Origin of the sequence: Pseudarthrobacter sp. NIBRBAC000502771, from assembly GCF_006517215.1 — a bacterium.
Lineage (GTDB): Bacteria > Actinomycetota > Actinomycetes > Actinomycetales > Micrococcaceae > Arthrobacter > Arthrobacter niigatensis.
This window is the reverse complement of the sequence record NZ_CP041187.1, coordinates 1291343-1747121: the sequence shown is the minus strand read 5'-3', so window position 1 is coordinate 1747121 and position 455779 is coordinate 1291343. Positions and strand designations below refer to the sequence as shown.

Sequence of the window (455779 nt, the reverse complement as noted above, 5' to 3'; positions counted from 1 at the left end):
TTGGCGTGATCGCGCTGGGAGCTTACGGTTTCGTGGCCACGCTCCAGCCAGATGCCCATTTCGGCCGGATCCTTGCGGCCTACGGCGGCGTGTTCGTGGCCGGTTCCCTGGCCTGGGGCATGGCCTTTGACGGCTTCCGCCCGGACCGGTGGGACATCACCGGGTCCCTGGTGTGCCTCCTGGGGGTTGCCGTGATCATGTTTGCTCCCCGCAGCGGCGGATAGCAGGAGCGCGTGGGCAGCGGCGGTGGCTAAGATCTACCCACGACGAAAGGCGGGCCCTGTGGACCGGGTGGACTACTGCGTTATCGGCGGCGGAATCATAGGCCTGGCAACCGCCTACCAGCTGCTGCAGAAGCAACCGGGAGCTTCGCTGGTCCTGCTGGAGGCCGCGGAGTCCCTGGCATCACACCAGACCGGACACAACAGCGGCGTCATCCACTCCGGGATCTACTACGCCCCGGACAGCCTCAAGGCACGGTTCAGCAAGGCGGGGTCGCAGCAGACCAAGGAGTTCTGCCGGGAACACGGCATCAGGTACGCCGAGCCGGGCAAACTGCTGGTGGCAACGTCCGCGGTGGAATTAGACAGGCTGGACCGCCTGGAAGAACGCGCGGCCGTCCATGGGCTGCCCTGCGAGCGCATTGGCCAAGACGAACTCAACCGGCGCGAGCCCAACGTTTCGGGCCTGGGCGCCCTGTTCATTCCCAGCACCGGAATCGTGGACTACCGGGACTTGGCGCGGAAACTGGCTGACCTCATCTCCGCTGCCGGCGGCCGGGTCATCACCGGAGCCAGGGTGGACTCCATCGTGGAGCATTCAGACCGGGTGGACGTTGGCACAGCCCGGGCCCTCTATTCCTGCCGCCGCCTGGTGGCCTGTGCGGGCCTGCAGTCGGACCGCCTGGCGGAAATGGCCGGAATGAACATCGACGTGCAGATCATTCCCTTCCGCGGAGAGTATTTTGAGTTGCCGGACGCCAAGTCGGATTACGTTACGCACCTCATCTACCCGGTACCGGACCCGGACCTGCCTTTCCTGGGGGTACATCTCACCCCCACCATCCACGGCAGCATCACGGTGGGACCCAACGCGGTGCTGGGCCTGGCCCGGGAGGGCTATCCCAAATTCTCGGTGGACCTCAGGGATGTGGGCCGCTACGTGCGCTTTCCGGGGCTGTGGCGTGTGGCCCGGTCCAATGCAGCCACCGCGGTGCGCGAGGTCCGCAACTCGCTGTTCAAGGGAAGCTACCTGCAGGAATGCCGCAAATACGCTCCGGGCCTGGCCAAAGCGGACCTGCTGCCGTACGAGGCAGGCATCCGTGCACAGGCTGTACGCCGGGATGGAACGCTCCTCCACGACTTCCTGCTGGCGGAGACAGAGCGGATGATCCACGTCCTGAACGCCCCTTCGCCCGCCGCAACAGCCGCCCTGCCCATTGGGGATCACCTTGCCGGCAAAGCCGTGCTCCGCCATATTTCCTGACCGGCAGCCCCGCACCCGCCGCGGCTAAACTGGCCCGGTGATCAACAGCGAGCAGCCCCCCAGGCCCACCGTCCCGCCATCGCGCGGAAGGATGGCCGAACGGCTGCTCCCCGGCGGCGAGGAACCGGACCCGCGCTTCACGCTGGCGAACGAACGCACCTTCCTTGCCTGGATCCGGACGTCGCTGGCGCTGCTAGCAGGGGGCATCGCCATCGAGGCATTCACCTCCGGCCTCTTCATCGAACCTGTCCGGAAAGGCCTGGCCATCCTGTTGCTGCTGCTGGGCATGATGCTCAGCGGTGGCGCCGCCCTTCGGTGGCTTCGGGTGGAACGGAGCATGCGCAATAAGGCGCCGCTGCCGCTGCCGCTTTTTGTGCCCCTGTTGGCGGGTGCAGGCGCGCTGGCCGCCGCCGTCGTACTGGTTTTCATCCTCTGGCGCTGACCTGTGGCTGCACACGCACCCAGCCCCCACGGCGATCCCGGCCTCCAGCCCGAGCGGACCGCCCTCGCATGGGGGCGGACGATGCTGGCGCTGGCTACGGCGAGCGCTTTCTTCCTGCGCTGGCTCCCCACCTACGGCGCGCCCATCCTGGTACTGCCGGTGATTTCGGGCGGCGCTGCCCTTGCCATCTACCTCACCCAGCGCCGCCGTTACCGGGCCAGGTCCCACGGCCTGGCAGGCGAAAGCATCGAGGCCGACCTGCCCGCCGTCCTTTGGACTGCCTTTGCGGGCGTCGCCCTGGGGTGCCTGGGAATAGTGGTGGTCCTGGTCAGCTAGAACATCGGCAGGACGAAGCCGGCCAGCAGCGCCACGGCGCCGATTGCCGTCAGGCAGCGGCCCAGGACCGAGGCCGTCCTGCCGGCCTCTTCCGGCCTGGTGGTCTGCCACTGCGTCGGGCGCTTGGGGTGGTAATAGATGGGCAGGGTGTCCCCCGCGGCCATGTCCCTGATGTCGTAAGGGGACATTGGGGCGTGGTGCACCTGGTGCTTCCGGTCGATCCAGCGGAAGCCCACACCGGTGGAATCCGAGTACACCACGCCCTCGGCAACATCCCAGGGGTGCACGAAGCGGCGGAGGAATCCGGTGTAGAAGAGCAGCCCCAACCCTGCGGGCAGACACAACCAGGTGAGCACTTCCAGGATGGGACCTGCCATATCGAGCGCAGTGGGCATGAAGTTGATGGTACAGCTCAGGGGCTGGCTCCTTCAGCACCGGGTACGTACGCTGAAGGGGACCGGACCGGAGTTAGGGGTAGCCATGAATGATCAGGATATTTTGTCGCACATCCAGGCCCTGGTGGAGGAGGAGCACTCGCTGCGCGAAGGCTCGGGTGACGGGCAGGCGCCGGACCAGGCACGGCTCAAGTATGTGGAAGAAAGCCTGGACCAGTGCTGGGACCTGCTGCGCCAACGGCGGGCCAAGAAGGATTCGGGCGAGAACCCGAACGACGCCGAGGCCCGCCCGATCAGCGAAGTGGAGGGTTACAGGCAGTAATGCGGATTGCAGTAGCGCAGATCATCAGCGGCGCCGACCCCACGGCCAACCTGGAACTCGTTTGGGAGTATGCCGCCCAGGCCAAGAACGCCGGCGCCCAACTGGTGGTCTTTCCCGAGGCGACCATGCGCGCCTTTGGCCATTCCCTGAAAGACATTGCCGAGCCCATGGACGGGCCGTGGGCCGGCGAGGTCCGCAGGATGGCTGCCGAGCTGGACCTGGCGATCGTGGCCGGCATGTTCACGCCGGGGAAAGACGGCCGGGTCCGTAACACCCTCCTGGTCACTGGGCCCGGGCTGGAGGCGGCGTACGACAAGGTCCACCTTTTTGACGCTTTTGGCTTCACGGAGTCCAGGACAGTGGACGCCGGGGAAGCCCCGGTGACGTTCGAGCTCGATGGGACCGTGTTTGGTCTGGCCACCTGCTACGACGTCCGCTTTCCAGGGCTGTTCACGGCAAACGCCAATGCAGGCGCCCAGGTGAATATCGTGTGCGCCTCGTGGGGCGCCGGTGAAGGCAAGGCGGAGCAGTGGGACCTGCTGGTGCGCGCCCGGGCTCTGGACAGCACCACATTTGTGGTTGCGTGCGGACAGGGCGATCCCCAAACGGTGGGTGCCGGCCCGGCGGGCACAGCACCCACGGGCATCGGGCACAGCGCGGTGATCACACCCCTGGGGAAGCCTGTGGTTGCCCTGGGCGGGAAACCTGAACTCGCCGTCGTCGACATCGACCCGTCAACCGTGGAGGACGTCCGGGCCACACTGCCGGTCCTCGCCAACGCCCGCACGTTCTGACGGGGTGAGGTGCCGTTCACGGCTCCGAAACAGCCGGCACAGGGGCGGACGACGGCGGAGCTCACCTGCCGCAGGCCCCTCCAGCCTGCGGTTGCAGGGAACGGGCCGGGTTACGGGATGTCGCAGCAGCCGCCGGAGGAGAGGCCGTTTACACGCCCGAAACATAGCTGATACGTGAACTTCACGCACGGGCAATTTGTGTAACGTGGCCGCAACTTTAGGCGGCATTGATTGAAACACACGCCGCGAAAAATGGATCCCGGGGGAAATGCCGCGGGGCCACACGGGTCCCGCACCACGTTCACATCGCGAAGGGACCCACCGGTGGAAATCACTGCCCAACACGTCTGGCTGATGATTTCGGCCGCAATGGTCCTCCTGATGACCCCCGGGCTTGGCCTCTTCTACGGCGGCATGACCCGCGCCAAGGCTGCCCTGAACATGATCATGATGAGCTTCATCTCGGCGGGGATTGTCGGCGTGGTCTGGGTCCTCTGGGGCTACTCCATGACCACCGGGAACGGCATCCTGGGACTGTTCGGCAACCCCTTTACCAGCTTTGGCCTGCAGGACCTGATGGGTTCACCGGACCTCCTCAAAGCCGGCTACAGCGCTACCTTCGCCATTGTCACCGTCGCCCTGATCAGTGGCGCCATCGCCGACCGTGCCAAGTTCAGCGCCTGGGTCCTGTTCGTGCCCGTATGGATCACCCTTATCTACTGCCCCCTCGCCTACATGATCTGGGGTGGCGGACTGATGAGCGCTGGCGGGGCCGTCACGGAAATCTTCGGCCAGGTCATTGATTTCGCCGGCGGCGCCGTGGTGGAAATCAGTTCGGGAACTGCAGCCCTGGTGCTCGCCGTTATTGTTGGCCAGCGCCACGGATTCGCGAAGGACCCCAACCACCGCCCCCATAACCTGCCTTTCATCATGCTCGGCGCCGCAATCCTGTGGTTTGGCTGGTTCGGCTTCAACGGCGGAGCTGCCACCAGCGTGGAACAGGCCGGCCTCATCTGGATCAACACCCTGGTGGCTCCTGCCGCGGCCATGCTGAGCTGGCTGGTCACCGAAAAGATCCGCCACGGACACCCGACCTCCCTGGGTGCAGCCTCCGGCGTGGTCGCCGGGCTGGTGGCCATCACCCCGTCCTGCGCCAACATCAGCCCGGTGGCCGCCATCGGCCTGGGCCTGGTGGCGGGAGCCGCCTGCTGCGTGTTCGTGGACCTCAAGTACCGGTTTGGCCTTGATGACTCCCTGGACGTGGTGGGCGTCCACCTGGGCGCAGGCCTTATCGGCACCCTTTCGCTGGGGTTCATCGCCCTCCCGGTGAACGGCCAGGGCGGCGGTCTCTTCTACGGCGGCGGTGTCCAGCAGCTCATCGCCCAGGTGGCCGCGGTAGTCATCACGCTCCTGCTGTCCGGCGCAGGAACCGCGGTCATCGGCCGGGTGATCCACAAGACTGTTGGCTTCCGTGTCAGCCACGAGGCTGAGACCGCCGGCGTGGACCTGGCTGAGCACGCCGAGACGGCCTACGCCTTCGGCGAGATCGGAGCGGGCTTCAATCCCCTGCGCCACGCCGCGGCCCACATTCCAACGGCCCCGGCTCCCGCTGAACGGCACGCCAAGGAAGACTCCTTCGCGTAAGTCCTGCCCTAGTCCGCAAGGATCTTGTAGAGCGCGCGGCGCAGTTCGTCCATCTTTTCCATCGCGGCGGCCCGCTGCTCCTCGCTCACCCCGGTGCGGAACTGATGGATGGCGCCCATGAGCTTGGCAATGCTCTGGTGGAAGTCCCTGTCGGCACTGTCCGGTTCAGCGTTCCAGGCGTTCTCCATCTCCTCAGCGTGTTCGGCGACGTAGGCCTTCCCGGCGTCCGTCAGCGCAAACTCTGTTCCCCGGCCCTCGCCCACGGCCTCGATCAGCCCCTCGTCCACCAACTGCTGGAGCGTGGGATAGATGGATCCCGGGCTGGGCCGCCACATTCCGCCGGTCTTTGCGGCGATGGTCTTGATCAGTCCGTAACCATTGGACGGGGCCTCCGCCAGCAGCGACAGGATGGCTGAGCGGACGTCACCCCGGCTGGCACGCCGGCCGCCCCGTCCGAAACCCGGGCCAAAGCCCGGCCCAAACCCAGCTCCGAATCCGGGGCCAAAACCAGGCCCGAAGCCGGGACCCCGGTGCCCGTGCGGCCCCCTGTGGCCCCTCCCCCGCTCGAAGCGTCCCTTGCCGAATTCCGGGCCGGGATTCTTGTCATCAAATATGCCTTTCATGGTGGCATCGCCCTTTCATTTTTCATGTGCTCGCTGCGTCTTCAGCGATAGTTAACGATATGTCGGTAACTATCGCTAGATCAAGGGTTCAGCGTGACCAAATCCTGACCCTCCACCCCCTGTTTCACCTCTTTGCAGGGGCGTATTCTGATCCCACCTTCGAGGACGAGGGCCGAGGAATGGTGAAGAAGCGGAAGCGCAGGCGCGGCTTTGGCTTAGCCCTGGGAAGGCTCCTGGGTTTCCTTGCTGCGAGTGTTATGTGCGGAGTGCTGGCGGCCAGCCTGGTGGTTCCTGCCGTGGCAGCCGCTGGGATGGGCGTCAGTTCCTCCATTGGTTTCTTCGAAAGCCTGCCCACGGAGCTGACCGTCCAGCCGCCGTCGCAGGCCACCAGAGTCCTCACCTCCGACGGGCAGGCTATTGCCACTTTCTACGCGGAAAACCGCGTCAGGGTTCCACTGGACCAGATGTCCCCCTTCATCAAGGACGGCATCATTGCCATCGAGGACAGCCGGTTTTACACCCACGCCGGCGTGGATCCGCAGGGCATCCTGCGCGCACTGGTGTCCAACCTGACCAAGGGCGGCGAGCAGGGTGCGTCCACCATCACGCAGCAGTACGTCACCAACGTCCTGAACGAGGCGCAGCTCTCGCAGGACCGGCCGGACGCGGTGGTGCTGAACGGGCAGAAGGACTTCGGTGACAAGCTGCGTGAAATGAAGCTCGCCATCGCGCTGGAGAAGAAGTACACCAAGGACCAGATCCTTGAGGGCTATCTCAACATCGTGTTTTTCAGCAGCAACGCCTACGGGATAGAAGCCGCGGCGCGCTACTTCTTCAGCACCACCGCGAAGGACCTCACCCTGCCCCAGGCCGCGTTGCTGGCCGGGCTGGTCAACAGCCCCACCCTGTACAACCCGGCCACCAATCCGGACAAGTCGATCGTGCGCCGGAACCAGGTCCTGTCCGAGATGCTCCGCTTGCGAAGGATCACGCAGGCCCAGTACGACGCGGCAGTGGCCACCCCTATCGAGCTGAAGATCACGCCGCAACAGCAGGGCTGCGCCAATGCCGCAATGGCGCCCTACTTCTGCGACTACATCTCCCACCTGATCCTGAACAATCCTGCCTATGGCGCCACCGAAGTGGAGCGCGAGCGCAGGCTGTACCGCGGCGGCCTCACTATCGTCACCACCCTGGACAGCAGGCTCCAGGCGGCCGCCCAGGTCCAGGTGGACGGTACAGCGGGTGCAAATCCAGACCGGTGGGCAGCCTCGCTCCTGACCCTGCAGCCAGGCAGCGGCAAGATCCTGGCCATGGCCCAGAACACGGTATTCCTCCCCCAGGCTGGCAAGTTTGATACCAACCTGAACTTCAACGTGGACGCCAGGGACGCGCAGGGCAATGACCTGAATGGCGCCGGCGGGTTCCAGCCGGGCTCCACCATGAAGCCCTTTACCTTCGCGGAGTGGTTGAACGAGGGCAAGCCGCTAACCGCGGAAGTAGACGCCTCACGCCGGGTCTATCCCCTGGGGTTCCCGTGGAAGGACAGCTGCGGGAAGGTGCTGGGCGCGTACAGCACGGCGCAGGCCAACCCGGCCCTTGGCGCTGCCGATGACCTGCAGAACGCCGAGGACGGCTTCTACCGGCCGATGCCCGTCAACTACGGCCTGTACAACTCCATCAACACCGCTACCTTCGCCTCGGCAGCCCAGCTCGACTTTTGCGGCATCCAGAAGATGGTGGACTCCGTGGGCCTGCACAGTGGTTTGGACAGCACCCCGGTCAACATGCATCAGCTGGGCAACCTGCTGGGCGGCACGGGCGTGGCTCCGCTTACCCTGGCAAACGCCTTCGCCACCTTCGCCACGGAGGGCCGCTACTGCGCGCCGATCGCCCTGGCCGAGGTGACCGATGCGGCAGGGGCGAAGCTGCCCGCCCAGGTCCCCGACTGCCACGACGCCGTCAAGCCCGACGTGGCCCGGGGCGTCAATTCAGTGCTCCAGGACGTCCTGAAGAAGGGGTCCGGTGTCTGGATCAACCCGAAAGTACAGGACACGGTGCCCACCGCCGCCAAGACTGGAACCTCCAACAACAACGGTTCCACGTGGGTGGTGGGTTACACCACCGGCCTTGTCACGGCTTCCTTCTTCGGCGATGCACTGGAAGGCCAAAAACGGGCCGGGCAGAACGTGACCATCAACGGAACCTTCTATCCCCGCCTCGACGGGTACATGATTGCCGGGCCGCAGTGGGCCAACTACATGCTCAAGGTGGCGCCGCTGTATCCCGCAACCCCGTTCGCGCCACCGCCCGCTTCGATGATCGGCCCTAACCCCAACTACAGGCCGTAGGCACTTGGCGCATCCATGGTGGATCTGGATGCCGCCTAACCCGTCCCCTTCCACAGCCGCTTCCACCACGGGCGTTCCGGCTCCGGCGCGGCCGGCGCCTCGTCCACCTGCACAGCACGCCGGCTGCGCCAACGCTCCACTTCCCCATCCACGTCACGGGTCTTGGTGATCACCGGTGGGCCGCCCTGCAACTGGCGGCGGGCATCAACGACCCTCCGGTTGAAATCCGCCACGACATCGCGGACCTGCTGCTCGGTGTATTGGGCGTCCAGTTTCGCGTCGAGCTCGGCGTCCTCAGCGCGGAGGAGGATGGCCGCCGGCCCCAGGCCGCTGATGTTCTCCCGCTGGATCAGCCCCTTCACCCACCAGTCGGGATCGTACGACTCGCCCAGGCCGGGAATTGGTTTGCCCGCATACTTCAGGTTGTCGAACTTGCCCTGCGCCATGGCGTCGCGGACCAGGTATTCCGCGCGGGCGGCATCGCTGACTTTCCTGCGCTTCTCCCGCTCCTGCGCGTCGAGGGCATCCAGCGCGGCTTCCTCCTCGGCGCTGATGCCGGCGCCACGGTATGACCGCACCTCGGCCGCACGCTCCAGGCGCTTGCGGAATTCCCCTGCGCCGCCGCTCATCGCTGCCACCGCCTTCCCTCGCCGGGTCCCAACCTCCAGTATTCAGCGGCGGGCCTGGGCGTTCAACGCCCAGGGTTGGCGGACGACGACGGAACGTCCCGCCGTCGTCCGCCCACCTGGCGCCGTGGCAAAGGAAGTGGCTGTTGCGCTGTCAGGCGTTGGCGTGCTCGGCAAGGAGTCCGTCGATCTGGCCGACCGCTGCCTTGAGGCCCTCCTCCATGCCCATCTTGATCATCTCTTCCAGCTGTTCTTCAGACTCGAAGGCGGACAGCATGGTCATCCGGGTGCGCTCCCCCACCGGTTCCAGCGTCACTGTGGCATGGCTGACGCCATGGTCACCGGTGGGGTTGCCGTCGCTGTCCGCGAAACCGTCGTTGAATTCAAGCTGGCGCGGCGATTCGATGCTGGTGAATTCCCACCAGCCGTGGAACTTCTCCCCATCCGGGCTTGTCATGTAGTAGCTGGCGCGGCCGCCCGGAACGAAGTCGTGCTTGTAGAAGGTAGCCGGATACGTGGGCGGACCCCACCAGCGCTCCAGCTGCCGCGGGTCCTCAAAGAGCTGCCAGACGCGTTGCATGCCGGCGTCGAACTCGGCAACGAGGGTGAGGCTCAGGGCCTCGGGGTTTTTATCCGTACTGATGACTGTCATGGCCTTGCCTTCCTAACCTTCAGTGAGAATGTCTGCCATCCGGGCGGCGCGCTGCCGCCAGATTTGTTCATATTCGTCGAGCAGCCGCCGGGCTTTCAGCAGACCTTCATGATTACCCCGCACGATCTGTTCCCTTCCGCGCTTTTCCTTGGTGACAAGGGAGGCGCGCTCCAATACCGCCACATGTTTCTGTACGGCGGCGAAACTCATGGCGTAGAGGGCGGCGAGACCGGAAACTGAAAACTCCTCGACGGTCACCCTGCGGACAATGTCGCGGCGGGTGGAATCGGCGAACGCCTGGAAGAGGCGGTCCAGTTCGGCCTCACGAAGCTGATGTACAACCATTTGGTTGTACATTATCCCTTTAGGTAGACCGGGTCAATGGCTTTTTCCGTCGTCCCCGCCAGGCAAGTTCTGGCCGGTATCTTGAAGCTCATGAGCATCTTCCTTGCCGGGGCGGGCCCTGATCCACTGGGCTTTCCGGATGTCTTTGACCAGTTTGCGGATGCAGTCCGCCGGCATGCGGCACCCGGCCGGGCTGTCCGGATTGCCGTGGCCGTACACCACCGGGGAGGAAGCCCGGAGGAACTCATTGAGACCTGCTCGGCGCCCCTCCAAGCCAGGCTTGACTGTGGGATCGTGGCCATCCCGCTGCGCGGGGACAAGCCGGCGGATCCTGCCGCATTCGATGGCGTGGATGGCGTGGTGGTGGGCGGCGGATTGACGCCGGCCTATTGGGAAGGCCTGCTCCCCGCGGCCGCCGCCATTCTCCGCCTGGTGGCCGCCGGCCGCCCCTACCTGGGGTTTTCCGCCGGGGCCATGGTGGCGCCGAACCGTGCACTGATCGGCGGCCACCGTATCAACGGGGTGGACGTGTGCGGGGAGGAATGCTCGGAAGGCCTGGAGGCAGTGGAGATCCGGCAGGGCCTGGGACTGGTCCCGTTCGCGGTGGATGTCCACGCGGCGCAAGCGGGAACGGTAAGCCGCGCAGTGGGGGCCGTAGCGGCCGGCCAGGTGGATTGGGCGGTCGCCATTGATGAGAACACGGCAGTGGTGCTGGAACCGGCAGGCGCCAATCGATACAGGGTTATCGGCAGCGGCAACGCCTGGGATATCCGCAACGCAAGGGGCGGCACTGTCGTCTCGATCCGCGCCGGCGCCTGACGGGGCCTGGACAGTTTGTGGTCCAGGCGCAGGCTAGGAGTCGAAGTGCGTCTGGACACTGCCTCCGGAGAGCTGTTCAATCAATTCCTTGGCCACGTCCCTCAGCTTCTTGTTGCGGTTGCTGGAGACCCGGGTGAGGATCTCCATCGCGTCTTCCTGCGAACAACGGTTTTGCGCCATGATGACGCCGCAGGCCAGGTTGATGGCGGTCCTGCTTTCCAGGGCGGCTTCCAGGTCATCAGCCCTGTTCTGCGCCGTGCTGATGCGGACCGAAAGGTGCAAGGTGTTGTGGGCAGCGGCGGCGAAGCCCACCGCTTTGTCATAAACCTCCGCCGTGAACACTCCCGGCCTCGTGGCGAAAAAGTTCAGTGCGGCACTGGCCTCGCCGCTGATCTCCAAAGGAACACCCAGGGTGCTGTGCACGCCCCGCCCCACCAGCTCCTGGTTGTACGTGGTCCACCGGCCGTCCTGCCCGACGTCGTCAATCAGCACGGGCGCCATCTCGCGCAGCGCCTTGATGCAGGGACCGTCCCCCAGCGCCTGCTCGATAAGGTCCAGTTCCAGCGCCCTGGCACTGCTGCCCGCAGCAGTGGTGGGGCGCCGGCGGAGCTTCATGGTCACCGCGCACTCAATGTCGTCACCGGCTGCCTTGGAGACAGCCGCTGCCGCCAGTCCCGAGAGTCCGGAAAGGAACTCAACGGCATTCTCGGCCCCCACCAGGACCTCTTGGAGGTGCTCGACTGTCACACTGTTGGCAGGATTCAGCATGGGGTTCATCTTACGGTTACCGGCCCCTGCGCGGCAGCGGAGGGCCCGGGCAGTCCAGCGGAGGCAGAACGGGACAACGACGGCGGCAGCGAACCCGGGACGACGACGGCGGACCCGTTAGGGGCCAAGCTCCGGGCCGAAGGAGCCGCTGTATCAGATCCATCACCAAGGGCGTAGTGTCAAAGGTAGGAGATTTCGGGATGGTGTCACTATCCGGAAGTTGAATAAACGGGCCCACCGTGCGAAGAGCGGCGGCCGCCAGCCAGGACAGGCAATGACTGGCGCAACTATGGATCGAGGCCCGATGGCCGGGAAAAACGCTCTGGCCGCCGCAGACGAATACCAGGACCTGCTGCGGGAATGCCCCGGAATCCCTGGGTTCCTCCTCGCGCTGGGCACCAGCTCTGCTTCGCGGCTCCGTACGGATGCCAGCACCCTGGACAGCGGGGAATTGTCCGCACCGCCGGTTGGACCGCGCGGATGAACGCCGACTGGACCGGCGGCCCCGACAAACTGCTGGAGGCCGACCGGCAGCGGAAGGACGTGGCCCGGCGGTTCCGCAACACCCAGGTCCCGATGATAAAACTGTGGACTTACTACTACGGCCTTGGCGGCGACGCCGACGAGATGTCGCTTGACGCCTACCTCAACGAAGCGCTCCATCTTCCAGCTGCCCAGGTGGGCCTGATTGCGACGGCCATGAGGGAATTGTCCGAGGACGAGGATTAATGACCCCCGGCGAAGGGCAGCCGTTCCAGGAACCCGACGGGCAGCCCCTGGAAGATGTGAAACAGTCCCTGCAGCAGCTGGTGCTGGAAAGCCCGGACATCAAGGGTTTCCTCACCGAACTGGCAATCCTGGCCAGTTCGCGGCTGTCCACCGCGGGCAACTCCATCCACAGCGGCGTCACCGTAATGAGGCACAAAAGACCCAAGGCCGTAGCAGCAAGCGATGCTGCGGCAAAGGCCCTTGACGAACTGCAGAACGGATTTGGCCAGGGCCCCTGCCTTACGGCGCTCGGGCAGGGAACCACCCTCCTGGTGCCGGAGCTTGCCGCCGAAACCCGCTGGGGACCCTACGCCCGGGCCGCAGCCCGGCACGGCGTCTCCTCCATCCTCGCCGTCCCGCTGGATCTTGCGGGCGACGCGGAGGCGGTATTGAATCTCTACTCGGGCAGGAGCAACGGGTTTTCCGCCGAGGACATCGCCACCGTTGAGGCGTTCGCAGCCCAGGCCGCCAGTTCGCTGAGGCTGATCCTGCGGATATCCCAGCTCAGCGGAGCCAGGGATGACCTGGCCGCCGCCATGCACTCACGCACCGTGATCGACATGGCCGTGGGGGCGGTCATGGCCCAGAACCGGTGCGACCGGGAGACGGCCTTCAGCATTCTTACCCGCGCGTCGAACACCCGCAACATCAAGCTCCGCGAGGTTGCAGGAACCGTCATCACCTCGATTTCGGGCGAGCAGAAGATCACTGCCTACTTTGACGAGTAGCTGTGCTGTGCATCACACGTGATGAGATTCACTCGCAATAAATGCGCGATTTGGTTGAGTCGGTTGAGCAGCCACGGGCACTATGGATAGGCAGGGCCGGACCATCCGCCCTTGACATCCTGGTGACGCAAAGAGGCCCACCGGTGAGCGCAGGCCACCGACCCTCCGAGCGCGGACAGGCCACTGCCGGACGCTGCGCCGGCTTGACACAGGAAAGTACTGAACAATGACGTTTAACACTGCCGAATCCGTGACGCTGAAGATCTGGGACCGGGCTTCCCTCCACGAGACCCTCGACTCCGCGGTCTCCGACCTCTCCGCGCGCCACAACACCACCACCTGCCGCATCGCCGTCACCTGCAGCGGACCCAACACCTTCACGCTGAGCGTGCGCGGGAACGAGCCGGCACTGGCCCTCTAAGCGGCCCACCACCAAAGGGGCGTGGACGACGGCGGGACTTACCCGGCGTCGTCCGCGCCCCTTTTTCGTCCAGTCAATCGTGCGGCACGACCGCACCTGCTCCCGTCCCAACTACCCCTGCAGGCCGGCGTAGCATTCGTCAGGGATACCCAAACGACGGGAAGGGCTCATGGCAACGCAGCAGAGGCACGCACGGTTCAAGTTCGAATCGCTGGAGCTCCCCGTCATCCAGGCACCGATGGCCGGCGGACCTTCCACCCCGCAACTGGCCGCGGCGGTGAGCGCAGGCGGCGGACTGGGCTTCGTAGCGGCGGGCTACAAAACCGCCGCGGCCATGCGGGCCGAGATCGCGGCTGTGAGGGAACAGACGGACAAGCCCTTCGGCGTGAACCTGTTCGTGCCCCAGGCATCGGTCGTCAGCCCTTCCGCCCTGCAGCAATACGCCGGCGCGCTGGCCCCGGATGCCGAACGCTTCGGGGTGGCCTTGGGCGAGCCGAGGCATGACGACGACGGCTGGGAACCAAAGCTCGAAGCACTGCTGGACCTTGCGCCCGCGGTCGCGTCGTTCACCTTCGACTTCCCCGAAGCCAGCGTGGTGGAAGCCCTCCACCAGCGAGGGATTTATGTGATCGCCACCGTCACTGCACGCGGCGAAGCGCTGCAGGCGCTCGCCGCCGGCGCCGACGCCCTCTGTGTCCAGGGCCCCGAAGCCGGCGGCCACCGGGGCACGTTCAAAGCGGATGCGCCTCCTCCCCTGGTGCCCCTCCACGGGATCCTTGGCGAACTCGCCGACCTGGAGGTGCCCCTGGTGGCAGCGGGCGGTATTGCCACGGCGGATCACACCCGTGCCACGCTGGCCCTCGGTGCGGTGGCAGTCCAGGCAGGAACTGCGTTCCTCTGCGCGGACGAAGCAGGCACCAAGGCCGCGCACCGGGCCGCGTTGGCAGCACCGGACCGTTTCACCACCACGGCCGTCACCCGGGCTTTCTCGGGCCGCAATGCCAGGGGCCTGGACAACGAGTTCATGCGCCGCCATGACGGCGAGGCGCCCTACGGCTACCCGGAAATCCACCATCTCACTACGCCCTTGCGGGCCGCCGCGGCGGCAGCCGGAGAGCCTGACTGGCTGAACCTATGGGCGGGCATCAACTACCGGAACACGGTGGAAGGCCCCGCAGTATCCATACTGCGGAGCCTTCAGCCTTAGGGGATCGCCCGTGCCTTAGAGGGTGGCGGTGTCGATTACGAAGCGGTACCTGACATCCGATGCCAGCACGCGTTCGTAGGCGTCGTTGATCTTCTCAGCCGGGATGACCTCGATCTCAGCGCCCAGGCCGTGCTCGGCGCAGAAGTTGAGCATTTCCTGGGTCTCGCGGATGCCGCCGATCATGGATCCGGCAAAGGAACGGCGTCCGCCGATCAGCGCGAAGGCATTGACGGGAAGCGGTTCCGCGGGGGCGCCGACGTTGACCAGGGCGCCATCGAGCTTCAGCAGGCCCAGGTAGGCGCTGATGTCGATCGAGGCGCTGACCGTGTTGATGATCAGGTCGAACGAGCCGGCGAGATCGGCGAAGGTGTTCTCGTCGCTGGTGGCGTAGTAGTGGTCGGCGCCGAGCTTCAGGCCGTCCTCCTGCTTCTTCAGCGACTGGGACAGCACGGTTACTTCGGCGCCCATGGCGTGGGCCTGCTTGACGGCCATGTGGCCCAGGCCGCCAAGGCCGACCACTGCGACGTTCTTGCCGGGCCCTGCGCCCCAGTGCCGCAGCGGTGAGTAGGTGGTGATGCCCGCGCACAGCAGCGGTGCGGCGACGTCCAGGTCGATGCCCTCGGGGATGGTGACAACGAAGTCTTCGGTCACCACAACGTGGGTGGAGTAACCGCCCTGGGTGATGGTGCCGTCCCGGTCAACAGCGCCGTAGGTGCCGATGTTGCCCTTGAGGCAGTACTGCTCCTCGCCCTTCTGGCAGTTGACGCACTCCTGGCAGGAGTTGACCATGCAGCCAACGCCAACACGGTCGCCCACTGCGTGCTTGGTGACGGCGGAACCTACCTCGGTGACAATGCCGGCGATCTCGTGGCCGGGAACCAGCGGGTACTGCTGCGGGCCCCAGTCACCGCGGACAGTGTGGATGTCCGAGTGGCAGATGCCGGCGAACTTGATGTCGATCAGGACGTCGTGGGGACCCACTTCGCGGCGCTCGATGGTGGTTGCCACCAGGTCCTCCGTGGCGGACGGGGATGCATAAGCCTTGACGGTAGTCATGGTTCTCCTGTGATCTGTTGGGGGATATTCACGATGCTACCGGGGTTGTTCGGAGCAAACCCCGGAAAAGGACGGGCCAGCGTGGCCCTGCTGAAACTGGTCTTGGGAGTCCTACCCTTGGCGATGTTCCTGGACGGAACCTGGTCACGGGCGGAGGAGCACCTTGATGGCGCGGCGTTCGTCCATGGCCTTGTACGCCTCCGCAGCCTGTTCCAGCGGCAGTTCGAGGTCGAACACTTTGCCGGGGTTAATGTCGCCGCGGAGGATCAGGTCGATCAGGTCCGGCAGATATTGCCGCACCGGGGCGGGGCCGCCGTGCAGGTGGACGTGCGAGGAGAACAGGTCGCGGCCGGGCAGCGAGACGTCATGGGAGACGCCCACGAAACCCACATGCCCGCCGGCCCGTGTGGCGTGGATGGCCTGCAGCATCGACTCCTGTGTTCCCACGGCTTCGAGGACGGAATGCGCGCCGAGGCCGCCGGTAAGTTCCTTGATCTTCTTCACGCCCGCGTCACCGCGCTCCACCACAATATCGGTGGCACCAAACTCGCGCGCCAGTGCCTGCCGGTCCGTGTGGCGCGACATGGCGATGATCCGCTCGGCGCCCATTTGCCTGGCTGCCAGGACCCCCAAAAGTCCGACGGCGCCGTCGCCCACCACTGCCACTGTCTTCCCGGGGCCCACCTGGGCCGCCTTCGCGGCAAACCATCCCGTGCCCAGGACATCGGAGGCGGCCAGCAGCGACGGAACCTTGTCGGCGTCGGGTATGCCGGTCGTGGCCACCAACGTGCCATCCGCCAGCGGGACGCGGAGGTACTCCGCCTGGGAACCGCTGACGCCCTGGCGGTGGACGCACCCGCTCTGGTAGCCGGAACGGCAGATCTCGCAGGTGTTGTCCGATGCGATGAAGGACCCCACGACGAACTGGCCGGGCGTAACGTTCTTCACGTCGGCTCCGACTTCCTCGACGATCCCCACGTACTCGTGGCCCATGGGAACGGGCCTGGAGATTTTGTCGGCGCCGCGGTAGGGCCAGAGGTCGGACCCGCACACACAGGCGGCCGCGAGTTTGATAACTGCGTCCGTCGGCTTCTGGATGGTGGGCTTGTCACGATCCTCGACGCGGACGTCTCCGGGCGCGTGCATGATGGTTGCGCGCATGCTGGTCCTTCCAAGAATGAAACGGCTGAACGGGACATCTCCATCAAACCCGGCCCCGGCATTCAAAGCGAGGGTCCTGCTGTAACTGGTTCTGGCAGAACCTCCTTACGGTCCCGCCATTCGTCGTAACGTGTTCCCTATGGATAACCGAGCCGAGGTCCGGCAGTTCCTCTCCTCACGCCGTGGACGGATCACCCCGGAGCAGGCAGGCATCGAACCCTACGGCGGCCGCCGGCGCGTGCCGGGGCTGCGCCGCGAGGAAGTGGCCCGGCTGGCAGGCGTCAGCGTGGACTACTACACGCGGCTGGAACGGGGAAACCTCCACGGTGTTTCGGACAGCGTCCTGGACGCCATCGCCGGTGCCCTTGAACTGGACCGCGCCGAGCATGACCACCTCTACGACCTCGCCCGGGCGGCCAACACGTCGGGCCGCAAGCGTGCCGCAGGCGCCGGAGGTTCCGCGCCGTCGAAGGTCCGGCCCGAACTGCAGTACCTGCTGGACGCCATCACGGAAGCGCCGGCCTTCATTGGCAACAACCGCCTGGACATCGTTGCCGCCAACACGCTGGGTTATGCGCTGTATTCGGACATGTACCGCAACCCGTCACGGCCGGCCAACCACTCGCGGTTCATTTTCCTCGACCCCCGCGCCCACAACTTCTACACGGACTGGGACCGGGCTGCCCACACCAACGTAGCCATCCTCCGCCGGGAGGCCGGCCGCAACCCCCATGACAAGGGCATCGCCGAACTCATCGGTGAACTCTCCATGCGCAGCGACGTGTTCCGCACGCTCTGGGCGGCCCACAACGTCCGCCGCCACTACGCGGGCACCAAGTTCTTCCAGCATCCCGTGGTGGGGCTCCTTGAGCTGAACTACCAGGTGCTTGGGCTCGAAGAAGATCCGGGGCACACCCTTACGGTCTATCCGGCTACGCCCGGCAGCACGTCGGCGGAAGCCCTCAAGCTCCTCGCCTCCTGGGCGGTCACCGAGAACATCGTGGAAACGGCGCAGGCAAAGGTCGGCAGCTAAGAAGGCTGCCCTGTCCTGGGAGCCGGCCGGGCTCGCAGCCGATGAGCCAGTGGAGTCCGTACATGAAGCGGCGTTGCAGTCCCCTTAACCCAGGTTTCGGTTCGTGGCGCCGCGTTGCCTGCTTTGTCTCCAGGATGGCGCCATAAGTAGCGCCGTTGCGCAGGGTTTAGCGCGCGTTTCATACCGGTGGCCAACGCACCGCGAGCCGTGTTTAGGTGTTTCCACGGCACCGGCCACGCCGCAGGCACCACCCCACAGTCCCGCCAGTACGCATCATCCCGCAGCACCCTGATCCCGCCGTTTGGGCGGACCAACCACCCCTTCACGCCCGCCCGGGCACACACCCCGGGTGCCGTCGTCGTACCCGGATCCTCCTCGAAAGGAACACCATGACCTTCCCAGCACCCCCACCCCAAACGAGCCATCGTGCTGCCTTTAGCCGGCGCCGTGCGCTGGGCGCACTCCTGGCTGTTCCCGCCGTCGGCCTGCTGTCCGCCTGCGGCGGTACCGCCACCGCGGGCGCCGAACGCATCAGCCAGGGCGCCCTTGAACCGCTGGCGGCCTCGGTGCCTGCCGGCACCTCCATTAAGGTGGGCGATCCCAGCATCAAAGTGGCGCTGGAACTGTCCGGACTGGTCAAGGACCTGGACGGCTTCACTGTGGAGTTCGCCAACATCTCCGGCGGCCCCCAGACCACCGAGGCCTTCCGCGCCAACGCCCTGGACGTCGGGTCCGTGGCCGACATTCCTCCCATCCACGCCACCTGGACCGGGCTGGACGTCCGCATCATCGCCGCCGGCTACCGGCAGGACGCGGTGAACCACCCCATCTACGAGCTCGGTGTGGCACCGGGAGCCGGCATCGGCAAGCTCGAAGAGCTGCGCGGGAAGAAAGTGGCCTACTCCCCGGGCCAGGCGCAGGGCGCCCTGGTGCTGCGGATCCTGGACGAGGCCGGCCTCAAGCAGGACGACGTCAAGCTCGTGGAGCTCCCCAGTACCGGGGACGCCTACGCCACCGCGCTGGCCAGCAAGCAGGTGGACGCGGCTCCCCTGGGCGGCGTCCAGATCAAGCGCTACCTGGCCAAGTACAAGGCCGACGGCGCCACCACCATCCGCCACGGGCTGCGCGATGATCCCAGCCTCCTCTACTCCCCCGCCAAAGTCCTGGCTGATCCCGCCAAGGCCGCCGCCCTTGCCGCCTACGCAAAGGTCTGGGGCAAGGCGCAGCGCTGGATCGAGGACCACCCGGCCGAGTGGCTGGAGGGCTACTACGTCAAGGACCAGGGCCTGTCCCGCGAGGACGGCCAGTACCTGATCGACGCCACCGGCAAACGCGACCTGCCCACCACGTGGACCGACGCGATCGCACGGCACCAGGAAACGATCGACCTGCTGTCCCGCGAGCAGAAGAAACCGCAGTTGAAGGCCGCGGACCTCTACGACACCCGCTTCGAGGCCATCGCCGGCACGGCGTTCGCCTCCGCCGCCAAGGTTGGCGCGGCATGAGCGCCGTACTGGACCGTCCCGTCGTCGCACCCCACCAGGACCCGGCGCAGGCTGGCCGTCCGGACGTGCGGCCCGCGGGCAGGAGGCTGGGGCCCGGACGACGACGGCGGCTCGCCTGGGTGGGTCCGTCCGCTTTGCTGCTGCTGTGGACAGCCGCGTCCGCCACCGGGGCGCTGGATCCGCGCATCCTCTCCGAACCCTGGACCGTCGTGGCCACCGCCGGTGAGCTCATCGCCGACGGCCGGCTCCAGGAGAACCTGGCGATCTCCGCCCAGCGCGCCGGCCTGGGAATGTTCTTCGGCATCCTGGTGGGAGCGGTGCTGGCCCTGCTGTCCGGGCTGAGCCGGATCGGTGAAGCACTGATTGACGGTCCGGTGCAGATCAAGCGCGCTATCCCCGGCCTGGCCCTGATCCCGCTGCTCATCCTGTGGTTCGGCATCGACGAGACCATGAAGGTCCTCACCATCACCCTGGGCGTCTTTGTCCCCGTCTACCTGCAGACCCATGCCGGGCTGCGCGGCATCGACCTGCGGTTCGTCGAACTTGCCCGGACGGTGGGCCTGGGCCGGGCCGGCTTCATCCGCAAGGTGGTCCTCCCCGGCGCCCTGCCCGGCTTCTTCCTGGGCCTGCGCTTCGCGGTGACCGGCGCCTGGGTGTCCCTGGTGGTGGTGGAACAGATCAACGCCACCAGCGGGATCGGCTACATGATGGAGCTCGCCCGCACCTACGGCCAGACCAACATCATCATCCTGGGCCTGGCCGTCTACGGCATCCTTGGCCTCCTCTCCGACGGAATTGTCCGTTTCATCGAACGAAAGGCCCTCTCATGGCAGCGCACCCTGGCGGGCTGACCGCCGTCGCCCCCTCCCCCGCCGGCACCAAGTCCGGCGCCGCTGTTTCAGTCCGCGGGCTCATCCGCAGCTTCGGTACCAAGAGTGTCCTGGACGGTGTGGACCTGGACATCGCGCCCGGCGAATTCGTGGCCCTGCTGGGACCCAGCGGCTGCGGGAAGAGCACCCTGCTGCGTGCCCTGGCCGGCCTGGACCACGAGGTCCGCGGCAGCGGCGTGATCAGCGTCCCGGACCGCGTGTCCGTGGTCTTCCAGGATTCCCGGCTGCTGCCGTGGGACACCGTGCTGGGCAACGTCACGCTGGGCGTCCGGGAGCACGACGCCGATGCCCGGGCCCGCAAGGCGCTTGCCGAAGTGGGACTCGCCGGACGTGAAAAAGCTTGGCCGCACCAGCTTTCCGGCGGTGAGCAGCAACGCGTGGCGCTGGCGCGGTCCCTGGTCCGGGAACCGCAGCTGCTGCTGGCCGACGAGCCGTTCGGCGCGCTGGACGCCCTGACCCGGATCAGGATGCACGGGCTCCTCCAGGACCTGGTGGCGGCCCACCGGCCAGCCGTCCTGCTGGTCACCCACGACGTGGACGAGGCCATCGCACTGGCCGACCGGATCGTGGTCCTGGACCGCGGCCGCATCGCCACCGTCCGCCCGGTGGCACCCGCAATCCGATCTTCCGCCGATGCCGCGGGGCACGAAGCCCTGCGCCGCGACCTCCTCACGGCGCTGGGCGTCGAACCCGTGCACACACCTGAACCGGCCGCCGTCGGCCGCTAACCTCCAAAGGAGCAAACCCTTGACTACCCAGAACCCATCCCTGCGCCAACTCCACCTCAACGCCTTCCTCATGAGCACCGGCCACCACGAGGCCTCATGGCGGCTGCCGGAAAGCGATCCCCATGCGGGAACCAAGGTGGAGCATTACCAGCAGCTCGCCCGCACTGCAGAGCGCGGCAAGCTGGACTCCATTTTCTTCGCCGACTCCCCTGTCCTGTTCGGCGAGGTGGGGCGCCGTCCTGCCGGGAAGCTGGAGCCCACCGTGCTGCTCACGGCCATCGCCGGCGCCACCGAGCGGATCGGGCTGATCGCCACCGCTTCCACCACCTACAATGAACCGTTCAACCTGGCCCGCCGCTTCGCGTCCGTCGACTGGGCCAGCGGCGGACGGGCCGGCTGGAATGTGGTGACCACGGCAGGCCCGGACGCGGCGCGCAACTTCGGCGTGGACGACCAGCCCGCCCACGCCGTCCGGTACGAACGCGCCGCCGAGTTCATCGAGGTGGCGCAGAAGCTCTGGGACAGCTGGCAGGAAGACGCCGTCCTCGCGGACAAGGCGGAGGGCGTGTGGGGCGATGCGGACAGGATCCGCACCGTCGACCACGAAGGCAAGCATTTCAAGGTCCGCGGGCCGCTCAATGTTCCGCGGTCACCCCAGGGACACCCCCTGATCGTCCAGGCAGGTTCGTCCGAGGACGGCAAGGGCCTGGCCGCGAAGTACGCCGACGCCGTCTTCACCGCGCACCAGACCCTGGCCGACGCGCAGGAGTTCTACCGCGACTTGAAGTCCCGCACCACTGCCGCCGGCCGCGATCCGGAATCCATCAAGATCCTCCCGGGCATTGTCCCGGTCATCGGTGCCACCGAGGAGGAAGCCCTGGAACTGGAACGCGAACTCGACCGGCTGATCAAGCCCGAGTACGCCCGGATCCAACTGGCCAGGACCCTGCGAGTGGACCCGGAGGACCTGCCGCTGGACCGGCAGCTGCCGGACAACCTGCCCAGCGAGGATGAGATCGAGGGGGCAAAGAGCCGCTACACCCTGATCGTCCAGCTGGCGCGCCGGGAGCAGCTCACCGTGCGGCAGCTGATCGGCCGCCTGGGCGGCGGCCGCGGGCACCGCACCTTCACCGGCACGCCGGTACAGGTGGCCGACGCCATCCAGGAATGGTTCGACGGCGGGGCCGCGGACGGCTTCAACATCATGCCGCCGGTGCTTCCCTCCGGGTTGGAGGCGTTCGTGGACCAGGTGGTGCCGATCCTCCAGGAACGCGGGCTTTTCCGGACGGAGTACGCCGGAAAGACGCTGCGGGAGCACTACGGGTTGGCCCGGCCCGGCAACAGGTATGCGGATGCTGCCGTACCCGGGCTGGCTGGGATTGGTTAAACCAAAGGCCGTGATACCCGTACTCCACGCGGGTAGTCCCTAAACTGGCAGATGGATTTGAATGCCAGGACTATACGAAGGAGCGAGTGAATGGCCAATGTAGTGGTTGTAGGGGTGGACGCCAGCCCGTCCGCGCGGAAGGCAGCGGAAGTCGCGCTGGACCTGGCCGGGTCGCTGGGGGCCTCACTGCACATAGTGACCGCCTTCGAGATGGAGACCGCCGAAACCTTTGGGGTGGGCTCGGACAAGGTGAGGATTTCCAACGCCGACAGCTCCGAGATCGTGGCGAAGTCCCTGGGCGCATCCCGGCCGGGAGTGGAAATCACCCACTTCGCAGCCCGTGGCAAGCCGGCGGATTCGCTGATCAAGGAAGCCATCCGCCTGGACGCCCGGGTGATCGTGGTGGGCAACCGCAGGATGCGCGGGATTGGCCGGCTGCTGGGCAGCGTCGCCAACAGCGTGGCGCACAACGCCCCGTGCGATGTCTACATCGCGAACACGTACGAGGACTGACCTGCCTCACGCACAAGGAGGGCGGACGACGGCGGACCTTCCCGCCGTCGTCCGCCCTCCTTTTTGTGTGGTCAGGCGCTGTATTCCTCGTCAGTGACGTGATCGAGCCAGGTGACGACCTGCCCCTCAGCATCCGCTTCCTGCATGGCGACGTGCGCCATGAAGCGCTCCGGGGTTGCCCCGTGCCAGTGTTCTTCCCCGGGTTCGATGTAGACCACGTCACCGGGACGGATTTCCTGGATCTCCCCGCCCCGGCGCGCTACCAGCCCCACGCCGTCGGTGACATAGAGGGTCTGGCCCTTGGGGTGGTGGTGCCACGCGGTCCGGGCACCGGGGGCGAACCGGACGTGCGCGCAACCGATGGCTGACTGTTCGTCAGGATTCCGGATCCCGTCGATCTGCACGGTCCCGGTGAACCATTCCTTCGGGCCGGCCGCCGTCTGGCCGCCGCTCTTGGTGTACTTCATGTTCTCCTCCTGTTGGGTGGGCTGGATTGAAATCTTCAGACGGTCAGGCGGTCCGGCCCGTGACCCTGGCAGTCAGGTACGCGAGGACCGACGAAACCGCAAGGATGGCTGCGGCCGCCAGGAAAGCCCCGCCATAGCCGGCGGAGTCGAAAAGCACGCCGCCCAACGTTGAGCCGACCGCGATCGAGGTCTGGACCACGGCCACCATCAGGCCTCCGCCGGCCTCGGCGTCGTGCGGCATGGCCTCGGCGATCCAGCTCCACCAGCCCACCGGGGCGGACGTGGACATCAGTCCCCAGAAAGCCAGGAGGACCACGACGGCGGCAAACCAGCCGCCGGACGGAACGAGGGCCGCCGCTATGACGGCCATGAGGGCCGGAATGGCTGCCAAGGTCCGGTACAGGCCCTTGCCCAGGAAGCGGCCAATGAGCATGGTGCCGGCAAAGCCCGCCACACCGATTACCAGCAGCACCAGGGATATCGTGGCCACGTCCACGCGGGTCACCGTCTCCAGGAAGGGACGGATGTAGGTGAACAGGACGAACTGCCCCATGAAGAAGGACCCGCAGGCGGCCATCCCCCAGGCGACGGTGCGGCTCTTGAATGCGGCGAAAATCCCAAAAACCGTGCCCGTGGCCCGCGTCCCGGCCTTCATTGACGGAAGGCTGATCCATTGCCAGGCCAGGGCGAGCACCGCCACCGGAACCAGGCAGAAGAACGCTCCACGCCAGCCGATGACCGAACCCAGGTAGCTGCCCAGGGGCGCAGCCAGGACGGTGGCCAGGGCGTTGCCCCCGTTGAAGATCGCCAGGGCACGCGGCACTTGGTGGGCGGGCACCAGCCGCATGGCGGTTGCCGCAGACATGGACCAGAATCCGCCGATCACCACGCCAATGAGGGCGCGGCCAACCATGAAGAGCAGGTATCCCGGGGCCATCGCCACCAGGGCTCCGGAGACCGCCATCAAGGTGGTCAGGCCCAAAAGGAGCGGCTTGCGGTTCAGGTTGCCGGCCAGCGTGGATACGGACAGGCTGGTGAGGACGGCAAAGAGCCCGGAGATGGCAATGCCCTGGCCCACCATTCCCTCGGAGACCTGGAGTTCGGCGGCCATGGGGGTCAGCAGGCTGACCGGCATGAACTCGGACGCGATCAGCGCGAAGACGCACAGGGACATGGCGAAGACGCCGCCCCAGTGCGCGGGCTGCTGCGCGCGGGGTTTTTGGGGCGCGCTGGTACTGGTGAGAAGTTTTTCGGGGGCCATGGGTCCATCAAACCGTGCCGTCCAAGCCCTAGCGAGGGCCCTGCTGAACCGGGTTTTGCCAGTACCCCTTTAGCGCAGCCCAGCGGGGCGCCGGACCTCCCGGCGTGGGGCGTTCTCCGGTTCCGGCGGCCGCGGCTTGTAGACCCAGGCCACCAGCACCACGGAAATGATCATCAGCAGGAACCAGGCCACGAGTTTTTCCAGGCCCACCGGGTGCCAGCCGTCCACCTGGCTGGGGTAGAGCCACGCGCCGGACCACGTGGCGATGTTCTCGGCCAGCCAGATGAACAGCGCCACCAGCAGGAAGGACACCACCAGTGGCATGCGGAACTCCCGCCGGAAGACGCGGAAGTGCATCACGCACCGGCCGAAGATGAGCACGACGGCGGCGAGCAGCACCCAGCGAAGGTCCCACAAGTAGTGGTGGGTGAAGAAGTTGGCGTAGATGGCGGCGGCGAGGACCGCGGTGAGCCAGCGGCGCGGGTAGGCAGCGAAGCGAAGGTCGAACAGCCGGTAGACGCGCACCATGTACGAGCCCACGGCGGCATACATGAATCCGCTGAAGAGCGGCACGGCCCCGATGCGCAGGACGCCTTCGGCCCCGTAGGACCACGAACCCATATCGGTTTTGAACAGCTCCATCACCGTGCCCACCAGGTGGAACAGGACGATCACCCGCAGTTCCCGCAGCGTTTCCAGCTTGAACGCCACCATCAGGATTTGGATCACGACGGCGGCGACGGTCAGGAAGTCGTTGCGTGCCAGCCCTGTACCGTCCGGGTACCAGAGCCTGGCCGCCATCAGCACGGCCAGGAGTGCGGCGCCGAAAATGCAGGCCCAGCCCTGTTTGAGTCCGAAAACAATGAATTCAGTGAGTTTGGCCCTGGCGCCATTGGCGGGGGCCGTGGCCAGGAAGCGGTGGGCGCGTTCATCGATCCGCCGCTCCAACGGTGTGGGACTACGCACGGATGCCTTGGTGTTGTGCCGCCTGCGGGCTACGGCGGAGGTCCTTTTCCAGTTCGGCCAGGCAGTAGTCCTTGAACCAGTGCCTGATTCGCAACGGCAGCATGGGGTAGGCCACCGCAAGGATGCGCCAGGTCCGGTCGTAGCGGCGCTGGTGGAGATCGCTCCAGGCGAGCCCAAAGTCCTTGCGCAGCTGCTCCGGAAGGAGCCCCGCGGTAAGGAACCGCGCGGACGGCATGATGGCCCGGTACCAAAGGGCAGTGTGCTTGGGAAACAGCAGTCCGCGGCCCACGCGCACGCCCTCTTCCTCGGCGTGGAGGGTGGATACCTGATCTTCCCAGTAGCGGCCGAAGGCTGCCCGGTCCTTCGGCCACATGTGCGGCGGAAGCTGCAGCGCGGTGCCGATCCGTGCGTAGTCCTGGTACATCGCGTCGGCGGCAGCGTCGTCGAGCGGGCCGTGAATCTTCTCGATGATGGTCAGCGCTGTGTCGTAAAGCGTGGCTGCCACCCAGAGCTGAAGTACCGGGTCGAAGGCGTTGTAGCCTGCGGACGACCCATCCTCCGGACGGCGTACCGGAACGTGGGCACGGTTGACCCGGCGCCGGACTTCCTTGACCTGCTCCTCGGTTCCGTACACCACGGCGTACACGTAGGTGAGCGTGCCCTTAAGCCGGTTGACGGGGCGTTCGGTGAACGTGCTGTGCGCCGCCACCCCACGGCCGATCGCAGGGTTGGCCAGCTGCAGCAGGATGGCCCGTCCTGCCCCGGCGAGCAGGATGCCTTCTGCCCGGTAATCGGCGGTTCCCTGCACCATGGGAAAAGGCTACCGGAGTGCTGCCGCAGCGGGACGGGGACTTTTGGCCCGTCGTCGTGGGTGCCGCATGCCGGGGGAGGAGGCCGGAGGACCCGACCTCCTCCCCCGGCCGGTGCGGACCTTACCGCTCCAGCAGGGACACGTCCCGGACAGCGCCCTTGTCCGCGGAGGTGGCCATCGCGGCGTATGCGCGCAGTGCAGCGGACACCTGCCGGTCCCGGTCCTTGGGCTTGTAGCCGCCGTTGATCAGCAGCTTCTCGCGGCGCTCGGCCAGGAGTTCATCGGATACCTCCAGCTGCAGCGAGCGCTGGCTGATGTTGATGCTGATGATGTCGCCGTCCTCCACCAGGGCGATGGCGCCTCCGGACGCTGCCTCAGGGGAGATGTGTCCGATGGACAAGCCGGAGGTGCCGCCGGAGAAGCGGCCGTCCGTGATGAGGGCGCACTTCTTGCCCAGGCCGCGGCCCTTGAGGAACGACGTCGGGTACAGCATTTCCTGCATGCCCGGACCACCTTTGGGGCCTTCGTAGCGGATCACCACCACATCGCCTTCCTTGATGGACTTGTTCAGGATCTTTTCGACGGCCTCGTCCTGCGACTCGCACACCACGGCCGGCCCGGAGAAGGTCCAGATGGACTCGTCCACGCCGGCGGTCTTCACCACCGCACCATCGACTGCGACGTTGCCGCGGAGCACGGCCAGGCCGCCGTCCTTGGAGTACGCGTGTTCCACCGAGCGGATGCAGCCTTCTGCGGCGTCGGTGTCCAGGGAGGTCCACTCATTCGACTGGGAGAACGCGGTGGAGGAGCGGACGCCGCCGGGAGCGGCGTGCCACAGCGCCTTGGCTTCCTCGGTGGCCTTGCCGCCGCGGATGTCCCAGTCATCCAGCCAGCCGTCCAGGTCGGCGGAGTGCACGGAGTGGACGTCCTTGTGCAGGAGGCCGCCTCGGTTCAGCTCGCCCAGCAGGGCGGGGATGCCGCCGGCGCGGTGCACATCCTCCATGTAGTAGGTCTTGTCCTTGGCCACGTTCGGGGCCACCTTGGCCAGGCAGGGCACCTGGCGGGACTTGGCATCCATCTCGGCCAGGCCGTAGTCCACGCCGGCCTCCTGGGCGGCGGCCAGCAGGTGCAGGATGGTGTTGGTGGAGCCGCCCATGGAGATGTCCAGCGCCATGGCGTTATCGAAAGCCTTGGCAGTGGCGATGGAACGGGGCAGCACGGACTCGTCGCCGCCGTCGTAATAGCGCTTCACGAGCTCGACGACGGTGGCGCCGGCTTTCTCGTACAGCGCCTTGCGGGCGGTGTGGGTGGCCAGCACGGAGCCGTTGCCCGGCAGCGACAGGCCGATGGCTTCGGTGAGGCAGTTCATGGAGTTGGCGGTGAACATCCCGGAGCAGGAACCGCAGGTGGGGCAGGCGTTCTCTTCGATGAGGTTGATGTCGGCATCGGAGATGGACTCGTCCACGGCGTCGGCGATCGCGTTCACCAGGTCCAGGGAGCGCACGGAACCGTCGGTCAGGGTCACGCGGCCGGCCTCCATGGGGCCGCCGGAGACGAAGACCACCGGGATGTTCAGGCGCAGGGCGGCCATGAGCATGCCGGGGGTGATCTTGTCGCAGTTGGAAATGCACACCAGGGCGTCGGCACAGTGGGCGTTGACCATGTACTCCACGGAGTCGGCGATCAGGTCGCGGGACGGCAGCGAGTAGAGCATGCCGGAGTGGCCCATGGCGATGCCGTCGTCCACGGCGATGGTGTTGAACTCGCGCGGCACGGCGCCGGCGGCCAGGATCGCGTCCGAGACGATCCTGCCCACCGGGGCCAGGTGGGTGTGGCCGGGGACGAACTCGGTAAAGGAGTTGGCCACGGCGATGATGGGCTTGCCGATGTCGGAGTTGGCAACGCCGGAGGCGCGCAGCAGTGCGCGGGCTCCGGCCATGTTGCGGCCGTGGGTGACTGTTTTTGAGCGAAGTGCAGGCATGCTTACCATGCTGCTGGTTCGGCGCTCCCGGCGGAAGACAGCCCTGCTACTAGTAGTAGGAGTACCAGAGTAATAGTATTTGGGAGTGAACAATCCCGGACGGCGCAAGGAACTGGGCCTCTTCCTGCGGGCCAGGCGCGACCAGGCGCTGCGGGCTGACTACGGCCTGCCGCCCGTCGGCCGCACCCGTGAGCGGGGGCTCCGCCGCGAGGAAGTGGCGTTCCTTTCCGGCGTCAGCGTCACCTGGTACACGTGGCTGGAGCAAGGGCGGGACATCAGCCCTTCCCGGCAGGTTTTGGAGGCCATCAGCCGTGCGCTGCATTTGTCCAGCACCGGCCTGGGCTACGTACTGTCGCTGGGCGGCTATGCCACCGCGGCGCCCGCCGGGCCGGCAGCCGATACCGCGCCGCCCCACATCCAGCGCCTCCTGGACGCCCTCGATCCCAATCCATCCTTCGCGTTGTTTCCGGACTGGGGCGTGGCCGGGTGGAACACGGCTTACGCGGCGTTGTATCCCAATATCGCCAAGGTGCCGGCGGCAGACCGGAATCTGTTGTGGCTGGTGTTCACCGACCCGTATGTCAGGAACCTCCTGCCGGACTGGGAGACCACCAGCAAGCGGTTCCTGGCCGAGTTCCGGGCCGAAACCGGGCAGCGGCTGGGCGACCCGGACATCCAGTACCAGGTGGAACGGCTCAAGGAAGCGAGCCCGGAGTTCCGGCAGGGCTGGGACCTTTACGACATCGTGGGTTTCGAGTCCCGCGAGCGTCTGTTCCACCACCCCGCCGTGGGTGTGCTCCAGCTGGAACACCACCAGGTGTCGCCATCGGACCGGCCGGACCTGCACATCGTGGTTTATACGCCGGTCCCGGGCAGCGGCGCCGCGGCGCAGATGAAGTCGCTCCTGGCAGGGGCCTAACCGGGCGGCACTGCGAGGTAGGCGAGCGCGGCCGCCGCCTGGGCCCGCGTTGCCACGGCGAGGGTGGGGTCGACGGCAGGGAGGAACGACGGCGAGTGGTTGGCCGGGATATCGGCGTCCACCGTGCCGTTCGCCACCGCCCGCCGGTAGGTTTCCGGCGGCACGGAGCCCACCACCCAGTACACGTACGGAATTCCGAAGGCGTCGGGGATCCGGCTGAAATCCTCGGACGCTGTCTGCGGGGCAGTCTGGTAGACGGCATCCGCGCCGAAGGCCTGCGTGAATGCGGCGGCCACCCGGGCGTTGGCTTCCGGATCGTTGCTGGTCAGCGGGTACTGGTCGTAATACTCGAACTCCGGCTCCTGGGGCGAGCCCGCAGCTGCACACTCACCCCGGACGATCCGCTCGATCGCAGCCATGATGGCGGCGCGCAAATCCACGTCGTAGGTGCGGAGGTTGAGCAGCAGCTCGGCCCGGTCCGGGATGATGTTCGCCGTGGCGCCCGCCCGCAGGGAGCCGACGGTCAGCACGGCGAACTTCCCCGGCATGGTTTCTCGGGACACGACGGTCTGGAGGCGGAGGACGATCGAGGCGGCGAGCACCACCGGATCAACCGCCTTGTGCGGCATCGAGCCGTGGGCGCCCCGGCCGTGGACGGTGATGCGGACTGAATCACCAGCCGAGAGGATGGGACCCGGCGTAGTGCCGATGGTTCCCGCCTCGGTGGGCATGACGTGCTGGGCCAGCGCCACGTCCGGCCGCGGGATCCCGGCGGCCAGGCCGTCGTCGAGCATTGCCTGCGAGCCCGCCGCCGTTTCCTCCGCCGGCTGGAAGAGGGCGGTGTAGGTGCCCCGCCAGGCATCCCGATGGTCGGCGAGGTACTTGGCCGCCCCGAGCAGGGCCACCACATGCATGTCGTGCCCGCAGGCGTGCATTACCCCCACGTTGGCGGAGGCGTAGCTCGCGCCTGTTGCCTCCGTGACCGGAAGCGCGTCCATGTCCGCCCGGGCCAGGACACCAGGGGCGGTCCCGTTGGCAAGCACACCCGCCACGCCGGTACCGCCAAAGTGCCGGACATCGAAGCCCCAGGCGGCCAGCTTCTCCGCAACTGCTGCGGAGGTCTGGTGTTCGGCGAGGCCGAGTTCCGGATTCCGGTGCAACTGTTCATAGAACGGGACCTGCCAGTCCAGCTCCTGCCCGATGCCTTCCGCAGTGTTTTTGGCCAGTTCCATGTGAAGTCTCCTTCCGGCCGGCGCTGCCAGCCCTCCCGGCCACATTAGGCAGCACCGGTGGATGGTGTCCATGGGCAACTAAAAAGCGGCCGGCGGCGGGTAATCCCGCTGCCGGCCGCTTCCCTTGCCACGGACGCTAGGCCAGCACCCCCTGCCGCACGACGGCCGGCTTGAACTGTGCACCCGCGCCCGGGAATACCGGCACCTCTACCCGTGCGTGGGTGTGGACCTCGGTGACCGTGGCCTTGGTGTGCCGGGCAATGTCCTCCATGGTGGCCACCCACATGCCGTCCATAGCCTTTACCCGCTCCATCAGCTGCTCCAGGGCGACGGCCTTGGAGGGGCGGCCGGAAATGAAGGGGTGGTTGGTGAGGACGAAGCAGCTGCCCTGGGAATGGTGGGCTTCGGCTTCGAGCGTCCACATTTCCAGGACCTTTGCCGGGCTCTCGATCACGCCGCTGCCGGTGACTCCGGGGTAGAACGCGTACTGCTCCCAGTCGTCAAGGGTCCAGTCCACGGGAATCTCCACGATGTCCCGGGGATCGTCCGCGGCGACGGCGAAGCGGTAGGGGGCGTCGCCGTCGAGCAGGCTCGAATCGTAGAGGAAGCCGCGGTCCGCCAGGAGGCCCGGCGAGTGCCAGTTGAGCTCCCACCAGGGCGCCCGGTAGCCCACGGGCCGGACACCTGCGACTTTGGCCAGCGCCTCCAGGCCGCGGTCGATGTAGCTGGCCTCGGTGGCGGCGTCGATGCCCTGCATGGGCTCGTGCAGGTAGCCGTGGTGGGCCACCTCGTGGCCGCCGTCAACAATCTGCCGGACCACGTCGGGGTAGGACTCGGCGGTGAAACCGGGGATGAAGAAGGTGGCCTGGATTTCCTGGCGGGCCAGGATGGCGAGCAGCCTCGGAACCGCGATCTTGGGGCCATAGGACTGGTGGCTCATAAGCGACATGCGCCGGGTGCTGGTGGGATCGTGGGCGATCGTGCAGGACTCGGCGTCCACATCGAAGGTGAAGGACGCTGCGGCCTTGAAGCCTTCGGGCCAGGTGATGGGGTGCAGGGGGTCCGCTATGGCGGGCTGATTCACGGGAAATCCTTTCGGCGGGCGCTGGGCGCCCGCCTGGTTCTACGGGATGGTGAGCTTAGAGGGCGGGAAGGACGGGCGTGCTTTCCGCGCCTTTGCTCTCTGCTTCCGGAGCGGCTGCGGCGTCAGGGGCGGCTTCCGCCTGCTGCGTGGTGCGCGGCTCGAGGGCGAGGTAGCGGATGTGCTGGCGCGGGCCGAGGATGGCGTACACCCCGGCGCTGGTCAGGCCGCCGGCCAGCCAGGACAGGTCCCAGCCGCCCAGGGCCACGGCGATGGGGCCCTGCATGATGGGGATCAGGCCGTACATGAACAGCCACGTTGCAAAGATCCCGGCCACGAGGGAGATGACGCCGGCGAAGTTGACCACCGGCAGCCGCTTCGTGCCGACGCCGTCGAACAGTCTGTCGGTTCCGCCCGGCCAGCGCTTCTCCAGCCAGAAGTAGTGCACCAGCATGATGCCGCCCCAGGCGGCCACCCAGGCCACCAGGCCGATCAGCCAGGCGTCGAGTACCGCGGCGAAGTCCTCCTGGAAGATGAAGAAGACGACGGCGGCGAGCGAGAAGACGCCGACGAACAGGTTGAGCTTGCGGCGGCTGATGGAGATGTCCAGGGCCTGGGTGGCCACTGAGAACGTGTAGATGTTCAGGATGTTGGTGGCAATGGGTCCGTGGAGCACCATCAGCAGCACTGGCAGCGCCATGGCGCCGAAGTTCAGGACGATCAGCTTGCCGGGGTCGATCTCGCCGCTGTTGGTGGCGAGGCTTGCGCCCAGGACACCGAGCCACACTACGGGGATGAACTGTCCCAGTACCGAAGCGAGGTAGACCTTTTTCTTGGGGACGCTGGTGCTGACGAACCGGGAGTAGTCCGCGGCGTAGGTGAACCAGGTGATGCCCCAGCCGATGCCGATGGCGGTCATGACGGCGCTCATGGCGGCGATGCGCTCGGAGCCTTCCAGGACGGCGCCGGCAGGACCGGCGTAGCTCCAGTCGATATCCATGCCGAACCACGCCACTGCGGACATGACGGCCAGGATGAGGATGGTGGGCGGTACGGTCCATTTTTCAAAGGCGGCAATCGCCTTGTAGCCGAACCAGGCGATGGCCACCTGGAGGGCCATGATGAAGGTGGCGACGCCGATCTTCCAGGCATAGTTGGGGGCGTCCGGGTCAACCCAGCCGAGGGTTCCGAAAAGTGCCATGACCAGGTCCAGGATGATCCAGGTGTTCACTGCGCACCAGCCGATCACGAGCAGGGCCTGGATGGCGGCCGGCAGGTAGTTGCCGCGCCGGCCGAATGCCGCCCGGGCCAGGACCATGCCGGTGGCTCCGGTCTTCTGGCCCAGGAGGACGAAGCAGCCAAAGAGCAGCATGCCGATAAGGTTGCCCAGCACCAGGACGGTGATGGTGTCCGCCAACCCGAGTCCCAGCTGGATCCCGAGTGCCCCCAGCACCCAGTTGATGGGTGCCAGGTTGGCGCCGGCCCAGATCCAGAACTGGCCGGATACCTTGCGTGTGCGTGCTGATTCGGGGATGGGCTGCAGCCAGGCTTCGTGGTCCACGGCGTTGTGGTCCTCTGTGGCCTGGGCAGGTTGGCCGTGCGTGGCTGTTGAAAGCTTTTCTTGCATGGGGGCCTCCGTGAGGTGAATAAGTACAAACAAGGCTATGTGGCCCTCATCACAACCAACAAGATACAATGTGTCGAACAAATCCTCCTCCTACGTTACGGACTGTCGTGTCAGTGTTTCTCGGCGAAATACTCGCCCACCCCGCCCTTGCCGCCGCAGATCCAGTGGTCCACCCGGAAGGGGTCATGGCCGACGCGCAGCCGGTCCGCTGGGTGCACTCCAGCGAAGTGCTGGACATCGCTCCCCTGCTGCGCGGCGGTGAACTGCTGCTCTGCGGCGGGATCACCCTGGCCACCGCCACCCCGGCCAAACGCGGGGATTACGTCCGCGAACTGGCGCAGCGGGGCGTCGCAGCCCTGGCCATCGAGACCGGTGGCGCGCTGCCGGAAATCCCTGCCGACATGCTTCAGAAGGCTGAGGAGTACGGCCTCCCCGTGGTGGAACTACGGAAGGTGGTCCCGTTCGTCGGCGTCATGCAGGCCATCAATTCTATGCTGGTCAGCGAGTCCGTGGGGCACCTGCAACAGGCAGATGCCGCGACGCGCGCCATGGCCGCCGAACTTGCCCACGGAGCGGCACTGGACAAGATCCTCGGCGTACTGGCCGGCATCACCGCGTCAGCCGTAAAACTCACCTCCCCGTGGGGCGTCACCATGGGCAGCGCGGTCCCGGACGGCTGGAACGATGGGGCGGACGCGGATGCCGGCGAAGGAACAGAGGACGACGACGGCATCGCACCGGGCGGGCACGGCGGCTTCTACGCGGTGGCCGACGGAACGGTGATCACCGTGGACATCCCCGTGCGCGGGGTCCTGATGGGGCGGCTGGAGGTACATGTGCCCGGCGCTGCGGACGCGGCCCTTGCCCAGGTGGCCGGAGAGCGGGCCGTGGACATCCTGGGCCTGGCACTCCTGCAGCACACACCCCCGGGGCTGCATGCCCTGGCAGGTGCCGAACTGATGCGCGCCGTGCTCAATGCCGCGCCGGAGTGGCGCCTGGAGCAGCTGGCCCCCGGCGCGGGTTTCCCCACGGACTCCCCCGCCGTGGTGGCAGCCATCCATGCGGCGGCACCTCAGGAGCTGCGCGGCGCCGTCGAAAATTTCCTAAGCGCGCAGCGGATCCCGTGCGCCGCATACCTGGACGACACCGAACTGGTGGTGATGATCGGGCTGCCATGCACGGAAACTGCCGGCGAGCGGCGGCAGCTCCTGGAATCCTTGAAGGACCTGGAGGGTGACCACGATGCCGTGATCGCCGTGGGGCCGCTGGCCGGCGGGGTGGCGGAGGCGGCCTGGTCACTGGCGGAAGCGCGGCGCGCCCTGGAGGTACGGCAGATCCAGCGCAGGAACGCATCGGCGCGCAGGCGGCACCCGGCACGCGGCCTGGTGGTGCTGGACGCCCAGGACACCGCCGTGGAAAGCCTGGCCCTGACATGCCTGGATGCCTCATCCCGGGAGGCGTTCATCAACAGGCAGTTGCGGGCGGTCCTGGAACACGATGCGCTGCGCCAGTCCCAGCTGCTCGAGACCCTGCAGGTGTGGCTGGACTCCGGCTGCAACACCGCGCAGTCGGCGCGCGAACTGCACCTTGAGCGGCAGTCGATGCACCACCGGCTGCAGCGGATTTTCGATCTCTGCGGCGGCGATCCGCGAGGCACCGGGCGGCTGGCGGCCCTGCATCTGGCGGCGCGGATGGCCGGGCTGCCCTGAGCTGAAACCGGAGCCGGGGATGGACTGCGCCCGCCGGCCGCCTCAGCTGGCCGGCCGGCCACCCAGCCGCGTGGTCACCTTGGCGGCGGCGGCCACGCAGGCCTCGCCCAGGCTCTCGAACTGCTCCTTGGACACCCTGAACCGCGGCGCTGGAATCAGGACGGCCGCCACCACGTCGCCGCGGTGATCCCGGACAGGCGCGGCCACGCCCACTTCGTCCATGGACGATTCACCGTAGTTCCCGGCCCATCCCCGCTGCCCAACCTCCTGGAGCCGGGCCTCGTAGGCCGCCAGGCCGTCGTCGTCCAGCCCCGGGAATGTGATGGTGCCGCTCTTCAGCAACTCCCGCACCCGCTCGCCGGGAAGGGTGGACAGGAAAACTTGGACGGAAGCGCTCATGGCGTCACGGTAGCGGGCACCCAGCGGGGTGGTGTGCTTGATCTGGTGGTGGCTGGCGATCTGCTCCACGCAGATGGCTTCGTCTCCGTTCCAGAGCATGAGGGCGCTGGTCTCTCCGGTCTGCTCGGTCAGCTGCCGCAGGACGGGATAGGCCACGCGGCGCTCCTCCATCTCGGCCAGCAGTGGACCGGCGACGGCAATGAGCCCCAGGCCCAACCTGAACCGCTTGGTTTCCGGGTCGCGTTCCACCAGGTTTTCCTGCTCGAACGTGGCCAGGATCCGGGAGACGCTGCTCTTGTGCATGCCCACGCGGTTGGCGATTTCGGTGACGCCCAGCAGGGGTTCGTCGGCGGTGAAGGTGCGCAGGACGGCGATGGCGTTGACGACGACGGAGGCGCCTTTGGCATCAGTCCCGCCATTGGTGCCGGCTCCGCTGGCGCTGGTGTCGGAGGTTTGTGCAGGAGTCATGGTGGAGACCATCTTTCCCTATCGTTGGCGGCAGACGCCGAAAGCGGCGCCGTGAAACACGGCGCCGCTTCGGCTGTTCAGTGGGTTATGCCTCGATGATGTTCTTCTCCGGGCCGAACGGGAACTTGGTGATGTTCTCCACCGAGTTGTCCTCGCCGATGACCAGGATGTCGTGCTCGCGGTAGCCGCCGGCTCCGGGCTGGCCATCAGCCACGGTGATCATGGGCTCCATGGAGACCACCATGCCCGGCTCCAGGACGGTATCGATGTCCTCGCGCAGCTCCAGGCCGGCTTCGCGGCCGTAGTAGTGGCTGAGGACGCCGAAGGAGTGGCCGTAGCCGAAGGTGCGGTTGGCCAGCAGCCCGTTGCTGATGTAGATCTCATTCAGTTCGGCGGCGATGTCCTTGCACACGGCGCCGGGCTTGATGAGTTCCAGGCCGCGCTTGTGGACCTCGACGTTGATGTTCCACAGCTCCAGGGAGCGTTCGTCCGGCTGGCCCAGGAAGAGGGTGCGCTCCAGGGCGGTGTAGTAACCGGAGGTCATGGGGAAGCAGTTGAGCGAGAGGATGTCGCCCTGCTGCAGCTTGCGGGTGGTGGCCCAGTTGTGGGCGCCGTCGGTGTTGATGCCGGACTGGAACCATACCCAGGTGTCGCGGACTTCCCGGTCCGGGAAGGTCTTGGCGATCTCGTGGACCATGGCTTCGGTGCCGATCAGGGCAACTTCGTACTCGGAGATGCCTTCACGGATGGCGTTGCGGATGGCTTCGCCGCCGAGGTCGCCGATGCGGGCACCGTGCTTGATGACTTCGATTTCCTCGGCGGACTTGATCATGCGCTGGCGCATGGCGTCCTGGGAGACGTCCAGCAGCTGGGCGCCGGGGAAGGCGGCGGCGATCTTCTCGCGGGTCAGGCCCGGGAGGAAGTCGTCCTCGACACCCAGCCGCGCGGCTTTGACGCCGCGCTGGCGCAGGGCTTCCTGGAGGCCGAAGAAGAAGTTGTCGCGGCGCCAGTCGGTGTACACGATGTTCTCGCCGTAGGAGGTGCGCCACGGCATTCCGGCGTCGATGTTGGCGGTAACGGTGACCGAGTCGTCGGCGGTGACGACCAGGGCGTAGTTGCGGCCGAACGTGGTGTACAGGAAGTCGGAGTAGTACTTGATGCCGTGGTAGCTGGTGAGGATGACCGCATCCAGCTCCTTGGCGGCCATGATCTTGCGGAGGCCGCCGAGGCGGCGCTCGAATTCCGCGTCGGAGAACGTGAGCTTGCCCTTGGTGCCGTTGTGCAGGACCTTGAGGCGCTCGAGTTCGGCGATGGAGGAGGCGTTGTCGGCAGTGATAGTCACGGGTGGTGCCTTTCTAGTGGGTGCCAGCTGCTGTTGGTGCAGCTGGTGTTGGTGTGCGTAGTGAGGTTGGTCTGTGTGCCCGGATGGGTTGCGGGCCCTTGGTTGGTCAGAGGTGCTTGAGGGGTTTCCGCGAGGTTTCGGCGGCAAACAGCACGGCCGTGAGGGACACGGCAGCTGCGGCCACGAGATACCAGCCGGGTGCCAGCTTGCTCTGCGTCAAGCCGATGAGCAGGGTGGCCATGAATGGTGCAGTGCCGCCGAACAGCGCGTTGGAAAGGTTGAAGCTGACGGCGAAGCCGCTGTACCGGACTTTGGTGGGGAAGAGTTCAGCCAGGAAGCTGGGCAGCGTTCCGTCGTTCAGGGTGAGCATGCCGCCCAGCAGGATCTGGACCAGGACAATCACCAGGAAGTTGCCGGTGTCCAGCAGCATGAAGGCCGGAACAGTCAGGAGCATGAACAGTACGGAAGCCGTGATCAGCATGCGCTTGCGACCGAACCGGTCCGAGGCGAGACCGGTCAGGAAGATGAAACCGATGTAGCTGGCGAGGGCGATGGTTGTCGCCAGGAAGGACTCAGTGGGACCGAAGCCCAGTTCCTCAGACAGGTAGGTGGGCATGTAGCTGAGGATGACGTAGAAACCGACGGCGTTGAGCAGCACGGCACCGCACGCGATCACCAGCTGTTTGCGGTAGGTCCGGAACATGTCGAGCGCAGGGGCCTTGGGAGCGGATTCCTCCTGGTCGGCCAGTGCACGGAAGGCCGGGGTGTCCTCCAGCTTGGTGCGGATGTAGCGCCCGATCAGTCCCATCGGGGCGGCCAGCAGGAACGGCAACCGCCATCCCCACTCGTGCAGTTGGTCGGTGCTGAGTACCGAGCTGAGGAGCGCCGCGATCAGTGAGCCGAGGAGCAAGCCTGCGGCGGTGCTGGCAGGCACGACGGCGGCATAGAGACCGCGACGGTTGGCCGGGGCATATTCCACCAGGAAGGCTGATGCTCCGGCGTATTCGCCGGCTGCCGAGAAGCCTTGGACCACACGGACCAGCAGGAGCAGGACCGGGGCCAGCATGCCGATGGTTCCGTAGCCGGGAATGAGGGCGATGCAGAACGTGGAGACGGACATGATGACGATCGAGAGGGAGAGTGCCTTGCGCCTGCCCAGCTTGTCGCCGATGTGGCCCCAGAAGAAGCCGCCCAGGGGACGGACGAAGAAGGAGATCGCGAAGACGGCAAAGGTGGCCAGCAGCGCGGTCTGCCGGTCCGCTTCGGGGAAGAACACCGACGAGATGACGGCTGCGAGGTAGCCGTACACGGCGTAGTCGAACCACTCGACAAAGTTGCCGATGAAGCTCGCCGTGACCACCCGGCGTCGAACGCTCTTACCGGCGACGGCGTTGTCCATGCCGCCGCCAGCCCCGGCGGGAGCGTTGGCGTCAGCGGCAACCACTCCTGCCCGGGGTGAGTTTTGTTGGGTACTCATAAAACCACCAATGATGTTGGAGTTGCATTCCTTGCAACCTGGTTGTTTCAAGATAGGCCGTGATGTGAAGCACAGTCAAGGGGTATACGCAGCATTAATTTGAGGAAGCTCTACGTTGCTCCTGGCCCTGGTCCGCAGAGCACGCCTCTCCATCAGGAAAACTGTACGTTGCATTCAAAACAACACTGTTGCCTCAAAGCCTGCCTTTGCGACCGGAACGCGGCTTCGCGGGAATGACCGGTCCTTGAGCCGCTGCACTTACCGCTCCGCCGGAATCTGCCCAGACACGTCAAAGGCGGGCCCAAAGACTCGGGCGGAACGGCCTGCCCGGCCCCATACTTGCGTCATGGACGACACTGCCAGGGACCGCACTGCGCGAAGACCGGACCGTATCCTGCTCACCCTGGTAGGCGTTGTGGTTGTCCTGGTGGTGGTGGCACTGGCGGTGGTCTTCACCCGCGGCGAGCCTGCACCCCTGGATGGGGAAAGCCCCGCCGGAGTGGTCCAGCGGTACAGCAAGGCAGTGATCGACGGCGACAGCACCACGGCCCAGTCCTACCTCACGGACGCTGCCAAGAGCCGGTGCCGCGGCGCCTACTACGGCGAGCCGGCGCCCGCCCGCGTTGTCCTGGTCTCGACGACGGAACGCCCCGATTCAGCCACTGTGAAGGTTTCGATTGTCCGGTCGTCCCAGGGCGGACCCTTCGGGCCTTCGGAGTATGAGATGGAGGACTCCTTCGCGCTGCTCAAGGTGGCCGGGACATGGAAGATTGACCAGCCGCCGTATCCCCTGATGGCCTGCACCGACGTCCCGGTGAAGCAATGACGGACCCGGCAGCCCCGGTGGTCGCCGCTCCCTCGAGCGGCCTGGCAACCCTCCGCCGGCTGATCATGTACGTCCTGTTGTTTGCCCTGGTACTGATCTCGGCATCCGGTCTCCAGGGACTCCTGGAGCGGCTCTTCCGGACCGCATCCACCCTGGTGTCCGGTGATGTCGCAGGACTGGCCCTGTCCCTTGCCTTCACCCTGATCGGTGGCCCGCTCGCACTGCTGCTGTGGTGGTTTGTGTGGAGGCGCCTGGACGACGAATCCGAACGCAGGGCGCCCGGGTGGGGCCTCTACCTGACCGGGATGTATGCGGTCTCGCTGATCATCAGCACCACGTCGCTGCTGAACCTTGCCACCTCCTTCCTTGACACGCAGGAGAGCCAGTGGCCGTCGCCGCTGGCCAACGGCATCGTGTGGTCAGCCATTTGGTGGTGGCACCGGTGGATGTGGAGGCACCCCCGCAAACCGTCATCGCATCTCGAGGACGTTCGGGCCGTCGTCGGCTCCGTGTTTGGACTCCTCCTTAGTTCCGGCGCCGCCATTGCGGCGCTGGGCAGCCTGTTGGACGTGGCAATCCGCGGTTTCGCGGCAGCGGCTTCCTTTGAGCCGTGGTGGCTGCCCATCCTGAGGTCCGTGGTGTGGGCTGCGGGCGGTGCGGCGGTGTGGTGGTGGCACTGGTTCCGGGATGGGGGCAGACGCTTCCAGACGGGACTGGTGGACGTCACCATCATTGCCGTGGGCATCTTCGTCGCCGGTATCACGGCGCTGGGTGGCCTGGGCGTCATCCTGTTTGTCCTCCTGCGGCTGGCGTTTGACCGGAGCGACCCCCTGGGCAACCTGCTCGAACCGCTCGCCCCGGCCATCGCAGCCGCAGCAATAGGCGCCCTGGTGTGGCGCTACCACCGCACCGCTTCCGTCGCGCGTTCCACCCGCACACGCCGGGCCAGCCTCCTGGTGACGTCCGCCGTGGCGCTTGCCGCGGCGGCGTCCGGCATCGGCGTCGTGGTCAACGCGCTGCTTGCCACAGCCGTGTCTCCGCTCGCCGGCGGGGCTACCCGCACGCTGCTCCTGGGCGGCCTGAGTTCCCTGCTGGTGGGGGCACCGGTCTGGTGGCTGGCATGGAAACCGAGGCACCAGCCGGGCACCGCTGCGGACATTCCGCCCGGCCGGCGCGTCTACCTGGTGGCATTCTTCGGCGTCAGTGCCGTGGTGGCCCTCATCACGCTGCTGGTGATTGGCTACCGGCTCTTCGAGTTCCTGCTGGGCGACGTCACCGGCGGAGGCCTCCTGGACCGCATCCGCGCACCGCTGGGCCTCCTGGTGGCAGCCGGGCTCGTGGCCGGCTACCACTTCGCGCTGTGGCGTCATGACCGGGTCCTGTTTGCCGCCGCGGCACCCGCGCACAAGCACATGATCGAGCGGATCACACTCGTCAGCGGCTATCCACCCGGTTCCCCGGATTCCCAGGCATTGGCACGCGGCATCGCTGACGCCACGGGAGGTGCCAAGGTGGCCACCTGGCTGAGGGCGGACGACGGCGGCGCGGCAGTTCCGCCGTCGTCCACCCCCGCTCCGGGGGTTGGGGAGGCCGTGCGACTGGTGGCAGCGGCCCTGGAGGGCGTCACGGCCCAGCACGTCCTGGTGATTGCGGGGCCGGACGACCGGCTGGAAGTGATTCCAATTGCTGCCGTCAAAAGCACTCCTGGCCTTGGGAGCACGGTGACTGATCGGGTCCTCCGGCCCTAGCGGGTCCGGCCGCCGGTCCCTAGCGTAGGAGCTGGCAAAGGAGGCCGGACATGGCTGCAGGGGGAAGCGCGAAGCCCGGCAGTGGTGCACCGGGACGAAGCAGTAGCCGCCGGGCCGGTGCCCTCGCCGCAGTCCTGCTCGCGTTGGCCGGGTGTTCCCCAGGCGGCACCCCTCCGGCCAGCAGCCCGCCAGCTCCTTCCCCCGCCTCCAGTTCCGCAACAGCGACCGCCACAGGGTCAGGGTCCGGCCCCTTCTCGGATGCGGAGCTCGCAGCCATCATCAACGGGGTGGGCAAGAGCCGCAACCTGCCTTACCCAGCAGGCGAGGATTCAACCCGCCTGCGCTCGGGCGCCGCCAGCGGGTCCTTCCCGCAAGCCCAGACGGTTACCACGCCGGGAGACTGCATAGCCCTGGTTCCCCAGGACCCGTTCACCCGCTGGGCAGACAAGGACATCTTTTTTGCGGAGGGAGGCATGCCTCCGGCAGGTGGTGAGTCCGGACCCACCACCACCATCTGGATCCTCCTCAGGAGCGCGGACCAGGCCGCAATCGCCGCCGCCGATTTCGGCTATGCAGATGACGTGTTGCAGCGCTGCAACCAGTTCGACCTTGCTTATACGGAGGCGGGCAGGACCTCCACCTCCGCCGTCCAGTTACTGGGCGCACCTTCCATCGGCGATAAACAGCACGCGTTTACCCAGGTCACCAAGCCCAAGGGGCCGGGAGACTTCGGCACCGTCGGGTTACGCGTCCTGCACGGCACCCTGTCCATCACCCTGACCCTTGCCGTTGCCGCACTGAACTCGGAGGCCGATGCCAAGCCGGCCCTGGATTCGATGGCGGAGCTGGCGAAGGAGCTCATCAACGAAGCGGGCAAGCCCCAAACACCAGCGGCACCAAGCGCTCCAAACTCACTCACGCCTGACCAGATGGTGGCGCTGTTCAAGGGGATGACCGGGCCGGCCGGGGAACCGGTACGCCTGCCCCAGGCAACCGTGCTCGAGCCGCCTCGTGGCTCAACTCCCACCATTACGTCGCAGCCGCCCGCCACCCAATGCGTTTTCGACGACCAGGCGTACTTCGCGTCATTGGCCGGCTCTGTATACGGGCAGGGTCAGATCCAGGGGGCCGCGAAGATGGACAACGCCGACTTCACAGTCATCAGCATGCCCTCGGCCGCGATCCCGCCCTATCCTTTCGACAGTCGATCCGAACGCCTCCGCGGCTGCGCGACTGTGCAGGAAATCTCGGTGGAAGGCGGCGGCCGCACTTGGTCTACGGTTTCCACCCTGGCTACCACGATTTCCGCTGACGCCAGCTACGCTGTGGCCTACCAGCTCAGCGACGGCACAGGCGCCTGGCAGGTGCGGTGCGGGGCGCGCAGGGGAACATTCTCCATCGAGGCTTCCAGCACCGTATCGTCGCAGCCAGACACCCAGGCTAAAGCCGATTCCCTGTCCGCCATTTTCACCGCTGTTTTGGCACGCACAGGACAGTAAATGTGCCGCCGGCCCCTCCCCGCCGGCAGCCTTCCTCAAGATTTGCGCAGTTTATCCGGCTGCTGGATTAACTCTCTTCCCTTGGCATCCGGCGGTGCCTAGTGTGGGCACACACGCGTTACTAGGGGGATAAGTGAACAGCTCAGTTAAAGGTCTTCAAGACGCCACCAACCAGGATCCGCAGCAGGTCGCAGCGGCAGATCCGCTGGATGTCCAGCACAGGGTGGCGGAATGGACGTCGGACTGCCTTCTCACGCTGCCCAGTCCCGTCCGGTTCACCCGCGCAGACTGGCCCTAGGGCCGGCCAGCGTCCGGGTCGCTAGCTGGACGCGTCCCGCTCTATTTCTTCAGCCAGGTCGTCCACTTCTTCGGGGCGGGCGTCGATGCCCGCGTCCTCGAACCGCTCCTGCAGGACGTGCGCTACGTCGTCCTGGACCTGGCCCAGCTGGATGTCATGGCGGACGTCATCGGCAATGCTCTCGGGTGTCTCGGCATGCGCTGGCCCGGCTGCGATGCCGTCATTGCCGTCGAAGGGATCGTTGGCGCCGCCCGCTCCGGAATCAGTCATAATCGAGGGTTACCCTTTCGAAGCCGCTGGTAAACGCCCGGCCCCGACGGTCCTGCCAACTGGCCTCAGCCCAGGAAGGTGCGGTGTACCTCGCTGCCGTAGCGGCCAATGATGGCCCGTTTGGCGTTCCGGAACGCTTCGAGGTCACCTCCCTGGCCATGCTGATCCACGCTGCGCCGTGCCAGCTCATCCGAGATGACGTCAAGGAAGAGCTCGGCGAGCAGGAGCCGGGCGGAGTCGCGGAACCGCCCCCGGCCGTCGACGTAGAGCTGGACGGTGGGGGCTGCCGTGTTGATGATGACCTTCCGCTCCGCTTCGGAGTACACGGCACGGTCCGTGGTGTTGTGGAGGTTCCTGAAGTCGTAGCCGGTAAAAAGGTCCACGCCGTGGTCCCGGCTCGCGCGGTGGGCCTGGCGGCGCGGGGCCGGCAATGTTCCGGCGGCCCCGCGGTGCGGCGGCTGGTCTGCGGTGCGGCGGGAAGCGTGGTCGGCGATGACCACCTCGCAGAGCGCCCAGTAGTTCCCCGCCCGTGCGGTAATCTGCCCCTGGTCCCCGGCCTGCTCCCCCGCCGCAGTCCACTCAAGCCGTAAAGTCTCCGCGAGCGCGCCGACCGGAACAGGTGCTGGCAGCGGGTCCAGCCGGATCGTGGGCGGCAGGTCCAGATCGAACTCCAACATTTCCCCCCGGGGCAGCTGGTGTGGATCCAGCAGCAGGGCTACATGGAACGGATGCACGGGCGGACGGTAGTAGAAGGGCGTTGTGAACCGCAGCGCCGCCGGCAGTGGCGCCTCCGGGGGCTCCGCGCGGTTCCCATTCCGGCCCTCAGGTGCTGTTTCCAGGCCCAGGTCCCGGACGGCGGCCTCACTCATATGCTGCAGCAGGTGTTCGATCATCCCTGCCGTCCGGCCCGAGGTGGTGGCACGTTCCAAATGGGTGAGTTTTTCCTTTTCCGCCTGGACGGGTGCCGCGATCATCCGGCTTACCGCGTGCGAGAATGCTGCAACGAACGGGTCCTTGGTGTTCAGGCCCTCACGCTCGTCACTGATGATGGCTACGCCCCTGCCCAGCATGTCGGTCAGCGCCGGGCACCGGACCATTCCAAAGAGGTATTCGGTGCCCACCTGGTTCTCGAACTCGAACATCTGGCAGTCGAGCACGGCCATGCCGGACTCCACCACCAGGCCGGCGGTGCGCTCGTCGCCCTTCAGTGTCAGCTCGACACCCTCGGCCCGCTTCAGCGTGACGGTGAACGCATACTCGGTTCCGCCGACACTGAAGCTGCCGGGCGCATCAGGGCCAACCAGTGTTGCCGCCGGCGGCTCCCGGAAGCGGATGATGTCGCTGCCGTCGTCCCCGTTTCCGGGGTGTCCGTGCAGCAGTTCCACCGTGCGCCGGTCCAGCACTTCCCGCAGGTAGATGTTGTCCGCGAGGAGTTGAAGCAGCGTTGACTGCTGCGTGATGGTGGCGTGCGGGTTGTCGACGACGATGGTGACCTTGGTGCCGCTGCCACCGTCGGGTATCCCGAGCCGGGCGTAGTCCGCGGGGAATGCCTGCCTGTCAGCGCCGTCGTCGTCATACAAGTAGCCGCCATTGCTGCTGCGGAAGATATCGATCCGGGTAAACCGGCCGGCGTGGATGGTTTCGATCCAGCCGTGGCCCAGGCCGAAGATGGCCTGTTTGAGTCCGCGGCCGAAGTAGCCGCGGCCTGCGCCCTCGCCGCGCGCCAGCGGGCTGTGGGCGCCGCCGTAGCTGAGGATGCGGCCGGCTTGCTGGAAGGACATGCCCTCCGCCTGGTCACTGACCGTCAGCACCGCTCCGGAGTGGTGCCGCTGGTAGCCGACCAGGATCCTGCCGGTCACGTTGCCGCCCGCTCTTTCCACCCGCGCGTAACTGTCGTCGCTGTTGGTGATGAGCTCCACGAGCGCCTTCTCAACAGAGGCGAAGCGCCGGGAATCGATCCCGATCACGCGCTGGTCCACCTGGATCTGGGCAACCGTCATGGGTGCTTCCTTCGCTCAACATCCAAAGCTGATTCCCGGCCCTAAGCACAACGGCGGCCCGGCTACGTGGAGCGTAGCAGGAGGCTGGGAGTCAGGACACCCCGGCAAGGACCCCATCGATACGGGCCAGCAGGCCGGGCCAGCCGTTGCCCATGCCTTCGATGGCGTGGCGTCCCATAGGAGTGTCGAGCTGGAACCCGGCGTGCTCGAAGTGGAGGATGGTGCCGCCGTCCACCGACTCAAGGCGCCAGGTGATGGTGGTATCCAGCTGGCCTTCGGAGAAGAGGAAGCTGATGGACGCGCCGGGGTCAACGGTGAGGACTTCACACTGCTGCCGGCCCCAGGCGTCCATGTCCATGGTGAAACGGTGGCCGACCACGGGTGCGATGTTGCCCTGGGCCCACCAACGGGCCAGGAGTTCCGGTGTCGTCAGCGCGGCCCACACAGCAGCGGCGGGGTGGGGGTAGTGGCGTTCAAGCCTGATGGCATTTTCAGTCATTTGGTTTCTCCTCGTCCAGAAGGTCTGCCAGGGCGTCCAGCCGCTGGTTCCAGTAGTGCTCGAAGTGCTTCACCCAGCCGCCGATCTCGGCGAGGCGGGCAGGCTGCAGGTGGTACACCCTGTTCCGTCCCTGCCGTTCCTCACGGACCAGCCCTGCGTCCCGGAGCACGGCCAAGTGTTCGGATGCCGCCGGACGGCTAAGGTCCAGCAGGCCGGTAAGTTCGCCGGCCGTCCTGGACCCTTGTCGCAGTTCGTCGAGGATGACGCGCCGCGCCGGGTTGGATACGGCGGCGAAAACATCGGGAAACACCACCCCAGTATATGTCGGAAATATCCGACGCATAATGCCCGGGAACCAAGTGTGCGGCATATTCCCCGCATCACATCCGGGGCTACGCCGGGCCAAAACAGGCGTAGGCTGTAATTACATGCAAATGCATGAACTTATCCGACGGATCCGAAGGAGATGCCCCATGAAGGCATGGCAGTTCACCGGCACCAACAACCCCCTTACGCTGAACGAAGTGGCTGAACCCAGTGCAGGTCCGGGCCAGGTAGTGGTCAGCGTCAAGGCCGCCGGGGTGTGCCACTCCGACGTCACCGCCATCGACGACGCCGGTTGGATGCCGCTGTTCCCCGAGCTCCCGCGGACCATGGGTCACGAAAATGCGGGCGTCATCACCGAAGTGGGCGCCGGCATGGAGCACTGGAAGGTCGGCGACCGGGTTGGCCTCTCCCCCGTCATGAAGGACGGCGATGCGTTGGGTTATGGCAAGTGGGACGGCGGCTTCGGGCCCCAACTCCTCGCCACCGACGACAACCTGGTGAAGCTGCCGGACGAGGTCTCCTTCGAGCTGGGCGCGATGGCCACCGACGCAGGGCTGACCGCCTACCACGCGATCATGGCCGTGGGCGGGGCGAAACCGGGCATGAAGGTAGGCGTGATTGGCCTGGGCGGCCTGGGCTATATCGGCGCCCGGGTGGCAGCACTGTCAGGTGCGGAGGTCTATGGCGCCGAGGTAAACCCCGAGACGCAAAAGCTCGCCGGTGAGATCGGCCTCGCCGGAGTGGCCGAGTCCATTACGGCGTTCAAGGACAAGAACCTGGACCTCATCGTGGACTACGCCGGGTTCGGCACCACCACCTCCGCTGCGCTCGAGACCCTCGCCGAGTTCGGCACGCTGGTCCAGGTGGGCATGGGACGCCTCGAAGCGACCATCAACACCTACCCGCTGATCATCAACCAGCTGTCCATCAAGGGATCCAAGTCGGGCACCAAGGAAGACCTCGAAAACCTTTATGCCCTCATGAAGTCCGGCCAGCTGAACCCGCCGATGAACCTCATCAAGCAGGCGGATATCCCCGGCGCCATCGACAAGCTGCGCAAGGGCGGCGTAGTGGGCCGTTTCATCGCGGTCTACGAGGACTAAGTCCGCCACGATCCTTCCCAAGCGGACGACGACGGGCACATCCCGTCGTCGTCCGCTTGCCTTTTTGACGGCTGCTGCGGCGCGCCCGCAGTTCATCCACTAGGCTCGCCTTGGTCCATTGTGGGCCTTGACCCGGCTGCGCCGGACTTCTGGGGGGGCATATCCATGGTGGGAACCGGCAGTACATCCGAGGCGGCATCCAGGCGCGTGGCCTGGCCGCATGCCGCGGTTACGGTCCTGCTGCTGGCCGGGTTGGCGGGGTGTACCTACTCCGACCACCCGGCAGAGCCGGCGGCAGCCGTCCAGTCCACCCCCGCCCCCACCGCGTCTTCGGCCGCGAAGCCCGCGCTGAGCGGGGAAACCGTGCGGGACTCGTTTGGCAATGTGGACTTCTACACCACGGCGGCGGGCGACACGCTCGCAGCAGTGGCGAAGGCCTACAAGCTTTCGGAGGCGAAGGTGGCCGGGTTCAACGGACTCCAGCCCGGAGCCGTCATCCCTGCGGGCACGAAGCTCCGGCTGATGCCGGCCGGTCCAGGGCGGGGCGCAATGGGCGCTGCCACGGGCGGCGTAAACGGCATTCCAATGAATTACACAGTGGAACCCGACGACAGCCTGGCCGGCATCACCTACCGGTTCAACCTGACCGAGGAGCAGTTGGCGGAAGCCAATAAGGTTCCGTTCGCCTACGAAAAGGGGAACGTCTTCTTCATCCAGGCCGGCAAGGTCATCCAGCTGCAGAAGAAACCGGTGGGCAGCCGCTCGGGGTCCGGCACAGAGGTCAACAACTCATTCGGCCAGACGGTCTTCTACACCACGGTGGACGACGACTCGTTCGACAGCCTTGGCTACAAGTTCCGCTCAACCACCGCACAGATCCTGCTGTACAATTCTTCGTTGTCGGCGGATCAACCCATTCCGGCCGGGACGAAGGTCCGGCTGATACCGGGAGAGCTGAAGATCCAGGGTGCCCAGGGAACCTTCACCACCGACGCCAATGGTATTCCGCTGACCTATACCACCGCGCCGGGCGATACTGAGCGGCAAGTTTCGTTCCGCTTCGGCGTTGACCAGCTGCGCTCGGCCAACCGTCCGAGCTCAGGCACCGCCGGGGCTTGGTATGACTTCACCGACCTGCCCAGCGGCGAATTGGTACCGGGCCAGACCATCAGCCTGGCGTTGGACAAGCCGATCAACAAACCCAGTCCCTGACTTGCGCCGGCAGCCGGAGCGGCACCCTACCACCGGCTTCTTCCTGTACTGCCGGCGGGACTGGACCGCCGGCCCAGCCTGTAGCCAGCCCAGAAGGCGAGCAACAGCAGCCCCGCCACCATGACCGCCGACCCCACCTGGGTGCCTTCCGTGACGAAGGCAGCCCCGTCGGCAACGAACGGCTTATTGCTGAGCGGCGCATAGGCGAACCAGCCAGTGAAATCGCGGTTCAGGTAGGCGATCAGGACACCTGCCAGTACGGCAACTAAGCCCAGCAAAGGCACTGCGGCGGCCGGAAGGGCGCGCCTGGATGGTTCATTTTCTTTAGATGTCTTGTCTTCCCCCACGCCGGCGAGTCTAGCCCGGACACCGCCGGGCCGCAGGCCACCTACCCGGCCCGGCACTTCGGGTTTAGGCTAGGCGGATGTTGACCATTGGCACCATTGTCCTCGGCGTCAACGACGTCGCCGCCGCTACCAAGTTCTGGAACGATGCCCTCGGCTATGTTCCCCGGGAGGCCGGTGACGATACGTGGGTGACCCTGGTGCCGTCGTCGGGCCCTGGCGCGGAACTGTCCCTCATGCTCAGCGAAACCCCGGTGCAGGACCACCCGCGCATCCACGTGGACCTGTATGCGGACGACCAGTCCGCGGAGGTGGAGCGACTGGTCTCGCTCGGCGCCCGGCGCGTGGACTGGGACTCGTACCCGGAGGATCCGGACTTCGTCGTGCTGGAGGATCCGGACGGAAACCTGTTCTGCGTCATCGACAAAAGCCCACGGTAGGACGTCCCGGAACGGGAACGCCGCGCGTGCCCAGGCGGCGGAAGCAGCGCCTGGTTCAGGCGGACGACGGCGGGTGCGCACCCGCCGTCGTCCGCTCGCGTGTCGCGGCAGCAACGCCGCCCCGGACCCCGGCGCGGCTGGCACACTTAGCCAATGAACAAGGCACCTGAACCTGCGCGCCGGCCTGGCATCCGTGCAGCGATGTTTGTCGATTTCGACAATGTTTTCACCGGCCTGCAGGCCTTGGACCCGGCCGCGGCGAGGCGCTTTGCCGAGGATCCCAAGCAGTGGGCCGATGCCCTGTCAGATGGCGGAGCCGCTGACGACTCCCGGAGGTTCCTGATCCGCAACTGCTACTTGAACCCCATGGTGTACTCCAAGTACCGCCCCTACTGGACGCGGGCTGGATTTCGCGTGATCGACTGCCCGTCGCTGACGCAGCGCGGAAAGAGCAGCACGGATATCAACCTGGTGCTCGATGCCATGGATGCGCTCTCCGGAAGCGTAGCCATCGAGGAGTTCTTCATCGCCTCGGCCGACGCCGATTTCACCTCCCTGATCCAGCGGTTCCGCGCAGCTGACCGGATGACCACCGTGATCGCCGCCGGCGCCGTTGCCTTCGCTTACCGGGAAATGGCGGACCACGTGGTCGAGTCACATGACTTCGTGGCCATTCTCAACGGCACCACCGCCGAACCCCTCAATGCCGTGGCTTCGGCGAAGCTGCCGCCCGGCCCCGCAACAGCAAAGGCAAAGCCAAAAACGGGTTCCCCCGCGGTGGCTGAGGTACTGAAGTTTGTCCGGTCCGCGTCCGGCCCGGTGAAAGGAGCCTTGGTGGCGCACCGGGCCCTGAGTGCGGAGCCGTCCTTGAAGACGGACTGGGCCGGCCTTGGGCGGTTCGGAGCGTGGGTGGCCCAGATCGGCAAGGACATCGAATACTCACCGGCCAAGGGCGGCTGGGTGTGGGACGCCAAGCGCTTCTCCGCTGAGGACCTTCCCGCTCCCGCCGAAGTTCAGCCCGGCGTCGAGGAGCGGGTCACCCGGGTGACGGATGTCCCTGCCTTGTCGGCGGCCCAGTTTCGGCAGATCTTCACCTCCATGGAGGCCCGCCTCCGGGAACATCAGCTCAACCGAAATGAGCTGGCCCGGCAGGTGCGGGATGACTGTGTCAGTGCCGGCGAACCCGTCTCCCGCAATGCCGTGAACTTTGTGCTGCAGGGCTTGGCATACGCCGATTTCCAGCTGCGGGACGATGCGACCGCGGCCGAGATTGCTGCCGCATGGACGGCCAACGTGGAGGAACTCTGCCGGGTGGCGCTGCTGGAGTTCGATGCGTCTGAAAAGCTGGCGGTCCGGCGGTGGGCGAGCGGCGGGTTGTTGGATAAGTAAGCAGGGCGGACGGCCGCGGATATTCATCCGCCGCCGTCCGCTCCCCCCCAACAGTGTGGCCCGGCACGCGTCATCGAGCGCCGGACCGGCTACGCTGCGAGCGGCATGTCGAACAGCTGCTCGGCGAGTCTGATGAGGTGGCGGGGAGCGTCACACTCGCCGTCCACCCTGTCGCGCCCCAGGAACAGGGCAGTCCCCTGGATGGTCCCGTCGAGTTCGATGCCGGCCTCACGGATGAGCACTTCGGCGCGCGGATTCGTGGTTGGGCTGGCGGCAGAGCTGTCCAGATAGACGTGCCAGTCAGTGCCGGCGAGGAGGCCGACGCCGCCTGACGCGATTTTCTGCAAGGCCGTCTCGTCCAGGTCGATCGGCCGGATGTGCACCGGCTGGGTGAGCCGGGTGGGAACGACGAGGGCGTTGCGGGAGGTCATCATGGTGGTGTCCTTTGGCTGATCCCCCCGGTATGGGTGCGGTGGGGCTTGCCGGGGTGGTGCGGGCGGCCGCGGGCTAGGAGTCCCGGGCGGCCGCCCGCTGGCATGGTCAGCGCTGGTTTTTGCGCGGTTTTATAAAACTGAGCTCACTGTTTTCGCTTTTAGCTCTTTTTTCGGCACGTTTCTCCAGGATTGACTTGCCGACCTTTTTAGCGGCGCCGCTTTTGGGGGATTTTCCGGACATCGGAATCACGCCTTTCTTTGCTTTGCGTTACCGGATACCATACCTGCTTTTATTTTTTTATCCAGTTCTGCAGGAGTGCAGCGCGAGGCGCCTGATGCCCCGCCGGCGGTGCGGGAAGGCCGCGGCCAAGGCCGCTGGGATAATTTTTGAAATTGGTTGCATCGCCATGGTTTCCGTTTCTTTTATTTTATCCGACAAAAGCCGCCGGAAACTCCGCCCAAACCAAGAAAACGACCCTAAATTCGCGCGTCCCACTATTGCCAGAATTTAGTTAGTTTCCCGGCGAGGTCTTTGCCCTGGTCGTATCCGGCGTGAGCCGCGGCCGGACGGAGTGAGGGGTCCATGGCGTTGGCGCCGAACATGTGCTCGGCCCCGCTGCCAGGTGAGATCACTTCGACTCTGCTGCCATGCGCTTCGAGCTCCTCCACCTGCGCGGCGAGCTGCATGCCCCACTCAAGCGGCATGCGCGTCCTGCCGCCGAAGGGTGACAGGACCAGTACCCTGCCGCACCCGGTGGCCAGGTCGGCGTTTTCATTTCGCCGGTATCCGCCGTCGATGTAGCTCCTGTCTCCAATCCGGTAGGCGGAGCCGCTGGAACAACTGGCGGCGACCGCGTCGACCAGGTCGATGCCGCCGGACCGGTCGAACACTGCCGGTTCTCCCGTACTGGCATCCACCGCTGGGATCAGCAGTTCATGCTCCGGCCATTTCTGTGTCGTCAGCCGGGCCGCGACGGTGGCCCGCCACTGTCCGGAATGGTCATAGTCCTCCGCCATGTCGATGGCGGCCGCGCCCATCCTCCGACGCATGTCCGCCGCAGTTGCCGAACCGGCGATGATCCTGCCGGTCCGCTCCAGGTGGTTGGGGACCGGACTGCCGGCCGACGAAGTTCCGGCGGCCCGCGGCCGCTGTGGAAGCGGCGCGTCCGTGACGGCGGCGTAGAGCTCCGCCGGACTGGCGCCGGCGATCTGCGCAGCGGCCGTGGATCCCGCCGATGTTCCGATGACCCGGTGGGCGCCGGTCACGTCCAGCCCGGCGTCTGCCAGTCCGGCGAGAACGCCGATCAGCCAAGCGTTTCCTGTGGAGCCCCCGCCACCGAGGACCAGGGCGCGCCCGGAAGTAACCGACGGAACGGGGTGCGGGACGGGAGAAGGTGTTGTGTTCATGGGAGTCGCCTTTCGCGAATTTGCCTGTGCGGCGCTCCCTGTGGACGGCTGGGTCAGCCGCGGATCGTGGGCTGCCGGGGAGCACCCATTACGGATACAGCGTTCATGGGTCTCACCTCCTGGAGTCGGATCACGATCAGGGGAATCTTGGCATACGGGTACCGCTGTGCGCAACGGGTAAGTTTGAAGCGATGATTTCGATAGACCGGGACAGCCCCGCGCGCGACGACGTCCACCTGCTCCTCAGCGAGCACCTCGCCGACATGTTCGCCACCTCGCCGGCCGAGAGCGTGCACGCCCTGGACCATTCGGCCCTGTCCGCCCCGTCCGTCACGTTTTGGACGGCCCGCGAGGACGGCAACCTTCTGGGGTGCGGCGCATTTAAACTGCTGGACTCCCCCGCCGGTCCGCAGAGGCAAGGCGAGATCAAGTCCATGCGCACCACGGCAACCGCCCGGGGCCGGGGCGTGGCCGCCCTCATACTGGGGCATATCCTTGATGACGCCCGTACGCGGAACCTTGAGCGGGTCTATCTGGAGACCGGAACCGAGGACTACTTCGCGGCCGCGCGGCGGCTGTACGCCCGGCACGGGTTCACGGTGTGCGAGCCCTTCGCCGACTACGTGTTGGACCCCCACAGCGTCTTCATGGAGCTCCGACTGTAGCTCCCACAAGGAAAGCGGACGACGACGGGTGAGCGCCCGCCGTCGTCCGCTTCCTTTTGGCTGCTACTTGCTGAAGGGGACCTTTTCCCAGCTCAGCACGTCGGCGCCTTTGGCGCTGTTGCCGGCCACCGTGAAGCGGACGTAGTCCACGGCGTTGTTGGCGCCGTCCACCGTGATGCGCTGCAGGTTGTCGGCGGCGGGTGAGCCGTAGATGCCCAGCCAGGGTGAGCCCGCAGCCAGGGGCTGGTTCTCAGCGAAAACGTGGCTGTCGCCGTTGACCAGGTAGACAGGAGCGTCGAAGTTGTTGGTCTCCTCCACCATGGCCTGGACGACCTCGCGGAAGCCGGATACCGTTGCCGGGTTTGCGGTGGCGTCGGCCAGCAGCGACGGGTCGAACATGTCGGCCTGCTGCATGAGCACCACGGCGCGGTCGTTACTGCGCCTGGCTTCGGCGAAGGTCTGGTGGATCTGGGCGATCACGGCGTCCGTGCGGTGTTCCACCTCGGCGAGCTGCTCCGGCGTGGGTTCAGTTTTGCCCAGCCCGCTCCACGGCAGGAGGGAGTTGTTGCTGCCCTGGACGTTCAGGACGGAGAAAGCCACCCGGTTCTTTTCGAAGCGGACGTCCTCCGGCAAACCCAGGCTCTCCTGCGACTTTACCGGCATGGTGGCGCCCAGGGTCTTGCCGGGCTGGTTGAAGAAGACCTCCCGGAGCTTGTCCAGGCGCTCCAGCGGGTTGTAGGCACCGTTGTTGGTGCGGTGGCAGTCCACCCACTCGTTGTCGCCAGGCGTGTAGACCAGCGGGTGGGTAAAAGTGTCGAACTGTGTGCGGATGTAGGAGAAGTACTCGTCCGAGCAGACGGAGGAACCGTTCTTTATATCGCCCACGTGTGCTACGAACTTCAGTTCCTTGTCCGCATTGAGATCCTGGATGCGGGACGGGAACTTGGCGATCTCGGCGGCGCCGTAGGGGATGTCACCGATGGCGGCGAAGGTGAAGGCCTGGTTGCCGTCGGTGGTGTTGTCCGCGGCTTGGGCGGGAGCTGCTGCTGTTCCGGCCAGGGTGGCAAGTACGGCCAGAGTGGCAAGGGCGGATTTCACGTACACGGTCTACTCCTTGAACGGGGATGTTCCGCCCGGCTCATCGGGAGAGGCTGGACAGAGGGTGCCCGGCAAGAATGCTTGACCAGGGATAACGGTGGTGGGCTTCCGGGTGGCCGCCCGATGAACGGGCAGGGACAGGACGCTTCCCGGGTGGCCAGGTGCCTGGCGTTATGCTGGGGAACCGGGTGCCCGCAATTAAAGGCGTGCGCATGTGCCCGAACTACGCCAGGCTCCTCTCGGTCGAGACACCAGCCGGGGATAGGGGCGGCTAACCCTTGCTATGAGGCAGCGAGATAATCCACTATCAGTACCTCCAGCGCGCTGGCCTCTCCCGGCAGGCAGCCCGGTGGCCAGATTGTCGGTTCCCGGTCCGGTTGTTCGGCGTTGTAGTGGCGACCGCTGGGAGAAGTCCAGCCCGGTGGCTCATTCTTGGAAGCCGTACCCGGACTCCAGCCGGTCCGATGTTTGAGCCGGTGGTGCTTGGGGCACAACTGTCCCAGGTTGCTGATTCCGGTGGCGCCTCCATGCTCCCAGGCCGTGAGGTGGTCAGCCTCGTTGTCCTGGCTGTGGTTGCTGCACGCCGGGAAAGTGCATTTCCCATCCCGCATCCTCAACCACCGTTTGAGTGACTCCGTGAGCCGGTAGTTGGTGCGGCCAAGTTCCAGCGGGGCTCCGTCGCGGGGGTCCACCAAAACCCGATAGAAAGAGCCGGCACCTTCCGTGACGAGTCTGCGTGCCATGGACGCGGGGATGGGCCCGTAGTTGTCCAGGTCTGCTGGCTCGTCCGTAGCACCGAGGAGGGAAAGGATTGGCACCGTGACCAGCACATCGGCTTTGAGCGACGGCCCGGGTCCGGCCAGGTCCGTGGCGCCACCGAGGAGCAATTTGGCGGCAAGGTCTGCCTTGAGCTGGGGAAGGGTCCTCGCCTCGTCCGGTCCTTGCAGTCCACGTGCCAGGGCGGAGGTCCTGTTCCAGATGGCACAGGCCTTATCAGCAGCCAGGTAGACCGAAATCCAGGCCATGCCGTCCCGGTCCGGCGAGTATTCCATCCGCCGGTCCGCCACGGACTTCGCATGCCTGATCGTCAGGGACTCGGGGTGATGGCGTTCCCGCCAGGCACGTGCCTTCCGACGGAAACGGCCCGGCACCAGCTCTCCGGCAGATGCACCCCGGGCCGCGTTCGGCGCCTCCGGGTCCAGGAAGTGGGCTTCCAAGGCTGCTGCGGCTGCCGAGTCCAGGCCGCTGGTTTCGTCGACCATAATCTGGGCATGCCGCCAAGAAATGGCTCCAGCCTCCATGGCCTTGAGCGTAACCGGAAGAGAGGTGGTGAGCGCATGGGCGTCCTGCAACAGCGCGGACGCGGCTCCCTCGCCGATGGTGAGCGTGCAGGCGACTTCGGCGACGATACTCATCTCCCTGGCCGCCGACTCGCAGGCGCTTTCCGCCGGCGCCTCCATGGCGGCTGCGGCCTCCGAATGTTCTGCGAGCAGCCGGACTTTTACCGCTGCAGCAGCAGCTTCGACCCGGGCCACGATGCCCAGGCTGTCCAGGCAGGACTCTGAAAGTTCATGCAGTGGGTCGTGACCATCCGTGCGGCCCACAGCCTCGGCAGAGGTGTTCACAACTCCCGCTAACTCGTCCACCAACCCGGTAAGGGATGCGACGGCACCGGCCAGTCCAGCCATGCCTTTCGCATCCACAACCGCTCCGCTTTCCATAAGCAAAGACTGTCACGGGGGTCTGACATTCTGAGTTGGATACCTTCGGTGGGCCGGGCTCCAGACTCTGCCGATCTTGCCGGCGAGGGCTGGTTTGTGGCCTCCCTAAACCTCCGCCACCGGTGCCGCGAACTGGGCCTCGTACAGCCGCGCGTAGGCCCCGCCGGCAGCCAGCAGGGACGCGTGCGTCCCCTGTTCCACGATCTGGCCGGCCTCCATCACCAGGATGAGGTCGGCGTCGCGGATCGTGGACAGCCGGTGCGCGATCACAAAGGACGTCCGGTCGGACCGCAGCGCGCTCATGGCCTTCTGCACCAGCACCTCGGTCCGGGTATCCACGGACGAGGTCGCCTCATCCAGGATCAACACAGATGGCGAAGCCAGGAATGCCCGGGCAATGGTCAGCAACTGCTTCTCGCCGGCGGACACGTTGGAGCCTTCATCGTCCAGCACGGTGTCGTACCCCTCGGGCAGCGAGCGCACGAACCGGTCCACATACGTTGCCCGTGCCGCCTCCAAAACCTCAGAAGAAGACGCAGCAGGCCGCCCGTACGCGATGTTGTCCCGGATGGTCCCGCCGAACAGCCACGTATCCTGCAGCACCATCCCCATCCGTGAGCGCAGGTCGTGCCGGCTCATGGTGGTGATGTCCACCCCGTCCAAGGTGATCCGCCCGCCGTCGAGCTCGTAGAACCGCATCATCAGGTTCACCAGCGTGGTCTTGCCCGCCCCGGTCGGCCCCACAATGGCCACCGTCTGGCCCGGCTCCGCCACCAGGGACAACCCATGGATCAGCGGCTTGTCCGGCGAGTAGGAGAAGGAGACGTCCTCAAACACGAGCCGCCCGCGCGCAGCACCATCAGGGCTCTGCAAGGCAGCCCCCACAGGATCGGCGGACTGCTCCTCCGTATCGAGCAGCTCAAACACCCGCTCGGCAGACGCCACCCCGGACTGCAGCAGGTTGGCCATGGAGCCGAGCTGCGCCAATGGCTGGGTGAACTGCCGCGAGTACTGGATGAACGCCTGAACATCGCCCAGCTGCATCGCCCCGGACGCCACCTGCAGGCCACCCACCACGGCAATGCCCACGTACACCAGGTTCCCGATGAACGTCATGGCCGGCATGATCAGACCGGAAATGAACTGCGCGCCGAAGCTCGCCTCATACAGTTCGGCGTTCTTCTGCCGGAACCGCTCCCCCACCTCGCGCTGCCGGCCGAACACCTTCACCAGCGCATGCCCGGTGTAGGTCTCCTCGATCTGGCCGTTCAGCTCGCCCGTGTTCTTCCACTGCTGGACGAACAGCTTCTGCGACCGCTTGGCAATCAGCGCCGTGATCCCCAGCGTCAGCGGAATGGTCACCAGTGCGATCAGCGCCAGCGTGGGCGACAGGATGAACATCATCACCAGCACGCCCAGCACCGTCAGCACGGACGTCACGGCCTGGCTGATGGACTGCTGCAGGCTCTGCGAAATGTTGTCCACGTCGTTGGTCACCCGGCTGAGCAATTCACCGCGCTGGATCGAATCGAAATACCGCAGCGGCAGCCGGTTGATTTTGGCCTCGATCTGCTCGCGGAGCCCGAACACCGTCCGCTGTACCACGCCGTTCAGCACATACGCCTGCCCCCACATGAAGGCCGACCCCAGAACATACAGCACCAGCGCCCACGTCAGCACGTTGGCAAGCGCGCCGAAGTCGATCCCGGCCCCCGGGGTCAGCGTCATGGCACTGAGCATGTCCGCCTTCTGGTTGTCCCCGGCCGCCCGCAGCGCCGCTATCAGCTGCGCCTGCGTCATCCCCGGCGGCAACTGCTTGGACACAACGCCGGAGAAGATCAGGTTGGTGCCCTCGCCGAGCAGCCGCGGCCCAATCACCTGCAGCACTACGCCCGCCACGGCCATTACCAGCACCAGCACCAGCCAAAGCCGTTCCGGCCGGAGCGTGCCCAGCAGGCGTTTGGCGGAGCCGGCGAAGTTCATCGCCTTCTCCGCCGGCACGTTCATCCCGGCGAAGGGGCCGCCCCGTCCGGGTCCGCCGGCGGGACGGGGAATGCGTACGACGTCGGCCTGGCCGGGTCCCGAAGCGGAGGCACCTTTGGTGCCGCGTGCGGATGTGGGTCCCTGGCTCATACCGTCTCCTCCGCTGCCAGCTGGGACGAGACGATCTCGCGGTACGTATCCGAAGTCTCCAGCAACTCTTGGTGCGTGCCCTGCGCAACGATCCTGCCGTCGTCGAGCACCAGGATCTGGTCCGCATCAACAATGCTGGACACGCGCTGGGCGATGATCACCATGGTGGCCCCCGCAATGTTGCGCTTCAGCGCCTGGCGCAGCCGGGCATCGGTCCCGGTATCAAGGGATGAGAACGAATCGTCGAAAATGTACAGTTCGGGCCGCTTCACCAGTGCCCGGGCGATCGCCAACCGCTGCCGCTGCCCGCCGGAGACATTGGTGCCGCCCTGCGAGATGGGCGCGTCCAGCGTTTCGTCCATCTGCTCCACGAAATCCCGCGCCTGGGCGATCTCCAGCGCGCTCCAGAGCTCGTCCTCGGTGGCGTCCGGGTTGCCGTACAGCAGGTTGCTGCGCACCGTGCCGGAAAAGAGGTAGGGCTTCTGCGGCACCAGCCCGATGTGCCCCCACAACAGGTCCGGGTCCAGGTCCCTGACGTCCACGCCGTCCATCAGCACTGCCCCTGAGGTGGCGTCGAACAGCCGCGGCATCAGGTTCACCAGTGTTGTCTTGCCCGAGCCGGTGCTGCCGATGATCGCCGTGGTCTGCCCCGCACGCGCGGTGAAGCTGATCCCGGAAAGGACAGGCTGGTCGGCACCCGGGTAGGCGAACCCGACGTCGCGCATTTCCAGCTCACCGCGCCGAACCGCGCTGGTGGCCGGCTGCTCCGGCGGCAGGACGCTGGAATTGGTGCCCAGCACCTCACCGATCCGGTCCGCGGACACCGACGCACGCGGAATCATCACCGCCATGAACGTGGCCATCATGACGGACATCAGGATCTGCATCAGGTAGCTCAGGAACGCGATCAGGGTGCCCACCTGCATGGACCCGTCCTCGATCCGGAACGCACCGAACCAGATCACCGCCACGCTGGAGACGTTCAGGACCAGCATCACCACGGGGAACATCAGGGCCATCAGCCGTCCGGCACGGAGCGCAACATCGGTAACGTCCGCGTTGGCACCGGCGAACCGTTCGGTTTCCATGTCCTCGCGCACGAACGCCCGCACCACCCGGATGCCGGTGAGCTGCTCGCGAAGCACCCGGTTCACGGTGTCGATCCGTGCCTGCATCTTGCGGAACAGCGGCACCATCCGGGTGACGATCAGTCCGACGGCGATCAGCAGCACCGGGACGCAGACGGCAATCAGCCAGGACAGTTGGGCGTCCTGCCGGATGGCCATGATCACCCCGCCAATGCTGAGCATGGGCGCGGCCACCATGAGCGTGGCGGACATCAGCACCAGCTGCTGGACCTGCTGGACATCGTTGGTGGAGCGGGTGATGAGGCTGGGCGCACCGAACTTGGTGACTTCCTGTTCGGAGAACTCACCCACCCGTTCGAAGATGGCGCCGCGCAGGTCCCGGCCCAGGCCCATCGCCGCCTTGGCGCCGAAGTACACGGCGATGACGGCACACACGATCTGCGCCAGCGTGATGAGCAGCATGAAGCTGCCGGTGGACAGGATGTAGCCGGTATCGCCACGCGCCACGCCCTGGTCAATGATGTCTGCGTTCAGCGTGGGCAGGTACAGCGACGCGATGGACTGCGCCAGCTGGAAAACCACGACGGCGGCCAGCAGCGGCCGGTGCGGCCGCAGGTATTCGACGAGCAACTTCCAGAGCATACGAAATAGGCCCTCACCTGACGGAGTGTCCACAAAACGTGGTGCGAAGGTCAGTGTACGTCCGTGGAGAGCGCATGATCCTCACAGTTGGCTGGGAAAATGGCAGGTTCTCCCACGGCGTATTCGGCGGACGCGTCGGGGATCCGGCAGCACCGGTGGGTACTTCAGTATGAGAGAACTGGATGGGCGCCATAAGCCCGCCACCCCCGCCAAAGGATGGAAGAAACAACGAATGCTTGCCGGCACACGGAACCCTTCCCAGCGCACTGCCAGGTTCGGAGCTGCCTTCATCGGCGTCCTGCTCATCGCAGTCAACCTTCGGGTGTCCTTTGTCAGCGTCGGACCGGTGCTGGTCAACATCAGCAGCGACTTGGGATTGTCCAGTGCCGCAGCGGGATTCCTCACCGGCCTCCCGCTCATCGCCTTCGCAGTCTTCTCACCCCTGGCCCCCGGATTTGCTGCCCGGCTGGGCCTGGACCGGGCACTGTGGATGTCCTTGCTGATCCTCGGATCGGGCATCGTGCTCCGCTCACTGCCGGTGCCCGGCTTCATCTGGGCCGGGACGGTACTGATCGGCGTGGCCATCGCGTTCCTCAATGTCCTGGTTCCCTCCCTCGTGAAGCGGGACTTCCCTTTGCGGGTCAGCCAGATCACCGGCAGCTACACCGCTGCCCAGGCTGCGTTCGCAGCGATGGGGGCCGCCGTGGTCGTTCCCGTGGCGCAGACCTCCCCGGCGGGGTGGCGGCTGGCCCTGGGAGCCTGGGTGGGGCTGGCCCTCATCGCCATGGCCGTGCTCCTGCCCTGGCTGCGCCGGCACGGGACAAGCGCCGTGCACGCCGAAAAGCAGGAACCGGCACACCGGTCGCCCTGGGGCTCAGCGCTGGGCTGGCAGGTGACTGCGTTCATGGGGCTGCAATCGATCGCCTTCTACGTCCTGATGGCGTGGCTGCCCACCATTGAGCAAAGCCGCGGGGTCCCCGCCGCCATTGCCGGCGTGCACCTGTCCGCCTTCCTGTTGATCAGCGTGTTCGCCAGCCTGGGGGCGGGCGCGGTCCTGCACCGGGGACCGGACCAGCGGCTGGTGTCCTTCACAAGCGGTGCGTTTGTGTTCGTCACCTTCCTGGGCCTGGCGCTCGCGCCTGACCTCATCCTCCTGTGGGTCCTGCTGGGCGCCGTCGGATGCGGAAGCCTCATTGTCATCGCCCTGTCGTTGTTCAGCCTCCGGACCGTGAACCATCCGCAGGCAGCATCGCTGTCCGGCATGGCCCAGTCCGTGGGCTACGGCCTGGCCGCGGTGGGCCCGGTGGCCTTTGGTGCACTCCGGGATGCCAGCGGGGACTGGACCCTTCCGCTGCTCGGCACCGCCGGAGCCATGGCCATCCTGGCGCTGGCGGGTCTGTTCGCCGGACGCGACCGCGTCATTACGGAATCAGCCGGTCGGCCCGGTATCGGTCAAAGAGCAAGGTAAAGGCATCCAGCGTCCGGCGATACCCCGTAAAGCCCGCATCCCGGCTCTTGCCCATGTCCGTCACTACCTCGATGCCGCGCCCCAGGTCTCCGTCCGTGTGCCACCAGCTCGCCACGCGGCCCAGGTCGGGTTCGCTGAGGTTGTTCTCCGCGGCGATCCGCCGCCACTGGTCCTCCCGGCCTGCCATGGACTGCCCAAGGGGACGCGGCGCGTCCTGGTAGCCCTCCCATTCCACACCGAAGTACGCGGCAAGCTTCGGCCACATCCAGCGCCAGCGGAACACATCGCCGTTGACGATGTTGAAGGGCTCGTTGGCGGCTGCAGGGGTAGTTGAAGCCCAGAGCATGTGCTCGGCCAACAGGCCGGCGTCTGTCATGTCGGTGAGGCCGTCCCACTGCGTTTTGGATCCGGGAAAGACAAACGGTTCCCCGCCGTCCCGGCAGAGGGTGGCCTGCGCCGCGAGTGTGAGGCCCATGTTCATGGCGTTGCCAACGGCGTGCCCAATAACCGTGTGGGCGCGGTGTACGGACCAGGTGAACCCCTGCTCGCCCGCCGCAGCCCACAGCTCGTCTTCCTGTGCGTAATAGAAGTTCCGCACCGGCAGGCGGGGCTCCTCCTCATGGAACGGCGTGTCCGGCATTTCCCCGGCGGCGTAGGCCTCAAACGGTCCCAGGTAGTGCTTGAGCCCGGTCATCAGGGCAACATGTGCCACCCCTTTGCCCCGCAGTGCCCCAAGCAGGTCGCGCACCATGCCCGCGTTGACGGCGATGTTCTCTTCCTCGGTGTCCCGGCGGGACCAGGCAGTAAAGAACACGTGGGAGGGATTTTCCGGAGCAAGCGCGGCGGCCAGCGACTCAGCGGAGGTCAAGTCTGCGGAAAGCCATCTGACGCCTGGCCGCCCGGGACCGGGCCTGCGGGACAAGGCAAGGACTTCCCAGCCTTCGCCGGCCAAGGTATCCACGAGCGCGGAGCCTGCAATGCCGGTGGCCCCTGCCACCAGGGCGGTCCGTCCGTTGCCCGCTGCTGTTCCTGATGCTGTTCCTGATCCGATGGTCATAGCGCTCCTCTTGGTAGGTGCTTGGTTTGCATCCGTGCCTCAGCGCGGCCTCACGCGTGGGCGGAGGCCCGCGCGCTGCGTTACGCCGGGACAGTGGGCCACCATGGACCCTCTGGCGACAAGTCGGAGCGTCAGCCAGATATTCCAGCGCCGGCAAGTGGCGGACAGGAGGTGCCGAACAAATTGCGAGGGACGGGGCAATGACAGGCCGGGTTTCACCCATGGCGTAGGAGGGTCTTCTGCTGTCACCTGTCCATGTTCAAATAGGAGGGTTGCACCGGCTGCCCGAGTCCAACCGCGGCCTCGGCCCAACGGAAGGAATAAGCACATGACCGATCCCCAAGACCATCCCCCGGTCCCCACTCCCGGGAGCGCACAGGGCCTGGACCAGAAGGTTGAGGGCGGGTGCCCGGTGGCCCTGGGCAGTGCCACCGCCCAGGGCAGTGAAAGCGAAAACCCTGCGATCGATTCGCCGGCCCCCAAGGGACACCGGCCGCGAACCAACCAGGACTGGTGGCCTAACCAGCTGGACCTCTCCGTGCTGCACACGCACGGCCAGGCGAGCAACCCGCTTGGCCCGTCCTTCAGCTACCGCGAGGAATTCCAGAAGCTCGACGTCGAAGCCCTCAAGCAGGACATCAGCCAGGTCCTGACCACTTCCCAGGACTGGTGGCCGGCGGACTTCGGCCACTACGGCGGACTGATGATCCGCCTGAGCTGGCACGCTGCCGGCACCTACCGCGTCCACGACGGCCGCGGCGGCGCGGGCGACGGCAGCCAGCGGTTCGCCCCGCTGAACAGCTGGCCGGACAACGCCAACCTGGACAAGGCCCGCCGCCTGCTGTGGCCCGTGAAGCAGAAGTACGGCCAGAAGCTGTCCTGGGCGGACCTCCTGGTCCTCGCCGGCAACGTGGCCCTTGAGTCCATGGGCTTCAAGACCTTCGGCTTCGCCTTTGGCCGCGAGGACGTCTGGGAGCCCGAACAGATCTTCTGGGGTCCCGAGGACGCCTGGCTCGGAGATGAGCGGTACACCGGTGAGGGAACCATGGCGGACAACGTCGGTTCCACCGAAATGGGCCTCATCTACGTCAACCCCGAAGGCCCCATGGGCAACCCGGATCCCGTGGCTGCTGCCGCGTTTATCCGTGAGACCTTCAAGCGCATGGCCATGAACGACGAAGAGACCTTCGCACTGATCGCCGGCGGCCACACATTCGGCAAGACCCACGGTGCCGGCCCCGCAGACGCACACGTTGGCCCGGAACCGGAGGGTGCAGACCTTGAGGCGCAGGGCCTTGGCTGGCTCAGCACCTACGGCAGCGGCAAGGGCGGCGACACCATCACCTCCGGCCTGGAAGTCACTTGGACGGACAAGCCTACGCAGTGGAGCAACCGCTTCCTGGAGATCCTCTTCGAGTACGAGTGGGAACTCGTCAAGAGCCCCGGGGGCGCCCACCAGTGGGTCGCCAAGGACGCTCCAGAGATCATCCCGGACGCGCACGACCCCAACAAGAAGCACCGGCCCACCATGCTGACCACGGACCTGTCGCTGCGCTTCGACCCCACCTACGAGCAGATCGGCCGGCGTTTCCTGGAGAACCCGGACCAGTTCGCCTTGGCCTTCGCCAAGGCCTGGTACAAGCTGCTGCACCGCGACATGGGACCGGTGGGCCCGCACATGCTGGGCCCGTGGGTTCCGGAGGCTCAGCTGTGGCAGGATCCTGTTCCCGCCGTCGACCATGAACTGATCGATGAGCAGGACATCGCCGGGCTCAAGGCCAAACTCCTTGACGCCGGACTGACCATCCCGCAACTGGCGGGCACGGCCTGGGCGTCGGCTGCAACGTACCGCAAGACGGACCGGCGCGGTGGGGCCAACGGCGCCCGGATCCGGCTGGAGCCGCAGCGCGGCTGGGAAGCCCACGAACCGGAGCAGCTCGATACCGTGCTTCCCGTCCTTGAGCGCGTGCAGGAGGAGTTCAACTCGGCACAGTCCGGCGGCAAGAAGGTCTCGCTCGCGGACCTGATCGTCCTGGGCGGCGCCGCCGCGGTGGAGAAGGCAGCAGCCGACGCCGGGTTCCCCGTCACAGTGCCCTTCCGTCCGGGCCGGACGGACGCCTCACAGGAACAGACCGACGTCGAATCCTTCCAGTACCTGGAGCCGCGGGCCGACGGCTTCCGCAACTACCTGCGCCCCGGTGCAAAGATCCAGCCCGAGACCCTCCTGCTGGACAAGGCGTACATGCTGGACCTCTCCGCGCCGGAGATGACGGCGCTCGTGGGCGGCATGCGGGCCCTGGGCACCAACGTGGGCGGTTCCGGCCACGGTGTGCTGACGGACAAGCCGCAGGTCCTGACGAACGACTTCTTCGTCAACCTGCTCTCGCCGGGCACCAAATGGAAGGCCTCCGAGGCCGAGGAAAACGTCTACGAAATCACCGACGTTGCCACCGGCGAGCTGAAGTGGACGGCCACCCCGGTGGATCTGGTCTTCGGCTCCAACTCGCAGCTGCGGGCGCTGTCCGAGGTCTACGCGAGCGAGGACGCCAAGGAGAAGTTCGTGCAAGACTTCGTAGCCGCCTGGGCGAAGGTCATGGAACTGGACCGCTTCGACCTGAACTGACCGGGATGACCTGACCCGGGGGTCCGGGCCGGCTGCATCACGCAGCCGGCCCGGACCTGCCTGAGAGCGGCCTACTGATCGGTCGGGAAGCTGATGACTGCCGTGGTTCCGCCGCCTGGAGTCTCTTTCAGGCTCAGTTCCCCGCCATGTGCTTCGACAATGCGCCGGCAGATGGACAGCCCCAGGCCCGAGCCCTGCCCGTCGCCGTCACGGTGCAGCCGGACCAAGGGTTCGAGCACGCGTTGCCGGTCCGACGAGGCAATTCCCTTGCCGTTGTCCGCGACCAGTACGGTGACCCCGTGGTAGTTGGAAATGCCGCTGATCCGGACCTTGAGTTCCCTCTCGGGGCTCCGGTAGTTCACGGCATTGGCCACCAGGTTCTGCAGCAGGGTCCGGAGCTGACCGGGGTCCACCTGGAGCTTTAGTTCCTCGCTGTCCAGGACGGCGTCAGTACCGAAGGACAGCCCCAGATCCCGGGCCACTTCGGCCGCCACGTCCTGGAGGGAAACGTGCTGGCGCTGCAGGATTCCGCCGATCCGGGAGTAGCTCAGGACGTCCTCGAGCATGGCCAGCATCCGGTGGCCGCTGGCGCTGATGATCTGCAGGTACTCGGCCGCCGGGTGGTCGCCCTCCACTTCGTCTTCCGCCATCTCCACGTAGCCCAGCGTGGTGGTGAGCGGCCCGCGCAGGTCGTGGCTGACGCGCCCGGCAAACTCCGCCAGCTTGGCATTGCTTTCCCGCACCTCGTTGAGGGCACGGTTCAGCTGCAGCGTGCGCCGCTGCAGTTCAAGCAGCTGCACTGCCTGGCGGGACAGGATTTCCAGCATGTCCAGCTGGCCGGCATCCGGAGCCGCCGGTGAATCCGAGAAGACGCACAGTGACCCCAGCACGAACCCTGACGACATTTCCAGGGGCACGGAGGCGTAGAACCGGACGGCGGCGATCTCCCCTGTCACGAACGGGTTGGTCGCAAAACGCGGATCCAGCGAGGCGTCCCGGACAACGGTCATTTCCCCGGAGTGGAAGACTTTCGAGCACATGGAGTCCTCGCGGGAACAGACGCCGGCGTCAATCCCAACGGCAGCCACCTGGCGTTGCTCATCGGAGGTGAGGACGTTAATGACCCCGAACGGGACTCCACAGAGTTTGGCGGCCAGCTCCACCAGATTCTCGAGCGGCTCGGTGGACAGCTCGGCCTCGGTGGCCGAAGCGCCGTTCCCGGCGGGGAAGGCGAACCCGTACTCCTGCAGCAATTCGTCCCTGCCCAGCGGATCGCTGGGCGCCGCGGCCGTCGAGTGAGCACCAGCCATTACCGTCCCCTTCCAGACCGCAAAAGGGTCCCCGGGGAGATAGTACAGGGCAGCAGCGGCGTCCCGGGAATACGTCTCCCCGCTCCCCTGCCGCGGGCCGGGATCCCGCATTGCTCCGGCAGGCGGCATAGGGTCCAGTCATGGCCCAACTCATCGTCCCGGACCCAACCCTCCACTCTTCCTGGCTGGAAGGAACTGCGGAGTTCCAAGGTGCCCACCTGGACGGTGCAGGCGCGGAGGGCTGGTCGCTGGACGATCTCCGGGACCCCGCCGTCTTTGGCCGCTTCGTCGATATCCTCATCAAAGACGCGCTGCCGGAGACGGTGCGAAAGCCTGGCTACGTGCCCTGCACCTACCTGTGGATTGCCGACGGCGGCACGTTCCTTGGGTCCTTGGCCATCAGGCACGGGTTGAACGACTACCTCCTCAACGAAGGTGGGCATATCGGCTACAGCGTCCGGCCCTCCGCCAGGCGCCGCGGCCATGCCGTCAAAGCACTTGCCGATGCGCTGCCCCTGGCACGGGCGCTCGGAATCGCGCGGGTTCTCCTGACGTGCGACGAGGACAACGCCGGCTCGCGTGCAACCATCGAAAAGAACAGCGGCCGGTACGAGGACACGCGCAACGGCAAGCGCCGCTACTGGATCGACACCGAGTAGCCGGCGAACGCGTGCCAGACTTGGCGGGTGATCACAGAACACGCGCTGCTTCCGGTCATTCCCGGCCGGGAAGAGGACTTCGAGGCAGCTTTCGCCCAGGCCCGGCACATCATCGCTTCAATGCGTGGCTTCCTCGCCATGTCCCTGTCGCGCTCGATCGAATCTCCCCACATGTACCTGCTGCTCGTTGAATGGGAGTCGCTGGAGGACCATACAGAGGGCTTCAGGGGATCCCTTGGGTACCAGCAGTGGCGTTCTTTGCTGCACCGCTTTTATGAGCCGTTTCCGGTGGTGGAGCACTTCGAAACCGTTAGCGCCACGCCGTAAGCCGCCGCGCGGACGTTGGGGGGAAGCCCCCGCGCGAGTCTCGCTCCAGCGCAGGGGCTTCCAGTGCTTCCTGCCGGGGAACTGGCGTTGGAAACAGTTATAAATTACCGGCCGGTAGGTTGCGGGAAGCACAGATTGCAGCGGCTTTGGCCAATCTTGATGGAACTTTGAGGGAGGCCTCGGCCCCTTTGATCTGAAGGGCCCATTTAGTCTGCCGGGCCCGCCGAGGCGTCGGGGTCCTCCTCCGGCTCAAAAGTGTTGGGCTCGGCCCCATCGGAGATCCCGACGCCGTCTTTCCCGCCGGGGATCCCGCCGTCGGGGTTGCCTTTCCTGGCCGCCGTGTCCTCCTGTGGTTCGTCCTCAGGCAGTGAATCAGGTGAATTGATGGACATCGCTCCTCCTTCAGTGGCTGGGCCTCAACGCTAACAGCCGGTGCCGGAAAAGGCTCCGGAACAACTCGAGGTTTTCTGCCCCTCCCCCAAAAACCCGCCGACTGCTAGCTGCCGGATGCGGCTGCCCGCTGCTGCCTCAGGATGTAGCGCTGCAGCTTTCCCGACGGCGTCTTGGGCAGGTCCGCGACGAAGTGGATGCGGCGCGGGTAGGCGTGGGCGGCGAACTGCGTCTTGACCATGGTCTGGAGTTCAACCACCAGGTCATCACTGGCGGCGGTGCCGTCCGCCAGGACCACGTAGGCCTCGAGGACTTCACCGCGCAGTTCGTCGGGAGCGCCCACCACGGCACTTTCCAGCACCGCCGGATGCGTGGCCAGGACGCTTTCCACGTCGAACGGGCCAATCCGGTAGCCGGCCATGATGATCACGTCGTCATCCCGGGAGGAGAAGAAGTAGTAACCGTCCTGGTCCACCATGCCCGCGTCACCGGTCAGGTACCACTTGCCGTCCGCGCTGAACCTTTCGGCGGTCTTCTCCGGCGCATCCTGGTACCCGGTGAACCACATCATGGGACTTTCCGCCACGTTGACGGCGACGCGGCCCAGTTCGCCGGGGGCGGCCGGCCCGTCAGCGTTGTCCTTAAGGACCGCGCAGCTCCAGCCCGGCAGGGGGCGGCCCATGGAACCGGGCCTGAGCTCCGTCCTCACGTCGTCATGCCAGGCGTTGATGATCATCATCCCGTGTTCGGTCTGTCCGTAGTGGTCCCGCACCGGGACGCCCAGCACCTCCCGGGCCCAGCTGATCACCTCCGGGGTCAGCGGTTCGCCGGCGGAGGAGGCGCGCCGAAGTCGAAAGGGTCCAGTGCCGGCGTCGGCCTTGGCGCGCATGGTGCGGTAGACCGTGGGAGCTGCCGCGAAGTTGGTAACGGCAAGTGCCTCCAACACCTTGAAGCTGAGTTCCGGGGAGAACCCGGGGCGCAGCAGCAGGTTCCGCCGTCCCGCCGCCATGGGGCCGAGAATCCCGTAGTACAGTCCGTAGGCCCAGCCGGGGTCCGCGGCGTTCCAGAAGACGTCCTCTTCACTGACGTCCAGGCCAAGTTCGATGTACTGGCGGAACGCGGCCAATGCCCGGAGGGGCACCGGTACGCCTTTGGGCGCGCCCGTGGTTCCGGACGTGAAGATCAGCACCAGGGCACCGTCACCGCCTATGACCTCTGAAACGATCCCCGGCTGCTGCCTGGCCAGGAGGGGCGTGAGTGCCAGGTCCGGCTGGGAAGCTTCCGCGCCGGCGACGAGCACGGCGGCAGAGGTCTGCTGGATCTTCACCCGCTGGTCGGGATCCGTGATGACGGCCTTTGCCCCGGAGGCAGTCAGCCGTAATTCGATAGCCGGCCACGCGAAGGCCGTGAACAGTGGCACATGGACCGCTCCGCGCCGCCAGATGGCCAGGAGCATGACCACCAGGTCTGCCGACTTGCCCATCAGGGTGGCTACGGCATCTCCAGGACCAATGCCCAGCTCCGCGAGGGCGGCGGCTCCCCGCTCCGAGCGTTCCCGGAGCTCGCCATAGGTGATGTCCTCCGCGGAAAGATCAGCTGCCACCACTGTGAAGGCAACAGCGTTGGGATCGTGACTGTCGCACAGGAGACCGGCCGCGCAGGCATCGGCCGCACCGTAGGTGGCAAGAAGGGCATCAACCGAGGGAACCGGACGGGACATTCGTTCTCCTTCGAACAACGTGGCCTGGAAACAACGGCACCTGTAAACACCGTGGAACAAACCTACTGCACCGGAATGACCGGGACGTGGCAGGTTTCGCGATCCTGCGCCGACAGGTCAGCCCTTGGCGCCGGGCGGCCGGATGATCCGCCGCTGTGTGGCGGCAGCGATCGCTGCCGTGCGGTTATCCACGCCGAGCTTGCCGTAGATGTGCACCAGGTGCGTCTTCACGGTCGCTTCCGAAATGAACACCTGCTTGGCGATGGCGCGGTTGGACAGGCCCGTGGCCAGCAGTTCCAGCAACTGCACTTCGCGCGGGGTCAGCGAGGTGCCCGGGTTGCTGATCCGGTCCATCAGCAGTGCCGCGGCCCGGGGCGCCAGGACCGTGCCGCCCGCGGCCGCCTGCAGTACCGCCTGCCGCAACTGCTCCGGCGGAGCGTCCTTCAGCATGTAGCCGCTGGCCCCCGCCTCCACCGCGGCGAGGATATCCGCGTCCGTGTCGTAGGTGGTGAGGATGAGTACCGGCGGCGGTGCGTCGAGTTTCCGGATCTCGGCGGTGGCCGTAACGCCGTCCATTCCTTCCCCCATCTGCAGATCCATCAGGACCACATCGGGTGCCTCGTTCAAGGCAGTAAGCCGCGCCAGTTCCCTCAGCGCCGCCTTGCCGTCAGAAGCCTCGGCGGCAATGGCGATGCCCTCGGACCCGGTGAGCATGGCACACAGCCCGGCGCGGACCACCGGATGGTCGTCAACCAACAGGACGCGGACCCCACTCACGGTTCCTCCACCGGGAGCCGGATGGCCACAACCGTGCCCTCGCCCGGCGCCGATTCCACCGCCAGGGTCCCGTTCAGGGCGGCCACGCGTTCCCGCAGCGAGCGCAGCCCGAAGCCGCTGCCGTCCGCTGCGCCCGCGGCACCACCCGCAGCCCCGGGATCGAAGCCCCGGCCGTCGTCGTACACGTCCATGGTCACCTCGTTGCCCAGGAAGGCAACGCTGACGACGGCGGTACTTGCCCGGGCGTGTTCGCGGACGTTCGCAAGGCTCGCCTGCGCGGCGCGCAGCAGGGCCACGCGGGCAGGCTGGGGCAGGTCCTGCGGTTCCCCATCCACCTCCAGCCGACAGCGCAGGGATACCCCCGCAGCCGCAGCGTCGGTCTCGGTCCTGCCGCACAACCTGTCCAGGGCCTCCACCAGCGTGGTCCCCTCCAGCTGGGGTGAAGACAGTCCACGGACAAAGCTGCGGGCCTCGGAGAGGTTGTCCGCCGCGGTCTGCTGCACCAATGCCAGCCGGGCGGCAGCAGTGGCGGAGTCACCTTCCGCCAGCGACTGCCCGGCGGCCCGCCCCAGCAGCACGATGCTGGATAGGCCCTGCGCCAGCGTGTCGTGGATTTCCCGGGCCAGCCGCTCCCGCTCGGCGAGGACCCCGGCCTCGTGCTGGGACCGGGCCAGCTCCTCACGCGTCCGCCGCAGTTCATCGGCTGCGCGCCGCTGGTTTTCGGCCTCGCGGTAAAGGGCCGCGTAGGCCAGGCCGGTAATCACGGAAAAAATTGCACCCAGGACAGGCCCCACCACCGCCGCCGCGTGTGGAACCGGGGAGCCGCTGGCGGCCCATTGGGAGCCGATCACCGCCGCCGTCATCAGCCCGATGGCCAGGAGCGCGCCACGCCGCGGGAGCAAATGAAGGTGCAGGAAAAAGATGGGGAAAGCAAGCCAGGCGAAGTCGGCACTGCCGGCGAGCAGGAACGCCCACAAGGCCGTCACAAGGCCGAGCCACAGCACGCTGTACCGGCGGGGATCCACCACGGTCCGTCCCTCGGCATGGCGCTTTTCCAGGACCGTGCCGGCCAGGTAGAGGGCAGCGAGAACGACGGCGGCGGCGGCCCACACCCAGCGAAGGGCGCCTCCCGACATCAGCATCCGGACCAGGCCGACGGCCAGCAGCAGCGCGAACCCCGTGTGAAGTGTGACCCGCAGGACCCGCAGGATTGCCGCCGACGACGCGTTTTCCAGGGCGTTCAATGGCCCACGTGTGGGGATACCGCCGCACACTTCCGGTGGTTGCGGCAGGGGCGTGGCAGGCATTTCACCAGCTTATGCCGGGAACCCGCGCCGGGAATCAACCAAAAGGTTGACTCCCGTATCAACCGTTCCATTCCCGCAGATCAACCATCCCCGCGATTCCCATGCAGGCTCCGGCCGGGAGAGTGGAACTACAGAACAATCCACCCCTGCAGAGAGAAGAACCAACGTGTTCCTGGCAATCCGCGATATCCGCTTCGCCAAAGGCCGGTTCGCCATGATGGGCGGCGTCGTAGCCCTGATCACCCTGTTGCTGGTCATGCTGTCCGGCCTGACGGCAGGGCTCGCCGAGCAATCCACCTCCGCCATCGCCAGGCTGGGGGCAACTGCCGCGAGGCCGGTGGACGCCATCGCCTTCGGCGCTCCCGGTTCAGGCTCACCCAAGGCGTCCTATACCGAGAGCTCCGTGACCGCCGCCCAGGTGGACAGCTGGCAAAGCCGGCCGGGTGTCCAGTCCGCCGAGCCGCTGGGCATTACGCAGACCAGGGCACAGGCCGCGGACGGCGCGGGAACGGCGAACGTTGCCGTTTTCGGCGTCTCGCCGGGCAGCCCTTTGGCGCCTGTGGAGGTGTCCGCCGGCACGGCCGCGGTGGGCGCCTCAGTGGCGGAAGCCCTGGCGGTGGGCCAGGGGGACAAGGTGTCCCTGGGCGGCGTGGAGCTGTCCGTCGCCGCCGTGGTGCCGGACCAGTGGTACGCGCACACCAGCGTGGTGTGGACGGCCCTGCCGGCATGGGGCAAGGCTGCGCACGTGTCCGACGCCGGACAGTTGGCCACGGTCGTCGCCGTCACCTACGCGGACGGGGCCACGGTGGATGAGGCCGCAGCGAACGGCGCGGCACACACGGTGAGCGAATCCCGCACGGGATCTTTCCAGGCCCTGGGCTCCTTCAAGAGCGAGAACGGTTCGCTGACGCTGATGCAGGCATTCCTGTACGGCATCTCGGCACTGGTGATCGTGGCCTTCCTGAGCGTCTGGACCATCCAGCGCACCAGGGACATCGCTGTGCTGAAAGCCATGGGCGCACCCAGTTCCTACATCCTTCGCGACGCCATGACCCAGGCCGCCATCGTGCTGCTGGCAGGCGCCGGAGTCGGCGGAGCCGTGGGTGTTGGCGCCGGCTTGTTCGCTGCCCGGGCAGCCCCCTTCCAGCTGAACCTGGCCACCTCGGTGGTTCCCGTCGTCGGGATCGTTGCCCTGGGCCTGGCAGGTGCGGCACTGGCCGTCCGGCGCGTCACCAAGGTCGATGCGCTCCTGGCGCTCGGCGGAAACTAATCCCTTCTTCCCTCCTTTGAAAGGAACCCATCATGACCACAACCGCTCCCCTGACCCTGGTCAACGTCACCCTCGAATATCCCGACGGCGGCGGCACCACCACCGCCCTGGACCGTGTCAGCCTCACCGCGGAAGCCGGCCAACTCGTGGCACTCGTGGGCCCCTCGGGGTCCGGTAAGTCCAGCCTGCTGGCCGCCGCCGCCACCCTGGTCCGCCCCACAAGCGGCCAAGTCATTATCGACGGCACCGACACCATGGGCCTGGGGGACAAGGAACTGACAGCCCTGCGGCGCGGGAAAGTGGGCATCATCTTCCAGCAGCCCAACCTGCTCCCGTCGCTCACCGCCGTCGAACAGCTCGTCATCAGCGACCACCTGCGCGGAAAGTCCGCCAAAGCCGCCACGGCGCGGGCCGCCGAACTGCTGGACGTCGTCGGGCTGTCCGCCAGTGCGGGGAAACTTCCGCACCAGCTCTCCGGCGGCCAGCGCCAGCGCGTGAACATCGCGCGGGCGCTGATGGGCAGCCCCAGGGTGCTGCTGGTGGACGAGCCGACGGCGGCACTGGACCACGAACGGAGCGCCTCCATCATCGCCCTCCTGCGGCAGGTGACCAACGAATTCTCGGTGGCAACGGTGATGGTCACCCATGACACCGAGTTCGTGCCGCTGACCGATGTGGTGGCCACCATGCGGGACGGCAAACTGACAACCCCGGTCCTGGCAGGCGCCTAGGAGGAACGACGCCGGCCGGGACCGGTTGTCTAGTCCTTCGGACCGTTGGCTGCCGCGGCGGCAAGGCGCGGGCCCAGCCTTTCGGCCATAAGCCGGTACCCTGCATTGTCCGGATGGAGGGTGTCCGGCATGTGGGCCAGCGCCTCGGCTTCCGTCAGCACCGCCCCGCCGTCCACCAGGTGGATCCGTGCTTCCCCGGAACGCCGCTGCAGGTAGGCGACCACTCCGGCTGTGGCCTCCCGGTAGTCGGCCAGGGTGGAACCGACCGCATTGTGAGTAGCTTCACGCGGAAGCGACAGGACCGGCGTGATCACCACCAGTGGAACGTCCGGATGGGCGGTCAGGATGTTCGAGATGAACCCCAGCACCTGGCTGGCATAGCTCCGCAACGAGAACGCCGCTGCGTTGTAGGAGTTGATGCCCAAGCACAGGGAGATGACGTCCGCAGGGAGTCGCTGAATGGTCCTTGCTGCAGCCGGGTCCAGCTGGCATTCGCCGGCAAAACCCAGCGACTGCAGTTCCCACCCGAGCTTCCGGGCCACCAGCGCCGGCCAGGTCTCGGAAGGACCGGCCGCCTCCCGGCAGTGGGTGATGGAGCTTCCGTAGGCCAGCCACCGCTTGCCTGACTCTTGCACCGACTGGACATCCTCGCCTTGCAGGGATGCGTGGAGCACCCTGAACCGGCCGAACTGCGGGAGCCACAGTTGCACCTTGGCGCCGGCCGGCAGCGTTCCCAACTCCAGCGTGTGGCTCAGCCGCCCGGCAGCGGGGATCCGGTGGGCCAGTTTGCCGTCAACCAGCACATCAATGGGAGAGCAGTCCGCGGTACCTTCCGCCTTGAGGGTCAGCCTGCCGGACGAAGCCGTCCACGTGGCCCGGATACCGGCCGTCATCTGTGCCATGTCCGCAAGCCCGTCAGTGAAGGGCGGCATCAGCAGTTCGGTGTCAAGCCGCCTGAACTCCTGCCAGCCCTCCACGTCCTGAACGACGTCGAAAGCCCCCGCCCAATGCGCGTGCACTGATTCCACTTTCGTCATCCCTTCGGTGTCACCTGCAAACGGTCAAAGGCCACCTGTTTGCCGTCCCTGTCCAGTACCACCACGTCATCGCGGCCGTTCTGCACGTCCGCTGGGAGGATGAATTCCACCGTGTTACCAGTGGTGGGAAAAATCCAGCCAATCCGGTAGCTGCGCTTGTTCAGGTACACGTAATACCACTGTCCGTAGTCGAGGCCCCCGAGGACCACCTTCTGGCCGTTGCGGTACTTGTCCGCGGTGCCGAGGTCCCACGGAGGTGTCAGGCCCTCAAAGTCCTGGACTGTGAGCGCCGGAACGGATTCGGGCTGCGCGGGCTGCAGGTTGAGCCGGATGCCCCCGCCGGCCACCGACGCCGTGATGCGCTTGGCACCGTTGTCCGCGGTGGCCTCGAAGCTGACAGGTGCCAACTGGCCGGCCGCAATGTCCGCGGCAGTCAGCACGTGAGCGCGGGTGGCGGTCACGTTACTGCCGGCAGCCAACAACTGTTCGCTGATGCCCGCGTCCGGGGCGGAAACCGCCGTCAGGTCCACGTTTCCTGCGTTGCCCAGGGTGTAGGTGTACGTGATGGTGTCGCCTGCGGAGGCGTAGCGGTCTCCGTCCAGGTCCGTCCATTCCGCGGCGACGGTGCCTTCCATCCTGGCATCGCGGACCTTCAGGTCTACCTCGCCGGCGTTCACGGCGTAGGTCCGGGTGGTCTGGCCGGTGGCGCTGACCTCCCAGGAGGTCTCGGGGACGAAGAAGCCTTGGCCCGCTTCCACGGCGGTGACAGTGTGGCGTGGCGTGGCACACGTGTAGGACTGGCCGGCGGGTAACACGCTGTACCGGCAGTTCCCGGGGCCGTCCGGCATAAACGGGCTGAAATTGCCGGCCGTGGGGACCACTTTCTCCACCAGCGGGCTGGTGTTGGTCACGTCGAACTTGTAGGGGAACGCCTCCCCTGCGCCGTACGGCTGCGCAGCCAGGTCCCGGCCGGCGTCGCTGCGGCTGCCCGTGATGGTGGCGGCCACCAGGCCATCGCGCAGTGCCACGGCCGCGCCGGTGAAGGAAACCGTCCTGGTGAGCGACGGCGTCGCGCTGGCCGTGATGCTGAAGGTTGCCTGCGGCATGAAGTAGCCGCGGGAGATGTCCTCGGCCGTCAGAGTGTGCTTAGCCGTGGTGCAGGTGTAGGAGGCGCCGGCTGCCAGGTTGTTGTACCGGCAGTTGGGGGCCGACGGCGGCAGGAACCCGGCGTCGAAGGTTCCGGCGAGCGGCACTGAGTTGGCGGTGACGTTGGCCGTGCTCTTGATGGTGAACGTGTAGCTGAGCACGTCGCCGGCCTGGTACGGGCTGGCCGCGACGTCGCGGTCCGGCGCGGAGCCGGTGACGCTGAGGCCCACCTGCGGAGCCACCGGGACCGTGGCGGTGAAGGTGGCCTGCGAGACCCGGCCGTCCGCCGTCGTGAACGCCGCGTTGAGGTTCTGCGGGCCGCTGGCATTGGACGGAGCGGTCAGGTCCACGGTGACGGTGGCGGAGGCACCGGGTGCGACGTCGGGCACAGGCACCGTGGTGGCGGACCAGCCGCTGGGGGTGTACACGGTGGCGGTGGCGCCGGAGAGCGTGGCGGTTTCCTGGTTGGTGACGGTCACGGCAACCTGTTTGGTGGCGCCGGGTGCGGTGGTGACGGCGGGGACGGCCAGCGGGGCGCAGGCGTAGTTAAGCCACGCGTCGTCGAACGCGGCGAACGGCATATTGTCCGTGTAGTTGCCTTCGTACAGGACGCCGAACCTGCCATCGTCCAGCCGGGTCACGGTGGAGTAGGCGGAGAAGCCGGAGCGGATGGTGCGCACGCCCGGCCAGGTGGCGCCGTCGTCGCAGGACACCCTGGCTGAGACGTTCTCGCGGCCGGTCTTGGAGTTGGCGTTGGTGAAGATCAGTTTCTTCGCATCTGCCGATCCCTGCGGGGCGTTGGGGAACATCCGGGCGATGGCACCGTTGTTGGCGGGGTCCGGCAGTTCGGTGTCCTGCGTGACCGGCCCGTAGGTGGCGCCGCCGTCGGTGGAGACCGCCACCTTCCGGTAGCCCTGGTTGGCGTTGTCCCGGGAGTTAAGCAGGACGCGCCCGTCCGAGAGTTCCACGGTCTTGTTCTCGTCCATCCGGTCGCCCATGTTGGCACCCTTGTGCCACGTAGCCCCGTGGTCGTCCGAGTAGACGCTGTAGGCCTGAATGCGGTTGGTGCCGTCCGCCTGGCGGACATCGCCGGCGTACTGCTGGATCAGGCGGCCCTTGTAGGGTCCGTACTTGAGCTGGATGCCTTCGCCGGAGGACGCGAAGTTGGAGCGGACGTCGCCCGCCACGGGGCTGGTCTTGCTGGTGCCAGGCTTGGTGACGCCGGTGATGAGACGGGGCTGGCTCCAGGTGGCGCCGCCGTCGGACGATTCAATCACTGCGGAGGAAATGACGTTCCTGTCCGCGTCATCGTTACCGAACCCGCTGCCGCCGAAGCCCTGGTCCTTGGAGTAGACAAAGAACGCGAAGACCTTCCCGGCCTCGGCGTCGTAGATATAGGACGGGTCGCTGTAGCCGTACTTCGGTCCAGTGGCATCCGCCACATGGCCGGCTGCAATAACCTGTACCGGTCCCCAGGTCCTTCCGCCGTCAGTGCTGCGGCGCTGCACGATGGAATTGGGGTTGGGGGCGTCGGCAGCACTGCCGGGCCGGCCGTCCCAGGCGGCGAGGACCACGCCGCTGCCGAGGTAGGTCAGCGCGGGGATCCGGTAGAAGAAGTTGGCGGCCGTTCTGTCCGCTGCGAGGTTCGCTTCCTGGAAGCTGCCCGGCGGAGCGGTAGGGCTGGTGGAGGGGGTGGGGGCCGCCTGCGCCGGCAGCCCGCTCCCGGCCAGCAGGGCCAGGGCCAGTGCGCCCGTGCCCGCGGCCTTCCCCATTGATCGTTTCTTGGTTCTTTTGGTGGTAATTCGCAAACCCATGTCCTTTCTGGACGCCGCGCTGCGGCTCGAATGGAAGTGACGACGCCGTCGAGGCTGCACACAAATGTGATTCTTGCTACATACGACGTCCTACCACCCTAAGGTGGAGCCACGTGGAAAGCTAGACTAAACATGTGACGTCCTACCTTTTTCCTGAATGGCCCATTGCCGTGCCGACCGTGGAGCGTATCCTCGCCACCCGCGGCCGCGGTGGATACCGCCAGTACCGCATCCCTGCGCTCGCCGTCACCACCACGGGAACGCTCCTGGCCGCCTACGACGGCAGGCCGAACCTGGACGACCTGCCGAGCCCCATCGATCTGCTGCTCCGCCGCAGCAACGACAACGGTGAGACGTGGAGTGCGCAGGAAGTGGTGCGCCGCGGCACCGGCCTGGAAGGTTTCGGCGACCCCAGCCTGCTGGTCGACGCCGGGACCGGGCGGATCTTCCTTTTCCACGCCGCCGGAACACGCGCCGGGTTCTTCGAATCGACAGCAGGAATGGCCGCGGAGGACGAGTCCGTCCAGCACTGCGACCTGAGCTGGTCCGACGATGACGGCGTGACCTGGCAGCACCGGCGCCTCACCGCCGAGTTGAAGGGCAGCACCCCCGCGGGCCAGGACATCACAGGCATGTTCGCCGCGGCCGGCCAGGGAATCCAAGTCCATACGGGGCCGTTCCAGGGCCGGCTGGTGCAGCAGTTCGTGGTCCTGTGCGACGGCGCGATCATGGCAGCCTCGGCCTACAGCGACAACCACGGAGACAACTGGACGTTCGGGGAGCTCGTCGGCGCCACTACCCATGGCGCCGCCCCGAACGAGAACAAAGTGGCAGCCCGGGGCGACGGAAGCCTGCTCCTGCACAGCCGCGCCACGCCGCGGCGGCTGGCTGCCACGTCCAGCGACGGCGGGCAGAGCTGGAGCACCCTGGTTCCAGTCGAGGACCTCCCGGACCCGAGTGATAACGGCTCCCTAACCCGCTTTGACGGCCTCCCTTCCGTGCCCCGCCTTGCCACGCCGGAGACGGACCCTTGGCTGCTGGCCACCAACAACCAGGACACCAGCCTGCGGCGGAACACGGTCTTGAGCCTCTCGCCGGACAACGGCCGGACCTGGCCGGCACGGCTGGTCCTGTGCGCGGGCAGTTCCGCCTACTCCACCGCCACCCGGCTGCCGGACGGCAACATCGGTGTCCTGTACGAGCGCCAGGGGTACCGGGAGATTGTGTTCGCCTCCATCCCGGCAGGGCAACTGACGGACCAGTTGCCGGCGTCCCAGACCCCACCCGGCAGCAAGGAACTGAACCCTGGCCTCACTTTCAACATGGAACTGCGGTCCGTCACACCGGGCCTGCCGTCCGAGTGGCGGAACCTTGGCGAATTCCATGTCTTGGCGGCCGATTGCGGCGACTGGGGCCCGGCGTCCAAGGAGATCGGCCAGGGCTACTCCGCCGGGCAGGCCCAGGTCCTGGGCACCCGGGAGGCGCAGGACCTCAACTACGGCCCCATCATTCCCGGGTACAAGGCCGGGGACATCCTTGCTTTCACGGGCAGGGCAAGGAACGACGGCGACACAACGGTCACGCAGGTCCGTCTCGCCGGGCCCGGAGCCGGTGATTTTCCGGCCATCGACCTGCCGCCGGGCGGGGAGGCGCTCTACTTCACGCCCTCATAGGGGTGGCTTGTGAATTAGTGAAATATCCGACGCTAGAATCCTGTCGGCAGGTGCTCGTGCGGGGATCCCAGCCTCTGCTGATCTGGGGGCGGCGCCGTAAGCCTCCGCGCAGATGATGGGCCGGTGGCGCGGTCCATCATCCGGAGAAGGCGAAGAAGGCCGGTGCAGCGCATCTGGCCGCGGGGCAGGAGTCATCGTTTACCGTCTCTTCGGCGCAAAACCCGTTGCCGGACATTAGGAGGAACAACGCGCGTGCGGTAAACCCCGGGCGGTCGCATCCCGCTATTTGGCGGCCGGCTCCTGCGAGCAGCTGACGGAACTGTTCCTCGGTGTTGAGGGTGAGTTTGTCCCCGTTGAGGAAGAACGTCAGGGTGCCGGGCCTTGCCGTCGACGATGTCCTTTTTTGATCCGTTCCTTGGTCTTGTCATCGCGACGGCGTTGTCGTACGCGGCCAAGTCCAGTCCCAGGTCCTGGGCGAAGGTCCTGAACAAGTAGGGGTGAGGAAGGTGACCCTGTAGCCGAAGTCCTTCTTCAGGTCCTCAACGAGCGGCTGCGCTTCGCGGCAGGCCTCGCACTCGAAGTCCAGGGACTCGACCAGCTGGACCTTTTCGGCGGCCGGTGAGCCAGCAGGACCCGGCTGAAGACCGGACCTTCTTGGCAGTGTCCATGGGTGCGGGCGGGGGTCTTGGTGGTCTGTGCCATCAGTGCGGAATGCTTTCCTGATCGCGGTGGGCTGCGGGTTCGATCTGGAAGGTGGAATGTTCGACGCTGACGTCGAAATGCTTCGCTACGCAGTCCTGCAGGTCCGCGAGGATGGTGGTGGCGTGCCCGTCGGTCATGCAGCTGTCCTCGACGGTGACGTGGGCGGACAGTACCGGTGTCCCGGAGGCCACGAGGGATGCGTGCAGGTCGTGGACGTCGATGACGTGCGGCAGGGCCAGGATGTGCTCACGCACCTTGGCCAGGTCCAGGCCCTTGGGCGTGCCTTCCATTAGGACATTCACGGTATCGCGGAGCAGTCTGAGCGTGCGCGGGATGATCAGGACACCGATCAGCAAGGACACGACGGCGTCGGCCTGCAGCCACCCGGTGAGGGCAATGATGATGGCTGCCGCGATGACGGCCACCGAGCCCAGGGCGTCGTTGAGCACCTCCAGGAAGGCTGCCTTCATGTTGAAGTTGTGGTTTCGGCCCGAGGCCAGGATGACGAGGCTGATGGCGTTGCCGACCAGACCGATGATGCCGAACCACAGCATCGCGGACTCCCCGACTTCCGGGGGCTCGAAGAGCCGGCGGAGGCCTTCAACTATGACAAAACCGCCGACCCCGAGGAGCAGTGCGGCCTGGCCTGCGGCGGCGATGATTTCGGCACGCTTGTAACCCCATGTGCGCGCGAGGGTGGCCGGTTTCAGGGCCAGCGACGCCGCGATCAGTGCTATCAGCAGCCCGGCCGAGTCCGTGAACATGTGGCCCGCGTCCGCGAGCAGGGCCAAGCTGCCGGTCAGGACCGAACCGATGATCTCGGCAATCATCACCGTGAACGTGATGACAAAGACCGTGATGAGCTTGCCGCGCCGGGTGGTGGCGGCGGCGCCGTGGTCGTGGTCGTGGCCGCTCATGCGCGGACCTCCAAAGTCAGTGGGATGGGAGTGGAAAACTCAGGCTTGTCCTGGGCACAGTCGGGTTCGGCGCAGCTGCAGATCGGATCGACGGTCAGGATGGTGCCCAACAGATCCCCCAGTGCGTGCACCAACTTCGGGTCGGAGAGTTCGTAGCGGACCCGGCGTCCCACAGGTTCCGCGGCAACCAGGCCGCAGTCGCGCAGGCAGGCCAGGTGGTTGGACAGGATCTGGCGGCTGACCCCGATGCCCTCGGCCAGATCGGAGGGGAACTCCGGGCCATCCTTGAGCTTCAGCAGGATCGCTGCCCGGGTCGGGTCCGCCAAGGCCTTGCCGAAGCGGGCCAGGACGTCAATCGTGGAAAGTACGCGCATACCCGTAATGATACAGATAGTCCTGTATCCAGAAAATTCTGAAGCACCTGGCCCAGGGACAGCCGCCTCGAAGAGCGGAGGCGCTATCCGGCATGCCAGCCGCGACCCCGTTCCGCCGGCGTTCCCGGTTTACCCAGCCGGACGTGCCTCGTGTTGCAGCGTCAGGTGGGTGCCGGCCGGTTTGCGCGTGTGCGCGGGCGCGTGCCAAGGAGGTAGACCGCCACGCCGGTGGTGACCAAGGCGTCGGCGAGGTTGAAGGTGGGGAACCAGCCGGTGTGCAGGTAATCCACGACACCGCGCCCGTCCAGCCGGTCGATGAGATTCCCGGCGGCTCCGCCGAGCAGCAGAGCCGCACCCGCACGGGAGAGCCCGGTCATGGCCGGGGCCGACGAGACGGCGTACCAAGTCATGGTCACGATGATCAGGCCGGTGGCGGCGATGATGATCCAGGGGGCCAGATCCGCGCCGAGGCTGAACGCGACACCAGAGTTGTAGAGCAGCCGGATGTTGACCAGCCCCAGGTCGATGACCGCCCGGGTGGAGAGCAGCGCTTCGGCCAGCGCCTTGATGGCCAGGTCGGCGGCGGCCAGGATGGCCGCCGCCACGAGCAGCATGGTCTTGATCCTGCGGGCCCGTAGTGCGGCCGGCCCGGGCCGGGCCGTGGGGTCGGCGCTCACGCTGCCGGTTCCAGAGCCGGGGCGGGCTGCGCGGCCTTGAGCACGGTCTTGCCGCTGAGCCGGCCTGCCCTGACGCCGTTGGCGATCACGACGATTTCGGCCAGTTCGTGGATCAGGACCACGGCGGCCAGGCCGAGCATGCCGAACAGGGCCAGCGGGATCAGCACGGCGATCAGCAGCAGGGACAGGCCCACGTTCTGGAGCATGATGGCCCGGGTCCTGCGCGCGTGATCGAGCACCTGGGGCAGGTGGTTCAGGTCCTCGCCCATCAGGGCGATGTCAGCGGTTTCGATGGCGACATCGGTGCCCATGGCGCCCATGGCGATGCCGGTGTCGGCGGTCGCCAGGGCCGGGGCGTCATTGACGCCGTCACCGACCATAGCCGTGGGCTGGCGGGACTTGAGCACGCGGACGATCTCCGCCTTGTCCTCGGGCCGGAGGTCGGCGTGGACTTCGCTGATGCCCGCGGCCTTCCCCAGGGCGGTGGCGGTGATGACATTATCACCAGTGAGCATGGCTGTGGTGTAGCCGGAGGCGCTTAATCGGGCGATGACCTCGCGGGCTTCGGGGCGCAGCTCATCACGGACAGCGATGGCACCGATGACCGCTCCGTCGGCTTCGATGAGGACGGCGGAGGCGCCGGCGTGCTGCATCGTTTCGACGTCGGCGGCCAGGGGCCCGGGGTTGATCCAGCCGGGGCGGCCGAGACGGACGCGCCGGCCGTCCAGCAGGCCTTCCAGTCCTGCTCCGGGGAGGGTGTCCACGTCGGTGACTGCGGCGCGGTCCGGGGCTGCGGCGAGGATGGCGCGGGCGAGCGGGTGTTCGCTGAGGGCTTCCAGCCCGGCCGCGAGGGCGAGAATTTCTTCCCGGGTCGCGGAGCCGGTGGTGGCGACGTCAACCACGACGGGCTGGTTGCGGGTCAGGGTTCCGGTCTTGTCCAGGGCGATGGTGCGGATCCTGCCGAGGGTCTCCAGGGCGCCGCCGCCTTTGATGAGCACACCGATGCGGCTGGCGGCGCCGACGGAGGCGACGACGGTGACCGGGACGGAGATGGCCAGCGCACAGGGCGAGGCGGCGACCAGGACGACGAGGGCGCGTTCAAACCAGAGCAGTGGCTCGCCGACGATGAAGCCATAGACGGTGATCAGGGCCGCGGCGATCAGGATGCCGGGAACGAGTTTGCTGGCGATGGAGTCGGCCAGGCGCTGCCCGGGCCCCTTGCGGGACTGCTCGGCCTCGACGATGTGCACGATCCTGGCCAGCGAGTTGTTCTCCGCGGTGCTGGTGACTTCGACCTCGAGCGGGCCGGTGCCGTTGATGGACCCGGCGTAGACCTCGGACCCGGGGCCGGCTTCGACCGGGACGGATTCGCCGGTCAGCGCCGAGGTGTCCAGGGAGGTGCGACCGGTGATGATCCTGCCGTCGGTCGCCAGCCGTTCCCCGGGCCGGACGATCAGCCGGTCCCCCAGGACCAGTTCGGCCGGGGCGACCGTGACCTCGGTGCGGCCACGCAGGACCTTTGCTTCGGCCGGGACCAGGTCCAGCAGCGCCCGCAGACCACGCCGGGTCTTGGCCAGGGAGTACTCCTCAAGCCCTTCGGAAATGGCGTAGAGGAAGGACAGCATGGCCGCTTCCTCGAACTGCCCGAGGGCGACCGCGCCGGCCGCGGCGATCGTCATCAACGTGCCGACACCGATTTTGCCCTTCACCAGCCGCCGGAGTGTGGAGGGAACGAACGTCCATGCGGCAACGACCAGCGCCGCTATCTCCAGGGGAAGCGTCAGCCACTCCGGACCCGCGGCCAATGAGGTGATCCACGCCGCGAGCAGCAGCACACCGGAGGCCGCAGCCGCCCGGACCTCGCTCACCTGCCAGAACCCGACGGCCTCCTCTTCTTCGTCGGATTCCCCGGTCCCGGGCTTTTCGTCGCTGCAGCAGGCGTCGCTCATCGTGCGTTCTCCTTTGTCAGGACGGCGCCGGCGCTTCCGGTGCCGTAGTTCGGGCAAAGGCTGACCGCGTTGCCGGTGGCGGCGAGGAGGACCTCGGCCTGGGCCAGCATGTCCATCAGCTCCGGACGGGACAGCGAGTAGTACACGCTCCGGCCTTGCACCCTGCCCTGAACGAGGCCGCAGTCGCGCAGGCATGCCATGTGCGCCGAGACCGTGGACTGGGCCAGACCCAGCTCTCCCGTGAGGTCACCGACGCGCACCTCCCCGCCGGCCATCCGCTTCACGATGCTCAGTCGGGTCGGGTCGCTTAGGGAATGGAACAGTGCCGCCGCGGGATCGAGCTGGCCGCAGGAATCCGCCGGAACCTCAAATTGAATCGCCATATATCGATGATAGCGGAATAGAATGTTGTTATCGTAGATGCCCGACCAAGAGTGCACGGAAGTGGGGCCGACCCATCGCACGGGCATCCGGAACGAGCTCATGGGCCGTTTGCCGGCGTACGGCAACGATCGGTACCGTTCGGCGACGTGGACGGCTTAGCGCCAGTTTTCCGCGAATTGGTCCCGGGCGCCCGATCAGGGGGCGGACAAGAATCTTTAGTTCCGCTCCCTGGGGGTCCGATAGTACGTCAAAGCCCAGCGGCACGACGTCCTTGATGTCGATGGTGGATGTGATGGCTTTGCTGACCGGGTAGTTGCCCGGGCAATCAGGCGGATTATCCGCGGCCAGTCGTTGATGCTGAAGCACCAGCTGCCGTGGATGCTCAGTTCGTTCTCGGATAGTTTGATGGCGTCGATCTGGGCGGGTTTGGTGTGGAGTCCGGTCTGCACGATGCTGCCGCGGAGACACTGTCTCAACTGAGTTGGTACAGCCTCTTTGCCACACCGGTAGGCCGCGCTGGCGCAGCATGCAGGTGTCCGCAGCCGAACCGACTACGTGATGGCTTTTCCCAAACCGAAAGGCTCGGGATCTTCGCCGGTGAACGGGACCAGCGGCCGCCTCGATCGTTCCGGATAAGAGCGAGAGCTAGGTTCGGTGCGTACGTTCCGGTCCACACGCGGCCGGAGCAATGCTGGTTCCGGCTGTGGTCTAAAGAGTCAGCTTTCGCATTCGAGGCAGGAAGCGTAGCCGTCACTCCCGATGGCGATCTGTGAACGGTGCCGGACCAGGAAACAGGAGTAGCAGGTGAACTCGTCATCCTTTTGCGGGATGACCTCTATGGCCAGTACCTCATCGGAGAGGTCAGCCCCGGGCAGTTCCACACCGTCGGTCGTGTCAGCCTCATCCAGCGCGCTGACCACACTGCGGGCATCCGGGGCGTTCGCGGACCGGAGCGCCTGAAGCGTGGCATGGCGCGACTCTGCAACATCGGGTCGCGCTTCGTCGTAGTCGGTCGCCACCTTTGATTCTCTTTTCGTTGTGGTTTTCTGGGAATGAACCGGGCCTCGCGGCATTTGGATGCCTACGGCCGGAGTGCCGGTGATGCCCACCTCATGCCCGAAGGGCACCCGTGCCGCCCAGGTCAAAGGGCCCGGCCACGCAGCGATTGACGCCTCCATTAAACATCACTTCTACGTATTGTAGAAGATGCGGTCAATGGAACCGCACCGCGCCGCCACGATCGGAAAGTAGCCGATGCCTGTGCACAGCGGCTCCGGGGGCCAGTCGGCCTCCCGCGGAGGCCGCGACCGCGGTTCCCCCGCCACTTGGGCTTCCGGCATGCTGCGCTGGGCCTGGACCCAGCTGCCCAGCATGCGCACGACCTTGTTCCTGCCGCTCCTGCTGGCCGTGGCCGCTGTCCCGGGCTCACTCTTCCCGAAGCGTCCGGCGAATCCTGCCGTCGTGCCCCGCCATATCAAGGGACAACCCGGACTTCGGGAGAATCCTTGACGCGCTGCAGTTCTACGACGTGTATTCTTCGGCTTGGTTCTCCGCGACCTACATCCTGCTGTTCATTTCCCTGATCGGCTGTATGCTGCCCAGGGCCCGGGCCCATTGGAAAGCCTTGCGCTCCGCCCGCCCCGCACGCCCAGGCGACTGTCCCGCCTGCCGGAATACGGCACCGTCGTACTGCCGTCCGGAACCGGTTGGCTGAACTACTACAACTCTGAACGCATCCACGCCGCCATCAAGGACACCCCGATCACGCGAGGGTCACCAACCTGATGGCTGGGTACAGCTAGATCAGCCGGGGTTTGGAAACAATGTCACATTCAGGTCATGGCACGTCACTACGATTTGAGAGCTTGCCATCGGTTGAATCTAGAGCCAGCCGGTGGGGTCGACAACGTTACCGTTGACTTCAACCTCGAAGTGCAGGTGGCAGCCGGTGGAGGCGCCCGTGGTTCCACTGAAGGCCACCACGTCTCCCCGGGACACTTTCTGTCCATTGGTCACGTTGAAGGAAGACAGGTGGTTGTAGGTGGTTTTCAGGCCGTTGCCGTGATCCACGACCACGCGGTTCCCTCCGCCATACTGGTCCCAACTTGCGAAGGTGACGGTGCCTGCGGCAGCGGCCAGGACGGAAGTGCCGCACTGGGCCACGAGGTCTTCTCCCCGATGGAAGTCCCCTGAGCCGCCTGTGATGGGACTGACCCGGTACCCGAACGGCGAAACCACGGTCATCGCAGCGAGCGGATTGCCAAGAGTTCCAGCGGAGGCTGCACGGGTGATGGAACCGGCCGACTGGGCACTGAGTAGCTGTTTCAGCTTGCCGTCCGGGTCCGCCTTCGTGGCCACGATGGAGCGGCTGAAGTCGATCCGGGCTCCGGGCGCCGCGGAAATTTCAGGCTGTGGGGCGGCGGAAACGGCGGACGCGGCCTGAACGGGTTCCTGCGCTGCCATCACCGGGCCGGTCACCGGAACGCTCACGGTGAGTACCAGGCCCGTTGCTGCCAACGCCATGCCGCCCTTTTGGCCGACGCCGCTGGAGGCGGCGAAATCTGTGATCTGGCGGAAGGGTCCCCGGCGACGGCGTGCTTCGCGCTGCGGATCGCGGGGCCTCTCCGCGGTAAACGCCTCGGTCACTCGACGCGCCGAAGCGGGGCCTGCCGCGCGTCGACGGCCCCTGGAGTATTGCGTGGCCAAGACTTTTTCCTCTCTGGATAGCCTGCGAAGTTAGCTGTCGGATTCGGGTCAGAGAGTTCAAAGACCCGGTCCGCCGTAACAAGCACTTTGCGCAGAGATGTCCCCGGAAGGATCCTTATCTGGACGAGGGCTTGCTGCTGACGGACTTCACCCCGAGGCAGTCCTGCGACTGCCGGTTGTGGTTCCTCCGCCTCTGCCAGTTGGTGACTCGTGCACCTGATCCGCTGGCAGAGCTCGGCTCCGGATCAGGTAACGTTTTGGTATCGATGCTTCCGGTCAACTATAGCCGACCAGCCCGGACGGTAATAATTCCGTTATCCATACGGAATGGCCGTCACTGCGCCGGGTGAGCGCGCCACTACGGGCGGGGTCTCGCCATCATGTTCGCCACCGGACTACTCGTCGTCGCCTATCATTGCAGGGACCAAACCCGCGGAAGAGTGGCAATAAGCATCTTCCGCCTGACCGGTAACGATCGTTCGCAATACGCTCCCAGTCGAGTTCGAAGAAGTGCGGAAGCACGGGACCTCATTTGTAATGCTTCGCGTGTACCCTTCTATGTAACGTCCAGCCGGGTTACTGATACATTTTGAGGATGCGTATCGGATACGGACGGGTTTCAACCCATGACCAGCACCCCGAAGCCCAGCACGACGCCCTGACAGCGGCAGGCTGTGAGCAGATCTTCATTGACACAGCCTCCGGAAAACTCGCCCGCAGACCCGAACTCGACAAAGCGCTGCTCTCGGCCAACCGGGCGGGTGATCAGCTCGTCGTCACCAAACTCGACCGGCTCGGGCGGTCGCTGGAAAACCTCATCGACTTATCCAATACGCTGCAGGTGCGTGGTGTTGACCTAGTGGTCCTGGACCAGGGCATCGATACCTCCACCGCGCTGGGGCGGATGTTCTTCCAAATACTTGGCTCTATCGCCGAGTTCGAACACGCGCTGATGTCTGAACGGACCCGTGACGGTCTGGCCGCTGCCCGTGCGCGGGGGCGGACCGGCGGGCAGAAACCAAAACTAGGCCCCCGTCAGGTCAGGCTGGCCCGCGAAATGTATGAAGAAAAGGGGCCCGACGGCAAGCGTGCACACACGGTCGAGCACATCGCCCAGGAGTTCGGCGTCACCCGGCCAACCATCTACCGGCACCTCGCCAAACCATGAACGGCGGGCCTTGCATGTCACAGCAGAACGGCAGCATGTCCGCCGGGCACGGCGGCGTAGCAGATAAGAGCTTCTGAAGTGGCTCTGCGCTCTTTGCTCACGGCTGCCGAGCGTAGCCATATCCTGGCAATACCCACCGGAACAGAGGACATCGCAGCCCACTACACGCTCAGTGAGGCGGATATGTCGTTGATCCGCCAGCGTCGCGGAGACGCGAACAAGCTGGGCTTCAGCGTCCAACTGGCTCTACTGCGTCACCCGGGGATCCAGCTGGCCGAAGACACCCAAGTGCCCCTTGAAGTCGTTTCCTGGCTGGCATCCCGCCTGTCCGTTTCATCCGAGGCCTGGGACGAGTATGGAACCCGTGAGGAAACGCGGCAGGAGCACGGGAGAGAGATCCGCGCGTACCTGGGCATGTCAGCGTTCGGAATTGCAGACTTCCGCCAGCTCGTGGAGCACGTGGGCGCCGTGGCTGCGCAAACAGACAAGGGTTTGCTCCTGGTCGAAGGCGCGAGGGACTTCCTGCGGGCAAGGAAGGTCGCTCTGCCTGGCGTCAGCGTCATTGAACGGGCCTGCGCTCAGGCCCTGACCAAGGCGAACCGGAACATTTACGCCACCCTGTGTGAGCAGTTGTCCGCGGACCACTGCAAACGACTGGACGGGTTGCTTCTCCGTCGCCCTGAGAGTTCATCGACTGAAATCGGCTGGCTGCGGCAGGCACCGCTGCGCGCCAACGCACGGGCGATGAACGAGCACATCGACCGGCTCACCACCTGGCGTGCCCTTGATCTCCCGTGTGCGGCGGCCCGGCTGGTTCACCGGAACAGGCTGCTGAAGCTTGCCCGGGAGGGGGCAGCGATGACCGCGGCGGATCTGGCCAAGTTTGAACCTACCCGCCGGTACGCGACCCTCTTTGCCATGGCCGTGGAAAGCATGGCAACCGTCACCGACGAAATCATCGATCTGCACGACAGGATCATTGGCCGGCTCATCCGGACAGCGCAGAACAAACAAAACCAGGCCACGCTTGCGTCCCGCTCCACCGTCACAGCCATGATGCGCATGCACTCAAGGCTCGGTGATGCCCTCTTTGAGGCGAAGGAAAACGGCGAAGACCCCTTCGCCGCGATCGAAACAGCCATCGGCTGGGAATCCCTGGCCGAAAGCATCGCCCAGGCCAAGGAACTGACCAGGCCGGCCTTCGAAGATCACCTGGCCCTCGTCAGCGCACACTTCACCACGCTGCGCCGCTATACGCCGGCGTTTCTTGCCGTCCTTGACCTCAACGCAGCCCCCGCGGCACAGGACCTGCTGGCCGCGATCAACGTCATCCGCACCCTGAACACCACCGGCGCCCGGAGGATCCCGGAGGATGCACCCACCTCGTTCATCCGGCCCCGGTGGAAGCCGCTGGTCTTCACCGACGACGGCTTCCACCGGGGCTTCTACGAGTTCTGCGCCCTCGCTGAACTGAAGAATGCCCTGCGTTCCGGGGACATATGGGTCACCGGATCACGCCAGTTCCGCGACTTCGATGACTACCTTCTTGCCAGCGACGACTACACCGGGATAAAGAACTCCGGGAAGCTGCCGCTGATCACGACCGACGGAAGCACCCAGTACCTCGAGGGCAGGCTTGCCCTCCTTCAGAAGCGGCTGAAGGAAGTCAACGACCTCGCCGCCCGCGACGAACTCCCCGGGGTGCTAGTCACCGAGAAAGGTGTGAAAATCACCCCTCTGGTGACGATCGTCCCCACACATGCGCAGCCACTGATCGACCAGGCAAGCGCCATGTTCCCGCGGATCCGGATCACCGACCTACTGATGGAAGTCGATAGCTGGACCGGATTCACCCGCCACTTCACCAGCCTCAAATCCGGCCAGCCTTCCAAGGACAGGCAACTGCTGCTCACCGCGATCCTCGCTGACGGAATCAACCTGGGACTGACGAAAATGGCCGAGTCCTGCACCGGTGTCACGTACGGACAGCTGGACCGCCACCAGGCCTCATACATCCGCGACGAAACCTACAGCGCCGCCCTCGCGGAGCTGGTGAACACCCAGCACGGCCACCCCTTCGCCGCACAATGGGGTGACGGAACGACCTCGTCTTCTGACGGGCAACGCTTCCGTGCAGGCAGCAAAGCCGAGTCCACCGGGCATGTGAACCCCAAGTACGGTACCGAGCCCGGACGGCTGATCTACACGCACGTCTCGGACCAGTACTCGCCTTTCCACAGCAAACTCGTCAACATTGGTGACCGCGACGCGACCTACGTTCTGGACGGGCTGCTCTATCACGAGTCCGACCTGGCGATCCAGGAGCACTACACGGACACGGCCGGATTCACCGACCATCTCTTCGCTCTCATGCACCTGCTCGGCTACCGGTTCGCACCACGGATCCGCAACATCGGCGACACTCGCCTCTACACACCCACCAACGATCCCGGGCTGTCGGCATTGGCTCCGCTGATCGGCGGGAGCATCAACACCACAACGATCGCCCTGCACTGGGACGAGATCCTCCGCCTGGCCGCGTCCATCAAAACCGGCACCGTGACTGCGTCCCTGATGATGCGCAAACTCGGCGCCTACCCCCGCCAGAACGGGCTCGCCCTCGCCCTGCGGGAACTGGGAAGAATGGAACGGAGCCTCTTCCTGCTGGACTGGCTCCAGGACCCCGGCCTGCGCCGCAAAGTCACCGCCGGCCTAAATAAGGGCGAGGCCCGGAACACCCTCGCCCGGGCCGTGTTCTTCAACCGGCTCGGCGAAATCCGCGACCGTTCCTTCGAGCAGCAGCGCTACCGCGCCAGCGGGCTGAACCTTCTCACCGCAGCCATCGTGCTCTGGAACACGGTCTACCTGGACCGCACCGTCGCCACCCTGACCAGCGACGGCGGTGACATCGACCCGGACCTCCTGCGGTTCCTCTCACCGCTGGGCTGGGAACACATCAACCTCACCGGCGACTACACCTGGCCGCGCGCCAACCACATCAAACCCGGCAAATACAGGCCACTACGACGACCGGCAAAACCTTAGCGTCGGATATTTCACTTTTTCACAAGCCACCCCTCATACACCGTGACGGCAGAGGATGCCGGGCGGGACATCCTGGAACTCGAGTTTTCGGTTGAAGGGATGTGCGCTGCCTCGCCGGTACGGCGACGCAGGACGTTCCGGTTCGATATCACCACCGGCTGCGTCAGCCCGGAAGATCCCCTTCAACCAGCGCACACATCTGCCTGAGCCGCTCCACCCTTTCCTCGACGGAGAGCCCCTGGCGGGGCAGGCCGATCTTGAACCCATGCATGGGTACGTTCCCTGCGGCCTTGTTGCAGCGGCTAATCTCCGCACGGTTCAGCAGGGAGCTGGACGGCGCCCCTTCAACTTCCACAGGCGGGAGGTGGGCATCCATCCAGGGATAACCAAATTCCGTCTCCTCCGGGGAACACCCGGAGAAAATCAGCCCCGCCAGAACCCCTGCCTCGCGGGCGTGCGCGATGTGCTCCACGGCGGTGTCCCGGTCCCGGGTTTCGATGACCGACCGTGCCCAGTTGATAACGAGTCCCACCCGGCCACCCGCCTGTTCCCGGAGCGAGCGGAGCACGTCCACTTCCTCGCCGAACGGCAGGAAACCCTTCTCGGGCGTGCCTCCGGGCCGGGGCGCATCACAGTGCTCCACCAGCAGCTTGGTGGCTCCCCACTCCCATTCGAGGACCTGCTCCAGGGACTCCGCGAACCTTGACGGGTCAGCGCCGGGATACGGGGCGGAGTGCAGCTCGACGGCCTCCACCTCCCGGCCCTCCTTCTTCAACTGGAGCACCAACGCGTGGATCCCCGCGACGAAGTGCAGCGCTTCCGTCCTGCCCGCGGCATCGCCGGACGCAAGTCCGAACGTTGGCGACGCCTTGAGCCGCTGCATGGTGCCGGGAATGGCGGTAACCACAGCGGACCAGTTGCCCGGAGCGCCGGCGGGCCACCGGACTCCACCGTATGGCCCATAGGGAAGTTCCAATCCGCGGACGGAAGGTACTCCGGCGAGCGCTTGATAGAACTGCTGCCGCAATTCGTCAGGGTGGGCAGCGTAGGCACCGACGATCAGGGACATGGAACCTCCAATTGCTTTGCCATGCGGGAACCACGGCCACGGCCGCGGAGAAAAGCCCACTTGACGTTGCCTGTGATGGGACTTACAGTTTTTCTTACGAGCTAGGACATCCTACATCCGATAAACATCCTTCTGAACGGTGAGGCACATGAACAACATCAAGAACCTGCCGCTGGTCAATGACGCCAGTCGCCGGAACTTCCTGAAGCTCGGCGGGGCCATGGGCCTGGCCGCAGCCTTCGCCAGCTCCCTGGCCGCGTGCGGCGGCCCCGCCGCGACCACCACGGGGGCAGCTGAAAACACGGCGCCGATCAATAAGGACCTCACCATCGAGGCCGGCATCTCCTACGCCCTCTCCACCGGCTTCGACCCCATCTCCTCCTCCGGCGCAACCCCCATGGCCGCGAACCTGCACGTCTTTGAGGGCCTGATCGAGCTGCACCCAGCCACACGGGAGCCCTACAACGCCCTTGCCGCTTCCGATCCCAAGATGGTAAATGCCACTACCTACCAGGTGGCCATCAGGGACGGCGCGGTGTTCCACAACGGCTCCCCCGTTACCGCCGAGGACGTGGTGTTCTCCTTCACCCGGGTAATGGACCCGGCCAACAAGTCGCTGTTCTCGCAGTTCATTCCGTTCATCCAGGAGGTCAAGGCACTCGACGCCAAGACCGTGGAGTTCACCCTTAAGTACGCCTTCCCAGGCTTCGGTCCGCGCATCTCCGTGGTGAAGGTGGTACCCAAGGCACTGACCAACTTCCCGGTGGGCTCGGACCAGCTGAAGTCCTTCGACGCCAAGCCCGTGGGCACCGGACCCTACAAGCTGATCTCCGCAGTCAAAGACGACAAGATCGTCTTCGAGGCCAACCAGGCCTACAACGGACCCATGCCGGCACTGGCTAAGGGCATGACCTGGCTGCTGCTCTCCGATGCCGCCGCCCGTGTCACCGCCATGCAGTCAGGCCGCGTCCAGGCCATTGAGGACGTCCCCTACCTGGACATGCAGGGCCTGAAGTCCGCAGCCACCGTTGAATCGGTGCAGTCCTTCGGCCTGCTGTTCATGATGTTCAACTGCAACGCTGCGCCCTTCAACAACAAGAAGGTCCGCCAGGCCCTGCACTACGGCCTGGACAAGGACTCCATCATCAAGAAAGCCCTGTTTGGCAATGCCAAGCCGGCCAGCTCCTACTTCCAGGAAGGCCACCCGGATTACGTCAAGGCCAAGAATGTGTACGGCTATGACGCCCAGAAGGCAGCGGACCTCCTCAAGGAAGCCGGCGTCACCAACCTGGAGTTCGAACTGCTCACCACGGACACGGCCTGGGTCAAGGACGTGGCACCCCTGATGCTCGAATCCTGGAATAAGATCCCCGGCATCAAGGTCACCCTCAAGAACCTGCAGTCCGGCGCCCTTTACACGGACCGCGTGGCCAAGGGCGACTACACAGTTGTTGCCGCACCGGGTGATCCCTCGGTGTTCGGCAACGACGCGGACCTGCTGCTGAGCTGGTTCTACGCCGGCGACACCTGGATGAAGAACCGCGCCTTCTGGGGTGCAACCCCGGAGCGCGCCCAGCTGGTGGACCTGATGTCCAAGGCGGGCCAGGCCACCAAGGAAGACGCCAAGAAGCTGACCGGCCAGATCGTGGACCTGGTGTCCGAAGAGGTTCCGCTGTATCCCCTGTTCCACCGCCAGCTTCCCAGCGCCTGGGATGCAAAGAAACTGAGCGGCTTCAAGCCCCTTCCCACCACCGGAGTGTCCTTCGTTGGTGTGGGCCGCACCGCCTAGCCCTACCCACCGGAGACTACATTGAGCACCATATTGCGACTGCTGGGCCGACGGCTCGCAGCCCTGCCGCTGATGGTCCTGGGCATCACCCTGCTGGTGTTCCTGGTCCTGCAGGCAGCCCCCGGAGACCAGGCAAGCAGCGCCCTGGGCGAGGGTGCCAGCGAGGAAGCCAAGGAACAGTACCGCCAGGCGAACGGCCTTAACGATCCGCTGCTGCTGCAGTATGTGCGGTTCCTGGGCAAGCTCCTCCAGTTTGACCTGGGCGTCACCACGCCCCCGGCCAAATCCGTGGCGAGCATGATCGGCTCGGCGTTCCCCTTGACGCTGCAGCTGACCTTCCTGGGCGTCATCATCGCCGTTGTGGTCTCCTTGGTGTTCGGCATCATCGGCGCCTTGTACCGGGATAAATGGCAGGACCAGCTGGTCCGTGTCTTCTCGATCGCCGCGGTGGCAACGCCGTCGTTCTGGCTGGGCATCCTGCTGATCCAGTGGTTCGCACTGGGACCGGCAGCGATGTTCCCGTCCGGCGGCATTGCCACACCGGAGTCCGGCTTCGGCGGGTGGCTGAACTCCATGGCACTGCCCGCCCTGGCACTCGGCATCCCGGTCTCGGCGTCCCTCATCCGGGTGGTCCGCACCTCCATGGTGGAAGAGCTGGACCGGGACTACGTCCGCACGGCCATCGGGAACGGCGTGCCGTACCGCGAGGTCGTCTCCAAGAACGTGCTCCGCAACGCCCTGGTCACTCCGGTGACCGTGCTGGGACTGCGCATCGGCTACCTGCTGGGCGGCGCCGTCGTGATTGAAATGATCTTTGCCTTGCCCGGCATGGGACAGCTGATCCTCAACGGCATCACCAACCTGGACGTAAACCTGGTGCAGGGCGTGGTCCTGACCATCTCCGTCACCTTCGTCCTGGTGAATATCGCCGTGGACCTGCTCTACCTGCTCATCAACCCCCGAATCAGGACCGTGTGACCCATGCGCAGCAAACTCGCTGAACGTCTGAGCGCCCCCGGCCTCCGCCTCAAGGCCCTGCCGTGGGGCTCCCGGCTGGCCCTCGCCTTCCTGGTGGTGATCGCCCTCGCCGCCGTCTTCGCCCCGGTCCTGGCACCGCACGATCCGCTGGAAACCTTTATGCCGGCCACTCCCCCGGGTGCCGAGCACTTCTTTGGCACCGACCGGCTGGGCCGCGACATCTTCTCCCGCCTGCTCTTCGGATCGCAGTCCTCGCTCATGATCGGCCTCGGCGCCGTAGGCCTGGCAGTCCTGGCGGGCGCCCTCCTGGGGTCACTGGCGGCCACCTCCAGCAAGGCCGTCAACGAACTTCTCATGCGCCTGATGGACATCCTGATGGCCTTCCCCGGCATCGCCCTGGCCGCGGTGCTGCTGGCGGCCTTCGGCAACTCGGTGCCCACCATCATCATTGCCATCGCCATCATCTACACCCCGCAGCTCGCCCGGGTGGTCCGCGCCAACGTGCTGTCCCAGTACGGCGAGGACTATGTCCGTGCCGAACGGGTCATCGGCGCCGGCCGGTTCTACATCCTGGTCAAGCACATCGTGCGCAACACCGCGGCCCCCGTCCTGGTGTTCGCCACGGTGATGGTGGCGGACGCCATCATCCTCGAGGCCTCTTTGTCCTTCCTGGGCGCCGGCGTCCAGGATCCCGCCCCGTCCTGGGGCAACGTGATCTCCTATGGCCGCAACCTTGTGCTGTCCGGCGGCTGGTGGGCCACCACCTTCGCCGGCCTCACCATCCTCCTCACCGTCCTGGCGCTGAACATCCTCGCCGAGGGCCTCACCGACGCCATGGTCAACCCCCGGCTGCGGCGCGCTCCGGCGGTGAAGGACGACGACGGTGCTGCCGCTTCGGTGGCCGGCGCCGCCGTCACCGGCTCCGCGGTGGACACGGAAGTGGCTACCTCAGTCGCCCAGCCGTCGGTCGTGGAACAGCACGAACTCGACGGCGTCCGCGAGGCAACAGCTGCGAATGCGGGCGAGCGCGAGCTGGCCCATTCCGCCCTGCTGACCGACCGCCGCGTGGCGGCGGCCAACCCGCACGCCCTGCTGGACCGTGAGCTGGAACTGCTCGCCGCCGTCGAGGCCACCCGCACGGACCGGCTCCCCCAGGTCTCCGCGGACGCCCGGACCGTCCTCGAGGTCAAGAACCTCTCCATCCGGTTCCCCGGCCGGTTTGGCGAGACCGCCATCGTGGACAACGTCTCCTTCACTGTCCGCGAAGGCGAAACCATGGGCCTGGTGGGCGAATCCGGTTGCGGGAAGTCCATCACGTCGCTGGCCGTCATGGGGCTGCTGCCGAAGACGGCACGGATCACCGGTTCCATCCGTTTCGACGGCAAGGAACTGCTGGACCCGGACGCAAGCCACAGCAACGCCAAGGCCTACCAGGGCCTGCGCGGCGAGCAGATCGCCATGGTCTACCAGGACGCGCTCAGCTCGCTGAACCCGTCCATGAAGATCAAGGACCAGATGCTGCAGCTGACCCGCCGCGGCGGCCGGAAGACCCCGGCCGAGCTGCTGGAAATGGTGAAACTCGATCCCGTCCGCACCCTGGCCAGCTACCCCCACGAGTTGTCCGGCGGGCAGCGGCAGCGCGTGCTGATCGCCATGGCCTTGTCCCGTTCACCCAAGATCGTGGTGGCGGATGAGCCCACCACTGCCCTGGACGTCACCGTCCAGAAGCAGGTGGTGGACCTGCTCAACGAACTGCGCGAGCAGCTGGGATTCGCCATGGTGTTCGTCAGCCACGACCTCGCACTGGTGGCCTCCCTGGCGCACCGCATCACGGTCATGTACGCCGGCCAGGTAGTGGAATCCGCCCAGGCCTCCGAGCTGCTGCGGAACCCGAAGCACGAATACACCCGTGGCCTGCTGGGCGCAGTGTTGTCCATCGAGGCAGACGCCGCCCGCCTGCACCAGATCCCGGGCACAGTGCCGTCGCCGACGGACTTCGCCCCCGGGGACCGATTCGCGCCCCGCTCCCTGCGCAGCGACGCCGACCCCAACCAGCAGCTGGTCCTCACCGCCGTGGCTTCGGCAAACGGCGGCGACTCGGACCACTTCTGGGCCAGCCACCTGAAGGAGGACGCCAAGTGAGCGCATCCACCGGTTCGCCGGTCATCGAACTCAGGGACGTCAAAGTCCACCATCGCACCCGCACAGGCGGGCTGTTCCGTCCCGGGACCGTCAAGGCCGTCAACGGTGTGGATTTCACCATCAGCCGTGGGGAAACCGTGGGCATCGTGGGTGAATCCGGCTGCGGCAAGTCCACCCTCGCGTCGGTACTGGTGGGCCTCCAGGCCCCCACGTCAGGGCAGGTCCTGTTCCACGGCAAGCCCGCCATCAAGCGGAACGCCGCCATGCGGAAGGAGTTCGGCCGCTCCGTGTCCGTGGTGTTCCAGGACCCGGCCACCGCGCTGAACCCGCGAATGACCATCCAGGACATCCTCACCGATCCGCTGCAGGTGCACGGCATCGGCAACGCCGCCAGCCGGGCTGCCAAGGTCCGGGAACTCCTCGCGCTGGTAGGCCTGCCCGCCTCAGCGGCGGAAGTGACGCCGTCGCAGGTGTCCGGTGGGCAGCGGCAGCGCGTGGCGATCGCCAGGGCCCTGGCACTGGATCCGGACATTATCGTCGCGGACGAGCCGACATCGGCCCTGGACGTCTCCGTCCGCGCGCAAGTCCTGAACCTCCTCTCCGACCTGAAGACCCAGCTGGACCTGGGGATGGTGTTTATCTCCCACGACATCCAGACCGTCCGCTACGTTTCCGACCGGATCTGCGTCATGTACTTCGGCGAAATCGTGGAGGAAGGACCCGCAGCCCAAGTGTTCGACAACCCCACCAACGACTACACCCGCAAGCTCCTCGGCGCAGCCCCCAGCCTGCTGCACACCTAGACCACCCATCCTTCTCTTCTACCAACCCAGTTATCGGAGTTTTCCCGTGTCTTCCCAGTTCTCCGGCGTCATCCCGCCCGTCGTCACCCCCCGCCACGCAGACGGCAGCATCGACACCGCGTCCCTGCACAACCTCACCAACCACCTGCTCGACGGCGGCGTGTCAGGGCTGTTCGTCCTCGGTTCCTCCGCCGAGGTGCCCTACATGACCAACGCCGAGCGCGACCTGGTTGTCAGCACCATCGCCGAAGCCAACGCCGCAGCCGGCGCCAAGGCAGTTCCGCTGATCGTGGGCGCCAACGAGCAGACCACCAACCGGGTCATCGACGAGGCCAAGCGCGTGATCGACCTCGGGGCCGACGCCATCGTGGCCACCTCCATGTACTACGCAATTGGCAACGCCGATGAGACCGAGACCCACTTCCGCAGCATCCACGCTGCCGTCGACGTTCCGGTTTTCGCCTACGACGTGCCGGTCCGCACCCACTTCAAGCTGCCCACCGATCTTCTGGTTCGGCTGGGCCGCGAGGGCGTCATCGCGGGCGTCAAAGACTCTTCCGGTGACGACGTTGCCTTCCGCCAGCTCCTGCTCGCAGCCCGGGACATCGACAACTTCGACATCTTCACCGGCCACGAGGTAGTGGTGGACGGTGCGCTCCTGGGCGGCGCCCAGGGCGTAGTTCCCGGCCTGGGCAACGTCGACCCAGCAGGCTACCGCAAGCTGGTGGATGCGGCCGAAGCCGGGGATTGGGCAAAGGCCGCGGCCGAACAGGACCGCCTGGCGGACCTCTTCGAGATCGTCTACACCCCCAACGGACGTGTTTCCGGCGGAGCAGCCGGGTTGGGCGCCTTCAAGACCGCCCTGCAGATCATGGGCGTCATTGAAACCAACACCATGAGCGCACCCATGCAGGCGTTGAACGAAGAAGAGACCACCGCGATCAAGGTCATCCTCGAACGCAACGGCCTCGTCTAGGCATCCCGATGATGTATGCAGTTGGTGTTGACCTTGGGGGTACCAAGACCGCTGCCGGCGTGGTTTCGGCCGACGGGGAGGTGCTGTTTTCGGACACGGTTCCCACACTGAGCCGCGACGGCGGGGAGGCCATTCTCGACGCCACGGCCAAACTTGCCGCCGGACTGATCAAGAAGGCGGCCGACGACGGGATCGCCGTTGAGCGCGTAGGCGTCGGTTCCGCCGGGGTCATCGATGCCGGGCGCGGCGTGGTGGTGTCCGCCACCGATGCCATCCGCGGCTGGGCCGGGACGGCACTCACCGCGGGCCTGGCCACACGGCTGGGCCTGCCGGCGTCGTCCGTCCGGGCGGTGAACGATGTCCACGCCCACGCACTTGGCGAGGCGTGGGTTGGAGCCGCAGCGGGAACCGCAAGCTCACTCCTGGTAGCCTTCGGCACGGGCGTGGGCGGCAGTTTCGTGCTCGGCGGACGCCCGCTGCTGGGGCACCGCCATGCGGGAGGACACGTGGGTCATTTCGCGTCGCCCTACGCGTTCCACGAGGGCACCGCCATCCCCTGCGTCTGCGGCGGAGCCGGGCACGTCGAGGCTGTTGCCTCGGGACCCGCCATCCGCGAGGCGTACCTGCGGCTGGGCGGCACGGAGCCTGTCACGGACGCCCGTGCCGTCTTTGCCCTCGCCGGCCGAAGCGATGCCGCCGCCATCCGGGCCGTAGGAATCGGCGCCGGAGCTGCCGGGCAGGCCATGGGCGGCCTGGCCAACATCCTGGACCCCGAGGTGGTAGTTGTCACGGGCGGACTTTCCGACGCCGGCGCCCCGTGGTGGCGGCCGATGGAACGGGCCCTCCGCGCCGAACTCCTGCCTGCCCTGGCCGGGCTCCCCGTCCTTCCGGCTACACTCGGCAACGCGGCCGCTCTGGTGGGCGCGGCACGGCTGGTCCTCCTTCCGCCCGCCTGAAACGTCCTCACACGTACCCGCCCAACCGCCACACTTCCAGAGGAACCCGTTATGCTCCTGACCCCCGAAGCCCTCGAATCCCTGCGCGGACGGCTCATCGTGTCCTGCCAGGCGTATCCGGGTGAGCCGATGCGTGATCCCCGGACCACAGCGCAGGTGGCCGCTTCAGCAGTGGTTGGCGGCGCAGCGGCAGTCCGGGTGCAAGGCCTCGCCGATGTGCAACACACCCGCTCCGCCGTCGAGGTGCCGCTCATCGGGCTCTGGAAGGACGGGCACGACGGCGTGTTCATCACCCCAACGCTCCGGCACGCCCTGGCGGTGGCCAACTCCGGGGCCCATGTAGTGGCAATCGATGGAACCCGCCGGGACCGGCCGGACGGCCTTACCCTGGCGCAGACGGTAGCCGGCATCCATGCAGAGTCCCACGCCCTTGTCATGGCCGACTGCGGCTCGTTCCAGGACGCAGCTGCCGCCGTCGAGGCCGGGGCCAACCTGGTGGGCACGACGCTGGCCGGGTACACCGGTGAGCGGCCCAAAACCTCCGGCCCGGACCTGGACCTGCTGGAGGAGATCGCCTCGGCCGGCTTTGGTGTCCCCCTGATTGCCGAGGGCCGCATCCATTCCCCCGCCCAGGCCCGGCTGGCTTTGGACGCCGGCGCTTTCGCCGTGGTGGTGGGAACGGCGATCACCCACCCCGCCACCATTGCCGGCTGGTTTGTGGACGCGCTGGCATGACGGCTCCTGACGGGCTGCTGCTCACCGGAACGCTCCTGACGGATGGCACCACCGTGCCGGACGCCGCCGTCGCGATCGTAAACGGACGGATCGCTTATGCGGGTCCGCGGACCGGACTTGCCACTGCGTCGCTGCCATCGTTGCCTGAACGTGCGCTGCCTTCCGGGAACATGATCCTCCCGGGACTGATCGATCTGCACTGCCACGGAGCGGCCGGCGGGGACTTCCCCGGCGGTGAACTCGATGCCGCCCGTGCTGCCGCAGAATTCCTCCACCGGAGCGGCACCACCACGCTGCTGGCAAGCCTGGTCACGGCCTCCCGGGAGGACCTGTTGCGGGGCGCGGCAACGCTGCGCGTCCTCGCCGAGGAGGGCATCGTCGCCGGGATCCACGCCGAAGGCCCTTTCCTGTCGCACGCCCGTTGTGGGGCCCAGGACCCACGCTTCCTGCTTGAGCCCAACCTCGGATTGCTTGATGAACTGGTCGGGGCGGCCGGCGGGCACTTGCGCACCATGACGTACGCGCCGGAACTGGCTGGGGCAGCCGACCTTGTGCAGGCCCTCGTGGCGCACGGCGTTGTTCCGTCGCTGGGGCACACGGACGCAGATGCGCGAACGACGGCTGACTCGCTCACCCTGGCCGCCGGGCTGATGGCTGCAGGCGGCGGCACAGGCGCGCGGCCCACGGTCACGCATCTGTTCAACGGCATGCCTCCGCTGCACCACCGGAGCCCCGGCCCGGTGGCGGCGTGCCTCCGCCTTGCCGCAGCCGGCAGCGTGGCGGTGGAGTTGGTGGCGGATGCGGTGCACCTGGACCCGGAGACTGTCGGCATGGTGTTCGCCCTGGTGGGCGCTCGCAACGTGGTCCTGGTGACCGATTCCATGGCCGCCACCGGGCTGCCGGACGGCGACTACGACCTCGGACCTGCAGCCGTCCGGGTCACCGGCGGCGAGGCGCGGCTGCGCGGCAACGGCTCCCTGGCCGGCGGAACCGCAACCCTGCTGGACGTAGTACGCCGGACCATCGCCGCAGGCGTGGACGCGGCAGGGGCTGTTCTGTCCGCTACCGCCGTGCCTGCCCGGATCCTGGGACTTTCAGATGAAGTGGGCAGTCTCCGTACCGGGCTGCGCGCCGACGTCGTAGTGGTCGATGCCGGCTTCAATCCCGCGCTGGTTGTTCGTCACGGAAAAGTCCTGGCGCCACAGTGAGTCTTCGAGGAAACTGATGCGGCGTTTTACGGCACCTCGAATGTGGCGGTAAGCCGGGCCCGTCCTATCGCATGGCTGAAAAGCTGGAAGCCCAGGTAGGCGGGGCTTGCATCGGCAGGGATGTCGAGTTCGTCCACATCCACTGCGTGGACCACGACGTGGTAGTGGTGGGGACCGTGCCCCGCAGGCGGAGCCGCGCCGACAAATCCCCGGAAACCGGCATCGTTCGCCAGTTGCACCGCTGGCTTGGGCAGGCCGTCCTCGGCGGCACCCGAAGGAAGCGATGTGGTGGACGCAGGCAGGTTGAAGGCTGCCCAATGCCAAAACCCACTGCCAGTGGGAGCATCCGGGTCCAGAACCGTCACGGCAAAACTCTTTGTCTCCGGCGGGAAGCCCTCCCAGGACAGTTGTGGAGACCTGTCTTCTCCGCCGTCGATTCCCATCTTCCCGCTAGCCTGGGCAACGGGAAACGGCTGCCCGTCCTGGATGTCGGTGCTGGTCAAGGAGAACTCGGGAAGCTGGGGAAGGGCGGCGTACGGATCGTGCGACATCTCTTTGGTACCTTTCCTAGACAACGGGATTCGAATTACCGGCAAACACGATGGAAACAGGTTTACTGGTGCACACTCTAGCGCCGGTTTCGGTGGATAAGCCGAAATAATCAAGTGGAAACCGGTTCAGCCCAGAACGCATGCCGGCTGTGTGGCCGGGTCCGGTACCTCCACCTGGATGTCCCGGCACACCAGGGGCCCAGAACAGCGTAAACAGCGCAGGCAGAACGTCAGAGGCTGATGGCGGGGCCAGCCAAGCGCACTGTAACACCGGCCTTTTCGGGCGCAAGCTGCGAGGCTGCTGATTCGTCTGCCACCACGGTGACATGCGGATGGCGCTGCAGGACTGACGCCGGGCACTCAGCGGATACAGGACCACTTAGTGCCGCGGCCAGGATCGCTGCCTTGTCCTGCCCGTGGACCACCAGGAGAAGGTGCCTGGCTTCCATGATGGTCCCCAGGCCCTGGGTGATGCACCGCTCAGGGACCTCCGACAGGGAACCAAAGTAGCGGGCGTTGGCCTCCCGGGTACGGGCGGCCAACGTCTCGACACGGGTACGGGAGTCGAGCGCTGACCCCGGCTCGTTGAAGGCGATATGTCCGTTGTGGCCAATGCCCAGCAACTGCAGGTCGATGCCGCCGGCGGCACGGATTGAAGTGTCGTACTCGACAGCTGCCCGCTCAGGGTCCTCCGCACCGCCGGCAGGCACCCGCACGTGCCCGGGGTCCAGGCCCAGGCGTTCGGTGACCTCACGACGGACAACCTCGCCGTAGCTTTCCGGATGCCCGGCCGGCAGCCCCACGTATTCGTCAAGGGCAAAGGCCCTCACGCGCGACAAATCGAGCCGGTGGCCGGCGAGGGCTGCGTAGACAGGCAGTGGGGAGCCTCCTGTGGCAACACCGAGGACCGCGTCCGGCTTGCTGCGGACGACAGCGGCAATGATCCCGGCAGCGACAGCACCAATGGCGGCTGCATCAGGGACGACGAAGATTTCCAAGGCGGGGCCTCTTTCTGGGGGTTGGACTGCAGCAGGGCATGCAGCGGCCGGGCCGGGCCGGGACGGGCCAGCCCTTCATGGACATACTGGTGGTGGCCGAAACGCCACCTCACGTGGCCGTTAGGCGGATGCCACGTCCTTGAGCTTTTGGCGGATACCGTCAAAGTGTCGCTGGAGCCGCTCGGCAGCGAGGGCTTTGTCCCTGCTGGCAACGGATTCGTAGATATCCCAATGGATACGGACCTGCTCATCAAGGTTGACCGGCCCATGGCCCAGGGCTTCATGGATCTGCCGGTATACCTGCCAAAACACGTCCATGAGGTTAATGAGGAGTTCGTTGTTCAGCGGCGCGTAGAGCTTGCGGTGGAATTCCGCATCATGCTCAGCCAAGGGCTCACCCTTCGCGGCAGCCTCCTGCATGGCCTCCATCGTCCGCCGGAGATCGGACAGGTGCTCTTCCGTCAGCAAATCGATGGCGGAGCCGATCAGACCGGACTCGAGCGCCTGGCGTACATCGATCAGCTCCATGGCTTCTTCGCCCTTGTGCCGAAGGGACAGCCGGCCGCGGAATGTCAGTCCCGACACCAGGGCGCTGAAGTTGTTCGGGGCAACGAACATGCCAAAGCCATGGCGGATTTCGATGACACCAAGGGCCTGAAGGACTTTGAGGGACTCCCGGACGGTGTTTCGTCCCACGCCGAGTTCGCCGGACAGCTCGCTCTCTGTAGGGAGGGCGTCCCCGACGTCCAGCCCGCGCTCAAGAATGAGCTCCATGATTCTGTTCTGGAGGGCGTGGGAGCGGATTTGCGCGCTGAATCTTGCGGGGGGAACCGCTGCTGATGCTACTGTCACGTCATCTCCTTCGACCGCGCCCGGCGGCGGCCTCTCGTCTGGGTTCAGTGTACAGGACATGGGACGTCCTTCATCCGGTAGTTGGTAATGAATCTTCAAAGGTTGGGTCGCAGTCCCTGGGCGCGCTGCTTCATCCTTCGGACACCGGCGCCCCCACCGCGCAGAATTGATGCGATCTTGAGGCAAACCTTGCCATCCCTAGACGTTGCAGGTCCACGCTGGAGCCAAGAGACCAACCAGCTTGTGGGGAGCAGGAAGTCATGGCAAGCAGAGCAGCACTGGACACCGACGTCACAACCGTGGGAGGCGTGCTGACCGACCAGCAGCCCCTCGACTTCCACACGCTGGGGCTCGCCGGCTGCATTGACCGGCTGACGGCACCCCTGCGGCAGCGCGGAACCGTGGTCCACTGGGATACTCCGCACTGGGGCATTGAGATCCCGGCAGGCTCCGCATCCCTCCTGTACCAGTCCGCCCGGGAAGCCCTCAGCAACGCCTTCAAGTACTCCGCGGCGCACACGCTGACCATTCAGCTGGCGGCCGTTGACCATGGCATCAGGCTGGTGGTGGCCGACGACGGCACAGGCTTCGACAGCAGCCTCGCCACGTGCGGGCGGCACCACGGTTATGGCCTGCGGCTGATGGCCGTGGCTGTGCAGGAGGCCGGTGGCGCCATAGACATCAGCGCCTCACCCGGGAGGGGCACCAGCGTGACGGTCACGCTGCCGCTGGACTGACCCGAAGGTTCCAAACCGCAGGCGCGAGGGACGGCCTGCCCATAGACCCGGAGGCCCGCCGTTGCTGGGACGGCGGGCCTCCGTATGTCCAGGGAGAGGAACCTAGCGGGAGAGTTTTTCCGCGTCCGGCTCCAGGTCGCCAATATGGCCCGGCGCGTTGGCAGCGAGGACCCTTGCCACGAATGCCGCATATTCGTCCATGAAGTGGCCCAGGAACTTCGCGGTCGCTTCATCCTTGACCTCGCCGTCGGCGCCAAAGACATCAGGCTTGTAGCTGATGTAGGCCTCCGGGGAATTCAACTGGGGCGCATCAAGGAAGCTCAGGACGCTGCGCATGGACGACTGCATCACAGCGGTGCCGATGCTGCCGGGAGAGGCGCCGATGATGCCCGTGGGCTTGCGGGCAAATGAGTTGGTCCCCCAAGGACGCGAGCCCCAGTCAATGGCGTTCTTGAGCGCGCCGGGGATGGACCGGTTGTATTCGGGAGACACGAACAGGATGCCGTCGGCAGCCTCGATGGCTTCCTTGAGGGCGCGGCCTTCGGGCGGGAAATCGGCATCGTAGTCGTAGCTGTACAGCGGGAGGTCTTTGATGGGGATCTCGGTGAATTCGAGTTCTTCGGGGGCCAGTTTGATCAAGGCCTTTGCCAGGGTCCGGTTGATGGAGCCGCTCGCCAGGCTGCCCACGAAATATCCGATCTTGTATGTCGCCATGAGTGATCCTTTCCAACAGCCGGTCCACGCCGGCTGGCTGAGTGTGGCTGGAAATGTGCCGGCCCCGCACCGGACGGGAACGGCGGCTGGTGTTCACTGCTTCATCAGTCCAGCACATACAGGACGCCCCGGCCAGAGGGCGCACGTTGTCCTTGAGGCTCAACGGCGATGGGGATGCCCCGACAAGCCAAACCACCCCCGTCCGCGACACCCGAACCGTGGACCGCCCCTTGCGGGGATAAATCGCACCTACTAATTTGAAACGTATCAGAAAGCGTTTTCAGCGCATGCGCAACGGAATTGGATGACATGACGGACAACGTCCTTATCAGGTGGATTGACGGGCAAGCCCCCACGGAAATCAGCGGCGGGACCACGTGGGGCATGCCGTTCCCCCGCGGCTCGGTCCAGGGAACAGAGGCGCTGGCGGTGACGGATGCTGCGGGCACCCCCGTGCCCAGCCAGGCGTGGCCACTGGCCACCTGGCCTGACGGATCGCTGAAGTGGGCCGGCGTCGCTCTTCCCGCGACGGGATCGCCGTCGGACACCTACCACGTGACGGCCGACGCCGGCACAGCCAGCGCGGCCGGCCAGCCACCGTCGGACGGCAGCTCAGTTACCGTCACCGAAAGTGCCGACGCCCTCACCGTAGACACGGGTGCACTGCAGATGGTGATCGACCGCGTCGGCCCGTCCCTGTTCCGCAGCCTCTCCCGCCATGGTGAACCTGTTGCCCGGGACGCCCGGCTGGTCAGCCTCCTGCAGGACGGCGTGCCCGAAGGTGCCGGGACTGCCAGCCGCGACGCCTTCACCGGCGAGGTCACCGCCGTCGTCCTTGAACAAAGCGGACCCGTGCGCGCCGCGGTGCGGCTGGAAGGGCGGCACCGCCAGGACGGCGCCGGAGGCAAAGGGCGCAGCTGGCTGCCCTTCGTGGTGCGCTTCTACTTCTACGCCAACGCCCGCAGCGTGCGCATGGTGCATTCCTTTATCTGGGACGGCGACGCCGGGCGGGACTTCCTGGCCGGACTTGGGGTGCGCTTCACCGTGCCGCTGGAGGCCGAACTGCACAACCGGCACATCCGCATCGCGGGAGCCGACGGCGGGTTCCTCACCGAGGCGGTCCGCGGCCTGACCGGGCTCCGCCGGGACCCGGGCGCTGACGTACGCGGCGCCCAGGTTGCCGGACGCACCACTCCCCCGGCGGAGACGTGGAACCCTGAGGTTTCCCGCCGGCTGCACCTGATCCCCGCCTGGGGCGACTACACGCTCAGCCAACTCAGCGCCGACGGCTTTGAGCTCCGCAAGCGCACGGCAGCCGGCCATGGCTGGGTGGGAATTTCCGGCGGCACCTGCGCCGCCGGATTCTGCTCGCTCAGCGATACCCGCGGCGGGCTGGGAGTAGGGATCAAGGACTTCTGGCAATCCCACCCGGGCCAGCTGGACATCCGGGGAGCGGCCGGCAGCGAAGCCTCCCTGACGGCTTGGCTGTTCTCCCCAGAGGCCCAGCCCATGGACCTGCGGTTCTACCACGACGGCATGGGCCAGGAGACGTTTGGGGAGCAACTCGAGGGCCTCGAAATCACCTACGAGGACTACGAGCCGGGCTTCGGAAATCCCACCGGCATCGCCCGCACCCATGAGTTGACGCTGTTCGCCTACGAGGCCACGCCGTCAACGGAGAGCCTGGCCGCGGACGCGGCAGCCGCCTCCACCCCCGCCCTGCTGCAGGCCACCCCGGAATACCTGCATTCTGCCGGAATCTTCGGCGACTGGTCCCCGGTGGACCGGAGCACCCCGGCCCGCGCCCGCCTCGAGGACCGCCTGGACTTCCTGTTCGGTTTCTACGCCGGGCAGGTGGAGCAGCGCCGCTGGTACGGGTTCTGGAACTTCGGCGACGTCATGCACACCTACGACCTTGACCGGCACGTGTGGCGGTACGACGTGGGCGGCTACGCCTGGGACAACTCCGAGCTCTCGCCGGACCTCTGGCTCTGGTACTCCTACCTGCGCTCCGGCCGGGCGGACATCTTCCGCTTCGCCGAGGCCATGACCCGGCACACCGGCGAGGTGGACGTCTACCACCTGGGCCCGTGGAAAGGCTTGGGTTCCCGGCACAACGTGCAGCACTGGGGCTGCAGCGCCAAGCAGCTGCGCATCAGCACGCCCGCCTACCGCCGCTTCTACTACTACCTGACGGCTGACGAGCGCACCGGCGACCTGCTGTCTGAACTGGTGGACAGCGACCAGAACTTCCTGGGCCTGGACCCGGTCCGGAAAGTCCGCCCCGACGCCGCAACCTACCGGCCCAACAGGGGCGCGTTGGGCGTGGGCCTCGGGACTGACTGGGGCTCGCTTGCTGCAACCTGGCTCACGGACTGGGAACGCACCGGCAACCCGCGCTCACGGGACCGGCTCCTGGGCACCATGGCGGACATCGGCGCGCTCAAGTACGGGTTCCTCACCGGCGAAGCGCTGTACGACCTGGACAGGGGCAGGTTCGATACAACACGGGAGCAAATTTCGGTGTCACACCTCAGCGCGGTGTTCGGGCTGGTGGAGATCTGCAGTGAGCTGGTGGACCTGGTGGATGATCCGGAGTTTGAACGCTCCTGGCTGCAGTACTGCCGGCTGTTCCTTGCCAGCAAGGATGAGCAGGTGGAGGCCGTGGGCCAGGCGCTGGAGGGCATCTACCTCACCCAGGCGCACAGCCGCCTTACCGCCTACGCTGCCGCACGGCTGCAGGATGCCGGGCTGGCGGCCCAGGCGTGGGAACACTTTGCCGGGGGCGGCGAGCACCTGAACCACGGGGCGGCGTTCTCGCTGCGGAAAATGGAGCCGCCCTTCGTCCTGCTGCCGGTTGATGAAGCGCCCACGGTCTCGACTAATGACGCGGCGCAGTTCGGTCTCGCCGTCATCCAGAACCTGGCGCTGGCGGGCCGGCACCTGGACTGACACTCATGCGTTGCACAAAACCTCGACGGCGGCACCTGGCGGGTGCCGTCGTCGTCCGTTTCCCCTCACGCCCACGTTGGACTCTGGAAACATCCGCGATCAAAAGGTATGTTACTAAGCATGCTGATGATTCTTCCCGAGTCATTGGTTTCCGGTAGCAAAGCGAAGGAGACGTTATGAGCACGAAGGTGGAAAAACGCATTCTGGTGAACGTACCGGTGAGCACCGCTTATAACCAGTGGACCCAGTTCGAGGAATTCCCGCACTTCATGGGCGGCGTCAAGAGCGTGACCCAGCTCAGTGACGACCGGCTGGAATGGGTGGCCGAGATCGGCGGCGTCCGCAGGCAATGGGAAGCCAAAATCCTGGAGCAGATCCCGGATCGGCGTGTGGCCTGGGCCGCCACCGAAGGCGCAACGAACGCCGGTGCCGTGGACTTCGAGGATGTCGGAGGCGGCCAGACCTCGCTCCGGCTGACCCTCGAATACGAGCCCGAAGGCATCGTCGAGAAGGTGGGCGACAAACTGAACGTCGTTGACCGCCAGGCCGAATCCGACCTGCAGAAGTTCAAGGCATTCATCGAAGACGAAGGCTATGCCAGCGGCGCGTGGCGCGGTTCCGTCAACGCCGGAACCACTGTGGGCACGCCCGGTGTTGAACACGCAGGCGCTTCCCGCGGCGATTCCGGCAAGGCCGGAATCTCGGGCAAGGTTGCGGCCGGCGTAGGCATCGCAGCGGCAGCAGGCGCAGCAGCGGCGATGGCTGCCGGCAGCAACAAGGACGACGCCGAAACGCGCGACGTCACGGTCACGCAGACCACGCCCGCGGTCCCGGCAGAACCGGTGGTTCCCGCAGAGCCGCTCACCACCGGCGCCACCACCGGCAGCGCCTACCCGGGCACGGGGACAACGGACACCACAACGGCAGGCACGACGTCGGGGGCCGGCTCCTCCGGTTCCGTCGCCGATCTGGGTGATGACAGGATCGGGCACGCCTTTGACCAGACCAATGGCCTGGTGGACACCACTGGCGAGTCCGACGAGACGGCTGCCGGCGAGAACCTGAGCGCCGGCGAAAGGCGCGGGGACGACCGCAACGCCGACGGGGGCCTCCCGCCTGTGGGTGGCAACCTCGGCGGCCACTGACCCGGCCCCACCCAAGAACCAGCGCCGCCCGCCTTCCTCCCAAGGCGGGCGGCGCTTCCGCGCCTTCGGGTAGGTCTACTACTTTTGGGCTGCCGCTTGGAGCAGCGGCACGGTGCGGGTGGGCATGACTTCCACCAGGGACATGGCCGTACTGGTACGGACCACGCCGTCAATCGCCAGCATCGCGTTGGTGATCCTGTGCAGGTCGGCGGGGTCCCTTGCGGCCACCTTGGCGAGCAGGTCCGCATCCCCGGTGGTGGCGTGCATCTCGATGATCTCGGGGATCGTCTGAAGCGCCGACACGGCAAGGTCGCTGGAGGACTGGCTGATGGAGATCGAGATAAAGGCGATGAGCGGCAGGCCAAGGGCCTCGGTCCGGACCCGCTGGCTGAAGGGCGCCAGGCTGCCGTCGTTGACCAACCGTCGGAGCCGGGCGTGCACGGTATTGCGGGCCACGCCCAGCGTCCGGGAGAGGGACAGGACGGTAGCCTGCGGGTCCCGGTCGAGTGTGAGGAGGATCTCTGCGTCCAGGGCATCAATAAGGTGCATATTGAGCATTTTGCCATCTGGCTGACCTCCAACCACAGGATCTGTCCTGTGGGATCCTGCCCTGTTGCGCAGACATCCTGAAATCGCTGATCATGCTGTCCATGACCAGCACCCTTCCCGAAGCCACGGCACCGACGGTCCGCGCCGCCGTCGCCCATCTGCCCGCCTACGTGGCAGGCAGGAGCGCCCAGTCGGCCCTGACCGCCGCCCTGGCCTCGAACGAAAGCCACTTCACCCCCCTGCCCTCCGTCGTCGACGCGATTGCTGCGGAGGCCGGCAGGATCCACCGGTACCCGAGCATGGGCGCGGTGGAGGCGCGGGAAGCGATCGCCGCGCACTTCGGCGTCAATGCTGACGAGGTTGCCGCCGGACCGGGAAGCTCCGGGGTGCTGCAGCAGGTCATCTCGGCAGTCTGCGGACACGGCGACGAGGTGGTGTTCGCCTGGCGCTCGTTCGAGGCCTATCCCATCCTGGTGGCGGTGGCCGGCGCCGTATCGGTCCCCGTCCCGCTGCTGGCGGACGAACACCACGACCTTCCCGCCATGGCTGACGCCATCACTGAGCGCACCCGGCTGGTCATCCTGTGCTCGCCAAACAACCCTACCGGCGTGTCCATCAGCCCGGAGGCGCTGGAGGCATTCCTCCAGGCCGTTCCGCCACGTGTGCTGGTGGTCCTGGACGAGGCCTACATCGAGTTCCAGCGCGGCAACGGCATCGACTCCCTGGACTTCTACCGCCGCTACCCCAACCTGTGCATCCTGCGCACCTTCTCCAAGGCATACGGATTGGCAGGCCTACGGATCGGCTACGCCATCGCCCGGCCGGAAATCGCCCAAGGCCTTCGGCGCACGGCCGTTCCTTTTGGCGTCAACAGGATGGCACAGGCTGCCGCGGTGGCTTCGCTCGCTGCGGAGGACGAGGTTCTTGAGCGCACCGAGGCGGTGGCCCAGGAACGGACCCGCATGATCGGAGCCCTTCGCGGCCACGGCTGGAACGTCCCGGACAGCCAGGCCAACTTCTACTGGCTGCGCGCTTCCGACGGGCTGCGCGGGCAACTCCTCGACGCCTTGGCCCAGGCAGACATCCTGGCCCGCGGCTACGCTGCCGACGGCGTCCGGATCACGCTGGCAGACAAGCCAACCAATGACCGTGTGCTTGCCGTCCTGGCGGACCGCGGAAAGTTTGCGGCCCAGTGAGCCCCTCCACGGAAACACGCGCTGACGCAACCACCGCTGCACCGGCCACGCACCCTGAAGAGCCGACGGCGGGAGGTTCCGTTCCGCCGTCGGCCGTCCGCCATTCGGTGGTTGAGGACGTCCTGGGCATCCTGACCGGCACCTTCGCCGCATCGCTGGGGCTGTTCCTCCTCAAGTCGAGCGGGGCCGTCACCGGCGGAACCGCGGGCTTGGCCCTGCTGGTCAGCTACTCGGTTGCACTTCCGTTTGGTGTGGTCTTCTTTGCCGTGAACCTACCATTCTTCGCGCTGGCCGTCTGGAAGAAAGGCTGGAACTTCGCGCTCCGCACGGGGGCCGCGATCACGCTGGTGTCCCTGATGGCCAGCGTGCACCCCGCCGCCTTTGGGTCCCTGGACCTCGACCCGGTGTATGGGGTGCTGGGCGGAAACCTGCTGGCCGGAGTCGGCCTCCTGATCCTCTTCCGGCACCAGTCAAGCCTGGGCGGTTTCAGCATCCTGGCGCTGCTCCTGCAGGACAAGTTGAACTGGCGTGCAGGATACGTGCAGATGGTCCTGGATGTGGCCATCGTCCTGGCTTCGCTGGTCCTCGTTGCACCATTGGTGGTGCTGCTGTCCGCTGCCGGCGCCACCCTGCTCAACCTCGTCCTCGCCCTCAACCACCGGCCCGGGCGCTACACGGGCAACTAGGCACCGGAAAGCAGGCACCGGCCTGTTTATTCCCAAAAGCCGGCTGAAATATCTGCCCGGGGACCGGTGTTGGCGCCACTATGACAACAATCGGAATCATCGGTGCAGGACATATTGGAAGCCAGGTGGCACGGAAGGCCGTGGAGCAGGGCTACGACGTAGTCATCAGCAACTCCCGCGGGCCGGAAACCCTCCAGGACCTCGTGGCTGAGCTCGGCCCCAGAGCCAAGGCGGCAACGCCGGCTGAAGCGGCCGCCGCGGGCGACTTCGCCGTGGTCACGGTGCCGCTGAAGAATTACAAGGAAGTCCCGGTGGAACCGCTGGCCGGCAAGATCGTGATCGACACGAACAACTACTACTGGGAGCGGGACGGCAGGATCCCCGCCCTGGACAACGGCGAAGCCACCACGTCCGGGATGCTGCAGGAGCACCTCCCACAGTCGAAGGTGGCCAAAGGTTTCAACCACATCATGGCCAAGGACATCACCACTGATGGCTCACCCGCCGGCAGCGAAAACCGGCGCGCCCTGGCCACCGCGAGCGACTACCCGGAAGCTGCCGAACTGGTGACGCGCCTGTACGACGAATTCGGATTCGACACTGTCAATGTGGGCCCGCTCTCCGAAAGCTGGCGCGTGGAACGTGACCGTCCTGCGTACGTGAAGCGGCAGAACGCCGTTGAACTGAAGGACAACCTGGAAAAGGCTACGCGGACCATCTGACCCGTCAATCCGAAGGTTATCGATACGGGGCTGGCCGGCAGCAACTGCCAGCCAGTCCCTTGTCCCTGTGCTGCTTCCGGCCTACTTCCAGGCAGGAACCAGCACCACTTCGAACGGGCTGGGCGGCCGGTTGAACTGGGCGTTCACAGCGGCCACGGTATCGTCGAACTTGGCCACAGTCGTCGGAATGTCGAACGCCCCGGACTTGATCGTGTTCCTCTCATCGGCGGAGGACAAATCGCTGGAAAGATCCAAGCGCTTGATCTGGTTGAGCTGGTTCTGGACGGCCCAGACGTTATCGCCCTCCACCAGGATGCCGTCCACGAACGGAACATCGGCATCTTTTATGACGGCGCTCCTGCCGTTTTTCGGATTGACGGTATACAGCGCCCCATTGTTGGTGTGCGCCACAATGAGGGTCTGGCCATCCTCAGTGGACGCAATGCCGTTCAGGTTGAATCCGGGTTGGAGGTCCGCTGCCGGCCCGCTCAGTTTCAGGGTCTTCACCTTGCCCAGCTCCCCGTGCTCCCCCACCGGCAGGAAGTAGAGTTCGTCCGCGGCAGAGTTGGTGAACCAGGCGCCGTCGCCGGTCAGTGTGACGTCGTTGATGAATCCCTTTGCCAGGTCGAAATCGGCAACGGGCTTGCCGCTCCGGGTGTTGTAGACGAATGCCTTGCCGGTGCCGCCGCCCGCCACAAACAGCAGGTCGTGGCAAGTATCAGCCTTCAGGCCCACGGCGGCACGCCCCGCAGGGGCATGGATGAATCGGGTGGCGGTACCCTTGCGGAGGTCACCGCGGAAGATGTCTCCGGTGGTCAACTCCCCGGCGTAGAAAGTCTGGCCCTCCCCTGCCGCGATGCCTTCTGCGGAGGTGGCGCCGTCGAGCACGATTTCCCCTGCTGGCGGCGCTGCTGAAGCCGGAAGGGCTGTGGGGAGAAACAGCGAAAACAGGGCGGCAAGGCCCACGGCCGCGTGGCGGCGCAGTGTCTGGCGCATGCTGGTTTCCTTAGTCTGGAATGATGCGCGCGGGGCCCCATCTGCGGAAGCTCCGCACGATTGGTACAGCCATTCTAGGTGCGCGAATTGGGCATGCGAAGGCGCCGGGCTACCCAATCTGCTTACAATCGAACCCTCTGACCACTACCGAGGGACCCATGAAGAAATTCGCCACAGCCCTGTTTGCCGCCGGCCTCATTGCTTCCGCTACGGCCTGCACCGCCACACACCAACTGACCACCGCTGAGACCTGCGAGCGGATCCAGGCCGTTGTGTCGAACCCCGCCAACAACGCCGGCAAGACGGGCATGAACAACCTCGCCAACCAGATCCGCCCCATCCACGCGGTTGCCTCGGACGACCTCAAGCCTGCACTGGGCCAGATCCTGGCGTACACGGATGAACAGGCCAAGGAGAACCCGGACAAGGACAAGCTGGCCGATCTCCAGTCGGGCTACCAGGAAGCCGGCACCACCTACAGCAAGTTCTGCGGCCAGGGCGGCGCCCAGTAGCCTGCTGACCCAGCCCGGGCGCCGCGTTGGCCGCCTGGGCTGGGCTAGAGCGTGGCCGGGTCCGTGTTTGCGCCGCACAGGATGACCGCCACCCGTTCATCGCGGGCCGGCACGTAGGCTCCGGTGGTCAATGCGGCGTAGGCGGCTGCGGCGCCGTGTTCCACCACAATCCGGTATTCGTTCCACAATGCGGAGCGGGCGGCGACGATGTCCGAGTCCGTGACCAGGACACTTTCGACGCCGCAGCGGACCGCCACTGAGAAGGCAATCCCGCCGGCACGCCGGGCGCCCAGGGAGTCGGCAGCGATGCCCGATACCGGGACGTCCACCGGCTTCCCGGCAGCCAGGGCAGCGTGCAGCGTTGGCGCGGCCCCAGGTTCCACCGCAACCACTTTGGCGGAACCTTCGACGGCGGCGGCTACCCCGGCCATCAGCCCGCCACCTCCCACTGCCACCAGGACGGTGTCCACGTCCGGCACCTGGTCCAGCAGTTCAGAGCCGACAGTTCCGGCGCCGGCAACGATTTCGGGCTGGTCGTAGGCGTGGCAGTAGACCGCGCCGGTTTCCTCGGCATGGACCACGGCGGCCTGGTAGGCGGCCGCGTATTCCGCACCACCCTGGACCACGGTGGCGCCGATCGCCTTCAGCTTGGCGACCTTGACGGCCGGCGCGGCTTCCGGAACGAACACGGTGGCCGGTACGCCCAGCTGCTTCGCTGCATACGCATTGGCCAGTCCGGCATTCCCGCCGGAGGCAACCACGATGCCCACGTCTGCCCGCAGTTCCCCGCGCTCCCGGCTGGCCAGAATCCGGTTGAAGGCGCCGCGGGCCTTGAACGTGCCCGTGTGCTGCATGAATTCGCACTTGAGCCAGACCTGGCCGTCGGCCAAGCCACGGTCCGCCGCCACGACGGGCGTCCTGCGGAGAAGGCCGGCCGTCCGCCGCTCCGCCTGGTCAATATCGGCGCGGGTGACCATGCTCAGACTTCGTCGTCCCAGGTGCCCGGTTCCTCCAGCGCCTCCTCCGGTTTATGGTCCCGGGCGGCGTCTTCGCCTCCGACGTACGACGCCGGCACGGTTCCGGGCGCGTGGGCCTGCTGTTCCTCGCGGATGTTGGCTGCCCCCGGCTGTTCGGGGTGCTGGCCGGACTGCGGAGACCTGGTGGCTTCTCCCTTGGCTTCGTCCGGGTCGCCCGGGCCCCGGAGGTCTGCGGTGTTCTGGGGATCGTCGCTGGAAACGGTCATGCTCCTGCCTTTCACCTTGGGAACTTCCTGTTTGGCCGGGGGAACCCGGCCCGTCCTCCAGCCTACGGTCTGGTCACCTCCCTGGCCGTTCCCGCGCGAGGTTAAATGGCGCGCCACCACGGGATTCATTGGAGGCGCGCCCGGCGAGCTGCCTCCCGGCGTCGTATCCTGCTGTGGAGCCACAGACCCGGAGCCTGACATGACTTATATCAAGATCATCCCCCTGGTGATCCTCGTGGTGATGTTCGTCGTCGCCACCCGGTGGCCACTGAACATCGGGGTGATGGGGCTGGTGGCCTCGTTCGGCGTCGGCTATTTCCTGCTGGGCTTGTCGGACAAGGAGATCCTGGCCGAATTTCCGGCCAGCATTGTCCTGACCATCATTGGGGTCACCTACTTCTTCAGCATGGCGCAGCGGAACGGCACCATCGGCATCATCGTGCAGGGCTGCGTCCGGATGGTTCGCGGAAAGACCATGCTGCTGCCGTGGGTGTTCTTCCTGATGGCCGCCGCCCTGACTTCCCTGGGCACGTTCTCACCCGCCGCCATCGCTTTGCTGGCTCCCGCGGCTATCGGTTTTGCCTACGAGTCGCGCATCCACCCCGTCATGATGGGCGCGTTCATTATCAACGGCGCCCACGCGGGAGGCTTCTCCCCGCTGTCCGTGGCCGGAGTCCTGGTGCATGACATCTCGCTGAAGAACGGTTTTCCCATCTCCCAGGCCAGCCTCTTCAGCGCCAGCTTCGCCCTTAACCTGGTCCTCTCGGTGCTCACCATTGTCCTGTTCGCCCTGTTCGGCAAATTGCGTGACGGTGCCCCAAGGCAGCATGTGGACACCGACACCCCGTCCGTCGGACGCCCCCACGGCCAGCAGATCATAACTTTGGTCCTGATTGCCGTGATGCTGGTGGCCACCCTCGGGTTCCACCTGCCCATCGGCTTCGTGGCCCTCTCAGCCGGGCTGCTGCTGGCGTTCATCAACATCCAGGAGCACAAGACTTTCATCGGCGGCATCTCCTGGTCCACCGTCCTGCTGGTGGCAGGCATGATCACCTATGTCTCCCTGTTGGAGCATGTGGGGGTCATCGACACCTTGGCCCAGCAGGCCCTGGCCCTGGGCGCCCCGCTGCTGGTCGCGCTGGTCCTTTGCTACGTAATCGGCGTGGGCTCTGCCTTCGCGTCCTCCACGGCATTACTCACAGCGTTCATCCCGCTGGCCGGCCCCCTCCTGGCCACGAGCTCGCTCAGCGCCTCCGGAACCGTGGCCGCGCTGGCCATCGCGGCCACCGTCGTCGACGTCTCCCCCTTTTCCACCGATGGTGCGCTGGTGGTGGCAAACGCGCGGGACGACGACCGGCAGCGGGTCTACCGCCAGCTCATGTTCTACGCGGGCGGCGTGGTGCTGGTGGCCCCGGCGCTGGCATGGGCGCTGCTCATCCCTACCGGGATCATCTAGGGCCTGGTTTCCAGCCCCACCCAGCCAGCAGGGTGAGGGGGGCTGGAACAGGTGCGGGGACTTGGCCGCCGCTACCGGGGGGCGGTGGGAGAGGCCGACGACGAGGCGCCGCTGCCCGAGGACATCGTCGCCGAAGAGGTGGACGAGGCAGTGGATGACGACGAGCTGCTGGGCGAGGACGTGCCCATTGAGCCGGACGAACTGGTGGAGGACGGGCTTGACGTTGCGCTGCCGCCCTCGGCCTTCTTCAGCACGTCGTTGATGAGGCCCTCGAGTTCCTTCTGGTCCGAGTCACCAAGGTCGGTACCGCTCTTGGTAGCCACCACCAGCAGGCGCCCCTTCGCAGCGGAAACCTGCATCAGCTTCTGCTGATTGTCGCCGCTCCGGGTGCTGACGGTTGCAAAGGTCTTCTCAGCGTCAGTGTCGGCCTTGAGTTCCTGGCTTGAAACGTCGTATTTCTGCCCGAGCGCCGAGACCGAGAATTTAGCGCACTGGTCCATCTTGCCGCTGATGTCGCTGAGGGTCTTTACTGCGTCGGGGCCGCCACTTCCGGACTGGGCAGACAGGCTGCGCGGCTGCTGGCCTTCGGAAAGTGCGACGGCGACATCACCGTTCTCAACTTTGTCCAGCAGGCCGGCGGTGGCGATGTCCTTGCAGTCCTTGGGATCGACGGTTGCGGCGCTCATCAGCAGGTTGGCGATGTTGCTGCCCTGGGCAACCTGGTCCTTGGAGTACAGCTTGAGCTCATTGCCGTCGTCGTCCTTCATGCCCGAGATCAGGTTCCGGAGCTCATCCTCCGAATACACTTTGGCTTCGGCAGTCTGGCTGGCGGAAGCTGACGCCGTCGACGAACTGGAAGGACTGGCAGTTCCACTGCCCCCTCCCGAACAGCCGGCCAACGCCAGCATTGCCGCAGCCACAACTCCAAGCGCAGATACCCTTCGCATTAGGTTCACCCTCCCAAATAGACAGCATGCTTAGTACTTTCACTGTAGAGGTTCCCTTTGGAAGTGTGAAGTAACGCCGTTGGGAGGGAATTGGGGATACACGTTAAATGTCAGTGGGTCGCTGGGTGGGTATGGGAATCGGCGGTGGTCTTGGGGTGGTGTTGGAGGGTGTTCGTGCCTCTGTTGCTGCCCTGGATGCGCTGGAGCGGGAGGACGCTTCCCTGGCGGCCGGTGCCGGTGTTGGTGCTGGTGTGGATGTGTTGCAGCGGCGCTATGAGATCCGGCTGGAAAGGCTGGAGGTTGCGTCCCGTTTGGAGGCGCAGCTTGCAGGGGTGAAGGCACGGGACGCGGCCGACGCCGTGGGATTCCAGGAGGCGATGACCCCGCCGGACGCCTCGGTCCAGGACCGCACGTACGCGCAGATGTCGGTGGTGGAGGAGATCGCCGGGGTCCTCACCGTGAGTTCCGCCGCTGCCGGGGCGTTGGTGGAGCAGTCCCGCCGGATTTGTTCCCTACCGCCGGTGTTCCAGGCCTTGTCCGCCGGGGCCATGTCGTGGCAGCACGCCCGCGTCGTCGCCGACGAAACCGAAGGCCTTGACGCTGTCGGGGCTGCCGGGCTGGTGGCGCATTTCTTCGACCCCGACGCACCCGATCCGGCCCGGGGCGCAGCGCCCGGTGAACTGGTCCCGTCCCGGTTCCGGGCCAAGATCCGGGGCTGGCGGGAACGCTACCACCCGGAGTCGATCCAAAAGCGCCATGCGAAGGGGGTGGCGGATCGTCGGATGGAATACACCCCGGACCGGGACGGCATGGCCTGGGTCTCCCTCTACCTCCCCGGCGATACCGCGTGCGCCATCTGGAACCGGACCACCGCGACCGCCCGCGGCCTCCAAGGCCCCAACGAACCCCGCACGCTTACGCAACTCCGCCCCGACATCGCCGCATCCCTGTTGCTCGGCGCCGGCCAGGTGGCGGGTGAGGGTTCCACTGGCACCACCGCGAGCACGGCAAGCACGACCGCGACAGGGAAGGTCCCCACCCCGCGGGCCGACGTCCTGGTCACCGTGCCCGTGTTCTCGCTCCTCGGCCTCACTGACGAACCCGCAGTGCTGGACGGCTTCGGCCCGATCCCGGCGTCCATGGCCCGGAAACTCGTCGCCGGTGGGGCGGACTCCTTCTACCGGGTCCTCGTCGACCCGCGGGACGGGGCACCCCTGGAAATCGGCCGCAAAAACTACCGGCTCACGGGGGCCATCAAACACTGGATCAGGCTGCGCGATGCCCAATGCACCTTCCCCGGCTGCACCAACCGCACCCCCGACAACGAAACCGACCACCTCCAAGCGTGGCAACACGGCGGCACCACCAACGTCAGCAACCTGGCCCAACTCTGCCGCAAGCACCATCGGCTCAAGCACCACAGCCAATGGACCCCCGGCCCGGCCACGAGCAAAGACCCACCGGGCTGGACCTCACCCACCCGACGCCACTACAACCCCGAACAACAGGATCCAGAACCAACCCACTGGCCACCAGGAACCTGGCCACCGCCACTTCAATGGGCCGCGCCCCGTGAATGCCAGTGCCTGGCGGCGAGCCTCGAAAACCTCCCGCAGTGGGAACCCGACGACGACCGGTACATCCATAGATCCGAGCGACCTGTCACCCGACGATCCACTCTGGGCCGAACTCCTGGCCACGCCACTCGCGCTGTCATCGCAAGGGTGAACCCCGCGCTGAGGCCATCCCACCCATCAACCGCTTCATTACCTAGCCCCGGCAGTACAGCTACGCTGCTTCGGGCGCTCCTGCGATCCGCCGTCGACGTGCCATCCGTTGCGCCTTCTCCTTGGCGGCCGCGGCCCGGAGCCTGGGGACAACCTCCATGGCGATGGGCTGCCCATGGCCGGGGGCAAGCAGCCGGGGCCCCAATTCTGCCAGCCGGGCCACGGAGTCCATCGCCGTCCTGCGGCTCCACGTGGTGTACCAGGGCGGACCGGAAACATGTGATGCCCGGAGCAGGAGACCGCGCGCCGAGTTCAAGTCCACGGTGGTTACCGCATCACCGGTCATCAGGACGCCATCTTTGGAACGCCAATACGCCACGTGTCCGGGGGTGTGCCCCGGCGTGGGAACGGCGGCCCAATCGGGCAGGCCGGGCACCTCGCCGCTTCGTGGAAGGCCATGCACAACGTCGGTAATGTCACCTGCGGCCTCAATCCGCCGCCGGACGCGGGCAGGCAGGGACCATACAAAGGGTGCAACCAGCCACCGGTCCAGCGGCATTGAATATCCCGGAACGTAGCGGCCGGCAGCCATCGGCAGTTCGGCGCGGTGGACATATGCCGGAATCTTCCAGGTCCGGGCAAGTGTCCCAGCAGCCCCGGAGTGGTCAGGATGCAGGTGGGTCAGGAAGATGGCTGCAGGAACTTCGCCGGGACCGAGCAGTTGCTCCACTGCCGCGCGCAGCGGTTCGGCACTGGCCGCCCATCCGGAGTCGATCATCGCCCATGAGGGGCCGGATCGGACCAGGTAGACGTTTGATGCCAGCGGGCCTGAGCCAGTGGTCATCAGCACCACACCGGACGCGATCTCCTGCGGTTCCGAAACACGCATCACCGTGACCTCACACAGCTCCGAAGACTGCACTGAAGTGGGCGTACGGGGGGCACGAAGCCTCGCGAAATTGCCCCGTTGATCTGCGGCGGGGCATGGCCGGACCATTCCACTCCACTGGGCCTCGCCATACCCCCAGTTTTACGCCGGTCTGCCGTCGATGGTAGGGCCGAACGGCCTCTCTAGCCGTCCGCCCCGGGCAGGCATACTTCGACGAGATCCCCCGTTACCCGGGTTTCGAACAGCGGCTGCCGGGAAGTTGCCGGCCCGGACCTGACCTCGCCGGTGCGCAGCGAGAATGTGCTCCGGTGCCACGGGCAGACGACGCACGGGTCCCCGCCGTCGTCTTTGATTTTTCCTTCGTGAAGAGGCCCGGAAAGGTGGCTGCAGACGTCGGACAATACGTTGACCGTCCCGCCCTCGCGGTGGACCAGCAGGGGGATGCCGGCGACATCGCGCTTGTGCAAGCCGCCCTCGGGCAGCTCCGCCAGGGGTGCCAAGGGGTGCCAGCCGGCGGGGAAACGGTGCGGAATTTCCTCGCTGTGGTTTACTCCGGCCGCCTGGCGGTAGGAGAGGTGGCCGCCCAGGAAACCCCCGGCGCCCACCGTCGCGAGCCCGAGGTACGCGAGCACCTTGCCACTGCCTACTCCGCCGGTTGCCCGCCGCACGAGGGACGCCACGTAGAGGCCAGTGGCGGTGACGTTTGCCGCGGCGTGCACCAACCCCACCCGCTGCTGCTGCGGGTGCAGCTGGGACCAGTCGGTAAACCCGGCGAGCGCAGACGGAATCACGGTGGCGGCGCCCACTCCGATGAGCAGCCGGGCCGCCTTCTCACCCCCCGGTACCGCATCGAGCACGCCTGCGGAGACCCAGGCGCCGATGGGCACCTGGACGGCAAGGGGGTGAACCGGGTGTCCAATGGGGACGCCATGGAGGACATCACGGGCCCACCGGGGCTTGATGACCTTCAGGACGACTTTCCGGACGCTCTTGGCCAGTGGATCGAGCCACTCGGCCTCCTCGAAGCGGGTGACAAGCTCAAGTGCGGGCAACGGTTTCATGTGTCCTCCCTTACCCCGATTACTGCAATCCACTCACCGCAACGGCGACCCCACCACGGTGAACCGGTGGGCTGCTGTCTGCCCGGAAAGGAGAGGCATCGCCTCGGCGATCGCGGCCCGTGTGCTGTCCAGCTGCAGCGACGCCTGGTGCGCCTCAGCGGACTCCCACAGCTCGGAAACGAACACGGTATCCGGCATATCCGCATTGACTCCCACCTCATAGAGCAGGCACCCGGCTTCCCTCATCCCGGGTTTCGGCCGGAGCAGGATCGCCACCAGGGCATCCCGCTGGCCGGGCTTCGTTCCAAGCATTCCCATATTCGCGAAGGTCATAAGGACAGTCTGCGGCAGGAGACCGGGAGTCGGGGAGGGCAGGCCTTGTTGGGCACTCAGCCCAGGCATTTAATCCATACGCTGTATTATTGCGTTGGCCTTTCCATTCGGCGGCCTACCTGCGATCAAAGGGCGTTTCTTGGCAAACACAGGACTTGGCGTGGCCGGCTCAGGGGAACGCCGGTACGGCCGGACACCTGCTGCGGAAGCGGCCTCTGCTGCCCTGCTGGGAGTCCTCGGAGGAATCCTGGGGCTGACACCCTGGCTGATCACAGGAGCACAGCTTCCTGTGCAGAACCTCTGGGGAGCGGAAACACAGCCCCGCGACATGCCACTTGCCCTCCTGCCGCTTAGCCAGTACCGCACCACTACCCTCGTTGCCCTGCTCACCGTGGGTGCATCCGCCACTGGGCTTGCCCTGCGCGCGTTGAGGCCTGCCCGCCGCGGGGCCGCTGCTGCATGTGCCGTGGGCGGTGTGCTCCTGGTCCACGGCGGGGCTGCCGTCCAGTCGTTCGCAGTGCTCAGCAGCGGCCTGGACCCGGAGCCAAGGTCTTCCATCTACATCGCCGGCCTGCTCGGCGGCACCATGGCCGCGATAGCGGCCGGAGTGGTCGCCCTCCTGGTGCTCGCCTCGCCATCCCGTCCCGTCGCGGCCTTGGGCGTTGGCCTGATGGCGGTGCCGTTTGCTTCATGGCTGGCAGCTGCCGCCGCATTCCTGGCCGGCCCGGGCGGGATGCCAACTTTCCTGGCAACCGTGTGGCACTGGCTTCCTGCCGTCCTTGTGGGTGCCGCATTGTCCTGGTGCGGCTTCAAACCTTCCGCCCGCCTGTGGGTGTGGGCGGCAGACCTTGCACTGCTGTGGCTGGTTCCTGCCCTGTTCACCAGCGTCAATTACGTCCTGGGGACCCGCGTATACCTCGGCAACTTCTCCGAGATGGCCGTCCTGTCGCGCGAAATCCTCGCCGCCACTTTGGGCCCTGCAGGCGGAGCGGGACCCATCGTGCTGCTGGCACTGGCTGTGGGGCTGGTCGGGGCGCTTTTCCTCGCCGTTCTGGAGCGGAAGAGCAGGCGTTCCGGACCAGCACCGCAGGGCGGTGGCGGTTAGCGGTAGTCCGCAACACTCACTCTGCGGCGCCCAGGCTTCCACCATGAACGACGGCGCCACTCGCCGTCGTATCTTCCTTCAGCATCCAGCCCACGCGCTTGACCGTCCTGAGCATCACGGCACTCTCGACAATTTCTATGCCGGGCACCTTCTGCTGCAGCGCCAACTCGGCGGACATGACGTCTGCCAGCGTGTGCAGCCACATGATGATCACGAAGTTGGTGGGGCCGGTAGTGGAAGCGCTCAGCCGCACGTTGCTGATGCTGCGGATCTCGGCGGCGGCTGCCTCGTGCTGGCCCGCCGGGACGTTCACGAACCATTGGCAGGTTACCGGAAACGACGAGTACCGTTGGGCGATTTCGCAGCGGAAGGACAGGATGCCGCTGGCCAGGACCCGGTTCAGCTGCCTCTGCACGGTGGCGGGATGGCGGCCAAGGGCGCGGGCAATCTGGGCAGCTGTGGCACGGCCGTCGCGGGCCAGGAACGGCAACAGGTCAAGGTGGCTCTGCGGAAGCTGCCCCGCAATCCGCGCCGGTTCGAGGCTTGCAGGTGGTCCGAGCGTGCGAAGGGTGGCCAGCTGGGAACGGCTCAGGACATTCAGCCGCCAGTCGTCCCCGCTGCTGTGCAGCCGGGTGCACAGGGCCACCTGGTACTTGGTCAACCCATCAATGGTCTTCAGGTGTGAAACCACGCGCTCGCTGAACTCCTCCAGCGAGCGGGTAATGACTGTCAACATCAGGTCCCGGTTGCTCGCAGCCTCCTCCACAGTGACGATCTCCGGAACCGCAGCAAGCTGCGCCGTGACGCTGTCCCGCCGGTTCATCTCGCAGTCAACGGCCACATAGGCCAGGAGCATCTGCTTCGGGTCGCCCGCCAGGTGCGCTGTCGCCCATGCCGCCCCCTGGGACGTCAGGCGGTCCCAGCGGGCCGCGAGGGTGGTGGCGTGCACGTCCAGCACCTTGGCAGCGTCAGCCCAGGCGATTCTCGGGGATGCCTGCAGCACCTGGATCAGGGCAAGGTCGTCCTCGCTGAGCTCCATCTGCACCTTTCTCTCCCTGTATAAATCGTGCTTGAACCTGTCGGTTGACGAATAATTTCTGCGCTTTGCGCAAATGTGAACCATGCCACTTCAGAATAGTCCCCAAGCCCTGATGCCGATTGCCAAGGAGTAACACATGCCCATTACCGAGGACGCCAAGGACCTGCAGGATGACCTGGTACGCCTGCGCCACGACCTGCACAGGCAGCCGGAAATCGGCCTCCACCTCCCGCGGACCCAGGAGAAGGTCCTTAAGGCCTTGGATGGGCTCCCCTTTGAGGTCACCCTCGGCAAAGAGACGACGTCGGTCACCGCGGTCCTGCGTGGCGGCAATCCAGGTGCCGGCGCGCAGCGGCCGGCCGTGCTGCTCCGCGCCGACATGGACGGGCTGCCCGTCCAGGAGAAGACCGGTGTCGACTTCACCTCCCAGGCCGACGGCGCCATGCACGCCTGCGGCCACGACCTGCACACCTCCATGCTCGCCGGAGCCGCGACCCTCCTGGCGGAGAAGAGGAACCAGCTCCAGGGCGACGTCGTCCTTATGTTCCAGCCGGGTGAGGAAGGGTGCGATGGTGCCAGCTACATGCTCCGGGAAGGCGTGCTGGACGCCGCCGGTCCCCGCGTCCAGGCCGCCTACGGTATGCACGTGTTCTCCTCACTGGAGCCGCACGGCACCTTTTGCACCAAGCCCGGCGTGATGCTCAGCGCCTCGGACGGGCTGGAAGTCACGGTACTCGGCGCCGGCGGCCATGGTTCGGCTCCGCACTCGGCCAAGGATCCCGTCACCGTGGCTGCCGAGATGGTGACGGCCCTGCAGGTCATGGTCACCCGCCAGTTCAACATGTTCGATCCCGTGGTCCTGTCCGTGGGCGTGCTGCACGCGGGGACCAAACGGAACATCATCCCGGAGTCGGCCCGCATCGAAGCAACCATCCGGACCTTCTCGGAAGCATCCCGCCTGAAGATGATGGACGCCATTCCCCGCCTGCTGAAGGGGATTGCAGCCGCGCACGGCGTGGAGGTCGCCGTCGACTACCTGCAGGAGTACCCCCTCACCATCACCAGCGAAGACGAAACCCACACCGCCGAAAAAGTGATCACCGAACTGTTCGGCGAGCGCCGCCTCTCACGCTGGGCCACCCCGCTCAGCGGCTCCGAGGACTTCTCCCGGGTGCTGGCGGAGGTGCCCGGCACCTTCGTGGGGCTCAGCGCCGTTGCACCGGGCGCCGACCACACCGCTTCACCCTTCAACCACTCACCGTACGCAACGTTCGACGACGCCGTGCTGGGGGACGGCGCCGCACTTTACGCAGAACTCGCCATCTCTCGGCTGGCCACGCTCTCCCGGGCCGCATAGGCGCCCCTCCCCTATCCGGTTGCAGTGCTGCTGCCCCCATCCAAGAACGAAATGACCAGGAAGAAGACCATGTCCGTTGCAGTAAACAAGCCCCGGGCGGGGCGCATGTCCACCGCCAAGACCGTCGTCGGCACCGGCATCGGCAACGCCGTTGAGTGGTACGACTGGGCCATCTACGCCACTTTCACCCCCTTCATCGCCAGCCAGCTGTTCAGCAAGGAGGACCCGGCGTCGGCCGTACTGTCCACCCTGGCGATCTTCGCCGTCGGCTTCGTGGCCCGGCCCTTCGGCGGCTTCCTCTTCGGCTGGATCGGCGACCGGGTGGGCCGGAAGACCTCGATGACGTTCGCCGTAGGCCTTGCCTCGCTCGGCAGCCTGATGATCGGCGTCGCCCCCACGTTCGCCAGTGTCGGCGCGTTCGCCTCGCTGATGCTGCTGGTGGCCCGGCTGGTGCAGGGCCTGGCGCACGGCGGCGAGCTGCCGTCGTCGCAGACCTACCTGTCCGAAATGGCACCCAAGGAGCACCGCGGCTTCTGGGCCACCCTGATCTACACGTCCGGTACCGTGGGCATCCTGTTCGGCACATTGCTGGGCGCCGTCCTGAACATGTCGTTGAGCACCCAGGCGATGAACGCCTGGGGCTGGCGGATCCCCTTCCTGATCGGCGCCGCCATGGGCCTGTACGCCCTGATCATGCGGTCGCGCCTGCACGAGACCGAGGCGTTCCAGGACGAGGCGGTCAGTACCAAGCGCGCTCCCATCTGGCCGCAGATTGTCCGTTACCGCAAGCAGGCCATGCAGGTCATCGGACTGACCGTGGGCCTGACGGTCATCTACTACATCTGGGGCGTCGTTGCGCCCAGCTACGCCACCACGGCACTGAAGATCGACCGCGGCGAAGCACTGTGGGCCGGCGTGATCGCCAACATCGTCTTTATCGCCGCCCTGCCGGTGTGGGGAAAGCTCTCGGACCGGATCGGCCGCAAGAAGGTCCTCTGGGCCGGAGCCATCGGATCAGCGGTGCTGCACTTCCCCATGACCTGGCTGCTGAAGGATTCCGCCTGGCAGCTGGCCGTGAGCATGTCCGTGATGCTGGTCTTCGTGGCCGCGAGCGCCGCCATTGTTCCGGCCGTGTATGCCGAGCTGTTCCCCACCTCCATCCGCACCGTGGGCGTCGGCGTCCCCTACTCCATCTGCGTGGCCGTGTTTGGCGGTACCGCCCCCTACCTGCAGCAGTGGCTGGGATCCTCGCTCGGGGCGCCGCAGGTGTTCAACATCTACGCAGTGCTGCTCCTGGTGGTCAGCGCAGCGTTCGTGTTCACGATTCCTGAAACTAAGGGCAAGGACCTGACCCACTAGCTCACGGATTTCAAACATCCCCGGCGCGGTTTTCCGCGCCGGGGATGTTTGGCGTTTCCGGGGATTCGCGGCAGCCGGATCGAAGGGCGGCCGGATCGAAGGGCAGGCAGGTTTGGTGGCGGCCTGGCTACGCCGCGGTTGGAAGCACCAGGAGGTAGCCGGTGGCCAGGCCACTGCTCCAGCGCCGCGGTTCACGGACCACGAACTGCGTGGCCAGCTGCTCCGGAGTCAGCAGGGTATTAGGCGCCGGCGACGGGCCCCACTGGCCACTGCCGTAGGGATAGAGCGGATCGAGGACGCGGATGCCGGTCACTGAAAAATCGGGGAACTGGCGTGGGTCGCCCACCGATTCGAATCCGCTCATCACCCAGGCGTGGCGGCCGCTCCACATCACCAGGCCCACCGGCCTGCCCGTCTCCGTGATGGCACGCGCCGCCGTCCGCACCGCTTCCCCATAGTCCGGGACGCTCACCACCGCGTACGGCCCCATGCCAGCCTCCGTCAGCACCTGCGCCCAGCCAAAGGGATTGGCACCGTTGAACGAGTCCGAGGAGTGGGCGCGGGCCCTCTCCCACAGCTCACTCTGCTGCGTGCGGTCGGCCCAAGTGCCGCCGCCGGTATCGTCAATCAGGTTGTGCGCCATCTGGATGCTCGCTGCAACGCACCAGTCGAATGTGTACTGCGGGACGAAGTCGCCTTCCCGGTACAGGTTGAGGGCGAACGGCTGGGGTGCGGGGGCGGGAGCCGGCGGGGCAGCCGATGTCGAGTCAGGTACTGCCACTGGGACCGGCGCCTGCGGAGGAGCGGGGGCGACGTCGGCCGCATCCGGCGCGGAGCTTGCCGAACCGGCCGCCGGGGTGGGCACCGTCGCGGTCGCCCCAGGTGAAGGGGCCGCGGATCCAGACACGGCCTGCCCAGAGCCCATCCCGGACGTGCAGCCGGCAAGGAAGGCCATCAGGGCAATGAGCCAGGCCAGAAGCCGGAGGCGGGCAGCGGTCATGATCGCTCCAGTCCATTTCACGTTGAGCGGGCGTACCTGCTACCAGTCTCCTGCCCACGGCTCCCCTTGACTACCCCCGCCCTACTTCCCTACACTTTTCATAAAGCAGAATCTAAATTCCACACAGCGGAAACGGTGACTAGGCCGGAAGCAAAGGAAGATAGATCAAAGCCCCTCCTCGGAAGGACCTACGATGACGTACACAGTGAACTGCTCCATCCTCCTCACGGAGCTGCCCCTGCTCGAGCGCCCCGCCGCAGCCAAGGCAGCCGGCTTCGACGCGGTTGAGTTCTGGTGGCCTTTCGAGTCCTCCGTCCCGGCCGACAGCGAAATCACCAAGTTCGAGAACGCCATCACGGACGCCGGCGTCCAGCTCACGGGCCTGAACTTCAACGCCGGCAACATGCCCGGCGGCGACCGCGGCCTGGTTTCCTGGAAGGGCCGTTGCTCTGAGTTCAAGGACAACATCGACGTCGTCACCGGCATCGGCGAACGCCTTGGGTGCAAGGCGTTCAACGCCCTCTACGGCAACCGGCAGGACGACTTCACCCCCGAAGAACAGGACGAGCTCGCCGTCAAGAACCTGGCAGCGGCAGCCCAAGGGGTCGCCCGCATCGGCGGCACCGTCCTGCTCGAACCCGTCAGCGGCGCACCCAAATACCCGCTCCTGACCGCCAACGATGCACTCGACGTCATCTCCCGCGTCAAGGAAGAGACCGGCGCCGGGAACATCAAGCTGCTCGCCGACTTCTACCACCTGGCCGTCAACGGCGACGACGTCGAATCCGTCATCGAAAACCACGCCAAGGACTTCGGCCACATCCAGATCGCCGACAACCCCGGCCGCGGCGCACCGGGCACCGGCACCCTTCCCCTCGGCGAATGGATCGCCCGCAGCCGCGAACTCGGCTACCAGGGCTACATCGGCCTCGAGTACAAGGAACCGCAGGAAACCGCCTTCAGCTGGGCCATCCGCGAACACGTCGCCCGCTAGCCACCGCCGCACACACGCAAGACCTCAAGACTTCAGAAAGAGAACCATCATGAGCAACGTTGCAGTCATCGGACTCGGAATCATGGGCCTGCCCATGGCCATCAACCTGGTCAAGGCCGGCCACACCGTCACCGGCTTCAACCGCAGCCAGGACAAGATCGACAAACTGGTTTCCGAAGGCGGCAAGGGCGCCACCAGCATCGCGGACGCCGTGAAAGAGGCCGACGTCGTCATCACCATGGTGCCGGACTCCCCCGACGTTGAGGGTGTTGTCAGCGGCCCCGACGGAGTCTTCGCCAACGCCAAGCAGGGCACCCTCTGGATCGACGCCTCCAGCATCCGCCCGGACGTCGCCGTCCGCCTCGCCGCAGACGCCAAGGAAGCCGGCATCCGCCCCCTCGACGCCCCGGTCTCCGGCGGCGAACAGGGCGCCATCGACGCCGCCCTCTCCATCATGGTCGGTGGCGACAAACAGGACTTCGACGACGCCCAGGACGTCCTGAACGCCGTCGGCAAGACCATCGTCCATGTGGGCCCATCCGGCTCCGGCCAGACCGTCAAGGCCGCAAACCAGCTGATCGTCGCCGTCAACATCGAGGTCCTGGGCGAGGCCATCGCTTTCCTGGAGGCCTATGGCGTGGACACCGACGCCGCACTCAAGGTCCTCGGCGGCGGCCTGGCCGGCTCCAAGGTCCTGGACCAGAAGGGCCAGAAGATGCTGGACCGCAACTTCGACCCCGGGTTCCGCCTGGCCCTGCACCACAAGGACCTGGGCATCGTCACCTCAGCTGCCCGGGAAGCCAATGTCGCCATCCCGCTCGGTGCCGTGGCCGCCCAGCTCGTCGCCGCCACCGTCAACCAGGGCGACGGCGCATTGGACCACTCCGGACTCTTCAAGCAGGTCCTCCAGCTCAGCGGCAGGAAGTAAACACCGCGCCAAAGGCGCCAAGGAAACACCAGCAGGGAACCCGCCGTCGTGAATGACGACGGCGGTTTCCTCACCACACCCAAAAACACCCAGACTTCGCCCCGCAGGGGCAAAACAAGGAGCACCCCATGAGCAAGATGCGTACCGTTGATGCAGCGGTGGCCATCCTGGAAAAGGAAGGCGCCATCGAGGCGTTCGGCCTGCCAGGCGCCGCCATCAACCCCTTCTATTCCGCAATGCGCGCCCACGGCGGCATCCGCCACACCCTGGCCCGCCACGTTGAGGGCGCCAGCCACATGGCCGACGGCTTCAGCCGCGCCAAGGACGGCAACATCGGCATCTGCATCGGCACCTCCGGTCCCGCCGGTACAGACATGGTCACCGGTCTCTACGCCGCCTGGGCCGACTCCATCCCCATGCTCTGCATCACCGGCCAGGCTCCGGTGGCCAAGCTGCACAAGGAAGACTTCCAGGCCGTGGACATCGAGTCCATCGCCAAGCCCGTGACCAAGATGGCCATGACCATCCTGGAGCCCGGCCAGGTTCCCGGCGCTTTCCAGAAGGCCTTCCAGCTGATGCGTTCCGGCCGCCCGGGCCCCGTGCTGCTGGACTTGCCCATCGACGTGCAAATGGCCGAGATCGAATTCGATATCGACACCTACGAGCCCCTTCCCGTCGAGAAGCCCAAGGCATCCCGCAAACAGCTGGAAAAGGTCCTGGACATGCTCCTCGCCGCCAAGCACCCGCTGATCGTGGCCGGCGGCGGCATCATCAACGCCGGCGCGTCCGCGCAACTGGTTGAGCTTGCCGAGACCCTTAACGTTCCGGTCATCCCCACCCTGATGGGCTGGGGCACCATTCCCGATGACCACCAGCTGATGGCCGGCATGGTGGGCCTGCAGACCAGCCACCGCTATGGCAACGAGAACTACCTGCAGTCCGACTTCGTGATCGGCATCGGCAACCGCTGGGCCAACCGCCACACCGGCGGCCTGGACACCTACACCGCCGGCCGAAAGTTCGTGCACATCGACATCGAGCCCACCCAGATCGGCCGCGTGTTCTCCCCTGACCTGGGCATCGCGTCCGACGCCGGTGCGGCGCTGGCCGGGCTGGTTGAGCTCGCCAAGGAGCGCAAAGCCGCCGGGTCCCTGCCGGACTACAGCGCCTGGGTTGCCGAATGCGCAGACCGGAAGGCGTCCCTGCACCGCAAGACGCACTTCGAGAACATCCCCATCAAGCCGCAGCGCGTCTACGAGGAGATGAACAAGTCCTTCGGCCGCGACACCACCTACGTGTCCACCATCGGACTGTCCCAGATCGCCGGCGCGCAGATGCTGCACGTCTTCGGTCCGCGCAAGTGGATCAACGCCGGCCAGGCAGGGCCCCTGGGCTGGACCGCCCCGGCAGCCCTCGGCGTCGCCCGTTCCAACCCGGACCAGACGGTGGTGGCGCTCTCCGGCGACTACGATTTCCAGTTCATGATCGAGGAACTGGCCGTGGGCGCGCAGTTCAACCTGCCGTACATCCACGTGGTGGTGAACAACTCCTACCTGGGCCTGATCCGGCAGTCGCAGCGCGGCTTCAACATGGAGCAGAACGTGTCCCTGGCGTTCGAGAACATCAACAGCTCACACCTGTCCGAGGACACCCGCGGCTACGGCGTGGACCACCTGAAGGTGGCCGAAGGCCTCGGCTGCAAGGCCGTCCGCGTGGAGGACCCCAGCGACCTCGCCGCCGCGTTCGACAAGGCCAAGGCCCTGATGGGCGAATTCCGGGTTCCCGTGGTGGTGGAGGTGATCCTGGAAAAGGTCACCAACATCTCCATGGGCGTGGAAATCAACGCCGTGAACGAGTTCGAGGAACTGGCGGAATCCGCCGCCGACGCTCCCACCGCCATCCTGGCCCTGCAGGCCTAACCATGCGGATCGTGATTGCCCCGGACAAATTCAAGGGTTCACTGTCAGCCCCGGAGGTGTGCAGCCACCTGGAAAAGGGCCTGCAGCGCGGGGCCGGCGGAAACCTGGACATCGTCCGGATTCCGGTGGCCGACGGCGGCGAGGGCACCCTCGACGCCGCCGTCGGCTCCGGCTTCACCCGCCGCACGGCAACGGTCACCGGCCCCACCGGACAACCGGTGGAGGCGGACTTCGCGGTCCGGGGCCACGAGGCCGTGATCGAGATGGCGACGGCGTCCGGGCTCGCCCTGGTGCCAAGCGTCCGGAACGGACGCCGACCGGATTCGGCGGATGCCACCACGGCCACCAGCCTGGGCACCGGACAGCTCATCCGCGCAGCGCTGGACGCCGGCTGCCGCCGGATCATCCTCGGTGTGGGCGGCAGTGCCAATACCGACGGCGGCGCGGGCCTCCTGCAGGGCCTCGGCGCCAGGTTCCTGGACAGCAGGAACAACGAACTCTCCCAGGGCGGGGCTGCGCTGGCCAACCTGCACAGCATCGATTTCACCGATTTCGAGCCCCGCCTGGTGGACACCCGCTTTGTGCTGGCGTCCGACGTGGACAACCCGCTGCTCGGTGCCCAGGGCGCCGCGGCGGTGTTTGGTCCGCAAAAGGGTGCCGCGCAACAAGACGTCGGCATGCTCGACGCCGCCCTGGCCAGGTTCGTCGAAGTCCTGGCCAGGGAAATCGGATTCCGCGCCGTCAAGGCCGCCGAGGCTCCAGGAGCCGGGGCAGCCGGCGGGGTGGGCTACGCCGCCATCGCCGTCCTGGCCGCAACGCGGCGGCCAGGCATCGACGTCGTCCTTGAATTCACGGGGCTGGCGGACCGCCTGGCCGGTGCCGACCTGGTGATCACGGGCGAAGGCAGCCTGGACGAACAGAGCCTGCTGGGCAAGACGCCGATGGGTGTGGCCCGGGCAGCGGCAGGCCAGGGTGTTCCCGTCGTCGCCGTCTGCGGCCGGACCACCCTGGACCAGGACCAGGCCGCGGCTGCCGGGTTCGAGGACATCCATGCTTTGACGGCGCTCGAAACCGATGTAGACAGGTGCATAGCAGAGGCAGGGCCGCTGCTGGAGCAGCTGGGCACCCAGATCAGTGCGGGGCTGGCGGCCAACAGGCCTGCCACCGCAAGTACCAAGGAGGACCTCCGTGTCTGAAGAACGCTTTGACCTCGTCATCCGTGGCCGGCGCATCCTGACCACCGCCGGCATCGCCCCGCGCGAAGTGGGGGTGCGCAACGGCAGGATCGTGGCCATCGAGCCGCTGGGCAACGGCCTGGCCGGCGCCGAGGTCATCGAACTGGCCGACGACGAGGCGCTGCTTCCGGGACTGGTGGACACCCACGTCCACGTCAACGAGCCCGGCCGCACCGAATGGGAGGGCTTTGCCTCAGCCACCCGCGCCGCGGCAGCCGGCGGCGTCACCACCATCATCGACATGCCGCTGAACTCCGTACCGCCCACCACCACCGTGGAAAACCTTAAGCTAAAGCGCGAGGTGGCCGAGGACCAGGCCTTCATCGACGTCGGGTTCTGGGGCGGCGCCATCCCCGGCAACAAGGCCGACCTCCGTCCGCTGCACGACGAAGGCGTCTTCGGCTTCAAGTGCTTCCTCCTGCACTCCGGCGTGGACGAGTTCCCGCACCTCGAGGCGGACGAGATGGAGGAGGACATGGCCGAGCTGAAGTCCTTCGATTCGCTCATGATCGTCCACGCCGAGGACTCGCACGCCATCGACCGGGCACCGCACCCGGGCGGGGACCACTACGAAACCTTCCTGGCCTCCCGCCCCCGTGGCGCCGAGAACAAGGCCATTGCCGAGGTCATTGAGCGGGCCCGCTGGACCGGTGCCCGGGCCCACATCCTGCACCTGTCGTCGTCGGATGCGCTGCCCATGATCGCCAGCGCAAAACGCGACGGCGTCAAGCTCACCGTGGAAACGTGCCCGCACTACCTGACCCTGATGGCGGAGGAAATCCCGGACGGCGCCACCGCCTACAAGTGCTGCCCGCCCATCCGCGAGGCCTCCAACCGGGAGCTGCTGTGGCAGGGCCTCCTGGACGGCACCATCGACTGCATCGTCTCGGACCACTCCCCCTCCACGCTGGACCTGAAAGACCTCGAGAACGGCGACTTCGCCGTGGCCTGGGGCGGCGTCTCCTCCCTGCAGCTGGGCCTGTCCCTGATCTGGACCGAGGCGCGGCACCGCGGCATCCCGCTGGAACAGGTGGTGTCCTGGATGGCGGAACGGCCTGCCAACCTCGCACGGCTCACCAACAAGGGCCAGCTGGCGCTGGGCTACGACGCCGACTTTGCCGTGTTCGCCCCCGACGAGGCCTTCGTGGTGGACGTGTCCAAGCTCAAGCACAAGAACCCCATCACCCCGTACGACGGCAAGGCCCTGTCCGGCGTGGTGCGCAAGACCTTCCTCCGCGGCGCCGCAGTGGACGGCCAGACCCCCACGGGCAGGCTGATCCGCCGCGGCGGCGTCTAGGGACGCGCCATGGCAGTGGAAGCCCATCATCCGCGGCCGGTGGCCGCGCACCAGCTTCCAGCCCGGCGGGCCACCGCCCACGGGCTGGCCGTCTGGGTGGTTCCGGCCGAAGGAACCACCCCGGACCTCCTGCGCCACGCCGCCCAAATGGTCCTCGCCAGGGCCCTCGAAACTGCTCCGGAGGCGGAAGTCCATTGGCCTGCCGCCGGAGCCCCCATGTCCGGGGTCTCCGCCGGGACGGAAGGAGCCGCAGCCGACTCCTCTCGCGCTCCTTCCGCAGCGGAGAACCCCGGCGCAACCGGGCCCGACGGCGGCACGCGCCTGCCGCCGTCGGCCGGCCCCGTCAGCCGGGTCGCCGTGGACCTCGCCGCAGACTCCGTCCTGCTGGACGGGAGCCCGGTGGCGCTGACCGGCGTCGAATACAAGGTGCTGCGCTACCTGGTAACGCACCTGTCCCGCACGGTAGGCCGCGAGGAACTGCAGGAGTTCCTGGAATCGCTGGATTTTCCCGGCGCCACCGCCCGTTCCATCGACGTCTACGTGGGCAGGATCCGCAAGAAACTGGGCAATGCCCGCCACGCCGTGGCCACCGTCCGCGGCGGCGGCTACCAGTTTGTGCCGGGCCCGCACGCAGCCGTTCGGGGTCCGGCGGAATACTGCATATGACGCGCTGGTTTGTATCAGTAAGCGGTGACCCGCTTCACTTGATGTTTGGCCATCACTGACCGAGTCTTACAAAGGAACGCCATGAGCCCCACCCTGACCACCAAGCTTCAGCCCGGTACCCCGGCTCCTGATTTCACCCTCCGGGACGCCCAGGGCCGCGAGACCTCGCTGGCCGACTACCGTGGCAAGAACGTCATTGTCTACTTCTACCCGAAGGCGGCAACCCCCGGCTGCACCACCGAAGCCTGCGATTTCCGCGACAGCCTGGCCTCCCTGCAGGGCAAGGGCTACGAGGTAGTCGGCATCTCCCCGGACGCCCAGGAAGCCCTGGCCGGCTTCAGCGGCGACTTCTCCCTCACCTTCCCCCTCCTGTCCGATCCCGACCACGCGGTTGCCCTGGCCTACGGCGCCTGGGGCGAAAAGCTGGTCCACGGCGAAATCCATGAGGGCATCGTCCGCTCCACGGTTGTGGTGGACCCTGAAGGAAACGTCACCCTGGCCCAGTACCAGGTGCAGGCCGACGGCCACGTCGCCCGCCTCAAGGAAGCCCTGGGAATCTAAACCCGCCACCATTTCCCGCAGCATTTCCACGGACGCCCCAGCACCTTCCGTGCTTGGGGCGTCCGGGTTTAATCCGCAGTTTCCATTGCCGCCTGCGCATACGACGCCGACACCCGGCGGTAGACCGGGGAAAGGAAGGCGAGCAGGGCGGCCAGGATCATGATAAGCCCGGCCACCAGGAATACCAGGGCGATGCCGCGCGAGGTGCCCTCGCCCAGGAGTGGCGCCAGGAGCGCGGCACCGTCCGCGGACCGGGCGTACGGGATGATCCAGTACTGGGCAATGGGGGCGATGAGGAACGCCGTGACGGGAGCGGCGGCGGACTCGAAGGCCATGGCGAAGCCAAAGACGCGTCCCTGCCGTTCCAGCGGCACCATCCGCTGGATGACCGTCTGTTCAGCGGCCTCCACGAATGGCACCAGCACCAGGTACAGCCAGATCCCCAGGATGTAGAGCCATGGCCACTCCCGCAGCGTGAACACGGCGCCGAGCACTCCCATGGCCGCCACGGCAACCAGCAGGGTCCGCAACGGGTTGGCGCCGAGCCCGAATTTCCCAATCAGCGCGCCGCCGATGATGAATCCCGTGGATCCAACCGCGAAGACGGCACCCCAAATCTCCACCGAAAACATCTCCAGCCCGTAGGGGTCCATCAGCGCCATGTAGACGCCGCCGATGAAGTTGTTGAACGTGGAAAACACGATCAGCGCGAACAGCCCCGAGATGGCCAGGACGGCAGTGAACGAACCCCGAAGGTCGAAGCCGCCATGGGCGTCCGATGCCGCCACGTGTACCTCCTCGGACATCCGAAGGGTCAGCAGGTGCACCGCAGCCAGCGCCGTGAGCACCAGCGCGACGGCGATGGTCCAGCCCATGCCCAGCAACCCGATGGACAGCCCGGACAGCAGGGAGGTGACGATGAACATCAGCCCCTGCACCATTCCCACCAATCCGTTGGCATTCGCCCGCCGCTCCGGCTCGATGAGGATGGTCACCGTGGTGGACAGGGCGATGTTCCGCATGTTCTCCACCACGGCGCCGATCAGGATGATCAGCGTAAAGATCCAGAACCACGGCTGCCCCAGGTCCAGCAGGTTGGGGGCAGGAGTGAGCAGGAACATCACCCCTGACACTAAGAACATCACCAAGGTGAAGGCGGCGGCGAACCGCATCACGGCCAGCTTCCGGCAGCGGTCCACGAACGTGCCGAAGCTGATGCTGGACAGGGCAATCAGCAGCATGTAGGCGCCGCCCACCACACCCGTGGCAATCACGTTGCGCGTCTCCAGGTACAGCCAGAACGTCAGCGCGAACCACAGGTAGCTGGTGGTGATGTTGGCCAAAGCCGTGTTGACCAGGATTCCGGCGAAGGTGCGGGAGCGCTCAGCCGGCGTTCGCAGGGCGGCGGCAACGGTATCCGGATCCGCGGCAGCACTGCCCGGTTCCTGCTGGGTCATGCGTCCCAGTGTAGTGACGGGCAACAGGAGCCAACAGTGGAGATCAGCCCGGCAGGCGGTTCCCGGCCAGCGGCGGCTAGGATCGCAGCATGGCCATTGAGGTGCGACCCGCAACGGTCTTCGAGGACGTCAAGATCCTCGTGGGCCCCAAACGGCCCGACGCCACCGTCTGCTGGTGCCTGAGCTACCGGATTCCCTCGAAGCAAAACGTGTCATTGCGGGGCGAAGAGCGCGGGGAACTGGTCCGGGAGCTGGTGACGCAGGATCCGCCGCCAGGCGTGGTGGCGTACGACGACGGCGACCGGTCGGGTGGGCAGCGGTGCACCCTCGGGCGGACACCAGCTTCGCCCGCAACAGGCGGATTCCCCACGTTGACGACCAGGACGCCTGGTCGGTGTGGTGCCTCCGCGTCCGGCCCGGCCACCGCGGCAAGGGAATCTCACACCATCTGCTGGCCGGTGCCGTCGCCATGGCCCGCGCTTACGGGGCTCCCGTAGTGGAGGGCTATCCCGTGGACAACGGCGGCCACAAGGTGGACCTCACCATGGCATACGTGGGTACCCGCAAGCTCTTCGAGGCTGCTGGCTTCACCAAGGCTGCGGACACCACCTCGGTGCTCAACGGCTTCCCCCGGGTGCTGATGCGGCTGCAACTGGAATAACAGCGCTACTTCCGGCGCCAGTACTTTCGCCAATCGACTTCCATGGCCCACAACGCCAGCAGCATCGCGTCCATGGTCATGAGTCCAGCCATCAGGTACGACCAACCGACAAACAAACTCACAGCAATCTCCTGACTATCCCCAGCCAATCGATTGCTGCTAAGTGTGGCACCTACAAGGCGGGTACGGAATGCCCTCGGCCCGCAGTCTTTAAAAGGCCCTCCAGCCTGCCATGCGCCTCGGTCTCCAGCTTGAGCCGATGCGTGAGTTTCTCCACCTGCCTGGACATGTGTTCCCCCACCTGCAGCCGGTCCCCGGGCCAACTGGAGACCTCCCGGGATTCGGCGAGGGCCTGCTCCAGTTCCCTGGCAGCGGCCCGCACCTTCCGTGAGTGGAAGAAGACGCGCAGGAAAGCCCTGGCTTTGTCCATTCCGTTCTGTTTTACGTGTTCCATTGGCTTCCCCGCCTTCCGCAACCTTGTCAGCTTCCACGCGGTCGTCGTCGTACCCTGTTCCTGGAAAGCTGCTGCGTTATGTCGAGTGTGACCGGCGTTCCTCAACGTCCCGGCAAGCGGACCCCAAGATTCCCGCAAGATCGGGTGCGTGGTTCCGCACGATGCACTTGTCAGCGACGTCACCGGAAACCGTGAAGCCTAAGACATGCCCTGTGCGCCTTAATACGGTAGAAGTAGAGCATGGTCTCTCCCTCCGAATCCCGCCGTGCGGTGGTCATCGAAGATGATCCGGACATCCGCGGACTGCTGGTCCGTGTCCTGGTCAAGCAGGGCTTCGATGTCACCCACGCGGGCGCCGGCCTGCCGGGCGTGGAGGAAGTCCGCCGCCGCAAGCCGGACCTGGTGACGCTGGACCTGAACCTGCCGGACCTTGACGGGCTGGAGGTGTGCAAGCTCCTGCGCGAATTTTCGGACGCGTTCATCGTGATGCTCACCGCCCGGGCAGACGAACTGGACAAGCTGACCGGCCTGGACAACGGCGCCGACGAATACATCAGCAAGCCGTTCAGCCCCCGTGAACTGCAGTCCAGGATCAATGCCCTGTTCCGGCGCCGGCCCTCCGCCGCCGCGGAGTCCGCTGCCCGGGGCGAACTGGAACGCGCCACGGAGGTGCAGCAAAGCCTCCTGCCGAAAGAGGACATCCGGGTGGACGGCTACGACGTGGCAGGCCTCTTCCGGCCCTCCCGCAACGTGGGCGGCGACTTCTACGACTGGTACCAAACCCCTGACGGGCTCCACCTGACCTTCGCTGACGCGATGGGCAAGGGCATGGGCGCCGCTTTGATCGCGGCCACTGTCCGCGCCGTCATGCGTTCCACCGGCCTGCGCCAGGACCTCGACGCCGGGTTCGCCTCCGCCAGCAAGGCGATCGCCGCGGACCTGGACTCCTCCAACTCCTTCGTGACCCTGTTCCACGCCCGCCTGGACGCAGCGTCCGGCAACGTCAGCTACGTCGACGCCGGGCACGGCCTGGCACTGCACGTCCAGCCCGCCGGGCCGGCCGACCGCCTCCCCTCGGGCGGACCACCGGTGGGAGCCTGGCCGGGGACGCAATGGCCGCAGGCCAAACTGGAACTGGCACCCGGCGACTCGCTGGTGGTGGTCAGTGACGGCGTGCTGGACGTCTTTGAGTCGGTCGAGGACTTCACCGACGCCGTGCGGCAGGCCACGCAGGCGGCAGGTTCGGCGCAGGAAGCCACCAACTCCATCCTGGCCCTCGCTCCTGCAGAGACCGCCGAGGACGACGTCACGGTGGTCGTGGTCCGCCGCCTCCCCCACGGAGTTGCCGCGTGACCCGCTTCTGGACGCGCCTGGTGGTGGTGCTGACCGTCCTGACCGGCCTGAACTACATTGCCTGGCGCTGGATGTCCTCGCTCAACTGGGACGCCTGGTGGATCGCCCTCCCCCTGGTGGCGGCCGAAACCTACAGCCTCATCGACGTCATGCTCTTCGGCATGACGGTGTGGAACCTGAAAATCCGCAAGGGTGCCCCGGAGCCGCCACACGACGCCACCGTGGATGTCTTCATCACCACCTACAACGAGGACCTGGACATGGTCCTCACCACCGCACTGGCGGCCCAGAAAATCCGGCACCCGCACAGCACCTGGATCCTGGACGACGGCGCGCGGCCCGAGCTCAAGGCCCTGTGCGAACAGCATGGCCTGGGCTACGTCACCCGGAGCGGGGACTGGACCAAGGACCTGCCCCGGCACGCCAAGGCGGGCAACCTCAACAACGCCCTCATGGTCACCCACGGTGAGTTCCTGCTGATCCTGGACGCGGACCAGATCCCCGAGCCGGACATCCTGGAAAAGACTTTGGGCTACTTCAACAACCGCCGGGTGGCCCTGGTCCAGACACCCCAGTACTTCAGCAACGTTCCGGACAGCGACCCCCTGGGCAGCCAGGCGCCGCTGTTCTACGGCCCCATCCAGCAGGGCAAGGACGGCTGGAACGCCGCCTTCTTCTGCGGCTCCAACGCCATCCTGCGCCGCGAGGCGCTGATGCAGCTGGGCCTGGTGGGCTACGTCAAGGAGACCGAGAAGAGCATCCGGCGCGCGCTGGCCGCCTCCCGGGCAGCGATCAAGCAGGCCCGGAAGTCGGCGGACGTGGAGTCGCCCCTGGTGGCGGACGTCCTGGACGAGGTGGAGGCCGCCACCCGCGAAGCACAGGAGCAAGTGGACGCAGGCCAGCCCCTCAGCGAGGTCACGTACCGGGTCCGCCGCCGCGTGGACGCCGCCGTGCAGACCCTGGTCCAGGCCGACGTCGCAGCCCTGCAGGCGGACCTCGAGGAAATCGCTGCCATGGAACTGGCCCATGTGGGCGAGTCCGGCGTCCCGGTGGTGGCGGACGACGCCGTGCAGCGGATGTCGGCCCGCGACTGGTCACCCCTCGGTGCCCTGGAATCCGTCCAGGCCGTGCTGGATGCGCTGACCGTGGAACGCAGCAACGAGGCACAGCCCGTGATGCCGCTGGCCACCATTTCGGTCACCGAGGACATGGCCACGGCGATGCGCATGCACGCCATGGGCTGGGAGAGCGTCTACCACCACGAAATCCTGGCGTACGGCCTGGCGCCGGAGGACATCGCCACCATGCTGACCCAGCGCCTCCGCTGGGCCCAGGGCACCATCCAGGTGCTGCTGCGGGAGAACCCCCTGGTGCAGAAGGGCCTCAAGCTCGGCCAGCGCCTGATGTACTTCGCCACCATGTGGACCTATCTCAGCGGCTTCGCTGCGGTCATTTACTTCGCGGCCCCCATCATTTACCTGCTCCTGGGCATCCTGCCGGTCAGCAGCCTCAGCTGGGACTTCTTCATCCGGTTCATCCCGTTCATGGTGGTTAACCAGCTGCTGTTCGCCGTGGCCGGCCGCGGGATCCCCACCTGGCGCGGGCAGCAGTACAGCCTTGCGCTGTTCCCCACCTGGATCAAGGCGTGCACGACGGCGGCCCGCAACGTTTGGTTCGGCCGTCCCCTCGGGTTTGCCGTCACCCCCAAGGCGCGCCAAAGCGGCGGCCCCAGTTGGAGCCTGATCCGGCCCCAGATCGTGGTGTCCATCCTGCTGGCCGCCGCCGCCGTCGTCGGGATCGTCCGCCTGGCCACCGGGCTGGCCGAGCCTCTGGGTACCCTGGTCAACGTCGTCTGGGTGGTCTTTGACCTGGTGGTCATGAGCATCCTGGTCCGCGCCGTCCTCTACAAGGGGTACGAACCGGCCGCAGAACCTGAAAACAGAGAGGAATCCTGATGGAGTTCAGTTATGAGGTCAAAGACTCGTACGCGGAGGTCAAGGCGGACGGACGGCTCAACATGGTCTCCGCGCCGAAGCTGCGCGAGTTCGTGACGGACGTGATCGCGGGCGGATCCAACCGGATCGTGGTGAACCTCGAGAAGACAGCATTCATGGATTCCTCGGGCCTCGGCGCCCTGATCGGCTGCCTCAAGGCCGCGCGCCAGGCCGGGGGCGACCTCCGGATCGCTGCCGTGCAGCCACAGGTGAACATGGTGCTGAAACTGACCAGCATGGACAAGGTGCTGACCGCCTACCCCACGGCCGAAGCAGCGTTCAGCAATGACTGAGGTCCTGGCCTCGCGCAGCTTCCGCGGACCGGCTGCCGAGGACGCCATCGAAGCCGTCCACAACGGCCTCGACAGCCTCTGGCGGGACGTCCCCTTCGTGGACGACATGGACCAGATGACGTTCACGACGGCGGTCATCGAGTCAGCGTCGAACATCGTCCAGCACGCTGAGCCGGCCGGTGAGCAGGAGGTGGAGCTCGGAGTGGAGACCACCGTGCAGCCGGCGCTGCTGCAGGCACGGGTCAGCGCTTACCACGCGAAGCCGCCGTTCGGCCCGATGGAGGCCTCCACCCCGGACGACAACGCCGAGTCCGGACGCGGCCTGGCGCTGATTGAAGCCCTGGTGACTACAGTGACCTTCGAGCGGCAGGACGGCACCAACACCTGGGTGCTGTCCAGGACGTCCTCGCAGGGCTAAGCGCTGCCAGTCACATCGCAGCCGGATGCCCTTTGCTTGACAGCACGCAGGAGCTGCCCTTGAATATTGCGTATGCTGAAATAACAGTTCCATGATGCGGAAGCCTGCTGGTGGTATTGCCACAAGCAGGTGTCGGACTCCCCGGCGTCCGCATAGCCGTCACCATGGATGCCAGCATCACCCCAAGGATTACTGCCAGCATGAAGCTTGCCGAATTCAACAGCGCGGATACGGCCTCCGCCCAGGCCCTCCTGCGGCCCTGCATCGACGTCAGCCGCTGGGTTGAGGCGGTGGCCGGGGCCCGGCCCTTCGCCGCCCGCAATGAGCTCCTGGAGTTCGCCGCCGAGGCCGCAAGCCCCTTCACCCCGCCAGAGGTTGAAGCCGCCATGGCCCACCACCCCCGGATCGGGGAACGCCCGACGGCGGCCAGCACCGAGGCCTCCATGTCCCGTTCGGAGCAGGCCGGTGTGGACCCGGCCGACGCTGCTGTCGCCGGGGCCCTGGCGCGCGGGAACCGGGGGTACGAGGAGAAGTTCGGCCGTGTGTTCCTGATCCGGGCCGCCGGACGCAGCGCCCAGGACATCCTGGCGGCACTGAACCAGCGGCTCACCAACTCCGCGGAAGAAGAAGATAGGATCGTGGCCCAGCAGCTGCGCGAAATCGCCGTACTGCGGCTCGAAGGACTGATCAGCGAATGAGCGTCTCCCACGTGACCACCCACATTCTCGACACCGGTGCCGGACGCCCGGCGGCGGGGGTCGCCGTCGTTCTTTCCCGAAACGACGCCGGCACCTGGCGTGAGCTGGCAGCGTCCAGCACTGACGCCGATGGCCGGGCCAAGGACCTGGGGCCGGAGCGCCTGGAACCTGGCCATTACAAACTGAACTTCGCCACCGGCGCCTATTACGCGGGCCTGCAGGCGCAGACGTTCTTCCCGGAAGTGGACCTGGTCTTCGAGGTCACCGGCCCCGAGCATTACCACGTGCCGCTGCTCCTAAGCCCGTTCGCCTACTCCACCTACCGCGGCAGCTAGGGCAATCCCGGCTGCCGCAACCGCCGGGAGCCTGACGCAATGTCACGCCCATCACATCAACCGGCATAGGATCAGGAAGTATGGCTCCTAAAAATGAACCGGAAACCGATACCGATGCCGACGGCGGCCAGTCCGGCGGGGTCCAGTCCGTGGAGCGCGCCCTGACCGTCCTGGAGATCCTGGCACGCGAGGGACATGCGGGCGTGAGCGAAATCGCCGAGGAAATGGGGATCCATAAGTCCACCGTGTCCCGGCTGATGGGTTCGCTGGTGACGCGCGAGATGGTCCATCAAAACAGCGAGCGCGGGAAGTACCAGCTCGGTTTTGGGATCCTTCGCCTGGCCAGCTCTATTCCCGGCCGCCTGAGCCTGGTTCGTGAGGCACGGCCCGTCCTGGAAAGCCTGGCCGAGCAGTTCAAGGAAACCGTCAACCTCGCTGTCCTGCGCTCCAACTACGCCGTTAACGTGGACCAGGCCATGGGTCCCTCAACCCTGGCCACCTACGACTGGGTGGGAAGCCTGACCCCGCTGCACGCCACTTCCAGCGGCAAGGTCCTGCTTGCGGCGCTGGAGGCGGACGAGCGCGAGCGCATCCTGAAGGAGACCGGACTGTCGGCGCGCACCTCCCGCACCATCACCAGCCGGAAGGAACTGGACGCCCAGCTGCTCGACGTGGCGGCCAAAGGGTACGCCGTGGTGCGTGAGGAGTTCGAAATCGGCCTGAACGCCGTGGCGGTACCCGTCTACAGCCACCAGGGCACCGTGATCGGTTCGGTCAGCATCTCCGGGCCGGCGTTCCGCTTCGACCCCGAAAAGATCCCGGGCCTGCTGGAAACCCTCAAGGATGCTGGCCTCAAAGTCAGCGCGAATATGGGGTACACGCACCGCTGAAAGGCCCCTGACTCACCATGGCAATGGCCCCGAATCCCAGAGGGCTCGGGGCCATTGCTTGTCTGCACGCCGTTGCCCGGGGCTTCCACTACGGCGAGCGCCTACCGAAAGCGCCCTCCAAGCGGCGCCTCCTGCGCAACTTGAATCACTAAATGCAACACGCTTGGCCCTGACAGCCGGCGTGTCAAGACCCTTGCGCAGTTGTTATCTGCCGCCCCGTAACATCGCGGCGTTATCCGGAAAGCCTTGACAATACGAGTGGCATAAATCACTCTGTTGCGTAATACGAAGTCCGTTGCGTCATCTCCTGGGAAACCAGTTTCGACAGAAGAACTCCGTTTTACCGGGCATGCCGCCCACCAGCGTCACCCAATGGCAGGTAAGGCACACGGGAGCCGTGCCTCTCCTGCCACAGATTCCCCCTAAGCACGGCCCGAATACCTCCCCAACGTCGGTACCAGTGCCAGCTCCGGATTCGCGAAGCATCAACACCTGGCACAGCTGCCTTCGGCCCAGCCATTGATTACAGCCTCCACACAAGCAGGAGTACAGCAATGAACAGCCCCGCAATATCGGTCCGCAACCTTTGGAAGGTCTTCGGACCAGGGGGAGAGAAGATCCCGGGAAACCGGGAACTGGCCACCCTCGGCTCCGCAGAATTGCTTGAACGCACCAGCTGCGTAGCCGCGGTCCGCAACCTGAGCTTCGACGTCGCAAAGGGCGAAGTCTTCGTGGTCATGGGATTGTCCGGCTCAGGCAAATCCACCCTGATCCGTTGCCTTACCAGGCTCATCGAGCCGACGTCCGGACAGGTCCTGGTGGACGGCAACGATGTCCTGCGGGCAGGCGTGGCTGAACTTCGGGAGCTCCGGCGGCGGAAAGTATCGATGGTTTTCCAACACTTCGGCCTGCTGCCGCACCGCACGGTCCTGGACAACGTCTCGTATGGACTGCAGATACGCGGAACGGCGAAGAACGAACGCCACACCAAAGCCCGGGAGATCATTGAACTGGTTGGGCTCAAAGGCTACGAACAGCACTACCCGGACCAACTGTCCGGCGGTATGCAGCAGCGCGTCGGCCTGGGGCGAGCCCTTGCCGGAGATCCGGACACCATCCTTTTCGATGAGCCCTTTTCGGCTTTGGATCCGCTCATCCGGCGTGACATGCAGGCAGAAGTCATCCGGCTCCACAAGGACATGGGCAAGACCATGGTGTTCGTGACCCACGACCTCGCCGAAGCGCTGAAACTCGGAGACCGGATCCTGATCATGCGCAACGGAGAGCCTGTCCAGTGTGGCACCGGTGACGACCTTGTAGGCTCCCCGGCGGACAAGTACATCGAGGACTTCGTCTCGGAAGTCCCCCGTGCCGACGTCTTGACCCTTAAATGGATCACGCGGCCGCTGGCCGACACCACGCCCAGGGATGCAGCAGTGCTCAACTCCAGGATGATCATCCGCGACGCCATCCCGGCTGTCATGCACTCCGCCTGCCCGGTCCTTGTCGAAGAGGGCGGCAGGATCACCGGACAGATCGATCGCGACAGCATTCTTTCCGTGCTGCAACCGGCAGAAGCGGCGGCCTGATGTCTGCCCTCCTCGAAAAACAGAAAACCGTCCCGGCTGCCCCCATCATCCTTGAAGCACGCCGCAGGCCGAGCCGAAGGACAGTCCTCCTGCTGGCCGCCGGCGCACTCTGGATCCTGGGATTCCTGCTCCTCAACGGCACGGCAACCCTGGCGTTGCCAGCCTCGGAACTGACGGACCTGCACCGCTCGCTGAACCAACTCAACGCCTGGGTGGCGGCAAACCGGGCTGACAACCCGGTCTTCCTCTACTTTTTCACGCCGCTTCGGACCGCCGTGGATGCGGTGGCGAACCTGTTTACCACCACCTTCGCAGCAACGTCCACCGGCCTGCGCCTTCCGGAAATCGGTTGGCTGGGAACGGTAGGCCTGCTCACCTGGATCGCACTGGCTGTCGGCAACGTCCGGGTAGCCCTGCTGACGGCTGTGGTCTTTGTCTTCTTCGGATTTCAAGGCCTGTTCGTGGAAGCCACCTACACGTTCGCCCTGGTTCTGACGTCCGTGCTCCTGACCCTGCTGGTGGGCGTCCCGCTTGGCGTACTGTCCGGCATCTACGGCAGGGTAGCCCGGGTCATCACTCCCGTGCTGGACTTCATGCAGACGCTGCCCACCTTCGTCTACCTCGCCCCGCTTGCCCTGGTCTTCCTGATCGGACCGGCATCGGCAGTGATCGCCACGGTGATCTACGCTGCTCCACCCGTCATACGCCTTACCGCACACGGTATCCGCCGCATTCCAGATCACACCCGCGAAGCGTCCGACTCGCTCGGCACCACGGGCCTGCAACGGCTGCTGACATTGCAGCTCCCCATGGCGCGCCGGACCATCGTGATGGGCATCAACCAGGGGACCATGGCCGCCCTGTCCATGGTGACCATCGCCGCCCTGATCGCCGCTCCGGGCCTTGGCCAGACGGTGGTCCGGGCCCTGCAGTCCCTGGACGTTGGTACTGCAGTCAATGCCGGGCTCTCCATCGTCCTGCTGGCCATCGTGCTGGACCGGGTGACCACAGCAGCCAGCCGCCGCGCGGAACCCGGCGCAGCCGCCAAACGCCGCCTGGGCCGCAAGGCCCGTGCCGGACTACTCGGGATCGCGCTGGCTGTGGTCCTGGTCATGGTGCAGTTGTCCAGGACCATGCTGTGGGCAGCAGCCTTTCCCCAGGACCTCAATGTTGGACCGGCCATCGTCCAGGCCGTGAACACCGCCAGCCACTGGCTGCAATCGAACGTGTCGCTGTTCACGGTATCCCTGCGTGAAGGCGTTACCGGAACAATCCTCAACCCGTTCCAGTCGTTGCTGACCGAGACGCCCTTCTTCATCCTCGTCGCAGTGGTCGCCATCGTGGCCTACGCACTAGGCGGCTGGAAGCTCGCGGCCGTAACCACTGCCTGCCAGGGGGTCATCATCTACCTCGGACTCTGGAGCGACGCCATGGTCACCCTCGCCGGAACCCTCGTTGCCACCGCCGTGGTAATGATTTTGGGAATTGTCTTTGGCGTGGCCATGGGCCGGTCCAGCCGCGTCGACCAGCTCATGCGGCCCCTGCTCGACGCGGGCCAGACCATGCCCTCCTTCGTCTACCTCGTGCCCTTCCTTGGCCTCTTCGGAGCCACCCGCTTCACTGCGATCATGGCGGGCATCATCTACGCCGCCCCGGTCGCCATCAAGATCACCGCCGATGGAATCGCGGCGATCTCACCGACTGTCGTCGAGTCGGCGATCGCCAGCGGTTCGACGCCGTGGCAGGTAATCACCAAGGTGCAGCTGCCCATGGCGAGGCAATCCCTGGCCCTCGCTGCCAACCAGGGGCTGATCTACGTGTTGGCCATGGTGGTGGTAGGAGCCCTGGTCGGCGCCGGCGGCCTCGGATACGACGTCGTGGCAGGCTTCGTCCAGAGCTCCATCTTCGGCAAGGGCCTTGCCGCCGGCCTGGCCATCGTGTTCCTCGGAATCATGATGGACAGGATGACGCAGGCTGCCGCCGCCGCTCCGACGCGCAGAATCCCCGCGTCCACGCCCGCCACGTAAGCGTCCCACCCCCCCGCTTACGCCCCAATGCCCCTGCAAACTTGCCTGCTCCCAGGCGAGAAGTCCCGTATGCCCTAAAAAGGAGACCCACCATGAAGAAAGCTGAAAGGCTGATAAAACGCACGTTGCCGGCAATGGCCGGAGCTGCCGCCGCAGCCCTGTTCCTCGCAGGCTGTGGCGGAGCATCGGTAAACCAGGCCGCTGCGGCAGGCGCTGCCACGGGAACACCCTGCGGCAGCGTGAGCGTCGCAATGAACGCGTGGGTGGGTTACACCGCCGACGCAGCCGTCTACAGCTACGTGGCGAAAAACAAGCTCGGCTGCAGCGTCGTCCAGAAGGACCTCAACGAGCAAGTCTCCTGGCAGGGCTTCGCCTCCGGGGAAGTGGACCTCATTATCGAAAACTGGGGGCACGCCGACCTGGCGAAGCAGTACATCACTGACCAGAAGGTGGCCGTCGATGCCGGACCAACCGGAAACGAAGGGCACATCGGCTGGTACGTTCCGCCATGGATGGCCGAGAAGTACCCGGACATCACCGACGGGCAGAACCTCAATAAATACTCTTCGATGTTCACCACCTCAGAGTCTGGCGGAAAGGGGCAGGTCCTTGACGGCGATCCCGCCTTCGTCACCAATGACGAGGCGCTGGTGAAGAACCTGAACCTTGACTACAAAGTGGTCTTCGCCGGATCGGAAGCGGCCCTCATCCAATCATTCCGGACTGCGCAGCAGAACAAGACACCCCTTCTCGGCTATTTCTACGAGCCGCAGTGGTTCCTTTCCGAGGTTCCGTTGAAGAAAGTGAACCTGCCGGCGTGGACCGAGGGCTGCGACGCCAACCCCGAAAAGGTTGCGTGCGACTATCCGACCTACAAGCTCAACAAGGTCATGTCCAAAAAGCTGGCGGACAGCGGCTCACCGGCCGCCAAGCTGGCCAAGGCATTCACCTGGACCAACGAGGACCAGAATTCGGTTGCTACGGATATCCAAGGCGGCATGACGCCTGAAGCGGCGGCAAAGAAGTGGGTGGATGCCCACCAGAGCGTGGTGGATGGTTGGCTTAGCTGACAAGCGTTCCCATTGCCATACCAAGGGGAGCGGCCCGGAGGAGTTTAGTACCCGGGCCGCTTTCCCTTGGTTTTCCAGGGTCACACCCAGATCTGGTAGCCGGAGGACTTGTCGAAAATGCGCCGGGTGCTGATGCCCTCGGCGGCGATCCAGAGCACCGAGCCGTCCTCCGCAGCCTGGTCCACCACCCCGCTGGCCACGTGCTCCCCCCGCAGCCACACCTGGACGCTGCGGCCGGGCAGGCGCGCCCAGTCGGCCCGGAGGCCGAGAGCCGTTTTCGACGTGCCGCCGCCCTGGCCATCCTGTTCGAGGTCAGGGTCGGTGGCATCACGTGGGGCTTCAAGGGTTGTCCGGGAATCCACTGGCCACTCCGATCGCCGGCGCCGTCGCCGCTCGAATCCATCACTGATATTTGATTGATATATCAATCTGGATTTCGAGTATGGTCCAGGTCACACTCCCTGTCAACAGGTACCCGGGGCGAAAGGCGCTAGGCCTTGAAAAGCGCCTCCCGGACCGCGCTTTCGAATCCGCTGACGTGGGCCCGGGCAAGCTCCGCGGCCCGCTCCTCATCCCCGTCGATGACGGCGCGGAGCAGATCGAGGTGTTCATGAACGTGGTGTGACAGGTCCGGCAGCCGGTCAATGACCATGCACCAGATGCGCGTTGCCAGGTTGTCATAGCGGATCAGGATGTCTTCCAGGTGCGGGTTGGCGGCGGCGGCGTAGATGCCCTGGTGCACCCGGGCATCGAGCTGCAGCGTCTCTGTCACGGTTGCCGAAGAGACATCGAACGCCTCAACCTTTTCGAGGGTGGCACGCAGCTCGTCCCGGACCGCGGGGGAAGCCACCCGTGCGGCACGGGCGGCCGCAAGGGGCTCGAGCTGGGCGCGGATCTCCGAAATAAAGGAAAGGTCGGTCACGTCCACCCGGGTAGCGAAAGTGCCACGGCGTGGGTAGGTCTTCACCAGCCGGTCCAGCTCCAGCCGCTTCAGGGCTTCGCGTACCGGAGTCCGGCCGACACCCAGATTCTTGGCCAGGAGCTCATCGTTCAGCAGCTCTCCGGGCTTAATTTCAAGGGTCAGCAGCCAGTCGCGGATGCTCTCATAGGCAACGTCAGCCAGGGACTTCTTCCCCATGGCATCAGCCACCGCCAAAGCTTCGAATGCCATGCTGAGCCCCTTCTTCCCAACCAGAAAACCTATTGACCTCGCCTGTAGACCAGTATACGCTGGCACCCAATCTAATATATCAGTCCGTTGCTTTTGAATATATCTAGAAGGAGCAGGGTATGACCCTCATCGAAACAGCCCCAGCAACCACCACCCTGCCGGCACTCAAAGAAGAGCAGCCGCAGAAGTTCGTGCTGACCCTGTCCTGCAAGGAGCAGGCAGGAATTGTGCAGGCCGTCACCACGTTCCTGTTCGAGCGCGGCTTCAATATCGACGAGCACCAGCAGTTCGACGACAGCCTGCGCGAGACACTCCACCTGCGCACCGCGTTCTCCGGCTCCCCCAACTACACGCCTGCCATGCTCGAGGAAGAGTTCGCGGGCATCGCCAGCCGGTTCGACATGAAGTTCAGCTTCCACGACCAGACCGCCAAGCGCGTCCTGGTCATGGTGTCCAAGTTCGGCCACTGCCTCAACGACCTCATCTTCCGCTGGCGGGGCGGCAGCCTTGGCGGCGAACTGGTTGCGGTCGTTTCCAACCACGAGACCCACCGTGCCATGGCGGAAGCAGCAGGGCTCCCCTTCATCTACGTCCCCGTCACCCCTGACACCAAGGCGGACGCAGAGCGCCGGCTGCTGGACCTGGTGGATGAGTACGAGGCCGACCTCGTAGTCCTGGCCCGTTACATGCAGGTTCTCTCCGACGATCTCTGCCGGGCACTGGAGGGCCGGGCCATCAACATCCACCACTCCTTCCTCCCGGGCTTCAAGGGCGCACGCCCCTACCACCAGGCCTACGACCGCGGCGTCAAGCTAGTGGGCGCCACCGCCCACTACGTCACCGCCGACCTGGACGAGGGTCCGATCATCGAGCAGGAAGTCATCCGGGTGGACCACACCTACGGCCCGGCGCAGCTGTCCACCGTGGGCCAGGACGCCGAAGCACTGGCCCTCTCCCGCGCTGTCCGCTGGCACTGCCAGCACCGCGTACTGCTGGACCAGACCAGCACCGTGGTGTTCCGGTAAGCAGCCCCCGCCCGCAGACATAACCCGTAAAGCAGCAGGAGAGACTCCCTTGGAATCGTCACCACGCATTGTCATTATCGGAGCCGGCATCGTCGGCACCAACCTCGCGGATGAACTCGTCACGCGCGGCTGGAACAACATCACCGTCCTGGACCAGGGACCCCTCAACATGCCCGGCGGCTCCACCTCGCACGCCCCGGGACTGGTCTTCCAGACCAACCCCTCCAAGTCCATGGCCCTGTTCGCCAAGTACACCGTGGAGAAACTGCTGTCCCTCACCGAAGACGGCGTCAGCTGCTTCAACCAGGTGGGCGGCCTGGAGGTTGCCACCACCGAGACCCGCCTCGCTGACCTGAAGCGCAAGCTCGGCTACGCGCAGGCATGGGGCATCGAAGGCTCCATACTTTCCCCGGCGGAATGCAAGGAGCTCTATCCGCTCATCAACGATGAGGACATCCTGGGTGGCCTCCACGTTCCCAGCGACGGCCTGGCCAGCGCCGCCCGCGCGGTCCAGCTGCTGATCAAGCGCACCGAGGCGGCCGGCGTGAAGTACGTCGGCAATACCGAAGTCACCGCCATCGAGCAGTCCGGCCGCCGGGTCACCGGGGTCCAGACGCCCGACGGCGTGATCCCGGCAGATATCGTCGTCTCCTGCGCCGGATTCTGGGGCGCCAAGGTCGGCGAACTGATCGGCATGTCCGTACCTCTGCTGCCGCTGGCGCACCAGTACGTCAAGACCACCCCGGTTCCTGCCCAGCTGGGCAGGAACGAGCTGCCCAACGGTGCCCGCCTGCCCATCCTCCGCCACCAGGACCAGGACCTCTACTACCGCGAACACGGCGACCGCTACGGCATCGGCTCCTATGCCCACAAGCCGATGCCCGTGGACCTGGACGAACTCGGCAGCTTCAAGCCGGACGAGATCAGCGAGCACAACATGCCCTCCCGGCTGGACTTCACCCTCGAGGACTTCCTCCCCGCGTGGGAAGCCACCAAGCAGATCCTGCCCGCGCTGCGCGAAAGCGAGATCGAGGACGGCTTCAACGGCATCTTCTCCTTCACCCCGGACGGCGGCTCCCTGGTGGGCGAGTCCAAGGAACTGGACGGCTTCTTCGTGGCCGAAGCCGTCTGGGTAACCCACTCGGCAGGCATCGCCCGCGCCGTGGCCGAGCTCCTGGTGGATGGCAAGTCCTCCATCGACCTGGGCGACTGCGACATCCACCGCTTCGAGGAAGTCCAGCTGACCCCCGAGTACGTCAGCGAAACCTCGCAGCAGAACTTCGTGGAGATCTACGACGTCCTGCACCCGCTGCAGCCCAAGCTCTCCCCGCGCAACCTGCGCGTCAGCCCCTTCCACGCCAGGCACAAGCAGCTGGGCGGCTACTTCCTGGAAGGCGGCGGCTGGGAACGCCCCTACTGGTTCGAGGCCAACGCCGAGCTCCTCAAGGAGATGCCCGCAGACTGGCAGCCGCCGGCCCGTGACTCCTGGTCCGGCATGTTCAGCTCGCCTATTGCCGCGGCTGAGGCATGGAAGACGCGCACCGCCGTCGCCATGTACGACATGACCCCGCTCAAGCGCCTCGAAATCTCCGGACCCGGCGCCCTGAAGCTGCTGCAGGAACTGACCACCGCGGAAATGGACAAGAAGCCCGGAGCCGTCACCTACACCTTGCTGCTGGACGAGCAGGGCGGGGTCCGCAGTGACATCACCGTGGCCCGCCTCAGCGAGGACACCTTCCAACTCGGCGCCAACGGCAACATCGACACCGCCTACTTCGACCGGGCAGCCCGGCACCAGACAGCAAGCGGCAGCGCCGAAGACTGGGTCCAGGTCCGCGACACCACCGGCGGCACCTGCTGCATCGGCCTCTGGGGCCCGCTGGCCCGCGAGGTGGTCGGCGCGGTCAGCAGCGATGATTTCTCCAACGACGGACTGAAGTACTTCCGGTCCAAGCAGGTGGTCATCGGCGGCGTCCCGGTCACCGCCATGCGGCTGTCCTACGTCGGCGAACTGGGCTGGGAGCTCTACACCAGCGCCGACAACGGCCAGCGCCTCTGGGACGCGCTGTGGAAGGCCGGGCAGCCGTTCGGCATCATCGCCGCGGGCCGCGCCGCCTTCAGTTCGCTCCGCCTGGAAAAGGGCTACCGCTCCTGGGGCACCGACATGACCACCGAGCATGACCCCTTCGAGGCCGGCCTCGGTTTCGCGGTGAAGATGGCCAAGGAGAACTTCGTCGGAAAGGCAGCCCTGGAGGGACGCACCGAGGAAAACTCCGCGCGCCGCCTGCGCTGCCTGACGGTCGACGACGGACGAAGCCTGGTGCTGGGCAAGGAACCGGTGTTCTACAAGGACCAGGCGGTGGGTTACGTCACCAGCGCCGCCTACGGCTACTCCGTCCGCAAGCCCATTGCCTACTCCTACCTCCCCGCGGAGGTATCCATCGGCGATTCAGTGGAGATCGAGTACTTCGGGCGCCGGATCGTGGCCACCGTTACCCAGGATCCGCTGTACGACCCCACCATGTCCCGGCTGCGCGGCTAGCACCATGATCAGTTCAGAGACAGTCAGCAGCTACCTCACCCGGTTGGCCGCAAAGCAGCCGACGCCGGGTGGTGGCGCCGCGGCGGCCCTCCACGCGGCCCAGGGCGCAGCCCTGGTGGGCATGGTGGCGCGCTATACCACCGGCGCCAAATACGAACAGCACGCACCGCTGGTGCAGCGCATCACCCAGGCAGCCGACGACCTTGTCGCCGAGGCGCTGGGCTTGGCTGAAGCAGATGAAGAGGCCTTCCAGGCCGTCATCGACTCCTATAAGCTCCCGTCCGGCACCGATGAACTCAAGGCCGCCCGGGCGGCCGGAATCCAGTCCGCGCTCATCCAGGCGGCCCAAACCCCTGCCCGGCTCATCGAGCTGTCGGGCGGCGTCGTTGACCTCGCCACCGAACTCTTCGACGTCGCCAACGCCAACGTCATCAGCGACGTTGCCGCGGCCGCTGACGCCGCCCGCGCAGCTGCCACCACGGCGCGCGTCAACATCGACATCAACGTCGTGGCGGTCAAGGATCCGGAGGCACGCGCGCTGCTTGCCCAGCAGACGGACGGCATTGAAGAGAAAGTGGTCCTGGCGGCAGATGCCCTCTCGGCCCGCGTTCGCGAAAGGATTCTGGGTTGAGTACTGCAATACTTTCCGGAAAGCCTTTGGCCGCGTTGATCCAACAGGAAGTCAAGGAGCAGGTCCGGTCCCTTGACCTGGACGGCGTCCGCCCGGTCGTGGCGGTGGTCCTGGCGACCGCCGATGAGTCAACGCGCTGGTACGTCCGCTCCATCGAGCGGGCAGCCGAGCGCGCCGGAGTCGGCTGCCGGATCATCGATCTGGGCCATGATGCGACGGAACCGGTGCTTGCCGGCGCCTTGCGGGACCTGGGCGCGGAGCCATCCGTGCACGGCATCATCCTGCAGACCCCGCTGCCGGCAGGGGTACGGACCCACCACCTGGTGGGCCTCATCGCCCCGGAAAAGGACATCGACGGGGCCAATCCGCTAAGCCTGGGACGACTTGCCGTCGGCCAGCCGGCTTTTGCTCCCGCGACCGCCCGCTCCGTCGTCGAAATCCTGGACCATTACCAGGTTCCCGTCGCGGGGAAGGACGTGGTGGTGGTGGGCCGGTCCGCCGTGGTGGGCAAGCCGCTGTCCCTCCTCCTGCTGGCCCGCGATGCCGCCGTGACGGTCTGCCACTCCAGATCGGGCCCGCTGGAGCGCTACACCAAGGATGCCGACGTCGTGGTGGTCGCAGCCGGCCGCGCCGGGCTGCTGACCGGCAGCCACGTCTCCTCCCGGACGGTAGTGGTCGACGTCGGCACGAATGTCCTCGCCGACGGCTCGCTGGTGGGTGATGTGGACCAAGCCGGCGTTACCGGGACCGCAGCGGGACTCACCCCTGTTCCCGGCGGGGTGGGGTCTGTCACCACGGCACTGCTGCTCCTCCACACGGTGGAGGCCGCACGCCGGCAATCGTCCTCCCTGCCGCTGCCGGCCGAAGCCGCGGAAGCCCAGGTCCTGGAAGCCGCGGGCTAGGCACGGCACAGAGTCAGCAGCGGTGTCCCGTTTTTCGTAAAAGGTGCTTCGGTGGGCCTAAGACCTGGGGAGGTATTCCTCATCGAAGCACCGTTTTCGGAAAACGGGGCCCGCAGCCGGCCTGTGCCGTCACGGCAGAGGCCACCCTGCCCCCCGCGGGCCGGGCTTTGGGCATGCCCCGGACTACTCGGCAGGAGCGCCTACACACTTTGCCTTTAGCGGGTCACACTCTTGACATTAAATGTGAGCTAGCGCACGATTTTGTTGCATACAGCGAAGGTTGTTGATCATCACGGAACGAAGCTCGCCCGGATACGCTCCTCCCGTCCCCCGGCTCCACCCGTGATGACTTTGGGGAACAGCCGAACGAATTCATGATGGCCGGTTCGAAACGGGCCTCGGCCCGTGCATCGGCCGCACAACGCTGCCAGCATCCATGCGGCAGCGCCAGATCACCAAAGGAAACTGTCTATGACTATCAGGGATGGCAGCACCATCGATCACAGCGCGGGGCGCCGGAACCGGGGAACGACGCCCAAGTATGTCCGTGGGTCCAGGAAACAGCGCTCTGGCACCTTCAGCGGTTTGCGCTGAAGCCGGAAGGGAACGAATCTCAATGATCAATCCAACCAAGACGACGGTACCCGTCGACTCCTCCTCATCAAAAGAGACCAGCTCCACGTTCAAGCGCCGCTTCATGATGCGGCTTGTCGCGGTCTTCATAGGCGGGATGTTCCTCGACGGTTACATCCTCGGAATCATCGGCCCGGTCACCGGATCCATGCGGTCAGATCTCCAGCTCGACGCCCTGTCGCTGGGCATGATCGCTGCAGGCCCGCTGGCCGGTATCTTCATCGGCTCCCCGCTGGCTGGCTGGGCTACTGACAAGTTCGGACGCAAGCCAATGTTCCTCGTGGACATGGGCCTGTTCCTGGTCGCCTCAGGAGCCCAATTCTTCGTAACCTCTGGAGACGGCGCCGTGATCCAGCTGGCCATCATCCGATTCATGATGGGCGTCGCGATCGGCGGCGAGTACTCAATCGGCGGGCCACTGCTGTCAGAGTTCTCCCCACCCAAGCTCCGCGGGCGGCTGCTCGGGCTGACCCTGATCGCCTGGTACGTCGGTTTCATGATGGCATTCATCATCGGCACGCTCCTGCACGACGCCGGCACCCCATGGCGGCTGGTACTCGGCACGAGCACCATACTGGCATTCGTTCTGTTCCTCGCCCGCATGGGCCTCCCCGAATCGCCGAGCTGGCTCATTACGAAGGGACGGCACAAGGAAGCACTCGAGATCGCACACCGATATATCGAATCGCCGCAGATGCACGACAGCATCACCGGAGAGATGGATCTGAGGATGCTCCAGGAGGCCCAAGCCGCGGAGAGTGGAACCAAAATCAAGAACGCCTCCTTCGGAATGCTGTTCTCGAGGCAGTACTGGCGCGCCACTGTCTTCACCGCAGGTTTTTGGTTCTGCGCGGTCACTCCGTACTTCGCGATCGCGACCTTCGCCGACGAGGTACTCAACCAATTCGGCTTCGGCGGCGGCTGGGCCGGTGGAGTCGGCCTGTCCGCACTTGCGGTCGCGGGCGTTGTCACCAGCGTACTTCTCATTGACAAGCTCGGCCGCCGAATCCTCACTGTTCCGGGGCAGTGGCTCTGCGCGGGCATCCTGCTGGTCATCGGGGTATGGGGGAACGCACCAGCGATTCTCGTGCTCGTCCTGTTTCTCGCCTTCTCCTACTTCAATGCCGGCTACACCACGATGACCCAGGTCTATCCGGCCGAGGTATTCCCCGGCCACCTGCGCGGCGTCGGCATGGGCTTCGCCGCGTCCTTCAGCCGGATCGGAGCCGCACTCGGCACCTTCGCCCTGCCATGGGCGATCGCCAACATCGGCATGGGCGCAACCATGGTCGTAGCCGCCGCCGTCGCATTACTCGGCGCCGTCCTCTCGCAATGGCTCGCGCCTGAGACGAAGGGGCGCACCCTCGCCGAGATCTCAGCAGACTTCTCCCACTGACACCGGACCGCACGGCCACCCGCCGCCGGATAACCGGAGCTGCACCAAAGAGGCCTTCGCCGCACCAGCGGCGGGGGCCTCTTCGCCGCCTTTCGACACAGCGCCGCCAGCCGCCGCAACAAAGCAGGAAACCCTTGACATCCCCTGTGAGCTGCGACACTCTGTTGCTTATAGTGATGCGCGTTGCTCATAGCGAAGCAAATACCATCACCCGGTCAGGCGGATTCCAGCACCAACCAGGAGAACCAAAAACCATGAGCGCATCACCCCGCGTCGTCATCATCGGAGCCGGCATCGTCGGCACCAACCTCGCCGACGAGCTGGCAAGCCGCGGCTGGAACGACATCACCGTCGTCGAACAAGGCCCGCTGGAGCTCGCCGGCGGCTCCACGTCGCACGCCCCCGGACTCGTGTTCCAAAACAATCCGTCCCGGACCATGACGGAGTTCGCCACGTACACCGTCAACAAGCTCCTGGCCCTGGGCAAGGACGGGCAGTCCTGCTTCAACCAGGTGGGCGGCCTGGAGCTGGCAACCACTCCCGGGCGCCTGGCCGACCTCAAGCGCAAGATGGGCGTCATGACCGCCTGGGGTGTGGAAAGCCGGATCATCGACGCCGACGAATGCGAAAAGATCTACCCGCTGCTGAACACCGGCAAGCTCACCGGCGGCCGCGAGGTCCTTGGCGGCCTGCTCATCCCCACCGACGGGCTCGCCCTGGCGGCCCGGGCCGTGCAGCTGCTGATTGAGCGCACGCGCGAACAGGGCGTCACCTACCGCGGCTCCACCACCGTCACCGGCATCGCCCGTGACGGCGGCAAGGTCACCGGCGTCGAAACCTCCGCCGGACTGATCCCTGCCGACATCGTGGTGTCCTGCGCAGGGTTCTGGGGCCGTGAACTCGGCAAGATGGTGGGCCTGGAGGTGCCGCTGCTGCCGCTGGCCCACCAGTACGCCATCACCACGCCCCTTGCCGAACTCGAGAACGTCAACGAGCTTCCCAACGGTGCCGGCAAGCCCATCCTGCGCTACCAGGACAAGGACCTGTACTACCGCGAATGGGGCGACCGCATCGGCATCGGCAGCTACGCCCACCGCCCGATGCCCGTCGACATGTCCGCACTGCCGAAGGTCTCAGCCGAGGACATGTCCGACCACCGGATGCCCTCCCGCCTGGACTTCACCCTCGAAGACTTCCTGCCCGCGTGGGAGGACAGCCAGGACCTGCTGCCGGCACTGCGCAGCACCGAAATCCAGGACGGCTTCAACGGCATCTTCTCCTTCACTCCGGACGGCGGCCCGCTCATGGGCGAAGCACCGGACCTCGAGGGCTTCTTCGTGGCCGAGGCCGTCTGGGTCACGCACTCGGCCGGCGTCGCCAAGGCCATGGCAGAGCTGATCATCGACGGCCAGCCGCGGACCGACCTGCACGGCTGCGAGCTGACCCGTTTCGAAAAGGTCCAGACCTCCGACGCCTACGTCAGCGAAACCTCACAGCAGAACTTCGTGGAGATCTACGATGTCATGCACCCGCTTCAGCCACGCGAATCGCCGCGGGACCTGCGCGTCAGCCCCTTCAACGTCCGCCAGAAAGAGCTCGGCGCCTTCTTCCTGGAGTCCGCCGCCTGGGAGCGACCGCACTGGTTCGAAGCCAACCGCGGACTCCTGGCCGACCTGCCGGAAGAATGGCGGGCTCCGGAGCGCGACGACTGGTCCGCCATGTTCCACTCCCCCATTTCCGCCGCCGAGGCGTGGAAGACGCGGACCGCCGTCGGACTTTTCGACATGACGCCGCTGAAGCGGCTCTCCGTCACCGGCCCGGGAGCGCAGGCGCTGCTGCACCGGCTCAGCACGGGCAACATCGCCAAGAAGCCGGGTGCCGTGACCTATTGCCTGCTGCTGGCGGACGACGGCGGCATCCGCAGCGACGTGACCGTGGCCAGGCTCGCGGAGGAAGAGTTCCAGCTGGGCGTGAACAGCAACGTGGACTTCGATTACCTCCGGGTGGAGGCCCGCCGGCAGTCGGCGGCCGATCCCTCCCAGTGGGCGCACGTCACGGACATCACCGGCAGCACCTGCTGCATCGGCCTGTGGGGCCCCCTGGCCCGCGAGGTCATCGGCAAGGTCAGCACGGACGACCTGACCAACGACGGCCTGAAGTACTTCCGGACGAAGGAAATCTCGGTGGGCGGCATCCCCGTCACGGCGATGCGGCTCTCCTACGTAGGCGAACTGGGCTGGGAGCTCTACACCACGGCCGAGTACGGGCTGAAGCTGTGGGACCTGCTGTTCGAAGCCGGCCGGGAACACGGCATCATCGCGGCGGGCCGCGGCGCCTTCAACAGCATGCGGCTGGAGAAGGGCTATCGGCTCTGGGGCACGGACATGACGTCCGAGCACCACCCGTACCAGGCGGGCCTGGGCTTCTCCGTGGCCAAGGACAAGACGGGATTCGTGGGTGCCGAGGCCCTCGCCGTCCGCAAGGAGCAGCCGGCTGCCAAGACGCTGCGCTGCCTGACGGTCGACGACGGCACGTCAGTGGTGCTGGGCAAGGAACCGGTGTACGTGGCCGGGGAAGCCGTTGGTTACGTCACGAGCGCGGCGTACGGCTTCACCGTCCGCAAGCCCATCGCCTATGCCTGGCTGCCCACGTCGGTGGCTGAAGGCGACTCCGTGGAGATCGAGTACTTCGGGCGGCGCGTGACGGCCACTGTTTCGGCGGAGCCGCTCTTTGACCCTGGCATGGAACGCCTCCGCGGCTGACCTGCCCCAACTGCACCAGGTGGTTGGGCCTGCTTGAGACCGGCAGGCCCAGCCACCTTTTTTGGTGCCCGCGGAGCTAACCCCGGGCATGGCAACGGCGGCACCCCTGTTGAGTGGGGTGCCGCCGTTCGGGTCCAGGACGTACTTCGTGGCGGCGCCGGCATCGAACTCGGCGCAGCCGCGCGGGGCATCGTCGAGCGAAATGGCCTTCGCATTGACAGCCTTGGCGATCTGGATCCGGTCATGCAGGATCGCCATCATCAGCTGCCGGTTGTACTTCATCACCGGGCATTGGCCCGTGGTGAAGGACAGGGACTTGGCCCAGCCGGTACCCAGGGACAGGGACAGGCTTCCCTTCCTGGCGGCCTCGTCCGCGGCTCCCGGGTCGCCCGTGACGTAGAGGCCCGGGATGCCCACGGAGCCGCCGGCGGTGGTGAGGTCCATCAGCGAGTTAAGCACCGTGGCCGGTGCTTCCTGGGCGCCATGGCCATGGCCGCGGGCCTCGAAACCGACGGCATCGATGCCGGAGTCGACGCCGGCCGTGACCGCGCCGTGGAATCCGGTGGGCAGGATGTCGGAGAGCATGGTCAGGTCCATGATCTTCTCCAGCGCCTGGTCCCGGTCGGGGAAGCGCAGCAGGTTCCAGTCGGCGTACGGAACCAGCACGTATTCGTCGGGCCCTGTCTCGATGACTTCGCCGGTGATCTCGTGCCCCAGGACGAGGCCCGCCGGGGCGGTGGTGCGGCCGCGCACCATGTGCTGGTCGGAGCCGCAGACAACAGAAGGCCCGACGCTGGCTGCATCAGACCTTCCGTGTGGTTTTACTTTTCACTTGCGGTGAATCATGGGGGTGCGCAGGGCTCCCGCCGCTCCAGGGGCGCGGCTAGGCGTCGATCACCATGTCGGTGCGCGCAGTGGAACAGCAGGGAAGGAACTTTCCGGCGTCGATTTCCCGTTTGCGGATGCCGCCCTGGTGGTTCATGTCGATCTCCCCGGACAGCTTGACCACCTTGCAGGAGCCGCACATGCCCTCCTTGCAGTTGGCGCCGATCCGGACACCGGCGCGCTGTGCCACCTCAAGGATGTGCTCCTCGGGGTCGATCCGCACATTGATCCCGGTGCGGAGAAAGGACAGGGTCAGGCTGCCCGTTCCCACGGTGTCGAAGCTTGAAGCGTCGGGTGTCTGCGCCTCCGGGGCCGCAGCCGGAGTGGCGGCCCCGGCAGGGACTTCCGTTGGGGCGGCTTCCAGCGCCAAGCCCGTGGCCTGCAGGGTTCCATCCTCGTCGTAGCCGGGCTCGTAGATCTCGAACGCTGCGGGCTGGCCTTCGAAGTAGTCCTCTGCGGACTCCGCGATCTCATCAGCGATCTCCCCGGCAATGTCCGCAGCCAGGGCGAGCTCGGCCTGGTATTCAAGGAGGGTCTGCCGGTCGCCGGAGAAAAACTCCATGTAGATGGAAGTGTCGTCGACGCCCACGCTCCTGAGCAGTTCGGTGGCGGTGTTCAGGTACCCCTCGGGTCCACAGGCGTAGACCTGCCGGCCGTTGGCGTCCGGGGCCACTTCGTCGATCATGGCTGAGGTCAGCCGTCCGCTGAAGCCTTCCCAGTCCCCGGGCCTGCCACGGTCGCCCAGGGCGTAGAAGACCTTGATGCGCGAGTCCACGGAAGCGATGTAAGCCAACTCCCGGTGGAAGGCAAAGCCGCCGGCTTCCGCGCCGTGGTAGAGCACCACAACGTCGGCAGTTCCCGGCAGGGAGTGGATGGTCCGCAGCATCGACATGATGGGGGTGATGCCGGCGCCGGCGGCCAGGAAGAGGTACCGCGCGCGCCGGTCGGCATCAGGCAGGTGGAATGCCCCAACGGGTCCCAGCATGTCCAGGACGGTGCCGGGCCTGACATTCTGGTGTACCCAGGGTGAAACCAGTCCACCGGCGTCGCGCTTGACGGTGACGCTGAAGGTCCACGGTTCCGTGGGCGAACTGGACAGCGAGTAGCTGCGGTCCACCGGCTCCTGGTCCTCGCCGTTTACGGGGAAGGCAATGTTCACGTACTGGCCCGGACGGAACGCCAGCGGGGCGCCGTCGCAGCGGCGGAACACGAACGTCATCATGCCGCCCGCTTCGGGAACGGTCTCGACGCATTCGGCCATGAACTCCTGCGGATGCCACGGGCCCAGCGCCTTGGCTGCGCTGGCGGGTCCTTCAATGCTGCCCATCACCCGGTTCCACGGCATTTCAAGGCCGCGAATGCGCTGTGGCTCCTGGACAGGCGTCTCAGTGAGGACTTCAATCATGCCAAGTGCTCCTGCACCCGCTGGACGTACCAGTTGATGAAGGCCTCCACCTGGTATTCGCTCTTCATGTACGGGCCGGGCTCGTAGGCGGGGCTTGCAGCACCCTGCTGGCACAGCTCAACGAACGCCTTGTCCTGGATGTTGGTCTGCTTCCAGGTGTAGGTCAGCTTGTCGAGGTCGTAGTCCACGCCTTCCTCGGCGTCGTCGGCCACCAGCCAGGTGGTGCGGACCAGGGACTGGTGTTCGTTGATGGGGAAAACGCCGAAGGTGATGACGTGGTCGCCCAGGAAGTGGAACCAGCTGTTGGGCTGCAGGTGCATCGAGCAGCGGCCCAGGCGGAAGTCCGGCAGGTCGCCGAGGAGCTTCTTGGAGAGCCTGCGGCCGTCTGCGGAGAACGATTCGCCTTCGCCGTCCAGGGATTCGCGTGAAATGCGGATACCGGCGATACGGGTATCGAGTTCCTCAACCACCTCGTAGGGCAGGCCATAGCGGCGGCACCGCTCCTCGAGGGAGGACTGGGCTTCCTTGTTGCGGTCCCATACTTCCTCGAGGTGGGTCGGGATCAGGCCCTCGGTCAGGCCCCACGTGGGGAACAGCGAGCAGGCGAGTTCCGGGTGCCCGTCGCAGTGGTAGCACTCACGGTTGTTCTCCATGACGAGCTTCCAGTTGCCCTCTTCGATGATGTTCTGCTGGTAGGCAATCTTCGTCTTGGACAGGTCGTGCGGCGCAAGGTAAGGCTCGAAGATCTTTGCGGTCTCGTCGAAGTCCGCCGGCGGCTCGTTCGCGATGCAGACGAAGATGAGGCCGGCAACTTCACGGCTGTGGGCACGCTTGAGCGCGAAGCAGCTCTTGTCGAACTTGGCCTCCCCCGGGGCGGAGGCGTGGATCAGGTTGCCCTCGGGCGAGTAGGTCCAGGAGTGGTAGCCGCAGACCAGGTTTCCGGTGGAACCGGCAGCTTCGGTCAGGACACGTGCACCGCGGTGGCGGCAGACGTTGTGCAGGACGTTGACCTCGCCGTCGTCGTTACGCAGCACGATCAGGGAGTAGGGGCCGTAGTCGACCGTGATGTAATCGCCCGGCTCCGGAAGCTCGGCGACGCTGCCGGCAAAGATCCAGTGCTGGCCGAAGATGGCCTCCATGTCGAGCTTGAAGATCGTCGGGTCGGTGTAGAAGGGGGCGTCGAGGGAGTAGCCGGTGCGCCGCAAAGCAAACAACTCGGTAATTTCGGCCAGCTGCTCCGCAGGCAATGTTGAGGCGAGCTTTCCGCGTGCGCTGAGGGGCGCGTTCACTGAGGTAGTCAATGTGTTTCCTCCCGATAGGGCTGGGCATTGGGCGATTTGAGGGTGGTTACGGAGCAGGTGGGGCTACAAGGGGTGTCCAAGACGTTCCGTCAATGAATGTGGGGAGGTTCATCAGCAACAGAAGCGATAACTCCGGAAAAAACTGAAGCGCCTAACGCAACAACGATCACCATATGCAACAGTGTGACTCCTGCCACGCCCACTGTCAATCAATTTCGGATATGACGAAAAAGCACGGTCGGGGCCACGGAGGACCGCTGTTTCTGAACGTAAAGAATCCGTTGCTGGAGCCGTCGTATGGCTGACCGTCCCCTCCCGAGGACAGGCCCGGCGGTCCCATTAATGTCGTACCCCCTTGTCATGATGGGTTTATGGGGAAATCGGCGGTGGTGAGGGCGTTTGGGGAGATCCGGGCTGCCCTTGCTGTGCTGAATGCTGAGGTGGACGGGGCTGGTTTGGAGCCGTTTTCTGCGGCTGATCCGTTGGCTGGTGTGGCGGCTGGGTGCCTGGACATTCTGGCCGGTGCCCGGGAGGTCGAGGCCGGGTTCGCTGGCCTGAAGGCGAGGGCTGCGGTGACGTACGCGGAGAGCGCCGACGTGGTTGCGGGGCCGGATGTGCCGGTGCGTGCGCAGGAGATGGCGGTCGCGGCGGAGATCGGGTGCGTGCTGGCCCTGGGTCCGCGCGCCGCGTCGTCGTTCCTGGCTGCTTCCTATGCGGTGACTGCCTTGTTGCCGCTGACCTTGTCGGCGTTGCAGGCCGGGGTGATCTCCTGGGGCCACGCGGTGGTGATGGCGGACGAGGCGGCGTGCCTGGATGCTGCGGGGGCGGCGGCGTTGGAAGCCCATTTCCTGGACCCGGGCGCCGCGGACCCGGCACGGGGCTGCCCGGTGGGTGCGTTGCCGGCGCACCGGTTCAAGGCCAAGGCCCGGACCTGGCGGGAACGCCACCACGCCGAGAGCATCGAGACACGCCACGCCAAGGGGGTGTCGGAGCGGCGGGTGGAGTTCCGGGCGGACCAGGACGGGATGGCCTGGCTCTCCGCGTATCTTCCCGCGGACCAGGCCCTGGCCGGGTGGAACCGGCTCACCGCGACCGCCCGTAGCCTGCAGGGCCCCGGCGAGGGCAGGACCCTGACCCAGCTCCGGGCCGACACCTTCGCCGATGCGATCCTCACCAACGGCACCGGCGCCAGCGACACCCGTGCAAGCGGCAGCGGCGGTATGACCGAGGGCGCGAGCGGCAGCTCCAGCGACGGCGCGGGTGCTGGCGGCAGCCCCAGCGACGGCGCGGGTGCTGTCCGGGACCGTGTGCCGTCGCCGGTCCGGGCGCAGGTGCTGGTCACGGTTCCGGTGTTCTCGCTGCTCGGCCTGGCCGATGAGCCGGCGGTGCTGGACGGGTATGGGCCGATTCCGCCGTCCATGGCCAGGGAGCTGGTCGCAAACGGGGCGGGGTCGTTTTACCGGGTGTTGGTGGATCCGCGGGACGGGGCCCCGTTGGAGATCTGCCGGACGAGTTACCGGGTGACAGGTCCGATGCGGGCGTGGTTGCGGATGCGGGACGGGAAGTGTCCGTTCCCGGGGTGCAGCAACAACTCCCTGGACAACGATGCCGATCACATCCTCGCCTGGGCCAAGGCCGGCACCACCGGAATCAGCAACCTGGGACAGCCCTGCCCGAAACACCACAAACTCCGACACACCACCGGCTGGAAACCCACCCCCGCCACCAAGAACGAACCACCCGGCTGGACCTCACCCACAGGCCGCCACTACCAAAGCGAACACCAGGACTGGGAACCACCGCGGTGGCCGGACACCCAAGACCGCGTCCGGGTTCCGGAGGAGGGAAGCTCGCATTGCACTGTTCCGGACCTGGTGCAGATCCAGGTATCACCAGCAGAAGATTGGCTGGAGCTGGTCCTGCACGCGCCCTCCGCCTGACACCGCAAGCGCCTGACACGGTGAGTATGTTGCGGCCCGGCAAGCGTCGTCCACCGCTATGGCAAGGACCTGTACCCGGAGGCCGGTCCCGACGGGAACTACCCGGCCCAAAAGCCGAGTGGGGGAACAGCGATGGCGACAGCCGGCACCTGCCGGACTGCCGCCGTCGTCACTGCCCGCACCGGCGCAGCTTACCCACCCGATGGGGCTAAGCGTGCGTTCCGGCCAGCTCCCCTGCAGATTCCTCGGCTGCTGCCGCCCCGCCCTGGTGCGGCTCGAACCGGACGAACATGGCCTTGAAGCCGGGGGTGTTGGATACGCGGGCCACGTTTTCCTTGTGGACCAAGGCGTTGGCTTCGGGGAAGTACGCCGCGGCACAGCCCTTCGCGGTGGGGTACGCCACCAGGCGAAACTTGTCCGCCCGGCGGTCCACGCCCTGGAACGTGCTCACCACATCCACGAGCTCGCGGTCCTGGAATCCCTGCTCGGCGAGGTCCTCGGGGTGGATCAGGATGACGCGGCGTCCGCCGGAGATGCCGCGGTAGCGGTCGTCCAGGCCGTAGAACGTGGTGTTGTACTGGTCGTGGCTGCGGATGGTCTGCAGCACCAGGTGCCCCGTGGGCGGGGTGAGGTACTCCAGCGGGCTCACAGTGAACCGGCCCCTGCCGATGTCCGTGGAGAACGAACGGGTGTCCCGTGGCGGGTTGGGGAGCACGAACCCGTTCTTGGTCCGGACCCTGGCGTTGAAGTCCTCAAAGCCGGGCAGGACGCGGGCGATGTGGTCGCGGATCACATCGTAGTCCTCGGCCATACCGCGCCAGTCCACGGCGTGCTGCGGCCCGAACGTGGCCTCGGCCATTCGCGCCACGATCACGGGCTCGGCGAGCAGGTGATCGGAGACCGGGGTGAGGCGGCCCTGGGTGGAGTGCACCACGGACATGGAGTCCTCCACGGACAGGAACTGCGCGCCCTTGGGATGCTTGTCGTCCTTGTCCGTGCGGCCCAGCGTGGGCAGGATCAGCGATGTCCGGCCATGCACGATGTGCGAGCGGTTGGGCTTGGTGGAGATGTGCACGGTCAGCCCGATCCGCTGCATGCCGGCTTCCAGCGCTTCGGTGTCCGAGCAGGCGAGCGAGAAGTTCCCGCCCATGGACACGAATACGTCCACCTCGTCCCGTTCAAAGGCCTCCATCGACTCCACGGCGTCGTAGCCGTGGTGCCGCGGGGAGGTGATGCCAAACTCGGCGTCCAAGGCCTGCAGGAGCCACTCCTTGGGTTTCTCCCAGATGCCCATGGTCCGGTCGCCCTGGACGTTCGAGTGCCCGCGGACCGGGCAGGCGCCGGCGCCGGGCTTGCCGAAGTTGCCCTGCAGCAGCAGGACGTTGACCATTTCCTTGATGGTGTCCACCGAGTGCGGCTGCTGCGTCACGCCCAGCGCCCAGCAGAAGATCGAGGCCTTGGATGCCACCAGCATCCCCGCCACCTTCTCGATCTGCACGCGGGTCAGGCCGGTGGCCTTCTCGGTCTCGTCCCAGTCCAGGGTGCGGCGGGCGTCGCGGTAGGCGTCGAACCCGTCTGTCTGGTCGGCGATGAAGGAATGGTCGACGACGGTCCCCGGGTTTCGTTCCTCGGCCTCCAGGAGCAGGTGGCCCAGCGCCTGGAACAGCGCCAGGTCCCCGCCCACCTTGATCTGCAGGTACTCATCGGCCAACGGCGTCCCGCCGCCCACCACACCGGAAACGGTCTGGGGGTCCTTGAAGTTGAACAAGCCGGCCTCGGGCAGCGGGTTCACGGCCACCACCTTGCCGCCCTTGTCCTTGCATTCCTTCAACGCGGACAGCATCCGCGGGTGGTTCGTGCCGGGGTTCTGGCCCACGACAAAGATGAGTTCGGCGTCGTGGATATCGTCAAGGGACACGGTGCCCTTGCCGATGCCGATGGTCGGGTTCAGCGCCGATCCGGAAGACTCGTGGCACATGTTGGAGCAGTCCGGCAGGTTGTTGGTGCCCAGTGACCGGGCGAACAACTGGTACAGGAACGCGGTCTCGTTCGCGGTGCGGCCGGAGGTGTAGAACACGCTGCGGTCCGGGGTGGTGGCCCGGAGGTGCTCACCGATCAGCTCGAAGGCGTCAGCCCAGGAGATTGGCGAGTAGTGGGTGTCGCCCTCCCGGATCACCATCGGTTCGCTGAGCCGGCCCTGGTTTCCCAACCAGTACTCGGTCTTCCCTGACAGCTCGGCAATGGAGTGCTTGGCCCAGAACTCCGCGCCTACGGTCCGCACGGTGTTTTCCTCGGCCACAGCCTTGGCACCGTTCTCGCAGAACTCGGCAGCTTTGCGCTTCTTGTCCGACTCGGGCCACGCGCAGCCCGGGCAGTCGAAGCCGCCGCGCTGGTTCAGCCGGAGCAGGGACTGTGCCGTGCGGGTGACGCCGGCCTGTGCCACCGCGCGCTCCAGGGCAACCATGACGGCCTTGACCCCGGCGGCCTCGGTCTTGGGCTTGTGGACTTGGAGCTCGTCCTCATTGATGTCCGCGACGGGGGCAGGCTGCTTGCCGAACTTCATTGTTCCCACTTCCTCGCCGTCACCAGGGATTTCCCGTGCCGGCCTCTATTGTTCATTTGCAGTGGAGGCGCGCCGGAAATCCCGGCGCGCCTCCAGGGCACTCGTTGCTGATGTCCGCTACTGGGAAACTTTCGCCAGCGTTTCCTGTTCGGCGGCGATGGTGGTGTCCTCGCCGTGGCCGGTGCGGACCACAGTCTCCGCCGGCAGCGTCAGCAGCCGTTCGCGGATGGATTTCAGGATGGTGGGGTAGTCGCTGTAGGACCGTCCGGTGGCGCCTGGGCCGCCGTTGAACAGCGTGTCCCCGGTGAACACTGTTCCTTTGTTTTCAAGGTAGAAGCAGGTGGAGCCCGGGGAGTGGCCGGGAGTGTGGATGGCCTTCAGCGTTGCCCCTCCCACCTCGAACAGGTCGCCGTCGGAGTGGTAGCGGTCCGGCTTGGCGTCAGGGTAGACCTGCTCCCACAGCATCAAGTCCTCTTGGTTCAGGAGGATCGGTGCGCCCAGGGCGTCCGCCACCTCCCGGGCGGCACCGATGTGGTCGTTGTGCGCGTGCGTGAGCAGGATGGCCTTGACCTTCCGGCTGCGTACCTGGGCGATGATCGCGGCGGCGTCGTGCGGCGCGTCGATGATGACGCATTCCTCGTCATTGCCCACGATCCAGACGTTGTTGTCCACATCCCAGGTGCCGCCGTCGAGCGAAAATGTGCCCGAGGTGACCAGGTTCTCGATAGTGACGCTCATGCCGGCGCCCCCGCCGGCTGGATCTCTACAACTGAGCGCAGGACTTTGCCCTCGTGCATTTTGCCGAAGGCCTCCTCCACCTGGTCGATGGCGATGCGCTCGGACACGAACGCGTCCAGGTCCAGGTTGCCCTGCTTGTAATGGGACACCAGCATGGGGAAGTCGCGGGAGGGCAGGCAGTCGCCGTACCAGGAGGACTTCAGCGAGCCGCCGCGGCCAAAGACATCCAGCAGCGGCAGTTCCAGCGTCATCTCCGGCGTCGGGACGCCCACCAGGACCACGCGGCCGGCAAGGTCGCGGGCGTAGAAGGCCTGCTTGTACGTTTCGGGTCGGCCGACGGCGTCAATCACCACGTCAGCGCCGTTGCCTCCGGTGAGGGCGCGGATGGCCTCCACCGCGTCCTCCTGCTTGGAGTTCACGCCATGGGTGGCACCGAGGGACCTGGCCATGCCGATCTTGTTGTCGTCGATGTCAACGGCGATGATCGTCGTCGCGCCCGCGAGCCTCGCGCCGGCGATCGCGGCGATGCCCACGCCGCCGCAGCCGATGACGGCCACGGACTCGCCGCGCTTTACCTCGCCGGTGTTGATCGCGGCGCCGATGCCGGCCATGATGCCGCAGCCCAGCAACCCCACTGCGGCCGCGTCGACCTCCGGGTCCACCTTGGTGCACTGCCCGGCAGCCACCAGGGTCTTCTCGGCGAAGGCGCCGATGCCCAGGGCGGGAGAGAGGACCGTGCCGTCCTCAAGGGTCATCTTCTGGGTGGCGTTGTGGGTGTTGAAGCAGTACTGCGGCTGACCCTTGGCGCAGGCCCGGCATTCGCCGCAGACGGCGCGCCAGTTCAGGATGACGCGGTCCCCGGGGGCCACAGATGTCACGTCCGGGCCCACAGCGCTGACTACACCGGTGGCCTCGTGGCCCAGCAGGTACGGGAAGTCGTCGCCGATTCCGCCCTGCTTGTAGTGCAGGTCCGTGTGGCAGACCCCGCAGGTGATGATGTCCACCAGGGCCTCCCCCGGGCCCGGATCCGGCACCAGGATGGTCTCCAACGACACCGGGGCGTCCTTCTCCCGGACGACGACAGCTTGAACTTTATGGACCATGGTTCTTGTGTTCCTTTCCTGGATCCGGCCGGATCCGGTGAGTCGGCACCAAGTGCCAATCTAGCTGACATGCCACGTCGGGAGACCACGTCATGCCACCACGGCGACCTTTCCCAATTGCGTAATACACAACAGAATGCACATAGCGCCTAGGGGAAAATATGACAGTGGCCACACTCCATGTCAATAGATATATCAGTTGCAGCCCCCGTGGCTACCAGGCTCGGTTCTGCGTCCGTCCCGCTGATCCGCCGCCCGGCCGCAGTTACCTGCGTTATACGCACCCTCTGGTCCAGCATTAGGCTGGATGGCATGGCTTTTGAACAAACCCCTGCCGAACGGCGTGAGGTGACCGTGCGCCGCGCGCCGAAGTATGTCCCCTTTTTGATTGCGGGGGCACTGGCAGGCATTGTTGTCGCCGCTGTAGTGGCATACGCGGCGCCCGGCGACTCGACGTTCGATCCCGGTGCCGTGTTCGGCTTCTTCCTGATCATGTTCGCAGCCGTCGGCGCAATCCTTGGCGCAGCCCTGGCGCTTGTCCTGGACCGCCGGAGCGTGAGGCGGCAGGAACGTGCCGTCGTGGAGGCCGTTCCGGATTCGGAAACTGATACCGGTCCCCAGGACTAACCGGGGTCACAATTAGGCGCAGGGGAAAGTCATACCCCACAACGTGCGATAATCGATCAGTGGCACGCGGCGATGGCAAACTTTCCCATGATCTTCTTCCCGGCGAAAAAGGACCCCAGGATGCCTGTGGCGTCTTCGGTGTTTGGGCACCCGGTGAAGAAGTAGCAAAACTTACCTACTACGGGCTGTATGCACTGCAGCACCGCGGTCAGGAGTCGGCTGGCATAGCCACCAGCGACGGCAAGCGGATCAACGTCTATAAGGACATGGGCCTCGTATCCCAGGTCTTCGATGAGACCACGCTGAACACCCTGACCGGGCATCTGGCCGTGGGCCATTGCCGCTACTCCACCACCGGCGCGAGCCACTGGGCCAACGCGCAGCCCACCCTGGGCGCGACCTCTACGGGTACCGTGGCCCTGGCGCACAACGGCAACCTGACGAACACCGCCGAACTCAACGCCATGATCACGGAGCACAACGGCGGGCAGCTTACCGGCGAGATGAAACAGGGCAACACCTCGGACACCGCGCTGGTCACCGCCCTGCTGGAAGGCGAGCCGGGCAAGAGCCTCGAAGAGACCGCCACCGAGCTCCTGCCCAAGATCAAGGGCGGCTTCTGTTTCGTCTTCATGGACGAGGGAACCCTCTACGCAGCCCGCGACACCTTCGGCATCCGCCCGCTGGTCCTGGGCCGCCTGGAACGCGGCTGGGTTGTCGCCTCCGAACAGTCAGCCCTGGCCACCGTGGGTGCCAGCTTCATCCGCGAGATCGAGCCCGGCGAGTTCATCGCCATTGACGAAGAAGGCGTGCGGTCCAAGAAGTTCGCAGAGCCGACGCCGGCCGGTTGCGTTTTCGAATACGTCTACCTCGCCCGTCCGGACGCCGCTATCGCCGGCCGTTCCGTGTATGAGTCCCGCGTGGAGATGGGCCGCCAGCTGGCCCGGGAGAACACCCACGAGGCCGACATCGTCATCCCGGTGCCGGAATCGGGCACTCCGGCAGCCGTGGGCTATGCCGAGGAATCCGGTATTCCGTTCGCACACGGCTTCGTCAAGAACTCCTACGTGGGCCGCACCTTCATCCAGCCCTCGCAGACCCTCCGCCAGCTGGGCATCCGGCTCAAGTTGAACGCCCTTGAGTCCGTGATCCGCGGCAAGCGCGTCGTGGTGGTGGACGATTCCATCGTCCGCGGCAACACCCAGCGGGCCATTGTCCGGATGCTGCGGGAAGCCGGCGCCGCCGCCGTGCACGTCAAGATCTCCTCCCCGCCCGTGCAGTGGCCCTGCTTCTACGGCATCGACTTCGCGTCCCGCGCCGAGCTGATCGCCAACGGCGCCACCATCGAAGAGATTTCGCAGGCCATCGGCGCGGACTCGCTGGCCTACATCTCCGAGGACGGCATGATCGGCGCCACCCGGCAGCCGCGCGAACGCCTCTGCACCGCCTGCTTCACCGGCAAGTACCCCATCAAGCTGCCCGACGCGGACAAGCTGGGCAAGAACCTGCTGGAGCGTACCGACCTGGGCGGCATCAAGCCCTCCCCCGCGGCCCTTCCTGGCGAAACGGCCGCCCTGGCCGTTGACGCCACCGAGGATCCGGCGGAAAAGGCCGGCGCCACGGGCTGCGATCCCGGCCCGGACTCCGAATTCGAGAACCTGCTGACCGAAGCCGACCTCGTGCCCGACGTACACGCCGCCACCAGCGCCGACAAGAAGGACTCCGTATGACCTCCGCCAGCCCTGCCGCAGACAACGCCGGCATCACCTATGCGTCCGCGGGCGTGGACGTGGAAGCCGGGGACCGCGCCGTCGAGCTCATGAAGGATGCCGTGAAGGCAACCCACAACTCCTCGGTGATCGGCGGGGTAGGCGGCTTCGCCGGGCTTTACGACGTCTCCCGGCTGCTGACCTTCAAGAAGCCGCTGCTGGCCACTTCCACGGACGGCGTAGGCACCAAGGTAGCCATCGCCCAGGCCATGGACATCCACGACACCATCGGGTTCGACCTGGTGGGCATGGTGGTGGACGACATCGTGGTGGTCGGAGCTGAGCCGCTGTACATGACCGACTACATCGCCTGCGGCAAGGTGGTCCCCGAACGCATCGCGGGCATTGTCCGCGGCATCGCGGCCGCCTGCTCCGTGGCCGGCACCGCCCTGGTGGGCGGCGAGACTGCCGAGCACCCGGGCCTGCTGGGCGAACACGAATACGACGTTGCCGGCGCAGCCACCGGCGTGGTGGAAGCCGACGCCCTGCTGGGCCCGGACCGCGTGCGCGCCGGCGACGTGGTGATCGGCATGGCCTCATCCGGCCTGCACTCCAACGGCTACTCCCTGGTCCGCCGCGTCATCAACCACGCCGGCTGGGCGCTGGACCGCCAGGTGTCCGAACTGGGCCGCACCCTGGGCGAGGAACTCCTGGAACCCACCCGCGTCTACGCGGCCGACTGCCTGGACCTCGCCCGGACCTTCCCGGTCAGCGCCGGCGCAGCCGTCCACGGTTTCAGCCACGTCACCGGCGGCGGCCTTGCCGCCAACCTGGCCCGCGTCCTTCCCCAGGGCCTGGTGGCCACGGTGGACCGTGCCACGTGGGAGCTGCCGGCCATCTTCAAGCTGGTGTCCGAGCTGGGCAACGTTCCGCTGGCCGACCTGGAACGCACCCTGAACCTCGGCGTGGGCATGGTGGCCATCGTGTCCCCGGAAGCCGCGGATGCCGCCGTCGCACGCCTGAACGAACGCGGCCTGCCGTCCTGGATCATGGGCACCGTCACCGGGGATTCAGACGCCATTTCCAAGTCCGGACCTGACTACGTCCAGGGCGCCAAGGGCGTGGACGGCGGCGCTGTCCGCCTGGTCAACGCCTACGCCTAAAGCCTTCGTCGAGTGCTCCCCGCCACCGGTGGGGAGCACTCGATGTCTAAGCGGTGGTTTGGATCAGGTTGAGGACGCCGCCCTGCGGGTCCTGGATGGTGGCCAGTGACCCGTCGCCGGGACGCTCGTCCGGCTCCACCATGACCTGGCCCCCTGCTGCCTGGGCGGCCGCAGCTGCTGCGGCAACATCTGCCACGCCGTAGTAGACCTGCCAGTCCGCCTGATCGCCCTCATCGGCAGGAACGACGCCTGCTACCTCATTGCCGCCGATGAGCAGCGTACTGTAGCTGCCGCCGTCGTCCTGGGGGTATTCGGTGACGTCATGCCCGAAAAGCTGCTGGAAGAAGCCGACGGCGGCCTGGGGCTCGGGTGTGAAAAGTTCCGCCCAGGCCAGCGCGCCCGGCTCGTTGAAGAGTTGGCTGCCGTAGTGAGTTCCTGCCTGCCAGATACCTGTGGTTCCGCCACCTGGAGGGGCAAGGAAGCCCAGTACACCGGTATCACCCACCTGCTCCGGCCCAAACTGGGCCGTCCCTCCTGCGTGTCCGGCCTCCTCCAGCACTTCCGCAGCGTCCGCGGCGGCAAAGTAGACGTTCCACTTCGCGGAGGTGTCGGCCTGCAGCTGCAGCGGGCTCTGCGGCGCAATGGTGGCCACCAGCTGCCCGCCGACAAAGGCCTGCGCATAGCTGCGGCCGTCCGGGGTGGGAAAATCCTGGTAGGTCCAGCCGAAGAGGCGGTTATAGAAGGCCTTGGCGGCCGCAACATCGGGCGTCTGCAGGTCTGCCCAGCAGGGCTCGCCAGTGGCATAGGTGGTTCGAACACTCATCCGGTCAGGTTACCAAGCCGGGATTCGGAGAAACACGGAAAGCCCGCTGCCGCACCGGTACTCCGGTGCGGAAACGGGCTCCATGATGTATGCGGTGACCCGAAACCGGGTTACAAGAAGGAGATCACAGCAGCCGGGCGCGGGGCCACGGCAGGCTTGCGACAACTAGCCGATGCGACGGCTGTCAACCTCGTCGTCATCGTCATCCAAATCATCCGCGTACTTGTCCACATAAGCCGAATAGTCCGGCTCAACCGGCTCACTCGAGTAATGGCTCGTCGAACGACTGCCCGGACCCGTCAGCTCCCGCTGAAGTGCCGAATAGTCAGTGTTCGGGGAGTAGTACTTAATGTCCCGAGCCTGCTTGGTAGCTTTTGCCTTTTGACGGCCGCGCCCCATGGCGTGACCCCCTTTTGTACTTGGACCGGAGGTGGTCACCTTGGCGATCGGTGAGGCCCCGGAATGTTTGGTCAATTTGTCGTACACCTAGATTACATGCTTTCGGCGCCCCCTGCTTGCCGCCAATCGGCCCGTGCAGTGGCGTGGGGTACCATGACGCACCTCCACCCGCAGGATTCCGGGATTTTTCTTCGGTAGAGTCACTAAAGAAGTGCCGATTTTGTGTGGCCTTTGGCGAGCCGCGGAACCACAACCCAGGAGGATGCGCACCCGTGAACCAGGACGTCCCGCCGAAGCCGGCCCTCCCGCCTCGAACCGGAAACCTGCCCCTGGTGCCGGGGCGGGACGCCGGTCCAGCGCCCGCCCCGGAGTCGGTCACCTGGTCCCAGCCGCGCCGGGAGCCGGGACCGGACCAGCGCGTCAACAGGAGGCCTGCCTTCTGGAAGGCATTCCTCGTCACGGTCATCATCGCGGTCGCCGGTTCGTTGGTGTGGCTCGCCTTGTGGCTGAACTCGTCGCCCGGGACGGACTCGGCGACAAGTTCCGGCCGCGGCGTGCTGCAGACCGCCGTGACCCCGCCGGCCACCCCGCAGCCCCTGCCCCGCGATGGGGTTGCACCGGCAGACTATGCGGTGGGCGACTGCTTCAAGGACTTCGACCCGCAGGCCCTGGCGTCCACTTTGGTGCCATGCGACACGGGCCATTCAGCACAGCTCGTCGCCACCCTCCACTACCCGGAGAGCGCCAAGTATCCGGGAGCGGACCCGCTCAAGGCCAAGGCGCTGGAAGTCTGCCAGGCAGCGAAGCTCGGCCCGGCGGCCAAGCAGTTCCAGCTCAACTACCAGCGCAGCTATCCCAGCAACACCAGCTGGGAATCCGGGGACCGCAGGGTGGATTGCTACGTCACGGCCGACGCCGGCAACGTGATTAACGCGAGCGTGCTGCCCTGACAGTCACCAGGGCAGCACCGCCTGCATCACGGCCGCTGCGGTTAGTCCTTCCGGCGTACTGAGAGGCCGGAGCTCGGGACACCCGTCAGCGCGTCCACGTTACCCTCGGTGAGTTCCCCAAGGTCCGCGGCGGTGTCAACCACTACGGTGTCGCCGTCGCTGATCTCCCCGGCGAGGATGGCCTTGGCCAGCCGGTCGCCGATCTCGCGCTGCACCAGGCGGCGCAGCGGGCGGGCACCATAGGCGGGGTCGAAGCCGGACAGCGCGAGCCACGCCTTGGCCCCGTCGGTGACCTCCAGCGTGAGGCGGCGGTCATGGAGGCGCCGGCCCAGCTCGTCCACGTGCAGCTCCACGATGCGGCCCAGTTCCTCGACATTGAGGGCGTCGAAGAGGACCACTTCATCGAGCCGGTTTAGGAACTCCGGCTTGAAGGAAGCGTTGACGGTGGCCATCACGGCGTTCCGTTTTGCCTCCGCGTCCAGGGTCTGGTCCACCAGGAACTGGCTGCCCAGGTTGGATGTCAGCACCAGGATGACGTTGCGGAAGTCCACGGTGCGGCCTTGGCCGTCGGTCAGGCGGCCGTCGTCGAGCACCTGCAGGAGGATGTCGAACACCTCCGGGTGCGCCTTCTCCACTTCGTCCAGCAGCACCACGGAGTAGGGGCGGCGGCGCACGGCCTCGGTCAGCTGCCCGCCTTCCTCGTAGCCCACATATCCCGGAGGCGCCCCGACCAGCCGGGCGACGCTGTGCTTCTCGCCGTACTCGGACATGTCGATCCGCACCATGGCGCGTTCGTCGTCGAACAGGAAATCCGCCAGCGCCTTGGCCAGTTCGGTCTTGCCCACGCCGGTGGGTCCCAGGAACAGGAAGGAACCGGTGGGCCGGTTGGGGTCGCTGATGCCGGCCCGCGCGCGGCGGACGGCGTCGGACACGGCCGTCACGGCCTTGGCCTGGCCGATCAGGCGGCGTCCCAGCTCCTCTTCCATGTGGAGCAGCTTCTGGCTTTCGCCCTGCAGCATGCGGCCCGCCGGGATGCCCGTCCACGCAGAGATGACCTCGGCGATATCCTCGGCGGTCACTTCCTCGGCAACCATCTGCGTGGACTTGTCCGTCACGGCGGCCTCTGCCTCGGCAGCGGCGTTCACCTCGCGCTCGAGGGCCGGGATCTCCCCGTAGAGGATCCGGGAGGCAGTTTCGAGGTCGCCTTCGCGGGCAGCCTTGTCGTACGCGGAGCGCAGTTCGTCCAGCTTTGCCTTCAGGTCACCCACGCGGTTGAGGCCGGCCTTCTCCGCTTCCCACCGGGCATTCAGGGCGGAGAGCTCCTCCTCCTTGTCCGCCTTGTCGGCGCGGAGTGCGGCGAGGCGCTCCACGGACGCGGGATCCGATTCGCCGGTCAGGGCCAGCTCCTCCATGGTGAGCCGGTCCACCTGCCGCCGCAGCTGGTCGATTTCCTCCGGAGCGGAGTCGATCTCCATGCGGAGGCGCGAGGCTGCCTCGTCCACAAGGTCGATGGCCTTGTCCGGCAGCTGGCGGCCCGTGATGTAGCGGTTGGACAGCGTGGCGGCGGCCACCAGGGCAGAGTCTGCGATGGCGACCTTGTGGTGCGCCTCGTAGCGCTCCTTGAGGCCGCGGAGGATGCCGATGGTGTCCTCCACGCTGGGCTCGCCCACGTACACCTGCTGGAAGCGGCGTTCCAGGGCTGCGTCCTTCTCGATGTTCTCGCGGTACTCATCCAGGGTGGTGGCACCGATCAGGCGCAGCTCGCCGCGCGCCAGCATGGGCTTGAGCATGTTGCCGGCGTCCATGGAGGAATCTCCGGTGGCGCCTGCACCCACCACCGTGTGGATCTCGTCGATGAACGTGACAACCTGGCCCTCGGAGCCCTTGATCTCCTCGAGGACAGCCTTGAGGCGCTCTTCGAACTCGCCGCGGTATTTGGCGCCGGCCACCATGGAGCCAAGGTCCAGGGAGATCAGCGTCTTGCCGCGCAGGCTTTCCGGGACGTCGCCCGCCACCATGCGCTGGGCCAGGCCCTCGACGACGGCCGTCTTGCCCACACCGGGTTCGCCGATCAGCACCGGGTTGTTCTTGGTGCGCCGTGAGAGCACCTGGACAACACGGCGGATTTCCGAGTCCCGTCCGATCACCGGATCCAGCTTGCCGGCGCGGGCCATCGCGGTGAGGTCCGTGCCGTACTTCTCCAGGGCCTGGAAGGTGTTTTCGGGGTCCGGGCTGTCCACTTTCCGGTCGCCGCGGACTCCGGGCAGCGCAGCGAGCAGGGCTTCCCGGGACGCTCCGGCTTCGCGGAGGAGCCGGGCAGCAGCGTCGTTGCCGGCGGAGAGGCCCACCAGCAGCACCTCGGTGGAAACGAAGGAATCACCCAGCCGGTCCGCCTCCTCCTTGGCGTGCTGGATGGCCTGCAGGGCAGGCCTGGACAGCTGCGCCTGCTGGCTGGAGCCGCCGGAGGTGGCGGGCAGGGCCTTGATCGCGCTGCTGGCCTGCACGCTGACAACGTCCGGGTCCGTGCCGGTGGCGCGGAGGAGCGCAACGGCCACGCCTTCCCGCTGGTCCATCAGCGCTTTGAGGAGGTGGGCCGGTTCCACCTGAGGGTTGCCGGCCGTGGAGGCGTTCATTGCCGCCGCGGAAAGAGCCTCCTGGCTCTTGGTGGTGAATTTGACGTCCAAAGAGAGCTCCTTTCGGGGGCTGGTTGACTAAGTTGAGTGTACTACGCTCAACTTTGCGCGGCGACGTTCCTTAGCCATGTTTGCCCACGGCGAAACGGCTGTCCAGAGCCGGAGGTCCCTTCCCCGGGAATCCCCTGGTTGCCCCTTCCGGTCGCTAAGTCCCGTAGACGGAGACGGCGGCGGCCTTGACCACGAAGTGCACCGTCATGCCCGGCGCAAGGCCCAGGTCCGCGGAAGCGGAAGGCGTGATGTCGGCGGCCAGGCCGCCGGCCCTCACCCGGATCTGGTCACCGTGGGGTTCGAGGTCGGTAATGGTGACCGCGAACGAGTTCCGCGGGCTTCCGTGGGCGTCGTCGAGGAACACTGACACAGCCGACGGCGGGAAGACGGCAACGCCCGGACCGCCTGCTTCCGGGAAGCCGGCTTCGGGGAAGGCCGGTTCCGGGTGGTGCCCCGCGATCCTCATGCCACGGGAGGTATGCACCCCAGCGCCGTCCAACGTGCCAGGGATGAAGTTCAGTCCAGCCAGTCCGGCGGCAAAGGAGCTGCGGGGACGTTCCAGGACCGTCCGCGTGGGCCCTTCCTCCGCAACCTTCCCGTTTTCCAGGATGACCACACGGTCAGCGAGCACCAGTGCATCCAGGACGTCGTGCGTGACGATGATGGCCTGCCGCCCCGCGAGGACCCGCTTGAAGAGGCGGCGCAGCAGCGGAGCAGAGTGGATGTCCAGGGCGGCCAGCGGTTCATCGAGCAGCAGGAGTGCGGGATCGGCGGCGAGCGCGCGGGCCACCGCCACGCGTTGGGCCTGGCCGCCGGACAATTGTGCGGGACGGCGTCCGGCGAGGTGTTCCGCTTCCACATCAGCCAGCCAGCGCATGGCCTGCTGCTTCGCGTCCCGCTTCGGGACACCGCCGCTGCGGGGCCCGAAGGATACGTTGTCCACCGCGCTGAGATGGGGAAACAGCAGGGGTTCCTGGGCAAGCAGGGCCGTGCCGCGGTGATGGGGAGGCAGCCAGGTCCGGTTGGCGCCGTCGAGGTCGAAGAGGGTCCTGCCGTTGAGTTCCGCCCGGCCGCTGTCCGGCCGCAGCAGGCCCGCGATGCTGGCCAGCAGGGTGGATTTGCCGGCGCCGTTGGGTCCCATCACGGCCAGCGTTTCGCCCGGCCGGACGGCGAGGTCCACGTCGAAGCCCCGCCCGGCCACGGCTGCCTGGAAGGACAGCGTCACGGGACTTCCCCGCGAACGGGTGCGGGCGTCGTCGTCCGTTTGGCAGTCCATGGGCGGCTCTTTGCCGGCTGCCGGTACGCGAGCGCCACGACGGCGACGGCGACTGCCACCAGGACCAGGGACAGCGCGACGGCGGCAGCGGGGTCCGTTTCCCGTTGCAGGTAGATCTCCAGGGGCAGGGTCCGGGTCACCCCCTGGAGGCTGCCGGCGAAGGTGAGCGTGGCGCCGAACTCGCCCAGGCTGCGCGCGAAGGAGAGGACGGCGCCGGACGCGAGGCCGGGCAGGACCAGCGGCAGCGTGACCCGCCGGAAGACCGTTCCCGGCCGGGCTCCCAGCGTGGCGGCCACTGCTTCGTAGCGGGAGCCCGACGTCCGCAGGGCCCCCTCAAGGCTGACTACCAGGAAGGGCAGCGCCACGAACGTCTGCGCCAGGACCACCGCCGTGGTGGAGAAGGCGATGCGCAGCCCAAGCACCTCCAGGGCCTGCCCCAGCAGCCCTTGGCGGCCGAACGTGTACAGCAGGGCGATTCCGCCCACCACCGGCGGAAGCACCAGCGGCAGGAGCACCAGCGAGCGCAGGAGCCCCTGCAGCCGGAAGGAATCGCGGGCGAGGACCAGTGCCAGCGGAACCCCCAGCACGACGCACAGCACGGTGCTCGCCGCGGACGTTCGAAGGCTCAGCCCCAGCGCAGTCAGTGATGGGCCCGACGTCACCAACGGAATGAACTGGGCCCAGTCGACGCGCAGCACCATGGCCAGCAGGGGCAGGACGACGACGACGGCCGCCAGGACGGCCAGCACCCGGACCCAGGCGGGGATGCCGGAGTACGCGTGCCTGTCCACCTGCCGCACTCCCTCTCTGCCTTTCCCCGTTTCCGTGCCTGCTGTACCCAAGTGCTCAGCGGCCTTCGAGGACCTGCTTGAGCCTGGACAGTTGGGCTACCTCAGATTCCATGGTCCTGGTGACCATCGAATCAAGGACACGCATCAGGAGCGGAAGCCTGGCGTCCAGGGCAAAGTGAACGGTGGTGCTGCCGGCTTCCCCTGCCAAGGTATACGTGCCTGTGGGCCGGGCCGGCCCCGCAACCACCTCGAAGCCCAGCAGGCGGCCCGGCTCTGCGGTGGTGATTTTGTAGTCACCCTGCAACGGGCGGCCCTTGGGTCCGGTCAGCGTTTGGCTGTAGATTGCGCCGGGCTCACCTGCCCTGCCTTCCTTGAGGGAAATGGATTTTACGCCCTCACGCCAGGCGGTGTTGTTCAGGCCGTCGGCCAGGAAGTCGTAGACCTCGCGTGCCGGCCGGTTGATGGTGATGCTGTTTTCTGCGTGGGCCATGCTGGTTTCCTCCGGACATGTCGGCTAAGAACGCTGGATGCTTGACGGTGGTGTCGACCGGCACGGCCCGGCGGACCTGCCGGCCGTTCCTCGCCCCACCCTACTGTCCGCCGGGCCCGAAACCCGCGGCGGCCAGGACTTTTTGGCCCTCCGGGCCTGCCACCAAGTCCATGAATGCGTGGGCGGCGGCCTTGTTCCTGCCGCCGGCGAGGCCCGTAATCGGGTAGGTGTTCACGGCACTCCCCGCCTCCGGGAACTGGATGCCTGCCGCCCTGGTCCCCGCCGCCTTGATGTCGGTGCCGTAGACCAGTCCGGCGTCCGCCTCGCCGGAGGTGACCTTGCCCAGGACGTCGGTGACTGCGTTTTCCTCGCTGACCGGGCTCAGCGTGAGCCCCGCCGCCTGGGCCACCCTGGCCGCGGCGGCCCCGCAGGGAACCTGCCTGGCGCAGGTCACCAGCTTGATGCCCGGCCGGGCCAGGTCCTTCAGCGATGTGACACCGGCAGGATTGCCCGGCGGCACGGCGATTGCCAGGGTGTTGGTGGCGAAGTTTTCCGGCGTGCCATCAGCCAGGCCCGCGTCCTGCACCTTCTTCATATTGGCAGTATCCGCGGACGCGAAGACGTCCGCGGGCGCACCCTGGCTGATCTGGCTTGCGAGGTCCGAGGAACCGGCGAAACTCAGCGCAACCGATGTGCCGGGATGTTCCGCTTCGAAGGTGCCGGCGAGCTCGGCAAAGGCCTGCTTGAGGGAGGCCGCCGCGAAGACGGTGATTTCGCCGCTGGGTTTATCGTTTGCGGTGGTGCCGGCACCGGTACCGGTCGCGGAGCCCCCTGCGGCGCAGCCCGGGAGGACGGCCAGCAGCAGCGCGACCACCGGCAGGACACCGAGGGAAAGCACGTGTTTCCGGAGTGGCGGGTGCCCGGACCGGGCAGGTGGCTGTTTCATGCAGTGGCCCGGCCCTTCGAGGATTCGATGATGACAGTGGTCGCCTTGACCACGGCGGTGGCAACGGCCCCCGGTTCCAGCCCCAGTTCACGCACGGCTTCGCTGCTCATCAGGGAGACCACCCGGAAAGGACCGCACTGCAGTTCCACCTGCGCCATGACCTTGTCCGTAATGACATTGGTGACCAGCCCGACGAACCGGTTCCGTGCCGAACTGCTGCCGCCTTTGGGGTCCTCCGGGAGCTGGGCGAGCTTCTGTGCGTGCGTTGCCAGTTCCAGCCCGTCCACCGCCCGGCGGCCGGAAGCGTCCCGGAGCGCGGTCAGGGTCCCCTGCTCTGTCCACCGGCGGACAGTATCGTCGCTCACGCCCAGGAACCGTGCAGCCTCGGAAATGCGGATGAGTGCCATAGGAGGATTATATTCCGCAAATACGGTTTTTTGTCCTTTATGTATTCGCAAGCGAGGTTGCGGGCAGGCCTCCCGGCCGCTCCGCGGCCCCAGCCGGCGGCGGCACTAGACTCCTTCCATGGCCATCTACATCGACCCGCCGCTGTGGCCTGCCCACGGAACGCACTTCTCGCACTTGGTGTCGGACGTATCGCTGGACGAGCTTCATTCGTTCGCGGCTGCCGCCGGGATTCCTGAGCGGGCGTTCGACGGCGACCACTACGATGTGCCGGAACGCCGGTTCAATGACCTGGTGGCCGCCGGCGCGGCTCCGGTGGAGGGAAGGGTGCTGGTGCGCCGGCTCATCGCCAGCGGCCTGCGGATCCCGGCGCGCCGGCGGAACAAGTCGCTGAAGGTCCCGCTGCTGAACCGCTGGGAAGCCATCATGCCCGGGCACGACGCACTCTTCCTGGACCTGCTGGACCGGTGGAGCGAACCACACCGCCACTACCACGGCTGCACCCACCTGCTTTCCGTACTGGAGGCGATCGACCTGCTCACGGAACCTGGCGAGCCGCCGCGGGCAGTGCTGCTGGCGGCCTGGTTCCACGATGCCGTCTACCGCGGGATCGCTGAACAGGACGAGGAGGAGTCAGCTCGCCTGGCCGAAGACCGGCTGGCCGGCGCCGGGCTTCCGGAGGAAGAAGTGGCGGAAGTTGCCCGGCTGGTCCGCCTGACGTCGGACCACCGGCCGGAGCCTGGTGACGACGGCGGGGCCCTCCTCTGCGACGCGGACCTTTCCATCCTGGGCGCCGAACCGGACGAGTACGCCCGCTACGTCGCTGCCGTGCGGAAGGATTACGCGCACATCGGCGACGCCGACTTCGCAGCCGGCAGGTCCGCCGTCGTCCGCCACCTGCTGGAACTGGACCCGCTGTTCCACCATCGGCGGGCCAGGGCCCTGTGGCTGGACGCCGCACACCGCAACCTGGAAGGCGAACTCGCATGAATGCACCCGGCACCAGTCCGCGGCACACGCACTCCGCCAATGCAGCCCACCGGCAACTCCCTTTCGCCGTCCGGCTGGAATGGGGGCTGGAGGGGGCCAGGACGGTGGCACCCGGGGCCGACATCGCGGTAGTGGTGGATGTCCTGTCCTTCAGTACCTGCGTCAGCGTGGCCCTGGACCGGGGCGCTGAAGTCTTTCCCTACCGCTGGCGGGACACCACGGCCGAGGACTTCGCCGCCCACCACCGCGCCCAGCTGGCCGGGCCCCGCGGCGGCGGAGGCCTGAGCCTTTCCCCCGCAAGCCTCCGCGCTGCGGATTCGCTGGACCGTGTGGTGCTGCCCTCGCCCAACGGTTCCGAACTTTGCCATGCGCTGGCCGCCGAAGTGCCACTCGTGGCCGCAGCCTGCCTGCGGAACGCGGCGGCCACGGCGGAATGGGTGGCCGCCAACCTTGCCGCCGATGCCGTGGTGGCCGTGGTCGCCGCCGGTGAGCGGTGGCCCGACGGCACAATCCGGCCCTCCGCGGAGGACCAGATCGGAGCCGGCGCCTTCATCGCGGGGCTGGTGGCCGCCGGCAAGGGCGGCTACGAAGCCGGTGACGGACGGCACGGCTATGCTCCGGAGGCCGTGGCGGCCATGGCTGTTTTCGAGTCCGCCGAACCACGGCTGCGCGAGCTGCTGCAGAATTGCTCCAGCGGCCGCGAACTGTCCGGGGCCGGCTACGCCGAGGACGTGGACATCGCCGCTGAGCTGGACGGAAGCGAGCGGGCGGCCATCCTCCGGGACGGATCGTTCCGGCCGCTGTAATTAGCCGGCAAACCTTAGCGGTAGGTGCTGACGAACGGCGTGCTGGTTGGCACGATCTGCTTACCCAGGGGCATCAGGGACACCGGGATGAGTTTGAGGTTGGCGATGGCCAGCGGGATGCCGACGATGGTCACGGCCATGGCGAACGCGGTGACCACGTGGCCAATGGCAATCCAGATCCCTGCCACGAGCAGCCAGATCACGTTGCCCAGCAGCGAAAAGACACCCGTACCGCCGGGCTTGTCCACCACCATCCGGCCAAACGGCCACAGCGTGTAGGAGGCAATCCGGAATGAGGCGATACCCCAGGGGATGGTGACGATCAGCAGGCAGCAGACCACGCCCGCGAGGAAATAGCCCAGGGCCAACCAGAAGCCGCCGAAAACCAGCCAGATGATGTTCAAAAGTGTCTTCATGCACCCATTGTGCCCTCGACCCCCTGACAAAAAGGCTGTCCGGCCAAAAGATGGGGGACATCCCTGAGCGGGCCCTGACCCGGCACCGGTCAGGCGCAGGCGGATGGCCGCTAAGCAGTGGCAGCGGCCTTGGCAGCATTGACGAACGCGCGGATCTTAGCCAGGTCCTTCACGCCGCGGGACGCTTCAACGCCGGAGGAGACGTCAACGCCCCAGGCGTGGGCAGCGGCTGCTGCCTGGCCCACGTTGGCCGCCTCGAGGCCACCGGCAAGCACCCAGTTCCGGCCCTCCAGCACGGGCAGGCCCGCCACGGAGGCGTAATCCCAGGACTCCCCGGAACCCGGAACGGCGGCATCGATCAGGAGGAGGTCCTCACCCCAGTCCTCGAACTCGTCCGGTGAGGCACCCATGGTGATGGCCCTGACCAGCTTCATGCCGGCGTCGTGCACTGTCTCCACGTCCGTGCGGGACCGGGCGCCGTGCAGCTGGATCCATTCCAGGCCGGCGGCGCGGGCGATGGCGATGGCGTCTGTGACAGGCTCGTCGCGGAACACCCCGATCGGGGAAACGCTGTCCGGTACTCCGGCCAGCAGGGAGGCGGCCTGTGACGGTGAGACAACCCGGGGGCTGGCGGTGAGGACGAACCCCACCGCATCCGCGCCGGCGTCCACTGCTTCGCGGACCGATTCGGGCGTGCTGAGACCACACACTTTGACGAACATTCCCGGGCTCCTTCAGGCTGTTTTCGTGTTGACCCCCCGGAGGAGAGTAGCAGGCACGGGACCGGTGTGCGACGGGCATCCACGGCGGGGAACTACGCTGGGCTCATGCAGATCATCCGCTTCGAAGGGCTCAAAGCCGAACCATGGCGCAACGGTGGCGGGGTGACAAGGGAAATCGCACGCCAGGGGTCGGCGGACGGCGGCTGGGACTGGCGGGTGAGCATCGCCGATGTGGCCAAGGCCGGCGACTTCTCCGCTTTCCCTGGAATGGAGCGCGTACTGACGGTCGTCGAGGGGGATCTGTTGCTGCTGACCGTTGGCGGCGCGGAACAACCCCTGGAAAAGTACCGTCCGTTCCGGTTCGACGGTGGCGCAGCTACAACAGCTGCACTGCCCACCGGCGACATCCGTGACCTCAACGTCATCACCCGGACCGGGGCGTTCAAGGCCTTCACCTCCATCGTCGAACTGTCCAAAAAACGCGCCCACCCCGTGTTCGAAGGGCAACTCGGGGTGCTCCTGCAGGGCCAGGCAAAGGTCAGCGACAGTGCTGGAGACCCGCTTGAGCTCGGCCGATACGACGCCGTGGTGGGGTCGGACAGCGATTCCCCGGAAATCCTGGGCCGCGGCTTCCTGGCTGTGGTGTCCATCGACCCCCTGGAACCTGCGACGTAAGCACCCGCGCGGGTGGTGAGGTTGCGCACCACCGGTGGCAGCCCGTCGTCGTGCCTTGCTACCTTGGAAGCCAAGGCCCTCCCCGGGCGTCCGGACGACGGTTCAGTACCCGGCACGCGACAAGACTGGCCAAAGGAACTGTCATGCCGTGGATCATCCTCATTCTTTCCGGCGCGCTGGAGGCCGTGTGGGCAGCGGCGCTGCACCGGACCTCGCAGGTTTCCGGACGCCGCCGAATCGCCCCCGCGGCCCTGTTCCTGGCGGCCGTTGCCGCCAGCACCGGCGGCCTTGCCGTGGCCATGCAGGCCATTCCCACCGGAACGGCCTATGCCGTGTGGGTGGGCGTGGGGGTGGTCCTCACCTCCGCCTACGCGATGGTCACCAGGGTTGAACGCCCGACGGCGGCGCGCCTGCTCCTGCTGTCCGGCATCGCCGCGTGCGTGGTTGGCCTGAAGGTGGTGGCGTGATGGTGAAGCGTTCCGTTCCGTGGCTGGTGCTGCTGGCGTCGGCCGTCCTGGAAGCTGTCTGGGCCACCGCGCTCGGCCTGTCCGACGGCTTCACCCGCCCGCTGCCCACCGTGGTCTTCGGCGTCACCGCCACGCTCAGCATGCTGGGCCTGGGCATGGCCGTCCGGACCATCCCGCTGGGTACGGCCTATGCCATCTGGGTGGGCATCGGCGCCGCGCTCACCGTGGGTTGGGCCATGGCCACCGGCGTGGAGCCGTTCAGCGTGGTGAAGCTGCTGTTCATCACGGGGATTGTGGGCTGCGCCGCAGGCCTGAAGGCGTTGCCGGCAGAAAAAGATGCGCCGCTGGCGCCCGGCGGTGACTAGGCTTTTGCCATGCACTCCCCCGAGATCACCATGGCCGTCGACGCGCTGCGGCGCCGGCTGGTGCGCGGACCGCGGACCATCCTGGGCATAGCGGGGGCGCCGGGGTCCGGCAAATCCACCTTCGCCGCCTGGCTGCAGGAGCAGTTCAGCCCCGGCGCCTCAGTGGTGGTGCCGATGGACGGGTTCCACCTGGGCAACGCAATTATCGAGGGGACCCCGCTCCGGCAGCGCAAGGGAGCCATTGATACGTTCGACGCCGGTGGCTACCTTTCCCTGCTGCGCCGCCTGTCGCTCCGGGACGAGGCAGTTGTGTACGCACCGGAGTTCAGGCGCACCCTGGACGAGCCGGTGGCCGCTTCGATCGCCGTCCCGGCCGAGGTCCAGCTGGTGATCACCGAGGGAAACTACCTGTTGGCGGACCAGGAACCGTGGAAGGACGTGCGGGCGCAGCTGGACGAGGTGTGGTTCCTCGAAACGCCGCCCGCGCTCCGGCTGCAGCGCCTGGTGGAACGGCACGTTTCGTTCGGCATGGAACGGGAGGCTGCGGTTGCCTGGGCCACTGGACCTGACGAAGCCAATGCCTGCCTGATCCAGGCCACCCGCCCGGCAGCGGACCGCGTCCTACCTTGGCTGTAATTTCAACGCAGGAACCGAACAGGAGAACCATGGCAAACGCACCCACCGAATCCGGCAGCACTGGACCCGCAGAAACTGTCCAGCTCGGCGACGGACTGACCGTCAGCCCCCTGGGCTTCGGCGGCATGGCCCTCACGCCGGTCTACGGCGAGGTGGACCCTGCCGAGGCGCTGCAGACCCTGCACCACGCCGTCGACGCCGGGGTCAGCTTCATCGACACCGCTGACATCTACGGCGGCGGCAGCAACGAGGAACTCATTTCCCAGTTGCTCAAGGACCGGCGGGACGAAGTCCAGCTGGCCACCAAGTTCGCGCTGGTGGGCACACCCACTGACGGCTACACGGACATCCGCGGTGACGCCGCCTATGTCCACGAGGCAGTGGAACGGAGCCTTCAGCGGCTTGGCACCGACGTGATCGACCTCTACTACATGCACCGCCGTGACGTCCGCGTCCCTATCCAGGAAACCGTGGGCGCCATGGCGGAGCTGGTCGCGCAGGGAAAGGTCAGGCACCTGGGCCTTTCCGAGGTGACGGCACAGGAACTGCAGGACGCGGCAGCGGTCCACCCGATCGCCGCGGTCCAGAGCGAATGGTCCATCTGGAGCCGGGACGTGGAACGCAATGTTGTTCCCGCCGCCGCCGGGCTGGGAGTGGGATTCGTCCCGTACTCCCCCCTGGGCCGTGGCTTCCTCACCGGAACCGTGGATACTGCCAGCCTGGGCGAGAAGGACTTCCGGCGGAACATCCCCCGGTTCGCCCCGGACGCCGCAAGCGCCAACCAGGCGGTGGTGGACGCCGTCCGGGCTGTGGCGGACCAGCTGGCCGCCACGCCGGCGCAGGTTGCCCTGGCGTGGCTCCTCGCCCAGGGCAAGCGGCTCGGACTTCCGGTTGTCCCCATCCCCGGCACCCGCAAGGCCGCACGCATCGACGAAAACCTTGGCGCGCTTGCCCTGGACCTCACCCCGGCGCACCTGGAGGCCCTGGACGCGGCGTCGGACGCCGTCGTCGGCTCCCGTTCCGCGGACCCCGCCTGGGTGTCCGAGGGCCGCGAATAAGGCCGCTCTCCAAAAACCCGTCCCTCGCCCAACCCAAGGAGCCCCATGCCTGCCATCGTCCACTTCGAAGTCCAATTCAAGCCCGAGCATGTCACCGACGCCGCCAAATATCTGGCTGAAACCCTCGCCGCCACCCGAGCGTGGCCCGGTAACCAGGGCATCGAAGCGCTGGTGGATGACGCCGACCCCTGCCACATCCTGGTGGTGGAAACCTGGGCCACCACCCAGGACCACGACGACTACGCCGCCTGGCGGGCCACGCCGGAAGGCAGGAGCGCGCTGCACGAGGTACTCGCCGCGCAGCCGTCCAAGCAGGTTTACTCCACCACCCTCCCGCTCGGCCTCTAGCCCGTCCTTAGACTGAAGCCTATGGACTCACTTCGATACGACCTGCCGGCGATCACCATCCGCAGCATCCCGGTCAGCGAGATGGACAACAACGTGTACCTGCTGACGGCAAAGGAGAGCGGCGCACAGGTGCTGATCGATGCCGCTGACGATTTTCCTGCCATCCAGCAGCTGCTGGCGGACGGGGCCGGGGACACGTCGGCGGCCCCGCGGCTTGCGCTGATTGCCACCACGCACCAGCATTGGGACCACGTGCGCGCCCTGAAGGAACTGGTGGACGCCACGGGAGCACCGGCAGCCGCCGGAGCGGACGACGCCGATGCGCTGCCGGTCCCCGTTGAGGTCCGGCTGAACCATGGCGACGTCGGGAAGTTCGACGGCTTCGAGCTCACCGCCGTGCACCTGCGCGGCCACACCCCGGGCTCCATTGCCTTCGTGTACCAGGACCCGGAAGGACCTGCGCACATCTTCTCCGGCGACTCCCTGTTCCCCGGCGGCGTAGGCAATACCCAGAAGGACCCGGAACGGTTCAACCAGCTACTGTCAGACGTCACGGAGCGGCTGTTCGGCGCCTACCCGGACACCGCCGTCGTGCATCCCGGGCATGGCAAGCCCACCACGCTGGGTGCGGAGCGCCCGCATCTTGGGGAGTGGCGCGCCCGCGGCTGGTAATGTCTGCACACGCAAAAGGCGGGCCCAACCGTGAGGTTGGGCCCGCCTTTTTCATTGGCTAGCGGCCGCGGCGCTCGTTCGACGCCGGGGCGGACGCGCGGCGGGGACCGCTGCGGGCGGGACGGCCCGAGCCGCCATTGCCGCCGCTGCCGGAACCGTAGGACCCACCCGAGGTTCCGCCGGTGTTGGAAGACCAGACGGCCTTGTTTCCGCCGGCTGCACCGGAGCGCTGGCCGGAGTTGCCCGCTGCTGCGCGCTGGCCGGTTGCGGGGCGTCCGCTGCGCTGGCCACCACCGGACGCGGGGCGTCCACCTGAGGCGGGACGGCCCGTGCCGCCGCGGGGAGCATCGCTGCGGGTGATCCGGGAGTCGCCCCGGCCCTCCGCTGCACGGCCGTCGGAACCGCGGCCGGCCGATGAGCGGCCACCTGCTGCGGGAACGTCGTTGCGATGCGTGGAAGCGGTGCCACGGCCGCGGGCGTTGCGGCGGGCAGCGGCTGCTGCCACTGCGCGGTCCTCGTTCTGCTCCGCGTTGCGGTCGAATGCTGCACGGGCCTCCGTGCGGCCTTCGAAGGCAACGGCCCGGCGTTCGGCGCGGGTCGCGTCACTGCGGGCGGGCTCGGCCGAAACCTTGCCGCGGCCGCCGCGGCCGCCACGCCCACCGGTGGTGGGGGCGGCCTGGCGGCGTGCGCGCTTGCGCTCCGCGTTGGCGCCGGTGGAGGTGCCCCCGCCCTGGCGGGGGGCCTTGGCGGCCATCAGGGCGGCGCGGGTGCGGGGGTCAACCTTGTCGGCGATCTCGCCCACCAGGTCGGCCACGAGCGGGGAGTTGGCCGTGACGCGCTCAAAGTTCACGTCGACGCCGGCAGCCTTCATGAGCTTCTTGACGTCGGCCTGCTGCTCCGGGAGGGTCAGCGTGACCACGGTGCCGTCGGAGCCGGCACGCGCGGTGCGGCCGGAACGGTGCAGGTACGCCTTGTGCTCGGTGGGCGGGTCCACATGGATGACCAGTTCGACGTCGTCCACGTGCACACCGCGGGCGGCGACGTCGGTGGCCACCAGGACGCGGACGTCGCCGTTGGAGAACTCGGCGAGGTTGCGGTCACGGGCATTCTGCGAGAGGTTGCCGTGCAGGTCCACAGCGGGGATGCCGGCGTCGGTCAGGGTCTTGGCCAGCTTGCGGGCGTGGTGCTTGGTCCGCATGAACAGGACGCGGCGGCCGGCGCCGGAGGCAAGCTCAACGATCAGCTGCTTCTTGACGGTCTGGTCGTTGACCACCAGCACGTGGTGCTCCATGGTGGTCACCGCGGCCTGCGGATCGTCCACCGAGTGGGTGAGCGGGTTGGACAGGTAGCGCTGGACGATCTTGTCCACGCCGTTGTCCAGGGTGGCGGAGAAGAGCAGGCGCTGGCCCTGGCTGGGGGTCATGTCCATGAGCTTCTTGACCACGGGCAGGAAGCCGAGGTCGGCCATGTGGTCGGCCTCGTCCAGGACGGTGATCTCCACAGCCTCGAGGGTGAGGATGCGCTGGCGGATCAGGTCCTCCAGGCGGCCGGGGCAGGCGATGACGATGTCGACGCCGGCACGCAGCGCCTTTTCCTGCCGGGCCTGGGAGATGCCGCCGTAGATCACGGTGGTGTTCAGGCCGGCGGCCTTGGCCAGCGGCTCGATGGTGGCGTTGATCTGGGTTGCCAGTTCACGGGTGGGCGCCAGGACCAGGCCCATGGGGCGTCCGGGCTTCCGGAAGTACTTGGCTTCCCGCTCAGCGAGTCTTGCTACAAGCGGGATAGCGAAAGCAATGGTCTTACCGGATCCGGTCCGGCCCCGGCCCAGGACGTCACGGCCGGACAGCGTGTCCGGAAGGGTCTTCACCTGGATGGGGAACGGTTCAACTATTCCCTGGGCGGTAAGGGTGTCTGCAAGGGCCTTGGGAGTACCGAGGGCAGCAAAAGTAGTCATGTAGTTTTTTACGGTCTTTCTGGCGGTATCCGGGCGGATATCGGCCCCCGATGCCGGTTGGACCAGGGGTTTCGCCGAAGAAAAGTCAGGTGATCAACCGGGCGCTGTAAATCAGGACAGCCGGCCGGGACCAAATGGAACGCGTTCATCGACGCAGGATGTGCCTCTCACATGAAGAAAGCCCGCTCCCTGGAAAGGAACCTCCAGATCCGGAGCAGGCGGCATCACTGCACATCAAGTTCCTCCAGTCTAGCATCCCCGCGCCGGGAACCTGTCGTCGGCGTTGCCTTCGGGGACCTGGCGGGGCAGTGTTGAGCCATGAGCGAGCACCAGGACACGCAACAGCCCGAAGGGCACAGGCACGACGGCGGGGCTGCCCTGGGCGGTATTGGCGGCGGCATCGACGCGGCTTCTGCCTGGGACGAGCGGTACCGCAGCAAGGCAAGGCTGTGGAGCGGGAAGCCCAACCCGCAGCTGGTCCGGGAGGCCGGGGGCCTCCGGCCCGGGAAGGCCTTGGAACTGGGGTGCGGCGAAGGTGCCGACGCCATCTGGCTGGCGCAGCAGGGTTGGTCCGTGACCGCCGTCGACGTTTCCTCAGTTGCCTTGGAACGGGCCCGCTCGCACGAACTGGCCGAACTGGCGCGGGAAAGCGTGCACGCCTCAAACGGGACCCTGGAAAGCCGGATCACCTGGCAGCAGGCGGACCTGACGCAGTGGCACCCCGGGAACTCCTACGACCTGGTGACCTCGCAGTTCCTGCATTCCCAGGAACTGGACTGGCGGGTCCCCCTGCGGGCAGCGGCCTCGGCCGTCAAGGCAGGCGGAACGCTGCTGGTGGTGGGCCACCACCCGGACCGGCTTCCGCCCTGGGGCAACGACCACCACCAGCACCTGGACATGTTCTACACGGGCGACCAGCTGGTGCAGGAACTGGGACTGGATGAGCCCGGGTGGCAGGTGGAGGTCCTCACCAGCCGGGAGCGCCCGGTGACGGGGCCGGAAGGGCAGGAAGCGACCATCGCCGACGTCGTCCTGCGCGCCACCCGCCTCTCCTAACCTGCCCGAGGAGCCGGGGTGGTGACGCGGGGCGCCACCACTGCCGCCGCGACCCCGATGGCTGCGGTGAAGGCGAACACTCCTGCGAAGGACTGGGCCGGCGTGGTGAACGCGGCGAAGACAATCCCGGTGGTGGCCAGCGACAACGCCCCGCCCAGGGAGTCGGAGATGGACATGGCGGAGCTGTTGAAGCCTTCGTCCTCCTTGGTGGACAGCGCCAGGGTCATCACGCTGAGGCGTGGGTAGAGCAGGCCCATGCCGCCCCCTGCCAGCACCCAGCCCGCGATGGCGGTGGCGGCCGGCCAGTGCAGCGCGGTGGTGGCCAGGGCCAGGGTTATCGCGGCCAGGACCATAAGCGATCCGGCCTGGACGGCGCGGCGGTGGGGCAGCCGCGTGCCCATCCGGCCCTGGACGGCGGCAGCCCCCGCCCAGGCGAGCGCGCCGCCGGTGAGGGTCAGCCCGGCCAGCGTGGGCGGGAACGAATACTGGTCGATCAGCAGATACGGAAGGTAGACCTCGGCGCCGAAGAACGACGCCGACGCGAGCCCGCGCGCCAGGATCACGCTCGGCAGCCCGCGGCGGGCGGCGAGGGTGCCTGGGGGCACCAAGGGGCGCACGGCCACCAGGGCCAGGACGACGGCGGCGAGCGCCAGCAGTGCCGTGGCTGCCGGGAAGCCGGGGATGCCGGCGTCCGCGGAAAGATTGAGTCCCAGCACCGCGAGCGCGGCCAGGGCCGCCCATCCCAGCCGGCCCAGGGCCCACGGCGGCGCGGTTTCTTCCGCCTGCCCGTTTCCGGCCGGCTGTCCGTCCGCGTCGGGGCCGTCGAGTCCGCGCAGCACCGGGACGATCATGGCCAGCGCCGGAATGACCAGGCCTACCACGCCCAGGAACACCCAGTGCCAGCTGAAGACCTGGGCCACCACACCGGCGGCGAAGGGACCCACCAGGGACGGGACCACCCAGGCCGCCGAGAAGGCAGCGAAGATCCTGGCGTGCAACTGGCCCGGGAAGAACCGCGCCACGAGCACGTAGAGCGCAACAGTGAGGGCGCCGCCGCCGAGGCCCTGCACCAGGCGGCCGGCGACGAGCAGAGGCATGGTCACGGAAGTCCCCGCGATCAGCAGGCCCGCCACGAACAGGGCCACGGAGGCGTACAGCGGTGGGGCGGGGCCCCGGCGGTCAGACCAGTTTCCCGCCCCCACCATGCCGATCACGCCGGTGGCCATGGGCCCCGCAAAGGCCAGCGCGTAGAGGCTTCCGCCGTTCAACTCCCGGCTGACCAGGGGCATGATGGTGGTCACGGCAAGCGATTCGAAGGCGGCGAGGAACACCAGGGCGCAGGTTCCCACGGTCACCCACAGGTACGGGGGCCGGAAGATTCCGGCGGCGTCGCGGGTTCCGGGGAGCGTGGAGTCCTGCACGGCCGGCCCTACTCCACGAACCGGTTCCGGCCGGACCGGTAGCCGAAGACGGCCGCGAGCAGGCCCACCACCGTGAACAGGATCCCGGCGGGAACAAAGGACCCCGTCGCCTGGTGGAGCTGGCCCACCATAAGGGTGCCCGTGGAGCCCACCCCATAGCCCACACCCTGCATCATGCCGGAGAGGTGGGCTGCGGTGTGCCCGTCGCGGGTGCGGAGCATAATCAGGGTCAGGGCCGCGGCGGTGAGGCTTCCCTGCCCCAGTCCGAGCAGGCCGGCCCACACCCAGATGAGGTTGAGGGGGCCCAGGATACTCAGCACGAATCCCCCGCCGGTCATCAGAGCTACCAGCGTGTTGATGGCGCGCTGGTCCCGGAACCTCGCGGCGAGGGCGGGAGCGAACAGGGACCCCAGCATCTGCAGCACGATGCACACGGCAACGATCAGCCCTGCGGTGGCGCCGTCCACGCCCCTCTCCCGGAGGATGGGCGCCAGCCAGGCGAAGCCGCTGAAGGACATCATGGCCTGCAGCACCATGAAGATGGTGACCTGCCAGGCGACCGGTGAGCGCCAGACGTTGATCCCGTCCCTGACCGCCTGGTGCCTGACCGTGCCCTGACGCAGGGCCACGGGGAGGAACAGGAGAAGCACGACGGCGGCGGGGAGCGCCCAGACCCACAGTGCCTTGGTCCACTCCCCCGTCGCTGTGTACACCGGGTAGGTGAAGCCGGCCCCGAGCGCGGCGGACGCACAGATGGCGGTGGTATAGAGCCCGCCCATGAGCCCCAGCCGGTGCGGGAAGTCGCGTTTCACCAGGCCCGGAAGGAGCACGTTGCACAGGGCGATGGCGGCGCCGCAGGCCGCGGTGCCTACCAGGAGGGCAGGAAGGTGGCCGCCCCCGCCCGTTGCTGTTCCGGTGTCCACAGGCCGCAGCAGCAGCCCGGCGGTCAGCAATACCATGGCGCCCAGCAGCACCCGCTCCGCACCGAACCGGCGCGCCAGGACCGGGGCGAGCGGCGCGAAGACGCCCAGCAGCGTCACGGGAACAGTTGTCAGCAGCACCACGGACCAGCCGGGCAGCCCGGCCTGGGAGGTCACCTCCGGCAGGACGGCGGAGAGGCTGGAAAAGACGCTGCGCAGGTTCAAGCCGATCAGGACCAGGCACACGCCCAGGTAGGCGAGGGCGCGCCTGCTGCCCACGCGGGTGGGTTCCGCCGCCGGCAGCTCATCGATTTCTGCGTCCACCAGGGTGCTGAGGTCCACCACACTGCTGCCCGTCCGGGTCCCGCCCTGGGCGTCCCCGAAGGCAGCCATTCGCCGCTGCTTCCTTGCCTCGGCATTCGTTCCGTCCGTCATGGGCCCATTCTTGCAGGCGGGGGGCGGCACGGAGTTTTCCACATACGGGACGCCGCTGCTTCCGGCGCGCAAGGCAGGTTCGTAGGTTGGGGAAAGCCGCCGGTTCATCCGGCCCGCGTCCACTGATACATGCCCCCTGATACATGCCCACTGATACTTGCCCACTGGCAGACCGACCGACCGGAAGTAGATGATCACCATGAATTCACAGGAAACCGCCCCGGTTGATGAGCGGGGGCCATCCGTTCAAGGACCGGCAACCGCCATGCGGGGCCCCGGGAAAGCCATTGCGAGCCTTGTCCTGGCCATCCTTGCACCCCTGGGCCTGGTGATCACCCGCCCCCTCGCCGCCTTCGCGCTGCTGCTGACCTTCCCCTACAACGGTCCGTCAAAGCTCCCCTGGGTAGCGCCATTGGTTCTTTGGAGCCTGCCTATGATCCTCGGGTCGATTTCCACGGGTTTGGCCATCGCGGTGATTCGGGACGCGAAACAGCAAGGGTCCGCCAAGGGCATGTCGACAGCCTCACTGTGTGTGTCGGGCGTGGTGTTTGTGATCGGACTCTTGCTCTCGACAAGTCTCATACTGATGATGCATTAGCCTGCATTTTCGCGGCAGGAGGTTTCCGCCGAATCCAGCCCGTCCCGCGTGCCCGCCCGCGCTGTTCCTGCGGCGCTATTCTGGAAGGGATGAGTGAATCCCCTGAAAACCCCCAGCAGCCGCATGTCCCCAGGCCCGTGACACCGGGGACCCAGGCCTCCTTCGGCACGTACGGCGGCCGCCCGGTCAGTTTCGTGCGCCGCGGCACCCGTCTCCAGGGCCGCCGGCAGGCAGCCTGGGAGGAGCACGCCGAACGGTGGGCCGTGGACGTGCCCCGGCACGTGGCCAACACCTCGGTCCACCCCGACTACACCTTTGACGCCGCGGCTGAGTTCGGCCGGGACGCCCCGCTCATCGTTGAGATCGGTTCGGGCCTGGGCGACGCCATTTGCCACGCGGCGGAACAGAACCCCGGCACCAACTTCCTGGCCGTGGAGGTCTACACGCCGGGACTGGCCAACACCATCATCAAGATCAACAGCCGGGGCCTGGACAACGTCCGCGTGGTGGAGGCGAACGCGCCCGAAGTTCTGGCCACCATGCTGCCTGAAGGCTCGGTCAGCGAATTGTGGGTCTTCTTCCCGGACCCGTGGCACAAGTCGCGGCACCACAAGCGCCGGCTCATCCAGCCGGAGTTCGCCGGCCTCGCTGCCCGCGCGCTGAAGCCGGGCGGCCTGTTCCGGATCGCCACCGACTGGTCCAACTACGCAGTCCACGTCCGCGATGTCATGGCCGGCTCCGCAGACTTCGAGAACCTCCACACCGGCGAGCGCCGCGGCCCCGAAAGCCCCCTGACGCAGGTGTGGCAGTCCGGTGTCGAAGCGGTGGTGGGCGGTGCACCCGTGCGGGAAGGCCGTGCACCGGTGAGCACGGAACACACCGGGCCCAACGAAGGCGTGGACGAGACCGGCGGCTGGGCCCCCCGCTTCGAGGGCAGGATCAGGACCAGCTTCGAGGCGAAGGCGCACGAGGCCGGCCGGTTGATCTTCGACCTCTGCTACCGCCGCCGCTAAGCGGCGGGGCCGGGAATGCCGCTAGCCGACGTTGATGGCGGCCACGATCTCCTTGAGCATGTCCAGGCGCGGTTCGGCTTCCGGGTCCAGGTACGGCCAGACGACCACGACGCCGATGAACCGGTTGCTTTCCCACACGCCCACTGTGGCTGCCACCTTGGCCGGGCCGCCGTCGTCGTCATACCCCGCCACCACGGCGTATGCAGCCTTGCCCGGCAGGTCCAGCTCGCCCTCCGCCAGGAGGGTGCCGCCGCGGTCCTCAAGGTAGTAGCCCGCCATCAGGTGCGCCCAGCCGTTGGCCTGCGGCGCGTCCTGGACGGAGGTGTCGTCCTTGATGACGGTGACCAGGACACCGCCCGGCAGGCCATACTGCCCGCTGTTGGGCCCGGCCGTGGAGTCGTCCAGGACCTGGGTGTGCTCGGGGAAGTCCGCGGTGAAGCCCAGCGGGGATTCGATGTGCACTGACATGGGTTTCAGAGCCTCTCGAGCTTGGTGTCGTTGGGGACTTTATAGTACGTGGACACGTTGGTGGTGGACTGGTTCTCGGTCTTGATGTCCACCTCACCCACTTTCACATCGATGCCCGCCTCATTCTTGGCAGTCAGCACCGAGTTCACCTGGACGGTGGCCGAGCCGGCCTCGTAGAGCCGGGCCGCGTCATGGGCCGCGCCGGTGTCATTTCCCAAGGCAACGTTGCGCAGGTAGCTGTCGATGATGGGACGGTTCACGGGCGTGTAATCGATGTCGATCTTGACGGTGCCCTGGGTCCCGGCGGTCACGGTCGAATCGAACTTCGCCCCCTCGGTCTTCAGGCCGGACGTAACGCCCTGGGCCACGGTCCCGTCCATGGAGACGGAGACGGAATCGATGTTGTTGTGCTTGTCCATATTGACCGCCAGGGCGCCCTTGCCGGAAGCCTCAAAGACCCTGCCGTCCAGCTTGAGCCGGCCGTTGGCGGAAACCTCGCCGCTGGCCGTGGAGGTGCCGTCCGTCAGGTTCCGCTCGTAGGCGAGGTCGAGCTTCGCACCGCCGGATACCGTGCCGGATTCACCGGTTGCATCCAGCGAGAACGTGCCCTTGGCCTTATCCGTCTGGCCGGTGGAGCCGTTGTCCTTCGCCGCGTCATTGATGGTGTCCAGGATGTAGCCGGGCGGGTTTCCGGCCACATCCTTGATCTCCCCGATGCTGTCCGGCGGAAGGTCGTGGTACATCTGCTTGCGGGCCGCCATGGCTTCCTCCACGCTGGCGAACGTGTACTCGCGGGAGACCTCGCCGGTGAGTGTTGCCCCCGCGGTGCCGGAGGCGTCATTGACGCCCAGGCCCATGTTTCCGTACACCTTCATGGTGGCGGACCCGTCGGCGTTTTCCACCACCTCCGTGCCCACTTCGGCGCCGCCGTGGACCCAGGCAACCCTGGCTTCGATGGAGGCCTTGCCTGTTTCTGTGTAGACCGGGATGTCGGCCCTGGCCAGTTCCTGCAGGTGGCGCTTCGCAAGTTCCTGGGCTGCCGCGGGGATGCCGCCGTCCATGCGCATCAGGTCTTCGGCAAACGGGCCGTCGCTGCCTTCGCCCTGGATCAGGTACTGCCTGTCGGCGTCGGACAGGCCGGCCCACCACTTTGCCTGCTCTTCCGGGCTGGCGTTGACCATGCTGTCCAGTCCGGCCGCGAGCTCGCGGCGGTGCCCGGCCGCTGCCCTGGCTTCTTCGGCCCGTTCCTTGAACCACTCCCTCGCCTGCTCCGCCATGGAGGTGATCCGGTCCCACGTGCTGCCGCCGGAACCGCCACTTCCCATGGTGGAAGCCTTCTCCTGCTCGTCGGCATGCTTCATCAGGATTTTGGCGTTTTCCCGCAGGCTGGCCACCACCCTGTCCAGGCTGGGACGGTGGCTGGCGCTCCACTCCTGGCGGAATCGTTCACCGTCCCGGCCCTTCCACGGCGCGGATTGGATCTGGCTGTGCAGTGACCCGGCGCGGCTGCCCAGCAGTGTCGCTGCCTGGTCGGCGGCCTTGGCCAGCGCCCGCAGCTGGCTGATGTCTGCGCCGTAAAAAGTCATGGTTTCCCCCGGAAAAAAGTGCGGTGCCTGTCGATCGCTGGTCCTCATGGTTGCACAGGTACGGAATCGCGGCGATGGGGATCCCTCCCCATCGCCGGCCTGGAACCAACTGTTCCGGGACCCCGCGGCGTGGCACGATTGCCCTTACAAGAAGGGCACGCAAACCAGCGCACTACCGCGCCGTCCAAAAGGAAAGACGATCAAAGAAGAACTGAAACAGGCCGTTGACAAGGCCGAGGACGTCACCAATTCGCGCGTCCTTGAGATTTTCGCCCGGTCCGGGTTTGCGGCCAGCGGCATCCTCCACCTCCTGGTGGGCGCCATTTCCATCCGGCTGGCGGTGGGCGGAACCGGAAATGCGGACTTCAGCGGTGCGGTAGCGGAACTCGCCACCATGCCCGTGGGCCCGTTCCTGCTGTGGGGCAGCTTCGCGGCCTGCGCCGCGTTGTCGCTCTGGCAGGCAGGGGACGCGATCTTCGACTTCAACCACCAGGCCACCAAGACCAAGGTGAAGAACAAGGCCAAGGCCACCTTGCAGGCGATCGTGTACGCAGTCCTTGCCCTGACCCTCTGGCACTTCCTCACGGGCGCTGGAAACGGCGGCGACAACCGCAAGGCCGCGAGCGACTTCACCGTATCGATGATGCAGGCCCCGGGCGGCGTTGCCCTGCTGGTCCTGATCGGTGTGGCGGTTGCCGTGACGGGTGTGGTCTACGGCATCCGGGGACCGAAGAAGTCTTTCCAGAAGCAACTGCGGATGCCGGCTCCGGGGCCGGCCAGGACCGCCGTCACGGCACTGGGCGTGGCAGGTTACCTGGCGAAGGGAACAGTACTCCTGCTGGCGGGCCTGCTGATCGCCGTCGCCACACTCAAGCGGCATCCGGAGGATTCCACCGGCCTGGACGGCGGCCTGCGGGCCCTCCGTGACCAGCCGATGGGCCCCTACCTGCTGGCAGCGGTGGGAGCCGGGCTGATTTGCTACGGGGCGTACATGATCATGCGCGCACGGTTGGCGAAAATGACCAAGTAGCAGGCGCCGGCGTGGTTAGGTTGGGGCATGCCCCAGGTACGCGCCGAACGCTTGATCCGCATCGACCCCGAGACGGCGTTCGCCTTCTCCCAAACCACCGGGGACTTCCGTCTCAAATGGGACCCCTTCATTTCCTCGCAGGGCTTCCTTGACGGAGCGCGGGCGCCGGGAAAGGGCGTCCGGACCCGCACCAGGTCGCGCCTTGGGCTGGCCATGGTGAGCCAGTACGTCTCCTATGCGCCGCCCGGGAACGTAGGAATGACCATGGTGTCCGGCCCATGGTTTTTCACGAACTTCGGCGGCGGCTGGCGGTTCACCAAGGACGACGACGGCACCCGGGCCGTCTGGAAGTACACGTTTTCCTGCCGCCCGGCGTTGCTGCGGCCCATTATGGAGCGGATCGGCAGCCGGCTGCTGGGCTATGAGATTGAACGGCGGATCGCCGCCTTCGCCCGCGCCTGCGAGGATGAGGGCCTGGTGGCGGAATTCCGTGCGTTGGGAACAGACCGGGGACACCACCACCCTGGCCCCGGCACGCAGTCCTAGGGAACGGTTATGACCGCCACGGCCCGCTGGGCGCCGTCGCGCAGTTCGACGCTGGAGATGCTGCCCAGCTGGATGGGTGTGGCACCGGTGACCTTCACCTTCCCGCTGGGGGTGGCGGTCCAGGCGCAGGCCCGGTCCTCCGCGCCGGCCCGGTCGCGCACCCACAGCGACAGCGTCCCTTCCTCCGGCAGGCTGCTGCCGCTGACCGCCAGCTCAGTCCCCCAGGTCTTCCGGGCCATGTCGATGTTCACCTGGAGCCCTCCGCCGGAGGCCACGGAGTAAGTGGCATCCGGCTGCGGCGGCCTGGCAAGCAGCGGCCCCACAGCCAGGCCCACCGCCAGGCAGGCAGCGGCAACGGCACCTGCCAACGCCACCCACCGCCGTCGTAATGAGCGGCGACGGTGCGCCAGCTCGCTGAACAGGCGCGCCGGGGCGCCCGGGTCAGCTCCCTCCCCGCCGCCGGGCGCGGCGGTGAGCGCCACGGCGTCGGGGACGGGGAGGGCATCGAGGAGCATCGGGACCTTCTCCAGCACGGCAAGCTCTTTGCGGCAGGCGGCGCAGCCCTGGAGGTGTGCTTCGAAAAGGCTGAGGTCGGCGGCGTCGAGGCCGCCCAGCACGTAGGCGCCCAGCAGGTGGTGCGGGTTGGGAGTCACCGTTCCACCCCCATCTCGTCCAGGATGGTGCGCAAAGCCCGGAGCGCGTAGAAGGCGCGGGACTTGACGGTGCCGCTGGGGATGCTGAGTTGGACAGCCGCCTCGTTGACGGTGAACCTGCGGTAATGGAGGGCCACCAGGACGTCCCGGTGTTCCTTGCTCAACCGGAGCAGGGCCTCCTCCATCAGGACCCGGTTCAGCAGCTCGTCAACGCGGCCCATCACCTCTGCGGGTTCGGTCAGGCTGCTTTCCAGCGCCTCATGGGGGCGGCGCTGGCTCCGGCGGTAATTGTCGATCATGATGTTCCTGGCTGTGCGGTACAAGTAACTGCGGAAGCTGCCGTTGACCTCCGGGGCGTGCTGCCAGACGCGGAGCACCGTTTCCTGGACCACGTCCTCCGCGAGCTGCGGATCCCTGGTGGCGCTGAGCACGAAGCGGCGCAGGGCGCTGCCATGTTCACGGTAGATGGCCTCCACCACGTTGTCGTCGAGCGGCATCCCGCTCCTCCCGTCACTGCCAACACCACTGCCCTGCACTGCTTCCGGGAACGCCACGGCATCCTGCGCTCCCGGCTGTTACCACGACGGAAAGCAGGAAAAGGTTCACCTACCCGGCGCGGCAGCCTGCCTGTGAACCATTCTTCACCCGGAGGCGTCGTAGGGGTTAGCGCAGTGATCCAGCGCCGGGCGCCCCGCGAAGCGCCACATCCCAGAACGCACACAGCCAGGCAAAAACATCCAAGGAGCACACCATGAAACACCATATCGGGGCAGGCCTTGCCATCCTGGCCCTGGCGGCAGCCCTCACCGGCTGCGGCAGCAGCACCGGGACCACGCCGGCGGCCTCCAGCCCGGCCACGGGCGGCGCCACCAGTTCAGCAGGAACTTCCTCCGGGACGTCCTCCGCCAGCCCCTCCGGAACGTCGGCGTCGTCATCGCAGGCAAGTTCCGCCGTCGACCTTAAGGCAGCGTCCTCGGCGGCAGGAAGCATTGTGGTGGATGCGAAGGGAATGAGCCTCTACTTCTTCACCAAGGACACCAAGGACTCCGGCACCAGCGCCTGCACTGGTTCCTGCCTGGTCCAATGGCCTCCGCTCACCACCACTTCGGGATCCCCCACGGCAGAAGGAGTCACCGGGAAACTGGGCACCATCACCACGCCTGACGGCAAGAAGCAGGTGACGTTGAACGGCATGCCCCTCTACTACTTCGCGAAGGACACCAAGCCGGGTGACACTCTGGGCCAGGGTGTGGGCGGCGTCTGGTACTTGTCCGATCCGTCAGGCGCCATGATCAAATCGGCCGGACAAGGCTACTAGCCCGGCAGGATCCGCCCGGCGGGGCCTACTTCAGCGGAACATCCGCGGCCTTGCCCGGGAGCGGGATGTCGGTGGGCAGCGGAACGGGCACTTTAGGGCCCTGTTCCAGCCCCTTCCGGACGTCTCCCGGCACCTCGGTGGGCAGCGCCGGCGAAGCCGGGACCTCCGCGGGCTTCTGCGAGGGCGTTCCGTGGGCGGGCATGGATCCCTGCCGTGTTGGAACGCTCGACGGCGCCGCGGCGGCAGATGCAGAAGCGGGCGCGGGTGCCGGTGGGACGGCATCCGCGCTGCTGGTTGCCGAAGGCCGCGGCGCTGCCGGCGCGGGAACCGGAAGCTGCTTGCCGTCATTGCCGGCGGGGGCCGCGGTTGAGCCTGCCACGAATGAGGTGACGGCGTGGTTCAGCTGGGAGATGGAGTCCCGGAATCCCTGGTCGGAGGCGGCGGCAACCGCGCCGCCGGCCGCAAGCGAGGCAGCCACGGAGAGCGTGGTGAGTGTGATGCGGCGCTTGGCCCTGCGGCGGGCGGCCAGTTGGTCAGCCGGCTGCCCGGCAGCGGGAAGCGCGGTGGTGGCGGGCGCGGCCACCGGAAGCACCGTGGTGGTGGCTGCCGAGGGGCCAGCCATCAGCGCCGCGATGTCGGCAGAAGGCGCCGGGTCCTCGGCCGCCAGGGCGCGAAGATGGAGCAGTGCGTCGCGGAGCTGGCCGTCGCCGCCCATGCCTGCCTCCAGCAGAAGCTGGTCAACGGCACCGTCGTTCCGGGATCCTGCGGTATCACTCATGATGTGCCTGGTTTCTCTTGAGCGTTTGTGCCTTGAGGTTCTGGAGGGCCCGGCGCTGGAGCTGCTTGATGGCTCCGGTGCTCTTGCCCATGATGGCGGCTACCTGCTCGATGGACAGGTCCGCAACGACGCGAAGGGCCAGGACCTCCTGGTGTTCTTCTCTGAGGCCTTCCAGCATGGCTTCGGCACCGGCCGTCAGTTCCACCGCGTGGTCCTCCGCGGACGGGGTGGTCCGGGCATCATGCTGGGGGTCGTAGGGCGTCAACTGAGGCCTGCGCTCCTGCCGGCGGTAGTGGTCCACCATGCGGGCGTGGGCGATTGAGAAGATCAGGGACTTTGCGCCCTGCAGTCCACCGGTGAGGGTGCCGATCCGCGGGTAGAAAGCCATGAAGACGTCCTGGGTCACGGCCTCGGGATCATCCAGTCCGCGCGCTTTAAGGTACCCCTGCACCGGGCCCGCGAAGGTTCGATAGGCAGCAGCGAACAACACGGCCGGATCAGTCCCGGCTGCGTTGTCGAATATGTCGATCTCTTCTTGGGCCAAAGTGTCCAGCACCAGCGGCTCCTCCATCCCGGGATCAGGCCCTTGCCTTATCCCGGTTTCCGGTTCGGGCTGCCAATCCCCGTGGTATTCCGGCTGCCTCGCGGCAGGTCTGCCAGGGGCGCTCCTTCAAGCTTTTCCAGCGGCGCGCGTACCCGCCCGGCTGCCCGGACTGCGGCCGCAGCCGCAGTCCAGACTAGCCAATGCGCCTTAGCGGGCCGAAACCGACGGCGTGTGGACGGTGTTGCCACCCACGGCGGGAACGGCAGGAACAGCGGGAACGGCCTTGGCGCCGTCTACCCCCGGGACGGCCGGAACGGCCGGCACTGCAGGAGCGGCGGGGACCTCCGGCTTTGCGGCGTCAACGGAGACGGAACCGTTGCCCTCGGCACCGGCCTTGGCTGCGGCGTCGGCCTTAGCCACGACGTCGGCGCAGTAGCTCTTGATGTTGGCGTCACCCTTGGCAGCGATGGACAGCGAGGAGAACGCCTTGGAGGAAGCGTCCAGGCCGCCGTGGGTGAAGGCGGTGCAGAGGCCCAGGGCTGCAGGGCCGGCCGCGTCCACGGCGGTGTTGGCCGTTGCGGAACCGGTTACATCAGCGCTGGCCTTTTCGTCGGAAGCGCCAGCCGTGGCCGTTGCCTTGGCGGTGGCTTCCGCGGTGCCGTCGGCGGTCTTCAGGGCGTCGGACACTGCCGAGGTGGCGGTGGGGGCCGCAGTGGCCTGGGCATCAGCTGCTGCTTCGGCTGAAAGCTTGGGGGCAGGCGCACCAAAGAGCTCGTGCGCAGTCTGCTGGGCCTGGGTGGGAAGGGCACCGGAGACGGCTGCGGCGCCGGTTCCGCCTACCGCCAGGGTTCCGGCGGCCAGGACTCCGGCGGCGACTTTGCTGGTGGCGAGAACGGTGAATACAGACATTTACTTCTCCAAAACCTAGACAACACATAGGACTGGGCCCGCCGGGCGGACCCATCACTGACTACATCGCCCGTGGTTGCGGAAAGGTTACGGGTGCGGTGGATTTCTTTTTCCCGTCCCCACCGCCGGCAAGCCCGGCGGCCGGCGGACCGCTAGAAAGGGTTCGCTGCGCCGGTGCGCACCGACCCCGTGCCGGCGTCCTCAAGGGCCATGGCGGCGAGGCGCTGGATGTACGGACCCACTTCCTCGTCGTCGAGCACCAGCAGGTCCGGCTGGCCGCGCAGCCAGCGGGCGTTAAGCGAGGTGATGTTCTCGTGTTCCAGCAGTTCCTCGAACTCGCCGTCGAGCTCCTCGATGCGGAGGACGGCGCGGTTGACCGCACCGGTGTCATCGGTGCCACCGGCCAGGTAGGACGCTGCCGTTCCGTCGGTCAGCACGGCGTAGGCCTCCGCGGCGCGGTTGAAGAGGTCCAGGTGGGCGGCTGCGCCCATCCCTGCCATGCCTTCGCGGACCAGCGGGTCGGTGGCGATCCGGCCACCGGCCATAACGGCGTACTGCGCGAAGCCTCCCTCCAGGGCCTGGGACAGGTAGAAATCCACCAGGCAGCTGCGGACGGCCACCGGCGACATGTCCTCCAGCCGCAGCATGGCCTTGCGCATGGCGTCGATGATGGCAGCGTTGGCCTCCACCACTTCCTCGTCCCTGCCTCCGATGCTGCTGCTGGTCAGGACGACGGGCTGGTGCGTGATGGTCATGGCGATCCTTGCTGGGCGGCGGTTTTGCTCCGGACGCTTTCACGGTACGACGGCCGGTTCACGGCAACACCGGGAACGAAATGAACGTCAAGCGAAGTTTTCGGGACCGGCACGGAAGGAAGCCCGGCGGCGTGCGGGCGCCCCCGGGCGAACTAAGATGGATCAGATAACCTCCCACCGGACCCGGCTCCGCCGTGGCCTGCCGAAAGTAGCCCCCACCATGCCATCCCAACCGGACGAAAGTGCGGACCTGGCAATACAGACACCTGCAATCAACGACCGCTCGCTGGCGGCCGGGCTGGCGTATGCCATGGCAAGCAGGGTCTCGGGCATATCGTTCGACGGCGGCACGGGGCTGATGCTGGGAAAGGTCCGGGGCGGGGCGGACGTTCCGTACTCCACCACCGCCAAGCTGGTCCGGAAAGCCGGCGGCTGGAGCTGCACCGTCGGTGTGTGCAGCTGCCCGGTCCGCAAGGACTGCAAGCATGTGGCGGCCCTGCTGTTCGCGGCCGAGGACAACCCCGCCATCCGGGTGCAGTTGCTGGCGCCGTCCACCTCCACCCAGGTGTCCCGTGCGCCGGCCGCGGCCCTCTCCGACTGGGAGCAGGCCCTCAGCCCCCTGATCTCCCGGCCCGGTTCCGCGCCCTCCACCGCCGGGGTTCCCCTCGCCCTGCAGTTCGAAGTGGAGGAACCCCCGCCGCATTTCTCCTACACCGGCCGCCGGGACCCGGTGCGCGGCGTCCGCCAGCTCAAGGTCCGGCCGGTCATCATGGGCGCCAAGGGCAAATGGATCCGCGGCGACGTTTCCTGGAACACCCTGAGCTACCTGAACTTCCGGCGGGAATCCAACCAGGCGCACGTGGACTGGCTGCAGGAGTTCCTGGCCGGCCATTCCTCCTCCGCGAGCCGGATGCACAACTCCGCCGGCCTGTGGCTAAGCCTGAACTCGTATGCCGGCAGGAACCTGTGGAGCCTGCTGTCCGAGGCACGGAAGATCGGGCTCGCGCTGGTCCACTCGCGCGGCACCGAGCCTGTCCGCATCACTGAAGCCCCCGCCGTCGTCGGGCTTTCCCTGAGCCGGTACGGGGCACCGGTGGCTGGACCCGACGAAGAAGCCGCCGCGGCAAAAGCAGATGTGTCCGACGGCGGGCTGGAGCTGTCGCCCACCATCACGATTGAGGGCGCGGAGGTTGATCCGGCATCCGTGGGAACGATCGGCCGGCCGGCGCACGGGTTGTTCTTTACCTCGGGGGAAGCCTCGCTGCCGGGCGTGCCGGACCCCAACGGCACCATCACGCTGGCACCGCTGGAAGACGGGCTGAGCGAGGAGCTGCTGGCGTTCGTCACCGCGGGCAGCATGCTGCACATCCCGGCCAGGGACGAATCCCGCTTCCTGACCGGGTTCTACCCGAAACTGAAGCAGGCGGCCCGGGTAACGGCGCGCGACGAGTCCGTGGAACTGCCCGAACTGGCCGTCCCCACCCTTTCCCTGCTGGCCAACTATGGTGCTGACCACCGGGTACGGCTGCATTGGGAGTGGCACTACAAGACCGGGACGCTGGTCACGGCGCAGCCCTTGTGGCGTCACCCCGGCGATCACGGTTACCGTGACGACACCGCCGAGGCGCGCATCCTGGACGGCATCGGCCAGCCATGGGACGTGGTCCCTGCCCTGGGCGAATCAGCCACTGGCGGCTGGGGCACTCCGCGGCTTGCGGCATCCGCCGAACTGACGGGACTGGACACGCTGGCGTTCACCGAGGAGGTACTGCCCCGGCTGCGGGAAGCGCCGGACGTGGATGTGGAAGCCGTGGGTGACATCGCGGACTACCGGGAGGCCGGGGAAGCACCCGTGGTGTCCATCTCCACCAAGGCCACCGAGCAGCGTGACTGGTTCGACCTGGGCATCCAGATTTCGCTGGAAGGCCAGCCCGTCTCCTTCGCTGCCGTGTTCTCCGCGCTGGCGGCCGGCCAGACCAGGATGCTGCTGCCCAGCGGAGCCTATTTCTCCCTGGACCTGCCGGAACTGCATCAGTTGCGGGCTTTGATCGAGGAAGCCAGATCGCTGCAGGACAACAAGGATGCTCCACTGCAGATCAGCAGGTTCCAGGCCGGGCTCTGGGACGAGCTGGCACAGCTGGGGATTGTCGACGAACAGGCAGCGGCCTGGCGGTCCGCCGTCGGCGGCCTCCTGGAGGGCGGCACCGACGGGCTGCCGCTGCCTGCCACCCTGAACGCGGAGCTGCGGCCGTACCAGCTGGAGGGGTTCAACTGGCTGAGCTTCCTCTACAAGCACGGGCTGGGCGGCATCCTGGCGGACGACATGGGCCTGGGCAAGACCGTCCAGGCGCTGGCGCTGATGTGCGCGGCGAAAGACCTTGCGGCAGCGGCTGCCTCGTCCCTGGAAACGTCCGACGGCGGTGCTGCCGCCAGCTCCGGTGGCGGGCCCGCCGCCGTCGCGCCCTTCCTGGTGGTGGCGCCCACCAGCGTGGTGGGCAACTGGGCGCTGGAAGCCGCCCGCTTCGCCCCTGGCCTCACCGTCCGGACCGTCGGCGAGACCTTCGGGAAGAGCGGGCAGGACGTTGCGGAGGCACTGGGCGGGGCCGACGTCGTGATCACCTCGTACGCGCTGTTCCGCATCGACTACGAGGCCTACGCCATGCGGACGTGGAACGGGCTGGTCCTGGACGAGGCGCAGTTCGTGAAGAACCACCAGTCCAAGGCCTACCAGTGCGCCCGCAAGCTGCCGGCGGCGTTCAAGCTGGCCATCACCGGCACCCCGCTGGAGAACAACCTGATGGAGTTCTGGGCCCTGACATCCATCGTCGCTCCCGGGCTGTTCTCCAGCCCCAAGCGCTTTGCCGAGTATTACCAGAAGCCGGTGGAAAAGAACGGCGACAAGGGGCAGCTGGAGAAGCTCCGGCGCCGGGTCCGGCCGCTGATGATGCGGCGCACCAAGGACCAGGTGATCAAGGACCTGCCGCCCAAGCAGGAGCAGGTCCTTGAGGTGGTGCTCAACCCGCGGCACCAGAAGGTGTACCAGACCCACCTGCAGCGTGAGCGGCAGAAGATCCTGGGGCTGATCGAGGACGTCAACAAGAACCGGTTCACCATTTTCCAGTCGCTGACCCTGCTGCGGCAGCTCAGCCTGGATGTGTCCCTGGTGGATCCTGCCTTGTCCGCGGTGCGGTCCTCGAAGCTGGATGTACTGTTTGAGCAGCTCGAGGACCTGGTGGCCGAGGGGCACCGGGCGCTGATCTTCAGCCAGTTCACCGGGTTCCTGGGGAAGGTCCGCGAGCGGCTGGACCAGGAGGAGATCGAGTACTGCTACCTCGACGGCGGAACCCGGAACCGTGCCGACGTTGTCAGCGAGTTCAAGAACGGCAGCGCGCCGGTGTTCCTGATTTCGCTCAAGGCCGGCGGGTTCGGCCTGAACCTCACGGAGGCCGATTACGTCTTCCTGCTGGACCCCTGGTGGAACCCGGCGTCCGAGGCCCAGGCCGTGGACCGGACCCACCGGATCGGGCAGGCCCGGAACGTGATGGTGTACCGGCTCGTGGCCAAGGACACCATCGAGGAAAAGGTCATGGCACTGAAGACCCGGAAGTCGCAGCTGTTCGCTGACGTCATGGAGGGTGACGCCCTGGCCGGCGGGGCCATCACGGCCGAGGACCTTGCGGGGCTGTTCAAGGAGTAAGCCCGTCGTTATCGACTCGCATCCTGGTTTTCGACGCACATCTTCGCTGTCGCAGCCCATATTTCGGTAGCGCCAGCGAATCCGCGCAGCGCAAATGCGTTTGCGCCGCGCGCTGTTGGTGCACCATGGCGCCGGACCTGCGCAGGCGCCCCAGCCACGTCCGCGCGGCGGTGCTCGAAGTGGGCGGCGGCATCCTGGCCTGCACGAAACAGTAGGCACGACGAAGGGCCAAACCCTGGAACTATAAGCCGGCTGCTGCCGGCACCGGTCCAAGGTTTGGCCCTGATTCGAGTACTGGGACGCGCCGCGTGACGCGAAAGGGGTATGCCGGGCGCCGCCCCCAGCAGGCGGGCGCCCGGCAGCTTGTGGAAGTGGAACTAGACCCGCTGCGGGGAGCCCAGCTCCACCGGATCCTCGTCCATCAGGTAGGCCAGCTCCGAGTGGGCCGCGAGGTCGATGCCGCGCAGTTCGTCCTCTGGCTTGATGCGCAGGCCGCCCATGGTCTTGTCCAGGATCTTCGCCAGGATCCAGGTGACCCCGAAGGAGTAGGCCAGGACGCTGACGGTGGCGATCGCCTGGACGCCGAGCAGGTCGAAGCCGCCGCCGTAGAAGAGGCCGCTGACGCCGTTCGGGGCCTTGCCCGTGGCGAAGAGGCCGATCAGCAGGGTGCCCAGGATGCCGCCCACCAGGTGGACGCCGACGACGTCGAGTGAATCGTCGAAGCCCAGGCGGAACTTCCATTCGATGGCCAGCGAGCAGACAGCCCCGGCGATCGCGCCGATGGCCAGGGCGCCGAGCGGGCTGACTGCGCCACAGGCAGGAGTGATGGCTACCAGCGCGGCGATCAGGCCTGATGCTGCACCCATGCTGGTGGCCGCACCATGCCGGACCCGCTCAACAAGGGCCCAGGCCAGCAGTCCGGCCGAAGCTGCGACGGCGGTGTTCAGGAACACCACCGACGCCGACTGGCCGGCGGCGAGCGCGGAGCCCGCGTTGAAGCCGAACCAGCCCACCCACAGCAGGCCAGCGCCCACCAGGACCAGCGGCCGGCTGTGCGGCTTGGCGTGTTCCACCTTGGGCCAGCCGGAGCTCTTGCCCAGCACCAGGGCCAGGGCCAGGGCGGCGGCGCCGGCGTTCATGTGCACCGCGGTGCCGCCGGCGAAGTCGATGGCTTTGATGCCGTTGGCAATCCAGCCACCCACTGTGCTGCCGTCCGCCGAGTCGAACGCAAACACCCAGTGCGCGATCGGGAAGTACACCACCGTGGCCCAGATGCCGGCGAAGACCATCCAGGCGCCAAACTTCATGCGGCCCGCGGCGGCACCGGCAACCAGTGCGGTGGTGACGCAGGCGAAGAACAGCTGGAATGCTGCGAACAGGATGACCGGGATGGACGCCGAATCATCCTTGGCCAGCAGCTGCCCCATGCCGGGGAATTCGGTGACGTCACCGATCAGGCCCAGGCCGCCCACGGAGTTGCCAAAGGCCATTGAGTAGCCGAACAGTGCCCAGAGGACGGCCACCAGGCTGGCGCCGCCGAAGCACATCATCATCATGTTGAGAATGCGGCGCGACCCCACCATGCCCCCGTAAAACAGGGCCAGGGCGGGGATCATCATGCACACCAGCGCCGAGCTGGCCAAAATCCAAGCGACATTTCCCGAATCCATGGGAAACCCCTTTCGTGATGCGAAGAGAGAACGGTCGATTGCCGTCAGAGCCGCTCTGCGGAGGGACGTGGCCGGAGAAACCACGTTCAGCGGGAGGGGCGGCTGTTGCCGTCTGATTCCAACTTTATGGCGGCAATTCCCGGGTGGGTTTCCGGTGTGTTAAATGATCGTTTCGGTCATCCACAGGCGAGTTTCAGGGGTCCCGCAGCACGCAGGAAGCGACTGCAGGAGCCACCAGTAACGGGCATTATTTGGCGGAGACCGCCAGGAACCGGATGGGAAGGTCCAGCAATTCCAGCGGGCCGTGCGGGCCTTCACCGTCCAGGAGCAGGGAGTCCCCCGGTTCCATGGCGTACTCGTAGGAGCCGTGGCCGTAGACCATCTTCCCGGCGAGCATGTAGATGAACTCGGTGCCCGGGTGCTGGAACAGGGGAAACACGTCGCTGGCATCGGTGAGGGTCACGAGGGTGGGTTCAATGGCATCGGGCCGGCCCTTGAGGGTTCCCAGCACGCGATATTCGTGGCCGTGCTGGGTGCCGCTCCGGACGGTGAGGCTGCCCTGGCCGCTCTTGGTGAAGGTGGCGTCCCGGTCGGTGTCCGCGCCCCGGAACAGTGCGGTGACCGGAACGTTGAGGCCGTCAGCCAGCCGCTGCAAGGTGGTGAGGGAGCAGGAGGTGGTGGCGGTTTCCACCCGGGAGATCATGGCCTTGGACAGGCCGGTCCGGGCTGCGAGCTCGGCCGACGACAAGCCGGCCGACGTACGGTAGTGCCGGACCTGCGCCGCGATGACCTGCTCCAGCCGGCCGGCAACCTGTCCGGCAGCGTCCTCTGCGGGTTGGTCCGTTCCGTGGTCCCCGGCCTGTTCGGTCATGCCTGCCATCTTAGGCGGGCCGCGGTAGGCCCGGCGTACGACGACGGTCGTGGCCAATCACGCTGCCCCGCCCAGCAGCCCGGCAAGGGAGTCCGCCAGGGCGAGCGCGCCGGCTTCGGCGTCGCTGTCCTCCACGAGTTCGTCCGGCGAATGCGAGACGCCGGTGGGGTTCCGGACGAACAGCATTGCAGTGGGCAGGTTCGCGGCCAGCACCCCGGCGTCGTGCCCTGCGCCGGTGTCCAGCACCGGGGCGGCAGGCAGGAGCTGCTGCAGCCGGTCCCGGAGGCCGCCGTCGAAATGGACTGTGGGGCTCAACGATTCCGTGCCCAGGACGGCTGTGCAGCCTTCCTCCGCGGCGATGACCTGGGCGTTCAACCCGATGGCCTCCACCAGCGCGGCGGTGACCGAATCCTCCGGGTGCCTGACGTCAATCCAGAGGTCCACCCGGGACGCGATCACGTTGGTACCGCCGGGGACGGGCTGTAGCCGGCCCACCGTGGCGCGGGCCTCCTTGTACTTCCGGGCGGTGTCCCGGATGGACACCGTGACTTTGGCCGCTGCGATCATGGGGTCGCGCCGGTCCCTCATGAGCGTGGTTCCGGCGTGGTTTCCCTCGCCCGTGATGCTCAGTTTCCAGCGGCCGTGGCCAAGGATGGAGGACCCGATGGCCACCGGCTGGTGCAGGTCCACCAGTCCCCTCCCCTGCTCCACATGCAGTTCCACGAACACCCCCAGCTGCTGCAGGGCCTTGTGGTCGGGGCCGATGAACCGCGGGTCCTGCCCGTTCGCCGCGGCGGCGTCGGCGTAAGTGTTGCCGTCTGGGTCGCGGAGGTTGCGGGCCTTGTCCGGGTCCAGTCCGCCGGTGAGGAGCCGCGAGCCAAGGCAGGCCACGCCGAACCGGGAGCCTTCCTCCTCCGGGAACACCGCAAGCACCAGGGGCCGCCGGGGCCGGAAGTTCCGGGCCTTGAGGAGGTCGACGGCAACCAGCGCCGAGGCAACCCCCAGCGGGCCGTCATACTCGCCGCCGCCGGGGACGGAATCGAGGTGGCTTCCGGTGGCGACGGCGTCTTTCCGCACTCCGGTTGCTGTGTCCCACCAGGCCCAGATGATCCCGTTGGCATCCGTGTGCACGTCCAGCCCGCGCCGGGCCGCCTGCTCAATGAACCAACTGCGGAGGTCCGTTTCGGCGGTGGAGAACACCGGGCGGGAGTAGCCGCCGCGGGTGCTGTCGCGGCCGACGTCGGAAATCTCCTTCAGGAGGCCGGCAACGGTGGGTGCGCCCGCAGTTTCGGCGGGTACCGCGTGCGGCGCTGGTGCTGTGCGGGAAAGGCTCACGGTTGTCCGTTCTACGTGGTGAGTGCCGGGGAGGATGCGCTCCGGAACCGGTCCGGAACTGACCCGGCACCGGTGGCCAGGTCCGCCGCCCACTGCCCGGTCAGCGGGGCGAACTTCGCGCCGTGGCCCGAGCAGGGTGAGACGACGGTGAGGTTCTCCGCCCGGTCAATGAGGAAGTCCTCGGTGGGGGTGTTGGTGAACAGGCAGGTGGTTTCGGCGTAAGGTTCGGGGTCCAGGCCAGGCAGGTAGCGGCGGACGTAGTCCACCACGCGGGTACGGTTGGCCGGGTCCACCACTCCGGTCTGGTCCGCGGCGGACCGAATCCGCGGGCCGCCGTTGTATTCGGCCACCTTCTGCCCGGCAAAATCCGCATCCCGGCCGCCGGGGAGGCCGTAGGTTTGGAGGTCGCCGGCCTTGTGGATGAAGGTGGGCCAGTTGGTGCCGGAAAAGCCGGAGTCTTCCCGGTACCTGAAGTGGAAGGCCTGCTCCTGGCGGACGGTAAATTCCGGCAGGCCGGCGAGGAACCCGGCCGGCAGTGGCAGGGAGTCCAGCAGCCGTGGCAGCCAGCCGCCGGCGCTGATGACGAGGTTGCCGGCGTCGAGCGTTTCCCCCGTGGTGGAGTGCAGCCGGTAGCCGGCCCCGCCCAGCCGCTCCACCCGGTCCAGGCTCCAGCCGGTCAGGACTTTTGCCCCGTGCCGGACCGCGAGCGCCACCATGGCGTTGACAGAGGTTTCGGCGTCGATCACGCCCGCACCGGGATGCCAGAGGACGTCGGTGTCGAACGTGATCTGCGGCCAGCGGTTGCGGGCGTCGGCGGCCGACAGCAGCTCGTGGTCGATTCCGGCACGGGCCAGTACCTCAGCGAGGAGGGCGGGTTGACGTTTGGGGCCATGGTCCACCGCGCCGAACGGCGTGATCAGCTCAACGCCGGCGTCCGCTGCGAGCCCGTCCCAAAGGTCTTTGGAATCGAGCACGGCCCGGGTGTAGAAGGGGTCCGGGTAGGCGTAGCGGAAGATCCGGGCGGAGCCGTGCGAGCTGCCGTCGTGGGCGGCGGGAACGTCGCGCTCCAGCAGGGTGACCTGGTGGCCGCGCGCTGCGAGCTGCCACGCGGTGGCGGCGCCGGCCAGGCCGGCGCCCACCACCACATAATCCGACGGGTCGGCCATCAAAAGCTCCCCTGCGCGCCGGGGATCCAACTGGTGCCGGCCAGCGGCACGCGGGCCATGGCGGAGGCCTCGATGGTCAGTGCCACCAGGTCTTCCGGCTCCAGGTTGTGCAGGTGCGACTTGCCGCAGGCCCGGGCGATGGTCTGGGCTTCCATGGTGAGGACACGAAGGTAGTTGGCCAGCCGGCGGCCGGCGGCCACGGGGTCCAGCCGGGAGGAGAGCTCAGGGTCCTGGGTGGTGATGCCGGCGGGGTCGCGGCCGTCCTGGAAGTCGTCATAGAAGCCGGCGGCCGAACCGAGGGCGGAGTATTCGGCGGCGTAGCGGGGGTCGTTGTCGCCAAGGGCGATCAGCGCGGCGGTTCCGATAGCCACGGCATCGGCACCCAGGGCCATGGCCTTGGCGACGTCGGCGCCGGTGCGGATGCCGCCGGAGACGATCAGCTGGACCTTCCGGTGCATCCCCAGTTCCTGCAACGCCTGGACCGCCTGCGGGATGGCCGCGAGGATGGGGATCCCCACGTGTTCGATGAACACCTGCTGCGTGGCGGCGGTGCCGCCCTGCATGCCGTCCAGCACCACCACGTCGGCGCCGGACTTCACGGCGAGCGCCGTGTCGTAGTACGGGCGGGAGGCGCCGATTTTGACGTAGATGGGGGTCTTCCAATCGGTGATTTCGCGCAGCTCGCCGATCTTGATTTCGAGGTCGTCCGGGCCGGTCCAGTCCGGGTGGCGGCTGGCGGAGCGCTGGTCGATGCCCACCGGCAGGGTGCGCATCCCCGCGACGCGTTCGGTGATCTTCTGGCCCAGGAGCATGCCCCCGCCGCCGGGCTTGGCGCCTTGGCCCAGCACGATCTCGATGGCGTCAGCCTTGCGGAGGTCGTCAGGGTTCATGCCGTACCGGGACGGCAGGTACTGGTACACCAGGTGTTTGGATTGGCCGCGCTCCTCAGGCGTCATGCCGCCGTCGCCCGTGGTGGTGGAGGTGCCCACCTCGGACGCGCCGCGGCCCAGCGCTTCCTTGGCGTTGGCGGACAGGGCGCCGAAGCTCATGCCGGCAATGGTCACCGGGGTCTCCAGGTGCAGCGGGCGGCTGGCGTACCGGTCACCGAGGACGACGTCGGTGTCGCACTTTTCTCGGTAGCCCTCCAGCGGGTAGCGGGACATGGAGGCGCCGAGGAACAGCAGGTCGTCGAAATGCGGGACCTTGCGCTTGGCGCCCCAGCCGCGGATGTCGTACACGCCGGTGGCGGCCGCGCGCTGGATGTCCGCGATGGTGGCGCGGTCAAAGGTGGCGGACTCCCGCAGGCCCAGTTCAGCGATGTCAGGGGCGGGCAGGGAGGTAATGGTCACGGGAGCCTCCTAGTAGGCAGTCGAATTGTCGACGTGGAAGTGGTAGAGGTTCCGGGCTGAGCCGTAGCGCTTGAAGTCGGCCGGGTTGTCGGTACGCCCGGCGGCGGCGAGCAGTTCTGCCAGTTCGGCAAGGTGCTCTTCGCGCAGCGGCTTTTCGACGCAGTCCGCGCCGAGGGAGGCCACCGTGCCTTTGACGTAGATCCGTGCCTCGTAGATGGAGTCGCCCAGGGCGTCACCGGCGTCGCCGCAGACCACCAGCCGGCCGGCCTGGGCCATGAAGGCGGACATGTGGCCGATGTTGCCGCCCACCACGATGTCCACGCCTTTCATGGAGATCCCGCAGCGGGCTCCGGCGTTGCCGTCGATGACCACCAGGCCGCCGTGCCCGGTGGCCGCGGCGGACTGGGACGCATCCCCCGTCACATGGACCTTCCCGGACATGATGTTTTCCGCCAGCCCGACGCCGGCATTGCCGTTGATGGCCACGCTCCCCTTTTGGTGCATCCCGGCTGCGTAGTAGCCGGCATGGCCGTCGATGGCCACCGCGATGTCCGCGTCGATGCCAACGGCCAGGCTGTGCTTCCCGCCGGGGTTGGTGACGGTCCAGGACTGGCCGTCGGCCGCGTTGTGGAGTGCCTGGTTCAGGCTGCGGACCGGGGAGCCGGAAAGGTCCACCACGGTGGGTGCCTCGGCAGTAACTGCAGTTTCCAGGCTTTCGGGGGCTGTCAGAGTGACCATGTGTAGACCTTTCCGGGTTCCGGTTCAAAAATGCGGGCGTTGTCGATGCCGGGCAGCCCGGCGAGGGCGCGGTATTCGGGGGCCATGGCCACGTAGTCCTCGGTTTCGGCGATGATGGCCGGCTTGCAGGCGATGGGGTCGCGGACCACTGCCATGCTGTCCGCGGTGGTGACCACCAGGGTGTAGAAGCCGTCCAGGACCTTGCCCAGGTTCACCAATGCTTCCTCGAGGGTGTCGCCCTGCTGCAGCCGGGAGGCGACGTAGCGGGCGCCCACCTCGGTGTCATTCTCGGAGTCGAACACCACGCCTTCGCGCAAGAGGCCCCGCCGGACGGTGGCGTGGTTGGAGAAGGAGCCGTTGTGGACCAGGCAGAGGTCGTCGGCCACGGAGAACGGGTGCGAGCCGCCCGCGGTGACGGCCGACTCGGTGGCCATCCGGGTGTGCGACAGGCCCTGGCTGCCGGCCATGGCCTCGAGTCCGTGCTCGGCGGCGATCTCCATGGGATGGCCCACGCTCTTCATCACGGCCACGTGTTCGCCGCGGCCAATGATGGTGGCGGCGGGCACGGTTTCGGTGACGGCCTTCACCAGGAGGTCCGTCCCGACGGCGGCGCCCACCAGGGTGGTGTCGCCCACCACTTGCACTGCTGCTGCCGCGTCAGACGGCAGGAGCGCCGCGACGCCTGCGGTGAGTGCCGCCGTCGTCATTCCCTGGTCCGCGCCGAGCAGGCTCAGCGTTGAGGTGCCCGGGGACACCAGGCCCGGGGTGTTGTAGACGGCGAGGCCTGCGGAGTCGGGTCCGCGGTCCACGATCTGGCAGAGCATCGAGGACAGCAGGCTGCCCATCTTGGGGTGCAGCGAGGGATTGCGCAGCTGCAGCGCGGCGATTCCGCACATGGTGGGATTCCTTTACGGGGTAGTGGTCAGATCGAGGTGAGGTACGTCCGGATTTCCCAGTCGCTGACCTGGTTGTGCCAGCTGAGGAACTCCTCTTCCTTGGCGTTTGCGTAGTAGGTTCCGATCTCCGGATCGCCGCTGAGGCTGGCCAGGATGACCGGGTCCCTGCGGAGCGCTTCCACGGCGTGGAGCAGGGTGGCCGGCAGGAGATGGGCATCCGCTTTGGACTCCCCCGGCCCGGATGGCGTCCCGGGGTCGAGTGCCTTCTCCACGCCGTCCAGCCCTGCGGCGATGACGGTGGCGACGGCGAGGTAGGGGTTGGCGGAACCGTCGCCGGAGCGGAGTTCGAGCCTCGCGTTGTCCGGCACGCGGATCATGTGGGTCCGGTCGTTGCCCCCGTAGGAGGCCTTCCGCGGCGACCACGTGGCGCCGGAGGAACTGGTAGTGGCGCCGGTGCGCTTGTAGGAGTTGACCGTGGGGGCGAGGAAGGCCTGCAGCGCGGGGGCGTGGTCCAGGATTCCGGCGATGAAGGAATACGCGAGGCCGGACAGCCCCAGGCCGCGTCCGCCGTCGTCCGTGTTTCCGTCCTTCCCCGGGAACAGCGCGTCCGCGCCCGACCACAGCGAGAGGTGGAAGTGCAGGCCGGTGCCGGTGCGGTCCGTGAACGGCTTGGGCATGAAGGTGGCGGTCATGCCGCGCTGCCCGGCCAGGATGTTCAGGATGTAGCGGAGCGAGATGACGCGGTCGGCGGTGGTGAGGGCATCGGCGTACGTGAAGTTCTGCTCGAACTGGCCGGCGGCGTCCTCGTGGTCGTTGGCGTAGTTGCCCCAGCCGAGTGAGTTCATCGCGTCGCTGATGGACGTGAGGTGCTCATACATCCGGGTCACGCCGCGGGCGTCGTAGCAGGGGCGGGGCGAATCGTCCCGGGTGTCGGCGGTGCTCAGCGTCCCGTCGTCGCTCCTGTTGACCAGGAAGTACTCCACCTCGGCGCCTACCTTGGCCTGCATTCCCTGGTCCGCCAGGCGGGCGAGGGCGTTTTTGAGGATGACGCGCGGGGCGTAGGGCCAGGGCTTGCCGTCGACGTGCGGGTCGCAGTGGATGATGGCCAGCCCTTCCTTGATGAAAGGGACGGGGGTGAAGGAGGCGAGGTCCGGGACGGCGATGAGGTCCCCGTCCTGGGGCTTCTGGCCGATGAGGCCGGCCGCGTAGCCGGCAAAGCCCATGGCGCCCGCTTCGAGTTCGTCGGCGGCTTCCGCCGGAACGAGCTTGGCGCAGGGCTTTCCGGTCATGTCCACGAAGGTGGCCAGGAGGAAGCGGATGCCATGGGCGCGGGCGATGTCGGCGAGGGTGATCGTCGGTTCGGAGGCGGGAGCGGCGGACGCAGGGGCCGGCTCCATGGCGGGGGTTACAGCAGGGGTTGCGACACTGGTCATCGAAACATTCCTGTCCAATTGGTTAGCTACAGTAAACCTTGTTGCATAAGAGTATCCAAGGCTGTGTTTCACTCGTCGGGCCGGAAGGTTAAATGCATGTTTCGATGGGATGGGGGTACGCGTCCAGCAAAGAGAGAGGGTTTACCCGTTGAGCAATAAGCAGTCCCCCGAAGCAGAGACCACCGCCCCGGACTTGCGGGTGGGGGTGGTGGGCATCGGCTGGGCCGGCCAGCAGCACCTCAAGGCCTACTCGGCGCTGGATGGAGTAAGCATCGTCTCGGTGGCCGGCATGGAACAGGACCTCCGGGACTCCCTGCAGGCCGAATACGCCATCCCGAACGCCTTCGCCGGCTGGGAGGACATGCTGGAGCACGGCGGCCTGGACGCGGTCAGCGTGGCAGTGCCCACCTTCCTGCACGCCCCGATCGCCATCGCCGCCCTGGAACGGGGCCTCCACGTGCTCAGCGAGAAGCCGATCGCCCGCAACGCCGCGGAAGGCCAGGCCATGGTGGACGCCGCCCGCAAAGCCGGCCGCGTCCTTGACGTCGCCTTCAACCACCGCCGCCGCGGGGACATCAGGGCGCTCAAGGACGTGATCGACGGCGGCGGCCTGGGCCGGCCGTATTACGCGAAGGCCTCGTGGCTGCGGCGCGCCGGTATCCCCACGCTGGGCAGCTGGTTCACCAACCCGGAGCTCGCAGGCGGCGGCCCCCTGGCGGACATCGGCGTCCATGTGCTCGACTTCGCCCTGTACCTCCTCGGCGAGCCGAAGGTGGTGGCGGTATCCGCAGCCACCCATGCCGAACTGGGTCCGCAGGGCCGGGGCGGCGGAAGCCGGTTCTCCGCCCAGGCCACCAGCCATGCCTTCGACGTGGAAGACTTCGCCACGGCGTTGCTGCGGCTGGAGGGCGGCGCGACCCTGCTGGTCGAGGCCAGCTGGGCTGCCTACCGGGAAACCGACGACCAGCTGGACTTCACCGTGTACGGTACCGACGGCGGTGCCGAGCTCAGGGTGCACGGGGCCCCCTTTCCGCCGGTGGGCCGGCTGCGGGTGTTCGCGGACAAGGACGGGGAGTCCGCGGACTACCTGCCCCCGGTCCTGCCGGGCCGCGCACACGATGCAGTGGTGGAGGACTTTGTCACCGCCGTGCGCGGCGGCGCGAACGTCTGGGCCAACCATGACGGATCCCTGGCGCTGTACCGGGCGCAGGTCATCGACGCGTGCTACCAGTCCGCACGCGAGCAGAGGGAGGTTCGGCTCTGATGGACGGCGGACTGCGGATCCTGGTGTGGAACGAAGGCGTCCACGAAGCCAACAATGAGCCGTCCCACATCGGGGAGATATACCCGGACGGCATCCACGGCGCCATCGCCGCCGGCCTCCGCTCCCACTTTCCGGACGCGGAGATTACGACGGCGGTCCTGGCCACCGGCGCCGACCACGGCCTCAGCGAAGAGGTGCTCGCGGAGACTGACGTGCTGTTGTGGTGGGGCCACATCGCGCACGCGGAGGTGGGGGACGCCGTCGTCGAGCGCGTCCACCGGCACGTGCTGGGCGGGATGGGACTGATCGTGCTGCACTCGGGGCACTTCTCGAAGATCTTCACCAAACTGCTCGGTACCAGCTGCTCCCTTGCCTGGCGGAATGATGGCCAGCGCGAACTGGTGTGGACCGTCAAGCCGTCCCACCCCATCGCGGACGGGGTGGACAGCCCCATCGTCATCCCGGAGCAGGAGATGTACGGCGAACTGTTCGACATCCCGGACCCTGACGACCTAATCTTCATCAGCTCGTTTGCCGGCGGTGAGGTATTCCGGTCCGGCGTCACCTTCACCCGCGGAAAAGGCCGCATCTTCTACTTCAGCCCGGGCGACCAGGAGTACCCGGTGTACCACCATCCGCAGGTCCAGCGGGTCCTGGCCAACGGCGTGCGGTGGGCTGCGCAGCCAGATGTGGACCGTTCCGCCCCGGCTGTGACCAACCCGGCCCGGGAGTGGTTTGACGGGGCAAAACAGCATTGACATCACCTCTGCGGCGGAGCAGATTGGGATCGTCGCACACGAGGTTCGGCAGGTTCCGGACGGGCACACCCCTCCCTGGCGGACCATCCTCCCGGAGCGCCCCGCACGCCCGAGTGAATTAAACAACCCCCTCCTTCCCAGGAGCCTGAAATGCCAGCAGTAACGGTCAAGGACCTTGAATCAAAATCCTTCGATGAGCCGGATGAAAAGCGCCGGCCGCCCATGACGCAGGTCGATGTCGTCACCCTCGGCGGTACCACCCTGGGCCGCTTCACCTTCGAACCCGGCTGGCGCTGGTCGGAGACCGTCAAGACGGTGGTCCACACGGACAGCTGCCAGATCAGCCATCTGGGCGTCTGCGTAGCCGGAACCCTGACCGTTGAACTGGTCGATGGAGGCCGGATGACCATCCACGCCGGTGACGCCTACTCCATTCCGGCCGGGCACGACGCCTGGGTGGAGGGCAGCGGGACCTACGTTTGCTACGAAGTGATGAGCGCCGCGGAGTACGCCAAGCCGGAGTGACCGGCGGCCCGCCGCCAACCACGGGGAAAGGGAGGTCCGCAGGCCCTCCCTTTCCCGCTGCTGCGGCCCTACCGTTTGAGGAAACGCAACGATCGGAGAGCAATGAGAGTCACCGTCATCGGCGGCAGCGGCCACATCGGGTCGTTCCTGGTCCCCCGGCTGGTCCGCGCCGGCCATGAGGTCACCAACATCAGCCGCGGCACCAGCAGGCCTTACACGGAGGCACCGGAGTGGCAGCAGGTGCACCACGTCACCGCAGACCGTGAGGCGGAAGACCGGGACGAAACGTTCGCGGACCGGGTGGCGGCCCTCAAACCGGACGTCGTGGTGGACCTGGTCTGCTTCACCCTCGAATCGGCGGCGCAGCTGGTGCAGCGGCTGCGGGGCGAGGTGGGGCACCTGCTGCACTGCGGCTCCGTCTGGCGGTACGGGCAGAGCCTGAAGCTGCCCATCAGGGAGGGCTCGGATTCCGCTGCTCCACCCTTTGGCGAATATGGCATCCAGAAGAACCGGATTGCCCTGATGCTGAAGGAAGAAACCGCCAGCGGCGGCCTGGCCACCACGTCCCTGCATCCCGGACACATTGTGGGGGCCGGGATGGCAGCCGGTCGGTCCGTTGGGCAACCTCGATCCCACCGTCTGGCAGACCATCTCTGCAGGCCAGCCCCTTCGGATTCCCGGCAGCGGCACGGAGCTAATGCACCATGTGCACGCCGATGACGTCGCGCAGGCGTTCGAACAGGCGATTGCCCGGCGCGGAGCGGCCGCCGGGGAGGACTTCAACATCGTTGCCCCTACCGCGCTGACGGTGCGCGGCTATGCGGACATCGCTGCCGCCTGGTTCGGCCACGCTGCGGTGCTGGAGACAGTTTCGTGGGACCGCTTCCGCGGGAACACCTCCCGCGAGCACGCGGATGCGAGCTGGAACCATCTCTACCGCAGCCAGTGCTTCAGCATCGAAAAGGCGGTCTCCGTGCTCGGCTACGCGCCGCGGTACGAACCGGAGCAGGCCATCTTCGAATCCATCCAGTGGTTGGTTGCCCACGAACAGCTGCACGTGGCCCGCCCGCTCGGCGTCGCCGGCTGAGCCTCGACGGCCTACCGGCAGGACCGCCGGAGCCGGGCTACCAGCGTGGCGGCGAGCACCGCCGTCGTTAGTTCCAAGGCGATAACCAGCAGCAGGTCCGTGCTGCCGGAGCCGCTTCCAGCGGACGACGGCGGCTGGCCGCCGTGCACGTGCCCGGCACCGCCGGCGCCAAGCAGCAGTGCTGCATGAAGGGCAGCCATCGCCACGGCAGCGATGGTGACCTGGTGCAGCGCACCCACCCGGCTGTGCCGCCAGATATGGACCGCGCAGGGAGCGCAGACCGCGGCGAGTGCCAGCATGAGCACGCCAAGCCACGTGCCGTGGCGCCCGAATACGGCCAGCCATACGTGGGCCGCGCAGGAGACGGCGGTAACGATGGCAACCAGCCGGGCATGCTGGACTGGCCGTTGGGCATGGACCCGCAGGGCACGGTCCCGTCCAGCCGCTGTCGTGCTCCCTGCCGGGGCGGGGGTCAGGCTAGTGGCAGCCACCGCTGCTGCCCTCGGCATGGCAGGAGGATTCCTGCTGGTTGGGGTTGGCGGGAACGTCCAGGACCGGACTGCGGTCGAAGAAGCCCTCCGGCCGCAGCTTGAAGCCGACGGTGTCCACGGGCATGATGGGCCAGTCCTCCACCCGGGGGAAGTGGGTCAGGCCGAAGGTGTGCCACACCACGATGTCCTGGCCGTCGATGTCCCGGTCCTGCGCGATGTAGGCCGGCAGGCCCGCGCCGCCGGCGTGCTGGTTCACGAAGTCGCCCGTGGGGTACTGCTCGTCCTCGGCGTACCGGGTGACCCAGAGGTCTTTGGTGGCAAAGGCGGCGCGGCGGGCGATGGAGGAGTCCGGGTCTGCCAGCAGCGTGGGCTGGTTGTGGGAGTGCAGTTTGTAGCCCACGGGCTCGCCCAGCCGGTTCCTTGACCCCGGGTTGGAAATGATCCAGGTGCGGCCGGCGCGGGCGTCGGCTTCCCGGACGCCTTCGGACTCGCGGGCCAGGACGGTACGCCTGCGGGAGAACGCGTTGCCCCGTTCGTTTCCTGGCCCCATGGCCTGGCGGATGACGTCCTCCTCCTCCACGCGGTTGCTGAAGCCGTCGATGGCCATGTCCAGCCGGGCGCTGAAGAGGTGCTGGTGGAAGGGGGCGCCCAGGCCGGGCGCCAGTTGGGAGATGTTGTCCGAGCCGCCCTCGGGGAACGCGGAGGTGAACACAATGCCGGTGGCTTTGGCCTCGAATTCGATGGTTCCATCCAGGTAGAGGTACCAGTAGAAGCCGTAGTCGTAGTTGCCGATCGTGGTGAAGAAGGAGATGACCAGCCGGCGGTTGCGGCGGGTGTAGGTGACGCCGCTCCAGAGGTCGGAGTGCTTGGAGAGGATACTCCAGTCCTCCTCGTGCATGCAGATGCCGTTGCGGATTTCCCGCGGGGTGCCGAAGGCGTCGCTGATGACCGGGCTGAGGTAGGTGATCTCACCCAGGCAGTCGCAGCCCAGTTCCAGGGAGTTGGCGTACTGGCCAACCAGGTATTCGCCGGTGTCGAAGTAGTTCTGCCAGGACCGGACGGGCGACGGGTCACCGTACGGCACCACCATCTCGGCGATGGACGCGCGGTTGAAGATCTGCCGTTTCCGGCCGCCGTCCCGAAACGCGAGGTTGTGCAGGACCACGCCTTCGCGGACATCGAAGCCCACGTCCACGCTCCATTTTTCCCACTCCACGTGGTTGCCGCCCGTGACAGTGAAGCTGGGGCCCTCCGGCTGGGTGATGCTGATGGGTTTCTGGGTTTCGCGGACCGGCCCGGTCAGTTCGGGGTCGGTGTAGTTGCCGTGCTCGGCCGGGATGGGCATGGCACCGAGGTCGATGACATGGGTGACTTCCCTGCTGACAACGTCCACGTAGGCCACCAGGCCGTCCACCGGGTGTGCCCAGGCGCTGTCCTCGGGGAAATCCTGCACGAACGCCAGGCCGCGGAGGATGCGGCGGCCCTTCTCTTCGCCGTATTCGAAGACGCCGGCCGAGAGCGGGGCCACGCGGACCTTTTGGACGTCGAGGCCCCTGGCCGCGAGTGCCGTAAGCCACCGTTCGTCAGTGGCGAGGAGGGACTCCACCACTTCGAACTCCTCCTCCAAGACCGGCAGCTCGCCGGTCACTGCAGTGTCCAGGACGACGGCGGAGAGCACCTTTTGCTGGGTAACGGAGACAACGACGTCCCGCGGCGCAGCCCCGGAGACGTCGTGGATGAAGACCCGGAAACGGCGGTCCGCCTGCGTTTCCGCGCCCCGCGCCGGATCCAGCAGGCCGAGATAGGCGATGCGGTGCCGGGCACCCAGGTAGCCTTCCGCCTGCAGAAGGGCGCGGACGTCCAGGATTTCCTCCGCGGTTGCCAGGCGGAAGGCGGAGGCGGTTTCGGTTGCTGCGAGAGTCATGGGAAGAGCCTTTGTCCGGGCCGTCACCGGCCACTGGTTTATTTTCTATAGTTGTAGAGAATAAACGTCCGTAACATGGCCCACAAGAGTCTGAGCGAAAAATTTCCGGGGAGTGGCCGCGGTGCCGAAGATAGTTGACCATGATGAGCGCCGCCTGGAACTCGTGGATGCCACCTGGCGGATCATCGCCCGGCAGGGCCTTGAAAGCGCCACCATGCGCGAGATCGCCACGGAGGCAGGCTTTGCCAACGGTGCCCTGAAACCCTACTTCCCCACCAAGGACACCCTGCTCGAATTCGCCTTCAGCCACGTTTTCAACAGGACCAACCGGCGCATCGCAGAGGTCACGGCCGGGCGGACGGGCCTGGACGCGCTGCGCGCCTTTTCCCTCGAGGTCCTCCCCCTCGACGAAGAGCGCGTCAACGAGGCACGCATCGTGGTCCCGTTCTGGCAACGGGCCATCAACGACCCCCGGAAGGCGGCGATCCACCAGCAGTCAATGAATGAATGGCTGGCGGCCATCCGGCGCTTCCTGGCAGAGGCGAGGGACAGCGGCGACGTGACCGCCGCCGTCGACGATTCCATCCTTGCCGGGCAGCTGCTGAACATGCTGCTGGGAGCCCAGATCGAGGCGGCCCTGGCGCCGGAAGGCGAGGCGGATTTTGGCCATGCCGCCCAGCTTGAGGGCTATCTCGCGCTCCTCGGCAAAATTCCCGGCCGGAAATGAGCGGCAAACTCGAAAGTATGCTTACTATTGGTGGGTCAGGTTCTGGCAGATGCCGGAGCGGGCACGAACTGTAAGGAGCATCTCCATGGGTTTGGATGACAAGATCGGCAACGCTGCAGAGAAGCTCGGCGGCAAGGGCAAGGAAGCTGCCGGAAACGCCACGGGCGACGAGAGCCTGAAGGCCGAAGGCCAGACGGACCAGGCAAAGTCGGACCTCAAGCAGGCCGGCGAACACGTCAAGGACGCCTTCAAGAAGGACTAGTCGGCGCTCGCATAATGGGTGCAACTCCAACCGGAGTTGCACCCATTGCGTTTAAGCGCCCGGCTTGGCCGGGACGCCGGGACGCTCAGTGGATCAGCCCCGACACCAGGTTGATGGTGGTGGCCAGGACGATGGCGCCGAGCAGGTAGGAAAGCAGCGCCTGGCGCAGGACCGTAGAGCGGATGGCAGTGGTCTTCAGGTCGGTGTCCGATACCTGGAACGTCATGCCCACTGTGAAGGCCAGGTAGGCAAAGTCCGAGTACCGGGGCTGGCTCCCCTCGTTGAAATCCACACCCGTGCCGTCGCGGTAATAGATGGCCGCATACCGCAAGGTGAACAGTGTGTGGACCAGGAACCACGAGAGGGCAATGCTGCCCAGCGCCATGGCAACCGTGGCATCCTTGGCACCCCCCTGCTCACTGGCGGCGTCAAGCAGGATCAGGGCCACTCCCGCAAAGCTGGCCACGGTGGCACCCAGGACCAGCGCGTCCGAAAAGACCCTGCCGGGATCCTCCCGCCTGGCATGCGCAGCAGTGGCCGCAGGGCCCAGGCGCCCGATGACGCTCCAGACCCAGATGAGGTAGGTGGCCGAGGCGGCGGCCCAGCCGAGCGCCGGGGCATACGTCCACGTGCCGAAGGTGCCAACCGCCAGTCCCGCAACAAGGCCGACGGCGAGCATCACCACCATCCGGAGCCGGGAGTGGTGCGCGCGGGAGTCGAAGTTCCGGTAGTGGTCACCGGCAGCCGTCATGGACCTCATGGCCCGATCATGGCACGGGAGTCTGGGCTGCGGCTGGAAAGACGAACTTCTTATTTTCGCCGACCGTTGAAAAAAGAGTATCCGCCCGCTAGTCTGGGGGAACTGTGTCGCAGGACACAGTTCCGGGGGAAACGTGAAGTGGCCATCCGTCGCGAGGAACATCCATGCAAGCAGCAACCACAGCCCGCATCCCACACCAGGACCTGACGTCCAGGGTGGCCGCGTCGTTTGACCATTGGAAGCACCTGGTGGCGGAATCCTTCGTTCCCCTCGCCGCACGGACCGCCGACGTTGACGGCTTCCAGGGCCGCATGCGGGCCCGGGTGCTGGACCGGATGTCCATCGTGGAGGTCACCGCCACCTCCCACGAGGTCCACCGCACCCCGGCACTGATCGCACAGTCCCATGAGCGCTATTTCAAGCTGAACCTGCAGCTGGAAGGCACGGGCCTGCTGATCCAGGACAACCGCGAAGCCGTCCTCCAGCCCGGCGACCTGGCAATCTACGACACCAACCGCCCGTACACCCTTGCCTTCGAGGACAGCACCAGGATCATGGTCCTGATGTTTCCCTGCGATGCCCTGTCCCTGCCCGCGGACTACGTGGGGCAGCTCGCCGCCGTGCGCATGGGAAGCGGGGGCCTGAGCGGAATCGTGGGCCAGTTCATCCGCGAACTGTCGGCGAACCTGGACGTCCTGAACGGTCCCAGTGGCTCAAGGCTGGCCACCAACGCCCTGGACCTGGTGTCCACCATGCTGCACGCGGAAATGGACATCACGCCGGACCGCATGAAGCCGCAGGCCCTGCTGGCCGTCTCGGTCCGCGAGTACATCGAAGCCAACCTGGCCGATCCCCTGCTGTCACCGGCAAGCATCGCCGCGGCGCATTTCATCTCCACCCGGCACCTGCACAACGTTTTCCACGAGTCGGGGACCACCGTAGCCAGCTGGATCCGGACACAGCGGCTCGAAGGCGCACGCCGCGACCTCCGCGACCCGCTGCATGCCGGGCAGTCCGTCGGCACGGTTGCTGCCCGCTGGGGGTTCCTGGATGCCGCCCATTTCAGCCGCACGTTCCGGGATGCTTTTGGTGTCTCACCCAGCGAATGGCGCCGGGGCTGATGCAGGCGTTTCCTAGATCAACCCCTGCGCCAGCATGGCGTCGGCTACCTTGACGAACCCGCCGATGTTGGCGCCGAGCACGTAGTTGCCGGGTTCGCCGTATTCCTCGGCGGTGGCGGCACAGCGGTCGTGGATGCCCACCATGATCTCGGTCAGCCGCTCTTCGGTGTGCTCGAAGGACCATGAATCGCGGCTTGCGTTCTGCTGCATTTCCAGGGCCGAGGTTGCCACCCCGCCGGCGTTGGCGGCCTTGCCCGGCCCGAACAGGACGCCCGCCTCCTGGAACACCGCAACAGCGTCGCGGGTGGAGGGCATGTTGGCGCCTTCGCCGATGGCGAGCAGGCCGTTGCCCACCAGGCGGGCGGCAGCAGCGCCGTCGAGCTCGTTCTGCGTGGCGCAGGGAAGCGCCACGGTCGCATCGACGTCCCACACTGAGCCGCTGTCCACATACGTGACACCACCACGGCGTTCTGCGTAATCCTTCAGGCGGCCGCGCTGCACTTCCTTGACCTCGCGGAGGAGCGCGACGTCGATTCCCGACTCGTCCACGACGTACCCTGACGAGTCGGAGCAGGCCACCACCACGGCTCCGAGGGACTGGGCTTTGGCGATGGCGTTAATGGCCACGTTGCCGGAGCCGGACACCACCACGCGCTGGCCATCAAAGGAGGCCCCGCGCGTTTTCAGCATTTCCTGGGTGAAGATGACGGTGCCGAAGCCGGTGGCTTCGGGACGGACCAGGGAGCCTCCCCAGGAAATGCCCTTGCCGGTGAGCACGCCGGACTCGTAGCGGTTGGTGATCCGCTTGTACTGGCCGAAGAGGTAACCGATCTCGCGGCCGCCCACGCCGATGTCGCCGGCCGGAACGTCGGTGTATTCGCCGATGTGGCGGTAGAGCTCGGTCATGAAGGACTGGCAGAAGCGCATCACTTCGGCGTCGCTGCGGCCCCGCGGATCGAAATCGGCGCCACCCTTGCCGCCGCCGATTGGCATGCCGGTCAGGGCATTTTTGAAGATCTGCTCGAAGCCGAGGAATTTGACGATGCCCAGGTAGACGGACGGGTGGAAGCGCAGGCCCCCCTTGTACGGGCCCAGCGCAGAGTTGAATTCCACCCGGAAACCGCGGTTGATCTGGACGCGGCCGGCGTCATCGGTCCACGGAACGCGGAAAATGATCTGGCGTTCAGGCTCGCAAAGGCGTTCCAGGATGGCGGCCTCCAGGAATTCCGGATGCCTGTCGTGGACCGGCCCAAGGCTTTCGAAGACCTCCACCACTGCCTGGTGGAACTCCGCCTCACCGGGATTCCGGGCCAGGACGGTGTCCTTAATGGCTTCGAGCCGTGCGTCCATGAACTGTTCCTTACCTCTGAGCCGAAACGAGGGACAGCGCAAAAGCAACGTCGCCCCATAGGTTTACTCTTCAACTTATCGGATTACGACCGGGGAGCAGTAGGCGGACCGGTCCAGGTCGGATAATCTCCGTAATGTGACAAGGATATTCCACATTGTGAGAGCTTGGTTCAAGCGATTCTCTCCAGGAGAGGCGCGCTGATGCCCTTCATTTGCCTGCTTCTCTCCGGGGCCGCGCTGCTGATCAACGGGCTGGCGACCCTCGAACGCCTCCCCCGCATCGACGCCGCCACCTTCAGCCTGCTGCTCGGCGGCACCCAGCTGGTGCTCGGCGTCGTCCATCTTTCCACCGGGAGTACCGGCACTGAAGACCTTCTGGCGGCCGCCGGCATGTTCCTTTTCGGGCTGAAGTACGCCTATGCCGGACTGGATGGCCTGCTGGGGCTGGGCTCGACCGGCCTGGGCTGGTTCTGCGGCATGGTGGCGTTCTTCGGCCTCCTGCTGGCGGGCGCCTGGCTCGGTACGGACCCGCTGCTCGCGGTGCTCTGGGTGTGCTGGGCGGTGCTGTGGGGGCTGTTGTTCACCTCTGCTGCACTCGGGGCCGCGCGGCTGGAGCCGTTCACCGGCTGGGCGCTGGTGCTGGCCAGCCAGGTTACTGCCACTGTCCCCCCGTTCCTGGGCCTGGCCGGTCTCTGGCCGCGTTCGGCCGCCGTTGCGTGGTTGGCCGCGCTGCTCCTGGCAGGGCTGTTCGTGGCGGCACGCGCACTGGCCCGGCGCGGACAGGATGTTCCGCGCCGGGCCAGAGAGTCCCTGCCGGCTAAGTGAGCGCGTGGCCCAGGGAGCCAACGTGCTGGCGTCGCTGGATGGCCGATTCCACCAGGACTCCCGCCAGGAAGACCACCGGGACCGCCACCAGCAGGGCAGCAGCAGTCTCGGCGCTGCCCCTGATGAGGGCGGTGAAGTTGCTGGCCACCAGGGACAAAACCCAAGCCAACAGGACCGCCGCCAGGACGGGAGCGACGCGGGTCTGCCACAGTTGGGCTCCCGCGCGCTCCCGGCGGAAGAACGCGACGACGGCCGCGGAACACAGCATGTACAGCACCAGCAGTGCCGCCACGGCCAGGCCGCTGAACCAGGAAAACAGAGTCAGGACAGGATCCAGGGCCAGGATGGCGAAGGGCACCACCAGCACGACGGCGGTGGCGGACTGGACCCAGGCTGCCACGGCAGGTGCCCGGTGCCGGTTGGTCCGGGCGAGGACGGCGGGCATGGAACCACGCAGTGCCAGGGAGTGGAGGTAGCGGTTGATGCCGTTGTGGAAGGCGATGATGCCGGCGAGCAGCGAGGTGACCAGCAGGATGCCGGCCACGATGCCCGCCCAGGGGCCGAACAGTTCTACGAGCGGGCCCAGCACGAAGGAGGTGGCATCCCCTGATTCGAGCGCGGCGCCCGCGGCGCCCATCACCTGCGAGGGGCCGTAATAGCTCACCAGCATCCAGGAAATAAAGGCGAAGAACACCGAGATCACGCCGACGGACAGGTAAGTTGCCCGGGCCACGGTGCGGTGCGGATCCTTCGCCTCGGCGGAGTAGATGGCCGTGGACTCGAAGCCGAACATGGAGGCCACCGCGAACATGATGGCAACACCGGGAGCTCCTGCGCCGATGGCTTCCGGGGAGAAGGACGCGGCCACGCTGATGCCTTCCGGGCCGCCGCCGTGCAACAGCACGGTGAAGCCGAACATCAGCAGGATGGCCACCTCCAGGCCCACCAGCACGGCCAGCACGCGCGCACCGAGTTCGATGTTGAGGGAGCCCAGAACCTGGACGCCGGCCATGGTGGCCAGGGCCAGCAACCACCAGGGAATGGCCAGCCCGGCAGAGGCCAGGAGCCCGGAGAAGGCAGCGCCGTAGAGCCCGTACATGGCGGCCTGGACGGTACTGTAAGCCAGCAGTGCCAGCCACGCCGCACCGGCTCCCGTCCGCCTGCCGAATGCCGCCGTCACGTAGGCGTAGAAGGCGCCGTTGGCCTGGATCTTGCGGCTCATCGCCACGAACCCCACTGCGAAGATCACGATGACGATGCCCACGATCAGGTAGGCGCCGGGTGCGCCGGCACCGTTACCGAGCGCTGCGGCAAGCGGCGCTGCGCCGACGATCCCGGTGAGGGGAGCCTGTGCCGACAGGACGAAGAAGAGGATGCCCAGGACGCCGATGCTGCCGGCACGCAGTGCCGTTGAATGCTCCTTGGCCGGAGCGTCAGTGGTCCGGGGCTCGGAATTCGAAATACTCATTGGATCCTTCTTAACGGTCATGAGTTCAGGAAAATTGCGGTGGTATCCAGCTTGGCAGCGGGGCACCGAAGCCCTTTGTCCACCAGCGACGAGTTGTTGATTGTCAGCGCAGTGCAGGTCCGGGCATCCTCCCGCCGCTGCAGCCGCGCTGAAATTCCCCACCTTTCCGCCCGCACCACTCACAGCCGACGGCGTGTGGCGGGGACACGCCGTCGGGCGCGCTTAAACATGGGGAGAGTCAGCCGGGCATAACAAAGCGCGGCCGGCCACCCGGAAAGGGCAGCCAGCCGCGCTGACAGTATTCAGTTGAGTAGGCCTACCGCAGCACCACGGTGCGGTTTCCCTGCAGCAGGACCCTGCCCTCGCAGTGCCATTTCACCGCGTTGGAGAGGGCCTTGCACTCCGTGTCGCGGCCGGCGGCCACCAGGTCTTCGGGCCCGTAAGTGTGGTCCACCTCCACCACCTGCTGGGCGATGATGGGTCCCTCGTCCAGTTCAGCGTTGACATAGTGCGCGGTGGCGCCGACGGTCTTGACGCCCCGCGCGTACGCCTGGTGGTACGGCTTGGCACCCTTGAAGCTGGGGAGGAACGAGTGGTGGATGTTGATGGCCCGGCCGTCCAGTTTGCGGGTCAGGTCGTCGCTGAGCACCTGCATGTAGCGGGCCAGCACCACGAGTTCGACGTCGAGCCCGTCCACCAGTTCCATGAGCGCAGCCTCGGCCGCGGGCTTGGTCTCCGCCGTGACCGGGATGTGGTGGAACGGGATGCCGTGCCACTCCACCAGTGCCTGGTGGTCCCGGTGGTTGGACACCACGGCCACCACCTCAACGGGAAGTTCGCCGACCCTGGCGCGGAACAGCAGGTCGTTGAGGCAATGCCCAAACTTGGACACCATGATCAGCACCTTGCGCTTGGACCCGTGGCGTTCCAGCTGCCAGCGCATGCCGAACTTCTCCGCCACCGGGGCGAACGAGGTCCGCAGCTTCTCCAGCGTGGACTCATCGCCTTCGGAGACGAAGTGCACGCGCATGAAGAAGTGGCCTTCGGAGCGCTCACCGAACTGCTTGTTGTCGATGATGTCGCAGCCGTGCTCCAGCAGGAACCCGGACACGGCGTGCACAATGCCGGGCCCTTCCGGGCAGTCCAGGGTCAGGACGTGTTCCACGGTGGTGGGCGCCTTCGATGCGGGGATATGGGTTTCAGTAACAGTCATGGCTCAGCACTCGATCACATTCACGGCGAGGCCTCCTCGGGAGGTTTCCTTGTACTTGGTTTTCATGTCGGCTCCGGTATCGCGCATGGTCTTGATCGCCTTGTCCAGCGAGACCTTGTGGCTGCCGTCCCCGTGCAGGGCCAGCCGGGCCGCGTTGATCGCCTTCACGCTGGCGATCGCATTCCGCTCAATGCACGGGATCTGCACCAGGCCGCCCACGGGGTCGCAGGTCAGGCCCAGGTTGTGCTCGATGCCCACCTCGGCGGCGTTTTCCACCTGTGCCGGCGTTCCGCCGAGCACCTCGCAGAGCCCGGCCGCGGCCATCGAGCAGGCGGAGCCCACCTCCCCCTGGCAGCCCACTTCGGCGCCGGAGATGGAAGCGTTCAGTTTGAACAGGATTCCGACGGCGGCCGCCGCCAGCAGGAAGCGGACCACACCATCGTCGTCGGCCCCTGGAACAAACTTCACGTAGTAGTGCAGGACTGCCGGCACAATGCCCGCGGCCCCGTTGGTGGGGGCGGTGACGATCCGGCCGCCGGCCGCGTTCTCCTCGTTCACGGCCAGCGCGAAGAGGTTCACCCATTCCATCGCCAGCAGCGGATCCGCGGGTGCCTGGACGGGCGACGGCGACGCTGCCGCTGCTTCGGCGGAGGCGGCCGAGGCCGTCAGGGTGCGGAACAGGGCGGGCGCCCGCCGGGTGACGTTCAGGCCTCCGGGCAGGATGCCTTCGGCGTTGCAGCCGTTCTCCACGCATTCACGCATGACGCCCCACAGCCCCAGCAGCTGTTCGCGGAGCTCCGCTTCGCTGCGCCAGGTCAGTTCGTTGGCCAGCATGACATCGGAGATGGACATGCCTTCACGGCTGCAGATCTGCAGCAGTTCGTCCGCCGTGGAGAACGGGTACGGCAGCACGGTGTCATCCGGAACCACCTTGTCCGCACCCTCGGCGTCGCCGTCCACCACGAAGCCGCCGCCGATCGAGTAGAAGCTCCGCTCGCTCAGCACGGCGCCCGTGTGGTCCAGGGCCCGGAAGGTCATGCCGTTGGGGTGCGCGGGAAGGGACTTGCGCCGGTGGAGCACCACGTCCTCTTCCCAGTTGAAGTCCACCCGGTGCACCCCGGCAATGTGCAGTTCGGCGTCCAGCGCGGCGGCTGCCACCTGGTCGTCGGCGGTGGAAGTGTCCACGGTTTCCGGGTCCAGGCCTTTCAGCCCCAGGACCACTGCCTTGTCCGAGCCGTGGCCGCGGCCGGTGGCGCCGAGCGACCCGAACAGTTCGGTCTGGACGCGGGCGGTGGCGGCCAGCTGGCCGTCACCCTTCAGTCCATCCGCGAACAGCTTGGCCGCCCGCATCGGGCCCACCGTGTGTGATGACGAGGGCCCGATGCCAACGGAAAAGAGGTCAAGGACGCTGAGCGCCATCAGGGGACCTCTGGCGAGGCGTACTCCCGCATGGCGTCCAGCAGCCACCGGCCCAGGAACTCGGCGAACGAAGCACGGGGGAAGATCCGGAAGGACTCGTCACCGGTCTTCCACAGGATGGCGGGGATGTTCGCGATTTCCGTGGAGAAGGCGGTCCCGGCCTTGAAGACCCGCGGGTGGAGGTCCAGCGAGCAGCCCTTTTCCAGGACGGCACGGGCCCGGGGGCCCGTCAGTTCGAACGTGGTCCGGTTGGCGGACAGGTCCACCACCTGGCCCGCGTCGCCGCCCAGCGCGTCCCGGAGCGCGGGGATGAGGTCCCCGCCCAGGGATTCGTGCGCCTCGGTGGATGCAACCACCAGGAACTCGGCGGGGCCGAGCCACAGGACGGACACGTCGCCGCTGCCGGCTACGGCACCGGAGCCGGCGGGGAGGCCGCCGGTCACACCGGCCAGGCGCTCCGCCGCGGCGGATCCTGCGAGTGCCCGGAGGCCCACCATGGTCAGGAAGGGCACCTCGGAGATTTCAACGGTTCCTGCCAGGGAGCCAGCCGCGAATTCTTCCGCCAGCTGACGCGCCGGGCTGACGCGGGCGGCGAGGTTCTTCTCGGCGTTGGTCTTGGCGGAGGTCGGGGATGCTGCTGTTTCAGCCATCTTTACGGGTCCCTTCAGAGTCAAAAAGCACTGTTTCTGCGACAACCACGTCCACCAGCTGGTCGCCGGCGGCCGCCACCAGCGTTTCGCCGATGCGGTTGCGTCCGTTCTTGATCAGGGCCAGGCCGAACGACCGGCCCAGCGCTGCGCTGTGGTAGCTGGAGGTAACGAACCCTTCCATCGGCACGGGGCCGTAGGCGGGGTTGGTCGAACGTCCCTTTTCCACGAGCTGGGTGCCTTCGGGCAGCCGCAGCGTGCCATCCACGGGGAGGACGCTGACCAGGTGCTTGCGGTCCTCACGCTGGGCGTCCGACCGGGTGTAGGAACGCTTGCCGATGAAGTCCTTCGCCTTGGAGACGATCCATTCCATGCCGGCATCCTGCGGAGTGACGGTGCCGTCGGTGTCCTGCCCGACGATCGGGTAGCCCTTCTCGGCGCGCAGCACGTGCATGGTTTCGGTGCCGTAGGGGGTGATGTTGAACTCCGCCCCGGCAGCAGCAACGGATTCCCACGTGTTCAGCCCGTACCAGGCGGGGACGTTGATCTCGTAGGCGAGTTCACCGGAGAACGAGATCCGGCAGATCCGGGCCCGCACGCCGGAGGCGAGGGTGGTTTCGCGGAAGGTCATGAACGGGAAGGCTTCTGCATCCAGGCCGCCGTTGGCAGCCAGTTCAGGGGCCACACGGGCGATGACCTCGCGGGACTTGGGCCCGACGACGGCGATGGTGCTCCACTGTTCCGTCACGGAGGTGCACTGCACGTCCAGCTCCGGCCACTCGGTCTGCAGCCATTCCTCCAGCCAGTCCAGTACCTTGGCGGCACCGCCGGTGGTGGTGGTCATGAAGTAGGTCTCGTCGTCGACGCGGAGGGTCACGCCGTCGTCGAAAATCATGCCGTCCGGGGTGCACATGACGCCGTACCGTGCCGAACCCGGGGCGAGCTTCTTGAACGCGTTGGTGTACATCCGGTTCAGGAACTCCCCCGCGTCCTTGCCGCGGATTTCGATCTTGCCCAGGGTGGTGGCGTCCATGAAGCCCACGGATTCGCGGACGGCGGCGCATTCGCGCAGCACGGCGGCATCCATGTCTTCCCCGGCCTGCGGGTAGTACCAGGGCCGTTTCCACTGTCCGACGTCTTCGAACAGCGCGCCCTTGGCCACGTGCCAGGGGTGGATCGACGTGACGCGGGCGGGGTCGAACAGTTCCCCGCGCTGGCGTCCGGCCAGTGCGGCGAAGGCCACCGGGGTGAAGGGGGCGCGGTAGGTGGTGGTGCCAATGTCGCCGATGCCGCGGGAGGCCTCGCCGGCAGTGCGGAGCGCCGCGGCGATGACGCCAATGGCGTTGACGCCGGAGGTCTTGCCCTGGTCGTTGGCGGTGCTGATGGAGGTGTACCGCTTGATGTGTTCCACCGAACGCATGCCCGCGCCCGTGGAGCGAAGGACGTCCGCCACGGACTGGTCGCGCTGGAAGTCCACGAAGTGGTGGTGCCAGTCATCCGGAGTGCCGCTCTCGCCCGGCACCAGCCACAGCTGGCGGGTGGGGGCGGAGGCCTTCGGGTCGCCGGACACGGACGGCTCGACGGCGGATTCGAAGCCGGCGGCGATGGCCGCCTTGGCGCCGGCGGAGATGCCCTCCGCAACGCAGTCTTCGGTGGCGAAGGAGCCGCGGCCGGCACCAATGGTCTGCTGGTCGGGGACCTCGGTGCTGGGCACGAAGGCTGCCAGCTCTTCGTCCCAGCGCAGCTTGCCCTGGCGCTGGGAGTGCAGGTGGACCAGCGGGCTCCAGCCGCCGGACACAGCCAGCAGGTCCGCTGCGATCTGCTCAACGCCGGAGGTGAGCTCGCCGTCGTCGTTGATGCTGCGGACGGTCACGCCGTCCAGGCGGCCGTCGGCGCCGGCGGAGGTGTTGGCCACCGCGCTGCCGATGAGCACCCGGATTCCGGCTTCGACGGCGGCGCTGGCCACCGCAGTGAGGGCCGGGCGGGCGTCCACCACGGCGGCGACCTTGACGCCTGCGGCGGCGAGGTCGGCGGCGGTGGCGTAGGCGCTGTCATTGGTGGTGCTGATGACCACGCGCTTGCCGGCGGCCACGCCGTAACGGTTCAGGTAGCTGCGCACGGCGGAGGCGAGCATGATGCCTGGGCGGTCGTTGTTCTCGAACACCAGCGGACGTTCGTGGGCGCCCGGGGCGACCACCACCTGGCTGGCACGGATGTGCCAAATACGCTGGCGGGACACACCTGCAGCTGCGGGGCTGCTGAGGTGGTCGGTGCGGTTCTGGACGGCGATGACGTAGTTGGAGTCGTAGGCGCCGAACGCGGTAGTGCGGTTCAGGACCGTGGATTCGGCGCCGGAAACCAGTTCGGCTTCGACGTCGGCCACCCATTCAAGGGCCGGCTTGCCTTCGATGGTCTCGGCCAGGCCCTCGGCGGTGGAGCCGGAGAGCAGGGAACCGCCGAGTTCGGGCTGGTCGTCGAGGAGCATCACCCTGGCGCCGGTGCGGACAGCCTCGCGGGCTGCGGCGAGTCCGGCGGGGCCGCCGCCGATCACCAGGACGTCGGTGTGGACGTACTTCTTGTCGTATTCGGCGCGGTCGTCCTCCGGGTCCAGCTTGCCCAACCCGTTGAGCAGGGTGGCCTGGAGTCCGTCCACCAGGGAGACGGTGGTGGCGGGAAGCATGGATTCGGCGACGTGGCCGGGGAAGCGGGCTTCCACGCGGACCAGGGCGTTGGCCTCTTCCACCCCGGCGGACATGATGCCTCGGGGGCGGTCCTCGTAGAGGGAGTTGCCGGCGGCGATGCGGCCGTTGGCCAGCAGCGCGGAGGCAAGGGTGTCACCGGGGTGGCCGGTGAACTCCTCGCCGTCCACGGTGAAGCGCCAGGAGATGGTGCGGTCGATGCGGGCGCCGGTAGCCAGGCGGGCGTTCTGGGAGGTCACTTGGTCGCTCCTTCCGGGGCGGTGGTGCGGAGGATGCTCGTGGCGGAGGTGCTGGGTGCCGCACTTCCCGTGGTGGTGCTGTCAGGGCCGGTGCTGGCGGTCCCGGTTTCGGGTGCGCCGTCCGGGGAGCGGTCGGGCCGCTTCGCCCCCATCGGGTAGACAGCTTTGATGTCATAGCTCACTGTGTCGCGGAGCATGTTGAACCACTGGCGGCAGCCGGTGCTGTGCACCCAGCGCTCGGCGAAGATGCCTTTGGGGTTCTCCCGGTAGAAGAGGTAGCGGGACCACTCCGTGTCGCTCAGCTCGTTGGGGTTCTCGGGGTACGGAACGTGAGCCTGTCCCCCGTAGTGGAATTCGGTTTCGTCCCGCGGGCCGCAGTTGGGGCATGGGATCAGCAGCATGTGCGTTAGTCCTTTTCTGGTGGCGGCGGCTAGTGGGCCACGGCGGCAGCGCCGTGTTCGTCGATGAGGGCGCCGGTTTCGAAGCGTTCCAGCGAGAACGGCTTGTTCAGCTGGTGCGGGGCGCCGGTGGCAATGGTGTGGGCGAAGGTCATGCCCGCGGCAGGGGTTCCCTTGAACCCGCCGGTACCCCAGCCGCAGTTCACGAACATGTTCTCCACGGGGGTCAGGCCCACGATCGGTGAGGCGTCCAGGGTGGTATCGACGATCCCGCCCCAGGTCCGGAGCACGTGGGCCCGGGCGAAGATGGGGAAGAGCTCGACGGCGGCCGCCATTTGCTGCTCGATCACGTGGAACGAGCCGCGCTGGCCGTAGCCGTTGTAGGAGTCCACGCCGGCGCCCATGACCAGTTCGCCCTTGTGCGCCTGGGAGACATAGACGTGCACGTGGTTGGACATGACCACCGTGGGGTGGACGGGCTCGTGCAGTTCCGAGACCAGTGCCTGCAGGGGGTGGGACTGGATGGGGAGCTGGAATCCGGCCATTTCGGCCAGGACGGAGCTGTGGCCGGCGGCGGCCAGGCCCACCTTTTCGGTGTTGATGGTGCCGCGGTTGGTCTTGACGCCCACGACGCGGTTGCCGTCCTTCAGGAAGCCGGTCACCTCGCAGTTCTGGATGATGTCCACGCCCATTTCGTCGCACTTGCGGGCGAAGGCCCAGGCCACGTGGTCGTGCTTGGCGATGCCGGCGCGGGGCTGGTAGGTGGCGCCCATGACGGGGTACCGGATGTTGTCGCGGATGTTCAGGATGGGGCAGAGTTCCTTGACCTGCTGCGGGTCCAGCCATTCCGCGTCCACGCCGTTGAGCTTGTTGGCGCCGACGCGGCGGATGCTTTCCCGCACGTCGCCCAGGGTGTGGGCCAGGTTCATCACGCCGCGCTGGCTGAACAGGAAGTCGTACTCGAGTTCCTCGGGCAGGATTTCCCAGAGCTTGAGGGCGTGCTCGTAGATGGCGGCGCTCTCGTCCCAGAGGTAGTTGGAGCGGATGATGGTGGTGTTCCGCGCCATGTTGCCACCGGCCAGCCAGCCCTTTTCCAGGACGGCGATGTTGGTCATGCCGTGGTTCTTGGCCAGGAAGTAGGCGGTGGCCAGGCCGTGGCCGCCGCCGCCGACGATCACGGCGTCGTAGGAGGACTTGGGTTCCGGGTTCCGCCAGAGGAAGTCCGGGTGCTCAGGAAGGTGCGGGGCGCTCACTGTGCGGCTCCAATCAGGTCTGCCTCGATGCCGGCCAGGTTGGCGTCGGCGGAGAGGTGCGGGTAGAGGGGGAACTTTTCGGCCAGGGCGGTCACGCGTGCGCGGAGTCCGACGGCGGTGTCCCCCGGGAGGGTGCCCGTGCCGGCGGAGGCGATCAGAGCCGTGGCGATGATGTCCGCAACCTCGGTGAATTCGGCGGCCCCGAAGCCGCGGGCGGCCAGGGCGGGAGTGCCGATCCGGAGGCCGGAGGAAACCATCGGCGGGCGGGGGTCGAAAGGGACGGCGTTGCGGTTGACCGTGATGCCGATCTGGTGGAGCGCGTCCTCACCCTGCTGGCCATCCAGTTCGGAGTTGCGGAGGTCCACCAGGACCAGGTGGACGTCGGTGCCGCCGTTGACAACCGAAATGCCCGCGGCTGCGACGTCTTCCTGGAGGAGGCGGTCGGCCAGCAGCCTGGCGCCTTCCAGTACGCGCTCCTGCCGTTCCTTGAATTCGGGGGCTGCTGCGAGCTTGAAGGCCACGGCCTTGGCGGCGACAACGTGCTCCAGCGGGCCACCCTGCTGGCCCGGGAAGACGGCGGAGTTGATCTTCTTGGCGTACTCTTCCTTGGCCAGAATGACGCCGCCGCGGGGGCCGCCCAGGGTCTTGTGGGTGGTGGTGGTGACCACATCCGCGTACGGGACGGGGTTGGGGTGCAGCCCGGCGGCTACCAGGCCGGCGAAGTGGGCCATGTCCACCATCAGGTACGCGCCCACGAGGTCCGCGATGCGGCGGAACTCGGCGAAGTCCAGCTGGCGGGAGTACGCGGACCAGCCGGCAACGATCAGCTTGGGCTTGTGTTCCAGGGCCAGCGCTTCCACCTCGGCCATATCGATCCGAAGGTCTTCCTCGCGGACGTGGTAGGGAACCACGTTGTAGAGCTTGCCGGAGAAGTTGATCTTCATGCCGTGGGTGAGGTGTCCGCCGTGGGCCAGGGAGAGGCCCAGGATGGTGTCGCCCGGGTTCAGCAGGGCGAACATGGCGGCGGCGTTGGCCTGGGCGCCGGAGTGCGGCTGCACGTTGGCGAACTCGGCACCGAACAGTGCCTTCACGCGGTCAATGGCGAGCTGTTCGATGACGTCCACGTGCTCGCAGCCGCCGTAGTAGCGCTTGCCCGGGTATCCCTCGGCGTACTTGTTGGTGAGCACCGAGCCCTGGGCTTCCATCACGGCGGTCGGAGCAAAGTTCTCCGACGCAATCATTTCCAGGGTGGACTGCTGGCGGTGCAGTTCCTGTGCCACAGCGGCGGCGACGTCGGCGTCGACCGTGGCGAGCGAGGCGTTCAGTACGTCCTGCATTGTTCTCCTTCTGAGCCCTTCGGAGTTACTGACCTATAACTGATCTGTAACTGATATATTAGAACTGTCGTAATAGTATGTTCCAGATCACTTGGACGTCAATAGCACTCCTGGGAAGGCTCGAAATGAGCGTCACATTAGAGAACCACCTGGCCGGCGACGGGGACCTCTCACTCTCCGAACAGGCCTACCGGCACCTCCGGGACCGGCTCATCATGCTGGACATCAGGCCGGGCGAGGCGATCAACGACGGCAAGCTGGCCGCCGAACTGGGGATCGGCCGCACGCCGGTCCGGGAAGCCCTCAAGCGGCTGGAAAGCGACCACCTGGTGGTGTCCTATCCCCGCCGCGGAACGTTCGCCACCATCGTCGACATCACTGAACTGGCAGACGTCTCAGAGCTGCGCGAGTCCTTGGAACCTCTGGCCGCCCGCCGCGCCGCCAAGCTGGCTACGCCGGCACTGCGGACGGAAATCCGCGAAACCGCGGCAGCGATTTCCACCATGGGCGATGACGACGATGCCTACGACCTCATGCGGTACGACATCAAGGTCCACCGGCTGATCTACCGGGCCGCCGCCAATGCGCACCTCGAGGACGTCCTGATCCGCTACGACAACCTGGCCACGCGCATCTGGTGCATGGTGCTGGAAAAAGTACAGTCCGTCGCGTCCCACATTGCCGAGCACGTTGAACTGCTGGAGGCAGTGGCCGACGGCGACGCGGACCGGGCCGGCAAGCTCGCCCTGGAGCATGTCACCAGTTTCGAGCAGGCCATCCGCAACGTGCTTTAGGCAGCCCGCGCCAACAGGCGCCGCCCGCATGTGACGTGGAATACTTCCGTACAGGCGCCGCCGAATGTTCCGGCGGGAAGTTCGGGAGGGACAGGCGGACATGCAGGGATTGGTCAACGAGGACGAAGAAGCCCGGCGGCATGTCCTGGCGGTGCTGGCGGCGGAGAGCAGCAGGGGGCTGCGCCCGGATCCGGACTTTGACCGGCGGCTCGATGAGCACTTCCCCACGCTCCGCAGCCTTTTCCATTCCCTGTACGGTGACCGGACGGACTGGCTGGACCAGCTCGCTGCGCTGGTGGTGCAGAGCGCCCGGTCCTGGCAGGAACGGGCGGCGGAGCTGAAGGTCCTGGACGCCGGGCGGGAGGAAAACCCGGACTGGTTCCAGTCCAACCGGATGCTGGGCGGCGTCTGCTACGTGGACCGCTATGCCGAAAGCCTGGAAGGGGTCCGGAAGCGCATCCCTTACTTCAGGGAGCTTGGCCTCACCTACCTGCACCTCATGCCGCTCTTCCTGGCGCCGGAACCACACTCGGATGGCGGGTATGCGGTCTCCAGCTACCGTGAGGTGAACCCGAAGCTGGGCACCATGGAGCAGCTGCGCTCCCTGGCAGCGGAACTGAGGGACAACGGGATCAGCCTGGTGGTGGACTTCATCTTCAACCACACGTCGGACGAGCACGAGTGGGCACGCAAAGCCGCGGCGGGGGATCCGGAGTTCAGCGACTACTACTGGATCTTCCCGGACCGGACCATGCCGGACGCCTTCGAAGCGAACGTGCGCGAAATCTTCCCGGAAAACCACCCCGGATCCTTTATCCGGATGGATGATGGCCGCTGGGTCTGGGCCACGTTCCACACCTACCAATGGGACCTGAACTACTCCAACCCGGAGGTCTTCCGGGCCATGGCTGCCGAGATGCTGTTCCTCGCCAACCAAGGCGTGGACATCCTGCGGATGGATGCGGTGGCGTTCATCTGGAAGCAGCTGGGCACCCCCTGCGAGAACCTCCCGCAGGCGCACACGCTGCTCCGGGCGTTCAACACGGTGTGCCGGCTGGCGGCGCCGTCGCTGCTGTTCAAGTCCGAGGCGATCGTGCACCCGGACGAGGTGGCGCTCTACATCGACCGCAAGGAATGCCAGCTTTCCTACAACCCGCTGCAGATGGCGCTCATCTGGGAATCCCTGGCGACGCGGGATGTGTCGCTCCTGGCCCAGGCACTGCACCGGCGGCACAACATCCCGGCCGGCACCGCGTGGGTGAACTACGTCCGCAGCCATGACGACATCGGCTGGACCTTCGCGGACGAGGACGCGGCCGAACTGGGCATCAACGGCTTCGACCACCGGCGCTTCCTGAACTCCTTCTACGTCAACCGGTTTCCCGGCAGCTTTGCCCGCGGCGTCCCCTTCCAGGACAACCCCAAGACCGGCGACTGCAGGATTTCAGGCACGACGGCGTCCCTGTGCGGGATGGAGGTTGACCCGGCCGAGGCGGTGGAACGGATCCTCCTGGCCCATTCGGTGCCCTTCAGCACCGGCGGCGTCCCGCTGCTGTACCTGGGCGACGAGGTGGGGCAGGTCAACGACTACGCCTACGCCTCGGAACCTGGCCACGAGGAGGACAGCCGGTGGGTGCACCGGCCGCATTTCCCCGCGGAGCAGTACGCCCGCCGCCTGGACCCGGCCACAGCGGAAGGCGCGGTATACGCCGGGCTGAAGCGGATGATCGAGGTCCGCATCAGCACCCCCGGACTGGCGGGGACCACGCTGATCGATTTCGGCACCAACAACCGCGCAGTGCTCGGCTACCAGCGTCCGGGTGCGACGGAGGGCGGCCCCATCATCCTGGTCCTGGCCAACTTCAGCGACTCCGCCCAGACCCTCCCGGCGGAAACGTTCAGCGGGTTCTCCCCTGCCGCCGTCGACCTTCTCTCCGAAGCAGCCCTGCAGTTGGATGACGGCGTCACCCTCCTGCCCCGGCAATACCTCTGGCTGCGCGTTACGCCGCAGTAATTGGGACCTGGCGCCGGGGCGTGAAACCATACGGATCATGGCCTCCAAGATTGCGTACCAGGGTGAGCCCGGCGCCAACTCCAACATCGCGTGTCAGCAAATGTTCCCGGACATGGAGAGCGTGCCGTGCGCCAGCTTCGAGGATGCCTTTGAGCTGGTGGCAAGCGGCGAGGCGGAGCTCGCCATGATCCCCATCGAGAACTCGATCGCCGGGCGGGTGGCTGATATCCACATCCTGCTGCCGCAGTCCAGCCTGCAGATCGTGGGCGAGTACTTCCTGCCCATCCACTTCGACCTGCTGGGCATCCCGGGCAGCACCATCGAAGGCGCCACCGAGGTGCACAGCCACATCCACGCCCTGGGCCAGTGCCGGAAGCTGATCCGCGACCATGGCCTCAAGCCCGTCATCGCCGGCGACACCGCCGGGTCCGCCCGGGAAGTGGCGGAGTGGAACGATCCCCGCAAACTCTCGCTCGCGCCGCCGCTGGCAGCCCAGATCTACGGACTTGAGGTCCTGGCCTCCCGGGTGGAGGACGATCCCTCCAACACCACCCGCTTCGTGGTCCTGGCCCGAGAAAAGGCGCTTCCGGCCAAGGACGAACTTCCCGGTCCGGCCGTCACCAGCTTCGTGTTCCGCGTCCGCAACGTCCCGTCCGCCCTGTACAAGGCACTCGGCGGCTTCGCCACCAACGGCGTGAACATGACCCGGCTGGAAAGCTACATGGTGGGCAACGAGTTCGCCGCCACCATGTTCATGGCCGACGTCGAAGGCCACCCCGAGGACCTGCCGCTGAAGCTGGCCCTCGAGGAACTGGACTTCTTCACCACCGAGGTACGGATCCTCGGCGTGTACGCCGCGGCCGACTACCGGGCCGCAGCCGCCACCGCCTGACGCGGCGCCGCGGGGGCGGCCTTCAACACGGGCGCGAAGAACGCGCCGAGTTCCGTGGTTGCCGTCAACGGCAGCACGTTGGCCACGTACTGGTCCGGACGGACCACCACCACAGCTCCGGAACGGTCCACGCCGCGAAGGTCGAAGATGTCAGCCTTCGGATCGGTGGCATACACCTTCTCGTAGTCGGTCAGCTTGAAGGGCCCCACCAGCGGCTTGAACACGGCGGGCACGGCATTGATGTCGACGGCGGTGTGCGGCTGCTGGTAGATGACCTTCAGGTCGAACCACGCGTCAGGGTCGGCGCCGGCGGGCGTCGCGGCCAGCGGGGACTCCGGCGATTTCGCGAACCAGTCCGCCAGCCTGTCCGTTGCCGAGCTGGTGCCCGGCAGGGCGGGATCGGCGAAGACGTAGATCCGCCAGCGGCCGTCAGCGGTGGCGTGGTGGCCCAGGTGGAGGGGGTTGGTGTCCCCCACCCGGACCACGGGGGCCGACTTGAAGCGCTTGCCCACCGGGAACCCGGCGGCCAGGTCCTGATGGTCAGGGGTGCCAACGATCAGGGACGGCGTGTACTGCGTCATGAAGCCGGCCGGGAATTCGGCGGTCTGCACGTAGAAGTCCTCAAGGTCGGAGGGGTGCTCGAACTCCTCCGGCTTCTTGGCCATCATGGTGGACCATTCCTTGTCGAAGTCGATGAGGTTCTTGGCCACCACCTGCCGTTCCTCGGAATACGTGGTGAGCAGGCTCTCGGGGCTGCGGCCTTCGAGCACGTGGCCCAGCTTCCAGGCGATGTTGAAGCCGTCCTGCATGGACACGTTCATGCCCTGGCCGGCTTTGGCGCTGTGGGTGTGGCAGGCATCGCCGGTGATGAACACCCGCGGGGTGCGCGTGCCGCGCTCGGCCGGCAGGACGTCGTCAAACCTGTCCGTAAGCCGGTGGCCCACCTCGTACACGCTGTGCCATGCCACGTTCCGGACGTCCAGCGTGTAGGGGTGGAGGATCGCGTTGGCCTTGGCGATGATCTGCTCGATGGTGGTCTCGCGGACCGAGTGCTGGCTGGCGGGGTCCACTTCGCCCAGGTCCACGTACATGCGGAACAGGTGGCCGCCTTCGCGCGGGATCAGCAGGATGCTGCCTTCGGCACCCTGGATGGCGCACTTGGTCCTGATGTCCGGGAAGTCGGTGACGGCAAGCACGTCCATGACGCCCCAGGCATGGTTGGCCTGGTCACCGGCGAGCGTGCAGCCGATGGCCTGGCGCACCTTGCTGCGCGCACCGTCCGCTCCCACGACGTACTTCGCGCGGACAACACGGTCCTGGCCTTTATTCGGGCCTGATGTGTGCCGGAGCGTCACCGTCACCGGGTAATCGCCTTCACCGGTCACCGTCAGTCCCTGGAAGTCATAGCCGTAGTCAGGCTTCATCCGCGTGGGAGCGTTGGCCATGTACTCGGCGAAGTAGTCGAGCACGCGGGCCTGGTTGACGATCAGGTGCGGGAACTCACTGATGCCCATCTCGTCATCCACGGCCCGGGCGGTCCGGATGATGTTCGCATGGTTGGCGGGATCCGGCTTCCAGAAGGCCATTTCGGTAATGCGGTACGCCTCGGCGATGATCCGCTCCGCGAAGCCGAAGGCCTGGAACGTCTCCACGCTGCGCGCCTGGATGCCGTCAGCCTGCCCGATGGCGAGCCTGCCGGGACGACGTTCGATGATGCGGGTGGTCACGCTGGGGAACATGGACAGCTGGGCCGCGGCGAGCATGCCGGCAGGTCCGGTACCCACGATGAGGACGTCCACTTCGTCGGGAAGTTCCTCGGGGCGGTTAAGGCCGACGCCGGCCGCCGGCTGGACTCGCGGGTCACCGGATACGTATCCGTGGTGGTGGAACTGCACGGGCTTTCCTCACTTCGTTGTGGATGGCTATCGCCGGGACTGTGTTCCATATGAGAACACAAGGTTCGATAATCGAAAACTAGAAACTTGGTTTCAACTGTACGCTCGATGTGATCCGGGCGACAAGTACCGTCGGCCCAGCCGCCAAAAGCCCGGAAAACCGGGGGTTGACGACTAGCTCGGGATGGGTAATAGTGATCGTATACGATTTCGTACCTGATGAGGAGATGGCTTTGGAGCAGGTCAACGGCGACACCCTGGCGGCAGCACGCAAGGTGGTCGCAGTGCACATCAACTACCCCAGCCGGGCGGCACAGCGGGGCCGCACCCCGGCCCAGCCGTCCTATTTCCTCAAGCCTTCCAGCTCGCTGGCACTGGGCGGAAGCCCCGTGGAGCGGCCCGCCGGCTGCGAACTGCTCGGCTACGAGGGCGAGATCGCCCTGGTGATCGGCAAGGCCGCCCGCCGCGTTTCGATCGAGGACGCCTGGAGCCACGTCGCAGCCGTCACCGCCAGCAACGATCTCGGCGTCTACGACCTCCGCTACGCGGACAAGGGCTCCAACCTCCGGTCCAAGGGCGGCGACGGGTTCACCCCGGTGGGCCCGGCACTGATCCCGGCAGACGCCGTCGACCCTTCCAAACTGCGCATCCGCACCTGGCACAACGGGGACCTGGTCCAGGACGACACCACCGAAGACCTGCTCTTCCCGTTCGCCCGGCTCGTTGCGGACCTCTCCCAGCTCCTCACCCTCGAGGAGGGCGACATCATCCTCACCGGTACCCCGGCCGGCGCCTCCGTTGCCGCACCCGGCGACGTCCTGGAGGTTGAGGTGGGCACGCTTGATGGCAGTCTCACCACCGGACGCCTGGCCACCACCGTGGAGCAGGGAACGACGGCGTTCGCGGACTTTGGTGCCCAACCCAAGGTCGATGACCTGCAGCGGGAGGAAGCCTACGGGTCCCGTGAAGCAGCGGGCCTCGCCGCCGTCGAACCCGTCCTCACCCCGGAACTGAAGGCCAAGCTCGAGTCCGTCGCCACCGCCACCCTGTCCTCCCAAATGCGCAAGCGCGGCCTGAACAACGTCAGCATCGACGGGCTGCAGGCCACCCGCCCGGACCGCCGGGTGGTGGGCGTGGCCCGCACCCTCCGCTACGTTCCCAACCGCGAGGACCTGTTCAAAACGCACGGCGGCGGCTTCAACGCCCAGAAGAAGGCCATCGACTCCGTCAACGAGGGCGAAATCCTGGTGATGGAAGCCCGCGGTGAAAAAGGAACCGGCACCGTGGGCGACATCCTGGCCCTCCGGGCCCAGGTCCGCGGCGCCGCGGCCATCATCACCGACGGTGGCGTCCGCGACTACTCCGCCGTGGCCGGCCTGGAGATGCCCACCTACTTCGCCAACCCGCATCCCGCGGTGCTGGGGCGCCGCCACATCCCGTGGGACACGGACATCACCATCGCCTGCGGCGGTGCCACCGTGCAGCCCGGCGACATCATCGTGGCCGATTCCGACGGCATCCTGGTGATCCCCCCGGCCATCGCCGAAGAACTGGTGGCGGACTGCATCCAGCAGGAAAAGGAAGAGACCTTCATCTTCGAGATGGTCAAGCAGGGCAACAGCGTTGACGGCCTCTACCCCATGAACTCCGAATGGCAGGCACGGTACAAGGAATGGGCAGGCAACAATGAGTGAGGCCACCATGGTTGCCGGCAGCAAGTCCGAGCAGGCCTACCAGGCCGTCAAGGCCCGGATCGTGGAAGGCGCCTACACCCCCGGCTACCGGCTGGTCCTGGGCTCCATCGCCAAGGACCTGGGGTTCAGCGTGGTCCCGGTCCGCGAAGCCATCCGCCGGCTCGAAGCAGAGGGCCTGGTGACGTTCGAACGCAACGTGGGCGCCACCGTCGCGGGGATCGACCCTACCGAGTACCTGTACACGATGCAGACCCTCAGCATCGTGGAGGGCGCAGCCACCGCGCTGTCCGCCCCGCTGATCGATCCCGCGGCCGTGGCCCGGGCCCGCGCCGTGAACGAGGAGATGCGCGCATGCCTGGACCACTTCGACCCGGTCCGGTTCACGCAGCTCAACCAGGACTTCCACAGCGTCCTGTTCGAGCACTGCCCCAACCCGCACATCCTGGACCTGGTGCACCGCGGCTGGAACAGGCTCGCCGCACTCCGGTCCTCCACGTTCCGTTTCGTCCCGGGCCGCGCCCGCGACTCCGTGGACGAGCACGAAAACCTGCTGAAGCTCATTGAAACCGGAGCCGACGCGGAGCAGATCGAAAAAGCCGCCCGCCAGCACCGGGCCGCCACCCTTGACGCATATCTCGCCCAAGCCAAGCACCAGTAAGGACTTCAACGATGACGACCTCAGTAGAAACCGCCAAGCACCACGTCCCTGGGGACCTGCCCACCCACATCCAGCACTACATCAACGGCCAGTTCGTTGACTCCGTGGGCGGCAAGACCTTCGACGTCCTGGACCCGGTCTCCAACCGGAACTACGCCACCGCCGCCGCCGGCCAGAAAGAAGACATCGACCTCGCCGTCGCCGCAGCCCGCGAAGCGTTCGTGAACGGTCCCTGGCCGAAGATGAAGCCGCGCGAGCGTGCCCGCGTCCTGAACAGGATCGCCGACGCCGTCGAAGCCAAGGAAGCCCGCCTCGCGGAACTCGAAACCTTCGATACCGGCCTGCCGATTACCCAGGCCAAGGGCCAGGCCCTCCGCGCCGCCGAGAACTTCCGCTTTTTCGCGGACCTCATCGTGGCCCAGTTCGACGACGCCATGAAGGTCCCCGGCTCCCAGATCAACTATGTGAACCGGAAGCCGATCGGCGTGGCCGGCCTGATCACCCCGTGGAACACCCCGTTCATGCTCGAATCCTGGAAGCTGGCCCCGGCCCTGGCCACCGGCAACACCGTGGTCCTGAAGCCGGCCGAGTTCACCCCGCTCTCCGCCTCCCTGTGGGCCACCATCTTCAAGGACGCCGGCCTGCCCGACGGCGTCTTCAACCTGGTCAACGGCCTGGGCGAGGAAGCAGGGGACGCCCTGGTCAAGCACCCGGACGTCCCGCTGATCTCCTTCACCGGGGAGACCACCACCGGCCAGACGATCTTCCGGAACGCCGCCACCAACCTCAAGGGCCTCTCCATGGAGCTCGGCGGCAAGTCCCCCTGCGTCGTCTTCGCCGACGCCGACCTGGACGCCGCCATTGACTCCGCCCTCTTCGGCGTCTTCTCCCTCAACGGCGAGCGCTGCACCGCCGGCTCGCGCATCCTCGTGGAACGCGCCATCTACGACGAATTCTGCGAAAAGTACGCCGCCCGGGCCAAGAACATCGTGGTGGGCGATCCGCACGATCCCAAGACCCAGGTGGGCGCCCTGGTCCACCCGGAGCACTACGAAAAGGTGGCCTCCTACGTGGAGATCGGCAAGTCCGAAGGCCGGCTCCTCGCCGGCGGCGGCCGCCCCGACCACCTGCCGGAAGGCAACTACATCGCACCCACCGTGTTTGCCGACGTCGCACCCGACGCCCGGATCTTCCAGGAGGAGATCTTCGGACCGGTCGTGGCCATTACCCCGTTCGAGAACGACGACGAAGCCCTCGCCCTGGCGAACAACACCAAGTACGGCCTGGCTGCCTACATCTGGACCCAGAACCTGACCCGCGCGCACAACTTCTCGCAGAACGTGGAGGCCGGCATGGTGTGGCTGAACAGCCACAACGTCCGCGACCTGCGCACGCCGTTCGGCGGCGTCAAGGCCTCGGGCCTGGGCCACGAAGGCGGCTACCGCTCCATCGACTTCTACACCGACCAGCAAGCCGTGCACATCACCCTTGGCACCGTCCACACCCCCAAATTCGGCGCCTAAGCCAGCCGGCCGCCGTCGTACTTTCCACGCCCCCTTTCAAAGAAGAGAGACTCCAATGACCAACTTCGTCCCCACCCCCACCGTCCCGGCTCCGGACATCGTCCGCTGCGCCTACATGGAAATCGTGGTCACGGACCTCGCCAGGTCCCGCGAGTTCTACGTTGACGTCCTGGGCCTGCATGTCACCGAAGAGGACGACAATGCGATCTACCTGCGGTCCCTTGAGGAGTTCATCCACCACAACCTGGTGCTGCGCAAGGGACCCATCGCCGCCGTCGCGGCCTTCGCCTACCGCGTGAAGTCCCCCGCCGAGGTGGACGCCGCGGAGGCCTACTACCGCGAACTCGGCTGCCGGGTGGAGCGCCGCAAAGAAGGGTTCACCAAGGGCGTCGGCGACTCAGTCCGGGTCGAGGACCCCCTGGGTTTCCCCTACGAGTTCTTCTACGACGTGGAGCACGTGGAGCGCCTCACCCAGCGCTACGACCTGTACTCCGCCGGCGAACTGGTCCGCCTGGACCACTTCAACCAGGTCACCCCGGACGTCCCGCGCGGCCGCAAGTACCTTGAGGACCTGGGCTTCCGCGTCTCCGAGGACATCAAGGATTCCGACGGCGTCACTTACGCCGCGTGGATGCACCGCAAGCAGACCGTGCACGACACCGCCCTGACCGGCGGCAACGGCCCGCGCATGCACCACGTCGCGTTCGCCACGCACGAGAAGCACAACATCATCCAGATCTGCGACAAGATGGGCGCCCTGCGCATCAGCGACCGGATCGAACGCGGCCCCGGCCGGCACGGCGTGTCCAACGCCTTCTACCTCTACATCCTGGATCCGGACGGGCACCGCATCGAGATCTACACCCAGGACTACTACACCGGCGACCCGGACAACCCCACCATCACCTGGGACGTCCACGACAACCAGCGCCGCGACTGGTGGGGCAACCCCGTGGTCCCGTCCTGGTACACCGAAGCCTCCCTGGTCCTGGACTTGGACGGCAACCCCCAGCCGGTCATCGTCCGCGAGGAAAAGTCCGAGATGGCCGTGACCGTGGGCGCCGACGGCTTCTCCTACACCCGCAAGCCCGAAGGCGAAGCCGCTGAGGGCTTCAAGCTGGGAGTCCAGGTCTGACCATGCTGGAGCCAAAGACGATTGAGGCCATCGCGGACGAGCTGGTGGAAGCCGGCCGGACCCGCACCCCTGTTCCCCGCCTGACGGCCCGCTATCCGGAGATGACGGTGGAGGACTCCTACGCCGTGCAGCAGCTGTGGCGCCGCCGCAACGAGGACGCCGGCCGGACGCTGGTGGGGCGCAAGATCGGCCTCACGTCCAAGGCGATGCAGGCCGCCACCGGCATCACCGAACCTGACTACGGCGCCATCTTCGATGACATGGTGTTGGAGACCGGCTGCTCCGTGGAGTGGGACAAGTACACCCATCCGCGGGTGGAGGTGGAGCTGGCGTTCGTATTAAAGGATGGACTCAAAGGCCCGGGCGTGACCATTTTCGATGTCCTGAAGGCCACCGATTACGTGGTTCCGGCCCTCGAGATCCTGGATTCCCGGATCGAGATGGAGGGCCGGACCATCGTGGACACCATCTCGGACAACGCCGCGATGGGTGCCATGGTGATCGGCGGCAACCCGGTGAAGCCGGACACCGTGGACCTTCGTTGGGTCTCCGCCATCCTGTACAAGAACCAGACCGTGGAGGAAACCGGAGTGGCGGCCGGCGTCCTGGACCATCCCGCCAATGGGGTCCACTGGCTGGCCAACAAGATCGCCGCCCACGGCGACGCCCTGAAGGCCGGGGACATCATCCTGGCCGGGTCCTTTACCCGGCCCATGTGGGTCTACAAGGGCGATACCGTCCACGCCGACTACGGACCCCTGGGGAGCGTGACATGCCGTTTCGAGTAGAGGACACCTTCCGGTCCGCGTTGGCCCAGGCGGACCGCCCGCTGGCAGGTATGTGGGTGTGTTCCGGCAGCCCGCTGGTCGCGGAACTGTGCGCCGGGTCCGGCCTGGACTGGCTCCTGGTGGATGCCGAGCACAGCCCCAACGGGCTCGAATCCATCCTGGCCCAGCTCCAGGCCGTCCACGGCTACCCGGTCCACACCCTGGTCCGGCCGCCCGTGAACGACACCGTAATGATCAAGCAGTACCTGGACTTTGGCGTGCAGAACCTGCTGGTCCCCATGGTCAACTCGGTGGCAGAGGCGGAAGCCGCGGTGGCGGCCACCCGCTACCCGCCGCAGGGAGTCCGCGGGGTGGGGTCCGCCCTGGCCCGCGCCGCGCGCTGGAACCGGGTCCCCGACTACCTGGCCCGCGCCAACGAGACCATCAGCGTCACCGTCCAGATCGAATCCACCGCCGCCGTCGAGGCTGTCGAGGACATCCTAAAGGTCGACGGCGTCGACGCGGTGTTCATCGGCCCATCAGACCTCGCCGCCTCCATGGGCCTGCTGGGACAGCAGGAACACCCGGAGGTGCGTGCCGCCGTCGACCATTGCCTGTCCGCCGCGAGGGCGGCCGGAAAGCCCGCCGGGGTGAACGCCTTCAACCCGGACACCGCCACGTACTACCTCGCGAACGGTGCCGGTTTCATCCTGGTTGGGGCCGACGTCGCCCTCCTCGCCCGCGGCTCCGAAGCCCTCGCCGCCAAGTACATCAAACCTGCCGACGGCGGCACCCCCGCCAGTTACTGACTTTCCCTTCCCAAGGACTTCTGATGACACTTTCTGCGATCTCCCCTGCCTTCTCGCCGGAGCATGAAGCCTCGCTCCTGGCTTCCGTCCCTACCGGCCTGCTCATCAACGGTCAGTGGCGCGAGGCGTCCGACGGCGGCACGTTCGATGTGCACGACCCCGCCACCGGGGAGGTACTCGCCACCCTCGCCTCAGCCACCAGCGACGACGCTATTGCTGCGCTGGATTCAGCCGATGCTGCCCAGGCGTCCTGGGCGCGGACCGCGCCGCGGGTACGGTCCGGGATCCTGCGCCGCGCCTTTGACCTGGTCACCGAACGGGTCGAGGACTTCGCCCTGCTGATGACCCTCGAAATGGGCAAACCCCTGGCCGAGGCCCGCGGCGAGGTCACCTACGGGGCGGAGTTCCTCCGCTGGTTCTCCGAAGAAACCGTCCGGGACTACGGCCGCTACCTCACCACCCCCGAGGGCAAGAACAAGATCCTGGTCCAGCACAAACCCGTCGGCCCCTGCCTGCTCATCACCCCCTGGAACTTCCCCCTGGCCATGGCCACCCGCAAAGTCGCCCCGGCAGTGGCCGCCGGCTGCACCATGGTGTTGAAGCCTGCGAAGCTGACCCCTCTCACGGCCCAGTACTTCGCGCAGACCATGCTCGACGCCGGCCTCCCGCCCGGGGTCCTCAACGTCGTCGCGTCCTCCTCCGCCTCAGGGGTTTCCGGGCCGCTGCTGAAGGACTCCCGCCTCCGGAAGGTCTCCTTCACCGGCTCTACCCCGGTCGGGAAACGGCTCATGGCCGACGCCACGCAGAACGTGCTGCGGACCTCCATGGAACTCGGCGGCAACGCCCCCTTCATCGTCTTCGAGGACGCCGACCTCGACGCCGCCGTCGAAGGGGCCATGGCGGCGAAGATGCGGAACATGGGCGAAGCCTGCACCGCAGCCAACCGCTTCCTCGTCCACGAAACCGTCGCCCAGGAATTCACCCGCAAGTTCGCCACCGCCATGGGCGCCCTGACCACCGGCCGCGGCACCCACCCCGGCACACAGGTCGGGCCGCTCATCGACGGCGGCGCCCGCGACGACGTCCACGCCCTGGTATCAGCGGCAGTCGACGCCGGAGCCGTGGCCGTCACCGGCGGCGCCCCCGTGGACGGGCCCGGCTACTTCTACCAGCCCACCGTCCTGGCCAACATCCCCAACGACGCTGCGATCCTGCGCCAGGAAATCTTCGGACCCGTCGCCCCCATCACCACCTTCACCACTGACAAAGAAGCCATCACACTCGCCAACAACACCGAATACGGGCTCGCGTCCTACCTCTACAGCCGCGACTTCAACCGCCTCCTTCGTGTGGCGGAGCAGATCGAATTCGGCATGGTCGGGTTCAACGCCGGCGTCATCTCCAACGCCGCAGCACCCTTCGGCGGCGTCAAACAATCCGGCCTCGGCCGCGAAGGCGGCTCCGAAGGCATCGCCGAATACACCACCACCCAATACATCGGCATCGCAGACCCCTACGCCAACTGACACACCGACGTGTCCCACAGTAAGGAAACACCATGAGTGCATCTCCGCGGGCGGCGAATGGGGCGGCAACGGACCGGCGCGTGGCATTTGCCACGATCATCGGCACCACCATTGAGTGGTATGACTTCTTCATCTACGCCAACGCCGCCGGCCTGGTGTTCGCCAAGCTCTTCTTTGAGCCCGCCGGAAACGACATCGGCATCCTGATCTCATTCGCTTCGGTGGGCCTGAGCTTCCTCTTCAGGCCGCTCGGGGCCTTCCTGGCGGGCCACTTCGGCGACAGGCTGGGCCGGCGCGCCATGCTGGTCCTGACCCTGATCATGATGGGTGCGGCCACGACGCTGATCGGTGTCCTGCCCACGTTCGAGACGGCGGGCATCGTGGCCCCCATCCTCCTGCTGCTCCTGCGCATCCTGCAGGGCATCTCCGCGGGCGGCGAATGGGGCGGCGCCGTCCTCATGGCGGTGGAACACGCACCGCGGAACAAACGCGGCCTCTTCGGCTCCTTCCCGCAGCTCGGCGTTCCCCTGGGCATGCTGCTGGCATCCGGGGTCCTGGCGCTGATGTCCGGCGTCGTCTCCCCCGGTGCCGCCTTTGTCCAGTGGGGCTGGCGGATCCCGTTCCTGCTCAGCTTCGTGCTGATCATCGTGGGCTTCGTGGTGCGCCGCAGCGTGGAGGAAAGCCCGGTGTTCGAGGAAATCGCGCAAAAGAAGCAGCAGACCCGGGTGCCCGTGGTGGAACTGTTCAAGAAGCACTGGCTGCTGGTTATCATCGCCGCCCTGGTTTTCGCCGGTAACAATGCTGCCGGCTACATGACCACCGGCGGGTACATCCTCAGCTACGCCACCAATCCGAAGGGCCTGGCCATGGACCGTACCGAGGTGCTGCTTGCCGTCACGGCCTCCGGCGCCTTGTGGTTCATCTTCACGCTGGCGGCCGGCTTCCTTGCAGACAGCATCGGCCGGAAGAAGACCTACGTCATCGGCTATTGCAGCCTGATCGCCACCGTCTTCCCGCTCTTCTGGCTGGTCAACACCGGCAACATCTGGGCGCTGTTCCTGGGCCTGGCGCTGTTCACCGTGGGCCTGGGCCTGACCTACGGCCCGCAGGCGGCTCTCTACAGTGAACTCTTCCCCGCATCCATCAGGTTCTCCGGTGTGGCCATTTCCTACGCACTGGGTGCCATCATCGGCGGGGCTTTCGCGCCAATGATCGCCACGGCCCTGGTCCAGGCCACAGGCACCACGGTCTCCGTCTCGGTCTACCTGCTGATTGTCGCCGTCGTGTCACTGGGCGCAGTCCTGGCCATCCGGGAGCGCAAAGGCATCGACCTTGGCATCAACAACCAGGCCGAGCAGGAGGTGGGCGCCACAGTGTTCGACAAACGCCGGGCCGGGGCCGCAACCGTCTCGAAGGCCACCAGCGGGGTCTAGGGCTGCCATGGATCAACAGCCGGCCGGGGTGCACCTGCACAGTGCGCCCCGGCCGGCTGTTTAATACTGTCGGGGAAGCAGCTCCTAGCTGGTCAAGGTGTTCGCCACCAGAATCAATGTGTCTGCGGCATAGACGCTGATGTGTTTTTGCGCCTGGGCGTTGAGCTCCTGGATGAAGGCTGCCGGGGCGTGGTCCGCAAGCTTGGTCACGAGGCTGTCCCGGAGGCCCGGGTTGTCGATGTCACCCGAATCGGCGTAGACACCCACCAGCTTCTGCAGGGTTGCGTAGGGGTCGCCCTGGTCAGCGAGGTAGCCCAGGCCATACTTCTGGAGCTCGCTTCCGGCCACCGGCTTCAGGAATGAGACATCGGGGAGGGCGCCGTCCTTTTTGCGGGGAGCCGTGAGTTGCTGCAGGTCGACGCTTTGGAAGTCTTCCGCAGCCATGGCGAGACCACCGTTGACCGTCCACGAATTGTTCGCCTCGTTCGCTGCCGGGGTGTTGTCGTTGGACGTCAGGGCACCGGTGTAGGCCACGTTGTTATGCAGGACTTCCCGGTACCCGGCAATGTTGTCCGCACTCGTGGGGCTTACGCGTTCCAGCATGTTGAAGTTGGAGCCGTAGCCCGGTTTGTACGCGGTGTTGTTGAGCCAATACGCCGACTGGCCCGGCTGATGGTTGGCATAGAAGTTGTTGGCGCCATTGTCGGCGGCCAGGGAGTTGATCACGGTGTGCAGCGGAAGAGGCTGGGGCAGCCCGTCGGTGCGGTAGGCATATCCCCCAACCTTGAACCCGTTCTGGTCACCCACCCCGTTCTGGTTGCCGTGGTGGCCGAAGGACCAGTCGTTGACGTAGGTAACCCGCCCTAGGGAATTGATGCTGTCGAAGCCGTCATCGCTGTTGTGCCACGCCCGGTCACCAATGAACCACACGTTCTTTCCATGGGCACCGAACCCATCCGTGTTGCCCGCCGACCGGGCGGTGGGACCGATGTTGTTGTAGGCATCGCTGTTCAGCACCACCCCGGTTCCGTCCAGTGTGTAGTAGAACCCGATCGCCTCGTTGTCGTGGGCAGCCATGTTGATGAAGTTGGCGCCACCGGCAATCCTGAAGGCCTCGGACTGCTTTTGGTCGCCAACCTTGACGCCCGTTACATCGAATCCGACGAAGTTCACGTCGGTCACTTGTGTTTCCACATAGAACGCGGCGACGCGCTGGTCGGTGGGCACCCCGCTGAAGTCAAAGACGGGCCGGGGATCCCCCGGGTATGCGGAGTAGGTGATCCCGCTCTTATTGATGTCATTGACGTAGTGGTAGACATCTTCGAACGGGTTGTTGGTTTCGGGAATGTCGAACTGGTTATAGGTGCCGCCGCGGATGTAGACCACGTCTCCCGCGGCCGCTGCCGACTGCGCCTTCATCAAAGTCCTGAAGGGGGCATCCTGCGTCCCAGGATTGCTGTCATTTCCGGCTGGCGAGATGAAATAGGCGTGGGCATCCGCGGCCGCCACCTTCAGCGCACCGAGCACTGACAGGGCCGAATCCTGCGTTCGATCCACCGGGGCCGCATGGGCAGGGGCTGTGACGCCCAAGGCCCCCAACACGCAGGCACCGGCGATGGCCATAGCTGCACGCTTCGTGTTTTTCACGGACATGACTCCTTTGTATGTCGATTCATGGCACACCCGCGGGCCCCCCGCGCCCCAACCACCCCAGCATTGGTGGAACAGGGTTGGGCGCCTCCCCGAAGATGAATCGATTCAAGCAGATAGAAAACGCTTTCACAAGGCCTTGAACGATGCCCGTGGAAAGTGGGCCAGGGTGGGCGCGGCAGCATTCGCTCCTGCACAACTGTCCTGCGCACAAAGACAAGAACCTCGACCGGGTTGCCAACCACACTGGGGGTAACCCGCTACGCCGACCGGCTGGCGTCCTTGCCTACTCGAAGTGGAGTATCCCTTGGAAACCTATGATGCGCTTCTCGCGTCCGTTGCCCCCGCCGCCGGCTCCGGCCGGACAATCTTTGACCCGGCCACCGGCGAAGCTGTGGGCGAAGCCCCCATCCACGAACTCGACTACCTGGAAAGTGCCGTGTCCGCCGCCGCCGCCGCCCAGCCCGCGTGGGCTGCCCTGGGCCACGACGCCCGGTCCGCCGCGCTCCTCAAAGCAGCCGACGCCGTCGAACGCTCCGCCGAGGAACTCGCCCAGCTGCTCTCCCGCGAGCAGGGCAAACCGTTGAACGGCCCCAACGCCCGCTTCGAAGTCGGCGCCTGCGTCGCGTGGCTCCGCGCCACCGCCGGCCTGCCGCTGGAACCGGAAACCATCGTGGACGACGGCGAGACCCGCGCCGAACTGCATTACCGGCCCATCGGTGTGGTCGGGGCGATCGGCCCGTGGAACTGGCCCATGATGATCGCTGTCTGGCAACTGGCGCCGGCCCTGCGCATGGGCAACGCCGTCGTCGTCAAGCCCTCCGGCAACACCCCGCTCTCCGTGCTGGCGCTGGTCAAGGTCCTCAACGAGGAACTCCCCGAAGGCATCCTGTCCGTGGTGTCCTGCGGCCGCGAAGTGGGCGCCCGCCTCACCGACCACCCGGCGATCGGCAAGATCATGTTCACCGGCTCCACCGCCGGCGGCCGCGCCATCATCAAGTCCTCCGCTGACACCGTCAAGCGGCTCACCCTGGAACTGGGCGGCAACGACGCCGGCATCGTCCTGCCCGACGCCGACCCCAAGGCCATCGCCACGGACATCTTCTGGGGTGCGTTCCTGAACACCGGCCAGACCTGCGCCGCGCTCAAGCGCCTCTACGTCCACGACGACATTTACGACTCCGTCTGTGACGAGCTCGTGGCGGTCGCCAAGCAGATGCCCATGGGCAACGGCCTGGACGAGAACAACGTCCTGGGACCGCTGCAGAACAAAGCCCAGTACGACGTCGTGGCCACCCTTGTGGAGGCGGCCAAGTCTTCCGGAGCACGCGTCCTGCTCGGTGGCAACCCGGACACCAGCCAGCCCGGCTACTTCTACCCCACCACCCTGGTGGCGGACATCGACAACGACAACCCGCTGGTGGCCGAGGAACAGTTCGGCCCGGCCCTGCCGATCATCCGCTACAGCACCATCGACGAAGCGGTGGAGATGGCGAACGGGCTCGACGTCGGACTGGGCGCCTCCGTCTGGTCCGCGGACCTGAAGGCCGCCCGCGACGTCGCAGCCCGCATCCAGGCCGGCACCGTGTGGATCAACCGGCACGGCGCCGTGGACCCCCGCATCCCCTTCGGCGGCGCGAAACAGTCCGGCTACGGGGTGGAGTTCGGCGTCGAAGGCCTCAAGGCCCTCGGCGTCCCCCAGGTCATCAACGGTTAGGGTTTCTGGCCGGAAACTGCCCCGGTCCCGGGATTGCTAGCCCATGGCCGGGGCAGTGGATGACCGGCCGGCGAACTGGCGGCGGGCCCAGCGGGCGAGCTTCTTTCCCTTGCCCTTCCACCAGTTGTCCTCGTCCTTGTTGTAGTGGAAGCGGAAAACGATGGCCACCAGCACGAACATGCCCATCACCACGTCCACCCAGGACGACACCACCAGCGCGATGAAGACCGTCAGCGCGTTGGCCATGACCGACGGGATGGCCAGGGTCCGGAAGACAGTGCTGGCCACGAAGCGCCGGTGCGACCTCGGGACGGACAACTCGCGGACCATGTCGAAGCAGACGCAGACCACCACGATGGTCTGCCCGAGGGCCAACAGGATCTGCCCCGGCATGGAGCCGCTGAAGGCAGTGACCGCTTCCATTCCCGGGCTCACGGCCGGGCCTTGCTGTGAAGAGTTTTGCTGAGAACCTTAAACACGGAAAACCCCCAGAACTTGCGGAACCATCGCCGCTGATCCGGCGATGGTTCCATTCAAGTTTCGAGGGGCTTTTCCGTCACGAGTAGTCGGTACTCTATTTTCGCGGGACGCCGGGAAGCGGTACCTGCCGGGCCCTACTGTCCAATGGCCCGGGGGCGCCACACCACCATGGCCTGGGACCTGGGCCGTGGCCGCTGCCCGCGCGCCAGGCTCACCACGTCACCGGCGGCGCCCGCGGCAAAGATCCGGGAGTCCACCGCGCGCGGGCGGCGCCCGAGTTCCTCGGTGAGTTCCGAGATCCGGCTTTGGAGCGCGGCCACCTGGTTTTCGAGTTCCAGGATGCGCTTGATCCCCTCCAGCGACACACCCTCGTGGGAGAGGCGCTGCACTTCGCGCAGCATGTTCACGTCACGCTGCGAGTAGCGCCGGGACTTGCCCGGGGCACGGCTGGGCTTGACGATGCCGAGCCGGTCATACTGCCGCAGCGTCTGCGGGTGCATGTCCGCCAGCTCGGCCGCCACGGAGATCACGAAGATCGGCTGGTCAGCACTGATGTCCACGGCTCACCCCCGCTCCTAGAGCCGGGCCTTGGCTGCCAGGCCCTCACGGACATCCGCCGACGATGTGGCCTCGGCGAACGCCTTGACCGCAGCTTCGGCATCCTTGTTGAGATTCTTGGGAACCGCGACGTCGATGGTCACCAGGAGGTCGCCCGTGGCCTTGGACGTCTTCACGCCTTTGCCCTTGACCCGCAGGGTACGGCCCGACGGCGTGCCCGCCGGAACGCGGACCTTTACCTTCTCCCCGTCGATGGTGGGAACTTCGATGTCCGCTCCCAAAGCAGCTTCCGGGAAGGTGACGGGTACATGGATGCGGAGGTTGTCGCCGTCGCGCGTGTAGAAGGCGTGGGGCTGGACGGAGACGGAGACCACCAGGTCGCCGTTGCCGGCAGCACCAGGCTGGCCCTTGCCGCGGACGCGGACCTTCTGGCCGTCCTTGATGCCGGCCGGCACACGCACGTCGATGACCTCGCCGCTGGGCTCGCGAAGCCCAATGGTGGTTCCGCGGATGGAGCCGGCGAACGAGATGCTGGTGGATGCGGTACGGTCGGCACCTTTTTGCGGCGTGCGCTGGAAGCCCGGAGCACCGCCGAAGCCGCCGAAGAGGTCTGCGAATTCGGGCGGGATGCCGCCGCCTGCGGGGTTGAACCCGCCCGCGTGCCGCCCGGTGTTGCCCGTGAAGAGGCCGCCGAACATGTCCTCGAACCCGCCGTTCGTGGCGCCGGCGCCACCGGGAGCAAACCGGGCGCCGCTGCCCATGGCCCGGATGGCGTCATACTGCTGGCGCTCTTCGGGATCCGAGAGCACCGAATAAGCCTCGGAGATGTCCTTGAACTTCTTCTCGGAAGCAGCGTTCCCGGCATTGGTATCAGGGTGGTGCTGCCGCGCAAGCTTCCGGTAGGCCTTCTTGATGTCGGCTTCGGAAGCGTCCTTGGCAACACCAAGGATCTTGTAAAAGTCCTTGTCCACCCAATCCTGGCTAGCCAATGGCGTTTCCTTTCTTAAATAAAACCTAAGTGCCCGGCGGGGCGACGCTCCGCTGGGTAGGGGGCCGTGCCCGCTTCGCGGTGCCCGCCACGCCGCGGCCCCCTACCCAGCTGCGCTTCGCTTGCTCCCACCTTAGGTGAGACAACCGCTGAGCGCCGGACGGATAAGGGGGCCCGGGAGTGGCATCGGGCCTGCCGGAGGTGGGTGGCGGAGGATCGCAGATCCTTCGCCACCCACCGTAGGGGCGGGGCCCCCTTATCCGTCCGGCGCGTCCACGAGAGCAACCTAAGCAGGAACGGCCACAATCACCTGCGCGGCGCGGAGGACGCGGTCTCCTGATTTGTAGCCCGAGCGGAGGACCTGGCTGACGGTGTCAACCTCGATGTCTTCGCCGGGCTGCTGGATCAGGGCCTCGTGGATCGTGGGATCGAACTCCACACCGGTCTCGTTGATCCGGACCAGGCCGTACGTCTTCAGCGCGTTCTCCAGCTTGGTGGCGATCGCGGCGAAGGGACCATCGGCCAGGTCACCGTGCTGCCGGGCGGCGTCGACGTCGTCCAGGACCGGGAGCAGGGAGTTCAGGACGCCGATGACGGCCATCTCCCCTGCCACGGCGCGGTCGCGTTCAACGCGCTTGCGGTAGTTGACGTACTCAGCCTGCAGGCGGAGCAGGTCGTTGCGCAGTTCTGCTGCCTCGGCGTTGCCGGCTGATCCTGCCGGAGCCCCCTGGGCCACGGAGTCCTCGGCCGGCACGTCCACGCCGTTGAGAATCTCTTCGGCCTGGGCCAGCGCGTCGCCGTCGGAATCCGCTGCCCCGGCCTGGGACCCGGCCCCGGGGGCGGCGTGGCCGCCCTCGGGGTGCCGGGCCTGCCCGGTCACCGGATCAACCTTGCGGTTGTCCCGGATGACCGGCTCCTGGCCGTTGCCGTGCGCGTTCTGCTGGCCGGCGGATGCGTTGTGCTCTTCCTCGTTACCGTGGTGCGGCATGGGTTACTTCTTCGCTTCGTCTTCGTCGATGATCTCGGCGTCGACGATGTCCTCGTCCGAGGAACCTGCCGAAGCTCCTGCGGCACCCTCAGCGCCGGGCGCGGCTGCGCCGTCCGGCGAACCGGCCTGGGCGTAGATGGCCTCGCCCAGCTTGGTCTGGGAAGCCTGCAGCTTCTCGAATGCGGACTTCACAGCGGCGTCGTCGGTGCCTTCGAGGGCCTTCTTGAGGGCGTCGACGTCGGCCTGGACCTCGGTCTTGACCTCTTCGGGCAGCTTGTCCGCGTTGTCGGCGATCAGCTTGTCCACGGAGTAGGCCAGCTGCTCGGCGGTGTTGCGGGTATCGGTCGCCTCGCGGCGTGCCTTGTCCTCGGCTGCGTGCTCCTCGGCGTCCTTGACCATGCGGTCGATGTCTTCCTTGGAGAGGCTGGAGCCACCGGTGATGGTCATGGACTGTTCCTTGCCGGTGCCCTTGTCCTTCGCGGAGACGTGGACGATGCCGTTGGCGTCGATGTCGAAGGTGACCTCAACCTGGGGAACGCCGCGCGGTGCAGGGGCGATACCGGTCAGTTCGAACGTGCCCAGCGGCTTGTTGTCGCGGGTGAACTCGCGCTCGCCCTGGAAGACCTGGATGGCCACCGACGGCTGGTTGTCATCCGCCGTGGTGAAGGTCTCGGACCGCTTGGTGGGAATCGCGGTATTGCGCTCGATCAGGTGCGTCATCACGCCGCCCTTGGTCTCGATGCCGAGGGACAGCGGGGTGACGTCGATCAGGAGGACGTCCTTGCGCTCACCCTTCAGCACGCCGGCCTGCAGTGCGGCACCGACGGCCACGACCTCGTCCGGGTTGACGCCCTTGTTGGGCTCCTTGCCGCCGGCCAGTTCCTTGACCAGGTCGGAGACGGCAGGCATACGGGTTGAGCCGCCGACCAGCACGATGTGGTTGATGTCGGAGAGCTTGATGCCGGCTTCCTTGATGACGTCGTGGAACGGCTTCTTGGTGCGCTCCAGCAGGTCCTTGGTGAGGTCCTGGAACTTGGCCCGGGTGAGCTGCTCGTCCAGGTGGACCGGGCCGTCGGGGGTGACGGAGAGGTACTGGAGGGAAACGTTGGTGCTGGAGGAGGAAGAGAGTTCCTTCTTGGCCTGCTCTGCGGCTTCGCGGAGGCGCTGCAGGGCGATCTTGTCCTTGGAGAGGTCGATGCCCTTCACCTTGAGCTGGTTCAGCAGGTAGTCGACGACGCGCTGGTCCCAGTCGTCGCCGCCCAGGCGGTTGTCGCCCGCGGTGGCGCGGACCTGGATGGTGGAGAAGTTGTCTTCGTCCTTGCCCACTTCCAGCAGGGAGACGTCGAAGGTGCCGCCACCGAGGTCGAAGACCAGGATGAGTTCGTCTTCCTTGCCCTTGTCCAGGCCGTAGGCGAGGGCCGCGGCGGTGGGCTCGTTGACGATGCGCAGGACATTGAGGCCTGCGATTTCGCCGGCCTCCTTGGTGGCCTGGCGCTCGGCGTCATTGAAGTAGGCCGGGACAGTGATGACCGCGTCGGTGACCTTTTCACCCAGGTAGGACTCGGCGTCGTTCTTCAGCTTCATGAGGATACGCGCGGAGATTTCCTGCGGGGTGTACTTCTTGTCGTCGATCGCGACAGTCCAGTCGGTGCCCATGTGGCGCTTGACGGAGGCGATGGTCCGGTCGATGTTGTTGACGGCCTGGCGCTTGGCGATTTCGCCAACCAGCACTTCGCCGGACTTGGAAAATGCAACCACCGACGGCGTGGTGCGGCCACCCTCGGCGTTGGCAATAACGGTGGGCTCGCCACCTTCGAGAACGGAGACGACGGAGTTGGTGGTTCCGAGGTCGATACCTACTGCACGTGACATGTGTTGCTTCCTTCTTTCCTTGGAAACTGGTTGGCGCCCTAAGCATTGAGCGTTCTGCACTCAACTTTACTCAGGGCACCAGCGATGTCAATCCAAAGTTGAGTTAGGTACGCTCAACTTTGCATGCGGCAATAGATAGGCGGGTGAAAAATCCGCGCCATTCCGGGCATCCGGGCGCCGAATTACGACGGCGGCACCACAGTTCGCTTTAGGAGAACGGCCCCTCCGGCTGGTTCAGCGCTCCGGATTCCGGTCGCCATGCAGCGGACCGCGCTCCTCATCGGTCGCCTGGACCTGGCCGTCGGTGAGGCCCTCGCGGACAGCACGCTCCGTCCGGGCGCCTCCGGTGGTCCCGGCGTCGCCGTAGTCGCCTTCCTCGTATTCGCCATCGGCAAGGTCCCGCCGGGGCTCGCTGCCGGTGCCGGCGGCACCGTGGTCGGCATCCACATAATGTCCGCCTTCCCCCGCGCCTCCCGAAGGGGCCCCAACTGTTCCGGCGTCGCCGTAGTTGCCTTCCGGATACTGGTCGTCCCGTTCATCCGCCGGCCGCTCCACGGCGCCGGCATCACCATAGTCACCGTCCACATACTGCCCGCCTTCACCCTCCAGTCCGGGTGCACTGCTTCCCTTGCGGGGCTCTTCGGCTGCAACTTCGGGATTCTCGGTCATGGTGCATCTCTCCTTCGAGGCTCCGCGTCCATGCGGGCGCACTGGCAGTCTATCGACGGCCCGCGCACACCAACAGGGCTCCGCCGGCACCTATCTGGAGGCGCCTGCAGGCAGGCCCGCGATGCCTGCCAGGACGGCGAGGTGATGGTCGAAGAGCTCAGCGGGCGCATGGAACGTGTCCGGTCCGTACTGGTTGAAAACCTCGAAGCTGACTGCACCGAAGAGGGAGCTCCACACCAGGACGCCCCGCGCCACGAGTTCCTCCGGAATGTCCAGGCCAAACCCGGAACGGATGGCGGCGAGGTCCCCGCCCAGGGTTGGCGGCAGTTGCGTGGCGCCTACGGGCGGAACTGCCAGCCGCCCCGCCCGGGAAGCCACGTCCAGGATGCCGATGAGGCTGACAATGACCCTCGTGCCGGGGCCCGTTGTTCGCTCCGCCGGGGCGCTGTAGCCGGGAACGGGGCTGCCGAAAAGGAGCGCGTAGCTGGCAGGCTCCCGCAAAGCCCACTCCCTGACCGCCCGGCCCAGCGCCCGGAAACGGGCAGTGTGGTCATCCTCCGGCGCTTTGGCGACGGCGGCATCCACCTCGTCCCCAAGTTCACCAAACGCGTCGATCAGCAACAAGGTCAGGAGCTCGTCCCGGCTCTCCACGTACCGGTAGACCGCGGAGGACACCACCCCCAGATCCCGCGCCACCGCGCGCAGGGAGAGCGCGGCAGCACCATGCGTTGCCAGGTGCTGCCGCCCCAGGCGGATGATATCCGCCACGGTTTGCGTCCTTGCCCGCTGCCGCGGGGTGAGTGGCCGGGCAACGGCGCCGGTTGTTTTCCCGTCTTCAGTCACGGGTCCAGCATGCCACAACCGAGAGCGTGGGAATCAAAAGAGAGCACCGCTCTTGAATTGGTCAGCTTTCGGGCTCATCCTGTTTGGAGAGCAGTGCTCTCAAAACAGGAACCAAGGAGGCCACCATGGCAGATGTGTATGTAGTGACGGGAGCGGGACCGGTGGGGTGGATGGTCGCCGAACAGTTGGCAGCCCTGGGACGGCGGGTGCGCGTACTCACGCGGTCGGGCAGTGGACCACAGCACCCCCTGATCGAGCGTATTGCCGGGGATGCAAAGGACCCGGAAGTTCTGCATACTGCCCTCGCCGGTGCCAGGGCTGTCTTCCACTGCATTCACGGTTCGGCCTACACCGCCGCCGCCTGGCGGGCGGAACTTCCCGCAGCCGAGCAGGCGGTCCTGACCGCGGCGCACGAAGCGGGTGCCGTCGTCGTGTTCCCCGAGAGCCTCTATTCCTACAGCGAGCCGGACAGCGTGATGAAAGAGGACAGCCCGCGCCAGGCTGTGGGCGGCAAACGCGGGGTGCGGACGGAGCTGCTCCGGGCCCGCGAGGCTGCCGCAACACCAACGGTGAGCGTGGTGGCAGGCGACTTTTTTGGTCCACGCGTCAGGATGGCGCACGGCGGGGAACGGATGGTGGCGCCCATCCTGGCAGGAAAGAGCGTCAGCGTAGTGGGCAGTACCCGGCAGCCTCACTCGTTCACGTACGTACCGGATCTGGCCACGGCAATGGTCGCGGCGGCGGACAGGCCCTCCGCCTGGAATGCCGTATGGCACGCCCCCACGGGGCCGGCGCTTACCCAGATGGAACTGGCCCACGCCTTCGCCGCTGCGGCCGGACGGCCGGCCCCCAAGGTGCGCGCCCTGCCCGCCTGGACCCTTCGCGCTGCGGCGATGTTCTCAGCCGGGGCCCGCGAGCTGGCCGAAATGCTGTACCAGTTTGAGCGGCCGTTCATCATGGACTCGGCCGCGTCCCAGGCGGCCCTGGAAGTAGCCCCCACGCCGCTGGAAACGGCTGCTGCCGACACCGTGGACTGGTGGCGGCAGCAGGGTTAGTGCTCCGCGGCTTCGCTCTTGGCGCGTAGGGGTCAGTGGCTGGGCACTTCTTCCAGCGGTTCGACGCCGGGCTGCCGCGGCCGCGCCGCAGTTCCGCCGTCGGTGCGTCCCAGCTTGCTGGGCCACCAGATCTTCGGCCCGATGTCGTAGGCCAGCGCCGGCACCAGCAGCGAGCGCACCAGCACGGTGTCCAGGAGGACGCCGAAGGCCACGATGAAGGCCAGCTGCACCAGGAACATGATGGGGATGACACCGAGGGCGGCGAATGTGGCGGCGAGAACCACGCCGGCGGAGGTGATGACGCCGCCGGTCACCACCAGGCCACGCAGGATGCCGGGCCGGGTGCCGTGCTTGAGCGATTCCTCGCGGACCCGGCTCATCAGGAAGATGTTGTAGTCCACGCCCAGGGCCACCAGGAAGACGAAGCCGAACAGCGGGACGGTGGCGTCGGCTCCCGGGAAACCGAAGAGGTTGTTGAACACGAAGGCCGACACTCCCAGCGCTGCCGCGTAGGACACCACCACCGAGAGCACCAGCAGGACCGGGGCCACGATGGAGCGCAGGAGCAGCATCAGGATGAAGAGGATCACCACCAGGACCACCGGGATGATGACCACCAGGTCATGCTGGGCGGTGGTGTTGGTGTCGAGAGCCGTGGCAGTCACGCCACCCACCAGGGCACTGGGATCGACGGCCTTCACCTCGGTGCGCAGGGCCTTGATGGTCTCCTCCGCTTCCAGCGAGTCCGCGGCATTCTTCAGCGTGGCGTTGATGAGGACCTTCCCGTCCCGGACGTCGGGTGTGGTGGGGGCACCCGGGGCTCCGGTGACCGGCACGCTGCCGCGGCCCAGCAGGTAGGCCTCGCCCACGCCGTCGTCGGCCTTAACCTTGTCCAGCACCTCCACTGCCTTGCCCTGGTCTGCAACCACGACGGCGGGGCTGCCGCTGCCGGCATCGAAGTGGCGGGCCAGCGCGTCCTGGCCGTCCACCGCGTTGGAGGCCGTGAGGATGACGTCCGTCTGCGGTACACCGTTGGCTTTCAGCTGGAACAGGCCGCCCGCGGCCACGAGCAGCAGGAGGACCGAGGCAACCCAGACCGTCCTGGGGCGCCGCGAGACGAGCGAACCGGTGGCCCGCCACAGCCCCTTTTGGCCTTCCAGCCCGGTGACCAGCTCGGGTTCACGCTGGTCTGCAGGCAGCAGCTTGGGCCGGAAGGGCCAAAACGCGGCCCGGCCGAACAGTGCCATCAGGGCGGGCAGCAGGGTCAGGGCAGCGAACAGGGCGCACAGGATGCCGGCGGCGGCCACCGGGCCCAGGGCCTTGTTGGAGTTCAGGTCGGAGAAGAGCAGGCACAGGAGCGCAATGATCACGGTGGCGCCGGAAGCCAGGATGGGCTCAAAGGATGCTTTCCAGGCGGTAAGGACGGCTGCCGTGCGGTTGGTGGTGTGGGTCAGCGCTTCGCGGAAGCGGGCCACGAAGAGCAGGGCGTAGTCCGTGGCGGCACCGATCACCAGGATGGAGAGGATGCCTTGGCTTTGGCCGTTGAGCTGGATCCAGCCGGCCTTGGCCATGCCGAACACCAGCAGGATGGCCGCACACAGGGCAAACACCGAGGTCAGCAGCACCATGACGGGCAGCAGCAGGGACCGGTAGACCACCAGGAGGATCACGAAAACGGCGGACAGGGCAACGAGCAGGAGGATCCCGTCGATGCCGCCGAACGCCGCGGTGAGGTCCGCCGCAAGCCCGGCGGGACCGGTCACGAAGGTCTGGGTACCCTCCGGCGCCGCGCCCTTCACCGTTGCGCGGAGTTCCTTGACGGCGTCCTTGATCTCAGCGGACGAGCCAATGGGGACCACGAACTGGACTGCCTTGGCGTCCTTGGACGGGATCGGCCCGATGACGGTGCTGCCCAGCTTGAGGTTTTCGAGGTCGGTCTTCAGTGTGCCCAGGCCGCCCAGCTGCTGGGGCGTGAAGGCCTCGTTTTTCTCGATGACGATGATGCCGGGCACTTCGTCCGAGTCGCGGAACTTCGCCTGCCAGTCCTGCGCCTCGGTTGCCTCGGCGCTGGCGGGCAGGAAGGATGCCTGGTCGTTGGACGAGACCTCGTCCAGGCGGCCGAAGGTGGGTCCGCCGACCCCGGCCAGCCCCAGCCAGGCCAGCACCAGGACAACGGGGACCAGCCAGCGCAGCCAGAACGGAACCCGTTCCCTGCCAACTTTTGTGCGTTTCATGGTGCCTTCCTTATCGGGCAGGTGGAGTAGTATTTGTTCCAGCATAGATTATCTCCATAACAGAGATAAGTGCCAGTCAAGCTTTTTTTGTCCGGATTGAGTGACGGGGTCCGGCAGCGTCACCACGGCCCAACCGGCCCTGGAGTAATATCCGTCAGTACGCTTGGGCAAATACGCAGCCCGGGACATAGCAGCCGGGAGGTGGAGATGGCAGGGAACACGGCACCCGGCGCATCACCTTCCGCCCCGGCCGGGCCGGAGTTCGGCCACCCGCTGCTCCGGATCCTGCAGGAGTTCACCCTTGAAGCGAACCGCTACGTGGATGCGGCCGGGGACCGCAAGGACATGCACCGCACGGACATGAACGCCCTCGCAGTGATCATGCGCCACACGGCCCGGGGAAATGTGGTGACGCCGGGGCTGCTGCGGAAAGAACTGAACCTGAGCTCCCCCGCCACGACTGCCCTCATAGACCGCCTGGACAGCGCCGGCCATGTGGTCCGCGAACGCCACAGCACGGACCGGCGGCAGGTCCAGCTGAAGATGACCCCCAAGGCTTTCCGTGAGGGCGGAGCCATCTTCGCCCCGCTGGCCAAGCACATGGGGAGCGCGCTGGCCGGCTTCTCCGAATCCGAGCTGGATACTGTCACGCGATTCATGACCGCCATGATCGAAGCCACCATTGCGGCAAGGACGGAAACTGGGTAAGTGCGCCACTCGTGGGGGTAGCGTTTGCTTATGAGTGCGCAGCAGCCTGAAGACGACGTCTACACGCACGGCCACCACGAATCGGTGGTCCGTGCCCATGCCGCCAGGACCGCCGAAAACTCCGCGGCCTTCGTCCTGCCCTACCTGACTCCGGGGTCCACCCTGCTCGACGTCGGTTGCGGACCGGGTACCATCACCTGCGACTTCGCAGCCCTGGTCAGCCCCGGCAAGGTCACCGGCCTGGACCGCTCACCGGACATCGTCGCCCAGGCCCAGGCGCTCGCCGTCGAACGCGAAGTGCCCAACGTCGAATTCGTGGCAGGGAACATCTACGACCTGGACTTCGCCGACGAAACGTTCGACGTGGTCCACGCCCACCAGGTCCTCCAGCACCTGACCGACCCCGTCGAGGCACTCCGCGAAATGCGGCGCGTCGCGAAGCCGGGTGGCATCGTTGCCGTGCGCGACGCCGACTTCCATGGCATGAGCTGGTATCCCGACGTCCCCGAGCTGGACGAGTGGATGGACCTGTACCAGAGGATCGCACGGCGCAACGGAGCAGAGCCCGACGCCGGGCGGCGGCTGGTCAGCTGGGCACAGGCCGCAGGCTTCACCGACGTCGCGCCCACCAGCAGCAACTGGCTGTACGCCACGGCGCAGCAGCGCCGCTGGCAGGCACGCGTTTGGGGCGAGCGGGTGCTGCACTCGGCGTTCGCCGAGCAGGCATTGGAGTACGGATTCGCCGACGCCGCAGGCCTTGCCCGGATCTCTGCCGGCTGGCACCGCTGGGGATCCACGGACGACGGCTGGTTCCTGATCCCCAACGGCGAAGTCATCGCGCGGGCCTGACTCCTGGTTGCCCGGACAGCGTCCCAGGGACTGAAAAAATCGGCAGCCAATTGCCACCGTAAGATTGTCAAGTGCAATTTTCCCTATGGCTGGCCTTGGCAGGCGCCGGCGCCCTGATCAGCTTCACCCCGGGTGCAGGGGCCATCAACACCATGAGCAACTCGCTGAACGCCGGGTTCCGCCGATCCATATGGGGAATCCTGGGGCAGCAGGCGGCCCTGGTGGTGCATGTCCTGATCGTCGCGCTCGGTGTCGGCGTCCTGGTGGCAAGCTCGCCGGTTGCCTTCAACGTGATCCGCTACGCCGGGGCGGCCTACCTGGTCTACCTGGGTGTCCGCCAGTTCCTCAGCAAGCCCGCCGCGGCCCAGGAGCAGGCTGCTACCCTTCGCAGCGAACCTGCATGGTCCATCTTCCGGCGCGGCTTCTGGGTCAACCTGCTGAACCCGAAGGCGATCGTGTTCTTTCTCGCCTTCACACCCCAGTTCATCCGGCCCGAACAACCCCTCTTTACGCAGTACGCCGTGCTGACCGCCACCATTGTTATCATCGACATTCTGGTGATGTGGTTCTTCTTTGCCGCGGCAGCCAGGTCATTCCAACGCGTCACCAGCACCGAACGGGGCCAGCTGGTCCTCAGCAGGGTGTTTGGTGTCCTGTTCGTGGGTGTGGGCATCCTGCTGGCCCTGATCCACTAGCGGCCGGCGCCCAAGCGGAAACCCCCGATCACACAAAGTGGGCCCGTACCCGTTTTCATACCTCGTAATGCATCTTTACAACCCAGTAAAACTTTGTGAACAGGCGGCTGGCCAAAGGTGGCCGGAGCGCGCATGCTTAGTTCCATGACCTCAACGTCGAGCGCCTACCGCGTCATCACTGTCTGCACGGGCAACATTTGCCGGTCCCCGATGGCCGAGCTGATGCTCCAGTCAGCACTTGAACGCGAGGGCCTCGACATGCTGGTTGAAGTGGATTCCGCAGGCATCACGGGGTACGAGGCCGGCCGGCCTATTGATCCCCGCGCTGCCCGCCGCCTCGCGGTGACCCAGCTGGCCTCGGAACAGCACGTGGCCCGCGAGTGGGAGCCGGCGTGGTTCCGCGAGCGCGACCTGATCCTCGCGCTCGACATCGACCACTATGCCTGGCTGAGCGAAGCGGCTCCGGACCAGGATTGCCTGGACAAAATCCGGATGTTCCGCAGCTTCGATCCCGCCATGGCCGACCGGGACCGGCTGGACCAAGGCATCGAAGATCCCTGGTACGGCGGGCATGCTGACTTCGACGCCGTCTGGCACCAGATCCACACGGCACTTCCAGGCCTGGTCCAGCACATCAAGTCAGAGGTCCTGCAGAACACCCACCTCCAACTGCACTAGCTGCAGGCGCCAGGAAAAGGCTCCGGGCGCAAAAAAGGCGTGCGGCCCGGCGGCACCAGGAGTATTTTGTGCTCATGCACGCCGCTACCAGCCCCGGCAGGTACACCCGACTCCTTGGCAACCTTGAAGATGCCACCTCATTGGACGCCGCTGTCGACGCAGCGGAACCACTGGCGTCCCGGCTGATGTCGCAGCCCCGGATCCGGTCACTTATCCGCGGTGACACCACCGGCATACCGCTTCACACCATCCTCACCGACGGCCCCTTCGGCGCCTGGTGGTCGGCAGTGTTCCTGGACCTCTTCGATGACGACGCTTCCCGCCGTTCCTCCCAGCGCCTGGTGGCCCTCGGCGTCGTCGCCGCCGTTCCCACCGCCCTGTCCGGCTGGGCGACCTGGTCCGGCAAGGACCGGCCCTTGAAGCGTGTGGGCATCGTCCACGCCGGAGCCAATGCTGCAGCCACCGCCGTGTACATCGCCTCCTGGCGTGCCCGCTCCCGCGGCAATCATCGGCTGGGCGTCCGGCTGGCGCGGGCCGGGGCAGTCCTGCTGCTGGTGAGCGGGTTCCTGGGCGGCCACCTCAGCAGTGGCCGCCATGCGTCCGGGCAGCGCGCACTTCATGGCTGAAAGCGGGCAACGGAAAACGGTACGCTCTAGTCCATGAGCCCAGCCCCCGTCATCATCGCCGTGGACGGGCGTTCCGGCGCAGGGAAGACCACCCTTGCCGTCGAACTTGCTGCACGGCTCCGCGCCCACCACAAGGTTTCACTGTTCCACCTGGAAGACATCTACCCGGGGTGGGACGGACTGGCTGCCGGCGTGGAACGCTATGTCTCCACGGTGCTCATCCCCTTGAGCCGTGGCGAGGCGGCCACCTGGACCAGCTGGGACTGGGAGAACCATTACGACGGCGAAGCCCGGGTCACACTGCCCGCCGAGATTGTCATCGTGGAGGGAGTGGGTGCCGCCGCTGAGGCTGCCCGGCCCATGCTGGACGCCGTCGTTTGGGCCGAGTCTCCGGACGACGTCCGGCGCACCCGGGCGCTGGACCGCGACGGCGCCACCTACGAGCCCTACTGGGACCAGTGGGCCGCCCAGGAGGAAGAGTGGCTGGGCCTGGACGACGTCCCCGGGAACGCGGACCTCCGGGTGCAGAACCTCGCTGACGGATCGGCCCCCACGGACCTGCTGCATCTCCTCCCCTGCCTGCCGGCGCTGGCGCCCGTGCTGGCCCCCGAACTGTCCGCACGCCGCGGCCTCCGGCTCCACGCTGAGCGCCTCGACGCCCTCCCGGACGCGCCGGCCCTGTTCCAGTCGCTGTACGGAACTTCGCCCAATGCAGTGTGGCTGGATTCCTCCAACGCCGGCGCCGCCGCGGCTGCCGCCGGGCAGGAAGAGGGCACGGAGCCGGAGGCCCACACGGCCGCCGAGCGCAGCCGGTTCAGCATCATGGCGGACGACGCCGGCACGTTCGGACAGTTCGTGACGCACCGTGCCGGGATAAGCCTGGTCAGCACCGGTTCCGCAACTGCCAAGGTGCCGGGCCCCTTCTTCCGCTGGCTGGATACCGTCTGGGGGCGCCGTGCCGTCCGCACGCCCGATGGGTATCCCGGTGAGTTCACGCTGGGCTGGCTAGGTTGCCTGGGCTACGAGCTGAAGCGCGAAACCGGCGGCAGCGACCTCTCCGCCCCCACTCCTGACGCTGCCCTGATCTTTGCCGGCCGGGCCGTCGTGCTTGACCATGCCGGGGGCGCGGCCTGGCTCCTCGCGCTGGAGGCCTCGGACGCCGGGGAGTGGCTGGCCCGGGCCAGGGCGGCAGTGGAAGCCGCCGGCAGCGGCGCCCCGGCGGCCATTCTTGGCCCGGCACCGGAAACCGGCGGCAGCACCGACGTCGTGCTTGCCGCGCCGCCTGCTTTCCGGAGCCGGGACACGGGTGCGGAGTACCGGGAGAAAATTACGGCAGCCCAGCACCAGATCGCCCAGGGCAACACCTATGAGGTCTGCCTGACCACGACGCTCGAAGCCAGTGTCCCGGAACACTCACTGGATCCGTGGACCACCTATCTGGCGCTGCGCCGCCGGAACCCGGCGCCGTTCGCCAGCTATCTCCGCCTTGGGAACCTCGCCGTTGCCAGCACCTCGCCTGAGCGGTTCCTGAAGATCGCGTCCGACGGCGGCATGCGCGCCGAGCCGATCAAGGGCACACGCCGCCGGGCTGCCGACCCGCAGGAGGACCAGCTGCTGCGCGAGGACCTGGCCGCATCACTGAAGGACCGGGCCGAGAACATCATGATCGTGGACCTGCTGCGCAACGACCTCAGCCATTTTGCCGAGCCCGGCTCCGTTACCGTGAGCAGGCTCTGCGCGATCGAGAGCTACGCCACGGTCCACCAGATGGTCAGCACCATCGACGCCCGCCTCCTCCCGGGCGCGCCCCGGGCCGAGGCCGTGGCTGCATGCTTCCCGGCCGGCTCCATGACCGGAGCCCCCAAGATCAGCACGATGGCCATCCTGGACGGGCTGGAGGCCGGGCCCCGTGGGCTCTACTCGGGGGCCATCGGCTACTTCTCGCTCAATGCCGCAGCCGACCTCGCCGTCGCCATCAGGACACTGGTGGTCAGCGCGGAAGGTGACGGAACCGCTGAACTGTCGCTCGGCGTCGGCGGTGCCATCACCTCGGACTCCGTGCCCGACGACGAATACGAGGAAATCCGGACCAAGGCCTACGGGGTCCTGTCTACCCTCGGCTCCGTCTTTCCCGGAGACTGACTCCGGTTTAGGAATACGCGGCCGTCTTACTGCACCGTGGCCGTCAGCCGGGCCACGTTGTCCACGTACCGGGCGGCGAGCGGCCGGCTGATCCAGTCCGCGAGCTTGAGCTCGTGCGAGATGTCCCGGTAGGTGTCTTCCACCGCCCGCATCTTGTTCACGATGTCCTCGCCCAGGAGCATCACGGAAACCTCCAGGTTCAGCGAGAAGGACCGCATGTCCATGTTGCTGGAGCCCAGGACGGCCACCTCGTCGTCAATGGTGAAGTGCTTGGCGTGCAGCACGAACGGGGCCTTGTACAGGTAGATCCGCACACCGGCTTCGAGGAGTGCCTCGTAATAGGACCGCTGGGCGTGGTGGACCAGGAACTGGTCGCCCTTCTCCGAGACGAACAGTTCCACGTCAACGCCCCGCTGGGCGGCGGTGGTGATGGCGTAGAGCAGGGAATCGTCCGGCACGAAGTACGGGCTGCAGATGGAGATGCGGTGCTGGGCGGAGTAGATCAGGGTGTTGAAGAGCCGCAGGTTGTTTTCCGTGATGAACCCGGGGCCGCTGGGCACCACCTGGGCTGTGACGTTCCCGGGCTCCGGGTTCGGTGCGAGCTGCAGCTGGTGTTCCAGCGACTCGTCGGTCTCGCTCAGCCAGTCGGTGGCGAAGACGACGTTCAGGGTGGTCACGATGGGTCCGCGCAGGCGTGCCATCAGTTCCACCCATTCGCGGCCTGCCTTGCGGTGCCGCGGGTTGTTGTAGGAGGGCTCGATCAGGTTCTGCGAACCCGTGAAGGCGATCTCGCCGTCGATGACCATGATCTTGCGGTGGTTCCGCAGGTCAGGGCGACGCCACTGTCCGTGGATGGGCAGCAGCGGCAGCATCCGCTTCCACTGGATCTTGCCTGCGCGGAGGCGCTTGAGCAGCTTCCGGTACCCCTTGATGCGGAGGGTTCCGATGTGGTCGAACAGGAGCCGCACCTCCACGCCCCGCTCCGCAGCCTCCTCCATGGCGGTCAGCAGGTCATTGGTGACATGGTCCGAACTCATGATGTAGAACTCGGCGTTGACGAACTTCTTCGCCTTCCGCACCGCCTGGGTCATTTCCAGGATGGAGTCGGGGTAGCCGGGGATGAGGTCCACGGAGTTGCCGTCCACCATGGGCAGGGAACCGAGGGTGCGGTTGAGTTCAGCCGCGGACTTCACCCATTCCGGGCCGGGGTAGTCGCTTTCCGCGTCCGAGAGCGCGGAGATGCCTGCCTGCACGCGTTCATTTACCAGTTGCTGCTGTGCCCGCCTGCGGCTGGACAACCGGAAGTTGCCAAAGAGCAGGAACAGGACGATGCCCAGGAATGGAATGAAGAAGATGCCCAGCAGCCAGGCCATGGCGGTGGTGGGGCGCCGGTTGCCGGGGATGATACCCAGCGCCAGCACCCTGATCACCAGGTCGGCGAAACCCAGGAGCACCACCACCCACGTCGGAGCGGTGCCGGCAAGTGAAAAAGGCCACAACACGTCTTAAACCCCCGGGGAGATCGGGCCCCGGAGGACGGCTTCCGGCCGGTGCACTCTGCCCAGCTTATCCGCGGTACCGCACTAAGCTGGTGCCATGACCTCTCCAGCCCCCGTGGTTCTTGCCTTCCTCGATCCCGCTTACCCTGATGGCCGGGTGGCCGATGCCTCCAAGCCGCAACTCCTGGTCACCGACCTGGGGGTCACGCGGGGCGACGGCGTCTTCGAAACCATGCTGGCCGTGGGCGGAACAGTACGGAAGATGCAGGCCCACCTTGACCGTCTTGCCGGCTCCGCGGCGGCGTTGGACCTGGAAATCCCGGACCAGCAGGCCTGGCGGCGCGTCATTGCGGCGGCGGTGGCCCGGCACCGGCTGGAGAACCCGCCCGCAGACCCGGCTGCTGATGAGCTGGTGGTCAAACTGGTGGTCACCCGGGGCGTGGAAGGCGCGCCCACCCCCACAGCCTGGGTGCAGGCCACCCCGGCCGGGGCAGCCGGGCGCCGGCAGCGTGAAACGGGCATCGACGTCATCCTCCTTGACCGTGGCTATGACAGCGACGTGGCCGACCGGGCGCCCTGGCTGCTCCTCGGCGCCAAAACGCTTTCCTACGCCGTCAACATGGCGGCCCTGCGCCACGCCCACAAACAGGGCGCCGACGACGTCATCTTCTTCTCCTCCGATGGCCGTGTGCTGGAAGGCCCCACCTCAACGGTGCTGCTCGCCCATGTGGAAAAGTCCGACGACGGCACCACGGTGAAGCGCCTCATCACCCCGCAGCTGGACAGCGGCATCCTGGCCGGGACCTCCCAGGGCGCCCTTTTCGCCGCCGCCAAGGCCGCCGGCTGGGAACTGGGCTACGGTCCGCTGGAACCCCGGGACCTCATGGACGCTGACGCGGTCTGGCTGATTTCGAGCGTCCGCCTGCTTGCCCCCGTGAACAGGATCGATGGCAAGGAGATCGGCACCCCGGCCCTCCAGAAGGAACTGACCGCGGAGTTGGGTGAGCTTTTCGCCGGCATCCAGTAGCGGCGCAACAAGCGGCGCAATCCCTTTTCCCGCTCCCGCAACACCCGTAAGGTGTGGACCATGGACTCGCGAAACCTGCCGAAGATTGAAAACCTGTCCTTCGACGACTGCTGGGAACTCCTCGACAACGACACGGTGGGCAGGTTGGCCATTGTGGTAGACGAACATCCCGAGATCTTCCCCGTGAACTACGCTGTCCACCTGCGCAGCATCGTCTTCCGCACCGCGCCCGGTTCAAAGCTGTGGGGCGCCCGGATGGAACGTCCGGCGGCCCTGGAAATCGACGGCTACGACCCTGCCTCGGAACAGGCGTGGAGCGTGGTGGTGCGCGGCGAAACGGAGATCATCGAGGACCAGGGCGTGAAAGATGCCGTGGACGGGCTGGGCCTGGAACCTTGGCAGCCGGGCGAAAAGGCCAACTACGTCCGGCTTAACGCCAAAGCCCTGACGGGGCGCCGGTTCCGCGTCAACAAGCCGGACATCTGGAACACCCGCCTGCAGGACCGTCGTCGGGCGTCCTTCGAATAGGCCACGCCCGGTAATACCGCCTCCACAAGGCCCGGAGCGTCAGGCGGCGGGGCCGGCCGCCTGGCGCGACAGCTGGGCTTCCAGCCCGGACAGCAGGATGCCAAGTCCCTGGTCAAGCTCCGCCTCGCCGTCGTACTCAGACAGGGCCGGAGCCAGTGCACGGAGCTTGGGGAACTCCTTCGCGGGCAGCCGGTGGAGCCCCAGCCGCAGCAGCACCTCGTTCTCTTCAGGGTCCACCACGTACTCCTGCAGTTCGTTCAGGATGTGTCCGTAGAGGAAGCCGTAGTAGGCGCGGTAGACGTGGAGTGCATCGGCCGCACCGAATCCTGCAGCGCCGAGAAGGGACAGGATCTGTTCCAAGGGACGCAGCGTGCCCAGCGGCCTAAGGCCGAGGGGCGTGGACAGGGGCCGGGTGACCAGCAGCGGCACAACATTGGGGTGCTGGAGGGCAAGCGTTCGCAGGCCATGGGCAATCCCGCGCAGCTGGGCCTTCCAGTCGGGGTCCTCCGGATGGATGCGGAGCTGGTTGAGCACCAACTCCGTAACTCCATCCAACAAAGCTGCACGGTTCTGGGCATAGCGGTAAAGGCTCATCGGGTCCCGGCCAAGCTCCTGCCCAAGGCGGCGCATGGTCAGCGCGTCCAGGCCCTCGGCGTCCACCAGCTCCAGCGCTTTGGCCAGTACCAGGTCCCTGCTCAGCCTCGGCTTGGTGGCCGCCGTTCCCGAAGTATTGGCTGAAGTCATTATTTGATCCTTACTGGGGGCAACCGGCTGATTTATTCAATACGGTTGCCTCAGTTGTAGTCTACGAGTAAAGTCTACAGCGTAGACATGCCTCAAGATCGCTGATATTCCCAAGTTCTCCTGATGGGATCGAACCTACAGACCCACCGCCCCCGTGCAGGGCATCGAGGGTTTTGCTGCTGTAGCCGAACGGCGGCACCGCGCACCGAGCGAAGGGACGCCGTCATGGCCAATTCGCAGTTTGATCTTTTCCTCCACGAAGCCACCTACGCCGACCAGGCCTCCGAATCAAGCCTCGACCGTGACCGCCTCTTTGGCCTGTACACCAGCTGGTGCTTTGTCAACGAGCAGCCGGCCGGCACCGAGTCCAGCTTCTGGGCTGCCATGAAACACCGGGTCTCCGCCCGCCGGAACGGACTGCGCATGAAGGGGCCTGCCGCGGCGGACTACATCATGACCAGTTACCCGCGGCTGGTCTAAGCCCCAACGGGTCGTCGGACGGGGCGCCGGGTAACCGGTGCCCCACCACCAGATGCTGTGGCACTTGACGAATGTGCCACAGCATTTTTCATGCCCCGGGACGTCCCCGCTGCCGCCTAGGTGGGAATAATCCGGAAGAGGAACCTGGTCCGGACCATCACCCACAGAAGGCCCAGCACCACGGCGTAGGCGACGGTGTTGAGGAAGATGCTCTGCTGCTGCAGCGCCGGGATGTTGGCCACGACGGCGATCAGCACCACGTGCATGATGAATACGTAGAGCGTGGCGCGGCCCAGCGGGATCAGGAACCAGCCCAGGGCCCGCTGCACGGGTTTCCAGTAGGCGCTAAGGAAGGCGTAGGCGGCCACCACCAAGACCAGGACGTTGAGCAGGCGGCCGGGCGCCACGTAGGTCCGGCCGAACAGCGCGTCATACATGGCCCGGTAGGCGGCGTCCGGCATGAGCGCCAGCCGGACGTCATAGTTGTTGGCCAGGTACGGGTTGCCCCAGGACAGGAAGGCCAGCGCGAACGCCGCTGCGGTGCAGGCTGCCACCACCCAGGTGTGCGCCGACAGCCAGGCGACTATGCTGCGGCGGTGGTAGCCGACAACCAGGCCGAGGACAAAGAGTACCTGCCATACCAGCAGGGGGAACGAATCCTCGAACTGCGATGGCAGGAGCCTGAACCTGGTTACGGCCCCGACCGCATACACGGCCAGGGATGCCAGCAACACCCAGATGGCCTTGCCGCGGTTGAGTGCCGCCAGGATCAGGGGGCTGGCCAGCAGGAGTACCACGTAAAGGCCCATGACGTTGAACTGCCAGGGCCCGAACTGCAGCAGCACGATGGCCGGAAGCACCTGCGGCGGCACGGGGAACTGGAACAGCGACGACATGCCCGCGTACAGGTCGTAGGTCCGGCCCGCGCCGCTGTGCCCGGCGCCGCCGGTTCCCTGGTCCACGAACGTGGTCAGGGCCTCGGTGTGGAAGAACGGGAGCAGCGACAGCAGGAAGACGCCGACCAGCACGGCCAGGGCAGTGACATAGAGCTTCCCGGCACGGCGGGACGTCAGGTCCACCACCCGGCCGAAATCCTCCTTCGCTTTGGGGCCGTACACCATGCCCACCACCAGGCCGGAGAACAGGACAAACAACTCAGCGCCTGATACGAAGCCCACCGCCTCCTGGGTGAGCAGCTGGAACAGCGAGGCCATGCCCAGGTGGTTGACCACCACGAAGACAATGGCCATTCCGCGCAGCAGGTCCACCCGCGAATCCCTGGCAGAAGGATCCTGGTAACTCCAGGCCGTGGCAGCGTTGATCCGGCGCGGAACCTGCCACAGGGCCACCAGGAGGATGACCATGGCGGCAGCAACGGTCCACGGGGCGGCGCCCGTAAGTGTGTTGGCGCGGACATACGTGCCTGCGGACGCCACATCCGTGACAGGCCCGGTGACCATGGGCGATGCCTTCAGCCGGTCCAGGGCAGTTTTGGCGATGTCCGGGCTTCCCGTGAGCAGCCAGCTGATGCTTGCTACGCCGGTGTCCCGCGTGCTGGTCCGTTCGTCCCACACCACGGCGGCCGTTCCGGCGAAATGCGGAGAGGTGGCAGTTGCCACCACCTGGTCCCACCAGCGCGTTTTGATGTCCGCCTCGGGCGCCCCGCCGGATGCAGGGCTGTAGAAGGCCGAGGTCTGGAGCAGGAAGGGCTTTTTGTGTCCTTCGGCGTAGGTGCCGTAGAAGTTTTCGTTGCCGGAGGCCGTCAGCATGTCTTCGAGTTCGCCGGCGTGCGGCAGGGAGTTGACGGCGGCCGCGCCGGCAGTGTCGTCATGGTAGGCGGCCAACCCCACCCAGTCCACCGCGTCGTCGCCCGGGTAATACGGGGCATAGGCGCTGTCGCTCCCGTTCCAGGTTCCGTCCCCATTTGTATCCAGGAGGGAAAACCCGTCGCTTCCCGGCTGTGGCGCATTCCTGTTCCGGTCGAAGGGGTAGTCCTTCCCCAGGTAGGGCGCCCACACCATGGTGGCCCGGCCGCCGTCGTCCTTCCTGAAGGCTGCCGACACCGCTTGGAAAGCCTGCCGGTACGCAGCCGGCTGCTGGCCCCAGGCCACCCAGCTGGCGTTCATGTCGGGGGCAAAGCGGACCAGCAGTTGGCCCTTGAATCCCGCGGTCAGGTCGCGCACCTGCGCTGCGAACGCTTCCGCCTCCGCGGCGCCGAGCTGGTCCAGCGGCACGGACGGCTTGACCGTGAGCATGGCGTGGGCGCCCTTCGCTGCGGTCTGCTGCAGGAAGCCCCCTATGTCATTCCGCTCGGATTCGCGGTAGGGCATGGTGATGTCATGGCCGTAGAGCGCCGGGGTTGCGCCCAGCCGGTCGCTGAAGCCAGCGGCGGTATCCTCACCCCATTCGAGGACCGCCCCCAGCCAGGGTTTGCCCTTGTCCGGCGCGGGGCCGGCCGCCTGCGCCGGGGCTGCCGGGGCCACCACTGCCAGGAGGGCGATGAGAACCGCGGCCAGGAAGGACGCGGCGGAACGCGGACGGTTACGCCGGATGGCGGCGCGGTGGTGCGATACGTGTGCCCGCATGCTGACAAGGACCCCCGGTACTCATTGCTCTGGATACGGGGCGGCGCCCCCGGTATGAACCTTATCGGTCCGCAGCAGGCTACGTGCCGCATGGCGGGCAGCTCAATGACGGAACATGACGACGTCGGCGATGCGGCTTGGCGCGGCAGGTGTTACGTTTTTGGGGAGTAATGAGTACCGGCGCCAAGCCCTGACTTGCCGGTCGGCAACCCTCCCTTTCGCGGCGGGGTGCCTCAGGTGAATACTCGGCATATCGACCGATTCGAGCTGCAAGCGTGAGAGAAGGAGATCCGTCGTGTCCGACGCACCCGCCCTTGACGAAAGACTGTCCTACCGCCTGATAACCGGCGCGGACACCCGTGAATTCTGCGAGCGGATCTCCGCCGCACTCGCCGACGGCTACGTGCTGCACGGCAGCCCGGCAGCCACTTTCAACGGCACCAGCGTCATCGTGGCGCAGGCAATCGTCCTTCCGGCCGCGATCGCCTCAGCCGATGCCGCCGTCGCCACAGCGGTGGACCAGCTCGACGCCGGCCTTGAAGGCGATTTCGACGGCGAGGGCCACGCATGAGCTACGCCGGAGACCTGACGCCCCAGGAAGCATGGGCCAAGCTGGAGAAGGGCGCCATCCTGGTGGACGTCCGCACCGAGGGCGAATGGGCCCACATCGGCATCCCGGACACCAAGGCCACGGACAACGATCCCCTGTTCATCCAGTGGACCTTCCCCGGCGGCATCCCCAATCCCGACTTCGTCAAGGACCTCCAGGCGCAGGCGCCGGAGGATCCCCAGGCGGAACTGCTCTTCCTCTGCCGCTCCGGCCAGCGGTCCATCGCGGCTGCAACGGCCGCCACCCAGGCCGGTTTTAAGGCCTACAACGTGCTGGAGGGCTTCGAAGGCGAGCCGGACCGCTACGGCGAACGTACCGTCAACGGCTGGAAGAACCGCGGCCTCCCCACCAACCTCGGAAAGAACTAAGTGACCTTCAACCCAGACGCCCCCGGCTGGAACCCCGATACGCAGGCAGTCCGCGGCGGCCTGGACCGCTCCAACTTCCAGGAAACGTCCGAGGCCATCTTCCTGAACTCCGGGTTCGTCTACGAATCCGCTGCTGCAGCTGAACGCGCGTTCACCGGCGAGGACGAGCGCTTTGTCTACTCCCGCTACGGCAACCCGTCCGTTGCCACCTTCCAGGAACGGCTCAGGCTGCTGGAAGGCACCGAAGCCTGCTTTGCGACGGCGTCGGGCATGTCTGCCGTGTTCACCGCGCTGGGTGCCCTGCTGGCTGCCGGCGACCGCGTGGTGGCTGCCCGTTCGCTGTTCGGTTCGTGCTTTGTGATCCTGAACGAGATCCTCCCGCGCTGGGGTGTGGAAACGGTCTTCGTGGACGGTCCGGACCTGGACCAGTGGCGCGAAGCCCTGTCCAAGCCCACCACCGCCGTCTTCTTCGAGTCCCCGTCCAACCCCATGCAGGAAATCGTCGACATCGCCGCCGTCAGTGAGCTGGCGCATGCGGCCGGCGCCACCGTGGTGGCTGACAACGTCTTTGCCACTCCCCTGCTGCAGCGCTGCGGGGACCTCGGCGCCGACGTCATCGTCTACTCGGGTACCAAGCACATCGATGGGCAGGGCAGGGTGATGGGCGGTGCCATCCTGGGCACCAAGGAATTCATCGACGGACCCGTCAAGCAGCTGATGCGCCATACCGGCCCCGCACTGTCCGCCTTCAACGCCTGGGTCCTGACCAAGGGCCTGGAAACCATGGGCCTGCGCGTCAACCACTCGTCCGCCACCGCGCTGCGGCTGGCTGAATGGCTGGAGGAACAGCCGGCGGTGGGCTGGGTGAAGTATCCGCTCCTGAAGTCGCACCCGCAGTACGGGCTGGCCGCTAAGCAGATGAGTGCCGGCGGAACGGTCCTGACCTTCGAACTGGCCCCGACCGGCGGGCGTTCCGGCAAGGAAGCGGCATTCGCCCTCCTGGACGGGCTGCGGATCATCGATATTTCCAACAACCTCGGTGATGCCAAGTCCCTGATCACGCACCCGGCCACCACCACCCACCGCGCCATGGGCCCGGAGGGGCGGGCCGCCATTGGGCTCAGCGACGGCGTGGTGCGGCTCTCGGTAGGGCTCGAGGACCCGGAGGACCTCCTCCGTGACCTCGAGCAGGCGCTGAAGCAGATCTAGCCTTTTCGACGCGCCTCCCCGTTTTCGACGCGCGGATTCCCTGGCGCGCACGGAATGTGGCGTGCGCAAAGGAGTGTGCGCGTCGAAAAGGAATATGCATGCCGCGGACCGGCAACCCAAGCGGCAGGTCAGGCCTGCCGCACGCGCAGCAGCTCGGGCGTGTCCGCCATGTCTGACAGGTCCAGCGTGTCGCGCATCGTCAGGTGGACGGCCTGCCGCACCACGGCACCGAACCCCATGTCCTCAGGCGGCTGCCCCGCCAGGGCCTTGTCGCGGGCACGGCGCTGTTCAGCGGCCCCGGTTCCGCGGGAAATGATGTCCTCCACCCCCTGCCTGGCCAGGGCCAGCTCCCCCTGTTCGGCCAGGACGGGGGCAAGGTAGTCCACCAGGGAACGGACCACGTCCGCGGCCGGTGCGGGCCTGAAGTTGCCGAAGTCCAGGAGTTCGCCGCTCAGCCCGGCGCTGCTGGCCTGCCAGGACGCCATCCGCAGCAGGACTGTGGGTACGGGCGCGGGATCCACGTCCTCGCGCCATTCCCGGCCCGCGGATTCCACCAATGCCCGTACCAGCACCGCGATGAGGGCTGCGTCCCCGGCACGGAGGCACACGTCCGCCACCCGCACTTCCACCGTCGGATGGTTCCGGGAGAGACGGGCGTCGAAATACAGCATGCCCTCATCGAGCATGACGCCGCTGTCCAGCAGCCGGGTCACCACGCGGCGGTACGCGGGATACGTCCCGTAAATACCTGCCGGGCCCGCAGTGGGCCAGCGGTTCCAGGCCTGGGTCCGGTAGCTTTCGAAACCGGTGGGGACGCCATTCCAAAATGGCGAGTTGGCGCTCAGTGCCGTGAGCACCGCCAGCTTGTCGCGGATCCGGTCCAGGACCGCCACGCCTTCCTCCGGCGATTCAATGAAGGTGTGGACGTGGAAACCGCAGGTCAGCTGCTCCTGGGCGGTGAGGCCAAAGCGTTCCAGCATCCTGGCATAGCGCGGGTCCGGCGTGGTGTGGCTGGGCGAGGCCACGGGAGAGGTGGCGAGCGCCGCAACCCGGGCCCCGTGCTTTTGGGCAGCCTGGTCCGCCAGCGCCCGGCCGGCCCGGATCTGTTCCAGCAGGCTTCCGTAGTCGGTACACGGCCGGGTCTGTGTCTCGATCTGCTCAAGCTTGAGCTCGGCACTCAAGCCCATCTCGTCGTCGTAATCCGCCTGGTTGCCGGCATGGCGGCTTTCCAGCTCCACCGGCGCATCATCGGCTGCCACGCGCCGGCCAGCGAGGAGGGCATCGGCCAGGGCAAGCGGCTCCCCGGACTCCGGATCAACAATCAGGAGTTCTTCCTCGACGCCGAATGTACGCATACGAATATTCTGCCGCGCCCGCCGGGCATTCACAGGGGCGCCTCCCTTCATGACGAAGGATGAATGCCTAGTCCTGGAAGTACTCCACCTTGGCGCCGATGGTGTTCAGCCGCTCCGCCAGGTCCTCGTAGCCCCGCTCGATCACATAGATGTTCCGCAGCTCGGACACGCCCCGCGCGGCCAGCATGGCCAGCAGCAGGCAGGCGGCCGGGCGGAGTGCCGGCGGGCAGCCCACCTCGGCGGCGCGCCACTTCGTGGGGCCGTTGACGTAGATCCGGTGCGGGTCCAGCAGCTGTACCTGTGCGCCGAGCCGGTTCAGCTCCGTCAGGTAGATGGCCCGGTTCTCGTAAACCCAGTCGTGGATCATGGTCTGGCCATGGGCGTTAGCTGCAATGACGGCGAAGAAGGGCAGGTTGTCGATGTTCAGCCCGGGGAACGGCATGGGGTGGATCTTGTCCTCGGGGGCACGCAGCTCGGAGGGCTTGGTGGTGACGTCCACCAGCCGGGTGCGGCCGTTGCGGGCCATGTATTCGCCGGAAATTTCGAGCTTCTGGCCCATCTGGCCCAGCGTGGCCAGTTCGATTTCCATGAACTCGATGGGGACCCGGCGGACCGTGACCTCGGAGTTGGTGACGATGCCCGCCGTAATCAGGCTCATGGCCTCGATGGGGTCCTCGGACGGGAAATACTCGATATCGGCGTCGATCACGGGCCTGCCGGTGATCCGCAGGGTGGTGGTTCCCACGCCCTCGATGGCCACCCCGAGCATCTGCAGGTAAAAGCAGAGGTCCTGCACCATGTAGTTGGGGCTGGCGTTGCGGATCACGGTTGTTCCGGGCCGGTGGGCCGCCGCCATGATCGCATTCTCGGTAACGGTGTCCCCCCGTTCGGTGAGGACGAAAGAGCGGTCCCGGCTATCCGCGGGCGGTGCCTGCACGGTGTAGAACCCTGCCGTGGCCTCCACTGACAGGTCGAACTCGCGCAGTGCCTGCATGTGGGGCTCCACGGTCCGGGTGCCCAGGTCGCAGCCGCCGGCGTAGGGCAGCCGGTACTCCCGGGACTCATCCAGCAGGGGGCCCAGCAGCATGATGACGCTGCGGGTGCGGCGTGCCGCGTCCACGTCCATGGCGTCCAGGTCCAGGACGGCGGGGCGGCGCAGGCGGAGGTCCGTGTCATTGAGCCAGGTGCACTCGACGCCGATGCTGGTCAGCACCTCGACGATGCGGTTGACTTCCTCGATCCGGGCCAGGCGGCGCAGCACGGTGGTGCCGCGGTTGATCAGGCTGGCGCACAGCAGTGCCACGCCGGCGTTCTTGCTGCTATTGACGTCCACGGCGCCGGACAGGGTGCGGCCGCCCTCCACCCGCAGGTGCGTCATCCGCGGCTTGGCCACGTTCACGATGCTGCGGTCAAAGATGTTTTCCAGCCGCTGGATCATTTTCAGGCTCAGGTTCTGCTTGCCCTGTTCCATCCGCGCCACGGCACTTTGGCTGGTGCCGAGTTCGGCGGCCAGCTGGCCCTGGGTCCACCCTTTCTCGCCCCGGGCGTCCCTCAGCATGGCGGCAACGTGTTCAGCGGTTCTCTGGGTCATACCGCGAATATATCATAAATGAGTTATCCCTCCCCTTTCGAGGAGCAGGTGAAGGCCACCATCCCCAGGCTACCCATCCGATGCGATAGGAACGCGTACAGAGCTTCCAGCGGGAGTCAGCTGCCCAGCCAGACCATGTTCCACGTGCCGGCAGAGACGGCCGCCGCCAGGGCCAGTCCGGCCACCAGCACACCGCCGGCAACCACCCAGGAGTCCAGCGGGCTGAAGGTGGATTCCCTGGCCCACGTCCGCCGGCCCCCGCCGAACCCACGCGCTTCCATGGTCACGGCGAGCCTCGACGCCCGCCTGATGGCCTGGACCAGCAGTCCGAAGCTCTGGCCCAGCGTCGCCTTCACCCGCTGGACGAGGCTGCCGCGGGCGCCCACGCCCCGGGCACGGCGGGCCATCCCGATGGTCTGCCACTCCTCTGCCATGAGCCCCACCAGGCGCATCGCGGCGAGGGTGCCCAGGACGAACCGGTGCGGCAGGCGGGCCTTTTGCGCCAGTGCATCCGCCAGGTCCGTGGGGTCGGTGCAGCTCATCAGGAGCACCGCGGGCAGGGCGATCGCAAAGCCGCGCAGGAGGAAGCCGATGCCCAACTGGAGGGAACCTTCGCTCATGCTCCAGATGCCGACGTCGAGCAGGATCCTGCCGCTGTCCGGCGCCAGGATGGCGGTACTCCAGCCTCCGATGGCTGCGGCGAGGATCAGCGGCCATCCGCGCTGCCACAGCAGGGACACGGTGAGCCCGGCAAGGGGGAACAGCATCAGTTCGAAGGCGAGGGCCACTGAGGCGGAAACCCAGTCGATGGACAAGGCCAGGACCGCCGTGATGAGCAGGACCGCCGCGAACTTGCTGAGCGGGTTGGCGCGGGCCAGGAGTGCATGGTTGCCGCTCAAGGTGAGTTCCTGCCTCATGGTGCCACCGCCTCCGCGGCAGCCATCCGCAGTTCCGTCCCGCCCAGGGCCGAGGTGAACTCCGCGTCATGGGTCACGGAAACCACCGCCGTACCCGCATCCAGAAGCTCGGACAGGAATGATGCGAGTTCGGCCCAGGTATTGGCATCCTGCCCGAACGTGGGCTCGTCCAGGATCAGCACCTGGGGGCTGGCGGCAAGGACGGTGGCCACGGAGAGGCGCCGCTTTTCCCCGCCGGAGAGCGTGTAGGGGTTGGCGTCCACCAGCTGGGTGAGCCGCAGGCGCTCCAGCAGTTCGTCCACCCTGTCCGCGCCGTGCCCCAGGTGCCGCGGGCCGAACTGCAGTTCGTCCAGTACCTTCCCGGTGACGAACTGGTGTTCCGGCTCCTGGAACACCGTGCCCACCCGCGAGATCAGCTGCTGGGCCTTCCACTTGTAGGGGTCGATGCCGGCGCCGCGGCTGAGGTCCAGCGTGGCTGAAACTTTCCCCGCCACGGGCTCCAGCAGGCCGGCCAGGGTCAGGGCGAAGGTTGACTTGCCGGCACCGTTGGGACCGGTGATGGCAAGGGCCTGCCCGGCGCGGACCTGTGCAGCCACGTCCTCCTGGACCGGCGCCGGCGGAATCTTCCGAAAGCCCTGCCGGCGGGCGCGTCCGCGGGACACGGCAAGCTGCTCAGCGGCCAACAACAGGTTCCCCGTTCCCGGGGCGGGGACCGCAGCGCGGGGTCGGGTCGCGGGCACATACCCGGGCACCCACACGCCGGCAGCGGCCAGCATGGTCCTCGCCTCACTGAGCACACGGTCCGGCGGGCCGTCCAGGAGCACGGCGGGATCCGAGGCCGAGCCCGGCTGCAGGACAATGATCCGGTCCACCAGGTCCTTCCAGACGGAAACCCGGTGCTCCACCACCACAAGGGTGGCCCCGGTCTTGTCCAGGCAGCGGGCCACGGCGTCGCGGACCTCCAGGACGCCGTCCGGGTCGAGGTTGGCGGTGGGTTCGTCCAGCAGGATCAGGCCGGGACGCATCGCCAGGATGCCCGCCAGCGCCAGGCGCTGCTTTTGCCCGCCGGACAGGGCCGACGTCGGGTGGTCCAGCGGGAGGTGGGAGAGTCCGACGTCGGCAAGCGCCGCGTGCACCCGGGGCCAGATCGCGTCGCGGGGCACCGCGAGGTTTTCGGCGCCGAAGGCGACGTCGTCCCCCACCCGGGAAAGGACCACCTGCGTTTCGGGGTCCTGCTGCATCAGGCCGGCGCGGCCGCGCTGGGCGCGGGGCGCGGCTCCGTCCACCCGGAGCGAACCGGACTCGTCGGCGTCGCCTGATTCGCCGTCGTCGTCGATGTCTCCCAGGACGCCGGCCAGCGCGTGAAGCAGCGTGGACTTCCCTGCGCCGGAGGGGCCGAGCAGGAGCACCCGCTCCCCGGGGGCGATGTCCAGGTCAAGGCCGTGGACGGCGGGTTTGGCTCTGCCGGCATGCCGCCAGCCCCAGCCACGGGCGGTGACGGCGGCGGGGCGGACCGCGCCGGAGTCCTGGGAGGGTGCCATCAGGAGAAGACGGGCTCCGTTGCGGCCTTGCGGGACGCGAAGGAGCTCAGCACCCCGGTGCGTGCCAGGCCGCGGGTGGCAACCCAGGCCAGGGCACCCGCAAGGATGGCCCCGGAAATGGTGGTGAGGACAATGTAGGCCAGCTTGTCGGCGCCGGAGTAGGCGATGTTCCAGCCCCACGGTGCAAACGAATCGTTCAGGCCGCAGAAGAATCCGGCCGCGGCGCCTGCCAGCAGGGACACGGGCAGGTTGAACTTGCGGTAGACGAAGATTGCGAAGATGATTTCCGCGCCCAGGCCCTGGATGAAACCGGAGAACAGGACCGAGGCGCCGTACTGGGAACCCATCAGCAGTTCGCCGGTGGCGGCGACGGTCTCGCAGAACAGGGCCGCCCCGGGCTTGCGGATGATCAGCATTCCCAGCACGCCGGGAATCATCCAGCCCCCGGCGAGCAGGCCGGTCAGGGGTGGGTAGGCTGCGTTCATGGGGGCCGACAGGGCGGCGGCACCCTGGTCCCATGCCCAGAAAATAACGCCGCCCGCGATGGCCACCAGCGCGGCGACGACGATGTCCACGACGCGCCAGGACTTGCTGGTGGTCTTCTTGATTGCTGCAGTACTCATGTGATCCTCCTGGGAAACAGGAGGGGAAAGTGGACCCGGCCGGCGGCCTGTGGCCGTGGAACCGCGACACTTTGAGAACTCGACTCCCTTGCGCCGGTACTAACCGGATCAGGTTCGAGGGTCTGCGGCTGTCCGCACTCTCAGCGCCCACCTGCGGTGCCCGGCTAATGCCAGGTTGTCCGACGGCGGCGCTCCCCTGTCGTTTTTAGTGTTGCTTTTGGTGTGGGTAACGCTTGTTGTTGTGCCCGGTTGGGCGTGGTCAAGTTTACACCTGGCCGGGCTGGATTGCGGGCTGCCGGCGCCAATCACCCGGATATGACCGGCTAGGCTGGGAGCAGTCCGTTTTCCGCCCGCAAGGAGTACCTGGAATGAACCTTCTCATCAAACTGCTCGGGACAGGCGTGAGCCTCGGCGCAGGCCTCGCCGGTACCAAACTGGTCAATGCCATCTGGGAAAAGACCACCGGACAGAAGCCGCCCACCGGCAAACACGAGGACGTACCCACCAGCCTGCGTTCGGCGCTGACCTTTGCGCTGATCTCGGCGTCGGTCAGTGCCATCATCCAGGTCCTGGCCAACCGCGGCACCCAGCGCGCCATCACCCGCTTCGCGAAGACCCAGGACATCGTCTAGCGTCGTGCCCCAGCGTTACCGGCCGTCGTCGGGGCTGTCCTTCCGGGCAGTCTCGGCGGCGGCTTTTTGCACCACGGCTTCCAGTTCATCGGTGGTGAGCAGTTCCCGGTGCAGGTGCTTGGTGCGGTAGCCGGCACGGCCCACCATGTGGGCGGACACGGGCACCGTGAGGAGTTGGAAGATCCACGCCACCACCAGAACCGGCCACACCCACCACGTCCGCAGCTGCAGCCCGATGGCCGCCAGCAGCAGGAAGAGCCCCAGCACCTGCGGCTTCGTGGCGGCGTGCATGCGGCTCAGGAGGTCCGGGAACCGCAGCAGGCCTATCGCGGCGCCCAGGGACATGAGGGCACCCACCACCATGAACACGGCGGAGACGAGGTCGATCCAGGCGTCGGGCCCGGAGAAGTCAGGATTCATTGGGCTTGACCCTCCTGTCTGCCACGAACCGGGCTACGGTCACGGAACCGATGAACCCGATGATGGAGATGGCCACCACCAGCATCAGGTTGTTCAGGTGCCGGTTCACCGCCATATCGATGCACAGCGCCCCGGCAAGGATTGCGAGCAGCACGTCGGCAGCCAGCACCCGGTCCAGCAGCGACGGGCCACGGGCGATCCGGATGATGGCACCGGCGGCCGCCAGCGAGAAAATGACGGCTGTGACAGCCAGGACAACGGGCATCATGCGCCGGCCTCCATACGGACCTCTTCAAGTTCATCCGCGGTGCCCATGATGCGGATCAGGCCCGCTTCAATGGAGCGGACCTCGTTCCGCAGGCCTTCCACGTCCTTCTTGGAGGTGATGTTGAGTGCGTGCAGGTACAGCGTGGACGTGGAACGGTCCACGTCCACCACCAGGGAACCCGGGATCAGGGAAATCACGTGTCCCGTGGCAGTGACGATCAGGTCCTGGTGGCTGCGCAGTTTCACCGCGACCACGGCATTGGTCACCTTGGGGCCGCGGACAGCTGCCAGATACAGGACCTGTGCGCTGGCCACCACCACCTTGCCCACGAAGGCCAGCGCAAACGGCACGGCGTGGAGAATATTGAACCGGCCGCTGAGCTCCACCGGCGGGAGGTAGAAGAGCCGGGCCACGCCCACGGCCAGCAGGGTCCCGAAGAGGAGGTTGCCGGGGCTGAAATCCTGCCACAGGGCGCCCCACACAATCACCAGCCAGACCAGGAGCGGAAGTTCCTGGCGCAGCGAAATGCGTTTACGGCTCATCGTCCTCCTCCCGCCGCGGTGGTGCCGGGAACGGCGATGCCCTCGCCCAGCACCGCCTGGATGTACGGCGTCCGGTCAAGCATGTCCCGGGCTGCCCGGTCCGAAAGTGCGAACAATGGTCCGGCGAAGACGGTCAGGGCAACACCGAGCACCACCAGGGCGGCCGTGGAGCCCACCATGGTGCGCGGCAGGAGGGTCACCGTGTTGTTCACCTTGGCTCCCGGCCCGGAGACCCTCGCAGCGGGAGTGGCAAGGAGCACGGGGTCGGGGTGCTCGGCGTCCTCCGGCTTCCGCCAGAACGCACGGTTCCACACCCGGGCGATGGCCAGAAGCGTCAGGAGGCTGGTCACCACGCCGCCGATCACCAGCGCGTAGGCCAGCGGCGTGCCCAGCTCCACGCCGGCTTGCAGCAGGCCAACCTTGCCGAGGAATCCGGAGAACGGCGGGATGCCGGCCAGGTTCATCCCGGGGATGAAGAACAACAGCGCCAGCATGGGTGAGAGCTTGGCGAGTCCGCCCAGCCGGTCCACGGACGAGCTGCCGCCGCGCCGTTCGATGAGGCCGGTGACCAGGAAGAGGCTGGTCTGGATGGTGATGTGGTGCGCCACGTAGAAGACCGCCGCCGCCAGCCCAACAGCCGAGGACATGGCCAGCCCGAACACCATGTAGCCGATGTGGCTGACCAGGGTGAACGAGAGGAGGCGCTTGATGTCGCTTTGGGCCAGGGCACCGAGGATGCCCACGAGCATGGTCAGCAGCGCCACCACCATCAGCGGCGTGTTCAACGTATCGCCGGGGAAGAGCAGTGTCTCGGTGCGGACCATCGCGTAGACACCCACCTTGGTCAGCAGGCCCGCGAACACGGCCGTGACCGGTGCCGGAGCGGTCGGGTAGGAGTCGGGAAGCCAGAAGGACAAGGGGAAGACGGCGGCCTTGATGCCGAAGGCCACCAGGAGCATCACGTGCAGCAGGGTTTTGGTGCCCTGGTCCAGTTCGCCCAGCTTGATGGCAAGGTCCGCCATGTTCACGGTCCCGGTGGCCCCGTAGACCATGGCGATGGCAATCAGGAACAACACCGAGGACACGACGGACACCACCACATAGGTGACGCCGGCGCGGATCCGCGGCCCGGTGCCGCCCAGGGTCATCAGCACGTAGCTTGCAGTCAGCAGGATCTCGAAGCCGACATACAGGTTGAAGAGGTCCCCGGACAGGAACGCGTTGGACACCCCGGCCACCAGGATCAGGTAGGTGGGGTGGAAGATGGACACCGGCGCGTCGCGGTCGCCGTCGGCCATGCCCTGGCCTGTGGCGTATACCAGCACCGCAAGGCTGACGGCGGAGGACACCACCAGCATCAGGGAGGAGAACTGGTCCACCACCATGACGATGCCAAACGGCGGGATCCAGCCACCGATGGTCACCGCGGCGGTGCCACCGTTCCAAGCGGACGCCAGCAGGAGGCATTCAAGTGCCAGCGTCAGTGACAGCAGGCCAATGCTCACCGCCCGCTGGGCCCGGGAGTGCCGGATCAGCAGGAAGGTCAGGGCGGCGCCCAGGATGGGAAGTACGACGGCGAGCGGGGCAAAGCTTGCGATGTTCACTTTCCGCCTCCTTCCGGGCTGTGGTCAACGTTGAGGGAGCCTGGCTTTTCCTCCGCGGCAGCATGTTCGGCGGGCATTTCCCGGCCGCCTGCCACCAGCGTGGCCACCCGGTCCGCGTCCCGGTCCGTGTCCCGGCCGGAAGCACCGCGGTCCGAAACATCCTTGCCGTCGGAACCGAGCATGGTGAGCGGGAACTCTGATGTTTCCGCGGGGACTTCGGCGTCATCCTCGGCATCAAAGCTGGGGGTCACGGCCACCCGGAGGTCCTCGGCGTCGTCCTGGATGTCGTCCTGGCGGGCCAGCACCCAGGTGCGGTAGATGATGCCCAGCATGAAGGCGGTGACCGCGAAGGAAATCACGATCGAGGTCAGGATCAGTGCCTGCGGCAGCGGATCGTTGTAGTCCCGGGCGGGCGTGTCCTTGCTGAAGAGCGGCGCCAGTCCCGCGTATCCCCCGGTGGCCAGGATCAGCAGGTTGGTGGCGTTGGCCAGCAGCATCAGCCCCAGCAGCACCCTCGTGAGGCTGCGTTCCAGGATCAGGTAGATGCCGCAGGCGTACAGGGCTCCCATGACAATCAGCAGGGTCAGGTTGACGCTCATGCGTGTCCCCTTGCGGTGGTCTCGGCAGGAATCCCGTCCGGTTCCTGTTCCAGCTCCCCGGTGCCCTGCCCGTCCCCGGCAACGCCAGGCTCCTGGCCAGCTTCCTGGGACCGTTCCGGCTCCTGTGCGCCGGGCCCGGACTGTTCCTCCAAGTGCTCATCGATCTCGGCCCCCAGGCTGCGCAGCACATCAAGCACCAGGCCCACCACCACGACGTATACGCCGATATCGAAGATGGTGGAGGTGACGAACTTGATGTCCCCGAACACGGGCAGCCAGACCTGGATGATGGCGGACTGGAACACCTGCCCGCCCAGCAGCAGCGGCGCCATGCCCGAGGCGGCTGCGAGTGCCAGGCCGATGCCCAGGAGCGCCCCCGGGCTCAAGGGCGCAGCCTCCCGAAGCTCGAAGCGGCCGCCTGCCAGGTAGCGGATGGTCAGGGCGAGGCCGGCAGTAAGGCCACCGGCGAATCCGCCGCCGGGCAGGTTGTGCCCCGCCAGCAGCAGGTAGAGCGAAAAGATGATCATGGAGTGGAAGATCAGCCGCGTGACCACCTCGAAGATGATGGAGCGGCGTTCCGGGGCCAGGGTCCGGCCGGCCACAATCCAGGCGTCCCGGGTGGAGGCCGCAAACCTCCGGCTGATGGCCAGGGCTGCAGCGTCGCGGGAGCCGGGGTCCACCCCGGGATGCCTGCCCACCGTGCCCGCCGCAACGCTCGCGGATGCCTGGAGCCGGTCGCCGCGGCCGCGCACGAAGATCAGGCTTGCCACGCCGGTGGCGGCCAGTGCCAGGACGCTGATCTCGCCGAACGTGTCCCAGGCGCGGATGTCCACCAGGGTCACGTTGACCACGTTCAGGCCGCCACCACCTTCGTAGGCGAGCTGCGGGAACTGCAGTGACACCGGGATGGCCGTCCTGGCACCCATGGCGAAAATGGCCGCGAATACCATGGTGACGCCGAAGCCGGCACCGATGATGACGCGAAGTACGCGGTATTTTCCGCCGGTGCGGTCGCGCAGTTCGGGAGGCAGCCTGCGCATGGCCAGGACGAAGGCCACCAGGATGATGGTTTCCACCAGCATCTGGGTCAGGGCCAAGTCCGGGGCACCCTGCAGGGCGAACACCAGCGCGATGCCGTAGCCGGTTACGGAGACCATCAGCACCGCAAGGAAACGCTTGTTGGCCTTGACGGCCGCCAAGGCGCCGATGACGATGCCCGCGCCGGCCACCAGCTGCAGTGGCGAATTCGGGTCCACCAGGTAGACGTTCGGCGGGAGTGCGTTGCCGCCCAGGAGTATGGCCACCAGTGGCAGGACGAATGCCACGCTCAGGATCACTGCGAGGTAGAAGTACAGGGAACCGCGCTGGGTCCGGCCGGTGATCCAGACGGCAGCGTCGTCCAGCGCTCCGATGGTCAGCTGGTAGGCGCGGTCGCCGTCCACCCAGGCCGGGACCAGGGACTGGGCGCGGGCCACCGCGGTGCGGCCGAAGTACATGGCTGCGCCGAGCACGAAGGTGATGGCCGTCAGCCCAAGCGCCGGGGTGAACCCGTGCCACAGCGCAAGGTGGCCTGCCTGCGCTGCGGGCGTGCCGGCGTCGGACGCTGTGGATGCGAACAGCGCGGCGTACGGCTGGATCCAGGCGTCCACCGGAACCGGCCAGAGCCCGTAGGCGATGGTCAGGAGGCTGAGGACGGCGGGCGCCGCCAGGAAGGAAGGCCTGATGGCCTTGAACGGTGTGGGGTCCACCCCGGGTTTGACCGCGAACGCACCCCACATGAAGCGGGCACTGTAGGCGAAGGTCAGGATGGAGCCCACCACCAGCCCCACCAGGACCACCATGCCCCACGGACCGGAATGCGGGTCCGTGGCGTGGTGGACGAAGGCTTCCAGCACCGATTCCTTGGCTACGAACCCTGCCAGCAATGGCACACCGGCCATGGACGCGGCGCCGATGCCGGCAACGATGCCGAGGGCGCGGGAGGAGCGGAAGACGCCTGACAGTTTCCGGACGTCGCGGGTCCCGGACTGGTGGTCGATGATGCCCACCACCAGGAACAGCGTGGCTTTGAACAGGCCGTGTGCCAGCAGCATGGCCAGGCCGGCCAGCGCGGCATCGGGCGTTCCCAGGCCTACCACCATAGTGAGGAAGCCCAGTTGGCTGACGGTGCCGTAGGCCAGGATCAGCTTGATGTCGGACTGGCGCAGGGCCCGGTAGCCGCCCACCAGCATGGTGGCCAGCCCCAGCCCCATGACCACGGGCTGCCAGTAGGCAGTCTCCGCGAAGCCCGGGGCAAGCCGTGCCACCAGGTAGATGCCTGCCTTGACCATCGCCGCAGCGTGCAGGTAGGCGCTGACCGGGGTGGGCGCGGCCATGGCGCCAGGCAGCCAGAAGTGGAACGGGACCAGCGCCGACTTGGTGATGGCACCTACCAGGATGAGTACGACGGCGGCGCTCACCATGGCCCCGGACGTCCCGTCGGCCAGCGCGGGGGCCTGCTCCAGGATGCCGGAGATACGGTAGGTGCCGGCGGCCGTGCCCAGCATGATCAGGCCTACCAGCATGGCCAGGCCGCCGGCGGTGGTGACCATCAGCGCCTGGAGGGCGGAGCGCCGGGCGGCAAGCCGGGTCCGCGCGAAGCCGATCAGCAGGTAGGACAGGATGGTGGTCAGTTCCCAGAAAATGAACAGCAGCAGGAGGTCATCCGCTGTGACCAGGCCGAACATGGCGCCTGCGAACGCCAGCAGTTGGGCACCGAAGCCACCGAGGTCCTGGTCCGTCCGCTTGAAGTACCGCGCACAGTAGACCAGCACCAGGGAGCCGACGCCGAGCACCAGGAGGGACATGACCCACGCCAGCGCGTCCATCCGGAAGGCAAGTTCCAGATGGAGGCCGGGGATCCACTCGAAGGACTCGGTGATGGCGCCCGGGCCTGAGTAAATGGGGTTGTGCTGGAACATCAGCCAGCCGAAGGAAACCGCCGGGACGGCCGCCAGTGCATAGAAAGCGTTGCGGCCCCAGAGCCGGAAGAGGAAGGGCGCGAGGACAGCCACCGAAAACTGCACGGCAAGGACTGTGATCACTGTATTCTCCGCAACGTCAGGGATTCGATTGTCAAAAGTTGGAGCAGGCGGCAAAAAGTAAGGTCCGGGAGGGCCCAGTTTATCAAGGCCGGTCCGGCGTCTTCCCCGGTTTAACCCACCGCCCCTGCCCGAATCCCCGGCATCAAGGGCCCGTGGTCCCCGAGTGTTCGCCACGGGCGGATACGATGCATCGTATGAACAGCGCCAGCGCTCCCGGGGCGATGCAGCCCGCCTCGGCTCTTGTTGCCGGAACCGGTTCCTCCAAAGGGCAGGTCCTGGCCTGGGCTTCCTGGGACTGGGGCTCCGCTGCTTTCAACGCCGTCATGACGACGTTTGTCTTCACGGTCTACCTGACGTCCAACGCCTTCGGCGGCGAGGACAGTGCCTCGGCGGTACTCGGCGGCGCGTTGGCGGTTGCCGGGTTCGCCATCGCGCTGCTGGCACCTGTCACCGGCCAGCGTTCGGATGCGGGGGGCCGGCGCAAGCTGTGGCTGGGAGTCAACTCGGCCGCCGTCGCCATCCTGACCGCACTGTGCTTCTTCGTGTTCCCGCACCCGGAATTCCTGCTCCTCGGCGTCTCGCTGATCGCACTGGGCAACGTCTTCTTCGAATTCGCCGGCGTCAACTACAACGCCATGCTCGCGCAGGTGTCCACGCCGCGGAACATCGGAAAGGTCAGCGGTTTCGGCTGGGGCGCCGGCTACCTGGGCGGCATCGTCGCGCTCCTGATCGTCCTGCAGCTCTTCGTCCAGCCTGCCTTCGAATGGTTCGGCGCCTCCACGCAGGACAGCCTCAACATCAGGCTGGTGGCCGTTTTCTCCGCCCTGTGGTTCTTGGTCTTCGCCCTCCCCGTCCTGTTCGCCGTTCCCGAAGTGCCGCGCTCCGGCCAGGCCGCGCGGCTGGGATTGGCCGCCAGCTACCGGCTGCTGTTCCGGCGGATCAAGGCGATCTACGCCACCAGCCCGCACACCATCTACTTCCTCCTGGCCAGCGCCGTGTTCCGGGACGGCCTCGCAGCAGTCTTCACATTCGGCGGCATCATCGCGGCCGGCACATTCGGGTTTGCCCTGTCCCAGGTCATCTTCTTCGCCATCTTCGGGAACGTCGTGGCCGCCGTCGGCGCCGTCATCGGCGGGTTCCTGGACGACAAGGTAGGCCCCAAGGCTGTTATCACCGGTTCCCTGGTGGGCCTATTGATTGCCGGGACCGCCATTCTGGCCCTGGGTAACGGCAACTATTCCTTCTTCGGCATGGAATGGGCCGGCAGCACGACGTTCTGGGTCTTCGGACTGTTCCTCTGCCTGTTTGTGGGTCCCGCCCAATCCTCGTCCCGCGCCTACCTGGCCCGGCTCGCGCCGCACGGTGAGTCCGGTGAGCTCTTCGGCCTGTACGCCACCACGGGCCGGGCCGTCAGCTTCCTGGCGCCTGCCCTGTTCACGCTCTGCATCACGGTGGCAACTCCGCTGGTGCCCGCCGGGCAGGCACAGCGGTGGGGCATCCTGGGCATTATGGTGGTCCTCCTCGCAGGGCTCCTTGTGCTGTTGCCGGTGAAGGCACCGGAACGGGCCCCCATCGCCGTGGTCCCGGCCAGCTGAAAACTCGTTCCGATGCTGGTGCAGCCCTCCGCCCGGTGTTGCCAGGCCGACTAGGCTGGAGTCATGAACGTGGACGAAACGAACCTTCCCGGCCTGGGCCGCCGGAAGGATTTCATGACCGCCTCCGGACGCCGCATCGGCGTCGTGGAGCTCCGGGAAGGCCAGACGGAACTCATCGTTTCCACTTGGGACGACCCCGATACCTGCCAGGCCTCGATTCCGCTCACCAGCGATGAAGCCGCCACCCTGGGCAACCTCCTGGGCGGTATGCATCTGGCCATGAAGCTCGCGGAAGAGCACAAGGACGTCCCTGGCATCGTCACCCGGCAGTTCTCCATTGCTGCGGACTCCCCTTTCCAGAACCAGCCCATGGGCAAGGCGTCCATCCGCACGCGGTGCGGTGTTTCGATCGTGGCCATCATGCGGGAAGGTGAGGTGCTGCCTTCGCCGGGACCCGACGTCGTCCTCCACGCCGGTGACCTGCTGGTGGCAGTCGGCACCCAGGAAGGCCTGGACTCAGCGGCCGATATCCTTCGCCGCGGCTAGATTCCATGGACCCGTTGGCCCAGACCCTCATTGAACTGGGGGCCGTTGTGTTCTTCCTCGGCCTCCTGGCCAGGTTGGCCGGACGGATCGGCGTGTCCCCGATCCCGTTCTACCTGCTGGGCGGGCTGGCTTTTGGCGCCGGCGGCATCGTCAAACTTGAAGGTATGCACGAGTTCGCACATCTGTCGGGCGAGATCGGCGTCATCCTCCTGCTGCTTATGCTCGGTTTGGAATATACAGCGGCTGAGCTCTTCACCGGCCTTCGCCGCTCCTGGCAGGCGGGCGTGCTGGACTTCGTGCTGAACTTCCTGCCCGGTGCCGGCCTTGCCCTGCTGCTGGGATGGGGCGGCGTGGGGGCCATGGTCATGGGCGGGGTGACGTACATTTCCTCGTCCGGCATCGCCGCCAAGGTGATCACGGACCTGGGCCGGCTGGGCAACCGGGAAACCCCGGTCGTGCTGTCCATCCTGGTCTTCGAGGACCTGGCCATGGCCGTCTACCTGCCCATCCTCACGGCGACGCTCGCGGGTGTGGGTTTCCTGGGCGGGCTCACCACCGTGGGGATCGCCCTGGCAGTGGTCAGTGTGGTGCTCATGGTGGCACTGCGGCACGGGCACCACGTCTCCAAAGCGGTGCACAGCGAGAACTCCGAGGTCTTCCTGCTCAACGTCCTCGGCGCCGCCCTGCTGGTGGCGGGCGCGGCGTCCGCCATGCAGGTTTCGGCAGCAGTGGGAGCCTTCATGCTGGGCATCGCCATCTCGGGGTCCACTGCCCACAATGCCACCCGGATCCTCGAGCCGCTGCGGGACCTGTTTGCGGCCATCTTCTTTGTGGCGTTCGGGCTCAACACGGACCCTTCATCCATCCCGCCGGTCCTGGGATGGGCCCTGGTCCTGGCCGTGGCTACTGCGGCAACCAAGATGCTGACCGGGATCTGGGCGGCAAAACGGGCAGGGATCGCCCGGCCCGGACGCTTCCGTGCCGGCGCCGCTCTCGTTGCGCGCGGCGAATTCTCCATTGTGATTGCAGGCTTGGCGGTTGCGTCAGGGGCAGTCCCGCATGAGCTCGCGGCGCTGGCCACCGCCTATGTGCTGCTGATGGCGGTGGTGGGCCCACTGGCCGCACGCTACGTCGAACCGCTGGCCAGGCCGTTCGTCCGAAGGCCCGCGGTAGCTCCGCAGACCTGATGTGGCCGGCGTCGCTGCTAGATGCTGGTGCGGTGGAAGTTCAGGTGGCTGCGGCTGGCGGTGGGACCGCGCTGGCCCTGGTAGCGGTTGCCGTATTCGCCTTGACCGTACGGGTATTCCGCGGCAGAGCTTAGCCTGAAGAAGCAGAGCTGGCCGATCTTCATGCCCGGCCACAGCTTGATGGGCAGCGTTGCCATGTTGGACAGCTCAAGGGTGACGTGGCCGGAAAAACCGGGATCGATGAAGCCCGCGGTTGAGTGCGTCAGCAGGCCCAGCCGGCCCAGGGACGACTTTCCTTCCAGGCGGGCCGCGATGTCGTCGGGCAGGGTGACCGTCTCATACGTGGAGCCCAGGACAAACTCCCCGGGGTGCAGGATGAACGCCTCGTCCTGCTCCACTTCCACCAGCCGGGTCAGCTCGGGCTGCTCCTGCGCGGGATCGATGTGCGCGTACTTGTGGTTGTCGAACAACCGGAAGAATTTGTCGATCCGGACATCCACGGACGACGGCTGGACCATCGCGGGGTCGTAAGGTTCCAGCACGATCCGCTGGGAATCAATTTCGGCACGAATGTCGCGGTCAGAGATCAGCACGGCTCCCAAATTACCGTATCGGTTATCCACACCCGCATTTTCCCGTTGTTGCTGTGGCCTCGTGGGGCTAATGTTGCGAATGAAAGCCGCCGGAATGGTCTCCCGGGATGGCATAACAGAGCTGGGGATGTTGTGAATAAATTAGTGGCACCGTCTTTTCTTGGCGTGCTCTGTGCGTTGGCGCTGGTCTCGTCATCAGCCACTGCACCGCCCTCGCCGTTGCCGCTGACCCAGGCGGGGGCGGCGGGCATTTCGCTTGCAGCCCCGCTGGTGCATGGCGGCGGTGCGTCCACAGCGGGTGGCGCTTCCGCCGGGCGCCTCACCCCGGCCGTGGACCCGGATATCCGGGTGGCGTCACCGCTGACGGATCCCGCGCCCGCGCCGGCACCCACCCCCGCGCCTGCTGCCCCTTCCACGCCCGCGGTCCAGCCCGCCACCGAACCTACGCCCCCGCCGGCACCTGCGGCGTCCACCGTGGAGCCTGCTCCCCGAACCGTGTCCATCCCGCCGCTCTGGGCACCGGACCAGGATCTGGCATCGCCCCCGGCCACCCGGCTCACGGCTCCGGCCGCCCCCAGCCTGTCCACGGAAGCCCTGGTCCCGGACAACAATTCAGCGGCCATCCTCACCGTCTTTACCAAGATCAACGAATACCGTGTGGCCAACGGCCTGAACAAGGTCAAGTACCACCCCACTGTGGCGGGGTTGTCCCAGGACTGGTCCGACAACATCGCCACCCGTGAGGTGATCGAACACCGGGCCAATTTCTGGACCGACCCCCGCGCCATGAATCCGAACAACGGCGCCGGCGAGATCATCGCCATCCGCACCGACCGGGATGCAGCCCAGCTGGTGGAATGGTGGAAGGGTTCGCCTGGCCACAACGCCATGCTCCTTGACCCGCGCTTCAACGTGATGGGCGCCGGCATCTCCTACACCAACTCCACCTACCAGATCTGGGGCGTGGTGAACTTCTTCGGCTACACCACGCTCCCGGCAGGCACCCTCGATTCACCAGGCGGTTCGGCATCGGGAGATGCCTTCCCGCCGTCACCGCCAAGCCTGTGCGACGCACCTGTGAAGCACATGCCGCCCACCCTTAATCTCAGCGCCGCGGCAATCACCGGCCCTGCCGACCTCGTGTCGGTCGACTCCGCCGGGCAACTGCTGGACCGGGCCTCCACCGGGCCCCGCACCTATGCCGCCGCAAAGGTAATCGGCTCAGGCTTCAGCGGGGCCAAGGAAGTCTTCGTTACCGACTGGGACCGCGATGGCGCCTTTGACGTCCTGACCCAATGGGCCAACGGCAACCTCACACTGCACCGGGGCATCGCCGGCGGCGGGTTCCAGGCGCCAATCACCCTGGGCGTGGGCGGATGGGATTCCCTGACGCTTGCCGTGGGCGGATGGTGCGCAAACAACCGGATGCCGCAGATCCTGGCCCTGGACGGCGGCGGAAACCTCTACCTCTACGGCAATAAGGGCACCGGCGATATTGCAGAACGCGTCACCGTGGCCACGGGCGTGTATGCCTCCCGGCTCGCCATGGTGGACTACGACGGTGACGGCTTCCAGGACATCCTGGGGCTGCGGACCGACGGCACCGTGCAGCTCTACCGGGGGTGGGGCAGCACCGCCCTCCGCGCCGAAGCCCGGGCCACGGTCGCTACCGGCTGGGCGGACGTCACAGGGATCCGGTCGCTGCGTGATGCCACCGGCCTGAACACCAGGGGCGTGGCGCTCCGCCGCGCCAACGACACCGTGCAGTACTGGGACCTGGGCTCCGGAAGCCTCGCGTCGCCGTCGAACATTGCCGGTCCGTGGACCGGGCAGCGGCTGGCGCAGTAAAGGCGAAGGGACTGGTTCAGATGGCCGGCTGGAGCTCCAGCACGTTCTTCAGCCGGTCCAGCTGGGCCACATCGGAACTGACCCGGCGCTGGAGCATCCCGTTAAAGAAGGGCCACCTGCCGAGGACCCCGAACCGTCCCTCGCGTTTGGCTTCCACGGAAAACCGGACCCGGGTTCCGGCTTCTTCCGTGCTGAGATAGTAGCCGCCCCACCGGGTGGCAGGACCGGAAACCACGTGGAACTGGATTTCGGCGCCGGGCCGGACATTGGTGATCTCCAATTCGGCGGGAATGCTCAGGCCGGAGCGTCCGGCCACCATCTTCCGGTAAACGGCGCCCCTGGCTTCGGCCGGACCCTCCACAAGCTTCACGCTGCGGACGTCGCTGCGCCAGGCCGGGAGGTTGGTGGCGTCAAGGAGGTACTGGTAGACGGCCATGGCGTCGCGCTCTATGAGGACCTCGTGCTCTGCGATTGCCATGAAGAAATTCCTGTGGTTGACGTCGGCTGCCCGCAATAGCTGCCTCCCCCAAAGCGGCCGCTACCCGGATCAGGTTAGCCACCGCCCCACGCCCGGGCCTAGCCGGCGGCGCGGACGTTATTGAAGAGTTACTGGATGACGCCACGGTTCGCGGGACACGGCGCGGCCGCCGGCCCGGGTTGGCGGGGAGCCCGCAGATCTGCGCTAAGCTAAGTTCTGCCCCGCGCGAGCGAGGGCATTGCGGCTGTAGCTCAATGGTAGAGCGCTAGCTTCCCAAGCTTGATACGCGGGTTCGATTCCCGTCAGCCGCTCCATTCCTGCAGCACTCAAAGGGGCGCGCACCCCCCGGCTGATGATTAGGTTCACGGGTGTAGTCTCAGTAGTCAGGAACCTATTCGGTTCCGCTACAGGAGCAATCATGGCTGATAAGTCCCCGCGTCAAACGGCATCAAAAAAGTCCGGCAAGTCCATCAAGGAAAAGCGCGCAGACAAGAAGGCCGCCGCAGCGCCGGCCAGCTCCCTGGACATCACGTCCACCAAGGCCGCAAAGAAGAAGTGAGCGGCCACGAACCCCGGCTGAGCCTGGGCGTCCTGGCTTCCTCGCGCAAACCGGACGAGCGCCGCGTACCCCTCCACCCCCTGCACGTCGAACGGATCGCTCCCGCACTGCGGCAGCGCATCATCCTGGAGCGTGGCTACGGTGAGCGCTTCGGCGTCCCGGACAGCCACCTCTCCACGCTGGTGGGACGCATGGCGGCCCGGGAAGAACTGCTGGCCGCGGCCGACGTCGTCCTCCTGCCCAAACCGCAGCCGGAAGACCTGGCGGAGATGCGGGACGGGCAGGTCCTCTGGGGGTGGCCGCACTGCGTCCAGGACCGCGCCATCACCCAGCTGGCAATTGACAAGAAACTGACCCTCATAGCGTTTGAGGCGATGAACCACTGGGCCAGCGACGGCGGGTTCGGCCTGCACGTGTTCCACAAGAACAATGAGCTGGCCGGCTACTGCTCGGTCCTGCACGCGCTGGCGCTGACAGGTTCCACTGGGGACTACGGGCGCCGGCTGAGCGCCGTCGTGATTGGCTTCGGCGCCACGGCGCGCGGGGCGGTGACGGCGCTGAACGCGCACGGCATCCACGACGTCCAGGTGCTGACCAACCGCGGCGTGGCAGCGGTGGGCGCCCCCATCCATTCAGTGAACATCGTGCAGTTCGACCACGACGACGAGGCTCCCTTCCTGAGCCAGGTCATCACCGAACGGGGCAGGGTTCCGCTGGCTCCGTTCCTCGCCGAGAGCGACATCGTGGTCAACTGCACGCTGCAGGACCCGAACAACCCGCTCACATACCTGCGGACCGAGGACCTGGCAGCGTTCAACCCAGGCAGCCTTATCGTTGATGTTTCCTGCGATGACGGCATGGGCTTCAGCTGGGCCAAGTCCACCACGTTTGCGGCACCGATGATCAAGGTCGGTGACCACATCAACTACTACGCAGTGGACCACAGCCCGTCCTACCTCTGGAACTCCTCGAGTTGGGAGATCAGCCAGGCGCTCCAACCGTTCCTCGGGACAGTCATGGGCGGACCGGCCGCGTGGGACGCGAACGACACCATTGCGCGGGCCATCGAGATCCGCGACGGCGTCATCCGAAACGAGGCTGTGCTGCAGTTCCAGGAGCGCGTCCCGGAATACCCGCACGAGGCGTTGCACCTGGCAGTTCTTTAGGCAGCTCCCCCGAACGGCAACCGGGCGCCCCGCGCCCGGTTGCCTTCAGCGGTTGCCCGCGCGCCCTCCCTAGGCGCGGGCGTGCCGGCTGACGATCCGCAGGGGGCGCCGCCCCTTCAGGTCCATCCGGAGCTGCAGCCCGCCCTTGCGGGCCAGTATGGCCCCCACCGACAGCGCGGCCAGCGCGGGTACGCCGCCGGACACCAGCAGCGCAGCGTGCGGGTTTACATGCTCGGCGATCCAGCCCAGCATGGGGCCGCCCAGCGCCTGGCCTCCGATCAGCACCATGATGTACAGGCTCATGACCCGGCCGCGGATGGCCATGTTGGAGCTGACCTGCACCAGCTGGTTGGACCCGGTGAGGAACATCAGGCACCAGAACCCGGACAGGACCATCACCGCGCCGAACCACACCATGGACGGGGCAAGGGCAGCCAGGCAGAGCATCAGGCCGTACATCCCGGCGCAGAACACCACGGACCGCAGGCGCAGCTGCCGACGCCGGGTGGACGCCACGGCGCCGGACAGTGCTCCGAGTGCCACCAGGGCGTTGAGGAGTCCATACCCGCCGGCCCCCACCTGGTAGACGTGGTCCGCGAAAGCGGCAAGCAGCACCGGCAGGCTCATGGCGAACACCGCGATGAACCCTGCCATGAGCCACGGCCAGTAGATGGTGGGCTTGCTCAGGGCGTAGCGCAGCCCCTCCCGGAGCATGCCCTTGCTCTTGGGCGTCGGCGCGCTGACGTAAAGCTGGTCCTTGCGCAGGAGCAGGAGCATGGTCACCGTGGAGCAGCAGGCCAGCGCGTTTGCCGCGAACGCCCAGCCGGCCCCCACTGCCGTCAGGAGCACCCCCGCGATGGCCGGTCCGATCAGGCCGCCCAGCTGGAAGGTGGTGGAGTTGACGCTGATGGCGTTCCGCAAGTACTTCGGGCCCACGAGCTCGTTGACGAACACCTGGCGGGCGGGCTGGTCAAGCACGGTCACCAGGCCCAGGAGAAACGCGATGACGTAGACGTGCCACACCATGATCACGCCGGTCAGGGCCAGGACGGCCAGGGCCGCCGCAAGGATGGCGGCCACGCTCTGGCACAGGATGAGGATCTTCCGTTTGGCGAACCGGTCCGCGATCATACCGCCCCAAGGGCCAAGCACCAGGGACGGCATGAACTGCAGGGCCACCGTGAACCCCACGGCCGTCACGGACCCCGAGAGCTGCAGCACCAGCCAGTCCTGGGCGATGCGCTGCATCCAGATGGCGATGACGGCGATGAAGTGGCCCATGGCGAAGATCCGGAAGTTGGGCACTTTCAGCGAGATGAAGGTGTGCCGCCAGGGCAGCTTTTCAGTGACGACGGCGAGCGGCTGGGTCTGGTTGTCCGGCGGCGCTGAGCCCGCCGCGGCGATAACTGGCTGGGTGACGGAGGCCGACGAAGGCGGTGGGGGTGCCACAGGTGTGTCCTCAAAATTGCGGGCGGGCTGGGATGCCCTTAACGCTAGGCTGGCGGAGGCAATTATGGAGCGGTATGGTCCCTATAACTCGTATTGCGAAACGCAATACACGCCGACTCTAATGCCGCGGGGGACCCGAGATGTTTGAACCAGCCCAGTTGCGTTCCTTCCTGGCGGTGGCGGACACCCTGAGCTTTACCAAGGCCGCCGAACGCCTGGGGCTGGCGCAGCCCACCATCAGCCAGCACATCCGCAAGCTTGAGGCAGCCGCCAAGCGCAGCCTGGTTACACGGGACACCCGGGACGTCCGGCTCACGGACAACGGCGACGCCATGGCCGGTTTTGCCCGCAGCATCCTGTCAGCGCATGACGCCGCGGCCCGCTATTTCTCGGGCTCCGCGATGCGGGGGCGGCTGCGGTTCGGCACGGCGGATGATCTCGCCATCACCGGGCTGCCCCGGATCCTGCGTGAGTTCCGGCAGATCTATCCGCAGATCAACCTCGAGCTCACCGTGGGCCAAAGCGACCAGCTGTACCGCAAGCTGAACGCCGGCCAACTGGACCTGGTGTTCGTGAAATGGGTGGCCGGGGCAAAAGACGGCACCGTGGTCCAGCATGACTCGTTTTCCTGGGTGGGCCTGGAGCAGACGGTGATGGAGCCGGGAGCTCCCGTGCCGTTGATCGCCTACCCGTCCCCCAGCCTCAGCCGGAAACTGGCCATCGATGCGCTGGAAGCCCACGGCCGGACCTGGCGGATCACCTGCACCACCCGCCAGATCAGCGGGGTGCTCGCGGCAGTCAGGGCGGGCATCGGCGTGGCCGTCATGCCCACGTCGCTGGTGCCCGAAGACCTGAAGATCATTACCCGGCGCTTCGACCTTCCCGCCGTGGGGGACGTGGATTTCACCCTGATCCGCAATCCGCTGGCCAATGCCGAGGTGATCGACGCCCTTACCCAGACGATTGTCGGCAGGACCATTAACCGCCAAACTTAACTCTCCAGCGGCTCAATTTCCAGCATTTAGGGGAGTTAGGGGGCCCGTGTCCATTGATAGGGGAAGTGGCATCACCTATGCTGGTTTTCCAAGGTCAAGCAGCAGGCCGGTTCACCGAAGCAAGCGAGTCTCCGCATGCCGGAAACCACCGCTTGGGACAGGCAGCCAATGACGACAGCCAGGAATATCCACCCAGGTTCTGCGCACGCACGCCCGTACTCCACCGCACGGCCGTCCACCCGCCAGAACACCCTCGGAACCGGACACGCCTCCGTGGACTCCGGTTATGTGGGGAAACCCACCTGCGACAAGTGCCGTACGGACGAGTTCGTCTACCTCGAGTCGTACATTCCGCCCACCTACCGGCGTGACGGGACGGTGGCCACCCTTGGCGAGGTGGCCTACACCTGCACCCGCTGCGAGGATTTCTCCGCCCACAGCGTCCCCGCCACCTGGACGCCGCCCGGCTGGTACCTGGGCTAGCGGGACAAACAAAAGGTCCGGCGGTTGGGCTTGTGGAAACAAGCCCAACCGCCGGACCTTCTGTGTGCCCGCAGGCGCTAGATCAGCGCGTCCGAGAGGTGGTTCGGGGTGCCGAACCGGTGCGCGGTGATGCTGACGGCCTGCTCATGCAGGAAGGGCAGCAGCTCCACGCGGCCCGCCTCCGTGACCGGGTGTGCGTAGATGGCCAGGTCCGGCCGCCCGCCCGTGGCCTCGGCGAGCGCGGAGGCGTTGCCGCCGATCAGGCGGATGCGGCCCCCTGACAGTTTGCCCGCCGAGGCGAGGTGTCCGGCGGAAGCCAGCCAGCCGGCGTCGGACTCCACCGTCACGTCGATGTCCTGTGCGGTGAGCACGGAGCGCAGCTGCGCGGGAAGTTCGACGGCGGTGGACACGGTGAGTGCCGAACCGGCCAGCACGCCGGCCGCCACGGTCCGGACCAGGTGTGCCAGCGGAGCACCTTCGGAAAGGCGGATGGTGACCGGCAGGCTGCGGTAGCGGAAGATGTTGCGCTCGGCGCCCAGCCCGGAGACGTCCTTGGCGGTGCCGAACTCGCCAGCCCAGGCTTCGGCGTCGGATGCCAGGGCCCGCTGGACGGACTCGAGGCCTGCCGGGTCCAGGGCGGGGCCGGCGGCGTTGAGGATGCGGCGGACGGCCGCGTTGGCTACCGGAGCCTTCGCGGATGCCTCCGCGGGAAGCCAGTCACCCAGGCCGGCCAGGTAGTTGGGGCCACCTGCCTTGGTGCCGGCACCGACCGCCGACTTCTTCCAGCCGCCGAACGGCTGGCGCTGGACGATGGCGCCGGTGATGCCGCGGTTGATGTAGAGGTTGCCGGCCTGGATGGTGTCCAGCCAGATGCCCAGTTCCTCGGAGTTGAGGGAGTGCAGGCCCGCCGTGAGGCCGTATTCGATCTGGTTCTGGATGGCGATGGCCTCTTCCAGCGTTTCGGCGGTCATGACGCCCAGGACCGGGCCGAAGAACTCGGTCAGGTGGAAGTAGGAGCCACGCTTGACGCCGTAGCGCACGCCCGGGCTCCACAGCCGGCCGGTGCTGTCCAGTTTCTTCGGTTCAACGGCCCAGTTCTCGCCCTCGCCCAGCGTGGTGAGGGCGTTGAGGAGCTTGCCGTTGGCGGGCTCGATGATGGGGCCCATTTGGCTGGTGGGGTCCTGCGGGTAGCCCACCTTGAGGGAAGTGACGGCGTCGATCAGCTGGTTGTGGAACCGCTTGGAGGTGGCCACGGAACCTACTAGGATCACCAGCGAGGCCGCGGAGCACTTCTGGCCGGCGTGGCCGAACGCTGAGTAGGCCACGTCCTTGGCGGCGAGGTCCAGGTCGGCGCTGGGGGTAACGATGATGGCGTTCTTGCCGCTGGTTTCGGCCAGCAGCGGCAGGTCCTTGCGGAAGGACCGGAACAGCTCGGCGGTTTCGTAGCCGCCGGTGAGGATCACGCGGTCCACGGCAGGGTGGCTGATGAGCTGGGTGCCCAGTTCCCGCTCCCCCAGGTGCACCATGGTCAGTACGCCCTTGGGCACGCCGGCCTCCCACAGCGCCTCGACCATGACAGCACCGCTGCGGGCGGCCTGCTTGGCGGGCTTGATGACGACGGCGGAGCCGGCGGCGAGTGCCGCGAGGGTGGACCCTGCCGGGATGGCGACCGGGAAATTCCAGGGCGGGGTGACGACGGTGAGCCTGGCTGGGACGAACGTGGCGCCGTCGACCGTGTCCAGCCTGCGGGCGGACTCGGCATAGTAGTGGGCGAAGTCCACGGCCTCGCTGACCTCGGGGTCGCCCTGGTCGATGGTCTTGCCGGTCTCGCTGGCCATGACCTCGAGCAGGTCCGCACGGCGGGCTTCCAGGATCTCCCCGGCGCGGTGCAGGATGTCCGCACGCTCGTTGCCGGACAGTTCGCCCCAGGCCTTGCCCTTCTCCACTGCGGTGGCAATGGCCGAGTTGAGGGTGTCCTCGTCATTGATGAATGCGGCCTTCACCGATGCGTCGCCCAGCGTGGAGGACGGGACGCGCTCAAGGATGGCCCGGCCCCAGGTCCGGTTGGCCGGAAGGGCGGGATCGGTGTCCGGGGTGTTCCGGAATCCGGTGTGCGGCATGGCCTCCGGGGGAAGGTTCCGGTCCTGCCGGCGGTTGGGCAGGGGAACTGTGTTGTCCAGTGCCTCCAGGGAGGAGAGGAAACGCTGCTTCTCGCGCTCGAACAGCCCTTCGTTTTCGCTGAGCTCGAAGACCGCAGACATGAAGTTTTCCTGGCTGGCGCCTTCTTCCAGGCGGCGGATCAGGTATGCGATGGCGACGTCGAACTCGGACGGGTGCACCACCGGTGTGTAGAGCAGGAGGGAGCCGACGTCCTTCTTGACGGCCTCGGCCTGGCCCTGCGCCATGCCCAGCAGCATCTCGAATTCGATGCCGGACTCCACGCCGCGCTGCTTGGCCAGGAGCCATGCGAAGGCGATGTCGAACAGGTTGTGGCCGGCCACGCCGATCCGGATGTTCTTGATGCGTTCGGGGTGCAGGGCGTAGTTGATGACGCTCTTGTAGCTGGTGTCCGAGTCCTGCTTTGAACCCCAGGTGGCCAGCGGCCAGTCGTGCAGCGAGGCTTCCACCTGCTCCATGGGCAGGTTGGCCCCCTTGACTACGCGGACCTTGATGCCGGCGCCGCCGTTGGCGCGGCGCTCTGCGGCCCAGTCCTGCAGCCGGATCATGGCGGACAGCGCATCCGGGAGGTAGGCCTGGAGCACGATGCCGGCCTCGAGGTCCTGGAACTCGGGCTTGTTCAGGATCCGGGTGAAGACCGCGATGGTCATGTCCAGGTCCTTGTACTCCTCCATGTCCAGGTTGATGAACTTGTTCTTCTGTCCGCTGCCGGAGTAGGAGGCGGCGCGCCGGAAGAGCGGGGTGAGCTTTTCGACGACGTGCTCCACGGCTTCGTCGAAGGCCCAGGCGGAGTGCGGGGCCACAGTGGAGGAGACCTTGATGGAGACGTAGTCGACGTCGGGCCGCGCCAGCAGCGTGTGGGTTCCTTCGAGGCGCCGGGAGGCTTCGTGCTCGCCGAGGACTGCCTCGCCCAGGAGGTTGACGTTGAGCTTGATGCCGTCCTTCTTGATCTTGGCGATGGCGGGGCCCAGCTTGGCGTCGGTGGCATCCACGATCAGGTGGCCCACCATTTCGCGGAGGACCCTGCGGGCGATGGGGATGACCAGCCGCGGCATTGCCGGGGCCATGGTGCCGCCCAGTGCCACGGCGCTGCGCATGTACCACGGCAGGAAGGCGGGAACCTTGGGGGCCAGCTTGGCGAGGTTGCGGGCGGCGACGTTGAGGTCCTCGGGGCGGACCACGCCGTCAACGAAGCCCACCGTGAAGTCCAGGCCGTTGGGGTCCTTCAGGACGCCGGCCAACTGCTCTGCGGAGGCGTCCACCGGGACCTTGGCGGCCTCGGTAAGCCAGCGCCGGACCAAGGCTACCGCTTCATTGGCGAGGGCCTTGGCCTGGGGGACGTCGACGTCGACAGTCTGCGGGGTGGCCGCCTTTGCGACTGCCGGTTCCATTGCAACGTGGGTCATTGTTTTCCCGATCTTTCTGGTGTCCTGGGAGGTCTTTCCACCAGTATGAGCTTCAACTCACATAAGATATAGCGATCTTTTCCAATCAATACAGATTAGGAAAACCAATGTTTTATCCCCCTCCCAACGCCCCATCACCTCCCGCCCCACAACCACCAACGCCCCATCACCTCCCGCCCCACAACCACCAACGCCCCATCACCTCCCGCCCCACAACCACCAACGCCCCATCACCTCCCGCCCGCAAACCGCCAACGCCCCATCACCTCCCGCCCGCAAACCGCCAACGCCCCATCACCTCCCGTCGAAAGCAACGAACCCTCCCCCACCGAATGTGGGGGAGGGTTCGGCTGGACGCCGCATTATCTGATGGCGCGTTGGGAGAAAGCGGAAAGAACGTGATGGGGCGTTGGGGGAAAACGGGCAGAAGGTGATGGGGCGTCCGGGGAGAAGTCAGGAAAGCGGGCGGTGCAGTTCTGCGAGCTCCTGGTGCCGCGGGCTGTCGGGGTTCATCAGCGAATGCTTGCGTCCATAGCTGAAATAGATCACCAAGCCGATGATCAGCCACACCACGAACCGCAGCCAGGTCTCCCAGTGCAGCTGCAGCATGAGGAAGGCCGAAGCCAGGACACCGAACGCCGGGATCACGGGCATCAGGGGCAGGCGGAACGTGCGGGGAGCATCAGGCCGCTTGTAACGGAAGATGATCACGGAAAGGCAGACGACGACGAACGCGGCCAGGATGCCGATGTTGGTCAGGTCCGCGACTGCCTTGATGGGGAACACGCCGGCCAGGAAGGCGGAGGCGATGCCGCCGATCCAGGTGACGCGCTGCGGGGTGCCGCGGTGGTCCGTCTTGGCGAACCAGCCGGGGAGCAGTCCGTCGCGGCTCATGGAGAACCACACGCGGGTAACGCCCAGGAGGAACGTGAGCATCACGGTGAGGATGGACAGCACGGCGAACACCGAAATGATGGTGGCGATAACCGGCAGCCCCACGGAGGTGAAGGCCGAGGCGAAGCCTGCCTTGGGGTCGATGTCCTTGTAGTTCTGCATGCCGGTGAGGACGAGCGTGGCAGCAACGTAGAGCAGCATGGCGATGATGAGCGAGAGCACGATGGCCTTGGGCATGTGCTTCTTGCCGTCCTTGGCTTCCTCGGCCGCAGTGCTCATGGCGTCGTAACCAAAGACTGCGAAGAAGACGGTGGCGGAGCCTGCCACCACGGGGCCGAAGCCGCTGGGCATGAACGGGTTGTAGTTGTTGGTATCGATGTAGAACACGCCAAGCCCGATGATGAAGAGGATCAGGACCACCTTGATGGCCACGGCTGCCAGCTCGAACCGGCCAAACGCCTTGGTGCCGCGGGACAGGATCCAGGTGACCAGGAGGCAGACCAGGATGGCAGGGATGTTGATGATGCCGCCCTTGCCTTCGTCAAAGGTGGAGGTCATCCAGCTTGGCAGGTGGATGCCGATGCCGGCCAGGAAGGCGTCAAGGTAGCCGGAGATGCCGATCGCCACCACCGCCACGATGGCGATGTATTCCAGCAGCAGGTCCCAGCCGATGAACCAGCCGATGACCTCGCCGAGCGCTACGTAGCCGTAGGTGTAGGCGGAGCCGGCGCGCGGGATCATTCCCGCGAACTCCGCGTAGGACAGGGCTGCGGCCGCTGAGGCCAGCCCTGCGATCAGGAAGGAAATCAGTACCGCGGGCCCCACCCCGGGTGTGCCTTCGCTGCCGGCGGCCACCAGTCCCGCGAGGGAGAAGATGCCGACGCCGATAATTCCGCCAACGCCGATGGCGGTGAGCTGCCACAGGCCAAGGGACTTGAACAGTCCGCTGTGCTTGTTTTCTTCTTCGATGTCATCAATGGGCTTTCGCCGCATGATCGATTGGCTCAAATCTTTGCTGCTCATCAGGAACTCCTGGTTGGGGTGCGACCCCGCCGCGGCACGCCAAGAAACCTGGCTGTGACGGGGGTAACTCGGTTTCAACAGTATGCGTGCGCAATTGCGTTAGATAAAGTGACTACTTCTAACCTATATTCATTAGTTTCAGTTAGGAATTCACCATGCTTGATGTCCGCAGGCTGCGGCTGCTCCGGGAGTTAAGCATCCGTGGGACGCTCGCGGAGGTGGCCGAGGCACTGCAGTACAGCCCGTCGTCGGTATCCCAGCAGCTGGCCCTCCTGGAGAAGGAAGTGGGCGTGGAACTGCTCCGGAAGACCGGGCGGCGGGTGCAACTGACGCCCCAGGCCGAGGTGCTCGTGGCGCACACGGCGCAGCTGCTCGAAACCATGGAGCAGGCCGAGGCGGACCTGGCCGCGTCCCTGACCACGGTGACCGGCACGGTGCGGATCGCGGTCTTCCAGTCGGCGGCGCTGGCGTTGATGCCGGACACGTTGACGCGCATGGCCGCCGCCTACCCCGAGGTGCGGATCGAAATGATCCAGCGCGAGCCCGAGACGGCGCTGCATGAGACGTGGGCGCGGGACTTCGACCTGGTGATTGCCGAGCAGTATCCGGGACACGCGGCCCCTCGCTACCCGGAACTGGACAAGGTGAAACTGACCACTGACGCCATCCGCCTGGCCGTTCCCCCGGCCTCCGGCAGCGGACCCGGGATCCGTTCCCTGGAGGACACGGCAGACCTGGCCTGGGTCATGGAACCGCGCGGCGCCGCTTCGCGCCACTGGGCGGAACAAGCCTGCCGCAGCGCAGGATTCGAGCCCGATGTCCGCTTTGAAACCGCCGACCTGCAGGCCCAGGCACGCCTGATCGAGTCCGGCAACGCCGTGGCCCTGATGCCGGACCTGGTGTGGACGGGCCGCGGCACCACCGCGCAGCTTCTTGAGCTTCCCGGCAAGCCGCACCGCACCATCTTCACCTCGGTCCGCCGCTCCAGCACCCAGCGCCCGGCCATCCTGGCCGCCCGGGAGACCCTGGCTGCGGCTGCCGCGGCGGTGGCAACGGACGACGCCGGGTGACCGGCCGCCGTCGTCCGCGTCCTTCCGTGCGCAGCCACGCCGCCCGGCGTTGCGCAAGTGCGTCCCCTGCGCCCTGAGAACCCGTGCCGGCGCGCAGGCGTGTCCTGGCCCGTATGTTTCGTGCGTCACTGCGGGTAAAGGGGCCGCAGGACTAGACTGGAGCCGTTATGAATCGAACAATGTTCAAGTCCAAAATCCACCGGGCCACCGTCACGCACGCCGACCTGCACTACGTCGGCTCGGTCACCGTTGACCTCGACCTGCTCGAAGCCGCCGACATCCTGCCCGGCGAGCTGGTGTCCATCGTGGACGTCACCAACGGCGCGCGGCTTGAAACCTACACCATCGCCGGCGAGCGCGGTTCCGGCGTCATCGGCATCAACGGTGCAGCGGCGCACCTGATGCACGAGAATGACATCGTCATCCTCATCACCTACGCCGAAATGACCACCGAAGAAGCCAAGGCCTACCAGCCCAAGGTGGTCCACGTCGACCAGGACAACCGGATCATCCAGCTGGGCAATGATCCCGCCGAAGGCCTGACTCCCGGCATGATGCGCCCCCCTTTCGCGCTTAACAACGCCACCCTGTAGCCGGAGCGTGTGTCCCGGTTCCTGCCTCCGCCGTGCCCGAACGGCTGACCCTTGCTAGGGGTGCTGGCGGGATTCTTCGTCGTTTGGTGCATCATCCTGGTGGGTTGGTTCGTGGGCCGGCAGCGGATTCTGGGTGATAACGCCCGCCCCGTCCTGAGCGGCCTGACGTTCTTCGTCGCCAGTCCGGCGCTCCTCTTTGAAACCCTGAGCAAGGCCCGCCTGCAGGAAGTCTTCGCCGAACCGCTCCTGGTCACGGCGGTGGCGGCCATCGCCACGGCCGGGATCTACCTGGTGCTGGCCAGGTTCTGGCTGAAGCGGGCCCTCCCGGAATCGCTGATGTCCGCCATGTCCGCGTCCCTTGCCAACTCGGCGAACCTGGGTATTCCCATCGCGGTATATGTCTTGGGTGATGCGAGCTATGTGGCGCCCCTGCTGATCTTCCAGCTGGCCTTCTTCACGCCAACGTTCCTGATGATCCTGGACTCGAGCACCAGCACGCACCGGACCACGGTTTTGGGCTTCTTCCTGATGATCCTGCGCAATCCGATGATCGTGGGCTCCGGACTGGGGCTGCTGGTGGCAGGCACCGGATTCCAGGTGCCGGCGCTCGTCATGGAGCCGATCCACCTGATTGGCGGGGCCGCGATTCCGGCCATGCTGATGGCATTCGGGATGAGCCTGAACGGCAGCCGCCCGCTGCAGGCCTCCGCCGGCCGGCGCGTGGACACCCTGCTGGCCAGCGGCTTCAAGCTCGCGGTCCAGCCGGCCCTGGCCTACGTCTTTGCCCGCTTCGCGCTCGGGATGGAGGGGCATGCCCTGTTCGCGGTGGTGGTGACGTCCTCGCTGCCCACCGCGCAGAATGTGTTCGTAGCCGCCAGCCGGTACCAGACCGGGCTTACCGTCGCCAAGGACACCGTGCTCATCACCACCGTGGTGGCGGTGCCGGCGATGATCGGCGTGGCACTGCTGCTGGCCTGAGCGCCGGCGAACCGACATAACTGCAGCTTGGAGGGCTGATGAATACTGTGCTGGATACCGTCGTGATCGGCGGCGGGGCCATGGGCTCTGCGGCCGCGTGGGCACTGTCCCGCCGCGGCCGGCAGGTGACGCTGGTGGAACAATTCGGCCCAGGCCACAAGATCGGCGCCTCCCACGGTGCCACCCGTAACCTCAACCCTGGCTACCACCAGCCCGACTACGTGGCCATGCTGGCAGAGGGGCTCGCCCTGTGGGACGAGCTGGAGCAGGACAGCGGCGTGCAGCTGTTGGCTCGCACCGGCGTGGTAGCCCATGGTCCCGGCGGCGACCTCCCCAAGGTTGCCGAGGCCCTCACCGAGGCCGGCATCCGCGCCGAATTCCTGGACCCTGCCGAGGCCGGCGGGCGCTGGCGCGGCATCCGCTTCGACCAGCAGGTCCTGCACATGCCCGACGGCGGCCAGCTCAACCCGGAGGCGGCGCTGCCCGCCTTCCAGCGTCTCGCCTCCGCCCGCGGCGCCGAGATCCGGCACCATACCAAGGTGGTGGACTTCGAGGTGTTCGACGACGGCGTGCGGCTGGGCCTTGAATCCGCTGCGGGCACGGAAGTGGTCACCGCAGCCCAGGCCGTGGTGACCGCCGGCGGCTGGACGGAAAAGCTGCTGGCCAGGGTTGCGGGCACGGGCGCCGCAGCGTTGCGGATCCCGAAGCTGAGGGTGACGCAGGAGCAGCCGGCGCATTTCCGGGTGGCGGACCCCGGCGCGGTGTGGCCCGGCTTCAACCACTATCCCGGCCCGGATTACCAGGGCTGGTACTCCCCCGTGTACGGCATGCAGACCCCCGGCGAAGGCATCAAGGCCGGCTGGCACGGGGTGGGCCCGGTGGTGGACCCGGCCCACCGCGATTTTCTGCCCGAACCAACGCAGCTGGCAGCGCTGCAGGAGTACGCACGGCAGTGGCTGCCCGGCGTGGACCCTGATTCGTTCGAGGCCATCAGCTGCACGTACACCACCACCCCGGACGAGGACTTCATTTTGGACCGGGTGGGGCCGGTGGTGATCGGCGCGGGCTTCTCCGGCCATGGCTTCAAGTTCACCCCGGTGGTGGGGCGGATCCTGGCCGACCTTGCCACCGGGACCCGGCCAGCGCCGTCGATCTTCCGGGCGTCCCGCTAGCGGCGCTGCCACCCAGGGCGGGCGGCGCCGCCGGGCTGGCGTGCCGGTCTGGCGGGATTCCCTAGTCCGGGCTGCCGTCCGCGTTGGTGGGCACTGGCTCCGCGCCGGAATTGCCGTTGTCCTCGGCCTTGACCGCCGGCATGGACAGCACCGCTGCCACCGTGAGGAGGCCGGCCACGAGCGCGGCCAGGAACACGGCACCCGAAGCGCTGATTACCGTGGCGGGGTCGGCCTCCCCACCGCTGCTGCCGCCGTAAATGGAGTTGGCCACGGCGCCGAACACGGCCACGCCCAGGGCACTGCCGATGGACCGGGCGAACATGTTGGTGCTGGTCACCACGCCGCGTTCGTGCCAGGGAACGCTGGACTGGGCGGAAATCAGCGTGGGGGTGGCCAGCAGGCCCAGGCCAAGACCGACGACGAAGCAGCTGACCGCGATCAGCGCCACGTTGGGCGACGACGCCGTCAGCGACAGGATCAGCAGCCCCGCCACGGCTATGGCAATGCCGATCAGGGCGGTGGACTTGAACCCGATCCGCAGGTAGAACTTCCCGGCCTGCGAGGCGCTGAGCGGCCAGCCGAGGGTCAGGGCTGCAAGCGCCAGGCCGGCCACGAGCGGCGAGGAGGACAGGGCGCCTTCGAGGAAGGTGGGCACGTAGGAGGTCAGTCCGATCATCATCGCGCCGACGCCGAAGGACACCAGCGCTGTGGTGGCCAGCAGGCGCCGGGACACCACCCAGGCCGGGAGGATGGGCTCCGCCGCCCGCCGCTCCACCAGGAGGAAGGCCACCAGGAGCACCGCCCCGACGACGAAGACGCCAATGCTGATGGGCGAATTCCAGGCCCACGCCTGGCCGCCCTGCAGCGCACCGAGGATGAGCAGGCCGAGCGATCCGGCCAGGAGGACGGCGCCGGCGTAGTCCACCTTGTGCCTCTTCCGTTCCACATTCTCGTGCAGGGTGCGGACCAGCATCCAGCCTGCCAGCAGGCAGAGCGGCACGTTGACCAGGAAGATGCCGCGCCAGATGCCGAGGGCGGAGAAGACGCCGCCCAGGCTGGGGCCCACCACGGACGAGATGGCCCACACGCTGGCAAGGTAGCCCTGGACCTTGGCACGCTCCTGCAGGGTGTAGATGTCCCCGGCGATGGTCACGGACACGGGCAGCACCGCACCTGCGCCCAGTCCCTGCAGGGCACGGAAAGCGATCAGGGAGGGCATGCTCCACGCCACGCCGCAGAGCACCGAGCCCAGCAGGAACAGGCCGATGCCGGTGAGGATGATCGGTTTGCGGCCGGCCATGTCGGAGAGCTTGCCGTAGATGGGGACGGACACCGCCTGCGCCAGCAGGTATGCGGAGAAAAGCCATGGGAAGGATGCGAAGCCGCCCACGTCCCGGACGATCGAGGGGACCGCCGTGGCCACGATCGTGGAATCGATGGCCACGAGTCCCGTGGACAGCATCAGGGCGATGAGGATCGGCCCGCGGTCGGACCGGAACCCTACTCCCTGGGCGCGGGCGGTCGTCATCAGTCTCGTTTCAGTAAGGTGGATCCCTGTTACCTCCACTCTACGTACCCACAATGGGAGCCGACTATCTCCTGTCCTGGTGTTCGTCCAGCAGCCGGGCACAGCGGATGAAGCCCAGGTGCGAGTAGGCCTGCGGATGGTTGCCCAGGTGGGTCTCGGTGCCGGGGTCGTATTCCTCGGGGAGCAGCCCGGTGGGGCCGAAAAGGTTCACCAGCTGGTCAAACAGGTCCCAGGCTTCATCGATGCGGCCGACGGCCACGTACGCCTCGATCAGCCAGGTGGTGCAGATGTGGAACCCGCCCTCCAGGCCCGGCAGCCCGTCGTCGTACCTGTAGCGGAAGACCGTTGGACCCACCCGCAGCTCCCGCTCCACGGCGGTGACGGTGTCCAGGAAGCGCTGGTCCGTGACGTCCAGCAGGCCGGAGAGGCCGATGTGCAGGACAGCGGCATCCAGGTCCGGGCTGTCGTAGGCAACAGTGTAGGACTTCGCGGACTCGTCCCAGCCCTCCCGGAGCACTTCCGCACGGATCGTGGCTGCCGCCGGCGCCCAGGCCGGGTCCGGCTCCCGGCCGTGCCGCGCCGCGGTCCGCAGCGCGCGGTCCAAGGTCACCCAGCACATCACCTTTGAATACACGTGATGCCGTGCTGCCCGCCGGGCTTCCCAGATCCCGTGGTCCGGTTCATGCCAGCGGGCCAGGACCGCCGAGGCCATCTGGTTCATCAGCTCCCAGTGGTCGTCGGCGAGCGCGTCCTCACGTTCACTCAGCGAGTGGATGAGTTCGGCCACCGGCCCAAAGACGTCCAGCTGGACCTGGTGATCCGCCGCATTGCCGATCCGCACCGGACGGGATCCCGCGTACCCCGGCAGGCTGTCCACCACAGCTTCCGTGGACAGCGGCGCGCCCGTCACCGAGTACAGGGGGTGCAGCCATTCGGGGCCCGGTGCGTGTTCAAGGATCCGGCCCAGCCAGCCCAGGAATCCGGCCGCCTCCGCCGTGGAGCCCAGGTCCACCAGCGCATTGACGGTCATGGAGGCATCCCGCAACCAGCAGTACCGGTAATCCCAGTTCCTGGTCCCGCCAATTCCCTCGGGCAGGGAAGTGGTGGGGGCCGCGAGTACGGCGCCCGTGGGTTCATGCACCAGGGCGCGGAGCACCAGCGCCGACCGCCGTACCAGCGAGGGCTTGACCGATGGCAGGGAAAGGTTCTGCACCCACTGCCGGGCATGGAGCGCCACCCGTGCCCGCCGTTCCGTCTCCCCGCCGGGGTCCGCGGACTGCGGCTCGGTGTCCCCGCAGCGGAGGTTGAGCACCACGGGCCCGTCCTGGAGGTTCACGGACGCCGTTGCCGTGGCATGGCGGCCGTCCGAGGTGATGCTGAACGCGGCGCCCGGCGCGAACAGGATGATGGGCTCCGAGGTGCCCAGCACATGCAGTTCCCCGCCCCGCGCCTCCATGCTGAACGGGGCGTTCGCGTAGTCAGGCCGCGGAGCAAACGTGATCCTGGCTGCGCCGTGGCCCGTCAGCACCCGGACCAGGCTGGTGATGCCTTCCGGTGCAGGCTCCAGGTAGTCGGTGACCGTGACGTCCGCCCAGCGGGTTTCGACAATCATGGTGCTGTCCACGTAGCGCTGCCCCAGCACCTGGGAGGCTTTGACGGGTTCCACCGAGAAGTGCCCGGCGGCATCGCCGCCCAAAATGTGGGCGAACAGGGAACCGGAGTCCGGCAGAGGGTGGCTCATCCAGCAGATCTTCGCGTCGGGCGTCAGCAGCGCGGTGGAGGACCCGTTGCCGATCATCGAGTGGCGTTCAAGGCCCACCGCGTCCTCCCCGAACAGCCACGCCCGCCGCAGTTCGAAGAGGAACGCCAGGACGCGGGCGAAGGATTGGGGGTCGCGGAGGCGGTGCGGGGCTGCCGTCTCGCCCTGGCCCACGTGCAGGCCGAGGTCGGGCCCGGGCAGGGTGGCGATGGCCAGTTCGTCGCTGGCGGCGTCCCCCGCGAACATGGCCGCGCTGGCCCCCAGCCGGGACCTGAGGGTCTCCAATGCCTCGCCCTTGGACGGTTCCACCACGGACAGGTCCAGCACGGAGCCGTCCACGATGAAGAACAGCCCGTGGGCAGCAGCGATCTGCCGGGAAATTTCCGTCACGGTCGCCACCACGTCCGGCCGGGCGGGCCGGGTGTGCACCGAAACTGCCACCGGTTTGCGTTCGATCCAGATGCCCTCGTGGAAGCCGACGGCCTCGTTGAGGGCGGCATTGACCTTCTGCAGGACGGACTCGGTGGCCAGGCTCTGCGCGTGGGCGAACCCCATGTCCGCTTCGGCGCCGTGCGAACCGATAAGGTGCACCTCCGCGGGCAGCCGTGACACCGCTGCCAGGTCACGCAGGGAGCGGCCCGAGATGATCGCCGCATGGGTATTGGGCAGCGCTGCCAGCGCACGAAGCGCAATGGCCGCGCTGCCCAGCGGGAGCGTCTCGGTGGAGATGCCTTCGGCGTCGCACAGCGTTCCGCCGTAATTGCAGGCCACCAGCAGGCTGGGGACGCGGGCCAGCACCTTGAGTTCCGTAAGCAGGGCGGGTGTCAGCCCGTTGTCCGCCGCATCGGACTGGATGAAGGCGCGCAGCATGTCCAGCGGAAGGGACCGTGTGAGCAGCGCGGAATCCGCCACGCTCTGGTTCAATGGCGTCGGCATCCAAAACCCCTTTGAGGCAGGGCCAGGCCGGGAACACAGCCGCACGGATGGTCCGCGGGCTACCGGTTGGCGCCCCGGGGTCCGGGCGGATGACCCGGGGCACATCCCATCCTCAGCCCGGGCAGTTACCCCCGGAAGTCCCCTTCATTGCGTATGTGTAAAAGTCCGGCCGGCCGAGTGGCGTGGCATGCTGCGCACCGGCCGGCAAACCACCGCCGCTACACCCGGACCAGCCCGGCCGCCTCGGCCAGGAGTTCCACGGACCGGAGGCGTGCCTCGGTGCCCGGGCTCTGGTGCGCCACGATGAGTTCGTCGGCGTCGGCGTGCTTACCGAAGCTGTCCAGGTAATCGATGACGGCGTCGGGCGTCCCCACCGCGGAGTACGTCATCATTTGTGCCATGTGCTGTCCCTGGGGCGAGTCCAGGATCATGTCAGCTTCGTCGTCGGTGAACTCGCGGGTGCCCCCACCGAAGAACAGGGAGACGCGAGCCCGCTTGGTGGCCTGGAACATGGCCTGCGCTTCGGAGGCGGCGTCGGCGGCGATCACGTTGACGCCGGCAATCACGTGCGGGGCGTCCAGCTGGGCGGACGGCTTAAACTCGCGCCGGTAGATGGCCACCGCGTCCTGCAGCGCGGCGGGTGCGAAGTGCGAGGCGAACGCGTACGGGAGGCCAAGCTGGGCGGCCAGGCGCGCGCCGAACAGGGACGAGCCCAGGATGTACAGGGGCACATTGGTGCCCTTGCCGGGGGTGGCCTCCACGCCCTGGATCCGGGTGGGACCGGTGAGGTAGCCCTGCAGTTCCAGGACGTCCTGCGGGAAGCTGTCCGCGGACATCGGGTCGCGTCGCAGCGCGCGCATGGTGTTCTGGTCGCTGCCCGGGGCACGGCCCAGGCCCAGGTCAATCCGGCCCGGGTGGAGGGTTTCCAGGGTGCCGAACTGTTCGGCGATGGTCAGCGGGGAGTGGTTGGGCAACATGATGCCGCCGGCGCCCAGCCGGATGCTTTCGGTATGCGCAGCCACATGGGCGATCAGCACGCTGGTGGCGGAAGAGGCGATGGAGGACATGTTGTGGTGCTCGGCGTACCAGACGCGCCGGTAGCCCAGCTTCTCAGCGCTTTGCGCCATGGCCACGCTGCCCGCCAGGCTCTCCGCCGCCGTCTGGCCTTTGCCGATGGTTGCCAGGTCAAGGATGGAGAGGGGAAGAGTCACGTCAGGTGCCGGCCTTTCAGGAACGTTTCGTAAGAGTCGCCCGGCCGGTTCGCGGCGGGCACTTCAGGCATAACGACGGCGGCGGCCGGGTTATTTCTGTGATGTTCGGAATACTCAGCACACTGATGATGTTGCCGCCCCTATGAGCCATGATTCAACGAACCAGCTGGAACTGTCCGCAACCATCGACCTCAAGGACCTGGGTACCGTGCACCGGCTTGGCTTTGGTGCCATGCGCATCGTGGGTGACGGTGTCTGGGGCGAGCCAGCGGACCGCCAGGCGGCCGTGGCCGTGGTGCGCCGCGCCGTCGAACTCGGCGTCGACTTCATCGATACCGCCGATTCCTACGGACCCAACATCAGCGAGGAAATCATCGCCGAGGCCCTGCACCCGTACAAGGAAGGGCTGAGGATCGCCACCAAGGTTGGCTTCACGCGCACCGGGCCCAACAAGTGGGTTCCCGTGGGCCGGCCGGAATACCTGCGCCAGCAGACCGAGCTGAGCCTGCGCAAGCTGAAGGTGGACACCCTGGACCTCCTGCAGCTGCACCGGATCGATCCCAAGGTGGACGCCGAGGAGCAGTTCGGCGTCCTGCGCGAGCTCCAGGACGAAGGCAAGGTCCGTGCACTGGGCCTGTCGCAGGTCAGCGTGGAGCAGCTGGAAGCGGCCGGGAAGCACTTCACCGTGTCCACCGTCCAGAACCGTTACAACCTGACGGACCGCAGCTCGGAGGACGTACTCCGCTACTCCGAAGACAACGGCATCGGCTTCATTCCCTGGGCGCCCATCTCCGCGGGCGAACTCGCCAAGCCGGGCGGCCCGCTGGATGAGGCGGCCAAGCGCCTCGGCGCCACCACCTCCCAGGTGGCCCTGGCCTGGCTGCTGCGCCGCTCCCCCGTGATGATGCCCATTCCCGGAACGGGCTCCGTGCAGCACCTCGAAGAGAACCTGGCCGCCGCGGGCATCACGCTCGACGACGCCACGTACGCTGAGCTTGAAGCAGCAGGAAAGTAGCAAGCGGCTTCCAGCCACTCACGTCAGCTAAGACAGGAGAAACACCATGGCAAACATCTTGATGGTCGTATCGGCCGCAGATTCCCTCACCATGAAGGACGGCAGCGAACACCCCACCGGCTACTGGGCGGAGGAACTGGTGGTATCCCACCAGACCCTGACCGATGCCGGCAACACGGTGCACATCGCCACCCCCGGCGGCAGGAAGCCCACCGTGGACCAGGTCAGCCTGGCGGCAGAGTCGGCGGGCGGCGAGGAACGGGCGCAGGGCTTCCGGGACTACATCGCAAAGATCGACGGCGAGCTGGCGCACCCGCTGGTCCTGGCCGACGTCGACATTGCTGCCTACGACGCCGTGGTGATGCCCGGCGGCCACGGCCCCATGGCGGACCTGTACAAGGACGCCGACCTGGGCCGCATCCTGGTGGCTGCCAACAAAGCCGGCAAGGTCATCGCCCCGTTCTGCCACGGCCCAGCGGGGCTTCTGAGCGCAACGGACGACGACGGCGGGTTCACTTTCAAGGGCCGGCGCCTGACGGTCTTCACCAACGAGGAAGAACTTGGCGGCGGCACCGGGGAGAACACGCCGTGGCTGGTGGAGGACGCCCTCAAGGACAAGGGTGCCGTCATCGAGAACGGCCCGGCCTGGTCCTCCAACGTGGTGCGGGACGGCAACCTCATCACCGGGCAGAACCCGCAGTCCAGCGAGGATGTGGCCAAGGAAGTGCTCGCGGCACTGTCCTAGGCAACAGGCCGTGACGCACTAAAGAGGGGACCAGCCCACCGGGCTGGTCCCCTCTTTGTGTCGCATGCCGTCTGTGGTTGGCTTCCAGTGGATTAGGCGGCGCAGCCCCCCAGCGCTATCGTTCCGTCGATGGCACGGATCTGCTGTTGTACGGTGCCGAGTTGGGACTGCAGCCCTGCGACGACGTCCTTTTGGGCCTTGATGTCGGCAGTGTTCTGCTTCTTTTGGGCCTGCAGCGTGGCCAGCTTCTGCTGCGCCGCCGAGAGCTGCTGGTCCAGGCCGGTCAGCTGGCCCTGCAGCATTGCGAGGTTTGCTTCCGCGGTGCTGATGTCACCGTTTAGCTGGTTGAACTGCTGCAGCAAGGGTGCTACCCGGGTTTGCAAGGACAGAATCTCGGACTCCTTGGCGGTAACTTGGCCGTTGAGTCCGGTGATCTGCAAGGCCAAGCTGTCGGCCAGGTTGTTGAGGGCCGTGAGTTCCACTTCCTTGGCCGTTACTGCAGTGTTGGCTGCGGTAACGGCCGCCTGGAGCGCTGGGAGCTGGTCCTGCAGCGCGCCCAGCTCTGCCTGCTTCTGCTGGACGGCGTTATTCGCGGCGGCCAAATCCGTTTGGGCCTGGGTCAGGGCTTCATTCTTCGATTCCAGGACTGCTTTCTGGTCGGTCACCGCCTGCTGCGCCTGCTGGAAGTCAGAAGCAAACCCAGGCAGCGCGGCTTCCAGGCCCTTGACTGTCTGCTGCTGGGCTGTAACGGCGGCTGCTGCATCATCGGCTGCCTTTTGGAGGTCCGGCAACTGGTTTTGCATGGACGTCAGCTCCGCCTGCTTGGTGATGATTGCTGCGTTGGCCTGGTTCACTGCATCCTGCAGGCCGGGCACCTGGGCCTTGAGCGCGGCCATATCGGCTTCCTTGGCCGCGACGGCTAAGTTCGCGGCGGTCAGGGATGCCTGCAGCGGCGCCGCCTGCTGTTGCAGCGTGCTGCTTTCCTGCTGCCTCGTAAGGAGCTGCGCATTCAGCGCGGTGACCTGGCTGTTCAGGGTTGCCAAATCACCCTGGAGGCCCGAAATCTGGGTGCTCTTGTCCGCGATCTGGTTGTTTACGAGGGCCAGTTCGTCTGACTTGGACTTACGCAGATCCTGAAGCGCCTTCTTCTCCTCGCTGGTTCCCTTGATGGCGGCGATCTGCTTGGTGATGGCGTCAATCTGGGACTGCAGTGAAGCGGCGTTGTCCTGAAGCGTCTTGAGGTCGCTCTGGGCTGCGGCCAGTGCAGACTGCTTCGATGAGATTTGGCCGTTGAGCGTGGCGATCTGCCCCTGCAGTGCGGCCACCTGGGCATTGGCTGCGTTTACCTTTGCCATCTGGTCGTCGTAGGCCTTCTGGGCGGCCGCGGCAGTTGCCTGCAGTGTGGTGAGGTCGCCTTGGGCTGCGGTGAGCGCGGCATTCTTGGCATCCAGTGCAGCTTTCGCATTGTCAGCGTCGCCCTGCAGTGTGGCCAGGTCAGACTGGGCGGCTGCGATCTGTCCCTGCTTGTCCGTAACCGCATTCGTGGCGGCCGTTGCAGCTGCCTGGAGGTTTGCCAGTGTCTGCTGGGCTGCGGCCACCTGGTCCTTTTGGGCCTGGAGCGCCCCCGCCGCGGTGCTTCCGGCGGCTTCCAATGCCCTCAGGTCCGCCTCCGCCTGGGTGACCTGCAGCTGTGCGGCGCTCACCGCTGAGGCTGCCTGTTGCGCCTGGGAAGACAGTGCAGCAAGGTCGGTTTGCGCCTGCTGGATCTGGGCCGCCTTCGCGGCAACGTCGGCGGTTGCCGTGGCTGCCGACTGCTTCAGCTCCTCCAGTTGGGCCTGCGCTGCGGCCAGGGCCTGCGCGTTGTCAGCCTGCTTGGCAGCGAGGTCTGCGGCCTGTGCCTTTAGCCCATCGGCGGCGGTCTGCGCCGCCGTCAGTTGCTCCTGCAGCGGTACCAGCGCGTTTTGAACGTCCGCCTGCTGGCTTCGCAGGGCGGCGAGGTCGCCCGTTGCCTGCGCAACCGCTCCGGACTTGGCAGTGACCAGGGGGCCCAGCTGGTCCACCTCAGCCTGGGCGGCGGCTGCGTCCTTGTCGAGCTGGGTTGCCTGGGCATCCATGGCGGCCAGCGTCTTGTCCGCCGCCGCGATGTCCGCTGTCAGAGCGTCAGCCCTGGATTGGAGCGTTGCTTTCTCGGCCTGCAGCGCCAGGATGATGTCGGCGTTCTTCCTGGCCGCGGCCTTCAGGAGGTTTTCCTGAACGTTGCCGCGGTGCGCCAGCTGGTTCACCACCCCGTTGCAGATTCCGGTGACCGTGCCGGTGGCTGCAACCGCGGGCTGGACCAATACCATGCTGGTGGTGAGCAGCCCGGGAAGGATGACGGCGGCGGCAAGGCGTCGGGACAAGGGGGACTTGGACGGGGAAGTGCGCATGCGAGCTCCTGGTGAGACCTTGGCGGCGGACCACTCTGGCCGCCTCATAGCCCAACCGTAGGTTCCCGTCCAGGGGGAGAACACGCGTAATCACCACTTGTCTTTCTTGCCCGAGTACTCGCTTTCTGCTGGATGCGTGACAGGCGCGTATCCGGCTGGGTCACGGGTGGCGAATATGACCGCCGCGGTCCTCCGGTGAACTGCCGTTACTCCCTGTATCCCCGGGTGTCGCGGCCTTTGATTCCACCGCGGAGGCTGCCGGATAGTGGCTGCAACGCGCACATCCCGCTGCATCTTCCACCCTCGTTCCAAGGAGGAACCATGGCCATCACCACCAGGCCGGCCGCCGTCGTGGCCCTTGCCGTTTCAGCACTGCTGGGACTGGCTGCCTGCTCCGACCCCGGCGCTTCGGCGGCGACAGCACCGTCGTCGTCCGCCACAAACACTGCCGGCAAGACCTTCAACCTGTCCCCGGAGCAGGACCGCTTCAAAGTCGCTGCGGACCCCGCCGCTGCCGCACTGGTCCCCGAGGCCATCAAGGCCGATGGCAAACTCACCGTGGTGACCACGGGCGGCGCGGCGCCGCTCAGCCTCTTCGCCACGGACAACAAGACCCTGATCGGCAGCGAGGTGGACATCGCCTACGCCGTGGGCGAGTCACTGGGCCTGCAGGTGGAGGTCCTGCCCGTGGCGTGGGCGGACTGGCCGTTGGGCATCGAATCGTCCAAGTACGAGGCCGTGCTGTCCAACGTCACCGTCACCGAGGCACGCAAGGAAAAGTTCGACTTCGCCACCTACCGCAATGACCTCCTGGGCTTCTATGCCAAGAGCGGTTCGGACATCGGGGAAATCAAGGAGGCCAAGGACGTGGCCGGCAAGAGGATCATCGTGGGCTCCGGCACCAACCAGGAGGCCATCCTGGTGCGCTGGGACGAGGAGAACAAGAAGAACGGCCTGGCGCCGGTCCAGTTCCAGTATTACGACGACGACTCCGCCTCGAGCCTGGCCCTTCAGTCGGGCCGTGCTGACCTGACGTTCGGCCCCAACGCGGCTGCCGCGTACAAGGCGGCGCAGGACGGAAAGACGAAGCAGGTGGGCACGTTGAACGGCGGCTGGCCGCTGACGGCGCAGATCGCCTTCACCACCAAGAAGGGCAACGGCCTGGCGGTGGCCGCCCGGGCTGCGCTGAACCACTTGATCGAGGATGGCACCTACGCCAAAATCCTGGACCGCTGGGGCCTCTCCTCCGAGGCCATCCAGAAGTCCGAACTGAACCCGGCGGGCCTGCCGAAGAAATAGGCGTCCCGCCGACGATGGAATCCCCGCCGGGTGTCCCCAGCAATCCGCTGGTGCCCGGCGGGGATTCTTCTTTGGCTTTACCAGGCCGGCAGCACGGGCACCGGGCCTGCCGCCTCAACATCTTCGGCGTCGCCGCGTGCCAGCCATTTCAGGAGGCCCTCCCGGTCCGACTCAACCCGCAGGCCGCCGTCACCGATCACCCACTCGTCGCGTTCCTCGGTAACCAGCGTCATCCCGGGCGCGCCCTTGGCCCGCATGGCACGTACCACGGCCTCAATGGCGTTCAACAGCGAATCGGGGTCGGCCTCCTCGATGGTCCACGCGGTGTCCAGGTCATGGTGGTGCACCACCACCTCGGCAATCCGCAGCGCCACTATGGAGGTTGCCGGCAACTCCCGGCCACCCACTTTTACTTCCGATGCCACAAGATCCCCGGTCAACCGCTGGGCTTCACCGGCGAAAGCGGCGGCCGAGTCCCGCACTTCAGCCAGGAGTTCCTCCCGCGGCAGGGCCGCAACGGCGGCAATGGCCTGCGAGCGCGCTTCAGGGGACGCGTACAGCTGGCGTTCCTCCCCGGACGTGGCCCAGTCGATCAGCCCAACCAGGGCACGTCCGCTGGATGCGACGTGCCCGATGACCTGGGCACGGGTCCACCCTTCACACAGTGAAGGGGCAGCCAGTTCTTCATCGGACAAGGAGGAGACCGTGGCAAGGAACATGTCCGTCTCCCGGCCCAGGCGGGACAGGTCTGAGTGCAGCCGTGCTGGATTGATCATTCCGCCAGCCTAACCGGGGCGCCATACCCCCGGCCATGGTTGCGGGCCTCCTGGTTCATACCGGCCGCGTATGGACTAAGACCGGCCCGCCAGCCACCGCCGGAAAGCCGCAGCCGCCGGGCGCATTGGTCCTGTTCCGCCGGATCCATCGCAAATACAGCCCCTTTGATATGCGGAAACTGCCCAATGCACCCCGGGCGCGAAACCGGGGATTCCCCTCATATGCCGCGCGTCACATTGCCTGTCAGGCTGGGTTGCCGAGGCCCCGGCGCGGATCCATTCGGATGCCGCATCACCTCCATACCCGCCCCCTGAAAGGACCTGCGCCATGACGCTGCCGCACCCCCAATCAACAATCTCCGGAAACCCGGGAAAGGAGACCCGGACAGCCAACTGGGTGGCTTTCGTCATCTGCGCCGCGCTCCTTTTCGATGGGTACGACCTGGTGGTCTACGGCACCGTCCTTCCGGGACTGCTCGCGGACGCGGGCCAAATCGGTCATTTCGATGCGGCCACGGCCGGGCTCCTGGGGTCCTGGGCCCTCATTGGCGTGCTGGTGGGGTCGCTGGCATGCGGTGCCATCGGTGACTTCTTCGGCCGCCGCCGGCTGATGCTCGCGGGCATCGCCTGGTTCTCCCTGGGCATGTTCGCCACCGCCCTGGCCACGGATGTCACCGCCTTCGGCGCCCTCCGGTTTGCCACGGGCCTGGGCCTGGGCGTCGTCATCGCCAGCGCCGGCGCCACGATGGCCGAGTTCGCACCTGCGGGACGTCGGCAGTTCTACAACGCGATCGTGTACTCCGGGGTCCCCGCGGGCGGCGTGCTGGCGTCCGTCCTGGGCATCGCGTTCCTGGACAGCATCGGCTGGCGCGGCCTGTTTGTCATAGGCTCCCTGCCCCTCCTGGTCATCCTGCCCATTGCCTGGCGGAAACTTCCGGAATCCCCGCGGTGGCTGCTGGCCCGGGGCCGGGAAGAGGAAGCGCTGGCCGCTGCCTGGCGCACCGGGGTCCCGCTCGCCGAAGAGCAAGTAATCCGGGAAGCCGGCGCCGCCCCGCAGAAGTCCGGGTTCGCCGCCGTCTTTTCCCGCCAGTTCGCCGTGGCATCCATCCTGCTGGGCCTGATGTCCTTCTGCGGGCTCCTCCTGACCTACGGGCTCAACACCTGGCTGCCCAAGATCATGGAGGGCTACGGCTACGGACGCACCTACGCCCTCTTCTTCCCGCTGGCACTGAACCTCGGTGCCGTGGTGGGCGGTCTGGTCGCCTCCCGGATGGCCGACCGGAACGGACCGCAGCGGGTTATCGCTGCCACGTTTGCCCTCGCCACCATTTCCCTGGGACTGATGACCTTCAGCTTCCCGCTGCCGCTGCTCTTCACCTTCATCGCCACCGCCGGGGTGGGAACCCTGGGCACCCAGGTGCTGGTCTACGGTTTCCAGTCCAACTACTTCACCACCAATGCCCGTGCAGCCGGGGTCGCCTGGTGTGCCAGCGTGGGCCGGCTGGGCGGGGTCCTGGGTCCGATCATCGGCGGCTGGCTGGCAGCGGCGGGGATCGGCGGGGCAACAGCCTTCTACATCTACGGCGCGGTGGCCCTGCTTGGCGGCGCCGTCACCATCCTGGTACCACGCCAGCACAAGCTCGAAGAAGCCCTGCCCCGGGCCGAAGAGCGGAAAGATTACGTCGAAAAAGTATCTAAGTAGGGCCTTTTATGGTTATTCTATGAATCAATGAGGCTGCGCCGCGCCCTCCCCGACCCGCTGGAAAGGTGGCACCGGATGGAAATCCGCCAGCTTAACTACTTCATCGCGGTGGCGGAGGAGCGGCACTTCGGCAGGGCGGCAAAGCGCCTCCACATGGCGCAGCCGCCCCTGTCCCAGCAGATCCGCCAGCTGGAAGACCAGCTGGGCGTCCAGCTCCTCAACCGCACCACCCGCCGGGTGGACCTGACGGCGGCGGGCCAGCTCCTGCTGGACCGCGGCCGCCAGATCGTCAACGACGTCGAGACGCTCCGCGCGGATGTCTACCAGGTGGGCAAGGGCGCCACCGGCGTCCTCCGGGTGGGGTTCTCCGGCTCGGCAACCTACGGCGTCATGCCGCGGATCGCGCGGCTCACCAAACAGGTCCTTCCCGGCCTGTCGCTGGCACTGAACGGAGAGATGCTGACGCCGTCCATGGAAGCGGGGCTGCGCAACGGGACCTTGGACGCGGCACTGCTGCGTCCACCCGTTGCCTCCGAGGAAATCGACTACCGCGTGGTCACCCAGGAGCCACTCGTCGTCGCGCTTCCCTCCTTCAGCGCGCTGGCGGTGGACCGGCCCGTGGCCATGCACGAACTGCAGGACCAGGACTTCATCGCCTATGCACCGGAGTCCGTGCTGAACCGCATTACCTCGGACCTCTGCCGGCAGGCAGGTTTCCAGCCGCGGATCGCGCAAGTGGTTGGTGAGACCTCCACCATGCTGGCGTTCGTGGCCGCGGGCGGCGGCATCGCCGTCATGCCGTCCAGCGTGCGCGCCTTCCAGCTCGAAGGCGTCGCATACCGGGAGATCGACAATGCTCCCCCGGTGGAACTCGCCGTCGCCTGGCTGCGCGGCCACCGGTCCGCCCTGCTGCAAAACTTCCTGGACATTGTGGCCACGGCAACCGCTGATGCCGCCACCCCCGCTCCCGCTGATGAAAGGCTCCTCCCATCATGAAGATCGCAGCCATCGAGGCGATCCCCTACTCGATCCCGTACCGCCACCCGCTCCATTTCGCCTCCGGCTCCGTGCACGAGGCCGACCACGTCCTGGTCCGTGTCCACACCGACGACGGCGTGGTGGGAACCGCAGACACCCCGCCCCGCCCGTACACCTACGGTGAGACGCAGAAGTCCATCGTCGCGGTGGTGCAGGATGTCTTCGCCCCGCAGCTGGTGGGCATCGACGTCTTTGACCGGGAAAAGATCCAGGCAGTGATGGCGCGGACCATCCACAACCAGACGGCCAAGGGCGCGGTGGACATTGCCGTGTGGGACGTCATCGGCAAGACCCTGGGGCAGCCCGTGACCAAGCTGCTGGGCGGCTACACCGACTCGCTGCGCGTCTCCCACATGCTCGGATTCAAACCCGCCCGGGAACTCCTGGCCTTGGCCCTGGAGTTCCGGGAAACCTACGGCATCAACACCTTCAAGCTGAAGACCGGCCGCCGTCCGCTGAACCTGGACATCGAGGCCGCCAAAGTGCTGCGGGAAGGCCTGGGCGAGGACGCCGAGCTGTACATGGACGCCAACCGCGGCTGGACAGCCAACGAGGCCGCCGAGGTGCTGCGCCGTACTGCCGACCTCGGCCTGCAGTTCCTTGAGGAACCGGATGACGCCCGCGAAGTCCTGGGCCGCCGCCGGCTGGTCACCAACTCCCCCATCCCCATCGCCGCCGACGAATCCGCCGCCAACCTGGGCGAGGCGGCCCGCGAAATCCTCACCGGCGGGGCCAACCTCCTGTCCGTCAAGACCGCCCGGTCCGGCTTCACCGAAGCCGCCAAGATCGTTGGCATGGCCGAGGGCATGGGCATCGACGTCTACATCGGCAACCAGATCGACACCCAGGTGGGCACGGTGGCTTCCGTGGTGTTCGGCGCCGCCTTCGCCCACACCGCCAAGCGTGCGGCCGAGCTGTCCAACTACCTCGATATGACCGATGACCTGCTGGCCCGGCCACTGGCCATCACGGACGGCCGGATCCACGTGCCCGAGGGCCCCGGCGCGGGCACGGACGTGGACGACGACAAGCTCGCCCACTACCGCACCGACTGACACCCACCCCTTCCACCGAGAGGTCACCATGAAGTACCTGGTCCACATGGACGTCAACCTGCCCGCCGGCATGCCCGCCGAAGAAGCCGCCGGAATCAAGGCCAAGGAGAAGGCCTACTCCCAGGAGCTGCAGCGCTCCGGCAAATGGCCCGAAATCTGGCGCGTGGTGGGCGAATACGCCAACTACTCCATCTTCGACGTCGAATCGAACGACGAACTGCACGGCATCCTGCAGGACCTTCCGCTGTTCCCGTACATGGATATCACTGTGGTCCCGCTGGCCAAGCACCCTTCGGATGTGAAGTAGCCGGGTCAGTCCTTGGCCCGGAACGCCGCCGCGAGTTCGCTGCGGGACCGGATTCCCATCTTCCGGTACAGCCGCGTGAGGTGGTACTGCACCGTCTTTTCGGCCAGGAAAAGGGCCCTGGCCGCTTCCTTGTTGGTGGCGCCGGCAGCCACCAGCTCGGCCACGGCCTGTTCCTGGGCCGTGAGCTGTTGATGGTGGCCGCCCACAGAGGAGAGCACCGGGTCCGCCGGGTCCGGCAGGTTCCCCACGTCCAGGCCAGTTGCCTTCAGCTCGCGGTCGCACCGTTCCACGTAGGTGGCCGCGCCGAGGGTGTCATACAGGTCCCGCGCCGCCCGCAGCACCGATGAGGCCAGGCGCCGCTTTCCGGCCCGGCGCATGCTTTGCCCGAACGCGAAACTGATCCGCGCCCGCAGATAGGGGCGGTTGAGCCCGCGAAGGTGCCCCAGCGCCGCCTCGAAATACTCCCTTGCCGTGTCCGGATCCCCCTGCGCGGCCAGCAGCCGGCCCCTGGCCCACGCCACGCGGGCCAGATCGGACGGGACTTCCCGCTCACGGTGCACTCCCTCAAACGCGGTGAGGAACGTGTCCGCGGCATCGAGCTTGTCCGTCATCACCAGAGCGTTGACGTAGGTGTCCTGCCACGGCCAGAAGGACACGCGCTGATCGGTCCACGGGTCCAGCTCAGTCAGCGGCTGCAGGGCGGCCAGGGCACTTTCATAGTCCGCCCTCGCCTCGTGGAAGCGGGCGCGCGCCAAGCTGGCCGGGACCTGCATGGCCCGGTAGGTTCCCGGCTGCACCGCGGCCTGCGAAACGTAGTAGCGTGCCCGGTCCCAGTCGCCGCGCATGGACCACAGCTCGGCGGCCGTCCAGTACAGCAGCGGCCGGATCAGCGGCATCCGCGAGCTCTCCAGCCGGACGCCTGCCCGGGAGATGGTGGCGGCGGCCGCGTCCCAGTTGCCCAGCACAAGGTGGGTGCGTGCCAGCCAGGCCTCGGCCCACAGGGAGATCCGCAGCGATCCTCCGCGGTACTCCGTGGGGGCGGCCGACTCAAAATTCACCAGCGCGGATTCTGCGTTGTCCAGGCGCAGGGCCAGCCAGCCGGCGCCCATCTGCACGCGCTGCTTCTGGGCATTCTCGGCCGCCTGGGCCGAGGCCCGCTGGTAGGAGGCCTCGGCGTCCGCTATCCGCCCCTGGGCATAGAGGCCCAGGCCGTAGATGGCCTCCGACTCGATGTGGGCCGGAGTTCCGGGTTCGGTCAGGGCCATCGCGCGTTCGGCCCAGCCGGTGATCATCGGACCGTCCCACGAGGCCACCCCATGGAGGACGAAACGCTGGGCCACCTGCGCTGCCGCGGCGGGTTCATGCTGCGGATTGCTGGTCCGCCAGGCCATCTCCAGTTGGCTTTGGGCGCTGTCATTCTGGCCGGACACAGTGGACAGGTACCCCAGCACCGAGGACCGCAGGGGCGACGGCGGCAGGGCATCCACCGCCCCCGCCCAGGCCTGTGCCTGGGCAACATTGCCGGAACCCACCAGGGCGTCGACGGCTTTCAGGAGCCGGAGGTTCCGGGCGCGGACATCGGGGGACAGCCGCGAGGCGGAGAACAGTGCGGTGGAGGCATCCTGCCATGCGCCGACCGTGGCCTGCCGCCGCGCGAACCCTTCCAGTTCCGCGGCCAGGGTTTCGTCTGCGGCCGGGGTGGCGGCAACGCGGTGGCCCAGCTGTTCGCCCTCGGACTGGACAGCCTCGGCGGCCTTCCGGTGCAGGGCAACGCGCCGGCTGGGGACGATCTGTTCGTAGACGGCTTCCGCGGTGCCGGGCTCCAGGAAGGCGACGGCGGAGCGGGACTGGTCCACGGACAGTCCCAGCAGCCCGGCCCGGTGCCCCTCATCGAGTGCCGGCATGACGGATTCCAGGCCGCCTACCTTGGCCACCTCAGCCAGGCCGGCGCCGGGACCGAGCACCGCAGCGGCCTCGGCGGCGGCCACCAGCGCGGGGGACGCGGCCGCCAGGACGCTGCGGACCCTGGCGCGCACCCGGGAAGTAGGCGGCAGGGAAGGGAACCACGACTGCCACGTCTCAGGCGGCAGCTCACGGAGCAGCTCCACGATGGACTGGGCTGTCCCGCCGGTGTGCGTCACCAGGCCATGGGCCGCCGTCGCGCTGAGGTCCAGGCCGAACAGGCTCCGTGCCACGTCCTGGACCTGCTGCGGCGAGAGGGGTTCCAGCGGAATGCGCACTACCTGGTGGCCGGTGAGGAAGTCGAGCACGCCGGCGGGGACGCGGGGCGCGTCTACAGGGTTGAGGGTCAGCAGGAACAGGACCCGTTTGTCGTGCAGCCTGCGCATGACGAAGGTGAGGATGCGCAGGCTTTCCTCATCGAGCTTGTGGACGTCGTCGACGGCGACCACCACGCTCCCGTGCGTCTGCAGGCCTTCGAGATGGGTGCTGAGGGTGGAGGCGTAGTTGACCACCTGGTCAGGGGTCAGGGAGGCGACGGGCCCCGGCGCCAGGGCCGGGCCGCCGTCGTAATCCTTTGCCGTCCGGAGTGGCAGGGTCCGCATGAGCTGGGAGTAGCCTGCCAGGGCGAACTGCGCCTCCCAGTCGTCGCCCATGGCGGACAAGACGCGGACGCCACGGGCGGCCGTCCTGCAGTGGTCAAGGAAGAGTTCCAGGAGCGCGGTTTTTCCGGACCCGGACGGCCCGGACAGGACGACGGTTCCCACCTTGCCCTTGCGGACGGTGCGGAGGATTTCCAGCAGCTGTTCGAACGCCGCCGCCCGGCCCGCCAGCGGGAAGTCTTCCGCGATCTCGCCCTGGGTGGAGCCCGCTGTCATGGCCGCAATCCTACCGGAGCGGCCCGGGCGCCCCTGGTGCCGTGGGTCCAGCACCTGCCCTACCCCAGGTCGCCGCCGGCCACCGGGAGGATACTGCCGGTCAGGTAGGACGCCTCGTCCGAGGCAAGGAACACGATGGGCGCCGCCTGCTCGTCCAGGGTGCCGTACCGCTTCATGAACGAGGAGTCCACCGTCTGGTCCACGATGGTTTGGTACCAATCCTTCTCGGTGGCGGATTCGGCCTCCGGCCCGCGCTTGACCTTGCGCGGCGGCGCTTCCGTGCCGCCGGGGGCGGTGGCCACCACGCGGATGCCGTGCCCGGCCACCTCCATGGCCAGCGACTGGGTCAGGGCGTTCACGCCACCCTTCGCCGCGGCATAGGGCACCCGGTGCATTCCCCTGGTGGCTACCGAGGAGACGTTCACGATCGTGCCGGACTCCTGCTCCATCATGGCCGGCAGGACTGCCCGGCAGGTCCAGAGCGTGGGGAAGAGCGAGCGGCGGATTTCCTTTTCGATCTTCTCCTCGTCGTACTCCTGGTACGGTCGGGCCCAGATGGTCCCGCCCACGTTGTTGACCAGGACGTCCACGCGCCCGTGGGCCGCGAGCGCGGCCTTGATGGCCTGGGTGGCGCCGGCGAAGGTCTCCAGGTCCGCGGTGACGGACGTGGCCGACCCGCCCGACCCGGACGCCTTGGCGGCGTCGTTGATGCCGCGGGCAACGTCGTGGACCAGGTCCGCGCGGTCCACCAGGACCACGGCGCCGCCCTCGGCGCCGATGCGCTCGGCCACCTTCTGGCCGATCCCCTGGGCAGCACCGGTGACGACGGCGACCTTGCCGCCGAACCTGCCCGGGGTCACGTATTGCCCGGCGTACGGCGCAGCCATCAGTGTGCGCCCTTGGCGTCGATGGCACCGACCATGGTCCCCTTGGCATCCTGGGCGTGGGCCATGATGACTTCGCGCAGCCTGGCTTTGTCCCCGCGTTCAAAGGCGTCGACGACGTCGAGGTGGTCCTGCGTGACGCGCTCGAAGATCGGCGTGCCGGCTTCGAAGGCGGCGGCCATCTGGGCGTGGACGTCCAGGCGGCGGTAGGACTCCAGGAGCATCGGGTTGTCACAGATCGTGAAGAGGTACTCGTGGAATTCCTCGTTGGTGCGTGCAAACGCGTCGGGATCGGTGATGTTTCCGGCCTGCACCGAACCGGCGGTGGCTTCGGCCAGGCGGCGGAACTGGCGCAGCTGCTCCTGGCTGAGCCGTCCCAGCAGCAGTTCGCTGACCGCAAGCTCCAGGCCCATGCGGGCGTCCAGCTGGGCGAAGCTGTCCTCCTTGCGGAAATCCAGCCTGCCGGTCTCCAGCGAGGACACGGCCTCGCCGCGGGTCATGGTGTCGCCATCGGCCTGGATTTTCTCAACCGGAGCCGGGGCACCCGTTTCGGCGTCGCCGCCGGTGGTTTCCTTCGGCGCGAACCGTTCGAAGTAGAAGTTGGCGGGCTTGATGCCTTCGGTGTCCAGCCACTTGGAGACGGCGTTGACCATGGGCGGCGGGCCACAGAGGTAGATGTCCACGTCGCCGTCGTTGAGGTGCTTCGGTTCGATGATCTGGGTGACGTAGCCGGTGTGCGGGGCGGAGGTGCCGGGCTCGGAGGCGATGTAGTCCCAGGTGAAGCCGGGCAGTTTCGCTTCGTAGGCGCGCAGCCAGCCCAGGCCCACGATGTCGGCCTCGCGGGTGAGCCCGTAGATCAGGTGGACCGGGGTGGAGGGCGGGTTTTCGGCGAGCTTTTCCAGGATGGACAGGAGCGGGGCCAGGCCGGTGCCGCCGGCCAGGAGCAGCAGGGGCCGCTTGGGCTCGCGCAGGAAGAACGATCCGTACGGGCCGGTGAAGTTGATGGTGTCACCCACGGCGGCGCGGTCGCGCAGGTACTCGGACATGGCACCCTGCGGGGTCACGCGGACCATGAAGGATGCATCGTCCACCTCGGGGCCGCTGCTGAAGGAGTAGGAGCGCTCGGCGTCGGTCCCGGGGACCTTGAGGTTGACGTACTGGCCCGGCAGGAACGCCAGGGCGTCCCTGTTCTCCACCTCGAGGGTGAAAGAGACCGTGGTGTCGGTATGCCGGTTGAGTTCCTTGATGGTGGAGCTGAAGGTGGCGGCGGCCGTCTTGGCCGACTCGGACGTGGCCGGGATCTGGATGGCCAGGTCCGACTCCGGGACGGCCTGGCACGTCAGGAGGTAGCCCTTTTCGAGCTCCTCTTCGGTCATGGCGTCATCGATGAAGTCGCCCGGGTCGAAGGATCCTGAATCGCAGAACGCCTTGCAGGTGCCGCACGCGCCGTCGCGGCAGTCCGACGGAATGTTGATCCGCGCCTTGTAAGCCGCGTCCATGACGGTCTCATAGTCGCCGACCTTGATGACTTTGGTAACGCCATCTTCGAAGCTGAGGGCTACTTTGTGGCCCATGGGGTCCTCCTGACTGGGCGGGCGCGTCGTCGCGTCCGGGGAAAGTTCTGGCGTGCCCGGCGGGCACGGAATGGGACAGGCCGTGCGGCGCCCGGGTAGTCCGGGCGCCGGCGCGGGAGGTCAGATCATGTAGACGTCCACCACGTGGTGGATGTAGTCGTTCTTCAGGACGACCTTCTTCTTCAGGATCACCGGCTGGGGGCCGGAAAGGTCGATCGTGTAGAAGCTGGTGCCGAAGTACGTGTCCGTCGTGTTGTAGCGGAAGTACAGGGTGAACCAGTTGAAGCGCACCTCCACCTTGCTGCCGTCGTTAGACAACACTTCGACGTCGGTGATGTTGTGGCCCGTTCGCGGCTCGGGGAGGGAGGTGGCGGAGGACCTGTCGGTCTTGATCCGGAATACCCGGTCCTCGATGCCGCCCCGGTTGTCGTAGTAGATCAGGGAGATCTCGTTCTGGGGGTCCTGCGTCAGCTGGTCGTCCACGTCCCAGGCCGGCATCCAGAATTCGGAGTCCGGGTGGTAGCACTCGAGCCATTCATCGAACTGGCGGTCATCCAGCAGGCGGGCTTCCCGGTACAGGAACGCCCGGACCGTTTCAAGGGTTGCGGTCTCCTCCGCGGTCTTCAGGACCGGGGCGGTGTGGGTCAGGTTGGTCATGGGTTCTGCGCTCTCTTTGGTTCCGGCGGGCTCTCAGGCGGTGACGGGAACGGATTCCAGGGCGGAACGCTCCTCTTCCTCCGCCAGGGCCCGGTCCATGACTTCCTTCCAGTACCCGTGCTGGATGGGGTAGAGCCCTTCGTCTTCGGTGCGCACGCCGGAGGCGATCACCCGGGTCATGCCCAGGGCCTGCGCCTGCTCGTCCGGACCGGTGATCTCGTGGGTGGAGCCGCGCGTCATGTCGTTCCACGGGGCGCTGGTGGCCCAGTAGGTCTTGTTGCAGGAGCGGAATTCCTCGAGGTCGTCCGGGGTGGCCATGCCCGTGGCGTTGAAGAAGTCCTCGTATTGGCGGATGCGCTTGGAGCGGTTCTCCTGGGACTCACCCTTGGGGGCGATGCAGTAGATGGTCACCTCGGTCTGGTCCGCGGAGATCGGCCGGAAGTGGCGGATCTGCGAGGAGAACTGGTCCATGATGTACACGTTCGGGTACAGGCAGAGGTTGCGCGAGATGTTGATCATGAAGTTCGCCATCTCCTCGCCGTACTTGGCCACAAGCTCGTCGCGGCGGTCCCAGAGCGGACGGTCCTCGGGGTTGGTCCATTCCTGCCACAGCAGCAGGTGGCCGTGGTCGTAGGAGTAGAAGCCGCCCTTGACCTTGCCCCACTTGCCGGCGTCCATGGCCTTGGTCTTGTTGGCGGAGTCTCCGGCGCTGCGGCGGGCGGTGGTGGCTGCGTAGTTCCAGTGCACGGCCGTGACGTGGTAGCCGTCGGCGCCGTTCTCGGCCTGGACCTTCCAGTTGCCGTCGTAGGTGTAGGTGGACGAGCCGCGCAGGACTTCCAGGCCTTCGGGCGACTGGTCGACGATGGAGTCGATGACCTTGGTGGCATCGCCAAGGTGTTCCTCGAGCGGGAGGACGTCAGCCTTCAGCGAGCCGAACAGGAAGCCGCGGTAGGACTCGAAACGGGCCACCTTGGTGAGGTCGTGCGAGCCTTCCTTGTTGAAGGTCTCGGGGTAGCCGGCGTTCCGTGAGTCCTTGACCTTCAGCAGTTCCCCGGAGTTCTTGAAGGTCCAGCCGTGGAACGGGCAGGTGAAGGTGGTGCGGTTGTCCGCCTTGCGGCGGCACAGCATGGCACCGCGGTGCGAACAGGCGTTGACCAGGCAGTTCAGCTTCCCGTCCTTGTCCCGGGTGATCATCACGGGGGTGCGGCCGATATACGTGGTGAAGTAGTCGCCCACGTTGGGGATCTGCGACTCGTGGGCGAGGTACACCCAGTTGCCTTCGAAGATGTGCTTCATCTCGAGTTCGAAGATCTCCTGGTCGGTGAAGATCTCGCGCTTGGCCCGGATGACGCCGTTCTCGCGGTCGTCGATCACGGCGTCGGCAAGGACCTCGCGGGCATGGATCAGGTTCTCGGTCATGGCGTGCTCCTTCATTGGAGATTGCTGGACGGACAGGCGGAGGTCCACTCGGGAAGAGGCTTCGGCGGCGGACGTTGTCCAGCAATTCTTGCCGCTCGTGATTGGCCTCACATCAGGCAAATACCTAGGTTCCACCAAGGGTGTCTTTATGTACTGATAATGACTCAAAAGGAGCCTAGTTGATATTTGTAGCGTCCTTATCTGCGGCCTACGATTGAGACCGAGATCACGCGGTGCCGAGCAGGGCAGGTGGAACGTCCCGCCCCGCAGGCCGCGTGGGGAGCAGGAGCCCTTCCTGTCCCATTCAATGAAGAAGGTGGACACCGTCATGACCCAAACCCCAACGGACAGCCGCACGGAAAACGAAGGCACCGCCGTCGAAGCAGGCTCCAAGGCAACCGAACGCTTCGCCGCATCGGGCAAGCTCGCCCAGGTGGATGTACCCAAGGAACGGGTAAGCCTGCTGGCCGGCGCGCTGATCAAGGCCGCCAACGACATCGTCGTCGAACACCAGGTCACCTACGAGGAATACAACGCCCTCAAAGCCTGGCTGATCAAGGTGGGCACGGACGGTGAATGGCCGCTGTTCCTCGACGTCTGGCTGGAACACACCGTTGAGGACGTGAACTCCCAGGACCGCCCCGGCACCGTGGGCACCATCGAGGGTCCCTACTACGTTCCCGGTTCCCCGGAACTCCAGACGCCCGCCACCGTGGAAATGCGCGACGACGAGGAGGGCACCCCGCTGCGGTTCACCGGCCAGTTCACCGACACCGAGGGCAACCCGATCCAGGGTGCCCAGGTGGAAATCTGGCACGCGGACGCCGCCGGCTTCTACTCCCAGTACGCCCCGGGCATGCCCGAGTGGCTCTTCCGCGCCACCGTCAAGGCCGCGGACGACGGCCGGTTCGAAATCAACACCATGCGTCCGGCGCCCTACCAGATCCCCACGGACGGGGCCTGCGGGCAGCTGATCAGCGCCGCGGGCTGGCACGCCTGGCGTCCCGCGCACATCCACATCAAGGTGTCCGCACCGGGCTACGAGCCGGTCACCCAGCAGCTCTACTTCCCCGGCGATCCCCACAATGCTGACGACATCGCCTCGGCAGTGAAGCCTGAACTGATGCTGGACCCCCGCCCCCGTACCGACGGAAAGGGCGAGGAAGTAGTTTATGACTACGTCCTGGCCAAGCAGGGCCAGAAGAAGTAGCACGCAAACTGGGAGATACCCCCACACGGAGGCGCTCCGGAGCTGATGCTTCGGAGCGCCTCCGGTCTTTCCGCCCCAGCCAGGAGCCCCGATGAGCCACCCCCGCCAACATCCGACCGCAAGCTCTGTTGAGCCGGCCCCGCCGGCGCCGGAACCCCTGCTGGAGCGGCCGGGGGTCCGGCCCGCAGGCCCGCGGCGGATTCTTCGCGATCTGGGTCTGTCCTATGTCTCCAACGGGGCCATCGGGCTCATTTTCGCGGCGTCCGGACCCATCGCCGTCACCCTGGCCGTCGGAACAGCGGGCGGCCTGACCCAGGGCCAGCTGTCGTCGTGGGTTTTTGGCATCCTGTTTTCCGGCGGGGCGGCCACGCTGCTGATGTCCCTCATTTACCGGCAGCCCCTGGGTTTCGCCTGGTCCATCCCCGGCACGGTACTCCTGGGACCTTCGCTTCAGCACCTGGCCTTCGCCGAAGTCGTCGGGGCCTTCTTCACCTCCGGCGTGCTGATCCTCGCCCTGGGCGCCACCGGCGTGGTGCGCAAAGCCATGGCGCTGGTGCCCATGCCGCTCGTGATGGCCATGGTGGCCGCGGTGTTCCTGAAATTCGGCACAGACATCGTTGCCTCCACCCAGGACAATCCGGCCGTGGCTGCACCGATGGTGGCCGCATTCCTGGTCCTTACCGCAGTTCCCAGGCTTGGCAGGTACCTGCCGCCGGTCCTGGGCACCCTGGTGGCAGGCTGCGTCGCCGTGGCGGCCAGCGGGCAGTTCAACCTCCCACCCGGCGGACCGCTCCTGGCCACCCCGGTCTTCACCGTCCCTGCATTCACATGGGCGTCCCAGCTTGAACTGGTGGTTCCCCTGGCCCTCACCGTGCTGTTCGTCCAGAACGGCCAGGGCATCGCCGTCCTCCGCGCCGCCGGCCACCGTCCGCCCGTGAATGCCTTCGCCATTGCCTCCGGCGCCTTTTCGGTGCTGAATGCCGGTTTCGGCGCCGTTTCGGCCTGCGTGACAGGTCCCACCAACGCCCTGTTGACGTCGTCCGGGAAGAGGGAGCGCCAATACACGGCGGCCGTGGCGTACGGCCTGCTGGCCCTGGTGTTTGCAGCGTTTGCCCCCACCCTGACCCGGCTGATGCTGGCCGCGCCCAAGGAGTTTGTCCTGGCGCTGGGTGGCATCGCGATGCTGCGGGCCCTTCAGCAGGCCTTCGTGACGGCGTTTGCCACCAGCTTCACCCTGGGTTCGCTGGTGACGTTCGTGGTGACCATCTCAGGCATGAACCTCTTCAACATCCATGCAGCGTTCTGGGGCCTGGTGATTGGCTACGGGGTGTCCCGCCTGCTGGAGCGCGCCGACCACGCCCAGCCCTGATACCGTGCTGACCGCCCGCTGGCCGGGACCCGGAAGTGCGCGCACGGCCGTCAGGCAATAGTCTGGCCAGATGGGGACCAATGCCGTGACTTCCGGCGAACAAGTGGACAGGCAGGCCCGCATTCTCGAAGCGGCAATGGACCTGCTGTCCCGCCACGGGATTTCCGGCGTGAACATGCGCGCCGTCGCACGCGAAGCCGGCGTGGCGCTGGGCCTGGTCAACTACTACTACGACGACAAGACCACCCTGATCCGTGCCGCCCTGCGCCGCGTGGATGAGCATGACCTTTTACTCGTCGCCCCGGACCCGTCGGTGGCCCCGGATGAACAGCTGCGCCGGGCGCTCCGGCGCGTTGCCGGAGCTGACCTGCTGACCACGCGGTACCTGTCCCTGCGACTGCACCTGTGGGCCCTTGCCCAGGCGGACGAGGACTACGCGCAGATCAACGCGGCCGCGTTCGACCGGTACATCGACGGGCTCGCGGCCCTGGTGTCCAGCGCCATGCCAGGGCTGGCCTGGGAGGCATGCAGGGAGCGCGCCTCGGACATTGTGGTCATCCAGAACGGGATGTGGCTGACCGCGCTGCTGGGGGTGGACAAGGCCTCCATCCAGCGGAGCATCGCACGCACGGAGCAGATCGCGTTCGCACAGGTTCCGGACGAAAACGCCGGCGGCCGGGTTACCTTCCGGCCCTGAAGCACCCACTCCAAGGGCAACAGTAGCGGCGCAAGAAGCATTGAACAAGTGTTCAAGAAATCTATTGAACACCTGTTCAACTTGCACTACTGTCCTTCCTATGACTTACGCCACACAGGCCCAGGAAGCCGCCCCGAGCACCGAAACCAAGCCTGCCTCCTCCCTGTTCATCAACGGCAAATGGGAGCCAGCGGCGTCCGGCGCCGTCCGTGAAATCCGCAACCCCGCAGACGGCGAGCTGGTGGCCACCGTCTCGGAGGCGGGCCGGGAGGACGCCGAACGCGCCATCGCGGCGGCCCGCGCCGCCTTCGACTCCGGCGTCTGGTCCAGCGTCCCGGCACCGGAGCGGGGCGCCTTCCTCCTGAAGGTCGCCGCCGGGCTGCGGGAGCGACGGGAAAAGTTTGCCCGCGCGGAATCGCTGGACACCGGCAAGCGGATGGTGGAAAGCCGCATCGACATGGACGACATCGCCGCCTGCTTCGAGTACTTCGGCCGGCTGGCTGGGCAGCAGGCGGGCCGGGTGGTGGACGCCGGGGACGCCGCCGTCGTCAGCCGGATCGTCTACGAACCCGTGGGCGTCTGCGGTCTCATCACGCCGTGGAACTATCCCCTGCTCCAGGCAGCGTGGAAGATCGCGCCTGCGCTGGCCGCCGGCTGCACCTTCGTCCTCAAGCCCTCCGAACTGACGCCCTCCACCAGCATCCTGGCCATGCAGCTGCTGCAGGACCTCGGCCTGCCGGACGGGGTGGCCAACCTCGTCACCGGTGCCGGCGCCCAGGCGGGCGCCCCGCTCTCGGAACACCCCGACGTCGACCTTGTCTCCTTCACCGGCGGCCTGGAAACCGGCAAGCGCATCGCCGCGGCAGCCGCCGCCACCGTCAAGAAGGTGGCGCTGGAGCTCGGCGGCAAGAACCCCAACGTGGTGTTCGCCGACGCGGACTTTGACGCCGCCGTCGACAACGCCCTGAACGGCGCGTTCGTCCACTCCGGGCAGGTCTGCTCCGCCGGCGCCCGGCTGCTGGTGGAGGAATCCATCGCCGAACGCTTCGTGGACGAACTGGTCCGCCGGGCGAAGGGCATCCGGCTGGGCGGGCCTTTCGACGACGACGCCGAGACCGGCCCGCTCATTTCCGCGGCCCACCGGGACAAAGTCAGCGCCTACGTCCAGCGCGGCATCCAGGAGGGCGCGCGGCTCCGCACCGGGGGCGCGGCACCTTCCGGGGAGAAGTACGACGGCGGTTTCTACTACCAGCCGACCATCCTGGACCAGGTGCAGCGCGGCATGTCCGTGGTCACCGACGAGGCGTTCGGCCCCGTGGTGACGGTGGAGACGTTCCGCACCGAGGACGAGGCCGTGGCCACCGCTAACGACACCATTTACGGACTGGCCGGCGCGGTGTGGACGCAGGATGCCGGCAAGGCGCAGCGCGTGGCCTCACGGCTGCGGCACGGCACGATCTGGATCAACGACTACCACCCCTACCTCCCCCAGGCCGAGTGGGGCGGCTTCGGCCAGTCCGGCGTCGGCCGCGAGCTGGGCCCCACCGGCCTGGCCGAGTACCAGGAAGCCAAGCACATCTACCAGAACACCAGCCCGCAGGTGACCGGCTGGTTTGCTGACCACGGCAAGGAGAACTAGATGCACTACGACAACATCGAGGACCTCAGCGAGCGCTCGTTCGATTACATCGTCATCGGCGGCGGATCCGCCGGCGCCGCGGTTGCCGCCCGCCTGAGCGAGGACCCGGACGTGACCGTGGCCCTGGTGGAGGCCGGTCCGGACGACCGCAACATCCCCGAGATCCTGCAGCTGGACCGCTGGATGGAGCTGCTGGAATCCGGCTACGACTGGGACTACCCGGTGGAACCGCAGGAAAACGGCAACTCCTTCATGCGCCACGCCCGTGCCAAGGTGATGGGCGGCTGTTCCAGCCACAACTCGTGCATCGCCTTCTGGGCGCCACGGGAGGACCTGGACGAATGGGAGTCCAAGTACGGCGCCGCCGGCTGGAATGCCGACGCGGCCTGGCCGCTGTACAAGCGGCTGGAAACCAACGAGGACGCCGGCCCGGACGCACCCCACCACGGGGACTCCGGCCCCGTGCACCTGATGAACGTGCCCCCGGCGGATCCTGCCGGCGTCGCTCTTCTGGACGCCTGCGAGCAGGCGGGAATTCCCCGTGCGAAGTTCAACACCGGCACCACCGTGGTCAACGGCGCCAACTTCTTCCAGATCAACCGCCGGGCGGACGGCACGCGCGCCTCCAGTTCCGTCTCATACATCCACCCCATCATCGACCGGCCCAACTTCACCCTGCTGACCGGCCTCCGCGCCCGCCAGCTGGTGTTCGATGCGGCCAAGCGCTGCACCGGCGTGGACGTGGTGGACTCGGCCTTCGGCCGCACCCACCGGCTCTCCGCACACCGCGAGGTGGTCCTGTCCACCGGCGCCATCGACTCCCCCAAACTGCTCATGCTCTCCGGCATCGGACCGGCAGCACACCTTGAACAGCACGGCATCGACGTCCTGGTGGACTCCCCCGGCGTGGGCGAGCACCTGCAGGACCACCCCGAGGGCGTAGTCCAGTTCGAGGCAAAACAGCCCATGGTGCAGACCTCAACGCAGTGGTGGGAGATCGGAATCTTCTCCCCCACCGAGGACGGCCTGGACCGCCCCGACCTGATGATGCACTACGGTTCCGTCCCGTTCGACATGAACACGCTGCGGCACGGCTACCCCACCACGGAGAACGGCTTCAGCCTCACCCCCAACGTCACGCACGCCCGTTCCCGCGGCACCGTCCGGCTGCGCAGCCGCGACTTCCGCGACAAGCCGATGGTGGACCCCCGCTACTTCACGGACCCCGACGGCCACGACATGCGCGTCATGGTGGCCGGCATCCGCAAGGCCCGTGAAATCGCCGGCCAGCCCGCCATGGCGGAATGGACCGGCCGGGAACTGTCGCCCGGCATCGAGGCGCAGACGGATGAAGAGCTGCAGGACTACATCCGCAAGACCCACAACACCGTTTACCACCCGGTGGGCACCGTCCGCATGGGCCCGGCCGACGACGACATGTCGCCGCTGGATCCCGGGCTGCGGGTCAAGGGCGTCACCGGCCTCCGCGTCGCCGATGCATCCGTCATGCCCGAACACGTCACCGTCAACCCCAACATCACCGTCATGATGATCGGCGAGCGCTGTGCCGATCTGATCCGCGCGGACCGCACGGTCGAAGACGCCATGGAAGAAAAGGAGCTCACCACATCCCTCGCCTGAGCGGCAGGTCTTAGGGGGCCGCACTTCCCCAACAGCGGCGGCCCCCACAGAACGTTATCTCGCCGCACCCCAGGGCGGCCGTTCCCATCGTGCTTTTCTGATCTAGGAGTCCATATTGGAACCCAGCAAGAGTATTGATTCAAGCGGCATGGATGAATTTGGCTACACCCAGACCCTCGACCGGAGCATCGGCAAGTTCGCCAGCTTCGCCGCCGGTGTCAGCTACATCTCCATCCTCACCGGTGTCTTCCAACTGTTCTACTTTGGCTTTTCCATGGCCGGCCCGGCGTACGCCTGGTCCTGGCCCATCGTGTTCGTTGGCCAGCTGATGGTGGCCCTCTGTTTCGCCGAGCTGGCCGGCCGCTACCCGGTTGCGGGCTCGGTCTACAACTGGGCCAAGCGGCTGTCCTCCGGGACCTCGTCCTGGCTGGCCGGCTGGCTGCTGCTGCTGTCCTCCATCATGGCCCTGGGCTCGGTGGCCCTGGCCCTGCAGATCACCCTTCCGCAGCTGTGGTCCGGCTTCCAGTTCGTCGGCGACGGCACAGGCCCCTATGACTTCGCGATGAACGGGGTGGTCCTGGCCACCATCATGATCACCATCTCCACCCTCATCAACGCGTTCGGCGTGAAGCTGATGACCCGGATCAACAGCATCGGCGTCTTCGTGGAGCTCATCGCCGCCGTGCTGCTGATCCTCGCACTGGCCTGGCACGTGGTCCGCGGGCCGGAGGTCTTCTTCCAGACCAACGGCTTCGGCGAGGGCAAGGACCTGGGCTTCTTCGGCGTCTTCCTGATCGGCGCCATGGCCTCCGGCTACGTCATGTACGGCTTCGACACCGCCAGCTCCCTGGGCGAGGAAACCAAGGACCCCAAGAAGACCGCACCCAAGGCCATCCTGCGCGCCGTCACGGCATCATTCCTGCTGGGCGGGGGGATCCTGCTGTTCGGCATCCTGGCCGCACCGGACCTCACAGACCCGCAGATCGGCTCACCCGACGGCGGCCTGCAGCACATCGTGCTCTCCGTCCTGGGCGGCCCGTTCGGCAAGGCCTTCCTGGCCTGCATCGTGGTGGCCGTGGTGGTCTGCACCCTGGCCGTCCACGCCGCCGCCATCCGGATGATGTTCGCCATGGCCCGTGACAACAACCTGCCCTTCAGCCGGCAACTGGGCAAGGTGGACCCGGTCCGCCGGACCCCCACGGTGGCAGCGATCGTCATCGGCGTCCTGGCCGTGATCCCGCTGCTGGTCAACGTGATGCAGCCGGCCATCTTCACCATCCTGTCCAGCATCAGCATCGTGCTGATCTACCTGTCCTACCTCCTGGTCACGGTCCCCCTGCTCCGCAATCGGATCCTGAAGAAGTGGCCGCTGGTCGCGGACGGTTCCGAGCCCGGGTTCAGCATGGGCAAGTGGGGGCTTCCGGTCAACATCCTGGCCGTCCTGTGGGGCGCCGCCATGACGGTAAACCTGGTCTGGCCCCGCCCGGAGATCTACAACTCGGTGCCGCCGTTCGAGTGGTACCTGCAGTGGGGCGGGGTCTTCTTCGTTGCCGCCGTGGTGATTGGCGGGGCCCTGCTCTACCGCCTGAAGATCCGCCACCAGACCGGGGTGCTGGCCGAGCACGCTGCCGCAGTGGCCGCCCATCCGTCGTCCAATGACCCGCGGTACGACGCGCCGGAGGAAGCGGTGCCGGCCAACGCGGTCATGGCAACCGAAAGCTAGCAGCACCACAGCAGAAGGGGTCGACGGCGGCACTCACCCGAGTGCCGCCGTCGGCCGTTTGACGTTCAGGGCGCCTGCACAGGGTCAGGGCCCGCGTCACACAACGGAACGGCCATCCGCTCCGGACCTCCAACGCCCTACCCTTGACAGGTGACATTGACTAAACTCCGCACCGCGTCCGCGGGCTCCCTCGCCGCCGCAGGCCTCCTGCTTACCCTCGCCGCCTGTTCCACGCCTGCCGCCACCCAGCCAAGCTCCTCCGCACCCGCGTCAGCGGCTTCATCGAGCGCCAGCGCCGCTTCAACCTCCGCCGGCCCCTGCGCCGGCGTGAAGGTCGTCGTCGATTCGGGCGCCCTGAAGCAGTCCGCCGCCGACACCTCCACCTGCGTGTCCGTGGACGGACCCACCGTGGCATCGGACGTGCTGGGCAAAGCCAACGTGAAGATCCAGGGCACAGCCAAGTACCCCACGAGCTTCGCGTGCCGCGTCAACGGCGTGCCCGCTGCGGACTTCGACATCAAGCACAAGGGCGGCACTACCCGCGAAGCGTGCGATGACACCAACACGGTCTCTTACTGGGCCCTCTGGGTGAAGCCCGCCGCCGGCACGTGGGCCTACGCGCAGGAAGGCCTCGACAGCCTCAAGCTCAGCCCCGGCGAAAGCCTCGAACTGCTCTACACCGTGGACAACGAACCGGCAGCACCCGCGTCATGACCTTGCGGCCCGCGCCGTTGCGCGCAGCAGCGGTTCTCGCTGCTGTGTTCATCGCGGCGCGGGTCGCCTACCGGGTCCTTTTCAACGGGACAGGTACCGGCAGCCCGGTCCTGCTGGACCTGCCGCCGCTGCGGCTTCCGGCTCCGTACGCCCATGTGGTGTTCCTGGGCCCGGTCACCGGTCCGGGGCTGTGGGCAGCGGTGCTGTCCGCATTGCCCATCGCCGCGACCATTCTCGCGTTCGGCCTGCTCAACGCCTGGGTGGATGTGTCCCGGGGCTTTGTCCGCCTTGCCCGCGGCGGCCCCCTGCAGGGCGTGGCGCGGATGCTGGTGGTGGCGTGGGCGGCGCTCCCGGCGCTGGCCGACGCGGTGGCCTCGGTTCGGTTGGCCTTCCGGTTGCGGGGCGAACGCTTCGGCCCGCGCGCCTTGGTGCCCGTGCTCGAACGGACCCTGGAACACGCAGGCCGCATTGCCGCGGCGCTGGAGCTGCGCGGCTTCGGCAGCCGGGCAACACACTCAGGAAATCACGACGACGGCGCGCCGCTTCTGGTGCGCGGTGCACAGTTCGGCGTCGCTGACACACGCATCAGGGTTGATTCGTTCGCGCCGCCCGCCGGGTCCGTCACGGTGATCACCGGGCCCACCGGATCCGGTAAGTCCACCATCCTGCGCGGCCTCGCGGGCCTCCTTTCGCACGTGGACGGCGGCGGGCTGTCCGGCACCGTACGGATTGCCGGGACGGACCGTGCCTCCGCTCCCCCGCGCGACACCGCGGGTTTAGTGGGCGTCGTCCTCCAAAACCCGCGCGCAGCCTTCGCCACCAGCCGGGTCCGGGATGACATCGCCCTGGCGCTCGAGCTCCGCGGCGTGCCGTCGGCCGCCGTGAAGGCCCGGGTCCTGGCGGTGGCGGAACGGATCGGGGTCGCCGCGCTGCTGAACCGGGAAGTCAGCACCCTCTCGGCAGGTGAAGCAACGCTCGTGGCCATCGCCGCCGCCGTCGTGGACCAGCCCAGGCTGCTGCTGGTGGACGAGCCGCTGGCCGACCTCGACGCCACGGCCCGCAGCCGCGTCATTGCGGCGCTCAGGACCCTGGCCCGCGAAGACGGCGTGTGCGTCATCGTGGCCGAGCACCGGGCCGGAGCGCTGGTGCCGGTGGCGGATTCCTGGTGGACCCTCGAGGACGCCGCCCTGGTGCGGGGCACCGCTCCCGCCCCCTCCGCTCCTGCCCATGCCCGGCCCGTTGTCTTCCCCGCCCACAGCCATGACCCCGTGCTGACGGCAACCCACCTCGAGGTGCACCGGAAGGGGACGCCGCTGGTCCGCGACGCTTCCGTGGCCCTGCATCGCGGCGAGATCGTGGCGCTGGTGGGGCCGAACGGGGCCGGGAAGTCTTCCCTCCTGGTGGCGCTGGCCCTCCCTGAAGCCAAAGGCGCGGTGGAAACGTCCGACGGCGGCCGGGTCGCCCTGGTGCCGGACGCCTCCGATGACCTTTTCACCCGGGATACCGTGGCGGGCGAGCTGCGGGCGGCGGAACGGCGGCTGGCGCGCAAAAAACACGGCGCGGCGGTTGCTGCCGGTGCCGCGGCGGCCCGCGTTGCCCGGCTTCGGGGAGACGTTCATATTCCGGTCGGGAACGGGCATCCGCGGGACCTCTCCGCCGGCGAACGCAGGATCCTGGCCATCGCCCTGCAGACCATGGACAGCCCCGGGGTGCTGCTGATTGACGAGCCCACCCGCGGACTCGATCCGGCCGCACGCGCAGCGGTGACGAACGCCCTGCGCACGGCGGCAGTGGACGGCGCGGCGGTCCTGATCGCCACGCACGACCTCGACTTCGCGCACGGCCTGGGTGCCCGCATCCTGCCGATGCGTGACGGCGTGGCACCATCCCTGGAACCTGTCGCTGCCCCGGAACCGTATGTCCCGGCACCCCCTCCCGCTTTTGCCGGAGCCCAGGCTGGGGCGTCCCCCGCTGAACAGGAAGATGTACCGGGCGCCACGAGTCCACACCGGGTCCGGATGCCGAGGGGCGCTGAACTCGCGGTCCTCGCCGTCGCCAACCTGCTCGCCCTCGCCGCGTTCTGCTGGCCGTTGCTTGCCGCGGCCCTCCCCCAGGACGCTGCCGCCGCAACCCCTTACGCGGCGCTGGCCATTGCACCCGTGGCCGCGGTCGCCGTCGTGCTTTCCCTGGACGGGTCGGTGCGTTCGGCACACACGGTGGCGCTGCTGGGCGTGCTGGCTGCCGTCGGTTCGGCGGTGCGGGTGGCGAGCACCGGCGTCGGCGGCGTGGAAGCGGTCTTCATCCTGCTGATCCTGGCGGGGCGTGCATTCGGTGCCAGGTTCGGCCTGCTCCTCGGGGCCGCCACGATTGCCATCTCCAGTGCGCTGTGGGGCGGGATCGGACCGTGGACGCCGTTCCAGGTCTTTGCCTGCGCGTGGGTGGGTGCGGGAGCCGGGTTGCTGCCCCGCCGGGTGCGCGGCAAGGCGGAGTTGTGGATGCTGGCCGCCTACGGCGTGGTGGCGTCCTACGTGTTCGGGCTGCTGCTGAACCTGTGGTTCTGGCCCTTCGCCGTGGGCGTCGGCACAGGCATTTCCTACGTTCCGGGCGCGCCGCTGGGCACCAACCTCAGCAGCTTCCTGCTGTACTCGCTGCTGACCTCGACGGCGGGCTGGGACACCCTGCGCGCCGTCACCACGGTGATCGGCATCGCGGTGGTGGGCCGGGCGGTGCTCGCCTCACTGCGGCGGGTGAAGCCGGTGTCCGGTGCGGGCGGGGCTGCCGGGGCGGACGGCCAGGCCGCCAGTGTGCCGTCACCGCTGGTGCGGGACCGGCGCCAGCTCACACCGTAACGCAGACAGGTTGCCTCCAGCCAACGAATTTGTGACACTGTTGTCCTCTGTTCCCCAGTGTTAGGCAATGTTTTGACGGGCATTTCAGGTTTCGCGACGCAATCCGCGCGCTGACACTTCCCTGATGCCCCAAGGGCCGGCAAGTTCAGCGCTTCACCCGCTGAAACCACCCGGAGCCCGATGCCGATCCACGGCTTTCTTTCCCCTGCACTGATTTCCTGCCCCGCAGCATACGCCTGCCCATGCCCCAGGCCGCCGTGGCCGCCCACCGCCACGCCCCGTCCGCCCTAGGACCCGCGCTCTACGGACCTGACCTTGGCGAACCGCGGCCCAGCCGCCCAACATCCTGTTTTGGGAGCACCATGCCTGCAACAAAAAATCCATCCATCGTCCTCACGGACGTGCATTTCCGGTGGCCGGACGGCTCGCCGGCTTTGTCCGGGATATCCGGGAGCTTCGGGCCCGGGAAAACCGGGCTCGTCGGAACGAATGGCTCCGGGAAGTCAACGCTGCTGCGACTCGTGGCGGGGACCCTCACACCGACGGCCGGCAGTATCACCACGGGAGCCGACGTCGGCTACCTTCCGCAGACCCTGACGCTGCACCACGATGCCACCCTGATGGAGCTGCTCGGGATCAAGGACAAAGTCCGTGCCCTGCGGGCTATCGAATCCGGTGACGCAGCGGTGGAGCACTTCGATGCGTTGGGCGACGACTGGGACATCGAGGCCCGTGCGGACGAGGCGCTGGAGGGGATCGGCCTGGCCGGCGTCGGGCTGGACCGGCGCGTGGGCGAACTGTCCGGCGGGGAAGCCATGCTGGCCGCCATCTCCGGGCTCCGGATCCGGCGCACCCCCATCACCTTGCTGGATGAACCGACGAACAACCTGGACCGCCGGGCACGCTCGGCGCTCGGACGCATACTGGCCGACTGGCCGGGCAGCCTGGTGGTGGTCAGCCACGACCTGGCACTGCTGGAACTCATGGACAGCACGGCCGAACTGTATGAGGGAGGGCTCACGGTGTTCGGCGGCCCCTACAGCGAGTGGCAGGCGTACCTGGACAGCCAGCAAGCCGCAGCCGCACAGGCAACCCGTGCCGCTGAACAACTGGTGAAGAAGGAAAAACGGCAAAAGCAGGAGGCGGAATCGAAGCTCGCCCAACGGGCCAGGACGGGCCAGGCCAGCTACGACAATAAGAAGGGATCCAAGATCCTGATGAACCAGCGGGCCTCTGATGCCCAGGTCTCAGCCGGACGAATGCGTTCCGGCATGGACGCCAAAGTGCAGGCCGCGCAAGCGGCCCTGGACGCCGCCGCAGCGAGGGTGCGGGACCAGGAGCGGATATCCCTGAACCTTCCCGACCCGGACGTTCCGCGCGGCCGGCGGATCGCGGAACTGCGGGGCACCAACCGCTCCTTCGTGGTGCAGGGCCCGGAGAAGGTGGCCATCACCGGACCCAACGGCGCCGGCAAGACCACACTGCTGGAACGCTTGATGGGCGGTGTCCCGTGCATCGAGGGCGAAGCCGGTGGAAGCCTGCTGACGGACCGCGCCGGCTACCTGCGTCAACGGCTCGACGGGCTGCGGGAAGAGGCCACAACCCTCGAAAACGTGCAGGACGCCGCGCCGGACGTGCCTGCGGGCGATATCCGCAACCAGCTGGCCCGGTTCCTCCTCCGCGGCGACAGCGTGAACCGGCCGGTGCACACACTCTCAGGCGGTGAGCGGTTCAGGGTTTCCCTGGCCCGGCTGCTTTTCGCCGACCCGCCGCCTCAAGTCCTGATCCTGGATGAGCCAACCAACAACCTGGACATCCGGAGCGTTGACCAGCTGGTGGAGTCGCTCGGGGCCTACGGCGGCGCCGTCATCGTGGTCAGCCACGATGACGCCTTCCTGGACCGGCTGGACCTGGACCTCATCCTCGGCATGGGACCAGACGGGTCGTTGACGGAGCTGGCCTCGCTGCCTGGCGCGGAATGACAAGAGCCCGGCGCCGCTTCCGGCGCGGACGGCCGGGCCGGCGCCAGCTCACACCTTGAAGTACTTGGCCTCCGGGTGGTGGAACACGAACGCATCGGTGGACTGTTCCGGGTGCAGCATGAGCTCGTCGCTCAGGACCACGCCCATCCGTTCGGGCTTCAGCAGCTCGGTGACCTTGCGGCGGTCCTCCATGTCAGGGCAGGCGGGGTAGCCCAGAGAGAAGCGGGCGCCGCGGTAATCGAGCTTGAAATACCCTGCCGTGTCCTTGGGCTCCTCGGCCGAGAAGCCGAGCTCCTTGCGGATCCGCGCGTGCCAGAACTCGGCCAGCGCCTCGGTCAGCTGCATGACCAGGCCGTTGAGCTCGTAGTAGTCGCGGTACTGGTTGGCCGCGAACATCTTGGACGTGAACTCCTCGATCTTGGAGCCGGCGGTGACCAGCTGTACAGGCAGCACGTCGATCTGTCCCGATTCGCGGGACTTCACGAAGTCGGCCAGGCACAGGTGCCGGTCGCGACGCTGGCGCGGGAAATCGAACCGCAGCCGGTCGCTGCCGATGGGACCGCCTGAACCACCGTCCGGGGCGAGCAGGCCCGCCTGGCCCAGGACGCCGTCGGGATCCTCGCCGTGGTGCAGCACTACCACCTGTTCGCCTTCGGAGACCACGGGGAAGTAGCCGTAGGCTACCGAGGCGTCCAGCATGCCCTCTCCCAGGATGCGGTCCAGCCAGTAGCGCAGGCGTGGCCGGCCTTCGAGTTCCACCAGTTCCTCGTAGGAGGCGCCGTCCTCACCGCGGCCGGGCTTGAGGCCCCACTGCCCCATGAAGGTGGCGCGCTCGTCGAGGAAGGCGGAGTAGTCGTGCAGCGAGACGCCGCGGACAATCCGGGTGCCCCAGAACGGCGGCGCGGGGACGGGGTTGTCGGTGGTGACGTCGGACCGGCCGGGCATGGCCTCCGGCTCGGTGATGGTGAACTTCGCCCCGCCCTTGTGGATGCGCTTCTTCAACGGCGGCAGGCCGACGTCGTCCGGTGATTCACCGCGGGCCACGCGGACCAATGGTTCCATGAGGGACAGGCCCTCGAAGGCGTCCTTGGCGTAGCGGACCACGCCGTCGAACTGCTCCGCCAGGTCCTGCTCCACGTAGGCGCGGGTGAGGGCCGCGCCGCCCAGGATGACCGGCCACTTCTTGGCCAGGCCGCGGGACTGCAGCTCCGCGAGGTTTTCCTTCATCACCACGGTGGACTTCACCAGCAGGCCGGACATGCCGATCACGTCGGCGTTGTGCTGCTCGGCTGCTGCGATGATCTCGGCGATGCCCTGCTTGATGCCGATGTTGATGACCTTGTAGCCGTTGTTGGTGAGGATGATGTCCACCAGGTTCTTGCCGATGTCGTGCACGTCGCCACGCACGGTGGCGATCACCATGGTCCCCTTGCCGGAGGAGTCCGACTTCTCCATGTGCGGTTCGAGCAGCGCGACGGCGTTCTTCATCACCTCGGCGGACTGCAGCACGAACGGCAGCTGCATTTCGCCGGCGCCGAAGCGTTCGCCCACCACCTTCATGCCCTCGAGCAGGTGGTCGTTGATGATGCCCAGCGGGGTCATGCCTTCGCTGCGGGCCAGGTCCAGGTCTGCTTCGAGGCCCTTGCCTTCGCCGTCGATGATGCGCCGTTCCAGCCGCGCGCCGGTGGGCAGGGCCGCGAGTTCGGCGGCGCGCTGGTCCTTGAGCGCTGCGGTGTCGACGCCGGCGAACATGTCCAGCATTATGGCCAGGGGGTCGTAGGTGGTGTTGCCGTCGGCGTCGTATTCGCGGCGGTCCCAGACGAGGTCCAGGGCCACCTTACGCTGCTCATCGGGGAGGGAGGCGAGCGGGACGATCTTGGCGGCGTCGATGATGCCGCTGGTCAGGCCGGCCTGGACGGCTTCGTGCAGGAACACGGAGTTCAGGACGATGCGCGCGGCGGGGTTCAGGCCGAAGGAGACGTTGGAGACGCCGAGGGTGGTGTTGATGCCGGGGTATTTGGCGGTGATCTGGCGGATGGCCTCGATGGTTTCGATGCCGTCGCGGCGGGTTTCCTCCTGGCCGGTGGCGACGGGGAAGGTGAGGCAGTCGACGATGATGTCCTCGACCCGCATGCCCCAGTCGCCCACCAGGGCGTCGACGAGGCGGGAGGCGATGGCCACCTTGCCTTCGGTGGTGCGGGCCTGGCCTTCTTCGTTGATGGTCAGGGCGATGACGGCGGTGCCGTGTTCCTTGACCAGGGGCATGATGCGGGCGAAGCGGCTGTTGGGGCCGTCGCCGTCCTCGTAGTTGACGGAGTTGACCACGGGGCGGCCGCCGATGAGTTCCAGGCCGGCCTGCAGGACGGGCGGTTCGGTGGAGTCGATGACCAGCGGGAGGGTGGAGGCGGACGCGAAGCGGGAGACGATTTCCTTGACGTCCGCGACGCCGTCGCGGCCCACGTAGTCGACGCAGACGTCCAGCAGGTGCGCGCCTACGCGGATCTGTTCGCGGGCGATGTCCACGCAGTCGTCCCAGCGTTCCTCGAGCATGGCCTGGCGGAAGGCTTTGGAGCCGTTCGCGTTGGTACGTTCGCCGATGGCCAGGTACGCGGACTCCTGGTCGAAGTTGACGTGCTGGTAGAGGGAGGCGACGCCGGCCTCGCGCTCGGTGGGGATTCGTGCCGGCGCGTTGCTTGCCTTGGCATCCACGGCTTTGGCGCGGAAGGGCGCAAGGCGTTCGACGACGGCGGCCATGTGCTCCGGCGTCGTACCGCAGCAGCCGCCCACCAGGCCCAGGCCGAATTCGCGCACGAATTGTTCGTGGGCGGTGGCGAGCTCGGTGGGGGTGAGCGGGTAGTGTGCACCGTTGGCGCCGAGGATGGGCAGGCCGGCGTTGGGCATGCAGGCGATGGCGACGGAGGACTGCTTGGAGAGGTGGCGCAGGTGCTCGCTCATCTCGTCGGGGCCGGTGGCGCAGTTCAGGCCGATGGCGTCGACGCCGAGCGGTTCCAGGGCGGTGAGCGCGGCACCGATTTCAGAGCCCATGAGCATGGTTCCGGTGGTTTCGACCGTCACCTCCACGAAGATGGGGAGGCGGACGCCGCGGGCGACGATGGCCTGCTTGCAGCCGTTGACTGCGGCTTTGGTCTGCAGGAGGTCCTGGCTGGTTTCGATGAGGAAGGCGTCCGCGCCGCCGTCGATGAGGCCCTCGGCCTGGAGGGCGAAGGCCTGCTTGAGGTAGTCGTAGGTGGTGTGGCCGAGGCTGGGGAGCTTGGTGCCGGGGCCCATGGAGCCGAGGACCCAGCGCATGCGGCCGTCTGTTGCTTCCGCCGCTTCGGCGCGTTCGCGGGCGATCTCCGCGCCCTTGCGGGCGAGCTCTTCGATGCGGTCATCGATGCCGTAGTCGGAGAGGTTGGACCAGTTGGCGCCGAAGGTGTTGGTTTCCACGGCGTCGATGCCGGTGGCGAAGTAGGCGTCGTGGATATCCGCGACGACGTCCGGGCGGGTGTCGTTGAGGATCTCGTTGCAGCCTTCCAGGTTCTGGAAGTCCGTGTCCAACTGCAGGTCACGGCCCTGGAGCATGGTGCCCATGGCGCCGTCGGCAATGACCACCCGGTGGTTCACGGCATCCAGGAGTTCCTGGGAACGGGCGGGGCGGGGGACGGACTCGATGTCCAGTGCGAAACGAGGCATTTAAACAGGTTACGGGCGGGGGCGCCTGCGTTGCGCTGTGTGTCCGTGTACTACGGGGGGTGTTAAGGCTCTCGTTGTCTCTCAGCGGGGCACCCCTCGACTACAAGTGGTTGGGCTTCCTCATTGGATTCCGGCAGATGTTCGACCTGCCGATAGGCCACTTAGCTGGCAACACGCTGCTGATGGGAAGAGCTTCGATCCATGTCCGCTGCCGAGGGGGTCGCTTGGTTTAGCTGCCATTTGAGTCGACCACGCGGCGGGCTACCAATGCAGCAGTTGGTGACTTACTTTGACCAACTACTCGCGGCGGTTAGCGGACTACTGAAACTACCTGCCGGATTCATCATGGGCGTGAAGCGCACCCACCGCTAGTCGAAAGCCCAATCCTGTTCATTGGACACAGTCGCCAGCGTCTTAGGGCGGTAGCGGCGCTGCACTTCCAAAACGGCACGCGATACAAGCTCGGGAGGATATGCCCTTGGTTCGTTGAGAACCTTTTCTGCGCTCTGGACTCGTAGGCGGGATTCGAGCAAGTGTATGTGGGTACGATACGTCGGCCCGCGTCGATCCCTTCGTAACTGGGTAAGCCGTTTCGCCCATGCGAGTGCCTCCTCCTGATCCTTCCAGGAGGGCAGCTCATCAATGTTCTCGAGATCTCGCTGATGCTTAAGGAAGGCGCGTAGGGGTTCTGTGCGCTCCTGCTTGGTTGAGTAGCGGAGGTTCGATGATTCGGCTCTAAGTGCCACCGCGACCAGAAGTGCTGTCCGATTAGAGAATGGCTTCAGGTCAACCTCAGATAGCTTTTTTCGGTCTGCCCGAAGATGGCGAGAAGAAGCAGCGGCTGCAATCGTTGCTCGAAGAGCGTCATACTCGTATTCGCTAAGTGCGTCCACAATGGCATTTGTTTCGCTGGCGAGCTCGTAGAGGTTCTGGCCACTTGACCACATCAAGACAAGACCAGCCCAGAATCTGCGCTCCAGCGAAGAGGATGCATGTTCGAGCTGCTCAAGCCACCATGTGGCTCCGCCCCGCCGAAGGCGAGCCGCACGAGCTCGCGCGCAGACGGGGACTCCTGAGTCAAAAAGCCGATTCGAACCGTCGGGGAGCTCCATAGCCGTTCTGATGCCAGCCGTCCGAATGGCAAGCGACATCGTCGCCCAGGTATCTCCGAACTGTTGGCGTGCGATCTCGGCGATTGAGGTCCAAAGCTCTGGGGATCTCCGCTGATCGAAGGTGTCGTCGACACTGTCGAGGGGTATCGTCCCGACTGCGTCAACAAAAGTTCGCACGGCTGCCGGCACGACATCCTTATCAGGAGTTTTCAGGTCAAGGCCTTCGAGCTCACCCAGTCTCCTCAATCCCATGTACGCGGCTGGCGAGTTGCCAAGAAGATCAGCGAACACGGCCAGCAACGAGGCGTGGTGGCCGACACCTTCAACCAGGCCGTCCAGGACTCCGCTAGTGAACTCCTCAACCAGACTTGGTATCTTCGCGGCGGCTGTAGGTTCGCTCCAGAGCAATTCGGAGCTACGGAGCAGCAGTTGATCGCGTTCCGGATCGTCTTCAGTGATCAGTTGCCACAGCCGTTCTGGGGAGAGAGCTGCGCTTGCCCCAGTGCGGAACATTCGGATCAACTGGTAGGTGCGATCTTCGCCAGTTCGATCAGTCAGCAACTCGCAAAACTCGTGACTTAGGTCGCGGCCACCATTCATCCTCAGCACACGGCACAGGGCTGATGTTCGAATGTCGACAGGCCATGTTTTGAGCTGCTCGAAGATGCGAGCACGCAAAGTGTCTCGGCCGCACTCGATATCTAGGGTTAGCTCCTCGCCCCCTCGCCCCTCTCCCGCAATCAGAAGATGGGTCCCGTCTTCGTCGAAGATGGCGCGGATCAACTGATCCTGCGGGTACTTGACGTTGCTGAACACCCAATCTTGGAGGAGTGATAGGCCGACCCGCCGCGCATGGCTTGCAACCGCAAGGTCACCGGTCTTGATCATCTCCTCGAGACTCAAAACGAGGGTTCCTGTCTCGCCCCGCTCGCAGGAGCCTGCGTAAAAACGACATACATTCAACCAGAATGGATTCGCTGCAAGCGCTTCAAATCGCTGTGCCCTATCCCCTCGGAGGACCCGGTCGCGGTAAGTACCAACCGGTGCGGTCGAGTAAAGGTACTGGGCGCAGTAGAACTCACGTAACGGCTGCACCTCGAACTCATAAAGCCCTTCGATGCGCTCAACTAAGATGAAGATACGTTCCAGGCCACCCCCAAACAGATCATCGGCGATCTCGACCGCGTGCCCTCCGGCGCTAAGGTACTTCCTTGCCAGATCCTGTAAACCTTGCACGGAGATACTTCCCGCCGTCTTAGAGGACTCCGCTTGGGTTTGGAGGACCCATGCTAAGTGCTGGATGAATCCCAAAAGCACAGCCCGGTTCTCGCGAACACGCACCGACTTATCAGCCTCACGAGTAAGGAACAAGTCGACGTACCGACTATACAAATCGGTGCGCTGATCTGGGAGAGAGTGTCCAACCTGATGGATCAAACTCAACAGGATCGTGAGTTGCATCGGGTTTCGAGTTAGATCCCGTATATGGGCAAGCTCGAGCTTCTCGCTGAGAATCTTCCTAACGTCTCGTTGCTCTGACTCATCAAGACCACGCGCCAGGACCCACCTGTTGGCGTAGTCATAGATGCGCTCAGAATCGATGTTCTGCAGGGTCAGTGTCACAAACCCAAACTTTTCGAAACTTGGTGCGCGTCCGAATACAGACGGCCGGCTTGTAACTACGACTTGCAAGTCGGCATGGAATTCGCCCCAACGGGCAAGCGCTTCACCTATGGACGCCACGAGTGCTTCGCGAGCAGAGATGTCGGCCACCTCGTCGAGTCCGTCGAGAAACAACAACACTGGTGCGTTCTTCAGCAGTGACAGGACGTCGTGAGCCTTGAACTCCATGCCCCCGGAGCTGGATCCGATAAGTTGCGCCAGAAAGACGTCGAGCGTTCGTGGTTGCGACGGTAAGGACGGAGATGCAAACGGCGAGTTACCCTCAAGGAATGCTGCATAGTCGCGCAGATCGACCTTGAGGGGGACTCTAAACGCCGTTTGCCGGTTGGCTTCCGGAACCCGATCCAGAACGTCCTGCTTCTGTAAATAGCGCGCCCTATGCATCTGACACACATACTGTCCAAGCGTTGACTTACCCTGGCCGGGGGCACCTTCGAGGACAACCAGTCTCAGATGCTCCTGCGCTGCACTCCCCAAGAGGACCTCGGCGGTGCCGAGGTTCAATCGCTGAAGTGGGTCAGACCTCGATCCGATAAAGACCTCGCGGCCACCACTTTCAACGTCAACGTAGAACTGGCGGTCCGATCTACTTAAGGCAGAGAAGAAGGCTCGCAAGTCGTCCCTAGACGATCCGCGGGTGGGCCTGCCGAATAGCTTGTGCGGGAACCCTACGGGTACATCAATGAATAGGTCGAGGAGGTCATTGGAAAGACTGACCTGCTTGAACTTTACAGTCTTGTCCGACTCGAACTGCGCGGCGATAAAGCCACGGATTGCATCCTGCTGACGCTCCTGGTCTGAACCGAACACAGCGCCGAGCGCAACCTCGATCCCGTCCTCGAGGCTGAGCAATTCTGAATACTTTAATTTCAGGGAAACCGAAGCACTGTCGAACCGTCGGTCGATCTCATCGCGCCAAAAGCATGTAGCCGGAATCGGCAGGTTCTCATCTAGCCACTTCTGCACTTTGTCGATGCGACCAACGTCTTCATGGGCAGTACCTCGCGCGTTGGTCGCAATGATGTAGCCTTCGGCGCCCCTCTTCGCGAGACGGAGGATCTTCGGGAGTTCATTCTCCAGTGCTTCGATCAGCCAGTCAGCGTTCTCCTCCTCATCCGCACGCTTGAACTTGACTTGGAGTACGGTCTTGGTTTCCGGATCCCAGCCGTCACGGCCGCCATCAGGCTGTCCAACCGGAAAACACTGAAGCTTAGGAAAATCAGCCGCGAGCAAGGACTGACAAAGGTGCTGAAAACGTTCAGCATTGCTGTTCTCGTAGAGGTACCCCACGCGTCCTCAATCCCCCCTGCCGAACAGACGACCGTCTGTCGTCGGCATTACCGCGCGCATCCATCCGATCCGCTTTTATCCCAGCTTATCCATAGCACATTATCTTCTGAGCACGAGGAGAACTGGGCGTGCCGCCTTTACTTCAACGGAGGATGGACATCCGCGAGGTGCAAGCCATTGTCAGGCGTAACGTGATTTCCGGACACAACCGTGGTGCGGACTTAGAGCCCAGCCTGACGTCATCGGAACGTACATCGGTGCAAAGCAGCGAGCTCACTCCCCGATGCATCTATTCTCTGACTCGGTTTGTCCGAGGGCTCCTGTGATTTCCATGGGTGAGGGAAAGGCTGCTCTTTCCTCTGGTGGCAAAGTTACTCAGGTGTATGAGGCTACGGCCACTGGTTGGGAAGATCTGTTGAGAGCAGAGCGCACAATTGGCTCCTATTGAACCAAGACAAGGATGCCAATTGTAGGGCTTATCCCAGGAAATCTCATGATTTCATTTACGGCGGTCACGTAGAAGTTCAGCCCTGATTGAGACATCTAAATAACCGCGCTCCCGGTCGGTCCCCATACCGTTTAGATACGGTCATAATCTGATCCGATCTTTCGCTGCCTAACCCGTCTCCATATCCTGGCAGGAAACACGTTCAGCACCTTCCCCCACCCGTCGAGGCTTGCCCCTAGTTGCACCGCTCGGGACAGGGGGGCATTCCTGCAGGGGGAATCACCCCTTGTTTTGCCGACCTTAGCTCTTTGCCGTGGCCCATTGCAGCTGATGGTTTCGGTGCAGGAAATTTTGTTGCCTAATTCCCCGGGCGCAAGCGGAACAAGTGGACAGCCAGAGTTAGCATGAGGATTTAACAGCGAAGAGCTCGGCAAGGCAAGAGGCTATCCTCAAACAAGCGCTTCCTCTAATGCGCCACTTAAGTACACCCCAGCCTGACGTCAAACTTGGGCAAATAAGCGTCAAAAGGGGCCGAAGGTATTCATCGCACGGGTTCGATGAGTAGTCTGAGTACTAAATCCGCCTGTTCTAACTTGATGAGTTCAATGCATCGGGGTGTTGTCGCTCGTCGGCTCCCATGGCCATGAACGCCCGCGTCCTACCTACCTCGTCAGCTGGTCGCGTCCCGCGGGAGCCCAGCCCAAAGCCGGCCCCAGCTTGCCAGCAATATCCGTCAGGATCTGGACGTAGTCCTCGTGATTGAAGCTGAAGGGCAGGGCGAACGCCACCTCGTCCACCTCCTGGAACCCCGCATGCGCATACAACTGCTCCGCGATCTCCTCGCTGGTGCCGATCAGATCAGCCGCGAACATCATGCCCCGCGGCCCCTGCGGCGCAGCAGTGCGGGGAGTGCGTTCGTCTACGTACCGCTGGTACTTCTCCCGCTGGGCAGGAGATGCCGAGTCAGTCGGGATCACTACCAATCCCTGCGAAACCCGAGCCCCAGCATGCCCCGCCAAAGCAGCCGCTTCCCGGAACGCCCGGATCTGCGACTGCTGGACCAGGGCAAAGTCCGGTTCCTGGTCCCTATCTGGGAAGATCACGCTGCTGGAGAGCAGGTTGAACCCATTCGAACCGGCCCACACCGCTGACTTCGTGCTGCCGGCCCCATACCAAAGCCGGTCCCGCAGCCCCGGCGAATGCGGCTCCACCCGGTTGGAGAATTCCTCCACCACGCCCTGTTTGCCGGAGAATTCCCGCACCGGCTCCCCGGCAACCAACCGCGCAAACCGCTCCACCCGGGCGTAGCTGAAGTCCTCCACGTCCGCGGTGTCCGGGTACAACTCATGCTTCACTGTGTCGTACTGCATCGGCTCCCCCACGCTCACGCCGGGGTTGATGCGCCCTCCGGCCAGCAGGTCCACGGTGGCAAGGTCCTCGGCCAGGCGCAGCGGGTTCTCCCAGCCCAGGGGCGTAACGGCAGTGCCTAGCTCAATCTGCGAGGTCCGCTGGCTCGCGGCAGCCATCACCGCCACAGGGGAAGAGAGGCCGAACTGCAGGTGCCGGTGGCGCAGCCAGGCACTGTCGAACCCCAGCCGCTCCCCCAGTTCGATGATCTGCAGCGTGGACTCGTGGCCCGCAGCCGGATTGGCGGGATCGAATAACCCAATGGTGAGGAATCCCAGCTTGCGCAGGGGACGTTCGGGATGCGGCATCGGCTTCCTTCCAAGCGGCGGACGTGGCTGGGTTCAGACTAGGCGGGATCCCCGTGGTTGAACCAGCAATCATTGACGAAAATGACGGCATTATGGTTAGGCTCGCCACAAGCCAGCGACGGCGCCGGCACGGGAGGAAAACATGTCACTGCAGGAAATCGAGTTCACGTCCGCCAACGGCCGCGACACCATCCAGGCCTGGGTCTACGAACCCATCGGCCAACCCAAGGCCATCGTGCAACTCATCCACGGGCTCGGCGAACACTCCCGCCGCTACCTCCACCTCATCTCCACCCTGGTGGACGCGGGCTTCATCGTGGTGGCCGGAGACCACTCCGGGCACGGGCGCACGGCAATGCAGCAGGGCACCTGGGGCGACGCCGGCGAGGACGCCGCCAGCGTGGTGGTCGCCGATGAGGTCACCCTCCAGGCCAAAGCCCGAGAGGCACTCCCCTCGCTCCCCTACGTGGTGTTCGGCCACAGCTGGGGCTCCATGATCGCGCGCGGCATGGCCGTCAATCCAGGTGCTCAGCTTTCCGGCCTGATCCTCTGCGGCATCGCCGCCCAGATGCGGGGCATCGAGAAGATGATCGACCGGCCGGAACTGGCGCGGCTTGCCTCCGGCGAGCGCGGCGCGGAGCCCGCGCCCGAGGAACTGGTGGGCCAGTTGTTCGACGGCTTCCTGGGCCGCTTCGGCGAAGGTGCCGGCCCCACCGCCTGGGTGGCACTCGATGCGGACGTCGTGACCGACCACGGGAGGGACCCCTTCAACAACTTTGGCGCGCCGCTGAGCGCCCGCTTCCTGCAGGGCTTCGTGGACCTCTACGATCAGGTCACCTCGGACGACTGGTACAAACAGCTCCCCGCGGACCTCCCCGTGCTGATCCTCGCCGGCGACCAGGACCCCGTGACCAACTACGGCGAAGGCGCCTACCACGTGGCAAACCGCCTAGCGGATTCGGGCCACGCGGACGTCCGCACCCGGGTCTTCCCCGGCGTCCGGCATGAGGTGCACAACGAACCCACCACCCGCGCAGAGACGGAGCGCGAGACGGTCGAGTTCATCCAGCGTGTCACCCAGCGGCAGGACTCCCCCGCACCGTCAGTTGCAGGCTGACGGTCCCGGAGAAAAGCACCCCCGCTGGAAGGTTCGACGGCGGCACTCACCCGCCGCCGCCGTCGTCGAACCTTCCAGCAAAACCAGCCGGTCACGTCAGGCGCGCGCAGGTCTCTGCTGCCAGCGGGACAGGCGTGCGAACGTGGGGCCAGCGGGCGGCGGGATTTGGCTGGGTCGGCGCCCCGCCGCCGTCGGCGCAGTTCCAGCGCCAGCGCCCCCTGTCCGCGCGCCATCGCCCACCGCTGGTTCGCGGCAAATGCCGGCTTGAGCAGCCAGCCCAGCCGCCGCAGCCCTACGGCCGCGCCGGCCGGGACCGGTAAACGTGCCCGGGCAGCAGCGGAATCCCCTCGAAGAGCTGGGGGACGGACACCAGCTTGTAACCCTGCCCCTGCAAGCCCGCAATCAGTTCCTGCTGCCCGGATAATGTCGAGGGCTGGACGTCATGCATGAGCACCATCGCCCCGGGCGTGATCTCCTTCAGCACCTTGGGCACGAAGGCCGCCGGATTCTTGCTCTGCCAGTCCAGCGAGTCCACGGCCCAGATCATCAATGGTTTGCCCACAGCCGCCTGGACCGTTGCATCGGCCGCGCCGTACGGCGGACGCATCATGGTGGGAGTGGAACCCGTGGCGACCAGGATCGCGGCATCCGTCCGGTCCATCTCTTTCCTGATCGCGGGCGGGGACAGCTTGGTCAGGTAGGGGTGGCTGAAGGTGTGGTTGCCGATTGCGTACCCGGCCTCGGCAACCTGCCTGGCGGTTGCCGGGTTGGCGGTGGTGTTGGACCCGGTCATGAAGAACGTGGCCTGCGCGTCGTTGGCCTTCAGGATGTCCAGTAACTGGGGCGTGGTGCGGGGGTCGGGCCCGTCGTCGTAGGTCAGTGCAGCGCAGGGGACAATATCGCAGTTCACGTGCCTGTGGGCCGGGGCGCTGGCCGGGCGCGGTGCTGCGGCGGCGTTCAGCTGCCCCAGCACCTGGCGGCCGTAATCGCTGAGGGCAGCCGCCGTGTCTGCGGCATTCATCGTGGCCGTCACCTCCCGGCCGGGCATGCCGGGCTGCCCTGCGGAGACGGTTAGTTCGCCTTCCGGACTGAGGACAAGGTCGGTCGGGATTCCTTGCGGGGCGCGGGCCGCGATGTCGGCAGGGACGCCCGCCGCGCGTGCCTGGATGGCCGGTATGGCGTCAGGCCTCAGCAGGTCGGTGCCGCTCCGGACCGCGCCGGAGGCCAGGTCGACATAAACGGTGGCGGACGCCATCGCGCTGACTCCCTCCGGCCCGGCGTCCGACACTCTTTGACGGACCACAAGCACATTGCCCTTGGCCTGGACGGGTTTGGCCGAAATGACCATTTCCCGGCCCTGGTGCTGGCCGGCATTCAGTGCCATCGCGGGCCGGTAGCGGCCACCCGCCGGAGCCGCCGCATCCAGGAGTCCCAGCAGCCACGAGTCAATCTGGGCGTTGAAGGCGGGCAGCCCGTCAACGTAGGTCCAGGACGCGTGGACGTGGTGGTTTCCCACCTGGGCCGTCAAGCCCATCGGGTACCCGCCCGGGACAGCGGCCGGCTGATCCAGCACGTCCGACAATGGCGGTGGCATCGGCACCACCCGCGGCTGGCTGGAAACCCGGTCATGGGGCTGCAGCAGGGAAGGGGCCACCGCACTGCCAGCACCGCTGGCCAGCACCGCCGCTGCGCAGAGCGAGGCAACGAGCAAACGCAGGCAGGCAACAGCCACGCTCCCGCGGGTGCGCCCCATACCCAGCCCCATCGATCCGCACGCTCCTCAGGTGTTGACCTCTCGATTGTCCCTTACTACCAGCCCCACATGACAAAACCGGAGGCAGTCGCCTGGAACCGGGGAGCTGCGGCAGCCTAGATTGTCACGTTGAGTCCCGCTGTGTAGCCGGCAGCGGCTGAACCGCTCATTGTTGCCAGCTGGTAGATGCCGCCGTCGTCGCCGAACACGTTGTCCGATTTCAGGGTGGTGCGGGTCATGTTGGTGATGCTCTTCTCGTATCCGGGGGTGGCGTAGACGTCGTCGCAGGCTGCCTTGGGCAAGGCGATCTGGGAGACGGCCAGGACCTGCCCGGCAGCCGTTGCGTTGTTCATCGACTCGAACACCTCGAAATGGATGTGCGGCCAGCGCCCGGAGTAGGCGGCCGGGAAGATCGACGTGAAGGTGACCTGCCCGTTGGCATCGGCTTCCTGCACACCGCGCAGGTAGTTTTCGTTCTTCAGGCTCGAGTCGTACATCGAGTATTTCCCGTCCCGGTCACAGTGCCACGCGTACACCGCGGCGCCGGCCATCGGGGCGCAGCCGTTGGCGTTGTCCAGGAGGGTCAGCGTGAACGTCAGCGGAATGCCCTCGGCCTTCGCGGAAGCTGTGCCGAAGCTTGAGGTGATGTCCCGGCGCACCACTCCGGACGCTTCCAGGACGTTCGGCCCGTTGGAACCGTCGCCAGGATAGGGGCCCGCGGTTTCCTGCGGAATTTCCACCCCGCACTCGTCGATGGCCCGCGTCAGCGTTGGCGTGGCGGTGCCGGTGTCCGAGGCCGTGGCAGATGCGGCGGACGTGGTGGCTGCCGCCGTCGTGGTTGCTGCCGGCGAGGTGGAACCCGTGTTTCCGGCCGGTGAACACGCGGCGAGCGCGGCCACCGCACCGCCCGCGCCCAGGAACAGTCCCAGGGACCTGCGGCTCACCAGGGTGTTCAGGTCAAACTCCAGCCCCCGGTCATGGTCGGGGTGCGGCTGGTCAAGGTCGGGCTGGCGGGGTGCGCGTGAAGTGCTCATGATGCAAGGAAACCGCACGGGGCTATGCCGTGGGCCGGTTGCTGCTGTGCCGTTGCTGTGCGTTCGGACGGAGCTTCTTGCACGGCCGGCCGGGGGAAGGTACGACGGCGGCACCCGCCCGCCGCCGTCGTCGTCCCTTCCAGCGAAGCCGGCCCGGCGCATAAGGCGCCGGAAAAGCGAGGCGGGGCAGGCCCATTGGAGCCTGCCCCGCCTCTTTGCACCGGCCGATGCCCTGCGCCCGACTTTCGGGTTTCCTGTTGCGATGGAGTATGCAGGAACATCTGCCGGCGGGTCTGGTGCGGACGCTGCGGCCTAGAGCGTCCTGGGATCCTCGGCGTACATCTTCAGCCGGATGTTCAAGGCGTCGGACATGTGGCGGGCGGCGATCTCACCCGCACGCCCGGAGTCGCCGTCCCCGATGGCGGCCAGCAGCTCGGCGTAGTCCGCCAGCACCACCGGCCACCGTCCCGGGTAGGTCAGGGTGGTGAGGGTGTACCGGCGCACCTGCTGGTCAAGGCGTTCCAGCAGTCCGATCAGCGACGGGCTGTGCGTGGCGTGCCACAGCTGGGCGTGGAAGGCGCGGTTGGTTTCGGCGAGCGCCCGGCCGTCACTGGGATCCAGCTGCTGCATCTGCGTCAGCAGCCCCGTGAGCAGCTGGCGGTCCAGGGCGGTTGCCTTGACGGCGGCCTTGGCGGCGGCGGCCTGCTCCAGGATGATCCTCGACTCGTAGATGTCGATGATCTCCTCGGCCGAATGCGTGCGGACCACCACCGCCTTGCCGCGCCGCTCCACCAGCCCGTCCTGCTCCAGCCGCTGCAGCGCCTCCCGCACGGGCGTCCGGGAAGCCCCGTAACGCTCGGTGAGCTTGGCCTCCGTGAGCGGCTCGTCAGGCGCAAACACACTCGCGAGGACATCCTCGCGAAGCCGCTGGTGGATGGGACTGGCCACTTTTTCCTCTTTTCCGTTGCTGGTGGGGGCTGCTGGGTTGCTTACGCGATGGAACCGGCGCGGCGGCCGAACACGGCGCCCGCCGCAAGCCCGGAGCCGCCGGGGTAGTTTCCGCTGAACAGTCCGCCCAGCGCTTCCCCACAGGCATACAGCCCTTCGAGCGGCTCCGCGTCTTCGGTGAGCACGCGGCCCCAGGTGTCCGTCTTGAGGCCACCGAAGGTGAAGGTGATGCCGCAGGTCACCGGGAAAGCGTAGAACGGGCCGGTGGCGATGCTGCGGGCCCAGTTGCTCTTCGGCGGCTGGGTGTCGGCCCGGCGTCCGTCCTTGACGTTGGGGTCAAACGGGGCGCCCTCGGTGATCGAATCATTGAAGTCCTGCACCGTTTCCTCCAGCCCTTCGGGGCTGATGCCGGCTTTCTGCGCCAACTCGGCGAGGGTCGGCGCGGTGACCACCGAAACCCCCGGCATGTCGTACTCCTCGGCGCGCAGCATGGGGCGGGACGAAGCGTCGAAGATCTGGAAGGCGGCCGAGCCCGGCTGGGCAAGGATGTCCCGGCCGTACTTCGCGTAGGTGTAGTTCCTGTAGTCGGCGCCCTCGTCCACGAACCGCTTCCCGTCGCTGTTCACCACGATGCCCAGCGGGTACCCGCCGCGGGTGAGCTGGTTGGTGAGCTCCAGGTTGCCCTCGTTCTCCGGATGCCAGGCGTCCCAGGCCACGCTGTGGCAGGTGGACCAGTCGCCGCCCCTGGCCGCCCCGGCGTCGAGGGCAGCGAGGATCATCTCCCCCGTGTTGCCTGGCGTGCCGCGTACCTTCGCGTTCTGCCAGCCCTCCCCCAGGTGCCGGCGGCGCAGTTCAGGTGAGGCTTCAAAACCTCCCGAGGCGAGGATGACCGACTCGGCCCGGAGCTCGCCTTCTCCAGATGAGCTGCGGTACCGGACGCCGCGCACGTGGCCGTCCTCCTGGATGAGGCCGGTGGCTGCGCAGTCGTAGATGACCTCAACGCCCACGCGCTCAGCAGCTGCGCGGTGGTCGGCCATGAGCCCCTTGCCGCCGCCCACATTGCCCACGTGCAGTCCGCCCCAGAACAGGTACCCGCCGTCCTGGGTCCGGTACGCCTGGCGTTCGTACATCAGGCGGTATTTGAGTCCCAGGCCCTGAAGCCAGCGCAGGGTCGGGTTGCTTTCGCTGACCAGGACCGCGGAAAGTTCGGGGTCGTTGCGCCCTTCGGAGACCTTGGACAGATCGGCAAGGTATTCGGCGGCCGTGTAGGCGGGGACTTCGCTGGCGGCGTGCCGCTCATCAGGTTCCACGAATTCGATCAGCTCCTGGAGCCCGTCGTGGGAGATGCGCGTGGCACCGGCGGTGTAGAAGCTGTTGCCGCCCGATGCGGCTTCCCGTGCCTTTTCGAGCAGGACCACTTTGCGTCCACGCTCGGCCGCCGCAAGTGCTGCCGCAAATCCGGCGTTGCCGCCGCCCACTACCAAAACGTCGCTCTTGATCATCGTCAATCTCCTCAGCTCCATCGCTGTACACGATTGTATACATAGGTATGCCGTCGCATGCAATAGCATCCTGGCGCAGGCTTCACGGGCTCGGCGGGAGGGTTTAATGCCGGGATTTGTGGCTATCCCAGGCGCGGGTGGCTGATTTCCTGGGCGTCGATGTACATCTGGATGCGGATGTTCTTTGCCTCGTCCATGTGGGCGCTGGCGATGCGGCCGGCCTCCTCCGCGTTCCTGGCGCGGATGGCCACCAGCAGCTCCTCGTGTTCCTTCAGCACGCGGTCCCAGCGCTCCTTGGTGGAGAGCGTGGTGCCCGGGTAACGGATGAAGTGGACCAGGATCCGGTCGAGCAGGTCAAGGAGGGCGGCGCTGTGGCTGGCGGCCCAGATGCGCTCATGGAAGGTGCGGTTGGCGGCGGCCAGTTCAGCCGGAGTGGCGGCCTCAAAATCAAGGGTGACCATGGCCTGGTGCGCGCGGTCGATCAGCATCAGGTCCATGTCCGTGTGCCGGAGAGCAGCAGTTTTAGCCGCCGCCTCCTCCAGGAAGGTCCGCACCTCATAGAGGTCCAGCATCTCCTCCGGGCGATACTCCCGCACCTGCATGCGTGAACCGTAGCGCTCCACGAGCCCCTCGGTTTCGAGGCGCCGCAACGCTTCCCTGATGGGCGTCCGGGAGACGTTGTACTTCTTGGCCAGGGCGCTTTCGACGAGCTGGGCACGGGGAGGCAGCTCCTGCGAGATGATGGCGTTCCTGATCATCAGGTAGGGGCTTGTCTCTGGTTGCGACGCCACGGGCGGCCTCCGGTCTTCATGGAAACAAGCGGCAGGACGCGCCGGCGCCATACCTTTAGCCGCAATTCTAACGCACTGCATACCGTTTGGGCGCGCAGTGAACACCGTGCCGATTTTCCGCACACCATCTCGCCCCGCAAGGCACCAAGGCTGCCGTGTCGGTATTCATATTCAAATGACTGTTGCTTAAGTCATATTAACGGTATACCGTCTGTGACCAACGCCATACAGCACAGCAATTACCGGATTCCGGTTTGCCCAGCTTTGAACATTTATCCGGCGACTGCACACGGCAGCGCGGGGTATTTCAGGAGAACCAATGACGCTTCTATTCAGGGAAGAGCCGCAGGCCGGCACCCTCCCGGTCACCCCGGTACCGGCCACCCTCGTCCGTGGCGGCACCAGCAAGTGCTGGATATTCCGTGACGAGGACCTTCCGGCTGACGCCCTGGAGACGGACCGTCTCCTCATCCGCACCTTCGGCTCGCCGGACCTCCGCCAGATCGACGGAGTGGGGGGCGCCTCGTCCACCACCAGCAAGGCGATCACTGTGGCGGGCACCGACCCGGACGGAACGGTCCGCTACCGGTTCGCCCAGGTGGCCATCGACAAGCCGGCCGTGGAGTGGGCCAGCAACTGCGGCAACTGCGCCACAGCGCTGGGCCTGTACGCGCTCCACGCCGGACTGGTCGCTCCCACCGGGGAAGTCACCCGGGTCCCCATCCTGAACACCGTGACCGGGCTTCGCCTCGTTTGCGAAATCCCCACACCCGAGGCGCAGGTGCCGGCCTACGGCGGGCGGCGGCTCGACGGCCAGCACTACCCCGGCGTCCCAATCGACGTCATTTTCCAGAAGGCCTCCTGGTCCAGCTACGGAGCACAGTTCCCTACAGGCAACGCCGTCGATGACATCGAGGTCGACGGGCGCAGCTTCCAGGCAACACTGATCGACGCCGGAGCCCCGGCGGCGCTCTTCGACGCACAGGACCTGGGGCTGGACGCCACCGGCAGCGAGGAAGCTTTGGAGGCGCTGGTCCGGATCGCTCCGCAGCTGCGCGCTGCGGCCGCCTGCAGGATGGGACTGCCGCAGGACCTCAGCTCCATTCCGAAGGTGGGCATCGTGGGGCCTCCGCCCGCAGGCGCAACCGGCGTTTCGGCCCGGATGATCTCGATGACCGCGCTGCACCCCGCCATCGGCCTCACCAGCGCGGTCGCCGTCGCTGCCGCTTCGGGCACAACAGGCAGCGTGGTGCAGCGCAGCGTGGTTCCGGCGGCGGAGGCCGGACTCTTTATCCACCTGCTGAAAGGCAAGACGGCGCTGGCATTGGATGCAGCCGATCCCGCCGAAGTCTCCTTTCAACGCTCGGCCCGCGTCATCAGCGAAAGCACCATCCTGGTGCCCAGTGACTGAAGAAACCCCTACCGGAAAAACCCAGCCAAGGAATCAGCCATGAAAATCAGCATTCAAAACCTGCAGCTGAAGTACGGAAGCTTCACTGCCATCGAAAACCTCAACCTCGACATTGAAGACGGCGAGGCCCTGGTCCTCCTGGGCCAGTCCGGTTGCGGCAAGACCAGCACCATGCGCTGCATCGCCGGCCTGGAAGAGCCCACCTCGGGGCGGATCATCATCGACGACGTGGTGGTGTTCGACTCCGAAAAAGGCATCAACCTGCCCCCGAACAAGCGCAACGTCGGCATGGTCTTCCAGTCCTACGCGGTATGGCCGCACATGACGGTGGCCCAGAACGTTGCCTACTCCCTCAAGCAGAAGAAGCTTTCCAAGAGCGAAATCGATGAGCGCGTCATGGAGGCCCTCACGCTGGTGGGCCTGGAGCCCTACGCCGACCGCGGCGCCAGCCTGCTCAGCGGCGGCCAGATGCAGCGCGTGGCCCTGGCACGCAGCCTGGTCATGCGGCCCAGCGTGCTCATGCTCGACGAACCGCTCTCCAACCTTGACGCCCGCCTGCGTGACCGGCTCCGGGTTGAACTGCGTGAAATCCAGCTCCAGCTGGGGCTCACCTGCGTGTACGTCACCCACGACCAGCACGAAGCCTTCGCCCTGGCAGACCGCATCGCCCTGCTCCAGGGCGGCCGGATTGTGCAGATGGGCGCCCCGCAGCACATGTACGAGGCACCCGCCAGCGCGTCAATAGCCCACTTCCTCGGTGTTTCCAACATCATGGACTGCACCCCCGAGGGCACCGCCGCCGGGTCCACCACCGCACGCATCACCAACAGCGAGCTCACCATCCAGTCGGCGCAGCAGGCCAGCGACGCCGGCACATCCCCCAAGGTGTGCATCCGGGCCGAGGACCTGCAGATCACCGCCATGCCCGCCGAACACCCCAACTCATGGCCGGGGACAGTACGCGTGGCAGGGTTCCAGGGGAACGACATCCGGTACGCCATCCAGCTGGAATCCGGGCCCGAACTGGACGCACTGGGCGGACTTCGCCGCGGCGAACAGCACAAAGTGGGAGACCGCGTGTGGGTGACCGTCAACCCCCGCGAAGTCCAGATCCTGCCGGCTGAGGTCCTCGCATGAGCCTCAAGACCACCGAGGCGGCCACCCGCGCCGACGCCCGCCTCGCACCCACGCCGGCGCCCCGGGACTACCGTGCAGCCCGGACCCTTTCGGGCCTCCGGAAGAACACGCCGGGCCTGATCGTCCTGGTCATCCTCGGCGTCCTCATCGTCCTCCCCCTTGCCCTGGTGTTGCTGGCCGCGTTCTCGGACAGCGTTCCCCGGCCCGGCAGCATCTCCCTGGGCGGCCTGACACTGTCCAACCTGGCCCTGCTGGCCACCCCGGAAGCACTCGGGGCCCTGGTCAACTCGCTCATGGTCGGTGCCGGCTCAGCGATCATCGCCCTGCTGATCGGGGCATTCCTGGCCTTCGTGTGTGCCCGTTCCGATGCGCCGTGGCGGAAGTTCATCTTCTTCATCGGCATGGCGCCGATGTTCATCCCCGCCCTGGTGGGTGCCCTGGCCTGGTCGCTGCTGTGCTCGCCCAGCGCCGGCTACATCAACATCTTCCTCCGCGACCTGGGCATTGATGCCGCCATCAACATCTACAGCCTCCCGGGCCTGGTGTTCGTGCTGGGAATCTTCTACGCCCCGTACGCCTTCCTGCTGCTGCACAGCTCGCTGTCGATGATGAACGCCGACCTCGAAGAGGCAGCCACCGTCCACGGGGCGCCCCTGCGCACCATGCTGCGGACCGTCACCCTGCCCCTGGCCCTTCCCGCCATCCTGGGCTCCGCCGTCCTGGTCTTCGCCTTGACCATGGAGAACTTCCCGGTGGCCCAGGTCATCGGCAACCCCGCCGGCGTGGACACGCTGCCCACCTACATCTACCGCCTCATGAGCGCCACGCCCGCCAAGAGCAACCAGGCGGCGAGTGTCGCCGTGATCCTGACCGTTGCGCTGATGGCCGTGACCCTCATCCAGCAGCGCATCATCAACAAGCGCAAGTTCACCACCATGACCGGCAAGGGCAACCGTCCCCGCCAGGTGCCGCTGCGCAAGATGCGCTGGCCGTTCACCATCCTGGCCCTGGCCTACTTCGCCGTTTCGGTGGTCCTGCCGATGCTGGCCCTGCTGGCCGCTTCGATGCAGGCCACCCCGTTCGTGTCCTCGATGTCGCAGCTGCTCGAAGCCAACTCCCTTAGCTTCGCGAAGCTGATCGAGGTCCTGGGATCCAACGACTTCCAGCTCGCCCTGAAGAACAGTGTCCTGGTGGCCCTGATCGCAGCCTTCGCCGGCACCACCCTCAGCTTCATCGCCTCCTACATCCGGTACCGCACCAAGTCCAAGGTGGGGCGGCTGATTGAACTGGTGGCCATGACCCCCCTTGCCGTCCCCGCCATCGTGATGGGCATCGGACTGCTCTGGACCTGGCTGCTGCTGCCGCTGCCCATCTACGGCACCCTGGCGATCCTCGCCGTCGCCTGCGTGGCCGTGTTCATGCCGCAGGGCTACCGCGGCGTCTCCGCGTCAATGCTCCAGATGGACCAGGACCTCGAGGACAGCGCCGTGATGCTCGGCGCCGGGCGCACCAGGTCCGTCCTGGACGTGACCCTGCCCCTGATGCGGGTGGGCATCATGTCCTCGTTCCTGCTGTTCCTCATGCTCTCCATGCGTGAGCTCAGCGCCTCCATCTTCCTCTTCACCTCGAACACCCGGATCCTGTCCATCCTCGTGTTCGACAACTTCGACAACGGCCAGAGCCAGGCAGCTGCCGCCGTCAGCGTCCTGTACTGCCTCGTCATCGGAATCCTCGCCGTCATCGCCCAAAAAGTCGGCGGCGAACGCAAGACCAAGAACTGACCTCACACCCACCTTTGAAAGGGACACCCTCAATGAAGTTAGCGTCCAAACTCCCCGCCCTCACCGCCGCCGGAGTGCTCCTGGCCCTCAGCCTGACCGGCTGTGGAAGCGCCGCCCAGAGCGCCGGCGTAGTCACTGCCACCGCAGCCGTGAACACCGACAACGGACTGGTGATCAATGGCGAATCCATCGCGGACAAGGACACCTATGAGAAGGCCAAGACCCAGACCCTGTCCCTCTACTCCGGCTACACCGATTCCTCGGAAAGCGCGCTGGTGGACGCCTTCACCAAGGACACCGGCATCAAGGTCAACGTTGTCCGGCTCACCCCGAACAAACTGTCCGAACGCGTTCTCTCCGAACAGGGTGCCGGCAAGCTCAGCGCCGATGTCATCCGCACGTCCGACTACCGGATTGCCAAGTCCATGGAGGATGCCAAGGTCTGGAAGGCCTATGACGTCCCCGGCGCCTCCGCCCTCAAGGACGTTTCCGTGGACGGTGGCCAGTTCACCCGCATGTTCAACTCCGTGTACACCCTGGGCTACAACACCCAGCTGGTGAAGGAAGCCGACGCCCCCAAGTCATGGGCGGATGCCGTCGGCGGCAAGTGGCAGGGCAAGCTGGGCATCGTCCAGGGCGGCTCTGGCGGCAGCACCGCGGCACTGAACCGGTTCATGGAAACCAAGATGGGCGGCGACTACTTCGCCAAGTACGCTGCGCAGAAGCCCAAGATCTACGACTCCCTGGGCGCTGAAGCCACGGCCCTGGCCCGCGGCGAAGTTGCCGTGGGCACGGTCACCATCAGCGGCACCAACATCTCGGCCGTCCAGGACAAGGCCCCGGTCAAGTTCATCGTCCCCGAGGAAGGACTCGTCTCGTACGACTACTACCTGGGCATGACGGGCACCGCCACGAACGTGGAAGCCGCGAAGGTCTTCATGAACTACAACCTTTCCAAGCAGGGCCAGCAGGTCTTCGCGCAGATCGGTGAATACCCGGTCCGCACCGACGTGGCACCGCCCACCATCATGGGCGTAACCCTCCCCGCCGTCGATTCCGGCAAGGTCTACCGCATGCAGAACAGCGACGCCACCACTTACGGCAAGGACGACCTCGCCAAGTGGAACCAGGTGTTCGGCTACACCAAGTAACCCCGAAATCCCGCGCCTGGGGACCCGGCCTCCGCCGGGTCCCCAGGCTTTTTCGTTCCACACCATCCACCAGGAGGCCCCGTGACCGCCGCCCCGGACATTTCGGTGCCCCGGAACATCACGTCCCTGCTGGTCCTCCAGGACGGCAGGACCGTCGTCGAACTCGGCGATACCACCCGCGCCAGCTACGTCGCCTCCGTCCGCAAAAGCCTGCTCTCCATCCTTTTCGGCATCCAGGTGGCAGCCGGCACTGTCAGCCTGGACGCCACCCTTGGTGAGCTCGGTGTTGACGATGTGGGCGGCCTGCTGCCCATCGAGCGGACGGCCCGGCTCCGTGACCTGTTGACGTCACGGTCGGGCGTCTACCATCCACCCTCCAGCCCGGGGAGTGACGAGGCTGCCTTCCCTTCACGCGGCACAAAAGCACCGGGGCAGTATTTCCTCTACAACAACTGGGATTTCAACGCCGCCGGCGCCATCTTCGAGAAGGCCAGCGGCCTGACCGTCTTCGAAGCGTTCCAGAAGCACCTGGCCGGTCCGCTGGGGTTCGACGACTACGACCCCACACGCCAGCGCATGCTCGGGGACACCCGAAAGTCCGCCTTCCCTGCCTACCACTTCTTCCTCTCCGCCCGGGACCTGGCCAAGATCGGGCTGCTGATGGCTGCCGGCGGCCAATGGGAGGGACGGCAGCTTGTCCCCCGGGCGTGGGCCACGGACAGCGTGGCCACCCACGTCAGGCGCGCAGACATGGCGCCGGCCACCGGTTTTGGCACCTGCGACTACGGCTACCTGTGGTGGCTCCCCCGGGAATCCGGCCCGCAGTGGCAGGGGGCGTTCCTGGCCGCGGGCAACTATGGCCAGTTCCTGCTGGTCCTGCCGGCGATCGGGAGCGTCATTGCGCACCGCCGCTTCGTCAGTGACAGCTTCGCCGTCGCCCGGAACACCGCCACGGCAGTTGCCTCGACGGCAGGCCCCGCTCCGGTGACCCACGCCGACTTCATGGACCTTGCCCGGGCTCTGGTTGCCGGGCCCCTGGCCCGGTAGGCGTCAGGTAAGGCACCGTACGACGGCGGCACCCTCCTTTGTCAGGAAGCCGCGCCCTTGGCGATGGACCGGAACACCTTGGTGGCCTGCTGCGCGGCGGGGCTGAGCCGCCGGTTTGCCAGGTGGGCCAGGAGGATCCGGCGCTTAGGGGACCCGGCGAGCGGGACCGCCACCACGTCGGGGCGCAGGGCCGTCAGGGCCAGCCTGGGCGCCAGGGCGATCCCGATGCCGGCCGCCACCATGCCCTGCGTCTCCTGGTAATCGTTGGCGGCGAAGGCGATCCGCGGTTCGAACCCGGCGTCGCGGCATACCCGGCTGAGGACGTCGGCCACGGGGTGCTCGTCGCGCACCACCCATTCCTGGTCGCTCAATGCGCCGATGCGGACCGAGCCCAGTTTCGCAATGGGGTGCTCCCGCGGTACCAGCAGCACTGTTGGATCGTTGGTCAGCCGGACCAGGGCGAGGTCGGGGTCCTCGATCTGTTGCCAGGGATAGTCCCACAGCAGGGTCAGTTCGATTTCCCGCCGGCGCAGCCGTTCCAGCAGGCCGTCCCGGCGGGCGCTGACAACCGTCACTGCCACCTCGGGGTGGCGGGCGCGGAACGCCAGCACCACGTCGGGCATCAGGGAGGCTCCGCCGGTGGGAAAGGTTCCAAGCCGGAGCTGGCCGCGCCGCAGGCCCGCGAACTCCCCCATTTCGGCGCGGGCAGCTTCCACGGTCCTGTCGATGTCGTCGGCGTAGTGCAGCAGGGCGTGCCCCGCCTCGGTCAGGACCACGCCCCGGGGATGGCGCTCGATGAGGACCACGCCCATCTCCTGCTCGAGTTTGGCTATCTGCTGCGACACCGCCGAGGTGGTGAAGGAAAGGGCGGCGGCAGCAGAGGTCAGGGAGCCGGAACGGCCCACCTCGCGGAGCACGTGGAGCCGGTGGAGGTCGAGGATTGCCATGTACTGAGTTTAGCAAAAATAGATAGTCGTCCATTTATTTGCGATTGTGCTGAAGGCTCCCATCCCGGATCGTAGAAGTACAAGGTGCTGTGAAGTAGAGCACCTGCAAGTTACGAGGGAGAAATACAGTGGGACTCAAAGGACATTGGTACCGGGGCGGCACCAGCAAGTGCTGGCTCTTCGATGCCAGGGACGTGGCCCTCCACGCCCCCACCCGCGAGGAAATCCCCGCACTGCTGTCAGCCGCTTTCGGCGCAGCGGATGCGCGGCAGCTGGATGGCGTCGGCGGCGGAACGTCCACCACGTCCAAGGCTGCGGTCATCTGGGCAACCCCTGGTGCCGAGGCAGACCTCGACTACCTTTTCGCCCAGGTGGGGATCGGTGACCCCACCGTTGAGCTGGGTTCCAACTGCGGCAACTGCGCCACCGCCATTGCCCTGTTCGCAGTCCAGACGGGCATCGTTCCCGCCCGGGACGGCATGACCAAGGTCCGCATGCGCCACGTCACTTCCGGTGCCGTGCTGAGCGGATCGGTTCCCACCCCGGGCGGACACATTCCCAAGTCCGGCCTGGCCCGGGTTCCGGGCAGCAGCGCCGCCGGTGTTCCTGTCAGCCTCTCGTTCCACGGCCCCTGGGGCCAGAACACCGGTGCACTCCTGCCTACCGGCAACACGGTGGATGAGCTCCAGGTCAACGGCCGGACCCTGGCCGTAACGATGGTGGACGCCGGCGCCCCTGCCGTGCTCCTGGCAGCCGACCAGGCCGGCGTCGATCTTTCCTCAATGACTGGCAACCTCACCGCCCAGCTGCCGGACCTCATCGCGGCACGGGCATCAGCCGGCCTCATCATGGGGCTGCGCAAGCCTGAGGATCCGCCGCAGAACGCAGTCCCGAAAGTCGGGGTGGTGGCTCCTGCAGGCGACTACACCGCCGCGGACGGAACAACCATCACCGCCGGCAGCCACGACGTGCGGGTGCGGATGCTGTCCATGCTGGCACCCCACCCGGCCATCGGCCTGACCTCAGCCGTGGCAGTTGCCCTGGCATCCTCGCTGCAGTCATCGGTGGTAGCCAACGCAGCAGCCCAATCATCCTCCGGCGGCACCGGAGCCCCCCGCTTGCTGCGGGTCGGGACGCCCGCCGGCGTGATCACCGCCGAAATCATCACCGATGACTCCGGCAACGTCAGCGAAGTGGCCCTCCACCGGGCAGCCCGCCACATCGCCACCGCATATATCGATGTGGCCCCGGCCGCCGAGCTGTCTGCCTAAAACCCCTATCTCTTTGCCCCATCATTAAGGGGCCGCACCAACCAGGAAGTTGTTCAATGAAGATCAAATCCATCCTCGGACACCTGTATGTCCAGGTACTCATCGGAGTCGCCCTCGGCGTCGTTGTAGGCGCACTGTGGCCGGACCTCGGCTCGTCCCTGAAGCCCATCGGCGACGGATTCGTGAAACTCGTGAAGTTCATGATCGCCCCCATCGTGTTCTGCACCATCGTCGGAGGCATCACCTCCCTGCGGGACACCAGGAAGGTGGGGCCCACCCTGATCCGTTCGCTGGGCCTCTTCTACGCACTGACCGCCCTCGCCCTGGCCCTGGGCCTGGCCGCGGTGACGCTGTTCCAGCCCGGTGCCGGGATGCACATCGATCCCGCGCACCTGGACTCTTCGGTGGCGCAGAAGTACACCACGCAGCTGCCCAGCAGCAACCCCGTGGACTTCATCCTCAGCATCATCCCCACCACCTTCGTGGGCGCCTTCGCCGACGGTGAGGTCCTGCCCGTGCTGGTCATTGCACTGCTGTGCGGTTTCGCCTTCAGCAAGCTCGGCGCACCGGGCCAGCTGGCGCTGAACGTAGTCAACAGCTTCAACAAGCTGCTCTTCATCATGTTCGGCTACATCATGAAGGTGGCTCCGCTGGGAGCCTTTGGGGCCATGGCCTTCACGGTGGGCAAGTACGGCGCCCACTCCATCGGAAACCTCGGCATGCTGATCCTTGCCTTCTACGCCGCCTGCATCGTCTTCGTGGTGGTGGGCCTGGGCATCCTGGCCAAGGTGACCGGCTTCAGCCTGTGGCAGATCCTGCGCTACTTCAAGGATGAGTTCCTGATCGTCCTGGCCACGTCCTCCAGCGAACCGGTCCTGCCGCGCCTGCTGTCCAAGCTTGAAAGGATCGGCTGCGACCGCAGCGTTGTGGGGCTCGTGGTCCCCACCGGCTACTCCTTCAACCTGACCGGAACGGCCATCTACCTCACCCTCGCCTCCATGTTCATCGCCCAGGCCTGCGACATCCACCTCAGCTGGGGCCAGATCCTGCTGATGCTCGGCATGATGCTGCTGACCTCCAAGGGTGCGGCCGGCGTGACGGGCAGTGGTTTCGTGGCCCTGGTGGCAACCCTGACGGTCATGCCCACCCTGCCGGTGGCCGGCGTGGCCCTCATCGTTGGCATCGACCGTTTCATGAGCGAGGCCCGTGCCCTCACCAGCACGGTTTGCAACATCGTCTCCTGCGTGGCAATCGCCAAGTGGCAGGGCGAGCTGGACATGGGCAAGCTCCGCTCCGAACTCCAGGCGGGCTTCGTGCCCACCGAGGCGGAGAAGGTCCAGCTGGCCGAACCGGCCCTGGCCCACTAACCGGCCGGCAGGCCCCCACCCCCAGTGTTTGCCCGGGATCCCAGCAGGGGTCCCGGGCAAACCCTTGCAAGGGGGACTACTTCACAACCCCTACGGAAAGGACCCGGAATGAGTGAGCGCCAAACGGAGCAGGAAACGTCAGAAGACTGCGACGCCGGCACGTGCTTCTACTGCCAGAGCCCGGAAACCGACTAGGGCCCAAGGAAAGGCGGGGCGGCCGGCCTACAGCCACTGCTCCCACACCGTCAGCTGGAGGGTGACGGTCCCGGGCGAGCCAGCCCCCACAGCCCCAGCCCCCACGGAAGGTTCGACGGCGGCACCCGCCGTGCCGCCGTCGACGTCACCTCCGGCAAGGCCAGCCTTCCCGGCAAGGCCAGCCTTCCCGGCAATGCCAGCCCAGGCGGCAAAACCTGCCCGGCGCATCAGGCGCGGACCGCCTCAACGGCCTCGTCCGACGAGCGAACCGGTGTCTCCAGCCCGAGGTGTTCGCGGAGCGTGCCGCCGCGGTACCCGGTGGGGTACACCCCGCGTTCCTGGAGTTCCGGGACCAGGTGGTTCACGATGTCATCCAGGCCGGTGGGGATCAGCCACGGGGAAATGTTGAACCCGTCCACCGCGCCCACCCGCGCGTACTCGGCCAGGTGATCGGCCACGGCCGTGTAGGAGCCGGTGAAGGTGGAATCGATCCGGGCGGTCTTCGAGGTGACGAACTGCCGGATGGACAGTCCCTTGTCCTTGGCCTCCGCCCGCCACTGGTCCGCCAGCTGCCGGGCCTTGGCGCCGTGGAAACCGCTGCCGCGGGTCTCGGACGTTTCCTCCACCACCGGATCGATCTCCGGCAGCGGCCCGTCCGGATCGTAGGCCGAGAGTTCGCGGCCCCAGAACTGCTCCAGGTAGGCGATGGCCTGCTGCGGGCCGATCTGCAAGCTGCGCACCCACTCCTTCTTCTCGGCGGCTTCGGCAGCGGTCGGCGCCAGGATGAACTCGCTGGCCGGCATGATCTGCACGGCGTTGGCACCGCGGCCGGCGGCCACGGACCGCTCCACCAGGTCCTTCCGGAACTCCACGGCGTCGTCGAACTTGGGGTGGGCGGAGAAGATCACGTCCGCCTGCCGTGCGGCGAAGTTGCGGCCCTCCGGCGAATCCCCGGCCTGGAACAGCACCGGCCGGTACTGCGCACTGCGCGGCAGCCGGGGCGTGACGTCCACGGTGTAATGCTGCCCGTGGTGCACCACCCGGCGGGCGGGACCGTCCGGCGTCTCCCAGGAATCCCAGATGCGCTTGGCCGTCTCCACGAAGGCCTCGGCGTGCTTGTACCGGTCGGCGTGGTCCAGGTATCCGCCGCGGCGGAAGTTCGCTCCGGTCCAGGCATTGTCGGTGGTCACGATGTTCCACGCCGCGCGCCCGCCCGAGATCAGGTCGAGCGAGGCCAGCCGGTGCGCCAGGTCAGCGGGATCGTTGTAGGTTGTGTTCTGGGTGGCCACCAGGCCGATGTTCGTGGTCACCGACGCCAAGGCGGCGAGCATGGTCTGGGCATCCGGCCTCCCCACCACGTCCAGCGCGTGCGGGCGGCCCAGGTGCTCCCGCAGGCGCAGCCCCTCGCCCAGGAAGAACGCGGCGAACAGGCCCCGCTCCGCCGTCTGGGCGATGCGGCGGAACGATTCGAAGTCCGTCTGGGAGCCCGATTCGGCGGCCTTCCAGATGGTGCCGGAGTTCACGCCCTGGAAGAAGACCCCAAACTGGATCTGGCCGCTTGGCGTGAAGACCTCGGATTTGGCACGGGTGTGCTGTGTCATGGTTTTCCCTTACTTTCCGGTGCCGGCTGCCGCGGCGGAGACGGTTGCATAGCGGCTGGCCGGGCGCTCCAGGCCCAGCAGGCCGCGGAAGGTGCCGTCCTGCACCACCGGGCGGAGGACTCCGCGGCGGCGCAGTTCCGGCAGCACCATCCGGCCCAGCTCCTCGAGATCGACAAAAAGCGACGCCGGGTGCAGCCGCACGCCGTCGGCCGCCCTTAAAAGGTCGGTCAGGAAGTCGGTGAGACCGGCTGCGGAACCTGTGAAAGCCGCCCGGCCGCCGTCGAACGCTGCGTCCCTCGCGGCCGCGGCCTGCCCGCGGGCGTCCAGGACGACGTCGAGCTCGGCGATCACGGCAACGGACGCCCCCACCCGGGCCCGGACGTCGCGGACCTCGGCAGCCAGCAGTTCCGCTGCGGGCGCGGACACCAGCACGGCATCCACCGCGTCCGCCCGGACTTCTCCGAGCAGGGACGCGGCAACCAGCACCGGCAGCTGCCCCTGGAGCGGCCGCGGAATGATGGATGGCCCCTTGACGGAATAGCCCGCGCCGGCAAAACCGGCAGGCGTATCAAAATCGACGTAGTGCAGCTTGTCCACATCGATGTACCGGCCGGTGGCAACATCGCGGATCACGGCGTCGTCCTCCCAGGAATCCCACAGGCGGCGGGACCCCTCGATGGAGGCGGCCGCTTCCTGGCCGAGCGCCTCGCCGGTAACAGAAGCACGGCCGACGGCGGCAGCCGCCCCAGGTGCGTCGGAAGCGGTGGCGATCCACCCGGCCCGGCCACCGGACACGTAGTCCAGGCTGGCCAGCTGGGTGGAGACGTGGAAGGGCTCGGTGTAGACGGTGTCCACCTCCGGGACCAGCGCAATGGTGTGCGTCACCGGCCCCGCGAACGCTGCCCGCAGCAGGGCGTTGGCCCGGCCGGGCGCCGGCGCGTCGGTGAAGGTGGCGGCGTGGAAGCCAGCTGACTCTGCTGCCAGCACGGCGCGGGCAAGGTCCGCACCGTCCCACCCGGCGCCGTCGAGCTCGATCGCCAGGAAGCCCGGCTTTTCAAAGGTACTCACTGCTGGTCCTGACGCTCGTAGGGAATTTTTTCGCCGGCTTCGATGGCCACGGGCAGCCGGTTTTCGGCCGGCGGCAGCGGGCAGGTGGCCAGGTCCGTGTAGGCGCACGGCAGGTTCACGGCCCGGTTGAAGTCCAGCACCACGGACCCGTCCGCGGCGGGCACCACCGAAAGGGAGCGGTTGGCCGCGTAGGTAGTCCTGCCGGAGGTCTGGTCGGTGAACAGCACGGACAGGGAGCCGGGCGCGTGGCCGTTGAACGCGGTCAGCGCCAGCTCCTGGCCGGCCAGCTTGAAGCGGATCTCGCCGGGTGCCTCGTAGACATGCTGGATGCCTTCCACGGCTGCACCCACGGTGGTGGGCCGCGGCGCCTCGAACGGCACGAAGGTCCCGCGGACGGCGTACGCAGCATCCGGGGAGTAGGCGGGCGTGCCCTGGTAGGCCTGCAACAGCGGGTTTTCGGGGTGACGCGGCCGCACGATGTACTCGCCGCCCCGCTTGGCCAGTTCAATGACGGTCTCGCCGGACACCAGGTTGATGCCGCCGCGTTCTGCAATGGGGCCAAACTCCAGCGACGCGCCGGCTTCCGTGTTCAGCTCCGTGCCGTCCTGCTGCAGGCTGTCACCCGGTTCCAAAAGGACGCGGACGACGTCGGCCGCCACGCTCCAGGTGCCCGGGGCGCCTTCCAGCCGGGCGGGTTCGTCGCCCAGCCAGTGCAGGTGGGTCACCGCCAGGAAGCCGTGCGGGTGGGCGCGCTGCTGTTCGTGGGCGGCGTGCCATTCCCGCCAGTCGGCGTCGAAGGACTCGAGGGCTGTTTCGGTGTGTACGGCGTTCATGATGCCTTCCCCGCCTGTGACGGAGCGGCCGTGGCGGTTGCCGGCGTGGCCGCGAAGTTTTCCGCTGTGATGGTCTTGGATTCCGGCAGGGCTTCCTCTGACAGGCCCCAGCGTTCCAGGACCTTCCCGTAGGAGCCGTCCCCGATGACCTCGTTGAGGGCCTCGGAAATCACCGGCGCCAGCCCGTTGCCGCGCAGCGTGGTGGCGGCCACCAGGGTCTCGGACGGCCAGCCGGCATTGACCTTGCCCACCACCTTCAGGTCGTCCCGGGTGTTTTCCCGGTACACGGTGGACGGGTAGGGGGCGATGTTCAGGTCGGTCCGGCCGGAGGAGAGCGCCAGGATGGTGTCGGCGTCGGAGGAGTAGTACTGCAGCGTGGCCGGGGCCTTGCCTTTGGCCTCCAGTTCCTTGTTCCAGGCCAGCAGGATCTTCTCCTGGTTGGTTCCGGAGCCCACGGAGACCTTCAGGCCGGAGATGTCGTCCGCGCCCTTGATGTCATAGGTGGCGGACTTCTTCGCCTCGAACCCCATGTACGCGGCCCGGTAGCTGGCGAAGTCGAACAGCTTCACCCGGTCCTTGTTCACGCCCACGTTGGAGAAGACGGCCTCGAAGTCGCCGGACTGGGTCTTCAGCGGCCAGTTCTCCCAGGACGTGACCTGCACGTCCAGCTCCAGGCCCAGCTTGTCCGCCACCAGCTGCGCGACGTCCAGCTCGGAGCCGATCGGCGTCTTGTCGTCCGTTGCGTGGAAGGACAGCGGGATGGAACCGGCCGTCGTGGCCACCGTCAGCTTGCCGTCCTTGCTGATCAGCGCGGGAACCTTGGCGGCGAGCGCCGCGTCCTTCTCCGCGCGGATCCGCTGCTGGTCCGGGGAGGTGTTGTAGACCACGCCGTTTCGGGCCGCCGTCGTCTGCGCCCCTCCGGCGGGGTTGCCGGCGGCGGAGGCGCCGGGGTCCGCGCAGCCGGCGAGCGCGGCTGAACCAAGGAGTGCGGTGCCGAGGAGTACGACGGCGGGAGGCGCCGCGAGGGCGCGGCGGCGGCTGGTGGGGAAAGCCATGGGAGTTCCTTAGATGTTGAAGGCCGGTTCGAGCACCTTGGAGAAGAAGCTCCGGGTGCGCGGTTCCTGGGGGTTGCTGAAGATGTCCTGCGGGGTGCCCTGTTCCACGATCTGGCCTTGGTCCATGAACACCACGGTGTCCGCCACGTCACGGGCGAAGCCCATCTCGTGGGTGACGATGATCAGCGTGGTGCCGGACTTGGCGAGTTCACGGATGACGTCCAGGACCTCGTTCACCAGTTCGGGGTCCAGGGCGGAGGTGGGCTCGTCGAACAGCAGGATCTTGGGGTCCAGGGCCAGCGCGCGGGCAATCGCCACGCGCTGCTGCTGGCCGCCGGAGAGCTGGCGCGGGTAAGCGTCAGCGCGGTCCTTGAGGCCCACCCGGTCCAGCAGTTCCAGGCCGCGGCGGCGGGCTTCCGCCTTGGAGCGGCCCTGCGCCACCACCGGCGCTTCCGCCACGTTCTCCAGCGCGGTCAGGTGCGGGAACAGGTTGAAGTTCTGGAACACCATGCCAATGTCGGTGCGCTGCTTCAGGATCTCCTTTTCCCGCAGTTCGTGCAGCCGGTCGCCGCGGACTTCGTAGCCCACCAGCCGGCCGTCGATGGTGATGTGGCCGCCGTCCACCTTCTCCAGGTGGTTGATGGTGCGCAGCAGGGTGGACTTGCCGGATCCGGAGGGGCCCACGATCACGGCTACTCCCCGGGTTCCACGGTGAGGCTGACGCCTTTGAGGACTTCCGTGGGGCCGAAGGATTTGCGGACGCCGGTGATCTCCACCAGGCCGCGGGTGGCAGTGGGGGCGGTAAGGGTCTCAGTCATCAGAAGTTCCTCCGGGTGGGGACTGCCGCGTGGGTGGCGAAGAATTTGCGGGCCTTCTGCAGGGGCGTCAGCGGCAGGTTCCGCACCGCGCCCTTGGAGTAGTGCCGTTCGATGTAGTACTGGAAGACGCTCAGCACGGAGGTGATCACGATGTACCAGAGGGTGGCCACCAGCAGCAGCGGCAGGACCTGCTGCGTGCGGTTGTAGATGACCTGCACCGTGTAGAACAGCTCGGAGTAGGCCAGGACGTAGACGATCGAGGTGCCCTTGACCAGGCCGATGATCTCGTTGAACGCGGTGGGCAGGATGGCGCGCATGGCCTGCGGCAGGACGATCCGGGTGGAACGGCGCCAGGCCGGGATGCCCAGGGCGGCCGCGGCTTCCAGCTGGCCCTGGTCCACGGACAGGATGCCGCCGCGGATGATCTCCGCCGAGTACGCCGCCTGGTTCAGGGTCAACCCCAGCACTGCTGCCGCGAACTGGCTGATCAGTGTGGTGGTCTGGACCTCGAAGAAGCGGACATCGGTGAACGGGATCCCTAGGCTGATCTTCTCGTACAGGTAGCCCAGGTTGTACCAAAGAAGCATCTGGACCAGCAGCGGCGTGGACCGGAAGATCCAGGAGAAGGTCCAGGACACCGAGACCAGCAGCGGCGATGCGGACAGCCGCATCAGCGCCAGGATGAAGCCCAGCACGAACCCCAGGATGCCGGAGATGGCGGTCAGCTTCAGCGTTTCCACCAGCCCGTTGACCACCGACTGGGCGGTGAACCACTGCGCCACCACGCCCCACTCCCAGCGCGGGTTGGTGGCCAGGGACCACGCCACGGCCAGGACGCCGAGCGCGACGACGGCGGTCCCCACCCAGCGCCACGGATGCTTGGCGGCCACCACCCGGTAGGACGAGTAGTCCGGGGCCTTCCGGGCGGCCGCCCCATCTTCGGGCCGCCGGGTTTTCGCTGGCGTTTCCGCCGGCGGTGCCGGCTGCGGCTGTTGTGACTGCGCCACGGTCATTGCTGCTGAACTCATGTGCCACCTCGCTTCTCGTCGTGGGATCCGGATGGGCCGTTGCCCCGGGTGGGACCGTTCGGCCCCTTGCTGGCTGCAAATCTAGGACCGGCCGGAACGGGCCAGCAAGGCGGCAGGTTGCAATAGTTCACGGGGCTTCGTACGGCGTCATGAGTCGATTCTTTGCGTCCCATAACGCGCCGTGACGCGGAGTTAACGGCCGTGACCAGGCGCTCGACCGCCGTCGTCACGGCTGCCTAGCATGGGCACTCAATCCCAGCCCCCACTGTCAGGAGCATCCATGCCAGCCACCATCCCGGCCATCGTCTTCATTGGCGGCGGACCGCGCACGGCCGGTGTGCTGGAACGGATAGCGGCCAACCGGCCTGACGTCTTCGCGGGCCCGCTGCAGATCCATGTGGTGGAGCCGCACGTCCCCGGTTCGGGCCGGATCTGGCGGTACGACCAGGACCCCGGCCTCCTGCTGAACTCCATGGCGGCGGACATCACCATGTTCACGGACGAGTCGGTGGACTGCGCCGGCCCGGCCGCCCCCGGCCCCGGTTTGGCCGAGTGGGCCGCGGGCGTCCTGGATGCCACCATCATCGACGTGCCGGACTTCCCGCAGCAGCTGTGGGACCAGCTCCGCGCGCTGACGGGCACCACCTTCCCCACCCGCCGGCTGCAGAGCCAGTACCTGGAGTGGTTCTTCCGCCGGGCCGCCAAGTCGCTGGGCCGCAGCGTGGCGGTGCACCGGACCACCGCCCTCGGCATTGCCGCTGTGGATGGCGGCCATGAGGTGGAGCTGGCCAATGGCCGGACGCTGCACGCAGACATTGTCGTCACCGCCCTGGGGCACACTGACTCCCGCCCGGACGCCGTCTCCGCCGGGTTCGCGGACTTCGCCGCCCGGCACGGCGGCTACCACGCGGCACCCAGCTACACCACCGACGTCGACTACTCCCCCATCGCCGCCGGGCAGGACGTGATCGTCGCCGGGATGGGCCTGGCGTTTGTTGACCTGCTGGTCCTGCTCATGGAGGGGCGCGGCGGCAGGTTCCAGGAAACGGACGACGGCGGGCTGCGCTACCTTCCGTCCGGACGGGAACCACGGCTGTGGGCAGGGTCGCGCCGTGGGGTTCCGTACCACTCCAAGATTTCCGCACCCCTGCGCGGCCAGGCTCCAGGGCCGCTGCGGTTCTTCACTGCTGGTGCCGTGGACGCTCTCCTGGACGCCCACGGCGAACTGGACTTCCGGCAGCACCTCTGGCCACTCATTGCCAAGGAAGCAGGCTACTACTACTACCGCGAACTCCTCACGGGCAGCCCGGAACGCGCGGCCATGGAATGGGAAGTGTTTGCCGCCCGTTATGCCGGGGTGGACTGGTACAGCGGCGAGCGCGCGGACCTCGTGGCGGCTGCCGTGCCGGACCCGGGCCTGCACCTGGACCTGGAGCGGCTGGACCGGCCCTTCGACGGTGTCCACTTTGCCGGCCACCAGGAGCTGCAAGACGCCGTGGCCGGGTATATAGAGCACGATCTCTCTTTACGGGACGGCCCGGACCATCCGGAAACCCTGGCACTGTTCCTGGCCCTGCTCCACGTGTACATGGAGGTGGGACGCGTGGTTCCCGCGGAACGCCTCAATGCCCGCTCGCAGCAGGTCATTCACGGCTGGTGGCACGGCTTTTTCAGCTTCGTGGATTCCGGTCCGCCGCCGCACCGGCTGCGCCAGATGCTGGCGCTGCACCGCGCCGGGGTGCTGCAGTTCCTTGGCCCCGGCCTGGAGGTATCCGCCGACGACGCCAGCGGTAGCTTCGTCGCCACATCGCGGCAGTCCGGGGTCACGGTGTCCGCCACGGCACTGATCGAGGCGCGGCTGCCGTCCACGTCCGTGGCCCGCTCGCTCAACCCGGTACTTTCTTCGCTGTATGACGGCGGCCTGGGCAGCGAACAACAGCTGCTGACCTCGGACGGCATCCACTCCACCGGGAAGCTGCTGGTCTCTCCCGGGCACCACCTGGTGGACGCGGACGGCCGGGCGCAGGCAACCCTCTTCGGCGTCGGGCCTGGAACCTCCGGCTGGGGCGCCGGCGCCTTCGCCAGGCCCAACACCAACGCGGCGCCCTTCCGCGAGAACGATGCCCTGGCCCGGACCGTCCTCGGGGTTGCCCGGGACATCGCCTCCCAGGTGTCCGCCACAATGAGTCCAGAACCAGCCGCCGCCGGAAAGAACTAGCACCATGACCGCAGAGTCCGATCTCAAGCCCCGTCCCCTCGATCCCGCCAGGCTGTCGGTCCTCAGCCTTCCCATGCACGATCCGCGGGTCCGGCCGCTCCTGGACGAGCTCGCCGTCGAATATGACACCCGCTACGGGGACCTGTTTGGCCGCGGGGCCGCGGCAGAGGAACTGAACCGCTACCCGGCGGCCGAATTCGAGGGCCCGCACGGCGCCCTGCTGGTGATCCAGGAAGACGGCGAGTCAATCGCCGGCGGCGCGTTCCGCCGGTACGACCCCGCCACGGCGGAACTGAAGCGGATCTGGACGCACTCGGCACACCGCCGTCGTGGGCTGGCACGCCTGGTGCTCGCCGAACTCGAGGCCCTGGCCGCCGCCCGCGGCTACACCAGGCTGTACCTCACCACCGGTCCACGGCAGCCGGAGGCCAAGCACCTCTACCTGAACACCGGCTACGAGGCGCAGTTCGATCTCGACGCCGACCCGGAAACCATCGGGCCGCTGGCCTTCACCAAGGACCTGCCGAAAATTTGAGTGCCCGGCCTGCCCGCCAGATGGGGTGACGCCGCTAAGCTGGCGCCATGGCCACGAAAACCACAGCAGAGAAGCTTGCCACCATCCAGCAGGGCTACACGCTGGAAGGCGCCACCATCGAGTTGGGAGCCGCCATCATCGACGGCGAACTCCACAAGGACGCGCCGGTGCGGCTGCCGCTGGCCATGATGAACCGGCACGGGCTGGTGGCCGGGGCTACCGGTACCGGCAAAACCGTCACGCTGCACATGATGGCCGAGCAGCTGTCCACGGCAGGCGTGCCCGTGTTCCTGGCCGACATCAAAGGTGACCTTTCCGGCCTGGCGACGGCCGCCGTCGGCAGCGACAAATTGAAGGCCCGCACGGACAGCATCGGCCAGCCGTGGCAGGGTAAGACGTTCCCCGTGGAATTCCTCGCGCTGGGCGGCGACGGCAACGGCGTCCCGGTCCGCGCCACGGTGACCTCCTTCGGTCCCGTCCTGCTTTCGCGCATCATGGAGCTCAATGACACGCAGGAATCCAGCCTTCAGCTGGTCTTCTACTTCGCGGACAAGAACGGCCTGGAGCTGATCGACCTCAAGGACCTCCGCGCGGTCATCCAGTTCCTCACCTCGGACGAGGGCAAGGACAAGCTGGAGGAACTCGGCGGCCTGTCCAAGGCGACCGCAGGCGTGATCCTGCGGGAGATCGTGAACCTGGAGGCGCAGGGGCTGGAGAAGTTCTTCGGAGAGCCGGAGTTCGATACGGCCGAGCTGCTGCGCACCGCCCCGGACGGCCGCGGCGTGGTCACCTGCCTGGAACTGCCCACCCTGCAGACCAAGCCCATGCTGTTCTCCACCTTCCTGATGTGGCTGCTGGCAGACCTGTTCGAGGACCTCCCCGAGGCCGGCGACCTGGACAAACCCAAGCTCGTGTTCTTCCTCGACGAAGCACACCTGCTGTTCAACGGGGCCTCCAAAGCCTTCCTGGACGCCATCACCACCACCGTCCGGCTGATCCGGTCCAAGGGTGTGGGCATCTTCTTCGTCACGCAGACGCCAAAGGATGTCCCCGCCGACGTCCTGGGCCAGCTGGCAAACCGGGTCCAGCACGCCCTGCGCGCCTTCACCCCGGAGGACGCCAAAGCGCTCAAGGCCACGGTGTCCACGTTCCCGGTCAGCGACTACGACCTGGAAGAGACGCTGACGTCCGCGGGCATCGGCGAGGCCGTCATCACCGTCATGAACGAGAAGGGTGCACCCACCCCGGTGGCCCTCACCCGGCTGCGCGCCCCTGAATCCGTCATGGGTCCCAGCGAGGAAGCGCTGGTCCGGAGCACGGTGGCCGGCTCCGCCCTGCTCGGGAAGTACGGGACCACCGTGGACAACCCGTCCGCCTACGAGAAGCTCACCGGCAAAGCCGCAGCCCCCACGGGCCCGGCGGTCCCCGCGCCTGCTGCCGGCACACCTGCCCCGGGTGCACCTTCAGCTCCGGGCACGTACGACGTGGACGCCGAGGCCCGCCGGATCGAGGAAGAAATCCTGGGCCGGCCCAGCAGCAGGCCAGCCCAGGCCCCGGAACCGCAATACAGCGAGCCCCAATTCGACGAAGCCCGGGACCCTGGGCCGCGCCAGTCCCGGGCCAAAGCACCCCGGACGCGCCAACCGCAGCCAAGCCAGCCGGAGCCACAAGCCGGCGGCATGATGGGCGACCTTGGCGGCGTACTCGGCGGTGCCCTGGGCGGGGGGCTGAAGAGCATGGCGCGGTCCGTGGGCACGCAGCTGGGACGCGAACTGCTCCGCGGCGTGTTCGGAACGTCGTCCCGGCGCCGTCGCCGCTAACCCCGCCACCGGGGCCGCCGGAGGCAAGGTCCAAGGTGCTGGTGGGCGTTGTCCCGGCGCCCCGCCGTCGGGAGTTAACGGGTGTTGCCCGGCAGATTAGGGGGACACCAACTTTAGTGTGCGTCCGCACTGACGTTACTGTGTAGAACGTGCAGATGAGTCAAGCGTTGGTGAGGATCGCGGCCGGGTGGCTGCTGGGCCTCATGCTTGCCATCGCCGGAGCCGTGGTGGCCATCAATGTCGTGAACAATACCGTGGCCAGTCCGCAGCAGCCCGTCAGGGAATACCTGGACGCGCTGAAGAGCGGCGACGGCGGGCGTGCGCTGGGGATCCTCCGGGCGGCTGTCCCGCCCAGCAACGCCGCCATGCTGGATGGGCCAGGGCTGCAGACCTCCGCGTCCCGCGTCACGAATGTGGATATCGGCGATCCCGAGGAACGTCCGGGGAACCAGGTCATGGTCCCGATGGAATACACCATCGACGGCAGCCGGCTGCACACGGAGTTCCTGCTGCAGAAGACCGGTACCGAGTGGCTGTTCTTCAACACCTGGGCATTCGTCCCGTCCCGCCTGCCCACCGTCGATATCACCGTGGTCAACGGCAACGAGGCGGTGCTGAACGGCGTCCCGGTGAACATGCCCAACGGCCGCAATTCCTTCGCGGTCTTCTACCCGGGCGAGTACGAGGCCTCCCTCAACGGGCAGTACTTCTCGGCTCCCGCCACCCGGGCCACGGTCACCGCCAAGGACGCGCCCGTGGCGCCACTGAACCTGCTGACCCAGGCCACGGACAAGCTGAAGAACGATGTCGCGGCCAAAATCAGGGAATTCCTGGACGGCTGCGCGGCCCAGGCCGTCAAGGAACAGAAGCTCCAGCCGGACTGCCCCTTCTACTACGCCAGCAACAACCGGGTCCAGGACGGCACCATCAAGTGGACCGTCACCGAATACCCGGGCGTCTCGGTGGAACCCTTCGACGGCCGGTGGGTGGTGTCCCCGCTGGACGGCAAGGCCAAGGTCGAAGCGCTCCAGCAGAACTCCTTCACCGGCGCCTGGTACCCGCTGGACGCCGAGGTGGACTTCAGCTTCACCACCCGCCTCGACGTGGCCGGTGACACGGTCAAGGTCACCCCGCAGCTGAGCTTCTAGGCCCCCTCCCCTACCCGCCGCGTCACACCGCCGGCAAGTTAGCGCCGCCGCCGCAGGACAGCCCAGCACCTGCTCCACCATCGCCTGCGGCCCGTACACCACGTCGGCGTAGTAGTAGCGGAGGGCTGTATATCCCTGGAGGACCGACTCATTGTTTCGGCGATGATCCTTTTGAACCTGTTTCCACTCCGCGTGGTGCCTCCCGTCCAGTTCAACGACCAGCCATCCGTCCAGCAACAGATCCACATACCCCACCCGCTCCAGGTACACCTGCGGCTGCACCTGGATTCCCGCTTGCCGGAAGTATGTGTCGCCGCGGGTTACGGCGCACTCCACCATGACCAGCGATCCCGCGAAAGACAGGCATCGAAGCGCGTGGATCAGCACATCAGCCAGGGCGGCCACAGGCTGGACCCGGGAGGGTGGCAGCAGGAGCCCGGAATGATGGATTGCATCCCCACCGACCGCCTCCTGCCGGCGGTGGTAGACGTGGCGTTTTCCGTCCGAGGGCAGCGACCACAGGCTATATGCAGTCGCAGCGCTGGAACACGTCAACAACTCCCGGTTTTGGAGCACGGCAACCAAGTCCGGAGGCGCCGTCGGAAGCGCATACAGACCCCGGTCCGGTTGCAGGACCCCCGCCCGTACCGCCCTCCTGAGGGCGGCGTCATCCACTCCCAGCCTGGCCAGGGCGGGTCTCCGTGCGGCTCCGCCGCAGACTTCCAAGGCTCTGAGGGCATCCACCCGGCCATGGTGCCCCGCTTCTGAGGGCCGCCCATACCCCACCGCCGCCCTATGTGGACAGCGGAGGATCCGGCCAGCGTCACGCAGAGCACGCTTTCAGGGCCGGCAGTCTGCGAAAAGCCCGGAATCCCGGGACGGCCGCCACGCTGGGAACGCGAAAGGCCGCCTCCCGTGACGCGGAGTCACATGGAAGCAGCCGTTCAGCAAACCACAGACGGGTCAGTCCATTCCGCGGAGGTCCAGGACCAGTTCGGTGTCACCGTCGGCCTGCAGGACCACGGGGATGCCCCAGTCCTGCTGGTAGAGGTGGCAGGCGGCGTGGTCGGGGATCTCGCCGTCCTCGGTCTCGGGGCCGTCGCAGGCCGCGGCGCGGGCGGTAATGTGCAGCACGCCCTCGGGAACGTCCGGGGACAGCTCCAGGGTGCGGAGCAGTCCCACCGAGGTGCCGCCGCCGGCCACCAGCAGTTCCGGCGGGGTGGAGGAGATCTTCAGCTGCGTCGGATCGCCCCAGCGGTCATCGAGTTTCTGCCCGGTGGGAGCGGTGAAGCGGACGGTCAGGTCCAGGGCGCCGGGGGCCACAGGGCTCTTGGGCCGCTGGGTCTGGGATGCGCCCTCATCCACCTGCTGCGCTTCCTTGGGGATGGGAACGTACACCAGCTGGTGCTTGTTCGCCTCGACCACCACCAGAAGGGGCTCGGAGCCGGCGGATTCCGTGTGGTCCACAATCACGTCGGACGGCTCGGCAAGCCCGCGGGCCAGCGTGGACACGGTGCCGGACGCGGGGTCGTAGCGGCGCACGGCTCCGTTGTAGGTGTCTGCGATCGCCACGGAGCCGTCGGGCAGGACGGTCACACCGAGCGGGTGCTGCAGCCGTGCTTCGGCGGCCGGGCCGTCGCGGAAGCCGAAGTCGAACAGGCCCTTGCCCACGGCGGACTCCACGGTGATGGAGGCGTCGTCTGCGATGTTCAGCTTGCGGAGGGCCGACGTTTCGGAGTCCGCCACCCAGATGTTGCCGTCGGCATCTTCGGCCAAGCCTGAGGACTGGGCGAACCAGGACTCGTGCGCGGGACCGTCGAGAAGCCCTTCCAGGCCGTTGCCGGCAATGATCGACACGGCGCCGGAGACGGGGTCAAAGCTGAAAATCTGGTGCGTGCCGGCCATGGCCACCACCACCGCATTGAGCTTGCGGGACCATACGACATCCCACGGCGAGCTCAGCGCCACATCCAGCGGGTCCGTGCCCAGTGAGCCGCTGAAGCCGGCGCCTTCCTCGTCCACCCGGGCCGGGCCGGTTTCCAGCAGGCGCTGGATGCCGTTTCCAGCCAGGGTGGAGGCCTTGCCGTCCGTGAGCGAAAGTCCACGCAGCCGGTGGTTGACCGAGTCGGCAATGACGACGTCGTAGCCCGCCTTGGCTGCCACGTCTTCCGGGAGCAGGACCAGGCCCTGGGGCTCGTTGAACTGGGCGCTGGCGGTGTCCCCCGCGGCGGGGCCGTCGGCGTAGCCCTTGGTGCCCGAGCCGAAGGTGGCCAGGACTGTTTCGAAGTCGGTGGCCAGTTCCACCAGGCGGTGGTGGCCGGTGTCGGTGACCAGCCAGGACCCCTTCTCCGCAGCAACGGAAGCGGCTGCACCTGCGGGCGTGCCGCCGTCGGCTGTTCCAGCCAAAGCCGTGGAACCGCGGCCCGGCGGGAGGAACAATGCCTTGCCGGGGAAGCGCAGGGTGCCGGACGTTGCCTCGGGGGCCACGTACGGGCCGGAGCCGCGGTGCAGGGTGCCCTTGGCCTCGTGCTCGGCGATCAGTTCCGGGATCAGCACCGCGAGCCCGTCCGCGTGGCCCTCACCGGAAAGGTGCGCCACGATGTAGCCCTCGGGATCAATGACCACCAGGGTGGGCCATGCACGGGCTGTGTACGCCTTCCAGGTGTCCAGTTCGGGGTCGTCCAGGACCGGGTGGTGGATCTCGTAGCGCTCCACGGCGGCCGCCAGCGCCACAGGGTCCGCCTCGTGCTCGAACTTGGGCGAGTGGACTCCCACGGTGACCAGCACGTCGGAGTACTGCTGCTCAAGCGGCCGCAGCTCATCGAGGACGTGCAGGCAGTTGATGCAGCAGAAGGTCCAGAAATCGAGCAGCACGATCTTGCCGCGCAGGGCTTCGAGGTCCAGGGACTTGCCACCGGTGTTCAGCCAGTTGCGGCCCACCAGTTCGGAGGCCCGGACCCGGGCATGCGTGCGTACGGTTTCGCTCATCAGCGTCCTTCCAGCTTGTTGCGTTCAGCCAGCTTGGCATCGCGTTCGGCCAATTTGGCAAACATATCGTTGTAAGCGGTCAGATCGGCGTCGTTATTCCTGTCCGCGGCGCGGTCCACCCGCTTGGTCTCCCGCTGGTCCGACCTGGACCACATGATGGCGACGCCGATCGCCACCAGCAGCGTGGGCACTTCGCCAATGCCCCAGGCCACCGCGCCGCCGGCCTGCTGGTCGGCAAGGGCGGACGGTCCCCAGGCACGGCCCAGGTTGCCAAAGTAGTCCGCAGCCATCAGGCCCGTGCCGCCCATGATGGACACGCCGAAGAAGGCGTGGAAGCCCATGGTGGCCAGGAGCAGGAGCAGCCGCATGGGGTACGGGGCGCGGCGCGGCAGCGGGTCGGTGCCGATCATGCTCAGTACGAAGATGTAGCCGGTCAGCAGGAAGTGCAGGTTCATCAGCTCGTGGCCCACATGATCGCGCATGGCGAAGCCGAAGAGGTCCGAGTAGTAGAACAGGATGATGGAACCGGCGAAATTGGCTGCCGCGAACAGCGGGTGGGTGACCAGTTGGGAGAACTTCGAGTGCACGAAGACCAGGAGCCACTCGCGGGCACCGCGTGAGCCGTCACCGCGGGCGGGCAGGGCGCGCAGGGCCAGCGTCACCGGCGCCCCGAGCACCAGGAAGATCGGGGCCACCATGGTCAGCGCCATGTGGTCCACCATGTGCGCAGAAAACAGGATGCGTCCGTAGACCGACGGCGGCCCGGACGTGATGTATGTCAGCACCACCAGGCCGATGACCCAGTTGACGGACCGGAACCACTGCCAGGAGTCTCCCCGCCGGCGGATCCTGGCAACGCCCAGGAAGTAGGCGACCAGCCCGAAGAGGGCCACGCCGACCCAGATCCAGTCCAGGCGCCACTCAGTAAGCCAGCGTTCGGGAGTGAGCTCGGGGGAAGCTCGTAGCCGCTGAGGATGAAGGCGGGTGAGGCGTTGGGTGCCAGCTCTGTTGGCTGCGGCGGGGCTGAGCGGCCCAGGGCCACGGCGATGCCCGAGGTGGCACCCATGACCAGCAGCTCCGCCAGGATCAACTGCCACAGCACGCGCCGCGAGGACATAGTGGCCCCCTTGCGGCCCAGCTGCGGGATGACCCACTGCCGGTGCATGAAGCCGATGCCGCCCAGCACCACCGCGCCCGCGGTCTTGGCCAGGATCAGCTGCCCGTACGCCGAGCCGAAGAGATCATGCCAGCTGGTGACGCGGATTGCTGCGTTGATAATGCCGGAGGCGAAAACCAGCACGAATGCGAAGCCCGCCAGGGTGGAGAAGCGCTTGAGCGTGGGTTCGGTGATATCGGAAGCTGCCCCGGCTTTGGGCCCCGTCAGGATTCCAGACAGCAGGGCCAGGATGATGATGCCGCCCACCCATGTGCTGACGCCGAGCAGGTGCAGGCCGAGCGAGTTGATGGCGCCCTCGTGGTCCGACGAGCTTGAAGAGTGTCCGATCAGGGCGGTAGGCACCAAACCGATGAGGGCCAGGATGAGGGTGAGGGCCAGGCCACCAAGGGACCTGACGCCGAAGAGTGCCGTCGTCACTATCGCGGCGATGATGGTGACGGCGAGCCAGGCCCGCCCTGTATCGATGTCCGTCATGAAGTACACCAGGGCCTGCGTGAAAGCAGGATCGCCCGACAGTCCCTGCCCGGCCACATCGGCGTACGTGAGCACCAGGACCGCTATAGCGGACAAGGTCCACACCGCGCCCGCAACGGCCGCCACAGCGAGCACGCGGGTGAAGGCGGGATGCTCGGGTGCCCCGCTGCCTGCTTTCTCCCGGTCCCGCCCGCGCCCGTTGAGGTTCTTGGGCAGGATGCCGACGGCGAAGATGAGGCCGCCGACGACGGTCGCCAGGGACACGTTGTGAATGGCCTTGCTGATGGGGAGTCCCCAACGGACCAAGGCGCCGGGATCGGCGACGCTGCGGGCCGCTGACGCTCCGGAGAAGATCAGCGCTGCTGCAAGGCCCAGGAAAAGTGCCGCCAAGCCAGCCACTTGCCAGGCAACCGGTACCCCCGGGGTGCCGGCGTCCCGGACCGCAGCCCCCTTGCCAGGGCTGGACTGTGGCGGGGTGGAGCGTGGTTTTGCGGCAGAAGACACCATCCCATTGTCCGCTACGCCCGCCCGGGCGGCGAATCCGGGGTTAAACGCCAAGGAGCGGCAACCCGACGGGTTGCCGCTCCTGTTCCAGCCGGCTGCATGCCGGCCGGGAATAAGCTCTACTTCTTGGAGACTGCAGCCTTCAGCTTGGAGCCGGCGGTCAGCTTAACGCTGTGGCCTGCTGCAATCTGGATGGTCTCGCCGGTCTGCGGGTTGCGGCCGGTGCGGGCTGCACGGTCGGTACGCTCGACGGCGAGCCAGCCCGGGATGGTGATCTTCTCGCCGGCGGCGACGGAAGTCTCGAAAACCTCGAACAGTGCGTCGAGGACGGAGTTGACGGCAGCCTGGCTGGTGCCGGCCTTGCCAGCTACCTCTGCAACAAGTTCACTACGGTTCTTAGCCATTGATGTCCTCCTGGACGGTTCTGATTCTGGAGCCTGCACACGGCATGCGCGCAGGCCACTGTTCGAAAACTTACCAGCTTGGGCGGTTGCGGGCCGCAAATTCCGCGTGTTTCCGCCATTTTTTGAGGTTAATCACCGGATTTCAGGGGGTTTTCACCCTGCTCAACCTTTGGTGGTGGTCCGGCGGCGGCCGCGGTGTATGCCTGGCTGGGAGGTGAGGGTCGACGGCGGGGCGCACCTTCCAGCCGTTGCCCGCCACGACCGGGTACGGGGTGGGTGGGTTGGTGTTTAAATGTGGGAGGCCCCAACCGTGTGGTTGGGGCCTCGACCATTAATAGTTGTTCCGGCGGTGACCTACTCTCCCACACCCTCCCGGGTGCAGTACCATCGGCGCTGTGGGTCTTAGCTTCCGGGTTCGGAATGGGACCGGGCGTTTCCCCCACGCTATGACCGCCGTAACCCTTGTACCCGGCCAACCCCTGGGGGGTTGGTGGGAAGTTTTGTGGTTACAACATGGTGTTGTTATTTAGTTGTGTTGGTTCCGTGCCGTGACAACCCGTGGTGGGGGGTTGTTGGTTGGGAACCACATAGTGGACGCAAGCAGAGTTTTGTATGTATCTGTGTGGTGTAAGTTGTTGGCCTATTAGTACCGGTCAGCTTCACGAGTCGTTAGTCCTCGCTTCCACATCCGGCCTATCAACCCAGTGGTCTGGCTGGGGGCCTCTCACACATAAATGTGTATGGAAATCTCATCTTGAAGCGAGCTTCCCGCTTAGATGCTTTCAGCGGTTATCCCATCCGAACGTAGCTAATCAGCGGTGCACTTGGCAGTACAACTGACACACCAGAGGTTCGTCCGTCCCGGTCCTCTCGTACTAAGGACAGCCCTTCTCAAATTTCCTGCGCGCGCAGCGGATAGGGACCGAACTGTCTCACGACGTTCTAAACCCAGCTCGCGTACCGCTTTAATGGGCGAACAGCCCAACCCTTGGGACCTACTCCAGCCCCAGGATGCGACGAGCCGACATCGAGGTGCCAAACCATGCCGTCGATATGGACTCTTGGGCAAGATCAGCCTGTTATCCCCGAGGTACCTTTTATCCGTTGAGCGACGGCCATTCCACAATGTACCGCCGGATCACTAGTCCCGACTTTCGTCCCTGCTCGAGATGTCTCTCTCACAGTCAAGCTCCCTTGTGCACTTACACTCGACACCTGATTGCCAACCAGGCTGAGGGAACCTTTGGGCGCCTCCGTTACTTTTTAGGAGGCAACCGCCCCAGTTAAACTACCCATCAGGCACTGTCCCTGACCCGGATTACGGGCCGAAGTTAGATGTCCAAAGTGACCAGAGTGGTATTTCAACGATGACTCCACCCGAACTGGCGTCCGGGCTTCAACGTCTCCCACCTATCCTACACAAGCCACTCCGAACACCAATACCAAACTATAGTAAAGGTCTCGGGGTCTTTCCGTCCTGCTGCGCGTAACGAGCATCTTTACTCGTACTGCAATTTCGCCGAGTTTATGGTTGAGACAGCGGGGAAGTCGTTACTCCATTCGTGCAGGTCGGAACTTACCCGACAAGGAATTTCGCTACCTTAGGATGGTTATAGTTACCACCGCCGTTTACTGGGGCTTAAATTCTCAGCTTCGCCTTGCGGCTAACCGGTCCTCTTAACCTTCCAGCACCGGGCAGGAGTCAGTCCGTATACATCGTCTTGCGACTTCGCACGGACCTGTGTTTTTAGTAAACAGTCGCTTCCCCCTGGTCTCTGCGGCCCCGATCCCCTCCACACCGCGAAGGTGTATCAAGGTTGGGGCCCCCCTTCTCCCGAAGTTACGGGGGCATTTTGCCGAGTTCCTTAACCATAATTCTCTCGATCGCCTTAGTATTCTCTACCTGATCACCTGTGTCGGTTTGGGGTACGGGCGGCTAAAACCTCGCGTCGATGCTTTTCTCGGCAGCATAGGATCACCAAATCCCCCCAAACGGGGGTCCCATCAGATCTCAGGCACCATGAGTGGCGGATTTGCCTACCACTCGCCCTACATCCTTAGACCGGGACAACCATCGCCCGGCTCGGCTACCTTCCTGCGTCACACCTGTTAATACGCTTGCCTCCCAGGATCAGGTCCCGCGCTCCACCAAAACCCTTCACCCACAAGGGGTGTCGGGCAGGTCTCGGGCGGTTAGTATCCCCTGTTCAACATGGACGGTTTTTCGCCGGTACGGGAATATCAACCCGTTGTCCATCGACTACGCCTGTCGGCCTCGCCTTAGGTCCCGACTTACCCAGGGCAGATTAGCTTGACCCTGGAACCCTTGATCATTCGGCGGACGGGTTTCTCACCCGTCTTTCGCTACTCATGCCTGCATTCTCACTCGTGTAGGCTCCACCACTGGTTTACACCGCAGCTTCACCGCCCACACGACGCTCCCCTACCCATCCACACTCCTGAACCACAAAGGCTTGGAAAATATGTGAATGCCACAACTTCGGCGGTGTACTTGAGCCCCGCTACATTGTCGGCGCGGAATCACTTGACCAGTGAGCTATTACGCACTCTTTTAAGGGTGGCTGCTTCTAAGCCAACCTCCTGGTTGTCTGGGCAACTCCACATCCTTTCCCACTTAGCACACGCTTAGGGGCCTTAGTTGGTGGTCTGGGCTGTTTCCCTCTCGACTATGAAGCTTATCCCCCACAGTCTCACTGCTGCGCTCTCACTTACCGGCATTCGGAGTTTGGCTGACGTCAGTAACCTTGTAGGGCCCATTAGCCATCCAGTAGCTCTACCTCCAGCAAGAAACACGCAACGCTGCACCTAAATGCATTTCGGGGAGAACCAGCTATCACGAAGTTTGATTGGCCTTTCACCCCTACCCACAGCTCATCCCCTCCATTTTCAACTGAAGTGGGTTCGGTCCTCCACGACGTCTTACCGTCGCTTCAACCTGGCCATGGGTAGATCACTTCGCTTCGGGTCTAGATCACGCCACTCACACGCCCTATTCAGACTCGCTTTCGCTACGGCTGCCCCACACGGGTTAACCTCGCGACGTAACACTAACTCGCAGGCTCATTCTTCAAAAGGCACGCCGTCACCAGAACAGAGCCGGCTCCGACGGATTGTAAGCACACGGTTTCAGGTACTGTTTCACTCCCCTCCCGGGGTACTTTTCACCTTTCCCTCACGGTACTGGTCCGCTATCGGTCATTAGGGAGTATTTAGGCTTATCAGGTGGTCCTGACAGATTCGCACGGGATTTCTCGGGCCCCGTACTACTTGGGATACTCTCACAGGCGGTACAAACACATTACGGTTACGGGACTAACACCCTCTCTGGCCGGCCTTTCAAAACCGTTCACCTATGCGCGCACATCACACCCCACCAGCCCGGCAGAACTGGTACGGAAAGTCCCACAACCCCGACCATGCAACGCCCGCCGGCTATCACACATGGAACGGTTTAGCCTGATCCGCGTTCGCTCGCCACTACTAACGGAATCACTATTGTTTTCTCTTCCTGCGGGTACTGAGATGTTTCACTTCCCCGCGTTCCCCCCACGCACCCTATGTGTTCAGGTACGGGTCACCAAGTCACTCGCGCGCTCGGCGGGGTTTCCCCATTCGGACACCCTGGGATCACAGTCCGGTTATCGACTCCCCCAGGCTTATCGCAGATTCCTACGTCCTTCTTCGGCTCCTAATGCCAAGGCATCCACCGTGTGCTCTTAAAAACTTGACCACAAAGATCAAAAACAAAAAACACTCGAGAGAACCACGAAAACTGTCCCGCACACCCAAAAGGGCGCACGAACCAGATCCAGGTTCATATTCTTGGAAATTGCTTCTTATACAAGATGCTCGCGTCCACTATGTAGTTCTCAAACAACAACCCCACACCACACACCCCACACACACGTGCGCGGAACGTCATGGCAGGGAAACCAGAAACACACAAACCCGAGGCAAAAACCCCGGCCCTGTTGCCTCAGGACCCAACAGTGTGCCAAACACTACCCGGCAGAACCAACCACCCACGTTCCAGGACAACCCCACAAAGGAGAGCATCCGTACTAGCAAATGGTCCGTGCCACCAGGCACCTATTTGTTGATATTCCACCCATGAGCACCCGCCACGGAACAATCGTCCGTGCTACGGGCTTGCTTCCTGACAACACCACACCCGGACATACATCCAGGCCGGTTGTTGTAGGCGCTCCTTAGAAAGGAGGTGATCCAGCCGCACCTTCCGGTACGGCTACCTTGTTACGACTTAGTCCCAATCGCCAGTCCCACCTTCGACAGCTCCCTCCCACAAGGGGTTAGGCCACCGGCTTCGGGTGTTACCAACTTTCGTGACTTGACGGGCGGTGTGTACAAGGCCCGGGAACGTATTCACCGCAGCGTTGCTGATCTGCGATTACTAGCGACTCCGACTTCATGGGGTCGAGTTGCAGACCCCAATCCGAACTGAGACCGGCTTTTTGGGATTAGCTCCACCTCACAGTATCGCAACCCTTTGTACCGGCCATTGTAGCATGCGTGAAGCCCAAGACATAAGGGGCATGATGATTTGACGTCGTCCCCACCTTCCTCCGAGTTGACCCCGGCAGTCTCCTATGAGTCCCCACCATCACGTGCTGGCAACATAGAACGAGGGTTGCGCTCGTTGCGGGACTTAACCCAACATCTCACGACACGAGCTGACGACAACCATGCACCACCTGTAAACCGACCACAAGTGGGGGACCTGTTTCCAGATCTTTCCGGTTCATGTCAAGCCTTGGTAAGGTTCTTCGCGTTGCATCGAATTAATCCGCATGCTCCGCCGCTTGTGCGGGCCCCCGTCAATTCCTTTGAGTTTTAGCCTTGCGGCCGTACTCCCCAGGCGGGGCACTTAATGCGTTAGCTACGGCGCGGAAAACGTGGAATGTCCCCCACACCTAGTGCCCAACGTTTACGGCATGGACTACCAGGGTATCTAATCCTGTTCGCTCCCCATGCTTTCGCTCCTCAGCGTCAGTTAATGCCCAGAGACCTGCCTTCGCCATCGGTGTTCCTCCTGATATCTGCGCATTTCACCGCTACACCAGGAATTCCAGTCTCCCCTACATCACTCTAGTCTGCCCGTACCCACCGCAGATCCGGAGTTGAGCCCCGGACTTTCACGGCAGACGCGACAAACCGCCTACGAGCTCTTTACGCCCAATAATTCCGGATAACGCTTGCGCCCTACGTATTACCGCGGCTGCTGGCACGTAGTTAGCCGGCGCTTCTTCTGCAGGTACCGTCACTTACGCTTCTTCCCTACTGAAAGAGGTTTACAACCCGAAGGCCGTCATCCCTCACGCGGCGTCGCTGCATCAGGCTTGCGCCCATTGTGCAATATTCCCCACTGCTGCCTCCCGTAGGAGTCTGGGCCGTGTCTCAGTCCCAGTGTGGCCGGTCACCCTCTCAGGCCGGCTACCCGTCGTCGCCTTGGTAGGCCATTACCCCACCAACAAGCTGATAGGCCGCGAGTCCATCCAAAACCACAAAAGCTTTCCACCAACCACCATGCGATGGAAGGTCATATCCGGTATTAGACCCAGTTTCCCAGGCTTATCCCAGAGTCAAGGGCAGGTTACTCACGTGTTACTCACCCGTTCGCCACTAATCCACCCACAAGTGGGCATCATCGTTCGACTTGCATGTGTTAAGCACGCCGCCAGCGTTCATCCTGAGCCAGGATCAAACTCTCCGTTGAAAACAAACAGACACAACCAAAACCACCGGAAATAACGGCGCCAATGGCTGCACAAAATTTGAAACCAGCTAAAAACACCAAACCACACCACAGGGGCGGCACGATTCGGCAAATTCAACCAATCACATTACATAATCGGTATCAACAAACTTGGCACACTATTGAGTTCTCAAACAACAGACACACCCGGCACCACCCAAACACTTACGTTCAGGATCGCTCCGGAGCAACTTTTCAAACTTACCCGATCCCCCGCCCCGAAGCAAATCCATCTTTCAGGACCCACATCGAAGAGAAGACCGCCCCAACCGATTTCCAGCGCCCTAAAGAGCAACCAGAATCTGGCTTTGATTTGGGGGTTTTGGCCACCCGGTGAACAGTTCTTCACTGTCTCCCCCGCGGCGACTTAGAAAACAATACCCGCACACAACCTACACCGCAAATCGACCCAAGCTACACCCTTACACCCCCAGAAACCCCGGAAAACCGCGGCTTTCTTAGCCCTGGGCAGGGCTTTTTTCGTTTCGCAGGCAGTTCACCGGTTCTATGGAGTGGCTCACATCTGCTTCAGGTGGTCGCCGGCCACCCGGAGCGGCATCGCATGTTCCGCCGCCGGCTGCATGGCTCCAGAAGGTCTGGCCGCACGCTGCTGACGGTTCTACCCCGGCGACCCAGACAAGAGGTAAGGGCCTTGCCTCTCAGGGGCTGGTGCGGGCTGCCTCGTCGGTGCGGGCCCCGCTTGCGGTCCAGCTGCGCAGCAAGTTCATGGCGTCCGCGGACGAGGTGGCAGGCTCAGCGAGGTACGTCATGAGGACCAGGCCGGGAGTCGATGATATTTCGAGGGCTTCGTAGCCGAGGGTCATGTCACCCACGACGGGGTGGTGGATGTGTTTGGTACCCGTGGAGTGGGTCCGTACGGTGTGGCCTCCCCACCAAGTCCGGAACTCGTTGCTGCGGGTCGCGAGCTCACCGACCAGGGCCATCAGAGCTTTGTCGCTGGGATCCTGGCCGGCCAAGAGCCGCATTCCCGATACGGCTTCGAGTGCGATCGTGCCCCAGTCCTGGTAGAACACCCGGGAACGTTCATCCAGGAACATGTAGTGGGCGCTGTTCAGCACCGGCTTTCCTGCCGGGAAAAGGTCGGGGAACAATGCCCGGCCCAAGGGGTTGGACGCGACCGGGTCCCCGAGCCGGGTCATCGCGATCGCGGGAACGTCGCCCATTGCGTCGATCAGCTGGGCGACCCGCGGCGACACCCGTGGTTGGGGTTTTGTCCTGGGTGCCCGGCGCGGTCCGGTCGCCGCACGCGTCAGATCGAACAGGTGCGCGGTTTCAGCCTCGTTCAGTTGCAACGCCCGCACGAGGGCGAACAGCACACTCTCGGACACGCCGCTGAGGTCTCCGCGTTCCATCCTCGTGTAGTAGGCGGTGCTGACCCCGGCAAGCTGTGCGACTTCCTCGCGGCGCAGGCCGGGAACGCGGCGTTCCCCACCAAACACGGTCAAGCCCGCCACCTCCGGGGTGATGCGGGCGCGCAGGGCGGTGAGGAATTTCTGCACGTCATTGCGGGTATCCATACCCTCAAGGCTAGGCCGGACCTCAGCGGGAGTGGGAGTCCCTGCGGTTACCCCCCGGCTTGGGACCCTTGCGGCCACCGGCTGTCCCTGCGGGGTGTCGAGGGCAGCCCCTGGGGGATAAAACCAGTGGCTCTCACCCGAGAGGGTTTCCTGCCTACCGTTGAAGGTATGACAAACAACGTGATCACGTTGAACAATGGCGTGGACCTTCCCGCTGTCGGGCTCGGTGTCTTCCAGACCCCACCCCACGAAACCACCACGGCCGTCGAGGAAGCATTGCGGGCCGGCTACCGCCTCATCGACACCGCTGCCGCGTACGGCAACGAGGCACAGGTAGGTGAGGGCATCCGCAACTCAGGGCTGTCCCGTGACGAGGTCTTTATCGAGACCAAAATCTGGATCAGCGACTACGGCTGCGACGCGACCCTTCACGGGTTCGAGAAGAGCGCCGCGAAGCTCGGCGTGGACCACATCGACCTGGTCCTGCTGCACCAGCCACTGCCTTCAACCTCACGATCGATGCCTACCGTGCGCTAGAGGAGCTCCTCGCAGACAGCAAGAAGAACCTTCGACGACGCCACTTCGCGGACATCGCGGAGCCGCACGGCAAGTCCCCGGCCCAGATCATGCTCCGCTGGCACCTGCAAGAAGGCCGCGCCGCGGACCCGAGGCCGACTTCATCAACCTCACCGAGCACGCCTTCCCGATCCCCGAAGCCTGACCCACACACAACTTCTATTTATCTCTCTGACAGGAAACACACGATGGAATACACCCAACTCGGCACATCCGAGCTCAAAGTCAGCCGCCTCACCCTGGGGTGCATGAGCTTCGGGACCCCAAACCAGTTTCAGGACTGGTCCCTCGACGGCGAAGCGGCCGCGCCCCTGTTCCGTCAAGCCGTGGAACTGGGCATCAACTTCTGGGACACCGCGAACGTCTATGGCATGGGCAGTTCAGAAGAAATCGTCGGCCGGGCCATGCGCGAATACAGCAGCCGTGAGCAGACAATCCTGGCGACCAAGATCTACTGGCCGATGCACGAGGGCCCGGACGGCGGAGGGCTGAGCCGCGCGGCCATCCTGAAGCAGGTCGACGACTCCCTGGCCCGCCTCGGCACCGATTACGTGGACCTGATGCAGATCCACCGCTTCGACCCCGAAGTCGAGGTGGAGGAGACAATGGAAGCGCTGCACGACGTCGTCCAGGCCGGCAAGGTCCGCTACCTTGGCGCCTCATCGATGTGGGCCTGGCAGTTCGCCAAGATGCAGAGCGCGGCCGGGCAGAACGGCTGGACCAAGTTCGTCTCGATGCAGGACCAGTACAACCTGGTCCAGCGCGAGGAAGAACGCGAAATGCACAGTCTCCTCCTGGACCAAGGCGTCGGCAACATGGTGTGGAGCCCCCTCGGCGGCGGTATCGTCGCACGTCCCTGGGGTGACAAGTCCAGCACCCGGGCAGCGTCCACGCCGGGCCAGGATCAGTTCGGCCGGCCGCTGTTCCTCTACTCCGACAAAGCGATCGTCGACGCTGTCGAGCGCATCGCCACCGAGCGGGGCGTCGCCATGGCTACCGTCGCGCTGGCCTGGGTGCTGAAGAATCCCGTCGTCAATACCCCGATCATCGGGGCGACAAAGGCGAAGCATCTCACGGACGCGTTCGCAGCCCTTGAGTTCACGCTCAGCGACGGGGAAGTGGCCGCGCTGGAGGCTCCCTACACGCCCCGCGAGCCGACATTCTTCTAGCCAGCAACCAGCACCAGGAAGTGCCGGACCAGGCCGGTTCGGCAGACCACACGCCATGAAACCTTCGACCTGTGGCTGCCATGGACGCAAGCCCCCAAGTCTGCGGCGTGCAGGGAAGCGGCTTCGGCCGTCGCGGTGTATGCCTGGCTGAGAGGTGAGGGACGACGGCGGGGCGCACCTTCCAGCCGTTGCCTGCCACGACCGGGTACGGGGTGGGTTGGTGTTTGGTGTTTGGTGTTTAAATGTGGGAGGCCCCAACCGTGTGGTTGGGGCCTCGACCATTAATAGTTGTTCCGGCGGTGACCTACTCTCCCACACCCTCCCGGGTGCAGTACCATCGGCGCTGTGGGTCTTAGCTTCCGGGTTCGGAATGGGACCGGGCGTTTCCCCCACGCTATGACCGCCGTAACCCTTGTACCCGGCCCAACCCTGGGGGTTGGTGGGAAGTTTTGTGGTTACAACATTCGCTGTCCTGGGACAGCATGTGTGGTGTTGTTATTTAGTTGTGTTGGTTCCGTGCCGTGACAACCCGTGGTGGGGGGTTGTTGGTTGGGAACCACATAGTGGACGCAAGCAGAGTTTTGTATGTATCTGTGTGGTGTAAGTTGTTGGCCTATTAGTACCGGTCAGCTTCACGAGTCGTTAGTCCTCGCTTCCACATCCGGCCTATCAACCCAGTGGTCTGGCTGGGGGCCTCTCACACATAAATGTGTATGGAAATCTCATCTTGAAGCGAGCTTCCCGCTTAGATGCTTTCAGCGGTTATCCCATCCGAACGTAGCTAATCAGCGGTGCACTTGGCAGTACAACTGACACACCAGAGGTTCGTCCGTCCCGGTCCTCTCGTACTAAGGACAGCCCTTCTCAAATTTCCTGCGCGCGCAGCGGATAGGGACCGAACTGTCTCACGACGTTCTAAACCCAGCTCGCGTACCGCTTTAATGGGCGAACAGCCCAACCCTTGGGACCTACTCCAGCCCCAGGATGCGACGAGCCGACATCGAGGTGCCAAACCATGCCGTCGATATGGACTCTTGGGCAAGATCAGCCTGTTATCCCCGAGGTACCTTTTATCCGTTGAGCGACGGCCATTCCACAATGTACCGCCGGATCACTAGTCCCGACTTTCGTCCCTGCTCGAGATGTCTCTCTCACAGTCAAGCTCCCTTGTGCACTTACACTCGACACCTGATTGCCAACCAGGCTGAGGGAACCTTTGGGCGCCTCCGTTACTTTTTAGGAGGCAACCGCCCCAGTTAAACTACCCATCAGGCACTGTCCCTGACCCGGATTACGGGCCGAAGTTAGATGTCCAAAGTGACCAGAGTGGTATTTCAACGATGACTCCACCCGAACTGGCGTCCGGGCTTCAACGTCTCCCACCTATCCTACACAAGCCACTCCGAACACCAATACCAAACTATAGTAAAGGTCTCGGGGTCTTTCCGTCCTGCTGCGCGTAACGAGCATCTTTACTCGTACTGCAATTTCGCCGAGTTTATGGTTGAGACAGCGGGGAAGTCGTTACTCCATTCGTGCAGGTCGGAACTTACCCGACAAGGAATTTCGCTACCTTAGGATGGTTATAGTTACCACCGCCGTTTACTGGGGCTTAAATTCTCAGCTTCGCCTTGCGGCTAACCGGTCCTCTTAACCTTCCAGCACCGGGCAGGAGTCAGTCCGTATACATCGTCTTGCGACTTCGCACGGACCTGTGTTTTTAGTAAACAGTCGCTTCCCCCTGGTCTCTGCGGCCCCGATCCCCTCCACACCGCGAAGGTGTATCAAGGTTGGGGCCCCCCTTCTCCCGAAGTTACGGGGGCATTTTGCCGAGTTCCTTAACCATAATTCTCTCGATCGCCTTAGTATTCTCTACCTGATCACCTGTGTCGGTTTGGGGTACGGGCGGCTAAAACCTCGCGTCGATGCTTTTCTCGGCAGCATAGGATCACCAAATCCCCCCAAACGGGGGTCCCATCAGATCTCAGGCACCATGAGTGGCGGATTTGCCTACCACTCGCCCTACATCCTTAGACCGGGACAACCATCGCCCGGCTCGGCTACCTTCCTGCGTCACACCTGTTAATACGCTTGCCTCCCAGGATCAGGTCCCGCGCTCCACCAAAACCCTTCACCCACAAGGGGTGTCGGGCAGGTCTCGGGCGGTTAGTATCCCCTGTTCAACATGGACGGTTTTTCGCCGGTACGGGAATATCAACCCGTTGTCCATCGACTACGCCTGTCGGCCTCGCCTTAGGTCCCGACTTACCCAGGGCAGATTAGCTTGACCCTGGAACCCTTGATCATTCGGCGGACGGGTTTCTCACCCGTCTTTCGCTACTCATGCCTGCATTCTCACTCGTGTAGGCTCCACCACTGGTTTACACCGCAGCTTCACCGCCCACACGACGCTCCCCTACCCATCCACACTCCTGAACCACAAAGGCTTGGAAAATATGTGAATGCCACAACTTCGGCGGTGTACTTGAGCCCCGCTACATTGTCGGCGCGGAATCACTTGACCAGTGAGCTATTACGCACTCTTTTAAGGGTGGCTGCTTCTAAGCCAACCTCCTGGTTGTCTGGGCAACTCCACATCCTTTCCCACTTAGCACACGCTTAGGGGCCTTAGTTGGTGGTCTGGGCTGTTTCCCTCTCGACTATGAAGCTTATCCCCCACAGTCTCACTGCTGCGCTCTCACTTACCGGCATTCGGAGTTTGGCTGACGTCAGTAACCTTGTAGGGCCCATTAGCCATCCAGTAGCTCTACCTCCAGCAAGAAACACGCAACGCTGCACCTAAATGCATTTCGGGGAGAACCAGCTATCACGAAGTTTGATTGGCCTTTCACCCCTACCCACAGCTCATCCCCTCCATTTTCAACTGAAGTGGGTTCGGTCCTCCACGACGTCTTACCGTCGCTTCAACCTGGCCATGGGTAGATCACTTCGCTTCGGGTCTAGATCACGCCACTCACACGCCCTATTCAGACTCGCTTTCGCTACGGCTGCCCCACACGGGTTAACCTCGCGACGTAACACTAACTCGCAGGCTCATTCTTCAAAAGGCACGCCGTCACCAGAACAGAGCCGGCTCCGACGGATTGTAAGCACACGGTTTCAGGTACTGTTTCACTCCCCTCCCGGGGTACTTTTCACCTTTCCCTCACGGTACTGGTCCGCTATCGGTCATTAGGGAGTATTTAGGCTTATCAGGTGGTCCTGACAGATTCGCACGGGATTTCTCGGGCCCCGTACTACTTGGGATACTCTCACAGGCGGTACAAACACATTACGGTTACGGGACTAACACCCTCTCTGGCCGGCCTTTCAAAACCGTTCACCTATGCGCGCACATCACACCCCACCAGCCCGGCAGAACTGGTACGGAAAGTCCCACAACCCCGACCATGCAACGCCCGCCGGCTATCACACATGGAACGGTTTAGCCTGATCCGCGTTCGCTCGCCACTACTAACGGAATCACTATTGTTTTCTCTTCCTGCGGGTACTGAGATGTTTCACTTCCCCGCGTTCCCCCCACGCACCCTATGTGTTCAGGTACGGGTCACCAAGTCACTCGCGCGCTCGGCGGGGTTTCCCCATTCGGACACCCTGGGATCACAGTCCGGTTATCGACTCCCCCAGGCTTATCGCAGATTCCTACGTCCTTCTTCGGCTCCTAATGCCAAGGCATCCACCGTGTGCTCTTAAAAACTTGACCACAAAGATCAAAAACAAAAAACACTCGAGAGAACCACGAAAACTGTCCCGCACACCCAAAAGGGCGCACGAACCAGATCCAGGTTCATATTCTTGGAAATTGCTTCTTATACAAGATGCTCGCGTCCACTATGTAGTTCTCAAACAACAACCCCACACCACACACCCCACACACACGTGCGCGGAACGTCATGGCAGGGAAACCAGAAACACACAAACCCGAGGCAAAAACCCCGGCCCTGTTGCCTCAGGACCCAACAGTGTGCCAAACACTACCCGGCAGAACCAACCACCCACGTTCCAGGACAACCCCACAAAGGAGAGCATCCGTACTAGCAAATGGTCCGTGCCACCAGGCACCTATTTGTTGATATTCCACCCATGAGCACCCGCCACGGAACAATCGTCCGTGCTACGGGCTTGCTTCCTGACAACACCACACCCGGACATACATCCAGGCCGGTTGTTGTAGGCGCTCCTTAGAAAGGAGGTGATCCAGCCGCACCTTCCGGTACGGCTACCTTGTTACGACTTAGTCCCAATCGCCAGTCCCACCTTCGACAGCTCCCTCCCACAAGGGGTTAGGCCACCGGCTTCGGGTGTTACCAACTTTCGTGACTTGACGGGCGGTGTGTACAAGGCCCGGGAACGTATTCACCGCAGCGTTGCTGATCTGCGATTACTAGCGACTCCGACTTCATGGGGTCGAGTTGCAGACCCCAATCCGAACTGAGACCGGCTTTTTGGGATTAGCTCCACCTCACAGTATCGCAACCCTTTGTACCGGCCATTGTAGCATGCGTGAAGCCCAAGACATAAGGGGCATGATGATTTGACGTCGTCCCCACCTTCCTCCGAGTTGACCCCGGCAGTCTCCTATGAGTCCCCACCATCACGTGCTGGCAACATAGAACGAGGGTTGCGCTCGTTGCGGGACTTAACCCAACATCTCACGACACGAGCTGACGACAACCATGCACCACCTGTAAACCGACCACAAGTGGGGGACCTGTTTCCAGATCTTTCCGGTTCATGTCAAGCCTTGGTAAGGTTCTTCGCGTTGCATCGAATTAATCCGCATGCTCCGCCGCTTGTGCGGGCCCCCGTCAATTCCTTTGAGTTTTAGCCTTGCGGCCGTACTCCCCAGGCGGGGCACTTAATGCGTTAGCTACGGCGCGGAAAACGTGGAATGTCCCCCACACCTAGTGCCCAACGTTTACGGCATGGACTACCAGGGTATCTAATCCTGTTCGCTCCCCATGCTTTCGCTCCTCAGCGTCAGTTAATGCCCAGAGACCTGCCTTCGCCATCGGTGTTCCTCCTGATATCTGCGCATTTCACCGCTACACCAGGAATTCCAGTCTCCCCTACATCACTCTAGTCTGCCCGTACCCACCGCAGATCCGGAGTTGAGCCCCGGACTTTCACGGCAGACGCGACAAACCGCCTACGAGCTCTTTACGCCCAATAATTCCGGATAACGCTTGCGCCCTACGTATTACCGCGGCTGCTGGCACGTAGTTAGCCGGCGCTTCTTCTGCAGGTACCGTCACTTACGCTTCTTCCCTACTGAAAGAGGTTTACAACCCGAAGGCCGTCATCCCTCACGCGGCGTCGCTGCATCAGGCTTGCGCCCATTGTGCAATATTCCCCACTGCTGCCTCCCGTAGGAGTCTGGGCCGTGTCTCAGTCCCAGTGTGGCCGGTCACCCTCTCAGGCCGGCTACCCGTCGTCGCCTTGGTAGGCCATTACCCCACCAACAAGCTGATAGGCCGCGAGTCCATCCAAAACCACAAAAGCTTTCCACCAACCACCATGCGATGGAAGGTCATATCCGGTATTAGACCCAGTTTCCCAGGCTTATCCCAGAGTCAAGGGCAGGTTACTCACGTGTTACTCACCCGTTCGCCACTAATCCACCCACAAGTGGGCATCATCGTTCGACTTGCATGTGTTAAGCACGCCGCCAGCGTTCATCCTGAGCCAGGATCAAACTCTCCGTTGAAAACAAACAGACACAACCAAAACCACCGGAAATAACGGCGCCAATGGCTGCACAAAATTTGAAACCAGCTAAAAACACCAAACCACACCACAGGGGCGGCACGATTCGGCAAATTCAACCAATCACATTACATAATCGGTATCAACAAACTTGGCACACTATTGAGTTCTCAAACAACAGACACACCCGGCACCACCCAAACACTTACGTTCAGGATCGCTCCGGAGCAACTTTTCAAACTTACCCGATCCCCCGCCCCGAAGCAAATCCATCTTTCAGGACCCACATCGAAGAGAAGACCGCCCCAACCGATTTCCAGCGCCCTAAAGAGCAACCAGAATCTGGCTTTGATTTGGGGGTTTTGGCCACCCGGTGAACAGTTCTTCACTGTCTCCCCCGCGGCGACTTAGAAAACAATACACGCCCACCCGGCCCACCGCAAACCGGCCCTCACAGGGCCGGAAATCCCCGGTATTCCGCGGCGAAACCCGGAGTGGAGCGCCTGCGCAACTTGCCGCCGTCGTCATTCTGCCGGTGTGTGCTGCCGCACAGGTGTTTCCTGGCAGGCCCAGCCGCTGAACAAGTAACGGGTTAAACGCCGAAGGGCCGGCAACCCTAAGGTTGCCGGCCCTCCTCAAGCAGCTGGAATCAGCGGTACCGGATTACCAGGAAGACTTGGTGATGCCCGGGAGTTCACCCTTGTGTGCCATGTCGCGGAAACGGACACGGGAGATGCCGAACTTCTGGAAGGTGCCACGAGGCCGGCCGTCGATGATGTCGCGGTTACGCAGACGGATCGGGGACGCGTTGCGCGGCAGCTTCTGCAGGCCCAGGCGGGCCGCTTCGCGTGCTTCGTCGGTTGCGTTCAGGTCAACCAGGGTCTTCTTCAGCTCGAGGCGCTTGGCAGCGTAACGCTCAACGATGACCTTGCGCTGCTCGTTGCGAGCAATCTTGGACTTCTTAGCCATGTTTAGCGCTCCTCTCGGAATTCGACGTGCTGGCGGATCTTGGGGTCGTACTTCTTCAGGACCATGCGGTCCGGGTCGTTACGACGGTTCTTGCGGGTTACGTAGGTGTAACCCGTTCCCGCGGTCGACTTGAGCTTGATGATCGGACGTACGTCCTTGTCCTTAGCCACTAGAGCTTCACCCCACGAGCCAGAATGTCGGCGACGACTGCGTCGATGCCGCGCACGTCGATGGTCTTGATGCCACGTGCAGAGACCTGCAGCGTGACGTTACGGCGCAGGGACGGAACCCAGTAGCGCTTCTTCTGAATGTTCGGATCGAACCGACGCTTGTTGCGGCGGTGCGAGTGCGAAATGCTGTGCCCAAAGCCCGGCTCGGCCCCGGTCACTTGGCAGTGTGCTGCCATGACTTCTCCTCAAGAATTGAAAGTAATGATCCGCATATCTGCTGCTGGACCATGCAGCTAAGGGCGACCCACAGAATGTACGGGCAACGGTTAGTCACGCAACTTGAGCCCCTAACTACCGGCCACCCTGGAGAAAATTACCGGGCAACCGGAGCAATTGCGCACGCTCCGCGCACTTAGCGCCTACCAAGTCTACGAGTTGCCGCAATTAAAGACCAATCGGGTGTATAAGCGCCGGCCCATGGATGAAGGTCACAGCAGCCGCTGGCCCCTTTTCACAGCAGGGACATAGCTTCCCCGCGCATGTTTGATGCATGAACACGCAGCTCCTGCCGGCATCACCGGCCGCAAGCAGCTCCGGCCGCCCGGAGCTACCACCAACGAAGATACCCGCCCGCGGCTGGTTCGCCCGCCAGCATCGCCAGCGCATGCTGCGGACGGACCTCCTGACCGTCATTGCCTGGGCATCCGTCGCCGCCGCCATCGCCTTGTGGCTGGCCGACGGCGGGGCCACCAACATCACTTCGGCCGCCTCACTGTTCACGGCGGCGGGAATTGTGGCCGGCCTGGCGGGCATGGACCTGGTCCTGCTGATGCTGCTCCTGGCCGCGAGGATCCCGTTCATCGACCGCACCATCGGCCATGACCGCGCCCTGGAATTCCACGGCAAACTGGGCAAGCCTTCCCTCTACCTCCTCCTGGCGCACGGACTCCTGCTGGTCATCGGGTACGGCATGGCCGAGGGACTGGATCCGGTCAGCGAGTCCATCAACCTGTGGGTCCAGGTCCCCGATATGTGGCTGGCGTTCGTCTCCATGGCCCTGTTCATCGCCGTCGTGGTGACGTCCCTGGTGGCTGTGCGCCGGCGCGTCCCGTACGAGTTTTGGTACGTGGTCCACCTGCTGACCTACGCCGCGGTGGCAACGTCGATTCCGCACCAGTTCAGCGTGGGCGGCCTCTTCGCCGCCGGGACCTGGCAGCGCTGGTACTGGCTCGCCATTTGCATCTACACCGGCAGTGCCCTGGTGTACTTCCGGATCCTTGAGCCGGTGCTGGCCACGGCACGGCACCAGCTCACCGTGGCACGGGTGGAAAGGGTTGCCCCAGGTGTGGTGAACATCGTCATGCGCGGCCGGAAGCTGGACCAGCTGGCAGGGAGCGGCGGACGCTTCTTCATCTGGCGCTTCCTGGCTCCGGGCATGTGGTGGCACCCCCACCCGTTCAGCCAGTCCGCAGAGCCTGTAGTCAACGGCCGGGACGGCCAGGGGACGCTGCGGGTCACCGTGCGGAACCTCGGCGACGGCTCCGCCCAGCTGCTCCGGCTGCGGAAAGGCACCAAAGTGGCCCTGGAAGGCCCCTACGGCCTGCTCAGCACGGCAGCCCGCACGAAGAACAAGGTGGTGATGATTGGCGCCGGCATCGGCATCACACCACTGCGCGCGCTGCTCGAAACCACCCCGTTCGCGCCCGGCGAGGCCACAGTCCTGCTCCGCGGCCATACTGACCAGGAGCTCTACCTGGGCAACGAAATCCTTGACCTCTGCCGGGCGCGCGGGGTCCGGCTCTTCCACCTCACCGGGCCGCGCGCCCACGGCCAGTTCATGTGGCTTCCCGCGGACTCGGTGCACAACGGCTACAGCCTCACCTCCTACGTGCCGGACATCAGGGATGCGGACGTCTACGTCTGCGGCCCGTCGGCGTGGGCGGCCAACGTCATAGCGGACGCCGGGAAAGCCGGCGTCCCCGAGGAACAGATCCATCACGAAAGGTTTGACTGGTGAAAATACGCGGAACAGTCGCAGCAGCTTTGGCCTCCGCCGGGATCCTCCTGGTGGGCTGGCAGACGGGCACCCAGGCGGGCGGCATCAGTACCGTCGCGTCGAGCACGACGGCGACCGGCACCACGGGTGCATCAGGCACCGGATCCACGGGGACGGGTTCGTCCGGGTCTGCCGGGTCCTCCAGCCCATCGGGCACCACAGGGTCGTCCGGGTCCGCAAGCTCCGGGTCCTCCAGTTCGTCCGGTTCCACGGGCTCCGGCACCTATAAGGGAAACACGGTCCAGACCCGGTTTGGCCCCGTGCAGGTCCAGATCACGGTAGCGAACGGAAAGATCACTGATGTCACGGCGCTGCAGCTGACCAATACGGACGGCAAGTCGATCCAGATCAGCAACCGTGCGGCGCCTCTGCTCCGCAGCAAGGTCCTGGCGGCGCAGTCTGCCGATGTACAGACCGTGAGCGGGGCCACCATCACCAGCGACGCCTACCTCACCTCACTCCAGGCAGCCATCGATGCAGCGAACCTCTGATTCCCTGCGCGCCACGGCCGGCACCAGCCTGAAGGCCCGCACTTTTGAGTGCATGGGAACGGTCATCGGACTGACAATGCCCGTCGGCGACCCTGCGGAAGGGCAGCCGGGGCTCGACGAGCTCGCTGCCGCCACCGACGTCGTCGAACGCCTTTTCAGGGACCTTGACGAAACCTTCAGCCTGTACCGCCCCGACTCGGAAGCCAGCAGCCTGGCGCGTGGGGAACTGACGCTGCCCCACGCCTCAGCGCAGATGCGCGAAGCATATGCCGAGGCGCATGAGTGGCGGCTGCGCACGGAGGGAGCGTTCACGCCCGAAAGGCCGGACGGGGTGCTGGATCTTTCCGGCCTCATCAAGGGCCACGCCATCCGTGAGGCGGGAACATCACTTCTGGCCCTGGGCCGCCGGGACTGGTGCCTGAACGCCGGCGGAGACGTCCTGGTCAGCGGCTCGCCACGTCCGGGCAGCGCCGAACCCTGGAAAGCCGGCGTAGTGGATCCCGCGGACCGCAAAACCCTCATCACCGGATATGCCCTCGGCGGCAACAACCCGCACCACGCCCTCGCCACCTCAGGATCCGCCGAACGCGGGGAACACATTTGGCGGGTGGGAAGCGGCCCACCGGACGCGGGGGCGTTTGTCCAGGTCACCGTTGCCGCCGCCGACATTGTCACTGCCGACGTCCTTGCCACCGCCATCGTTGCCGGGGGGACACGGATGCTGGACCAGGTTGCAGACCAATGGGATGTAGCCGTGCTGGCCATCCGCGCGGACCGCTCCATGCTGGCTACTCCGGCGTTCCAGCCAGGATAGGAGACCCGCGCTACAGACGCGTGAGTTGCGGGTACTTGGGGTGCAGGTTGTCCCCGGAAGACTTGCCGGTGACGCGGCGGACCACCCACGGCGCGGCGTACTCCCGGAACCACCGGGCGTTGGCGCGGATGGCGTCGGTCCCGCTCAGTTCCGGCACCGGCGTCATGGGCGGGACGTCGATGGAATGGTCATATTTGAGGACCTCAAGCACGCGCTTGGCCATGTTCGCATGGCCGGCGGCGGACATGTGCATCCGGTCGTGGGCCCACATGCCCCAGTCGTAGTACTCGCTGAAGCGCCAGTAGTCCACCAGCAGGGCGCCGTGGTCCCCGGCGATCCCACGGACCAGTTCGTTGTAGATGGCAGTGCGGCCGCGCATGGTGCCGAACACCTTCGACCCCCGGGCGTCGAAACCCGTGAACATCACCACGGTGGCGCCGGTGGCAGCGAGTTTCCCCACGGCATCGTCGTACTCCACCAGCAGGTCATCGATGTCCACGCGCGGGCGGAGGATGTCATTGGCACCGGCGTAGATGCTTACCAGGGTGGGACGAAGGGCGACGGCGGCGTCCACCTGTTCAGCCAGTATCTGGCGGAGTTTCCGGCCGCGGATGGCCAGGTTTGCGTAGCCGAAATTGGGGTCGGCGGCGCCGAGCTGCTCGGCCACGCGGTCTGCCCAGCCCCGGACGCCATTGGGGCGGTCCGGGTCGTCGTCGCCCACCCCTTCCGTGAAGGAGTCGCCGAGTGCCACAAGCCGGGAAGTGAAATCCATGCGGTTAGTTTGCCACCCGTTGCCGGAAGCAACCAATCGCCTCGGTCGCTCTTAGGTCAGTCCTGGGTTTCGCGCAGGATCCAGTGGTCGGAGTCCAGGCGGCCCACCACTTTTTCACCGATCCGTGCCAGGTCCAGGACATCCTGCTCGGTCAGCGCATCAAGGAACAGGTCACGGACGTCCTCCACGTGGGCCGGGGCCAGCCCGACAATGGTGGCCATGCCTTCCTCCGTGAGATGCGCGGTGGTGACCCTGGCATCGTGGGGGTGCGGGCGGCGCTCCACCCAGCCGCGCTTCTGCAGCTTGGTCACGACGTGTGAGAGCCGGGACAGGGAGGCGCTGGTGCGGGCGGCAAGCTCACTCATGGGCAGGAACCGCTCCTCAGCCTCGGACAGCATGGCCAGGACCGTGTAGTCGAAGAGGGATAGTTTTCCTGCCGCATGCAGCTTGGTGTCCAGAGCCGCAGGCAGCAGCGTATTGATGCTTACCAGCGCCAGCCAGGCACGGCGTTCGTCAGCGTTGAGCCAGCGGGGATCGGTCATGGTCACCATTCTACGATTGATCCTTCAAGTAGCTGGCCGGGCGCCGGTAGGCTTGCCCCATGTATGTTGTCTCCCTCACCTACCGCGTGCCCCAGGAGATCGTCGATTTCCACAACGACGCCCACATCGGCTGGCTGCAGAAGGCCTTTGACGACGGCGTGTTCATCGCCGCCGGCCGCAAGATCCCGCGCACCGGTGGACTGCTCCTGTCGCAGGCTGACCGGGAAACCCTCGACGCCAGCCTGGCCCAGGATCCGTTCTACACCAACGGGGTTGCCGACTTCGAAGTCATGGAGTTCCACGCCGGCCGGGTGGCCCCGGGGTACGAGATCCTGCTGGACACCCCGCCCCAGCCCACTCCCTAACGCGGGCTGCTTCCCGAAGGTGTGCTGCCGGCGTCGGACGTTCCGGCGGCGAGCTTCTTCAGCCCGCCCTTCCGCGGGACCTTCACCGGCTGGGGCCAGCGCGGGGTGAGGGTGTCCCCCAGCGTGACACCACGGAGCTTGCGGCCGAAGAGCGGCAGGACCCAGTCATGGACCCAGCGCCGCTGGCGCCGCTCCCACTCGCGCAGGCTGGGCCGGGCGGGTGGTTCCCAGTCTTTGGGCTTGATCTTGTGCGGCACGCCCAGCTGGTCCAGCACCTGCCCGGCCAGGTACTTATGCCCGGCCTTGGACATGTGGAGCCGGTCCGAGTCCCACATCCGCCGGTCGTGGAAGGCGTCAAGGCACCAGTAGTCCACCAGCACGGCCCCGTACTTCTCCGCGATGTGCCGCACCCGTTGGTTGTAGTAGGTGTTGCGTTTCTTCAGGGGCTCCAGCAGCGCGGAGACCTTGACGTCGAAGCCGGTGAAGAGAACCACCGTGGCCCCGGTGCCTGCCAGCGCTGCCACCAGCTGCTCATAGTCCGCCATAAGCGCGGACATGTCGGTTTTGAGGTCCAGGATGTCGTTCCCGCCGGCGTAGAGGGTGACCAGCGTTGGCCGCATCCCCAGCGCCGGTTCCAGCTGCTCGTCCACGATGTGCCGCAACCGCTTGCTCCTGATGGCCAGGTTGGCGTATTTCCACCCCGGCTGCGCCTTCGCCAGTTTCTCGGCCACGCGGTCGGCCCACCCCCGCACCCCGTTGGGCAGCCGCTCATCCCGGTCCCCCACCCCTTCGGTAAAGGAGTCCCCGAGGGCAACAAACACCCGCCGCCCGGAGTCAGGAAGCAGGGGATCAGAGGGCACAGGCACGAACGTAGCGGGACAAGTCAAAGCAATCACGACGCCGGGATGAACAGTAAGTGATGGGGCGTCCCGGAAATGCCGGCAGGATCTGATGGGGCGTCCCGGAAATGCCGGCAGGATCTGATGGGGCGTCCCGGAAATGCCGGCAGGATCTGATGGCGCGTTTGGCTAGCCTTCGGCTTTGCCCTGCCGCCAGTACCCCATGAACGCCACCTGTTTCCGGTCGATCCCCACGTCGCGGACCAGGTAGCGCCGCAGTTCCTTGATAACCCCTGCTTCGCCTGCCAGCCAGGCATAGAAGGGCAGGGCACCGGCGGGCAGGTGCGGGTTCCTCGAACCGCTGACGGCTGAGGTTTCCAGGCGGGACGGGGTCTCCCACAGGATGTCTTCATCCACGTTGACGTCATCGGGCTCGGGCCCGGCGCCGCCGTCGTCTGCTGTTATGCCCACCCAGCCGGGCACGGGGACAGCCTTGCGCACGGCTTCCTGCAGCAGTTGCCCGTGCTGCCGGGACCGTCCGATGGCGGTGCCGCGGGCCAGCCAGGTGATTTCGATGTCCGCCGGGGAGGTGAGCTGCATGAAGTCGCCGGCCTGCGGAACTTCCAGGAAGGCATGGCCACTCATGTACGACGGGAGGGATTCCAGGACCGCGGAGATGGCGGGGACGGCGGTTTCGTCGCCGGCAAGCAGGACGCGCTGGGCCATTCCGGGGCGCCACTCGATGCCGGAATAGGTTGCGGCGGTGATGCAATGCGCGGCACGGTTGTTTGGGCCGATGATGGTGAGCGGGTCGCCCGGTTTGGCCTTGGACGCCCAGTTTGCCGCCGGCCCGGCGTGCCCATGCCCGTCGGTGTGCATCACGAAGTCGATGTCAATCTCCGGGTACACCGCATCCAGCCGCGCCTCCCGGACCGTATAGGTCCGCATCGAGCCGCGCACGGCCGGGTCCATCGCCAGCCAGTCCCGGTACCAGCCGTCGTGGCCAGTGTCGAAGACGGGGAGCGGCAGCGGTGCGCCGCCCAAGTCCTGCGACGGGATGACGAGCTTGACCCGGAGGTCCAGGGTGTGGCCGTGGACGCCGAAGTCACGCAGCGGGTAGCCGCCGAAAGTGATCCTGCGGAACGTGGGGCTCAGCTCCTGGACGGCGGACACGGCCACCTCGAAGGCCACGCTCATCGGCTGGGCTGTCCGCTGTTGGGTGGAGGCGCTTTGCCGGGTCTTCATGAAACGAGCTCCAGTTCGTTGGCTGTGGCGTGGTGGCGGCCGATGGGAAGAATCAGCGGAGTACCGGAGACGGGGTCCGGGATGACGCGGCTTTCGAGGCCGAAGACCTCGCGGACCAGATCCTCCGTTACCACGTCCTCCGGGGAGCCCAGTGCCGCCACGGCGCCGTCCTTCATGGCGATGACGTGGTCCGCGTAGCGTGCGGCGAGGTTGAGGTCGTGCAGGACGATGGCCACCGTGGTGCCGCGCTTACGGTTCAGGTCGGTTACCAGGTCCAGGACCTCCACCTGGTGGGCCAGGTCCAGGTAGGTGGTGGGCTCATCCAACAGCAGGACGTCGGTTTCCTGCGCAAGGGCCATGGCGATCCATGCCCGCTGCCGCTGCCCGCCGGACAGTTCATCCACGTCCCGCCCGGCGAGCCCCGCCGTTCCGGTGGCCTCCAGCGCGCGCTGCACGGCGGCGTCGTCCTTGTCACTCCAGCTGCGGAAGAAGCCCTGGTGCGGGTAGCGCCCCCGGCCCACCAGGTCGCGGACGGTGATCCCGTCCGGGGCGCTGGGATGCTGAGGAAGCAGGCCCAGGGTGCGGGCCAGTTCGCGTGCCGGACGGGAATGGATGTCCTTGCCGTCCAGGGTCACGGTGCCGCCGGCGGGTTTAAGGAGCCGCGACAGGCCCCGCAGCAGGGTCGATTTCCCGCAGGCGTTGGCACCCACGATCATGGTGACCATACCTTCGGGGATCCGGACACTGAGCCCGTCCACCACGCATCGCTGGTGGTAGGTGAGCGTCAGGTCCCTGGCTAGGAGTACTGCCACGTCAGGCATCCTTTCGGTTGGCTGTGACCAGGAGCCACAGCAGGAACGGGGCGCCAAGCGCGCCGGTGACCACGCCCACCGGCAGGACGGTGCCGCCCAGCAGCAAGGGGGCCAGGTTGGCGGCGAAGTAGTCCGCCGCCAGGACAATCAGGGCGCCCACCATGGCCGACGCCGGCAGGCTGGCTTTGCGGGTGAAGCGGCGGCCGATGGGACCGGCCAGGAAGGCGACGAACGAGACCGGTCCGGCAGCCGCCGTCGCCACTGCTGCCAGTGACACGGCGGTAACCACCAGTGCCAGGCGCGCGGTGCTGACCCGGACGCCCAGGCCGGCGGCTGCGTCATCCCCCAGTTCCAGGACGCGCAGCGGCCCGGCGATAAGGCCCGTGGCGGGAACCAGGGCGGCGAGCGCGAGGAACAGGATGCCCGCGCGGTCCCAGTTGGCGGAGTTCAGGGATCCGTTCAGCCAGACCAGGGCGTCGGCGGCCGTGCGGATGTCGGCCCGGGTCATCAGGAAGCTGACCACGGCCTGGAGGGCGGCCGCCGTCCCCACACCGGCCAGGACCAGCCGGTTTCCGGCAGCGCTTCCCCTGCCGGTTCGGCCGGCGCCGCGGGAAATTGCGTAAATCAGGACCGCCACTGCAAGGGCTCCTGCGAGCGCCGCCCCGGACACGGCGGCACCGGATGCGCCGAAAACAACGATCGCAACAACCGCCGCCGCGCTTGCCCCCGAGCTGATGCCGATGACGTCGGGGCTGGCGAGGGGGTTCCGCAGCATGGTCTGGAAAAGGGCGCCGGCCAGGCCGAACGCGATCCCGATCAGGGTGCCGACGACGGCGCGCGGAAGCTTGTTCTCCATCACGATGAAGCTGGCGCCGGGAATCTTCGGGCCGCCGGTGAGGTGGTTGCCGACGATGGTGAAGAAATCCGGGACGGTCACCGTGTAGCTGCCCAGCAGGACGGACGCAAGAAACAGGATCACGACGGCGGCGGCCAGCACCGCGGTCCGGTCCAGTCGCCCCCGTCCCCCACGTTGCTCCATCACTTTTGGTCCTTTAGGACCGGTTTTGGCAGCCATATCTGATAGGGCAGCACAGCTCATAGCCCGGCTCCTTTCCCGCGGCGGACCAGCCATACGAACACGGGGGCGCCGATCAGGGCGGTCATGATGCCCGCGGGGATCTCACCGGGAAGCAGCACCACCCGGCCAACGATGTCCGCACCCAGCAGCAGCGCCGGGGCGGCCACCAGGGATAACGGCAGGATCCAGCGGTAGTCCGGGCCGGCGAGGAAGCGGACGGCGTGCGGCACCACCAGGCCCACGAACCCGATGGGCCCCGCCAGCGCGGTGGCCGTGCCGCACAGCAGGACCACACCCAGGGCCACCACGGCGCGGGACAGCCCCACGCGTTGGCCCAGTCCGCGGGCAACGTCGTCCCCCAAGGCAAGGCTGTTGAGGGTCCACCCGGCCAGCAGCACCACCAGCGCACCGGCCGCCACGAACGGCAGTCCGGGCAGCAGCACCGACCAGTCACGGCCCGCGATGCCGCCCACCTGCCAGAAGCGGAACCGGTCAAGGGTGTCCTGGCTGGAGACCAGGATGACGTTCATGAGCGAAGACAGTCCGGCGCTCAAAGCTGCTCCGGCCAGCGCGAGCTTCACCGGCGTTGCACCCTCCCGGCCCAGCGAGGCGATGAGGTACACCACGATGGCGGCCGCGGCGGCCCCCGTGAACGCGAACCAGATGTAGCCGGTGAAGGTGGTGACGCCGAACAGGTAGATTCCGGCGACTACCGCCAGCGCTGCCCCGGCGTTGACTCCGACGATGCCGGGATCGGCCAGCGGATTCCGGGCAACACCCTGCATCGCTGCACCGGCCAGGCCCAGCGCGCCGCCGGCCAGCAGGCCCAGGACGGTCCGCGGGATGCGGGCGTGCACCACGGCGTGGTCCCCGTTTAGGGGATCGAACGCCGTGAGTGCCTGCCACACGGTGCCGAGGGGAACGTCACGGGCGCCCACTGCCAGCGATGTGCCGGCGAGGAGCACCAGCACGACGACGGCGGCCAGCAGCCAGGCGGTCCGTTCCCTTCCCCGAGGATCACCCCGGATGGTGCCGGGGGCTGCCGTGGCCGGCGCCTGGGTGCCGTTGCCCGCCGCCGGTAGCGCCGTCGTCGTACTCATGGAGGTGCGCCTACTTCACTGCGTCCGCTGCCGCGGCCAGCTGCGGGAGGAACGTGTCCAGGGACCACGGGAGGCTCAGGGGTGATGATGCCGAGATGGACAGGGTCAGCGTGTTGTCGGAATCGGCCACCAGGGCGCCGTTCTTGATGGCCGGGATCTGGCCCAGGAGCGGGTCCGCCTTGATCGCGTCGGTGGTGGAGGCATCCGGAACCCAGGTGACGAAGATGTCTGACTGCAGTTCGTTGGCCTTTTCGGCGGACCACGGAATGTAGAACTCCTTGGAGCCCTTGGAGTTGTCCGCCACCACCGGGGCCAGGGTCATGCCGATTTCACTAAGGAAGCGGGGGCGGTTGTCGTTGGCGGTGTAGACGTTCACGCCGTCGCCCTTGGCGGGCTCCAGGTTGCCGTAGATAAAGCTCTTGCCGTGGATCTGCGGGAACCGGGCCACCTTGTCCTTGACGGTCGATTCAGTGTCGGAAACCAGTTTGGAAGCTTCGGCCTCCTTGCCCAGGGCCTTGCCGATGATGGTGGTGGCGTCCTGCCAGGAGGTTCCGTAGGCGACGTCCGGGTAGGCCACCACGGGGGCGATTTCGCTGAGTTTCTTGTAGTCCTCCGCCGTGAGGCCCGAATAGGCGGCGAGGATGACGTCCGGGCTGAGCTTGGCAATCTCGGTGAAGTTGATCCCGTCGGCCTCCGAGTACTGGGCGGGAGCCTTGGCCGAACCGAACCCGGCGCCCAGCTTTTCGAGCGCTGCGTCCTTCCAGGGGGTGGAGCCCTTGCCATTGCCGCCCCACTCGTTCCTGGGGACGCCCACCGGAACCACGCCCAGCGCAATGGCGACGTCGTCGTTCACCCAGGAAACGGTGGCAACCCGGGTGGGCTGCTTCTCGATGGTGGTACTGCCGTACACGTGATCGATGGTGACCGGGAACGCGGTGCTGCTGCTGGAACTGCCTGCATCCGCAACGGTGGTGGCGGGACCTGTGCTGCACGCAGACAGCGTGAGGGCCGCCGCAGCCAGCACCGCGGCAGCTTTGCCGGCCGAGGAAAACAGCGTGCGGCGGGTGGGCGAAGGGCCGGGCAAGAGGGGAAACGACACGGGGCTCCTTGAATCGGGCTGATGGAAACTTAAGTAAGGCTAACCTATGTAAATCGCCATTACGCAACACTTTCGTCACCTAATACAGGAAGGTGACGAAGGCCACACTCCGTCCGCGTTCTTTGGACAGCCGACTCTCAATTTGGCAGGATGGCCCTTGCCGGTCCGGACTCAGAGACGCCGGACGGCTGGACAGGAAAAGGACAACGGGAACGATGCGCACGCAGAGGGCCAACTGGGCCGCCGCTGCCGTGGAGAGCGGGGTGGCCGCTTTGGCCTGCACCGCGGAGACCGACTGACTCCCCCGTTACCTCCTGGCCCGACTCCGGGCCGCCCACCCTTCACGAAAGTCCAGCCATGCAATCAGTCACGCCCCAGCAAATCCGTTCATCCTTCGTCAATGCCACCCGCTCGGAAGCCGCAAAGCTCACACTGCCCAAAAACTTCGACTCCCTCGACTGGGACCGCCTGGAGTTCCTGGGCTGGCGGGACGAGAAGATGCCGCTGCGCGGTTACCTGGTGGTTCCGGGACAAAAGGGCCTCACCGGGATCATGCTCCGGGCACCCGAGGGAGGTGCCAAAAAGAACCGGTCGGTGCTGTGTGAGCTCTGCCGGGATGTGCTGTCCAAGGAGGACGTCCTGCTCTGGGTCGCCAAGCGGGCGGGCCAGTCCGGGCGGAACGGCAATACCGTCGGCACCCTGATCTGCGCCGACTTCGTGTGCTGTGGCAACGTCCGCAGGGAGCCGCCTGCCAATGAGATCAATCCTGATCCCGCCGCTGTGGTGGAACGCCAGATCCAGGGGCTGCAGGACCGCACGGCGCAGTTCCTTGGGCGCGTTCAGGGCACATAGAACGTCAGGCGAAGCCCGCGGGCAGGGGGAAGCCCCGTTCACGGCCGTGATTGGGGCTTCCTGCCTGCCGGTTAGCGCAGGACGATATCCACCGGGTTCGCCTCCGACCGCCAGGCGCCCTCCTCGCCGGCGCGGAGACGGATCACCGGCGCGGTGAGGACCCCGGAGCGGTTGGTGCGCCGGTCGCGGAGGATCTCCGTGACCGAGCCCAGGTGGCGGGACAGGTCGATCACGTTCTCCGGAGCCGCGAGCAGCAGCTGGAAGCCGAACTCGTGCAGCGCCTTGATTCCGGCGCCGGCGAACTCCTCCGAGGCGAGCACAAAAGCCTCGTCCATCATCACGGTGCCGTAGGTGGTGAAGCCCTGCTCGGCGATGCCCAGCTGGTAGCTCAGGGCCGCGGCCATGATGAACGCCGTGAACCGCTGGCGCTCGCCGCCGGACATGGAGCCGGTGTCGGCGTGCATGAACACTTCGGTCTTCTTGCCGCCGCGCGGACCGGTGACTTCCCGGTGCTCCTTGCACTGGATGAACAAGTGCCCGCGCACGTCCAGCACCTCGGCACGCCAGCGCCGGTCCTCGGGCGCCTGGGAACCGAGCCGCTTGACCAGGGTTTCCAGGGACTTGTAGCGGGCGGTAAGCTCGCCGTCGTCGTCCCCCTCGGCGCCGGAACCTTCCGCCCGGCCGGCCTCGGACTTCACCGGCCGCGTGTGGCGGGCCTTCAGGGCGTTCTGGATGGCGTCCTTGAACTGCTTTGCCGTGGATGGCAGCGTCTGCTTGATGTCCAGTTCCAGGTAGCTGCCCTCGTGGAAGTTCACCTGCGAGAGGATGCCGTTAAGGGGCAGGATGCGGCTGGTGATGGAGCGGCGTTCCTCGTCCAGCAGGTGCAGCAGCGTACTGAAGGACTCGTGCGTGCGCTGGTTGAAGAATTGCCGGAACTCCGCCTCCTGCGCGGGCAGGCCGTCGTTCACGATCGCGTGGTAGCGCGCCTCGAACTCGCCGGCCGCGCCGATGCTGGTGCCGTGGTCGGCCGAGATGGCGCTGCCCCACTCGCGCACAAAGCCTTCGAAAATGCGGGTGAGCCGCTCGGCCGTGGCCTGTCCACGCGACTCCGCGGAGTGCAGTTCGCCCAGCAGCGCGGTCCGGATCCGGTTGGCCAGGTTGTCCAGCTCGTGCATTTCCGTGATGTCGCCGAAGTCGGCGAAGTAGGGTTCCAGGGCCTTGGCGGTGGCGTCCGACGGCGGCCCCTGGGCCAGGCGGTCGCGCGCGGCTTCCAGCAGGGTGTCGGCGGCCGTCAGCTGGCGGTCGAGGGCCTTGTATTCGCTTTGCAGGACGGCGGCGGACTCGGTGCTGGATTGGTGCTTGTGCCGGACTTCCTCGATGGTGGCGCGGAGCGGCTCCAGGTCCGCTTGGGCAGCAAGGGCGTCCTTGAGCCGTTGCTCGATCCGCGCCAGTTCATCGGCGGCAACCGCGGCAGACACCTGTTCCCAGGGGCGGTCGTCTTCGGCGATCCGGCGCAGGGCGTCAAGCTGCCGGCTCATGCCCTGGTGGGAGTCCTCGCGGCTCTGGGCCAGCTCAGCGGCCTTGGCCACTTCCTGCCGGAGGTCCTCCACCTGCCCGGCCACGAGCTCCAGCTTGGCCGCGTTGTCGAAGCCCAGCACGTAATCCTGGCGGCTCGTGAAGCGGTCGTCCTTCTCCACCGTGTGCCGGTTGCGCTTGACCACGCCGCCCAGGCTGAGGCCCTTGTCGAGGGCCGCCAGTTCGTCAGGGTCCTCCACGCAGGGGTACGCGAAGTCCAGGGCGATCCGCTCGCGGACCCATTCCCCTGCCTCAGCAGCCGCACCCGAGGCAAGGATGTCCAGCTTGGTCAGCAGGTCGCCGTCGCGCGCGTCCTCCACGGCGAGCGCGCCGCCGGCGAGCGGCTTGGAGACATCCACTGCCCGCAGCGCGCCGCGGACGTTGTGGCCATTGAGGTAGCGGGTCACGGCGCCGAAGTGCTCGCCCGGAACCAGCAGGGTGGTGGCCAGGTTGCGGAGCGCGCGCTCGGCAGCTGGGCGCCACCGTTCCTCACCCTCAGCGAGGTCCATAAGCTCACCGGCGAAGGGCATGCGGTCCTCGGGGATGCCGGTGGCGGCAGCAATCGCGGCGCGGTTTTCAATGCTCGACGGCGGCAGCAGGGATTTGCGCGTCTTCAGTGAGACGAGTTCCTGCTCAGCCGCCGCCAGTTCGCGTTTCCGGGCAGCGTGCGCGTCGAAGGCCTCGAACCTGAGCTCCTGCAGGGCCTGGGAATCATCCTTCAGCTCGGCCGACCGGGCCGCCGCCTGCTCGTGCGCCCGCTCCCAGCCGGCAGCGCTCCACTCAAGTTGCAGGCCGGCGTCGGCCAGTGCCTGCTGGGCTGCCCCCTCCACCTGTTGGCGGAGCTTCAGGCCAACCCGGGCGTTCTCGAGGGACTGCTCGATCGCGGAAATCGCGTTGCCGCCCTGGTTGTTGTAGTCGGCCTCCAGCTCCCGCAAGTCCTTGGCAAAACCGTCCCTGACTGCACGCTCGGCACCCAGCTCCTTGGCCTTTGCCTGCGCCAGCCCGCGGAAACGGACCAGCGTCTTCTGGTGCACCGTGACGGCGAGCTGCTGCTTGTACGCCTCGAATTCCCCGCCTACAAGCTCCCGGAGCCGGTTGGCGTCCAGCAGCGACTGCGCGTACTCCCGGTTCAGGCCAGGAACCGGCGCCAGCTGGTCCCGCTGCTGCCGCACGTCTTCCAGCCGCTGGCGGATGGACATCAGGTTGCTGAACTCCTCCACCACATCGTCCGCGGCGGCCAGCGTTGCCGGCGCGTCAAGGACCTGGTCGCGGAAGAAGGTGTTGACGCTGCCGCCCAGCCCCTTGCCTGCCTGGATGACGCGGAGCAGGGGCAGCGCCTGGTCCGAGCTGATCCCCAGGAGGCGCCGGAACCGCTCCGCGAATGCCTTGTGCACGTCGAAAACCTGGGCGTGCGGGAAGAGCGCCTCCAGGGCGCCCTTGGCGAAGCGCTTGTCCGCGATGCCCTCCACGGCTTCCAGGTCCAGCGGCACGTTGTCAATCAGGTAGAACCGGCCCACGCTGGACTCGGTCCCGTTCTTCGGCAGGTCGAACAGCGCCGACACCGTCACCCGCGTGCCGGCGGCGTTATCGAACGTCAGCGCGACGGCGGACCAGGTGGCACCCGGGCGCTGGAAAGCACTCGCCGAGCCCTCCCCCACGGCCTTGTCCCCCACTTTGCCGCGCATGTACGTGAAAGTGGTCCGCTTGTCCTCCACGGCGCCACCCGAACGCTGGGCGGCGGCCTCGTTGGACCTCGGCCGCGCATCGAACACCCGCAGCATGGCATCGAACAGCGTGGACTTGCCCACGCCGGAGTTGCCCGTCAGCAGGGTGCCGTTCCGGTCCACGTGCATGGTGTGCGCCCCATGGAACGTCCCCCAGTTGACCACCTGCACCAGGGCAAGCCGCATCTGCCCCGGGTTGGTCACATCCCCCAGCGGGAGCATGCTTGCGATGGTCACTGGTCATCCTCCTCGGACGTGGTTCCGTTCGTCTCCGCGTCGCCGTCAAGATCCAGGAGCGGTTCTGTTCCTGACTGGTCTGCCGATGCCGCCACGAGGGCTTCGATGTGGGCCGGGATGTCGCCGATGTTTTCGAACGGGAGGGCCAGGGGCAGGGCGTTGGAGATGGCGTAGACGTCGTCCAGTCCAGTAGGGAGCAGGAGCTGGCGGGCCAGGAGCTTGGTGATGGCGCGGGTGACCACATCGGAGTCGCGCAGGGCGTCCTGCTGCCCGGCGGGCTGGTAGTGCGCCACCAGGTCCGTGATCTCCTCGCGGGTGATGGTGGGGTCCGTCTGGGCAGTGACGTGCCGGTCCAGCAGCAGGCGCAGCCGGAGCAGCACGATGGTTTCCACCCGGCTGAGGGCGCGCTGCTGGCGCAGGATGCTGGACCGGGTATTGCCGCCGATCACTTCCGGATCCACGGGACGCAGGACGGCGATCTTCCGCTCATGGTCCAGCTGCAGGGCCAGGAACAGCTCGGAAAGGCGGCTGCGCAGGATCACCTGGTTGTCCAGCAGCACAGTCCAGAGCTTTTCGTCCCGGCCACCGTCAATGTAAGGGCCCTTGAGGAGCTTCACCAGGGCCTGCCGCACCTTCATGGACAGGACGCCCGTGTCCCCGGGGAACAAGGCCGCGCCGTCAACGAAGGTATCGCGGGGGGAGACTGCGAAAGTGTGCTCAACGCCCGATGCCACCCCGGGAGTGGCGTCGGGCGCTGAGTCCTGTGCGTGCGTAACCTCAGTCATCTGAATCCTTTGCGAGCGTGACCACCGGCAGGTAGGCCTTGCGGGTGGAGCCGTCTATTTGTTCGAAGTCCAGGCCATCCCAGGCGCCGCGGTTGAAGTCCGCCCCGGCATGGAGGGCCTCCGACAACAGGGCGCGGATGGAGTTGATGTGCTGCTCTTCAGGCGGCAGCTGGTGCCAGGCGTCGGCCAGGGTTGCGGCCCCGGCCATGGCCGCCCGGACCACCGCCGGTTTGGCCTTGCCGGTCCTCGGCGAGCGCACCCGGTCCGAGTCGGTGAAGGCGATGGGATCGGCCAGGCGGGGCGGTGCCGCGAACTCGTCCGGATCGAACAGCTTCACCATGGACAGGGACTCAAAGCCGGCGTTGTATAGGACCGGCCCGGGGACCAGCCCTGGACGTTCCCGCTCGTAGGGCAGGGACCGGATGGCCTGCTCCGCTTCGCGCAGGACCTGGCGCAGCCTGACCGACTGGCGGAAGTCGTCGCTTTGGACGTACGTGTTGAGGCTTTCGCTGAGTTTGCCGTAGATGCGCTGGATCTGGCTGTGCTGCTGGCGGAGTTCAGCCACCAGGTTCTTGAGCGTTTCCCGGTCATCAGGCGAGAGGTCGTCGGCGAACTGGCGGCTCAGGACCTCGCCGATCGCCGACCGGAAGCGAAGCTGCTGCTGCGGGTCCTCAAGGAAGGCGGTGAAGGACCGGAAGGTCCTGCCTTCGGGGCTTTGGCGCAGCCGTTTATCGGCTTCCAGGACCTGGGCCATGGTGGCACCCTTGGTCAGGGACTCCTCGATGATCTGGTTGCGGAGCCCGCCCACCAGTTCCTCGATCCGGTCACGCATCTTCTTGTAGTCCGCTGGCAGGCTGGCTGCCAGGTCCAGGATGTTCCCCGCGGCTTCCACGGCGTCATCGTCGTCGAGCAGGCCGTCGAACTCGCCGGTGCTGATGTCCTGGATGAGCTGCTGCCGCTCTTCGATTTCCCCTTCAAGGGCTTCCAACCGGGCACTCTGGTCCGGGTTGGTCTCGTTGGCGAGCTTCTCCACGTCACCCAGCAGGGTGCCCAGGCGGGAGCCGTTGAGGGTGGAGCGTTCGCTGGAGAGGCTGTCCAGGAAGGCGAGCACACGCGCGGCCGGCTCCGTTGCCTCATACACGATCTGGCCTGACTGGTTCCGGCGGGTCAGGAACTGCCGCCGCGTCCATTCATCGCCAAAGGCCTTGCCGTTGGCCCCTCCCCCCAGCCCGGGATCCTGGCGCCGGAGCTCTTCAAGGAAGGTGTCGACGTCGGCATGGAATTCCTCGAGCGGCACCTGCGGCCGGGTGCGGGTAAAGGAGGCCTGAAGCACCGCAATGACCCAGGGCGCAGAACGGGTCAGGGCCCACGCAGGACCCTTGGTGAGGAGTTCGAGGTCCCGGAGCCGGGCGCTGATGGCGTCAGCGGATGACCTGGCTGAGCGGGGCACACACTCTCCTTGGGCTGTTGGCTGTGGACTGTTCCGGGGCTGGGCAGGGGCGGTCCGACATGGCCGGACCGGAAAACTGCCAACTACAAGGTTAACGCAGGGCGCCGCGACCGCTTCGTGACCTACCTGTGGGTAGTGTTTCGATCCCGTATCAACAGGTGCCGCCGTCCGCGCCGGGTCTGGCTGCGCCCACAGCCGTCCACCTACGCTTCTGCTACCGGTCTTCAATACAGCAGTCTTTCGCAAGCAATGTCGCAGCAGGGGGATACATGCAGTTCGATCTAAGCTCCGTGGAAACGGCCACCTTGGTCTTCATCGGGACACTGGTGTTCGGCGCAGTCCTGGCCGGATTCGTCCTGACGGCGGGGCTGGTGGCCCTGGTGGTGCTGGGCGCGGGCAAACTCACCTGGATGGTTATTGTCAATACGCTCATGGCGGTGGTCCACGGGATCAATTCAGGGTGGGACAGGCTGGTCCACCGCGCTTCCGCCGTCGAGCTTCCGGGGGACTTCCAGGGCCAGCCGGCCCCTAGCACCGGAACCTACCCGCGGGTAATCTTGAGGGACAGCTGAAGGGTTCTCCAACCCGGCGGATCCATGGCTACACCGGCCAATCCGGCCAAGGAGATAACCCATGACCTCCGCAACTGACAGCCAGGCCAAAGACGCCCCGGCTGAAGAAACCCCCGTCCCCGCCGGCAACATCGGCGCCGGTGCCACCGCAGAAGATGCCCGCGCCGTCGCCGAGGCCGCCCGGGAGTCAGGCTGGGACCGTCCCAGCTTCGCCAAAGGCCTCTACCTGGGCAGTTTTGATCTGGACCTGGTCCACCCGTGGCCGGCCGCGGACCCAGCCTCCGTCCAAAAGGGAGAGGAGTTCATGGCCCGCCTGACCGACTTCGCCCGGACCATGTCCGGGCGCGTAATCGAGCGGGACGCGAAGATTCCGGACGAATACATCAAGGACCTGGCGGACCTGGGCGTCTTTGGCATGAAGATCCCGGAGGAATACGGGGGCCTGGGCCTCTCGCTGGTGTACTACGGACGCGCCCTTGCCCTGCTGGGCAGCGTGCACCCCAGCCTGGGCGCCCTGATTTCCGCCCACCAGTCAATCGGCGTCCCCGAGCCCGTCAAGGTCTTCGGGACGCCCGAACAGAAGCGCGAGTACCTGCCAAGATGTGCCGGCGGCGCCGTCACTGCCTTCCTCCTCACCGAACCGGACGTGGGCAGCGACCCCGCCCGGCTGGGCAGCACGGCAACGCCCACGGACGACGGCGAAGCGTACCTTTTGGACGGCGTGAAACTGTGGACCACCAACGGGGTGATCGCCGAGCTGGTGGTGGTCATGGCGGTGGTTCCGGCGCACACCGGTCAGGACGGGACCAGGCACAAGGGCGGCATCAGCGCGTTCGTGGTGGAAATGGACTCGCCGGGGATCACGGTGGAAAACCGCAACGCCTTCATGGGCCTGCGCGGGATAGAGAACGGGGTGACCCGCTTCCACCAGGTACGGGTGCCCGCCGCCAACCGGCTGGGGCGCGAGGGCCAGGGCCTGAAGATCGCACTGACCACGCTCAACACCGGCCGCCTGGCCCTGCCCGCGCTGTGCGTGGCATCGGGACGGTGGAGCCTGAAGATTGCCCGCGAGTGGTCGAATGCCCGCACGCAGTGGGGCAGGCCAGTGGGCGAACACGAGGCCGTGGGCAAGAAGATTGCCTTCATCGCCGCCTCGGCCTTTGCGCTGGACGCCGTGTTTGAGCTGTCCGCGGAACTCGCCGATGCGGGGCAGAAGGATGTCCGCATCGAGGCCGCGCTCGCAAAGCTTTGGGCCACGGAAATCAGTTGCCGGATAGCAGATGAACTGGTCCAGATCCGGGGCGGCCGCGGGTTTGAAACGGCGGAGTCGCTGGCCGCCCGCGGGGAACGCGCGGTGCCGGCCGAGCAGCAGCTTCGGGACCTCCGCATCAACCGGATCTTCGAGGGTTCCTCGGAAATCATGCGGCTGCTGATTGCACGGGAAGCGGTGGACGCGCACCTTGCCGCCGCGGGCGATCTCGCTTCCCTTGATGCGAGCCTGGCCGACAAAGCAAAGGCCGCCGTCGGCGCTTCCGGCTTCTACGCCAAGTGGCTGCCCAAGCTGGTGGCGGGGGCGGGCATGGACCCGCGGTCCTACGGTGAGTTCGGCCGGCTGGCCAAGCACCTTCGGTTCGTGGAGCGGTCGTCGCGGAGGCTCGCGCGCCAGACGTTTTACGGCATGGGCCGGTGGCAGGCCAAACTCGAGCGCAAGCAGGCTTTCCTCGGCCGGGTGGTGGACATCGGCGCGGAACTCTTCGCTATGACCGCATGCTGTTCCCGCGCCGAAATGCTCCTGAAGACCTCCCCCGGCAAGGCAGCCAGCGCCTACGAGCTCGCCGACGCCTACTGTGAGCAGGCGAGGGTGCGGGTGGACGAATATTTCGACCAGCTGTGGCGGAACACGGACGACGCCGACCAGGCCCTGACGCGCAAAGTCCTCGCCGGTGACTATGAGTGGCTGGAGGCGGGGGTCCTGGACCAGTCCGAGGGCACGGGCCCGTGGATCGCCGATGCCTCGCCCGGCGCATCAACCAAGGATGACCTGCACCGGAGATACCGGTAAAACCGCAGGTCACAAAATAGTAAGCACGCTTGCTATCGCCCGGGGCGGGTGGTTGAGTTGAGTCATGAGCAGCTCAACGGACCCAGAGAACCTGCCTCCCCGACGCGCCCGGGAGGACGACACCACCCGCAGCGGAAGCTACCGCGACGGAAGCGCCACGCTCGCGAACAGGGAAACCGCAGTGGCACGCCAGAAGGAGCGGTTCGGCGGCATCAAGGTCGGCTCCGCCTTCTTTGGCTGGCTGGCCGCCACCGGCATGGCCGTCCTGCTGACCGCCCTGGTGGCGGCCGCCGGGACAGCCGTTGGCCTTGCGAACAACACCGATGTCAACGAGGCCGTGAACCAGGCCGCCCGGAACAGCGGCACGGTTGGGCTGGTGGGGATCATCGTCCTGCTGGTGATCCTGTTCCTTTCCTATTACTGCGGCGGCTACGTTGCCGGCCGCATGGCCCGCTTCAACGGCGCCAAGCAGGGACTTATGGTGTGGGTCTGGGCTTTGATCGCAGCCATCGTCGTGGCCATCCTGGGGCTCGTGGCCGGGCAGCAGTTCAATGTCCTGGCCAACCTGAACAGCTTCCCGCGCATCCCCATCAACGAAGGACAGCTGACCACCACCAGCATCATCGCTGCGGTTGTGGTGGCTGTGGTGGCCCTCGTGGGCGCTGTGCTGGGCGGCCTGGCGGGTATGCGGTTCCACCGGAAGGTTGACCGCGCCGGCTTCACCCCGGACAGCGAGTATTACGACGGCGAGGAGTAGTCAGGCGAGGATGTCGCCGTCCACATAGAGCCAGCGCCCGCCCTCCCTGACGAACCTGCTGCTCTCATGCAGGATCCCGCGTTCGCTGCCATGGCGGTAATACGCCTTAAACTCCACGGTGCCCGAGGTGTCGAACGGTCCACCGCCGGACGTGGCCACGATGTCCAGGCGGCGCCAGTCCATGGCAGCGTCCAGATCCAGGGCCTTCGGTGCCGTGGATGCGTGGTGGGTGCGCAGCAGATAGCCCTCGTCCAGCAAGGCAAAAGCGCTGTACCGGGAACGCATCAGCTGTTCCGCCGTGGCGGCCTCCGCGCCGCCGGAATGGAACCGCCCACAGCAGGCCCCGTATGGCTCTCCGGACAGACACATGCAGTTTGCGGAATCTATTGATGCGGTCACCCGGTGATGCTGTCATATCCGGTAACAGCTTCGCTACAACCTGGGACGGGGCCACGCCTGCCGGGGCACGGCCGGGCAAAAATCCGTAAGGTGGAGGGGAGTCCGCCGTCGGCAATGTAAACCGGATGCGGGCACAGCACGTGGGCAGAGAGGAGAGATGACGTGGAGCACCCGGACACTCTCGTCCTCAACCTGACTTTCCTTGGCACCATGGGCCTGGCCCTCCTGATGTTCCTGGTCCTCTTCCTGCTTGGCGTCATCACCCTGGTCCTTGCCGGTCTGGGACGACTCACTGCCGTCATCCTCATGACCCTGTTCGGGCGGGCCCCCGGCAAACGCGATTCCACGGGTTTTGTCGGCGCCCCCGCCAAGCAGGGCCGCCCCCGCAGGCGGCTCCGGGAACGCACCGCCGCGCTCAAGCCGGACCGGCTCAAGGAGTCGCTCCGCACCGCCGTCGTACGCCATCCGAAGCTTGCCGCCGCACGGCCCGAACCGCCGGTCCTCGCCGAAGACTGGGCCTCCGCGGTTGCCCAGGCCGATAAGCGCGCCGAAGCAAGAGCGAGGGCCGAACGGCCGGAAATCAAGCTGTCCGTGCGGGATCTTCCGGACCCGGCGGTACCTGCGGACAAGGTCTCCGAAGTGGCCCCCCTGGTGGAGTCCGCCCTGCACAACCACCGGCCCCCGCACGAAATGCCGCGGTCCTTCAAGAAACCCCAGCCGCTGCATCCGCTGCCCCCGCTGGACACCGGGTCCCTCGTGTCCCTGGCCGGTCCCCAGCAGGTACCCAAGGAGCAGTCCAAGGAGAATGGCTAGGCCCTTACCCTGAGCAACCATCTGGGTTAGCGTGAAACCCATGGAATTCAGATACCTCGGAAACAGCGGCTTCAAAGTCTCGGAAATCACCTTCGGCAACTGGCTGACGCACGGTTCGCAGGTGGAAAACGACGTCGCAACCCAGTGCGTGCGCGCGGCGCTCGACGCCGGCATCAGCACCTTCGACACCGCGGACGTCTATGCCAACACCGCCGCTGAAACCGTCCTGGGCGACGCACTCAAGGATGAGCGCCGCGAGTCCGTGGAGATCTTCACCAAGGTCTTCGGCCCCACCGGCCCCAAAGGCAAGAACGATCTTGGCTTGTCCCGCAAGCACATCATGGAATCCATCAACGGCTCGCTGCGCCGGCTGCAGACGGACCATGTGGACCTTTACCAGGCCCACCGGTACGACTTCGAAACGCCCCTGGAAGAGACCATGCAGGCGTTCGCGGACATTGTCCGGCAGGGCAAGGCACTCTACATCGGGGTGAGCGAGTGGACTGCCGAGCAGCTCCGCGAAGGCCACAGGCTGTCCAAGGAATTGGGCTTCCAGCTCATCTCCAACCAGCCGCAGTACTCCATGCTCTGGCGCGTGATCGAGGCCGAGGTGGTCCCGGCGTCGGAAGAGCTGGGCGTGTCCCAGATTGTCTGGTCGCCCATGGCCCAGGGTGTCCTCAGCGGCAAGTACCTGCCCGGCCAGCCTGCCCCCGAAGGCAGCCGCGCCACGGACGAAAAGGGCGGGGCCAAGATGATCCAGCGGTGGATGCGCGACGACGTCCTGGCCGCCGTGCAGGAGCTGAAGCCGATTGCCCAGGAGGCGGGCCTCACCATGCCGCAGCTGGCCGTTGCCTGGGTGCTGCAGAACCCCAACGTGGCGTCCGCCATTGTCGGCGCCTCCCGGCCGGAGCAGATCGCCGACAGCGTTGGCGCCGCCGGAGTGAAGCTGGAGGCCGAGGTCCTCAAGAGGATTGACGACGCCGTCGGAGGCCTCGCCGAACGTGACCCGGCGCAGACCAAGTCGCCGGCCACCCGGGAAGCCTGAATGGCGTCCCCAGGGGAACTGCCGGACCTCGCTGTCACCGGGTCCACCGGAGGCCTGGGCGGAATGGTGGCACGGCAGCTTGCCGGGTCCGGTTTCGCCCAGCGCCTGCTGGTCCGGGATTCCGCGCGGGCCCCGCAGCTGGAGGACGCGCATCCGGTGGTGTGTTCGTACGGGGACGGCGCTGCCTCCCGGCAGGCGCTGGACGGGGCGAAGGTGCTGTTCATGGTCTCTGCTGCCGAGGCCGAAGACCGCCTCCAGCAGCATTACGCGTTCGTGGATGCCGCGGCCGCTGCCGGGGTGGAGCACGTGGTGTACACGTCCTTCTACGGGGCGGCCCCGGATGCCACCTTCACGCTGGCCCGGGACCATTACGCCACCGAAGAGCGGATCAAGGCGTCCGGGATGGGGTACACCTTCCTGCGCGACAACTTCTACCTGGATTTCCTGCCGCTGATGACCGGGGAAGACGGCGTGATCCGCGGGCCTGCCGGGGACGGCGTCTTTTCAGGGGTGGCCCGGGAGGACATTGCCCGCTGCGCGCACGCCGTGCTGCGGGATCCCGCCATCCACAAGGGCAAGACCTACAACCTGACCGGCCCTGAGGAACTGAGCATGGCCCGGGCTGCCGAGGTGCTGAGCGCCGGCACGGGGCGGCAGGTGCGCTACTACGCGGAGTCGGTGGAGGAGGCGTATGCGTCGCGGGCCTCCTACGACGCCCCGCAATGGCAGCTGGATGCGTGGGTCAGCACCTACACGGCCATGGCCGCCGGCGAAATGGCAGGACTTTCGCCGGACGTGCATGGGCTGACCGGGCAGGACCCCATCAGCCTGGCCGAGTTCCTGACCCGGCCGGTACTGTAGCCGGGTTAAAGTCGTTGACGTGGCGGCTGGGCCCGGCGTAGACCTGTGGCGGGGGCCTTTAGTCCACCGAGCAGAATCGCACCGCCATGAAGTCCAGCAACCAGCAATCCACCCGGCAGGAGCCGGCGCCGGCCCCTGCCGCAGCCGCAGAGCCTACGTCGGGGCCGCTCACCCGGGAGGAACTGCAGCTCGCGGCCCGCAACCATTCGATGCCGCTGGAGGCGCTCCGCCGCGAGCTGACCCCGCCCGGGCTCCATTACGTACTCACGCACTTCGACATTCCTGACCTGGACGCCTCATCCTGGCACCTGCGGATCGGGGGTGCGGTGGAACGCGCCCTGGAGCTGAGCATGGCCGCGCTCCTACGGGACCCGGCAATCACTGTGCCGGTGACCCTCGAATGCGCGGGCAACGGCAGGTCGCTCCTGGAACCGCGGCCCGTCAGCCAGCCCTGGGTCATGGAAGCCGTAGGCACCGCGCACTGGACCGGGGTGCCGCTGGCCTACCTCCTCGGCAAGGCCGGGGTGCTGCCGGATGCGGTGGAGGTGGTCTTCACCGGGGCCGATGCCGGCATCCAGGGCGGCGTCCCCCAGCAGTACGCGCGCAGCCTGCCGATCCGTGAGGCGTTGCGTCCCGACGTCGTCCTTGCATACAAGATGAATGGCGCCGACCTGCCGCCACAGCACGGCTACCCACTGCGGCTGGTGGTCCCGGGCTGGTACGGGATGGCCAGTGTCAAGTGGCTGGCGTCCATAGAGGTGGCAAAGGCACCGTTCCCAGGGTTCCAGCAGAAGGTTGCCTACCGGTACCAGGAGTCCGTGGACGACGCCGGCACCCCGGTTACGCGGATCAGGGTGCGTTCGTTGATGGTTCCGCCCGGTGTCCCGGACTTCTTTACCCGGAAGCGTTTCCTGCGCGCGGGCCCGGTGATGCTGGAAGGCAGGGCATGGTCCGGCGAAGGTGCCGTGGTCGCCGTCGAGGTGGGGATTGACGGCACCTGGCTGCCGGCCCACCTGGATAAACCGGTGGGCGGTTACGCCTGGCGGAAGTGGAGCCTTCCATGGGTCGCGGACCCCGGCGAGCACGTCCTTGCTTGCCGCGCCACGGACATTACGGGCGCCAGCCAGCCCCTGGAGCAGGACTGGAACTACCAGGGGATGGGCAACAACGTGGTACAGCGCGTCAGCGTGACGGTGGAGTGAAGCCGGACCTGCTTCCTGGGGCGGCACCCCCTGGGGCTATACTCGGTGCCAACCATGACCAGCCTCCCGTCCGCTCCCGCCAGTGTCCGAATCGATGCGTGGCTGTGGGCAGTCCGCGCCTACAAGACGCGGTCTGCCGCCACTGCAGCCTGCCGCGCCGGGCATGTCCGCCTCAACGGCAGCCCCTCGAAAGCTTCGGCAACGCTGGTCACGGGTGACACCGTCACCGTCCGGATGCCCGGGTACGAGCGCATCCTTGAGGTGCGCCGGCTCATAGCCAAACGCGTAGGGGCGGAGGCGGCGTCGCACTGCTTTACCGACCACACTCCCCCGCGCCCCGTTCTTCCGGCACTGGGGTTGCCGCAACGCGACCGGGGCGCCGGGCGTCCCACCAAGAAGGACCGGCGCGAGATGGATCGTCTGCGGGGACCTGCGTAGCTGGCTTGCTGCCGGCGTCAGGCACGCGCGTTGGTGCGGGCCTGCACCAGGTTGGCGAACGGCAACCGGCCAAATTCCTCCACGAAGGCAGCGTGGCAACCCGCTTCGGCGCCGGCCAGTTGGCCAGCCGGAAGTTCCTTCCACGCGATGGTCAGTGATCCAGCGTCAGCGAGCTGCCAGATAAGCCGCCCGTCCCAGTGGCCTGGAGGCTTTCCCTGCCCGAAGTCAACGAACTCCTGGATCTGGCGCCGAAGTCCCCGGTTGCCCTTGCTTCCGGGTCCGGCCTTCCCCACGTAAAGGACGACGGCGCCGTCCACCCACTCGGCGGCCAGCGCTGCGGCGGAGAGGGATGGGTCCTTCTTCTTGAAGATGCCCGCGGTGCTTTTGGTGAGAAAGCGCGCCTGGAAATCTTCCGGCGCCACGACCGTGAAGAGTCCTGTCCCCTGCGGAATCCGCATCGTCTCGAGGCTTCGGATAGGCCGGAAGCCAGCGAACCCTTCGGCCTTCAGGCCCTTCCTGGTGAACTGCATAATCCATTGAACAGCACGGCCCGCGCCGTTGCTGGGTTTGCGTTTTCCACATAGGGGTTTTGGGTGGCTGGGATTGCCAGGGGCTGGTGGAAGAGTTTGGCTATGGGAGTGATTGTGGAATCGGCGGGAGTGGACCGGGCTGCGCGGTGGGCTGAACCGTCTGCTGTTGGCGCTGTTTCATACCTGCCCGCTGCTCCTTGCATCGCGGATGTGCTTAACCTGTTGGCCCGTGTTCCCCTGGCTGCTGATGGTGCGGGGTTGATTGACCAGATTCGCGGGCTGGAGGAGTTGAAGTGCTTTGCCGGTGCCCGGCAGGCTGAGGCCGCGGTCGCTTTTGACCTGTCCCAGCGGCGGGAACAGGCCGACGCCGGGGTCCCGGCCGCCGATCAGGGTGCCGGAGTCTCGGCGCAGATCGCCCTGGCAAGGCGGGAGTCCCCGGCCCGGGGTTCCCGGCTGCTGGGCCTGGCCAAGGCGTTGACCGGGATGCCGCACACGTTCGCCGCGTTCCGTGCCGGGTTGCTCAATGAGTGGCGGGCCACCCTGATCGTGAAGGAAACCATCTGCCTCACGCCCGGGGACCGGGCCGGGGTAGATGAGGAACTCGCCGCCGATACCGGCGCCCTGGACGGTGCGGGAGACAAAGCGATCATCGCCGCCGTCCGCGCCGCGGCGTACCGGCGGGACCCGGCCTCCGTCGCCAAACGCGCCGCCCGGGCCGTGAGCGAGCGGGCCGTGAGCCTGCGCCCGGCCCCGGACACCATGACCTACCTGACCGCGCTCCTCCCGGTCGCCCAGGGCGTGGCCGCCTACGCCGCCCTGGTCCGGGACGCCGACACCGCCCGGGCGGCCGGAGATGACCGGTCCCGCGGCCAGGTCATGGCCGACACCCTCGTCGAACGCCTCACCGGCACCCCCGGCGGCATCACCGGGGTTCAGATCCAGCTCGTCATGACCGACCGCACCTTCCTCCGGGCCGACGCAGAACCAGCACGGCTCCCCGGCTACTGCACCATCCCCGCCGAACCGGCTCGGGCCATCGCCCTCGCCGGCGGGCCAGCCGCGGCCCACCCACTGGCCGGGCCGGCGGGTATGGAAGAACTCGACCTCTGGGTCCGGCGGCTTTACACCGTTCCGGGCAGCGGCGAGCTCGTGGCGATGGACTCCACAGCCCGGCTCTTCCCGCCAGGGCTGAAACGGTTTCTCCAGGTCCGGGACGACACCTGCCGAACCCCGTACTGCGACGCGCCGATCAGGCACCACGACCACATCACCGCCTGGCACACCGGTGGACCCACCAACGTGAATAATGGCCAGGGTTTGTGCGAAGCGTGCAACCACACCAAAGAAACCCCCGGCTGGACGGCCCAAACCATCCAGGGACAGCGGCATACCGTCGCAACCACCACCCCCACCGGCCACACCTACCACTCCACCGCCCCACCCTTCCCCGGCGCTCCGATATGCCAAATCCCGGCACACGGCAACCAGTCAGGCCATTCTCAGGAACGACGCCTAGCATTGGCCCGTGCCACCCCTTGAGATCCTCCTTTCCTCCTGGCGACTCGATTGGGCCGCTGCAGCTTTCGTCGCAGTGACCGGCATCCTGTACGGGTGGGGAATGCGGTCCGCCGCACTCGGCGGCCATCGGTGGCCGGTGTGGCGGGCGGTAGCGTTCTACGTCCTGGGCCTGGGCTCGTTCACCATCCTTACCTGCGGCTTTACCGGGGTTTACGGCGCTGAGCAACGGTGGGCGTTCACCCTCAAAATATCCCTGCTGCTGTTTGTTGTGCCCCTGCTGATCGGGCTTGGCAAACCCCTCACCCTTGCCCGGGCAGCATTGGCCCCCAAGGGCAAGTCGGTCTTGGACAAAGTCCTGTCCAGCAGGCCGGTTCGATTCGTGAGCAACTCATTCGGTGCGCCGCTGCTGGGCTTGGCACTCTTTTCCACTTTCCTCACGCCGGCCTTCTTCACTCTGCGGACCGACCCCGTGGCCGGCGCGCTGCTCACCCTTGGAGTGCCTCTATTGGGCATGCTGATGGCATTGCCCATCATCGAAGAATCCGACTTCCAGCGGTCCAGCGCCTACCTGACCCTTGAATTCATGTTCGTATTCATCGAGCTGCTGATCGACGCGGTCCCGGGCATCCTGCTGAGCCTCAACGGCCAGGTACTCGACCACGTGATGTCCGTTTCCAATCCCCAATGGTGGTTCCGGGACGCCCTCCAAGACCAGCAGTTCGCCGGCAACCTGCTGTGGTTCATCTGCGAGGTCCTGGACCTGCCCCTGATCATTCTCATGTTCATCCGCTTCTCGCGCAGTGACAAAAGGGAAGCCGGCGCGTTCGACGATCTAACAGATGAGCAGCTCGATGAACTTCAAAACCAGCACCTGCGCGGGCGGCACTAGGCCAACTGGCAGCGGGTGGAAGCAACCTGGAGGCCTCCCCAAAATCTGGTGTGCCCACCCCTACCCGGGGAAGCGTAGAGTGACATAGGACGCCTGATTCTGGACGCCTCGCTGCCAAGGGAGTAATCGTGACGATTGATTGGGACGAAAAAAAGGCCCTGCTACAGGAACCGAATATCGCGAAGGTAACCCAACTTTGCGATGAACTGATGGAAAAGAAGCCCGGTTCCAATGTCCCCTACATCGACCCCGTCCACGACGAAGACGAGTGCAGAATCATCAGCCTCCAGGCGAGCCCCGGCAAGGGGACCGAATCCGGGTTCGTCTCCCACAACAATGATGACGAGGCTGCCCGCAGGGCCACCCAGATCTATGAACTCGCCGAGCTGGATCCCCGGTACGTCATGCCGTGGAATGCCTACCCCTGGGTGCGGGAGAGTGGCAGCCCCTCGGCGTTGAGTGTCCAGGAAAAGACCGACGGCCTCCGCCCGTTCCGCCAGTTCCTCAAAATAAATTCCCGCGTTTCGGCCATCATCGCGCACGGCACGGACGCTTCCACGTTCCTGACCCTCTTTGAGAAGACTTACCACTCATCGTTGAAGAACAGCGGCATCAAGATCTATAAGGCCTCCGCCCTCGGCGGCAGGGCCTTTGCTGTTTCCGAGGCCAAACAGGAAGAGCTGCTCACCAAGAGCGTCGAAACTTACCGCGACGCGATGCAGCGGGCGGGCATTCAGCACCTTTAGGCCCGGGGTTGCCCGTATTCGATAAAACTGCGCCCTCCTTGATCCGCCCTTGATGAATTCTTGCCCCTCCATCTCCAGCATTGGTGGAGTAAACACTCAGGAATCTCCGAGGTATGCCTTTGAACAGCCTCGTTTCCTGGTTTAAATCGGGGGAACTTGGCATGAAGAAGATACTCATCGCGTCGTTGCTGACAACGGGCCTGGTCGCCGGATCGTTCGCTGCGGGTGCAGCTGCCAACGCCGGCAACGGCACTGTTGTCCGCGTCATCGACGGGGACACACTGGTGGTTTCCATCAACAACAGCGACCAAACAATTCGCCTGTTGAACATCGACACCCCTGAAACCAAGGACCCGAACCAGCCGGTCGAATGCCTCGGCCCGGAGGCCTCAAAGTATCTTGAGGGCCTGCTGCCGAAGGGAACCCAGGTTAGGTTGGAGTTCGACGCCGAGCGTCACGACAAGTACGGCCGGACTCTCGCCGGCGTCTTCACCGCAGACGGTTCCCTGGTCAATGCCAAAATTGCGCAGCAGGGACTGGGAATTCCAGTCGAGTATGGCGGCAACAGAAGGTTCCTCCCGCCCGTGACAGCGGCATACGAAGAGGCCAGGGCGGCAAAGACCGGCCTCTTCTCGGAGGGCATTGGCTGCACCCTTCCAGCCCAGTTGGCTGAGGCGACCCAAGGACTGGAAACCGCCACCGCGGCTTCGCCGGCAACTACTTCCGCCGCGGCAGGTACTGCGGCAGGCGTACTCGCCGCCAAGGTGGCAGCGGCCAAGGCCTTGCGCAAGATCCTGAACGGTGACAAGGCGACAGAGCGGGCGCTCTTCTGGGCTGGCCTTTCAACTGTCGTGCTGGCCAAGCACGTATCCAACCTCGACAAAAAGATCTCCGCCGCAGAAGCGAAAGCAGAAGATACAAAGGCCCTGAAAGCTACCCTGGCCGCGGCGGAGAAGAAAGCCGAGGAGGAGCGGGCGGCGGCTGCAGCCCGGGCGGCCGCTGAACGCAAAGCGGCAGAAGAGCGGGCTGCCGCGGAAAAGAAGATGGCGGAAGAGGCCGCGGCGGCCGAGGCTGCTGCAAAAGCCGCAGCAGCCGAAGCAGCCCGGAAAGCGGCGGCTGAGGCGGAACGCCTGCGCAGTCTTCCGGCACCAGCACCAATCCCAGCGCCCTACGTCGCGCCGGCGCCGCAGCCATACGTTCCTCCTGCCCCCTCCACCAAGTACACCGGCCCACGCTGCTATGCGCCGGGCGGTAAGACGTGGCGGCCATGCTGACCCCCCCAAACCCATCTTCGGAGATAACGGGGATGGCAGATTTACAGGATTCTTTCAGCCATGCGGGTGCATACTCATAGGAACCCTGACCGGCGATAGAACCAGGCTGAACCTTGACGTCCCGTACCAACCATTCCCCCGGGGCGGCGTCCCAAGCGGACGCCGCGGCCGTGCGCATGGCGGTCCTCCCCCAGCTTCGGCACTGGATCGCCATCCCGGCGTGCCAGGCCTGACCCGCTGCCATGTCGGGCTTCATTGACAGCCTCCTGAACGTCAGCCCGCTGGTGGCGTACATTGCCGTCTTCTGCCTCGTGTTCGCCGAGGACGCCTTGTTCGTCGGCTTCGTCATCCCCGGCGAAACCGCAGCTGTCCTGGGTGGAGTGGTGGCCAGCCGCGGTGAAGTGCAGCTCGGCGTCATGATGGCCCTGGTGGTGGCCGCTGCCATCATTGGCGACACTGTTGGCTACGAGGTGGGCAAGCACCTGGGCAGCCGCCTCGTGAAAACCAAGGCACTCGCCCGCCATGCTTCAAAACTGGAATACGCCCAGGACCTGCTGCGCCGCAGGGGCGGTTCCGCGGTTTTCCTGGGCCGCTTCACCGCCTTCTTCCGCGCCGTCATGCCCGCCCTGGCAGGTACGTCCCGCATGCCCTACGGCAGGTTCTTTGCCTACAACGCGGCCGGGGGCCTGGTCTGGGGCATCGGCTTCGTCCTTCTGGGGTACCTCGCCGGCAACTCTTACGAGGCCGTCGCCAAAGCGGTGGGACAAGACCTCGCCCTCGTCATTGCCGCCGTGGCAGTGGTGGCACTCGCCGTCTGGCACTTCCGCTCACGACTCCGGAGGCAGCAGCGGCGCCCGGCAGCCCAACGGCGGGACAGCGCCCCGAATTCATGAGTGTGGTTTGACAGCAAGTGTGACCAGTGCCATATTTAAGGCGTGAACCTGTCAGACAGCCGGACAGCAGGACAGCCTGCATCCCGTCCCCTTGCCCGGCTAAGCGCTGCCGAGGCGGTGTTCAACGCCATCCGCGGGGACATCGAGTCCGGCAACATCCCGGTTGGCAGCAAACTCAGCTCAGAGGCCACACTCTCCCAGCAGTACGGAGTAAGCCGCTCGGTGATCCGGGAGGCCCTCCGCTCGTGCACCGCCCTCGGCATGACCGTCACCCGCACCGGCAAGGGCACGTTCGTCATTGCCAACAAGGTGGCCAATGACCTCACCTTGGGCCAGTACTCCGCCCGCGACCTTACCGAAGCCCGCCCCCACATCGAAATCCCCGCTGCCGGACTTGCCGCTGAGCGGCGCACGGAAGAAGAACTCGATACCCTTCGCCACATCATGGGCGCCATGTCCACCGAAACCGACCTGGAATCGTGGGTGGCCCTGGACTCCAGCTTCCACGCCACGATTGCCCGCGCCAGCGGCAACAAGGTGTTCGCAACAGTCGTGGCTGACATCCGGGACGCACTGGCGCACCAATCCGAGACCCTGAACATGGTGGCAGACCGCCAGCACGCTTCAGACATCGAGCACCAGGAAATCCTCGCTGCCATCGAAACCGGCTCCGCGGAAAAAGCCCGTGCCGCCATGGCCCACCATCTCGAAGCCGTGGGCGTAGCCCTGGACTCCATCCTTAACAGCTAGCAAGATCCAACCGACTTCCCAAGGACCCCATGCCCTCCCCCGTTTTTTCTGCTGCCCACACCGCTGCCCCGGCCGGGGTGACCCTTCCGCAGCATGCCCCCTTGGTCGCGGCCATCCGCGACCAACTGGTGGAAAGCATCCACTACGGCTCCGCCATTGCCCTCGCGGCTGACGGTTCCGTGGCAGCGTCCGCGGGCGATCCCCTGGCACCGTTCTACCCCCGCTCTGCGCTCAAGCCCCTCCAGGCGGTGGCCATGGTCCGCGCGGGCCTTGAACTTCCGGCAGACCTGCTGGCACTGGCCGCCGCGAGCCATTCGGGCGCGGCAGCACACCGCGACGGTGCGCTGCGAATCCTCGAACTGCACGGACTGGCCCCCGCGGACCTGGAGAACAGCATTGACCTCCCCTACGGCACCGCCGAACGGGAAGACTGGCTGCGCACCGGCGGCAGCGCCACCCACATCGCCCAGAACTGCTCGGGCAAGCACGCCGCCATGGTGGCCACCTGCAAGATCAACGGCTGGCCTGTGAAGGGTTACCTGGACCCATCCCACCCGTTGCAGCGGCTCGTGGCGCAAACGGTCATCGACCTGACCAGCGAAGAGCCGGCCGCCGCGAGCACGGACGGCTGCGGCACCCCCTTGTTCGCCCTCACGCTGCGCGGCATGGCCCGCGCCTTCGGCCGGATTGCCAAGGCTGCGGCGGCCGACGACGGCAGCCCGGAAGCCGTCGTCGGCCTCGCCATGCAGCAGCACCCCGAGATGGTGGCCGGCGAGGGGCGCGACGTCACCGCACTGATGCGCCTGCTGCCCGGCACCGTGGCAAAGGACGGCTTTGAGGGCGTGCAGCTGGTGGGCCTGCCCTCCGGCAGCGCCGTGGCCGTCAAGATCTCCGACGGCGGCGACCGCGCCCGGATGCCCGCCACCGTCCGCCTGCTGGAGGCACTGGACATCGACACCGACGAGCTCGCCGGCATCGCCACCGCCCCGGTACTGGGCGGCGGCCGCGAGGTGGGCCGGCTGTTGGCCACTGATTTCCTTGCTCCTGTATCCGCATAACGACTGTCCGAACCCGACAACGACGCCCCGTAAGGACCCCATGACCATCACCCAAACCACCGCAGACGTCCGGTCCGAACACGACCTGCTCGGCGACCGGGACGTGCCCGCGCACGCCTACTGGGGCGTGCACACGCTCCGGGCCGTGGAAAACTTCCCCATCACCGGCCAGAAGCTCTCCTCCAACATGCACCTGGTCCGGGGCCTTGCCGCCGTGAAACTGGCCGCCGCGCGCACCAACCGCGAGCTGGGCCTGCTGGATGCCGAACGCGCCGAAGCCATCGAGCAAGCCTGCCAGGATGTCATGGCCGGACGCCTTGCCGACCAGTTCGTGGTGGACGTGGTCCAGGGCGGTGCCGGGACGTCGTCGAACATGAACGCCAACGAGGTCATCGCCAACCGGGCCCTGGAGATCCTGGGCCACCCCAAAGGCGACTACGCGCGGCTTCACCCCAACGACCACGTCAACCTCAGCCAGTCCACCAACGACGTGTACCCCACGGCCGTGAAGCTGGGCACCATCTTCGCCGCCCGTGAGCTGCTGGCTGCACTCGAAGAACTCGAGGATGCCTGCGCTGCCAAGGCCATGGAATTCCGCACCGTGGTCAAGATGGGCCGCACCCAGCTGCAGGACGCCGTACCCATGACCCTGGGCCAGGAGTTCGGCAGCTACGCCGTGACCATCGGCGAGGACCGGCTGCGCCTGGCTGAAGCCGAACTGCTGATCCACGAGATCAACCTGGGCGCCACCGCCATCGGCACTGGCCTGAACGCCCCCGCCGGCTACGCCGGCGCAGCCTGCCGGCACCTGGCGGAAATCACCGGACTGCCGCTGGTCACCGCCGTCGACCTCATCGAAGCAACCCAGGACGTGGGCGCGTTCGTCCACCTCTCCGGCGTCCTCAAGCGCGTGGCCGTGAAGCTGTCCAAGATCTGCAACGACCTCCGCCTCCTCTCCTCCGGCCCCCGGGCCGGCTTCGGCGAGATCAACCTGCCGGCCGTCCAGTCGGGGTCCTCCATCATGCCCGGCAAGATCAACCCGGTCATCCCGGAAGTGGTTTCCCAGGTGGCCTACGAGGTCATCGGCAACGACGTCACCATCACCATGGCCGCCGAAGCCGGGCAGCTGCAGCTCAACGCCTTTGAACCGATCATTGTCCACAGCCTCCACAAGAGCATCTCCCACCTCGAAGCAGCCTGCCGCACCCTCACGGCCCGCTGCATCAGTGGAATCACCGCCAACACCGACCACCTGCGCCGCACCGTGGAGCAGTCCATCGGCCTGGTCACCGCATTGAATCCCCACCTCGGCTACGCCACCGCCACTGCCATCGCGCAGGAAGCACTTGCCACCGGCAAGGGCGTGGCCGAGCTCGTTCTGGAACACGGGCTCCTCACCGACGCCCAGCTCCTGGACCTCCTGAGCCCCGAACGCCTGGCAAACCTCAGCAAGTAGTCCCCACCTGCTCCGAAGGACACACCAATGACAAATACTCCCCTTCCCGACCACCTGATTGATGGTGGTCACGCGCATGCGTCCGAGACCTCCCTGCACGCGGAGGACAAGGGCTACCACAAGAACCTCAAGCCCCGGCAGATCCAGATGATCGCGATCGGCGGTGCGATCGGCACCGGCCTGTTCCTGGGCGCCGGCGGCCGGCTCAACGCGGCCGGCCCGTCCCTGGTCATCGCCTACGCGGTCTGCGGGTTCTTCGCGTTCCTGATCCTGCGCGCCCTGGGCGAACTGGTCCTGCACCGGCCCTCATCGGGCTCGTTCGTTTCCTACGCCCGCGAATTCTTCGGCGAAAAAGCCGCGTTCGTCTCCGGCTGGTTCTACTGGATCAACTGGGCCACCACCACCATCGTGGACATCACCGCCGCCGCCCTCTACATGCACTTCTTCGGCAACTACATCCCCTGGATGGCCGACGTCCCGCAGTGGGCCTGGGCACTGACCGCCCTCCTCGTCGTCCTGGCCCTGAACCTGGTCTCCGTGAAAGTCTTCGGCGAAATGGAATTCTGGTTCGCCCTCATCAAAGTCGCCGCCCTCGTCGCGTTCCTGATCATCGGCACCTACTTCGTCATCTTCGGCACCCCCGTCGACGGCCAGCAGGTCGGCATCAGCCTCCTGTCCGACAACGGCGGAATCTTCCCCAACGGCCTGCTCCCCATGATCATCCTCATGCAGGGCGTCCTCTTCGCCTACGCCTCCATCGAACTCGTCGGCACCGCCGCCGGCGAAACCGAAAACCCGGAAAAAATCATGCCCAAAGCCATCAACTCCGTGGTCTTCCGCATCGCCGTGTTCTACGTCGGCTCCGTCATCCTCCTCGCCCTGCTGCTGCCCTTCACCTCCTACCAAAAAGGCGTCAGCCCCTTCGTGACGTTCTTCGGCTCCATCGGCGTCCAGGGCGTGGACGTCATCATGAACCTCGTCGTCCTCACCGCCGCCCTGTCCTCCCTGAACGCCGGACTCTACTCCACCGGCCGGATCCTGCGCTCCATGTCCGTCAACGGCTCCGCCCCCAAATTCGCCTCCCGCATGAACAAAGCAGGCGTCCCCTACGGCGGCATCGCCATCACCGCCACCGTCTCCCTCCTCGGCGTCCCCCTGAACTACCTCGTCCCCGCCGAAGCCTTCGAAATCGTCCTGAACATCGCCTCCGTCGGCATCATCATGACCTGGGCCACCATCGTGCTCTGCCAAATCCAACTCAAACGCTGGGCCGACAAAGGCTGGGTCGAACGCCCCACCTTCCGCATGTTCGGCGCCCCCTACACCGGCTACCTCTCCCTGCTCTTCCTCATCGGCGTCCTGGCCATGGTCTTCATCGACTCACCCCTGACCATGCTCGTCACCGCCATCGCCTCCATCCTCATGGTCGCCGGCTGGTACGCCTGCCGCACCCGCATCCGCCAAATCGCCGAAACCCGCGACGGCTACACCGGCACGTCCCCGGTAGTCGCCAACGCTCCGGCTGACACCTTCAAGAAGTAGCTGCCGCAAGACGTCCGACGGCGGCACCTGGGTTCTGGAATTCGCAGAACCCGGGTGCCGCCGTCGGGGTTTAAGGGCAGTTCCCGGCCGTCACTTGGACGGCTTGACCACCAACGCTGACCCTCCGCCGCGCCTTACCGGCTCGGCTGCGGCCAGGGTGCGCCCGTCATCGAGGAATTCGATGGCGGTGGCCGCCCCGATCTCCGAGGCGGAGGTTCCCGGGGCACCGGCCGCCATAAACGTGTGGCCATAGCGGGCAGCCAGGACCTTGCCTGACGGGGAGTCAATGAAGGCCTGTTCCGCTGTCACATTGGCGGTATTCCGCTGGGACGCACGGGGGCCGCGATGGCGTCCGGGGTGCTCATGCCCAGGTCAATGCGGTTGACGATGGTCTGCAGGACGGTGGTGATGATGGTGGAACCGCCCGGTGAGCCCAGTGCCAGGAACGGCTTGCCGTCCTCCAGCAGGATGGTGGGGGACATGGACGAACGCGGCCGCTTGCCCGGCTCGATCCGGTTGGGATCGGCCTTGTCGTACACGGCTGAGAAGTCCGTGAGCTCGTTGTTCAGGATGAACCCGCGTCCGGGAACCACCATGCCGGAGCCGCCGGTCTGTTCAATGGTCAGCGTGTACTCCACCACGTTGCCCCACTTGTCCGACACGGTCATGTTGGTGGTGTTGATGTTTTCCGTGTCCTTCTCGTCCGCGGCAGCGGCAGGTTTCACCGGGCAGGCGCCGTCGTAGGAGGTGACGTCACCTGGCAGCACCGGCTTGGTTGCCGCATGGGTGGGATCAAGCTCGCAAGCGCGTTCCTTGCCGAAGATGGGGTCCGTCAGGGCCTTGGTGGGCACCTTCACAAACGCCGGGTCCCCCACGTACTTGGCACGGTCCGCAAAAGCCAGCGCGCTGGCCTCAAGGTAGTGGTGCAGCACTGCAGGCTGGTCCTTTTTCAGTCCCGGCAGGTCGAACACGTCCAGGATGTTCAGCGATTCGCCCACCGTGGTGCCGCCGCTGCTGGAAGGCGCCATGCCGTAGACGTCGTAGCCCCGGTAGTTCACATGCGTTGGGTCCTGGTCCAGGGCTTTGTAGTGCTCCAGGTCCTCCTCGGTCATCGAGCCTTTGGGGACTGGGAGGGTGGTGTCCTTGGACTTGGGCGGGTTCTGCACGGTGTTGGCGATCTCCTTGGCCAGCGGTCCGTTGTAGAACGCGTCCATTCCCTTGTCTGCCAATAGCCGGTAGGTGTCTGCGAGGTCGGGGTTCTTCAGGACTGATCCTACGGCGGGCGCCTCGCCGCCCGGAAGGTAGATCTCGCTGGTGGCGGGGAAAGCGGAGAAGCGGACCTTGTTCTCTGTGGTCTGAAGATTGAACGTCTTGTCCACCACGAATCCGCGGTCAGCGACCTCAATGGCAGGTTCCAGCGCCTTCTTCAGGCTGAACTTCCCCCAACGCTCCAGCGCGCGTTCCCACGTGGCGGGCGTTCCCGGGACGCCCACCGAGACGCCGCTGGTGACGAGTTCTGGCGTGAAGTTGTAAGGTTTGCCGGTCTTCGGATCGATAAAGGCATCATGGGTGATACCCGCCGGCGCCGTTTCCCGCCCATCGATGGTGCTGACTTTCCGGGACTTCGCGTCGTAGTAGACGAAGTAGCCGCCACCGCCAATTCCGGCGCTGTACGGTTCGGTGACCCCCAAGGTGGCTGCCGCGGCGACGGCGGCATCAACGGCATTTCCGCCATGGCTGAGGACATCGATGGCCGCCGCTGACGCTTCCGGGTCCACAGTACTCACCGCGCCGCCGTAACCGGTGGCCGTGGGGTTCTTGTCGGTGTGGCGCCCGTCGCCTTCATGCGGGTTTGTCGCGACTGCGGGGCTGACGGCCCCCGTGGTGACGCTTATGGCCAGCGCGGCAGTAACAGCTGCGAGCCGGCGTCCGAAATGTGGCATGGTGGCTCCTAAATGGGGGTTTGAGTGATGTGGGCCACGCTACTCTTCGGGTAGGACACACTCAACGGCTCCGGAAAGGAAGGGTGCACCATGGCAGGATCCAAGCTCGCGGTGGTAGGCGCGGGAAGCGTCGGAACCTCGCTGGCGTACGCAGCATTGATCCGCGGCTCTGCCAGCAACATCGCACTGTTCGATGTCAACGCGCCCAAGGCGGAGGCTGAAGCCCTGGACCTTGCCCATGGCAGCCAGTTCGCCGCGGCGTCGGCCACCGTAACAGGCGGCGGGGACATCGCCGTTACGGAAGGCGCCGACGTCGTGGTCATCACGGCCGGCGCCAAGCAGAACCCCGGCCAGAGCCGGCTGGACCTGGCCGGCACCAATGTGCGGATCCTGGAGCAGTTGATGCCGCCGCTGCTGGAGCAGGCACCGGATGCTGTCTATGTCCTGGTGACCAACCCGTGCGATGTCCTGACGGTGGCCGCGCAGCGGATTTCCGGACTGCCCCCGGAGCGGATCTTCTCCTCCGGAACGGTACTGGACACGTCCCGGCTGCGCTGGCTGTTGGCCCGCCGGGCAGGGGTCTCCGTCACCAGCGTCCACGCCAGCATGGTGGGCGAGCACGGCGACACCGAATTCCCGCTGTGGTCCGGCGCCACCATCGGCCCGGTCCCGATCCGCGACTGGACGGTTGGCGGGGAACGGATCTTCACGCCCGAATCCCTCACGGGCGCCGCCAAGGAAGTGGTGCAGGCCGCTTACAAGGTCATCGCGGGCAAAGGGGCCACGAACTACGCCATCGGCCTCTCCGGCGCCCGCATCGTGGAAGCGCTGCTCCGCGACGACAACGCCGTCCTGCCCGTATCCACGGTCCTGTCGGGGCTCTACGGGATCTCCGGGGTGGCGCTTTCCCTGCCCAGCGTGGTGGGCCGCGGCGGCGTGCACCGGGTTCTTGAGACACCCATGGACGACGACGAGCTGGCAGCACTGCGTCACTCCGCGGACACCCTGCGGCACTCCATGGACGCGCTGGGCCTCTGAGTGGACGTCATGCAACGCCGCCGCAACCCTCCCGGGCGGCGGCGTCGCATAAGCTCACTTCCAGGTGCCAAACGCTGGCCCACCGGGACTGGCTCGACGACGAACCAACAGGAGTAACGCATGACCAACTGGCGGATCAGGGATTTCCATTCGGCGGACCTGGACGGGATCCTGCACCTGTGGGAGACGCTTAAGGCCAACAACGTGGAGCCCGTCTATGCCCTGTCCGAGGTCCTCGCCTCCTGCGAAAAAGACCATGCAGTGGTGGCGGTGCTGGGTGAGCAGGTGGTGGGCGCCGCCGTCGGGCGGGCCGCCCACGACCAGGGCTGGATTGTCTTCCTCGCCACCCTGCCCGAATACCGGGGCCGCGGCATCGGCACCTCGCTGCTGGCCGCCGTCGAAAACCGGATGGCCCCGCATGGCCTGAACAAGCTCTCGGCGCTGATGCCGGAATCCGAAACCCGGGTGGAGGCGTTCCTGGGCCGCGGCTTCGCGCTCAAGAAGAACCTCCGCTACTTCGAACGCACCATCCCGGTCCAGCGGCAGGAGCTCGGTGCCCTCGGCCAGCTCGGCGGCCGGGTCCTGGCACGCGACCTGTGGGAAAACGTGGCGGGGATGCGCAAGGAAAAGGAACTGCTCGAACGCCGCCTGGTGCTTCCACTCGCCGAGGCGGACCTGGCCGATGAATTCGGCGTGGTGCCGCCGCGCGCCGTCGTCCTGTTCGGCCCCCCAGGCACCGGCAAGACCACCTTCGCCAAGGCCATCGCGTCCCGGCTCGAATGGCCGTTCGTGGAAGTGTTCCCCTCGCGGCTGGCCGGTGATCCCCAGGGCCTGGCCGGCGCACTGCGCGAAACCTTCCTGGAAATCGCCGAGTTGGAGCACGCGGTGGTGTTCATCGACGAGGTGGAGGAAATCGCCTCGCAACGGGCCGGGGACCCGCCGTCGCCGCTGCAGGGCGTGACCAACGAGCTGCTCAAGATCATCCCGGCGTTCCGCGAACAGCCCGGCAGGCTCCTGGTCTGCGCCACCAACTTCATCCGCGCCCTGGACTCTGCATTCCTGCGCCACGGTCGGTTCGACTACGTCATCCCCATCGGGTTGCCGGACCGGCAGGCACGCGAAGCCATGTGGCAGCGCTTCATCCCCGCCACCGTGGTGGACGGCGTGGACGTGGAACTCCTGGTGGAGCGCACCGATGGTTTCTCCCCGGCGGATATCGAGTATGCCGCCCGGAGCGCGTCACAGCGGGCCCTGGAAAAGGCAGTGTACGACGACGGCGGGCTGGCCTCGGGGGGCGATGTGTCCGTCCGGGAGGCGGTGCGGAAGGGCCCTTCCACCCAGGACTACCTGGATGCCATCGGTGACACCCGGACCACCGTGAGCGCTGAAGTGCAGGCGGATTTCCTTGAGGACATCGAGGCGCTGGGGCGGGTCTAGCTCCCGGAACCGGAGTCGTACCGGAGGTTTTCGTAGTCCGTGTCGTCGGCCTCGTCCAGCTGGGCGTCGAATTCCTCAAGCAACCATGGGTTGGCCCGGGCCAGGATCTTCCGGACTTCTTCCACCTCTACGGCGGCATACAGCACGGGCCTGGCATCACGGTACTTGGTGACCGGAGGCTTGTCCGGCCACTTCGCCGCGAGCGCCTGGACACGTTCCGGCAGCGAATTGTGGGCATTGTCGGCGATCTTGACCAGGGCGGCGTCATGGTCCTGGGCGATCTCGAGCATGCCGGCCTGGTAATCATCCGGGTTGCTGTGCAGTCGGTTAGTGACG

At 66.4% G+C, this 455779-nt stretch carries 391 protein-coding genes, 1 tRNA gene, 6 rRNA genes, 9 pseudogenes and 4 riboswitches (2 of these 411 cut by a window edge); of the genes and pseudogenes, 209 read left to right on the top strand and 198 right to left on the bottom strand.

Translation table 11 applies throughout. The features are described 5' to 3' along the window. From NIBR502771_RS08160 to NIBR502771_RS08145, 4 genes are all read left to right on the top strand, one after another. A protein-coding gene (locus NIBR502771_RS08160) for a YnfA family protein (protein ID WP_246839889.1) crosses the window boundary here: on the top strand, positions 1-224 show its 3' portion. The gene continues 94 nt to the left of window position 1, outside the view; 224 of the gene's 318 nt are visible here — the last part of the coding sequence; the start codon falls outside the window, past its left edge; the stop codon is at positions 222-224. A gap of 58 nt (positions 225-282) precedes the next feature. Then, positions 283-1485 (top strand): L-2-hydroxyglutarate oxidase, encoded by a 1203-nt coding sequence (lhgO, locus tag NIBR502771_RS08155; RefSeq protein ID WP_141161465.1) that lies wholly within the window; start codon positions 283-285, stop codon positions 1483-1485. 91 nt (positions 1486-1576) lie between these two features. Next, complete coding sequence (locus tag NIBR502771_RS08150; protein ID WP_141161464.1) at positions 1577-1927, top strand: YidH family protein; 351 nt, start codon at positions 1577-1579, stop codon at positions 1925-1927. A 3-nt stretch (positions 1928-1930) separates the two neighbouring features. Beyond that, the gene (locus NIBR502771_RS08145) at positions 1931-2263 is read left to right on the top strand and encodes a DUF202 domain-containing protein (RefSeq protein ID WP_141159309.1); all 333 of its coding nucleotides are present in this window, start codon (positions 1931-1933) and stop codon (positions 2261-2263) included. Here NIBR502771_RS08145 and NIBR502771_RS08140 read toward each other — a convergent pair. Further along, positions 2260-2658, bottom strand: coding sequence for a hypothetical protein (locus tag NIBR502771_RS08140; protein ID WP_141159308.1), 399 nt, complete (start codon positions 2656-2658; stop codon positions 2260-2262). The two genes, NIBR502771_RS08145 and NIBR502771_RS08140, sit on opposite strands and share 4 nt — an antisense overlap. An 85-nt stretch (positions 2659-2743) precedes the next feature. Here NIBR502771_RS08140 and NIBR502771_RS08135 point away from each other — a divergent pair, with 85 nt between their 5' ends. The 3 genes from NIBR502771_RS08135 to NIBR502771_RS08125 all read left to right on the top strand — a co-directional run bounded on the left by NIBR502771_RS08135 (position 2744) and on the right by NIBR502771_RS08125 (position 5418). Then, positions 2744-2980 carry a DUF2630 family protein gene (locus NIBR502771_RS08135; RefSeq protein WP_141159307.1) on the top strand — a complete coding sequence of 79 codons (237 nt, stop codon included), beginning with the start codon at positions 2744-2746 and terminating at the stop codon, positions 2978-2980. Next, positions 2980-3774: a carbon-nitrogen hydrolase family protein gene (locus tag NIBR502771_RS08130; RefSeq protein WP_141159306.1), complete on the top strand. Its 795-nt coding sequence runs from the start codon at positions 2980-2982 to the stop codon at positions 3772-3774. Before NIBR502771_RS08135 ends, NIBR502771_RS08130 begins: the two co-directional genes overlap by 1 nt. Positions 3775-4098: 324 nt before the next feature. Beyond that, a complete protein-coding gene (locus tag NIBR502771_RS08125) occupies positions 4099-5418 on the top strand; it encodes an ammonium transporter (RefSeq protein ID WP_141159305.1) in 1320 nt (439 codons plus the stop codon). Between the two features lie 8 nt (positions 5419-5426). Here NIBR502771_RS08125 and NIBR502771_RS08120 read toward each other — a convergent pair whose 3' ends face one another. Further along, positions 5427-6041, bottom strand: a complete 615-nt coding sequence (locus NIBR502771_RS08120; protein ID WP_141159304.1) for a PadR family transcriptional regulator — start codon at positions 6039-6041, stop codon at positions 5427-5429. 179 nt (positions 6042-6220) lie between these two features. Here NIBR502771_RS08120 and NIBR502771_RS08115 point away from each other — a divergent pair, with 179 nt between their 5' ends. After that, positions 6221-8392, top strand: a complete 2172-nt coding sequence (locus NIBR502771_RS08115) for a transglycosylase domain-containing protein (protein WP_141159303.1) — start codon at positions 6221-6223, stop codon at positions 8390-8392. Positions 8393-8427: 35 nt separating this feature from the next. On the opposite strand, the gene NIBR502771_RS08110 is transcribed toward NIBR502771_RS08115, so the two are convergent. The 3 genes from NIBR502771_RS08110 to NIBR502771_RS08100 all read right to left on the bottom strand — a co-directional run bounded on the left by NIBR502771_RS08110 (position 8428) and on the right by NIBR502771_RS08100 (position 10015). Further along, complete coding sequence (locus NIBR502771_RS08110; RefSeq protein ID WP_141159302.1) at positions 8428-9021, bottom strand: DUF1992 domain-containing protein; 594 nt, start codon at positions 9019-9021, stop codon at positions 8428-8430. Positions 9022-9172: 151 nt separating this feature from the next. Continuing rightward, the gene (locus NIBR502771_RS08105) at positions 9173-9670 is read right to left on the bottom strand and encodes an SRPBCC domain-containing protein (protein ID WP_141159301.1); all 498 of its coding nucleotides are present in this window, start codon (positions 9668-9670) and stop codon (positions 9173-9175) included. 12 nt (positions 9671-9682) lie between these two features. Continuing rightward, positions 9683-10015, bottom strand: a complete 333-nt coding sequence (locus tag NIBR502771_RS08100; RefSeq protein WP_141161463.1) for a metalloregulator ArsR/SmtB family transcription factor — start codon at positions 10013-10015, stop codon at positions 9683-9685. 90 nt (positions 10016-10105) lie between these two features. Between NIBR502771_RS08100 and NIBR502771_RS08095 the strand changes: the two genes are divergently transcribed. Then, complete coding sequence (locus tag NIBR502771_RS08095) at positions 10106-10834, top strand: Type 1 glutamine amidotransferase-like domain-containing protein (protein WP_141159300.1); 729 nt, start codon at positions 10106-10108, stop codon at positions 10832-10834. Between the two features lie 33 nt (positions 10835-10867). Here NIBR502771_RS08095 and NIBR502771_RS08090 read toward each other — a convergent pair whose 3' ends face one another. Beyond that, positions 10868-11602 carry a GAF and ANTAR domain-containing protein gene (locus NIBR502771_RS08090; protein ID WP_141159299.1) on the bottom strand — a complete coding sequence of 245 codons (735 nt, stop codon included), beginning with the start codon at positions 11600-11602 and terminating at the stop codon, positions 10868-10870. A gap of 274 nt (positions 11603-11876) precedes the next feature. On the opposite strand from NIBR502771_RS08090, the gene NIBR502771_RS08085 reads away from it, so the two are divergent. The 5 genes from NIBR502771_RS08085 (at position 11877) to NIBR502771_RS08065 (ending at position 14726) form a co-directional block, all read left to right on the top strand. Further along, on the top strand, positions 11877-12086 hold the full coding sequence (locus NIBR502771_RS08085) for a hypothetical protein (RefSeq protein ID WP_141159298.1): 210 nt from the start codon (positions 11877-11879) through the stop codon (positions 12084-12086). Further along, positions 12083-12331, top strand: coding sequence for a hypothetical protein (locus NIBR502771_RS08080; RefSeq protein WP_141159297.1), 249 nt, complete (start codon positions 12083-12085; stop codon positions 12329-12331). The genes NIBR502771_RS08085 and NIBR502771_RS08080 overlap by 4 nt, the downstream gene beginning before the upstream one ends. After that, on the top strand, positions 12331-13098 hold the full coding sequence (locus NIBR502771_RS08075) for a GAF and ANTAR domain-containing protein (RefSeq protein WP_141159296.1): 768 nt from the start codon (positions 12331-12333) through the stop codon (positions 13096-13098). Before NIBR502771_RS08080 ends, NIBR502771_RS08075 begins: the two co-directional genes overlap by 1 nt. Positions 13099-13324: 226 nt before the next feature. Beyond that, a complete protein-coding gene (locus tag NIBR502771_RS08070; RefSeq protein WP_141159295.1) occupies positions 13325-13519 on the top strand; it encodes a hypothetical protein in 195 nt (64 codons plus the stop codon). A gap of 169 nt (positions 13520-13688) precedes the next feature. Then, positions 13689-14726, top strand: a complete 1038-nt coding sequence (locus NIBR502771_RS08065; RefSeq protein ID WP_141159294.1) for a nitronate monooxygenase — start codon at positions 13689-13691, stop codon at positions 14724-14726. A gap of 15 nt (positions 14727-14741) precedes the next feature. Here the strand turns inward: NIBR502771_RS08065 and NIBR502771_RS08060 are convergent, their stop codons facing one another. After that, positions 14742-15782, bottom strand: coding sequence for an NAD(P)-dependent alcohol dehydrogenase (locus NIBR502771_RS08060; protein WP_141159293.1), 1041 nt, complete (start codon positions 15780-15782; stop codon positions 14742-14744). Positions 15783-15926: 144 nt separating this feature from the next. Further along, on the bottom strand, positions 15927-16943 hold the full coding sequence (locus NIBR502771_RS08055) for a zinc-dependent alcohol dehydrogenase family protein (RefSeq protein WP_141159292.1): 1017 nt from the start codon (positions 16941-16943) through the stop codon (positions 15927-15929). 139 nt (positions 16944-17082) lie between these two features. Between NIBR502771_RS08055 and NIBR502771_RS08050 the strand changes: the two genes are divergently transcribed. The 6 genes from NIBR502771_RS08050 to NIBR502771_RS08025 all read left to right on the top strand — a co-directional run bounded on the left by NIBR502771_RS08050 (position 17083) and on the right by NIBR502771_RS08025 (position 22999). Beyond that, a complete protein-coding gene (locus tag NIBR502771_RS08050; protein WP_141159291.1) occupies positions 17083-17976 on the top strand; it encodes a helix-turn-helix transcriptional regulator in 894 nt (297 codons plus the stop codon). 389 nt (positions 17977-18365) lie between these two features. After that, a complete protein-coding gene (locus NIBR502771_RS08045; RefSeq protein ID WP_141159290.1) occupies positions 18366-19481 on the top strand; it encodes an ABC transporter substrate-binding protein in 1116 nt (371 codons plus the stop codon). Next, positions 19478-20332: an ABC transporter permease gene (locus tag NIBR502771_RS08040; protein WP_141159289.1), complete on the top strand. Its 855-nt coding sequence runs from the start codon at positions 19478-19480 to the stop codon at positions 20330-20332. Before NIBR502771_RS08045 ends, NIBR502771_RS08040 begins: the two co-directional genes overlap by 4 nt. Beyond that, a complete protein-coding gene (locus NIBR502771_RS08035; protein WP_141159288.1) occupies positions 20308-21099 on the top strand; it encodes an ABC transporter ATP-binding protein in 792 nt (263 codons plus the stop codon). The genes NIBR502771_RS08040 and NIBR502771_RS08035 overlap by 25 nt, the downstream gene beginning before the upstream one ends. A gap of 70 nt (positions 21100-21169) precedes the next feature. Next, positions 21170-22486 (top strand): LLM class flavin-dependent oxidoreductase, encoded by a 1317-nt coding sequence (locus NIBR502771_RS08030; RefSeq protein WP_141161462.1) that lies wholly within the window; start codon positions 21170-21172, stop codon positions 22484-22486. A 90-nt stretch (positions 22487-22576) separates the two neighbouring features. Beyond that, positions 22577-22999 (top strand): universal stress protein, encoded by a 423-nt coding sequence (locus NIBR502771_RS08025; RefSeq protein WP_141159287.1) that lies wholly within the window; start codon positions 22577-22579, stop codon positions 22997-22999. Positions 23000-23070: 71 nt separating this feature from the next. On the opposite strand, the gene NIBR502771_RS08020 is transcribed toward NIBR502771_RS08025, so the two are convergent. The 5 genes from NIBR502771_RS08020 to ilvD form a co-directional block, all read right to left on the bottom strand. Further along, on the bottom strand, positions 23071-23466 hold the full coding sequence (locus tag NIBR502771_RS08020; RefSeq protein ID WP_141159286.1) for a cupin domain-containing protein: 396 nt from the start codon (positions 23464-23466) through the stop codon (positions 23071-23073). 43 nt (positions 23467-23509) lie between these two features. Further along, positions 23510-24727 (bottom strand): MFS transporter, encoded by a 1218-nt coding sequence (locus NIBR502771_RS08015; protein ID WP_141159285.1) that lies wholly within the window; start codon positions 24725-24727, stop codon positions 23510-23512. A gap of 69 nt (positions 24728-24796) precedes the next feature. Beyond that, complete coding sequence (locus tag NIBR502771_RS08010; RefSeq protein WP_141159284.1) at positions 24797-25693, bottom strand: DUF817 domain-containing protein; 897 nt, start codon at positions 25691-25693, stop codon at positions 24797-24799. Next, a complete protein-coding gene (locus NIBR502771_RS08005; RefSeq protein ID WP_141159283.1) occupies positions 25686-26504 on the bottom strand; it encodes an oxygenase MpaB family protein in 819 nt (272 codons plus the stop codon). Before NIBR502771_RS08005 ends, NIBR502771_RS08010 begins: the two co-directional genes overlap by 8 nt. 121 nt (positions 26505-26625) lie before the next feature. Then, complete coding sequence (ilvD, locus tag NIBR502771_RS08000; RefSeq protein ID WP_141159282.1) at positions 26626-28485, bottom strand: dihydroxy-acid dehydratase; 1860 nt, start codon at positions 28483-28485, stop codon at positions 26626-26628. Between the two features lie 85 nt (positions 28486-28570). Here ilvD and NIBR502771_RS07995 point away from each other — a divergent pair, with 85 nt between their 5' ends. Further along, positions 28571-29404: a helix-turn-helix transcriptional regulator gene (locus NIBR502771_RS07995; RefSeq protein WP_141159281.1), complete on the top strand. Its 834-nt coding sequence runs from the start codon at positions 28571-28573 to the stop codon at positions 29402-29404. Here NIBR502771_RS07995 and NIBR502771_RS07990 read toward each other — a convergent pair. From NIBR502771_RS07990 to NIBR502771_RS07980, 3 genes are all read right to left on the bottom strand, one after another. After that, positions 29401-30636, bottom strand: coding sequence for an amidohydrolase (locus NIBR502771_RS07990; protein WP_141159280.1), 1236 nt, complete (start codon positions 30634-30636; stop codon positions 29401-29403). The two genes, NIBR502771_RS07995 and NIBR502771_RS07990, sit on opposite strands and share 4 nt — an antisense overlap. A gap of 136 nt (positions 30637-30772) precedes the next feature. Continuing rightward, positions 30773-31720 (bottom strand): polysaccharide deacetylase, encoded by a 948-nt coding sequence (locus NIBR502771_RS07985; RefSeq protein ID WP_141159279.1) that lies wholly within the window; start codon positions 31718-31720, stop codon positions 30773-30775. A gap of 55 nt (positions 31721-31775) precedes the next feature. Then, the gene (locus NIBR502771_RS07980) at positions 31776-33344 is read right to left on the bottom strand and encodes a cytosine permease (protein WP_141159278.1); all 1569 of its coding nucleotides are present in this window, start codon (positions 33342-33344) and stop codon (positions 31776-31778) included. Between the two features lie 107 nt (positions 33345-33451). On the opposite strand from NIBR502771_RS07980, the gene NIBR502771_RS07975 reads away from it, so the two are divergent. After that, complete coding sequence (locus tag NIBR502771_RS07975) at positions 33452-35053, top strand: PucR family transcriptional regulator (RefSeq protein WP_141159277.1); 1602 nt, start codon at positions 33452-33454, stop codon at positions 35051-35053. Positions 35054-35095: 42 nt separating this feature from the next. On the opposite strand, the gene NIBR502771_RS07970 is transcribed toward NIBR502771_RS07975, so the two are convergent. The 3 genes from NIBR502771_RS07970 to NIBR502771_RS07960 all read right to left on the bottom strand — a co-directional run bounded on the left by NIBR502771_RS07970 (position 35096) and on the right by NIBR502771_RS07960 (position 38739). After that, complete coding sequence (locus NIBR502771_RS07970) at positions 35096-35932, bottom strand: IclR family transcriptional regulator (RefSeq protein ID WP_141159276.1); 837 nt, start codon at positions 35930-35932, stop codon at positions 35096-35098. A gap of 73 nt (positions 35933-36005) precedes the next feature. Then, positions 36006-37262, bottom strand: coding sequence for an aminopeptidase P family protein (locus tag NIBR502771_RS07965; RefSeq protein ID WP_141159275.1), 1257 nt, complete (start codon positions 37260-37262; stop codon positions 36006-36008). A 106-nt stretch (positions 37263-37368) separates the two neighbouring features. Continuing rightward, on the bottom strand, positions 37369-38739 hold the full coding sequence (locus tag NIBR502771_RS07960) for an MFS transporter (RefSeq protein WP_141159274.1): 1371 nt from the start codon (positions 38737-38739) through the stop codon (positions 37369-37371). A gap of 346 nt (positions 38740-39085) precedes the next feature. Between NIBR502771_RS07960 and NIBR502771_RS07955 the strand changes: the two genes are divergently transcribed. The 4 genes from NIBR502771_RS07955 (at position 39086) to NIBR502771_RS20700 (ending at position 43110) form a co-directional block, all read left to right on the top strand. After that, positions 39086-39565 carry a hypothetical protein gene (locus NIBR502771_RS07955; protein WP_141159273.1) on the top strand — a complete coding sequence of 160 codons (480 nt, stop codon included), beginning with the start codon at positions 39086-39088 and terminating at the stop codon, positions 39563-39565. Beyond that, positions 39562-41313, top strand: coding sequence for a DUF5671 domain-containing protein (locus NIBR502771_RS07950; protein ID WP_141159272.1), 1752 nt, complete (start codon positions 39562-39564; stop codon positions 41311-41313). The genes NIBR502771_RS07955 and NIBR502771_RS07950 overlap by 4 nt, the downstream gene beginning before the upstream one ends. A 50-nt stretch (positions 41314-41363) precedes the next feature. Further along, positions 41364-42812, top strand: coding sequence for a hypothetical protein (locus NIBR502771_RS07945; RefSeq protein ID WP_246839838.1), 1449 nt, complete (start codon positions 41364-41366; stop codon positions 42810-42812). Positions 42813-42945: 133 nt separating this feature from the next. Then, positions 42946-43110: a hypothetical protein gene (locus tag NIBR502771_RS20700; protein WP_168225726.1), complete on the top strand. Its 165-nt coding sequence runs from the start codon at positions 42946-42948 to the stop codon at positions 43108-43110. 21 nt (positions 43111-43131) lie between these two features. On the opposite strand, the gene NIBR502771_RS07940 is transcribed toward NIBR502771_RS20700, so the two are convergent. From NIBR502771_RS07940 to NIBR502771_RS07925, 4 genes are all read right to left on the bottom strand, one after another. Next, positions 43132-43380: a hypothetical protein gene (locus tag NIBR502771_RS07940; protein ID WP_141159271.1), complete on the bottom strand. Its 249-nt coding sequence runs from the start codon at positions 43378-43380 to the stop codon at positions 43132-43134. A 65-nt stretch (positions 43381-43445) separates the two neighbouring features. Next, on the bottom strand, positions 43446-45380 hold the full coding sequence (locus NIBR502771_RS07935) for an ATP-binding protein (protein ID WP_141159270.1): 1935 nt from the start codon (positions 45378-45380) through the stop codon (positions 43446-43448). 91 nt (positions 45381-45471) lie between these two features. Beyond that, entirely contained in the window at positions 45472-45879 is a 408-nt protein-coding gene (locus NIBR502771_RS07930) for an SRPBCC domain-containing protein (RefSeq protein WP_141159269.1), read from the bottom strand. Then, entirely contained in the window at positions 45872-46189 is a 318-nt protein-coding gene (locus NIBR502771_RS07925; RefSeq protein ID WP_141159268.1) for a helix-turn-helix transcriptional regulator, read from the bottom strand. The genes NIBR502771_RS07930 and NIBR502771_RS07925 overlap by 8 nt, the downstream gene beginning before the upstream one ends. Before the next feature lie 163 nt (positions 46190-46352). Between NIBR502771_RS07925 and NIBR502771_RS07920 the strand changes: the two genes are divergently transcribed. Together NIBR502771_RS07920 and NIBR502771_RS07915 are read left to right on the top strand one after the other, a co-directional pair. Further along, positions 46353-47309: a zinc-binding dehydrogenase gene (locus tag NIBR502771_RS07920; protein WP_141159267.1), complete on the top strand. Its 957-nt coding sequence runs from the start codon at positions 46353-46355 to the stop codon at positions 47307-47309. 207 nt (positions 47310-47516) lie between these two features. Beyond that, positions 47517-48521, top strand: a complete 1005-nt coding sequence (locus NIBR502771_RS07915) for a LysM peptidoglycan-binding domain-containing protein (RefSeq protein ID WP_168225725.1) — start codon at positions 47517-47519, stop codon at positions 48519-48521. A gap of 26 nt (positions 48522-48547) precedes the next feature. On the opposite strand, the gene NIBR502771_RS07910 is transcribed toward NIBR502771_RS07915, so the two are convergent. Next, positions 48548-48868: a hypothetical protein gene (locus NIBR502771_RS07910; RefSeq protein ID WP_141159265.1), complete on the bottom strand. Its 321-nt coding sequence runs from the start codon at positions 48866-48868 to the stop codon at positions 48548-48550. Positions 48869-48945: 77 nt separating this feature from the next. Here NIBR502771_RS07910 and NIBR502771_RS07905 point away from each other — a divergent pair, with 77 nt between their 5' ends. After that, entirely contained in the window at positions 48946-49305 is a 360-nt protein-coding gene (locus NIBR502771_RS07905) for a VOC family protein (RefSeq protein WP_141159264.1), read from the top strand. Positions 49306-49458: 153 nt separating this feature from the next. Continuing rightward, positions 49459-50694 (top strand): NYN domain-containing protein, encoded by a 1236-nt coding sequence (locus tag NIBR502771_RS07900; protein ID WP_141159263.1) that lies wholly within the window; start codon positions 49459-49461, stop codon positions 50692-50694. Between the two features lie 89 nt (positions 50695-50783). Here NIBR502771_RS07900 and NIBR502771_RS07895 read toward each other — a convergent pair whose 3' ends face one another. Further along, positions 50784-51128, bottom strand: coding sequence for a hypothetical protein (locus NIBR502771_RS07895; protein ID WP_141159262.1), 345 nt, complete (start codon positions 51126-51128; stop codon positions 50784-50786). Positions 51129-51623: 495 nt separating this feature from the next. Continuing rightward, complete coding sequence (locus NIBR502771_RS07890; protein ID WP_141159261.1) at positions 51624-52535, bottom strand: patatin-like phospholipase family protein; 912 nt, start codon at positions 52533-52535, stop codon at positions 51624-51626. Positions 52536-52726: 191 nt separating this feature from the next. On the opposite strand from NIBR502771_RS07890, the gene NIBR502771_RS07885 reads away from it, so the two are divergent. Continuing rightward, positions 52727-53200 (top strand): GNAT family N-acetyltransferase, encoded by a 474-nt coding sequence (locus NIBR502771_RS07885; protein WP_141159260.1) that lies wholly within the window; start codon positions 52727-52729, stop codon positions 53198-53200. Positions 53201-53263: 63 nt separating this feature from the next. On the opposite strand, the gene NIBR502771_RS07880 is transcribed toward NIBR502771_RS07885, so the two are convergent. From NIBR502771_RS07880 to NIBR502771_RS07865, 4 genes are all read right to left on the bottom strand, one after another. Next, complete coding sequence (locus NIBR502771_RS07880) at positions 53264-54304, bottom strand: metallophosphoesterase (RefSeq protein ID WP_141159259.1); 1041 nt, start codon at positions 54302-54304, stop codon at positions 53264-53266. Positions 54305-54579: 275 nt separating this feature from the next. Next, on the bottom strand, positions 54580-56019 hold the full coding sequence (locus NIBR502771_RS07875) for an HNH endonuclease signature motif containing protein (RefSeq protein ID WP_141159258.1): 1440 nt from the start codon (positions 56017-56019) through the stop codon (positions 54580-54582). 105 nt (positions 56020-56124) lie between these two features. Next, positions 56125-58152, bottom strand: a complete 2028-nt coding sequence (locus NIBR502771_RS07870) for an ABC transporter ATP-binding protein (protein ID WP_141159257.1) — start codon at positions 58150-58152, stop codon at positions 56125-56127. Continuing rightward, entirely contained in the window at positions 58149-59882 is a 1734-nt protein-coding gene (locus tag NIBR502771_RS07865) for an ABC transporter ATP-binding protein (protein ID WP_141159256.1), read from the bottom strand. Before NIBR502771_RS07865 ends, NIBR502771_RS07870 begins: the two co-directional genes overlap by 4 nt. A gap of 232 nt (positions 59883-60114) precedes the next feature. Between NIBR502771_RS07865 and NIBR502771_RS07860 the strand changes: the two genes are divergently transcribed. Continuing rightward, positions 60115-61350 carry an MFS transporter gene (locus NIBR502771_RS07860; protein ID WP_141159255.1) on the top strand — a complete coding sequence of 412 codons (1236 nt, stop codon included), beginning with the start codon at positions 60115-60117 and terminating at the stop codon, positions 61348-61350. Here NIBR502771_RS07860 and NIBR502771_RS07855 read toward each other — a convergent pair. Next, positions 61304-62407, bottom strand: a complete 1104-nt coding sequence (locus NIBR502771_RS07855; protein ID WP_141159254.1) for an SDR family oxidoreductase — start codon at positions 62405-62407, stop codon at positions 61304-61306. The genes NIBR502771_RS07860 and NIBR502771_RS07855 overlap by 47 nt on opposite strands. Before the next feature lie 328 nt (positions 62408-62735). On the opposite strand from NIBR502771_RS07855, the gene katG reads away from it, so the two are divergent. Beyond that, the gene (katG, locus tag NIBR502771_RS07850; protein ID WP_141159253.1) at positions 62736-65030 is read left to right on the top strand and encodes a catalase/peroxidase HPI; all 2295 of its coding nucleotides are present in this window, start codon (positions 62736-62738) and stop codon (positions 65028-65030) included. 71 nt (positions 65031-65101) lie between these two features. Here the strand turns inward: katG and NIBR502771_RS07845 are convergent, their stop codons facing one another. Continuing rightward, positions 65102-66340, bottom strand: coding sequence for a GAF domain-containing sensor histidine kinase (locus NIBR502771_RS07845; RefSeq protein ID WP_141159252.1), 1239 nt, complete (start codon positions 66338-66340; stop codon positions 65102-65104). A gap of 140 nt (positions 66341-66480) precedes the next feature. On the opposite strand from NIBR502771_RS07845, the gene NIBR502771_RS07840 reads away from it, so the two are divergent. Then, the gene (locus tag NIBR502771_RS07840; protein WP_141159251.1) at positions 66481-66999 is read left to right on the top strand and encodes a GNAT family N-acetyltransferase; all 519 of its coding nucleotides are present in this window, start codon (positions 66481-66483) and stop codon (positions 66997-66999) included. A gap of 27 nt (positions 67000-67026) precedes the next feature. After that, positions 67027-67326, top strand: coding sequence for an antibiotic biosynthesis monooxygenase (locus NIBR502771_RS07835; protein WP_141159250.1), 300 nt, complete (start codon positions 67027-67029; stop codon positions 67324-67326). Between the two features lie 206 nt (positions 67327-67532). On the opposite strand, the gene NIBR502771_RS07830 is transcribed toward NIBR502771_RS07835, so the two are convergent. The 4 genes from NIBR502771_RS07830 to NIBR502771_RS07815 all read right to left on the bottom strand — a co-directional run bounded on the left by NIBR502771_RS07830 (position 67533) and on the right by NIBR502771_RS07815 (position 71520). After that, the gene (locus NIBR502771_RS07830; protein ID WP_141159249.1) at positions 67533-67718 is read right to left on the bottom strand and encodes a hypothetical protein; all 186 of its coding nucleotides are present in this window, start codon (positions 67716-67718) and stop codon (positions 67533-67535) included. A gap of 104 nt (positions 67719-67822) precedes the next feature. Then, positions 67823-69436 carry an AMP-binding protein gene (locus NIBR502771_RS07825; RefSeq protein ID WP_141159248.1) on the bottom strand — a complete coding sequence of 538 codons (1614 nt, stop codon included), beginning with the start codon at positions 69434-69436 and terminating at the stop codon, positions 67823-67825. Between the two features lie 117 nt (positions 69437-69553). Beyond that, positions 69554-70213, bottom strand: coding sequence for a response regulator transcription factor (locus NIBR502771_RS07820; protein ID WP_141159247.1), 660 nt, complete (start codon positions 70211-70213; stop codon positions 69554-69556). Next, positions 70210-71520: a sensor histidine kinase gene (locus NIBR502771_RS07815; RefSeq protein ID WP_141159246.1), complete on the bottom strand. Its 1311-nt coding sequence runs from the start codon at positions 71518-71520 to the stop codon at positions 70210-70212. Before NIBR502771_RS07815 ends, NIBR502771_RS07820 begins: the two co-directional genes overlap by 4 nt. Before the next feature lie 166 nt (positions 71521-71686). Here NIBR502771_RS07815 and NIBR502771_RS07810 point away from each other — a divergent pair, with 166 nt between their 5' ends. After that, complete coding sequence (locus NIBR502771_RS07810) at positions 71687-72790, top strand: ABC transporter permease (protein ID WP_141159245.1); 1104 nt, start codon at positions 71687-71689, stop codon at positions 72788-72790. A gap of 32 nt (positions 72791-72822) precedes the next feature. Beyond that, positions 72823-73521, top strand: a complete 699-nt coding sequence (locus tag NIBR502771_RS07805; protein ID WP_141159244.1) for an ABC transporter ATP-binding protein — start codon at positions 72823-72825, stop codon at positions 73519-73521. A gap of 29 nt (positions 73522-73550) precedes the next feature. On the opposite strand, the gene NIBR502771_RS07800 is transcribed toward NIBR502771_RS07805, so the two are convergent. Together NIBR502771_RS07800 and NIBR502771_RS07795 are read right to left on the bottom strand one after the other, a co-directional pair. Then, positions 73551-74558, bottom strand: a complete 1008-nt coding sequence (locus NIBR502771_RS07800) for a GDSL-type esterase/lipase family protein (RefSeq protein ID WP_141159243.1) — start codon at positions 74556-74558, stop codon at positions 73551-73553. Next, a complete protein-coding gene (locus tag NIBR502771_RS07795; RefSeq protein WP_141159242.1) occupies positions 74555-77476 on the bottom strand; it encodes an exo-alpha-sialidase in 2922 nt (973 codons plus the stop codon). Before NIBR502771_RS07795 ends, NIBR502771_RS07800 begins: the two co-directional genes overlap by 4 nt. Positions 77477-77652: 176 nt before the next feature. On the opposite strand from NIBR502771_RS07795, the gene NIBR502771_RS07790 reads away from it, so the two are divergent. Continuing rightward, complete coding sequence (locus NIBR502771_RS07790) at positions 77653-79191, top strand: exo-alpha-sialidase (RefSeq protein WP_141159241.1); 1539 nt, start codon at positions 77653-77655, stop codon at positions 79189-79191. Between the two features lie 701 nt (positions 79192-79892). Here NIBR502771_RS07790 and NIBR502771_RS07785 read toward each other — a convergent pair. The 7 genes from NIBR502771_RS07785 to NIBR502771_RS20695 form a co-directional block, all read right to left on the bottom strand. Then, positions 79893-80810, bottom strand: coding sequence for a cation diffusion facilitator family transporter (locus NIBR502771_RS07785; RefSeq protein WP_141159240.1), 918 nt, complete (start codon positions 80808-80810; stop codon positions 79893-79895). Continuing rightward, positions 80807-81184 (bottom strand): helix-turn-helix transcriptional regulator, encoded by a 378-nt coding sequence (locus tag NIBR502771_RS07780; protein ID WP_141159239.1) that lies wholly within the window; start codon positions 81182-81184, stop codon positions 80807-80809. The genes NIBR502771_RS07785 and NIBR502771_RS07780 overlap by 4 nt, the downstream gene beginning before the upstream one ends. A 161-nt stretch (positions 81185-81345) precedes the next feature. Beyond that, positions 81346-81861 (bottom strand): signal peptidase II, encoded by a 516-nt coding sequence (lspA, locus tag NIBR502771_RS07775; protein ID WP_141159238.1) that lies wholly within the window; start codon positions 81859-81861, stop codon positions 81346-81348. Further along, complete coding sequence (locus tag NIBR502771_RS07770) at positions 81858-83810, bottom strand: cation-translocating P-type ATPase (RefSeq protein WP_141159237.1); 1953 nt, start codon at positions 83808-83810, stop codon at positions 81858-81860. Before NIBR502771_RS07770 ends, lspA begins: the two co-directional genes overlap by 4 nt. Then, positions 83807-84193, bottom strand: coding sequence for a helix-turn-helix transcriptional regulator (locus NIBR502771_RS07765; RefSeq protein ID WP_141159236.1), 387 nt, complete (start codon positions 84191-84193; stop codon positions 83807-83809). The genes NIBR502771_RS07770 and NIBR502771_RS07765 overlap by 4 nt, the downstream gene beginning before the upstream one ends. Before the next feature lie 717 nt (positions 84194-84910). Beyond that, entirely contained in the window at positions 84911-85213 is a 303-nt protein-coding gene (locus NIBR502771_RS07760) for a DUF4193 domain-containing protein (protein ID WP_141159235.1), read from the bottom strand. A 171-nt stretch (positions 85214-85384) separates the two neighbouring features. Next, positions 85385-85573: a hypothetical protein gene (locus NIBR502771_RS20695; RefSeq protein WP_168225700.1), complete on the bottom strand. Its 189-nt coding sequence runs from the start codon at positions 85571-85573 to the stop codon at positions 85385-85387. Here NIBR502771_RS20695 and NIBR502771_RS07755 point away from each other — a divergent pair. Beyond that, positions 85533-85901: pseudogene (locus tag NIBR502771_RS07755) on the top strand (cytochrome c biogenesis protein ResB); the annotation flags it as partial. The gene NIBR502771_RS20695 and the pseudogene NIBR502771_RS07755 sit on opposite strands and share 41 nt — an antisense overlap. A 174-nt stretch (positions 85902-86075) precedes the next feature. On the opposite strand, the gene NIBR502771_RS07750 reads toward NIBR502771_RS07755, so the two are convergent. After that, the gene (locus tag NIBR502771_RS07750) at positions 86076-86900 is read right to left on the bottom strand and encodes a M23 family metallopeptidase (protein ID WP_141159234.1); all 825 of its coding nucleotides are present in this window, start codon (positions 86898-86900) and stop codon (positions 86076-86078) included. Positions 86901-86904: 4 nt separating this feature from the next. Next, a riboswitch (cyclic di-AMP (ydaO/yuaA leader) is annotated at positions 86905-87150 on the bottom strand. Between the two features lie 345 nt (positions 87151-87495). Here NIBR502771_RS07750 and NIBR502771_RS07745 point away from each other — a divergent pair. Both NIBR502771_RS07745 and NIBR502771_RS07740 read left to right on the top strand, forming a co-directional pair. Then, positions 87496-88068 (top strand): recombinase family protein, encoded by a 573-nt coding sequence (locus NIBR502771_RS07745; RefSeq protein ID WP_141159233.1) that lies wholly within the window; start codon positions 87496-87498, stop codon positions 88066-88068. A 78-nt stretch (positions 88069-88146) separates the two neighbouring features. Further along, on the top strand, positions 88147-91113 hold the full coding sequence (locus NIBR502771_RS07740) for a Tn3 family transposase (RefSeq protein ID WP_141159232.1): 2967 nt from the start codon (positions 88147-88149) through the stop codon (positions 91111-91113). A 163-nt stretch (positions 91114-91276) separates the two neighbouring features. Here the strand turns inward: NIBR502771_RS07740 and NIBR502771_RS07735 are convergent, their stop codons facing one another. After that, positions 91277-92182, bottom strand: a complete 906-nt coding sequence (locus tag NIBR502771_RS07735) for a DUF4862 family protein (protein WP_141159231.1) — start codon at positions 92180-92182, stop codon at positions 91277-91279. A gap of 148 nt (positions 92183-92330) precedes the next feature. Here NIBR502771_RS07735 and NIBR502771_RS07730 point away from each other — a divergent pair, with 148 nt between their 5' ends. The 8 genes from NIBR502771_RS07730 to NIBR502771_RS07695 all read left to right on the top strand — a co-directional run bounded on the left by NIBR502771_RS07730 (position 92331) and on the right by NIBR502771_RS07695 (position 101769). Next, positions 92331-93971, top strand: coding sequence for an ABC transporter substrate-binding protein (locus NIBR502771_RS07730; RefSeq protein WP_141159230.1), 1641 nt, complete (start codon positions 92331-92333; stop codon positions 93969-93971). 72 nt (positions 93972-94043) lie between these two features. After that, on the top strand, positions 94044-94949 hold the full coding sequence (locus tag NIBR502771_RS07725; RefSeq protein ID WP_210411393.1) for an ABC transporter permease: 906 nt from the start codon (positions 94044-94046) through the stop codon (positions 94947-94949). A 3-nt stretch (positions 94950-94952) separates the two neighbouring features. Continuing rightward, positions 94953-97091: a dipeptide/oligopeptide/nickel ABC transporter permease/ATP-binding protein gene (locus tag NIBR502771_RS07720; protein ID WP_141159228.1), complete on the top strand. Its 2139-nt coding sequence runs from the start codon at positions 94953-94955 to the stop codon at positions 97089-97091. Further along, positions 97088-97894, top strand: a complete 807-nt coding sequence (locus tag NIBR502771_RS07715) for an ATP-binding cassette domain-containing protein (RefSeq protein WP_141159227.1) — start codon at positions 97088-97090, stop codon at positions 97892-97894. The genes NIBR502771_RS07720 and NIBR502771_RS07715 overlap by 4 nt, the downstream gene beginning before the upstream one ends. A 46-nt stretch (positions 97895-97940) precedes the next feature. Continuing rightward, on the top strand, positions 97941-98870 hold the full coding sequence (locus NIBR502771_RS07710) for a dihydrodipicolinate synthase family protein (protein ID WP_141159226.1): 930 nt from the start codon (positions 97941-97943) through the stop codon (positions 98868-98870). A gap of 8 nt (positions 98871-98878) precedes the next feature. Continuing rightward, positions 98879-99826, top strand: a complete 948-nt coding sequence (locus tag NIBR502771_RS07705; protein ID WP_141159225.1) for an ROK family protein — start codon at positions 98879-98881, stop codon at positions 99824-99826. A 51-nt stretch (positions 99827-99877) separates the two neighbouring features. Then, a complete protein-coding gene (locus NIBR502771_RS07700; protein ID WP_141159224.1) occupies positions 99878-100561 on the top strand; it encodes an N-acetylmannosamine-6-phosphate 2-epimerase in 684 nt (227 codons plus the stop codon). Continuing rightward, positions 100558-101769: an N-acetylglucosamine-6-phosphate deacetylase gene (locus NIBR502771_RS07695; protein WP_141159223.1), complete on the top strand. Its 1212-nt coding sequence runs from the start codon at positions 100558-100560 to the stop codon at positions 101767-101769. The genes NIBR502771_RS07700 and NIBR502771_RS07695 overlap by 4 nt, the downstream gene beginning before the upstream one ends. A 26-nt stretch (positions 101770-101795) precedes the next feature. Here the strand turns inward: NIBR502771_RS07695 and NIBR502771_RS07690 are convergent, their stop codons facing one another. From NIBR502771_RS07690 to NIBR502771_RS07680, 3 genes are all read right to left on the bottom strand, one after another. Continuing rightward, a complete protein-coding gene (locus NIBR502771_RS07690) occupies positions 101796-102320 on the bottom strand; it encodes a YbhB/YbcL family Raf kinase inhibitor-like protein (protein WP_141159222.1) in 525 nt (174 codons plus the stop codon). A 230-nt stretch (positions 102321-102550) separates the two neighbouring features. Beyond that, positions 102551-103318 carry a glucosamine-6-phosphate deaminase gene (locus NIBR502771_RS07685; protein WP_141159221.1) on the bottom strand — a complete coding sequence of 256 codons (768 nt, stop codon included), beginning with the start codon at positions 103316-103318 and terminating at the stop codon, positions 102551-102553. 120 nt (positions 103319-103438) lie between these two features. Beyond that, positions 103439-104170, bottom strand: coding sequence for a FadR/GntR family transcriptional regulator (locus NIBR502771_RS07680; RefSeq protein WP_141159220.1), 732 nt, complete (start codon positions 104168-104170; stop codon positions 103439-103441). A 260-nt stretch (positions 104171-104430) separates the two neighbouring features. Here NIBR502771_RS07680 and NIBR502771_RS07675 point away from each other — a divergent pair, with 260 nt between their 5' ends. Then, positions 104431-104907 (top strand): sensor histidine kinase, encoded by a 477-nt coding sequence (locus NIBR502771_RS07675; RefSeq protein ID WP_141159219.1) that lies wholly within the window; start codon positions 104431-104433, stop codon positions 104905-104907. Positions 104908-105009: 102 nt separating this feature from the next. Here the strand turns inward: NIBR502771_RS07675 and NIBR502771_RS07670 are convergent, their stop codons facing one another. Beyond that, positions 105010-105621 carry an NADPH-dependent FMN reductase gene (locus NIBR502771_RS07670; RefSeq protein ID WP_141159218.1) on the bottom strand — a complete coding sequence of 204 codons (612 nt, stop codon included), beginning with the start codon at positions 105619-105621 and terminating at the stop codon, positions 105010-105012. A 309-nt stretch (positions 105622-105930) separates the two neighbouring features. Here NIBR502771_RS07670 and NIBR502771_RS07665 point away from each other — a divergent pair, with 309 nt between their 5' ends. Together NIBR502771_RS07665 and NIBR502771_RS07660 are read left to right on the top strand one after the other, a co-directional pair. Further along, a complete protein-coding gene (locus NIBR502771_RS07665; RefSeq protein ID WP_141159217.1) occupies positions 105931-108573 on the top strand; it encodes a Tat pathway signal sequence domain protein in 2643 nt (880 codons plus the stop codon). 176 nt (positions 108574-108749) lie between these two features. Continuing rightward, on the top strand, positions 108750-109718 hold the full coding sequence (locus tag NIBR502771_RS07660; protein ID WP_141159216.1) for an SRPBCC family protein: 969 nt from the start codon (positions 108750-108752) through the stop codon (positions 109716-109718). 78 nt (positions 109719-109796) lie between these two features. Here NIBR502771_RS07660 and NIBR502771_RS07655 read toward each other — a convergent pair whose 3' ends face one another. Then, positions 109797-110267 (bottom strand): Lrp/AsnC family transcriptional regulator, encoded by a 471-nt coding sequence (locus NIBR502771_RS07655; RefSeq protein WP_246839836.1) that lies wholly within the window; start codon positions 110265-110267, stop codon positions 109797-109799. A 92-nt stretch (positions 110268-110359) separates the two neighbouring features. On the opposite strand from NIBR502771_RS07655, the gene hisC reads away from it, so the two are divergent. The 3 genes from hisC (at position 110360) to NIBR502771_RS07640 (ending at position 112871) form a co-directional block, all read left to right on the top strand. Then, the gene (hisC, locus tag NIBR502771_RS07650) at positions 110360-111463 is read left to right on the top strand and encodes a histidinol-phosphate transaminase (RefSeq protein ID WP_141159214.1); all 1104 of its coding nucleotides are present in this window, start codon (positions 110360-110362) and stop codon (positions 111461-111463) included. Then, on the top strand, positions 111460-112149 hold the full coding sequence (locus NIBR502771_RS07645; RefSeq protein WP_371706637.1) for a YitT family protein: 690 nt from the start codon (positions 111460-111462) through the stop codon (positions 112147-112149). The genes hisC and NIBR502771_RS07645 overlap by 4 nt, the downstream gene beginning before the upstream one ends. A gap of 80 nt (positions 112150-112229) precedes the next feature. Next, positions 112230-112871, top strand: coding sequence for an NADPH-dependent F420 reductase (locus NIBR502771_RS07640; protein ID WP_141159213.1), 642 nt, complete (start codon positions 112230-112232; stop codon positions 112869-112871). 81 nt (positions 112872-112952) lie between these two features. Here the strand turns inward: NIBR502771_RS07640 and NIBR502771_RS07635 are convergent, their stop codons facing one another. Continuing rightward, a complete protein-coding gene (locus NIBR502771_RS07635; protein WP_141159212.1) occupies positions 112953-113867 on the bottom strand; it encodes a hypothetical protein in 915 nt (304 codons plus the stop codon). Between the two features lie 158 nt (positions 113868-114025). On the opposite strand from NIBR502771_RS07635, the gene NIBR502771_RS07630 reads away from it, so the two are divergent. After that, positions 114026-114379 carry a hypothetical protein gene (locus NIBR502771_RS07630; RefSeq protein ID WP_141159211.1) on the top strand — a complete coding sequence of 118 codons (354 nt, stop codon included), beginning with the start codon at positions 114026-114028 and terminating at the stop codon, positions 114377-114379. A gap of 44 nt (positions 114380-114423) precedes the next feature. Here the strand turns inward: NIBR502771_RS07630 and NIBR502771_RS07625 are convergent, their stop codons facing one another. Together NIBR502771_RS07625 and NIBR502771_RS07620 are read right to left on the bottom strand one after the other, a co-directional pair. Further along, positions 114424-115356 carry a threonine/serine dehydratase gene (locus tag NIBR502771_RS07625; protein WP_141159210.1) on the bottom strand — a complete coding sequence of 311 codons (933 nt, stop codon included), beginning with the start codon at positions 115354-115356 and terminating at the stop codon, positions 114424-114426. A gap of 2 nt (positions 115357-115358) precedes the next feature. After that, positions 115359-115622, bottom strand: coding sequence for a hypothetical protein (locus NIBR502771_RS07620; RefSeq protein WP_141159209.1), 264 nt, complete (start codon positions 115620-115622; stop codon positions 115359-115361). Positions 115623-115821: 199 nt separating this feature from the next. Here NIBR502771_RS07620 and NIBR502771_RS07615 point away from each other — a divergent pair, with 199 nt between their 5' ends. Then, the gene (locus NIBR502771_RS07615; protein ID WP_141159208.1) at positions 115822-117078 is read left to right on the top strand and encodes an SLC13 family permease; all 1257 of its coding nucleotides are present in this window, start codon (positions 115822-115824) and stop codon (positions 117076-117078) included. A gap of 71 nt (positions 117079-117149) precedes the next feature. On the opposite strand, the gene NIBR502771_RS07610 is transcribed toward NIBR502771_RS07615, so the two are convergent. From NIBR502771_RS07610 to NIBR502771_RS21215, 3 genes are all read right to left on the bottom strand, one after another. Then, positions 117150-117884, bottom strand: coding sequence for a hypothetical protein (locus NIBR502771_RS07610; RefSeq protein ID WP_246839835.1), 735 nt, complete (start codon positions 117882-117884; stop codon positions 117150-117152). Positions 117885-118296: 412 nt separating this feature from the next. Next, positions 118297-118575: a hypothetical protein gene (locus NIBR502771_RS21220; protein WP_371706636.1), complete on the bottom strand. Its 279-nt coding sequence runs from the start codon at positions 118573-118575 to the stop codon at positions 118297-118299. Continuing rightward, complete coding sequence (locus tag NIBR502771_RS21215; protein ID WP_371706635.1) at positions 118538-118783, bottom strand: hypothetical protein; 246 nt, start codon at positions 118781-118783, stop codon at positions 118538-118540. Before NIBR502771_RS21215 ends, NIBR502771_RS21220 begins: the two co-directional genes overlap by 38 nt. A gap of 24 nt (positions 118784-118807) precedes the next feature. Between NIBR502771_RS21215 and NIBR502771_RS21210 the strand changes: the two are divergent. Next, positions 118808-119389, top strand: a pseudogene (locus NIBR502771_RS21210) (DUF222 domain-containing protein); the annotation flags it as partial. A gap of 424 nt (positions 119390-119813) precedes the next feature. On the opposite strand, the gene NIBR502771_RS07600 reads toward NIBR502771_RS21210, so the two are convergent. The 3 genes from NIBR502771_RS07600 to NIBR502771_RS07590 form a co-directional block, all read right to left on the bottom strand. Next, positions 119814-120641 (bottom strand): MBL fold metallo-hydrolase, encoded by an 828-nt coding sequence (locus NIBR502771_RS07600; RefSeq protein WP_141159207.1) that lies wholly within the window; start codon positions 120639-120641, stop codon positions 119814-119816. A 182-nt stretch (positions 120642-120823) separates the two neighbouring features. Then, a complete protein-coding gene (locus NIBR502771_RS07595) occupies positions 120824-121702 on the bottom strand; it encodes a Rieske 2Fe-2S domain-containing protein (protein ID WP_141159206.1) in 879 nt (292 codons plus the stop codon). A 33-nt stretch (positions 121703-121735) separates the two neighbouring features. Beyond that, positions 121736-122035, bottom strand: coding sequence for a putative quinol monooxygenase (locus NIBR502771_RS07590; protein ID WP_141159205.1), 300 nt, complete (start codon positions 122033-122035; stop codon positions 121736-121738). Between the two features lie 139 nt (positions 122036-122174). Between NIBR502771_RS07590 and NIBR502771_RS07585 the strand changes: the two genes are divergently transcribed. Further along, positions 122175-123140: a hypothetical protein gene (locus NIBR502771_RS07585; RefSeq protein ID WP_210411362.1), complete on the top strand. Its 966-nt coding sequence runs from the start codon at positions 122175-122177 to the stop codon at positions 123138-123140. Between the two features lie 16 nt (positions 123141-123156). Here the strand turns inward: NIBR502771_RS07585 and NIBR502771_RS07580 are convergent, their stop codons facing one another. Further along, complete coding sequence (locus tag NIBR502771_RS07580) at positions 123157-124179, bottom strand: Lrp/AsnC family transcriptional regulator (protein WP_141159204.1); 1023 nt, start codon at positions 124177-124179, stop codon at positions 123157-123159. 136 nt (positions 124180-124315) lie between these two features. On the opposite strand from NIBR502771_RS07580, the gene NIBR502771_RS07575 reads away from it, so the two are divergent. Together NIBR502771_RS07575 and NIBR502771_RS07570 are read left to right on the top strand one after the other, a co-directional pair. Continuing rightward, positions 124316-125536: a M20 family metallopeptidase gene (locus NIBR502771_RS07575; protein WP_141159203.1), complete on the top strand. Its 1221-nt coding sequence runs from the start codon at positions 124316-124318 to the stop codon at positions 125534-125536. A 69-nt stretch (positions 125537-125605) separates the two neighbouring features. Further along, on the top strand, positions 125606-126895 hold the full coding sequence (locus tag NIBR502771_RS07570) for an MFS transporter (protein WP_141159202.1): 1290 nt from the start codon (positions 125606-125608) through the stop codon (positions 126893-126895). A 127-nt stretch (positions 126896-127022) separates the two neighbouring features. Here the strand turns inward: NIBR502771_RS07570 and NIBR502771_RS07565 are convergent, their stop codons facing one another. After that, a complete protein-coding gene (locus NIBR502771_RS07565; RefSeq protein ID WP_141159201.1) occupies positions 127023-127895 on the bottom strand; it encodes a hypothetical protein in 873 nt (290 codons plus the stop codon). 193 nt (positions 127896-128088) lie between these two features. On the opposite strand from NIBR502771_RS07565, the gene NIBR502771_RS07560 reads away from it, so the two are divergent. The 7 genes from NIBR502771_RS07560 to bcp all read left to right on the top strand — a co-directional run bounded on the left by NIBR502771_RS07560 (position 128089) and on the right by bcp (position 135495). Next, on the top strand, positions 128089-128889 hold the full coding sequence (locus tag NIBR502771_RS07560) for a hydroxypyruvate isomerase family protein (protein WP_141159200.1): 801 nt from the start codon (positions 128089-128091) through the stop codon (positions 128887-128889). A gap of 49 nt (positions 128890-128938) precedes the next feature. Next, positions 128939-129817, top strand: coding sequence for a 2-hydroxy-3-oxopropionate reductase (locus NIBR502771_RS07555; RefSeq protein WP_141159199.1), 879 nt, complete (start codon positions 128939-128941; stop codon positions 129815-129817). 128 nt (positions 129818-129945) lie between these two features. Continuing rightward, entirely contained in the window at positions 129946-131736 is a 1791-nt protein-coding gene (gene gcl / locus NIBR502771_RS07550) for a glyoxylate carboligase (RefSeq protein WP_141159198.1), read from the top strand. A gap of 2 nt (positions 131737-131738) precedes the next feature. Beyond that, complete coding sequence (locus tag NIBR502771_RS07545) at positions 131739-132932, top strand: glycerate kinase (protein ID WP_141159197.1); 1194 nt, start codon at positions 131739-131741, stop codon at positions 132930-132932. Beyond that, positions 132925-134268 (top strand): allantoinase AllB, encoded by a 1344-nt coding sequence (gene allB, locus NIBR502771_RS07540; protein ID WP_141159196.1) that lies wholly within the window; start codon positions 132925-132927, stop codon positions 134266-134268. Before NIBR502771_RS07545 ends, allB begins: the two co-directional genes overlap by 8 nt. A gap of 9 nt (positions 134269-134277) precedes the next feature. Further along, complete coding sequence (locus NIBR502771_RS07535) at positions 134278-134934, top strand: winged helix-turn-helix domain-containing protein (protein ID WP_141159195.1); 657 nt, start codon at positions 134278-134280, stop codon at positions 134932-134934. An 81-nt stretch (positions 134935-135015) separates the two neighbouring features. Further along, the gene (gene bcp, locus NIBR502771_RS07530; protein WP_141159194.1) at positions 135016-135495 is read left to right on the top strand and encodes a thioredoxin-dependent thiol peroxidase; all 480 of its coding nucleotides are present in this window, start codon (positions 135016-135018) and stop codon (positions 135493-135495) included. Between the two features lie 68 nt (positions 135496-135563). Here the strand turns inward: bcp and NIBR502771_RS07525 are convergent, their stop codons facing one another. Continuing rightward, on the bottom strand, positions 135564-136952 hold the full coding sequence (locus NIBR502771_RS07525; RefSeq protein ID WP_141159193.1) for an MFS transporter: 1389 nt from the start codon (positions 136950-136952) through the stop codon (positions 135564-135566). Positions 136953-137041: 89 nt separating this feature from the next. On the opposite strand from NIBR502771_RS07525, the pseudogene NIBR502771_RS07520 reads away from it, so the two are divergent. Then, a pseudogene (locus NIBR502771_RS07520) lies at positions 137042-137613 on the top strand (GNAT family N-acetyltransferase). A gap of 172 nt (positions 137614-137785) precedes the next feature. Here the strand turns inward: NIBR502771_RS07520 and NIBR502771_RS07515 are convergent. Beyond that, positions 137786-138067: a hypothetical protein gene (locus NIBR502771_RS07515; protein ID WP_246839834.1), complete on the bottom strand. Its 282-nt coding sequence runs from the start codon at positions 138065-138067 to the stop codon at positions 137786-137788. 240 nt (positions 138068-138307) lie between these two features. Here NIBR502771_RS07515 and NIBR502771_RS07510 point away from each other — a divergent pair, with 240 nt between their 5' ends. The 10 genes from NIBR502771_RS07510 to NIBR502771_RS07465 all read left to right on the top strand — a co-directional run bounded on the left by NIBR502771_RS07510 (position 138308) and on the right by NIBR502771_RS07465 (position 148734). Then, complete coding sequence (locus NIBR502771_RS07510; RefSeq protein ID WP_141159191.1) at positions 138308-139420, top strand: PP2C family protein-serine/threonine phosphatase; 1113 nt, start codon at positions 138308-138310, stop codon at positions 139418-139420. Further along, positions 139417-141375 carry a glycosyltransferase family 2 protein gene (locus NIBR502771_RS07505; RefSeq protein ID WP_141159190.1) on the top strand — a complete coding sequence of 653 codons (1959 nt, stop codon included), beginning with the start codon at positions 139417-139419 and terminating at the stop codon, positions 141373-141375. Before NIBR502771_RS07510 ends, NIBR502771_RS07505 begins: the two co-directional genes overlap by 4 nt. Further along, a complete protein-coding gene (locus NIBR502771_RS07500; RefSeq protein ID WP_141159189.1) occupies positions 141375-141707 on the top strand; it encodes an STAS domain-containing protein in 333 nt (110 codons plus the stop codon). Before NIBR502771_RS07505 ends, NIBR502771_RS07500 begins: the two co-directional genes overlap by 1 nt. Further along, positions 141700-142125, top strand: coding sequence for an ATP-binding protein (locus tag NIBR502771_RS07495; RefSeq protein ID WP_141159188.1), 426 nt, complete (start codon positions 141700-141702; stop codon positions 142123-142125). The genes NIBR502771_RS07500 and NIBR502771_RS07495 overlap by 8 nt, the downstream gene beginning before the upstream one ends. 200 nt (positions 142126-142325) lie before the next feature. Continuing rightward, positions 142326-142823, top strand: coding sequence for a 2-oxo-4-hydroxy-4-carboxy-5-ureidoimidazoline decarboxylase (gene uraD / locus NIBR502771_RS07490; protein ID WP_141159187.1), 498 nt, complete (start codon positions 142326-142328; stop codon positions 142821-142823). Then, on the top strand, positions 142820-143158 hold the full coding sequence (gene uraH / locus NIBR502771_RS07485) for a hydroxyisourate hydrolase (protein ID WP_141159186.1): 339 nt from the start codon (positions 142820-142822) through the stop codon (positions 143156-143158). Before uraD ends, uraH begins: the two co-directional genes overlap by 4 nt. Before the next feature lie 80 nt (positions 143159-143238). After that, positions 143239-144048: an IclR family transcriptional regulator gene (locus NIBR502771_RS07480; RefSeq protein WP_141159185.1), complete on the top strand. Its 810-nt coding sequence runs from the start codon at positions 143239-143241 to the stop codon at positions 144046-144048. Positions 144049-144602: 554 nt separating this feature from the next. After that, positions 144603-145637 (top strand): glycine betaine/L-proline ABC transporter ATP-binding protein, encoded by a 1035-nt coding sequence (locus tag NIBR502771_RS07475; protein WP_141159184.1) that lies wholly within the window; start codon positions 144603-144605, stop codon positions 145635-145637. Next, complete coding sequence (locus NIBR502771_RS07470) at positions 145637-147664, top strand: proline/glycine betaine ABC transporter permease (RefSeq protein ID WP_141159183.1); 2028 nt, start codon at positions 145637-145639, stop codon at positions 147662-147664. Before NIBR502771_RS07475 ends, NIBR502771_RS07470 begins: the two co-directional genes overlap by 1 nt. A 92-nt stretch (positions 147665-147756) precedes the next feature. Then, positions 147757-148734, top strand: coding sequence for an ABC transporter substrate-binding protein (locus NIBR502771_RS07465; RefSeq protein WP_210411360.1), 978 nt, complete (start codon positions 147757-147759; stop codon positions 148732-148734). Positions 148735-148814: 80 nt separating this feature from the next. On the opposite strand, the gene NIBR502771_RS07460 is transcribed toward NIBR502771_RS07465, so the two are convergent. Together NIBR502771_RS07460 and NIBR502771_RS07455 are read right to left on the bottom strand one after the other, a co-directional pair. Continuing rightward, positions 148815-149096: a hypothetical protein gene (locus NIBR502771_RS07460; protein ID WP_141159182.1), complete on the bottom strand. Its 282-nt coding sequence runs from the start codon at positions 149094-149096 to the stop codon at positions 148815-148817. Positions 149097-149224: 128 nt separating this feature from the next. After that, a complete protein-coding gene (locus NIBR502771_RS07455; protein ID WP_141159181.1) occupies positions 149225-149905 on the bottom strand; it encodes a GntR family transcriptional regulator in 681 nt (226 codons plus the stop codon). Positions 149906-150024: 119 nt separating this feature from the next. Here NIBR502771_RS07455 and purU (NIBR502771_RS07450) point away from each other — a divergent pair, with 119 nt between their 5' ends. The 6 genes from purU (NIBR502771_RS07450) (at position 150025) to NIBR502771_RS07425 (ending at position 159796) form a co-directional block, all read left to right on the top strand. Beyond that, complete coding sequence (gene purU, locus NIBR502771_RS07450) at positions 150025-150930, top strand: formyltetrahydrofolate deformylase (protein ID WP_141159180.1); 906 nt, start codon at positions 150025-150027, stop codon at positions 150928-150930. 49 nt (positions 150931-150979) lie between these two features. Further along, positions 150980-153472, top strand: a complete 2493-nt coding sequence (locus NIBR502771_RS07445; protein ID WP_141159179.1) for an FAD-dependent oxidoreductase — start codon at positions 150980-150982, stop codon at positions 153470-153472. Between the two features lie 4 nt (positions 153473-153476). Further along, on the top strand, positions 153477-154103 hold the full coding sequence (locus tag NIBR502771_RS07440; protein ID WP_141159178.1) for a cyclodeaminase/cyclohydrolase family protein: 627 nt from the start codon (positions 153477-153479) through the stop codon (positions 154101-154103). Next, on the top strand, positions 154100-155005 hold the full coding sequence (locus NIBR502771_RS07435) for a bifunctional 5,10-methylenetetrahydrofolate dehydrogenase/5,10-methenyltetrahydrofolate cyclohydrolase (RefSeq protein ID WP_141159177.1): 906 nt from the start codon (positions 154100-154102) through the stop codon (positions 155003-155005). The genes NIBR502771_RS07440 and NIBR502771_RS07435 overlap by 4 nt, the downstream gene beginning before the upstream one ends. 616 nt (positions 155006-155621) lie before the next feature. After that, on the top strand, positions 155622-157034 hold the full coding sequence (locus NIBR502771_RS07430) for an MFS transporter (protein ID WP_141159176.1): 1413 nt from the start codon (positions 155622-155624) through the stop codon (positions 157032-157034). Between the two features lie 254 nt (positions 157035-157288). After that, complete coding sequence (locus tag NIBR502771_RS07425; protein WP_141159175.1) at positions 157289-159796, top strand: FAD-dependent oxidoreductase; 2508 nt, start codon at positions 157289-157291, stop codon at positions 159794-159796. Between the two features lie 123 nt (positions 159797-159919). On the opposite strand, the pseudogene NIBR502771_RS07420 reads toward NIBR502771_RS07425, so the two are convergent. From NIBR502771_RS07420 to NIBR502771_RS07410, 3 genes and pseudogenes are all read right to left on the bottom strand, one after another. Beyond that, positions 159920-160573 (bottom strand): annotated as a pseudogene (locus NIBR502771_RS07420) (alcohol dehydrogenase catalytic domain-containing protein); the annotation flags it as partial. A 106-nt stretch (positions 160574-160679) separates the two neighbouring features. Beyond that, positions 160680-162086: a ferredoxin reductase gene (locus NIBR502771_RS07415; protein ID WP_141159174.1), complete on the bottom strand. Its 1407-nt coding sequence runs from the start codon at positions 162084-162086 to the stop codon at positions 160680-160682. Further along, complete coding sequence (locus NIBR502771_RS07410) at positions 162083-163387, bottom strand: SRPBCC family protein (protein ID WP_141159173.1); 1305 nt, start codon at positions 163385-163387, stop codon at positions 162083-162085. The genes NIBR502771_RS07415 and NIBR502771_RS07410 overlap by 4 nt, the downstream gene beginning before the upstream one ends. 371 nt (positions 163388-163758) lie before the next feature. On the opposite strand from NIBR502771_RS07410, the gene NIBR502771_RS07405 reads away from it, so the two are divergent. After that, the gene (locus NIBR502771_RS07405; RefSeq protein WP_141159172.1) at positions 163759-165327 is read left to right on the top strand and encodes an HNH endonuclease signature motif containing protein; all 1569 of its coding nucleotides are present in this window, start codon (positions 163759-163761) and stop codon (positions 165325-165327) included. Positions 165328-165535: 208 nt separating this feature from the next. Here the strand turns inward: NIBR502771_RS07405 and NIBR502771_RS07400 are convergent, their stop codons facing one another. The 3 genes from NIBR502771_RS07400 to NIBR502771_RS07390 form a co-directional block, all read right to left on the bottom strand. Then, complete coding sequence (locus NIBR502771_RS07400; protein WP_141159171.1) at positions 165536-167890, bottom strand: FdhF/YdeP family oxidoreductase; 2355 nt, start codon at positions 167888-167890, stop codon at positions 165536-165538. A 117-nt stretch (positions 167891-168007) separates the two neighbouring features. Beyond that, positions 168008-168628 carry an MBL fold metallo-hydrolase gene (locus NIBR502771_RS07395; RefSeq protein WP_141159170.1) on the bottom strand — a complete coding sequence of 207 codons (621 nt, stop codon included), beginning with the start codon at positions 168626-168628 and terminating at the stop codon, positions 168008-168010. Beyond that, positions 168625-169731 (bottom strand): S-(hydroxymethyl)mycothiol dehydrogenase, encoded by a 1107-nt coding sequence (locus NIBR502771_RS07390; protein WP_141159169.1) that lies wholly within the window; start codon positions 169729-169731, stop codon positions 168625-168627. Before NIBR502771_RS07390 ends, NIBR502771_RS07395 begins: the two co-directional genes overlap by 4 nt. 312 nt (positions 169732-170043) lie before the next feature. On the opposite strand from NIBR502771_RS07390, the gene NIBR502771_RS07385 reads away from it, so the two are divergent. The 3 genes from NIBR502771_RS07385 to purM are packed head-to-tail and all read left to right on the top strand — an operon-like array spanning position 170044 to position 173230. Beyond that, the gene (locus NIBR502771_RS07385; RefSeq protein WP_141159168.1) at positions 170044-170358 is read left to right on the top strand and encodes a hypothetical protein; all 315 of its coding nucleotides are present in this window, start codon (positions 170044-170046) and stop codon (positions 170356-170358) included. A 59-nt stretch (positions 170359-170417) separates the two neighbouring features. Next, positions 170418-172088 carry an amidophosphoribosyltransferase gene (gene purF / locus NIBR502771_RS07380; RefSeq protein WP_141159167.1) on the top strand — a complete coding sequence of 557 codons (1671 nt, stop codon included), beginning with the start codon at positions 170418-170420 and terminating at the stop codon, positions 172086-172088. Next, on the top strand, positions 172085-173230 hold the full coding sequence (gene purM / locus NIBR502771_RS07375) for a phosphoribosylformylglycinamidine cyclo-ligase (protein WP_141159166.1): 1146 nt from the start codon (positions 172085-172087) through the stop codon (positions 173228-173230). The genes purF and purM overlap by 4 nt, the downstream gene beginning before the upstream one ends. A gap of 46 nt (positions 173231-173276) precedes the next feature. Here the strand turns inward: purM and NIBR502771_RS07370 are convergent, their stop codons facing one another. Both NIBR502771_RS07370 and NIBR502771_RS07365 read right to left on the bottom strand, forming a co-directional pair. Further along, positions 173277-174053, bottom strand: coding sequence for a VOC family protein (locus NIBR502771_RS07370; RefSeq protein WP_141159165.1), 777 nt, complete (start codon positions 174051-174053; stop codon positions 173277-173279). Positions 174054-174218: 165 nt separating this feature from the next. Then, entirely contained in the window at positions 174219-174452 is a 234-nt protein-coding gene (locus tag NIBR502771_RS07365) for a DUF3073 domain-containing protein (protein WP_141161457.1), read from the bottom strand. 272 nt (positions 174453-174724) lie between these two features. Between NIBR502771_RS07365 and NIBR502771_RS07360 the strand changes: the two genes are divergently transcribed. Further along, the gene (locus NIBR502771_RS07360; protein WP_141159164.1) at positions 174725-175402 is read left to right on the top strand and encodes a septum formation family protein; all 678 of its coding nucleotides are present in this window, start codon (positions 174725-174727) and stop codon (positions 175400-175402) included. Positions 175403-175443: 41 nt separating this feature from the next. Here the strand turns inward: NIBR502771_RS07360 and clpB are convergent, their stop codons facing one another. The 6 genes from clpB to NIBR502771_RS07330 all read right to left on the bottom strand — a co-directional run bounded on the left by clpB (position 175444) and on the right by NIBR502771_RS07330 (position 181996). After that, complete coding sequence (gene clpB / locus NIBR502771_RS07355; RefSeq protein ID WP_141159163.1) at positions 175444-178086, bottom strand: ATP-dependent chaperone ClpB; 2643 nt, start codon at positions 178084-178086, stop codon at positions 175444-175446. Between the two features lie 154 nt (positions 178087-178240). Continuing rightward, positions 178241-179311, bottom strand: coding sequence for a sulfate/molybdate ABC transporter ATP-binding protein (locus tag NIBR502771_RS07350; RefSeq protein WP_141161456.1), 1071 nt, complete (start codon positions 179309-179311; stop codon positions 178241-178243). After that, entirely contained in the window at positions 179308-180153 is an 846-nt protein-coding gene (locus tag NIBR502771_RS07345; protein WP_141159162.1) for an ABC transporter permease, read from the bottom strand. The genes NIBR502771_RS07350 and NIBR502771_RS07345 overlap by 4 nt, the downstream gene beginning before the upstream one ends. A 55-nt stretch (positions 180154-180208) precedes the next feature. Then, on the bottom strand, positions 180209-180643 hold the full coding sequence (locus tag NIBR502771_RS07340; RefSeq protein ID WP_141159161.1) for an SRPBCC family protein: 435 nt from the start codon (positions 180641-180643) through the stop codon (positions 180209-180211). A gap of 100 nt (positions 180644-180743) precedes the next feature. Beyond that, entirely contained in the window at positions 180744-181589 is an 846-nt protein-coding gene (gene modA, locus NIBR502771_RS07335) for a molybdate ABC transporter substrate-binding protein (protein ID WP_141159160.1), read from the bottom strand. Continuing rightward, positions 181586-181996: a molybdopterin-binding protein gene (locus tag NIBR502771_RS07330; RefSeq protein WP_141159159.1), complete on the bottom strand. Its 411-nt coding sequence runs from the start codon at positions 181994-181996 to the stop codon at positions 181586-181588. The genes modA and NIBR502771_RS07330 overlap by 4 nt, the downstream gene beginning before the upstream one ends. Before the next feature lie 118 nt (positions 181997-182114). Between NIBR502771_RS07330 and NIBR502771_RS07325 the strand changes: the two genes are divergently transcribed. Together NIBR502771_RS07325 and NIBR502771_RS07320 are read left to right on the top strand one after the other, a co-directional pair. Then, entirely contained in the window at positions 182115-182984 is an 870-nt protein-coding gene (locus tag NIBR502771_RS07325; protein ID WP_141159158.1) for a DUF4031 domain-containing protein, read from the top strand. Next, entirely contained in the window at positions 182981-183790 is an 810-nt protein-coding gene (locus NIBR502771_RS07320; RefSeq protein WP_141159157.1) for a 2-phosphosulfolactate phosphatase, read from the top strand. Before NIBR502771_RS07325 ends, NIBR502771_RS07320 begins: the two co-directional genes overlap by 4 nt. 14 nt (positions 183791-183804) lie before the next feature. On the opposite strand, the gene NIBR502771_RS07315 is transcribed toward NIBR502771_RS07320, so the two are convergent. Together NIBR502771_RS07315 and NIBR502771_RS07310 are read right to left on the bottom strand one after the other, a co-directional pair. Further along, positions 183805-184206: a YccF domain-containing protein gene (locus tag NIBR502771_RS07315; RefSeq protein WP_141159156.1), complete on the bottom strand. Its 402-nt coding sequence runs from the start codon at positions 184204-184206 to the stop codon at positions 183805-183807. A 110-nt stretch (positions 184207-184316) separates the two neighbouring features. Continuing rightward, positions 184317-184928, bottom strand: a complete 612-nt coding sequence (locus NIBR502771_RS07310; protein WP_141159155.1) for a phosphoribosylanthranilate isomerase — start codon at positions 184926-184928, stop codon at positions 184317-184319. A 105-nt stretch (positions 184929-185033) separates the two neighbouring features. Here NIBR502771_RS07310 and NIBR502771_RS07305 point away from each other — a divergent pair, with 105 nt between their 5' ends. From NIBR502771_RS07305 to NIBR502771_RS07275, 7 genes are all read left to right on the top strand, one after another. Then, positions 185034-185603 (top strand): HutD family protein, encoded by a 570-nt coding sequence (locus NIBR502771_RS07305; RefSeq protein ID WP_141159154.1) that lies wholly within the window; start codon positions 185034-185036, stop codon positions 185601-185603. 70 nt (positions 185604-185673) lie between these two features. Then, positions 185674-185737, top strand: a riboswitch (guanidine-III (ykkC-III) riboswitch). 9 nt (positions 185738-185746) lie between these two features. Next, on the top strand, positions 185747-186070 hold the full coding sequence (locus tag NIBR502771_RS07300; protein WP_141159153.1) for a multidrug efflux SMR transporter: 324 nt from the start codon (positions 185747-185749) through the stop codon (positions 186068-186070). Then, positions 186070-186435, top strand: a complete 366-nt coding sequence (locus NIBR502771_RS07295; RefSeq protein ID WP_141159152.1) for a multidrug efflux SMR transporter — start codon at positions 186070-186072, stop codon at positions 186433-186435. The genes NIBR502771_RS07300 and NIBR502771_RS07295 overlap by 1 nt, the downstream gene beginning before the upstream one ends. Before the next feature lie 9 nt (positions 186436-186444). Further along, positions 186445-187071: a nucleoside/nucleotide kinase family protein gene (locus NIBR502771_RS07290; protein ID WP_141159151.1), complete on the top strand. Its 627-nt coding sequence runs from the start codon at positions 186445-186447 to the stop codon at positions 187069-187071. 29 nt (positions 187072-187100) lie between these two features. Continuing rightward, a complete protein-coding gene (locus tag NIBR502771_RS07285; RefSeq protein ID WP_141159150.1) occupies positions 187101-188129 on the top strand; it encodes an aldo/keto reductase in 1029 nt (342 codons plus the stop codon). Positions 188130-188174: 45 nt separating this feature from the next. Then, positions 188175-188477, top strand: a complete 303-nt coding sequence (locus NIBR502771_RS07280; RefSeq protein WP_141159149.1) for a putative quinol monooxygenase — start codon at positions 188175-188177, stop codon at positions 188475-188477. Between the two features lie 21 nt (positions 188478-188498). Continuing rightward, positions 188499-189149, top strand: a complete 651-nt coding sequence (locus NIBR502771_RS07275) for an MBL fold metallo-hydrolase (RefSeq protein ID WP_141159148.1) — start codon at positions 188499-188501, stop codon at positions 189147-189149. A 58-nt stretch (positions 189150-189207) separates the two neighbouring features. Here NIBR502771_RS07275 and NIBR502771_RS07270 read toward each other — a convergent pair whose 3' ends face one another. Next, on the bottom strand, positions 189208-191103 hold the full coding sequence (locus NIBR502771_RS07270) for a DEAD/DEAH box helicase (protein WP_141159147.1): 1896 nt from the start codon (positions 191101-191103) through the stop codon (positions 189208-189210). Positions 191104-191421: 318 nt separating this feature from the next. Here NIBR502771_RS07270 and NIBR502771_RS07265 point away from each other — a divergent pair, with 318 nt between their 5' ends. After that, entirely contained in the window at positions 191422-192159 is a 738-nt protein-coding gene (locus NIBR502771_RS07265; protein ID WP_141159146.1) for a bifunctional 2-polyprenyl-6-hydroxyphenol methylase/3-demethylubiquinol 3-O-methyltransferase UbiG, read from the top strand. On the opposite strand, the gene NIBR502771_RS07260 is transcribed toward NIBR502771_RS07265, so the two are convergent. Further along, entirely contained in the window at positions 192156-193580 is a 1425-nt protein-coding gene (locus NIBR502771_RS07260) for an MFS transporter (protein ID WP_141159145.1), read from the bottom strand. The two genes, NIBR502771_RS07265 and NIBR502771_RS07260, sit on opposite strands and share 4 nt — an antisense overlap. Positions 193581-193588: 8 nt before the next feature. Then, positions 193589-194935, bottom strand: coding sequence for an MFS transporter (locus NIBR502771_RS07255; protein WP_210411358.1), 1347 nt, complete (start codon positions 194933-194935; stop codon positions 193589-193591). A gap of 190 nt (positions 194936-195125) precedes the next feature. Between NIBR502771_RS07255 and NIBR502771_RS07250 the strand changes: the two genes are divergently transcribed. Together NIBR502771_RS07250 and trmB are read left to right on the top strand one after the other, a co-directional pair. Next, entirely contained in the window at positions 195126-195533 is a 408-nt protein-coding gene (locus NIBR502771_RS07250) for a hypothetical protein (protein WP_141159144.1), read from the top strand. Between the two features lie 89 nt (positions 195534-195622). Beyond that, the gene (trmB, locus tag NIBR502771_RS07245; protein WP_141159143.1) at positions 195623-196546 is read left to right on the top strand and encodes a tRNA (guanosine(46)-N7)-methyltransferase TrmB; all 924 of its coding nucleotides are present in this window, start codon (positions 195623-195625) and stop codon (positions 196544-196546) included. 21 nt (positions 196547-196567) lie between these two features. Here trmB and NIBR502771_RS07240 read toward each other — a convergent pair whose 3' ends face one another. Beyond that, a complete protein-coding gene (locus tag NIBR502771_RS07240) occupies positions 196568-197014 on the bottom strand; it encodes a hypothetical protein (protein ID WP_141159142.1) in 447 nt (148 codons plus the stop codon). Between the two features lie 5 nt (positions 197015-197019). After that, on the bottom strand, positions 197020-198600 hold the full coding sequence (locus NIBR502771_RS07235) for a hypothetical protein (RefSeq protein WP_141159141.1): 1581 nt from the start codon (positions 198598-198600) through the stop codon (positions 197020-197022). Positions 198601-198811: 211 nt separating this feature from the next. On the opposite strand from NIBR502771_RS07235, the gene NIBR502771_RS07230 reads away from it, so the two are divergent. Continuing rightward, positions 198812-199630, top strand: a complete 819-nt coding sequence (locus NIBR502771_RS07230) for a DUF1206 domain-containing protein (protein ID WP_141161454.1) — start codon at positions 198812-198814, stop codon at positions 199628-199630. A gap of 27 nt (positions 199631-199657) precedes the next feature. Further along, a complete protein-coding gene (locus NIBR502771_RS07225) occupies positions 199658-200176 on the top strand; it encodes an SRPBCC family protein (protein ID WP_141159140.1) in 519 nt (172 codons plus the stop codon). Here NIBR502771_RS07225 and NIBR502771_RS07220 read toward each other — a convergent pair. Together NIBR502771_RS07220 and NIBR502771_RS07215 are read right to left on the bottom strand one after the other, a co-directional pair. Next, positions 200173-200829, bottom strand: a complete 657-nt coding sequence (locus tag NIBR502771_RS07220) for an anti-sigma factor (protein WP_141159139.1) — start codon at positions 200827-200829, stop codon at positions 200173-200175. The two genes, NIBR502771_RS07225 and NIBR502771_RS07220, sit on opposite strands and share 4 nt — an antisense overlap. Next, positions 200826-201326 (bottom strand): sigma-70 family RNA polymerase sigma factor, encoded by a 501-nt coding sequence (locus tag NIBR502771_RS07215; protein ID WP_141159138.1) that lies wholly within the window; start codon positions 201324-201326, stop codon positions 200826-200828. Before NIBR502771_RS07215 ends, NIBR502771_RS07220 begins: the two co-directional genes overlap by 4 nt. Positions 201327-201580: 254 nt before the next feature. Between NIBR502771_RS07215 and NIBR502771_RS07210 the strand changes: the two genes are divergently transcribed. Next, positions 201581-202147, top strand: coding sequence for a hypothetical protein (locus NIBR502771_RS07210; protein WP_141159137.1), 567 nt, complete (start codon positions 201581-201583; stop codon positions 202145-202147). A 25-nt stretch (positions 202148-202172) separates the two neighbouring features. On the opposite strand, the gene NIBR502771_RS07205 is transcribed toward NIBR502771_RS07210, so the two are convergent. The 4 genes from NIBR502771_RS07205 to NIBR502771_RS07190 all read right to left on the bottom strand — a co-directional run bounded on the left by NIBR502771_RS07205 (position 202173) and on the right by NIBR502771_RS07190 (position 205133). Beyond that, complete coding sequence (locus tag NIBR502771_RS07205) at positions 202173-202925, bottom strand: hypothetical protein (RefSeq protein ID WP_141159136.1); 753 nt, start codon at positions 202923-202925, stop codon at positions 202173-202175. Next, on the bottom strand, positions 202918-203496 hold the full coding sequence (locus NIBR502771_RS07200; RefSeq protein WP_141159135.1) for an RNA polymerase sigma factor: 579 nt from the start codon (positions 203494-203496) through the stop codon (positions 202918-202920). Before NIBR502771_RS07200 ends, NIBR502771_RS07205 begins: the two co-directional genes overlap by 8 nt. 180 nt (positions 203497-203676) lie before the next feature. Then, positions 203677-204378, bottom strand: a complete 702-nt coding sequence (locus NIBR502771_RS20690) for a protein tyrosine phosphatase (protein WP_168225724.1) — start codon at positions 204376-204378, stop codon at positions 203677-203679. Between the two features lie 152 nt (positions 204379-204530). After that, a complete protein-coding gene (locus NIBR502771_RS07190) occupies positions 204531-205133 on the bottom strand; it encodes a hypothetical protein (RefSeq protein WP_141159133.1) in 603 nt (200 codons plus the stop codon). 220 nt (positions 205134-205353) lie between these two features. Between NIBR502771_RS07190 and NIBR502771_RS07185 the strand changes: the two genes are divergently transcribed. Beyond that, positions 205354-208830: a DEAD/DEAH box helicase gene (locus NIBR502771_RS07185; RefSeq protein WP_141159132.1), complete on the top strand. Its 3477-nt coding sequence runs from the start codon at positions 205354-205356 to the stop codon at positions 208828-208830. A gap of 377 nt (positions 208831-209207) precedes the next feature. Here the strand turns inward: NIBR502771_RS07185 and NIBR502771_RS07180 are convergent, their stop codons facing one another. The 8 genes from NIBR502771_RS07180 to glnT all read right to left on the bottom strand — a co-directional run bounded on the left by NIBR502771_RS07180 (position 209208) and on the right by glnT (position 218288). Beyond that, on the bottom strand, positions 209208-210500 hold the full coding sequence (locus tag NIBR502771_RS07180) for an ammonium transporter (RefSeq protein WP_141159131.1): 1293 nt from the start codon (positions 210498-210500) through the stop codon (positions 209208-209210). A gap of 247 nt (positions 210501-210747) precedes the next feature. Beyond that, positions 210748-211371 (bottom strand): XRE family transcriptional regulator, encoded by a 624-nt coding sequence (locus NIBR502771_RS07175; RefSeq protein WP_141159130.1) that lies wholly within the window; start codon positions 211369-211371, stop codon positions 210748-210750. 57 nt (positions 211372-211428) lie between these two features. Then, entirely contained in the window at positions 211429-212706 is a 1278-nt protein-coding gene (locus tag NIBR502771_RS07170; RefSeq protein ID WP_141159129.1) for an allantoate amidohydrolase, read from the bottom strand. A gap of 11 nt (positions 212707-212717) precedes the next feature. Then, positions 212718-213872, bottom strand: coding sequence for an FAD-dependent oxidoreductase (locus NIBR502771_RS07165; protein ID WP_141159128.1), 1155 nt, complete (start codon positions 213870-213872; stop codon positions 212718-212720). Further along, positions 213872-215221, bottom strand: a complete 1350-nt coding sequence (locus tag NIBR502771_RS07160) for an FMN-binding glutamate synthase family protein (RefSeq protein WP_141159127.1) — start codon at positions 215219-215221, stop codon at positions 213872-213874. Before NIBR502771_RS07160 ends, NIBR502771_RS07165 begins: the two co-directional genes overlap by 1 nt. A 9-nt stretch (positions 215222-215230) precedes the next feature. Further along, entirely contained in the window at positions 215231-215959 is a 729-nt protein-coding gene (locus tag NIBR502771_RS07155; RefSeq protein ID WP_141159126.1) for a protein glxC, read from the bottom strand. Next, positions 215947-216855: a glutamine amidotransferase gene (locus NIBR502771_RS07150; protein ID WP_141159125.1), complete on the bottom strand. Its 909-nt coding sequence runs from the start codon at positions 216853-216855 to the stop codon at positions 215947-215949. Before NIBR502771_RS07150 ends, NIBR502771_RS07155 begins: the two co-directional genes overlap by 13 nt. A gap of 26 nt (positions 216856-216881) precedes the next feature. Then, positions 216882-218288, bottom strand: a complete 1407-nt coding sequence (glnT, locus tag NIBR502771_RS07145; RefSeq protein ID WP_210411357.1) for a type III glutamate--ammonia ligase — start codon at positions 218286-218288, stop codon at positions 216882-216884. Between the two features lie 148 nt (positions 218289-218436). Here glnT and NIBR502771_RS07140 point away from each other — a divergent pair, with 148 nt between their 5' ends. The 4 genes and pseudogenes from NIBR502771_RS07140 to NIBR502771_RS20830 all read left to right on the top strand — a co-directional run bounded on the left by NIBR502771_RS07140 (position 218437) and on the right by NIBR502771_RS20830 (position 221922). Then, entirely contained in the window at positions 218437-219552 is a 1116-nt protein-coding gene (locus tag NIBR502771_RS07140; RefSeq protein WP_246839833.1) for a Gfo/Idh/MocA family protein, read from the top strand. Beyond that, positions 219552-220310, top strand: coding sequence for a ThuA domain-containing protein (locus tag NIBR502771_RS07135; protein WP_210411355.1), 759 nt, complete (start codon positions 219552-219554; stop codon positions 220308-220310). The genes NIBR502771_RS07140 and NIBR502771_RS07135 overlap by 1 nt, the downstream gene beginning before the upstream one ends. A 150-nt stretch (positions 220311-220460) precedes the next feature. Continuing rightward, a complete protein-coding gene (locus NIBR502771_RS07130; protein WP_141159123.1) occupies positions 220461-220835 on the top strand; it encodes a cupin domain-containing protein in 375 nt (124 codons plus the stop codon). 102 nt (positions 220836-220937) lie between these two features. Beyond that, a pseudogene (locus NIBR502771_RS20830) lies at positions 220938-221922 on the top strand (NAD-dependent epimerase/dehydratase family protein). An 11-nt stretch (positions 221923-221933) separates the two neighbouring features. Here NIBR502771_RS20830 and NIBR502771_RS07120 read toward each other — a convergent pair. Both NIBR502771_RS07120 and NIBR502771_RS07115 read right to left on the bottom strand, forming a co-directional pair. Beyond that, positions 221934-222431 carry a hypothetical protein gene (locus tag NIBR502771_RS07120; RefSeq protein ID WP_246839832.1) on the bottom strand — a complete coding sequence of 166 codons (498 nt, stop codon included), beginning with the start codon at positions 222429-222431 and terminating at the stop codon, positions 221934-221936. Continuing rightward, complete coding sequence (locus tag NIBR502771_RS07115) at positions 222400-224337, bottom strand: primary-amine oxidase (RefSeq protein ID WP_141159122.1); 1938 nt, start codon at positions 224335-224337, stop codon at positions 222400-222402. The genes NIBR502771_RS07120 and NIBR502771_RS07115 overlap by 32 nt, the downstream gene beginning before the upstream one ends. A 121-nt stretch (positions 224338-224458) precedes the next feature. Between NIBR502771_RS07115 and NIBR502771_RS07110 the strand changes: the two genes are divergently transcribed. Further along, positions 224459-225064 carry a TetR/AcrR family transcriptional regulator gene (locus NIBR502771_RS07110; RefSeq protein WP_141159121.1) on the top strand — a complete coding sequence of 202 codons (606 nt, stop codon included), beginning with the start codon at positions 224459-224461 and terminating at the stop codon, positions 225062-225064. Positions 225065-225149: 85 nt separating this feature from the next. Then, the gene (locus NIBR502771_RS07105; protein ID WP_018770044.1) at positions 225150-225326 is read left to right on the top strand and encodes a CsbD family protein; all 177 of its coding nucleotides are present in this window, start codon (positions 225150-225152) and stop codon (positions 225324-225326) included. An 85-nt stretch (positions 225327-225411) separates the two neighbouring features. Here the strand turns inward: NIBR502771_RS07105 and NIBR502771_RS07100 are convergent, their stop codons facing one another. After that, positions 225412-226086, bottom strand: a complete 675-nt coding sequence (locus tag NIBR502771_RS07100) for a DUF1345 domain-containing protein (RefSeq protein WP_141159120.1) — start codon at positions 226084-226086, stop codon at positions 225412-225414. Positions 226087-226250: 164 nt separating this feature from the next. Between NIBR502771_RS07100 and NIBR502771_RS07095 the strand changes: the two genes are divergently transcribed. Then, positions 226251-227207, top strand: coding sequence for a helix-turn-helix domain-containing protein (locus NIBR502771_RS07095; RefSeq protein WP_141159119.1), 957 nt, complete (start codon positions 226251-226253; stop codon positions 227205-227207). Positions 227208-227219: 12 nt separating this feature from the next. Here NIBR502771_RS07095 and gdhA read toward each other — a convergent pair whose 3' ends face one another. Next, the gene (gene gdhA / locus NIBR502771_RS07090; RefSeq protein WP_141159118.1) at positions 227220-228557 is read right to left on the bottom strand and encodes an NADP-specific glutamate dehydrogenase; all 1338 of its coding nucleotides are present in this window, start codon (positions 228555-228557) and stop codon (positions 227220-227222) included. A gap of 201 nt (positions 228558-228758) precedes the next feature. Here gdhA and NIBR502771_RS07085 point away from each other — a divergent pair, with 201 nt between their 5' ends. Then, a complete protein-coding gene (locus tag NIBR502771_RS07085; RefSeq protein ID WP_141159117.1) occupies positions 228759-229382 on the top strand; it encodes an AmiS/UreI family transporter in 624 nt (207 codons plus the stop codon). Here the strand turns inward: NIBR502771_RS07085 and NIBR502771_RS07080 are convergent. From NIBR502771_RS07080 to glyA, 8 genes are all read right to left on the bottom strand, one after another. Then, positions 229375-230850: an APC family permease gene (locus NIBR502771_RS07080; RefSeq protein WP_141159116.1), complete on the bottom strand. Its 1476-nt coding sequence runs from the start codon at positions 230848-230850 to the stop codon at positions 229375-229377. The genes NIBR502771_RS07085 and NIBR502771_RS07080 overlap by 8 nt on opposite strands. Positions 230851-231166: 316 nt before the next feature. Next, positions 231167-232063 (bottom strand): formyltetrahydrofolate deformylase, encoded by an 897-nt coding sequence (gene purU / locus NIBR502771_RS07075; RefSeq protein WP_141159115.1) that lies wholly within the window; start codon positions 232061-232063, stop codon positions 231167-231169. Between the two features lie 3 nt (positions 232064-232066). Beyond that, a complete protein-coding gene (locus NIBR502771_RS07070; protein ID WP_141159114.1) occupies positions 232067-233482 on the bottom strand; it encodes an L-serine ammonia-lyase in 1416 nt (471 codons plus the stop codon). After that, a complete protein-coding gene (locus NIBR502771_RS07065) occupies positions 233482-234132 on the bottom strand; it encodes a sarcosine oxidase subunit gamma (protein ID WP_141159113.1) in 651 nt (216 codons plus the stop codon). Before NIBR502771_RS07065 ends, NIBR502771_RS07070 begins: the two co-directional genes overlap by 1 nt. After that, complete coding sequence (locus NIBR502771_RS07060; RefSeq protein ID WP_141159112.1) at positions 234125-237067, bottom strand: sarcosine oxidase subunit alpha family protein; 2943 nt, start codon at positions 237065-237067, stop codon at positions 234125-234127. Before NIBR502771_RS07060 ends, NIBR502771_RS07065 begins: the two co-directional genes overlap by 8 nt. Continuing rightward, positions 237064-237468, bottom strand: coding sequence for a sarcosine oxidase subunit delta (locus tag NIBR502771_RS07055; protein ID WP_141159111.1), 405 nt, complete (start codon positions 237466-237468; stop codon positions 237064-237066). Before NIBR502771_RS07055 ends, NIBR502771_RS07060 begins: the two co-directional genes overlap by 4 nt. Before the next feature lie 29 nt (positions 237469-237497). After that, positions 237498-238718: a sarcosine oxidase subunit beta family protein gene (locus NIBR502771_RS07050; RefSeq protein ID WP_141159110.1), complete on the bottom strand. Its 1221-nt coding sequence runs from the start codon at positions 238716-238718 to the stop codon at positions 237498-237500. Then, entirely contained in the window at positions 238715-240055 is a 1341-nt protein-coding gene (gene glyA, locus NIBR502771_RS07045; RefSeq protein WP_141159109.1) for a serine hydroxymethyltransferase, read from the bottom strand. Before glyA ends, NIBR502771_RS07050 begins: the two co-directional genes overlap by 4 nt. 125 nt (positions 240056-240180) lie before the next feature. Between glyA and NIBR502771_RS07040 the strand changes: the two genes are divergently transcribed. The 3 genes from NIBR502771_RS07040 (at position 240181) to NIBR502771_RS07030 (ending at position 243755) form a co-directional block, all read left to right on the top strand. Further along, positions 240181-240849: a GntR family transcriptional regulator gene (locus NIBR502771_RS07040; protein ID WP_141159108.1), complete on the top strand. Its 669-nt coding sequence runs from the start codon at positions 240181-240183 to the stop codon at positions 240847-240849. A 100-nt stretch (positions 240850-240949) separates the two neighbouring features. Next, positions 240950-242863 (top strand): amylosucrase, encoded by a 1914-nt coding sequence (locus NIBR502771_RS07035; RefSeq protein WP_141159107.1) that lies wholly within the window; start codon positions 240950-240952, stop codon positions 242861-242863. A 37-nt stretch (positions 242864-242900) separates the two neighbouring features. Further along, complete coding sequence (locus NIBR502771_RS07030) at positions 242901-243755, top strand: prephenate dehydratase (protein WP_141159106.1); 855 nt, start codon at positions 242901-242903, stop codon at positions 243753-243755. Here NIBR502771_RS07030 and NIBR502771_RS07025 read toward each other — a convergent pair. After that, positions 243728-245650 carry an FAD-binding monooxygenase gene (locus tag NIBR502771_RS07025; protein ID WP_141159105.1) on the bottom strand — a complete coding sequence of 641 codons (1923 nt, stop codon included), beginning with the start codon at positions 245648-245650 and terminating at the stop codon, positions 243728-243730. The genes NIBR502771_RS07030 and NIBR502771_RS07025 overlap by 28 nt on opposite strands. Positions 245651-245877: 227 nt before the next feature. Between NIBR502771_RS07025 and NIBR502771_RS07020 the strand changes: the two genes are divergently transcribed. From NIBR502771_RS07020 to NIBR502771_RS06985, 8 genes are read left to right on the top strand one after another with little or no spacing between them, the layout of a single operon-like run. Beyond that, on the top strand, positions 245878-247344 hold the full coding sequence (locus tag NIBR502771_RS07020; RefSeq protein WP_141161450.1) for a fumarylacetoacetate hydrolase family protein: 1467 nt from the start codon (positions 245878-245880) through the stop codon (positions 247342-247344). Then, positions 247337-248002, top strand: a complete 666-nt coding sequence (locus NIBR502771_RS07015) for a GntR family transcriptional regulator (RefSeq protein ID WP_141159104.1) — start codon at positions 247337-247339, stop codon at positions 248000-248002. Before NIBR502771_RS07020 ends, NIBR502771_RS07015 begins: the two co-directional genes overlap by 8 nt. An 11-nt stretch (positions 248003-248013) precedes the next feature. Further along, the gene (hpaE, locus tag NIBR502771_RS07010) at positions 248014-249525 is read left to right on the top strand and encodes a 5-carboxymethyl-2-hydroxymuconate semialdehyde dehydrogenase (protein ID WP_141159103.1); all 1512 of its coding nucleotides are present in this window, start codon (positions 248014-248016) and stop codon (positions 249523-249525) included. A gap of 55 nt (positions 249526-249580) precedes the next feature. After that, positions 249581-250660 (top strand): 3,4-dihydroxyphenylacetate 2,3-dioxygenase, encoded by a 1080-nt coding sequence (hpaD, locus tag NIBR502771_RS07005; protein WP_141159102.1) that lies wholly within the window; start codon positions 249581-249583, stop codon positions 250658-250660. A 2-nt stretch (positions 250661-250662) separates the two neighbouring features. After that, positions 250663-251448, top strand: coding sequence for a 2-oxo-hept-4-ene-1,7-dioate hydratase (gene hpaH / locus NIBR502771_RS07000; RefSeq protein WP_141159101.1), 786 nt, complete (start codon positions 250663-250665; stop codon positions 251446-251448). Beyond that, on the top strand, positions 251433-252236 hold the full coding sequence (locus NIBR502771_RS06995) for an HpcH/HpaI aldolase/citrate lyase family protein (RefSeq protein ID WP_210411353.1): 804 nt from the start codon (positions 251433-251435) through the stop codon (positions 252234-252236). The genes hpaH and NIBR502771_RS06995 overlap by 16 nt, the downstream gene beginning before the upstream one ends. 23 nt (positions 252237-252259) lie before the next feature. Next, entirely contained in the window at positions 252260-253762 is a 1503-nt protein-coding gene (locus NIBR502771_RS06990) for an NAD-dependent succinate-semialdehyde dehydrogenase (RefSeq protein ID WP_141159100.1), read from the top strand. 32 nt (positions 253763-253794) lie between these two features. Continuing rightward, positions 253795-255195 (top strand): MFS transporter, encoded by a 1401-nt coding sequence (locus NIBR502771_RS06985; protein ID WP_141159099.1) that lies wholly within the window; start codon positions 253795-253797, stop codon positions 255193-255195. 84 nt (positions 255196-255279) lie between these two features. Here the strand turns inward: NIBR502771_RS06985 and NIBR502771_RS06980 are convergent, their stop codons facing one another. Further along, the gene (locus tag NIBR502771_RS06980; protein WP_210411351.1) at positions 255280-256842 is read right to left on the bottom strand and encodes a DUF1565 domain-containing protein; all 1563 of its coding nucleotides are present in this window, start codon (positions 256840-256842) and stop codon (positions 255280-255282) included. 310 nt (positions 256843-257152) lie between these two features. Between NIBR502771_RS06980 and NIBR502771_RS06975 the strand changes: the two genes are divergently transcribed. Then, positions 257153-258562, top strand: a complete 1410-nt coding sequence (locus NIBR502771_RS06975) for an aldehyde dehydrogenase family protein (RefSeq protein ID WP_141159098.1) — start codon at positions 257153-257155, stop codon at positions 258560-258562. 36 nt (positions 258563-258598) lie between these two features. On the opposite strand, the gene NIBR502771_RS06970 is transcribed toward NIBR502771_RS06975, so the two are convergent. From NIBR502771_RS06970 to NIBR502771_RS06940, 7 genes are all read right to left on the bottom strand, one after another. Then, positions 258599-258985, bottom strand: coding sequence for a hypothetical protein (locus NIBR502771_RS06970; protein ID WP_141161447.1), 387 nt, complete (start codon positions 258983-258985; stop codon positions 258599-258601). A gap of 191 nt (positions 258986-259176) precedes the next feature. Then, positions 259177-259602, bottom strand: a complete 426-nt coding sequence (locus NIBR502771_RS06965; protein WP_141159097.1) for a heat shock protein transcriptional repressor HspR — start codon at positions 259600-259602, stop codon at positions 259177-259179. 15 nt (positions 259603-259617) lie between these two features. Then, the gene (locus tag NIBR502771_RS06960; RefSeq protein WP_210411349.1) at positions 259618-260589 is read right to left on the bottom strand and encodes a DnaJ C-terminal domain-containing protein; all 972 of its coding nucleotides are present in this window, start codon (positions 260587-260589) and stop codon (positions 259618-259620) included. Between the two features lie 285 nt (positions 260590-260874). Further along, positions 260875-261576 carry a nucleotide exchange factor GrpE gene (locus NIBR502771_RS06955; RefSeq protein WP_141159096.1) on the bottom strand — a complete coding sequence of 234 codons (702 nt, stop codon included), beginning with the start codon at positions 261574-261576 and terminating at the stop codon, positions 260875-260877. Between the two features lie 3 nt (positions 261577-261579). Continuing rightward, complete coding sequence (gene dnaK, locus NIBR502771_RS06950; RefSeq protein WP_141159095.1) at positions 261580-263448, bottom strand: molecular chaperone DnaK; 1869 nt, start codon at positions 263446-263448, stop codon at positions 261580-261582. A gap of 234 nt (positions 263449-263682) precedes the next feature. Continuing rightward, complete coding sequence (locus NIBR502771_RS06945; RefSeq protein ID WP_141159094.1) at positions 263683-264117, bottom strand: hypothetical protein; 435 nt, start codon at positions 264115-264117, stop codon at positions 263683-263685. Positions 264118-264207: 90 nt separating this feature from the next. Further along, the gene (locus NIBR502771_RS06940; protein WP_141159093.1) at positions 264208-264960 is read right to left on the bottom strand and encodes a TetR/AcrR family transcriptional regulator; all 753 of its coding nucleotides are present in this window, start codon (positions 264958-264960) and stop codon (positions 264208-264210) included. A gap of 125 nt (positions 264961-265085) precedes the next feature. Between NIBR502771_RS06940 and NIBR502771_RS06935 the strand changes: the two genes are divergently transcribed. Beyond that, complete coding sequence (locus tag NIBR502771_RS06935) at positions 265086-266015, top strand: NAD-dependent epimerase/dehydratase family protein (RefSeq protein WP_210411347.1); 930 nt, start codon at positions 265086-265088, stop codon at positions 266013-266015. A 32-nt stretch (positions 266016-266047) separates the two neighbouring features. Here NIBR502771_RS06935 and NIBR502771_RS06930 read toward each other — a convergent pair whose 3' ends face one another. Further along, the gene (locus NIBR502771_RS06930; protein WP_141159092.1) at positions 266048-268249 is read right to left on the bottom strand and encodes an efflux RND transporter permease subunit; all 2202 of its coding nucleotides are present in this window, start codon (positions 268247-268249) and stop codon (positions 266048-266050) included. A 207-nt stretch (positions 268250-268456) separates the two neighbouring features. Here NIBR502771_RS06930 and NIBR502771_RS06925 point away from each other — a divergent pair, with 207 nt between their 5' ends. The 6 genes from NIBR502771_RS06925 to pabB all read left to right on the top strand — a co-directional run bounded on the left by NIBR502771_RS06925 (position 268457) and on the right by pabB (position 273947). Further along, entirely contained in the window at positions 268457-268957 is a 501-nt protein-coding gene (locus NIBR502771_RS06925) for a MarR family winged helix-turn-helix transcriptional regulator (RefSeq protein ID WP_141159091.1), read from the top strand. Positions 268958-268987: 30 nt separating this feature from the next. Next, positions 268988-269806, top strand: coding sequence for a methyltransferase domain-containing protein (locus tag NIBR502771_RS06920; protein WP_141159090.1), 819 nt, complete (start codon positions 268988-268990; stop codon positions 269804-269806). Between the two features lie 71 nt (positions 269807-269877). Continuing rightward, positions 269878-270501 (top strand): LysE family transporter, encoded by a 624-nt coding sequence (locus NIBR502771_RS06915; protein ID WP_141159089.1) that lies wholly within the window; start codon positions 269878-269880, stop codon positions 270499-270501. 144 nt (positions 270502-270645) lie between these two features. Continuing rightward, positions 270646-271179 (top strand): low molecular weight protein-tyrosine-phosphatase, encoded by a 534-nt coding sequence (locus tag NIBR502771_RS06910; RefSeq protein WP_141159088.1) that lies wholly within the window; start codon positions 270646-270648, stop codon positions 271177-271179. Between the two features lie 74 nt (positions 271180-271253). Next, positions 271254-271805: a DUF2231 domain-containing protein gene (locus NIBR502771_RS06905; RefSeq protein ID WP_141161444.1), complete on the top strand. Its 552-nt coding sequence runs from the start codon at positions 271254-271256 to the stop codon at positions 271803-271805. Between the two features lie 33 nt (positions 271806-271838). Further along, entirely contained in the window at positions 271839-273947 is a 2109-nt protein-coding gene (gene pabB, locus NIBR502771_RS06900) for an aminodeoxychorismate synthase component I (RefSeq protein WP_141159087.1), read from the top strand. A 26-nt stretch (positions 273948-273973) separates the two neighbouring features. Here pabB and cls read toward each other — a convergent pair whose 3' ends face one another. Further along, the gene (gene cls, locus NIBR502771_RS06895; RefSeq protein ID WP_370871431.1) at positions 273974-275449 is read right to left on the bottom strand and encodes a cardiolipin synthase; all 1476 of its coding nucleotides are present in this window, start codon (positions 275447-275449) and stop codon (positions 273974-273976) included. A gap of 94 nt (positions 275450-275543) precedes the next feature. On the opposite strand from cls, the gene NIBR502771_RS06890 reads away from it, so the two are divergent. After that, a complete protein-coding gene (locus tag NIBR502771_RS06890; RefSeq protein WP_141159086.1) occupies positions 275544-276473 on the top strand; it encodes an aminodeoxychorismate lyase in 930 nt (309 codons plus the stop codon). Positions 276474-276533: 60 nt separating this feature from the next. Then, a complete protein-coding gene (locus NIBR502771_RS06885) occupies positions 276534-277001 on the top strand; it encodes a pyridoxamine 5'-phosphate oxidase family protein (protein ID WP_141159085.1) in 468 nt (155 codons plus the stop codon). 39 nt (positions 277002-277040) lie between these two features. Here NIBR502771_RS06885 and NIBR502771_RS06880 read toward each other — a convergent pair whose 3' ends face one another. Next, the gene (locus NIBR502771_RS06880; protein ID WP_141159084.1) at positions 277041-277745 is read right to left on the bottom strand and encodes a TetR/AcrR family transcriptional regulator C-terminal domain-containing protein; all 705 of its coding nucleotides are present in this window, start codon (positions 277743-277745) and stop codon (positions 277041-277043) included. Between the two features lie 225 nt (positions 277746-277970). Here NIBR502771_RS06880 and NIBR502771_RS06875 point away from each other — a divergent pair, with 225 nt between their 5' ends. After that, entirely contained in the window at positions 277971-278225 is a 255-nt protein-coding gene (locus NIBR502771_RS06875) for a hypothetical protein (RefSeq protein ID WP_141159083.1), read from the top strand. A 116-nt stretch (positions 278226-278341) separates the two neighbouring features. Here NIBR502771_RS06875 and opgC read toward each other — a convergent pair whose 3' ends face one another. After that, entirely contained in the window at positions 278342-280810 is a 2469-nt protein-coding gene (gene opgC, locus NIBR502771_RS06870; RefSeq protein ID WP_141159082.1) for an OpgC domain-containing protein, read from the bottom strand. Between the two features lie 166 nt (positions 280811-280976). Beyond that, positions 280977-281092, top strand: a riboswitch (SAM riboswitch). 13 nt (positions 281093-281105) lie between these two features. On the opposite strand from opgC, the gene NIBR502771_RS06865 reads away from it, so the two are divergent. From NIBR502771_RS06865 to NIBR502771_RS06855, 3 genes are read left to right on the top strand one after another with little or no spacing between them, the layout of a single operon-like run. After that, positions 281106-281381 (top strand): DUF1737 domain-containing protein, encoded by a 276-nt coding sequence (locus NIBR502771_RS06865; protein WP_141159081.1) that lies wholly within the window; start codon positions 281106-281108, stop codon positions 281379-281381. Beyond that, entirely contained in the window at positions 281378-281788 is a 411-nt protein-coding gene (locus NIBR502771_RS06860; protein ID WP_141159080.1) for a rhodanese-like domain-containing protein, read from the top strand. Before NIBR502771_RS06865 ends, NIBR502771_RS06860 begins: the two co-directional genes overlap by 4 nt. Continuing rightward, positions 281789-282997: an O-succinylhomoserine sulfhydrylase gene (locus NIBR502771_RS06855; protein ID WP_141159079.1), complete on the top strand. Its 1209-nt coding sequence runs from the start codon at positions 281789-281791 to the stop codon at positions 282995-282997. A 128-nt stretch (positions 282998-283125) separates the two neighbouring features. On the opposite strand, the gene NIBR502771_RS06850 is transcribed toward NIBR502771_RS06855, so the two are convergent. The 5 genes from NIBR502771_RS06850 to NIBR502771_RS06830 form a co-directional block, all read right to left on the bottom strand. Further along, positions 283126-284352, bottom strand: a complete 1227-nt coding sequence (locus tag NIBR502771_RS06850) for a glutamate--cysteine ligase (RefSeq protein WP_141159078.1) — start codon at positions 284350-284352, stop codon at positions 283126-283128. A 67-nt stretch (positions 284353-284419) separates the two neighbouring features. Further along, positions 284420-285943: a UDP-N-acetylglucosamine 1-carboxyvinyltransferase gene (locus tag NIBR502771_RS06845; RefSeq protein ID WP_141159077.1), complete on the bottom strand. Its 1524-nt coding sequence runs from the start codon at positions 285941-285943 to the stop codon at positions 284420-284422. A 116-nt stretch (positions 285944-286059) separates the two neighbouring features. Then, positions 286060-286860 carry an energy-coupling factor transporter transmembrane protein EcfT gene (locus NIBR502771_RS06840; RefSeq protein WP_141159076.1) on the bottom strand — a complete coding sequence of 267 codons (801 nt, stop codon included), beginning with the start codon at positions 286858-286860 and terminating at the stop codon, positions 286060-286062. Further along, positions 286857-288401 carry an ABC transporter ATP-binding protein gene (locus NIBR502771_RS06835; RefSeq protein ID WP_141159075.1) on the bottom strand — a complete coding sequence of 515 codons (1545 nt, stop codon included), beginning with the start codon at positions 288399-288401 and terminating at the stop codon, positions 286857-286859. The genes NIBR502771_RS06840 and NIBR502771_RS06835 overlap by 4 nt, the downstream gene beginning before the upstream one ends. Further along, on the bottom strand, positions 288401-289024 hold the full coding sequence (locus tag NIBR502771_RS06830) for an ECF transporter S component (protein WP_141159074.1): 624 nt from the start codon (positions 289022-289024) through the stop codon (positions 288401-288403). Before NIBR502771_RS06830 ends, NIBR502771_RS06835 begins: the two co-directional genes overlap by 1 nt. Before the next feature lie 67 nt (positions 289025-289091). Further along, a riboswitch (TPP riboswitch) is annotated at positions 289092-289232 on the bottom strand. Positions 289233-289392: 160 nt separating this feature from the next. Between NIBR502771_RS06830 and NIBR502771_RS06825 the strand changes: the two genes are divergently transcribed. Beyond that, on the top strand, positions 289393-289656 hold the full coding sequence (locus NIBR502771_RS06825; protein WP_141159073.1) for a DUF4235 domain-containing protein: 264 nt from the start codon (positions 289393-289395) through the stop codon (positions 289654-289656). 15 nt (positions 289657-289671) lie between these two features. Here NIBR502771_RS06825 and mnhG read toward each other — a convergent pair whose 3' ends face one another. Genes mnhG through NIBR502771_RS06795 form a run of 6 tightly spaced genes read right to left on the bottom strand, consistent with a single transcriptional unit; the run spans position 289672 to position 296172 of the window. Beyond that, a complete protein-coding gene (gene mnhG / locus NIBR502771_RS06820; protein ID WP_141159072.1) occupies positions 289672-290076 on the bottom strand; it encodes a monovalent cation/H(+) antiporter subunit G in 405 nt (134 codons plus the stop codon). Beyond that, the gene (locus NIBR502771_RS06815) at positions 290066-290344 is read right to left on the bottom strand and encodes a monovalent cation/H+ antiporter complex subunit F (RefSeq protein WP_141159071.1); all 279 of its coding nucleotides are present in this window, start codon (positions 290342-290344) and stop codon (positions 290066-290068) included. The genes mnhG and NIBR502771_RS06815 overlap by 11 nt, the downstream gene beginning before the upstream one ends. After that, the gene (locus NIBR502771_RS06810) at positions 290341-290886 is read right to left on the bottom strand and encodes a Na+/H+ antiporter subunit E (RefSeq protein ID WP_141159070.1); all 546 of its coding nucleotides are present in this window, start codon (positions 290884-290886) and stop codon (positions 290341-290343) included. The genes NIBR502771_RS06815 and NIBR502771_RS06810 overlap by 4 nt, the downstream gene beginning before the upstream one ends. After that, entirely contained in the window at positions 290883-292490 is a 1608-nt protein-coding gene (locus NIBR502771_RS06805) for a Na+/H+ antiporter subunit D (RefSeq protein WP_141159069.1), read from the bottom strand. The genes NIBR502771_RS06810 and NIBR502771_RS06805 overlap by 4 nt, the downstream gene beginning before the upstream one ends. Continuing rightward, positions 292487-293089 carry a Na(+)/H(+) antiporter subunit C gene (locus tag NIBR502771_RS06800; RefSeq protein ID WP_141159068.1) on the bottom strand — a complete coding sequence of 201 codons (603 nt, stop codon included), beginning with the start codon at positions 293087-293089 and terminating at the stop codon, positions 292487-292489. Before NIBR502771_RS06800 ends, NIBR502771_RS06805 begins: the two co-directional genes overlap by 4 nt. Continuing rightward, positions 293086-296172, bottom strand: a complete 3087-nt coding sequence (locus NIBR502771_RS06795) for a Na+/H+ antiporter subunit A (protein WP_141159067.1) — start codon at positions 296170-296172, stop codon at positions 293086-293088. The genes NIBR502771_RS06800 and NIBR502771_RS06795 overlap by 4 nt, the downstream gene beginning before the upstream one ends. 194 nt (positions 296173-296366) lie before the next feature. Between NIBR502771_RS06795 and NIBR502771_RS06790 the strand changes: the two genes are divergently transcribed. The 3 genes from NIBR502771_RS06790 (at position 296367) to NIBR502771_RS06780 (ending at position 299500) form a co-directional block, all read left to right on the top strand. Then, the gene (locus NIBR502771_RS06790) at positions 296367-297767 is read left to right on the top strand and encodes an MFS transporter (protein ID WP_141159066.1); all 1401 of its coding nucleotides are present in this window, start codon (positions 296367-296369) and stop codon (positions 297765-297767) included. A 63-nt stretch (positions 297768-297830) separates the two neighbouring features. Next, positions 297831-298313 (top strand): cation:proton antiporter regulatory subunit, encoded by a 483-nt coding sequence (locus NIBR502771_RS06785; protein ID WP_141159065.1) that lies wholly within the window; start codon positions 297831-297833, stop codon positions 298311-298313. 5 nt (positions 298314-298318) lie between these two features. Then, positions 298319-299500, top strand: a complete 1182-nt coding sequence (locus NIBR502771_RS06780) for a cation:proton antiporter (RefSeq protein WP_141159064.1) — start codon at positions 298319-298321, stop codon at positions 299498-299500. A gap of 17 nt (positions 299501-299517) precedes the next feature. On the opposite strand, the gene dcd is transcribed toward NIBR502771_RS06780, so the two are convergent. Further along, positions 299518-300093: a dCTP deaminase gene (dcd, locus tag NIBR502771_RS06775; protein ID WP_141161442.1), complete on the bottom strand. Its 576-nt coding sequence runs from the start codon at positions 300091-300093 to the stop codon at positions 299518-299520. Between the two features lie 144 nt (positions 300094-300237). Here dcd and NIBR502771_RS06770 point away from each other — a divergent pair, with 144 nt between their 5' ends. After that, on the top strand, positions 300238-301941 hold the full coding sequence (locus NIBR502771_RS06770) for a CAP domain-containing protein (RefSeq protein ID WP_371706630.1): 1704 nt from the start codon (positions 300238-300240) through the stop codon (positions 301939-301941). A gap of 16 nt (positions 301942-301957) precedes the next feature. Here NIBR502771_RS06770 and NIBR502771_RS06765 read toward each other — a convergent pair whose 3' ends face one another. Continuing rightward, the gene (locus tag NIBR502771_RS06765; RefSeq protein ID WP_141159063.1) at positions 301958-302419 is read right to left on the bottom strand and encodes an SRPBCC family protein; all 462 of its coding nucleotides are present in this window, start codon (positions 302417-302419) and stop codon (positions 301958-301960) included. Positions 302420-302659: 240 nt separating this feature from the next. Here NIBR502771_RS06765 and NIBR502771_RS06760 point away from each other — a divergent pair. The 3 genes from NIBR502771_RS06760 to NIBR502771_RS06755 all read left to right on the top strand — a co-directional run bounded on the left by NIBR502771_RS06760 (position 302660) and on the right by NIBR502771_RS06755 (position 304144). Continuing rightward, positions 302660-302733, top strand: a tRNA-Gly gene (locus tag NIBR502771_RS06760). 104 nt (positions 302734-302837) lie between these two features. Further along, positions 302838-302978 carry a hypothetical protein gene (locus tag NIBR502771_RS20685; protein WP_168223187.1) on the top strand — a complete coding sequence of 47 codons (141 nt, stop codon included), beginning with the start codon at positions 302838-302840 and terminating at the stop codon, positions 302976-302978. After that, a complete protein-coding gene (locus tag NIBR502771_RS06755) occupies positions 302975-304144 on the top strand; it encodes a N(5)-(carboxyethyl)ornithine synthase (protein WP_141159062.1) in 1170 nt (389 codons plus the stop codon). Before NIBR502771_RS20685 ends, NIBR502771_RS06755 begins: the two co-directional genes overlap by 4 nt. 69 nt (positions 304145-304213) lie before the next feature. On the opposite strand, the gene NIBR502771_RS06750 is transcribed toward NIBR502771_RS06755, so the two are convergent. Next, on the bottom strand, positions 304214-305593 hold the full coding sequence (locus NIBR502771_RS06750) for an MFS transporter (RefSeq protein ID WP_141159061.1): 1380 nt from the start codon (positions 305591-305593) through the stop codon (positions 304214-304216). A 140-nt stretch (positions 305594-305733) separates the two neighbouring features. On the opposite strand from NIBR502771_RS06750, the gene NIBR502771_RS06745 reads away from it, so the two are divergent. Continuing rightward, on the top strand, positions 305734-306588 hold the full coding sequence (locus tag NIBR502771_RS06745) for a LysR substrate-binding domain-containing protein (RefSeq protein ID WP_141159060.1): 855 nt from the start codon (positions 305734-305736) through the stop codon (positions 306586-306588). A gap of 168 nt (positions 306589-306756) precedes the next feature. Then, entirely contained in the window at positions 306757-307071 is a 315-nt protein-coding gene (locus NIBR502771_RS06740) for a hypothetical protein (protein WP_141159059.1), read from the top strand. A gap of 77 nt (positions 307072-307148) precedes the next feature. Here the strand turns inward: NIBR502771_RS06740 and NIBR502771_RS06735 are convergent, their stop codons facing one another. Both NIBR502771_RS06735 and NIBR502771_RS06730 read right to left on the bottom strand, forming a co-directional pair. Further along, positions 307149-310655 (bottom strand): bifunctional proline dehydrogenase/L-glutamate gamma-semialdehyde dehydrogenase, encoded by a 3507-nt coding sequence (locus NIBR502771_RS06735; RefSeq protein ID WP_141159058.1) that lies wholly within the window; start codon positions 310653-310655, stop codon positions 307149-307151. 453 nt (positions 310656-311108) lie between these two features. Next, a complete protein-coding gene (locus NIBR502771_RS06730) occupies positions 311109-312572 on the bottom strand; it encodes an amino acid permease (protein WP_141159057.1) in 1464 nt (487 codons plus the stop codon). Positions 312573-312727: 155 nt separating this feature from the next. Between NIBR502771_RS06730 and NIBR502771_RS06725 the strand changes: the two genes are divergently transcribed. The 4 genes from NIBR502771_RS06725 to NIBR502771_RS06710 all read left to right on the top strand — a co-directional run bounded on the left by NIBR502771_RS06725 (position 312728) and on the right by NIBR502771_RS06710 (position 316385). Continuing rightward, positions 312728-313642, top strand: coding sequence for a LysR substrate-binding domain-containing protein (locus tag NIBR502771_RS06725; RefSeq protein WP_141159056.1), 915 nt, complete (start codon positions 312728-312730; stop codon positions 313640-313642). A gap of 167 nt (positions 313643-313809) precedes the next feature. After that, positions 313810-314235: an aspartate 1-decarboxylase gene (gene panD / locus NIBR502771_RS06720; protein ID WP_210411346.1), complete on the top strand. Its 426-nt coding sequence runs from the start codon at positions 313810-313812 to the stop codon at positions 314233-314235. 51 nt (positions 314236-314286) lie between these two features. Beyond that, positions 314287-315213 (top strand): AEC family transporter, encoded by a 927-nt coding sequence (locus NIBR502771_RS06715; RefSeq protein ID WP_141159054.1) that lies wholly within the window; start codon positions 314287-314289, stop codon positions 315211-315213. Between the two features lie 38 nt (positions 315214-315251). Next, positions 315252-316385: an FAD-dependent oxidoreductase gene (locus tag NIBR502771_RS06710; RefSeq protein ID WP_141159053.1), complete on the top strand. Its 1134-nt coding sequence runs from the start codon at positions 315252-315254 to the stop codon at positions 316383-316385. A 61-nt stretch (positions 316386-316446) separates the two neighbouring features. On the opposite strand, the gene NIBR502771_RS06705 is transcribed toward NIBR502771_RS06710, so the two are convergent. The 3 genes from NIBR502771_RS06705 to NIBR502771_RS06695 all read right to left on the bottom strand — a co-directional run bounded on the left by NIBR502771_RS06705 (position 316447) and on the right by NIBR502771_RS06695 (position 321819). Beyond that, on the bottom strand, positions 316447-317913 hold the full coding sequence (locus tag NIBR502771_RS06705) for an MFS transporter (RefSeq protein ID WP_141159052.1): 1467 nt from the start codon (positions 317911-317913) through the stop codon (positions 316447-316449). A 64-nt stretch (positions 317914-317977) separates the two neighbouring features. After that, positions 317978-320608: a trehalase-like domain-containing protein gene (locus NIBR502771_RS06700; RefSeq protein ID WP_168225723.1), complete on the bottom strand. Its 2631-nt coding sequence runs from the start codon at positions 320606-320608 to the stop codon at positions 317978-317980. Positions 320609-320826: 218 nt separating this feature from the next. Then, on the bottom strand, positions 320827-321819 hold the full coding sequence (locus tag NIBR502771_RS06695) for an LLM class flavin-dependent oxidoreductase (RefSeq protein ID WP_141159051.1): 993 nt from the start codon (positions 321817-321819) through the stop codon (positions 320827-320829). Positions 321820-321961: 142 nt separating this feature from the next. Between NIBR502771_RS06695 and NIBR502771_RS06690 the strand changes: the two genes are divergently transcribed. Further along, on the top strand, positions 321962-322834 hold the full coding sequence (locus NIBR502771_RS06690; RefSeq protein WP_141159050.1) for an aldo/keto reductase: 873 nt from the start codon (positions 321962-321964) through the stop codon (positions 322832-322834). Between the two features lie 46 nt (positions 322835-322880). Next, the gene (locus tag NIBR502771_RS06685; RefSeq protein WP_141159049.1) at positions 322881-323579 is read left to right on the top strand and encodes a type 1 glutamine amidotransferase domain-containing protein; all 699 of its coding nucleotides are present in this window, start codon (positions 322881-322883) and stop codon (positions 323577-323579) included. Between the two features lie 92 nt (positions 323580-323671). Here NIBR502771_RS06685 and NIBR502771_RS06680 read toward each other — a convergent pair whose 3' ends face one another. Further along, positions 323672-326005 (bottom strand): chromosome segregation ATPase, encoded by a 2334-nt coding sequence (locus NIBR502771_RS06680; protein WP_141159048.1) that lies wholly within the window; start codon positions 326003-326005, stop codon positions 323672-323674. A 321-nt stretch (positions 326006-326326) separates the two neighbouring features. Here NIBR502771_RS06680 and NIBR502771_RS06675 point away from each other — a divergent pair, with 321 nt between their 5' ends. Then, entirely contained in the window at positions 326327-327304 is a 978-nt protein-coding gene (locus tag NIBR502771_RS06675; protein WP_141159047.1) for an ABC transporter substrate-binding protein, read from the top strand. A 77-nt stretch (positions 327305-327381) separates the two neighbouring features. Here NIBR502771_RS06675 and NIBR502771_RS06670 read toward each other — a convergent pair whose 3' ends face one another. Further along, positions 327382-328080, bottom strand: a complete 699-nt coding sequence (locus NIBR502771_RS06670) for a maleylpyruvate isomerase family mycothiol-dependent enzyme (RefSeq protein ID WP_141159046.1) — start codon at positions 328078-328080, stop codon at positions 327382-327384. A 328-nt stretch (positions 328081-328408) separates the two neighbouring features. On the opposite strand from NIBR502771_RS06670, the gene NIBR502771_RS06665 reads away from it, so the two are divergent. The 4 genes from NIBR502771_RS06665 to catC all read left to right on the top strand — a co-directional run bounded on the left by NIBR502771_RS06665 (position 328409) and on the right by catC (position 332182). Further along, positions 328409-329782, top strand: a complete 1374-nt coding sequence (locus NIBR502771_RS06665) for an aromatic acid/H+ symport family MFS transporter (RefSeq protein WP_141159045.1) — start codon at positions 328409-328411, stop codon at positions 329780-329782. A gap of 75 nt (positions 329783-329857) precedes the next feature. After that, on the top strand, positions 329858-330778 hold the full coding sequence (locus NIBR502771_RS06660; RefSeq protein WP_141159044.1) for a LysR substrate-binding domain-containing protein: 921 nt from the start codon (positions 329858-329860) through the stop codon (positions 330776-330778). Beyond that, positions 330775-331875 carry a mandelate racemase/muconate lactonizing enzyme family protein gene (locus NIBR502771_RS06655; RefSeq protein ID WP_141159043.1) on the top strand — a complete coding sequence of 367 codons (1101 nt, stop codon included), beginning with the start codon at positions 330775-330777 and terminating at the stop codon, positions 331873-331875. Before NIBR502771_RS06660 ends, NIBR502771_RS06655 begins: the two co-directional genes overlap by 4 nt. A 28-nt stretch (positions 331876-331903) precedes the next feature. Further along, on the top strand, positions 331904-332182 hold the full coding sequence (gene catC / locus NIBR502771_RS06650) for a muconolactone Delta-isomerase (protein WP_141159042.1): 279 nt from the start codon (positions 331904-331906) through the stop codon (positions 332180-332182). Between the two features lie 5 nt (positions 332183-332187). Here catC and NIBR502771_RS06645 read toward each other — a convergent pair whose 3' ends face one another. The 5 genes from NIBR502771_RS06645 to benA form a co-directional block, all read right to left on the bottom strand. Then, complete coding sequence (locus NIBR502771_RS06645; protein ID WP_141159041.1) at positions 332188-335019, bottom strand: AAA family ATPase; 2832 nt, start codon at positions 335017-335019, stop codon at positions 332188-332190. 59 nt (positions 335020-335078) lie between these two features. Continuing rightward, a complete protein-coding gene (locus tag NIBR502771_RS06640) occupies positions 335079-335906 on the bottom strand; it encodes a 1,6-dihydroxycyclohexa-2,4-diene-1-carboxylate dehydrogenase (protein ID WP_141159040.1) in 828 nt (275 codons plus the stop codon). Continuing rightward, positions 335906-337477 carry a benzoate 1,2-dioxygenase electron transfer component BenC gene (gene benC / locus NIBR502771_RS06635; protein ID WP_141159039.1) on the bottom strand — a complete coding sequence of 524 codons (1572 nt, stop codon included), beginning with the start codon at positions 337475-337477 and terminating at the stop codon, positions 335906-335908. Before benC ends, NIBR502771_RS06640 begins: the two co-directional genes overlap by 1 nt. A 120-nt stretch (positions 337478-337597) precedes the next feature. After that, the gene (gene benB, locus NIBR502771_RS06630) at positions 337598-338134 is read right to left on the bottom strand and encodes a benzoate 1,2-dioxygenase small subunit (RefSeq protein WP_141159038.1); all 537 of its coding nucleotides are present in this window, start codon (positions 338132-338134) and stop codon (positions 337598-337600) included. 33 nt (positions 338135-338167) lie between these two features. Next, entirely contained in the window at positions 338168-339553 is a 1386-nt protein-coding gene (benA, locus tag NIBR502771_RS06625; RefSeq protein ID WP_141159037.1) for a benzoate 1,2-dioxygenase large subunit, read from the bottom strand. Positions 339554-339881: 328 nt separating this feature from the next. On the opposite strand from benA, the gene catA reads away from it, so the two are divergent. From catA to NIBR502771_RS06580, 9 genes are all read left to right on the top strand, one after another. Beyond that, entirely contained in the window at positions 339882-340763 is an 882-nt protein-coding gene (gene catA / locus NIBR502771_RS06620) for a catechol 1,2-dioxygenase (protein WP_141159036.1), read from the top strand. Between the two features lie 91 nt (positions 340764-340854). Next, complete coding sequence (locus NIBR502771_RS06615) at positions 340855-342132, top strand: benzoate/H(+) symporter BenE family transporter (RefSeq protein ID WP_141159035.1); 1278 nt, start codon at positions 340855-340857, stop codon at positions 342130-342132. A 70-nt stretch (positions 342133-342202) separates the two neighbouring features. Beyond that, the gene (locus NIBR502771_RS06610) at positions 342203-342829 is read left to right on the top strand and encodes a TetR/AcrR family transcriptional regulator (RefSeq protein ID WP_141159034.1); all 627 of its coding nucleotides are present in this window, start codon (positions 342203-342205) and stop codon (positions 342827-342829) included. Between the two features lie 100 nt (positions 342830-342929). Next, positions 342930-344468 (top strand): aldehyde dehydrogenase family protein, encoded by a 1539-nt coding sequence (locus tag NIBR502771_RS06605; RefSeq protein WP_141159033.1) that lies wholly within the window; start codon positions 342930-342932, stop codon positions 344466-344468. Then, positions 344469-346109: a GMC family oxidoreductase gene (locus NIBR502771_RS06600; protein WP_141159032.1), complete on the top strand. Its 1641-nt coding sequence runs from the start codon at positions 344469-344471 to the stop codon at positions 346107-346109. A gap of 148 nt (positions 346110-346257) precedes the next feature. Continuing rightward, positions 346258-347832: an APC family permease gene (locus NIBR502771_RS06595; protein ID WP_246839831.1), complete on the top strand. Its 1575-nt coding sequence runs from the start codon at positions 346258-346260 to the stop codon at positions 347830-347832. A gap of 156 nt (positions 347833-347988) precedes the next feature. Then, positions 347989-348546 (top strand): hypothetical protein, encoded by a 558-nt coding sequence (locus tag NIBR502771_RS06590; RefSeq protein WP_141161439.1) that lies wholly within the window; start codon positions 347989-347991, stop codon positions 348544-348546. After that, positions 348543-351395, top strand: coding sequence for an ATP-binding cassette domain-containing protein (locus NIBR502771_RS06585; RefSeq protein ID WP_141159030.1), 2853 nt, complete (start codon positions 348543-348545; stop codon positions 351393-351395). The genes NIBR502771_RS06590 and NIBR502771_RS06585 overlap by 4 nt, the downstream gene beginning before the upstream one ends. A 362-nt stretch (positions 351396-351757) precedes the next feature. Beyond that, a complete protein-coding gene (locus NIBR502771_RS06580; RefSeq protein ID WP_141159029.1) occupies positions 351758-353377 on the top strand; it encodes an ABC-F family ATP-binding cassette domain-containing protein in 1620 nt (539 codons plus the stop codon). A 48-nt stretch (positions 353378-353425) separates the two neighbouring features. Here NIBR502771_RS06580 and metH read toward each other — a convergent pair whose 3' ends face one another. The 3 genes from metH to NIBR502771_RS06565 all read right to left on the bottom strand — a co-directional run bounded on the left by metH (position 353426) and on the right by NIBR502771_RS06565 (position 363318). Further along, a complete protein-coding gene (gene metH, locus NIBR502771_RS06575; RefSeq protein WP_141159028.1) occupies positions 353426-357070 on the bottom strand; it encodes a methionine synthase in 3645 nt (1214 codons plus the stop codon). Between the two features lie 368 nt (positions 357071-357438). After that, on the bottom strand, positions 357439-361155 hold the full coding sequence (locus tag NIBR502771_RS06570; protein WP_141159027.1) for an NACHT domain-containing NTPase: 3717 nt from the start codon (positions 361153-361155) through the stop codon (positions 357439-357441). Between the two features lie 1110 nt (positions 361156-362265). Beyond that, positions 362266-363318, bottom strand: coding sequence for an LLM class flavin-dependent oxidoreductase (locus NIBR502771_RS06565; protein ID WP_141159026.1), 1053 nt, complete (start codon positions 363316-363318; stop codon positions 362266-362268). A 142-nt stretch (positions 363319-363460) separates the two neighbouring features. On the opposite strand from NIBR502771_RS06565, the gene NIBR502771_RS06560 reads away from it, so the two are divergent. Then, positions 363461-364435 (top strand): alpha/beta fold hydrolase, encoded by a 975-nt coding sequence (locus tag NIBR502771_RS06560; RefSeq protein WP_141159025.1) that lies wholly within the window; start codon positions 363461-363463, stop codon positions 364433-364435. Between the two features lie 292 nt (positions 364436-364727). On the opposite strand, the gene NIBR502771_RS06550 is transcribed toward NIBR502771_RS06560, so the two are convergent. From NIBR502771_RS06550 to NIBR502771_RS06530, 5 genes are all read right to left on the bottom strand, one after another. Continuing rightward, positions 364728-366188, bottom strand: coding sequence for a polysaccharide deacetylase family protein (locus tag NIBR502771_RS06550; RefSeq protein ID WP_246839829.1), 1461 nt, complete (start codon positions 366186-366188; stop codon positions 364728-364730). A 116-nt stretch (positions 366189-366304) separates the two neighbouring features. Then, positions 366305-367222, bottom strand: coding sequence for an intradiol ring-cleavage dioxygenase (locus tag NIBR502771_RS06545; protein ID WP_141159024.1), 918 nt, complete (start codon positions 367220-367222; stop codon positions 366305-366307). Between the two features lie 312 nt (positions 367223-367534). Next, complete coding sequence (locus NIBR502771_RS06540) at positions 367535-368170, bottom strand: GntR family transcriptional regulator (protein ID WP_141159023.1); 636 nt, start codon at positions 368168-368170, stop codon at positions 367535-367537. A gap of 41 nt (positions 368171-368211) precedes the next feature. Further along, entirely contained in the window at positions 368212-369672 is a 1461-nt protein-coding gene (tcuA, locus tag NIBR502771_RS06535) for an FAD-dependent tricarballylate dehydrogenase TcuA (RefSeq protein ID WP_141159022.1), read from the bottom strand. A 122-nt stretch (positions 369673-369794) separates the two neighbouring features. Next, on the bottom strand, positions 369795-370463 hold the full coding sequence (locus NIBR502771_RS06530; protein ID WP_246839828.1) for a GntR family transcriptional regulator: 669 nt from the start codon (positions 370461-370463) through the stop codon (positions 369795-369797). A 319-nt stretch (positions 370464-370782) separates the two neighbouring features. On the opposite strand from NIBR502771_RS06530, the gene NIBR502771_RS06525 reads away from it, so the two are divergent. From NIBR502771_RS06525 to NIBR502771_RS06505, 5 genes are all read left to right on the top strand, one after another. Further along, on the top strand, positions 370783-371874 hold the full coding sequence (locus NIBR502771_RS06525; protein ID WP_141159021.1) for a PrpF domain-containing protein: 1092 nt from the start codon (positions 370783-370785) through the stop codon (positions 371872-371874). A gap of 39 nt (positions 371875-371913) precedes the next feature. Continuing rightward, the gene (locus tag NIBR502771_RS06520) at positions 371914-373011 is read left to right on the top strand and encodes an ABC transporter ATP-binding protein (RefSeq protein ID WP_141159020.1); all 1098 of its coding nucleotides are present in this window, start codon (positions 371914-371916) and stop codon (positions 373009-373011) included. Then, a complete protein-coding gene (locus NIBR502771_RS06515; RefSeq protein WP_141159019.1) occupies positions 373008-374792 on the top strand; it encodes an iron ABC transporter permease in 1785 nt (594 codons plus the stop codon). Before NIBR502771_RS06520 ends, NIBR502771_RS06515 begins: the two co-directional genes overlap by 4 nt. 32 nt (positions 374793-374824) lie before the next feature. Beyond that, positions 374825-375943: an ABC transporter substrate-binding protein gene (locus tag NIBR502771_RS06510; protein WP_141159018.1), complete on the top strand. Its 1119-nt coding sequence runs from the start codon at positions 374825-374827 to the stop codon at positions 375941-375943. An 81-nt stretch (positions 375944-376024) separates the two neighbouring features. Beyond that, positions 376025-376990, top strand: coding sequence for a serine hydrolase (locus tag NIBR502771_RS06505; protein ID WP_141159017.1), 966 nt, complete (start codon positions 376025-376027; stop codon positions 376988-376990). 41 nt (positions 376991-377031) lie between these two features. On the opposite strand, the gene NIBR502771_RS06500 is transcribed toward NIBR502771_RS06505, so the two are convergent. Beyond that, the gene (locus NIBR502771_RS06500) at positions 377032-377937 is read right to left on the bottom strand and encodes a LysR family transcriptional regulator (RefSeq protein ID WP_018772062.1); all 906 of its coding nucleotides are present in this window, start codon (positions 377935-377937) and stop codon (positions 377032-377034) included. 128 nt (positions 377938-378065) lie between these two features. On the opposite strand from NIBR502771_RS06500, the gene NIBR502771_RS06495 reads away from it, so the two are divergent. Both NIBR502771_RS06495 and dctA read left to right on the top strand, forming a co-directional pair. Beyond that, on the top strand, positions 378066-379208 hold the full coding sequence (locus NIBR502771_RS06495; protein ID WP_141159016.1) for a PrpF domain-containing protein: 1143 nt from the start codon (positions 378066-378068) through the stop codon (positions 379206-379208). Positions 379209-379264: 56 nt separating this feature from the next. Next, entirely contained in the window at positions 379265-380575 is a 1311-nt protein-coding gene (dctA, locus tag NIBR502771_RS06490; RefSeq protein WP_141159015.1) for a C4-dicarboxylate transporter DctA, read from the top strand. Between the two features lie 222 nt (positions 380576-380797). Here dctA and NIBR502771_RS06485 read toward each other — a convergent pair whose 3' ends face one another. The 7 genes and pseudogenes from NIBR502771_RS06485 to NIBR502771_RS06455 all read right to left on the bottom strand — a co-directional run bounded on the left by NIBR502771_RS06485 (position 380798) and on the right by NIBR502771_RS06455 (position 387173). Then, positions 380798-380998, bottom strand: a complete 201-nt coding sequence (locus NIBR502771_RS06485; RefSeq protein WP_141159014.1) for a hypothetical protein — start codon at positions 380996-380998, stop codon at positions 380798-380800. Further along, positions 380998-382371 (bottom strand): NtaA/DmoA family FMN-dependent monooxygenase, encoded by a 1374-nt coding sequence (locus tag NIBR502771_RS06480; protein WP_141159013.1) that lies wholly within the window; start codon positions 382369-382371, stop codon positions 380998-381000. The genes NIBR502771_RS06485 and NIBR502771_RS06480 overlap by 1 nt, the downstream gene beginning before the upstream one ends. Positions 382372-382380: 9 nt before the next feature. Further along, positions 382381-383439, bottom strand: a complete 1059-nt coding sequence (locus NIBR502771_RS06475; RefSeq protein WP_141159012.1) for an LLM class flavin-dependent oxidoreductase — start codon at positions 383437-383439, stop codon at positions 382381-382383. Continuing rightward, a complete protein-coding gene (locus NIBR502771_RS06470) occupies positions 383436-384272 on the bottom strand; it encodes a DUF1684 domain-containing protein (RefSeq protein WP_141159011.1) in 837 nt (278 codons plus the stop codon). Before NIBR502771_RS06470 ends, NIBR502771_RS06475 begins: the two co-directional genes overlap by 4 nt. Beyond that, positions 384269-385327, bottom strand: coding sequence for a transporter substrate-binding domain-containing protein (locus tag NIBR502771_RS06465; protein WP_141159010.1), 1059 nt, complete (start codon positions 385325-385327; stop codon positions 384269-384271). Before NIBR502771_RS06465 ends, NIBR502771_RS06470 begins: the two co-directional genes overlap by 4 nt. Before the next feature lie 9 nt (positions 385328-385336). Next, a pseudogene (locus NIBR502771_RS06460) lies at positions 385337-386145 on the bottom strand (amino acid ABC transporter ATP-binding protein). Beyond that, complete coding sequence (locus NIBR502771_RS06455) at positions 386145-387173, bottom strand: amino acid ABC transporter permease (RefSeq protein ID WP_141159009.1); 1029 nt, start codon at positions 387171-387173, stop codon at positions 386145-386147. Before NIBR502771_RS06455 ends, NIBR502771_RS06460 begins: the two are co-directional and overlap by 1 nt. A 280-nt stretch (positions 387174-387453) precedes the next feature. On the opposite strand from NIBR502771_RS06455, the gene NIBR502771_RS06450 reads away from it, so the two are divergent. From NIBR502771_RS06450 to NIBR502771_RS06435, 4 genes are all read left to right on the top strand, one after another. Further along, a complete protein-coding gene (locus NIBR502771_RS06450; RefSeq protein WP_141159008.1) occupies positions 387454-389391 on the top strand; it encodes an FAD/NAD(P)-binding protein in 1938 nt (645 codons plus the stop codon). A 4-nt stretch (positions 389392-389395) separates the two neighbouring features. Continuing rightward, positions 389396-389926, top strand: a complete 531-nt coding sequence (locus NIBR502771_RS06445; RefSeq protein ID WP_141159007.1) for a GNAT family N-acetyltransferase — start codon at positions 389396-389398, stop codon at positions 389924-389926. Positions 389927-389973: 47 nt separating this feature from the next. Next, complete coding sequence (locus NIBR502771_RS06440; protein ID WP_141159006.1) at positions 389974-391746, top strand: helicase HerA-like domain-containing protein; 1773 nt, start codon at positions 389974-389976, stop codon at positions 391744-391746. Positions 391747-391901: 155 nt separating this feature from the next. Beyond that, on the top strand, positions 391902-392894 hold the full coding sequence (locus tag NIBR502771_RS06435; RefSeq protein WP_210411344.1) for a hypothetical protein: 993 nt from the start codon (positions 391902-391904) through the stop codon (positions 392892-392894). 123 nt (positions 392895-393017) lie between these two features. Here the strand turns inward: NIBR502771_RS06435 and NIBR502771_RS20945 are convergent. From NIBR502771_RS20945 to NIBR502771_RS06400, 7 genes and pseudogenes are all read right to left on the bottom strand, one after another. Next, a pseudogene (locus NIBR502771_RS20945) lies at positions 393018-393233 on the bottom strand (hypothetical protein); the annotation flags it as partial. A 624-nt stretch (positions 393234-393857) separates the two neighbouring features. Continuing rightward, on the bottom strand, positions 393858-395882 hold the full coding sequence (locus NIBR502771_RS06425; RefSeq protein WP_141159005.1) for an NHL domain-containing thioredoxin family protein: 2025 nt from the start codon (positions 395880-395882) through the stop codon (positions 393858-393860). After that, positions 395882-398040 (bottom strand): annotated as a pseudogene (locus NIBR502771_RS06420) (cytochrome c oxidase assembly protein). The gene NIBR502771_RS06425 and the pseudogene NIBR502771_RS06420 overlap by 1 nt, the downstream one beginning before the upstream one ends. Positions 398041-398156: 116 nt before the next feature. After that, the gene (locus tag NIBR502771_RS06415; RefSeq protein WP_011693739.1) at positions 398157-398441 is read right to left on the bottom strand and encodes an HU family DNA-binding protein; all 285 of its coding nucleotides are present in this window, start codon (positions 398439-398441) and stop codon (positions 398157-398159) included. Between the two features lie 341 nt (positions 398442-398782). Continuing rightward, positions 398783-398899, bottom strand: a 5S ribosomal RNA gene (gene rrf / locus NIBR502771_RS06410). 164 nt (positions 398900-399063) lie between these two features. Further along, positions 399064-402192 (bottom strand): 23S ribosomal RNA (locus NIBR502771_RS06405). 482 nt (positions 402193-402674) lie between these two features. Continuing rightward, positions 402675-404196, bottom strand: a 16S ribosomal RNA gene (locus NIBR502771_RS06400). Together the 16S, 23S and 5S rRNA genes form the textbook arrangement of a ribosomal RNA operon. Positions 404197-404239: 43 nt before the next feature. On the opposite strand from NIBR502771_RS06400, the gene NIBR502771_RS06395 reads away from it, so the two are divergent. Then, positions 404240-404572, top strand: a complete 333-nt coding sequence (locus tag NIBR502771_RS06395) for a hypothetical protein (protein WP_141159003.1) — start codon at positions 404240-404242, stop codon at positions 404570-404572. A gap of 322 nt (positions 404573-404894) precedes the next feature. On the opposite strand, the gene NIBR502771_RS06390 is transcribed toward NIBR502771_RS06395, so the two are convergent. After that, a complete protein-coding gene (locus NIBR502771_RS06390) occupies positions 404895-405773 on the bottom strand; it encodes a helix-turn-helix transcriptional regulator (RefSeq protein WP_141159004.1) in 879 nt (292 codons plus the stop codon). A 168-nt stretch (positions 405774-405941) separates the two neighbouring features. Between NIBR502771_RS06390 and NIBR502771_RS06385 the strand changes: the two genes are divergently transcribed. Beyond that, the gene (locus NIBR502771_RS06385) at positions 405942-406310 is read left to right on the top strand and encodes an aldo/keto reductase (protein WP_347887672.1); all 369 of its coding nucleotides are present in this window, start codon (positions 405942-405944) and stop codon (positions 406308-406310) included. A 227-nt stretch (positions 406311-406537) separates the two neighbouring features. Next, the gene (locus tag NIBR502771_RS06380; RefSeq protein ID WP_141161435.1) at positions 406538-407518 is read left to right on the top strand and encodes an aldo/keto reductase; all 981 of its coding nucleotides are present in this window, start codon (positions 406538-406540) and stop codon (positions 407516-407518) included. Positions 407519-407809: 291 nt separating this feature from the next. Here the strand turns inward: NIBR502771_RS06380 and rrf (NIBR502771_RS06375) are convergent. From rrf (NIBR502771_RS06375) to NIBR502771_RS06365, 3 genes are all read right to left on the bottom strand, one after another. Continuing rightward, positions 407810-407926 (bottom strand): 5S ribosomal RNA (gene rrf, locus NIBR502771_RS06375). A gap of 187 nt (positions 407927-408113) precedes the next feature. Beyond that, positions 408114-411242 (bottom strand): 23S ribosomal RNA (locus NIBR502771_RS06370). Between the two features lie 482 nt (positions 411243-411724). After that, positions 411725-413246 (bottom strand): 16S ribosomal RNA (locus NIBR502771_RS06365). 43 nt (positions 413247-413289) lie between these two features. Here NIBR502771_RS06365 and NIBR502771_RS06360 point away from each other — a divergent pair. Beyond that, positions 413290-413622: a hypothetical protein gene (locus NIBR502771_RS06360; RefSeq protein ID WP_141159003.1), complete on the top strand. Its 333-nt coding sequence runs from the start codon at positions 413290-413292 to the stop codon at positions 413620-413622. A gap of 286 nt (positions 413623-413908) precedes the next feature. On the opposite strand, the gene rpsN is transcribed toward NIBR502771_RS06360, so the two are convergent. The 3 genes from rpsN to rpmB are packed head-to-tail and all read right to left on the bottom strand — an operon-like array spanning position 413909 to position 414620. Then, a complete protein-coding gene (gene rpsN, locus NIBR502771_RS06355) occupies positions 413909-414214 on the bottom strand; it encodes a 30S ribosomal protein S14 (RefSeq protein ID WP_141159002.1) in 306 nt (101 codons plus the stop codon). A gap of 2 nt (positions 414215-414216) precedes the next feature. Then, positions 414217-414384 (bottom strand): 50S ribosomal protein L33, encoded by a 168-nt coding sequence (rpmG, locus tag NIBR502771_RS06350; RefSeq protein ID WP_013602737.1) that lies wholly within the window; start codon positions 414382-414384, stop codon positions 414217-414219. Beyond that, positions 414384-414620, bottom strand: coding sequence for a 50S ribosomal protein L28 (gene rpmB, locus NIBR502771_RS06345; RefSeq protein ID WP_018763944.1), 237 nt, complete (start codon positions 414618-414620; stop codon positions 414384-414386). The genes rpmG and rpmB overlap by 1 nt, the downstream gene beginning before the upstream one ends. A 314-nt stretch (positions 414621-414934) precedes the next feature. Here rpmB and NIBR502771_RS06340 point away from each other — a divergent pair, with 314 nt between their 5' ends. Genes NIBR502771_RS06340 through NIBR502771_RS06330 form a run of 3 tightly spaced genes read left to right on the top strand, consistent with a single transcriptional unit; the run spans position 414935 to position 417745 of the window. After that, complete coding sequence (locus NIBR502771_RS06340) at positions 414935-416401, top strand: ferric reductase-like transmembrane domain-containing protein (RefSeq protein WP_141159001.1); 1467 nt, start codon at positions 414935-414937, stop codon at positions 416399-416401. Continuing rightward, positions 416398-416931 (top strand): FMN-binding protein, encoded by a 534-nt coding sequence (locus NIBR502771_RS06335; RefSeq protein WP_141159000.1) that lies wholly within the window; start codon positions 416398-416400, stop codon positions 416929-416931. Before NIBR502771_RS06340 ends, NIBR502771_RS06335 begins: the two co-directional genes overlap by 4 nt. Then, a complete protein-coding gene (locus NIBR502771_RS06330; RefSeq protein ID WP_141158999.1) occupies positions 416915-417745 on the top strand; it encodes an FAD:protein FMN transferase in 831 nt (276 codons plus the stop codon). The genes NIBR502771_RS06335 and NIBR502771_RS06330 overlap by 17 nt, the downstream gene beginning before the upstream one ends. A gap of 10 nt (positions 417746-417755) precedes the next feature. On the opposite strand, the gene NIBR502771_RS06325 is transcribed toward NIBR502771_RS06330, so the two are convergent. Continuing rightward, positions 417756-418517 carry an SGNH/GDSL hydrolase family protein gene (locus NIBR502771_RS06325; RefSeq protein WP_141158998.1) on the bottom strand — a complete coding sequence of 254 codons (762 nt, stop codon included), beginning with the start codon at positions 418515-418517 and terminating at the stop codon, positions 417756-417758. A 56-nt stretch (positions 418518-418573) separates the two neighbouring features. After that, positions 418574-419059: a MarR family winged helix-turn-helix transcriptional regulator gene (locus tag NIBR502771_RS06320; protein WP_141158997.1), complete on the bottom strand. Its 486-nt coding sequence runs from the start codon at positions 419057-419059 to the stop codon at positions 418574-418576. 59 nt (positions 419060-419118) lie between these two features. On the opposite strand from NIBR502771_RS06320, the gene NIBR502771_RS06315 reads away from it, so the two are divergent. Further along, positions 419119-419424, top strand: a complete 306-nt coding sequence (locus NIBR502771_RS06315) for a YciI family protein (protein WP_141158996.1) — start codon at positions 419119-419121, stop codon at positions 419422-419424. Here NIBR502771_RS06315 and NIBR502771_RS06310 read toward each other — a convergent pair. The 6 genes from NIBR502771_RS06310 to NIBR502771_RS06285 form a co-directional block, all read right to left on the bottom strand. Next, positions 419421-420284 carry an SGNH/GDSL hydrolase family protein gene (locus NIBR502771_RS06310; protein WP_141158995.1) on the bottom strand — a complete coding sequence of 288 codons (864 nt, stop codon included), beginning with the start codon at positions 420282-420284 and terminating at the stop codon, positions 419421-419423. The two genes, NIBR502771_RS06315 and NIBR502771_RS06310, sit on opposite strands and share 4 nt — an antisense overlap. A gap of 168 nt (positions 420285-420452) precedes the next feature. Then, the gene (locus tag NIBR502771_RS06305; RefSeq protein ID WP_141158994.1) at positions 420453-421508 is read right to left on the bottom strand and encodes a siderophore-interacting protein; all 1056 of its coding nucleotides are present in this window, start codon (positions 421506-421508) and stop codon (positions 420453-420455) included. Continuing rightward, positions 421505-422320, bottom strand: coding sequence for an ABC transporter ATP-binding protein (locus NIBR502771_RS06300; RefSeq protein ID WP_141158993.1), 816 nt, complete (start codon positions 422318-422320; stop codon positions 421505-421507). The genes NIBR502771_RS06305 and NIBR502771_RS06300 overlap by 4 nt, the downstream gene beginning before the upstream one ends. A 1-nt stretch (position 422321) precedes the next feature. Beyond that, the gene (locus NIBR502771_RS06295) at positions 422322-423359 is read right to left on the bottom strand and encodes an iron chelate uptake ABC transporter family permease subunit (protein WP_246839827.1); all 1038 of its coding nucleotides are present in this window, start codon (positions 423357-423359) and stop codon (positions 422322-422324) included. A gap of 56 nt (positions 423360-423415) precedes the next feature. Continuing rightward, complete coding sequence (locus NIBR502771_RS06290; protein ID WP_141158991.1) at positions 423416-424498, bottom strand: iron ABC transporter permease; 1083 nt, start codon at positions 424496-424498, stop codon at positions 423416-423418. A 10-nt stretch (positions 424499-424508) separates the two neighbouring features. Beyond that, on the bottom strand, positions 424509-425597 hold the full coding sequence (locus tag NIBR502771_RS06285; RefSeq protein WP_141158990.1) for an iron-siderophore ABC transporter substrate-binding protein: 1089 nt from the start codon (positions 425595-425597) through the stop codon (positions 424509-424511). A gap of 357 nt (positions 425598-425954) precedes the next feature. Here NIBR502771_RS06285 and NIBR502771_RS06280 point away from each other — a divergent pair, with 357 nt between their 5' ends. Next, entirely contained in the window at positions 425955-426449 is a 495-nt protein-coding gene (locus tag NIBR502771_RS06280; RefSeq protein ID WP_141158989.1) for an FBP domain-containing protein, read from the top strand. A 71-nt stretch (positions 426450-426520) separates the two neighbouring features. Here the strand turns inward: NIBR502771_RS06280 and NIBR502771_RS06275 are convergent, their stop codons facing one another. From NIBR502771_RS06275 to NIBR502771_RS06265, 3 genes are read right to left on the bottom strand one after another with little or no spacing between them, the layout of a single operon-like run. Next, a complete protein-coding gene (locus tag NIBR502771_RS06275) occupies positions 426521-429985 on the bottom strand; it encodes an ATP-binding protein (RefSeq protein ID WP_141158988.1) in 3465 nt (1154 codons plus the stop codon). Next, the gene (locus tag NIBR502771_RS06270; protein WP_141158987.1) at positions 429982-430770 is read right to left on the bottom strand and encodes a DUF4194 domain-containing protein; all 789 of its coding nucleotides are present in this window, start codon (positions 430768-430770) and stop codon (positions 429982-429984) included. The genes NIBR502771_RS06275 and NIBR502771_RS06270 overlap by 4 nt, the downstream gene beginning before the upstream one ends. Continuing rightward, positions 430763-432220 (bottom strand): DUF3375 family protein, encoded by a 1458-nt coding sequence (locus NIBR502771_RS06265; RefSeq protein ID WP_141158986.1) that lies wholly within the window; start codon positions 432218-432220, stop codon positions 430763-430765. Before NIBR502771_RS06265 ends, NIBR502771_RS06270 begins: the two co-directional genes overlap by 8 nt. A 269-nt stretch (positions 432221-432489) precedes the next feature. Between NIBR502771_RS06265 and NIBR502771_RS06260 the strand changes: the two genes are divergently transcribed. From NIBR502771_RS06260 to NIBR502771_RS06250, 3 genes are all read left to right on the top strand, one after another. After that, positions 432490-432792: a hypothetical protein gene (locus NIBR502771_RS06260; RefSeq protein ID WP_141158985.1), complete on the top strand. Its 303-nt coding sequence runs from the start codon at positions 432490-432492 to the stop codon at positions 432790-432792. Positions 432793-432853: 61 nt separating this feature from the next. Next, positions 432854-434854 carry an acyl-CoA dehydrogenase family protein gene (locus NIBR502771_RS06255; protein ID WP_141158984.1) on the top strand — a complete coding sequence of 667 codons (2001 nt, stop codon included), beginning with the start codon at positions 432854-432856 and terminating at the stop codon, positions 434852-434854. A 64-nt stretch (positions 434855-434918) separates the two neighbouring features. Further along, positions 434919-435611 carry a hypothetical protein gene (locus NIBR502771_RS06250; protein ID WP_141158983.1) on the top strand — a complete coding sequence of 231 codons (693 nt, stop codon included), beginning with the start codon at positions 434919-434921 and terminating at the stop codon, positions 435609-435611. On the opposite strand, the gene NIBR502771_RS06245 is transcribed toward NIBR502771_RS06250, so the two are convergent. Beyond that, positions 435612-435980, bottom strand: coding sequence for a YchJ family protein (locus NIBR502771_RS06245; RefSeq protein ID WP_141161434.1), 369 nt, complete (start codon positions 435978-435980; stop codon positions 435612-435614). It abuts the gene before it with no gap. A gap of 192 nt (positions 435981-436172) precedes the next feature. Here NIBR502771_RS06245 and NIBR502771_RS06240 point away from each other — a divergent pair, with 192 nt between their 5' ends. From NIBR502771_RS06240 to NIBR502771_RS06220, 5 genes are all read left to right on the top strand, one after another. Beyond that, complete coding sequence (locus tag NIBR502771_RS06240) at positions 436173-436823, top strand: hypothetical protein (protein WP_141158982.1); 651 nt, start codon at positions 436173-436175, stop codon at positions 436821-436823. A gap of 40 nt (positions 436824-436863) precedes the next feature. Then, positions 436864-437868, top strand: coding sequence for an aldo/keto reductase family protein (locus tag NIBR502771_RS06235; RefSeq protein ID WP_141158981.1), 1005 nt, complete (start codon positions 436864-436866; stop codon positions 437866-437868). Beyond that, complete coding sequence (locus NIBR502771_RS06230) at positions 437869-438729, top strand: SDR family oxidoreductase (RefSeq protein WP_141158980.1); 861 nt, start codon at positions 437869-437871, stop codon at positions 438727-438729. 86 nt (positions 438730-438815) lie between these two features. Beyond that, positions 438816-439931, top strand: coding sequence for a sulfite oxidase (locus NIBR502771_RS06225; RefSeq protein ID WP_141158979.1), 1116 nt, complete (start codon positions 438816-438818; stop codon positions 439929-439931). Between the two features lie 54 nt (positions 439932-439985). Continuing rightward, positions 439986-440369, top strand: a complete 384-nt coding sequence (locus NIBR502771_RS06220; protein WP_141158978.1) for an RNA-binding S4 domain-containing protein — start codon at positions 439986-439988, stop codon at positions 440367-440369. Between the two features lie 17 nt (positions 440370-440386). Here NIBR502771_RS06220 and NIBR502771_RS06215 read toward each other — a convergent pair whose 3' ends face one another. Next, entirely contained in the window at positions 440387-440899 is a 513-nt protein-coding gene (locus NIBR502771_RS06215) for a hypothetical protein (protein WP_141158977.1), read from the bottom strand. A gap of 102 nt (positions 440900-441001) precedes the next feature. On the opposite strand from NIBR502771_RS06215, the gene NIBR502771_RS06210 reads away from it, so the two are divergent. The 9 genes from NIBR502771_RS06210 (at position 441002) to NIBR502771_RS06170 (ending at position 451025) form a co-directional block, all read left to right on the top strand. After that, positions 441002-442438, top strand: a complete 1437-nt coding sequence (locus NIBR502771_RS06210; RefSeq protein ID WP_141158976.1) for an HNH endonuclease signature motif containing protein — start codon at positions 441002-441004, stop codon at positions 442436-442438. Beyond that, the gene (locus NIBR502771_RS06205; RefSeq protein ID WP_141158975.1) at positions 442425-443306 is read left to right on the top strand and encodes a cytochrome c oxidase assembly protein; all 882 of its coding nucleotides are present in this window, start codon (positions 442425-442427) and stop codon (positions 443304-443306) included. The genes NIBR502771_RS06210 and NIBR502771_RS06205 overlap by 14 nt, the downstream gene beginning before the upstream one ends. Before the next feature lie 209 nt (positions 443307-443515). Next, positions 443516-444052 carry a uracil-DNA glycosylase gene (locus tag NIBR502771_RS06200; protein WP_246839826.1) on the top strand — a complete coding sequence of 179 codons (537 nt, stop codon included), beginning with the start codon at positions 443516-443518 and terminating at the stop codon, positions 444050-444052. A 161-nt stretch (positions 444053-444213) separates the two neighbouring features. Further along, positions 444214-445326, top strand: a complete 1113-nt coding sequence (locus NIBR502771_RS06195) for a thermonuclease family protein (protein ID WP_168223192.1) — start codon at positions 444214-444216, stop codon at positions 445324-445326. A gap of 242 nt (positions 445327-445568) precedes the next feature. Beyond that, entirely contained in the window at positions 445569-446219 is a 651-nt protein-coding gene (locus NIBR502771_RS06190; RefSeq protein ID WP_141158972.1) for a DedA family protein, read from the top strand. 42 nt (positions 446220-446261) lie between these two features. Continuing rightward, entirely contained in the window at positions 446262-446969 is a 708-nt protein-coding gene (locus tag NIBR502771_RS06185) for a FadR/GntR family transcriptional regulator (protein WP_141158971.1), read from the top strand. A gap of 29 nt (positions 446970-446998) precedes the next feature. Continuing rightward, positions 446999-448027 (top strand): asparaginase, encoded by a 1029-nt coding sequence (locus NIBR502771_RS06180; protein ID WP_141158970.1) that lies wholly within the window; start codon positions 446999-447001, stop codon positions 448025-448027. 40 nt (positions 448028-448067) lie between these two features. Then, positions 448068-449483, top strand: a complete 1416-nt coding sequence (locus NIBR502771_RS06175; protein ID WP_141158969.1) for an aspartate ammonia-lyase — start codon at positions 448068-448070, stop codon at positions 449481-449483. A 27-nt stretch (positions 449484-449510) separates the two neighbouring features. Further along, positions 449511-451025, top strand: a complete 1515-nt coding sequence (locus NIBR502771_RS06170) for an amino acid permease (protein ID WP_141158968.1) — start codon at positions 449511-449513, stop codon at positions 451023-451025. A 90-nt stretch (positions 451026-451115) separates the two neighbouring features. Here NIBR502771_RS06170 and ggt read toward each other — a convergent pair. Further along, positions 451116-452968 (bottom strand): annotated as a pseudogene (gene ggt / locus NIBR502771_RS06165) (gamma-glutamyltransferase). A gap of 90 nt (positions 452969-453058) precedes the next feature. Between ggt and NIBR502771_RS06160 the strand changes: the two are divergent. Both NIBR502771_RS06160 and NIBR502771_RS06155 read left to right on the top strand, forming a co-directional pair. Continuing rightward, positions 453059-454006 carry an L-lactate dehydrogenase gene (locus NIBR502771_RS06160; RefSeq protein WP_141158967.1) on the top strand — a complete coding sequence of 316 codons (948 nt, stop codon included), beginning with the start codon at positions 453059-453061 and terminating at the stop codon, positions 454004-454006. Between the two features lie 120 nt (positions 454007-454126). Beyond that, positions 454127-455443 carry an ATP-binding protein gene (locus tag NIBR502771_RS06155; protein WP_141158966.1) on the top strand — a complete coding sequence of 439 codons (1317 nt, stop codon included), beginning with the start codon at positions 454127-454129 and terminating at the stop codon, positions 455441-455443. On the opposite strand, the gene NIBR502771_RS06150 is transcribed toward NIBR502771_RS06155, so the two are convergent. Continuing rightward, positions 455440-455779, bottom strand: the 3' portion of a protein-coding gene (locus NIBR502771_RS06150) for an HD domain-containing protein (RefSeq protein ID WP_141158965.1). It continues 275 nt past the right edge of the window; 340 of the gene's 615 nt are visible here — the last part of the coding sequence; its start codon lies off the right edge, out of view; the stop codon is at positions 455440-455442. The two genes, NIBR502771_RS06155 and NIBR502771_RS06150, sit on opposite strands and share 4 nt — an antisense overlap.

Excerpts from the sequence above, each read along its gene's own strand:
- NIBR502771_RS08150 (WP_141161464.1), top strand. The coding sequence starts at position 1,577 with ATGGCCGAACGGCTGCTCCCCGGCGGCGAGGAACCGGACCCGCGCTTC.
- NIBR502771_RS08140 (WP_141159308.1), bottom strand. The coding sequence starts at position 2,658 with ATGCCCACTGCGCTCGATATGGCAGGTCCCATCCTGGAAGTGCTCACC.
- NIBR502771_RS08135 (WP_141159307.1), top strand. The coding sequence starts at position 2,744 with ATGAATGATCAGGATATTTTGTCGCACATCCAGGCCCTGGTGGAGGAG.
- NIBR502771_RS08130 (WP_141159306.1), top strand. The coding sequence starts at position 2,980 with ATGCGGATTGCAGTAGCGCAGATCATCAGCGGCGCCGACCCCACGGCC.
- NIBR502771_RS08120 (WP_141159304.1), bottom strand. The coding sequence starts at position 6,041 with ATGAAAGGCATATTTGATGACAAGAATCCCGGCCCGGAATTCGGCAAG.
- NIBR502771_RS08115 (WP_141159303.1), top strand. The coding sequence starts at position 6,221 with ATGGTGAAGAAGCGGAAGCGCAGGCGCGGCTTTGGCTTAGCCCTGGGA.
- NIBR502771_RS08110 (WP_141159302.1), bottom strand. The coding sequence starts at position 9,021 with ATGAGCGGCGGCGCAGGGGAATTCCGCAAGCGCCTGGAGCGTGCGGCC.
- NIBR502771_RS08105 (WP_141159301.1), bottom strand. The coding sequence starts at position 9,670 with ATGACAGTCATCAGTACGGATAAAAACCCCGAGGCCCTGAGCCTCACC.
- NIBR502771_RS08100 (WP_141161463.1), bottom strand. The coding sequence starts at position 10,015 with ATGGTTGTACATCAGCTTCGTGAGGCCGAACTGGACCGCCTCTTCCAG.
- NIBR502771_RS08095 (WP_141159300.1), top strand. The coding sequence starts at position 10,106 with ATGAGCATCTTCCTTGCCGGGGCGGGCCCTGATCCACTGGGCTTTCCG.
- NIBR502771_RS08090 (WP_141159299.1), bottom strand. The coding sequence starts at position 11,602 with ATGCTGAATCCTGCCAACAGTGTGACAGTCGAGCACCTCCAAGAGGTC.
- NIBR502771_RS08085 (WP_141159298.1), top strand. The coding sequence starts at position 11,877 with ATGACTGGCGCAACTATGGATCGAGGCCCGATGGCCGGGAAAAACGCT.
- NIBR502771_RS08080 (WP_141159297.1), top strand. The coding sequence starts at position 12,083 with ATGAACGCCGACTGGACCGGCGGCCCCGACAAACTGCTGGAGGCCGAC.
- NIBR502771_RS08075 (WP_141159296.1), top strand. The coding sequence starts at position 12,331 with ATGACCCCCGGCGAAGGGCAGCCGTTCCAGGAACCCGACGGGCAGCCC.
- NIBR502771_RS08070 (WP_141159295.1), top strand. The coding sequence starts at position 13,325 with ATGACGTTTAACACTGCCGAATCCGTGACGCTGAAGATCTGGGACCGG.
- NIBR502771_RS08065 (WP_141159294.1), top strand. The coding sequence starts at position 13,689 with ATGGCAACGCAGCAGAGGCACGCACGGTTCAAGTTCGAATCGCTGGAG.
- NIBR502771_RS08060 (WP_141159293.1), bottom strand. The coding sequence starts at position 15,782 with ATGACTACCGTCAAGGCTTATGCATCCCCGTCCGCCACGGAGGACCTG.
- NIBR502771_RS08055 (WP_141159292.1), bottom strand. The coding sequence starts at position 16,943 with ATGCGCGCAACCATCATGCACGCGCCCGGAGACGTCCGCGTCGAGGAT.
- NIBR502771_RS08050 (WP_141159291.1), top strand. The coding sequence starts at position 17,083 with ATGGATAACCGAGCCGAGGTCCGGCAGTTCCTCTCCTCACGCCGTGGA.
- NIBR502771_RS08045 (WP_141159290.1), top strand. The coding sequence starts at position 18,366 with ATGACCTTCCCAGCACCCCCACCCCAAACGAGCCATCGTGCTGCCTTT.
- NIBR502771_RS08040 (WP_141159289.1), top strand. The coding sequence starts at position 19,478 with ATGAGCGCCGTACTGGACCGTCCCGTCGTCGCACCCCACCAGGACCCG.
- NIBR502771_RS08035 (WP_141159288.1), top strand. The coding sequence starts at position 20,308 with ATGGCAGCGCACCCTGGCGGGCTGACCGCCGTCGCCCCCTCCCCCGCC.
- NIBR502771_RS08030 (WP_141161462.1), top strand. The coding sequence starts at position 21,170 with ATGAGCACCGGCCACCACGAGGCCTCATGGCGGCTGCCGGAAAGCGAT.
- NIBR502771_RS08025 (WP_141159287.1), top strand. The coding sequence starts at position 22,577 with ATGGCCAATGTAGTGGTTGTAGGGGTGGACGCCAGCCCGTCCGCGCGG.
- NIBR502771_RS08020 (WP_141159286.1), bottom strand. The coding sequence starts at position 23,466 with ATGAAGTACACCAAGAGCGGCGGCCAGACGGCGGCCGGCCCGAAGGAA.
- NIBR502771_RS08015 (WP_141159285.1), bottom strand. The coding sequence starts at position 24,727 with ATGGCCCCCGAAAAACTTCTCACCAGTACCAGCGCGCCCCAAAAACCC.
- NIBR502771_RS08005 (WP_141159283.1), bottom strand. The coding sequence starts at position 26,504 with ATGGTGCAGGGAACCGCCGATTACCGGGCAGAAGGCATCCTGCTCGCC.
- ilvD (WP_141159282.1), bottom strand. The coding sequence starts at position 28,485 with ATGCCTGCACTTCGCTCAAAAACAGTCACCCACGGCCGCAACATGGCC.
- NIBR502771_RS07990 (WP_141159280.1), bottom strand. The coding sequence starts at position 30,636 with ATGGAACTGGCCAAAAACACTGCGGAAGGCATCGGGCAGGAGCTGGAC.
- NIBR502771_RS07980 (WP_141159278.1), bottom strand. The coding sequence starts at position 33,344 with ATGCAAGAAAAGCTTTCAACAGCCACGCACGGCCAACCTGCCCAGGCC.
- NIBR502771_RS07970 (WP_141159276.1), bottom strand. The coding sequence starts at position 35,932 with ATGGTCTCCACCATGACTCCTGCACAAACCTCCGACACCAGCGCCAGC.
- NIBR502771_RS07960 (WP_141159274.1), bottom strand. The coding sequence starts at position 38,739 with ATGAGTACCCAACAAAACTCACCCCGGGCAGGAGTGGTTGCCGCTGAC.
- NIBR502771_RS07955 (WP_141159273.1), top strand. The coding sequence starts at position 39,086 with ATGGACGACACTGCCAGGGACCGCACTGCGCGAAGACCGGACCGTATC.
- NIBR502771_RS07950 (WP_141159272.1), top strand. The coding sequence starts at position 39,562 with ATGACGGACCCGGCAGCCCCGGTGGTCGCCGCTCCCTCGAGCGGCCTG.
- NIBR502771_RS07945 (WP_246839838.1), top strand. The coding sequence starts at position 41,364 with ATGGCTGCAGGGGGAAGCGCGAAGCCCGGCAGTGGTGCACCGGGACGA.
- NIBR502771_RS07940 (WP_141159271.1), bottom strand. The coding sequence starts at position 43,380 with ATGACTGATTCCGGAGCGGGCGGCGCCAACGATCCCTTCGACGGCAAT.
- NIBR502771_RS07935 (WP_141159270.1), bottom strand. The coding sequence starts at position 45,380 with ATGACGGTTGCCCAGATCCAGGTGGACCAGCGCGTGATCGGGATCGAT.
- NIBR502771_RS07930 (WP_141159269.1), bottom strand. The coding sequence starts at position 45,879 with ATGACTGAAAATGCCATCAGGCTTGAACGCCACTACCCCCACCCCGCC.
- NIBR502771_RS07920 (WP_141159267.1), top strand. The coding sequence starts at position 46,353 with ATGAAGGCATGGCAGTTCACCGGCACCAACAACCCCCTTACGCTGAAC.
- NIBR502771_RS07905 (WP_141159264.1), top strand. The coding sequence starts at position 48,946 with ATGTTGACCATTGGCACCATTGTCCTCGGCGTCAACGACGTCGCCGCC.
- NIBR502771_RS07900 (WP_141159263.1), top strand. The coding sequence starts at position 49,459 with ATGAACAAGGCACCTGAACCTGCGCGCCGGCCTGGCATCCGTGCAGCG.
- NIBR502771_RS07895 (WP_141159262.1), bottom strand. The coding sequence starts at position 51,128 with ATGATGACCTCCCGCAACGCCCTCGTCGTTCCCACCCGGCTCACCCAG.
- NIBR502771_RS07890 (WP_141159261.1), bottom strand. The coding sequence starts at position 52,535 with ATGAACACAACACCTTCTCCCGTCCCGCACCCCGTTCCGTCGGTTACT.
- NIBR502771_RS07885 (WP_141159260.1), top strand. The coding sequence starts at position 52,727 with ATGATTTCGATAGACCGGGACAGCCCCGCGCGCGACGACGTCCACCTG.
- NIBR502771_RS07875 (WP_141159258.1), bottom strand. The coding sequence starts at position 56,019 with ATGGAAAGCGGAGCGGTTGTGGATGCGAAAGGCATGGCTGGACTGGCC.
- NIBR502771_RS07870 (WP_141159257.1), bottom strand. The coding sequence starts at position 58,152 with ATGAGCCAGGGACCCACATCCGCACGCGGCACCAAAGGTGCCTCCGCT.
- NIBR502771_RS07865 (WP_141159256.1), bottom strand. The coding sequence starts at position 59,882 with ATGCTCTGGAAGTTGCTCGTCGAATACCTGCGGCCGCACCGGCCGCTG.
- NIBR502771_RS07860 (WP_141159255.1), top strand. The coding sequence starts at position 60,115 with ATGCTTGCCGGCACACGGAACCCTTCCCAGCGCACTGCCAGGTTCGGA.
- NIBR502771_RS07855 (WP_141159254.1), bottom strand. The coding sequence starts at position 62,407 with ATGACCATCGGATCAGGAACAGCATCAGGAACAGCAGCGGGCAACGGA.
- katG (WP_141159253.1), top strand. The coding sequence starts at position 62,736 with ATGACCGATCCCCAAGACCATCCCCCGGTCCCCACTCCCGGGAGCGCA.
- NIBR502771_RS07845 (WP_141159252.1), bottom strand. The coding sequence starts at position 66,340 with ATGGCTGGTGCTCACTCGACGGCCGCGGCGCCCAGCGATCCGCTGGGC.
- NIBR502771_RS07840 (WP_141159251.1), top strand. The coding sequence starts at position 66,481 with ATGGCCCAACTCATCGTCCCGGACCCAACCCTCCACTCTTCCTGGCTG.
- NIBR502771_RS07830 (WP_141159249.1), bottom strand. The coding sequence starts at position 67,718 with ATGTCCATCAATTCACCTGATTCACTGCCTGAGGACGAACCACAGGAG.
- NIBR502771_RS07825 (WP_141159248.1), bottom strand. The coding sequence starts at position 69,436 with ATGTCCCGTCCGGTTCCCTCGGTTGATGCCCTTCTTGCCACCTACGGT.
- NIBR502771_RS07815 (WP_141159246.1), bottom strand. The coding sequence starts at position 71,520 with ATGCCTGCCACGCCCCTGCCGCAACCACCGGAAGTGTGCGGCGGTATC.
- NIBR502771_RS07805 (WP_141159244.1), top strand. The coding sequence starts at position 72,823 with ATGACCACAACCGCTCCCCTGACCCTGGTCAACGTCACCCTCGAATAT.
- NIBR502771_RS07800 (WP_141159243.1), bottom strand. The coding sequence starts at position 74,558 with ATGACGAAAGTGGAATCAGTGCACGCGCATTGGGCGGGGGCTTTCGAC.
- NIBR502771_RS07795 (WP_141159242.1), bottom strand. The coding sequence starts at position 77,476 with ATGGGGAAGGCCGCGGGCACGGGCGCACTGGCCCTGGCCCTGCTGGCC.
- NIBR502771_RS07785 (WP_141159240.1), bottom strand. The coding sequence starts at position 80,810 with ATGAGCGGCCACGACCACGACCACGGCGCCGCCGCCACCACCCGGCGC.
- NIBR502771_RS07780 (WP_141159239.1), bottom strand. The coding sequence starts at position 81,184 with ATGCGCGTACTTTCCACGATTGACGTCCTGGCCCGCTTCGGCAAGGCC.
- NIBR502771_RS07770 (WP_141159237.1), bottom strand. The coding sequence starts at position 83,810 with ATGAGCGACGCCTGCTGCAGCGACGAAAAGCCCGGGACCGGGGAATCC.
- NIBR502771_RS07765 (WP_141159236.1), bottom strand. The coding sequence starts at position 84,193 with ATGGCGATTCAATTTGAGGTTCCGGCGGATTCCTGCGGCCAGCTCGAT.
- NIBR502771_RS07745 (WP_141159233.1), top strand. The coding sequence starts at position 87,496 with ATGCGTATCGGATACGGACGGGTTTCAACCCATGACCAGCACCCCGAA.
- NIBR502771_RS07735 (WP_141159231.1), bottom strand. The coding sequence starts at position 92,182 with ATGTCCCTGATCGTCGGTGCCTACGCTGCCCACCCTGACGAATTGCGG.
- NIBR502771_RS07730 (WP_141159230.1), top strand. The coding sequence starts at position 92,331 with ATGAACAACATCAAGAACCTGCCGCTGGTCAATGACGCCAGTCGCCGG.
- NIBR502771_RS07725 (WP_210411393.1), top strand. The coding sequence starts at position 94,044 with ATGGTCCTGGGCATCACCCTGCTGGTGTTCCTGGTCCTGCAGGCAGCC.
- NIBR502771_RS07720 (WP_141159228.1), top strand. The coding sequence starts at position 94,953 with ATGCGCAGCAAACTCGCTGAACGTCTGAGCGCCCCCGGCCTCCGCCTC.
- NIBR502771_RS07705 (WP_141159225.1), top strand. The coding sequence starts at position 98,879 with ATGATGTATGCAGTTGGTGTTGACCTTGGGGGTACCAAGACCGCTGCC.
- NIBR502771_RS07700 (WP_141159224.1), top strand. The coding sequence starts at position 99,878 with ATGCTCCTGACCCCCGAAGCCCTCGAATCCCTGCGCGGACGGCTCATC.
- NIBR502771_RS07695 (WP_141159223.1), top strand. The coding sequence starts at position 100,558 with ATGACGGCTCCTGACGGGCTGCTGCTCACCGGAACGCTCCTGACGGAT.
- NIBR502771_RS07690 (WP_141159222.1), bottom strand. The coding sequence starts at position 102,320 with ATGTCGCACGATCCGTACGCCGCCCTTCCCCAGCTTCCCGAGTTCTCC.
- NIBR502771_RS07675 (WP_141159219.1), top strand. The coding sequence starts at position 104,431 with ATGGCAAGCAGAGCAGCACTGGACACCGACGTCACAACCGTGGGAGGC.
- NIBR502771_RS07670 (WP_141159218.1), bottom strand. The coding sequence starts at position 105,621 with ATGGCGACATACAAGATCGGATATTTCGTGGGCAGCCTGGCGAGCGGC.
- NIBR502771_RS07665 (WP_141159217.1), top strand. The coding sequence starts at position 105,931 with ATGACGGACAACGTCCTTATCAGGTGGATTGACGGGCAAGCCCCCACG.
- NIBR502771_RS07660 (WP_141159216.1), top strand. The coding sequence starts at position 108,750 with ATGAGCACGAAGGTGGAAAAACGCATTCTGGTGAACGTACCGGTGAGC.
- NIBR502771_RS07655 (WP_246839836.1), bottom strand. The coding sequence starts at position 110,267 with ATGCACCTTATTGATGCCCTGGACGCAGAGATCCTCCTCACACTCGAC.
- hisC (WP_141159214.1), top strand. The coding sequence starts at position 110,360 with ATGCTGTCCATGACCAGCACCCTTCCCGAAGCCACGGCACCGACGGTC.
- NIBR502771_RS07640 (WP_141159213.1), top strand. The coding sequence starts at position 112,230 with ATGACAACAATCGGAATCATCGGTGCAGGACATATTGGAAGCCAGGTG.
- NIBR502771_RS07635 (WP_141159212.1), bottom strand. The coding sequence starts at position 113,867 with ATGCGCCAGACACTGCGCCGCCACGCGGCCGTGGGCCTTGCCGCCCTG.
- NIBR502771_RS07630 (WP_141159211.1), top strand. The coding sequence starts at position 114,026 with ATGAAGAAATTCGCCACAGCCCTGTTTGCCGCCGGCCTCATTGCTTCC.
- NIBR502771_RS07625 (WP_141159210.1), bottom strand. The coding sequence starts at position 115,356 with ATGGTCACCCGCGCCGATATTGACCAGGCGGAGCGGCGGACGGCCGGC.
- NIBR502771_RS07620 (WP_141159209.1), bottom strand. The coding sequence starts at position 115,622 with ATGACCGTTTCCAGCGACGATCCCCAGAACACCGCAGACCTCCGGGGC.
- NIBR502771_RS07615 (WP_141159208.1), top strand. The coding sequence starts at position 115,822 with ATGACTTATATCAAGATCATCCCCCTGGTGATCCTCGTGGTGATGTTC.
- NIBR502771_RS21220 (WP_371706636.1), bottom strand. The coding sequence starts at position 118,575 with ATGGCCCCGGCGGACAAGGCCTGGAACACCGGCGGTAGGGAACAAATC.
- NIBR502771_RS21215 (WP_371706635.1), bottom strand. The coding sequence starts at position 118,783 with ATGGCGCTTTTGGATCGACTCCGGGTGGTAGCGTTCCCGCCAGCCCCG.
- NIBR502771_RS07600 (WP_141159207.1), bottom strand. The coding sequence starts at position 120,641 with ATGCGTGTTTCGGAACCGCAGGAGATCGCGTCCGGTGTGGTGCTGATG.
- NIBR502771_RS07595 (WP_141159206.1), bottom strand. The coding sequence starts at position 121,702 with ATGAAACCGTTGCCCGCACTTGAGCTTGTCACCCGCTTCGAGGAGGCC.
- NIBR502771_RS07590 (WP_141159205.1), bottom strand. The coding sequence starts at position 122,035 with ATGACCTTCGCGAATATGGGAATGCTTGGAACGAAGCCCGGCCAGCGG.
- NIBR502771_RS07580 (WP_141159204.1), bottom strand. The coding sequence starts at position 124,179 with ATGGAGCTCAGCGAGGACGACCTTGCCCTGATCCAGGTGCTGCAGGCA.
- NIBR502771_RS07575 (WP_141159203.1), top strand. The coding sequence starts at position 124,316 with ATGCCCATTACCGAGGACGCCAAGGACCTGCAGGATGACCTGGTACGC.
- NIBR502771_RS07570 (WP_141159202.1), top strand. The coding sequence starts at position 125,606 with ATGTCCGTTGCAGTAAACAAGCCCCGGGCGGGGCGCATGTCCACCGCC.
- NIBR502771_RS07565 (WP_141159201.1), bottom strand. The coding sequence starts at position 127,895 with ATGACCGCTGCCCGCCTCCGGCTTCTGGCCTGGCTCATTGCCCTGATG.
- NIBR502771_RS07560 (WP_141159200.1), top strand. The coding sequence starts at position 128,089 with ATGACGTACACAGTGAACTGCTCCATCCTCCTCACGGAGCTGCCCCTG.
- NIBR502771_RS07555 (WP_141159199.1), top strand. The coding sequence starts at position 128,939 with ATGAGCAACGTTGCAGTCATCGGACTCGGAATCATGGGCCTGCCCATG.
- gcl (WP_141159198.1), top strand. The coding sequence starts at position 129,946 with ATGAGCAAGATGCGTACCGTTGATGCAGCGGTGGCCATCCTGGAAAAG.
- NIBR502771_RS07545 (WP_141159197.1), top strand. The coding sequence starts at position 131,739 with ATGCGGATCGTGATTGCCCCGGACAAATTCAAGGGTTCACTGTCAGCC.
- NIBR502771_RS07535 (WP_141159195.1), top strand. The coding sequence starts at position 134,278 with ATGGCAGTGGAAGCCCATCATCCGCGGCCGGTGGCCGCGCACCAGCTT.
- bcp (WP_141159194.1), top strand. The coding sequence starts at position 135,016 with ATGAGCCCCACCCTGACCACCAAGCTTCAGCCCGGTACCCCGGCTCCT.
- NIBR502771_RS07525 (WP_141159193.1), bottom strand. The coding sequence starts at position 136,952 with ATGACCCAGCAGGAACCGGGCAGTGCTGCCGCGGATCCGGATACCGTT.
- NIBR502771_RS07515 (WP_246839834.1), bottom strand. The coding sequence starts at position 138,067 with ATGGAACACGTAAAACAGAACGGAATGGACAAAGCCAGGGCTTTCCTG.
- NIBR502771_RS07510 (WP_141159191.1), top strand. The coding sequence starts at position 138,308 with ATGGTCTCTCCCTCCGAATCCCGCCGTGCGGTGGTCATCGAAGATGAT.
- NIBR502771_RS07500 (WP_141159189.1), top strand. The coding sequence starts at position 141,375 with ATGGAGTTCAGTTATGAGGTCAAAGACTCGTACGCGGAGGTCAAGGCG.
- NIBR502771_RS07495 (WP_141159188.1), top strand. The coding sequence starts at position 141,700 with ATGACTGAGGTCCTGGCCTCGCGCAGCTTCCGCGGACCGGCTGCCGAG.
- uraD (WP_141159187.1), top strand. The coding sequence starts at position 142,326 with ATGAAGCTTGCCGAATTCAACAGCGCGGATACGGCCTCCGCCCAGGCC.
- uraH (WP_141159186.1), top strand. The coding sequence starts at position 142,820 with ATGAGCGTCTCCCACGTGACCACCCACATTCTCGACACCGGTGCCGGA.
- NIBR502771_RS07480 (WP_141159185.1), top strand. The coding sequence starts at position 143,239 with ATGGCTCCTAAAAATGAACCGGAAACCGATACCGATGCCGACGGCGGC.
- NIBR502771_RS07475 (WP_141159184.1), top strand. The coding sequence starts at position 144,603 with ATGAACAGCCCCGCAATATCGGTCCGCAACCTTTGGAAGGTCTTCGGA.
- NIBR502771_RS07470 (WP_141159183.1), top strand. The coding sequence starts at position 145,637 with ATGTCTGCCCTCCTCGAAAAACAGAAAACCGTCCCGGCTGCCCCCATC.
- NIBR502771_RS07465 (WP_210411360.1), top strand. The coding sequence starts at position 147,757 with ATGAAGAAAGCTGAAAGGCTGATAAAACGCACGTTGCCGGCAATGGCC.
- NIBR502771_RS07455 (WP_141159181.1), bottom strand. The coding sequence starts at position 149,905 with ATGGCATTCGAAGCTTTGGCGGTGGCTGATGCCATGGGGAAGAAGTCC.
- purU (WP_141159180.1), top strand. The coding sequence starts at position 150,025 with ATGACCCTCATCGAAACAGCCCCAGCAACCACCACCCTGCCGGCACTC.
- NIBR502771_RS07440 (WP_141159178.1), top strand. The coding sequence starts at position 153,477 with ATGATCAGTTCAGAGACAGTCAGCAGCTACCTCACCCGGTTGGCCGCA.
- NIBR502771_RS07430 (WP_141159176.1), top strand. The coding sequence starts at position 155,622 with ATGATCAATCCAACCAAGACGACGGTACCCGTCGACTCCTCCTCATCA.
- NIBR502771_RS07425 (WP_141159175.1), top strand. The coding sequence starts at position 157,289 with ATGAGCGCATCACCCCGCGTCGTCATCATCGGAGCCGGCATCGTCGGC.
- NIBR502771_RS07415 (WP_141159174.1), bottom strand. The coding sequence starts at position 162,086 with ATGATTGAAGTCCTCACTGAGACGCCTGTCCAGGAGCCACAGCGCATT.
- NIBR502771_RS07405 (WP_141159172.1), top strand. The coding sequence starts at position 163,759 with ATGGGGAAATCGGCGGTGGTGAGGGCGTTTGGGGAGATCCGGGCTGCC.
- NIBR502771_RS07400 (WP_141159171.1), bottom strand. The coding sequence starts at position 167,890 with ATGAAGTTCGGCAAGCAGCCTGCCCCCGTCGCGGACATCAATGAGGAC.
- NIBR502771_RS07395 (WP_141159170.1), bottom strand. The coding sequence starts at position 168,628 with ATGAGCGTCACTATCGAGAACCTGGTCACCTCGGGCACATTTTCGCTC.
- NIBR502771_RS07390 (WP_141159169.1), bottom strand. The coding sequence starts at position 169,731 with ATGGTCCATAAAGTTCAAGCTGTCGTCGTCCGGGAGAAGGACGCCCCG.
- NIBR502771_RS07385 (WP_141159168.1), top strand. The coding sequence starts at position 170,044 with ATGGCTTTTGAACAAACCCCTGCCGAACGGCGTGAGGTGACCGTGCGC.
- purM (WP_141159166.1), top strand. The coding sequence starts at position 172,085 with ATGACCTCCGCCAGCCCTGCCGCAGACAACGCCGGCATCACCTATGCG.
- NIBR502771_RS07370 (WP_141159165.1), bottom strand. The coding sequence starts at position 174,053 with ATGAGTGTTCGAACCACCTATGCCACTGGCGAGCCCTGCTGGGCAGAC.
- NIBR502771_RS07365 (WP_141161457.1), bottom strand. The coding sequence starts at position 174,452 with ATGGGGCGCGGCCGTCAAAAGGCAAAAGCTACCAAGCAGGCTCGGGAC.
- NIBR502771_RS07340 (WP_141159161.1), bottom strand. The coding sequence starts at position 180,643 with ATGGCCCACGCAGAAAACAGCATCACCATCAACCGGCCGGCACGCGAG.
- modA (WP_141159160.1), bottom strand. The coding sequence starts at position 181,589 with ATGAAACAGCCACCTGCCCGGTCCGGGCACCCGCCACTCCGGAAACAC.
- NIBR502771_RS07330 (WP_141159159.1), bottom strand. The coding sequence starts at position 181,996 with ATGGCACTCATCCGCATTTCCGAGGCTGCACGGTTCCTGGGCGTGAGC.
- NIBR502771_RS07325 (WP_141159158.1), top strand. The coding sequence starts at position 182,115 with ATGGCCATCTACATCGACCCGCCGCTGTGGCCTGCCCACGGAACGCAC.
- NIBR502771_RS07320 (WP_141159157.1), top strand. The coding sequence starts at position 182,981 with ATGAATGCACCCGGCACCAGTCCGCGGCACACGCACTCCGCCAATGCA.
- NIBR502771_RS07315 (WP_141159156.1), bottom strand. The coding sequence starts at position 184,206 with ATGAAGACACTTTTGAACATCATCTGGCTGGTTTTCGGCGGCTTCTGG.
- NIBR502771_RS07310 (WP_141159155.1), bottom strand. The coding sequence starts at position 184,928 with ATGTTCGTCAAAGTGTGTGGTCTCAGCACGCCCGAATCGGTCCGCGAA.
- NIBR502771_RS07305 (WP_141159154.1), top strand. The coding sequence starts at position 185,034 with ATGCAGATCATCCGCTTCGAAGGGCTCAAAGCCGAACCATGGCGCAAC.
- NIBR502771_RS07300 (WP_141159153.1), top strand. The coding sequence starts at position 185,747 with ATGCCGTGGATCATCCTCATTCTTTCCGGCGCGCTGGAGGCCGTGTGG.
- NIBR502771_RS07295 (WP_141159152.1), top strand. The coding sequence starts at position 186,070 with ATGGTGAAGCGTTCCGTTCCGTGGCTGGTGCTGCTGGCGTCGGCCGTC.
- NIBR502771_RS07290 (WP_141159151.1), top strand. The coding sequence starts at position 186,445 with ATGCACTCCCCCGAGATCACCATGGCCGTCGACGCGCTGCGGCGCCGG.
- NIBR502771_RS07285 (WP_141159150.1), top strand. The coding sequence starts at position 187,101 with ATGGCAAACGCACCCACCGAATCCGGCAGCACTGGACCCGCAGAAACT.
- NIBR502771_RS07280 (WP_141159149.1), top strand. The coding sequence starts at position 188,175 with ATGCCTGCCATCGTCCACTTCGAAGTCCAATTCAAGCCCGAGCATGTC.
- NIBR502771_RS07275 (WP_141159148.1), top strand. The coding sequence starts at position 188,499 with ATGGACTCACTTCGATACGACCTGCCGGCGATCACCATCCGCAGCATC.
- NIBR502771_RS07270 (WP_141159147.1), bottom strand. The coding sequence starts at position 191,103 with ATGACTACTTTTGCTGCCCTCGGTACTCCCAAGGCCCTTGCAGACACC.
- NIBR502771_RS07265 (WP_141159146.1), top strand. The coding sequence starts at position 191,422 with ATGAGCGAGCACCAGGACACGCAACAGCCCGAAGGGCACAGGCACGAC.
- NIBR502771_RS07255 (WP_210411358.1), bottom strand. The coding sequence starts at position 194,935 with ATGACGGACGGAACGAATGCCGAGGCAAGGAAGCAGCGGCGAATGGCT.
- NIBR502771_RS07250 (WP_141159144.1), top strand. The coding sequence starts at position 195,126 with ATGATCACCATGAATTCACAGGAAACCGCCCCGGTTGATGAGCGGGGG.
- trmB (WP_141159143.1), top strand. The coding sequence starts at position 195,623 with ATGAGTGAATCCCCTGAAAACCCCCAGCAGCCGCATGTCCCCAGGCCC.
- NIBR502771_RS07240 (WP_141159142.1), bottom strand. The coding sequence starts at position 197,014 with ATGTCAGTGCACATCGAATCCCCGCTGGGCTTCACCGCGGACTTCCCC.
- NIBR502771_RS07235 (WP_141159141.1), bottom strand. The coding sequence starts at position 198,600 with ATGACTTTTTACGGCGCAGACATCAGCCAGCTGCGGGCGCTGGCCAAG.
- NIBR502771_RS07225 (WP_141159140.1), top strand. The coding sequence starts at position 199,658 with ATGCCCCAGGTACGCGCCGAACGCTTGATCCGCATCGACCCCGAGACG.
- NIBR502771_RS07215 (WP_141159138.1), bottom strand. The coding sequence starts at position 201,326 with ATGCCGCTCGACGACAACGTGGTGGAGGCCATCTACCGTGAACATGGC.
- NIBR502771_RS07210 (WP_141159137.1), top strand. The coding sequence starts at position 201,581 with ATGAAACACCATATCGGGGCAGGCCTTGCCATCCTGGCCCTGGCGGCA.
- NIBR502771_RS07205 (WP_141159136.1), bottom strand. The coding sequence starts at position 202,925 with ATGAGTGATACCGCAGGATCCCGGAACGACGGTGCCGTTGACCAGCTT.
- NIBR502771_RS07200 (WP_141159135.1), bottom strand. The coding sequence starts at position 203,496 with ATGGAGGAGCCGCTGGTGCTGGACACTTTGGCCCAAGAAGAGATCGAC.
- NIBR502771_RS20690 (WP_168225724.1), bottom strand. The coding sequence starts at position 204,378 with ATGTCTGTATTCACCGTTCTCGCCACCAGCAAAGTCGCCGCCGGAGTC.
- NIBR502771_RS07190 (WP_141159133.1), bottom strand. The coding sequence starts at position 205,133 with ATGACCATCACGCACCAGCCCGTCGTCCTGACCAGCAGCAGCATCGGA.
- NIBR502771_RS07185 (WP_141159132.1), top strand. The coding sequence starts at position 205,354 with ATGCCATCCCAACCGGACGAAAGTGCGGACCTGGCAATACAGACACCT.
- NIBR502771_RS07180 (WP_141159131.1), bottom strand. The coding sequence starts at position 210,500 with ATGGATTCGGGAAATGTCGCTTGGATTTTGGCCAGCTCGGCGCTGGTG.
- NIBR502771_RS07175 (WP_141159130.1), bottom strand. The coding sequence starts at position 211,371 with ATGACCGAACAGGCCGGGGACCACGGAACGGACCAACCCGCAGAGGAC.
- NIBR502771_RS07165 (WP_141159128.1), bottom strand. The coding sequence starts at position 213,872 with ATGGCCGACCCGTCGGATTATGTGGTGGTGGGCGCCGGCCTGGCCGGC.
- NIBR502771_RS07155 (WP_141159126.1), bottom strand. The coding sequence starts at position 215,959 with ATGGTCACTCTGACAGCCCCCGAAAGCCTGGAAACTGCAGTTACTGCC.
- NIBR502771_RS07150 (WP_141159125.1), bottom strand. The coding sequence starts at position 216,855 with ATGTGCGGAATCGCCGCGCTGCAGCTGCGCAATCCCTCGCTGCACCCC.
- glnT (WP_210411357.1), bottom strand. The coding sequence starts at position 218,288 with ATGACCAGTGTCGCAACCCCTGCTGTAACCCCCGCCATGGAGCCGGCC.
- NIBR502771_RS07135 (WP_210411355.1), top strand. The coding sequence starts at position 219,552 with ATGGACGGCGGACTGCGGATCCTGGTGTGGAACGAAGGCGTCCACGAA.
- NIBR502771_RS07130 (WP_141159123.1), top strand. The coding sequence starts at position 220,461 with ATGCCAGCAGTAACGGTCAAGGACCTTGAATCAAAATCCTTCGATGAG.
- NIBR502771_RS07120 (WP_246839832.1), bottom strand. The coding sequence starts at position 222,431 with ATGCCGAGGGCAGCAGCGGTGGCTGCCACTAGCCTGACCCCCGCCCCG.
- NIBR502771_RS07115 (WP_141159122.1), bottom strand. The coding sequence starts at position 224,337 with ATGACTCTCGCAGCAACCGAAACCGCCTCCGCCTTCCGCCTGGCAACC.
- NIBR502771_RS07105 (WP_018770044.1), top strand. The coding sequence starts at position 225,150 with ATGGGTTTGGATGACAAGATCGGCAACGCTGCAGAGAAGCTCGGCGGC.
- NIBR502771_RS07100 (WP_141159120.1), bottom strand. The coding sequence starts at position 226,086 with ATGAGGTCCATGACGGCTGCCGGTGACCACTACCGGAACTTCGACTCC.
- NIBR502771_RS07095 (WP_141159119.1), top strand. The coding sequence starts at position 226,251 with ATGCAAGCAGCAACCACAGCCCGCATCCCACACCAGGACCTGACGTCC.
- gdhA (WP_141159118.1), bottom strand. The coding sequence starts at position 228,557 with ATGGACGCACGGCTCGAAGCCATTAAGGACACCGTCCTGGCCCGGAAT.
- NIBR502771_RS07085 (WP_141159117.1), top strand. The coding sequence starts at position 228,759 with ATGCCCTTCATTTGCCTGCTTCTCTCCGGGGCCGCGCTGCTGATCAAC.
- NIBR502771_RS07080 (WP_141159116.1), bottom strand. The coding sequence starts at position 230,850 with ATGAGTATTTCGAATTCCGAGCCCCGGACCACTGACGCTCCGGCCAAG.
- purU (WP_141159115.1), bottom strand. The coding sequence starts at position 232,063 with ATGACTGTTACTGAAACCCATATCCCCGCATCGAAGGCGCCCACCACC.
- NIBR502771_RS07070 (WP_141159114.1), bottom strand. The coding sequence starts at position 233,482 with ATGGCGCTCAGCGTCCTTGACCTCTTTTCCGTTGGCATCGGGCCCTCG.
- NIBR502771_RS07065 (WP_141159113.1), bottom strand. The coding sequence starts at position 234,132 with ATGGCTGAAACAGCAGCATCCCCGACCTCCGCCAAGACCAACGCCGAG.
- NIBR502771_RS07055 (WP_141159111.1), bottom strand. The coding sequence starts at position 237,468 with ATGCTGCTGATCCCATGCCCCAACTGCGGCCCGCGGGACGAAACCGAA.
- glyA (WP_141159109.1), bottom strand. The coding sequence starts at position 240,055 with ATGCAGGACGTACTGAACGCCTCGCTCGCCACGGTCGACGCCGACGTC.
- NIBR502771_RS07040 (WP_141159108.1), top strand. The coding sequence starts at position 240,181 with ATGAGCGTCACATTAGAGAACCACCTGGCCGGCGACGGGGACCTCTCA.
- NIBR502771_RS07035 (WP_141159107.1), top strand. The coding sequence starts at position 240,950 with ATGCAGGGATTGGTCAACGAGGACGAAGAAGCCCGGCGGCATGTCCTG.
- NIBR502771_RS07030 (WP_141159106.1), top strand. The coding sequence starts at position 242,901 with ATGGCCTCCAAGATTGCGTACCAGGGTGAGCCCGGCGCCAACTCCAAC.
- NIBR502771_RS07020 (WP_141161450.1), top strand. The coding sequence starts at position 245,878 with ATGGCTTTGGAGCAGGTCAACGGCGACACCCTGGCGGCAGCACGCAAG.
- NIBR502771_RS07015 (WP_141159104.1), top strand. The coding sequence starts at position 247,337 with ATGAGTGAGGCCACCATGGTTGCCGGCAGCAAGTCCGAGCAGGCCTAC.
- hpaE (WP_141159103.1), top strand. The coding sequence starts at position 248,014 with ATGACGACCTCAGTAGAAACCGCCAAGCACCACGTCCCTGGGGACCTG.
- hpaD (WP_141159102.1), top strand. The coding sequence starts at position 249,581 with ATGACCAACTTCGTCCCCACCCCCACCGTCCCGGCTCCGGACATCGTC.
- hpaH (WP_141159101.1), top strand. The coding sequence starts at position 250,663 with ATGCTGGAGCCAAAGACGATTGAGGCCATCGCGGACGAGCTGGTGGAA.
- NIBR502771_RS06995 (WP_210411353.1), top strand. The coding sequence starts at position 251,433 with ATGCCGTTTCGAGTAGAGGACACCTTCCGGTCCGCGTTGGCCCAGGCG.
- NIBR502771_RS06990 (WP_141159100.1), top strand. The coding sequence starts at position 252,260 with ATGACACTTTCTGCGATCTCCCCTGCCTTCTCGCCGGAGCATGAAGCC.
- NIBR502771_RS06985 (WP_141159099.1), top strand. The coding sequence starts at position 253,795 with ATGAGTGCATCTCCGCGGGCGGCGAATGGGGCGGCAACGGACCGGCGC.
- NIBR502771_RS06970 (WP_141161447.1), bottom strand. The coding sequence starts at position 258,985 with ATGGAAGCGGTCACTGCCTTCAGCGGCTCCATGCCGGGGCAGATCCTG.
- NIBR502771_RS06955 (WP_141159096.1), bottom strand. The coding sequence starts at position 261,576 with ATGCCGCACCACGGTAACGAGGAAGAGCACAACGCATCCGCCGGCCAG.
- dnaK (WP_141159095.1), bottom strand. The coding sequence starts at position 263,448 with ATGTCACGTGCAGTAGGTATCGACCTCGGAACCACCAACTCCGTCGTC.
- NIBR502771_RS06945 (WP_141159094.1), bottom strand. The coding sequence starts at position 264,117 with ATGACCGAGAATCCCGAAGTTGCAGCCGAAGAGCCCCGCAAGGGAAGC.
- NIBR502771_RS06935 (WP_210411347.1), top strand. The coding sequence starts at position 265,086 with ATGGCAGATGTGTATGTAGTGACGGGAGCGGGACCGGTGGGGTGGATG.
- NIBR502771_RS06930 (WP_141159092.1), bottom strand. The coding sequence starts at position 268,249 with ATGAAACGCACAAAAGTTGGCAGGGAACGGGTTCCGTTCTGGCTGCGC.
- NIBR502771_RS06925 (WP_141159091.1), top strand. The coding sequence starts at position 268,457 with ATGGCAGGGAACACGGCACCCGGCGCATCACCTTCCGCCCCGGCCGGG.
- NIBR502771_RS06920 (WP_141159090.1), top strand. The coding sequence starts at position 268,988 with ATGAGTGCGCAGCAGCCTGAAGACGACGTCTACACGCACGGCCACCAC.
- NIBR502771_RS06910 (WP_141159088.1), top strand. The coding sequence starts at position 270,646 with ATGACCTCAACGTCGAGCGCCTACCGCGTCATCACTGTCTGCACGGGC.
- NIBR502771_RS06905 (WP_141161444.1), top strand. The coding sequence starts at position 271,254 with ATGCACGCCGCTACCAGCCCCGGCAGGTACACCCGACTCCTTGGCAAC.
- pabB (WP_141159087.1), top strand. The coding sequence starts at position 271,839 with ATGAGCCCAGCCCCCGTCATCATCGCCGTGGACGGGCGTTCCGGCGCA.
- NIBR502771_RS06890 (WP_141159086.1), top strand. The coding sequence starts at position 275,544 with ATGACCTCTCCAGCCCCCGTGGTTCTTGCCTTCCTCGATCCCGCTTAC.
- NIBR502771_RS06885 (WP_141159085.1), top strand. The coding sequence starts at position 276,534 with ATGGACTCGCGAAACCTGCCGAAGATTGAAAACCTGTCCTTCGACGAC.
- NIBR502771_RS06880 (WP_141159084.1), bottom strand. The coding sequence starts at position 277,745 with ATGACTTCAGCCAATACTTCGGGAACGGCGGCCACCAAGCCGAGGCTG.
- NIBR502771_RS06875 (WP_141159083.1), top strand. The coding sequence starts at position 277,971 with ATGGCCAATTCGCAGTTTGATCTTTTCCTCCACGAAGCCACCTACGCC.
- opgC (WP_141159082.1), bottom strand. The coding sequence starts at position 280,810 with ATGCGGGCACACGTATCGCACCACCGCGCCGCCATCCGGCGTAACCGT.
- NIBR502771_RS06860 (WP_141159080.1), top strand. The coding sequence starts at position 281,378 with ATGAGCTACGCCGGAGACCTGACGCCCCAGGAAGCATGGGCCAAGCTG.
- NIBR502771_RS06850 (WP_141159078.1), bottom strand. The coding sequence starts at position 284,352 with ATGCGTACATTCGGCGTCGAGGAAGAACTCCTGATTGTTGATCCGGAG.
- NIBR502771_RS06845 (WP_141159077.1), bottom strand. The coding sequence starts at position 285,943 with ATGACCCAGAGAACCGCTGAACACGTTGCCGCCATGCTGAGGGACGCC.
- NIBR502771_RS06840 (WP_141159076.1), bottom strand. The coding sequence starts at position 286,860 with ATGAGGCAGGAACTCACCTTGAGCGGCAACCATGCACTCCTGGCCCGC.
- NIBR502771_RS06835 (WP_141159075.1), bottom strand. The coding sequence starts at position 288,401 with ATGGCACCCTCCCAGGACTCCGGCGCGGTCCGCCCCGCCGCCGTCACC.
- NIBR502771_RS06830 (WP_141159074.1), bottom strand. The coding sequence starts at position 289,024 with ATGAGTACTGCAGCAATCAAGAAGACCACCAGCAAGTCCTGGCGCGTC.
- NIBR502771_RS06825 (WP_141159073.1), top strand. The coding sequence starts at position 289,393 with ATGAACCTTCTCATCAAACTGCTCGGGACAGGCGTGAGCCTCGGCGCA.
- mnhG (WP_141159072.1), bottom strand. The coding sequence starts at position 290,076 with ATGAATCCTGACTTCTCCGGGCCCGACGCCTGGATCGACCTCGTCTCC.
- NIBR502771_RS06815 (WP_141159071.1), bottom strand. The coding sequence starts at position 290,344 with ATGATGCCCGTTGTCCTGGCTGTCACAGCCGTCATTTTCTCGCTGGCG.
- NIBR502771_RS06810 (WP_141159070.1), bottom strand. The coding sequence starts at position 290,886 with ATGAGCCGTAAACGCATTTCGCTGCGCCAGGAACTTCCGCTCCTGGTC.
- NIBR502771_RS06800 (WP_141159068.1), bottom strand. The coding sequence starts at position 293,089 with ATGAGCGTCAACCTGACCCTGCTGATTGTCATGGGAGCCCTGTACGCC.
- NIBR502771_RS06790 (WP_141159066.1), top strand. The coding sequence starts at position 296,367 with ATGAACAGCGCCAGCGCTCCCGGGGCGATGCAGCCCGCCTCGGCTCTT.
- NIBR502771_RS06785 (WP_141159065.1), top strand. The coding sequence starts at position 297,831 with ATGAACGTGGACGAAACGAACCTTCCCGGCCTGGGCCGCCGGAAGGAT.
- NIBR502771_RS06780 (WP_141159064.1), top strand. The coding sequence starts at position 298,319 with ATGGACCCGTTGGCCCAGACCCTCATTGAACTGGGGGCCGTTGTGTTC.
- NIBR502771_RS06765 (WP_141159063.1), bottom strand. The coding sequence starts at position 302,419 with ATGGCAATCGCAGAGCACGAGGTCCTCATAGAGCGCGACGCCATGGCC.
- NIBR502771_RS20685 (WP_168223187.1), top strand. The coding sequence starts at position 302,838 with ATGGCTGATAAGTCCCCGCGTCAAACGGCATCAAAAAAGTCCGGCAAG.
- NIBR502771_RS06745 (WP_141159060.1), top strand. The coding sequence starts at position 305,734 with ATGTTTGAACCAGCCCAGTTGCGTTCCTTCCTGGCGGTGGCGGACACC.
- NIBR502771_RS06740 (WP_141159059.1), top strand. The coding sequence starts at position 306,757 with ATGACGACAGCCAGGAATATCCACCCAGGTTCTGCGCACGCACGCCCG.
- NIBR502771_RS06735 (WP_141159058.1), bottom strand. The coding sequence starts at position 310,655 with ATGACCCACGTTGCAATGGAACCGGCAGTCGCAAAGGCGGCCACCCCG.
- NIBR502771_RS06730 (WP_141159057.1), bottom strand. The coding sequence starts at position 312,572 with ATGAGCAGCAAAGATTTGAGCCAATCGATCATGCGGCGAAAGCCCATT.
- NIBR502771_RS06725 (WP_141159056.1), top strand. The coding sequence starts at position 312,728 with ATGCTTGATGTCCGCAGGCTGCGGCTGCTCCGGGAGTTAAGCATCCGT.
- panD (WP_210411346.1), top strand. The coding sequence starts at position 313,810 with ATGAATCGAACAATGTTCAAGTCCAAAATCCACCGGGCCACCGTCACG.
- NIBR502771_RS06710 (WP_141159053.1), top strand. The coding sequence starts at position 315,252 with ATGAATACTGTGCTGGATACCGTCGTGATCGGCGGCGGGGCCATGGGC.
- NIBR502771_RS06705 (WP_141159052.1), bottom strand. The coding sequence starts at position 317,913 with ATGACGACCGCCCGCGCCCAGGGAGTAGGGTTCCGGTCCGACCGCGGG.
- NIBR502771_RS06700 (WP_168225723.1), bottom strand. The coding sequence starts at position 320,608 with ATGCCGACGCCATTGAACCAGAGCGTGGCGGATTCCGCGCTGCTCACA.
- NIBR502771_RS06690 (WP_141159050.1), top strand. The coding sequence starts at position 321,962 with ATGAGCCATGATTCAACGAACCAGCTGGAACTGTCCGCAACCATCGAC.
- NIBR502771_RS06685 (WP_141159049.1), top strand. The coding sequence starts at position 322,881 with ATGGCAAACATCTTGATGGTCGTATCGGCCGCAGATTCCCTCACCATG.
- NIBR502771_RS06680 (WP_141159048.1), bottom strand. The coding sequence starts at position 326,005 with ATGCGCACTTCCCCGTCCAAGTCCCCCTTGTCCCGACGCCTTGCCGCC.
- NIBR502771_RS06675 (WP_141159047.1), top strand. The coding sequence starts at position 326,327 with ATGGCCATCACCACCAGGCCGGCCGCCGTCGTGGCCCTTGCCGTTTCA.
- NIBR502771_RS06670 (WP_141159046.1), bottom strand. The coding sequence starts at position 328,080 with ATGATCAATCCAGCACGGCTGCACTCAGACCTGTCCCGCCTGGGCCGG.
- NIBR502771_RS06665 (WP_141159045.1), top strand. The coding sequence starts at position 328,409 with ATGACGCTGCCGCACCCCCAATCAACAATCTCCGGAAACCCGGGAAAG.
- NIBR502771_RS06660 (WP_141159044.1), top strand. The coding sequence starts at position 329,858 with ATGGAAATCCGCCAGCTTAACTACTTCATCGCGGTGGCGGAGGAGCGG.
- NIBR502771_RS06655 (WP_141159043.1), top strand. The coding sequence starts at position 330,775 with ATGAAGATCGCAGCCATCGAGGCGATCCCCTACTCGATCCCGTACCGC.
- catC (WP_141159042.1), top strand. The coding sequence starts at position 331,904 with ATGAAGTACCTGGTCCACATGGACGTCAACCTGCCCGCCGGCATGCCC.
- NIBR502771_RS06645 (WP_141159041.1), bottom strand. The coding sequence starts at position 335,019 with ATGACAGCGGGCTCCACCCAGGGCGAGATCGCGGAAGACTTCCCGCTG.
- NIBR502771_RS06640 (WP_141159040.1), bottom strand. The coding sequence starts at position 335,906 with ATGGCTGCGCCGTACGCCGGGCAATACGTGACCCCGGGCAGGTTCGGC.
- benC (WP_141159039.1), bottom strand. The coding sequence starts at position 337,477 with ATGGGCCACAAAGTAGCCCTCAGCTTCGAAGATGGCGTTACCAAAGTC.
- benB (WP_141159038.1), bottom strand. The coding sequence starts at position 338,134 with ATGACCAACCTGACCCACACCGCCCCGGTCCTGAAGACCGCGGAGGAG.
- benA (WP_141159037.1), bottom strand. The coding sequence starts at position 339,553 with ATGACCGAGAACCTGATCCATGCCCGCGAGGTCCTTGCCGACGCCGTG.
- catA (WP_141159036.1), top strand. The coding sequence starts at position 339,882 with ATGACCCAAACCCCAACGGACAGCCGCACGGAAAACGAAGGCACCGCC.
- NIBR502771_RS06615 (WP_141159035.1), top strand. The coding sequence starts at position 340,855 with ATGAGCCACCCCCGCCAACATCCGACCGCAAGCTCTGTTGAGCCGGCC.
- NIBR502771_RS06610 (WP_141159034.1), top strand. The coding sequence starts at position 342,203 with ATGGGGACCAATGCCGTGACTTCCGGCGAACAAGTGGACAGGCAGGCC.
- NIBR502771_RS06605 (WP_141159033.1), top strand. The coding sequence starts at position 342,930 with ATGACTTACGCCACACAGGCCCAGGAAGCCGCCCCGAGCACCGAAACC.
- NIBR502771_RS06600 (WP_141159032.1), top strand. The coding sequence starts at position 344,469 with ATGCACTACGACAACATCGAGGACCTCAGCGAGCGCTCGTTCGATTAC.
- NIBR502771_RS06595 (WP_246839831.1), top strand. The coding sequence starts at position 346,258 with ATGGATGAATTTGGCTACACCCAGACCCTCGACCGGAGCATCGGCAAG.
- NIBR502771_RS06585 (WP_141159030.1), top strand. The coding sequence starts at position 348,543 with ATGACCTTGCGGCCCGCGCCGTTGCGCGCAGCAGCGGTTCTCGCTGCT.
- NIBR502771_RS06580 (WP_141159029.1), top strand. The coding sequence starts at position 351,758 with ATGCCTGCAACAAAAAATCCATCCATCGTCCTCACGGACGTGCATTTC.
- metH (WP_141159028.1), bottom strand. The coding sequence starts at position 357,070 with ATGCCTCGTTTCGCACTGGACATCGAGTCCGTCCCCCGCCCCGCCCGT.
- NIBR502771_RS06565 (WP_141159026.1), bottom strand. The coding sequence starts at position 363,318 with ATGCCGCATCCCGAACGTCCCCTGCGCAAGCTGGGATTCCTCACCATT.
- NIBR502771_RS06560 (WP_141159025.1), top strand. The coding sequence starts at position 363,461 with ATGTCACTGCAGGAAATCGAGTTCACGTCCGCCAACGGCCGCGACACC.
- NIBR502771_RS06550 (WP_246839829.1), bottom strand. The coding sequence starts at position 366,188 with ATGGGGCGCACCCGCGGGAGCGTGGCTGTTGCCTGCCTGCGTTTGCTC.
- NIBR502771_RS06545 (WP_141159024.1), bottom strand. The coding sequence starts at position 367,222 with ATGAGCACTTCACGCGCACCCCGCCAGCCCGACCTTGACCAGCCGCAC.
- tcuA (WP_141159022.1), bottom strand. The coding sequence starts at position 369,672 with ATGATCAAGAGCGACGTTTTGGTAGTGGGCGGCGGCAACGCCGGATTT.
- NIBR502771_RS06525 (WP_141159021.1), top strand. The coding sequence starts at position 370,783 with ATGACGCTTCTATTCAGGGAAGAGCCGCAGGCCGGCACCCTCCCGGTC.
- NIBR502771_RS06520 (WP_141159020.1), top strand. The coding sequence starts at position 371,914 with ATGAAAATCAGCATTCAAAACCTGCAGCTGAAGTACGGAAGCTTCACT.
- NIBR502771_RS06515 (WP_141159019.1), top strand. The coding sequence starts at position 373,008 with ATGAGCCTCAAGACCACCGAGGCGGCCACCCGCGCCGACGCCCGCCTC.
- NIBR502771_RS06510 (WP_141159018.1), top strand. The coding sequence starts at position 374,825 with ATGAAGTTAGCGTCCAAACTCCCCGCCCTCACCGCCGCCGGAGTGCTC.
- NIBR502771_RS06500 (WP_018772062.1), bottom strand. The coding sequence starts at position 377,937 with ATGGCAATCCTCGACCTCCACCGGCTCCACGTGCTCCGCGAGGTGGGC.
- dctA (WP_141159015.1), top strand. The coding sequence starts at position 379,265 with ATGAAGATCAAATCCATCCTCGGACACCTGTATGTCCAGGTACTCATC.
- NIBR502771_RS06485 (WP_141159014.1), bottom strand. The coding sequence starts at position 380,998 with ATGCGCCGGGCAGGTTTTGCCGCCTGGGCTGGCATTGCCGGGAAGGCT.
- NIBR502771_RS06480 (WP_141159013.1), bottom strand. The coding sequence starts at position 382,371 with ATGACACAGCACACCCGTGCCAAATCCGAGGTCTTCACGCCAAGCGGC.
- NIBR502771_RS06470 (WP_141159011.1), bottom strand. The coding sequence starts at position 384,272 with ATGAACGCCGTACACACCGAAACAGCCCTCGAGTCCTTCGACGCCGAC.
- NIBR502771_RS06465 (WP_141159010.1), bottom strand. The coding sequence starts at position 385,327 with ATGGCTTTCCCCACCAGCCGCCGCCGCGCCCTCGCGGCGCCTCCCGCC.
- NIBR502771_RS06455 (WP_141159009.1), bottom strand. The coding sequence starts at position 387,173 with ATGAGTTCAGCAGCAATGACCGTGGCGCAGTCACAACAGCCGCAGCCG.
- NIBR502771_RS06450 (WP_141159008.1), top strand. The coding sequence starts at position 387,454 with ATGCCAGCCACCATCCCGGCCATCGTCTTCATTGGCGGCGGACCGCGC.
- NIBR502771_RS06445 (WP_141159007.1), top strand. The coding sequence starts at position 389,396 with ATGACCGCAGAGTCCGATCTCAAGCCCCGTCCCCTCGATCCCGCCAGG.
- NIBR502771_RS06440 (WP_141159006.1), top strand. The coding sequence starts at position 389,974 with ATGGCCACGAAAACCACAGCAGAGAAGCTTGCCACCATCCAGCAGGGC.
- NIBR502771_RS06435 (WP_210411344.1), top strand. The coding sequence starts at position 391,902 with ATGAGTCAAGCGTTGGTGAGGATCGCGGCCGGGTGGCTGCTGGGCCTC.
- NIBR502771_RS06425 (WP_141159005.1), bottom strand. The coding sequence starts at position 395,882 with ATGAGCGAAACCGTACGCACGCATGCCCGGGTCCGGGCCTCCGAACTG.
- NIBR502771_RS06415 (WP_011693739.1), bottom strand. The coding sequence starts at position 398,441 with ATGGCTAAGAACCGTAGTGAACTTGTTGCAGAGGTAGCTGGCAAGGCC.
- NIBR502771_RS06395 (WP_141159003.1), top strand. The coding sequence starts at position 404,240 with ATGGCTGCACAAAATTTGAAACCAGCTAAAAACACCAAACCACACCAC.
- NIBR502771_RS06390 (WP_141159004.1), bottom strand. The coding sequence starts at position 405,773 with ATGGATACCCGCAATGACGTGCAGAAATTCCTCACCGCCCTGCGCGCC.
- NIBR502771_RS06385 (WP_347887672.1), top strand. The coding sequence starts at position 405,942 with ATGACAAACAACGTGATCACGTTGAACAATGGCGTGGACCTTCCCGCT.
- NIBR502771_RS06380 (WP_141161435.1), top strand. The coding sequence starts at position 406,538 with ATGGAATACACCCAACTCGGCACATCCGAGCTCAAAGTCAGCCGCCTC.
- NIBR502771_RS06360 (WP_141159003.1), top strand. The coding sequence starts at position 413,290 with ATGGCTGCACAAAATTTGAAACCAGCTAAAAACACCAAACCACACCAC.
- rpsN (WP_141159002.1), bottom strand. The coding sequence starts at position 414,214 with ATGGCTAAGAAGTCCAAGATTGCTCGCAACGAGCAGCGCAAGGTCATC.
- rpmB (WP_018763944.1), bottom strand. The coding sequence starts at position 414,620 with ATGGCAGCACACTGCCAAGTGACCGGGGCCGAGCCGGGCTTTGGGCAC.
- NIBR502771_RS06340 (WP_141159001.1), top strand. The coding sequence starts at position 414,935 with ATGAACACGCAGCTCCTGCCGGCATCACCGGCCGCAAGCAGCTCCGGC.
- NIBR502771_RS06330 (WP_141158999.1), top strand. The coding sequence starts at position 416,915 with ATGCAGCGAACCTCTGATTCCCTGCGCGCCACGGCCGGCACCAGCCTG.
- NIBR502771_RS06325 (WP_141158998.1), bottom strand. The coding sequence starts at position 418,517 with ATGGATTTCACTTCCCGGCTTGTGGCACTCGGCGACTCCTTCACGGAA.
- NIBR502771_RS06320 (WP_141158997.1), bottom strand. The coding sequence starts at position 419,059 with ATGACCGATCCCCGCTGGCTCAACGCTGACGAACGCCGTGCCTGGCTG.
- NIBR502771_RS06315 (WP_141158996.1), top strand. The coding sequence starts at position 419,119 with ATGTATGTTGTCTCCCTCACCTACCGCGTGCCCCAGGAGATCGTCGAT.
- NIBR502771_RS06305 (WP_141158994.1), bottom strand. The coding sequence starts at position 421,508 with ATGAAGACCCGGCAAAGCGCCTCCACCCAACAGCGGACAGCCCAGCCG.
- NIBR502771_RS06295 (WP_246839827.1), bottom strand. The coding sequence starts at position 423,359 with ATGGAGCAACGTGGGGGACGGGGGCGACTGGACCGGACCGCGGTGCTG.
- NIBR502771_RS06290 (WP_141158991.1), bottom strand. The coding sequence starts at position 424,498 with ATGAGTACGACGACGGCGCTACCGGCGGCGGGCAACGGCACCCAGGCG.
- NIBR502771_RS06280 (WP_141158989.1), top strand. The coding sequence starts at position 425,955 with ATGCAATCAGTCACGCCCCAGCAAATCCGTTCATCCTTCGTCAATGCC.
- NIBR502771_RS06270 (WP_141158987.1), bottom strand. The coding sequence starts at position 430,770 with ATGACTGAGGTTACGCACGCACAGGACTCAGCGCCCGACGCCACTCCC.
- NIBR502771_RS06260 (WP_141158985.1), top strand. The coding sequence starts at position 432,490 with ATGCAGTTCGATCTAAGCTCCGTGGAAACGGCCACCTTGGTCTTCATC.
- NIBR502771_RS06255 (WP_141158984.1), top strand. The coding sequence starts at position 432,854 with ATGACCTCCGCAACTGACAGCCAGGCCAAAGACGCCCCGGCTGAAGAA.
- NIBR502771_RS06250 (WP_141158983.1), top strand. The coding sequence starts at position 434,919 with ATGAGCAGCTCAACGGACCCAGAGAACCTGCCTCCCCGACGCGCCCGG.
- NIBR502771_RS06245 (WP_141161434.1), bottom strand. The coding sequence starts at position 435,980 with ATGTGTCTGTCCGGAGAGCCATACGGGGCCTGCTGTGGGCGGTTCCAT.
- NIBR502771_RS06235 (WP_141158981.1), top strand. The coding sequence starts at position 436,864 with ATGGAATTCAGATACCTCGGAAACAGCGGCTTCAAAGTCTCGGAAATC.
- NIBR502771_RS06230 (WP_141158980.1), top strand. The coding sequence starts at position 437,869 with ATGGCGTCCCCAGGGGAACTGCCGGACCTCGCTGTCACCGGGTCCACC.
- NIBR502771_RS06225 (WP_141158979.1), top strand. The coding sequence starts at position 438,816 with ATGAAGTCCAGCAACCAGCAATCCACCCGGCAGGAGCCGGCGCCGGCC.
- NIBR502771_RS06220 (WP_141158978.1), top strand. The coding sequence starts at position 439,986 with ATGACCAGCCTCCCGTCCGCTCCCGCCAGTGTCCGAATCGATGCGTGG.
- NIBR502771_RS06215 (WP_141158977.1), bottom strand. The coding sequence starts at position 440,899 with ATGCAGTTCACCAGGAAGGGCCTGAAGGCCGAAGGGTTCGCTGGCTTC.
- NIBR502771_RS06210 (WP_141158976.1), top strand. The coding sequence starts at position 441,002 with ATGGGAGTGATTGTGGAATCGGCGGGAGTGGACCGGGCTGCGCGGTGG.
- NIBR502771_RS06200 (WP_246839826.1), top strand. The coding sequence starts at position 443,516 with ATGGAAAAGAAGCCCGGTTCCAATGTCCCCTACATCGACCCCGTCCAC.
- NIBR502771_RS06195 (WP_168223192.1), top strand. The coding sequence starts at position 444,214 with ATGAAGAAGATACTCATCGCGTCGTTGCTGACAACGGGCCTGGTCGCC.
- NIBR502771_RS06190 (WP_141158972.1), top strand. The coding sequence starts at position 445,569 with ATGTCGGGCTTCATTGACAGCCTCCTGAACGTCAGCCCGCTGGTGGCG.
- NIBR502771_RS06180 (WP_141158970.1), top strand. The coding sequence starts at position 446,999 with ATGCCCTCCCCCGTTTTTTCTGCTGCCCACACCGCTGCCCCGGCCGGG.
- NIBR502771_RS06175 (WP_141158969.1), top strand. The coding sequence starts at position 448,068 with ATGACCATCACCCAAACCACCGCAGACGTCCGGTCCGAACACGACCTG.
- NIBR502771_RS06170 (WP_141158968.1), top strand. The coding sequence starts at position 449,511 with ATGACAAATACTCCCCTTCCCGACCACCTGATTGATGGTGGTCACGCG.
- NIBR502771_RS06160 (WP_141158967.1), top strand. The coding sequence starts at position 453,059 with ATGGCAGGATCCAAGCTCGCGGTGGTAGGCGCGGGAAGCGTCGGAACC.
- NIBR502771_RS06155 (WP_141158966.1), top strand. The coding sequence starts at position 454,127 with ATGACCAACTGGCGGATCAGGGATTTCCATTCGGCGGACCTGGACGGG.